Origin of the sequence: Xylanibacter brevis P6B11 (genome assembly GCF_000621825.1) — a bacterium.
Taxonomy (GTDB): Bacteria; Bacteroidota; Bacteroidia; order Bacteroidales; family Bacteroidaceae; genus Prevotella; species Prevotella brevis.
This window is the reverse complement of the sequence record NZ_JHXG01000006.1, coordinates 1-327,381: the sequence shown is the minus strand read 5'-3', so window position 1 is coordinate 327,381 and position 327,381 is coordinate 1. Positions and strand designations below refer to the sequence as shown.

The window sequence follows — 327,381 nt, the reverse complement described above, 5'->3', positions numbered from 1 at the left end:
ACGGTCTTCGACCTTACGTGTTGTCCTTCCGCGTTTGTGCCTGAGAGCGAGCTCTCGCACAACGTGGAAGCCCACCACGGTTTGGTTCCCAAACTTGGTCATCACGAGTGGAAAAACCCCGCTTCGCTAAAAAACCATTCTTTCCAGTACGTAGCTGTTATAGGTGGTGTAGGCGCAGCCTGTTTTCTTGGTTTTTCCTCTGAGGATGTTTTTAGTTGCGCAGCAACGAGTGATGTTGTCAGGGCTTGTGCGGGAGCTTGCTCACAGGCACAAAGCCATGACAGCAGCACGGGGCTCGAAGAGCTAAAACATCAGCAGAGGGGTTTTCAAGGTTTTTGTTAAAACATAAGGAACAAAACAATAAAACATAGATATTATGAAGAAATTATTTTCGATATTGGCGATGGCAATGCTGATACTGGCTGTTGCCACAAGTTGCGACAAACAAGATATCTATCCCGCCCAGCTGTTCATCAGCGGCGAGGGTATCCAGAATGGAGAGGTAAGCCTGAAGGCTCAGGAGACCGTGCAGATAGAACTGTCGTACTTCCCCAAGCATGCCATCAAAGAGGGCATCGTGTATAGCAGTAGCAACGAAAACGTGGCTACCGTCGATCAGAACGGTGTGGTGAAGGGTATCGACACCGGTACTGCCACCATCGTGGTGAACTGCACCAAGATGCCAGTGAGATACTGCTGGCTGGAGCACGACTATGCCGTAGCCACGCTCACCGTACACGTCACCGGCAGCACCCTACAGCTGCAGGACAGCGAGAAATCGCAGAGTGAGGCGGACTCACGACAGTTGGAATGGTAAACAGGTGAAAACATTAAATCAAAGGAGAGTGTGCCTTCACATTTGGGGCACACTCTCCTTTTTTTTGTGTCGGGGCATGACACTAACTATATAGGAACGTGCGAACTTCTATATCTTTTTATTTCTCAACCACGAGGATGCTGTCGGCAATGATGCGCGCCTGCAGCCAGTCGTGCAGCATCTGGCGCTCGCTGCCAGACAAGCGATGGTTGGCGGGCGTGGTGACCAGTGCCATGACGAAGTGCGCCTGACGGGTGCTGTCGGCTACCGACTCGGTCATGGGTGCCAAGCCGATGGCGGACACCTGTGGGAACAGCACTTTCAGTTCCGGGCGCAGTGCCGCCGACATGCTCTCATAGCGCGTGTAACCCTCTAACCGGTTGGTCAGCGTGGTGTTCTTGGCCGATAGCTCCAGCAGTTGCTGACGGTCGGCCTCACGCGTGGTATTGATGCTCGACAGACGGCTGTTCAGCGTCAGGATGCTGTCGGTCTGTACGCCCTGAATGATGCGCAGCTGATAGCCCTTCATGCCGTAGAGCTCCATGTGGCGCTCAGCACTGGCCTGCATGACATCGGTAATCTCGCGACCCACCGCCACGATGCGCAGTTGCATGCTGTCTTTCTCAACATCAGACGAGATGATCTGTGTGCCCGGCTGCGTCAGCTCGGTCTTGACAAACTTACGCACGTTGTTCTCGAAGATGCTGCGACGCACGATGAACACGGTGACCACCGTGGCAGGCAACATCGTCACCACGACGATGCCCATGATGAGGCGCCGCGCCTTGATGGCCAGGTCGGCCGAGGCAAACTCGTGGCGCTGGAAATGCATCAGGCGCACGCCGCAATAGGTGGCCAGCGCAATGAACACAGTGTTGATAAAGAACAGGTAGAAGGCTCCCAGGAAGTAAAGGATGTGGCCCGTGGCCAGTCCGTAGCCCGCCGTACACAGTGGCGGCATCAGTGCCGTGGCGATGGCCACGCCCGGGATGACGTTGCCTTTGCCGCGCGTGCAGAGCGCGATGATGCCTGCCGCACCGCCGCAGAAGGCGATGAGCACATCGTAGAGCGTAGGCGAGGTGCGTGCCAACAGCTCTGACTGGGCGTCGCCCAGTGGTGTTATGATGAAATAGATGGTGGCGGTGAGCACGCTGATGCCCGTAGCCACGCTGAAGTTCTTGGCAGCCCGCTTGAGCAGTTCCAGGTCGTTGATGCCCACGGCCAGTCCCATGCCGATGATAGGTCCCATGAGTGGCGATATGAGCATGGCGCCGATGATGACCGCCGTAGAGTTGACGTTCAGTCCCAGCGAGGCGATGAAGATGGCAAAGATGAGCACCCACAGGTTGGCGCCGCGAAACGACACGCCGCTGCTGATCTGATCGATGATACCTTGTTCGTCGTCTTTGTCGGGCATCAGGTTGAAGTAAACCTTGGCCTTGCTAATCATGTAGTTGATATCCATGGCGATAGAAGTTTTTAGTTTGGTTGCAAAGATACAACTTTTTCCTATATATATACTTTTTATTCAGAAAATATTCGTAATTTTGCGCACGAAAAAAAAGGTGCCGCACAGGAAGTGTAGCATTTCTTTGTAACCCATAAACAAAAACAATTAAGGGATAACAATGGCTTATATAGGCGAATTGATTTCTATTGGTGTAGCATTCTCGTGGACGGCTACAGCACTACTGAGTGAGTTTGGTTCGAAACGACTGGGCAACCTGACACTGAACGTGATGCGCATGGCGCTGGCGTTGCTGTTCTCGCAGGTCCTGTTCTATGTCACTACGGGCACCATGCTGCCTGCGGGTGCCGATGAAGAGGCTGCCTGCTGGATGCTGTTGTCTGGCCTGGTGGGCTATGTGATAGGCGACTTCTGTCTGTTTCAGTGCTACATCATCATCGGTTCGCGCTTTGGTCAGCTGTTTATGACGCTGGCGCCGGTGTCGGCAGCCCTGATGGCGTGGGTCACGCTGGGTCAGAAGATGACGCTGATGAGCATCGTTGCCATGCTGGTCACGCTGGTAGGTATAGGCACCTCGGTGCTGGGTCGCGGCGAGCATCACCGCTTTTCGCTGAAGCTGCCCCTGAACGGTGTGCTCTTTGCCGTTGGCGCCGCCATGTGTCAGGGCATTGGACTGGTGCTGAGCAAAATAGGTATGGATCATTATCAGATGGATCCCGGCATGCCCGAGTGGTTGGTGCCCTTCAGCGCCAACTTCTATCGTTGTATTGCGGGCATCATAGGTTTCAGCGTGCTGCTGTACTTGCGCGGTGAAACCAAGCATTTCCGTGAGTCGGTGCGCGACCGCAAGGGCATTGCCATTGCGATGGCCACCACGCTCTTTGGTCCCTTCATCGGTGTAGGCTTCTCACTGATGGCAGTGCAGTACACCGCTGCCGGCATTGCCTCTACGCTGATGGCCACCACCCCCATCATCATTCTGTTGCCCTCGCGCTGGTTGTTCCACGAGCGTATCACGTGGCGTGCCGTGCTGGGTGCCTTCATTTCGGTAGTAGGCGTAAGCCTGTTCTTCCTAGGCTAAGCTACAGCATGATGGCCGTGAAGATGCGGCCAGACTGGATGCCCAGTCGGCGAGCCGAGAAGAAACGCTCGCTCTGCTCGAAGGTGCACACCCCAGAGACGCTGATCTGCTGAGCCGGTATGCCCGTCTCGATGAGCTGCAGGCGGTTGCACTGGGGCAGGTCGATGTGCCACTTGGAAAGCGAAGCACCGGGTGTGGCTTCCTTGGCAGGGTATCTCTTGCTGATGAGGCTCATGTCGAACCCCTCTAGTGCGAAGGCATCATAGACCTCGTCGCCCACCTCGAAGCTGTCCAGATGGATGCCAGGACCTATCTGTGCGATGACGTCTTGTGGCTGGGTGCCATAGACAGCTGTCATGCGTGCCACGGCCTTTGCAGCGATGCGCTTCACGGTGCCACGCCATCCGGCATGAATGGCACAGACGGCTCGCTGACGGCGGTCGTAGAGCAGCACGGGAATACAGTCGGCCGTGCTCACACCGATGCACACCCCCGCTACGTCGGTCATCAAGGCGTCGTAGCCCTCCAGATTCATGTTTAAATCATTGCCTACCACGGCTATCTCCGTGAGGTGCACCTGATGAGGCATCAGCAGGTGGGCATCGTCAATGCCCAGCAGTTGGGTGAGCGCCTGGCGGTTGCGGCCTATGGCCTCCTCGCTGTCGCCGCAGTAGCGGTTGATGTTGAACTCGCCATAGCGCCCCTCGCTATAGCCCCCTTGGCGTGTGGTGCTGAAGGCAGTGACACCTTCGCCCATATGATAATTGTGCAGTACAGGTTGCTTCATTCCTTAAGTAAATTGTGATGCAAAGATAACTTTTTTTTACGAAAAACGTTGGCGATACAGAGAAAAACATTATCTTTGCAACGTTAACTAAAAACCTAGTGAGTCATGAAACGACAATTGAACATCCGAGAAGAAGCCGCGCGATGTCTGTTCTGTCAGGACGCACCGTGTACAAAGGCTTGCGGTACGGGCGACCCCGCCAGGGCCATTCGTGCCATACGATTTGACAATGCAGAGATAGCCGCCCAGTGGGTGGCAGCAAGTAGCGAGGCCGACCTGGAGCGCGCCGAACAGGCGTGCATCCACTACGACCGCCCGATACGCATCCGGGAGCTGCTAGCCGCCGTGCCCCAGCCGGCTGCCGTCAACCTGCCGTCGCTGGAGATAGACTTCTGCGGGTTTCACTGCGAGAATCCCTTCTTCTTGGCTTCGTCGGCCATATGTACCAACTACGAGATGGTGGCGCGCGCCCTGGAAGCAGGGTGGGCGGGCGTGTTCTATAAGACCATCTGCATGCAGGAGATCAGGGAGGTGTCGCCTCGCTTCGATGCCGTAGGGAAACCCTTTGCGGGCTTCCGCAACATGGAGCAGCTCAGCGAGAACCCCGTGGACGTGGACTTCGACATTCTGCGCCGCCTGAAGCAGCAATACCCCACGAAGATGATTGTGGCCTCGATTATGGGACAGACCGAAGAGGAGTGGATAGAACTGGCACACATGGCCGAAACGGCTGGCGTGGATGCCATAGAACTGAACTTCTCGTGTCCGCAGATGCGACTGGCTGGCATGGGTAGCGACGTGGGGCAGAATGCCGAGCTGGTGACCTTCTACACAGCCTATGTGAAGCGGGCGGTGAAGATCCCCGTCATCCCGAAGATGACACCCAACATCACCAATATCAACGAGCCAGCCATGGGCGCCTACTTTGCCGGGGCTAATGCTATCTCGGCCATCAACACCATCAAGAGCATCACGCTGAACGAAGAGGTGAAGGTCAGCGATAAGTATGCCATCTCGGGCTATTCGGGACGGGCCGTGAAGCCCATTGCCCTGCGCTTTATTGCCGACATGGCTTCGAACCCCATCATCAAGGGCGTGGAGTATAGTGGCATAGGTGGCATCGAGACCTGGCGCGACGCCCTGGAATACATACAGCTGGGATGCACCAACGTGCAGGTGTGTACGGCGGTGATGGAGTATGGCTACCGCATCATCGACGACCTGGTGCTGGGCATGCAACACGCCATGGCGCGCCGCGGCGTGACACGACTGGCCGACTGTGTGGGCGAACTGCTGGGCAGCGTGGTGAAGCCTTCCGACATGGACCGCGACACGGTGGTGTATCCCAAGATAGACCGCGAGCGCTGCATCGGTTGCGGGCGCTGTCAGCTGTCGTGTGCAGATGGTGGTCATCAGGCCATCACGTTCGACACGACCACGCGTCAGCCGCATATCGTAGGCACGAAGTGCGTGGGCTGTCACCTCTGCCGACTGGTATGTCCTACGGGCGCCATGGGTCTCACCAAGCGCATTCCTAAGAAAGACTGATAGGCACTTTTCCTGGCGCAAAGTGTAGCTTTTCTGTGAGCAAAGCATTCTTTTTCTGATAAAAAAGCGTAACTTTGCACTATGAATGAGACGCGACAAGGTTTTGTGCAGCTGCACCTGAGCGTGCTGCTGGCTGGTTTTACGGGGCTGTTTGGGCGACTGATCACGCTGAACGAGGTGGACATCGTCTGGTATCGCATGCTGTTCACCAGCCTGATACTTCTCGTCTTTACCGGTCTGCCCCGTGTGGGTTGGCGCAAGTTCTTGCAACTGTGCGGATGCGGTGCCCTGCTGGGACTGCACTGGATGTTGTTCTATGGCAGCATCAAGGCCTCGAACGTGTCTATCGGTGTGATCTGCTTCTCGCTGATAGGCTTTTTCACCGCCCTTTTCGAACCGCTGATCTATCGCCGCCGACTGTCGTGGACCGAACTGCTGTTCTCGCTCATTACCGTGGCTGGCGTGCTGTGCATCTTCTCGCTCGACGCCCGCTATCGCTATGGCATCGGCATCGGCGTGGTGTCGTCGGCCGTTTGTGCGCTCTATGCCATCTGCAACAAGAAGGTGAGCGTGGGTGTGCGCAGCAGGACGGTGCTGATGTACCAGATGTCTGGCGGACTGGTGTTGGTATCTGCCATCATCCCGCTCTATCTGCTGTTCTTCCCCTCTGAACAGCCGGTGGTGGTGCTGCCCGAAGGTCATAACCTGTGGTTCATGCTCTGTCATGCGCTGTTCTGCACGGTGGGCATGTATCTGCTGCAGATCCAGGCCCTGAAGCGCTTGTCGGCTTTCACGGTGAACCTGACCTACAACCTGGAGCCTTGCTACACCATCCTGTTGGCCTTCTTCATCTTTGGCGAGGGGCGCGAGATTAACTTCTCGTTCTACATCGGCATTGCATTGATACTGCTCAGCGTGCTGCTGCAAAGCAGGCGGGCATTGAGGTCAAAATAACATAACGACTACTTCATAATGAAACGACAGAAAGGACTTTTACTCTTATTGCTGGCGCTATTGTCGGTCACAATGATGGCCGACGACTATCAGCCTATGCGTCGCCGCATGTGCCGCACGGGCCACCGCAAGGTGCAGATGGAGGCGCGCCATAGGGCAGCGGCAGCCACAGACTCGGCCACGGCGGTGCAGTATCTGGGCAATCGCCGTCAACTGGTGGTGCTGGTGGCTTTTTCCGATAAGGGCTTTAGCAAGGAGAGCGCCACGGAGAGCGCCCAAGACACGGAAGTCAGGACGCTGAGGATATGGAACCGCATCTTCAACGAGGAGCACTTCGACGAAGCACCATTCTACGGATCGGTGCACGACTATTTCCATGATCAGAGCTACGGACGACTGAACCTGCAGTTTGACTTGCAGTATGTGGTGCTCGGTGATTCATGCGCCAAATACAAAAGCACGGATTTTGATGATGAGAACTCTAAATACCTGGTGCAGGACGTGGTAGAGGTATTGGAGCAGCGCCACATAGACTGGACACCCTACGACTGGAACAACAATGGCGAGGTGAACCAGCTGCTCATGGTCTATGCCGGTCAGGGCATGAACGACAGCCGCGAGCCAAACTTGATATGGCCCCACCAGGGCTGGCTCAGTGAGCATGAGAACTGTCAGTCTATCGTGGTGGGCACGGACGGTGCGCAGCGCGTGGTGGACAGCTACTGCTGTGTGCAGGAACAGACTTCCTCTAAAACGTATGGCGTCTTTGGCACCATCTGCCATGAGTTCAGTCATTGTCTTGGATTGCCTGATATATATTATGGTAATACAACATTTCTGGACCATTGGGACCTGATGGACTCTGGCAACTATAACGATGGCGGATTCCGTCCTTGTGGCTACTCGGCATTTGAGCGTATGGAGATGGGATGGATCACGCCTACCGAACTGACAGAGCCTGTCAGCATCACGGGCATGAACGCGCTGGCCACGCATCCCGAGGCCTACATCATCCGCAACGATTCCTGTCGCGACGAATACTACGTGGTGGAGAACCGCCAGCAGGTGTCGTGGGACGAGCCGTTGCCGGGCAGTGGCATCATCATTTTTCACGTGAACTACAATCCTGAATGGAAACGCTACGAGATGCCTAACGTGCCTAATCGCAGTAAGAACCTTTATATTATAGCCGCCAACAATACGGTCCTGGCGCCTCCTTCTTATCAAAAGCTCAGGGAACTTGACGGGTGGGCCTACCCCTATGAGGACAACGACTCGCTGACCAACAACAGTGCACCGGCCTCGGTGACGATTAATCCCTGTGTTGGAGGTCAGAAACTGATGTCGAAGCCCATCTACAACATGGCGGTGACCGACGGGCTGGCCAGTTTCAGCTTTATGAAGCGTGATGCGCCCAGCGCCATCACCACGCCAGCCTCGTCTGCGCCAAAAGGCACCTACACCATTCTCTACACCCTTGGCAATATCGCCATTGTGCGCTATGCCAATGGAGCAGTAAGGAAGATTATGCGATAATTCTTCTACATAAATCATATAAAAAAATACCTGTTCTTGTGCTGGGAACAGGTATTTTTGTTTAAAAGCAGCACTTCTGAACATCTGTACCGGGTAAAAAGCACATTCTTACCCTTCTTTATCTGCATTTTTGGTGACCTTTGCCAACGGAAATTTTTACCAATCAGTTATACTTTACTTACTTAAACCAATTTATTACTTTTATGAAAAAGAAAGTTTTACTCTCAACAGTCTTGGCACTGACCATGGGTAGTGCAATGGCTCAGTCGGACCATGTGATTGACCTGCTTCCTAATGGAGTGACCACCGACATTAACCCTGAACGCAGAACAGTGAAGGAGAAGAATCTGGTGGTGGCTGGTAGCGAAGCTAAAGGCTACAAGGCCTATTTTGCCGCTACCGACGATGAACATGGCACGGAGCTGTGGGTGACCGACGGTACGAAGGATGGCACGAAGATGGTGGCCGACATCCTGCCTGGTAGTGGTTCTTCTTCGCCGGCATGGCTCTGTCGTCTGGGCGAGAAGGTGCTGTTTTCTGCCTATACAGACAATGAGGGACGACAGTTGTGGGTGACCGACGGCACCGAGGCCGGCACACAACTGATTGCACAGACCTACGAGATGGGCGACGGCAATCCTCAGGCTATCTATCAGATCAACGAGACACAGGCTGTCTTTGCTGCCATCAGTGACGAGAGTGCGGAATATGATCCCGATAATGGTGCACAGTATTGGTTGTGGATCACCGACGGAACAAAAGAGGGAACAAAGTTTGTGAAGCAGGTGAAGGTGGACAATCCTGGTAAGGAGAACACCAACCAGCACTCTGCCTTTGTGCGTGTGGGTCGCCGTCTGTTCTTCAAAGCCGACGATATTGACGGTCACTACGGCACAGAGCTGTGGGTGACCGACGGTACGGAGGCTGGTACCTATCTGGTGAAGGATATCAACAAAGAGCCCAATACCGACAAGGGCGATGGCTATACGCGCGACTCTGCCATTGACTGTATGGAGAACTATAAGAATGGTAAGCTCTTCTTCAAGGCATGGACCATGGAGAGCGGAAACGAGTTGTGGGCTTCTGATGGTACAGAGGCTGGCACCTATCAGGTTTATGATGCCAATCCTGCCGTTGATCCAAACAATGGTCTGGGCGTTGGTCCTGGCGTCTTTGGTGAAGGCTGGGAGGTTTACAAAGACCGCATCTGGTTCCGCGGATGGAGCTCGTCGACAGGTTTCGAGCTTGTGGGCTCGAACCTGGAGGAGGGCGACTACCAGGTGTTCGACTACTTCACGCTGAATCCCTCGCAGGACCACAACTCTTTTCCCGATCCAGGTTGTGTCTTCCAGGATAAGTATGTGTTCTGCGGTGCCGACGGCTTTGATGCCAATGCCGATCCGGTGCAGCATGGTGGTGAGATGCTGATATTCGATGGTGAGACCATTACTCGCCAGACTGAGACAAAGTTCCCTGGTACTCTCTGCAACTGGGTGAAAGAGCCTATCGTAGCAGGTGGTTCTCTCTACTGGATGAACGAAGCAAACAATGTGGATCAGGGCTTGGGTAGCGGACTCTATCGTCTGGATGACCTTGCTGACGAGCCTGTTGTTGTTCCTACTATCACAACGACTGGTGACAATGTGAACACGCTGCGTAACCTGAACGGCACAATCCTCTATGTATGTGGTGCGAACAACCGCCTTTATGCTGATGAATATACTAAGGTGAACTGGGACGGTCAAAGCGACAAGGGCTATATGGAGCCTGACTTTGGCAGCATGCCCGATGCCATAAAGAACATGGCTGGCGACAAGGTTCAGGAGAAAACCGTCAATGTCTATACTATCAATGGTACACAGCTGCACCGCAGCATCGATGCCAACGAGGCCGCCAAGGGCCTGAAGAAAGGCATCTACATCATTGGTAACAAGAAACATATCGTTTTATAAATTATTATTGTTTAGGTTAGTATGTTGAAACAAGCATTCACTCGTTGCTTACTTGTTTCCCTGTTCGTTTTCTGTGCGAGCTTCGGCTTTGCACAGAAAATGAACATCACGGGTCAAGTGATTGACGACACTCGCGAGCCCCTGATTGGCGTCACCGTCAAAGAGAAGGGCACGACGAACGGTACCGTCACAGACTTTGACGGTAATTACTCTATTACGGTTTCTGCCGGTAGTACGCTGGTATTCTCTTATGTGGGCTATCAGACACAGTCGCTGGCGGTTAACGGACAACGAAAGGTGAACGTCATCTTGCATTCTGACACCAACACACTCGACGAACTAGTGGTCATTGGCTATGGCGTGCAGAAAAAGAGTGATATTACTGGTTCTATCAGTTCTATTGCTGGTAAGGACATCAACAATACCCCCGTGTCGTCTGCGCTGCAGGCGCTGCAAGGCCGCGCCGCCGGTGTGAACATCGTCCAGAACTCTGGTGCGCCTGGTGGCGGAACCACAATCAAAATCCGTGGTACGGGAACCATCAACGATGCCGACCCGCTCTATGTGGTAGATGGTTTCATCGTGGACAATATCGATTATCTGAACCCTAATGATATCGAAAACGTGGAAGTGTTCAAGGATGCTGCCTCAAGTGCCGTTTACGGCTCGCGTGCCGCTAACGGCGTTGTGGCCATTACCACGAAACGCGGTAAGGAGGGTAAGGTGGCTATTGTCTATGATGGATATATGGGCGTGTCGAACCCTTGGAAGAAGATTGACGTGATGGATGCCGACAACTATGCCCTGATGATGGACTATGTCAATGGCTCTTCGACCTATTCTGCCGACGGACGGCTGTTCATGAGCAAGAACGGTGATGGCTCTTATAGTTATGACCCGGCAAAATATGCCATCCTCGACACGTTGCACCATAACTCGGCAGGCAACTGGTGGGATGCTGTGACGCGCACAGGACTGAAGATGCAGCATGGCGTCAGTGTGAGCGGTGGTTCTGAGAAGACACAGTTCCTGGCCAGCAGCAGCTACTATAAAGAGAATGGTATTGTGAAGACGTCAGACTACAACCGTTTCAACAGTCGTCTGAACATCAGCACAAAGTTGGCAGCATGGCTCACGATGCAAGGAAATATGGCCTATACCAATGAGCGGCGTAATGGAGTGCCAGAAGGCTCTTCTGGTATTTTGAAGCAAGCGCTTTACGAGTCGCCAATGGAATATCTTTATAATAATGTGGGCTACTGGTATAGTGCAAACCCTATTGCTAAGCTGGATCAATATAACAACCAGATGCGTAATGACCGTCTGGACTTGAATCTTTCATTGGATGCTAAGTTCCTGAAGTATTTCGATTATCAGTTCAAGGCGTCATACTATACCATACGTCGCGTTGATGATGATTATTCAGAGGTCTTCGGACTTGATGAGGATTTTGTAATGCCTACTTCTCTGTCAACTGTTTACAAGAAACAAGGCAATACCAATAAATGGGAAATCAATAACCTGCTTACTTTCATGTGGCAGGATAAGCACCATAGTATCACAGTTCTGGCAGGTCAGACAGCTGAAGGCTATAAGTACAGTTGGCAGGAAGGCTATCGTTCTGGCACTCCCAGTAACGAAGAGGCGTTCCGTTATCTGTCGGGTGCCTATACTGGTGATAAGGCCTACGGCCTGGATCGTGAATGGACGTCAATAGGTTATATAGGTCGTGTCAACTATAGTCTGAACGACACCTATCTTCTGCAGGCCAATGTGCGTGCTGACGGCTCTTCTATGTTCTCGAAACGCAACCGATGGGGTGTGTTCCCCTCGGTCTCTTTGGGTTGGAAATTCTCTAACGAGGCTTTCATGCAGTCGTTCAAGGGCTGGCTGTCTAACGCCAAGTTGCGCGTGGGCTGGGGTCTGTTGGGTAACAACCGTATTGATGAACTCTCTCGCTATACCTATCTGACCTCGGGCTTCAACTACCCCTTCGGTCTTGGCAACTCCACCGTATTCGAAGGTGCCACGGCCACTGTGCTTGGCAATGATGATATCAAGTGGGAGAAGAACGAGAGCTGGAACGTGGGTCTTGACATCTCGCTGTGGAATAACCGACTGATGCTGACTGCCGAATACTTTAACCGAAAGACCTCCGACATGCTTTTGCGTGTGCCTACGGTCAGCTCTGCCGGACTGGACAGCAGTCCTATGACGAATGCCGGTGCAGTCAAGAACTATGGATGGGAGTTCGACGTGAAGTGGCGTGACAATATTGCTAAGGACTGGCGCTATGAGATAGGTTTCAATCTCTCATGGATAAAGAACAAGGTGACCAGTCTTGGAACAGGAAATGAGCCTATTTGGGGGTCTTACCTTTCAGAGGGTAGCATCGTGGACTATGTTACAAAGACAGCAGTCGGACAGCCTATCGGTAGCTTCTATGGCTACGTAACCGATGGTATCTTCCAGACTTTCGAAGAGGTGAAGCAGAGTGCACAGTATGAGGTGGGCAAGAACGACTTTGAACAGACGACAATGCCTGGCGACTTCCGTTTCAAAGACCTGAATGGCGACAACCGTATCACGGCCGAGGACCGTACGTTCCTGGGCTCTCCTTTACCTGATTTCGTGTTTGGTATTCCCGTGTCTGTGGGCTATAAGAACCTCGACCTGAGCATCTTCATGCAGGGCCAGACGGGCAATAAGATTTTCAACGTCACAGACTACTACCTCTATAATGCCGCCGAGGGCAATGTCTATGCCGACATCCGCTCGCGCCACTGGTCAGGACAGCTGGAAGGTCAGGCACGCACATTCTTCCCCAAGAATACGAATACCAACATTCCAGACTTGGCGAACAACGATACACCGCGCAACTTCCGCGCCAGCGACTTCTTCATTCAGGATGGCGACTACCTACGCGTGAAGCAGGTGCAACTCACTTACAACCTGCCTCAGAGTGTGCTGTCGCGCTTGAAGATTAATGCGCTGTCTCTGTCGTTAACAGCCTATAACCTGTTTACCATTACGGGCTACGACGGTTTCGACCCCGAGGTGGGTAAGGTGTCGGGCACAGAAACCAACAACCTCAGCATGGGCGTTGACCAAGGTAACTATCCCCAGGCTCGTTCGTTTACATTTGGTGTCAAACTGGGTTTATAATTATTGAATAGAACAACTATGAACAAGCTTTTATATAAGATATCCGTTCTTGCGATGGCCTTCTCGATGACGGCCTGTGACGACTTCCTGGATAAGGACGTGCTGGGCAATGCCACCGACGAGAACTATTACGACACGCGGTATAAGATGCAGAGCGCACTTGATGCGGCCTATGATGAGTTGCAGTCTGATGAATATAACGACCAGGAGTGGCGCTTCGGCGAAGCTATGGGCGACAATGTGTTTGGCACAGACGAAGGACTCTCGTCGCAGATGGGACAGCTGGTGAACTTTCGTTTCAACACGTCGAACACATGGATTCTGCAGCGGTGGCGCGTGAACTATAAGGGTATTCACCGTGCCAATCAGGTGATTTATAACATCCACCGGGTGCGCATCACCAATGATCAGTTGGCTACCTATAATCAGGTGCGCTGGATTTATGGACAGGCAAAGTTCCTGCGTGCGTATTATTACTTCAACCTGATAAAGACTTTTGGTGGCGTGCCCATCAGACCGGAACAGGAACGTGTGGACTCCCTGGTTGTGCCTCGCTCTACCTTGGAGGAGTGCTATGCCTATGTGGAAAAGGACCTGCGCGAGGCTGCCGTCATGTTGCCGAATGTGTATAGCAGTTCTTCAGACCTGGGCAAGGCGACACGCGGTGCTGCGATAGCCCTGCTGATGAAAGTGCTGATGTATGAGGCGAAGCCAGGCGTGCCTTCCGAGAAATGGAATGAAATGGTGGAGCTGGGACAGTATATGGTTGACAATACTACAATGACCTATGCTCAGATGTTGAAATACGACGGAAAGGAAGACTGGGAAACATTGCGAGAGCGTCTGTGGTTCAAGCCTGTTTCGCTGATACAGAACGGAACACAGAACACGAGTGAGTATGAGAGTCCTACAGCGAATCTGCCAACCATGAACAATGTCTATTCGTTGGAGTATAAGGACTATTATGGCAATGCTCTGCATAATGGTGATAAGCTGTCGTATCTGTATCAGTTCTACAACGATGGTGAGTTCAGCAAGGGGTCTATTTGGGAGATCAACTTCAAGGAGAGTGCCGATGGCACCAGTGGTGATACCAACGAAGGACAGGGGCTGGAATTCTTCAATGTTGGTCAGGTGAAGATGTACGCCACCGATCAGTTGTTGACTAACATCTTTGATACCGACGTGAGAAAGGACTTTACGATTCATCACCAGGGCCAGACCTTCGATGGAGAGATATGGCAAGGTGGCGAAGGCAACTATGTGTCGTTGAAATGGTACACGCCAAAGAAGGATAAACCAAAGTATGCCGGCGATAACGGCAGAAACCGTCGCGTCTTGCGCTATGCCGATGTGGTGCTGATGTATGCTGAGGCGCTGAACGAGTGCGGACAGCGTGAGCAGGCGCTTGCCAATCTGAATAAGTGTAAGGCACAGGTCAACACGCTTAATAATTCCACGAAACTCTATGTGGCAGGTGGCTATGGCTATATACGCGACCAGATATGGAGTGAGCGCCGCATGGAGTTTGCCTTTGAGTGGGACCGCTATTTCGACCTTGTCCGTCAGGGTATCGCTGCCAAGACGCTTCATAACTTTGCGCAGTATCGCGCCACGCGTCGCGGTGCTTACTTCCGCGAGGGTGTTCATGAGCTGATGCCTATCCCACAGACTGAGGTTGACGTGGCAAATGGTGTGGTAAAACAGAATTATGGCTATTAATGCAAACGACAAACAAGATGAAAACAATATATGCTATACTATTGATGAGCCTGCTCCTGGTGGCATGCTCTGACGAGAATGAGAGCGCTCGTACGCCTGTTGCCAGCGCAACTATCAGCGAGACGGAACTGGAGATTAACCAAAGTGCACAGATTGACTTTACGGGGGTGGCCGATCAGGTGGTGGTATGGACTGGCGACGAGGGACACGACTATGCTAAGCGCAAGGCTGGTGATACGGGCTTCGCCGTGAACAAGGGTCACTTCTCTTACTCATACAGCGTGCCTGGACAGTTTCATATCGTGGTGGTTGCTACCACTTACGATACTTTCATGGGCGACAACCTCAGCAGCGATACCATCGCCTTTGATGTGGTGGTGAAGGATGATGTGACAACCATCGACAAGCTCTATTCCAGCATCACTCCGAATGTTTACTATGCCGAGCTGATGGAGGAAAGCAGTGACTGGGTTCTCTGTCTGCCTTCCAAACAGGTGTATAACGGTCGAGAGGTGGTGCTGAAAGCCGAACGTCAGCGACTGAGTTTCGATATTGAGTCGGACTCGTCGAAGGTTTATGTCGATGACGTGCTGTGGACGGCCAAGACCTATTACGACCTGACGAAGACACACCATATCAAGGTGGAGTCGGACTTTGGTTCTGTGCGTGATTATATGCTCTACACGCTCGTTTACCCAGAGTTCTCGTCTGTATCCTTGAATGGCATTGAGGGGGTATTGGTGCGTGATGCCTTTAATCAGAATGCACTGACATATCAGTTTGCGCTTCCAGAGGGGACGGACAAGCAAAATATCACTCTTTTACACAATATAAAAGACAATGAGAAGTTTTATATTAATGGGAGGGAGATTCCTTCAGGCGCTACCATCGACTTAACACAGGAGGGCATCTATACCCTTGTAACAACAGCGCCAGAGAACAGTCGTGTGAAAGCAACATCTATTATTACTTTTGAAATCCTTTGAACAATGAAACAGTTATTCTCATTTTTTCTCGTGATACTTTTCTGTCTGCAAGGTGTGTATGCAGGTAGTAAGGCTCCCTATACAGGTTCTCGTATCTTCTGGGATACGGCTACCAAGAAACAGATTTTTTCCAGTGGCGGCTATCCGCGAATGATAGAGCTGCAGGACGGTAGGTTGATGGCTGTTTGTGAGAACAAAGGCATTGATATAGCCTTTAGTAGCAACAAGGGCAATACGTGGACCGCTCCTACTAAGATAGTGACGAACGGGAACATCCCTGAGTGTGCGCCCGATCTGATTCAGTTGAGCGACGGCACCATCCTTGTTGCCTACAACCCTCGACCTTCGGCTCCTTATTCTGCCGATCGCCTATTTGGTATTCACCTGAAGCGAAGCACCGACAACGGAAAGACCTGGAGTGACGATATCGCAGTGTTTGACGGAAACTATGACTTCAGGGACGGTTGTTGGGAGCCGGCTTTCCTGGAGATGCCCGATGGAGAGGTGCATCTCTACTTCGCAGACGAGACTCCCTTTACCAGTAATGATGACCAGCGCATAGCCATCTGTCGCTCTCATGATAAAGGTGTTACGTGGACGACTCCGAAGATCGTTGCCTACCATTCTGGAAGTCGCGACGGAATGCCGTCGGCTGTCATTCTGGACAACGACAGTATTGCGCTCTGTTTTGAGAATCCTGGATGGCCGGGCGTTGGCGACTTCATTCCAACAATAGCTGTCTGTGCTGTCAAGGACAACTGGAAGCGCTTTGTGCCTTATCCTTCGACAAATCGTTGGCAGGCCATCGATCGCGATTATGTGAATCCGCAGGTTAAGGGTGGTGCTCCCTATATCCGAAAGTTACCATGGGGTGAGACGGTCTTGTCGCACCAGACTCATTACAACGGGAAATACGAGATGATGGTCTATGTGGGTGATGAAAAGGCGCAGAGCTTCAAGGCGATGAGCAATCCGTTTAAGACCAGTGCTAACGAGGATTATATGTGGAACTCCGTCAGCGTGATTGATACTGGCGTTGTCGTTGCTATAGGAAACCTTGTAGGCGGAGGCGTCTATATGGAGAAGGGCTATGCCGTGAGAATGCTGCAGGCTCCCTTTGCCAAGACCACTATTGATGGAACTCAGACACGCAATGAGGGTTATTATAGCGCTACTGCGACGCAGATGATACTGGGTCAGCAGAATGTCATGCGTTTCACAGGCGACTTTGCCTATGATGAGGATTCGCTCTATTTCACTTCGCGCGTTTCAGACGCCGATCAGGTTTCAAGTGGCTCTAATGGCGATGGTGTCACGTTGTTCATTGATACCAAGAATAGTTCTTCTGACCAAATTATTTCAGAAGGAACATTCCGCTTCCAATTTATGGCCAATGGGAAGATGCGAGTGGCTAAAGGTAATGGCACCAGCTCGTGGCAGTGGAATGCCATGAGTGCAGATACGCTTGGCGTGAATTACAAGCGTGGCGGCACCAACCGTTATTATATTGTTGAGGCGGCCATTCCCTGGGAACGTTTAGGATTCTCTAAGGAAACACGTCCCAATGGCACACATATGCGTGTGAATGTAATGTTGCAGAATCGCAGTACCGACAATGCGACATTGAACTACGAGATGCTGCCTGATGCCAAGCGCGACGAGTCGTGGTCGTGGATGGACTTCTATCTGCAACCTCATGACGCATCAGCCGTTCAAGATACGAAGGTAAGCAACAAGACAAACAAGGTCGGTATCTACGACCTTCAAGGACGATTAATAGAACAAACGAATGGCAATAGCTTCCCTCTTCTTCGTAAGAGGGGAGCACCTGTCATTGTGCGTCAGCAGCATGCTGATGGTTCTACGAGCACACATAAGGTGATGATGAAATGATGATGAGAAGAAACGAACTCCGGTTACTCCTGTTATGCCCATTGCTCCTTCTGGCAATGGTCATACGGGCTGACGGTATTCGTTTCCAGCACATCTCCAGTCAGAAAGGCCTGCCGCACCAGCAGGTCGAGGCCATTGCCCAGGATGGTAATGGCTATATTTGGTTTGGCACGCGTAATGGTTTGGCGCGTTACGACGGCTACGGCATGCGAACCTATTTCCACGATGATGGCAACCCTCATTCTCTACGCCATAATTTCATCAAGGATCTTTTTATTGACAGTAAGCAACGTCTGTGGATAGGAACGGAAGAGGGTATCAGTCGATACCGCAATACGACGAACGACTTCGTGAACTACGACTATCCCGACCGTCAAATACCTTGTATCACAGAGACAACCTCCGGACGCATCATTGCAGCCGGAGCCGATGTCTATGTCTATGATGAGGAGAACGACCGTTTCAATGCGATACCTTCTATTGGCGAGGGCTTTAACCTTGCTGTGGCATCCGATAAGAAAGGACGGGTCTTCGTGGCCACCAACAATTCCATTTACTACTACGACAAAGACATGAAGCGCATAGAGCATCTGCCATCGGAATACTACGACTTCCTGACGGGAGCGGATGGTATATGCCCTATGCTCTTTGATGCTTATGATCGTTTATGGGTAGGTCGTAATGGAAAGGGCGTAGAAGTCATCGATTTGAAGACTAAACAGTTGAGGGTCTATGAGCCACAGATGCTTTCCGATGGTACGGTGCGTGTAATTCGCGAAGATGCTTTGCACAACATCTGGTTGGGTACTGAGCAGGGAGTGACGATTATCCGGCAGAACGGACAGATAGACATCATTCGTCAGGACTTGGTGAACAAGGACTTGCTTTCTGACAATGCCATCTATGATATCCTATTTGACTTTGACAACAATGCATGGATAGGCACTTACTTTGGTGGTGTAGACCTGTTGTTGCAGAATAATCACACCTTCCAATGGATTGTACCTGGCAAGGAACAGTTCAACCTGTCCGGTAAGGTGGCACGTATGATGGCTGAAGTGGGACAGGGTATTATCTGGATAGCTACGGAAGACGGAGGATTGAATATCTGCGACATGCAGAAGAGGGAGATACAGCCTTTCACGGCGATTCCTGATATAGGCACTAATATCCATAGTCTTTATTACGATGAGCAGACGTGTGACATGTGGATAGGTACTTTCCGCAATAGTCTTTTCAGGTATAATCTGAAGACAAAGGCTAAGAAACGCTATGAGATAATTCCTGGTTTTACATCCAACAGTGTCTTTAGCTTTGCCAAGCAGCGCGATGGAAAGCTATGGGTGGCTACCACGCAGGGACTGCGTTGGTATGATGACAAGACGGATTCGTTCCAGAAGATGGGACATGATTTCCTGGATAACCACTTTGTCTATACGCTGACAGCTGATGCTGCTAATAATATATGGGCAGGAACCACTACTAATGGCTTCTTCCGTATAGAGGGAAAAACGGGTCAGGTGACGGAATGGAATGTCACTAATACAAGGAATGGACTGAAGGACAATTATGTGACAAGTATCTATGTGGCTGACGACGGCCTCGTGTGGTTGGGTACAAACAATAATGGCTTGCAGACGTTCCATCCGCAAACGGGCAAGTTCAGCCAGATAGAGGGCGAGTCCACGCTGCAGCAATGCACCGTTTGCAGTATCATTGGCGACAGCTTCGGACATATATGGATAAGTACCAGCCGCGGTCTTTTCCGCTATTCTTCAAAGACACGTGCGCTGACACGCTTCACCACAGAGAACGGACTACCTACCAATCAGTTCAACTTCTCTTCCTCTCTTCGCTGTTCTGATGGCAATCTCTACTTCGGAACGGTCGATGGATTGGTTTATTTTAACCCCGGAAACTTGGAGGGCGGAAAGGTGGATTATAAGGTGTTCCTCAAGCAACTGACCATCAATGGTAAGCTAATCGATGCGGGAACAGTTGATTCTCCACTCGAAAAGGAGCTGAATTCGACTCGAGAGGTAACGCTTTCCTATGAGCAAAGTCGTTCTTTTGCCATCGATTATGGTGTGATAATCCCTGCTAACAATAGTAGCATCAATTACCAGATATGGGTGGAGGGTATTCACAAGACGTGGCAGGATGCAGGAAACGACCATCGCTTTATGGCCTACAATCTGGCACCTGGCACTTATGTGCTGCATCTCAGGGCTAATAACAGCAGCGAGAACTGGGATCAGTGTCCGGAGACGGTGCTCAAGATAGTAGTAAAACCACCGTTCTATCGCTCTACGTGGGCTTACGTCTTTTATCTCATCATACTGGTACTCATCGTGGGCTACATACAACGGCAGTACACACACCGTATGGAGGCGCGCAACCAGACAAGGATGGCGCTGATGGAGAAGGAGAAGATAGAGGAATTGGACAAGGCAAAGTCGAGCTTCTTTACGACGGTGTCTCACGAACTGAAGACCCCGCTTTCGCTGATTGTCGCCCCCTTGAAAAGCATTCACCGTGAAAACATTCCTGAGGATGAACGCAAGCATCTGGATATGGCCATTCATAACACGGGGAAGATGGAGGAACTTATCAACGAGCTGGTGACCTTCAACAAGGTGGAAAGCGACAACTTCCCCTTTTATTTGCAGAAAGGCGACCCGCTGGCGTTCATCCACCGTGTGACAGCTGCCTTCCAGGATGTGGCACGCGAGAAGAGTATCTCGTTCTATGTGCGCTGTGAGGATAATGGCGAGGAGGTATGGTTCTCGCCGTTCTATGTAGAGCGTATCTTAAACAACCTCTTGACTAATGCCTTTAAATATACGAAGAACGGTGGCGAGGTAATCGTTAATGCTGCGATAAAGAATCGCGAGGGCGATATCTTTAACTACCTGTTCTTTGAGGTGATAGACAATGGTATAGGCATTGTGAAGGAAGAGCAGCAGAACATCTTCAATCGGTTCTATCAGACGCCACGCGGTGTCTCTGTTGGTACAACGGGATGGGGTATCGGACTCTCGCTGGTGAAGCGCCTGGTGGAGATTCACAAGGGTTTCATCGGTTTGGAAAGCGAGGTAAACAGGGGCTCTGACTTCCAGGTATGGGTGAATGTGGACAGACGTGCTTTCGACGAGAAGAGTCTGGTTGGCGATGCTAAGACGCTCGCATCTATCGACGACTATCATATTGCTAAGGTTACCACGTCGTTCTTTCCTGCCACAGAACAGACCGAAGATGGTGAGGAAAAGAAGAATGCCATCCTCATTGTGGAGGACAACGATGAGTTGCGGCTGTTCTTGGCCGACTATCTCTCGCCTCATTTCCGCGTTTTCACAGCGCGTGATGGCGATGAGGGCTTGAAGATGGCACAGTCGAACGACGTGATGCTGATTATCAGCGATGTGATGATGCCACGCATGGATGGCATAGAGATGTGCCATCGGTTGAAGAGCGATGTGGCCACCTCGCACATTCCCGTCATCCTGCTGACGGCTAAGAATCAGCAGCAGGACTTTATTGAGGGCTATCAGAGTGGTGCTGAGGCTTATATTCCAAAGCCTTTCGATCCGCAGGCACTCGACCTTCAGGTGAACAATATGATTCAGCTCTTGAAGGCTCGTCAGGATGCTTTGCTCAAGACGCCCGTTGAAGAGGAGAAGGAAGTGCCGCATCTGAACAAGCTGGACCAGGAGTTTATTGTGCGCATCAATGCCTATATAGATCAGAATATCTGCAACGGTGACCTTTGTGTGGCAGATATCACCTCCGAGATGAACGTCAGTCGCACGCTGCTTCATGTTAAGATGAAGAGTCTTTTCAATATGTCTATCAGTGAGTATATCAACCACAAGCGCATACAGTATGCCTGCCGATTGATGGACGAAGGCTATAAAGTATCGGAGACGGCTTATCGCAGCGGATTCTCTGACCCTAACTATTTCTCAAAGAAGTTCAAGAAGTTTACTGGAAAGAGTCCTACGGATTATATCAAGGAACATTAATCGTTGGGCCTGCCTTTCGTTGACTTTGGTTACCTGAAACCTCAAGCTTGCTTACTTGAAAGCCTGACTTTCGTTACGGGAAAGTCAGGCTTTTATGATGGGGGTGTCGTCACCCCGTTGCGGGATGTACGAATGCTTATTCTTTGCTGGTGGGCTGACGCAGGCTCTGCTTCAGCTTCAGGATGCGTCGCACGCTCTCGTCGATGCGCGCTTCGCTGATGGTGCCCTTGTTGACGGCATCGACAACGGCATCGAAGGCCTCTACAAGGTCGTAGGGGTTGAGGATGATGTCAAGACCTGCCTGTATGCCCAGCAGCGTGGCTTCTACGTTGTTGTACTGCTGAGTGATGGCTCCCATCTCCATGGCGTCGGCAACGATGACGTTCTTATAGCCCATCTCCTTACGAAGCTTGTCTTGCAGAATGTAGCTGGAGAGGGTAGAGGGCATGTCGGCTCCTGATACGTTGGGCAGTGAGATATGAGCAGTCATGATGAGCTGACAGCCCCAGTTGATACCTGCACGGAAGGGTATCATCTCGCAGTTGCTAATCTCGTCCCAGGTCTTCAGTGACTGGGCGTAGCCATAGTGCGTGTCGGCCTTGGTGTCGCCATGACCGGGGAAGTGCTTGATACATCCGGTGATGCCTGCGTCTTTCAGTCCCTGCAGATAACTGACAACCATTGTGGCGGCCACTTCGGGGTCGTCGCTGAAAGCACGGGCGCCAATGACGATATTGTCGGGGTTGGTGTTGACGTCGGCAACGGGTGCAAAGTCAACGTCGAAGCCATAGCGGTACAGATAAGTACCAATGTAGTTGGCAGCGTTGTAAGCCTGCTGTGGGTCGCCTGTGGCTCCGATGGTGCCCATGGGCTGTATCTTATCAACGTTGAAGTTGGGGTTGTTGCCGATGCGTGCCACGCGACCGCCTTCCTCGTCGATGCAGAGCATAGGTGCGCCCTTAAAGCGGCGTATCTGTGAAACGAAATGTGTAAGCTGTGTCTCGTCGTTGATGTTGTGGGCATAGAGGATGATGCCACCAACGGGATAATCGGCATTGACGTTGGTCATGGTCTGATTGACCTCTTGTGTCTTTATGGGCGCATAGTCATGGGTGTGGATGGTGGTGTCGAGCGACTCGATGCGGGTCATGAACATCTGACCAATCTTCTCGCGAAGGGTCATCTGTTGCAGTTGCTGTTCTATGACATCGGGAACGGTTGTGTTGTCATCATCTGAACACGAAGTAAAAAACAAACTACCGCAGGTTGTCAGGATGGCGGTAAGCATCCATAGATTTTTTTTCATTAAAATGTACGTTATTATTGGTTAGTTGTTACTCGATAAAGAGCCTCAGCCGAGGGTGATGTTTTCCACCTCTACGGGTTCGTGAAGGAAGATTTGCGCTTGCTCCTTGAACTTCTGGGGATTCTCGGTGGTGAGATAGTGGACTGTGGCGCCTTTCGAACAGAGGGCGTCCAGAGAGGTGTGGCGCTGCAGATAGTGCTTCAGGCTGTCGGCCACATACTCACCTTGTGGGACGACACGGACGCCTGAGGGTAGGTATTTCAGTATCTTGGGCATCAGCAGTGGGTAGTGCGTGCAGCCCAGGATGATGGTGTCTATCTGCGGGTCGAGGCGCATGATTTGGTCTATGCGCTTCTTTACGAAATAGTCGGCACCGGGACTGTCGGCCTCGTTATACTCTACCAGTGGTACCCAAAAAGGACAAGCCACACCCGAGACGGTGAGGTCTGGATGCAGCTTGTGAATTTCTAAGTTATAGCTCTCACTCTTGATGGTGCCTTCGGTGGCCAGCACGCCTACGTGGCGGCTCTGGGTGAGCGAGCCAATGACCTCGGCAGTGGGACGAATGATGCCCAGCACACGACGGTCGGCATCCCATTGTGGCAGATCGACCTGCTGAATGGTGCGTAGCGCCTTCGCTGAGGCCGTGTTACACCCTAGTACGACCAAGTGGCAGCCCATCTCAAAAAGTCGCAGCACAGCCTGTCTGGTGAACTCATAGACCACATCGAACGAACGTGGACCGTAGGGTGCACGTGCATTATCGCCGAGATACAAGTAGTCGTACTCGGGCAGCAGTTGACGAATGCCATGCAGGATGGTCAGTCCGCCATATCCGCTATCGAAAATGCCGATGGGACCGGCTGTGGAGGGAAGCTTCATTTTGTTTGATTCAGTAGTTCCTTGACGTCGAGGGTGATGTCAACAGCCATCTGGGGTTCGATGAATGGACAGGCATTTGAGTCGGTATTCACCACGAGGGCCAGTCCTTGTTCTTGTGCCACCTTGGCAATAGCCTCTTTCAGTTTGAGCTGAAGGGGAGCCATGGCTTCACGCTCTGCCTTCTGGATATCTTCGCGTCCTTGCTTTTTGAACTGGAGGTTGCGCTCCAGGAGCTCCTGCAGTTCGGTCTGTCGCTTCAAGAGAATGGTGCGGGGGAAGTCCTTCTGTCCGTCGAGGAAAGCCTCGTACTTGGTGTTGAACTCTTTCTCCACACGCTTCATCTCGGCCTCGTAGGCTGCACGCAGATCCTTCACCTGCTGTTGTACGTTGCCGTACTCGGGCATGGCGGTCAGGGCTGCGTCGTAGCTCAGATAGCCAATGCAGATGACAGGCTGGCGAGGAACAACGGTGGTGGTGTCGCTACTCTCCTGAGCCAGAAGAGGCAGCGACACCATCATCATGATTAATAACAGGAATTTCTTCATTACTTCAGACCCAGCTTGGCTTTGATAGAAGCGGTTACGTCGGTTGACAGTGTGGTGCTGATGAAGGGGATACCGGCAGTGGTGTCCATGATATATACATAGCCACCCTCCTGACCAACGGCCTTGATGGCGTCGAGCACCTTGGTCTGGATCACCTGCATCTTCTCCTGCTGAGCCTTGCCCAGAGCCTGCTGGTTGTCCTGATAGGTCTGCTGAATGCGCTGGTAGAGGTCCTGCAGCTCCTGGTTGCGACGGGTCTTGATGTTCTCGGGCAGAGTAGCCTCTTCCTTCTCGAAAGCTTCAGCCTTCTTCTGCAGCTCTTCCTGCATAGACTTCAGGTCAGCCTCGTACTGCTGTGTGAGCTTCTCGATCTCGGTGCGGGCAGCGGTGAACTCGGGCATAGCCTGGATGATCTCCTGAGTGTTTACGTGTCCGAACTTGGGAGCACTCTGTGCTGATGCAGCGGTGAAGCTGCAGATGGCGCAAATAGCGCAAAGAATAATCTTTTTCATTGTTGTTATGATTTTATTAATTTAATGTTTTCGTTTAATAAGTGTAGCCCAACTTCTTCAGCACTTCATCGCTGATGTCGATCTTGGGTGAACCGAAGATAATGCCGGTGTCGCTGGCGCGATCGAGTACCAGCTGATAGCCGCGGAAGTCGGCCACATCTTTGATGGCATTATAGACCTCGTCCTGAATGGGAGTCATGAGGGCGGTGCGCTTCTTGAACAGCTCGCCCTCGGGTCCAAAGTATTTCTTCTTCAGGTCGGCAGCCTGCTTCTCTTTCTCCATGATAGCATCTTGCTTGGCCTTCTTTTGTTCCTTTGAGAGGAAGACCACCTCGTTCTGGTAGTTTTTATACATGGTCTGTGCCTCGGTGGTCAAAGCGTCAACTTCGGCCTGCCACTTCTTAGATACCTGTGAGAGTTGCTCGTTGGCGCGCTCATAGGCAGGGATGTTCTTGAAGATATAGTCCATATCTACCAAGGCAAACTTCTGTGCTGAGGCCGTTGAAAGCCCGCATACAGCACAAATCATTAGGATAATTAGTTTTTTCATCATATTCATTGTTGATAGTTCCACAATTACTTTATTTTTTTCAGGCGACTTTTCAAGGGAAGAGTCAGACGCATAATCTAATCATATCTCTCATCTCTCACCTCTCAGTTCTCACCTCTCAGTTCTCACCTCTCATCTTGCGACAAAGCCGCACCCTCTCAGTTCCCTAGAACTCCTGTCCAAGGATGAAGTGGAACTGGCTGCCGCCCTTGTTCCATCCAGAGCCGTTATACACCTTGTCAAAGCCGTAGGCCCAGTCGATACCCATCAGACCAACCATTGGCAGATAGATGCGCACACCGATACCGGCCGAACGCTTCATGTCGAAGGGATTGAAGCTGCGGGTGTTGGCCCAGGCGTTACCACCTTCAAGGAATGTCAGACCATAGATGGTGGTGTTGCCCAGCATGAAGGGATAGCGAAGCTCCAGTGTGAAGCGGTCGTAGGCATAGGCATCGTAGTAGCCGTAGCCACCAGTAGAGCCAGCCTTCACGTTGGCAGAGTAAGAGAGCGAACCATTCTCGTAACCGCGCAGACCGATGGTCTCCTCGGCATAGCTGGTGCTATAGCCACTCATACCGTCACCACCCACATAGAAGGTTTCGAAGGGTGACTTCTTATGCTGGTTGTAGGCACCCAGCAAACCGAACTCTACGCGGGTCATCAGCACGAAGCACTTCTGACCACCGGTGAGGGCTGTATAGGTGCGGCTCTTGAACTTCCACTTATGATATTCCACCCAGCGGTATTTCTCCTGCTGTTCGGCCTGGTAGCGCTCCTGGTCTTTCTCATAGGTAGATGCCAGTGCCAGGTTCTTGTAGTCCTTGCCGTCGAAGAGTGACCAGGGTGGGGTAAGAGTTACGCTGAGCGAGAACTCTGAACCGTGACGTGGGAACAGGGGGTTGTCGGTAGATGTACGGGTCAGTGCCAGCGACAGGTTGAGGTTGTTGGAGTTACCGTTAGAGATAAGGAAGTAACGCCAGTCTTTCAACATATAACGCTGATAGGCCAGGGTGGCTGAGAACTGGAAGTAGTCATCGGGCCAGCGCAGACGCTTACCCCATCCTAAAGACAGTCCGAACAGCTTCACGTACTTGTCGTCATCGAGAAAGCTCTCGTAGTTGTTGTAGTAACCACCATTGTACATACCGTAGCCATAGGAAGAGTACATATAGCTGTTCATCCACGACTGGTTGTAGTAGTTGCTCGATACGTCGCTCTGCTTAGAGTAGTAGGCACCGATGTTAAAGGCGTTAGGACGCTTGCCACCAAACCAGCCGGTAGAATAGTTACCACTCAGCGAACTGTAGTAGCGACCGTTGGTCTGGAAGCTGAGGCCGATCTGCTCGCCATCACCTGCAGGCAGGATGCCGCGGTGCAGCTTGTTCTTGCCCAGGAGGTTGCGCAGCGAGAAGTTGTTGAACTTGATACCTACGCGACCAATGATACCGGTCTGTCCCCAACCCAGTGAGAGCTCCAACTGGTCGTTAGACTTCTGCTCCAGGTTCCAGTTGATGTCCACGGTACCGTCTTCGTAGTTGGGTTCCACCTTCGGGTCGATGGCCTCGGGGTCGAAGTAGCCCATAGAAGCGATATCACGGTAAGAACGGGTCAGTGCCTCTTTATTGAACAGGTCACCGGGCTTGGTGCGCAGCTCACGACGTACCACCTCCTCATAGAGGCGGTCGTTACCAAAGATGCGTACGTGGCTGAGGTGGGCCTGGCGGTCCTCATGGATACGTACTTCAATATCGATAGAGTCCTCAACGATGTTGATTTCTGTGGGGTCAACGCTAGAGAACACATAACCATTGTTATAATAGTAGTTGCCCACGGCATCGTCGTCGGTCTTCAGACGCTTGTCCATCAACTTCTGGTTGTACACGTCGCCCTTCTTCATGCCCAGCACGGCATCCAGATAGTCGGTGTTGACCACGGTGTTGCCCACCCAAGAGATGTTGCGCAGGTAGTATTTCTGTCCTTCGTCAATCTTCAAGTAGATGTTGAGATGCTTCTCGTCGTTGTTCCAGATAGAGTCTTCCTCGATGGTAGCATCGCGGAATCCCAGCTCATTATAGCGCTCGATGAGTTTCTCCTTGGCTTCCTGATAGCGCTCGGGGGTGAACTTCTTGGACTTCAGGAAAGAAGACAGTTTGCCAGCTTCATGAATCTTGCCGAAGGCACCTTTCTTAAACAGGCTACCCTTAATCTTGGTGTCAGAGAGCTGCTTGTTGCCATCCAGGATGAGGTGGCGTATCTTCATCTTGTCCTTTTTGTCGATGTTCACATCCAGCACGATCTGGTTCTTGCCCGTCACATCATCATGTTGGGTGATCTCAATCTCGGCGTTCTTGTAGCCTTTGTCGTCGAAATACTTCTTAGCCAAAATCTTTGCACGGTCAATGAGGTTCTTGGTCAAACTCATGCCTTTCGCCATGCCCAGCTTCGACTCGAGGTCTTCGCGCTCGCTCTTCTTCACACCCGTGTAGTGGATGGCAGAGATACGTGGGCGCAGAGCCAAATGGATGCACAGATAGACGCGCGAATCCACGATAGAGTCGGCGGTGATAGACACCTTTGAGAACAGTCCGTGCTTCCAGTAGCGTTTCACACCCTCGGTGATCTCAGCGCCAGGCACTTCAATCTGCTGACCTACCGAGAGGCCCGACAGGTTGATGAGTACATAGTCCTCATAGCCTTCTACACCTTCGGTTCTGATGCCACCGATGGTGCACTGGCGTGGTGTACCCGCATAAGAGATATCGGGGTTGACAATGACGTTCTGTGCATTTATAGTGAATAGTGGAGCCTGCAGAAGGAGGAATGCTGCGCAGAGCATCAGTTTGGTCTTCTTCATGCCTTTCTTCACCATATTATATATGATCTTATTATTCATCTTTACAGTTCACTTTTCATTCTTCACATCCTCTTCTTCTACCTGGGCTTCGGTCTTGCCGAAACGGCGCTGGCGCTGCTGGAAGCTACCGATGGCCTTGTGCAGGTCTTCCTCCATAAAGGCGGGCCAGTAGGTGTCGCAGAAATACAACTCGGAATAGGCAATCTGCCACAACAGATAGTTAGAGATGCGCACCTCGCCGCCCGTACGAATCAGTAGATCGGGATCGGGCATGAAGTTGGTCCATAGGTTCTGGTCGATAGTGGTCTCGTTGATATCCTCGACCTTGAGCAGACCGTCTTTCACCTGCTGAGCGATGCTCTGAGTGGCTTTGACGATCTCAAGTTTTGAAGAGTAGCTCAGCGCTACGACCATGGTCATAGCGCTATTGTTGGCTGTATGCTGTTCGGTCTCGTCGAGCTTCTTGTTGACTTCGGCAGGAATGCGACTGCGGTCGCCTATCACACGGAAACGAACGTTGTTCTTCATGAAGATCTCGTCCTCAAGCGAGGTCAGTACCAGTCCCATCAGGGCTGCCACCTCGTCGGTAGGGCGGTTCCAGTTTTCCGTAGAGAAGGTGTAGAGCGTGAGATACTTCACACCCAATCGTACACACTCCTTGGTGATGCGGCGCACGGTTTCCACTCCGGCCTGGTGGCCGTAGGTGCGCTCCTTGCCACGTTCCATGGCCCAACGGCCATTACCGTCCATGATGATGGCAATGTGCTGGGGGATGCGCGTCATATCTAATGCATATTCCATAATGCTTATCGTTATTTCATTGTTAATCGTCGTCATTCATGCAGGTCTTACACTTCGTCCATAGGTCGTAGGTAAGTGACAGCTGCAAGGTGCTGTAGCAGTCGGTGTTCTTAAAGAGGCCGCTGCTCTTGATGCCGTAGGGGTCTGCCAGTCCGTCGAGCTTGTCGGTGCCTGTGAAGTGCATCAGCCATTCTGCTGATAGGTTCAGGCGGTTGGCAACCTTATATTTCACGCCTATGCCGAAAGGCATCTGGAAACCGGTCGATGACTTCTTGAAGTTGTCGAGGCCGGTGACGTCGGCATTGGCAAAGGTGAGTCCCATGCCCAGTGCGATGAAGGGCGTAAAGGGGCGTGCACCGTGGTATTCCTGTCCTGTGCCGTAGGGCCAGAAGTTGTATTCGAAGGTGACGTCAAAGTCCACGGTCTTAGTCTTGAAGTTCCATGCCTCTCCGTTCAGCACGGGATAGACGGTCTCCGCATTGGATGAAGAACCGTCCAGTTTGCTAAAACGCAGGTTGGCGGCCCATGCGGTGCGAGGGTTTGGCTTGTATTTTGCCACCACTCCTGCCATGGCGTTCTGTCCTCTGAGCAGGTTGGCATCCAAATCGCCCACGTAGCTCTGTGCACCTGCCCCAGCACCTATTTCCATGCGGTATTCAGGTTCATCCTGCGCTTTTGTCCCAAGGACGCCCAGCAGCAGACAAGTGGTGAGAATCAGGATTCGCATCGTCAAAAGCCTTGTCTCCTTTCGTTTTTATTTCTTATAGCCTTTCCACAGTTCTCCGCTATTGGTAATCACCCAAAGGCGTCCCTGCGAGTCGGTGGTCATGCTGAACTGCGTGCCCTGCACGGATGTGGGCAACTGATAGATGGATTCCTCGCGCCAGGTGAGGCCCTGATCGCGGCTCTCGTAGATGGTCTTGGCATCGCCAATGGCCAGTACGTGACCGTTGTAGCAGGTCAGCGACAGGTGCTCTTGTACAGGCAGCGTGTAGCGGTTGCTGTCATCCAGTCCCATGAACACCCACTTGTTGTTGGCTTCTGTGTCGTAGCAGCTCAGTTTGCGCCATACGGATGTCTGGTTGTTGGCATACGAAGCATCGCCAACCATCAGGACATAGTCGGTATTGTTGGCAGAGGCATAGGGCCAGCTGATCATGGCGATATTATTGGCAGGTAGCAGCGAGGCAGCTTCGTCGAGTGTCTCGTTGGTCCAGTCTTTTGCATAGGCATCAGCAGAGACTTTCAGCATGCCGTCGTTACCCAGTGCATAGAGTTCTTTGCTGCTGGCACCCAGGAGCTGTTTCAGATTGGCATTGGTATAGACCACGCCATCGGCCAGCGACCAGTTCTCCAGATCTTCTGACGCCTCTACATAACCCTGACCGTTGATGCGATAGCCCTTGCCAGCTCTCATCACCACACCATCATCTACCAGCTTGACGGTGTCAGCGAAAGGCACCAGTTTCTTGGCTGTCCAACCAGCGAGGGCATCGTCGTCCTTCACCTTGGTCCAGCCGAAATCCAGTCCTTCGGTGGCGTTGACGTTCAGCGTCACGGTGTAGTCGCGATAGCCCGAGTTGTCGATAGCAAAGATGCGGAACGTGCGTGGCTGAGAGAAGTCGATAGAGTCTGTAGAGCTGTACCATGACAAAGAATCGCTGGTCATGGATTTCAGTGTGATCCATCCACTGTTCTTCGACACTACGGTACAAACAACGTGCTTGATGTCTGTACCCAGTGGCAGAGACGTCTGATTATAAATCTGATGTCCCAGCTGGTCGATGGTCATTTTATAGTCAGAGCCAGTCAACGTGGTCCTGATGATTGTATCATTGCCTGTCGTTGACGAGGTGGTATGGGTGTCTCTATTCAGCGTTCCCAAGGTGAAGGATGTGATGGCCACATCGCTGTGTGGGGTTATTTCTTCCGTGTCGCCATCGCCCAGACATGAGGCAAGCAACATGGGTGTCACCAGCAGAACGCCAAGGTTCCTAAAAACTCTTTTCATTTCTTATTGTTTAAACAATTTAGGTGCAAAGGTAAAAACAATTCCTCAATTATTGTACTTTTTCACCTTATTATTAATGAAAAAATATCATTCTTTGTTCTATTTTAAGTTGTTTTAGTGTTTTTCCATGCTGTGTTCTTTCAAAAATAAATAAAAAAAGAGCGCGGTATGAATCACTCACCCCGCGCTCCTTTCAACGGATGCAAGTCACCAATTGGTTAAACTTACATGACCGTCGGAAAATCTAATAACATAATCTTTACCTTAAATCTATTAACTACTAACCTAATGAATAACGTGTATAGTCATCTCGACTACGGATGCAAAGGTACAAAGAATTTCTTTCAGTTGTATCGTTAAGACACATTTCTTAACACATTTATAACACGATTTTAAATAAATAAAGATTTATAGGTACAAAAATGACACTTATTAACTCAAAGGAAGCGTCATAATGAACCTTGCGCCGCCTGTAAAGGTGGTGTCGAGGGTGATGTCGCCACCCAGTCTTCGTGCTATACTGCGAGCCACGGTGAGTCCAATTCCCATACCTTCGTAGTAGGAATCCAACTGAACGAACTCTTCAAATATGTGTTCGGCCTCCGATGGTGGCACACCAATGCCAGAATCTTCGACGGCGAATGCGATGAGGTTATCGGCTTGGAGACCGGCCTTCAGGCGAATCTTACCAATAGACTGACCATTGGCCTCGCCTGTGGGCTTCTGCAGGAACTTGCGGGCGTTGGCCAGAATCAGCGAGAGTGCTCTCACCGACTGGTCGTAGTTGGTGAGCAGCGTCTTATTGTTGGCTTCGGGGGCGATCTCTGTGCGGAAGTCAATCATCTTGTAGGATGACATGCCTACAGACTCTACGGCGCTGATGATGATTTGCTCCACGGTGATGGTGTCATTCTTCTCGATGACCGATGTGCTATTGGCATCGCTGAGCTCCAGCATTTTGTTGACCAGTTCGGTGATGCGTGCGGTGTTCTTCGTGATTCGTTCGTTCACCTCGGCACGTGTCTCTTCATCCAGTTCAACGTCGGTTGAGGTCAGTACCTGTGTGAAGCCCGAGAGGATGTTGAGTGGCGTACGAATCTCGTGCGACATCTGTTTGATGAACATCGTCTTCATCTTCGACGATTCCTCGGCCTTCTCGTTGGCGATGGTCAACTGCTTATAGGCGTCGGTCAACTTCTGGTGCTCTTGTGCCAGACGCAGTCTTGAGCGGTGGCGGATGATGCTGACTACCAACATGATGAAAAAGAGGATGGCGGCAAAGGCCTTGATGAAGTTCATCTGGCGCTGTTTGAGGGCGTCTTTCTCTTTCTCCTGCTGCGTGCGCAGTTCGTCCAGTTCATAGCGCTTGGCCATCTCGTTCAACTCGTGCTGGCTGTCGGCCTGGTTGAGCGAGTCTTTCAAGCGGTCGAACTCGTTTCTCAGTTTGAGCGCTTCGCGATACATGCCCATGGCCTCCAGAATCTCTGCACGGCGTTCCACAGCTTTCATGTAGATCGTAGGACCGAGCTTCTTACTTTCTGCGTATTCCTTATTATTATATGCAATGGCAGTGGCATAGTCTTTCGATGCCAATGCCAGCTTTGAACGTGAGCTCGTGACGTAGGCTACACCAAAGACGGTGTTGCCGCTGTGCTCCACGTAGTATTGCATGGAGTCAAGGTCGTCGGTGGCCTGTGCCAGGTCTTGCTGCGAGAAGTGAAAGCCGAAGAGGGCTTTATAGTATTGATAGAGCCACAGCGCTTTGGTGTCGTCGTATTTATCGCTTTCCTGGAAAGTCTTGTCAAGTGTGGCCTTCCACAGTGTGAGCACTTCCTCGTTGCTTTTCATGTCGTGCTTCTCCTCCAGTGTGCTGCTGTAGTAATAGTAGATGACGAACAGCACCGAGGGGTCGCAGTCCTTCGGATAGCGCCTCAGAGCCTCTTCAAAGCCGATGGTGGCCTCTTCATAGTTCTCCTGACAGGCATAGACCAGGGCCATGGCGTATTTGGCCAGTGCCAGACCATAGGCGTTGTTGCGCTCGGTGGCATCAGAGTGCATGAGGTTCGACTCCTCCAGGGCGCGCTTGACATCGCCGCTGAAGGTGCACTTGTTGACCAGCAGCATCCAGGAATAGTAGTACCAGTTCCATTGTTGATGCTCCTTGTCAAAGGCCATGTCTTCTGCAACCTGTTTGAACAGTGAGTCTTTAAGATTGTTGTTATAGTAGAATTCGGCTTTCTTTGCCCGTTGGTAGGCAGAGTCAGCCCAGATAGAATCAACTCCGTTTTCAGCTGCAAAAGGGACCAAAGGGCGATTGCAAGCCGAAAGAAATAAAAGCATAGCAGCACCAATAAGGCACAGTTGATGAGAGGGTAAAACGTTCATCAGTAGCAGGACGAAACTGCGACTCTTCTTCATGATAAATGGTTTAAAGGTTTTTTGGTGTTGCAAAGATACAAAAAAAAGAGGTAAAGCAAAGCCTTACCTCTTCTATTGTGAAGGATTTAACAAATCTTTCAATTTTTAGCCCTAAACAAGCGCCTTTACAGCGCTGTTTCGCTGTTTTAGAGCTTTGGACCAGCAGCAACAAGTGCCTTACCAGCCTCGTTACCCTCGTACTTCTTGAAGTTCTTGATGAAGCGAGCAGCCAGATCCTTAGCCTTCTCCTCCCACTCAGCTGCAGTAGCGTAAGTGTCGCGGGGATCCAGGATGCCAGAGTTAACGTTAGGCAACTCTGTGGGAACCTCGAAGTCGAAGAAAGGAACCTTCTTGGTGGGAGCCTTCAGGATGCTGCCATCCAGGATAGCGTCGATGATACCACGTGTATCGGGGATAGAGATACGCTTGCCGGTACCGTTCCAACCAGTGTTAACGAGGTAAGCCTTAGCACCGCTCTTCTCCATCTTCTTAACCAGCTCCTCAGCGTACTTTGTGGGGTGCAGCTCGAGGAATGCCTGGCCGAAGCAAGCAGAGAATGTAGGAGTAGGCTCAGTGATACCACGCTCTGTACCAGCCAGCTTAGCTGTGAAACCAGACAGGAAGTAGTACTTGGTCTGCTCGGGAGTCAGGATAGATACTGGGGGCAGTACGCCGAATGCGTCAGCTGACAGGAAGATAACGTTCTTAGCGTCAGGACCAGCACTCTTACCATTTACCTTCTGAGCGATCTTCTCGATGTGATCGATAGGATAAGAAACACGAGTGTTCTCAGTTACGCTCTTATCAGCGAAGTCGATCTTGCCATCCTCAGCAACAGTTACGTTCTCCAGCAGAGCGTTGCGCTTGATAGCACCGTAGATGTCGGGCTCGTTCTCCTTGCTCAGGTTGATAACCTTAGCATAGCAACCACCCTCGAGGTTGAATACACCCTCGTCGTCCCATCCGTGCTCGTCGTCACCAATCAGCAGACGCTTAGGATCGGTTGACAGAGTGGTCTTACCTGTACCAGACAGACCGAAGAAGATAGCGGTGTTCTTACCCTCCATGTCGGTGTTAGCAGAGCAGTGCATTGAAGCGATACCCTGCAGGGGGAGGTAGTAGTTCTGCATTGAGAACATACCCTTCTTCATCTCACCACCGTACCATGTGTTGATGATAACCTGCTCGCGGCTTGTTGTGTTGAAGGCAACACAAGTCTCTGAGTTCAGACCCAGCTCCTTGTAGTTCTCAACCTTTGCCTTAGAGGCGTTATAGATTACGAAGTTAGGCTCGAAGTTCTCCAGCTCCTCAGCGGTGGGCTGAATGAACATGTTTGTAACGAAGTGTGCCTGCCAAGCTACCTCAACGATGAAGCGAACAGCCAGACGAGTACCCTCGTTAGCACCGCAGAATGCGTCAACTACATACAGGTTCTTGTTGCAGAGCTCCTTAACGGCGATCTCCTTAACCTTTGCCCATACGTCCTCGCTCATGGGGTGGTTGTCGTTCTTATACTCCTCAGAAGTCCACCATACCTTGTCCTTGCTCTGTGCATCGCAAACGATGTACTTGTCCTTAGGTGAACGGCCGGTGTAGATACCTGTCATCACGTTAACAGCGTTCAGCTCAGTGTTCTGACCCTTGTCATAGCCAGTCAGCTCAGCCTTAGTCTCCTCTGCGAACAGAGTCTCATACGAAGGATTGTGAGCAATCACGGTAGAACCGGTGATGCCATACTGCGTTAAATCTAACTTTGCCATTTTTCTTTCTTAAATATTTAAAAATTACTATGTGTGATTCTTTTTACGGGTGCAAAGTTACGAATAAATTCAGAATTGCTACTTGGATAATGCTATTTATTTGTGCGCGCACAAAGCTTTTTTTGGTTAAAGTATCAAAAAATAAAGTGTTTTGCTGCTTTTTTGGCACGCGGAGTTTACAAAATTAAAATGGGTTTTGTATCTTTGTCCTCAATTTTAAAGCTTACACTATGAACATCATTAATTTCAGTGAACAAAATTCTGTCATGAACCATTTCATGGCTGAAATTCGCGACAAGAGCTATCAGAAGAACCGTTTGCTGTTCCGCAACAATATTGAGCGCATTGGCGAGATGATGGCTTACGAGATTTCGAAAACGTTAACCTACAAGACGAAAACAGTTACCACACCATTGGGAACTCTCGATATTCCGTTGGTCAAGGACGAGGTCGTTTTGGCCACTGTGCTGCGTGCCGGTCTGCCTTTCCACGAGGGCTTTTTGAGAGTGTTCGACCATGCTGCCAACGCCTTCGTCTCGGCCTATCGTATGTACACGAATCGTGAGCATACAGAGGTGGGCGTGCATACGGAATACCTGGCTTCGCCATCGGTCAAGGGCAAGACGCTTATCATCGTTGACCCCATGTTGGCAACGGGTGGTTCGATGGTAGCAGCCTATCAGGCTCTGTTGAAGACCGGCAAGCCCGCCAGTGTTCATATTGCCAGTGTGATTGGCACGCCCGAAGGTGTTGAGATGCTGAAGAGCAACCTGCCCGAGGATACCTCACTCTGGTGCGCCGCCATCGACCCAGGCATGAACGAACAGAAATACATCGTTCCAGGCTTCGGTGACTGCGGTGACCTTTGTTATGGCGAGAAACTTTAGTCTGGCGTCTCCTCCCGACGCATCTCCAAAGGGAGGGGCTTTTCAAAATCTAGTGAACCTGGAAAGGCCTATGCGACTTTCCAGGTTCACTACTTTTTATGCCTCCCCAAGTGGAGGTCATGTCGGGTACCTATGGCTGTTAAGAGGGATTATCTAACCCCAATCAGAACCTTCTGCGACAGCTTGCGTTGTGAGTCCTTGACTGTTAGCTCAATCTGGCCTCGCTCCTTTCCTGCTTCAACAATCACAACCAGTTGACCAGCAAAGAGTTTCATCGTGGGTTCGGTGAATGACTCTAGCGAGGTGGCATCGCCGTTGCAGACGGCCTTGAAAGTGCCGGCACCTGCCACCTCGAAGGTCAGTTGATCAGTGGCGTCGGGAATCAGGTTGCCATCTTTGTCGGTGAGCTGCAGGGTGACGAAGGCTAGGTCGTTTTCGTTGGCTTTCAGGAAGTCGCCATCATGCTGTGTCCATACGTTGGCCTGCAGTCTGGCAGGCTTTCCAGCTGTCTTCACAGTCTTCTTTCCAGCCACCTTGCCATTGTCGTCATAGACCACCACCTTCAGTTTGCCGGGCTGATACTTCACGTTGTTCCAGCGCAGGCGATAGCGGTCTAGGCGCTCTGCCGAGTTCTTCTTGATGCGTCCCTGACTCTTGCCGTTCACAAAGAGCTCTGCTTCGTTGTAGTCGGTATAGCAATACACCGGTGTCTCTTGTCCTATGCGGTCCTTGCCCCATGTCCAGTGTGGCAACAAATGGATGGTGTGCGCATCGTTGCGCCAGTGCGAGCGATACAGAAAATAACGGTCTTTGGGCAGTCCTGCCAGATCGCAGATGCCGAAATAGCTGCTGCGGCTGGGCCAGTACTCATCATAGGGCGTTGGTTCACCCAGGTAGTCGAAACCCGTCCACACGAACTCACCGATGACCCAGTCTTTATCGTCCTGCCACACCCAGTCGTCGTCGGGCAAGTTACTCCATGAGCACCATTCAACGTCGTACGAAGAGCATTGTCCGTCCTGGTGGAAAGCTTTTCCTTCACGGCTGTCGGCAGCCTGAGGCACCACAGGAAACTTATACACGCCGCGTGACGAGACGGTTGATGCTGTTTCGGAACCCAACAAAAAGCCCTGTGGCAACTGCTTGATATTGTTCTCGTACTTATGAACACGGTAGTTGAATCCCGGCACGTCCATGACCTGCGCAAAACCACTTTTAAGAGCCTGTTCTGCTCGGTCCATGCCTTGTGTGACAGGACGTGTGGGGTCCAGACGGTGACACAGGTTCTGCAGATGAGCAGCTATCTCCGTGCCTTCCTTCGACCACTGCTCGGGTATCTCGTTGCCAATGCTCCACATCACGATGCTGGGGTGGTTGCGGTTGGCACGCACCAGATTCTCAATGTCGCAGTCGGCCCACTCCTTGAAGAAGCGTGCGTAACCGTTCTTACACTTAGGATAAATCCACATGTCGAAGCTCTCGGCCATCACCATCATACCCAGCGAGTCGCACACCTCCATCTGCATCTGACTCGGCATGTTGTGGGCTGTACGGATGGCGTCGCAGCCCATCTCCTTCATAATCTTAATCTGACGTATCAGCGCCGCCTTGTTGACGGCAGCACCGAGTGGTCCCAGGTCATGGTGCAGACAGACACCTTTCAGCTTGCGTGTCACGCCATTCAGTTGGAAACCGCCTTCCTTCGACACTTTGACCGTGCGCAGTCCCACCTTCAAGGTCTTCTGGTCGATGACCTTTCCGAAGTCATCATACACGTTGGGATTGCCCTTGCCGTCGCAAAGTGTGATGCGTAGCGTATAGAGGTCGGGCGTCTCGGGAGTCCACAGCTTGGCGTTGGGAATCATGAAGGTGCCCACTGCCGTTGATGTACCCTTGCGCATAGGTGCAGGACTCACAAATGTATGGTCTTCTCCGTTGGGCGCAATAAGCTCCATCGTGACAGGCAGTTGACCGTCAGCCACAGGCACCTCGACAGTAAACTTCGTCACGTCGTGCCCGTTTTTCGTTTTCATGGCGTGCAGTTCCGTCTTAGTGGTGATGCCCCAGTCGTCGATATGCGCCTGTTGCGGTGTGAGAATCAGCTTGACCGGGCGATAGATGCCGGCGCCGGGATACCAGCGCGAGCTCTCCTCAAGATTCTTGAGGTCAACCCTCAGTTTGTTGTCGCCAGCCACAATCAGCTTGCTGATATCTATGCGAAAGGCGTTATAGCCATAGGCCCAGTAGCCGGCATGCTGTCCGTTGACAGATACGGTTGGTTCTGCCATGGCACCGTCGAACACCAGTTCGGCATGTCCCTTGAAGTTCTCGGGAATAGAAAAGATACGCTCGTAGTGTCCCTCGCCAATCCAAGGCAGAGCACCGCTGCGTCCACTTTTCTCTGTGGCCTCTTTCTCGCCATTCTGTTCGATGGCCACCACCTGCAGGTCCCATTTCTTGTCGAAAGGACCACTGATGGCCCAGTCGTGCGGCACGCTGACGGTCTCCCATGACTTCATGTCACGCGAGAATTGCCAGTTGTCTTGCAGGGTTATTTCTTGTCGGGGCTGTGCCCATGCTGTTGTAGCACACACAAGAGTCAGTAGTGAAGTTAGTAGGCTTGTTTTCATATAGCTTGGTATTTTTTATTGTTATAAGTAGAAAATGGCTTCTGGTCCCATGTTAAACAGCAGGTCCAGGATGCTCAGGTTCGGCAGAAAGCCGTGCTTTTCCCGGAATACCTGGTAGTAGGGCTTGGTCACAAAACTCTCGTCGGGCAATGGGCGCTTGGGGCGTATCACCTCGCGGAAATCATCCCCTTCAACTTGTGCTTCAAACAGCACGGTGCGACTCATCGTGGGATGAATGTCCAGCAGTTCGCACATCTTCTGCGTGATAGCCTCATTATAGTCCATCAGCCGTTCCCAGTTTCTCTCAAAGAAAAACGGTCTGATGTCATCTTCATAGAATTCAAAAAACGGCGAGTCGCCGTAAGCCGAAGCGATAGCCTGCCAGTGCACATGTCGCCAGTTGCCATGGTCGCTCAACCGCATGTTGGCAATACGGTCGTCGGCTCCATGCTCCACAGGGAAAGATAGTGCTTGAACACCCTGCGTAGTTGCTATCATACAACGGTTGCGGTAGGTCTGCTTCTGAAACGACTCATGCTGTTCGATTTCAACCTCGTCGTAGCGGTTCAGCTTCTGATACCATTGTATTGGTCCGAAATAGGTTGTTGCTAGTAATGCCTTTCTCATAGTGGAACAAACATTCTGTAATAGCGCCATCCTTTGTGTATCGGATCTGCCGTGTTGCGGCTATACACAACCATGCAGACACGTCCGATGATGTATTCCTCGGCAATAAATCCCTGCGCAGGGCCCTCTTTCGTCTTGTCGTTATGCAGCGATTCCACCCAATAGTAGTCGCGGTCGGCACAGTCCTTGATGCTTGGTACCACCACCGTACCCTCGGCCGTGGTAATGGTGTCGCCAGGCAGCGCCTTACAGCGACAAATCAGCATTTGTCTGTTTGCAGAGTCTGCGGGGTTCTCAAAAGCTATCAGGTCGCCACGTTTCACCTCCTGCCGGCCCACTCTGCCATAGCTGAACAGCTTGCCTGTTCCGCCAATGCGCAGACCGTAGCTCCAGCGGTTCACCAATACGTGGTCACCCTCCAAGAGCGTAGGCTCCAGTCCATTTCCTGCTATGGTACACATCGTCACACCAGTGGTCCTGAAGACTAGCATCAGGACGAAGGCGATGACAAGCGCCAATAGGAAACGAACCAGACTCCTTTTACTCACACTATTTCATTTACTTGATATTATCGACCATGCGGAACAGACGGTTCCAGCGTATGCCCGAGATGAGACCGCGGTCGGGATCTTTCGACCACCAGATGAAGATAGGCTTACCCACGATGTGGTCCTCGGGCACAAAGCCCCAGTAGCGCGAGTCAGCCGAGTTATGACGGTTGTCGCCCATCATCCAGTAGTAGTCCATCTTAAAGGTGTATTTCTTGCTCTCTTTGCCATTGATGAAAATCTTGCCATCGCGAATCTGCAAGTCGTTCTTCTCGTAGATCTTGATGGGGCGTTCATAGATGGCAATGTTGTCGAGTGTCAGGTCGATGGTCTCGCCCTTCTTCGGAATCCACACTGGTCCGTAGTTGTCGCGCGTCCAGTGGTAGTTGCCGTTCTGTGGGTAGATGTCCCACGTGTCTCCGCCTTTCACCGGTGTGATGTTGACCACCAGGTCCGAGCGCTTCTTCAGTGCCTCGTAGGTGGCTCGTGTCATGGGCATGATCACGTGCGAATAGAGCAGTTCCACGTAGCCATTGCTGTCCAGCGCGCCGCGGTCGGCCGTTGACAGGTTCAGGTCTTCCAGCGTGATGTGCAGCTCCTTCAGCAGGTCGTCGGTCAGTCGGGCATGCTCCACAAACTGTACGTCGTATTCGAACTGCGCATTGTCGGGCTCCTTGTTGGGCTTACCGTCCAGGTAAATCACCTTGTCCACAATCTGAAGCGTCTGGCCGGGCAGTCCCACGCAGCGCTTCACGTAGTTCTCACGACGGTCGGTGGGACGTGTGTCGATATCGCCAAACGACGCATGGTTCTGACGAATATACTGGCTGCCCAGATAGTAGATCTCCTCGAAGCGCTTCAGCTGGTCGGCCTTCGACAGCGAGTCGATGCTCACGGCATCGGGGTACAGCTGCTCATAGATGCCGTGGCCGTAGCCGTAGCACAGGTGGTAGTATTCTGTCTGCATGAAAGCACAGATGGTGTCGCCGGCGGGGTAGTTGAACACCACGATGTCGTTCAGCTCCACATTGCCAAGACCCTTTACGCGGCGGTAGTCCCAATGCGGCCACTCCACATACGACTTCATGTTGCCGATGGGCAGCGTGTGCTGTGTCAAGGGCACCGTGAGGGGCGTTTCAGGAATGCGGGGACCGTAGCTCACCTTCGACACAAACAGGTAGTCGCCTGTCAGCAGCGACTTCTCCAGCGAAGAAGAGGGGATGACGTAGTTCTGGAAGAAGAACTGATTGATGAAATAGACGGCCACCAGCGCAAAGACGATGGCATCGACCCACGACATCACAAAGCGCGTGGGACCCTCAGCATCCTTCCACCACTGCCAGTCGATCTTTTTCGAGATATAGGCGTCATAGATGAAAGGCAACACCAGGAGGCCCAGCCATGACTCTACCCAATAGAGGAACAGCAGCCACAAGATCGTGACAATCACGCACTTGGTCCACTGCACCTTCATATTTAGCTTTTTCTTTTCTCTTTTTTCCATGTCTTAGAATTTAAACATATCACTGATGGTCAGCAGACCCGTGTGCTCCTTGGTGTATTCTGCTGCCAGCACAGCACCCAGCGCGAAGCCGCGACGTGAGTGGGCGTCGTGTGTGATGCTGATCATGTCGGCATCGCTGTCATAGCGAATGGTGTGGATGCCAGGCACCTCACCGCGGCGGATATGGTCTATGCGCAGCAGTTTGGGATCGGTGGTATCCTCGGCCCAAGCCTCCTTGCGGTCGATGGCCTCTACGATTTCCTCACCCAGGGTGATAGCCGTACCGCTGGGATGGTCCAATTTATGCACGTGGTGCGTCTCTTCCAGCTCCACATCGTACTGTGGGAACTGGTTCATGATTTTAGCCAGATAGCGGTTGACAGCCGAGAAGATAGCCACGCCGATAGAGAAGTTAGAAGCCCAGAACAACGTCTTGCCGTTCTCGCAGGCGTTTCTCACCTCGTCGCCGTGCTCCTTCATCCAACCTGTTGAACCGCTGACCACCTTCACGCCCTTGCTCCAGGCTTTCTGGTAGTTGCCAAAGGCTGCGGTGGGGTTTGTAAACTCGATGGCCACATCCGCTGATGCGAAGGCCTCACTGTCAAAGTCCTGTTGATTTTGAATGTCGATGACACTCACAATTTCATGGCCTCGGCTGATGGCAATCTCTTCAATCATTTTACCCATCTTGCCGTAGCCTATCAAAGCAATCTTCATGTTGTAATTCGTGTTAATACGGGTGCAAAGATAAAAAAAATCTACGAATTAAGGCCATAATTAAGAATTATTTATACCTTTGCACCACAAAAACTAAAAATCATCCATGGAACAACTGTTGCACTACACTTGGAAACACAAGCTGTTGCCTCTGAAAGAGCTACGAACCACCGACGGACGCCTTGTCGAGGTGGTTGACGTGGGCTTGCACAATCAAAATGCGGGGCCTGACTTCTTCAATGCCAAGGTGAAGATAGATGACACGCTGTGGGTGGGCAATGTGGAGATACACCAGCGCTCCAGCGACTGGTACCTGCACGGACACGACCACGATGCACACTATAACAATGTGGTGCTGCACGTGGTGGCAGAAGCCGACCGCGAGGTGCAAACCCAGAGCGGACTCTGGTTGCCGCAGTTGGTCATCAGCGTGCCCGAGACTGTAGTCACCAGCTATCGAGAACTGTTAGCCACTGACATGTATCCCCCTTGTTATCGTATCATTCCCGACCTGAGTCGCCTCACTGTCCATTCCTGGATGGCAGCCCTGCAGACCGAGCGACTCGAGCAGAAGACACAAGCCATCGTGCAGCGCGTGGAGCACTGCAACGGCTCGTGGGAAGATGCCTATTTCACCACGCTGGCGCGCAACTTCGGCTTCGGCATCAATGGCGATGCCTTCGAGCAGTGGGCACAATACGTGCCGCTGAATGCTGTCGGCAAGCACCGCGACGACCTCTTCCAGATAGAGGCCATCTTTATGGGCCAGGCCGGTCTGCTCACGCTCGATGCAATCCCTGCCCGCTATCATGATGCGGCCTTGCAAGAAGGCTACTTTAATAAGCTCAAAAATGAATATGCCTACCTGGCGCATAAGTTCTCGCTGACGCCCATGGACCCGTCTGTCTGGCGCTTTCTGCGCTTGCGCCCACAGAATTTCCCCCACGTGCGAATCTCGCAGTTGGCCAACCTCTACTACGAGCGCCGGGCGGGACTGAGCGCCCTGCTCGAGTGCGAGTCGGTAGAACAGTTGCGACAGTTGCTCTCTACGCACGTCACCCCCTATTGGGAGACGCACTACACCTTTGGTTCAGAGAGCACGAAGAGCACCAAGAACATATCGGCATCGTCCATGAATCTGCTCATTATCAACACGGCCGTTCCCATGCTCTTTGCCGTGGGGCGCCACCGTCAGAAAGACGAGCTGTGCGACCGCGCCTTCGACTTCCTGGAACAGCTGGGAGCCGAGCGCAACCACATCATCACCATGTGGAAGGAGTGCGGCCTGGAGGTGAGCACCGCCGGCGAGTCGCAGGCGCTCATCCAACTCAAAAAAGAGTATTGCGACCGCAAAGACTGTCTGCGTTGTCGCATTGGCTTTGAATATCTCAAGCGGAAATAAGTCGTTGAAACAATATCTAGAACAACTATTAAATAGGAAGTAAAAATGAAAACAAACAAGATTTCTCACAGCAAGTACCTCACAACCGGAGGTCTTGCGGTAGGTCGTCTGCTGCTGATGGCAGCATTTCTGCTGGTGACCACCGGCGCGCTGGCTCAACAACTGTATGTGGGCAGCTACAACATCCGTAATCAGAACAATGACGATGCCCGCCAGGGCAATGGCTGGGTGCAGCGCTGTCCTGTGATCTGCGGTCAGCTGAACTTCGAGCATCCCGACATCTTCGGCACACAAGAGGTGCTGCGCTCACAGTTGGACGATATGCTGGCACAACTGCCAGACTACGACTACATCGGCGTGGGCCGCGAGGATGGAAAGAGTGGGGGCGAACACGAGTGCATATTCTTCGACAAACAGCGACTGAAGGTGCTGGATCATGGCGACTTCTGGTTGTCAGAGACCCCCGAGAAGCCAGGACTGGGATGGGATGCTGCCTGCACACGCATCTGCACATGGGGTAAGTTCAAGGATAAGGTGAGCAAGAAAACCTTCTTCTTCTTTAACCTCCACATGGATCATGTGGGCATCGTGGCACGCCGCGAGGGTGCCAAGCTGGTGGTGAGCCGCATCCGCGACATCGCAAAGGGTCAGCCCGTCATTCTGACTGGCGACTTCAATGTGGACCAGACCAACGAGATTTACACCATCTTTACCAAATCAGGCATCCTGAAGGACAGCTACGAACATGCCACCTGGCGCTTTGCCGAGAATGGCACCTTCAACGCTTTCGACCCCGAGTTGAAGACCGACAGCCGCATAGACCATGTCTTCGTGTCGCCCGCGTTCACCGTGGAGCGCTACGGCGTGCTGACCAACACCTACTGGACAGCCAACGAGGCATCACAGCAGAAGCAGAAAGGGGCGCATGCTCCTCAGGAGATAGACTTTAGCAAGCATACCAAACGCCTGCCGTCCGACCACTATCCCGTGTTTGTCAGACTGAACCGATAACGTTAGAAAAATTTGAGGTTGTCTCAAAATGAAGTGAACCCCAGAAGCATCCTGTCAAGCTTCTGGGGTTCACTTCGTTTTTTTCTATTTAAAAATCTTCTGTGCAAAGAGTGTTAGGTAGATACGCCAGTTGCGCCAGATATGTCCACCATCGTTCTCGTAGTATTCGTAGGGATACTTGTGGGCATCCAGATAGCGACGCAGGTCGCTGTTCATTTGAAACAGGAAGTCCTCCTTGCCGATGGCTATCCAGTAGAGCTTGGGCTTTGAGGCAAAAAGGCGGGCCATCTGGTCGTCCAGCTTGTCGGCATCGCGACTCATGCGGGCAGCAGCCGACTGCAGACCATAGTAGTCGAACGTCTCGGGGTAGAGACGGGCAATGTTGAACGTATGGCCGCCACCCATCGACAGACCCGTCACGGCACGTGCCGAGCGCTTGCGGATGGTCTTGTAGTGACGGTCCACATAGTTCACGATATCCATGAAGCTCTCTTCCATCGAAGCCTTGGCACCGCGCTCGTTGAAGGCGTTGCCATCGGGCGTGTAGAGTCCTTCGTGCCACCAGCCTGGTGCTGCGTTGCACGTGGGATTGCCGTTAGGCATCACCACAATCATAGGCACGCACTTGCCTTCAGCTATCAGGTTGTCCATAATCTGCGAGGTGCGCCCCAGGTCGCCCCAAGCTGTCTCGTCGCCGCCATGTCCGTGGAGCAGGTACATCACGGGGAAGCGCTTCTTGCCGTCGTAGGCAGCAGGCAGATAGACCGTCATGCGGCGCTGCTGTCCCAGTGTGGGACTGTTGTACCAAACGCGTGCCAAGGTGCCGTGAGGCACGTTGTTCACCTGGTAGAGGTGCCCCTTGTCGTCCTTGTTCTTTGTCACAATCAGGAAGTTGCTCAGTGTCGAGATGTCACGGTTCACATAGCTGTTGGCAGGATCCACGATGCGCTGTCCGTCCACGTTGAAGCTGTAAGAGTAGAGCTCAGGGTTCAGAGCCTTGGTTGTCACGGTCCATACGCCGTTGTCCTGCTTGGTCATGGGCAGTGTCTTCCAGTGAATCTCTTCGAAGTCGCCTGTCACACTCACCTCCTGAGCCTTAGGACCGAAGAAGTTGAACGTCACCGTGCCGTCGCCATTCACGATGGGCGATTTCACAGAGGGGCGCATACCCAATGCCTGCTGTGCCATTCCAGTGACGGCCATCATGCAGGCAAATGAAAAAATAACGAGTCGTTTCATTGTTCTTAAGTGTATGTTAAAAGGGTGTCTATACTTTTCTCGTCACTTATGGACGGTCGGCAATGGCTGTGCCCCACTTTGAGGGGCGTGGACCCATCTGGAACTCGAGGGTGCCACCCTGGCGCAGTACGTCGAAATCAACGTAGGTCTTGGTGTATTTCTTGCCGTTGAGGCGCACACCCTGTACGTAGATGTTCTTGTCGCTCAGGTTGCGTGCCGTGATTTGCAGCGTCTTGCCGTTGCCCACGTTCACTTGGGCTTTGGCAAACAGCGGGGTGCCCATGATGAAGCGGCCACCGCTAGGCTCCACCTGATAGAGGCCGAGTGACGACAGGATATACCAAGCCGACATCTGACCGACGTCCTCGTTGCCGCAAAGTCCGTCGGGCTCGGCATGATAGAGCTTGCGCATCACGTAGCGCAGTTTGGGTGCTGCCTTCCAGGGCTGTCCGGCGTAGTTGTAGAGGTAGATGATGTGGTGGCTGGGCTCGTTGCCATGGGCATACTGACCGATGAAGCCACTGATGTCGGGCGAAGCCTCGGGACCCATGTCGCCCTCGGTCACGAAGAACTCGTCGAGCTTCTTGAGGAACTGCTTCTCGCCGCCAAAGAGGCCGATGAGTCCGTGCACATCGTGGGGCACCAGCCAGGTGTACTGCCAGGCATTACCCTCGGTATAGTCGTCGGCACGATGGATCACTTTGATGGGGTCGAACTCGGGGCGGAACTTGCCGTCGCTGCCCAGCGCACGCATGAACTGGATGTCGCGGTCGAAGTATTTCTTGTAGGAACGGCTGCGGTCGAAGAAATACTGGTAGTCTTCCTCATGTCCCAGCTGCTTGGCCAGTCGTGCCAGTCCGTCTTCGTCCAGACAGTACTCCAGCGCCTTGGCCACGGTCTCGTTGGCAGGCTCCTTGTCGTAGGGAATAAAGCCATACTTCTTTAGCAGTCCCAGCGAGCGCACGTCCTGCAACTGCGAGGTCTTCATGGCGTTGAAAGCTTGCTCGGGGTTGCGCACAAAGCCCTTCAGGGCCAGGTCGGCCAGCACGGGCACGGCCGAAGAGCCCACCATGCAGTCGGTCTCCGAGCCCCACAGGTGCCAGATGGGCAGTCGGCCCTGCTGCTCGAATATCTTGATGAACGTTTCGGCATAGTCGGCCTGCAGCTCGGGGTAGATGAGCGTCATCAGCGGGTGGAAGGCACGATAGGTGTCCCAGAGCGAGAGCGTGGTGTAGTTGGTGAAGTCGCCATCATACACGCGACCGTCGCTGCCGCGATACTGGCGGTCCACATCGCAGAACTCCGAGGGAGCCACCATGAGGTGATACATCGACGTGTAGAAGATCTTCTTGTCCTGCACGTTGGTAGTCTCAATCTTTACGCGGGCCAGTTCGCGCTCCCAGGCCGCATCAGCATCGCGGCGCACCTGGTCGAAGTCCCAACCGGGCAGTTCGGCCGTCATGTTCTGATGCGCCTTCTCGCTGCTCACGGGCGACAGCGCTACCTTCACCAGCACAGGGCGACTGGTGTCTTTCAGGTCCACGATGCCCTCGCCGGGCTGAGGCTCCCACAGACGGACAGGTTGGTTGAACGTGATGGTGAAGTACACCTCCTGACGGGGTGCCCATCCGCGCGACTTGCGATAGCCCTCCAGGGTGCAGTCGTCCACCTGGCGCAGGTCGGCCGCCGTCAGCTCGTCGCCGACGCCCTCGTTCAGGTCTATGCGCAGCATACCGTTCTTGCCGCTGAACGTGTAGCGGTGCATGCCCACACGTTTGGTGCTGGTCAGCTCCACATCCACGTCGCTGGTCTTCAGGCGGTAGTAGCCCGGTGCCACGGTCTCCTGACTGTGTTTGAAGTGAATGTCGCGCTGCTGCACATTGCTGATGGGCAGCAGTGCCAGGTCGCCCAGGTCGCCACAGCCCGTACCGCTGAGGTGCAGGTGGGCAAAGCCCACGATGATAGAGTCGCTATAGTGATAGCCCGACGTCCAGTCCCAGCCGCGCGATTTCTCGGTGGGGCCCAGCTGAACCATGCCAAACGGCACGTTGGCACCCACAAACACGTGGCCGTGGCCGCCCGAGCCAATATAGGGGTCAACAAAAGATGTCAGTCGTTGTGCCATTGCAGAAATGGTCACCATGCATGTAGATGCGATAATTGCGGAGAATACAAATAATTTTCTCATGTCAAGGCTTTTAATCATTACTATTTAGTTTTAGATGCTACAAAGTTAAGTCTTTTGCACGAGACTACCAAAGCTTTTGAGAAAAGTTAAGAAAATAGCCGATATGGCGGGACAAAACGCATGCTTTCAGCACGTTATTCACAGCCTTTCGGCATGCCACAGTCAAGCTCTCATTTCGATTCTAGACTCTAGAAAAGGCAATTCTAGAGTCTAGAATCACCAAATCCAGAGTCTAGAACGACCATTTCTAAAGTCTAGAAAGCCTGTTTCTAGAGTCTAGAATCAGAGCAAGAGTGCCACTATTGCATAGCGAAAGTGGCACTTTAACGAGTCAAAAGGACTGCTTTTGACGGTTCATAGTGCCACTTTCTGAATCAATTCAGCGCGGTGTGCCCACCGAGCCTAATCCTCCTTGATGTGTATCTCGTTGTTCTCGAGCGAGTCGATGATAGCCAGCGACTCGATGCGCTTGATGCCTTCGTCCTCCAGACGCTGGCGTCCGCCCAGCATCTCTTTCTCGATGATGAAGCCCATGCCCTCGATGGTGGCGCCAGCCTGCTGGCACAGGTCGATGATGGCCTTGCCGGCATTGCCATAGGCCAAAAAGTCATCGACAAAGAGAATACGGTCGTCGGCGGTCAGATACTCCTTGCTGACCATAAACTCGCAGTCGCTGTCCTTGGTGAACGAGTGAGACAGAGCCACATAAGCATCGATCATGGTGGATGGCTGCTTCTTCTTGGCAAACACCACGGGCAGTTCCATCATGTAGCCCAGCATCACTGCGGGGGCGATGCCCGATGCCTCGACCGTTAAAATCTTGTTGGGTTGAACGTCGCTGAACCGACGTATGAACTCTACTGCTATCTGTTTCATTAGGTTGGGGTCCATCTGATGGTTGATGAAACGGTCAACCTTCAGGATGGCGCCTTCCAGACTGCGGCCGTCTGACAGGATGCGGTCGCACAATACTTTTAGTGCCATATCTTTCTATTTAAGGATTTGTCGGCAAAGATACAAATTATCTTTTAATAGACCATCATTATCCTGAAGAATATTTTGTGGCAGCAGATTTTTCTGCTGTACAACAAAAAAAGACGTGATGAGCATGTAGGCCATGTTCATCACGTCTTTTCCGTTGGAATACGTCTTGCAGTCTCTGACAGACTACAGAATCTTGCAGTTCTCAATCACCACGGTACCATTCTGAAGGGCGCCACGGCATTCGCCGCTGATGGTGACGTTCTGGCACTTCTCGATGGTGACGTTCTTGTCGTAGCCAGACGCGAAGATGAAGACTACCTGTGAACCGTCGTAGTGGTTGCCGCCCATCTCGATAGAGGGGCGATCATAACGGTCGGGACCAATGTAGGTGATCTCACCGGTGACCTCAACATGTTCACTGAAAAATACCTTGTACGCTCTGTTTCTGTCGTTCACAAAAGCTGCATGGATATCAGCAGCACTGAATTTTGTTTGGTACATGTTTAATGGTTTTATCCTGAATATAATACAAAATGGTTGCCTTATTACTTACTAGCCTGTCACCGCCCCCTTTAGAGGGGCGGCTCGAAAACCGCGTGCAAAGTTACGCTATTTCAGCGAACTACCCAAGTTAATAAACACTAATAATGTGTAAGCAAACTTATTGCTTCTGAATGGTGGGCCAGTTGGCGGCCGCGTGAACATAGTGGAACAGGGTGTAGTCAGCATGTGTGGCATACCAAGAGTCCAGTTGACTGTTCAGCTTATCGGTGAACGCCTGCTGCTGAATCTCGTAGAGCGATGTGGGTACAGGACAGGCAATGGTGCCCTGGTTGGTCTTGGCAATGCTGAAGGCGGTGCCGCCAGCAACATCGCCTGCCTGATAGCAGCCGACGATGGTGCCCGTGTTGGTATCTACCAGTCCGGCCGTACCCTTAGTGTCGCCCGTGTGATAGCTGGCATAGATGATGCCACTATTGGTGCCCACCAGTGCGCCACCCGTGGTTTCCACGTCGTCGATCACCTTGCAACCGCCAATGATGCCCTGGTTGGTCTGGGCCAGTGCACCGCCACCCGAGATACTTCCTATGGTGGTGATGTGCAGTTGCTCTATGCGTGCCTCGCTGCCCAGACTCGCAAACAGCGGTGCGTCGTACAGGCGGTTGATGAAGCGGTCGCCACCCAGGAACGTGCCCTCGAAGGGGTGGGCAGCGGTGCCGATGCCAATCCATTTCACCGCCGCCTGCGTCGAGGTGGTGTCTTCCAGGTTGGTCTTGGCAGAGCTAGACTGCATGGTGATGTCGGCATCCAGACGGATATACTTGTCTTTGAACGTCAGTCCTGCCGTGACCTCTTTCGCAAACGACAGCAGCTGCGATGCCGACGAGATGCGGTAGGGCATGCCGGCGGTTCCGTCGTTGCCATAGATATCTCTTAGCACGGTGCCGTCGTTGTAGAGCCATGTGGCGTCGTAGATGGTGGCCTGTGCGTCGGTGTGGATGGTCACGTTGCTGTTGATGTCGAGGAACGTTGATTTCTTGCGGAGTTCACCCAGGTCGGGGGTGGCCACGAAGTTCCAGTCGCTATAAGACACATCGGTGAACATCTGTTCGTCTTTGTGGTTCAGCGAGATATTGATGGTGGTGCACATGCCTGGGTTAAAGTGCACCAGGTCGTTGAACGCACCGGAATAAGTCTTTGTCAGGGTCTCGGCGGGGTTCATGGGGTTGGGGTAGCTCACCGTAAACGAGAACTCCAGCGGCTGGTCGTTGCCGTTGATGTGATGGTAGAGCTCGTCCTGGGGCGTGGTCAGACCATAAAACGTAAACGTCTTGCTCTGGCCAGTGCCCTCGCCGTCAGCAGCCGGGCACCACAGCATGAGGTCCTTTGTTTTCTGTTCGCTGTCGTTGATGTCGAGCACCTGCACCTTACTGCTATGAATACCCCATTTGAACTTGGTGGGCTGCTTATGCAGCACCATATTGCCGACGCCCACCTTGGTATCTACCGCACTGGCGCTGGAAGCAAAGTTCTTGATGTTCACCACGACACGCACATTGCTCAAGGCATGCGTAAAGATGACCTTGGTTGACAAGCCACCGGTCTCTGCCACCGTCTTCGTGTCGTAGTTCAGCAGCAAGTCTTCCTTCTTCAGTGTCTCGTTGCCCTCGGTATAGTCAATCACTGTTAGCTTATGGCCCAGCTCGCCCGAGTAGGTATTGTCGCCATTGTCCTCCCAGTAGTACTGCTGCGAGGGCAGACTATAGCCAATGAAGGTGTGGGGCGAAGAGCCGTCGGTCCAATAGATCTTTTCCGGCAGGTTGCCCTCGGTGCGCTTCCAGTTCTTCTTGTTGGTGAAGTAATAGCGTATGTCGCTATACGTGAAACTCTCCAGTGGCGACGTGGTTCGCTTGATGTTGGTGAACACGATACGGTCGTCGGTCACGAACTCTGTGCGGCCCACCGTCACGGCAGGTGTGGCGGCAGCACGTCGGCTGGGCTGTTCGCCGTCTATGGTAGCCTCGATGCCCACAATCTCTGTGGCATCGCTTGGCATGAAGCTGTCGTCCTCGTTGCTGCACGAGGCCAGCGCCATCATGGCGACCAGAAGGAAATACTGATATGCTTTCATCATAGAATCTTCATTGTTATTTGATAGAGCTTGCCGCCCTTAAACTCATTCAGGGGCAGCTGCATGCTGTAGCGCTTCTCGCCATCGCGCAGCCAGAAGGTGGCCTTTCCATTGAGCGTGCAGGGAGGCACAATCAGGCGGTAGGTCTTGTTGCCGGCGTTATAGGCGGTATAGACGGCTGTCTGCGCGATGTTGTCCAGCGCTTCGGTGTAGGCCTTAGCCTGACTGTCGTTGATCACGGCCACGCCAATCACCTGACCGTTGTTGCCCACGGCGCATTCGTGCTTCGCCTTGTAGCCGTAGTCGTTGGAGTTGACCTTGCTTTTGTAGGCGTAGTAGTCGCCCACGATCACCTCACGCTGGTCGATGTCGGGCATACCTTCAAGCGTCAGCACCGCATTGTCAGAGATGTTAAGGTTTGCATTGGCATCTACCGTGATCAGTAGTGCCGCCATGACATGCTTAAAACTCAGATGCACATTGTACGAGCCCGTCTGCTGGATGGTTTGTGCCCACATCAGGTCGCAGGCCTTATAGTCGGCAGCCTTCGTCTGGTCGGCATGAAACACGTTGCTATATTGTTCTACGCGGGTGCCCTTGCCCGCGATAAAGATCTGTTCCTCGCTCCAGGTCTGAGCCGTATAGACATAGGGCGTTTGCTGTGCTTCGTAGCGCGCATAGATGTCTGGCGACCCCGAAGGACTGTAGTCGCCATTGATGTCGAAGCCATCCTTGGCGGTCAGCGTGCTCCATTTGTTGGCATCCCATTTCAACAGCCAGAAAGCATCGAAGCTGTTGCCATAGGTCGTCTCGCCAAACTCGGTGTGTGCAGAGAATGGACAGATAATCTTCAGCTTGATCTTATCGCCATCTTCAAAGGCGTTACCCATGAAGTTAGTACGCGTCACCGTTTCGCCATCGAAGTTCTCGACAGCCGTTGTGAACGTCAGGGATCCCTGCAGCGCATCCTCCGCACCCTCTTCAGCCGTGCAGCCAGCCATCAAAAGCATGACTGAACACGAAGAAATGAAGAAACGAAGTCTTTTATATATTTCCATCATAACTTTCAATATCTCATAATCTAATTACACCTCTCACTTCTCACCTCTCACTTCTCACTTAATCAGTTGTTCTGCACCAAAGGATTCGCACTGTCATCCATGGCGGGTGCACCATTGATTAGTGTGGGGTAGAGGTGACTGTAGCCCACCTCCGACGCCTTGTACTTCATCTGACAGGGATATTCCTTACCTATTTTCGATTCGTTGTATTTCGCAATGGCATAATTCATGGCCTTCCAAGGTGCCAGACCATACATTTCCTTCTTCATGTTGGCGCTCAACTGGTCGTAGTCGGCATTGGCACCAATGAGATAGTCGTTCTTCGCTTTGAGAATGTGCGACTTGCTGCCGCGAATGTATTGCTGTGGGAGGTAGTCGTCGGTGATATTGCCAACGGCATTCGTCTCGGGTGATTTCTCCACGTCGTAGTAGTTGCACATGAAAGCACCCCACGTCAGGTTGCTTTTTGATTGGGGCGCGAAGAAATTGGATTTCGCTCCTGTACCATAAGCTCCCAGCAAGGCTCCTGTGCCCGATGCGATGCCTGCGGCAGCCTGCATACAACCAAGCATGGTCAGATTGTTGGCTGAGCCAACCAGCGCTCCGCCGGCATTGCCCACGTGGATGCATCCCACCACATAGCTGGTGCCGCTGAGGCTCGTGGCGATAGAGTTGGTGGTGCTGTTGCACATCATAGAGATGCCAGCAATATAACATCCCCAGCCTGTGGTGCCACTGGCGGTGGCGCTATTGAGCAGACTGACATTATGCGTACTTTCTATTTTCAGGTTGGTGATGGCGCCATCCATGACCTGGTCAAAGAGGTAGCCACTCTTCATGTTCAGGTTGGTAAGCGTATGTCCATTTCCTTTGAAGTTGCCACGGAAGGGTTTCTTACTGGCTTTGCCAATGCTGGGAAGTTCCCAGTCGTAGAAATCAAGGTCGCTGGTCAGGTTCACAACATAACGGTTTCCGAAGTCGGTATCGTAGAAGTCCATGGGACCAGTAATATAATCCTCTATGACGTGGGCCTGCTGTGTGGACACGGTGGGATAGAAGTGGGGATAGAATACATACCCCATTTCCTCAGCCTCTTCCATCGTGATCTGTTTGGGATTGCCACTTCCGTCAGTTTCGTTATCAAGAATCCACCAATAGGTCTCAAAGCCGTCTTCGTCCTTGATGTCCTGTCCGTTGGCATCCTTACGCACCTCGCCACGTGTCAGTCCGCTCATCCTTGAAGCAGCTGTGCCGTTTACGAGATGAATAAACGTGATGAACTGCTTTTGGTTGGCAATACTGAACTCAGGAAGGAAATCCTTGTTTTCGAGAAGTGCTCTTTTAGCTGCATCTCTGTATGCCTTTGTCCACCAGGAGAAATCAAGTTTCTCTTTGGCTTGTGCTTCATCTTTTGCATCATCTTCGCCAAGGTCCTGTTCTGTCCAGGAGAAATGGTCTGCTGGCGTAATGGTGAGCTTGTCGTAGTGATAGCCTACGCTGAACAGATAGCTATAGCCTGCTTTCAGGGTGAGACCATTGGGGAATACGGCATCGCCCTTGCTGTCCTTGATATCGCTGAGTGCGAAGATGTGGTAGCTGCCCTCTGTGCCTGATGTGCCGGCCTTATCGCCATTGTTTACATCATAGAGCCAAACTTTGAAGCGTGTGCAGGCAGGCAATACCAGTTCCTTACCAGCGCCTGTGCTGCTTATATCAATGGGGATTGACATCATATACAGACGACCATCGTTGTTGTTGAAGACGGGATGCTGAATGTTTGAGGCTATATATTCGGCGCTCTTGGTACCTATCTTCACAATGCCATCTGCTTCTGTGTATTTCTCTATGTTCTTAAAGTCGGTATCGGCACCATTATAAAGTGCCTGCGTCATCGTGGTGAGGAGAAAGGTCTCATCGTCAACACCGGCGGGCATACACATCTTCTCGTAAACGGCCATCACCTGAGCCAGCTCGTCTTTGGCTTGTTCGTCTGTCTTGTTGGTTTCCAGAGCATCATGCTCATTGGTGTCGGCATTGTCCTGACGCTTATAGTCCTCCCAGTTTGTACAAATGGTAGCGCTGCCAAACTCGTTTCCTGCCTTGCATGTCAACCCTATACGGCATGTGATATGGCGCATGGTGAGCGGAATACTCTTGGTAGGACCCGACACCGTCACCCAGTCAGAGATGGTATAGTCTGGATAGTAACTGCCTTTGGTGCCAGCACTCAGCGCGCCAGCTAGGTTACTGCGGCCCCAGGCACGGAAACGCACAATCTTACCGTTCTCCCAGGTCAGCGAGTCGGCTGCGGTCTGTTCGGCGGTCTTACCGAGCACGTCGGACTTCAGTTTGCCGGCCATGGGCAGCCAGTCGGCATTGAGCGATACAGATGTGCCGGCGGCGTAGTTCACCTTCTGGTAGTAAGTGCGAAAGATCTCGCCGTCAGTGAGGAACACTGAGCCGGTGGCATCGGCATACTGACGGAAGATGCGCATCTGGTCGCCCTCGTTGAACGAGCCATCGTGGCGATAGGTGGCGCGGGTTGTGAAAGGTTCCGCCATCGACGCGTCGAAGTGCACGGCCTGACCGATGAGCTCTTGCTGCTCGTCAGAGAGCACGATGTCGTCGTCTGCGGTGCAAGCCGTCAGTGCGATGGCTGCAAACAAATAATATATGGTGTGTTTTATATTCATTGCTTAATAGGTTGGGATGGTGGTGGGATGATGGGTGACGGCGCCTGTTTTATCCTGACAGTTGTTGATATAGCCCGTCACATTGGCACCAGCCTGCAACAGGCGGCCACCGGCAATGGTGACGTTGACCACCTCAGAGCGCCAGCCTGCAGTGGGCACCCAGGTGTCGTTCTCCAGGTGGACATTAGCCTCCCAGGTGGCTTTCTTGTCGTCCTCTTGCGGGGTGCGATAGATGCCGTCCAGTCCTGTCAGCAGGTAGTCGCCTTCGATGGTGATGGTGTGGTCCATGCCGTCCAGATGACCGGTAAACTCGAAGTCGGCCGGGATGGCTGAGGCTGGGATGGTGATGTCGTGGTCCAGGATGAAGTAGTCGCCATGGTGTGCGCCACCCTTGCAGGCCTGGAAGAACATCTCGATCCATTTGCCATCAGAGACATACTGGGCCTCGGGGTCTTCTTCGTCGGCATCATACAGGTGACCGTCGGTGACGCCTGCCTTCAGCACCTTGTTGGTATAGGCACGCTGCCAACTGCCGCCTGCCACCGAGAGGTTGTTGCCGTTCTGGTTGTTCACGCCATAATAGTTGTCGGCATAGCTGCTCTCCTTCCACAGGCGCGAACCGGCACTGTTATAGTCGATGCGTTCCGGACTCACACGCAGATAGACCACCGTCTCGTCGTTGGCATTGAGGTCGAAGGTGAACGACTTCTCGTATTCCAGGTCGTTGTTCAGCGTGAGTTCAAAGTCGATATTGTTTGATTCTGCTGCGGTGGGTGTTGTCTCATCGTACATCACATTTGTGCCTTCGGTACGTACGGTATAGGTGGGACGCACGATGAGGTCGTAGTAAGGACACTTTCCATAGTTCGTAGCGGTGTACTTACTGCTGCTGCCTTTAGCCGTATAGTCGGCGTGGGCCTCGGTCCATCCTTCATCGGTTGGGAAGACCAGGTCACCGGTAGATTTGTTTTTGTAGAGGATGACCTCCTCTTCGCCCATGAAGTGGGGGATGGCCTTACGTTCCGTCTTCCACACGGGCTGTCCCTGTGTGTTGACGTAGTCCAGCGTCTTCACGTTGCAGAAGCGCAACTTCGTGTTCTCTACGTTCTCGTTGTTCTGGACGTTCTGGGTGTCATAGCCCTTCAGTGTGGCACTCATGCCAGGCTCTATCAGCACGTAAGCCTCTACACGCGCCAGACGGTGCTGCAGGGGAATGGTGATGCGTCCCACGGTGGCCGAGATGTCTGCCATGGGGGGCACGGCCGTGTAGTGCGACAGGTCCTCGTGGGTCTTTGCGCTCTGCTGGTCTTTCAGACCGTCTGGCACGATGACTCCCTGAAAGGTGTGCACACCGTTGTTCAACCATTTGGCTGGGATGGTGGTCAGTTCGCCATCGGTGTTGTAGGCATTCAGACTGTAGATCGTGAAACCGCCTTCAGACTTCAGGATGTTTCCTTCACCGTCGGTCTGCAGCAGCAACTGCGCCTTTTGTTGAGCGCTCTTGGTGAAATAGGTGATGTCCATGCCTTGTTTCAGCATGGCGGCCAGCCAGTCTTCCTGTTCTGCCGGTACGGGCGTGACCGCACGTGTCACCACCGTGGTGGTCATCATCCCTTCGGTGCTGACACCTCCCACGTGGATGATGCTGCTGTCATCGACAGTGGCAAGGTCCTCGTCTTGCCTGCAAGCCGACAACATGGCGAGAGCCATTGCTATATAGATATAAGTAGTCTTCATCTTCATACTTAAAAGTCCTTTTCTGTGGGGATAATAGCATTGCGCTTGCCGATGGCTTCCTCGATGCTGTGACCTGTGCAGGTGCCCACACCATTGCAGTCGGCATTCCACCAGTTACCCTGACAGTCCTTGGTGGCCAATGTAGAAGCCTGCATGGCATTGCCCAGGATTGCTCCATGGCGCACGTCTTTCACCATCTCGACAAAGCTGTTGCAGTCGGTAATCGTGAGTGAGGGGTCATCGTTGGAACCGTCTTTTTTCTCAATACCACCCACGATGCCGCCATAGAAGAGGATAGGTGATGCGGTGCCGTTGAAGGTGCTGCCAGAATGTAGGATACACTGGGTGATGGTGCCGCGGGAAACGGTAGATACCAGTCCACCGGCGAACTTACGTCCCTGGGTGATGTTGGCCTCGACATTGGCAAAGAGGTTCACCTTGGCCTCACAGCCGCTCAGGGTGGCACCATCCCATATCCATACCACCAGACCAGCAGGGTTGGATGCCTGGATACGAACGCCATCGGCGGTCTTTACCTTGACATCTTTGATCTCTGCGGATTCTCCATGAACCTCAAAGGCCAGGGGGGCGATAGCATCGGTCGCAGCTTCCTTTGGTTCGGCTATCAGATTACTTGCCACATATACTGTAAGGTCATGTATCTGACCAGTGACGGCATCGAAAATCATGCCCTCTGTTGTAATCTGCTTGTTGTTACCATCCAGCTCGTAGGCGATGCTGCCCACCTGATGGCTCACGTTGATGTTCTGAGCCAGACGGTAGCGCTTGGTGTCGCTGTTATAGGCGTTCTTGGTCGATTCTTGCAGCTCTTCACCATTGTCGATGATACCATCATAGCGCAGTTCGCTGGCAGTGACATTCTTCAGGTCGAGGTCGTCATCGACCGTGGGCCAGGCGTTGCCTTCGGCTGTGAAGGTATGGTCGGCATTCTTGAGGCCCACAATGTTCTTATGGGTCTGTTTGTCTTGCAGCAGGGTGATGCCGTATTCAAAGGTGTTGTTGGTTATCACACCGTTGGCCTGACCTGCAATGCCACCGCCAACCTGTCCGCCCTTCACGCTGTTGCTCACGCTGCAGGCGTCAATAGTGGCAATCTTGTTGTCTGTAGAGGTAGAGACGGCCGCAATACCACCGACAAACTTGGTGGTGGAGGCGCCTATCACCTTCAGCGACGAACGGCAGCGCGAGATGGTACCGGTGTTTAGCTTCACGGCACCGGCCACGGTGGCATGGGCGTCGCTGTTGGTTTTCGTGGTCACCCTGACGTCCTCAATGGTTCCGCTGTTGGCCTCGGCAATGGCGGCATCAACAGCATCGCCTATCTGGATGGTGCCGTTCAGCAGACTGGCTGCATCCTGCATGTTGTTCAGGAAGCGGTAGTTGCTCAACAGGGTGCAGCCACCCAGGTTCAGTGTGCAGTTCAGGTCGTAGGTCGTTGACCAGTCTTTCAGGTCGATATCGTTGGTGATCAAGGCGATGTTACCGGCCTTGTTCTGCGACTCACTGCTGAGGAAGTCTATCAGTTCCTGGCGGTTCTCAATCATGATGGGGTCGCCCGCATTGCCATAGTCGTCGCAGATGGTGTTGGTCACCTGTTCGGTCCAGTCCTCGATATAGGCCGTCATCATCACCTTACGACTGTTACGGCTCAGCGTCACCGTGATAATCAGGTGCTTACCTGCCTCCAGGTTGTAACTGTCTTTATTGTTATCGAAGTCGTTGTCGTTGCCGGCATAGAATGAATAGTGCTGACCAGACAGCGTGATGCGGGTGATGAGGTCGCTGGCTGGCTGAAGGGAATAGTCGTGGGGCTCTACGATGGCGTCGTAGCGTGTGGTGCTGACGTGTGTCTCGGCAGCGCCATTCTTGTCTTCCTCGTAGTCAATAAACTCCTCGCCTGCCAGTGGCGTGATGGCCATGGCATCGGTGTCGTACGAGTAGATCTTGGCGCTGAGGTCGTTTTCGGCCACGTTGAAGTTCAGTGCCTTTCGGCTCACACCCTCGTCGGCTTTCAGAATGATGGTGATCAGTGCGCGCTGGTGCTGCAGGTAGAGGGGAATCTTCTTGTAGTCCTCGTCATCGCTCACCAGTTTTGTCTCGCTATTCAGTCGTCGCCACTCCTTGGCGGTGTGGTAGTTCAGGGCGTCAAGGTCATCAATAGGACTGCCACTGTCGTCGTCGCCATCCCATTTCTGGATATAACCATAGCCTTCCAGTCGGTCTTGCAGCAGCCAGCTCTCTTTTGTCGATTGGTCGGCAGAGAGCGTCTCCGTACCGGCAGTTGCCTTAAAGCCATAGGCCGTGGTGGTGCTGGGCCAGTACAGGGGTGTCTCGTCCTCCTTGGAAGCCAGCGTGCCCAGGGCGTCGTCGGCCACAGGCTGATAGATGCCGGTGCCCAACAGCTCTCCGTTGGCTGCATACATGCCTACGGTAAACTCGTAGGCTTTGTTCACGGCCTGATAGGCTCCCATGGCTTCCTCATATTCAGATTTGGCTGAACGGGTCATCGTGACATTGGGTATAGCGGTGGTAAACATCACCTCCTCTTGCTCTGATCCATTGCCAGAGAAGAGGTTGTCCAGCAACTCACTGCAGCTTGTCAGCGAACAGGCAAGTGCGGCCATGAGTGCGATACGTGACTGTTTATATAGCTGGTTGATATTCATACGTGTTCTATTCGTTATTTTGAATGGTGGCATCAGCATCGTAAACCGTCTTGTCGGTTTCCCAGTCGGCAATCTCGGCTGTGACCTGTGCTATCAGACTACGTCGCAACTCCATGTTATAGATATATTTCTTGCCACTCTCCAGCGTCAGGTTCTTCACGCCTTTGAAGGTGGCCTTGTGCACCACGGCATCGGCAGCATCTGATTCCTTCCACGTGATGCGGATGCCCTGCAGTGTGCCGAAGGCGATGGCCTCGAACGATTTCAGGTAGCCGGGTGTCGTGGTGGTGCGCTCAAACATGTTGAAGAGCGAACCATAGGGATTGTCTTTCTTCGTGGCACTGTATCTAGCATCGTCCACATTGATGGGGACCGACGTGGTGGCGGGCACACTGCCGTCGGTCTGTATGCAGTAGGCCACATAGCCTGTTTCGGCAACGCCTAGCAGTTCTACGCTCAATATTTGTTCGGGGGCGATGGTGACCGATGCATCCTGCGAGTTCTTTAGGTTGACCTGAATCTGCGAGAACTGGTGCTTGAAGAACAGTTTTACGCGGTTGGCCTCGGGTGTAGCACCTGAGGGCTTGGCTACCTCTACAGCTAGGATGGGGTCGGGTTGCTGTGTCATGTCAGTCTTGTCGCCACGGGTCAGGTCATAGGCCATCATATACTGGTCTTTGTACTGCGTGGTGACGTTGGGATACAGTTTCAGATTGCCTGCATCCGTGCCATCATCGCTGTTCAGCTTGTTGTAGTCGGCCAGTGCCAAGAAGATATGGTTCAGTCGGTTCTGCCAGTAGAAACACTTGGCTGCCTCGTCGAAACCATAGCTGTCGGTCTTTGTGGCTGCTGCGTAGGCATTGTTCCAATAGACGGCGTTGCCAACGGTGTTGCTGATTTTCAGCCATGCCGTTGTCATGTTGACATCCTCCGACAACTCCTTGGTCTCAGAGTAGAACTCCGTGTCGTTGTCGTCGTTAGCACCAGCATGGAAGAACATCGAGCACACGAAGCGGCCATCCTTTGGCATAAAGGAAGCCGAAGCGGCACGCGTGATGACCGCATCCGTATTGCCGGCAGAGAAAAGCACCGGCATGCGCTCCATCTGCTGTCCACCGTCGTATGTCTCCTGTTCAGCAGTACACCCTGCCAACAGCAATACAAAGCTTAAATATATGTTATACCAATTCTTCACGTCTTCTCACTTAAAAGTACCTCTCACCTCTCACTTCTCACCTCTCATCTCTCATCTCTCATCTTGCGGCGCAGCCGCACCCCTCTAGTCCCAATCCAGTGTTGCATTGCCACTGCCTGTGTTCTCGGTCCAATCCTTGATCAGGGCACGGAACTGAATAGCTTCTTTCGTCAGTGTGATGGTGTAGGTGTACTTATTACCGCCAAGCCAATTGGTGATGACCTGTTGTGTGTCATCCTCACAAAGGTTCAGCTGCACCGAGTAGGTCGTACCATCTTTCAGGGTGATGACCAGTCTTGACGCATCTGTGATGTGTTGTGGCACCATGATCGTCTCGTCCTCCACCGGAATGGTGGCTTTGGTTGTACCAGCCGTGACAACACCTGTTGCCAGACTGACAGTACCCTTGTTCTTCAGGTTGGTGATGGTCACCGTGGCATCTGTTAGGTCAACGGCAGAGGCGTCATCGCTGGTCTTCAGTTCTACCTTTACGTTGCTCATCACGTGCTTGAACACTAGGGGCACGTCGCCCGTGCGGGGATTGATGGCATCGCCTTCGGCATAGTCATGTGTGGTGGTGCCATCGGCTTCCGTTCCTGTGTGTGCAGCGGTGGTAGCCCACAGCAGGTCGGTGCCTTGATGAGCCTCCATCGTGGTGACAGCCTCCAGTGTTTTCTCGTTGGTCTTCTGGGCCAATGCACGGAAATAATAGTTGGTGCTGCCGTTGGGCCAGTAGATGACTGGACTGTTGACAAACTTGCTGCCGTCGTATGTTGCTGTGGTGGCCATCGTGTCGAAGTCGGTATTGTCGGTAGAGCGCCACAGCGAGAACGAGTCGCCGGCCTTCAGACTGGCGTTGTTGGTCTTGTTGATGGTCTTCACGTCTGCGGTGAAGTTGATTTCGCCAATAGTTTCAGCGCTCACGTCGGTCCAGTCGGCCAGCGTGGCTACCAGACTGATGGCCTGCTTGTTCAGTGTCACGGTGAGCTTATAGTTCACGCCGCTGATGCTGGCATCGTTCTTGATGCCATCCTGCCAACTGTTCAGTACGTCCGAGTTGAGCACCACCTCATAGTCGTTGCCATCCACCGACTGAATCGTGGCCAGCAATTTGCCGTCGGTCAGTGCAGTCAGTGGTACAGCCACAGCCTCGTAGGTGCGACATGGCTTGCCTGCCTCTGTCGTTGAGGCTGCGTTGGCATACATCTTCACGGAGGTAGTTCCCGTAGCGGTGACCGTCGAGTCTGGCGCCGTGAAGGTGCCATTCAGGTTCATGCCTGCCAGGGTGACTGTAGTGGTTGCCAGGTCGTCAGCCTGAAAGCCCTTGTCCAGCACCACCACGATGGTAAACTTGCTCATGGCGTGATAGAAAGGCACTGTCAGCGTGCCATGCTTGTCCTTAGCATGATGATAGGTTATCATACTCTGAGCGTCCGACCACAGCAGGTCGTTCTCCTTCAGCGCCTCGGCAGTTGTCTGGTCGGCAGTGGTGGTCCAACCCAGGACACCCGTTGCTTCATCAAGTGCCGTCGTTGGCGTACCGCCATTATAGCAGTAGCCGTAGAACGACTGTAGTCCGTGACCGCTGGTGCGCAGGTCCTTGGCGCCATCTGCTGTCGATTCGCTGAAGTCATCCCAGTAGAGGGGCTCGGTAGGCGCATCATTGATGATGGTCACCAGTTTGCTCTGCACGGGATCTGCTTGTTGGTCAGCGATGTGGCGCACGTAGCACAACAGCTTGTCGTCGGCTTCTATCGTGCTGCCAGCGGCGCGTGTCACCAGACTACTGCCCGAGAGCGATGTCTCGAATGTCAGGGGCAAGCGCTCCTGAACCAGCGAGGCATCGTCGTCGTTGCTGCATCCAGCCATTGTCAGTGCCGATAGTGCGAGTATGATGTATCTTTTGATTGTCATTTACTAATAGCTTATATGATTAGAACCATACATTCTCTTCTGCTTCCACCGTCTGCCAGTCGGTCAGCGATGCCGTAGCCGACACTTCTGTCTTGGTGATCTTCAGGTCGTAAACATAGTGAACGCCAGACTGCCATCTGTCTGTAGGTGCAGCGGCGTCTGTAGAGCCTGCCACCTTGACCTTGATAGGAGCCACCTCAGCATAATAGACATCCTTCTTTGTCTTGGTGGCGTCGCTATAGACGGTAATCCTGAACAGCACCTTTCCCTTGGCCGTATTCTCCAGCAGCTGAGGCACGATGATGCCGTGGTAGTGTCGGCTGTCAATGCTATGAAGGGCTTCCTCGTTGGCATACTTCGTAACCACGGCCGAGCGGTCGCTCAGCAGGATGTGTCCTTCGGTACCTACATTCACCAAATCCACCTCGGCATAGGTCAGGTCCACATAGTTGTCTGAACCTTCAGCACTTGATTTCAGTGTTACCTCCACCTGACTCATCATATAGCGGAAGTTCAGGTTGATGGCAGCCTTACGGGCACAGATGCCATCCTTGTCCATATATACGTTCTCGTGGTCAGGGTTGCCACAGGGAGTGTTCTCGCCAATCTCTGGCATGCCCAGTACGAAGTTGCAGGGGAATGTGTTGGCATCGTACGCACCATTTTCAACCTCTACATACTGATGTTGGTCTGTTGCATCCTCCTCCACCGGAGTACCTGTCGGATAGATGCCGCGGAAATGATAGTGCTGGTAATGGTGCGTCCAATATAATGTATTTGTAAACGTAACGTCTCCGTTAGTATCAACAGTAGGAGTTGCATCCTTCGTATAGCCTTTGGCTATGTTTTTATCGTTACGATAGAGGTCAAAGCCATTAAATCCAGGAGGTAAGGCATCGTCATTCCCAGCTCCTATAGGTACTTCAATGTTAATCTCTGGGTGGGCTTCCTCGGCCTCAACATCTATCCACTTGGTAACAGTAGCAGTCAGGATAATACCTGTCTTCTTGACTGTCACATTGATAATGTAGTTGTAGCCGGGAAGTGTCTTGTAGTCAGTATGTCCCGTTGCATCATCAATGGCTTTATGAATTTCCTTCGCTTTGATATAGTAGATGTTGTCGTCGGCATTTACGATGGCAATCACGGCATCATCACGAGCTCCAAGTTGTGTACCAGGATAGACAATAGCCTGCTTGATTACGGTAACATTCTTGTCGGTCGTACTTGTTGTTCCTGCAATTACCTTTGATGTTTGGCCGTCGCTCTCAGCTGTTGCTTTCTGGATATTGACAGTACCAGTTGCAAGGACGTAGTTCTTAGAAACGTCTGCAGTATCGGCTAATTCCGTGGCATTGGTCATGATGACGCGCGGGTCTTTCTCAAATTTCTTATCGGTAGCACCAACAGAGCCCTTGGTAAAACCATCGGAAGCCGTGAGGTTGAATGTGATCTTGCTCAACGGATGAACGAAAATCATGTTACGAACATTTTCCTTTGTTGGCTTCACAAACTTATAAGGATCCGTAAAAAGGTTGTTCGATACGATGATGTCACTATTAAGAACATCCTTGCCATCGGTGATAACAGGCCAAGTAAGACTCTCCCACTCTGTGTCTTTTACAGCAGGAACCTCAGCCATGCCATCCACAGCTACGCCAAGTACTTTCAAGCCATTATCAGTGTTGGTCTTGTTGTTGGGATCGCCTGTGCCATAATCGTCCCAATAGAGCATTTCGTTCTCTGTAAACGACAAGGCATTGATGGTTGGTGCGGCATCAGTGGCAGCTATTGTGGTGCATGTGGTCTTTTTACTGATAGCTTCAGGATCCTTTCCTGCCCATGTACCATCCACCTTCAGTCGCACCTGCGTACCAGCCTTCATGGCATAGTACTTGGAAGACGAAAACTCGCCGCCACGAGTAACGGTGCGGTTGACAGGCGAAGCCTCAACACCAACATTGAAGTCTATCGTGCCATCAGCCGTCCTGTCAAACGAATCGCTCACGTCCTCACTTGTGCAGGCACCAAGTACCAGCACAAATGAGGTCATCAGCGTATATATGAAATTCTTATCTGTCATTACAGAGAATTAGTCTTCCAGAGTAATATCTTTGTTGTTTGCGGTTACGTCAACCCATTTTTCCACGGTGCAGGTCACACTCTTGATACCTGCCTTTGTCAAAGTGAAGGTGTAGGTGTAGCTGTGGTTAGGATACCAGAAGTTGATGGCATTGGTTCCCTGATTCTGGCTTCCGCCATTATTTGTTGCAGCAATCTCTGCCAATGACTTCACTACATAATACTGGTTGTCATCGGGAGTCTTGATGGTGATGCCTACATAGACATTAGTGCCTGAGGTTCGAACTAAAGCCTGTGGAACTACAGCATAGGAGAATGCACTTGTCTTATTGTATGTCGCATCTGTTTCGTCAATGCCTTTGGCAGGTGCCTTAAATGTATCATCTGTGAGAGTGCCGGTTGGAGTTACCAAACCATTACCCATCTTCACCTGACCTGTTGGATAAAAGTATGTTAGTGTAACCTCGCATTGTTTGTTGTTGGCCTCAAGAGCTACTGCATTTGAAGTCTTGGTAGTTTGCAGCACCACTTTGATGTTACTCATCATGTGAAGTTCTGTCATGTTGATGGTAGAGTTGGTGGCACCGATAGCAGGGCTGAGGAATGTCGTGTAACCATTAGACTCGCTATATTGGATCGGACTTGTTGTTGAGTTCTTGAAAGGAGCACCCCAGTGATAGTCGCAAGCAGTGGTGTCACTGCCTGAAGTGATTACGAAGTAGTCGTCAACATTATTATCTGCGGTACCCTCAATCGCTCTGCCTTTATCTACAGTACGGAAGTGATAGAATGATTTGTTATTTTCAAAGAACCAGTTGGTTTCCCACTTGTCTCCATTTGGGGTAAGTGTTGCTTTTTCAGTATAATTACCTTTCCAGTTCGTAGCTGTACTTGCACCTGTATTGATTTCTGCTGATTCGTCATTCAGTCTGTAGAGGTCGAAGCTTGTGCATGCCGTTCCGTTATCGTTCTTGAAAAGTCCAACCTCTATGTGTGAGTTATCCATGGTCTGATCCGTAGCAGTCACATTTACGAATGGCTCAAGTGTAGCAGTCACGTTGATAATCTTACTCTTACCTACAGTGATGTTGAACACATAGTTACGCCCCTTCTCCATGGTGATAGCGGTACTTGTGTTTTCTGTGATGCCAGTCTTTCCATCCAAGACATTGAACATCATATCCTGTGTGATGAAGTATTTGTTGTCATCGATGGTGAACTCCAGCACGTTGGTATCTTTACCCTTATTAATAACATAGCCTGGCAAAATCTGTGCCAGCAATGAATAGCTAGCTCCGGAAGCGAGAGTTGTTGTTGCCATCTTTTCGATGCCTTTCGATGCAAGAGTGGTCCATGCACCCGTCTCTAGGTTCAATCTACCAGTAGTTGGTACACCAAGGATCTTTACGTTGGTGCCTGTAGCAAAATTGAACGAACCATCACCATAGCCGGTACCTTTGATGAGGTTGATGGTGATGCGGCTCAGGGCGTGAGTGAACTGCAGATTACCTTGGTCGAACTTACCGGGACCGTCCGTCAATGTATTATCTTTCAAGCGGAACTTCAGACAACCGTTTTGAACGTCATCGTAAGCAGAAGTTGTATAATTGAATGCTTTGGCACCACCATTACCGTTTTCGCTGATGTTTTTACTGAATGTTAGGTCCTGTTTATTGATGGAGTCTGTGGTTTGAATAGTTGATACTGTCCATGAGATGGTATCAACCAGCGCTCCAGCGCTCCATCCGTCACCACCTGAAAGAAGATTGATGAGGCTCTTCTTGTTGTTTGTAGGGGTAATTTCTCCAGGAACAGCTATTGCAAAAACAGATAGGTTGGCATCGCGACCATAGGCATCATCCCAATAGCGTACATTTGCATCAGTGGGAGCTTCAATCGTTGAATAAGAATTTTCATCCAGTGTTTCATCTTTAGAAGCATAAGCAAAGGTGCGAGTCTCACGGATGTTGCTGGCATCCTTTGTACTGCGGATATGCATAGCAATCTGTGTGTTAGCAGCGAATCCGGCACGAGTCATGGCAGCGTTGTCTTCGCCTACGAATGAGATGGCTGTTTTGTTACTTGGGTCGATGACAGAAGCATCGTCCTCCAAACTGTTTGAACATGCTGTGGTTACCAGTGCGGTAGCGGCTAACAGCGGGAAAAAGAGATTTTTCATTTTGGTTATTGTTTTTTAATTATGATTCTGTGATAGATTTATTGCTCGAGGTTGGTCTCGATGTCGCCGTAAACATTCGTCCAAGGCATCAGCTCTGCGCTGAAGTCGATGGTCAGCGGATAGAACTCCGTCACCTTGATGATGTACGTGTATATGTAGTTCGACTCCCAGTTAAAGGAATCTATATTCTTCTTGTCGTCTTTAATAGCGATGTCCGTGTAGTGGATGGTCTTGTTTGTCTTGTCATACACAATATGACCGTCGGTACTAGTGAAATCGCTCTCGTAGTCCAGTCCGTAGACATCAAAGGAGATGGTCATCTTCACTCCCGTTTGTGGTATCTGCAGCATGCCATCTTTGCATTCGCAGTAGTAGGCGTGCTCGCGGTCGATGGCCTTGTTCAGGTCGCCCTGCTTGTTGTCGTCGGTCTGCAGCAGCAGTCTCTGGCTGTCGTTGGCGGCCTTCGTCGTGGTGGTGAAGGCACCATGCAGCATGTCGCTGCCGGCGAGGTCGGCTGTGTAGCCATGACCCTCGGTGACGAAGTTGTCGGAAACAACTTTCACCTTTATATTATATAAGTAGAAGTTGGCAGGTGTCTCCTTGCCGTAGTTGTTGTAGATGGCAAAGCGCACCTTAGACGTCAGGTGGTGGAAGGGCAGCGCCACGTAGCGGTCGTACTTGGTGGTAGCGCCATTCTCTGTGCGGTCTTTGCTGATAAACGTGCTGCCGTTCAGCAGGTCCACGTCTTTGGTGTTAGAGCCATCGTTGCAAGCCACCTGTGCCGGCATGTAAGGCTCGGCACCTGCAGTCAGCACACCGTTGTTGCAGGTCTGATAGACGTAAGCCACGGTGGCAGGAATCTCCAACGTGCTGGCATCCAGGGTGAAGTTGGCGATGGCGTCCTGAGCAGGACAGGGGCTGATGGCATAGAAGCGGTAGGGGAAAGCCGAGGCATCCCAATAGCGCTCAATCTGTGTTTTGTAGTAGCCTTCGGTCTTAGAGCCAACATAGTCCCATTTCGACAGGTTGGCCCAAGCGTCTGTTTTGTATTTCACCTCATACTTATCCATGATGACGGCCTGTTTGGCGGTGGCAAAGCCCTTCCAGCAGCTCACCAGGAAACCCTGTGTCAGGTAGTTGCTTGATGCTGCACGTGTCGGTGCTTTCATCACCGGTGCACTCATCACTGCCTGACTGAACTGCATGGGCACGCGTCCATCGTCCGTATCCTCATCCAGGAAAGTAGAGTCTGAAGAACAAGCGGTGAGGCTGGCGCACAACAGGAGTGCGCCAGTCCACCAGCTTAGTGTCTTGTTGATTGTATGATTAGAAATCACTTGAACTATCTTTAGTGTCGTAATCCACAACAGTAGCACCGTCGAATACGATAGGATAAACAGTGGGATTTGCAGGAACTGTAGGATTTTCGATATCAATTTCAGTATCATCTGGATCGGTTGTACCCTTAGAATCCTTAGTAATCTTGAAAGTATAGGTGTACTTGGTGTTAGGCTGCCAAGCAGCGATAAACTCTGAACCGTTCTTTGCAGGCACATAGACACGGGCATTGTGAACAGTGATTTCCTCGCCGTTGTCCTCAGCAATCAGCTTATAAGATACGTGGAAGGTGAAACCAACTTCGCTGGTAGTAGGCTGAGCTACGGGATAATAAATGGTAGAAGACTTAGCATAGCCTTGCGTACCACTTGTAACAACTTCAGGGATTACATTGTATGTAGTGCTAAGCTTTGACGTATATGAAGTCAGGCCGTCTTCAGTTCCAGGAATCACGAACTTCAGGTTGGCCTGAGTCTTTGAAGCATCTGTGTGGTTAACTGATGCAGTAGGAGTGCTAACATTGGTGAAGTCGATGGTTGCACCGCAGCTGGTGTAATAGTCAGCCTTGGTGTAAGTGTCACCAGATTTGGTAGCAGGAGTAGCCTGAATGCCAGAACCATCGGTTGTTACATCGATAATCTCCACTTTATAACCACGTACATCCTCATAGAAGCGCAGGTTTACTTGTGCGCCCAGGTGCTTGAAGTTCAGCTTCACGTCCTTCAGCTCTGCATTGGTAGCCTGAGCACCTGCATACATAAACTCCTGCAGTGAGGGTTTATCATAACCAGCTACCTGAGCGGTGTTGGCTACAGTAATTATCTTTGTGCTCTCGTCGAAGCTAACGCCAGCTGAACGATAAGGAGCGTAGGCATAGAAGTTGGTGTTGGCGTACTTCAAGTCCCAGTAACGAAGATACTGATTAGCATTGGCTGACATGTAATCTGCCTGTGATTTTGTATATCCCTTTGAGGCATCTTCATTCAGATACTCTGCAGTTCCGAGATATTCATAGAACCAAGGAGACTTATGGTCATCAAGATCACCAGCACTTGCTTCCCATGTTGTTGATTTAGACTTGTCATAACCTAGACCGCTACCATTAGAGTAACCAACCAGATAGTTGTCCATCACCTTCTGGGTGGTAAGACCATCTTTGTACTTGTAAGCCCACACGCCGAAGTTGTAGTGACCAAGGTTCTCTAGAGCCTGTGGCTCAGCAGCACGAGTAATGTTTTTCTTCTCCACGCTAAAAGCGATAGGAGCTTCGTTTTCGGCAGCTGATCGGTCAACCAGATCATCGCTGCTGCAGCTTGCAAGCGCTACAGCGGCAACTGCCAGGAATGCTAATTTTTTCATTTTAATGGTTTAATATTATATATAAAAATGTGAATAATCTTAGTCTCGTATTGTCCTCCTTCTGGAGTTCATAGTCCCCCTCCTTCGGAGGGGTTAGGGGAGGCTTTTAGGGGAGGCTTTTAGGGGAGGCTTTTTCCCTTATATCTCAATTTCCCAGAACACCTCGTCGTAGTCCTCTACCGTAGGTATGAACAGACTGCCGGTGCCTTGGTTCACGGGGTCGGGTGGCGTCAGCTTGTCGCAGTCCACCCACACCGTCAGGATGCCGCCGTGCGCTTGCGCGCGACATTGGTCGGTGACGTCAAACTCGTAGGTCTTCACCTGTCCGTCTTTCCACACCAGGTCATAGTACAGGAAGTTGCGCAGCGCAGCGCGCGATCCCATGTATTTCGCACCCGAACGCGTGTAGGGCTCGTTGTCGCAGAGGCCGAAGGTGGTCAGTTTTCCACCAATCACGTCGCTCTTGCGACCCTTCACCGTCAGGCCCTTCTTCATGCGCGTGTTGAAGTAGATCAGCGCAGGCTTGTTGCCCGTGTGGCCCGTGTTCACGTTGGTCGAACTGGCCATCGACGAGAGTGCCGCATTACCGTTGATACCCTTGATCTTGCCATCCTCGTTGTTGTAGAGGATAAACTGCACCAGGTAGATATACACCAGCGGGCGCAACTTGGTCTCCAGGTGCTTGATATACACATTCTCCACGGGGTCGTACTCATAGTCGGCCAGGTCGTGCGAGATGAAGATGTTTTCCGGGTAGGCACCGAAGAAGATCTCAGGCTGGTTGAGCAGACCGATGGCGCTCGAGCCATCTTTGTCGTTGGCGCGGCTGCGATCCACGATGCTTCGCGAGATGCCTCGCGTGCCCGTGGTGGTGGCCGTCACCGAGTCCAGTTCCTCATGCATCACCAGCACCTGCGTACCGTCTTTCGAGTCGATGTCGCTGTAGAACAGCATGTCGTAGTAGCCAAACTGGAAATAGCGGCGGAATCTGTTGCCGCGAATAGAGAACGCCTCGTCGGTGGTGTGCTTCGCCTTGGGGTCGTCGCCCTTGTAGTAGCGGTGCACCTCGTAGCTCGAGGGGCGCTCGTAGCCGATGTAACCCCAGATAGAGTCGTCCTTCAGGTCCCATCCGTAGTACCAGTCGGTCTCCATGTCCACGTCCACGTCCCACACCACGTCCATCTCGGTCTCCACCTGCGGCATCACGAAGTCCAGGTTCTGTCCGGGCAGGTGCAGCGGTGGTTCGATGCACGAGCTCATGCCCAGCACAACCGTCATGACGACTACTATATAATAAATAGGTGTACGTGTCATCTTGTCACCTCCTTTTTCTTTCTGTAGATGATATCGTAGGTCAGGTGCAGTCCGGCGTTGGTGGGGCCAAACCACATGAAGCGGTGGTTGCGCTTCTTAAACTGACTCGTGCTGCCACGGTAGTTGTAATAGTAGAGCCCGTCAATGGTTCCGTTGATGGGGTTGCCCCACACGTAGGGGTCGTAGCGGGTGATGAAGGCACCCATGCTGAGGCTCAGCTCCAGTCGCAGGCTGCCTTTCTTGTTCAGTCGGCAGGTGTGGCCCAGCGTCAGGCCCGCGCCGCCGCCTTCGCCTTCCCATCCCTTGGTCTCGCTGAAGCCGATGCCATAGACCGTGCCTTGGGCGTAGGCGCCCAGATAGGTGCCCAGAAAAGCGCCACCGCCCTTGAAGTAGCGGCGCAGCTCTAACTGCACGTCGCGCACCTGCATGAACTGATGGTCCTGCCAGTGGCGATGGTTAGAGAATGTGAAGCCTGCATTATAGGTGTAGTGTCCCGTCAGTGGGTAGTATTCCAATTGGATATTACCGCTAGGCGCAAAGCCGAACTGCGGTATATATGCAAAATCGTGCAGCAGGTTGGTCCTGGCTGCAATCAGGTGGCGGCGTGTGTAGGCCTTGTAGGTGGCGGGCATCAGGTTCAACTGCTCGGGCAGGGGCGTCAGCAGTGGGTTGGATGCCTCTGTGCTCACCGGACAGCCCTTGAACTGGATGCGGTCGGGGTTCACCGTGAACCACAACACCACGCGGCTCTGGCGCAGGGTGGGGTAGTACACCTGCAGCAGTCGGTTCCAGGTCTTGCCGCCGTTCAGGGCCATCAGCTCGCGCTTGCATTGGTGTTCGTCGCCCTTGCTGTGCTCCCAGATGGCGCGCACCTGCTCATACTCTTCGTCGCCGGCCAGTTCCATCAGCTTCACCAGGTAGGCATAGTCCTCGGTCACGCACTTCGCGTCGGTCTTGCAGTTGCCAATGGGCTGATCCAGATTGCTCTTCAGAAACTCGATCAGGCGCTTCGTGCGTTCGCGACTCAATCGGATGTTGTTCCAGTAGGGGCCCTCGGGTGAGGCGGCACCCTTCACAAACACCTGTCGCAGCACCAGGTTCTGCTGCTTGAGCAGCGGCACCAGACTGTCGTTATAGAGCGTGATGAAGGGATCGTCTTCCAGCAATTCCGTGCGGTTCACTCTGAAGCGGATGCCTCGTGCCACCATGTCGAACAGCGAATCGCTAATGGCAGGGGGCGTGCTGACATAGGCGTCAGACACATAGACAAAGGGGTAGCCCGGCAACTGTCTGTAGCGCAATGTATCTATCTTCTCGGCCCATCCGTTTGATAAGCCGAGAATCATAATAGTAGCAAAAATACTTATTCTTAAATGGTTGACTAATGCTTGCACTTAAACGTAGAGTTTTGTAGCAATTCTATTTTCGGATGCAAAGTTAGTCAAAATTATTTAGATAAAAAACAAAGGGTGTGATTTTTACAATGTTTAACGACTCCTTTACATTATTTATGCACAAACTGTTCTATTTTGCGCCATTTTGCTTTCCTTTTTCTGTTTTTATGCATTTTATGCCAACTGTAATTGTACGTTTTGTTGCGATTTTTTATGGTGATTTTTTCGGACCTCAAGTTCGCTTTGCTCCGCTGGAAAAACTTGCACATTTTGAAAAAGTTTTCAGTTTATAGCGATTAAATGGCGTTTTTATTCGGCCGGGCTGAATTTTTATTTTGTTTTTCCGACTTTTAATTGTATCTTTGCATTCCAAATCTTAGTCCATTGAAATAGATTAGTATTAGTTATGATGATTGTTTTTCAGAAAAAGACGCTCTCTTTTCTTGCATATATAGCACTGGCGGTGCTTGCACTGACCGGTTGCCACGACCAGAAGGCCATGAACGAGCTGGAGGCTATCAATCAGATAGCCGACGAGCATCCTGATTCGGCGTTGACCATGTTGAAAGTCTATGAAGACAAGGCGGACCACTGGAGCAAGGGCGATCGCATGCACTATGAGCTGGTGAAGATGAAGGCGCAAAATAAGGCAAATGTGCTATTTTCGTCCGATTCCATCGCAAAAGAGGTGGCCGATTACTACAACCACCATGGTACCGACAACGAGCGCTTGCTGGCTAACTATCTGTTGGGCCGTGTGTATAGCGATATGGGCGAGGCCCCTCAGGCTTTGCAGGCTTTCTACGATGCTATCGAATGTGCCGACACGCTGAGCGACGAATGCGACTACGATGTGCTGATACCTGTTTATGGACAAATGTCTTTGATTTATGGCAATCAAAACCTGCCCCACGATGAAATCTGGGCTTTGCGACATTACATTGACTATATCCACAAAACCGATTCGGAGAAAGAATATATCATTGCAAAAGAGCGATTAATCAATCCTTATTACCAACTTGATGAGAAAGATAGCGTGTTGGCTATCATCAACGATACTTATAAGTCGTTGAAGAAACTTGGTGAAGACCGTGAAGCGGCCGATGCTTTGGTTTCATCGGTATTTATCTATATAGAGCGTGGACAATTGGACGAGGCACGACGAGTTATGGACATATTTGAACATGAGTCGGGTCTATTCGATGCTCGAGGTAATATTGAAAAAGGTCGAGAGAACTATTATTATATCCGCGGTGTCTACGAACAGGCTGTGGGAAAGGTGGATGCGGCTGAAAAAGACTTCCGAAAGGCGGTTAATACGTGTTTTACGGTTGACGCATATAAGGGACTGATGTCTCTTTATCATAAAAAGCATAATATGGATTCAGTGCTGCACTTTGCTCTTCTTCATGAACAAGCATTGGATTCTGTTCATAATCAGATGCAGATAGATGCCATCCATCAAATGTCGTCCATGTATAACTATAGCCGCAGTCAGAAATTGGCAGAACAAGAGGCTCACAATGCACGCATCGCTCGTATTTGGACTATCGGCATTCTGTTCACCGTCTTACTGGGCGTTGCGCTGGCCTATAAGTTGTATCTGAGCTATAAGAGGAAAAAGCAAGAGGAGATCGATTTGTTGTCTAAGTCGCTTTCCGATGCTAAAAAGGAGTATCAGGTTGTGCAGAGCGAGTTGTTGACACTTAACAACCGTGACATCAAGAAACTGATTGCCGATAAGGAGAAGAAAGAGAAAGAACTGCGCCAAACCATCGAACGACTGGAGGCTTCCAGCGGATTGCCCACAGACAAAGATAGTCTTGAGAAGTTTGATGAGAGCGTTATCGCTAAGGTGTTCCGCCGAAAGCAGGACAATAAGCTCGAAAAGCCTTCGCCCCGTCAGGCGGAATGGCGCGCCTTGGTGCTGCAGTTCTCTAAAGAGATGCCTGCCATGCACCACATGCTGGTCGAGGAAAAGAAACTATCGCCACTAGAGTTGAACGTCTGCATACTGATATTGCTGGGCTTCGACGATGCTTCCATCGGCAATCTCACGGGTTCAATACCTCAAACAATCACCAAGGCAAAGGCCCGTGCCAACATGAAATTGTTTGGTGTAAAAGGTGCACACGGACTAAAAAGAGGGCTTTTTTTGGCTTCAAAGGACCTTTGACTTATTTTGACTTATTTTTTTTATAAGTCGCTGATGTGTAGTTTATTGCAATGACTTATTTTGCGTTTTGACTTATTTTGACTTATAGAAAAAATCCAATTTTGATATTTCTTTCTGGAATGTTTTCGTAACTTTGCATCGACTAAAATCAATGCATCACTTAAACCTATAGTAGAAAGAAATGAAAAAGTTTGTATCAGTTTTAAGTTCGCTGTTGTTCGCTGGGTTGCTTGTTGCCAGCGCCCAGGTATCTTCAGCCTATGTTTTAAGTTTGTACGCACACCAATTCACTAACCCTATGCAGGTTATGAAACCTGTTCGTAAGGCTCCCGCAAAGCCTGTCATCCCCGTGGTTACCGTAGATGGACACACACTGAACTTCAGTGCACCATTGGTAGAAGGACAGATTGACCTGCTCAACGAAGACGAAGAGGTGGAGTACACCATCTATGTAGCTAAGGGTGCCACCAAAGTGGTGATTCCTTCATACATCTCGGGTTACTATTATATTAATATTGTACAAGGCGATATTTGCTTTAGCGGTGATATCGATCTTTAAATAACAGAGCGCCATGGAAAAGACAAGTTTGCGCTATCAGCGCATTAGGCTAATACTCGAGCAGGAAAGTATTTGGATTATCCTCTACGGAGCTTACCTCTTAGCCTTATTAACGATAGTTTTGGCATGTTTGTAAACCCATCATATTGATTCACCTTAACCAATTCTTCGGCGGCGCCGGCTTCAATACCATGAAGCAGGTGCCGCCAATTATTTGACCCCTTCCTGACCTCCCCAAGGGGGAGGAAAAGGGAGGGAGACCCACCCCCGGCCCCTCCCTGTATGGAGGGGAGTAGATAGTTCCTTCTTGCTGTTTTGTTTTGTTATTCTGGCCGAATAATGTTCTTATTCCTTTAGTTTTGACTTCTAATAGTGGCACTTTTGGGTCTGATCTAGCCCCTGGATGACTCGATTCTAGACCCTAGATGGCCCTGATCTAGCCCCTAGATGGGTCGGTTCTAGACCCTAGAATCATCTATTCTAGACTCTAGACTCTCGCAATCTAGACTTTAGAATCGAGTCATCTAGACTCTAGATTGAGGTATTCTAGACTCTAGATCGACACCAAAACTTATGGTTTTGCATCTTAAAACCTATACTTTTGCATTGTCAAACTTATACTATTGTATTTCAAAACGTATACTTTTGTTCCTTAAAACCTATGGTGTTGCCTTATAAAACCTAAGGTGCTGCATCGCCATGTCTATACTATTGCATGCAAAAATGGCCCATTTCATCGGTAAAATGGGCCGTTTTCTTATTATCCTTTATTTATGACTACTGTATGCTGTTGGTCTCGTAGTCGTCGCCTAGGGTTGTTGTTTTAAGCTCTTTGAGGAACTGGGCGCGTGGCTTGGATGTGCGCACATGAATGGTGCGCGTCTGTCCGGGGAGCAGGTCGAAGTAGTTGTCGGCGAAGAAATCATTGATGCCTTTTGTCTTGAGGAACACGGCACGGGCAAAGATGTCGGTGCTCACGCTGACGTCGTAGCCGTCGGCAACGGGGGTGACGGCAGTGGTGAGCTGCGGTTTGCGATAGTGCATGTCCTTCTGACGCACGGGATAGGCAATGTTGTAGTAGGTCTTGCCGCCCGTCTCGTAGGTGATGTAGAAGATTACGTTTTCGGCCATTTCATCGCCAATCAGGTCCTTGACGCGCCATGTCTGGACGTTGATGGCATCGTTCTTGGGTAGCTTGACTTTCTTTGTCTGTTCAAAGACGATGCGGCCATCGATGGTCATGGACTGTAGCTTTAGGTTGCCGGTGGCCGGGGTCCGTCGGTCGTTGACGAGCTTCAGCTCCAGGAGCTTTCCGTCTGCTCCTTCTGAGGGGAGGGGGAGCTTTTGCTGCTGCATGGCTTTGGCGTTTTCCTCTGTGGGGAGGGCTGCTACTTGTTTGGTGGGGGTGGCGATGACATCGCCACAGACTGAACCGTTTTTGATGCGGGGGGAGACTAGGATGTCGTCGTAGGCTTTGCGGGTGACGTAGTGCAGCGCCTTCCAGCGGCCGTAGTAGTCGCGGCTGCTCCATGAGGCCACCGGCCAACAGTCGTTGAGCTGCCACACGATGCCGCCCATGCAGAACGGGCGGTCGCGTCGGAAGGCCTCCATGCCCATCTTCACGGCGTCGGCCTGCAGCACCTGGCCTACGTAGAGGAAGCGCTTGAAGTCTTTTGGCACCCGGTAGTCGCGACCCATATATTCCTCGATGCGGTGGTTGGCATAGGTGCCCGCGTTCTGGTGGGCCATCATCACCTCCGAGTAGATGTCGTGGTCTCGTGGATCGGGGTTATACCGCAGCACGCTCTCGTACTCGGGGAACGACTGGAACCCGTATTCCGACTGGAAGCGCACGTGGTGGTCGAAGTAAGCCTCGATGGGTTCACCGCCATGCCATACGCCCCAGTAGTGGTCGTCGCCATTGATGCCATCGCTGGGCGTGTTTTCAAAAGCCCAGGGCGACGACGGGCGATAGGCAATGCCACCACCATACTGGCGCACCACCTCGGGCAGCACCTCATAGAAGATGCTGTGCTGCATTTTCCACACGCGGTCGGCCTGTCCCAGTTCTTCGAAGTAGCGCTTCTTGCCACCCCATCCAAACCACACATCCTGCTCCTCGTTGTTGCCGGCATAAACAGCCATGCAGGCATGGTTGCGCAGGCGGCGCACGTTGCAGATGGCCTCCTCCTTGATGTTGTCCAGGAAGGCCGAGTCAACCTCGTAGGTCTGGCAGGCAAACATGAAGTCTTGCCACACTAAAATGCCCATTTCATCGCAATATCGGTAGAAGGCATCGTCCTCGTAGATGCCACCGCCCCACACACGAATCATGTTCATGTTGACAGCTGCTGCGTCGGCCACCACCTGGCGGTAGATGCTGTCGTTGACGCGGCTGAGGAAGTTGTCGTTGGGCACCATGTTAGAGCCCTTCGCGTAGAGCGGTTCACCGTTCAGTTCAAAATAGAGGTTATGCCCGTATTTGTCTTTGTCGTTGTGGAGCTTGAGGCTGCGGATGCCGAGGAGGGTGGAAGACTCACCCCCAGCCCCTCTTTGCTCAGAGAGGGGAGTAGATAGCTTTTTATCGCGATTGTTGCTTTGAGAGTGACCACTCCCCTCTCTGCTCAGAGAGGGGTCGGGGGTGAGTCTTAGTTTCATCGTCGTCAGATAAGGCTCACCTAAGCCGTTGGTCCACCACAGTCGGGGATTCTTCAGGGTGTAGTCGAGGGTGATGGTGTTGAGGCCCGGCTTGAGGGCAACGGCCTTTGTGGTGGCAGGCTTGCCGTCGGCGGTGATGGCTATGGTGGCACTCTGTGCGCTGTCGGCCTCGACCTCAACGATGGTGCGCAGTTGGGCGCGGGCCTTGGTCACGTCCTTCTGAATATACCATACGTCGGCGATGCGTGTGCCGCTCCACGTCTCGAGCAGCACTGGGCGCCAGATGCCGAAGGTCACCAGGCGTGGGCCCCAGTCCCAACCATATTCAAAGCCGGCGGTACGGGCAAAGGGCGAGATGGTCTTGTCGAACAGGCCTCCCATCTGCGAGTGGTCGGGGCCGGTGTTGTGGCGATAGGGCAGGGCGTCGAACTTCGGCACATTCATCTTCACTGGGCTCTTGAAGAAAACCTCCAGCAGGTTGTCGCCCGCCTTCAGGATACCCTCCACGTTGCATCGCCACTCGCGGTGCATATTGTCGGCCACCAGGATGCGCTGGTGGTTCAGATAGACGTCGGCATAGGTGTCCAGACCTTTGAATACCAGCGTCTGATGGCTGGCGGCCAGTTCTTCGGCCGTGGGCTGGAAGTGCGTCTCGTACATCCAGTCCTCCTTATCGACCCACTGCACCGAGCGCTCGTTGAGCCGATAGAACGGATCCTCGATGATGCGTTCGCGCATCAGGTCAAGGTGTGTGTTGCCAGGCACCTGTGCGGGGTGCCATATCTCCGAGTTGCCCTGGCGGAAGCGCCAGCCCTCATGCAGGGTGCGCTGGCTGACGGAGGCGCTGGCCACCGTGGCTGCCAGCAGCAGTAGAGAAGTAATGGTTTTTCGTATCATCATGTGTTAAAGTATTTTTGTCTGACGGTTAGCTTTGAGCTGAACGGTGCGGGTGGTGCCGTTGAGTCGCAGGGTGACGGTCTGCGACAGTTTGGAGCGCAGCACCAGTGTGGTGACCTGGCCGTCCTTCCAGGAGAAGTCGGCCTCTATGCCACCGCGGGCACAGATGCCACGCACGCTGCCATCTTTCCAGGCCTGGGGCAGGGCGGGCAGGAAGGTCAGTTCGTGATTGGGGCTACTCTGCAACAGCATTTCACACACACCGGCCACGGCAGCCTCGGTGGCATCAAACGAGAAGATGTCCTCCTGAGCACCGGCCACGCCGGCGGGCGAAACCGTCATCAGGTTCTCGCGCATGAAGCCCGTGTAGAGTCCAATCAGGCTCTCGTAGGCCTTCTCGCCACGGCGCAGGCGCGCATAGAAGTTGATGTTGTTGCCACGTGTCCACTCGGTGTCTTCCCAGTTGGCGTGCGAAGTCTGGTTGGCCAGGAACGTCTCGCAGCCACGTGCCAGATCAGGTGTGTCGTCGGGCGAGATATGTCCGTAGGGATAGAGCGCGAGCAAGTGAGAGGCATGGCGGTGAGACGGGTCGCTGCGTCCCACGTCGAGCAGCCATTCGGCCAGTTCGCCATTCTGGCGCACCCAGTAGGGCGGCAGTTTGCGGATGTCGCGCTCCAGTTGTGCGCGGAAGTCGGCATCGACGTTCAGCAGGCGGCTTGCCTCGATGCAGGCGTGGTAGATCTCATAGATGGTGGCACGGTCGGTGGTAGGCATCATCGACAGCGAGTAATCCCTGCCGTCGGGGCCGCGGAAGCTGTTCTCGGGCGAGATGCTGGGTCCGCTGAGCAGATAGCCCGTCTGGGGGTCTTCAATCATGTAGTCCATGAAGAACTCGGCCGTCTCTTTCAGCAGCGGGTAGGCCACCTCGCGCAGGTAGTCGCGGTCTTGCGTGAACTCATAGTGCGTCCACAGGTGGGTAGCCATCCAGGCGCCTGCCGTCACGTTCAGTGCCCATGAGCAAGAGCCCCCAGGCGCAGTGTCGCCCCACACATTATTAATGGTGTGAGTGACCCAGCCACGGCAGCCATACACCTTGCGTGCCGTCACGCTGCCGTGCTTGGCCAGCAGCGACAGATAGGAAAACAGCGGCGTGTTGCACTCGCTGAGGTTCGCAATATTGGTGCTCCAGTAGTTTTGCTGGATGTTGATGTCCAGGTGGTAGTCGCACGTCCACGGCATGTTGCAAGCCAGGTTGTCGTTCCAGATGCCCTGCAGGTTGGAGGGCAGGGGAGAATTTTCGCGCGAAGAGCTGATCTGCATGTAGCGTCCATACTGGAAGAACAGCGCGTCGAAGACCGGGTCCGGCTGTCCCTTTCGGGCCGCCTGGAAGAGTGCCTCGGTGCTGCCGGTGGCCTGTTTGCCGTCGGCATTAAGGCAGAGCGACATGCGGTTGAACAGATGCTGGTAGTCCTTGACGTGCGCCTTTTTCAGTTGTTGGTAAGGCATGGCGGTCGCTGCCGTCACGGTCTGTCGGCACTGCTGGCGGTAGTTCATGTTCTGGAAGTCGGTGCGGATGTCGGCCGTCAGGGTGAGCGTGGTGGCATTGGTGACCACCAGCTTGTTGTCAACCACCCTGATCTCGCCCCCTTCCACCTGAGCGCTGACCAGGCCGCGGAAGCGCACGCCGCCCTCGCCGTTCTTGTCGAAGCGGGCATCGCCATTGATGTCGAGCCAGCCCTGCTGTTGCGAAGCGCTTGAAGCGCAGACGGTGCTGTGGCGCAGCATGTCCATGCCGATGCTCACGTTGATGGCGTGTGCCTGACTGGCCGTGTAGCGCACCACCAGGGTCTGTGCCGGATTAGAGGTGAAATACTCGCGTCGGTAGCTGATGCCGTTCTGCTTGTAGCTGACGGTAGCCACCGCCTCGCTGAGCGACAGACAGCGCTTGTAGTCAGTGATGTCGGTCGCGGCCGCCTCGTCTGTGATCACCAGATTGCCGAAAGGCAGGTGGGTGCCAAACGACTTGCCGTGGCCACACAGCGACTGCCATCCCAGGTCGTTGCCCCGACGGTAGTCACCGCTGAGGAAAGCCTGGCGCATCTCGCGCAGTTTCTCAGGTCCACACAGGTTGTTGGCCTCGGGGTCGGGCTGTCCAGACCAGAGCGTAGCCTCGTTCAGGGCCACCGTTTCCTTGTCCACGCCACCATAGACCATGGCGCCCAGACGGCCATTGCCCAGAGGCAGCGCCCCCATCCATTTCTCCGAGGGCTTGTCGTACGACAGCACCAGAGGTGTTTCGGCAGCTGTGGCACCGACACGAACAAGCATGGCCAATAGAAGCATGCAAAAATGTTTGGAATTCATAATACGTTCTCTTTTAGTTATTAATACGGTGCAAAAGTACAATAATATTGTATAATACAAATGGTTTGCAGATGTATAAAAATGGAAGAATCGTTGCAGGTTGCCACCAATTGCGACATACGTTTCATTTTCTGGTGCGATTAGCGTGCCCACCTTTATTTAAATATGTTACCTTTGCATCGAAATTAAAGCAATCTAGTAAAAATCTTATGAAACAAAAACACTTAGTCCCGCTTCGCTGGTCGGCATCCATCATTGGGTTGTTGACCTTGGCTGGTGGACTGACGGCATGCTCGGATGAGTATGAGTACGAAAGCCATGAACCAGACTTTCTTGGTGCGAGCATCTATGACTACTTGCAGCAACAGGGTGATTTCACGACCTATCTGCGACTGGTTGACGACCTGGACTACCGGCAGGTGCTCAGGCTGACGGGCTCGAAGACCGTCTTTCCTGCGCGCGATGACGCCTGGACGCGCTTCTTTAATGGTGGCAACCCATGGGGCGTGACCGCCTACGAACAGCTCACGGATGCCCAGAAACGCTGTCTGCTGGGGTCCAGCACCATCAACATGGCCTATCTGACCTATATGTTGGCCAATACGGGCGACTCGGAGAGTCAGAGCGGAGAAGGCACCGCCCTGCGCCGTGCCACACAGTATAGCTATCTGGACAGCATACAGTGGTGCCAGGATGCCCGCCAACTGGCTGCCCCCTTCTGGCAGAAATACCAGCAGACGGGCGTGCGACTGGCCGATCAGGGCGATACCTATATGGTGCACTTCACGCCGCAACACACCGCAGCCAACCAGTTGGCGGCAGCCGACCTGTCGCTGATCCTGGGCAAGGCCTATGATGCAAAAGACGTGTATGTCAACGGTACGCAGGTGGTGGAGAAAGACATCACCTGCAAGAACGGCTATGTACACGTGGTGCAGGAAGTGCTGACGCCCAATAGTCCGATGAGTGAGGTCATCAACCACCATCCTCAGACCCAGCTGTTCTCCCGACTGATGGAGCGCTTCTCGGCACCTTATTATAACAGTGCAGCCACCGATGCCGTGCACCAGTTGTACGACGGTCGTGACAAGGCGCACCCCGTGATCAGCGACAGTATCTTCGTGAAGCGCTACTTCACCGAGTCGCAACCCAGCGATCCCGAGGGCAACGATATGACCCACTACGGATTGCTATACATAGACCCCTCGCAGAACACCTATCAATCTATGCAGGATATGGGTGTGATGTTTGTACCTACGGACGAGGCGATGCAGAACTACCTGAACGGTGGAAAGGGTGCCTACCTGAAAGATGCCTACGGCACGTGGGACGAGGTGCCCACATCGCTGGTGGCACTGTTTGTGAAGAACCACCAGAAGAAGTCGTTCATGAGCAGTCTGCCATCGTCGTGGTCCACGATGAACGATGAGGCGTCGTTTGCGATGCACGTGGATCAGAAGGATGTGGTGGCAACCTACGTGACGGGCAATGGCGTGGTGTATGTCACCAACAAGGTGTATCCCCCCATCGACTACCAGAGCGTCTATGCGCCGGTGATGACCAACCGCAACACCCGCATCATGAACTGGGCCCTGCAGGACCACGAGATGAAGTTCTTCCTGTACTTGCGCTCTATGGAGAACATGTACAACCTCTTGGTGCCCACCGATGAGGCTTTGCAAAACTACCGCGACCCCATTGCCTGGGCCAAGGGAAAGAGCCAGCGCCAGATATGGGCCTTCCGTTACGATGAGACCAAAGACCAGCCCGTGACGGCCGATGTCTATGCCGTCAATGACGACGGCACAAAGGGCGAGTTTCAATACACCATCAGCGATGTGGGCCTGTTGCGCAATCGTCTGTATGACATCTGCGATCGCCATATCATCGTGGGCATGAAAGACGAACAGGGAAACATGAGCGGCTATGTGGACGACGGCACGCATCATTACTACCAGTCGAAGGGCGGATCGACCCTCCGTTTCAGCGGTGCCGGCCAGCAGATGACCGCCACGGGTGGCGGCGACAACGAGCAACAGGTGGCCGATGCCCATCAGATAAGTCGTTATGACACGGACAACGGTCGCTGCTATATCGTGGATCGCGTGTTGCAGGATCCTGTCAATTCGGTCTATACCAACCTGCAGGCGCATGCCGAGTACGCCAAGTTCTTCGAACTGCTGAACGGAGACGACATGGTGTTCCGCACGTTCCAGAACGACCCTGAGATCAAAAGCATTTTTACGCTGAACCGCACCTCGGCCTCGTCGGGACTGGGCAACGTGGTTTCTTCGTTTGCCAACTTCCAGTACACGGTGCTGGTGCCCACCAACGATGCCGTCGATGCAGCCTTTGCCGCCGACCCGACGCTGCATACCTGGAGCGAGATAGCCCAGCAAACCGATGTGGACGTGCAGCGCCAGTGGGCTGTCAGACTGATACGTTTCCTTCAGTACCATTTCATCGACAACTCAACCTATGTGGACAGCCGACCCTTTGCTGCGCTGACCTTCGAAACGGCAGCCCGCTCTAACAGTGGCCGCTTCCAGAAAATCAGTGTCAGCGGCGACGGTCAGAACCTCACCTTCACCGATGCACACGGACATCATGCCCATGTGGTAAAAACGCCCGGACTGTATAACCTGCAGAGTCGTGACTTCATCGTGAACAACAGCGACTATCGCAACGCCACGCAGATGGTCAGCTCGTCGCAGTCTGTGATCCACCTCATTGATCGTGCCTTAATCCCAGAATAAAAGAAACATGAAACGATATTTATTATTAACCCTACTTATGATGTGCGTCGGCGGTATCACCGCACAGACGATGATTACCGGACAGGTCATGGCTCCTGATGGCGAGTGTATTGGTGCCACCATCGTGGAACAGGACAAGGGCGGACGCATCATCACATCGACCGTGACCGACTTCAACGGTAACTTCTCACTGCAGGTGAAGAACGTGGACAACATGCTGAAAATATCCTATGTGGGCTGTAAGACACAGCTGCTGCCCATCAAAGACCGCAGACGCTTTGTGGTGACCCTGAAAGACGACAGTCAGACCATTGCCGAAGTGCAGATCAAAGGAAAGCGACGCACGGGAGCCGACGGTTTCAACGTGCCGGTGCGCGAGTTGAGCGGTGCACAGCAGACCATCTCGATGAAGACCTTCGAGGGAATGTCTGTAGCTTCGGTCGATGACGCCCTGCAGGGCCGCATTGCCGGACTCGACATCGTGGCCAACTCGGGCGACCTAGGCAGTGGCTCGTCGCTGCGTGTGCGTGGTACCACGAGTATCAACTCCAACAGCGAACCGCTGATCTTGCTCAACGACATCCCTTTCGACTCGCAGATAGACGCCTCGTTCGACTATAACACGGCTTCGAACGATCAGTTTGCCACGCTGCTGAACATATCGCCAGAGGATATAGAGGACATCACCGTGCTGAAAGACGGTGCTGCCTGCGCGATATGGGGCGCACGCGGTGCCAACGGTATTATCAGCATCAGAACAAAGAAGGGCGTCACAGGACCAACTCGTGTGACCTATAGCTACCGCCTGAGCGGCAACTGGCAGCCGGAGGGCATGAAGATGCTGAACGGCGACGACTATACCATGCTGATGAAGCAGGCCTATTTCAACCGTAATCAAGACGAGCGCGAGGCTAACGTGCCCGAGTTTAACTACGACCCCAACTTCTCGGAATACGAGCAGTTTAACAACAACACCAACTGGGTGAAGGAGGTCAGTCAGATGGGATGGACACACGATCACTCACTCTCTATCAGTGGCGGTGGACAGAAAGCCCGCTTCCGCGCCTCGCTGGGTTATTACAACCAGACAGGTACGGTGATAGAACAGCAGATGGATCGCTTCTCAACCCGCATGAACCTGGAGTATCAGGTGTCTGAACGCCTGAAGTTCACCAGCGACTTCTCGATGACCTACACCAACAACGACCGTAACTACGAGCAGTACTATCCAGCCACGGGCTCAAACATCGGTTTGCTGGACGTGGCCTACCGCAAACTACCTAACGTGGGCATCTACCGACAGGATAATGCCGGCAACAACACGGGGGCTTACTATAACATCCTACCCTCGTCGGGACTGGATGCCTCGCAGAAAGACCTCTACAACCCCATCGCTGTGGCACATCTGGCGCAGAACGTGCAGAAGAACATGCGTATCATCCCCACGCTGCGTGTGCAGTATGACTTCATCGAACCCACCGACCATCAGCGCCTGCGTTACAATGGCTACGTGACATTTGACATCGAGAACTATAAGATCAATAAGTTCCTGCCTAAGGAGATTGTGCCTACAACATGGTTGAACGAACAGGTCAACCGCAGCGAGGAGCAGGAAAACGAGGGCCTGTCGGTGATGACCGACCAGAACCTGACATGGATGCCCAACACGGGTGACAACCACTCGCTGATGCTGTATGGCTCATGGCAGATGACTACCGGAAACTCGCAGAGCCAGCGCTTTGTGACGTTTGGCTCGCCCTCGCAGGCCATCACCGATGCTACGGCAGGAGCCAACCTGCGTGACCTCAACTCGGAACAAGGTCAGTGGCGGTCGATGGCGGTGCTTGGCCGTCTTCACTATGCCTATCAGGGCCGTTATATCCTGGATGCAACCATCCGCTGGGACGGTTCTACCCGCTTTGGTTCTGGCAACCGCTGGGGCACCTTCCCCTCGCTGTCGGGTAAGTGGATCATCAGTGATGAGAAGTTCCTGAAACCCTGGGAGAACTGGTTGTCGGAATTCTCGTTGCGCGCCGGATGGGGCGTGACGGGTAATATGCCCGACCGTGAGTATCTGTACTTTGCACGATACAACGGTTCGTGGGGCACGGGCGGCAACAACTATAATGGCACGCCAACGATCAAACCCAGTTCGGTGAAGCTCACCAATCTGAAGTGGGAGCGCTCCACGAGCTACAACGTGGGACTGAATCTCGGTCTGTTTGAAGACCGCTTCACGGCCGACCTCAACGTGTATCACCGTCGCACGGAAGACATGCTGTTCAAAGACCAGCGCATACCGGGAAGCTCGGGTTTCGACTATCTGAGTTATATCAACGCAGGAACCATGGACAACGACGGCTGGGAGCTGAACATCAACACCACCAACCTCATCAACATGGGTAAGTTCACGTTGGACCTCAACGCCAACCTGTCGAACTATAAGAACACCATCAAGGCGCTGGACGCCAATGTGCTGGACTCGTACAACGGCGACTTCAGCTATGCCAACGGCAACTATCTGAGCCGAGTGCAGATCAACAACTCGTTTGGTTCTATCTACGGACTGCGCTCGCACGGCGTCTATCAGTATGACAAGTGGAGCGAAGTGGAAGTGCCAGGCGTCAGTGGACCAAACGCACCGGTGGCACGCGATAAGAACGGAAACGTGGTCTTCGACAGTTATCATGAGCCCGTGCCTTTGTACTATGCCTATGGCACCACCAGCGCACGGAAGTTCCGTGGTGGCGATGCCATCTATGAGGATGTGTATAAGGACGGCACCATCGATGAGCTCGACGTGGTCTATTTGGGCAACTGCAACCCGAAGTTGAATGGCGGTTTCGGTTTCTCGCTGCGCTATAACAAGCGCTTGTCGCTGAACTGCTTCTTTAACTTCCGCTATGGCAACAAGGTGGTCAACTATGCCCGCATGTATGCCGAGAATATGTACTCGAACGACAACCAGTGTGTGTCGGTGAACTGGCGATGGCGTAAGGATGGTGACGTGACCAACATGCCACGCGCCCTGTATCAAGACGGTCGCAACTGGATGGGTAGTGACCGCTTCGTGGAGGATGGATCGTTCCTGCGCTGGAAACAGCTCACGGTGAACTATACGTTAGACCCGAAGCTGGTGAAGCGCGTGGGCCTGAGCCAGACGTCACTGTCGTTCACGCTCAACAACATCCTGACATGGACGAAGTACTCTGGTGTTGACCCCGAGGTGGGCTACGACTCTCAGGGCATCTGTGCCGACTGGTCGAAGACACCGCGCTCCAAGTATTTCACCTTTGGCATTACAGTAGGACTCTAATTTATTACGTGTATTATGATTACGAAGAAGATTTATCATATTCTCATAGCCCTCATGATTGGTGGTGGCAGCATCTGCACCCTGACCAGTTGCGAGGACTGGTTTAACCTGAAACCACAGACGGAACTGGTGGGCGAGGACTTCTGGCAATCGAAGCAGGATGTGGAGAGTGCGCTGGCTGCCTGTTACCGCGCGCTGCTCGAGCCCGAGGCCATGGAACGTCTCATCGTCTGGGGCGAGGTGCGCTCGGACAATGTGCTGGCAGGCATGAACCCCGGTGGCGACCTGAGCTACATGCTCTCGGCCAATATCGATGCAAGCAATGGCTATACGCAGTGGTCGCCCCTGTATCGCGTGATTAACTATTGTAACACCGTGCTGGAGAATGCCCCAAAGGTGCAGCAGCAGGATCCCAATTTCAAGACTGGCGAACTGCGTGCCTACGAGGCTGAGGCGATGACCTTACGCGCATTGTGCTACTTCTATCTGGTGCGTACGTTTGGTGATGTGCCTTTCACCACGCAGGCCTACAGCGACGACACCCGTCCTTTCCAGTTGGCACAGACGGATGGCGACACCATCCTGCGACAGTTGCTGGCAGAGCTGGAGACCATCAAAGACAACTATGCGAAAGCCGTCTATTCAACAACGAGCGACACCAAAGGACGCGTGACGCAGAAAGCCCTCTGGACGCTGATGGCCGATATGTACCTATGGCTGGGAGAGTATGACCAGTGCATCGCGATGTGCGACAGGGTGCTGCAACCGGGCCTTAACCCGCTTTTCCTGGAACCATCGGCACGCTACAACCAGCAGGTGTTTGGTATAGGCAATTCGTCGGAGAGCATCTTTGAACTGCAGTTTGACAACTATGTGCCCAACTACGTGGTGTGCGAGATGTATGGCACGGAGGGCGGACGCACCAGTGCCAACTACCTGTCGTCTCTCGACTTCAAGAAATATAACCTCTTTGAGAATAGCGACGTCAGGCAGTATGACGCGCTGTGGAGCAACACGTCAGCGGCCTTCATACCCATCAAGAAGTATGTGGCCTATCGCAAGGAAAGCACCAGTGCACAGGTGTTGCAGGGTGATTATGTGACGAATCAGAACACACAGAACTGGATTGTGTACAGACTGAGCGACGTCTATCTGATGAAAGCAGAGGCACTGGTGGAGCGTAATGCTGCTGGTGACCTGGAGGCAGCCTTGGCGCTGGTGAGCTATTCATACGACAGGGCCAACCCTTCAAAGGGTAGCGGGACGTTGCAGTTGTCGAGGTACAACTCGCAAGAGCTGATGCGCGACCTGGTGTTCGACGAACGCCAGCGAGAATTCCTGTTTGAGGGAAAGCGCTATTTTGACATCCTGCGACGCATCCGCAGAACGGGCGACCTAAACAATGTGGTCTCTACCTATCTGTTGCGAAAGTATGAGAGTCAGGACCAGGCAACCGTGTTGACGCGCCTGAACACGCTGAACGCCCTCTATCTGCCTATTCACCGCGATGAGCTCAAGGTGAATAAGCTGCTGAAACAGAACCCATTTTATGCAACTTCCAGTGATATAGAAAAGAACTAAGGTATGAAAACGATGATATCTGCATACGTGAAACGTAAACTGGCCAAAGGCGTGCTCTTTGGCACACTCGCTGTGGTCGTTGCCCTGCTGGCATCTTGCAATAGCGATGACCTGAGCGGAGACAGCTACTACACCTTCAAGGGTGAGACCGTGGCCACCTATATAGAAAACCGTCCGGACTCCTTTGCTATCTTTACGAAGATCGTAGAGGATGCAGGCGAGTACTCGCTCTTATCGACTTACGGACATTACACGGCTTTTGTCCCCACCGACGTGGCTTTCGATACTTATTTCAAGGCGCATCACACCTCGTTGGATGCCTTGACAAAGGAAGAGAAACAGCAGATCGTGTATAACCACATCATCCGTTCTACGGCCATTGACTATCTGACAAAGGACTTCACAGAGGGTGCCCTGGGCACATCGAACATGAACAACCGCTATGTGATTATCTCATATGCGACGACCGGCGAAGGAAGACACCAGATCTGGGTGAACAAGCAGTCGCAGATCACCGTCCCTGACGTGGAACTGCACAATGGTGTGGTGCACGTGATAGACCACGTGCTGGAGCCAAGTGACGAGACGCTGGGCTCTATTCTGGACCAGATGCCTGCATACAGCATCTTTGCTGAGGCTTTGCGACTGACGCATCTGAACGACTCGATAACCGAGACCTACGACATGACCTATAAGAGTCCCTATACAACGGAGTTTGTCAATGTGCTGGGTTACACGATGAAGCCATTGCAGCAGCGCCGCCTGGGCTATACGCTGTTTGCAGAACCAAACAGTGTGATGGAGGCTGCCGGTATTCACAACATAGCCGATCTGGAACGATATGCCCAGACGTATTATGGCCGTGAAGACGAGGCCGACCCGACCAGTCGCCATAATGCCCTGAACAAGTTTGTCAGTTACCACATGCTGAACCGCCAGATGTCCACCAACTCCTTTATATATAATGGCGTGTGCACCAGCAGCTACTACATGGGAAAACGCTATGAATACTATGAGACCATGCTGGAAAACCGCCTGATAGAATTCAAGGCCGGCAACCATCTTAACGAACAGCGAGACGGACGCTATGTGGGCATCGACGAGTCGAGGTCTAATATCGACGGCATGAATGGTTTTATCCATTCGCTCACCGACATGCTGGTATATGATGAAACGGTGATGCAGCATGATGTGCTCAATAAGCGTATCCGCTTTGATGCCTATAGCATCCCACCACAGCTGACCAACAACAACATACGATGGAAGCTGACGAATCTGGACGGCTTTGGGGGCTATACGATGAGTCCAGACTATTGTGGCGATTACCTCAAATTCAATGACGCCTCGAAATTTATTATGTGGGCATCTGACTATTGGACCAACTACCAAGCTGATGAGATTTCGGTCAGAGGCTGGTATGATGTCACGGTGCGTATGTTGCCCGTGCCTCCCGGCACCTACGAAATACGTCTGGGCTATTCAGCTCGCTCGTGGGGTGGTATTGCGCAGCTTTTTGTGGATGGCGACATCATCGGTATTCCCGTGTCTTTCAACTACACGGGCGAACAGCCTCAGATAGGCTGGATCAGTGATGACCAGACCACCGACAACGGTGCGGAGAACGACAAGATGATGCGTAATCGCGGTTATATGAAAGGCCCCAACTCAGTCTATGCGATCAACGGACAGAAGACGTTGAGACAGAATGTAGGCTCCCTGCGCTTTATCGTGGGCACCTTCACTTTCCAGGATTATGGCCCTCACTACTTCCGCGTGAAAAATATAGAGAGTGAACTCGGCGAGTTCCATTTTGATTATCTGGAATATGTGCCGACCAGTCTGATAGATACAGAAGATAAAGACTAAAAACAGTAAGACGATGAAACATAATAATGAAATAGCAGTCTTGTTGGTGTCGCTGGCTCTCACGGCTTGCTCTGATTGGAGCGACCACTATGAAGAGCAGTTGCCAGCGGGCTACGGACAGACTGTGATGCAGGTGCTGGACGGAAGCACGCAGACCTTTGCAGAACAAGTGCGTCAGGCAGGCTATGCTGACCTGCTCGCTTCGAGTCAGTCGTTCACCGTGTTTGCCCCCGTGCAGGGAAGCGACGCCGCAGATATCAGTAGGGTGGTGGCCAACCACATAGCCCGCCATGTCTATCCTACATCGACACCACAGGGCGTCGGCGTAGAGATGCTGAACGGAAAGATTTATGAGTTTGATGCTGCTGACAGCTTTGCCGGAACGCCTATCACGGCCGGCAACCAACAGGCGAGAAACGGACTGGTTCACCAGTTGCAGCACCCCATTCCTTACCGCAACAATCTCTATGAACACCTGCAGACGAATCCCGACTTCTCGAAAGCGTATGCATTCATCAGCCAATTTGATGAAGTGAAGTTTGATGTCGATGCCTCGACAGAAATAGACATCGACGAGCAGGGACGACCTGTTTACGACTCGGTGATGGTGAACTATAACCGACTGCTGGAGCACGCTGTCTATGGTATCGGTGCTATTGCTCGCGAAGACTCTGCCTATACCATGGTGCTGCCTACCAATGCGGCGTGGGATGAGGCCTATCAGCGCATCTCCCCTTCGTTCAAAGTCTTTGATGAGGATGCAGCGGTGGCCGACTCTCTGCAGCATGTGCGCACACAACTGGCTATCGTCGAGAACCTGATTTATCGTGACACAGTGCCCAGCGCGATGGTGACTGGCACCACAGAACTGGAGACTTCGAACGGTCGCGCACTGGCTGCTACGCACCTGAACTTCAACAACCGCGAGACGTGGGACAAGCCCATCAGCATAGAGGCCGAACAGCAGAACGGTCGCACCTATAACAACACGCTGACCTCGGTCTATGCACGCGAGGTGACGGCACGCAGTATGGTGGATCACATCAGTGGTGACAGCTATATTGAGGTGGTTCCCATCTCGGCATCTACCAACCCCACGGTGATCTTCGACATTCCTGGTGTGCTGGCAGGAACATACAATGTGTATGCCGTGTTCCTCCCCGTCACGGTAGAGGGAGCATCAGAAGAGTTGGACTCCACGCGTGTGTCGTTCACGGTGGCCTATCAGAACACAAACGGACGTTCGGCCTCCAAGCGCAATAATGTGAAGACATTGCTGACGAGTGGTACGGACGTGACACGTATGCTGGCGTTTGAGAATCTGGAGATTCCCGTGAGCAATACCACCGACCGCCTGTGGTTGATGGATGACGCAAATGATGCCAGTGGGGTGCCCGTCACCACACAGTTGACCATCACCACCAACGTCACTCCCAAGGAGTTCTCCTCCGGTGAGTTGTCGCGCTCATTCAGGTTAGACCGCATCATCTTTGAACCCGTAGAAAAATAATAAAGCACAGAAGAAATATGAAAAGAATATTATTGATAATCTCATTATTTCATCTCTTCATAGTGGCAGGACATGCGCAGACTGTAGTTAAGGGTACGGTTGTGAACAGTGCTACTGGCGAGCGTTTCGCAGGTACACGTATCACGCTGATCGGTACGACGAATATGACCATGACCGAAGAGGGAGGAGATTTCTCTTTGAAGGTGGACGATAGCAATGGTCTGCTGCGCGTAGAAGCCCCAGGTTTTGACACACAGATCATCCCCTTGCAAGGCCGCAAGGAGCTGTTGATCAAGATGATGCCCGTAGCGCAATCGGTGCCTGTCAATCTAAGTACCGACGATGCCGTGCAGCGAAGCCTCCTGGGCGATGTGCGTATGGCAGGACATAGTGGACTTGACGCTGCCGGTGCAGCCCTCTTCGTCAGAGGACTTCACAGCATCAATATGCAGTCGCAGCCGCTCTTTGTCGTTGACGGACAGATATGGCAGTCGCAGCAAGACGTCACATCTCTGCATGAAGGCTATTTCAGTAATCCGCTGGCCTTGATAGCTCCCGAGGATATTGAGCGCATTGAAGTGCTGAAGAACGGAACTGCTATATGGGGTGCCAAGGCCGCTGGCGGCGTTGTCGTGATCACAACGAAACGTAGCCGTAATATGGCCACCGAGATAGAAGTGAACCTCTCTGCAGGCATTAAGCAGCGGGGCAAGACACTGCCTCTGCTTGGCGCTTCGGACTATCGTATCCTGGCTTCTGACCTGATACCAACGGGCATGATAGACGGACATGCTCTTCGATTCATGGATGATCAGCCCAACACCTCTTATTACAATGCCAACCATAACGATACAGACTGGCAGAACGTCATCGGGCGAAATGCGGTGACACAGAACTATGGCATCGCCGTGCGTGGCGGCGACGATATTGCCTTGTATGCCTTCTCGCTGGGCTATGCCCATAACGAGGGCGCTATTCGTGAGACAGACTTTGACAGACTGAACGTGCGTTTCAACTCGGATATTGATCTTACAAAGCAGTTGAAGACACGCGCAGATATCTCTTTCTCGCAGGTCACCCGTAATCTCTTCGACGATGGCATTTTCAGTCAGTATTCTCCACGTAACATGGGTTATGTGAAGTCTCCTCTGTATCATGCCTACCAGTATGATACGCAGGGTAACCTGTTTCATCGCTTGTCGGATGTGGATGAACTGGGCATTGGCAATCCTTTGGCCATTATCCAACAGGCTGAGGGTAAAACGAAGAATTATCGTTTCACGGCCACACTGGCACCGACCTATACCTTCAATAGCAACCTGAACCTGTCGGCCATGGTCAACTATTCATGGGACAAGATAAAGGAAAGCACCTTTTTGCCCGACTTTGGATTGCCAGAGGTTCAGCTGGTCAACGAACAAGGCGATTGGTATGGTGAGGGCGACAACAGCGTGGCAAGTCTGATGACCCGCCACAGCACATTGTCTGTAGCTATGGAGGCCAACTGGAAGATCGTGAAGACGCAGCAGGCTACGCTCAACTCCAAGGCAGGTTTCCGCTTTATCAATGATACCTTTGAGGGTGACTATGGACAGGGATACAACACGGGTAGTGACAATCTGCGCTCGCTCTCAGTCACCAACTCTGCACTGCGTACAACCCTGGGCACAAACGAAGACTGGCGCGACCTGGCCTGGTATGCCCAGGCAGACTATCTGCTGAAGAACCGCTACCAGTTGTTGGTTTCAGCCACGATGGAGAACAATAGTCGTTTCGGAAGTCGTGCTGATGGCGGCATTGCACTGGGCGGCGTCAGATGGGGACTATTTCCTTCTGTAGAGGCCAGTTGGCTCGTTACGGGAGAGTCGTTTATGAAGCAGGTGCGTGGCATCAATCATTTGAAGTTGCACGTAGGCTACGAACTGACGGGTAATGACAACCTGCCAGCCACGGTGTCGTGTCCTTATTTCGAGTCGATCGGTTTTGTAGGACAGGCCAAAGGACTTGTACTGACGAATATCGGTAATGACCGCTTGAAGTGGGAGAGCACCGGCACAGCCACCTTCGGGGTTGATGCTCATTTGCTGGATAACAGGTTCACACTGCGTGCCGACTACTTCCGCTCTGTGACACGTGATCTTCTGGTCAGCAAACAATTGCGTGAGGAGTATGGGTTGCAGAACTATTGGACCAACGACGGCAGACTGCAGAATGAGGGCTTCGAACTGGCTTTGACTGGCCGTCTGATTGATAAGAAAGACTGGCAGTTGAATGCGCACCTGTCGGTGGGCCACTATAAAAACAAGGTGACACACCTGACGAACGGTAGTTTTACGGCCGACATCCTCGGAGCAACGGTGCTGACGAGTGAGAATCATCCACTGGGCGTGTTCTACGGTTACCGCAGTGAGGGCGTCTTTGCCGACCAGAAAGCGGCTGATGAGGCTGGTCTTGGCATCATCGACGAGACAGGCCGACGTGTGAATTTCGCTGCAGGCGACATGCACTTTGCCGATCTGACGCCCGATGGCATCATCGACGAAAACGACCGAACAATCATTGGCGACCCCAACCCCGATGTCTATGGCACCTTCGGTTTCAACCTGTCGTGGAAACGACTCACGCTGGATGCTCTCTTCACCTATTCATGGGGCAATGATGCGTATAATGCCTTGCGCCAGCAGTTGGAGAGTGGCAGCAGCATCCACAACCAGAGTGAGGCCATGCGACTCCGCTGGACGGCCGATGGTCAGCATACCGACATACCGCGTGCTACCTATGGCGACCCCATGGGTAACAGTCGCTTCAGCGATCGCTGGATAGAAGATGCTTCCTACCTGAAGTTGAAACAGCTGAGCATCACCTATCAGTTGCCTATCAAACCAAAGTATATTCAGGGCATGAGCCTATGGGCCTCGGTGAATAATATCTTCACGCTGACTCATTATCTCGGCGCAGATCCTGAGTTCAGCTATGGCAACAAGGTGCTATACCAGGGCATCGATGCCGGTCTGCAACCCACATCGCGTGCCTACTACGTAGGACTGAAACTTAACCTCTAATAACACTGTAACGATGAATAAAAGAATATATCATAAGCTTTGTAAGGGCCTTGTTTGCTGTTGCCTTGGCGCAGCGCTCTTCTCTTGTTCGGATATGATGGAGACCGACAACCATCGGGTGGCCTATGACAACCAGCATCAGCTGAACCAGGCCAACGACTCTATCTACTCGGTAATTGGCGTTCTGGCCCAACTGCAACAGGTGGCCGACCGCGTCGTGCTGATGGGTGAGTTGCGTGGCGACCTGATGACGGTAGATCCACAGGTGGCATCTACGGATCTGCAGGCTATCGACCACCTGCAGTTCTCGTCGGATAACGCCTATGCTCAGGCTCGCGATTTCTATGCCATCATCAATAACTGCAACTACATCCTGTCGCACATGGATACCACCCTTGTTGAGGGACAGACCAAAGTGCTGCTGCCTGAATATGCACAGGTGAAGACACTGCGGGCCTATACCTATTGGCAGATGGCACTGATATTTGGTAAGGTGAATTACTTCACCGAACCTCTGACCGATGTCAGCAGTGCTGCAGCGCTTCATGACACAGAAACCGACCTGGATGCACTTTCCTTGCTGCTGATAGCAGACCTGGAGCCATTTACCAACATCCGTGCCTTGGACTATGGCAGCATAGATGGTTGGAACAGTTCGGAGTTCTTCCTGCCCACGACGATGCTCCTTGGTGATCTGTATCTATATAATAATAGGTATGAAGAGGCGGCCAGCGCCTATTACGAACTGATACGTCAGCGACGTCTCACGGTGGGCAGCGGTTATGCCAACACCTGGCGCACTGCCACCCGACAGGAGCTGAACAACGGGCATCTGCGTGCGTATGTCTCAGAGATGATCACCCGACAGGTCTTCGACAGCAATCTGCGCTCAGCACACAGTCAGTTGCGCAAACTGACCTATGACGACGGACTCTCTTCAGAGTTCCATGCACCGGCATTACTCCCAGTGAAGTCTTTTACTGACTGGATGCAGCAGCGCACACACTTCCATACTGACAACGGACAGGCCATCTCGCGCTTCTTCTATGGCGACTTGCGCGGCATGGCAGAACTGTCGAACGGCAAACGCATCGGCGATGCCTTCGGACCTACCATCGCGGCACGTGGCGCAGCCTCTTCTCCCCTCTATATCACGAAGTTCTACAATAACCTCTCTGGCAGCGAGACTGACCTACTGAGTCGTCGTTCGCTCACGTCACTTGCCGTCTTGCGTCCTTCCACGGTGTATCTTCGCTATGCCGAGGCTATCAACCGAGCTGGCTTCCCCACCACAGCTTTTGCTGTGCTGAAGTATGGACTGAACGCCGTGATGTACGACACCATCCAGCATCGTGTGGATACGCTCGAGATGCAGCGCTATCCCAGTTATATCGACTTCCGCGCTTCGCAGTATGACCAGAATATCGGCACCGCAGCCCGCGGACTGGGACTGGGCATCCGCTGGGATAAGACCCAGTATGTGATTCCGGCAGATGTAGATACCACCGACTACGTGGAGCGCGCCATCCTCGATGAGATGGCAGCCGAAAGTTGTTTCGAGGGCAACCGCTTCTTCGACCTCCTGCGCATTTCCCACCATCGCGACAACCATCCTGCATTCATGGCAAGGAAGGTGAGCCGAAAGTATGAAGACGACGCAGCCACCGAGCAGCGCCTTCTGAACCTTGCAGAATGGTTTGCGCACGAGAAATAGACTGATAGTCAGCAGGAAAACAAGTACCTGTAGGAAAAGAAACAATCGCAAAATGACACATTTGTTGCACCAATATTGAAGAAAAACCATTTAGGCACATTCCTTATATCTTTCACCACAGACGTTATAGTGGAGTGTGCCTAATTATAGCTACTTTTGTAGCCGTAAAAACTTTATGAGATCATATAATCATTAACTAAAAACAACTTTATCTTTTATGAAACATTCTACATTACTTATGACCTTGCTACTGGGTTCGGCTCTGTCGGCACAGGCACAGTCGTTTAAACAGGTGGAACAGGAACAGAACCAGGAGAAGTTCATGCCCCTGCACCGTGGTATTGTGACCTTTGCCGATGTCAATGGCGATGGCAAACTCGATGTGGTCTATGGCGGACAGTATCGACCCGACAATGACAAAGATGGTTCTGGAGATGTGACCTTCAAGACTGATCCCGAGGGTAACTACGTACTCGATGGAACAGACAACAAAATTCTGGAGAAACACACCAAATGGGCTGTGCAGGGCGATGCGGAAGATCCCAACTCATGGTTCTCGCTGAGCTGGGCTTGTACGGCCAATATATTCTTTAATCAGGGTGGCGGCAACTACACCCACGAAGTGGCCAGCTCTTGGCATCACTGGGGCGAGGGCGCACGCACCAGCACCGAGGCTCATGGCCTGCTGCCAACCACGTGGGGCGGCTATCACTTCTTCGACGCCAATAACGACGGTCGTCTTGATGCCTATATCTATGGTCAGGACGAGTGGGGCTGGAAGTTCTCGGAGTACAGCGGACAGAAGGTGGGCGACGACACCCAGTATGTAGCGTTCCAGTTGCAGAATGCTGAAGGTATCTTCGAACTGCAGCCATGTCCCTTCCCCAAGGGCGGAAACGAGAACACCTACTCTCTGGGTAACCGCGCCAACTCGAGCATTGCCTTCGGCGACTACGACCACGACGGTTATACCGATGTGCTCATACAGTGCTATCACAAGTGGATGGATGGTGAGGATGTGGCCGGCGAGCGCCTGGTAGCCCTCTATCATAATAATGGTGATGGCACATTCACACAGGCCAACGTGTTCAAGCCCATTCCTTTCGAACAGAACCAGAAGCCTGCCGATCTGTTTGAAGCCAACGTAGAATCAGGACAGATGGAGCCTAACATGAAAGCAAAGCCAATGAGCCATGGTGCGCTTGCTTTTGCCGATCTGAATGGCGATGGCTGGCTGGATATCATCACCACCGGTTGGAGCAACGATGACGATGCCATCTCTTTATACATCTATGAGAATAAGCAGGACGGCACTTTCGAGGAGGTAAACCTTGAGGGTAAGAGTTTTGCTGCGGTGTATGAAAGTGAGCTGCAGGTGGCCGACATGAACAACGACGGTTGGCTCGACATCGTGATCTTTGGTACGCAGAGCGGTGAGGGTATGCCTAAGGCTGGCGATGTCTATCTGAACGATGGCGATGGCGAGTTCAACTTCACACGCAGTTCTGTAGGTCAGGGCAATGGCCTTTATGGTGCCAGCGCAGCCTATGCTAACCTGGTTGACATCAACCACGATGGTCTTGTAGATGTATTCTCTTATGGTTGGACCGATGTTGAAGAAAAAGGTTGGGGTGCTCGTATTCATACCCAAAATACCGATGGCACATTCTCGCTCGACACAGATTTTGGAGATCCTAATACAGCTTATTTGACTCTAGGTGACGTCAATGGAGACGGTGCGCTAGATGTGTCAGGCGACTATTGGTTCGACTTCGGTATCTGGGAAAACCAGCTGACAGACGGCATCGAGGCTCCCGACGCTCCCACCAATGTGAAGGCTGTTCAGGAGGAAAGAGGCAAACTGACCATCAGTTGGACCGGCGACGATATGAACCCTGGCAATGCCTATAACCTCTATGTCAAGAACAAGGAGACAGGTTGGATCAGTCAGCTGATTCCCGCAGACCTCGAGACCGGTGCACTTCGCACCACCAATGCGCTGGGCGTAGCTCTGCGCAGCGAGGATCCCTCTGCCATGACCTATACCATCAGTGTGCCTGACGGAAACTATGAGGTGGGTGTGCAGACCATCAAGAACGACTGGACCACCAGTACCTTTACGAAGGCCGAGGTCGGTGTTGCCGATGGCATCCAGACGACAAAGGCTATCCAGTACGATGCCACCAGCATCTATGATGCCAATGGTCGTCAGCTGGGCGCCGACATCGATGGCCTGGGCCGCGGACTCTTCATCGTGAAGAAGGGTAATCAAGTGACTAAAGTAATCAAATAATACCATTCTTATCTCACAACGGCAGGGGCGTGTTCCGATATCGAAATGCGCCCCTTTGTCTTTTCATTGACCATTGACTATTGACCATTTACCATTGATCTAATAATGTTTAACTAACTTTTTTCCTATGAAAAAATCAATTGTTTTTATGATGGCAATGGCCCTGAATGCTCTGCATGCGGGTGCGTTCAACATCAGTGAGGGACGATGGCATATCAACTTCGACGAAACATCGAAGTATATGTCTATTGCGTACAACAACACGACGCTGTTTACGGGCGTTTATGGTTCGGCAGGCTATTATTTTGCCGACGATAACTCCGGCACATACTGGCCGGAAACCAAGGATGCTGCCGCGTGGACGGTGACCTGCCAAACACGATGAACCAGAGGCCTCGCCATATAGGTATCTATGCGATTGATGGACGCCCGTTGAAGGCTGATCCTGAAACGTTGCAACCAGGCATCTACGTGATAGACGGGAAGAAAGTAAAGCATGAATAAAAAAGAAGTGCCGCACCACTGAGTGGTGCGGCACTTTTCTGTATGTGGAAATCAATCAGTTGGCATTGTGATTGTTGATAGACAGGCCAGGCCAGTCGTCGGTGCGGAAAGGCACACAGGGCAGACCTGCTGCGTTCTGCAGATTGCAGAGGGGGTTGACATGCCATGCGTAGCGCACGGCCACAGGCGATGCCACCTCAGGACAAGAGACGACGACGGTCTGTCCCTCGATGCGTGCGTTGGCCCAATGCCAGCGATGATCGCTTCCTGCAATTGCAAATCCCTTCAGGGGGCCTCCGTCAGACGTGCGTAAACCGTCGGCATGGGTGAAGCAGATACGAATGGCTTTGTCTTCAATCTGATAGCCGTTATAGGTAGGTCCGGCATATTCCAGTTGTTCGCCATAGGTCTTTGCGCGAGCCACCAGTCCTAAGCGGCGGCCCACCTCCTGCTTGTTGCGTGGATGAATGTCGCCAGCTTCGCCAATGTCAATGAGGCATGCCAGTCCAGAGTTCTCTACGTGTTGGGCCGCCATGGCCTGTGCTTCGCGCACTTCAGCCCATTCATCGTCACCAGGTTCGGTTTGAAGCTGTTTGTAGTTGGCCAGTTGAACGATGTAGAAGGGGAAGTTGTAGCCCCATTTATGGCGCCAGTCGCGAATCATCAGCGGCAGCAGTTCGCGGTACTGATAGCCTTTGTGCTCGTTGTTGCAGCCCTGATACCAGATGGTGCCGCGAATGGCAAAACCTACCATGGGGTTGATCATGGCGTTGTACAGCACCGTGACCTGATTAGGTGAAGAGGTGTTGTTGACGGGAATGCGGGGCAGTGAGGCCATGGGTGTGGTGGCTTTGTAATGCCAGTTGCCAGCCAATGAGATGCGCTCACCGCGGCACTCCAGGTAGAGTTGGTCGGCAGGACTGTAGATACCGCCGTCGCCACCGGTGTCGATGAGGTGTACGGCGAGTGTGGAGCGGCCCGCTTTTACACATCGTGAAGGAATGGTGTAGTCGCGTTTCTCGCCATAGCTGTTGGTCTGGCCCACCTGTATGCCGTTGAAGTAGGTGAAGTCGATGTCGTCAACGAGTCCGCCCATAGACAGTTTTACTTCCTTGCCAGCCCATGATGCGGGAATGTCTATCGTGCGACGTAGCCAGGCAGCACCGTCATAGTTGGTCAGCCCGGCCTTTTCCCATTGCACGGGGATCGTCATCTCAGGCCACTGACTATCGTCGAACGAGGTCATTGCCCAGAGTGGTTTCTCTCCCTCATACCCTGGGTCGAGGCTGCGTTCCTGCTGTTTCCACTGGTTCAGTTGGTTGAGATAGATATTTTCTCGCTCGGTCTTGTCGGTGGGGAGCTTGCTGACGTCGTTCAGTGCCTCTGTCATGTCGGGATGCTGACGGAGTGCTTCGGCGCTGGTCCACGGCTCAATGAAGGTGCCGCCCCACGAGGCGTCGATAAGTCCTACCGGGACATTGCGATATTTATGTATCTCTCGTCCGAAGAAGTAGCCCGTGGCCGAGAATTCCTTTACGCTTTTGGCCGAGCATACCTGCCATCCACCGCCAAGATTGGTCTCCATCTCGTTGAGAGGCGTTGGCGATATGTTCTTGCGCACCTGCAACAGGCGGATGTTTGAATACTGGTTGGCCTCCTCTTTCTCCTGCTCGTAGTTGTTGACTCGTGACCATCCGTCGATGGGCATCTCCATGTTGGACTGTCCGGAGCAGAGCCATACTTCGCCCACCATGACATTCTTCAAGGTGATCTTCTGTCCATCGCTGATGGTGATGGTGTAGGGACCTCCAGCCTGAGGTGTGCGCAGCGAGGTGCGCCAGTGGCCGTTGGCATCGGCCGTGGTAGAGACCGTAGTCTGGTTCCAAGAAGCTGTAATAGTCACTTTCTTACCAGCCTTTGCCGTACCCCAGATGGGGGCATCGGTCTGTTGTTGGATGACCATGTTGTCTGTGAACAAAGGTGGCATGACGGGGCGTGCACTCAATTGCAGAGTTGCAACAGCAGCCATTGATGTTAGGATTAAACTAATAGGTTTCATTTCTTTATTGGTTAAACGAATTACAGTATGCAAAAGTATAGAAATTATCTGAGAAGAATTAATAAAATCATGTCAGTTTAAAGCATTTTTGGGTCAGAAAGCTTGTGGCGATGTTCTTTTAGCCTTTTTCGCAGGTGTCATCATACAGAGAAAAAGACTGCTACATACATCGCGTATGCAGCAGCTTTCATTAAAAACCTAAAACGCTTTTTGCTTAAATATGAGTTATTACTATTCTTTTATGATCTCAATGATATGGCTCACCAGCGCGTTGCCCGATGTCACTCTCAGGCCCACCTTCATCAGGTAATCGCCCGTATAGACCTTGTCGTGACAGTCCAGCCAGCTCTGTTGACCGGGCATCAGGCAGATCTCGCGAACGCGATATTGCGCTTCTGCGTCGAGACCTCGCAGGCACACGGGCAGTTGGTAGTCGGTGACACGCGGATGGATGTCGTAGGCAAAGAGCAAGGCATGTGAGCGGTCGTCGTTCACGCGCTGCAGCACACAGTGCTCGCCGTCATAAGGCGACATCAGACGATAGAGGTTGGGAGAATAGATAATAGGCTTCAGCCTGTTATACTCCTGGATGGCTTCCCTGCAGTATTGCTTGTCCTGCTCAGACATGTCTGCCAGTCCGATGTCGAATCCCAGCTTGCAGGTGAAGTCCACGTCAAGACGGAATTTTACGCTAGCCTGTCTGTTCCAGTTGGTGACGTGCGAGCACATGGCCTTTGACGGAATAAACTGCGAATAGCCCCACTGGATATAGAGACGTGACACTGGATCTGTGTTGTCAGAACACCAGAACTCGGTGAAATATTTCAAGCCTTCGAAGTCTGAGCGCGCGCCACCGCCAGAGCACATCATCATGTAAAGATCTGGGTAGTTGGCATGAACACGCTGAAGAACGTTGTAGAGGCCGCGTACGTAGTCGATATAGAGATTGCCTTGATGCTCTTTCTCATAGGTAGAGTAGATATTGGTGATAGGCGAGTTGCAGTCCCACTTCATGAACTTGAGTTGTGGGTTTTCTTTCATGAGGTTGTCCACCACACTATAGACAAAGTCTTGAACACGAGGATTAGCAAGGTCGAGCACCAGCTGGTTGCGGAAATAATAAGTATCTCTGTTGGGCAGTTTCAGCATCCAGTCGGGATGCTTCTCGGCCAGTTCACTCTTTGGGTTCACCATCTCTGGTTCTATCCATATGCCAAAGGCAATGCCCGTTTCATTTGCTTTCTTGACGAGGTATGGTATGCCGTTGGGCAGTTTGGCTGTTGTGGCCTGCCAGTCGCCCAGTCCTGCGTGGTCGTCTTTGCGTGGGTACTTATTGCCAAACCAGCCGTCGTCGAGCAAGAACAGATCCACGCCCAGGTCTTTAGCCTCTTCAAACAGGGACGTCAGTTTCTTTTCGTCAAAATCGAAATAGGTGTTTTCCCAGTTGTTCAACAGTGTCATGCGGTCGTCTTCGCCCTTGTTGAGCTGGTGTTTGATGGCCCATCGCTGGAATCGGCGGCTACCTTCTCCGGCACCGTTTTGCGACAGTGTGAAGTAGAAATCGGGCGTGCGGAAGACCTCATTCTTTTTCAGCAGATAGGTAGAAGCGTCAGGGTTGATACCGCTGATGACTCTCAGTTGGCGCTGGTGGTCCACCTCGAATGTGAAGCGGAAATTGCCAGTCCAGCCAATGGTTCCCATCAGCACGGTTCCTTCTTCCTCGGCTACAGGGCGCCCTAGGCCAACCTCAAAGAATGGTTGGGCAAATAGGGCAGCGCGTGTGCCAAGTCTTGTATCAACAATCTTTTTACCAAAAAACAATTCCTGTGTCTTCATTTGCATTTCTCGAATCCACTCGCTCGTGAATTCTGTCAGAAAGTAGCGGTCAGCCTCAAAGTATAGCATGCTGGAAGCATAGCGCGAGATATACACCTTTCCCTTTTCCTGGTGACTTATCTCGCTCCATTGCTTGATGATGTCCTCATCGGGGAAGACCTCATAGTGGAGTGCCACCGTGACGGGATAGAGCTCATCGCGCAGCGTGATGATGGTCTCGTTGCCCTTTTGCGTATGCGATACGTATTTCAGTACGCTGGTAGGATTGCCGTCAGCATGTCTTATTTCAAATGCAGGCTCGTAGAAGTCTTCGGTGCCCATGACGGGATAGACTTCGTTTCCATGGGTGACGATGCTACTGGCGCCGGCCATGCGAGGCATGTCGAGCGTGGCAAGTGGTGTGTGGTCAGACAGGCGTGCTCCCAGGTATGTCTGGTACAAGCGTCCGTCGTCCTTGACCTGGAGTGTCAGCTGCGTGTTTTGTGTTGCGATGTTGATGTTGGTCTTTTCTGCATAGGTGCCCATCGCAGTAAGCAGCATTGCAAGGATAATCAATCGTTTCATGTTTTTGCGGTTTTGTGCTGCAAAATTAGTGAACTTGGTTGTTATCTCTGCAACGATATGTATCTAAGAATGGTACTTTTGAGGAGAAACGCAGCCGCTGAAACAAACGTGTTCTATTTTGCTACATCCGTATCAATTTTTATATCGTAAAGCGCGTGCGTATCTCAGTATTTATTATTATTTTTGCATCCAAATAAATATTATTGCACCTATGAAAAAAATTCTATTGATACTTGGCATTTCGTTAGCCACCATTCTTGGAAGTCAGGACTGTTGGGCTATCGATGCCAACCTGGTTTACTATTTCACCCATCTGGATAACCGTAACGGCCTTTCGGAAAACTATGTGAAAAGCATCGTGCAAGACCGCTGGGGACTTGTGTGGTTGGGAACGAAGAACGGACTGGACCGCTACGATGGCAGACAGCTGAAGCATTATGATGTGACGGATCACGTCGCACAACGAGGCAACCACAATATCTCTGCACTCATGGAGGATGACAAAGGACAGCTGTGGGTGGGTACTGATAAAGGCGTGTTTGTATTCAACCCCGACGTGGAAACGTTCTCCTCTTTCGATGTGGCATCACAGGATCATATTCAGATACGCAACTGGATCTCGGAAATCAAGCAAGACAAGAATGGACATATCTGGATTGTCTCACCCTTGGAGGGCGTCTTCCGTTATGATGTGCAGCAGAACAGTCTGACGCGCTATTCCACCAGACGCCAGTCGGACGATGCAACCTATGACCCACAGAGCCTGTGCATCAGGCCCGATGGAGAAGTGTGGATAGCAACGGCAGGCCAGGGTTTGTTTCTCCTGGATCAACCCACGGGGCGCATGAAACAGTTTGCCGAAGGCTTGCTGGGACAGGACATCTATAAGGTGGTAAATTATGATGACTGGATGCTCATTGGCGAGCATGAAGGCCAACTGAAGAAGTTTAATCCGCGGACCAATGAGTTGCGGATTGTTGAGGCTTCCAACGTGCACTATAAGGTGATACGTGCCATAGACTACTATCAAGGAAATATCTATGTGGCCACGCAGGATGGACTTTATATCATCAACGAACAGCAGCATAGCGAGCAACATATTCGTGAGGGTGGTATTATTCCCAATACGCTCAGCGACAATATGCTATACACACTCTATCGCGACCGCGATGGTGGACTGTGGATCGGCACCATGCAGAGTGGCGTAAACTATATGCCTCCACGCGGTATTCATTTCTATAGCTATATCCCCACTGGTCTTCCCGGTGCACTGAGCAATAAGCATATCCGCGAGATGCAGTGTGATAGCAAAGGCGATATCTGGATATCCATGGAGGAGGGACATATCAATGTGTTTCATCCTGACCTGCAGGAGTTCGAGAAACTGCCCACGCCACAGTATAAGGGCGGCACCAACCGTTTGGCCTTGATGGTCGATGGTGGCGAGGTGTGGTCTGGTCTGTTTAAGAACGGACTCGACATCATCAGTGTGAACACCCATAAAATCACGCACTACTCGCCCGAACAACTGGGACTGCAAGGCGAGGGCTCTGTGTATGCGCTGTTCAAAGATCGCGATGCCAACGTGTGGCTTGGCACGGCCAAGGGCGTCTATATTCGCAGTCACGACATGCGATTCAACAAGGTGACGGCCATCCCAGACATCTTCGTGCAGGACATCGTGCAGGATCATCAAGGGCATATCTGGGTGGCCACCATCGGTAGTGGCGTGTTCAGGTATGATGTTCGTTCTGGCCGTACTCAGCAGTACCTGTCTAATACCGGCAGCATCAGTTCCAACGATGTGTCGAGTATCAGTATAGACCACGAAGGCCGGCTTTGGTTTGCTACCGACAGAGGCGGTCTCTGTGCTTATCATCCCGACACCCAGAGGTGGAAGTCGTGGAGCCGTGCCGACGGACTTCCTGACGATGTCACCTACAAGGTGCTGGAAGATAAGCTCCACCGTCTGTGGTTTGGTACGAATCACGGGTTGGTGTGTGGCAGTCTGGCCGACCAGATCACATTGGTTTACCCTAACAGCAGCGGATTACCAGGCAACCAGTACAACTATAAGTCGGCTGTGGTCGGTGCCGATGGAACCATGTATTTTGGCGGTACGCAGGGCATCGTGGCCTTTAATCCGATGCTGGCAGGAAAAGACCAGCAGGGAAAGGTGCTCATCACAAATCTTCGTGTGGACCGCATGGACATCCTGCCTGGCGAGAGCGATATCCTTGAGACGAATATTATTGAGGCCAAGAAAATCTATCTGCCACATGATTTCTCCAGCTTTTCGCTCAGCGTATCATCGCTCAACTACCGTGGCGTGGAAGGCGACAGTTATGAGTATCAGCTCAGTGGTGTTGACGACAATTGGATATTGGTGCGCAACAACGATGAGGACATCAGCTTTTCGCGGCTTCAGCCCGGCACCTATACGTTCCGGGTGCGACCGGCAGGTGGCGATGAAATCACTGAATTGCAAATCGTGGTGGCACACCCTTGGTGGCTGTCGCCTCTGATGAAAATGCTCTATTTGTTGCTGTTGAGCGCCGTTGCCTATGGCGTGTTCCGTTTCATACAGCAGCGACAGCGTCAGAAGGAGAAAGAACGGCAGGCACGTTTCATGGAGGAGAAAGACAAGGAACTGCTTCAGTCAAAGATTAATTTCTTCACCGACATCACGCATGAAATACGTACACCGCTGACTTTGATCAACGGTTCGGTTGAGAATATGAACGAACAGCAGGTCGATAGTCCTGTATTGCAGAAAGACATCAAGGCCATAGGCAAGAACACCAAGCGCCTGTTGAACCTCATCAACCAGTTGCTTGACTTCCGAAAGGTTGAGTCAAACAGCGTGAACCTCTCGTTTGTCAATATCAACCTCAATGACATGTTGACGAGCATCGTGGAACGCTTCGAACCAGCCATCAGTCGCATGAACAAGACCATCAGTCTTGACATAGAGACAGAAGACATTGTGCTGCAGGCCGATAGCGAAGCCATGACAAAGATCATCAGTAATTTGTTGAACAACGCGCGCAAATACAGCGAGTCGTTTATCCAGGTCAGCGTGCGTACCGAGGCAGACCAACTACAGCTGCACGTGATGAATGACGGTGCCAAGATTCCCGACGACAAGGCAGAATACATCTTCAAGCCCTTCACCCAGTTGGATAACACACATGTGCAGTCGGGCTCTGGTTTGGGATTGGCTATGGCGCGCTCGCTGGCCGAGATGCATGGTGGCACGCTGACCGTCAATACACGTTCGGAATACAATGACTTTGTGCTCACGCTGCCGCTGAAGCAGCAGCATGTCATCGAGATGCAAGGTCCTGCAGAGATGGCCAGCGCAACCGCCAGTGCCGACCTGGATAATATTGTTGACGACGCCTTGCCATCGGTGGGCAGCATTCACCACGAGCATACGGTGCTGGTGGTAGAAGACAATGAAGAGGTGATGCAGCTCATCGTTGACGGCTTGTCTGCCCACTATCAGATTGTGAAAGCACAGAATGGTGTGCAGGGACTGGCCAAGGCCCACCGTGAACATGTCGATCTGGTGGTGAGCGATATCATGATGCCAGAGATGGATGGCCTCGAGATGTGCCGACAGTTGAAAGAAGATATGGAAACCAGTCATATACCGGTGGTCATGCTCACAGCCCGACAGACGCTTGACAATAGGTTGGAGGGCCTACGAGCAGGTGCTGATGCCTATATTGAAAAGCCATTCTCCTTTGCTCATCTGCTGACACAGATAGACACGCTCTTGCAGAATAGACAGCGTGAGCGCGAAAGCTTTGTGAAGCGCCCTTACCTGCCAGTGCAGTCGGGTGGCATCTCTAAGGTCGAGGAACAGTTCATCAGTCAGATCACCGAGAAGATTACGAAGAACATTCGTCAGCCTGAGTTCAACGTGGAGCAGTTGGCTGCCGAGATGTGTATGAGTCGCAGCAGTCTGCACCGCAAGATTAAAGAGGTGAGCGATATGACCCCCATAGACTTCATCCGTCTGATCCGTCTGAAGAAGGCTGCCGAACTTATTCGCGAGAAGGGCTACCGTTCCAATGAGGTGTGCGAGATGGTGGGCATCAGTTCTCCCAGCTACTTCATCAAGTTGTTCCAGAAGCAATTTGGTATGACACCAAAGGAATTTGCCATGAAAAAGGACTGATTGCAACATATCTTCTATATAATGGCAAAAATATCAATCTACAGACTGTTTTGTTTTGCGTAACTTTGCATGCAGAATCAAAACAGTCTGTTAGTAATTATGAACAAGAAACATCAGTATTATCTTTTCCTCCTCATGTTGCTGTGCTCTTTGACAACTGGATGCAGCGAAACAAGGAGTGTGACCCAGGGTAAGTGGTCGTTGTCATACCAAAATGGTATTAACATTCAGCGCGGACAAGAAAAAATTGCCACGAACATGACTGCTGAGTACCGCCTTGAGGACGAAACGGTCATCAGCACACAAGCGTATAAGGAACCGTCGTTCTCGGTCAAGCACATCATGGATCAATTCGGAGAGGGAAAGCTTTGGACTATCACATATACCAGCCAGCTTCTTCCCACGCTGACTCAGCACTTCTATGTCTATGAAGATTTCATTTTGACGGATGTCTGCGTGTCGGCCGACAAAGGTGTTTGTTCTAACTATATTGCGCCTATCGTGATGGAGCATGCCAATGCAGCGCTCTTCGGACAGCATCAGCGGGCGCTGTTTGTGCCTTTCGACAACGATGCCTGGGTGCGTTTCTCTTCGCATCAGCTGCCAGACACCGCCATGCTTCGTTCCTATGAGGTGACGGCTTTGTACAATCCGCAAAGCAGACATGGACTGGTTATCGGTGCCATAGACCATGACGTGTGGAAGAATGCGATTGAACTGAATAGTTCTGCCCTGCAGTTGCGGGCATATAGTGGTGTGGCCGACCAATTGACGCGCGACAAGTTGTCTCATGGTAGTGTCAAAGGACAGCAGGTGACTTCTGCGCGCATGATGATTGGGCTGTATGATGATTGGCGTATGGGGTTGGAACGCTTCGCTCAGGCCAATGCGATCGTCACTCCGCCACGTCAATGGGAGAAAGCCATGCCTGTAGGCTGGAACTCATGGGGAGCCTTGGCTTTCAAGGTTAATCATAACAACTCTACCCGCATCTCTGATTTCTTTGCACAGGAGTTGCAGAACCGGTCGTTTGCCAATAGCGATGGTCTGCTCTACACCGGACTGGACTCTGGCTGGAACAACTTCTCTGAAGAGGAGCTTAAGGATTTTGCCGACCGCTGCGTCAAGAACCATCAGGTGCCATGCATCTATTGGACACCCTTTACGGACTGGGGTAAGAACCCTGAACGCGAAGTACCGGGTGTAGAACAATATAAGTATAAGGATCTTTATTTGTATGCCGATGGCCAACCGCAGGACTTGGATGGTGCCTATGCCATTGATCCGACGCATCCGGCCGTGAAGACCATGATGGAACAAACGCACGACTTGTTTCGCCGCTGTGGCTATAAGTACGTCAAGATGGACTTCATGACTCATGGCCGCATGGAGGCCGATGCGTGGTATCGTTTGGATGTGACCACGGGTACACAGGCCTATAATTACGGTATGCATCTGTTGGATAGCATCTTCTCTGATATGTACCTCAACCTCAGTATTTCGCCCATCTTCCCTGCCCAGTATGCTCAAAGCCGTCGTATAGCTTGCGATGCCTGGAATAAAATCAAGGACACGGAATACACCATGAACGCCCTGTCGTATGGATGGTGGATTGATGGCGTTTATCAATATAACGATGCCGACCATGTGGTGTTGCGCGATGCTACCGAGGGCGAGAACCGTGCTCGCATCACTTCCAGCGTGATTACAGGACTCTATATTACTGGCGATGACTTCTCGGCCGATAGTATGGCTATTGCCCGTGCACGTCTTTACCTGACGAATCCCGATATCAACCGACTGGCCACGGGGCGCTCTTTCCGTCCGCTGCTGGGTAATGACGAGCGCTCAGAGCATGTGTTCGTCCGCACAGAACCTGATGGCACGATACATCTGGCGGTGTTTAACTACACCGACCAACCGAGTGTCTTCCGTTTCGACAAGCAACTGATACCACTTGATGGTGACAAAACCTACACGGTAGAGGAGTTGTGGAGTCATAAGAAAATAGGAATAGACGATGTGCAGACTATTCCCAGCAAGGATGTGAAAGTGTTCAGAATCAAGGCCGTATGAGACAATTGTTTTTATTGCTTTTCGCTTTAATCATTTCGGCGAAAGGACTGTCGGCCGATTTCATCAGTAATGGCTGGACCATCCGTTTTGACGAAACAACCCAACGATTGAATATAGACTATCGTGGACGCCAGTTGATGGCGGATGCCTATGCTGAGGCCAGGCAGGGCGACAACACCTATTACTCGTTCAATGCCTCCTCTGTCAGTGTAGAGCAGAACGATGTCTCGGATGTTTTTGGCAGTGGTCGGCAGTTGTGTATTACCTACCGAATGGATGATGGCATGGTGCTGATTCAAACGTTGTCATGCTATGATTCGCATCCTTATATGGTGGCTCAACTGTCTATGACCAATGGTTCTACGATGAGCAGCAACTATGTGCTGCCGCTGAAAAGCACCACCACCAGCAGTGTGATGCCAGCGGGCAAGAAGAACCGCATGCTGTTTGTGCCTTGGGACAATGATGGCTTCATACGCTATGCCTCAAACACATTGCGAAGCACTGTGAACTCTTATGCTGTGACAGCCATTTATAATACGGACACCCGTGGCGGATTGATTTGTGGTGCACTTGATCATGACCTGTGGAAAAGTGCTGTTCGTGTGACAGCCTCTGACTATGACAAAGTAGATGAACTGGCGCTCATCTCGGGTTATACGGACGAGCATTCACACGACTCCATACAGAGCGAACAGATGGTGATGCCTCATGGCGCTGTGGTAGCAGATACGGTGCGCTCCGCACGTTTTATGATGGGATGGTTTGACGACTGGCGCACTGGTATGGAGACCTTTGGACAGGCTTGTACGCTTATAGCCCCCAAGCGCGAATGGGCTGCTGGTGCTCCCTATGGTTGGAGCTCGTGGGGCGTGCAGTCAACCGACATCTCCTATCAAGGGGTGATGGATTGTGGCAACTTTATCCGCGATAACCTGGTGGAGCATGGCTTTCATGATCGCGAAGGACGTGTGGTGCTGAGTCTGGATGCGTGGTGGAACGATAACCTCTCTGTGCAGCAGGTGAAAAGCTTTGTGAGCTATTGTAAGGAAAACAATATGATTCCAGGTCTTTATTATGGTTCGTTCTGTCGATTTGGTGACTTGCAGAGCTATGTGCCTGGAACCAGCAATAAATACCGCTTCCGTGACATTGCGCTGAAGGTGCATGGGCGTTATAAGGTGGTTGACGGCGCCTATTGTCTCGACCCAACGCATGTAGGCACCAAACAGTTCATGCTGAGCGAAATGCAGAAGTTTAAGTCGTGGGGCATAGAATACCTGAAATGTGACTTTATGTCGAATGGTGCTATCGAGGCTGATAGTTGGTATAACAAGGACTGTCATACGGGCATTCAGGCCTACAACGAGGGCATGGCCTGCCTGATGCGTTATGCTGGCGATATGTATCTGGACCTGAGCATCGCACCTATATTTCCCTATCACTACACACACGGCCGACGAATTTCGTGCGATGCATGGGGAGCCATGGACCACACGAAGTACGTGATGAACAATGCCAGCTATGGATGGTGGCTGAACCAGCTCTACGTGGCCAACGATCCCGACCACATGGTGATGGCCATGCGCCAAGAGGCAGGTGGTGTTCAGAGCGAGGGGGCTAACCGTGCGCGAATCACCAGTGGTGCTGTGGTGGGCGCATTCCTGACTGGCGACAATTTCAGTCCGAACGTTGTGCTGCATAATGGCAGCGGAAAGGTGGGGGAGAACTATAGCAACATCTCTCAGCAGCGCGCCCTGATGTTCCTGACCAACGAAGACGTCAACGAGATACCGCGCACCTGTGGGTCGTTCAGGCCTGTCTATGGCAATGCGTCTTCAAGCGTGGGGGCAGAATCGCTGATGACTTACGAGAACGACAGATATGTCTATGTGGCTGTGTTCAACTATCAAATGCTCATGCCATTGTCTGGCTCGCTGCCCTTTGCCGACTTGGGCATCGATGCAGCCAGCATCAAGGAGATCAAAGAACTGTGGATGGGTGAGATGATAGACCAAGGCTCTACCGGTTTTCAATATCGGGTGCCGGCCTGTGATGCTCGTATCTATCGTATTGAGAAGAATGCCGCATTGGGCATTGTGAGTGCAGGAAAAGAACAATATACAGGGCCTGCCGTTGTCTTCGACCTACAGGGTCGCAGGATGTCAGTTGCTTTGAAACGTGGTATTTATATTAGAGAAGGAAAAAAATATATAGTCAAATGAAATCGAAGATCATTGCAGGCTTTGCCATTGCAATCTGGTCTTGGGACAGGATAGCATTTCTCAACGCTTCATGAAGCGTAGTCAGAACTATCGTCATCTCTTCAATCCTTCTAATGGATTCTTTCAGGCAAAGACTTCTGATGGGAGTTGGCTCACACCTTTCGACCCACTACGATACGGGGCTAATGGAGGTTATCCTTATACCGAGGGGAATGCCTGGCAGTGGTCTTGGTATGTGCTGCAACATGATGACATCGTCAATGGCGGTCGGTTGGATGTCTATATGTAGCTTATTGACTCTCCAAAATACCCCTAACAGAACCTGAATGTTTACGCATTGTTTGCGCAGACATGAAAAAAGGAGTTGCGCGATTTGCGTAACTCCTTGATTTTTAGTGTGGACCAGCCAGGGCTTGAACCTGGGACCTCCAGATTATGAGACCAATATAATGATATTCCGTGATAGTCTATAATTTGTAACTATACTGATATCCAACGAGTTACATTTTTATGATTTTCACTGAAACTCACAAAATACCCCTAACTGAAATAGTTTGTTTACGCATTGTTTACGCAGATTTTGGGGCATAATAGATGGTTAAAAGCAACAGACTACAATCTGGAGGTTTCAAATGACCGAATGAATTTGTCCCAAATCACCGAACAAAACTCTGCCAAATGACCAAACGAAAGAAAGCTAAATTACCAAATGGTATATTAGTCTTGACACAATAGATAGTACTATATCTTGGCATAATCCCAATATTTTGCATAGATTGCGCCAAAATATAGCATTATTATTTGGCATAATCTAATATTTTTATTAACTTTGCGCCAAAATATAAATGCTATAAGATGGAAAATTCAATTGTAGGCCGTGAAAAAGAGATAACAGAACTGAAGAAATATCTTTCTTCGGAACAGTCAGAGTTTATTGCTGTCTATGGTAGACGGCGCGTTGGTAAGACATTTCTTATCAAAGAACTGTTGGAGGGTCAATTCTGCTTCAGAATGACTGGTAAGGAAAATGCTCGTCTTGGAGAGCAGTTGCTGAATTTTTCATATGCACTGTCGGATTTCTTTGACGACAATCGTGTGCCTAAGAATTGGACAGAAGCATTTCGCATGCTCTCTAAAAATATAGAGAAGCAAGAAGAAGGCGCAAAAATCATCTTCATTGACGAACTGCCATGGCTTGACACACAGAAATCCAGATTTCTTGGGGCATTGGAACATTTTTGGAACAACTGGGCATACTATCGTAAGGACATAAAACTAATAGTTTGTGGTTCTGCCACCTCATGGATGCTGAATAAACTGATAAACTCCAGAGGAGGGCTACATAACCGTGTAACTCACAAAATGCTGATATCCCCATTCTGTCTTGAAGAGATGGAGCAATATTTCCAAAGTAGAGGTTTCAACTATGAGCGTCCTGAAATGATAGACTGCTATATGGCTGTTGGTGGTGTGGCCTACTATTTATCATTGTTTGACAAAGACAAAAGCGTGGCTGAGAATATCAATAGCTTGTGTTTTACTAACGGGGGAGAACTGACTGATGAGTTTAATAGGCTCTATAACTCGCTATTCAAAAAGGCAGAGAACCATATTGCTGTTATAAATGCACTTAGCAGTGCTAGGAAAGGAATGACGCGTTTGGAGCTAATCAACAAGACTAAAGTACTTAATAATGGAAATTTCACTACGTTGCTCAAAGAATTGGAAACATGTGAATTCATACGCTCATATTACCCGTTTGGCAAAGAGAAGAAGAACAAAATGTTTCAGCTCACAGACCAATTCTCTCTCTTCTATCTTCACTTTATGAAAGATAAAAGTAATGTTGGAAAGAACTATTGGCTCCAGAAGATAGGTACACCTGAATATGCAGCATGGTCTGGCTATTCTTTTGAAACGGTGTGCCTGCATCACATCGAACAAATCGTAAACGCTTTAGGCATAAGTGGAACATTCTATTCGCCATGTTCATGGGCTTACCGTCCATCGGAAGCAGTGCTTAATGATGTTAACGCAGACGAAGACATGAAAACTGGTGGTCAGATAGACTTACTTATTGACAGGAATGATAAGACTGTAAGCGTGTGTGAAATGAAATATTCAAGCGGAGAATACGAGATAACAAAAGCTTATGCCAGCCACGTTGAGCAAAGGCTCCGTACATTTAGGAAGGTCACATCCACCAAGAAGTCTTTTTCAATAGTTTATGTAACACCTTTCGGACTTCATAACAATATGTACGCAAGGAAGGTAAATAAACAGATAACAGCAGATGATCTATTCAGAAAAGTGTAAATTGTCTCCGAGTATGATTTTCATACTCTACCCAAGTATGATAGTTAAAGATACTCAAAGGCACTCACTTTTATGCGGATAGACAGGAATAATTGAAATAAATAGAGTACCTTTGCATTGCATTAGCATCTAGAGCAGACCATGAACGTAATGTTGCTCTTCTTGTCTTGACAGGAAAGTGAGTCCGCTCGCCAGAACGTGAACTGGTATAAATACATTCCGATGAATCATAGTGCGGAGGAAGTATTAGTCGGAAGATACTCTATTCAACTCCACATAAGAGGCTCTTCAGGGGGTGAGACCGATTAGCATAAGCCCGGTTCCCATACAGCGACAGAAGATGCCAAGATTGCACAGCTGCTTTTGATTATTGTTTCGGCATTGGTCAAACGCAGCTGTTTTTGTATATGTACATGTACTGAAATGGTTGCAAGCGTGAGAACAAACATGTTTAATTCATTAAAAACATTTCAGTCATGAAATTAACAAAATCTCTTCCCGTCATTAAGGAGCGTAATTGCAACGCTTCTTTAGTTCTTGACACTCGCACAAATCGAAAGAATGTGAGTGAGTACCATCTTGCCACCCCATTCATCGTTAACCGTAATGGTGGGTTTTAGGCTTACTTTTTCAAGATTTTCAGTGATTTTTAGATAAAATGGGTCGTTTTTCGCTGCTGGAACGCGTGAAATGAACTCGTTTACCTTGTATGAAAAGCGTGAAATACTGTCGGAATTCTGCGAAAAAAGACCTTGAGACTCGTCATAACACCCCCTCATGACCTCATGAACGGGGTCTTCGTCGGTGGTGCAACTGACAAATTGTCAACTATCAATTGTCAACTATCAATTGTCAACTATCTAAGATTATGAAGAAGAATCGTATTATTGAGCTTGTGGTGAAGGTAGCAGTAGCCGCACTCACAGCCTTCCTGACGGCGCTGGGAACCACCAGCTGCATGGGACACGGACCGATTTGATGGTTCATGGTGAAGGGTTCATGGTGAAGGGTTGTTTTCAACTCGCTATCCAACCTTGAACCGAAGTGGGTGAAGAGTCCTGCGGGCAATGTGCTTGCAGGGCTCTCTTCGTTTCGTTTAAACCGACATACGCGATGAGTTAGGACGCCCACGAATGGAACGAATTGAACGAATGGGAGCCTTGCCACAGCCCTGTGATGTTCCTATTGCTCTGCAAGTCGGCAAGGCAGCAGGTGAACGACATCACTCATCCGAGAAATCAAAGTGCCTGTCCCTTGTGATTCTCAAACTGTGCATGTTCTCATGGCAGGAATAGACCAATCGTCGCCTTTTTAACTTTTCTTTGTTTTTTTTTTTTGAAATTAACGGCAGAAGTATTAACTTTGTACGCTAAATCTGTGCAACGGATTTTACGACGTATTCAGATAAGATAATTTGTTAACTAATAAACGATAGTATATGACAACAAAAAAGAGACTTTACGAGAAACCGACGATGAAGGTCGTCAAGTTGCAACACACCGGCATGCTCATGACGAGCGGACATGTGCAGGCCACAATGAAAGGAGAGTGGGAGGAGGAGGACATCTGATGGCTCCCGCCGCAATCCGAGTATTAACAATTAAAAAAGAAGAAGAACAATGCAGAAAAAGAATATCTTCAAGGCCCTGGCCGCAGCCATGCTGATGCCCGCCATGCTGCTGACCACCGCTTGCAGCAGCGAGGACGATTTAGTCAACAACGAACCGACCGCCAAGAAAGGCTACGCCCTTCCTGTGACAGTGAACGTAACCCGTCAGGGCGATGACGCCGGCACCCGCGCCACGTTTGATGGCAGTAAGCTTAACTTCAGCGCAGACGACAAGCTGTTTGTGTATGGTAAATATGCAACTGGCTCTAAATCTTTTGCCGGCGCGCTGGATTATGTGTCTGAAGGAACATTCAGCGGCACCATCTATGCCCAAGATAATACTTACAGCACATACGACGCGCTTTTCACAGCTGCTTCTGCAGAAGATAATCTCACCGCCACCCTGCTGCCTTATAACTACGAGAGCACGGGCTTTTTATCTATTGACAACAAAAATACTACAGATATAGCTTATGACGATAGACTAACAGTTTCTTTTTCGAATGCTTTTGTTGCCTCAGAGACTGCAAAGGCAACAGGCGTAGAGCAATTAAGTCTTGAGCAAGCATCTACTTACAGCAGTGGCTTTGCCCTGAACCCCGAAAATGCCATCCTCAACTTCACCATCTCCGGCTTGGCGGCTGGTGCTAAGGACGTGTCATTACAGATACGCGATGGATTACATTATACTGTAACAGGAAGCGTGACTCCCAATGCTTCGGGCGTTGCCACATTTGCCGTAGGCGTACCCGTTGGTGCAAATATAAAAGATACGGAAAACAACCTGACCGTGGGTAGTAGTAATTTAACCCTTCCCAGCAGCACAACGTTCGCCGCCGGCAAGATTTACAACATCGCGAGGAACGCTATTCCCGGTGCCCTTATCGGCCAGTTCAGCGTGAGCGCTACAAAGAAGGTGTATTTCTCGAAGGGCAACCTGCAGGCCACCTACGATGGCTCTGCATGGACTTGGGCCTTCGCAGCAAACCAGTGGGATTATATCGGCAATGCTGAAGGAAATACCAAGGTTACTGACGCTTCTCCGTATGTATCAGATTACAGCGGTTCTTCAACCACCGTTGACCTCTTCGGCTGGGTAGGTGAATCAAGTAACTTTACTGGTGTAGCTCAGTATGGTATAACTTCCTCAACCACCCTCAATAGCGAAGACGGCTACGGCAATGGCATCGACGAAATTCTGAAGAGCGACTGGGGCGCAACTATGGGCTCAGGTTGGTGCACACTGTCTAAAGATGAGTGGCGTTATTTGTTCAATAATCGCAGTGATGCTGCAGACAAGTATGGTTTTGCTACTGTCAATGACGTACACGGCATCATTATTCTTCCTGATGCGTTTGTCGATCCAAAAAAGAACAACGGTTCAAATGCTTTTGTAGGCTCCACCATAGATTGGGATGCCAACTTATACACTGCAGAAAACTGGGCCCTGATGGAGAAAAACGGTGCAGTGTTCCTGCCAGCTGCTGGCTACCGCGATTGGGACGGGGGGAACGATGCCGGCGACCGCGGCTACTACTGGTCTTCTTCGGCCTACGGCGATGAAAACGCTGACTATGCTAACTATGTGTACTTCAGTTCGTCCGACTTTATCGAAGACGACTACACCGACCGTTACAACGGCCATTCTGTGCGCCTCGTTCGCCCGGTGCAGTAGCGGGATCATGGTTGGTCACGGGGACGGTCCTCAGTTGACCTGTCCCTGAGATTCAAGTCCCTATGTAAAATAAAAGCCACCCCTCACGGGATGGCTTTTTCTTTGATTGTTTACCACTGCTCGTCGGTAGTATCAGTCGGATAGACTTGTACCGATGCTTGTAACAGATACTGTCGGTTTTCAAAGAATCACGAGGTCAACTGATACAACTCCTTAGCGTGAATCAAAGTTCCTGTCCCCCTGATTGTTGGGAACCACCAGCTGCATGGGACACGGACCAATTTGATGGTTCATGGTGAAGGGTTCATGGTGAATGGTTGTTTTCAACTCGCTATCCAACCTTGAACCGAAGTGGGTGAAGAGTCCTGCGGGCAATGTGCTTGCAGGGCTCTCTTCGTTTCGTTTAAACCGATATACGCGATGAGTTAGGACGCCCACGAACCTTTAGCTCGACGGAGTCAATTGAACGAACCTTTAGCTCGACGGAGTCAATGGGAGCCTTGCGAGGCTCCTTTTTTTATATCAAGAATTAGAGAATTAGAGAATTATTATAACAAGCTATATTCATGGTTGGAATTGAAGAGAATGAATAGAATATTTTTGCAAAGCAAAAACTTAATTGCAAAATTCTCTAATTCTCTAATTCTTGATTAATTATAATGCCTCAGAGCCATTCTTGGCTTCAAAATCCGTGCTATCCGTGCAATCCGTGTGAGATAAAAAAACATACCGCTTTGCGATGATTAAACAGATTAAGCAGATTCGCCGCCTGCTGCGGCATAAGACGGGCACACAGATTCCGTGGATTACACAGATTTTTTGAGCCTTGGACGGCTCTTAGGCGCTTTTATTGCTGCGCAAGAAATCTATCACAATCTTATTTTAAATCTTAGGGCAAAGCCCAGAAATGGTTGAGCCTTGCGAGGCTCTGGGCTGACGCGGTGTTCGCAAATAAAAGAAAAAGCACCTACAAAATCTTTGTAAGTGCTTGATTTTTAGTGTGGACCAGCTTGGGCTTGAACCAAGGACCTCCAGATTATGAGTCTGTTGCTCTAACCAACTGAGCTACAAGTCCAATTACAGCGTGCAAAGGTACAAGTAATTTGCGAATTATCCAAATTTTTTATGTAAAAAGACGTAAATAATAGTGGGGAAGTGCCTTTGAGGCTGGTGCCTCGCAGGGTGCTCTCATTCGGAAAATTGCAAATTCATTTGCATTTTTGCTCGCTTATTCGTACCTTTGCAGCATAATGAAAACGATATTTTATCCTGATCAGTCGCTGAACGATGGGGCTTATGCAGCCACCGTTGGCTTCTTCGATGGCGTACACCAGGGACACCAATACTTGATTGGACAGCTGAAAGAGGAGGCTGCCCGCATGGGGCTGCGCACCATGGTGGTCACCTTTGAGCGTCATCCGCGCCAGGTGGTACATGGCGAGTGGAAAGCCGAACTGTTGACACCACTGCACGAGAAGCTGAAACTGCTGAAAGCTACGGGCATCGACACGGTGGTGGTGCTGCGCTTCAACAAGCAGATGGCGGCATTCTCGGCTTTTGCCTTTATGAGTGAGGTGCTGAGCAAGGCGCTACAGGTGAAACTGCTGCTGACGGGCTATGACAACCGCTTCGGCCATGACCGCAGCGAGGGCTTCGAAGACTATCAGCGCTATGGACAGACGCTTGGCATGGATGTGCTGGCTGGAAAGCCACTGACGGTCAACGGGCAGACGGTGTGCTCATCGCTGGTCCGCGAGTTGCTGCACGAAGGTCGCGTGAAGGAGGCTGGCACGCTTCTGGGGCGTCCTTATTCGCTTCAGGGCACGGTGGTCCATGGCGAACAGATTGGGCGCCACCTGGGATTCCCCACGGCCAACCTGCAGACCGACGACCCGCAACAGCTACTGCCAGCCAATGGCGTTTACGCCGTGAAGTGCTGGGGGCAGCATCCAGGTATGATGAACATTGGCATGCGTCCCACCTTTGACGGCCAGCAACGCACGGCCGAGATTCATTTGTTTGACTTCTCTGACGATATCTACGGCCAGCCATTGACTGTTGACCTGATAGACCGCTTGCGCGACGAGCAGCACTTCGAGAATGCAGAAGCTCTGAAACAACAGATGCACGAAGACGCTATACGAACAAAAGAAATTCTAAACATACGATGATGACAAATAAACTAGGATGGTTGAACGCTGTGGGCTATGTTGTGATATTCTTAGCCTTACAGTTGATTGTGTCGGGAGTTGTCTCCTTTGGCTACGGCCTCTATGCTGGCCATCAGGCTGGCGAGTTGCCCAGCGTAGTCATGCTGATTAATATGATCCTGTTTGCTGTGGCAGGCATAGCCTTGTTCATGGGGACAGGGTGGACCAAGGTGTCGCGCCAGTATCTAGAGTCGCGCCCTGCTGGCGTGCTCTTCTGGTGTGTGCTAGCGGCATTGGGAGCCATCATCCCCTCTATGTTCCTGCAAGAACTGATGCCAGAATGGCCTGAAGCCATACAGCGATACGTTGAACAGGTAGAGCAGATGGGCGCCCAACTGATGAGTATAACGGGTGGCTACTTTGTGATCTGCCTGTTGGCACCTGTTGCCGAGGAAGTCGTGTTTCGCGGTGCCGTGCTGCGCACGCTGCTGAACTGGAAGCCCGAGCATCGTTGGCTCATGATCACATTCTCGGCCCTGTTGTTTGCCGTAGCCCACATGAATCCCGCCCAGTTCCTCCATCCGTTCCTTATCGGATTGCTGATAGGTTGGATGTACGAGCGTACGGGCAGTCTGATGCCAGGCATCATCTACCACTGGGTCAACAATACAGCTGCTTACCTGCTGTTCAGGGCTTATCCTTCGCCCAATATCAAGTTGATAGATATCTTTGGCAGTCAGCCCACCAAGGAGCTGCTGGCCGTGGTTTTCTCTATGTTTATCCTGATGCCCGCATTGTTCCAGCTACAACATAGGATGAAGAAGTAAAAATAACGCCCCCCTCCTAACCTCCCCAAGGGGGAGAAAATGGCCCCAGCCCTCCCCGAGGAAGAGGGAGTTTTTTGAGTGGAAAAAGAAAAAGCCATCCGTCGCTCTCGACTGGATGGCTTTATTCTTTCAAATATGTGAAACTTCACAGCTTCACCCATTGTTTTAATTTTAATGATTATTTATATAGAGAAAGCATAGAAATGTTCTATTCCAAATAGCCCGTGGACTGCTTCATCAGCGAGTCGCTGGCCAGCGAATCTACCTTCAGGTCGGCCATGGCCGGGTCGCTGGTGGAAACGCGGTACTGGGCAAAGTCAGACTCATCGACCCATGTATTGTCCTCTTTGAACGACTGGTCGAGGGCGCCTGCGATAGTGATGACCACAGCCACCACGGCAGCCGCACGGAAGAAGGGACGCATGCGCTCGGTGAGGCTGATGCTACGTGCCTTCACCTGTACGCGCTCCTCAGTCATCTGCAGCATGCGTGCGTCGAAGTCGTCACCCAGCGTCTCTTCTGGCTCCAGGGCAACAAAGAGCTCTCTATACTGACGTAGGTCGGCAGGCAGTTCCTGCTCGTCCTGCTCGAAGAAAGCCTTCAGAATCTGCTCCTCCTTCAAGGTTGTTTCGGCCTCGAAGTAACGGTTCAGCAGCTGTTCGATGTACTTATAGTCCATATTGTTCTTCTTGAGTGAATTTCTGTTTAATAGTTTGACGGGCGCGGAAGATGTTGATCTTCACTTGCTGTTCGCTGATGTCCATCACGGTGGCAATCTCTTTATAGCTTTTTCCCTCGACATCTCGCAGCTGCATGCAGGTGCGTTGTTTCTCGGGCAGTTGTTCCATCAGCTGTCTGACGCGTTCCACTCTGTTGCGTTGCACCATTTGTTCTTCTGGGTTGGCGCTGTACGAGTTGTCGGGTGCGTCATGGTTCCCGTCTTCGAGAGATGCGTTCTGGTTTTCCATTCGTTTCTGATGGTCGAGTGCCACATTTCGGCATATTGTCAGGCAGAAAGCCTCTATCGACTCTATCTCGTTCCACCGATCACGTCGGTTCCAGACTTTTATCATGGTTTCCTGCACCACATCTTCGGCATCAGCCCTGTTGAGAGTGATGCGAAGTGCCAGGCGGAAGAGCTCATTCTTCAGCGGCAACACGTGGGTGCGAAAACTGATTTCTTTCATCCTCTCTATTATATTAAGACGACTGACTGATAGAAAAGTTACGGCAAAGTTACATTTTTTTTTCGAAAAAGAGACCTATTGCCCTAGTTTTTGCACTTCCAAGAAAAGTAACCCTATCGTTTTCTTAGAGAAAAGTGCCACTTTACACAAGGAAAAGTGCCACTATTCCCATCGAATAGCGGCACTTTTCTTATCGTTTAATACCAGGTATTAATAACCAGCGTTCTGTTTCCAGTTGGTGTTCACATCAAGAGTAGCCTGTGGAATGGGGAATATACGACATTCCTTGTCGAAGCGAGCTGTTGGGAAGCCATGACGGTGGAAACCGTATTCATCCTCGAAATGACCGAAACGAATCATGTCGTTACGACGCCAGTTCTCATCGAACAGCTCACGACCACGCTCATCATAGATATCATCCAAAGTAGGAGTACCATTAAATCGAGGAGCATGAACGTAATCACGAATCTGGTTCAGCAGGCTCTGTGCTGTTTCGCCATTAGTGGCAGTAGCGCCACGAGTAATAGCCTCAGCCTTCAGCAACAGCATATCAGCCAGACGGAAGATTGGCAAGTCATTAGACTGGTTACGATCGTTGATAAAGTCCTCACGAACTACGAAGTACTTGACTGACTTATAGCCCTGGCTCCAACCCTTAACATCCTTACCAGTATTCAGCGTAGCGCAATCAACAGGATAGATTGAAGGATCTGCAATACCATCAGCCCACTCAATATAGTGTGCGTTGCTCTCAGCATCAGTATACTTTAGGCGGATAGTCTTGTCGAGCGTAACCTCCTCACCATTATATTTATAAGGTGTAGTGGTCTTAGCGAAAGTCGTAGGATCAAACATATAGATCTTGCCTGCAAGGATATTCTCCTGACGATCGTCAGTAGGCAGAGCCATCAGCAGATCAGCGAACTCAGGTGTAATAGAGAAGTTACCACCAGTAGATTTGCCGATATCGGTACCGAAGTAACCAGGTCCGCCCTGACCGTCATTACGTCCCTGACGCCAAATGCGTGGACGAGCGTACTGGAAACCCTGAGCTGTGATGGCATCGTAAGGCATTGCATAGATAAAGTCCTTAATCTGAACGCCATTGTTAGGCCAGAACTTTGAACGATAGCCATCCGAGCCTTCTGAGATACTGAATTTACCACTTGCAACGATATCGTCAACCAGAGCAACTACATCATCCAAGTGTTCGTTGCTATAAGCAGCAGCGTCATACTTTGTCACATCCTCGGCAGTATAGACAGGCCAGTTGATATACAACTTAGCCAATAGAGCCTCTGCAACATACTTCGTGGGCTTGCCATAGGTGGACAAGTCAACATTTGTCGGCAACAAAGGAATGATTGTCTTCAACTCACTCTCAATCCATTTAGTCACATCTGCGCGAGGAGCACGATCCACTTGTTCGCCCTCAGCAAAAACACGGTCCAGGATTGGAGAATCACCAAAGCAATCCACCAGAATCCAAGTAAAGTAAGCGCGCATGAAACGTGCCGAAGCAGTAGCATTATTCTCTTCACCACCCATGCTCAAGATAACCTTGTTGGCATCTACTATAGCACCAGTCACATTTTTATACCAGTCAAAACATGCGCTGGTAGCGGTGAAGTTGTGCAGTGAATTCTGAGCATAGATACCATCATCAGAATAGTCGCCATCAAAGGAAATACCAATCCACTCATCGCTTGACAGCGCTTGAGCTTCCATATATCGACGACCCAATGTGCCAAGCAGTTCGTAGTACACACTGGCCATCTGAGCCTCAACTGCCTCCTCAGTGTCGGGATAGGCTGTAAACTGAGCCTCAGGAGTGACATCCAAGTCACTACAGCTGGTCAAAACCGTGCTTGTTGCACAGCAAACGGAACCAGCAAGGAGGAAATATTTTATGCTATTCTTAGTCATAATCGTAATTTTTAGAAGTTAATCTTAGCACCAAACATGAATGAGCGAGTGTGAGGATAGAAGGTCTCACGATAATCGATACCAGGAGTCAGACCACCAAGGTTGACTTCGGGGTCGATACCATCGTAACCAGTAATGGTCAACAGGTTGTTGCAGGTAGCATAGAGCTGTACGCTCTGTGCCCAACCATCAAGATTCTTGAAGGTGTAGCCCAGTGAGAGGCTTGACAAACGCAGATAGCTACCATTCTCCAGATACTTGTCGCTGGGAATATGAGCATTAGCATCAGCCTTCCAAACAGGATCATTAATAACTTCAGAAAGAACGTTCTTACCACCAGCAAGGTGTCCCTGGAAGCTATAGTGTGCCTTTGTAGCATTCAAGATCTTGTTACCAATCACACCCTGGAAGAAGGCTGTGAGGTTCCAGTTCTTATAGTTCAGTGTATTGTTCCAACCATAAACCAACTTTGGCTGAGCGCAGCCAACCTTGGTCTTATCCTCATACTTAGGACTAGAGGTTACCCAGTTACCATTGGCATCCTGATAGGTATCAGCCTGAATATTGCCAGAAGCATCCTGATGCTTTGTAATGTCATGAACAAAGAATACAGAGTTACCGTTGGCGTCATAGCCTGCATGCTGATAGGTCCAGAATGTACCGAGAGGCTCGCCCTCCATGATACGCTGTGTATTAGCATTTGAAGAGATACCACCGATGTTGGGGTTACCCTCGTCAACATAATCTACAGAATACAGAGCGTTTGACAACTTTTCAACGGTATTCTTGTTGTGTGACAGGTTAATCGTGGTCTGCCACTGGAAGTCCTTCGTCTTCACAGGAGTAGCATTCAAGTTCAACTCAATACCCTTGTTACTAATGTCACCTACGTTAGCACGAATCCAATCCAAAGGATAAATATTGGTAGAAACAGCGTAGTTCCAAATCAGGTCAGAAGTCTTCTTGTTATAGTATTCAATGCTACCGTTGATGCGGCCACCCAGGAATGCGAAGTCGATACCTACGTTGAACATGGCAGTACGCTCCCACTTCAATTTGGGGTTACCGTTGTTCTGTGCAGAGATGCCATACATGGTCTTAGAAGTTCCATCAGGCAGGATGTACTCAAACGATCTGCCATTCAGACCAAAGGTTGTGATAGCGTCATAAGCACCAAAGCCCATAGCATTACCGCTGACACCATAACCCAGACGAAGCTTCAACTGGTCGAAGATATTCTGATCCTTCATGAACTCCTCCTCTGTGATGTTCCATGCTGCAGATACAGAGGGGAAGGTACCCCACTTATGGTCAGCACCGAATACAGAAGAACCGTCACGACGGATTGTAGCCTGCAACATATAGCGGCTGTTGAACGAGTAGTTCACACGACCATAGAAAGAGATGTTACGAATCTGCGACTTTGAAGAACCGGTTACATCGCTGATACCATTGATATTGTTAGCATAGCGCAAGTTCCAGAAACTAGTCTCATCGTTATAGAAGTTATTAACGGTAACACCAAAGCCATCACCATCCTCACGCTCTTCCCAAGAATAACCAGCCATCAAGCCAAGCTTGTGAATATCGTTGAAGGTTACATCGTAGTTACCATAGGTCTCGAAGGTCTGGTTGTGACGCAGATAAGTATCACGATGGGCACGACCATCAAAGCCCTTGTTCATCTGAGTCTGATGAGACTCATACCAGCTATAGGTGTTCTGACCACTGTCGTAAGAATAGTTTGCATGCCATACCAATCCGTCGATAATCTTCAACGAACCTTTGGCAATGTATTGCAGACGGCGCCATTCATTCTGATTGCTGTCCTCATAGATCATTGACAGGGGGTTATAGTTGGCAGAACCAATATAGCTCTCATACCATGTGCCATCAGCATTGCGAACGGGGTTGGTAGGAGAATAATAGTTCATGGCATCAAGCACACTCATACCAGCATCGCCACCAGTAGAAACGCGCATAGGCACGCCCTTGAACTTACCCTGCATAGCATTCACGCCCAGAGAAATCTCTAAACGATCCTTCAGCAGGCTACTGGTCAACAACGTACGAGCATTCACACGGTTCATACCTGTGCCGAGAACCACACCCTGACGATTCATGTAGTTGACAGAGGCCATATACTTGGTCTTCTGATTTCCACCACTGATACTTACGTTATGGTTGTGGCTTACACCTGTGCGCAGCACCTCGTCCTGCCAGTCGGTATCACCACCGCCATCCTGTGCAGGTGTCAGCAGACCGCTGTTACGCAGTTCGGTTGCAGAAGCCATATCAAGAGTCTTCAGTACCTTATCCAAAGCTACATAAGCATTGTATGTGATATTTGTCTTACCCTCTCTTCCGCTCTTCGTGGTGATGATGATCACACCATTGGCAGCCTTAGAACCATAGATAGCTGTTGCAGAAGCATCGCGCAGCACGTCGATACTCTCAATATCATCGGGAGCTACCATCGAGATGTCAACACCAGGGATACCGTCGATGACATAATAAGGAGACATGGCAGCACCTTCACGCAGAGAGCTGACACCACGAAGGGTGATTGAAGGTGAACCATTGGGGTCACCGCTAGATGTGACGGTCAGGCCAGCCACCTTACCTTGCAGCATCTGTGCGGGATCGGTGAACACACCCTGGTTCAGGTCCTTAGCCTGCACGGTGGTGATAGACGAGGTCACGTCCTTGCGGCGCATGGTGCCATAACCTACTACTACCACTTCGTTCAGCAGCTTGTTGTCTTCTTCCAGTTTAACAGTCATGCCGTTGCGTGCTGCCACCGTCTTCTTGGTATAACCGATATAGGTTATGTCCAAGCGCGCGCCCTGTTTCACAGAGATCGCAAACTTACCATCAGCGTCGGTCACCGTACCATTGGTAGTACCTGTTTCCACAACGCTTACGCCGATAAGAGGTTCACCCTTACCGTCCTGTACAGTACCGGTGATGCGCTGCTGTGCCCAGGCCATGGTGCTGACCATCATAAGCAAAGCAAGCATCAGCACTCGGCTGAATGTTTTTTGTACGTTTTGCATAAAGTTAGTTTTTTAGGGTTAGTGATAAAAAAATTATTTATTGATAAAAGCGTTTTCTGTCATCACGGGGCAGTCGGTGGCCCACAACTGCTGATCTACAGCCAGGAAGCCTTCGCCCTTGCAGGGGCGTTTATCTATGAACAGTTGAGGGTTCTGGCCTTGCAAGCGACCAGAGGTCGAGTGGAGAGCAGCACATTTTGAGTTCTGTTTGATGCGCACGTTGTTGAAGTAGATGTCCTTCACCTTGCCCGCCACGTCGCCACCTACGAAGCATACGTTGGGGCTGGTGGCGGTGATGTTGCTGAAGCTGATGCGGCTCACCTCGCCACAGCGACCTTCGGTCTGGCCCTTGGGGAAGCGCCAGTTCTGATCCTTATGGTTGCCGTTGGCGCGCGGATAGCTGGTCACATAGATGGGTTCGGCCTTGCCCCACCACACGTCGCTCCACAACTGCAGGTCCATCTGGATGTTCGCGAAGGTGACGTCGGTCACGGTGCCCTCGTCGCGGTTCTGGATGCCCAGTCCGCGGTTAGAGCGAGTGATGATGCAGTTGGCAAATGAGACGTTGTAGATGGAGTCCATGTTCTCGCTACCTATTTTAATCGCGCACGAGCGCGAGGCCATCACGCAGTTGCTGACCACGATGTCGTGGCAGGGCCCGTACTCGGCAAACTCCCTGCGGTTTTTCAGACAGATGCAGTCGTCGCCACTTGTGATGTGGCAGTTAGCGATGCGCACATGGCGCGAGTGGTCCAGGTCAATGCCGTCGCCATTGCGAATCTTCAAGTTGTTCAGCAGGTTGATGCCGTCGATCACGGCGCCGTCGCAGCCTATCAGGTGCACCGTCCAGTAGGCGCCCTCGCAGATGGTCACATCGCGTATCAGCAGGTTGCGGCAGTCGGTCAGCGTCAACACGTGCGGACGCGGGTCAAAGGTGGGGTCGGCCAGTGGCTTCAGCTCGTAGCTGTCGCTCAGCTCAGCGCCCATAAAGCGGATGCCGTTGCCATGAATGGTGCCACGGCCGGTGATGGCCAGGTTGTCGGCACCGCGGGCATAGAGCCACAGCATACCCTCGCCTCGGTTCTCGCCGAAGGCACTCAGGTGATAGATAGATTCATCGGGATTGGCTATCAGCATGGCGGTAGCCTCGAGGTGCAGTTCTACGTTCGACTTCAGTTCCACAGGACCGGCCATAAACGTGTGTCCGCGGCGCAACAGCACGCGTCCGCCACCGTCGGCAGCGCATCGGTCTATGGCTTTCTGTAGTGCGACAGCATCATCTGTCAGGCCATCACCCTTAGCTCCAAAGAGTAGAGGGTCGTATGTTTCTTGCGCATGCATGACTAAGGCCATGAAGAGCAAAAGTATTATGGTATGTGTTCTCATAAATACCATCTTTAAGATGGAGTAATAGTTGATGTAGTTTTTAGTTTGGGACAAAGATACACTTTTTATTTAAATTGACAAAACATTTGCAATTTTTTTTCGAAAAAAATTCGTACCTTTGTCGCATAAAGGACTAAAACTATCAAATAAAATGAGGAAAATACTAGTATTGTTGGCCGCCTTTATCATGACAATGCCTATGGCGGCACGCGACAAGAGAAGGCTGCCCATGAACGATCGTGAGTACTGGTGCATTCAGGCCCAGAGAATGGCTGAGCCCGTGCTCAAGAACATGGCGCAAGGCCAGTTGCAGAAGAACATGCAGACGGAGTTCTCGCCATCGTTTGACAATCGCAACCGCAAGGTGGTGTATATGGAGACCTTTGGCCGACTGATGGCGGGCATCGCCCCATGGCTCGCACTGCCCGACGACAGCACTCGCGAGAGCCAACAGCGCCAGCAGTTGCGCAAGTGGGCGCTGGCTTCGTATAAGAACAGCGTGGACCCCAAGTCGCCCGACTATCTGTGTTGGGGCGTGTCGGGCCAGAACCTAGTGGACGCCGCCTATATTGCAGAGTCGTTCATCCGTGCCTATGATGCCCTGTGGGTGCCACTGGACAAGGTGACCAAGGAGCGCTACATCACGGAGTTCAAGAAGCTGCGCAAGATAGAACCGCCCTACACCAACTGGTTTCTCTTCTCCAGCATCATCGAGAGCTTCATTGCCAAGGCTGCCGGACTCAGTGAGTATGACGACTACCGTGTGATGACCACCATCCGCAAGGTGGAGGAGTGGTACGTGGGCGACGGCTGGTATGCCGATGGTCCCGTGTTTGCTTTCGACTATTACTCCAGCTATGTCTTCCATGCCATGTATTTGGAGACGCTGCAGAACATGATCGACGCCAAGGCCAACACGCGTCTGGAGTATCAGAAATACTACGACCGTGCCTTGAAACGTGCTCAGAAGTTCAGCATCATCCTGGAACGTTTCATCTCGCCCGAGGGCACCTTCCCCGTGATTGGTCGCTCTACGCCCTATCGCATGGCAGCCATGCAGCCGCTGGCGCTGATGGCATGGTATCAGACGCTGCCCAAGGAGCTCAGCAACGGACAGGTGCGTGCGGCCCTGACCAAGGTGATGCACCGCATGTACGACCAACAAGACAACTACAACAAGGGTGGGTTCCTCACCATTGGCTTCTGCGGTCACCAGCCCGAAACGGCCGATTGGTACACCAACAACGGCTCGCTCTACATGACCAGTCTCTCGCTGATGCCACTCGGTCTGCCTGCCGACCACGACTTCTGGACAGCTCCTGCCGAGCCATGGACTCAGGTAAAGGCATGGAATGGTGAAGCTTTTCCCAAGGACCACCGCTGGGCTGACGACATCATCACCAAAGACCGCTGGTAAATTTTGGCCAAAATTTAATAAATAATGGCCAGAATTTTTGAAATTCTGGCCATTATTGTTTTTTATCCGCAATACCTTGCTGCACAAACTGCATCTTTCTTTTGCTTTCAACTCATACTTTCATCTGTCACTAACGCTTCCATTGATAAAGGAAACTGCCAATGGCAAGGACAATGATTAGTAGTGTCACGATGAATGCCCATATATTGGTGACACGAGAAGTGGCAGTAATAGTGAAGGAACCAGGAATGAGGCGTTCGCCACTAAGGCGATAATGAATTACCTCTCCGTCATATTCACCCATACCAGCATCAACAATAGTGCCTGGCATCTTTAGGTCGTAGGTTGTGAAGAAAGAGAAAAGCTGTGCATAACCTTCTGGTCCCTCGTCGCAAGACTTAAGAAACGATGAGTAGCTTTCAGAGTGGAACAAACTATCAAGCACATTGACGCCATTCTTCCATACAAAGCCGTCGTTTGCATTCAGCACACAAGGGAGCATGACCAGCGAGTCGCGCATACTGATGAAACGTTCCTTGCTGACAGGCGGGTTTTGGATACTGTCATAATGTGCAATGATCACGTTGCAAGTCTCAAAGAAACAGTTGGCATTACTCCACTGACATACCTTTGCATCAATATCGTCAAGCATTTCCTTTAACTCGGCACCGCTAAGATTGCGCGTCAGATCGGGCTGGCCAGTGAACCAATAAGCAGCTGTGTCGGCAGAAAGGAAACGGGTGAGGGGAACGGGAAAGACTGGAGCCCCATCATAGACAAACGTCTCGCTAAATGTATAGTCCGTGTAGAACCACTTGAAGCTTTTCTCCAGAGTGCTCTTAGCCTTTATGCCTTCTACCTTCACAAGATGAGAGTTCTCTGGCCTATATAACTGAGCGCTCATATCGTTGACACTCTCATACTCCTTCTTCACGTGAACCATCAGCATATTGTCCAGCGTATCATTGGGAGCCGTCGCTTGTATGCTATCCCATTCCGCGTCTTTCAGAGGGACGAGATGGCGCTGCTCATGTTCGCCAACTGACCAACTGCGCTCCCAGCTCTTGTCAACGATACTGTCATAGTCCTCTTCCAACGGAATAGCCAGCAACTGTCGCGTGGAGTGAAAAGTGTACTCACGGGCGCAGGATCCGTCCTCATTGATGACCGTCAGCATGCGATCATCTTTATTGTTGCACGATGCTGCAAGCAGTATCAGCATCGCAGCAGGTATTATTTTACTGTTGATTTTCATAAAGCCTCTTTTTGATGACACTATAGGTCTTGGGATGTTTTTGTCTATGTTCTATGTAACACTCATACAACTCCTTTGGAGTTCCAACTTTACAGTAGCGGCCAAGATGTTGCTCGCGGGCAGCTGACCGGTCTTTGGCTGTATTCCAGACATGCGTCTCTGGCACTTTCTGAAGCCAGAAGAACATACCAACCAAGTAAACTGCAGCCGTTGACAGAATAATACGCAGAGCCATTATAACCTTTCGTCGTGCCGCAGAGACCATTGCCGCAACCGAAGTCTTCGGAATGCCAGTCTTTTCTGCAATCTCCGCTATGGACAGATCTTCCATATGTTTCATCTCAAAGAGTTGTCGCTCGCGTGGTTTCAACTGCTCCATTGCTTCCGACAGCATCTGCTGCATGTCCTCAGCCTCCAGCAACGCCTCCGGGGAACCATCGGACTCTAACCGCTGCAACGCTAGTATGTCTATCTCTACGCTTCGCCGTCGCTTTCTGTTGAGACTCACACAGCAGTTCTTCGCTACCCTCACAGCCAATGCCTCTACGTTGCGCACAGCATCAATATGCTCACAATAGCCCCATAGCAGCGCCATCGTTTCCTGTGCCACGTCCTCTGCATCTGCTCTGTTGCCGAAAAAGTCAAGACCGACCTTCAGCACTCTCTGGCGCAACGCCACCGCTATATGTTCGAATTCTGTGCGAGTCATACAACTATAATACGCAGAAAGCAGTGAAATATTAAGTTGGAAATACAAGAATCATAAAGTTCACCACTTAACAAACTGCCAAACGGTGAACCTTTTATACTATTTTCTGCTAACCTTCAGATATCCTCTGAGTGCTTTAACATAAGTCTCGAAAGCCTTTATACCATTGTCCGTAATGCGACAGATGGTACAAGGACGCTTGCCCTTAAAGGTCTTTTCCACTTCAATATAGCCCGCCTCTGAAAGTTTGTCCACCTGCACACTCAGATTACCTGCCGTAGCTCCTGTCTGCTCCTTGATATAAGTAAACTCGGCTTCTTCGGCACTGATAAGTAGCGACATCACAGCCAGTCGCAACTCTGCATGCAACAATGGATCTAATGGTTGGAACGGCATAGGCTATTTTTGTTTTATAAGCATCCAGCCTGGGAGCGTCAGGCCAATAAGTGCAAAGAAAAATATAGTTGGGCATGGTCGGACGGAATACCAATAGCCAACAGTCAATGGTGAAGAAAAATAATCTATGAGCATTACAAAGACACCAATAGAATCACCAACACCAACAAGCAAGCCAGCAATGATACCAAACCACACCAGCCAACGACTTTTCAGAATATGACCTGTTATACTTGTAGCCATTGACATTAGCAATACGATAACAGACGATATTGAGATATAGGCAACACGATATCTATCAGGAGGGCATATATGTCCCATGACAATATTCCAGATATTGCCAAAGAGAAAGACTCCAAGTGCAAAGAAAGCAAATGTCCACCAAGTTTTTCCAACCAACCTCCCCACGAGACTTACGGGAACTTCTTCTTTATGTATATTACGTATAGCCAGCCAAATGACAACTGGCAACAAGAACCATAAGAGGTGTCCCAAGGGATTAAAACCATTGCTTCCCGCAATAATATTGATGATTGCTACTACAACGGCCATCCCCATCGTATAGAGGCCTGATACAAAAAGCGCCTGGCCTACATGTTTAGATACCGTCTTGCGACTTTGAGCAATCTGTTCTGCGATTATTTCCAGACTACGCTCTGCAGTCAATTCCATGTATTCATTCATTGATTTTTTGTTTTTAATGACTTTAGAAAATGTTGATTAACTCTCATTTGCGCCCCATCTTTCCTCCTGCAGAAAGGAAGGACAAGGCACAATTCATCCGGATTGCGATGCAAATATAAATAAGTTTATAACATAAACCAAATTACGACACAGATTTCTTGCTTCTGAAAGCATAATTTAACAATTCAGAGAGCATTATATAGTCTTGCAATAAGCAAATATGCCATTCACTTTTCCTTTATTATTTTAAAGAAATCATCAGAAAAGGATTTTTCTGCCAGAAAAAATTATAGCTATTATTAAACAAATTATAGCTATAATTGCGAGAATTATAGCTATAATTTATTTTAAACCCACAAAGTATTGCTACGTAAAAGTTGTCTTATCGGAGTGCAAAGAAGTTGTCGGTATAGACTGCTTCCTGTACTTTCTGCAGACCAGCCTCATCGTTGGTCACAGTAATCTTCTCACCATTCTGGAGCACAGCCTCGATGGTACCGTCGGCATTGAAGCGGAAAAGTTCCTTGGTGATGCCGTTCTGCTGCATAGACCAAGAGTCGTCCTTATCGTTGTGGATGAAGTAGGTCACCTCGCCGGTAGGAGCCTTGATCTCATAACCATTCTTCAGGGTCTTCACAGCATAGAAGCGACCGTCCTGTCCCTTTACCTGCTGGATGGTGTTCACTGCCATAGGATTGCTACCGGTCCAGAACTCGATGGTGTTCAGCACTACAGCATCAACGAAGCAGCAAATAGGAGCAACGATAGGCTGAAGAATCAGACCTACAATACCATTCACAAACTTGTTGCTTGTCATGTTGCACTGCCACTTTTCATAACCATTGAAAAGACTGAAAGAACCGATACAAGAGCTGCACAGGAATGAACCTGAAAGCAAGATAGCAGCTACCTTCAAACTGATTTTCTTCATAATAGTAATTGGTTTAATAGTTTTACAATCGTGGACAAAAGTACGAAAAACTTTCGTTCCCGCAAAACAATTCTAAGAAAATCTCGCAATAAGCTGGGCGAAAAGGGGATTAGCCTGCAGAATGTTGGGATTACCCACCATGAGCATTTGCCGGCGGGCACGCGTCAACGCTACATTCAACTTGCGATCCACCAAACTGCCATCCACATCGGTATAGCTGTTGTTGGTAAGGAAGTCCAGCTGATAACGACGACTTACCGTAAACGAATAGATAATAACCTCACGCTGCGAACCCTGATAGCGCTCCACAGTATCGATGGTAACATCGGCAAAGGCCTCATCATCGCCTATGGCCTGACGAATAGCTGCTATTTGGTTGCGGTAGGGCACAATGATGCCTACGGTCTTCTTGACATCAAAGCGATTGCCATAGAACCGGCGGATGCGATGCAGCAGATCGGCCACCAACTGTGCTTCGTCGGTATTCGACTTGGGCGAACTGAAAGGATGTTGAGGAACCACTGGCAGAAAGAGCATGCGGCGCTCCTTCAACAGCTCGTCGAGCGCATCTTCAGCAGGTAGGTCATAGTCAAGCGAGCCCTCCAGCTGATGCTTCAAGGGCACAGGCTGTAACTGCTCACGGGTGTAGAACATCGCTGACGGGAACTGTGCCACCTCGGGGTGCATGCGCCCCTGATGGTTCAGCGTGCCAATAAACTGCGTGCGACCTTGAGAGCACTCCCAGCGATAGAGGCGCTCAAAAAGCGACTGACGACAATCGCTGATGCCTATGCCACGCAGTTCCTCACTATCAACGGCAGCCTGTTCGGCCGTCTGTTGCACCACGGCAGGCAACTGCTTATGGTCACCTATCATCACAAAGCGGTCGATATCTACGTTACTCAGCAGACCAATAATACTGGGTTCGAGAATTTGTGATGCCTCATCGATGATAGCCAGAGAGAAATGGCGCCCTGCCATCAGGAACGGACGGGCTTGCATCATCGATGTGGTGCCCGTGACGATACGCTCCTCGTCTGCCAGTCCGGCATCCTGAAGCATGGCACGAATCTCGTCAACGGCACGGTTGGTATAAGCCATGAGGAGAATGGAGGACGAAGAAGTACTCGAGAGTTCCTCTTCCACCATGAAGCGCAGGGCCATCGAGGTTTTGCCTGTACCCGGAGGACCTACCAACAGGAAATAGTCACGAGCCTGCTTAGCACGCAACAGAATATCATCATAGTGCGGATGATAACTTGTAGAGAGCAACAACGAGGCATCAGCTATGGGCTCTCGCTGCCCTAAGAGCAACTGTCTGCGATGAACGGGAGCTATCACAAACTGATAAAGACCACGTATCTGACTATTGGTTCCCACATCGCTGCCGCCATGTTCGATAGCCCAATGAGTAGATGAGACGGGGAAGATATCGGGATTCTGCTGTCCATCGTTCAGGAGGACAACCAGTACACCATTCTTGATGTCCTGCAACACACCCTTATAGAGAATGCTCTCTCGCACATCGGGCTCCGCCTTGTACTGATAAAGATAGACCATATCGCCCACACGGAAGTTGATGGGTGCATGAATGGCTTCACCAGACAATTGCAGGGTAATCACATCGAAACCGCCATCATCGCAGGAACGCTGACGATCAACAACGGTGAGGTCAGTATAGATATTACCCGTTTCGCGCTTCTCACTCAAGGGCATCTGCCAAAGATCGCTGGTGGCGCCACCCTGTCCTTCCACCACGCCCAACTTCTGACACTGCTGCTCGCGATAGACAAAGGTCATCATGCGCTCAAAGTAGGCACGTTCCAAAGCATTGAGAGACGACAGTTGAGAGTTGAGGTTTTGTAACGAGGGCGCCACAAAACGATGGAAGAAGCCATCCTGCGGCACACCTTTATAGATAATATCGGCATTCAGCAGCGGCAGGATGCGTCCGAAGCCATCGCGGGCGATAAGCAGTTCGGTGGCAACAATCTGGTTGCGCAGGCGGATGGCCTCACGAAACAAGGTGCGATAATAGTTGACCACTACCAGACCTTTGGCTGCGGGATAGCGGGAATAGAGCAGGCGGGTGTCCACCTGACGGTCGCTCTTGCCGAAGTTATAGCGCAAAATACCATAATAGAGCAACAGTTGCACGTAGTGGTTCTCCAACTGCATGCCGTGGGCATCGTGGCTCTGATACTCTATCTTCATGTTTTTGCCCGACTTCTGTTCCACCAGCAACTGCATGTCGGCAGTCATCAGGTCGACTCGTCCCTGCAATCCCAGTCGCTCACAAATGAACGAAGGCTCGAGCAAAGCCTGTTGTGGTGCCAACACCGCCACCGCCTCGCGGATGTTCTGCATCTGTAGGGCTGCCGCCTGTTCAAACTTCTCCTGATCGAAGTCCTCACAAGCACGAATGCGGTCGGCCTGCTCTCGATAGGAACGCTGCAAGGACTGTTGCAAGGTGACGTCGGGATGATGGATAACATCATCGAGCGCCGTACCTGCGAAGTTTCCCAAGAGAGTGGCTTGCGTGTTGGACTGCGGCTTCAACCGGTTGACGGTATAAAGCAATGGGTGATGGCCATAGGCAGTGAAACAGGCAGCCAGTGAAGAGATATCCAATAGAAAATCGGGCTCAACGACAATGACCTGAGGCGTTATGACCTGTGCATCGCCATGACAATCCAGCAAGTTGAGCTGCATACCCTCGCGCAGCACCTTTTTCAGATAGCCGAAGTCGCGACCATCCTCTGTATTGCCATAGTCTATGTGGAGTTCACCCTCATCGGCATCAGCCACGATGACATAGTCGTCAAACGAACGTACAATGCAACGGATATACAGTTTGTTGACCTTCAAATGCTCAGACTGCGGCTTGCCGTTGGCAGGCAGCAGGCGAAGCAACGAACCAGGCACATCGGCCACAAAGACGCGGGAGATGTAACGAGCCACAGTCCGCAGGTCGTAAAGCCAGTCGTCGGCAGCAAGTGGTTCCGACTGATTGGAATGGCGACGAGCCGTCTGGATGGCCTGTGTCTCTGCACGACTGACATGCAACTGCTTGCAAACCCAGTCTATCTGTGAGAAAAGGTTACCAAAGGTACCACCCTGCTGTCGACACCCTTCGGCAGAAGCAAGGACCAACAGCTCATGCATCTGACGTATGGCCGGCCCCGAAGGGTCGGTCATAGCCAGTTCTGCACATATCTGAAACAATTCGCTTGCTTCCATTCCTGTTATTACATAAAGATGGGCACCACCACCTTGAAGGTAATGTTACGTCCCATGTTATAGATGCCCTGATGTCCCGTTACCACGTTGACATCGGTATATTTCAGTCTGCTCAGGTGATTCTGATAAGCACGGTTGAAGAGGTTCTGCGCCGTGAGATAGAGCTCAGCCACCTTTTTCCCGCCCAACTTCAGGTCTGTACCTGCACTAATATTAAACAAGGTATAGCTGGGTGTGCGCGTCTCCGTGTCGTCAGCCTCGTAGAAATGATTCTGCTCTAAGAAGCAATCCATACCCACAGCCACGTAGCTATTGGTGAAATGGTGCTCGTAGTGCGTAATCTCATACTTCAACTCTGAAGTCCAGCGGGGAGCCGGCATCATAGGCAGGTAGCGTGAGGATTTAGGCTGGTGGAGCTGTCGGCCATCAACATACGAGAAGGAGTTGGCAAAATGGATGCGGTGAATGGGGTGGAAATCAACACGAGTCTCGAAACCCTTCAGCACAGCATCACCCTGCGTGTAGCTATAGGTATTATAGGCAGGATCCATTACCAGCGGGATGCGGTGAGCAAAGATATAGTTCTCGATGCGATTCACAAACAGGCTCAACTGTGCCGATACCATCTGACCTTCGTAGTCTATGCCAAGGTCACCCTGCCAACTGTACTCCGACTTCAGATCTTTATTACCAACCTCATAGCGGATGGTACCTTCATGCACACCATCACTACCCAGTTCACTCATGTTCGGCGCACGGAAGCCACGCGCCATGTTCAAACGGAGGTTCAACGAGCGGTCGGCAGTCTCTATAACGCGATACACCGAACCAATACTTCCCGTAAATCCGCTGAAGTTGCCATAGTCGTGGATGTGACGATTATCTGCACGCAGGCCACCACTCATGGTCCACTGGCCAATGGTTTTCTGTACGGTTCCATAACCACCGATGTCGAAAAGATGGTAGGCTGGTATCAGTGCTTCCTCAGCCAGGTTCTCAGACTTCTGATACATGGTGGCCACGCCTGCAGCCACTTTATAGTCGTCAATATTCTGCACCCAGCGCACATCACCCGTCAGGGTGTGCAGGCGGAAATACAGTTCTGGATCAACACTGCTGTCCTCAAACTCCTGACGCTTGTTCTGTTGATAGGCAATGATGGTCTTCAGTTCACCCTTTCCCAGGTTCAGCGCGTTGTCCCAGGTGGCCTTATAGTGCTTCACCTGTTGGAAAGGCAACGCCTTGTGATAAGTTTTCAGGTTGTATTCATGCTCCAACTCACCAGTCAATGGGTCACGTTCTCCTTCCGCCATACTGGGCGTAAGATGGAACACATCCCACTTCAGGTGTGAATGTCCCCACTCGCGGTTAATGCCCAACAAGAGAGAGGCAGCCCGATCGTGCAACTGTGTGCCGGGAACATAGCCATCAACGGGATTCTTATATTCGTGAGCCAGTTTCTCACTGTAGCGCACATTCCACACATAGCCCTGTTGATTGCCGGCAAAGTTGAGCGAATAGTCAAACATACCATTGTTGGTCTGGTAGCCAGAAGTGACGCTACCACGCATATGTCCTTCGCTCAGTGTAGGCGCACTATGCAGGATGAGGACACCAGCCATTGCATCGGAGCCATACATCAGCGAGGCAGGACCCTTCAGTATCTCAACAGAACTGACTGCCTGGTCGTCAACCTCCAGTCCATGTTCATCGCCCCACTGCTGACCTTCCTGACGAACACCGTCGTTGACCACCAGCACACGGTTATAACCCAGACCGCGGATGATGGGTTTTGAGATGCCGCTGCCTGTTGTCAACTGTGCCATACCAGGCTGATGGCTCACCACATCGATGATGTTCGTACCTACAGAGGCACGCAGTTCCTTCGAACGTATCAGCGTTACGGGTGCTGGCATATCGCGCAGCTTGGTTTGTCCGGTAACGCCTGTTACCGTCAGTTCGTTTAGTTTCAAGTGCTTATAGAACACGTCCGAAGAGTCGGATGCATTCTGAGCTGTCATCGTTGCACCATAGCACAACAATGACAGGAAAATAGTTTTTCTGTTCATCGTTTTGTTGTTTGTTGTTTCTGAATTAAAATAAAGTCTCATGAATGGTTCAGAAACAACACGGGGGCGCCCTACCCTGCCACCTATTGACAACCCGCACCACGCAGGCAACACTGGTGACAGCATGAAAACGAAAGACAGCACAGCCAAGAACAGCCAGCATAACAGCCGCAGCTACGACATAACTGATGCCGGTAAACTGACAGATGACACAGTCGTGCAGCGAGAAGGCTGCCGTTGACAGGTGGCCTGAGTGCGAGACATGGTTCACACAAGCTTCACAGTCTTCGTGCGATAATTGCGCGAAGTCGTGCCTGTGGAGAGATGTCAGCAGCAACATGGGCAGGAACACTGCCAACAACAAGCGTGCTGCTAAGATCCGTTTCAGCCTCTGTTCTTTCATAAACATAACAAAACAAGTGCAAAGTTAAGCAGAATCTTTCAATCTGCCAAACTTTGCACCTGTTTTATATTCGACAAGTAATCGTCCTTACTTCACCAATACCTTCTTTCCATTCATGATATAAAGGCCAGACTTCAGCGTCGTACTAACCTTACGGCCTTGCAGGTCATAGATGGTCATGCTCTGCTGACTGAATGAAGGAATCTCTGTGATAGAAGAAGTTGGCTTGCCATCGCTCTTCTCATAGAGCCAGGGCATGTAACGGAAGTTACGTGCCTGATCGTAGAGAGCAAACTCAGGAGTGGTACTGTTGTAAACCATTCCCTGGAAATAGCAGTTGCTCACTGTGTTCAGGATCTTAAAGGTACCGTCGCCTTGCAGTGTAACGCTGAAAGGCTGAGCCAATGACTTGTCGGTGGATACAGCAACTGTGGTATAGTAGCTGCTGCCATTAGCATTCTGATAGACATAACGCCCATTAGCATCTTTTACATAATAGGTATTGTTGCCTGCATCCTCAAAGGTGAAAGCGAAATGGCATTCTGCGAGGGCGATAGCACCATTCTCTTCAGTAACAGACTCTGTGTAGAGATAATCATAATCCTTACCCGCAGGTACAGGCTTGGCAGCCTTCAAGCCGCCATTCAAGTCGCATACCATCAGATACTCTTTGTCTGTGCTTACGCTGGTAGCCTTAGTGTAGTAGATAAGGTCTGGCTTATAGGCGTCCTTATCTAGGCTCAGTGTTACCATATAAGGATCGTGGTCTGAATATGCCTTGTCTTCATCGCTCAAAGAACAATAGTTGGCAATATGATAAACCTGAGCAGCTGTCACTTGAGCAGCCATCGAAGCATTCGCGAAGACGTGGTCAATGAGTTCACCACCACCATAGCAGTGCGAATAGACATTAGCGCCAGTGGGGTCATACTTCAGAATCTGCTCTTCATAACCGGCATTCACCAGCATGTTCAAACACTCTTCACCCATCTGACTATTCAAGTCGCCCATCACCAGGATATCGGGGTCGAGCGCCAAGCTGAAAGCCTGAAGCAAAGCTCCCATATTGGTTATACGCTTGCTCATATCATCTTCTGTGCTACCAGCTTTAAAATGATTCATTGTCAAAGTGAAACGCTCGCCAGACTGTATGCACTCGAAAGTCTGAATACGCATCTGGTTAGGATATATATAACTGTATCCTATAGCTGCCGATTTGTTCTCGCCATAGGTCTTCACCTTATCAGTACGATAGATATAACCAGACTTGATCACACCACTGGCATTGTCGGGATCACTCGTGTCGTAATCCAAACCATCAGCTACAGCTGCATAGGTATAACCATTTGCCTCACCCATCTTCTGGGCCAGATAAGGAAGTACCTCTGGTTTGCACTCCACCTCGTTGAAAGCATAGATATCAGCCTGCAATGGAGCCAAGGCACTAATCAACATAGAAGTCTTCTTATTGAAACCCTCTGCTGTGTTATAAAAACTATTAGGCGACGACCATGTTGCGTTCGTAGGATCAGTACGTCCACGATCCAACGTCATGAAATAGTTCTGAACGTTCTGTCCACATACCTTCAGCTCTTCCTGAGCTTGCATCTGGCCCGCCACAAAGAGAACGGCCAGCAGCATCATCTTTCTGATATTCATAAGCACATACTATATAAGATTATTACTGTTTGAGTCGGATGATATTGAGAGAGTATGCAGGAATTTCTACCAGCACTTTCTTTGCGCTTTCAGGCGAGAGAATCTGCTCTACAGGATGAATATTAGTGGGTTGCTGCAGCGTGTTTTCGTCCATTCCATCGTTGGCTGCCAGGCGAATCACGCGTGCACACTTGGCATTGAAATGACTCAGGTTGAGCGCTGCTGTGGTAGCCTCGTCGCTGGTGTTTACCACTTTCACGATGAGTTCGCCTGTCTGGTCGTCGATGGTGGCCGAAGAGAAGAGACCCTTCGATGTGTCGTGCTTCAGCATGGTGTCGAAAACGAGCTCGTCGTCGAGCCAAGCCTTCACGTTGTCGCCAGCCACCTTGAGGGTGATATCATACCAACGACCTTCCTCCACGCTGCCACGTTTGGTGGCAACCTGCATCTTTCCACCGCCAGAGATTTGCTCTATGCCGTGCTGGGTGTTACCCCAACCACCAAAGTTCAGCCAGCAGTAGTTCTGCGGATTCACGTAGTTGAAGACAATCATGAAGCCTTCACGGCCACTATCCTTGCGAGCACGGAACTTCAATGTGTAATGGTCGCCATCTACCACCTTCTTACTAATGGCTACACACTGCTCACGCATGCTGAACTGACTAGACTCATCGCCAGCCTGTTTCCAGTTTCCACTGATGCATTCCAGTTCGTCATCATTCTTGAAAGTAGCCTTTGTGAGCCATGTAGCGAAACCAGCACGACTCTTCTTTGGCGTAACAGACGCCTTCAGTCGCTGTGCTTCGTAAGGGTTCTCCTGTGCTACCTTCACCACCTGTGTGCCAATGTTCTGAGGCATCAGCATCTGTACGTAGTAAGACGGTGTGCCCATCACGCGACTGGAGTTGAAACGAATCATGTCGGGACGCCACTTGGCATCGTTCTCGTTGACGAAGATAGGGGCGTAAGAGTTCAGGGGCACCATGTCGCTGTTGTTCTCGATACCCATCATATAAACGGCCTCGCCAAGTGCGGCATTCATATTACCCAGGTCGCCGAAGCCACTGGTCACGGCATACTCACCGACGTAGATCTTCGGACCCTTGCGGTCGTAGCTGTCGTATTTGCGGAAGGCGTCAGAGAACCAGGCAGGATTGCGGTAGTAGTGCTCGTCGAGCAGGTCCACCTCGAGGTCGCTTTCCCATTTAGGATTGTCGTCGCCCCAGGCCACCACGTTGCCAATCAGCTTGATGTTGGGATATTTCTGGCGCAGCACCTTGCGGAACTTATCGTAGCGCTCATAGTAGCGATCGCTCTGTTGACGCTGGTCTGGCTGGTTGTTCTCGTTGCCTATCTCCAGATACTCGATATTGAAGGGAGCCGGGTGACCGTTCTTGGCACGCAGTGCACCATATTTGGTGGTGACATCGCCATTCGCATATTCCAAGGCAGAGAGGCACTCATCAATCCAAGGTTGGATATCCTCTACAGGCGTCAAACCTCCGTGCCAAAGACCAACATTTACCACATAGAGAGGTTTTGCGCCCAAGTCCTCTGCCAACTGCAGATACTCGTGGAAGCCCAGGCCGTCAGTGGTGCGGTATCCCCAGTTCACGTTCCAGTGGCCTTCGCGTTCCTCGATGGGACCGATGGTTTTTTCCCAGTGGAAGGCATTCTCGGGGTTCTCCTGTCCTTCCACGAAACAACCACCAGGGAAGCGCATGAATTTGGGATGCATCTGCCAAAGCATGTTGGCCAGGTCGGGACGCATGCCATTCTCACGGTTCTTGAAAGTGGGTGGGAAAAGGCTCACCACGTCGATATCTACTGTGCCTACACCATCGAATACCAGTGCGAACTGCGCCTTGGGATCGTTGGCATGAGCCTGAAGTGTGGCAGTATATTTCTTCCAATCCTTTCCTATCACAGCCTCAACAGCTGTCTCTGCATACACCTCACGACCCTGACGATCGGTCAGCACGGCTTTGATACCACCCTTATACTTTCCCTTTGCAAAGAAAGAGAGGCGGTAGGTGCGGCCTTGCACCGCATTGATGCCCCAGTAGCCCTCATTCACCAGACAGGCAGGAGCCTCGGCAGTAGCCTTGATATTCAGTTCCAAAGCATTGTGCTGTGCTGCATTGAGCAGCTTCACCTTCTTCGTAGGTTGAATCAGTTTAGCCGTCATCTCAGAAGGATACGTCGCATCCACACACCATGCCTGCATATCGGCAGGTGCGCCATACTTTGGTCCGTCCTCGAAAGAACGGTTGCGGATCAGTTCTGCGTAGAGTCCTCCGTCGGCAGCATGGTTGATATCCTCGAAGAAGATACCATAGTGTGTAGGACTGATCTTGGGTCCACGCTGCTGGACGTCGATATTAATGTTGACTTGTGCGCTTGCTGTCGCTGCAGCAAGCAGTAGGTTTACTGTTAGTAAAGTAGCTGTTTTCATATCGTATAGTTATTGTTTTCTTGTCGTAAAGTTATACTTTTCTTGTTCTAAAGTTATAGTTTGATGATTCTAAAGCTATAAGGTGGCAGGATGGTAGGGTCGGCCACCTCCATATACTCGGCCTTGGCCTGCTGGTCTTCCACATCCTTGCCTGTGAACTGATAGCACTTGGCGTTCTGCGGAATCTTGATGCCTTTCACCGTGAGTTTCAGGGTGGCGGGCAGTGCGTTGACCAACTTCAGGTAGCGGTTGCCAGTCTTAGAGTCGCGCACCACGCTGGCTCCCACACGATAGTCGAGATCCTGATTGTCCAGCTTCAGCGTACTGCTGATGTAGCGGTCGCCACTGCACACAGAGAACAGGCGCTGCACCTCGTAGGCTGGGGTGGTGCGCACGGTGGTGTTGTCGAAGTAAATCATGTTGGGATTCCAGTTTGAATGACCGTCCTTGCACAGCATGGGGGCATAAGACGTCATTTCGACCACATCTCCATTGCGTTCGATGTCGGTGAGGTAGAGCGCTTCGGCCAGGGCCGTCTCCAGGTTGGGGCGCTTCACCTTGGTAGATGCGGCCCACTCGCCCAGATACACCTTGGGTGCCTTGCGGTCGTAGTTGTCGTAATAGTCACGATGATACATAAACCAACCGGTGGATTCATAGTAATGCTCGTCGGTCATGTACTGGTAGTCAGGATGCTTTTTGGCAAAATCCCAGCCCTCGATATAGTCGGCTGAGGGATAGTGGAAGGGACCTACCGTGCCACAAATCTTAATTTCGGGATGCAACACGCGCATGGCTTTGCAGATCATCTCGTAGCGTTCCTCAAAGACCGTAGAGATGATGTCTTCGTTGCCAATGCCCAGATACTTCAGGTTGAAGGGCTTCGGATGACCGGCATCGGCACGCATCTTGGCCCATTTGTTGGTAGAGGGATTGCCATTGGCCCACTCTATCAAGTGACAGAGCTCGTCAATGTAGGCTGGCATGTCGGCCATGGGGATGCCACCCTGTTGACCACCGAAGCCTTCGGCGTTGTTGGCGGAGTTCTGACAGGGCACACCTGCTGCCAAAACAGGCAGCGGTTCGGCACCGATATCCTCGCAGAACTGGAAGTATTCGTAGAAGCCCAGGCCGCGTGTCTGGTGGTAGTTCCAGATGTTCATGTCGGGCGTGCGGTTCTCCAGCGGGCCCACGGTGTGGTTCCAGTGGTAGATGTTGTCCAGACCCTGACCGTGGCTCATGCATCCACCGGGGAAACGAACGAACTTAGGATGCAGGGCTGCGATGGTTTCGGCCAGGTCTTTGCGCAGACCGTTCTTGCGCCCCTTGAACGTATCGCGGGGGAACAGCGAGATCATATCCACGGCCACCTCGTCTTTTCCCATAGGGATGACGGCCAGACGGGCCTTCTTACAGGTGGTCTGAGCCACCAGGGTGGTTTCGTAGCGCTGCCAGTCGATGGTCTTTGACTTCAACTCTGAGCGGGCTATCACGCTGCCGTCTTCTGCCAACAGGGCTATCTGGAACAACTTCTGACCGCGGATGAACATCGAGAAGTCGTACTTCTTTCCTTGCTCCACGGCGATGCCGTCCCATCCTTCGTTCACGATGGTGTCGCTTTGTAGGATGGCATAGTGGGGATTCTGGGCCGAAAGCGGGTAGGTGGTGGCTATGCGGATAGGCTCAGAGGCGTGCCAAGCGGTGGTGGCATGCCAGCCTCGACGGTCTTTTCCTGAGTATTCGAAGTCGCGATTCTGCACCAGTTCAGCGTAAAGGCCGCCGTCGGCAGCATAGCTGATGTCCTCGAAGAAGATGCCTATCAGTTTGTCGCTGATGGTTTTCTCCTTGCGCAGATCCACATCGAGGATACCGAAGACGGTGGGATCGTCCTTGTCCAGCACTTTTTCAAAGGTCTTAGCATCGTCGTACATGCGTTCTGCCGACAAACCGCCATCGATGGATAAGTTGGTGAAATGCTCACGAACGGCGAGCAGTTCGGCATCGTTCAGGTCGAACACCTGGCCATCCACCTTCTTGCCATCCACCGAAGCGCTGGTGCGCTCCACCTTAAACAGCTCATGGTCTGCCAGCAGTTCTTCCTTAGAGAAATGACGGAAGTCGGCCTCGGCCTTCACACGATAGTGCTTACCCTCGCTCACATACTGTATCTCGAAGTTCTTGCCAGCGGCGCGCACCACTGGTTCCAGACAGTTCTTGGTCTGCATGCGGGGATAGTCCTGCGGGCGCCAGGTCACCAGATCGCGACCATAGGCCACCGCAACACAAGGTGTCACGTTGTTTACTTGAAAAACCAGTCGCCACGTTCCATCATCGGCGCGACAAATGGTGGGATGATGCATCTTTTTCTCGGGACCCCACGTGCCGTAATCGCTGCCACACAATTGGCCCAGATGTTTCCATCCTTGTTTTTCCTGTAGGGCCACATGGAGACCAGCTGACGGATCGGGAGAATAGACAAGCACCTTGTTCTGAGCCATCGCGACGGCAGAACACAGGCAGAGCATAGCAAAGAGTAGTTTTTTCAAGTGTAGTTTCATTTTCTTAAGTAACAAATATTTATGCTGCAAAGATACTCATTTTATTTAAAATGTCAAAGGTTTAAAGATTTTATTTGTAACTTTGCATCCGCATAAACACTTGACGACATGAAATACATTTTTGAGACACGCATGGAGGTTCGTGACTACGAATGCGACATTGAGGGAATCGTGAATAATGCTCAGTATGTGCACTACTGCGAACATACGCGCCACCTTTTCCTGAAAGAGTGCGGCCTCTCGTTTGCCGAGATGCACAACAAGGGCGTGGATGCCGTGGTGGCACGCATGCAACTGCAATACAAGGTGCCCCTGCGCCCCGATGATGAGTTTATCTCACGACTGAACCTGACCAAGGAGGGCATCAAGTATGTGTTCCACCAGGATATCTACCGCGCCAGCGACGAACAGCTGTGCTTCCGTGGCAAGATAGAACTGGTGTGTCTCGTCAATGGTCGTCTGGGCAACAGTGAAGACTACGATGCAGCCTTCCAGAGATTCTTAAGCCGATGAACGATCAGGAGGTATATTATACCATCGCCCTGACCCGCATGACGGGCTTCAACTTCCAGACGGCGCTGCAGCTGTATCGCCAACTGGGAGGCGGAAAAGCCGTCTATGAGCATCGCAACGATATCAAGGAGGTGGTGCCCGACTGCACCGACCGTCTGGCTGAGAACCTGAAGGACTGGTCGCTGCCTCTGGCACGTGCGGCCGAGGAGATGGAGTTTATTACCAAGCACCGCATCCAACCGTTGATGCTGGGCGACGAGCTCTATCCGCAGCGACTCTGCGAATGTCCCGATGCGCCGATCATCATGTACTACCTGGGTTCGGCACCGCTCAACCAGCGACGGGTCATCAACCTGATTGGCACTCGCCACTGCACCACCTACGGTCAGGACCTGATACGCCATTTCATCGGTGACTTGCAGAGGCTTTGTCCCGATATGCTCATCGTTAGCGGCTTGGCCTATGGCGTGGATATCAATGCCCACCGGCAGGCGCTGGAGAACGGCTATGAGACGGTGGGCGTGCTGGCGCACGGACTCGACGACCTCTATCCTGCTGCCCATCGCGACACGGCTAAGCAGATGGTCACGCATGGAGGCTTGCTCACAGAATATATGTCGCAGACCCGGGCAGACAAGATCAACTTTGTGAAGCGCAACCGCATCGTGGCGGGCATGAGCGATGCCACCATCTTAGTGGAGAGTGCGGGCAAGGGCGGCGGTCTCATCACCACACGCATCGCCATGGACTACAACCGTTCGGTGTTTGCCTTCCCCGGCCCCGTCGGAGCACCCTATAGTGAGGGCTGCAACAACCTGATTCGCGACAATGGCGCTCAGCTCATCACCAGCGCCGAGGACTTTGTCTCGTTCATGGGATGGCAGTCTGATCAACAGCTGAAACAGGCTCACGATAAGGGTATCGAGCGCGATCTCTTTCCCAACCTCTCGCCTGAAGAACAGGCGGTTGTTGACGTGCTGAACGCCATCGGTGACCTACAGCTGGACCATCTGTCGCTTAAGGCGCACATACCCATAGGCCAACTCACCGGTCTGCTCTTCCAGATGGAGATGAAGGGCGTGGTGCGTGCCATGGCAGGCGGCACTTATCATCTCTTGAAATAGAAGAGAGTGGTTCGTATAGACGTTGAAGATAAAAAGAGACATGAGCTTGCGTTGCTTTGCAGCAGCTATCATTAGAATATAAAAGGGAATAATAACAGAAAGATGAAAATAGGAGATATTGAATTTGGTTCGCAGCCGGTGTTCCTGGCACCGATGGAGGATGTCACCGACATTGGCTTCCGCCTGCTGTGCAAGCGCTTTGGTGCTTCCATGGTATATACCGAGTTTGTGAGTGCCGAGGCCTTGATACGCGACGTAAAGACCACCCAGCAGAAGTTGGTTATCAGCGACGAAGAGCGCCCCGTAGGTATTCAGATCTATGGTCGCGATGTGGATGCGATGGTCGAGGCTGCCAAGATTGTAGAACAGGCAGGCCCCAACCTGATCGACCTCAACTTCGGTTGTCCGGTGAAAAAGGTGGCAGGCAAGGGCGCTGGTGCCGGCATGCTGCAAAATATTCCCCTGATGCTGGAGATCACACGCAAGGTGGTGGATGCTGTCAAACTGCCCGTCACGGTCAAGACGCGTCTGGGATGGAACCAAGATCAGCTCATCATCACCGACCTGGCCGAGCAGTTGCAGGACTGTGGCATCAAGGCCCTGACCATCCATGGTCGCACCCGTGCCCAGATGTACACTGGCGAAGCCGACTGGACCCTGATTGGTGAGGTGAAGCGCAATCCCCGTATCACCATTCCCATCATTGGTAATGGCGACATCACCTCGCCCGAAGAGGCCAAGCGTGCCTTCGAGACATACGGCGTAGATGCTGTGATGGTGGGTCGAGCCACCTTCGGCCGCCCCTGGATCTTCAAGGAGATACGCGACTATCTGGACCACGGAACGGTCGATGAAACCTTCGATTTCAACCAGAAGCTGGATGTTCTTGAAGAGCAGCTGCGCATCAATGTAGAGCGTATCGACGAGTTGCGTGGCATCCTTCACACCCGTCGCCACCTGGCAGCCACGCCTATCTTCAAGGCTATACCCAACTTCCGTCAGACGCGCATCGCCATGTTGCGCACCAACAAGATGGATGAGCTGCTCGCCATCCTTGAAGACACCAGAAAACTATTAGGATAAACGCCTACTTCAACAGTCGGCGCGAGAAGTAGTGCACGGGATACCACACCGAGAGGAAGCCCACCACGATGACCGTCAGGAACACAATCACCACGTCTGTGGGGTGAACACTCACTGGATAGGCATCCACGATGAACGAGCCTTGGGTGGAGCCTAGGCCGATGATGCCAAACTGCTGCTGCAGGAAGCACAGCAACAGGCCCACCAAGACGCCGATGAAAGCGCCGAAAAATGAGATCAGGCAACCTTCCAAGAGGAAGATCTGAGACACTTGCTGGTCGTTGGCTCCCAGGTTGCGCAGCGTCTGTACATCATCCTTTTTGTCGATGATGAGCATAGACAGCGACCCGATGATGTTGAAACAAGCCACCAGTAGGATGAAGGTCAGGAAGATATAGGCTATCAGCTTCTCTATCTTCATGATGCGAAACGTGTCCTCCTGCTGTTCAAAACGGTCCAACACCTGGTAGTTGTCGCCTGCAATACGTTTTATTTCCGCCTTTGTTTTTTCGAAATCGCTACCGGGCTTCAGGCGGAGCTCGAGCGATGATATCATGCCTTGCTGGTCGAAGATGCGACGCGCAAAGCCAATGCTGGTCAGTATATACCGACTGTCATATTTTCCTTGCAGCACTTCAAACACGCAGTTGGGCGAATAAAGCTCATCCTCCACGAATCCTTCGGCCGGGTCGCTCATGTCCAGTTGTCCCTCTCTGCGGGGCGCAAAGATGCGCAAGGGCTGGTCGAAGTAGATGCCCGTGCCCAACTGGTCGGCGAGTCGCACGCCCATGATGCCGTATTGTATGTCGGCAGCATGCAGTTCGAAGGTGCCGTCGCCCAACAGAATCTCGCGGATATGCGTCAGTTGGTCGAAGTTGTCGTCCACGCCTTTGATCTGCACCATGGCCTGCCGTCCGTTATAGATGGCCAGCGCCTGGTCTTCTACGCACTCGGTGGCCACGTCGATCTGCGGCAACTGGCGAATCTCTGTCAGCACGGGGTCGTCGGCAGGTGCCGTCTTACCCTGTGTCGGTGTGATCTCTATCTGCGGGTCGAAAGCCGTAAAGAGCGTTGCCACCAAGTCGCTGAACCCATTAAACACGCTCAGCGTGACCACCAACGCCATCGTTGCCACCGCCACCCCCAGCACAGAGATGCCACTGATGAGGTTGATGACATTGGTTGATTTCTTTGAAAAGATATAGCGCTTAGCTATGTAGAAAGGAAAGTTCATGCGACAACAGCCTATTCTTCACTCTTCACGTTTCACTTTCTTATTTCTTCAACAGTTCATCGATACGCTCGATATAGTCCAGACTGTCGTCGATGAAGAAGCGCAGTTCGGGGATGATGCGCAACTGATGACGCACGCGCTGACCCAGCGAATAGCGGATCTGCGACGCGCTCTTCTCTACGTTGTTCAGTATCTCTTCGCCCTTGTCCGAGGGGAAGATGCTCAGATAGGCCGTACAAATACTGAGGTCGGGCGACACCTTTGTGCGGGTCACGCTCACCATCACACCGTGCATGGCACGTGTCTGCTCTTGGAATATCAAGCTCAGCTCCTTTTGCAGCAGTCTTGCTATTTTGTTCTGTCTTGTTTCTTGCATAGTATTTTCTCTTTAAAAGCTTTTTTATTTTTTTCTAATCAATGTCAGTCCGTCGCGCAGGGGCAGTATCACCTTTTCCACCCTGTCGTCCTGGGCTATATAGTCATTGAAGGTCTCGATGCCGCGGGTCTGCTGGTCTTTGGCGTAGGCGGGATCCACCACATGCCCGTCCCACAACGTATTGTCGGCCAGTATGAAACCGCCTGGGCGCAATATCGAGAGCACCATCTCGTAGGTCTCCTTATACGTGCGTTTGTCGCCATCGATGAAGGCCATGTCGAACACGACGCCCAGCTTCGGTGCTTCGCTGATAGCATCGCCAATGATAAACTCTATCTTGTCGGCCACGGGCGAGTTCTCTATCCACGGCCGTGTGAAGTCCTCCTGCTCGTCGTTGATCTCGAAGGTGTAGAGCTTGCCGCCCTCCTCCAGTCCTTCGGCCATGCACAGGGCACTGTAGCCACTGAACGTACCCACCTCCAGGATGTTCTTCGGCCGTATCATCTGCACCAGCATTTTCAGCAGTCGTCCCTGCAGATGTCCGCTGGCCATGCGTCCGTGCAACATATATATATTGGTGGCACGGTAGAGCCTGTAAAGATACTCTGGCTCCTGGTCTATATGCTTCAGTATGTACTCGTCTATCGTCATGCTTTCAGCGCCTCGACGGCCAAACGGTAGCTATTCATGCCGAAGCCACAGATCACACCCTTGCAGGCGCACGAGATCATCGACTTATGGCGGAACTCCTCGCGCTGATGCACATTAGAGATATGCACCTCGATGACGGGGCTCTTCAGCGAGCGGATGCAGTCTTGCAGCGCAATGCTGGTGTGTGTATAGGCACCCGCATTCAGCACGATGCCGTCGTACGTGAAGCCCACCTCCTGCATCTTGTTGATCAGCTCGCCCTCGATATTGCTCTGATAGTAGTCTATCTGCACGTCGGGATACTGAGCGCGCAACTCCTTCAGGTAGTCCTCGAACGACTGCTGACCGTAGATGCCCGGTTCGCGTTTTCCCAACAAGTTCAGGTTGGGGCCATTGATAATCTGAATCTTCATCGTCTTATGGTTTATCTCGGCAAAGGTAAATAAAATAATTGAAAAGAGGATGATTTTCACGGAAAAAGTGTAACTTTGCTGCGATGAAAGTCGATGAGATGACCAAAAAGATAGTCATTGACTATCAGCGCTATCTGAAACTGCAACGCAGCGTGTCGCCTAATACGCTCGATGCTTATCGTCGCGACTTGCAGAAGCTGTTGGGCTATCTGCGGGGCGAAGGCATCAGCGTGGTCGATGTGCAACTGCACCATCTGCAGGCCTTTGCCGCACAGTTGCACGACATCGGCATCGGGCCACGCTCGCAGTGTCGCATCTTGAGTGGCGTCAGGGCATTCTATCGCTTTCTGGTGCTCGACGGCTATCTGGACAGCGACCCCACCGAACTGCTCGAGTCGCCCGTGCTGGGACAGCACCTGCCTGAGTTCTTGACACCCAGTGAAGTGGATCAGCTGGAAGATTCCATCGACCTCTCTAAGCCCGAGGGCCATCGCAACCGCGCCATCATCGAGGTGCTGTTCTCCTGCGGTCTGCGTGTGTCAGAGTTGGTGAACCTGCGGTGGTCCGACCTTTACGAGGACGAGCGCTACCTGCGCATCATGGGTAAGGGCTCCAAGGAGCGCCTAGTGCCCATCTCTGAGCGGGCGCTCCACGAGATCAAGGACTACCTGCCGTGGCGCCAGTCGCTGAACATCAAGCCGGGTGAAGAGGACTATGTATTCCTGAACCGTCGTGGTGCTCACCTCACGCGCACCATGATTCTCATCATGCTGAAAGAACAGGCTGCCGCTGCTGGCCTCCATAAGGTCATCTCGCCCCACACCCTGCGTCACTCCTTCGCCACAGCCATGCTAGAGGGTGGTGCCGACCTGAGGGTGATACAGGCCTTATTGGGCCACGAGTCCATAGGCACCACCGAGATCTATACACACATCTCCACACAGAGCCTGCGGCGAGAGATCCTGGAGCACCATCCGCGCAACATCAAGACACACTAACAGAGTTTAAAGACATAATAACGGATTTAAAAGACATAATCGCTCGGCTCTGCCGCTTTCACCAAGCGGAGCGACTGAAAGAACAAACGAACATACTTTTTTACGAACAAACAAAAGAAGTGCATAACGGATCTTACCGCTATGCACTTCTTTCTATTTACTCCCCTCCCTCCACAGGGAGGGGTAGGGGGTGGGTCTTTTCTCCCCTCGCCTTCGGAGAGGGGTTGGGGGTGAGGCTAGTGGGTGGGTCTCTTATTTAACTTTAAACACCCCCCCCACGAAACTAGCTTCTATGCGTGCGCCACGTACAGCCTTGTCAGTAGCTATCTCCGTGCGATAGATATAGACGCCACCATCGGTTGCGATAGGCGTATATACGTATCCGTTTTCTGCAAAGCAGGCAAAGCGTCGGCCACCATTACCGTTGTGCACGGGGATATCCGTCACGTCTGTCGATGTCTTCTTCACCAAGTCTATTACGCAGCACTTCAGGTCTGCATCGCTCCAGGGGGCCGCATCCAGACGGGTGGTCACCTCGGCAAACACTTTGCCGTTGCCCAGGTAGAGCCAGTGGGCCACTTTCTGACCTGTCAGTGCCTGATAGTCGAACGTATAGTCGGGGTCAAACTGCGTCTCGCCGGCCTTGATTTTCAAGAAACCAGAGTTCTTGGGCGACTGCGAGAAACCGTTAGCCATTGAGGTGTTCGACATAGCGTAGAGGTCGCCGTTCTCGTCTTTCTGCAATCCGTTGAAGGCATTCCACGAACCGATATTGCCAAAGCGCACATCTTTGATCAGTGTCTTGAACTGGCAGTCGGGGTAGGAATAGACCGCAACAAAGGCCGTATCGGCATAGTCAGAGCTGAACGTGTTGGGGTTCATGGGCTCGTAGCTCACGTAGAGGTTGCCACCGGCGTACTGCATGCCAGTGACGTAGGGCCAGTCGTGATTGTCCATAGGAGCCACAGGGGTGGTGCTCACCTTATGGTCTAGTGCCAGCGTGTTGATATCCACGGTGTAGAAAGTGAGTTGTCCGCCTTTGTTGGTCGATGTTGGCAACTCAAGAGCAGCCATGTGGCGGTCGTCCACCTGACAGAAGCCGATAGGCGTCTCGTTGAACACGAAGTTGCCGCGCTCCTGAATATAGCCGTTGCCGTCGCGCTGGATGCCGGTGGCGCTGGTCACACCCATGCCGCCGATAGAAAAAATGGTCTGCTCGGCCTGCTGATAGTCGCGGTAGCCAGTCTGTTCGATACCGTTGGCCAGGGCGTTGATGGTGCGGTCGGTGCGCATCAGATCGTCGGTGGTCACTACATAATAAGTGGTGGTGTTGTTGGCTGTGATGCCGAGTGCCAGCACATAAGGCTGGTTGGGAACCTCGGTGCTGCCCATGTCCTCGTCGCACGAGGTGAGCACAACAGAAAGGGCTGCGAGTATGATTGAGAAATACTTTTTCATTGTCTGCAACATTACATTTTAGTAAGATAAACACGGAATTTCAGGTTGACGGCACGTCCTGGCTTCTGCAATCTGTAGTTGTCGTAGAGCTGCTCGTTGGTCAGGTTGGTGCACTCCAGGGCAACGCTGTATTTGCCGCCGCCCATCAGGTAGGTCAGCGAGGCATCATGCGACCACTGTGTGGGGATGTACTTCTTGCTGTCGGGGCGTCCCAGGCCTGGGAAGCTGAGGTAGTACTTATATACATAGTTACAGCCGTAGGCCACGGTGAGCGTGTTGCCCTCGGCCAGCAGGTTGTGGAAGTTCCAACTCAGGTCTCCATTCAGGAAGAAATAGGGAATGTTGGGGATACGCTGACCGTAGGTAAGGTTCTCAGCGATGCCGTTGTTCACATACGAGTTGTTGGCTCCCTCCGTTTCCTGACGGTCTTTGATGTCCTGATAGGTCAGGTTGAAGCCAGCATGTGCCAGGCGCTTGAAGTCGTACTGCACGCTGGTCTCGATGCCATGTGTGATGGCCTTGCCCACGTTTTCGAACGACGTGGTGGGGTTGTTGGTCAGGCTCACTCCTTTATATATAAAGTCTTTTGTGTGTCGGTAAATATAGTTGGCCTCAACAGCCACGTGGTGTGCGCCCAGTGTGCGGTCGAACAGCAGACCAGCGTTCAGGTTTCGTGAACTCTCGGGGCGCAGGTCGGTATTGCTCTTCTGCAGGAAACCGTCGCCAAACAGCTCCACAGCCTCTGGCATGCGGTAGGCCTGTTCAAAGCTGACCTTAGCCTGCAGCCCTGGCAGGAAGAAGTAGGTGGCAGCGGCGCCATAGCCAAACTGATGTTTGTCGGCGCTCACCTGTTCGTAGCGCTCGGTGGCCAGGAACTGATCCAGCAACTTATGTGTTGACGAGTGCATCTGGTAGTATTTTCCAAACACGTTGGCTGTCCAACCGCCCAGTCGCATCTGGTAGCCCAGACCGGTGATGTTTTTTGTCAGTCTCTGTGCCACATTGTTCATGGGATAGTCAGGATACTCCGGATCGTTCTGCTTACGACGCAGGCTTGTCAGCACGTGGTTCAGTGTCAGCGTCTGGTGGTCGTCAATCACGTAGTTCAGGTTGCCCGTGGCCTGCCACTCGTGGTTACGGATGGTGGCGTCGGTGAGGTAGCCCTCGCCACGGCTGTTGGCAGCCACTTGCTCGCCCAGCCAGTTGTAGCGCACGGCAGCGGTGTCGGTGGTGTGATCCTTCACCATGTTATAGGTGGCATAGAAGGTGAGGTCCAGTCCCGGTGTGAAGAGGTCGGTCTTCTTATAGCGCAGACTGGGAATCAGCGAATGGCTGCGCTGCTTCACATCGCCATATACGGCATCCATCGTGGCACCGGTCTGAATCTGCTTCTCGTTCTCAGAGGCAATCACGCCCACGAGAAGATAGTCGGCCCACGATTGGCGCACCAGTCCTGTCTCCAGGCGCAGACCCATGGAGTGATAGCGGTCGTTGAAGCGCTTCACGCGGCGCTCACCGACGGTGAGTCCCGTGTTGAGGTTCACGATGGGTGCATCCACCTCATAGTCGTTTTCAGAATAGTTGAAGAAAGCGTTGGCACGCACGGTGAAACCGTTTTTTTCTGTATAGGCACCGTTCACGGCCACGCGGTGGGTGCCAAACGAGCCCACGCTGTAGGTAGCATCCAGGTAGTTGGCGTTGGCACGTGTCACGATGTTCACCGCGCCACCCAGTGCGTCGCTACCCAGCGACACGGGCAGCACACCCTTATACACCTCGACGCGCTCTGCCATGTTGGCCGAGATGCTGGCCAGATTGAACGACGAACCGAAGTTGTCCATCGGAATGCCGTCCATGAAGAACTTTACCTGATTGCCCGAGAAGCCGTTCATTGTGAAGCTATAGTCAGAGCCCAGTCCACCGTCTTCTCTGATTCGGACCGACGATACCGTGTTCAGCAGCTTGTTCAGTGGTGCCGCCGCCATGTATTGCTTCTTCAGGTCCAATACCGACACGGCATACGCCTGTTCGTGCAGACGACGAGCCTGCGACTTTCCCACAATCTGTACTTCTTTCAGTTTCACGGTATCCTTGCCCACCTGTGCCTCTGCCTGAGTGCAACAAGCCATGCCGACAAGGATGCCCAGCATTGTTTGTTTACCTAAACACATTTCTTATTTATAATCATTAATTTTACAATCTTTTCACCATTGTTCCCAATTGACGGTGCAAAATTACTGCGATTTCTCCAGCTGCGCAATACCTAAAAATCGTGATATTAATCTGGTAGTACGACAGTCGCCTCATAATATGCCTCGTATTGACCGATGAAACCGCCTGTTTTTAATAGCTTTTGTGGCAGAATGGCTCTGCAATACTACAGGTTTTAAAATCATTCTAGACTCTAGAATTAGCGAATCTAGACTCTAGAAAGAGTGAATCTAAACTCTAGAATTATCAGATCTAGACTCTAGAATGAATGATTCTAGACTCTAGATGCGCACCAAAAGTGCCACTATTGCGTGACAAAAGCTATACTATTGCATGCTAAAAGCGGCACTATTACCCGTGTATAGTGCCGCTTTTAGCATGCTTATCAGAAACAGACGTGTTATTTGTATTTCTCCTCTAGGTATTTATTCATGCTTATTTGGGTCCATTCCATAGTGACCTGCGGAGTTAGTATAAGAGCGTGACGATCAGATAGCCGACGGCGATGGAGACGAAGGTGGTGATGAAGCCCGAGAGCTGGAAGGAGTGGTTCACCACATAGCGGCCGATGCGCGTGGTGCCAGTGCGGTCGAAGCCGATGGCAGCCACCTCGGTGGGGTAGTTGGGCAGGAAGAAATAGCCGTTGACGGCAGGGAAAAGCACCAGCAGGGCCAGTGGCGGTATGCCCATGGCCAGACCCACGGGATAGAGCGTCTTGGCGGTGGCTGCCTGCGAGAACAGCATGATGCTGAACACGAACAGCGGGATGGCGAAGAGGAGGGGGTAGGTGGCGAACACGCCCTGGATGCTGCCAAGGATGACTTCGTGGTGACCCTCGAAGAACGTGCTGCCCATCCAGGCCACGCCGAAGATAGACACCATGGCGTTCATGCCCGAACTGAACACGTTGCCGCTGGCCGCCTTGCGCACGTCGGCTTTGCCCACCAGCAGTATCAGGGCCGCGATGCTCATCATCACCATCTCGATGGTGGCGTTCATGCTCAGCGTCTCACCGTGGAACGACGGGCGCAGGGTGGGGAAACTGCCAAACAGTACCACTAGAACAACACCCAACATAAAGGCGGCCACGGCCCATTTGGCACGCGGATTGATGGCCGCGGTGCTCTCGGTGGTGGGCTCCTCGCTCTGGATCAGTCCTTCGCGCAGTCGTCGCTGGTACTCGGGGTCGTCCTCCAGCGGCTTGCCTATGTAGTTCTGTACCAGCGAAGCCACCAGGATGGCGATGAGCGATGCCGGGATGGTGACCAGCATGATGTCTTTGATACCGATGCCATGACTACCCAGTAGCGACTGCGAGAGGATGGCAGCCGTGGCTGCCGACACCGGCGAACCCGTGATGCCCAGCGATGCCGCTATCGTGGCCACAGTCAGCGGGCGCTCGGGGCGCACCTTCTCTTTCCGTGCAATCTCCGAGATAATGGGCAGCAGCGCATAGCAAGTGTGGGCGGTGCCTGCCAGCAGACTGAAGAGCCATGTGGTGAGTGGCGCATAGAACGTGATGCGGCTGGGGTGCTTCTTTAAGAACCGCGCGGCCTGGTTCACCATGTAGTCCAGTCCGCCAGCTGCCTGCAGTGAGGCCGATGCCGTGATGACACTCACGATGATGAGCATCACGTCGATGGGGATGGCTCCCGGCTCCATGCCGAAGACGAATACCAGGACGAACACGCCCACCATGCCGTAGATTCCCAAACCGATGCCGCCCACCTTGGCGCCAATGAAGATCATGCACAGGACGATGAGTAGCTGAAGTAGAATGAGTAGTGTAGTCATAGTTAACGGATTGTTATGTTATGTTTTGCAAAGGTATAAAAAAAATGATAACGTGCTACTTTTTTCATCACTTTTTTCTGTAGAGACGACCCTTGCGGGTATCAAAAAAGGAAGTCAGACGGGTGGAAAGTCCCGTCTAACCTCCTTGTAAGTGGGTAGATAGATGTGCCTGACGGTCAGCGGGCAGTTCACCCCTCGATCTTCTTCAGTGCAAAGTTGTAGGCACCCAGGTTGATGGCCTTGCTGGCACCCAGCTCAGACACCATGATGGCCACCTTGCGCTGACTGCAGTAGAGCACCTCTTTGTTGGTGTGTGGCACCTTGACATACGTGTCCTTGTCTTCCAGGAAGGCCGCACGCTGCTCGGGGTCTTCGAAGTTGTACACCTCAGACTGCAGCGTAGGCATCAGATGTCCGGAGAATGTGCCCACAGGACGTGCAAATTCCTCCATCATGCCCGGCAGGATGTGATGGGCAGCACCGGCCACGCCGCCACCGATCACCACGATGCCATCCACGATGTTCAGCACGTTGACCAGCGCAGCCGCCGTCACCTGTCCCAGTTGGCGGAAGCTCTCCTTCGCCGCCTTCACGTTGCCTGGGCGCTTGCCATCGGCAATGTCGCAGATGTCCTTAGGCGTCAGTTGCGAGGCATCCTCGTGCGACATCTCCGCATAGACGCGGCGCACGGCGCGAATGCTCACGCTCTCTTCGGCAATGACAAAGGGATACATGCCGTTGCGCGTGCACCATGTGTCGCCGCCACAGCCGTTGTCGCCCGTCAGCAGCACCTGGTCGATGACCACGCCACAGCCGAAGCCCGTGCCCAGCGTCACGCCCACCATATTCTTATAGCGGCGCTTGCCGCCAGCCTCCTCCAGGGCCTTGTTGACACGGGGCAGCGCACCGGCCAGTGCCTCGCCATAGGCAAACAGGTTGCCGTCGTTGTTGATAAACACGGGAATGCCGAACACATTCTCCAGATACGGACCCAGGGGCACGCCGCCACGGAACGAAGGGAAGTTGGGCAGGTCGCCAATCACGCCATGCTCATAGTCGGCAGGGCCAGGAAAGGCGAAGCTGATGGCCACGGGTTCCTCCTTGAGTTGTTCTTTGACGGTGGTGAATCCTTGCACCAGTGTGGCCAGACAGCCTTCGGTGTCGGTGGTCACAGCCTTCAGACGTACGGGTTCTACAATCTCTTCATTGTCGCAAATGGCCGAGAATACAAAGTTAGTACCTCCGGCGTCGAGCGTCAGTACGGTTTTCTTGTCTTTACTCATTATTATTTTAGGTTGATAAACAATTACTTACTATTGGTCTTTTACTATTCAGTGCGAAACGCCATGCAAAAGTAAGATGTTTTTTTAAAATAACCAAGGCTATTGATATAATAATGTGTAAGTTTAACTATTCAAACAAATTATAGCTATAATTCGTGCAATTATAGCTATTTTTTATTGAATTATAGCTATAATTTGATTTTGGGGTATAAGTCTATTCCGCTAATTTGAGCCTGCTTCGCAGGGAAATTATCCAAAATATGGTTCAAAATTAAGCAAAAAAATAAAATCATCTCTGAATAATTTTGTTTCCAATTCTGTGGAATTTCCGCACGAAGTGCGCTCCTTTTCGCCGGATATAGAGAAAAGGATGATTTTAAATTTTGGCCAAAATTCAATTAATTCTGGCCAGAATTTATTTTGAGAATGATTGCTTCGTTTTAGCAAAGCGGTACTTTTCTAATGGAAAATTTGGAACTTACCGCGGAATTGCCTATCTTTGCCCACAGTATACTATCTTTAAATGAATAACACGATGAAGAAAATTGTAATGTTGACGGCACTATTCCTGGTTTGCGCCTTGGCTCAGGCTCAGCGCAAGGTGGAGATAGTGGAGCCTGTGAAGCAAGACTTGGCTGACACAGGCAGTAGGGTGCTGAAAAGAAAAGTGGCCATTGGCCGTTTCAGTAACGAGACGCAATATGCGAAGGGCATCTTCTATGATAAGGAAAACGACCCCATGGGTAAGCAGGCTCTCGACATTCTGTCGGCAAAGTTGGCTGCCTCTGGTAAGTTCCTGTTGCTGGAACGTAGCGACTTGGCTGCTCTGCTGGAGGAGGCTAAGAAGAGTGAAAACGGTCTTTCTGCTATCGGTGCCGACTATATGATCATTGGTTCGGTAACGGAGTTTGGTAGAAAGAACATTGGTAAGTCGGGCACCTTCACCAGCACGAAGACGCAGGTGGTGGAGGCTGCTGTGGCCATCCGCTTGGTAGATGTGTCAACAGGCTTGATAATTTACTCAGATGAAGCGAAGGGTTCTGCCGAACTGACCACCAAGACAACGATGGGTGTGGGTGGCAAGGCTAGCTACGATGCTACGCTGAGCGACAAGGCCATCTCGGAAGCCATCGGTCAGTTGGTGGAGAATATTATCAACAAGTGTACGGACAAGCCTTGGCGCACTTACTTCCTGTCCTTCGACAAGGACGCACAACTCATTGCCGGTGGCACCAGTCAGGGCATCAAGGTGGGTGATACCTTTGGCGTGAAGACCAAGGGAAGGTCGGTGAAGAACCCGCAAACGGGCGTGATGATAGAATTGCCTGGCAAACAGGTGGGCACGGTGACTGTGACTGCCACGGGCGGTGACACCCCAGAGACGGAATATTCGTTCATCTCTTTCTCAGGCGATGACGCAGCTATTGATGTCAGCAAGCTGACGGATTATTATATCGAGGAAATAAAGTAGAATGCTATGAAGACAAGGATTTTATTCGCAATAATCGCGTTTTGCGCCTTCCTGTTTGGTTGCAAGACAAACTATCCCGTGGCTCAGCAGAGTGGTAAGGAAGACATGGCCTACCTGGTGTTTGTAGGACCTAACGATACTTATGGTAACGGTTCAAAGCCCGTGCAGGTGGATGTGGACGGTACGAAGTTCGACGCCAAGGTGGTGAAGCCGAAGGTGGCCAATAGAAAAGGCACACAATATGGTGTGGCTCCTGGTCGCAGGAATGTGTCGGTGACGTTCAACGGACAGGTGGTTTATCAGAAACAGCTGTTCCTTTCAGCCCAACAAACTAAAATCATCACGCTGCCATGAAGAAGTTGCTGTTCCTAGGTGTCTGCATGATGGCACTGGCCTCGTGTCAGACCCAACAAACGTTGTATTCCTGGTATGACTCCGAGGATGCAACCTATACCTATACCAAGCGTGGCACAGAGGAGACGCTGGTCAAGGCCATGGTGCAGTATGAGAAAGTGCTGAAGAGTCAGAAGGGACTGCGCAAAGCGGTTCCGCCAGGCGTCAATGCGGAATATGGCTATCTGCTCTGCAAGGCAGGTAAAAAGGAAGAGGGACTGGCGCTGCTGCGTGCAGAGATGAAGGCCTATCCAGAGTCGGAAGCGTTTATTTCAAGAATCATTAAGCAGTTGGAGAAATGAAGAAGTATATGTTTTTAGGCTTGATGATGCTATTGATATCGTCATGCGCTCAGAAGGAAGTCATCACACGTGATGCGCAGTATCCTAAGATGTATGAAGAACGGCCTCTGACCATTGCCGTGATGCCACCCATCAATCAGACCAACCACGTAGAGGCTAAGGATTATTTCTACACCACGCTCTATACGCCTCTATGCGAGAAAGGCTACTATGTCTATTCACCCATGATGACGATGGAGATGTTTCAGGCAGAGAGTGCCTATGATGCAGAGATGTTCCTGGAGGGTGACCTCTCGCAGTTCCGTAATGTGCTGGGTGCCGATGCAGCCATGTTCACGATTATCAAGTCGTGGAACAGAAACAAGGTGGCTGGCAGTCTGACTGCCGGTGTGGAGTATATCCTGCGCTCTACGAAGACGGGCGAGACGCTGTATCATCGTGAGGGCCTGATAAGTCTGGATACCAGCGTGAACAGCAATAATGGCGGTCTGCTGGGTGCCTTGGTTGATCTGGCTGCAACTGCTATTACGACATCGGCCACCGACAAGGTGGAAGCCGGACGGCGATGCACGCGCTTTGTGCTGAGCGATATGCCGGAAGGTAAATATGGCTTGAACTATGATAAAGACCAGAAGATGGCGGCGGGTTCAAGCTATGTGCGAGCCGTAGTGAGATAACACGAAAGAAGGCTAACCACTCCGGTTAGCCTTCTTCGTTTATTTATATATCAAAGTGGTGATTCTGTCTTCAGCAAAAAGTTGCTTTGCGACTTTTTGAAGATCATCGCTGGTGAGCCCGTCGATATGGCGCATGATGTCGGTGAGGTCGCGCTCCTTACCCGTGTGCAGGAAGTTCTTGGCAAAGTCGAGCGCAAACTGTTCGCGGCTGTCGCTGGCAATGGCCAGCTGGCCCTGCAGCTGTCGTTTGGCGGCGGCCAGTTGCGTGGTCGAGAGCGGTTTCTGCATCAGCTTGTCTAGTTCGCGGCGTACCAGTCGCAAGCAGCGCTTCACGTCGGCCGGGTCGCACCCGAAATACACCGACCACATGCCCGTGTCGCTATAGCTCACCATCGAGCTATCCACGCTATACACCAGTCCGTTGCGCTCGCGCAGTGCGATGTTCAGTCGCGAGTTGAGGCCCGGTCCGCCCAGTATGTTGTTCAGCAGGTAGAGCGCCCAGCGCCGAGGGTCGCTGCCGGCAAAGGCGCGTGTGCCCAGCATCACGTGTGCCTGGTGGGTGCCGCGGTGGCGAACGAGTAACCTCTCGTCCGTCTTTTCCTTCAGGGGCGTGGCTGTGTGCCCAGCGGGCTGAACCGCCTGTTCGCCCTTTCCCTTGATCGACTTGTTGAGCGTGGTGGCGATGGTCTTCTTGTCGATGTCGCCACTGAGGAAGAACACGCAGTTCTCAGGGCGATAGTAGCGACTGGTGAAGCGGTGGGCATCGTCGCTGGTGTAGCTGCGCACCTGTTCGCTGGTGCCCAGGATGTTGTGGCCCAAGGGGTGCCCCTCGAACAGGATGTTCTCGAACTCGTCGTAGATCAGTTCGGCAGGCGTATCCTCATAGCTGTCGATCTCGTCGCACACCACCTCGCGTTCCTTCTCCACCTCAGCCTGAGGGTAGGTGCTGTCAAACACGATGTCGCAGAGCACGCCGATGGCTTTCTTGGCATGCTTAGCCTGAATGGCACAGTAGAACACCGTGTCCTCCTTGTTGGTGAAGGCATTCAGTTCGCCTCCCAGTCCTTCGATGGCGTTGATGATCTGTACGGCCGACATCTTCTGTGTGCCCTTGAACGAGAGGTGCTCGCAGAAGTGGGCCAGTCCCTCCTCGCCAGGCAGTTCGTGGCGTGTGCCCGCCTTGACGGCGATGCCGCAATACACCACCTGCGAGTCGGATGGCAGGTGGATGACGCGAAGGCCGTTGTCGAGTGTAAAAGTGTTGTATTTCGTCATTTGAAGTGCAAAGGTATGAAAAAAAGCGCATACCGCAAAAGATATGCTCAAGGTTTGTTTTTCAAAGAAACGAATGATTTTTGTTTTTTTTCGCAATTAATTCTTTGAGATGATAATTATTGCTTATCTTTGCATCGGACTTTAAATGATATGATAAATGCAAAAGGTTATTGGTATAGGCGAGACGGTTCTCGACATCATCTTTAAAAACGAACAGCCGATAGGTGCTGTGCCGGGTGGTTCCACGTTCAACTGTCTGATATCGCTAGGGCGTTCGGGCGTGAAAGCCTCGCTGGTCAGTGAGACCGGCAACGACCACGTGGGGCGCAGAATTATCGATTTCATCGAGAAAAATGGTGTTGATGCCTCGTGTGTCTATGTCTATCCCGATTCCAAGTCGCCTGTATCGCTGGCCTTCCTCAACGAGAAGAACGATGCAGACTATATCTTCTACAAAGATCATGTCAACGACCGACTGGAGTTCTCCTATCCCGACATTCAGAAAGACGACATCGTGGTGTTTGGCTCTTACTTCGCCGTGAACCCCGTGATACGTCCGCAGGTGCAGGCCTTTCTGGAGTATGCGCGCAACCGTGGTGCCATCCTCTATTATGATGTGAACTTCCGTTCGTCGCACAAAAACGAGGTGATGAAGCTGACGCCCAACATCCTGGAGAACCTGGAGATGGCCGACATTGTGCGTGGCTCTAGCGAAGACTTCGAGGTGATGTTCCACAAGACCGATCCCGATGCCATCTATCGTTCGCAGATAGCCTTCTACACGAAGAAGTTCATCTATACCAGTGGTGCCGGACCCGTGGAACTGCGTGCCGACGATAACTTCTCCAAGCAGTATGCCGTGGACCACAACAACAAGGTGGTGAGCACCATCGGTGCGGGCGATAACTTCAATGCAGGCTTCGTGTTTGGCATGATCAAAAACCACATCACACGCGAAAACATCGAGCGCGGACTCACCGAACAGCAGTGGGACAACGTCATCAGCTATGCCATGCAGTTCTCGGCCAACGTCTGTCAGAGTGTAGATAACTCGGTGGACGAGGGCTTCGGCAGCGCCATGGCTGCCCAGTTAGCCGAGTAGGCGCTGGACGTCGTCGAGCGTTGACGCCACGCGGATGAGCTGGTGCCAGTCGCCGCGAATCACACCTTTCTCGCTCAGGTCGTCGAGACAGGCTATGAGCGAATCCCAAAAACCTTTCATGTTCCACAGGATCAGTGGCTTCTGGTGGTATTGCAGTGTGGCTGCTGCTGCCGTGGTGAACAGCTCGTCGAGGGTGCCAATGCCGCCAGGCAGCACGATAAACGCATCACTCTGCAGCATCATCAGGTCCTTGCGGTCGGTCAGGTTCTCGGTGGGGATGTGCACATCGAGGTAGGGGCTGAGGCGTCCCATCTCCTCAATGCGACGCGGCACCACGCCAATGACCTGTGCACCGGCCTCTTTCGCCGCCTTGCTCACGCTGTGCATGAGTCCGGCATCGTGGCCGCCGAACACGATGGAATGGCCGTTTTCTGCGGCCCAACGGCCCAGTTCCTCGCTCATGGCGAAGAAGTCGGGGTCTATCTGCTGATTAGCAGAACAATAAATGCATAGTTTCATGACTGCAAAGATAGTAAATAAAATGAATAATGAGAATTGAAAAATAAGAATTAAACACAGATTATTGAAAATTAATGCGTAACTTTGCGCAGACAAATATTATTATATGAAGACATTTGAAGAATTAGGTGTGAGCGTAGAGATACGCCGAGCCATCGAAGAAATGGGATTTGTACAGCCCATGCCTGTACAGGAGGCAGTCATTCCTACACTGTTGGAGAGTAGGCAAGACACCATTGCATTGGCACAAACTGGTACAGGAAAAACAGCATCGTTTGGTATTCCATTGTTGATGAGAATAGATTTAAGCAGTCGCGACACGCAAGCACTCGTGTTGAGTCCTACGCGTGAGCTCTGTCTGCAGATTGCCGACGACCTGCGCGACTTTTCTAAATATATGGACGGCGTACACGTGGAGGCCGTCTATGGCGGCGCTGCCATCGAACAGCAGATTCGTGCGCTGAAGAAGGGTGCACAGATCATTGTAGCTACGCCGGGCCGACTGATAGACCTGAAAAACCGTGGATATGTACATCTGGAGAACGTGCGCAACATCGTGCTCGACGAGGCCGACGAGATGTTGAACATGGGATTCACCGACAGTATTGAGGAGATCTTCGAGGCGCTGCCCGAGGATCATAACACGCTGATGTTCTCGGCCACGATGAGTCGCGACGTGGAGCGCGTGGCCAAGCGCTACCTGAAGGACCATCAGGAGATTGTGGTGGGCTCGCGCAACGAGGGTGCCGAGAGCGTGAACCACATCTACTATATGGTGCAGGCCAAGGATAAGTATCTGGCACTGAAACGTATTGTAGATTACTATCCGAAGATTTTTGCCATCATCTTCTGCAGAACGAAACTGGAGACACAAGAGGTGGCCGACAAACTGATACGCGACGGCTATAATGCCGAGTCGCTGCATGGCGACCTGTCTCAGCAGCAGCGCGACCTGACGATGCAGAAGTTCCGTCAGCACCTCACGCAGTTGCTCGTGGCCACCGACGTGGCTGCCCGCGGACTGGACGTCGATGACCTGACGCACGTCATCAACTTCGGACTGCCCGACGACATTGAAAACTACACACACCGCTCGGGTCGTACGGGTCGTGCCGGTAAGAAGGGCACCAGCATCTCTATCGTTCACTCGAAAGAGAAGTTCAAGATCCGTAACATCGAGAAGGTGATAGGCAAGAGCTTCGTGGAGACACCGATTCCTTCGGCCGAGGAGATCTGCAAGAAGCAGCTCTACAAGGTGATGGACCAGATCGTGAAGACCGACGTAAACGACGATGAAATTGCGCCTTTCATGCAGGACATCAGTCGCTACTTCGAGTTCATCGACAAGGAAGAGCTCATCAAGAAGATCGTGTCGCTGGAGTTTGGCAAGTTCCTGGCTTACTATGCCGACGCACCCGAGATTGAGGTGCCTACGAAAGAAAAAGAGCGTCGCCCGCAAAGCGACCGCGAGAAGCGCAACAATAAGCCTGAGAAGGGATTCAAACGACTGTTTATCAACCTGGGCAAGAAGGACGGTTTCTTCCCCGGCGTGCTGATGCAGACGTTGAACCGTTATGTGGGCGGCCGTCAGGCCGTGGGACATATCGACCTGCTGGATACCATCTCTTACTTTGAGGTGCCCGAGAAGGACGCCCGCAAGGTGATGACCCAGCTCACGGGCATTCGCTATAAAGGGCGCACCGTGCGCTGCAATGCCGAGGACGACAAGGCCGGCGCACAGAGCCACCAGGCCGAGCACGGCCGTCGCACTCAGCGAGGCAGAGAGGAAGGGCAGGGTAGTCAGCGCCCCCAGCGCCAGTATAAAAAGGAAGATTGGCGCTCGCTGATGCAGAACACCCCTCGTGTGGATTTCAAAGGCGAAGAGCCCGACTTCAGCGAAGAGGGCTGGGCCCGCCGCAAACCTAGAAAGAAATAGGTCGAAAAAGCACCTGTGACGATAGAAATAAAAGGAAAGAACGGGTTTTTAATTCATCCGATGAATTAAAAACCCGTTCCTACTTTATGCCTTTTCGCCTTCAGCAGAGTGCTGACCTGCTGACGGGTGCTTACTGCGTGATGACCGTGCCGTGCTGTCCGTCGATGGCTGTGGCCTTGGTAATGATAACGCGCTCTACGCCAGCATCGATGGCCGAGAGCGCATTTTCTATCTTGGGCAGCATGCCGCCGCTGATGGTGCCGTCGGCCTTATAAGTCTCGAAGTCGGCATGGGTGATGTTGCTGATGACCGACTGGTCGTCGTCGGGATTGCGGAGCACGCCGGGTTTCTCGAAAGCAAAGATTAGGGTCACGTCGAAACCGGCGGTAGCCATGGCCTTGGCGGTCTCGGAAGCCATCGTGTCGGCATTGGTGTTGAGCATGTGGCCCTGGCCGTCGTGGGTCAGTGGGGCAATGACAGGGATGATGCCTGCCTCGATGAAATGAGCTATCTTCTGGCCGTTGGCCGCTTTGACATCGCCCACAAAACCATAGTCAATGCCGTTTTTCAAGGGGCGCTTGGCCGACAGCAGGACATTGCCGTCGGCACCGGTCAGACCTAAGGCGTCGGCACCCAGTGCCTGCAGGCGTGCCACGATGTTCTTGTTGACCAGTCCGCCATAGACCATGGTCACCACCTCCAGCATGTCGGCATCGGTGATGCGGCGTCCGTCCACCATCTTGGTCTCGATGCCCAGTCGTTCGGCCATCTTTGTGGCCTTGCGACCACCACCATGCACCAGGATCTTGGGACCCTGGATGGCCGTGAAATCATGTAAAAGCTGCGACAGTTGTGCCTCGTCTTCAACCACGGCACCGCCCACTTTCACGATAGTAATCTGTTGTTTCATAACTAAAAATAACTACATTTTGTCGTAATTTCGTGCAAAAGTACAAAAAATAATTCGATACTCCAAATTTAATTTTCATACCAAAAGTTTGGTATTTCTAAAAAAAAACTTTCAAATTGTAATTTATACACCAAAATAATTTGTATCTTTGCATCCGACATAAACGCAAGATAGGTATATGAATAAAGGTCTACGTAGCAAATCTCTTTTATTACTAGTGTTTTTAGAGGCCCTCTGCGGGTCATTGTATGCCCAGGATGATAAACCAGCTTCTATTCCTATGCAGTCTGTGCAACCATCAGTGCAGGCGATGGACGCTAAAGGTAATATCGTGCTGAAAGGTGTTATCATCGACGATCAGGGTGAACCACTGCAAGGTGCCAACGTGTACGTGCGTGAAATAAAAGGTGGTGCGGTGGCCGACGAGAAAGGTCGTTTCACGCTGACCGTGCCCAAGGGTACTGCCATCACGGTGGACTACTCATACGTGGGCATGGTGACGCAGACGAAGAAGTATGACGGTAAGCGCCCCTACAGCAACCTGCAGATTGTGCTGCACGAGGACAACCGCCTTAACGAGGTGGTGGTGACGGGTCTGTTCGACCATAAGTCATCTACGTTTACAGGTTCGGCCTCGTCTTTCACCCGCGATGAACTGAAGCAGGTGACCAGTGCCAACGTGCTGAAGGCCGTCCAGGCGCTCGATCCTGCCTTTGTGGTGGATATGAACAGCATCAACGGTTCGAACCCTAACTTCATGAGCGACATCACACTGCGTGGTAATGCTTCGTTTGGCGGCCTGCAGGGCGACTATAGTGGTAACCCCAACGCACCGCTGTTTATCCTCGATGGTTTTGAAGCTTCGCAGCAGCAGATCTTCGACCTCGACATCAACCGCATCAAGTCGGTGACCATCCTGAAGGACGGTGCTGCCAAGGCTATCTATGGTTCGAAGGCCAGCAATGGCGTGGTGGTTGTGGAGACCGTACAGCCAGAGGCCGGCAAGCTGCGTATCACCTATACGGGCGACCTGAGCATTGAGGCGCCCGACCTGACAAGCTATAACCTGTGTAATGCAGCCGAGAAGCTGGCGGTGGAGAAGAAAGCGGGTCGCTATACGGCCTCTTCACCCTACTTCCAGTCGCAACTGGACGAACAGTACAACGAACTGGTGGCCAGCGTAGCCAAAGGCATTGACACCTACTGGCTGTCGCAGCCGCTGCGCACCGGTGTAGGCCAGAAGCATACGGCCTATCTGGAGGGTGGCACACAGGAGATGCGCTACTCGGCCAGTGTGATGTATAACAACATCGCCGGTGTGATGAAGAAATCGGGCAGAAGCACCGTGTCGGGCAATATCAACCTGTCGTACCGCCACAAGGAGTGGATGTTCCGCAACTCGCTGACGGTGACGGGCAACCGTGCCGACGATAGTCCTTACGGCAGTTTCTCTGACTATGTAGGTCTGAACCCTTACTTCCGTCCCTACGATGACAACGGCAACCTGCTGAAGGTGCTGGGCAGCTATACCTCGCCCGGTAGCAACGGTAGTACGCAGACATACTACAACCCGCTGTATAATGCTTCGATAGGTACCAAGAACTTCTCTAACTATACTGAGGTATCGGAGAACTTCTACTTGGAATATCGCCCTACCGACGACCTGCGCTTCACCGCTCGTCTGGGCTATACGCACCAGAACAACAAGCGTGAGGACTTCTATCCCGGCGATCACACCCGCTTCACCACATGGACGGGCGACCGCTACTTCCAGCGCGGTAGCTATGCCATCACCAACGGCGAGAGCAACAGTATCTCTGTCGATGTGACAGGACACTACACCCACCGCTGGGGCAAGCACATGCTGCTGAGCAACGCGGCCTACTCTCTGCAGTCGTCACAGTCGTCTTCGGAAGGTATGACGGCATGGGGCTTCCTGAACAACCATGTGGACCACATCACCTTTGCCAAGCAATATGCCGAGGGTGGCGTACCTTCGGGTGCGGAGACCACCACACGCTCGCTGGGACTGACGGGTGCCGCCAACTACTCGTATGACGAGCGCTACCTGCTGGATGCCAGTCTGCGTCTGAACGGTTCTTCGGTATTTGGCCGCAACAACCGTTGGGGTACGTTCTGGAGCCTGGGTGCGGGATGGAACCTGCACAAGGAGAAATTCATGGAAGATGTGAAGTGGTTGACGCTGTGCAAACTGCGCGTCACCTACGGCTTGACCGGTAACCAGAACTTCTCGCCCTATCAGTCGAAAGCTACGTATAAGTTCTATGATGCCATCGTCTATGACAACATCTCGGGTGCCTACCTGATGGCGATGCCCAACGAGAACCTGAAATGGCAGCAGACGGGTGACTTCACCGTGGGTCTGGACCTGGGCATTGCCAGCAAACTGAACTTGCGCTTCGACTACTACGACAGTAAGACGCGCGATGCACTCATCGCCATGTCTATACCAACGTCAACAGGTTTCAGCTCTTACATGGAGAACCTGGGCAACGTGGTGAACCGCGGTGTGGAGGCTACAGCCAACTGGCGCCTGTACCAGAAGGAACAGTCGTTCCTGAGCGTGACGGGAAGTGTGGCCCATAATATTAATAAGGTGACGAAGATCAGTGATGCGCTGCGCTCGTTCAATCGTGAACAGGATGCCGAGAAGACCAGTTCGCCCATCATCCGCTATGAGGAGGGACAGTCTATGACGGCTATCTGGGCCGTGCGCTCGCTGGGCATCGACCCCGCAACAGGTCGTGAGTTGTTCCAGAAGAAGGATGGCACCTCGACCTACGACTACACTACCGACGACTATATCGTGGCTGGCGACAGCAACCCCAAGGTGCACGGCACATTTGGTGTGAATGGTGAGTATCGTGGCATCGGTGGCAGCCTGCTGTTCACCTATCAGTTGGGTGGTGACTACTACAACCAGACACTGGTGGACCGCGTGGAGAACGTGAACGTGGCCAACAACGTGGACAAGCGTGTGTTCAGCGACACATGGACTGCACCTGGCGATGTGGCACTCTATAAGCGCATCTCGAGCACACCTACCACCACCTATGCTTCTACTCGTTTTGTGCAGCGCAACAATATGCTCGACCTGACGACCGTATCACTCTACTATGACTTTAAGTACTGGTCGTGGTTGCATCGCGCCAAACTGGAGCGCCTGCGTCTGACATGCTATGTGAACGATGTGTTCCACCTGTCTTCGGTGAAGGCTGAGCGTGGTCTGGCTTACCCCTATGCCCGCACATTCTCGTTCTCACTGACAGCAACATTTTAAAAACTAACAGGAAAAGAAGATGAAAAAGATACAGAAAGATTTGCTGAAGATTGTGATGGGCGCCGTGCTGATGCCCGTTGTCAGTGCCTGTAACGACTGGCTCGACGTACAGCCTCGTTCGCAGGTGGAGGATACCGAGCTGTTTGAGACCGAGAGTGGCTATAAGGAAGCTCTGGCAGGTGTGTACTCGTCGATGGTGTCGGCAAGTACCTATAGCAAGGAACTGACCTATGGCTTTATCGGTGTGCTGGGACAGGAGTGGGACTTCTATTATGCTTCGCAGTATGACGATGCAGCTGCCTACAACTATGATGCCTCGGTGCCTACGGGCTATCTGCGTGGTATCTGGGGCACAAACTATAGCGGTATTGCCAATGCCAACAACCTGTTGGCGCACATCGATGGCGACCGTCGCCTGTTCTCGCAAGACAACTATGGCGTGATCAAGGGTGAGGCGCTGGCCCTGCGTGCCTTCCTGCACTTCGACCTGCTGCGCTGCTTCGGCGTGAGCTTCGAGGTGAACCCCGAGCAGTTGTCTATCCCTTACTGCAAGTCCTTGAGCTACCGCGTGTTCCCACAGTTGTCTGTACGCGAGGTGACCGACTCGATCCTCAGCGACCTGGCTGCAGCCGAACAGCTGTTGGAGACCAGCGACCCCATCGTGACAGGACGTGAGATCAGCGAGGTGACGGACAATGGCTATCTGCAAAACCGCCAGTTGCACCTCAACTATTATGCCGTGAAAGCTCTGCAGGCACGTGTCTATATGTGGCGCGGTGACTATGAGGAGGCTGGAAAGGCTGCCGATGTGGTGATCGAGTCGGAGAAGTTCCCATGGGCTAAGGTGGGCAGCATGCAGACGGGTACCGACCGTTGTCTGGCCGACGAGCTGCTGTTTGCACTCAACAACCTGACGATGACTGCCGATGTGGCCGACAACTACTTCTCGGACGATTCGCCCTATAGCTTTGCCGTGACACGCGAGCGACTGCTGGACTACTTTAACAACGCAACACAAGACTACCGATATACATTCCTGTTTAAAAATGGTACTGCTACGCATGCGGCCAATCGCTATCTGAGAAAGTATGATGAGCCCAGCAACAACAGCAACTACTATCGTTTTAAGATGCCACTGATGCGTGTGGGCGAGATGTACCTCATCAAGAGTGAGGTGGCCTATCGCCAGGGCGACACGGATCAGGCCCGCAAGGTGCTGAACACTCTGCGCAAGGCGCGCAACCTGACGTCACTGAACAAGTTGCCTGCCGACTACTACCAAGAGCTGGTGTATGCCTATCGTCGCGAACTGCTGGGCGAGGGACAGCTGTTCTTCCTCTACAAGCGACTGAACCGTCCCACCATTCTCTACTCACCAGTGGATGCGATTGCCGAGAAGGTCTATACTTTCCCATTGCCGCTGACCGAGACAGAGGTGGCAGAACGTGAACCTAACCGATAATGATGGATGTAAAGATGAGAAGGAAAATGAAAAAGATCATATTGTTGGCATGCTGGTGCTTGGCACTGGTGGCGTGTGAAAAAGAGGAGGTTTCTACTTTCAATACCCATTATACGGCACTGAACATCTGGGTGGGTTCTCAGGCTGGCGCCGTGTATGAGTCGGTGGACCACAACTTCTCGTATGTTTACGAAGAGGGCGACGTGACCTTTTATGCGCAGTTGAGCGGCATGCCTGCCGACCACGACCGCACATTCCATCTGGAGGCTTTCGGTGGTGACTCGGCGCAGGTTATCAACGCTATACGACTGGAGGACTATGTGATTCCTGCTGGTGCAGTAAGCGGTGTTTATCAGGTACACTTCAACACGCAGAAGCTGTCGGATCCCAATCTCTTCACCACGGAGGATGGTATCATCTACTTCCGTGTGGTGCCTAATGATGAGTTTGCCTTGGGTACCGAGGGCCATCAGCAGTTTGCGGTGGTACTGAAGAACTACCTGGCTAAGCCATCCAACTGGGAGGTGGCCAACTACCCACAGATGCCCCTGGATTATTACTTCGGCGCTTATAGCCGCGTGAAGTATCAGTTCATGATTGAACACTTGGGCATGAAGGACTTCCAGGTGAACTACAATGCACAGACGTCGTACGACGAGGAGACCAACGTGGTTTCTAACTCGTATGCAATCTATCTGGTACAGGTGATGCAGCGTGCGCTGGCCGACTATAATGCTGAGCATAGTGAGCCCCTGGTTGATGAGTTTGGACTTCCAATAACCTTTTAATTGACTTTGAATGATGAAGAGATATTTTTCTATAGTTCTCGGCGGGCTGACAGCCATGCTGTCGCTCGTAGGTTGTTATGAGGATAAAGGTAACTATGATTATCGTGAACTCGACGTGGTGAGCATCGATACCGTGGAAACGGGCATCCTGTCGGCCTACTCGCTGATGCGCTTCGACCATCTGCGCCTGGCACCGAAGGTCTATTTCAATGGTGAGCTGGTGGACGATAACCAGGAGGTGCCCTTGGACTACCAATGGACCATCTTCAGCAGCGTGAGTGGCTCTGGCGCTAACAGCGTGATTGACACCATTGGTAATCAGCGCGTGCTGGATACAGTGATCAGTCGTACGGCTGGCAGCTATCTGGTGCAGCTCGTGGCTAAGAACCGTCATACGGGTGTATGCCAATTCTTCCGCGTCCCTGTGTCGGTGAGCGAGGTGCTGGATGGCGGATGGATGGTGTTCTACGAGCGTGCCGATCAGCCGGGCACATCAGACCTTGCGCTGATACATAACCCCTGGACGAAGAATAATGTGACCTATGACAGAATCTATACGAACCTCTACGAGACAACCAACGGTGAACTGTTGGAGGGTAAACCCGTGCGCTGTCTTGACATCGCCGTGTCAATGGCTGCCGGCAATAACTACGTTGGCCTCTGTACCGACCGTACGTTGGTGGGCGTCAGCGAGAATGCCATAGAGAAAGCACTGCAGTTCAAGGACTTTTTCCACGAGGCACCAGCCACCGAGGCGCCCATTTGGTATGGCGAACATGGCTCTGGCGTGATGTCCGGTCAGAGTTCTGAGGTGCTGATCAATAATAATCAGGTCTATACGAATACCTACGTGTTTAGCGCTGCCGAGGGTCGTACCACCCGTTTCGGCGTGGCTAAGTTTGGCGAAGAGGTAGGTCAGTTGGCCGCATGGAACGCAGAGATTCCCAGCACGCTGAACTATGGCGTCATCGTTTACGACCAGACCTACCACCGCTTCCGCTATGCCCCCTTTAACGGTGCACGTCTGGAGAAGTTTGGCGAACAGGATATGGAGCAGGCTGCTTTCGATGTGAACAACACCGGCATGGAACTGCTGTTGGCAGACTGGGGACGCGGTTCCAGTCAGGGTAACGGATTGCTGCCCTACGACTACCTGCTGATGGGTAAAGGTGATCAACGTTACCTGGCCGTGGCCAACTTCTCGACCTCGTCACCCGAAGATACAGAGATAGGCGTAGGCCTCTATCCGCTCAATAGTCTTTGTCCCAACATCACCGCAGCCACCACGTTTGCTGCCAGTCATGTGGGTAGCTTTGTGTACTACGGTGCCGGTCAGTCGGTCTATACGCTGGCCTACGACAGCGGTCTGCCTGCTACCGAGGCATGGACAGCGCCCTCTGCCGACGAGGAGGTGACCTGTGTGCGCATCATGAAGTACTATCATGGCACCATCTACGGACTGGGTCGTGTGCCCCAGTCAGACAATCTGGTGCACATCGCCACCTGGAACGACAAGACCAAGGAGGGCCATGTGTATCAGTACCTGATTAATCCTGCCAGTGGTATCCTGGAGACCGACAGTCACTATGAGTATGTGGTGCCTGGACGTGTGAAGGATATGGCATGGAAATTCACATTACAATAATAGTCAAAAACTAATAAAAGGAATAAAATGATGAAAAAACTGACACTGCTGATGATGATGTTCCTGACAGCTGGTGCTGTCATGGCTCAGGGTATTGCTTTCGAGCCTGATGGAACAACACTGGAACAGGCCTCTGCTAAGGCTAAGGCCGAGAATAAACTGATTTTCCTGGATGCGTTCACAACCTGGTGCGGTCCTTGTAAGATGATGGCTCGCACGGTGTTCCCACAGGAACAGGTGGGCGCTGCCATGAACCCCAAATTCGTGAGCGTCAAGATAGATATGGAGAGCCCCTATGGTGCACCTCTGGCTAAGAAACTGCAGATTACGGCCTTCCCAACGTTTGTAATCTTCAATGCTGACGCGCAGGAAATAGGTCGCTTTATGGGCGGCAGCTCTGCCGAGGAGTTTCTGAAGCGCGTAGAGGAAAAGAGCAAGGACAATGCTTCTGCCGACCTGCAGGCTCGCTGGAAGGCTGGCGATCGCGATCCTCAGTTCTTGTTCCAGTACCTGAAGTCGCTGTCGGCTACCTACAAGATGCAGGAGGCTGGCGAGGTGGCTGAGGCTATCCTGGACGGTAAGGAGGAGACTTTTGCTGCTGATAGCACACTGCGTTCTATCTTTATCCGTAATATCCAGAATCCCTTCGCTAAATCTTTCGTTTATACAGCCAAGAACCCCGAGGTGCTGGCAGCATATATCGGACGTGGCAATGTGGATGCCAAGATCGCTTCGGTGTTTACCAACTACCAGCGTGACCTGCTGGTAGAGACAGCTGATTCTGTCTATCTGAACCAGGAGGTGTACGACCGTTTTGCTGCTCTCCTGAAAGAACTGAATGTGAAGGGTGGCAACCAGTATCTTTATGGTGCACAGATCCAGGCAGCTGAAAAGCAGAAGAACTGGCAGGCATACCTGAAGTATATCCAGGCATACCTGGCCGATCCCACACTGGATGCCGGCGATATGCAGTTGGCACGCTGGGCTCGTCCGTTCTCTTCTCCCGCAGCCGATGCTGAGTTGAAGGCCACCTTCAGATCTATCCTCGTGCAGCGCATTGAAGACATCAAGGCCGGTAAGCGTCAGGCTTCGCGCCAGGTGGGCAATATGCGTCTGTCTCGTCCCACCGACGAACTGCTGCAGATGATCGTCAATGCCTTTGATGGCAAGATGCCCAACCAGCAGAAATAAGCTCAATAACGAATCACGCGTGAAAACTAAATAGATTGTATTATTTTTAAAAAGAGAAAGTGTATGAAGAAGATTTTACTAGCACTTGTGGCACTTGTAGCCACCACAGCATCATTGAATGCACAGAAGAAAGTTATCACTGAGACCGCAGTGTCATCAGCTGATGCTTCAGTAGTGATTACTCATCGTTTCTACAATGAGCAGGGTAACGTGATTTACAAACTGATTGAAGGCGTTTCTGAGTCAACCTATTCTTACAACGATCTGAATCAGTTGGCTACGGAGGAGTACAACGTGTTTAATAACTACAACGCTGGTCGCACCTACGTGTATAACTATACGGAAGGACAGCTTGTGTCACGTGAGGAGAAGGCTGGCGAGCGTGTGCTGAGCACTGTTAAATATGATGAATACGGAAATCCCAGTGGTACTCTTTCTGCCAATGGCCTGGAAATTCCTCAGCAGAATACCTATGATGATGACCACAACCTGTTGAAGAGTGAGATTAAACATCCCATTGCAGGTATCGTTATGAGCACCACAGCCTATACATATAGTGACGGTGTGCTGGTGAAGAAAGAGACCTCAAATTCTGCAGGTGTCGTCACAGAAACAGTCACCTACACCTACGAGAACGGCCAACTGGCAAAGACGACAGCAAGTGCTGGTGACGATGGCACCGTAGAGACTGTCTTCAATTATGGTGATATTGATGCCTACTACGCACCTCAGAACGTACAGGCTGTTGCCAACCAGGGCAACACCGTGACGCTTTCATGGAGCGGTAGTGCTGATGCAGTGGTGTTCAATGGCCAGTACATTGAGGTAAAGGGCACATCTTACACCACCGACGTGCTGCAGGATGGCACCTATACCTTCTATGTTTCTAACCAGGGTAATGCCGTTGTAGTTCCCGAGGTGACTGTCTTCGACAACTCAAAGGTTGGTGTTTACGACGTAGCGCTGAATGGCGACATCACTGCAAAGACTGTGGTTACTGTTGATGAACAGGAACAAGAGAAGCGTACCACCACCTATTATATCCCCGTTAAGTGGTCTATAGATGAGGATGCTAAGCCCATTGGCTATCGTATCTACTATAATGACAACTACTATGTAGATGTAGAAGATGGCACCATCACTGAATATACAATTCCTGCTACCAACGTGACCATCTGGAATGGTGCTGTGGTAACACTGCCCTTCAAGGTAACTGTACAGGCTGTTTACGCTACTGGTGTGGCTGATCCCGACAATGTTCTTGAGTTGGATACCGATGCCATTCTTGCCATAGAACCAGAGGTGGTTAACGGCATCAGCTCTGTCAGTGCTTCACAGTTCAAGGCTTCTGGTGTTTACAACCTGAACGGTGTTCGCGTAGCCAACAGCGTCAATGGTTTGACACGTGGCCTCTACATCGTACGCCAGGGCAACATGTCAACAAAGGTGATCGTACGCTAAACACAATGAAGAGAATTGCTCTTATAGCACTTTTGACTTCTTGTCTCTTTACGGTGGCACAGGGGCGTGGCCTCGTCTTGCAACTGACGGGCGGTGTCAAGGCTTTCTATCCCTTGGCAACCAGTGATGCCGCTGTCACCCTGAAGATGACGAATGAAGGCTTTCAGGTGGAAGCCGCGCAATATGCTTTCACTCAGATTGAAAAGTTTTATATCTCAGAGACCGATGAAGAGGTCTCTGAGATTAAATCTTTTTCTGCCCAGCAGGCTGATATCGTTCAGCAGGGTGGGGTGCTTTATGTGATAGGCAATACTGGTCCTCTGCGTGTCTTCGCTCTCGACGGCAAGGAGATGACCCACCGTGGTCGCCATCTTGTTCAGACCCTGGGCGGCAGCATCGCTGTTAACATCCAGTCGTTGCCTGCAGGCACCTATATTCTTCAGGCAGGACAACAGAAAGTCAAGTTTACGAAACGATAATGAATCCACTGCTCATGAAAAATATAGAATTACGATGCTTGGCTTTCCTCTGCCTTCTTTCCACGCTGACCATCCAGGCTCAGCACACCATCTATGGCGTTAAGCGAAGTGGCGCTTTCGTACAGAACAAGCAGAAGTTTGTTTTGAACGAGGGCGATGCCCTGGAGTTCCAGAACATGCGCTATTATACGGTGGACAAGGAAGGCGCTCGCCAAGGTTATCTCTATACCACTGCCGACACCTTCTACGTGGAAGACCCCGGCATTGGCGTCTATCGTCCCAACTACCTCCGCAACAATGATTTCGATGATGAGAAGAGTCAGTACTGCTGGAGCCGCTCTAAGCAGTCAGATCACTTTGTAGTATTCTGGGAACCCGAGTTCGGTAGTGATCCTACCCAGGCGCCCGAACCCTATACCTTCAGTCCAGACGACTTGTTGGAGCGTGCCGAAAAGGCCTTTGCGGTATATACCACGCAGCTCGGTTTCTCAAAGCTTGGCAACTCAAAGACCTTAGACAGTAATAAGATCATCATGCTGGTGCACTATACCGACGTGTGGCGTGCCACCGGATCGGGCGTTGACAACCGCGTAGGTACACTCGATGTCAACCCCGCAGCCGCCAACACAGCTATCACTACGGCCCATGAGATTGGACACACCTTCCAGTATATCGTGGGTTGCGACGAAGGCACACAGCACGGCTGGCGCTATGGTTTCGGTCCCAATGCCTCTGGCGGTTGTGGCTGGTGGGAGAGTTGTGCTCAGTGGCAAGCCTTTAAGGTCTATCCCGAGCAGCAGTTCACCACCACCTGGGCCAATCCCTGGAAGTATGCTCACCTCAACCTTCTGCACGAGGAGTGGCGCTATTTTAACTTCTTCGTACAGGATTATTGGTGCGAACTGCATGGTGCCGACTTCATCGGTCGCCTGTGGAAGGAGTCAACCTATCCTGAAGACCCTGTCGAAACCTATCAGCGAATGAACAACGCCTCACAGGCCGACTTCTGTCGCGATATGTATAACTATGCCACCCGTGCCATTACGTGGGATATAGAGGCCCTCCGCACCGCTGGTCGCCGCTATACCGACCGCTTCGAGACCTCGCTTCACAACGCAGGCGACGGTTGGTGGCAGGTCGATTCAGCCCAGTGTCCGCAGAACTATGGCTTCAACGTCATCCGTTTGCGTGTCCCCGCGGCCGGTACTGTGGTCAAGGCTTCGTTCAAAGGCATTGCCGGTGCCAAGGGCTATCGTGCCTATCAGGTCGATAAAGCCGGCTGGCGCTATGGCTTTGTGGCGCTGCAGAGCGATGGAACCCGCGTCTATGGTGATATGTATGCCGACGCAGAGGGAACGGCCGAGATGACCATTCCTGCCGAGACCACCAATCTGTGGTTTGTGGTCAGTGGCGCTCCAACCGAGCATTTCCGCCATGCCTGGGAGATGGGTACCGACGAATTCGGTAATGATGTGCACACCCCTGCCACGCTCTCCAACGACGAGCAGTGGCCCTATCAGGTGCGTTTCACCGGCACCAACCTGCCCGGACAGTATTACTATCCCGCAGACTATCCCCGCACCGATATCATCATTGATGAGGCTGTGACGCTGAAAAAGACCGGTGCTACGGGCACGAACGTGTCTTCGGTGGTCAATCTACCCATGGAGCAGATCTACGACGCCCTAGGCCTCTCTACAGAGCTCGTAGGCCAGCTTACGCCTGGCGCCAACGAACCTGCCAACCTGCGTCTTCGTGCCTTGAATGCCGATGGTAATGAGAGCGACAGCCGCTTGTTGTCTTCGCAGTATTACTGGGGCTTCAATGCCAGTGGCGATGTGGTGGAAGGCACCGTTGCCAGCACCAACTACCTGTTGACGCTCAACTATGCCAAGGGAAAAGTCACCGTCAATGGCTATCGCTCCCGTATCAGCGTGGGCACCACCTATCAGGCAGCCCTTGAGTTCATCTTCATCAATACCGATGGCAAGGCCTATACAGCCACGATCCATTTCAGGGTCAAGGTAGAATAACAACGAAAAATGGAAGTTAAATGGGCTTCATGACCCTATTTAACTTCCATTTTTTATTTCCTTGAATATATCTTCCGATTACTCCAGATAAGTATATCCGTAGAGTCCTGAGCGATAGGTGCTGAGGAATTCCTTGCCTTCTTCCAGCGAGATCTTGCCTTCCTTCACACTCTTTGTTACCCAGATCTCCAGCTGGCGCACCAGCTTCTTCGGGTTGTATTGCACGTACTCCAGCACCTCTTCTACCGTCTCACCGTCGATGATCTGGTCGATGTGATAGCGACCGTCCTTCACTGATACGTGCACGGCATTCGTGTCGCCGAACAGGTTGTGCATGTCGCCCAGGATCTCCTGATAGGCGCCTACCAGGAACACACCCAGGTAGTAGGTCTCGTTCTTCTTCAGGGCGTGTACAGGCAGTGAGTGCGAGTTATGACGGTTGGTCACGAAGTTTGCCACCTTGCCATCGCTGTCGCAGGTGATGTCCTGAATCGTTGCGTTGCGTGTAGGACGCTCGTCCAGTCGCTGAATAGGCATGATGGGGAACAACTGGTCGATGGCCCATGAGTCGCTGAGGCTCTGGAACAGCGAGAAGTTACAGAAATACTTGTCGGCCAACAGCTTGTCGATGTTCATCAACTCTTCAGGCACGTGCTTCATGTTCTTGGCCAGCGCGTTGATCTCGTGACAAACGCTCCAGTACATGGCCTCAATCTCGGCACGCGTCTTCAGATCCACGATGCCGTGTGAGAACAGGTTCAGCACCTCCTCGCGAATCTGCTCAGCGTCGTGCCAGTCCTCCAGCACGTTGCGTGGCGACAGGTTGTCCCATATCTCATACAAGTCCTTCACCAGCTGGTGAGAGTTCTCGTCGGGTTCAAACTCCTCGTCCATCTCAGGCAGTGAGGCCGTCTCCAGCACATCGATCACCAATACCGAGTGATGCGCAGCCAGCGAGCGTCCGCTCTCCGTGATGATGTTGGGGTGGGGCAGCTCGTTCTTGTTGGCCGCATCTACGAAGGTGTAGATACAGTCGTTCACATACTCCTGGATAGAGTAGTTCACCGAGCTCTCGCTCGATGGCGAACGCGTGCCGTCGTAGTCCACGCCTAGTCCGCCACCGCAGTCCACGAAGTCCACGTTGTAGCCCATCTTGTGCAGTTGGATGTAGAATTGTGAAGCCTCGCGCAGGGCAGTCTGTATGCGTCGTATCTTAGTGATCTGCGAACCAATGTGGAAGTGTATCAGTCTCAAGCAGTCGCGCATGCCTTTCTTGTCCAGCATGTCGAGCGCCTCCAGCAGTTCTGCGCTGGTCAGTCCGAACTTCGAGGCGTCGCCACCGCTCTCTTCCCATTTGCCGCTACCGCTCGATGCCAGTTTGATGCGAATACCGATGTTTGGTCTCACGTCCAGTTTCTTGGCGATGCGTGCAATGATGTCCAGCTCGTTCAGTTTCTCCACCACGATAAAGATGCGCTTACCCATCTTCTGTGCCAGCAGCGCCAGTTCGATATAGCTCTGGTCCTTATAGCCGTTGCACACGATGATAGAGTCGCTCTGGCACTGCATGGCAATCACGGCGTGCAGCTCGGGCTTCGAGCCAGCCTCCAGTCCCAGGTTGAACTTGCGGCCGTGCGAGATGATCTCCTCTACCACGGGCTGCATCTGGTTCACCTTGATGGGGTAAACCACGTAGTTCTCGGCCTTGTAGTCATACTCTTTCGCAGCCTTCTTGAAACAACTCCATGTCTTCTCGATGCGGTTGTCCAGGATGTCTGGAAAGCGCAGCAGTACAGGTGGTGTGACATCGCGCAGCGACAGTTCGTCCATCACCTCGCGGATATCAATCTTCACATCATCCTTACAGGGTGTCACAAAGACATTACCCTTGTCGTTGATACCAAAATAACTTGTGCCCCAGCCATTGATGTTATACAGCTCGCGGGCGTCGTCCAAGGTCCATTTCTTCATTGTTCAAGCAAGTCTTTCAGTTTATCTATGGTGATTTTTATCTTTTCGTAATTGTCCATCAGGCTCACGTCGAGCGTGTGCTTCGCCTTGGTGTAGAATGGCTCACGCTTCTCCAGCTGTTCGCGGATGAAGGTGATCAGTTCCTCGGGCGTCTTATCCTTCAGCAGTGGGCGTTCCACCTTTGCCATCAGCAGGTGCTTATACAGCACCTCGGGCGATGCTTTCAGATAGATCACCTCTCCCTGTTGGTTCATATAGTCTATGTTATCATAGAAGCAGGGCGTTCCGCCACCGCAACTGATGATCACGTTTTCAAATTCAGCCACCTCGTGCAGCAGGCAGTGCTCAATCTTGCGGAAGCCCTCTTCGCCCACCTCTTGAAACAGTTGTGACACCGTTTTCCTGTGGCGGCTCTCTATGTACCAGTCCAGGTCATAGAAAGGCATGTCCAGTTCCTTCGAGAGCGCCTTGCCAATGGTGGTCTTACCGGCTCCCATGTAGCCTATCAGGATGATACGTCTCATGCCTTATTGATGATGGCCATACATTCGTCGTAGTTCAGCTCCTTGGCACGCTCGTGCATGTTCTTAGGCAGACGGTAGTTCTTGCCGTCGTAGGCCAGGTAAGGACCGTAGCGTCCGTTCAGCACCTCCAGTTTTGGATCCTCGCTGAAGGTCTTCAGGTGCTTCTGTGTCTCCTGCTTGCGCTTCTCCTCAATCAGCTTCACGGCGTCGCCGATGCCGATGGTCAGCGGGTCCATGGTCTTGGGCAGTGTGGTGTACATCTTCTTGTGCAGGATGTAGTTGCCATAGCGTCCGGTGCCGATGGTCACGGGCTCGTCCTCGTAGGTGCCCAGCATGCGGGGCAGGCGGAACAGCTCCAGGGCGTCCTTCAGCGTCACCGACTCCATGCTGAACTCCTTGGGCAGGTGTGCAAACTGAGGCTTTTCCTTGTCGTCGGCGCTACCGATCTGTATCACCGGTCCGAAGCGACCGATCTTCACAAATACAGGCTTGCCAGACTTGGGGTCCTTACCCAGTTCACGTTCGCCGGCCTTATGCTCTGAGCGTGCGTTCAGTGTTTTCTCTACCGTAGGCTCAAAGCTCTTGTAGAACGTCTTGATCATCTTGTTCCACTCCTGTCGGCCTTCGGCGATCTTATCGAAGTCCTGTTCCACCTTAGCGGTGAAGTTATAGTCCATGATAGCGGGGAAGTGCTCCATCAGGAAGTCGTTGACCACAATACCGATGTCCGTGGGCAGCAGCTTTCCTTTGTCCGAACCGATGGTCTCCGTGCGGTTCTTCTGGCTCATCACCTTACCCTTCAGGGTGATCACGGCAAACAGATGCTCCTCGCCCTTCTTGTCGCCCTTAGCCACGTATTCACGCTGCTGAATGGTCGAGATGGTTGGGGCGTAGGTAGAAGGACGTCCGATGCCCAGTTCCTCCAGCTTGTGCACCAGCGAAGCCTCCGTATAGCGCTGTGGGCCCATCGTGTTGCGCTCCACGGCCTGCACCTCGCGTCGAGCCAGCTCGTCGCCTTTCTTCAGTGGTGGCAGCACGTGTGCAAACTCATCCTTGTTCTCGTCCTCGTCGTCTATTGACTCACGGTAAACCTTCAGGAAACCGTCGAACTTCACCACCTCGCCCTGTGCGATAAAGGTCAGTGTCTCGTTGACCGTCTCGCCATTGCTGATGGCAATCTCCACGGTGGTCTTCTCTATCTGTGCATCGGCCATCTGGCTGGCGGCGGTGCGCTTCCAGATGAGGTCGTACAGGCGCTTCTCCTGCGACGTACCCTCGATGGTGGTGTTCTCCATATAGGTAGGACGGATAGCCTCGTGCGCCTCCTGTGCACCCTTCGAACTGGTGTGATACTGGCGCACCTTGCTGTAGTCCTCGCCATACAGACGGATGATCTCCTCCTTCGAGGCGTTGATACAGAGTGCCGACAGGTTCACCGAGTCCGTACGCATGTATGTGATGCGTCCGCTTTCATACAGGTGCTGTGCCACCATCATGGTCTGGCTCACGGTGAAGCCCAGCTTGCGGGCAGCCTCTTGTTGCAGTGTAGAGGTGGTGAATGGGGGTGCCGGTGTGCGCTTCATGGGCTTCTTCTGCACCGAGGTCACGGTGAAGGTGGCGTTCTTACACATCTCCATAAATTGCTCCACCTCTTGTTCGGTCTTGAAGCGCTGTCCCAGTGTGGCTCTCACTTCCGATTGTGAGCCGTCCTTGTTGGTGATGCCAAAGGTGGCGTTCACGCTGTAGTATGTCTCCGTCTTGAAAGCTTGAATCTCGCGCTCGCGTTCCACAATCAAACGCACGGCCACGCTCTGCACGCGACCGGCCGACAGTGCTGGCTTCACCTTGCGCCACAGCACGGGCGACAGCTTAAAGCCCACCAGACGGTCCAGCACACGGCGTGCCTGCTGAGCGTTCACCAGGTTCATATCCAGTGTGCGTGGGTTCTCGATGGCCTCCACGATAGCCGGTTTGGTAATCTCGTGGAACACGATACGCTTGGTTTTCTCCTCGTCCAGTCCCAGCACCTCACACAGGTGCCAAGAGATGGCTTCTCCCTCGCGGTCCTCATCGGATGCCAGCCACACCTGACTTGCTTTCTTGGCCTGCGAGCGCAACTCGTTTACCAGTTTCTGTTTCTCTTCGGGAATCTCGTATTCGGGTTCCATGGTCTTGTCATTGATGCTCAACTCGCGCTTTTTCAGGTCGCGGATATGTCCATAGCTCGACATGACCTTGTAGTCATCGCCCAGGAATTTCTCAATGGTTTTGGCCTTGGCGGGTGACTCTACTATCACTAAGTTCTTTTGCATAAATCCAATTTTGTTTACTTTTGGGGTGCAAAAGTAAGCAAAAAAGTTTCTACCACCTTATATATATAGGAGTTTTTTTGTTTTCTTAACGATTGGCGTTCAGAAAACGTTTCACGGCTTGGCTGATACTTTGCAGGCCAAACTGCGTCTCATCGACCTCGCTGAGGGGCATCCACATAGCCTCTGCGGCGTCGTCGTCCGCCGTTGCGATGCAATTGTCATCCACGTCCAGTCGGAAGAACAGGTCCAGCGTATGGATGGTCATGCCCGAATACTCGTAGAGGTTAGGAATGCTAAACAGGTACTTGGGGCTGTTCAGCTTCAGTCCGGTCTCCTCTTCAATCTCGCGCAGCATGCCCTCTTCAGCATTCTCGTCCATATCTACAAAGCCGCCAGGCAGGTCCAGCGTCCCTTTGGCCGGCTCCTTGCCTCGTCTCACCACCAGCAGTTCTCCTCTGCTGTTCAGAATAAAGGCCGCCGTCGCTGCCGACGGGTTCGCGTAGTACACGAATCCGCAGCTCAGGCATTTCTTACTCTTGAAGTTATTCTTTTCGAAATGACTGCTGCCGCACACGGGGCAATGCGTGAATTTGTCGAGGGGATGCACTTTTAGTTGAGAGTTGAGAGTTGAGAACTGAGAGGTATGATTAGACTTTTTTAAAGTGAGAGGTGAGAAGTGAGAGGTGAGAGTTTTTTTTACTGAGAAGTGAGAGGTGAGAAGTGAGAAGTATTGTTAGATTTGTGTGATTAACTCAATGACAAAAGTAATCATACTTCTCACTTCTCACCTCTCACTTCTCACTTAAATAAGTTTCCTAATCTCTTCTTCAAGGTTTTTGATTTGTACAGAGCGTTTCTGCAGCTGGTTCTGGCGATCGATGAGGAAGTACTCGGGGAGTTGCTGCACGTTGTAGCGAACGATGGAGGTGCCTTCGCCGTCATAGACGCAGATCCAGGGCAGGGCCTCTACGGCCTGACGCCAGAAGTGCTTGTCGCCATCGAAAGATACCTGATAGATCTCCAGGCCTTGCGCGTGATACTTGTTATAGAGGTCGCGCAAAGCCAGGATGCGGGGCGCAGAGTCCTTGGCACCAAACGAGTGGAAGTCCAGCAGCACCACCTTGCCCTTCAGCTCAGTCAGTGTGCGTAACTTACCATTTTTGTCAGGTAAACTTAAATCGATGACGCCCGATTCCACCACCATGTCGCTGTTCAGCGCGCGCTGCTGGCGGGCAGCAGCCTGGCGGTTGTCGTTCATGCCTTTCAGTGTCATGCTGCGCAGGTTCTTCGCGCGGTCGCTCTCAGGATAGAAAGTCTCCCAGCTGGTGGCCACGGCGCCAAACACCTTCAGGTCTTGAGGATTGTTCTTGTCAAAGATATTCCAAGGACCCACCGTCTGGAACAGGGCGAAGTAGGCAAATGCCTCGTTGGGAGCCTGATAGATATAGTTCAGTTTCACGTCCTCCTTGTAGGCATTGATCATGTGCTCCAGCGAGTCCAGGGCGCGCTCGCGTCCCAGCGACGTGTTGCGGTCCAGTGCAGCCACGCGCTCCTGCAGAGCCTGCTGCTTCAGTGCCAGCTCCTTGATCTTCTGACAGTTCATCGAGCCCTCCACCTCGTAGTTGGCGGCCATGCCGGGGTACGCAGCCTTCACGCTGACCGTCTCTGTAGAGTCTATGCTCAGGTTCACGATCTGGTTGCTTATGCGCAGCACGTAGAAGTCGGGAGCCTGTGGTGCAGCCTGTTCGAAGCAGAAGTCGCCGCTCTCGTCCAGTTTCACCGAGTCCACCACCTCAGCTTTTGTCACGCCCATGTGGTGCAGGTAGAGCACAGAGTCCTGTGCGCCGTCAATATGTCCCTCGATGGTGAATGTGTTCTTGTTGTTACAGGCAGCCATTGTGGCTGCGGCCAGTAGAAGAAACGCTATCTTTTTCATTTTTTGTCGTTTTGGATTTTGCGTGCAAAGTTACGAAAAGTCGAGAGAAGAACAAAGCAAACTTGTTTGTTTTTTCTTCCGAGACGCAGTAACTTCGGTTTTTTTTTGTTTATTTAATCATTAAAAAATAGTAAAACTTTGATAAATATTCTTTTATTCAACTGAAAAAGTGTAAATTTGCACGTATTTTTTTATTAAAGATGTATTAAAAGATGAACGTAATTACAAAAACCCTTCAATTGGCTGATGGACGTACCATCACCATTGAAACCGGGAAAGTGGCAAAACAGACCGATGGTGCTGTCATGTTGAAGATGAACAACACCGTACTCCTGGCCACTGTTTGTGCCGCAAAAGATGCAGTTCCCGGAACCGATTTCATGCCTTTGCAGGTTGACTATCGTGAGCAGTATAGTGCTGCCGGCCGTTTCCCTGGTGGATTCACCAAGCGCGAAGGTAAAGCCTCTGATAACGAAATCCTTACCAGCCGACTGGTGGACCGCGTGCTCCGTCCGTTGTTCCCCAGCAACTATCACGCAGAAGTATTCGTCAACGTGATGCTGCTTTCAGCTGATGGCGTTGACCAGCCCGATGCTTTGGCCGGTTTTGCTGCTTCAGCAGCGCTGGCATGCTCGGATATTCCCTTCGAGTGCCCCATCTCTGAGGTGCGCGTGGCTCGTATCAACGGCGAGTATGTGATTGATCCTACCTTCGAGCAGATGAAGCAGGCCGACATGGATATCATGGTAGGTGCCTCTGCCGAGAACATCATGATGGTGGAAGGTGAGATGAACGAAGTATCTGAGCAGGATCTGCTGGGCGCCCTCAAGGCCGCTATGGAGGCTATCAAGCCCATGTGCGAACTGCAGAAGGAGCTGAGCAAGGAGCTTGGCAAGGACGTGAAGCGCGAGTACAACCACGAAATCAACGACGAGGCTCTGCGCGAGCGCATGAATAAGGAACTCTATCAGCCCGCCTACGACGTTACTAAGCAGGCCCTCGAGAAGCACGCACGTGCCGAGGCTTTCGAGAAGATCCTGGCCGACTTCAAGGAGAAGTTCCTGGAGGAGCTGCCCGAGGATTCAGAGATCTCGAAGGAAGACTACGAGGCTATGATGGATCGCTACTACCACGACGTAGAGCGCGACGCCATGCGTCGTTGCATCCTCGACGAAGGTATCCGTCTCGATGGTCGTAAGACCGACGAGATCCGTCCCATCTGGTGCGAGGTTTCACCCCTGCCCATGCCTCACGGATCAGCCATCTTCACCCGTGGTGAGACACAGTCTCTCTCTACCTGTACGCTGGGCACCAAGCTCGACGAGAAGATGGTGGACGATGTGCTCGACAAGAGCTACATGCGTTTCCTCCTGCACTACAACTTCCCCCCATTCTGTACTGGTGAGGCTAAGGCCCAGCGTGGCGTAGGTCGTCGTGAGATTGGTCACGGTCACCTGGCATGGCGCGGTCTGAAGGGTCAGATTCCCGAGGACTTCCCTTACACCGTACGTCTGGTTTCACAGATTCTCGAGTCTAACGGTTCTTCATCAATGGCCACCGTTTGTGCCGGTACCCTCGCCCTGATGGACGCAGGTGTTCCCATGAAGAAGCCCGTCAGCGGTATTGCCATGGGTCTGATCAAGAACCCCGGCGAAGATAAGTATGCCGTATTGAGCGATATCCTCGGCGACGAGGACCATCTGGGCGACATGGACTTCAAGACCACCGGTACAAAGGACGGTCTGACCGCTACCCAGATGGATATCAAGTGCGACGGTCTGTCGTTCGACATCCTCGAGAAGGCCCTCATGCAGGCTAAGGCTGGTCGTGAGCACATCCTCAAATGTCTGACCGACACCATCGCAGAGCCACGTGCCGAGTTCAAGCCCCAGGTTCCCCGCATCGTACAGATCGAGATTCCTAAGGAGTTCATCGGTGCTGTCATTGGCCCTGGTGGTAAGATCATTCAGCAGATGCAGGAAGACACCAAGACCACTATCACTATCGATGAGGCCGACGGTGTTGGTAAGGTACAGGTATCAGGTCCCGATAAGGAGAGCATCGACGCAGCCCTTGCTAAGATCAAGGCTATCGTTGCAATCCCCGAGGTAGGCGAGGTTTACGATGGTGTTGTTCGCAGCATCATGCCTTACGGCTGCTTCGTAGAGATCATGCCTGGCAAGGACGGTCTGCTCCACATCTCAGAGATTGACTGGAAGCGCCTCGAGACTGTCGAGGAGGCAGGTATCAAGGAGGGCGACCACATCCAGGTGAAGTTGCTCGAGATCGATCCTAAGACCGGCAAGTACAAGCTCTCTCACCGCGTGCTCGTTGAGAAGCCCGAGGGCTACGTAGAGCGCGAGCGTCCTGCTCGTCGTGAGCGTGGCGAGCGTCCCGAGCGTGGCGACCGCCGTCAGCCCCGTCAGGACCGTGGCGATCGTGGCGATCGTCGTCAGCCCCGTCAGGACCGTCAGCCCCGTGCTGAGCAGCCCCAGGGCGAGGTTTATCGCGATCCAGCTCAGAACCATGAGCCCAAGGACTTCAGCGATGCCCTCGATCACATGGACTTCTAAAACGCAATACTAGTCGTTTCGTCGCCTTATATATATAATAAGGTGTAGCAATAGGCTCCGTTTTCCAATGCGAAAGCGGAGCTTTTGTTTTTCGTCTAGGGGCTAGATGAGTGCGTTCTAGAGTCTAGATGAGGTCATTCTAGAGTCTAGATTGGGTCGTTCTAGAGTCTAGATTGGATCATTCTAGAGTCTAGATCGGGTGCAAAAGTGGCACTTTTGGTCGGTAAAACTGGCACTTTTGATTGGTTATAGTGGCACTATTGCGTGCTTATAGTTGTGCTCTTAGATGCCGAAAGCATTGCTTTTCTGTTCTAATAGTGGCACTTAGATACTGGTACCGTTATTGTTTTTGTATAATATGTGAATACAATCCCTGATTTTGATGAATCGCTGTTTTGACAATTAGGGTGTATCAAATACATCTTTTTTTTGCTTATTTGTGTTAAAATTACACTTTTTTGTGTTCTGATGCAAAAAAAACTTTGAAAATTGATATGCAATATTAAAATTTTGCTTATATTTGCATCCGAAATCATTCGAAAGAGTGTGTTTTCAAAAACAAACATTTACTACTATATATTATATATTTACTAACTTCACAAATTTTAGCTTATGAAAATCTCAAAACTCTTTGTTTTGACCGCGCTTAGCCTCTCGGCCACAGGCGCGACAGCAACTATTGTGAACGGTGAGCGCCAGAAACCCGGGGTGCCACAGGAGTTTACAGAGTTTGTTAAAGGTGACACGGTGTATTTGTATAATGTTGGTGCTGACATGTTCTTCTGTGGCGCTAACGATTATAATACGCGTGCCAGTGTGGGTGAAAAGGGCCACAAGATCGCATTTGTAGAAATAGAAGATGGCGTACTTTTCCGTGACTCTGCGGAGGCCAAGGGCGCCTGGAAGGGTGTAAGTGTCGCACAAGATGCTGGCGATAATGGCATTTGGGCTGACCAGCCCGATTGGACATATCGTTTCTGGAACGTTACAAAGGTAGGTGATGCTTACCGTATTGAGAACGCTACAAAGACTGAGCTTAAGGACATGTTCCTTGGTTGGAATGGCCATGCAAACGATACCCGTTTGTATTTCTTCGCTGCCGATGAGCTGGGCGATACAGCGAAAATCGACTGGCAGTTCATGAAGCCCGAAGTTTATCAGGCTTACGAGGCATCTATCGCCGTCTTCCTGAAGGCTCAGGAGCTGAAGGTTCAGCTGGATGCTGCTAAGGAGAAGAATGTGAATGTAGCCGATCAGGAGGCTGTCTATCTGAACGAGTCTGCTACTATGGAACAGCTGGAAGAAGCCATCACGCAGGTGAAGGCTGCTATTGCTAAGGCTGCCGAGGATGCTGCTTCTGTAGCTAAACCTGCCGACCTGACTTCAAGCATCACCAATCCTAACTTCGATGGCCACGTGGCTACAGGTTGGAAGGGTGATGGACCTGGATGGGGTAATGGTGATCAGAATTTATCAGAGGTTGCCGAGCACTACAATAAGAACTACGACACCTATCAGGAGCTGGCCGACATGCCTAAGGGTGTATATATGCTCAGTGCCAACGGCTTCTACCGTAACGCTGCCAATGGCTGGGATGAGTATAAGAATGGCACCAATAAGTTTGCCAAACTCTATGCTGTGGCCGACGAAAAGGAGATGACACAGCCATTCACCTCACGTTGGTCTTGCTTGAACACACAGCCAATGGCCGGTGCAACCGCTTTTGGCCCTGAGGCTGAGGAGGCTGAAGTTAAAGTTGATGACGTCACCTACTATGCACCTAACAACCCCGCAGCTGCACGCCTCTACTTCGAAAAGGGCTGGTACATGAACAATCTGTTCTTCAGCGTTGACGGTGGCAGCGTGAAGCTGGGCGTCAAGAAGACCGAAGACAACAGTGGCAGTGACTGGACCGTATTCGACAACTTCACACTGACCTACTTCGGCAACAAGGCTGAGGCTTATCAGTACTGGTTGACAGAAGCTATTAAGAATGGCAATCAGTACGACAAGAATACACAGTGCACTGAATCATATCTGGAGGCTTATGAGAATGCTGCTGTTGGTGCTACCGCTAGCACTCGTGACGAGGTTCTCAGCGTATTGGCTTCTATCAAGACTGTCGAGGACTCGCTGATTGCCAACATCAATTTGTGGAAAGAACTGGCTGCTCTCTACACTGAAGCAGAAGCCGTTCAGACTGACAAGAATATCTCTGCCGACTGGAAGGAAGACTTGCAGGATGAAATGGCGGATGTGTATGATGCTCAGAGGCGTCATGAATTGAACAACGCCGAAATCCGTGACCTCATTGCTGAGTTTGACGACATTATCACTGAGACCAAGAAGCATCTGGCTCCTGGAACAGACTGCACCTACTACCTGAAGAATGCAGATTTCCAGAAGGGTGCTGAGGACTGGAGTGGTAGCCCTACCATTGGTGGTAACCCCAATAAGTGTGCCGAGGCTTACAATAAGAAGTTCGATATTTATCAGGAACTGAAGAATGCCCCTGTAGGTGTTTATGAGATTGAAGTACAGAGCTTCTTCCGCTTAGATCGTGACCAGACTGCTTATGATAGGTGGCTGGCAGGTACACAGACTGCTCCTGGTGTAGTTTACATGAATCAGGCTGAGACTCCTCTGAAGTGTGTATTCTCAGAGCCTAAGGCTGACGGTATTCTTGGATATGAAGCAGATGGCCAAACTCCTATTATGTACACAGAAGGTGGTGTTAATAAGTTTGAGGGCAATTGGTACCCCAACGATATGACCACTGCAGCAGAGGCCTTTGCAGCAGGTATGTATAAGACTTCAGCATTCGGTCTCGTAGCTAAGGATGGTGATCCTATGCGTATTGGTGTGAAGGGTGACTGCACTGGTCCTAACTGGGCTATCTTCGATAACTTCAAACTGACCTATCATGAGTACAGAGCAGATGTCGTACAGTCTGCAATGCAGAGCGCGCTGAACGACTTGAACACTGCTATCGATGGTAAGGCTTATGGTAAGAACGTTAAGGATAGTGTGACTCTGATTGCTAAGGCTGTTGCCGATGTAGACAAGGGAGACGGTAAAGCTATGTTCGCTCTCTTGACTCAGATCTACGAGCTGACTGATAGAGTAAAGACTTCTCTCGCACTGTTCGACAAACTGGCTAATTCGAATAAAAGTCTGGGTGGTATGCTCGAGAATCCCATCAACGATGCTGCTGCTCAGGATGCCGCAATCCTTTGCGATGAGATCACTGGTAAGATTGCTCAAGGCATTTTGACCGATGCTGACGCAGAGGCTTATCTGCTGAAGATTGCTGAAATGATAACGAAGGTTAACACACCTCCATATCTTGATGCTAGCGATGAAAACCCTGTTCCTATGACTTCACTGATCCAGACTCCTGGCTTCGAGAAGATCGAGAACGACGTGAAGACCAACTCTATCGAGGGCTGGGAGAACACTACTGGCTACAGCTTCGGTAACAGCGATAAACAGAAGGGTGCTTACGCTCTGGAGTTCTATCAGCAGACGTTTGATATGTATCAGGACATCATCGGTCTGCCCAACGGTACTTATGAAGTAGGCGTACAGCTGTTCAACCGTATCGGTGGTTTTGATAACGACTTTGCTGAATATACCAAGAATCCTAAGGCAGCTCAGGCTTACCTCTACGCCGTTAGCGGCGGCAAGACCAGCTCTGCTCCTGCAGTCTGCGCTACAGCAGGTGCTCTGACAAATGATCCTGCAATCGCTAATGAGAGCTCATACACCGCTGCAGGTACTACCTACTACATGCCTAACGACATGGTATCTTGCGGTCAATTCTTTGATATGGGTCTGTACAAGACCAGCCTCATCGTGAAGGTAACTGAGAACAAGCTGCGCATCGGCGTGAAGAAGTCAGAGCAGATCGGCGATGACTGGGTTCTGTTGGATAACTTCACCCTGACTTACTTCGGTGAGAACAGTCAGAAGGAAGCCAGCGACGATGTATCTGGCATCAACACCATCAACGTGCGCGGTGCTAAGTCTGAGTTCTTCACTCTGGACGGTCGCAAGACCAATGCCGCTCAGAAGGGCATCTTCATCCAGAAGATTGTTCTTGACAATGGCAAGGTGGTAGTACGTAAAGTACAAAAGTAATTAGTGGACTGATAATGAATTATCATCAACTGATATTCCTATAAAAGGGATCGGGGACAGCTGAAAATGCTGTCTCCGACCCCTTGTTTTATGTCATACAAGCCTTTGAAAACCTAAATGATCTGACCATGACAACACATACTACACAGTCTCCCGATAGGGGAGAGACAAACCCTGTTCGGCGCCTCTGCGTGCTGAACCCCAAAGAAGAAACAAAAAACAACTAATATAAACAACTAACACACTATGAATCGTACAACTATCGTATCGCAAGGACGACGGGTGGTGATGGCTGCCTGCTGCGCGTTGATAGGAGCCTCAGCACTGCAGTCGTGTAAGGACGACGTGCTGACCGGACAGCCCTCCTATTTGGGCAACTCCATCTACCAGCGCCTGCAAGAAGACGGCAACTACAACTACACGGTGCGCCTCATTGAGGACTTGGATTTGGCAGAAGTCCTCAATCAGACAGGTTCAAAAACACTTTTCGTAGCAGACGACAAGGCCTACGACGCCTGGTTCCAGAACAACGACTGGAACGTGTCACGCTATGAAGACTTGAATCTTTCGCAGAAGAAGTTGCTGCTGAAAAACTCGATGATAGACAATGCCTATCTGCTCGAGTTGCTGGGCAACACCAAGGGTACGCCTCCCAGCGAGGGTAAGGCCATGCGTCGCAAGACGTCAACCCACATCTATGACTCTATCCAGGTGCTGCAGCCAGCCGACATGCCTAACAATCCCGCATGGAATGCACTGCGTGCACGCGGCAAGGCCGTGCCCGTGCTGAAGGATGAGACGGCTGCCCCCATGATCCACTTCTTGCCTTCGTTCATGAGCTACCACAACATCACAGCCGAGGACCTCTCGCTGCTGACCAATGGTCATGCCACCTCTATCCAGGAGTCGTGGGTCAACGGCAAGCGCGTGCTGCCCAACTATGATGAGAATGGCAACCGCGTGGAGGGTCACGACATCACCTGTAAGAACGGTTACATCCACAAGGTGGACGGTGTGATTGAGTCTTCGCCCAACATGGCCGAGATCATCCGCAACCTGCCCGAAGCCTCTATCTGGTCAAAGATTCTGGACCGCTTCTCGGTGCCCTATCGCAATGTGACAGCCACCAACGACTATCAGGCCAACAAGGGAAAGGCAGCCGGTGCCGATAAGGATACGGTTTATAACTTCCGCTACCTGAGCAACCTGTCTGTAGGTCTGAAGCCAGTGAATACCGACGAGGATAAGCTGATCCCTTCTGACGAGATCGGTCTGCTGAAGTTTGATCCAGGATGGAACCAGTATATCTATCGCGACGATAAGGACTTCGATATGCACTTCGATGCCGGCGCCATGATCGTGCCCACCAATGCAGCTATGCAGAACTGGTGGAGCCCCACAGGTCCTGGTTCCGACCTCTATAATGAATATGGTGGCGACTTGGATCGCGTGCCCCTGAAGACGCTGGCCAAGCTGATCAACGTGAACATGCTGACCTCGTTCTACGAGTCGGTGCCTTCTAACTTCCAGAACGTGCTCAACGATGCCAAGGAGAGCCTCGGCATTAAGAAGGAAGACATCGTGAAGTGCTACATGGGTTGCAACGGCGTGGTTTACCTGGTTGAACCTAAAGATGCCGCCAAGCCCATCTTCACACCTGCTGAGTATGCTTCGGTGGTTTATCCTGCACTGGCACACAGCAAGACCATGAACGCCATCTACTGGGGTATTGAGGAGCTGAACTTCCTGCCTTACCTCCTGGCCATGGACCAGCACTACAGCCTGCTGTTGCCCACCAACGATGCCATGAAGTTCTATGTAGATCCCTACACCTACGGACTGAAGGAAGAGGCAACGGGCACTGAGACTCCCGACATCATCGAGTTCTTCATCGACCCCAAGGTGGCTGCACGCAGCACACAGCTGAAGGCATGGCGATGGAAGTCAACCATCGATGCCGATGGTCGCATCGTCAAGAACAGCAGCACCGACTCTATCGAGGTAGAGCGCAACGTCATCAAGAAGATGATGGAAGACCTGGTCGATCAGCTCATCGTGGTTGGCGACATCGAGAGTGGCTACAGCTACTACAAGACCAAGAGCGGCTCTATCATCAAGGTCAACGGCAGCGGCAGCAACCTGAAGGTGGCCGGCGGTTGGCAGGTGGAGCACAACACCAGCATCCCCGTGGTGAACAAATATCTGAAGCAGAACGGTAAGGCCTACGAACTGGAGGCTCAGGTACCCCTGGGTGCCGAGAAGTCGCTGGTTACGGTGCTGAACGAGCACAGCGAGTACAAGCCCTTCCTGAACCTGCTGAACAGCAGCTACTGCGACTTCCTGACACAGACCCTGTCTAACACCTATAACTGTGGTGGTAAGGATCGTGGTAACCAGAACTTCAAGCTCTTTGATAACTATAACTACACAGTATATGTGCCCGGTCGCAAGGCCATCGAGGACCTGCAGGCTGCTGGCAAGCTGCCTAAGTGGCAGGAGCTCGACGAGACCCGCATCGACTCTGTCTCTTCACCTGGCGAGAAGATCGAGATCAGCGTGATTGACAGTATCTGCACGGCCAACAACTGGTTTGCTGATGCCCATGCCCAAAGCGATGCCGACTCTACCAAGGTGCGTACCGCTGTGAAGAACGCGTTGACCACCATCGTTGACGACTTCATCCGCTATCATGTGCACGACCATGCCATTGGTATTGACATGGCACCCGAGGATGGCGTAGGTCCTAACTACGAGAGTATGAAACGCAACCCCGACAACGGACGTTTCTATCCCATCAATGCCACCTACACCAAGTCGTCTCTCTCTGTGAAAGACGCCAAGGGCAAGACCCACCACGTGGTAACCACTCCCGGACTCTATAATAATATTGTGCGTGAATATTGGTTCCAGGGCAACTATACAGAGAAAGAGCAGACGGCTCGCCTCTTCATGGGTAGCAATGCCATGGTACATCTGCTCGACGACTCGGGCGCACTGATGTATGCCGACATGAAGAAATGGACTGTGGCTGTCAAAGAGGCCCTCATTGCTGCTAAAGTAATTAAATAATCAAGGAGGAACGAACACTATGAAGATACTTAAATCCATGATATTCGTTCTGGCACTGTTGTTGTCCACAGCAGTAGGCGCACAGAACATTACGTCGGTTCACGGTACGCTGAGCGACGAGCTGGGTCCGCTGATGGGTGCTACCGTCTGCGAGATCGATGCTACGGGACGTATCATCGAGTCGGCCGTTACCGACCTGAATGGTAACTTCACCATGAAGATCCGTAACCCGAAAGACCACATCCGCTTCAGCTATGTGGGCTTGAACACGATCACGCAGCCTATCAATAAGACCACTTACAACATCAAGATGACGTCTAAGACCGTCTTGAAGGAAGTGACCATCAAATCAAAAAAGCGTGCCACCGGTAACTCGCTGCCTATCCCACAGCGAGAGATCTCGTATGCCACACAGACCATCTCCATGAAGGAGTTCGAGGGTCTGGGCATCACCTCGGTCGATGAGGCCCTGCAGGGTCGTATCGCCGGTCTGGATATTATCGGTAACTCGGGTGACCTGGGTTCGGGCTCTACCATGCGTCTGCGTGGTGCCTCTTCACTCTCGTCGCTGACCGATGCCAACCCGCTGATCGTGGTGGATGGCAACATCCGCGAGGTGAGCCTCGACAACTTCGATATGGCTGGTGCCAACAACGAGAAGTTTGCCGAGCTGCTGAACATCAACCCTGAGGATATCGCCTCTATCACCGTGCTGAAGGATGCTGCCGCTACGGCCGTCTATGGTTCGCAGGGTGGTAATGGTGTGATCGAGCTGACCACCAAGCGTGGTGTGCGCGGTAAACCAAAACTCACCTACACACTGAAGCTCACCGGCACCTATCAGCCAAAGGGCTACGACCTGCTGAGTGGTGACGACTACACCATGATGTTGAAGGAGGCTTACTTCAACCCCATGCAGGACGGTACGATTGCCGACAAGGATGCTATCCCTGAGATCAACTACATGGGCGACAACGAAGGCTTCACCGACTGGCGCGAATACCGTGCCAACACCGACTGGCGCGACGCTGTGACTCAGTGGGGTCTGCGTCAGAACCACTACGTTACCATCTCGGGTGGTGGTGAGAAAGCCTCATTTCGTATCGGTGGTGGTTTCGACCACGAGACCGGTACCATGATCAAGCAGAAGCTGAACCGCTTCTCTACTCGTGTGGCTCTGGACTACAACGTCAGCAGCCGTATTCGCATCAGCACCAACTTTGCGCTGACCTATACGAAGAACGACATGAACTCTGACAACCTGCTGTCTATCGCACAGAGAATCATGCCTAACATGAGCATCTATGTGAAAGACCCCGTGACGGGTCTCGACACCTCAGACTACTTCACCATGCGCCGTCCCCGCTACGATGGTGACCCCATGCGCGGCTCGGACGTGTTCGAGAAAGACCAGCGCACCTATGTCAACCCCGTGGCCAGTGCTAACCTGGCTAAGAACCAGCGCCGCACCTACGACATGTCGCCTGAGTTGGTGATCAACTACCAGCTGCTGGGCACCGACGAGGACCACTGGCAGTTGAACTGGCGTGGTAGTGTGTATATGAACATCTTCAACCAGTATGACGACAAGTACTATCCTTGGGAGCTGAACCCCGTAGGCGTGAAGGGTGGTGTGAACAGTGCCTCGAAGGGTTCTTCGAAGAGCGTATCGTTCAACACCAAGCAGACCCTGACGCTGACACCTGCGTTCACCAACAAGGACCACTCGATGATGATGATGGGACGCTTTGAGCTGACCTCTGGTTCGTCTAACGGACAGGCTACGGGTGCCAACGGTCTGGCTTCAGGCGTATCGACACCTACTGCCGGCGGTCTGAACTTCTCGCCCAGCTCATGGTACAACCAGTGGCGCTCCATGTACTACACCTTCTCTACGCACTATGCCTACAAGGGTCGCTACGTGGCCGACTTCACACTGCGTGCCGACGGTACCACGAAGTTTGGTCCTAACAACCGCTGGGGCTTCTTCCCCTCTGTTTCTCTGAAGTGGATCGTCAGCGACGAGCCCTGGATGCAGAAGCTGAAGCCAACACTCTCGATGCTGGCCATCCGTCCCAGTTGGGGTCGTGTGGGTAACCAGCCCAACCAGAACTATCTGTTCACCTCTAAATATGGTACCACCGACCGCTATATCGACATGGCTGGTATGGTGCCCTTGAACCTGCGTCTGACCGACTTGAAGTGGCAGATCGTATCAAGCTATAACTTAGGTATGGACCTGGGCTTCCTCGACGATCGTCTGAACATGACCATCGAGGCCTATAGCTCTACCACCACCGACATGCTGCTGCAGAACTACCGCATTCCTTCGAACGCTGGTTTCGCCCACGTTCCCTATCGCAACAGTGGTAAGATGCGCAACACGGGTTGGGAGTTCCACATCAACACCAATCGTCTGATCAAGGCCGGTAAGTTCATCATGGACCTGAATGCCAACTTCGGTAACAACCGCAACGAGATTCTGGAGATGGACGAGTACCTGCTGAAGAACCTGAACTCTACCTTCTCATACGAGAACGGCGAGTTCCTGCGCTACGTGCAGCTGCACAACCCATTCGGCGCTATCTACGGCTTCAAGTATAAGGGCGTTTATACGCACAACTACAACACGTTCATCAAGTTGACACCTGCCGAGCAGCAGGGCTTCCTCAACGGAACACTGCCCGACGAATGGTATGCTGAGCGTGGTTGGGAGAAGCGTCCCTACACCGCACCTGTGGCTATGAATGCCGATGGCAAGCTGATTCTCGATGCTACAGGCACACCCGTGCGTATGGTCTATAACTATACCAACGACAACACCGGTAAGAACGTGCGCTTCAACGGTGGTGATGCCATGTACGAGGATATCAACCACGACGGACAAATCAACGCACTCGATATTACCTATCTGGGTTCGTCGCTGCCTAAGCTGACTGGTGGTTTCGGCTTCAGCTTCAACTATGGCGACTGGCGACTCACCACCCAGTTCAACTATCGTGTGGGCAACAAGATTATCAATATGGCACGTCTGCGTGCCGAGGCCATGACTGGCAACGACAACCAGAGCCAGGCTGTGAACTACCGCTGGCGCAAGGAGGGTGACGTCACCTCTATTCCTCGCGCTATGCACTACTTCAAGGATGGTCCTTATTCATACAACTCGCTGGTCAGCGACCGCTTCGTGGAAGACGGCTCTTACCTGCGTATGAGCTATGCTCAGCTGTCGTATGCCATCAAGAAGAAATACCTCACCTGGATTGGTCTGAACCGTATTTCTCTCTATGCAAGTATCAACAACCCCTTCGTCATCACGAAGTACTCGGGTGTTGACCCTGATATCTCGAACGCTGGCTACGATCCCGCTATCGATAATGCGCAGACCCCACGTTCACGTTCATATACACTGGGTTTAACTGTTGACTTCTAAAGGAATTGATAATCGAAACAAAACATGACTATTATGAGAAGCTATAATATATATAAAAAGGTGAAGGGACTGGCACTGCTGGTTCCATTCTCGGGGCTCCTCTTCTCTTCGTGCAGCGATTTCCTGGAAATCAAGCCGCAGAACGAGATTGTGCTGGAAGACTTCTGGAATGAGAAAGCCGATATCGATGCTATCGTGGCCGGCTGCTACTCTGGACTGGAGGCTGATCCCATCATCCGCCGCATGATTGTGTGGGGCGAGGGCCGCAGCGAGAACGTGATGGCCGGTGGTAGCATCGACAAGGACGTGAACCTGGCCTATGTGCTCAACGAGAACATCACCGCCATGAACCCCTATACCACATGGGATGGGTTCTATAACATCATCAACCGTTGCAACACGGTGATTCACTATGCGCCCACAGTGGCTGAGCGCGACCCCGGTTACACCGAGAGTGAAATGAATGCCACCATCGCCGAGATGAAGGCGCTGCGCTCGCTGTGCTATTTCTATCTGATCCGCACATTCCGCGACGTGCCTTATACGGAAGAGGTGTACCTGGACGACGACCAGAAGATGGATCTGCCAGCAACGCCTTTCTACACCATTCTCGACAACCTGATTGCCGACCTGGAGGGTGTGAAGGAGAATGCCATTACGCGTTATCCCACCACCAAGCCTCAGTATCAGACTGGCCGTATCACCAAGTGTGCCATCTATGCCATGCTGTGCGAGATGTATCTGTGGAAACAGGACTACGACAACTGTATTCGCTGCGCTGAATGGGTGATCAACGACAAGTTGAGCCTGGCCAAGGAGCAGCAGGCTAACACCACATCGATGAGCTCGCTGAACAGCGGCAACTTCGATCGCACCAACGGCTATCCCCTGGTGAACAACGCCCTCGGCAGCACCACCTATGGTAATGCTTATAGTAGCATCTTCGTGAATGGCAACAGCACGGAGACCATCTTCGAGCTGGTCTATGACAATGACGAAGCTGGAAAGACGATGCTGGGTAACTCGGCTGTCAGCGTGTTCTATGGCAACAATACCAACGCCGGAGAACTGCAGCCCTCTACGGTTGTGATCGGCGACTATGCGCTGACCAGCGGCCGCGTGATCTATGAGGATAAGAACATGAAGTCCGACTCTCGTTTCTTCGTGAACTGCAACACATCGGCAGAAGTCATCGCAAAGTACACCTATAAGAACATCATGGTGACTGCCGGTTCTTCTACGCCTGGTTCATGGATCAATAAGTACGAGTTTGCCAAGATCAGCAATGTGGACCACCACTACAACAGCAGCAACTGGATTATCTACCGCTTGTCTGACATCATGCTGCTGGAAGCTGAGGCCTACTGTATGAAAGCGAAGGAAGGTAGCGACTTGGAAACCGAAGCCAGCAACAAGCCATTGCTGGACGCTGCCTTCAAGCTGGTGCAGGCTGTGAACAACCGCTCGATTGCACAGAACAACATCGCCACCGTGCAGTTGGCACGCGAGGACTATAAGACCAAGGCCCAGATGGAAGACCTGATCTATCGTGAGCGCCAGCGCGAACTGATGTTCGAGGGCAAGCGCTACTACGACCTGGTGCGCTGCTCGATGCGCGACGGCAACACCCAGCGCCTGTCGCAGGCCATGGCTCGCCGCGATATCACGAATGGTGAGTTTGTGCAGAACTTCTTCAAGAAAATCGATGCTATCTTCTGGCCCATCAACAACGATGAGCTGAAGGTGAACAAGAACCTGAGACAGAATCCATCGTTCGGTTCTGGAGAGAATCAGAGCTATGAGTAATGATGTTGAACACCTGAAAACTGAAAGATATGAAAATCAAGAATAATATCAAAACCATACTGATGGCTCTGGCCGCCGTTGTGACGCTGGGCACTATGAACAGCTGTTCTGACGAACCAGACAAGGAGAATTTCTACACCTTCACGGGTGAGATGATGAGCGACTATCTGAACAATCGCGAGTCGTTCAGCGAATTCAAGACCATCGTAGAGCGTGCCGGACTGATGGACCTGCTGGCAGGCTATGGCCACTATACGTGTTTCGCACCTACCAACGAGGCTGTGGATGCCTTCTTGGCTGAGCGCGGACTGACAAGCGTGGCTGACCTGAGCGATGAGGACTGCGATACGATTGCACGTACGCACCTGATTAATAACCTCTATTCTACTTACGAAATGTCGCAAGACCGTTTGCAGACAGCCAACTTCCTGGGTCGTTACATTGCTACTGAGCAGATGACCGACGACGACGATAATGCCATCGTGCAGCTGGAAGGTGTGACCAAGACCATCTTTGGCAAGACCGAGAATGGCGACTATATTCACCAGAACGACTCGGTGGAGAACGGTATCGTTCACCCCGTGGACATGGTGATTGAGAAGTCTAACAGCATGATCAGCGACCTGCTGCGCATGAACCCCAAAGTGTCTGTCTTCTACAAGGCCCTGGTTGCCACTGGCGTGATCAATGAAATCCAGGAAGTATCTGACGAGAGCTATGATCCCACCAAGTATATCCGTGAGTACTACAAGTCACACACTTGGAACGAGGTGGCCAGCGCTCCCGACAAGAAGAACATCGGCTATACGGTGTTTGTGGAGCCTAACGAGGTTTACCTGAAGAAGTTTGAGGAAGAGGGCATTGAGATCGTGAACAAGGACACGCTGAAGGCACTCTACGACCTGGCTTGTCTGTACTACGACAACAACGAGAACTATGCCGACGACAAAGGAAAGCACAGCTATAGCGACCTGAAGGCCGACAACAACGCCTTGAAGCGCTTCATCCAGTATCACATCCTGAACCGTCAGGTGGCTGGTACGGCCGACTTGACACCTATCGTGATGACAAAGACGGCCGAGGCCTTCGGTATCAGCACTACGATCATCAACCCCGTGGACTGGTATCCCACGCTGCTGCCTCACACCATGGTGAAGATTGAGCAGCTGACGGTGCGCACCGACAAGGCTGGTCGTGACAATAAGGGTCAGGGCTCTATTGGCGAGCGCTACATCAACCGCCGCTATGCAGCTCCCGACTTCACCTTCGAGGGTTCGCATATCGATGCAACGGTCGAGAAGAAGCCTGTGCACGATGGTCTGAACGGACACTATTTCTACATCGACGACGTGATTGCCTTCAGTCAGGACGTACTGGAGAAAGTGCAGAACATGCGTATCCGCATGGACTTCTCTTCGGTGTTCCCCGAGGTGATGACCAACGGTATGCGCCAGGAGGGTAACCCCTATGTCGATGATAGCAACACCACACCTGATGACTCTTCTACACCTAAGAACGGACGTAACTTCTACTTCCCCTTGGGCTATCTGGAAGGTGTGGACTTCAACAAGAACTGTCTGCTCGTGCTGCGCCGCCCACACACCAACTTCTGGTCATGGCAGGGCGACGAGTGGAACCTCTTTGGTGACTACGACCTGACTTTCCGCATCCCACCAGTGCCCTTCTCTGGCGAGTGGCAGTTCCGTCTGGGCTTCTGTGCTCTGGAGACCCGTGGTGTGATGCAGGTGTACTTCGGCACCGATCCTAAGAACCTGACACCTCAGGGTATCCCCTTGGACATGACGAAGTTCCTGAACTCAGAGATGTATCTGGGTAGCCGCTTCAAGAGCGATGAGAAGCTGAACGACTATAACAGCAAGACTGATCTGGAGAAGGCACAGGAACAGAAGATTCTGAAGAACCTGAAAGCCTATCGCGCCGGTACCTCTACCTACCACTTCAATCCTAACTCGGGTGAGAAGTTCTACTTCGCAGGTAACGAACGTACCTATCGTCGTGTGCTCTGTACGGCCCAGGTGGACTGCACGAAGGACTACTACATCCGCTTCCGTGTGGCCAGCGATGGTAAGCAGGGTAATAACAACGAGTTCATGCTCGACTACTTCGAGATGGTGCCACGTAGCGTTTACAGCGTAGATGGCGATGGCGATATGGAGGACGACCTGTAAAAAAAAACCCACCCCAACCCCTCCCCCTGGAGGGAGGGGAAAAGGGTAGTTTGTTCAAATAAGAAATACCAACTAATTATGAAACAAATGATAATAGAAAAGACCAAGAAACTACTTCGTTTCAGTGTCTATATGCTTCTCCCCATTTTAGGGGGAGGCTGGGTGGGGGTCTCTTGTACCGATGCATGGGACGACCACTATGATGGTACGGCAACGGGCGTTAGTAGTGGCACCATCTGGCAGGCCATCGAAAACAATAACGACCTGTCTAACTTTAAGCGTGTGGCTGTGGCCTGTGGCTACGACCGTGCACTGAAGAGTAGTCAGGTGTTCACCGTGTTTGCTCCCACCAACGCTTCGCTCACCGATGCACAGACCGAGTCGCTGATAGCCCGCTATCAGACCGAGAAGCTGCAGGGCATCGAGGATAAGGACAACTCGGTAGTGGTGGAGTTCCTGCAAAACCACATCGCTCTGTACAACCACTCGGTGTCGAGCACCAGCAAGGATACCATCACGATGATGAACGGTAAGTACAACGTGCTGACGGGCAATGGCATTGCCAATGCTAACTTCCTGCAGGATGGCGACCAGCTCAACAAGCTCTATAGCAACGGTCTGCTGTTCACGGTGGACCAGAGCGTGAAGTTCGTGCCCAATGTGTTTGAGTATCTGCGCAACGAGGGTGAGGGACTGGACAGCATCCGTAACTTCCTCTATAGCGGTGATCCCCTTTACAGCGACTCTAAGTGGAAGCTCTACTACAAGAACTTCATTGCTTCGAAGAGCGTAGAGGGTGGCATCGACTCGCTGGGTCGCACCGTTTATCTGGACTCTATCTCAGAACAGACCAGCAAATTGTTCTCTTCTATCGGTCTGCTGAACAAGGAAGACAGTACCTACTGGATGGTGGCTCCTACAAATACCGTCTGGAAGAATCTGGTAGAGAAATACAGCAAACACTTTGTTTACGACAAGACCGTGGACCGCATCCTGAGCGTAGGTAACATCGACTCGCTGAACTATGTCAACACACGTAAGGCGATTGTAGAGGGAACGGTGTTCAGCCGTACCATCAACAAGGCCGTGTTCGACGGCGCGTCGGCAGCCACCGACTCGCTGATGTCAACCAGCGCCATGCCTAGCTACGAGCTGCGCCGCTACTATTGGGGCAACGATAGCCTGCACTATTATCAGTACTTCGATCCTCGTGGTGCCAAGGGTGTGCTGAGCGGCACTACCGAGGTGGCTTGTAGTAACGGTAAGCTGCTGAAGGCTTCGCAGTGGAACTTCGATCCTCAGGAGACCTTCATCCAGACCATCATCGTTGAGGCTGAAGGCCAGAATGCCATTAAGGAGGTCAGCAAGTATCAGGTGAACGAGGAGACTAAGGACTCGATGCCTACCATCAGTCCTATTCCTAAGACCGTACCGAGTGCTTACGCAGACAACACACCTAATCCATACTATAATAAGGTATCAAACAATAAGTATATTGAGTTTGCACCTCAGGAGGGTATCAACCATACCGTGACGTTCAATATCACCGGTGTGCTCTCGAACGTGCCTTATGACATCTATCTGGTGACCGTACCTGCACAGGCCGAGACCAAGAACGTGTCTCCCTACCAGCGTCGTCCCACCAAGGTGGCTGCCTATATCAAGTATAAGGATGAGAATGGTGACGTCATAGGCCGTGGTAACGGTAAGAGCTTGGTTTCTAAGCTGGAGACCCCAACGGAGTCGGTTGGCTACCTGAAGCTGGCAGAGAAATATGTATTCCCCACGTCTAACTATGGCTTGACCGAGGATAACCCACGCATCACGCTGGAAGTAAGTACAGACGTGAAGAGTAGGGAGACTCGTCAGGATACAGGTACTCACTCTGCTGTGATGCGTATTGACTGTGTCATCTTGAAACCACATGTGGAATAATGTATGATTTTTAAACAACGAATTATGAAGACTATGAAGAAATATATATTGTTTGGAATCACGCTACTGATGGCACTTCCAATGAATGTATGGGCGCAAGACGAGTTCGACGACGAAGAAGAGGAAGTCGAGGTCAAGGCTCGCACGTTCACTCAGAAACAGAAGCAGTATGAGACACGTGTGGTCAAGGGTATTGTGCTCGATGCTACCACACGTAAGCCCATCAGCGGTGCTATTGTACGTGCAGCCGAGATCGACGGCTACAGTGTGCTCACCGAGGACAATGGTGCTTACGAACTGAAGGTACCTGTGTTCACTTCGGCTCTGTATGTGTCCACACCCGACTACAACCCCGTGAAGATTGGTTTGCAGCGTGTGGAGCAGCAGAAGACGGTGACCCTCTATCCCAGCACCTTTGCAGCCGAATATGCTGCGATGACCAATGTGCGTGGTGACTATTCAGCCACCGACTTCAAATACACCAGCGCCATTAATATCAAGGACGAGATTCAGAAGCAGCTAGGCGCACAGGCCTACACCAAGACACTGAGCGGCACACCTGGTATTGGTAGCGTGATGTTTGTGCAGGGCTTGAACTCACTCAATGTGAATGCACAGCCACTGGTTGTCATCGACGATGTGATCGTGGACCAGCAGTATGGTCGCGACATGTTGCACCAGGGCTACTATAACGACCTGCTGACCAGCATCAACCCTGCCGACATCGAAAAGGTAACGGTGATGCGCAACGGTACAGCCCTCTATGGTTCGAAGGGTGCCAACGGTGTCATCCTGATCCAGACCCGCCGCAACAAGTCGATGGCTACGCGCATCACTGCCACAGCCTCGATGGGCGTGGTGATGGAGCCTAAGTACTATGACATGATGAATGCTTCGCAGTATCGTGGTTATGCTTCTGAAATGCTGCGCACCACGAACACGAACATCCGTACGTTCAGCTTCCTCAACGAGGATCCCGACTACTACTATTACACCCCTTACCACCAGAATACCGACTGGAAAGACTATGTCTATAGAACAGCCTTCACACAGAACTACGGTATCAACGTAGAGGGTGGTGACGATGTGGCCAACTATAACCTCTCGGTAGGCTATACCGGCGCTAACAGCACCTTGAAGAATAACGAGATGAACCGCCTGAACGTGCGTTTCAATACCGATATCTCGCTGCTGAAAGAGCTGAGCGTGCGCTTCGATGCTTCGTTCTCTAACCAGACACGCAACCTGCGTAACGACGGTGCTCCTACCACCTATGACGAGGGTACGCCTTCTGCACCTTCATTCCTGGCCTATGTAAAGAGCCCCTTCATGAGCCCTTACAGCTACGGCCGTGGTCTGCTGTCAGACAACCACTGGGACATCACCCCCGAGACTTACTTGCGTGAGGCTTTGTCGGGCTACAGTGGCTACAACTGGCAGCTGGGTAACCCCGCCGCTATCCTGGAATACTCGGATGCTGAGAACAAGAACCGCTTCGAGAACTCACTGCTGAACCTCAGCGTGACACCGAAGTATATGTTCAATGCAAACCTCTCACTGAGCGAGCACTTCAGCTATAACCTGGTGAACACCCACAACCAGTATTATATTCCTATCAATGGTATTCCCGAATACTACGTGAAGAGTATTGGTGGTAATCGTACCAATGAGGTGCGCTCGCTGGCTTCTAAGCAGAACTCGGTGATGAGCGACACCCGTCTGGACTGGAACAACCGTTATGGTGCTCACTTCATCCATGCCTTTGGTGGCGTGCGTGTGAACTGGGAGAACTTCACCAGCAACACACAGCTGGGCTACAACACGGGTAGTGACAAGACTCCATTCATGAGTGGTGGCTTGAAGAACGTGGATGTAACAGGTGTGGAAGAGAGCTGGAACGCTATCTCATGGTATGCACAGGCTGAATATAACTACATGAGCCGCTACTACGTGCAGGCCAACCTGACCGTTGACGGTTCTACACTCTTCGGACAGGACGGCGGCGACTTCCGCCTCTTCGATGCTGCTTGGGGCGTGTTCCCCGGCGTGCAGGCATCATGGGTGCTCTCTAACGAGCCCTGGATGGCTGGCGTTAAGAATGTGGACTACCTGCGTCTGTCGGCTGGTTTCGATGTGAGCGGTAACGACAACATCGACTACTATGCTGCTCGCAGCTTCTTCCGTGCCAACCAGTACCTGCACGATGTGTCTGGACTGACCTTTGCCGGTATCGGTAACACGAAGATTCAGTGGGAGACCACACGCCGTATGAACTTCGGCGTTGAGTCAAGTCTGTTTGACAACCGCCTGGCTCTGAGCCTGAACTACTTCCGCTCTACCACCGACAACCTGCTCACTACCCAGTCGCTGGGCTTCCTGAGCGGTCTGGACGACAACTGGTCTAACTCTGGTAAGCTGAAGAACAACGGTTTCGACGTGACCGCCACCGTCAAGGTGCTGGCACAGAAAGACTGGCAGTGGCAGGTGGGCGCCAGCATGGGTCACTACAAGAACGAGATTACCGAGTTGCCCGACAACAACAAGACCATCAAGACCGAGCTCTATGGTGCTACCGTCCTGACCGAGGTAGGTCGTCCTGCCAACGTGTTCTACGGTTACCGCACCGAGGGCGTCTTTGCTACCACAGCCGAGGCTAAGGCCGCAGGTACCAGCGATCCTAACGGTTTGTACGTGCTGGGTGCCAACGGTAAGGACCACAACTACTTCGAGGCTGGTGACGTGCACTTCAGCGACGTGAGCGGTGATGGCGTCATCGACGAGAAGGATATGGTGGTGATCGGCGATCCTAACCCCGATTTCTACGGTAATATCTTTACTTCGCTGAGCTGGAAGCGCTTCAAACTGGACGTGAACTTCAACTACTGCGTGGGCAACGATGTATATAACTACATGCGTTCACAGCTGGAGGGCGGCAGCCGCTTCATGAACCAGAGCAAGGCCATGAACCACCGCTGGCAGGCAGAAGGTCAGCAGACCGATATGCCTCGCATCACCTTCCAGGATCCTCTGGGCAACAGCCGCTTCAGCGACCGCTGGATCGAAAATGGCTCTTACCTGCGTCTGAAGACGGCTACACTGAGCTACGACCTGCCTGTCAACTCTGAGTTCATCCAGGGCGTTCAGTTCTGGATCCAGGGCAACAACCTGCTCACGTTCTCAAAGTATCTGGGCACCGATCCTGAGTTCTCTACCTCTTCAAAGGTGATTGGTCAGGGCATCGACCTGGGTCGTCTGGCACAGAGCCGTTCTATCGTGGCTGGTGTGAAGATTAATCTGTAATGCTCATAATGAATGAAGAATCAAGAAATAAATAAGATTATGAAAATCAAGAATATATTTCGTAAAGGGGCTGGTTCAGTGTGCTGCGGCTTTGCAGCTGCCTTCATGGCGCTGCCCATGATGACTTCCTGCGCGGACTTCTTCGAGCCCGAGGCAGAGGATGTAATCTTCACAGACAAGGACCACCTGACCAACTGGACGGATACCGTGTATTCGCTGACTGGCATTCTGAACAAACTGCAGGTCATTGCCGACCGTACCGTGCTGTTGGGCGAGGTGCGTGGCGACTTGGTGGACCTGACCGATGCTGCCGGCTCTGACCTGCGCGATCTGGCCTTGTTCCAGGAGAAAGATGATAATATCTATAACTCGCCTCGCGACTACTATGCCATCATCAACAACTGCAACTACTACATTGCCAATGCCAAGACCGACATGCGCAACAGTCAGGACAAGTATGTGTTCATGACTGAGTATGCAGCCATCAAGGCGATCCGTGCATGGACCTACCTGCAGCTGGTGCTGAACTATGGCGAGGTGGCTTACTACGAGGAGCCTCTGCTCACCAAGGAGGCTGCTGAGGCTGCTGAGAGAGCACCTAAGCGCGATCTGGACTACATCTGCCAGGCTCTGATTGCTGACCTGGAGAGCATCCCCGTGCAGTATCGCACGGAGTATCCCGGTATCGGTAACATCCGTAACACGGACTCACGCTTCTTCTACTTCCCCATCGACGTGGTGCTGGGCGATCTCTATCTGTGGAGTGCTAAGACACCTGCAGAATACTACAAGGCTGCCACTTGCTACTATAACTTCATCAACAACCGCAATGGACTGGCGGCCAGCAGTTTTTACCCTGTGGGTATCAATGTCGTTCAGTGGCCTAAGGGTACTACCTCATGGGTATCTATCAACCTTTTGGTGGAAGATTTCTGGGGCGATGAGCGCTATTCTAACAATGGCGAGCTGATCACTATGATTCCTGGCGACTCTATTCGTGCCGAGGGTTACTATAGTGAGTTGCGTAACCTGTTCAACTCTACTACAGAGAACCTCTATAAGTACAGCATCACACCTTCTAACCGTTTGACGGAGCTCTCTGAGTCTATGGTTAACTGTGTGCTGGGTAACAACGGTACTACGGTCAGCTACTCGCCTAGCGGTCTTTCAGAAAGACGTTCAGGTGACCTTCGTTTGGCTTATTCTTGCGTTACTGATCCCAATGGCTATCGCGATCCTGTGACTGGCGATCCCGTAAGCACTCAGCTGATCAGAAAGTACAACACACGTAATGTACACATCTACCGCAAGCACATGGTTTACCTGCGTATGGCAGAGGCTCTGAACCAAGCTGGTTTCCCACGTGCAGCCTTTGCTACGCTGAGCGAGGGACTGGACAACGCTATCCTGCGCGACTCTATCGGTCGCACGATTCCTGAGGCCGACTCTATCAAGCTGGCTGCGTTCGACTTCCCCTCAAACAACTATCGTCGTGCTTCGGCCAACTTCTTCGTAACGCACAATGCTGAGCAGACACCTAACACCATCGGTGTTCACACCCGTGGCTCAGGTTATACGCCTATGAACGAGTTCTACAAGCTGATCAACGACACCGTTGAGACCGACGAGGCTAAGTATCGCAAGCTGACTGCCGAACAGCAAGCCTATGTAGATAGTCTGTTGCTGGACGAGATGGCACTGGAGTTTGCCTTCGAGGGTACCCGCTACTATGACTTGATGCGCTTTGCCAAGCGTCAGGCCAACCCCGGTGCTTTCATGAAGAAGCATATCGAGGCACGCAAGGGCAAGAAAAACTCTGCACCCGTTTCTCGCGATCTGAGCGATCCAAAGAACTGGTATATGACATGGAAAGGCAAGTTGGGCTACAAATAAGAAACTCAATATGAAATGATAAAAAAGCCGTTCGCCCATCGCGAACGGCTTTTTTGTTGAAAATGTTTTGGTAAATGAATTTTATTATTTATCTTTGCACTTCCTTTGATTGACCTAATAAATAAAAAAGTTAAAGCTAACAATTTAAAAATGAAAAGAATGTTTTTGATTCTGTCACTGTTGGTGATGACCCTGACAGTGGCAGCCGTACCAGCCAAGCGCGGCGTCGTGCAGACGTTGAAACTGGCCGATGGTACAGAAGTGAAAGCATGTCTTGAAGGCGATGAATTCGGCCATTTTTGGAGAGGTGCCGATGGAAAAGCCTACCGCAAGACATCCGATGGGACCTATCAGGCGATAGATCTTCAGGCCACCATCCATAGAGCCAAGGCAAACCGTCAGAAGATGAACGCAAAACGCGCTCAGCGACTGCCGCGTAGGGCAGAGAAGACTGGCTATTTTGGCAAGAAGAAAGGTATCATCATCTTGGTAAACTTCCAGAAATCTACCTTTGTTGCAGAGCACGACCAGGCACTCTTCAAGCGTATTGCCAACGAGTCTGGCTTTAGCGAGGGCAATTTCAAAGGTTCTATGTGCGACTATTTCAAAGATCAAAGTCGTGGACAGTTCGAGCTGGACTTTGATGTGGTGGGTCCTTATACGTTGAACCAAGATTATGCTTATTATGGTGAAAACGATCCGGAGCATAATGATAATGATAAGCACCCTGCGACCATGGTTGCTGAGGCTGTTAAAAAGGCCAATAATGATGTGACCGACTGGTCTGCCTACGACTGGGACAACGATGGCGAGGTGGATCAGGTCTATGTGGTCTATGCCGGTCACGGTGAGGCTGATTACCCCGATGATGACACTGTCTGGCCTCATGCCTATTCATTAGCTGCAGCCGCTAAATATGACGGTGATGGTCCTGGCCCTGTCAGCGTGAATGGTGGCAAGAAGGTAAACACCTATGCCTGCGGTGCTGAGCTTAATTCTTATGGTAAGATCTCTGGTATTGGTACCATGTGCCACGAGTTTTCCCACTGTCTGGGCTATCCTGACTTCTACGACATTGACTATACTGGAGGCCAGGGCATGGGCTATTGGGACTTGATGGATTCTGGTTCTTATAATGATGACGGCTATCAGCCTGCTGGTTATACCAGCTACGAGCGATGGGTGGCAGGTTGGATGGAACCCATTGTGCTGGAAGACCAGGATGTCAGCGTGAAGAACATGAAGTCGCTGCAGAATGGCGGTGAGAGCTACATCATCTATAACCAGGGTCACCGCGACGAGTTTTTCTTGCTGGAGAACCGCCAACAGGATGGCTGGGATGCCTCACTGCCCGGTGCTGGTCTGCTGATTCTGCATTGTGACTACGATGAAGAAGTGTGGTTTAATAATGAACCTAATGATGATCCCGCACGTCAGCGTTTCACCTGGATGCCTGCTGACAATAAGTATCAGTACGTTATGGAGGAAGGGAATAAATACTACTCTTTTGAAGGTATGAACACCGACCCCTTCCCTTATGGCAATCGTAATGCTTTCAACAAGAGGACAAGGCCTGCTGCTATGTTCTACAACAAGAACAGCGACATGAGCTACTATATGAACTCTTCAGTAGAGAATATTAAGCAAAATAACGATGAAACCGTGTCTTTTGACTTCATGGCTCAGCTTGCATCTGATTCACTCTCTGACGCGACCCTCTTCTATGAGTCTTTCGATGAATGTGAAGGCACTGGCGGTAATGACGGTGCGTGGTCTGGTTCGATAGCTTCATCTGCTATTAAGTGTGACAATGAAGGCTGGGTGTTCGAGAATGCTTACGGTGCATTAGGCTGTGCAAAGTTTGGCACCAAAGATAAGGCTGGTTTAGCCACCACCCCCTCGTTTGTTGTTAATGGCAGTGCCAAACTCACTTTCTCTGCAGGTGCATGGAATTCTAACAACGAACAAACCACGTTGCATCTCTCAGTGACTGGTGGCACGATAGAGCCGGCTGAAATCCAATTGAACAAGGGCTCTTTCGATGAATACGAGGCCGTGATTACTGCTAATGGCGCGGTAACCTTGTCGTTCAAAGGTGCAGAGATCAAGAGCCGTTTCTTCCTAGACGACGTGCTGGTGGAGAATCCGAATGCCACAGGCATCAGCGAGCAGAAAGTTGCCCGTCAGTCGGGCGCCGTCTATACCCTTGATGGCCGTTATGTAGGTCGTAATGTCCAGTCATTGGGACGCGGCCTGTATATTGTTGACGGCAAGAAGATTGTTAAATAAGCGATAAAACCGACGATATTAACGCATTAGAGCGGCATCATTCTCAGCGAATGGTGCCGCTCTTGTTATATGGTGATGCCGTTTTAAAGACACAAAAGTTTGTTTTTCTCAATAATTGTTCTTACCTTTGCACCCGATATTAACTAAACTAAGAACCAAATTCAATGAAAAGAGTAGTAGTTTTGTTTTTGATGTTTGTGATTGCCATACTTGTCATTATGACTTTCACAAAACCCAATGAATCGGATCACTATGTCACTGTACGCGTTGTCGCCATGAAGGTGGCAAGTCAGAAATTGGCTGCCGTGCCTGTGGCTGATGCTGTGGCAGACCAGTTGCCCGAGGAACTGAGAGAGAACTTGTCGGACGACATGTTTGATTCCCTTTCTGACATGGCGGTCGATATGGGCACAAACGCGGCTGTGAGTACGTTTGACAACTTCATGCGTCAGAACTTTGAGGTTCATGACTACAAGGTGGTGAACGTAGGCATAGTGAAGTATCACGGTATGAACGTGCCCATCACGATTGGCTTCTTTGGCAAAGTGAAGCTGTTGGTCGATGAGGCTAAGATACAAAGTATTCTTCAATAAATAGCTCCCAACAATGAAACAATTTTGGATAATCTTGACGACGCTGACGTTGTTTGTGGTCAGCGCAACGGTATGTCGCGCCCAACGTGTCAGCGAGGTGCCCCTGGCCGACCCCTATATACTTTTAGATGGCGATACCTACTATGCCTATGGCACAGGTGCCAAGGAAGGCATCGAGTATTACACCTCCAAGGATCTGCAGACGTGGCAGCGCGGCGGACTGGCGCTGCATAAAGACAACACCACCGAGCAGCAGTGGTTCTGGGCTCCCGAGGTGTATCATCGCAACGGGCAGTACTATATGTACTATTCAGCCAATGAACACCTCTATGTGGCGGTGGCCGATTCGCCCCGTGGTCCCTTCAAACAGGTGGGTGGGCGTATGATGAAGTCCCTGATAGGCGATGAGAAATGTATCGACTCTAGTGTTTTCCAGGACGAAGATGGTCGTTTATATTGCTTTTTTGTCCGTTTCACCGATGGCAACTGCATCTGGGCGTGCGAATTAGAGTCCGATGGCATCACGCCAAAGCAAGGCACGCTAACGTACTGTTTCAGTGTGTCGGCACCCTGGGAAGAGAAGTTGGGCCGTGTCAACGAGGGACCTTTCATGGTAAAACATAAGGGTACGTACTATCTTACTTATTCCGGAAACGATTTCCGCAGTCACGACTATGGAGTGGGCTACGCCACTAGTCAGTCGCCCATGGGTCCGTGGACCAAGTTCAAGTACAACCCGATTGTGCAGCGAGTTGACGGACTTTATGGCACTGGACACCATTCTTTCTTCACGGATAAGGACGGAAAAATGCGAATAGTGTTTCATGCACACTATTCAGTATCAGAGGTTTACCCGCGTGGCATGTATATCGGAACAATGAAATTTTCGCGCGGTAAAATGAAAATATTAGGTCAGAAATTGTTGTATCCGAACCAAAATGCACAAAATGACTGAAGAAATAAACAAAAATACAATTGTAATTAAATAAATAGTAGTACTTTTGCATCGTCAACACAAGACTATAGACATATAACACAAGATACAGATTCTTGATCATACATTGTTAGTAAATAGTTAGTAGTTTTATTTTTAGGAATTATTTGTTTTTTCATGAGCTTAGCCTCCCTGTGAAGGGGGGCTAAATTTCTTTTATGTGGTATCCTCTTTTCTTTTATGTGGTATCCTCTCGCTACCTCGCCAGTTCCCAGCTCTAAAAAGGGGAAAGGGCTGCCATCTACTTACTATAGTACCGCTATCGTCTTGCTATAGTGCCACTATCGTCTTGCTATAGTACCGCTATCGTCTTGCTATAGTGCCACTATTGCCTCGTTAAAGTGCCACTATTGATTCCATTCTAGACTCTAGAAAAGGTGATTCTAAACTCTAGAAACGATGATTCTAGACTTTAGATTTTGTCTTTCTAGACTTTAGATTTTGTCTTTTCAGACTTTAGAATCAGTTTAAAGACTTTAGTCTTACCTGTGAAAAGTGCTAGTATCAGCTTTTGATAGTGGCGCGATGAGTTGCTGAAACAAGGCAAATGATTGATGAGGTCTGGCCGAACGGGTGCTGGAATGCCTGTGTTTGCGCCTTTTTCAAATGGTAGGTCTTTTTTTTTAGTCAATTTCTTTGTTCATTTCGGAATAAGTTGTAACTTTGCGATAGAATGCTACGAAGAATACCTCTCTAGCTTAATGAATGGACAAAAATACCTAAGAGTTGGACGATAGTGCCGTAGTGATTAGTATATAATACGTACTTTTGCACGGTATTAATCAAACAAACAAATTGTAAAACATGAACTCTAGACTTTTGATCCTGGTTGGTGCCTTTGCCGCTTCCGTATTTGGCATGGCGACAACAGCTGTTGGACAGACCACCTACAAGAATCCTGTTGTAGATAACAGTCTGCCCGATCCCACAGTCATCAAGGCCGATGACGGTCATTTCTATCTCTATGCCACCGAGAATGTTCGTAACCTGCCCATCTATCGCTCCGACGATTTGGTCAACTGGACCTTTCTGGGCACCGCATTCACCGACGAGACACGTCCTCGCTTTGTGAAGCGTGGCGCCATCTGGGCACCCGACATTAACTATTTTGGTGGTCGCTACGTGCTCTATTATGCCATGTCAACATGGGGTGGCGAGTGGGAGTGCGGCATTGGTGTGGCCACTGCCGACAAGCCCGAGGGTCCCTTCACCGACCATGGTAAGATGTTTATCAGCAAGGAGATTGGCGTGCAGAACTGCATCGACCCCTTCTATATCGAGGAAAAAGGAAAGAAATACCTGTTCTGGGGTAGTTTCCGCGGCATCTATGGTGCCGAGCTCACGGCCGACGGCCTGGCGCTGAAGAACCCCAAGAAGCTATTTAAGGTGGCCGACACCTTTATGGAGGCTACCTATATCCTGAAGCGCGACGGCTACTACTACCTCTTCGGTTCGAGTGGCACCTGCTGCGAGGGCGCCAAGAGCACCTATCAGGTCACCGTGGGCCGCTCAAAGAAGCTGCTGGGCCCCTATGTCGATAAGCAGGGACAGCCCCTTCTGAAGAACCACCACGAGATTATCCTGCACAAGAATGATCAGTTTGTGGGCACCGGACACAATGCCGAGTTCGTCACCGACAAGAACGGACGCGACTGGATGCTCTATCATGCCTTCCATCGCGAGGACCCCGATGCCGGTCGTGTGTTGCTGCTCGACGAAGTGAAGTGGAAAGACGGTTGGCCATACATCGAGAACAGTGTGCCATCCACCGAACACGAGGCACCTCAATTCTAAGAAATACCTATGCGATACATCGTCACCATCATCACCGTGCTACTAGCGTCGATGGGCTGGGCGGGCAACTACCGCTTCCAGCACGTTGACAGCAAGAGCGGACTGCCCCATCAGCAGGTGGAGGCCCTGGCGCAGGATGCCAAGGGCTACATGTGGATAGGCACCCGCAACGGCCTGGCACGCTATGATGGTTATGACATTCGCACCTACTATCACACCTCTCAGCCCCATACGCTGAGTCATAACTTCGTGCATGGCTTGCACGTGGATCAGAAGAACCGCCTGTGGATTACCACCGAGAACGGCATCAGCCGCTATCGTCCCGATTCCGATGACTTCTGCAACTATGCCGTTGGCAAGGGCCTCTTCTGGTCTATCACAGAGACCAGCCAGGGCGACATCTTCTTTGGTGGCAACACGTTGTGCCGCTACGACGAGCAGCAAGACTCCATGATCACCATCCCCACGATGGTTACCGATTTTGTCAACTCGCTGGCGGTGGACCACAACGATAATCTCTACGTGGCAACCAACAGCACCATCTTCAGCTACGACCGCACGCTGACCAACTTCTCGATGCTGCCGCAAACCTACTATCAGGACTTCATGAAGGGCGCCCACGTCATCGTACCCCTGCAGTTCGACTCGCAAGGACGGCTGTGGATTGGTCGCAATGGTCAGGGCGCTATGCGTATCGACCTGAAGAGTGGCGCTACCAAGGTCTATCCAGCCGAGGTACTGTCCAGCGGCATCGTGCGTTGCATCACCGAGGACAACCGTCATCGCATCTGGTTGGGCACGGAGAAGGGTGTTAGCATTATCCATCCCAATGGCGAGATAGAGACGCTCAGTCACCAGTTGTCTGATGCCAACTCGCTGAGCGATAATGCAATCTATACCATTTTCTGTGATAAAGAGTCGAACATCTGGCTGGGATCCTACTTCGGCGGTGTTGACTATCTGCAGAACGACAACGACCAGATATTGCTGTTCAAGCCCGGCCTGCAGCCCAATCAGTTGAAGGCCCGTGTGCCCCGCACCATCGTTGAGACCACACCAGGCATCTTCTGGATAGCTACAGAGGATGGCGGCATCAACATCTACGACCAAGCCGCCAACCAGTTCTCAGTCTTTGCCGGTCTGCCCGCCAAGGCCAACAACGTGCACGGCCTCTATTATGATGCCGAGACTGCCGACATCTGGATAGGTACCCGCTTTGACGGGCTCTACCGCTATAACCTCAGAACCAAAGCTACCAAGCACTATTTCCGTTCTAACGGTCTGCCCTCTGAGGCCTGCTTCAGCATTGTCAAGCAGAAAAACGGTCGTATCTGGGTGGCTACGATGGAAGGACTCCGCTACTATGATGCCCAGAAAGACGAATTCCTCGTCACCGGTACCAAGGATCTGGACGAGACCTTCATCTATTCGCTTCACATAGACCGTCACGACAACCTGTGGGTCAGCGTCATCAACCATGGCATCTTCCGCGTGGATGGTCAGCGTGGCACGGTGAGCAGCATCAAGACCTCTGACGGCAAAGGACTGAAAGACAACTACATCATCTGTCTGTATCAAGACACGAATGGCACGCTGTGGATTGGCAACAACAACAACGGCCTGCAGTTTATGACCCCCGACGGCAAGATACACTCCATCGAGAGCGATATCCTGTCGCAGTGCACCATCTGCAGCATCGAGGAAGATAAGAGCGGACACCTCTGGATCAGTACCAGTAGGGGCCTGTTCAGCTATAGTCCTAAGACCGAAGCCATTGTACGCTTCTCGGCCGAGTCGAACGGTCTGCCGTCTAACCAGTTTAACTTCGCCTCCTCGTTGAAGGCCGCCGACGGCCGTATGTTCTTCGGCACCATCAATGGTCTCATTGCTTTCTATCCGAAAGATATCAAGGAAAAGACCGGTCCCTTCATCGTTCACCTGAAGCGACTCACCATCAATAATGAAGAGATTAACAGCCTGAGCGAGGACTCGCCACTGACGCGAGAACTCGATGAAACCGACAAAATTGAACTTTCTTACTCCGAGGCACACTCGTTCAGTATCGACTATAGCGTCATCATGCCAGGCAACACCTCGACCATCAACTATCAGGTGTGGCTCGAGGGCATAGACCGCACGTGGCGCAACGTGGGCACCGAGCGTCGCTTCTCGGGCTACAACCTGCCGCCGGGCACCTACACCCTGCACGTCCGTGCCAACAACAGCAACCGCGGTTGGGAGAACTGTCCCGAGAAGGTCATCACCATCGTGGTGGCCCCACCGTTCTACCGCTCCACCTGGGCCTATCTGTTCTATCTGCTTGTGTTTTTCGTGCTCGTAGCACTGACTCAGCGCCTGTTCAAGGTGCGCATGCAGGAGCGCAACGCCGTGCGCATTGCCAATATGGAGAAAGAGAAGTTGGAGGAACTCGACAAGGCCAAGTTCGACTTCTTCACCACCGTCTCGCATGAGCTGAAGACCCCGTTGTCGCTCATCATTGCTCCGCTGAAGAGTATGGCCAAAGAGACCATGAGCGAGGAGTCGCGCAACCATGTGAACATGATTATCAAGAATGCCAACAAGATGGAAGAGCTCATCGGCGAGCTGGTGACCTTCAACAAGATAGAGACAGACCATTTCTCGTTCTATCTTCAAAAGGGCAACCCGCTGGAATTTATCGAGCTGGGCATGGCCAACTTCTACGTAGCCTGCAGTGAGAAAGGCATCAACCTGAGCGTCAGCACAGAGAACAATGGTGAGGAGGTGTGGTTCTCGCCCTCTTATGTAGAGCGCATCCTGAACAACCTGGTCTCTAACGCCATCAAGTTCACCCCGCAGGGCGGTAACATCACGGTCAACGCCTGCATCACCGTCAAGAAAGACAGTCCATACACTTACCTCTGTTTCCAAGTGAAAGACACCGGCATCGGCATTGTCAAGGAAGAACTGGAGAACATCTTCACCCGTTTCTATCAGACCAAGCGCGGTTTCAACGCCAACAACAGCGGTTGGGGCATCGGCCTGTCGCTGGTGAAACGACTGGTCGATCTGCATAAAGGCGAGATACAAGTGGACAGCACCGTAGGGCAGGGCACCACCTTTACCGTCTGGATGAACGTGTCGGCCAATGCCTTCCCCGAAAAGAGCCTGATTACCGACGATAAGGTGATTAAGCCCATCGACCAGTATAAGTTTGCCCAGCCGGCCATCGTCGCCCCCACAGATAGCGTGCCGCTGGAACAGCATGAAGACAACGACCGCATGGCTATCATGATAGTCGATGACAATGCCGACCTGTTGCAGTTCCTGCGCGACTATTTCTCTAAGGAATATAACGTGCTCACCGCCACCAATGGTAAGGAGGCCCTGCAACTGGCCCACGAGCAGCAGGTGCAGCTGGTCATCTCGGATGTGATGATGCCCGAGATGGACGGCATCGAACTCTGTCGCACGCTGAAGGCCGACATGCAGACCTCGCATATCCCCGTCATCCTCCTGACCGCCAAGAGCGAGAGCAGCGATGTGCTCGAGGGCTATCAGAGCGGTGCCGAGGCCTACGTCTCGAAGCCCTTCGACCCCGACATCCTGCAGTTGCAGGTCAGCAATATCATGCAGTTGGTGGAGAAGCGCCAGAAGGAGATTGTAGATGCCGACAGTGCCGACATCGATGCCACCGACACGCTGGGCGAGCTCGATAAAGCCTTTGTGCAGAAAATGGCCGAGATTGTTGAGGCCAACCTAGCCAACAGCGACTTCTCGATTACCGACATCACCGAGGCGCTGGGCGTCAGTCGTAGTCTGCTGCACATCAAGATGAAGAACATCCTCAACATGTCCATGGGCGACTACATCCGCAAGAAGCGACTCGACAAAGCCTGTCAGATGTTGCAGAATGGCTATAACGTCTCCGAAACAGCCTACAGCACTGGCTTCTCAGATCCCAGCTATTTCTCGAAGACGTTCAAGAAACATGTGGGCATGAGTCCTACAGACTACTGTAGCAAGAAAAGTTAGAGTGAAATTCATTTTTACCTGAAATCTAAACAATATTACATATCAAATCCACCCTTTAGCTGTACATTTGCAGCGTCAAACCTAATTAATGGGAGTATATTACTACCTAACAATAATAATATGGAACAAAGAACATTTTCATGGAAAACTGTGCTGATGATGCTCTTCTTCATCCCTCTCGGGTTGCAGGCTCAGAGCGTGAAAGGCACGGTAACCGATGCTGAGACCAACGAACCACTGATTGGTGTCAGCGTCAAGTCGATTGACGGCAAGGGAATGGCAGTGACCGATTTTGATGGTAACTACTCTATCCAGGCCGGCAAGAACGAACGTCTGCAGTTTAGCTACATTGGCTATCTGCTGAAGACGGTGCCCGTGGGCAATAAATCAACCATCGATGTGGCCTTGTCGCCCGATGTTCAAACCCTGAACGATGTCGTGGTGATTGGTTACGGAACGCAGAAAAAGGCCGATTTGACCGGTGCCGTAGGCGTGGTCGATATGAAAGAGGCCGCCAAGACTGCTGCCACCAATATCTACGAGATGCTGCAAGGTCAGGTGCCAGGTATCTCTGTCTCTACCACCAGTCAGCCTGGTGTGATGAGTAAGGTGCAGATTCGTGGCGTCGGCTCGTTCAACACCGTTGGTCCTCTTTACGTCATCGACGGTATGATTGCCAACGATGCCAACCACCTGAACCCCAACGAAATTGAAACCATGCAGGTGCTGAAGGATGCTTCGGCGGCTGCCATCTATGGTGCTCGCGGTGCCAATGGTGTGATTCTCATTACCACCAAGCGCGGTAAGAAGGGCGAGCCCTCACTCGATGTGACCGCTACCTGGAGTGTTTCAGACATGCCGAAGAAGATAGACATGATGTCGGCCACCGACTTCATGAAATATAATGAACAGGCGTATATCAATGCCGGTGAGCAGTGGCCCGCCCATTACTATGCCGAGGACATGGTTGGAAAGTATATCCCCTCTACCGACTGGCAGAAGGCTAAGTTCCAGACAGGTTTCACACAGGACTACAACGTGATGTACCGTCAGGGTTCTGACAATGTCAACATGGCCATCGGTGGTGGTTATATGGATCAGACAGGTGTGATTGACGGACCTGACTATCGTCGTTTCACCGCTCGTATCAACAGCGATGCCACCTATGGCATCCTGAAGATTGGCGAGAACCTGACCTTCCAGCACACCATTCACCACGAGACCACCGGCGGCGGCTTCTGGAATGCCCTGTCGATGCCTTCAGTGATTCCCGTTCGCGACCCGAACGAGGGTTCTGGTCGTGGCGGCTACGGTTATGGTGGAACCAACTTCCTGACCTACACCTCGAACCCCGTGGGCGAGCAGGAACGCTATCAGGACCTGAGCATCAACAACCGTGCGCTGGGTAACGTCTATGCAGAGCTGAGCCTCTTCAAGCACTTTACCTATAAGATTAACTTTGGTATCGATGCATGGTTCGGTCGCCATAAGAACTTCGACTACGGCTATACGCTGCGCCTGAACTCGGTTGAAACGCATTTCACCAATGCCCTCTACGACAACCGCGACCAGCGTATCACTACTATCTTAGAGAACACGCTGACCTACCAGAACACCTTTGGCAAGCACAACCTCACCGTCTTGGCAGGTCACACCGCAGAGGATGTGAACTGGCACTGGCTCGAGGCCGTCGGCTACGACCAGAAGGTGCCCGGACTCGTTGAGATCGACCTGGCTGGCGAACAGCACAGCATGTCGGGCTCTGAGCAGCAGCGCCGTCAGTTGTCATACCTCGGTCGTATTGACTATAACTACGATGGCAAATATCTGGCTCAGTTCAACTTCCGTTCGGACGGTAGCTCTAAGTTCGGTCCAAACAACCGTCGTGGTTACTTCCCCTCATTCTCGTTCGGATGGCGTGTTTCTGAAGAGAAATTCTTCGAACCACTGAAGCAGACCATCAACAACCTGAAAGTGCGTGCCAGCTGGGGTAAGGTGGGCGACATGCAGTCGCTGGGCAACTATGCCTATATTCCCAGCATCGACCATAGCGGTCCTTACGAGGGCTTCTACGCCATCTTCGGTCCTTCAAAGAACGAGACCGTGCTGAACGGTGCCACCCAGAGTGCCATGGTCAACGTGAACCTGGGTTGGGAGACGAAGACCACTACCAACATCGGTCTTGACTTCAATATGTTCAACAACCGCCTCTTCGGTACGTTCGAGTGGTTCACCGCTAAATCTACCGACCTTCTGCTTAACAAGCCACAGTCGTGGGCCACTGGCGTAGGTTCTATCTGGACCAACTTCGGCGAGATGCGTAACTCTGGTATCGAGCTGACCTTAGGTTGGCGCGACAAGGCCGGTGAGCTGGACTATAGCGTCAGCGCCAACGTATCGACCGTACGCAACGAGGTGCTCCGCATGGGTGAGTCTTACGTGATGGATGCTTACACCCGTACAGAGGTGGGCCGCTCTATCAGCGACTTCTATCTGATTCCTTTCGCAGGCATCTTCCAGTCAATGGACGAGGTTTACGACCACACCACCACGCTGGCCGACGGAACCATCAAGGTGATTCAGCCCGATGCTAAGCCTGGTGACGTGCGCTACGTGGATGTCAACGGCGACGGCGTGATTGATACCAACGACCGCACATGGAGCGGCAGCCCACTGCCTAAGTTCGAGCTGGGTCTGAATGTCAGCCTGGCCTACAAGAACTTCGACTTCAACATGTTCTGGGCAGGTAAGTTTGGCAACAAGATCTACAACGAGCTGCGCAAGAACCTGCTCAACTTCAACGTCGATAATATTCCTGCCGATGCTGCACCTTGGACATGGGACAACCCATCTACGGAGTATCCCCGCATGCTGGCTGGTACAACATCTAACAATATCGGTTATTGCGACCGCTTCCTTGAGAATGGCTCTTATTTCCGCCTGAAGAACCTGCAGCTGGGCTACACCCTGCCTGCTTCGCTCACGCAGAAAGCTTATATCCGCAAGGTGCGTGCCTATATCAGTGGCACCAACCTGCTGACCATTACCAAGTACAAGGGTTACGATCCTGACATCATTTGTAATAATGTCTATTCTCAGGGCATTGACAACGGACAGTATCCTTCTAGCCGACAGGTGAACTTCGGCTTGCAAGTTACATTCTAATAATAAGAAAGGAGCAATAACATGAAAAAGATTATAGCAAATACAATGATTGCGGCATCGCTGCTCACTGGAATGACTGCTTGCAGCGACGACTGGCTCTCACTGAGCGATCCTAACCTGGAGACTGCCGACACCTTCTGGCAGACCAGCGAACAGTTTAACGAAGGACTCACCGCTGCCTATTCTACATGGCGTCGCCCCGGCTACTTCAGCCGTTGGTTCCAGGTGCTCACCGTGCTGCGCGGCGACGAGGGCTGGAGCAACAGTCCTAACCCTGAGTTCATCGGCGATGCCAACTTCGTGATGTCTTCATACAACTACGACAGCAACGAGGGATTGAACCTGCCCTGGCAGGCTATGTACAACAGTTTGTACTATGTGAACCAGGTCATCGACAATATGAACGACCACGGTTACAACCTCTTCGAGAAGTCCGAGGCCGACAAGATTCTGGGTCAGGGTTACTTCATCCGTGGCGTTGCCTTCTGGTCTATCGCTGGTATCTATGGCAGCGGTCCTATCCAGACCAGCTCTGTGGGCAATGGTCCTATCGGCACACAGGAAGAGCTCTACAAACAAGCTCTTGACGACTTCACCAAGGCTGCCGAGCTGCTGCCTACCACTTGGCCCGCTGCTGAGGCTGGTCGTGCCACCAAGGGCGGCGCACTGGGCATGATGGCACGTATGAACATGCAGTTGGCTGGCATGAAGTGCCACCGTCCTTGGGATGCTGCCAACCAGGATCCCGCTGCTGCCAAGGCCTACTGGCAGGCTGCCAAGAAGAATATCGAGGACATCTTTGAATTGGGTATCTATGACCTGGTGCCCAACTGGATGGATAACTTCACCGAGGCCAACGAGAATAACAAAGAGTCACTCTTCGAGATTAACTTCAAGGAGGGTACCGTCAATGGTAAGGAAGTGGGCAATCAGCGTCCGAAGTTCCTGGGCCTCTATGCCGGTGCATCATCGGGCCTCTCTTGGGACGACGGTTCCGCACGCTCATGGCTGCTCGACGAGTTCGACAAGGAGCGCGATAAGGATGGCAACATCGATATGCGTAAGTTCCATACCTTGTTCTATAAGGATGTCAATGAACCTCAGACCGTGACCGCCCTCTACTATGGTAAGACCTGGGACGAGTGGAACAGCGTAGAGCCTTTCGCTAAGTCATGCTACTGGAAGAAGTACACCAGCGTTGAGAACGATCCTTCTGCTACTGGCGAGGGTTATGTGACTGGTGTTAACATCCGCATTCTGCGCTTGGCCGACGTCTATCTGATGTATGCCGAGGTGCTCAACGAACTGGATGGCGACCGCGCCCTCGCCGTAGAATATATTAATAAGGTGCGCCGTCGTGTCAATATGAAGGACCTTTCAGCTAGTGACTACACCACCTACGACACACTGCTCGAGCAAATCAAGCATGAGCGCTTGGTAGAGCTCTGCGGTGAGTGCACACGCTGGTTCGACCTGGACCGCTGGGGCGACATCCACGATCAGGAGAAAATTAACAAGCTCGCCGAGCGCGATGCCGACTTCCAGACCTACCGATTGGGTATCAGTCACCTGTGGTGCATCCCCAACCATGAGATCAACAACTGGGAGGGATTGAAACAGAATCCTGGCTATTAAGAATTATGAATTAATTATTAAGAGTGAACAATTATGAAGAATATCATTAAATATATAGCTGCTGTTGCCTGCATGGGCGCTCTTGTTCCTGCCGGCATGACCAGTTGCACCGACATGGGAGGCGATGGTGTGGACTCCGTGATTTGGAACGGTAGTCAGAACCCCGACAACACCAGTTTCCATAATCCCGTGATAGAGCCCTCACTTGAGGCTGGAACAGTGGTGAAAGGTGCCAGCACGTTTGTTGCCATCTCAAGCACCACTCAGTGGGCCAAGGGCCTCACAAACTATTGTCCTACGCTGTCGTCGACAAACCTGATGAACTGGACCGTGGCCAACGATGCTTTCGAGAAAACAGCCATTCCATCGTGGAACGACAGTCGTGTGAACTCACTGTCTATCGACTATGCAAAGACGATAAAGATTTGTTTCTGGATGTTCTACACGTTGGAAGGTGGTGATGGTATTGGTTATGCTTTCTCAACTTCTGGACAGGGACCATATACAGATAAAGGCGTGCTGCTGACAGCTGCTGATGCAGGGGCAACCACAATTAAGAATCCATTCTTTATTGTAGCTGCTACAAACTATTACCTGTGCTACACAACTGAGAATGGTACCTATATTCAGAAGATTACCTTGAAAGGAGCTAAGGCTGATGCTGCCAGTGCAGCGCTTTCTGGAACCCGTACGCTCATTGGTAATGCTAATATGGACGATGTGGCAATCTTCAGAAAGAGCTCAAGCGAACTTTATTTGATGTTCACAGTGAAGAATGGTGCTAATACGGAAATCCGTTATGCTCGTGCAGGTAGCTTCACTGGGCCATATCTTGATAAGAGTGGCAATGATGTCGCTACAACCAGCAATGGAGAATTGCTTATTGAAGGTGGTGATGTTATGATTAATCCAGAGAATCCTATGCGTGCTTTCATGAATTCAGATCAGACTCACGTCTATGTGGCTTATAATGCTACAGAGGCGGGAACTGCTCAGATGAAGAGTGGATTTGCGCGCAAACCAATGCTTATTACTCCTATTGAATTAGGCGATGACGGCTGGTTCAAAAGCAGTGTAAAAGCACAAAAGGGATGGACTTCCCCACGTTACGAATAACAATAATAATCACGAGAGACGGAGCGCAGGCGTGAGCGTCTGCACTCCCAATCTCAAATACTAACTTAAACAACAAAACATTATGAAGAAATTATTTACATTAATGGCTGCTGCCGGTTTGGCACTGAGCGTGAATGCACAAAAGCAGATTTCTGTTGCCAGCGTGGACAAAGACATCAGTATTGACTATGCCAGTGGATGTGAGATTGACCTCAATAATGACGGTTTGAAAGAAGTCATTGTTGGCGGATGGACACGTGGCGAAGCACCAGGCATGATTGTTCTTGATGCTGACCAAAATGAGATAGAAACGCAAAATCAAGCATGGATTATTTCTTGGAATGGAAGTGCGTATGAGAAAAAGGAATTTATCAGCCCTGTTGGTATGCGTGGACAGATAGTTCCTGCAGATTTCAATGGTGACGGAAATATTGATGTTACGATTGGAGGAGAAGGCTATGATTTCTTTTCTGTCTATCTGAATGATGGAAAAGGTAATTTTGCTGCAGATCCTAATTTTGCCGTAAAGAATACCGATGGTGAGGTTATTGGATGGTATCCTCGTTCTGTCGATGTTGCTGACTTTAATCTTGATGGTCTGCCCGATATTGTAACTATCGGTTGGAGTGGTGTTGGTGGTGTCCGTCAGCCCAATTGTGGCGTTCTTATTAATAATGGAGATGGAACCTTTACTGCACGTGCTACGGATTTGATAGGTAATGGTGATATGATTTATGAGTTTGCTCTTTCCACTATCAAAGCTTATGATTTGAATAATGATGGTTATGCAGATTTCCTTCTTCAAGGTAATGTGGATAATCAAGGACGACCTTTTGACCGTACCTTTATTGCTTATTTGAATCTTGGTGTGGATACAGATCCTGCAGATGTCGTGTCTTTCTATGATATGGGGCTAACAGACATTACACATAACTACGGTAATGGTAATATTCTTGTTGCAGACTTCAATAATGATGGTACACCTGATGTTTTTGTTACTGGTGAAGATCCTACCAGTGCGTCAGGTCTTGGATTCCATCATGAATGGGATTACATTCCTATGATGATGTATGGAAAGATTAAGCAGACCACTGATGGTAATGAGCTATCCTATAGTGAATACATGCAGATGCCATTGCGCCGAACTAATACAAAGATTTTGAGCTCTACTAATGTAGGTATGCGTGCAATCGACTATAACGGTAATGGCTATTATGATCTGTTTTGGATGGGTTGGTGTGATCCGATGCCTGACAATACTGAATGCACGCAAGCTGGCTGGTTCCTTCCTGGTGGCGAGAATGGTTTCACCTCTTACCAGCGTATTCCTGGCGCATCTGAGCAAGCAGTTCTATTCCTTGACTATGGCAATGAGGGCTCTTTGAACTATATGATGACGGGTTATCATGCTGATGCTACTTACTTCACTAAGGCAACAGAGGCCAATCCAAATCCAGAATTCCCCATGGGACGTAACGCTGTCTTCACCAAGAATCCTTGGGACAAGGCTGCTCGTCCTGCTGCTCCTACAGCTCCCCAGGCAGAGGTTAACGACAATGCTGTAACACTGTCATGGACTCCTGCTGCTACTGCTCAGAAGAACGTTACCTATGAGTACTTCATCAAGGACGCTAACGGTAAGATTTACAATGGTGCTACCTCATTCATTGGTGGCGACAAGGACGGTGTGCGCAAGGTGCTCCGCGAGGGTAATGCCTTCATGAACACCAAGCTGACCCTGAACAATATCCCTGCTGGCGAATATACATGGGGTGTTCAGACCGTTGCTGCCGACCTGCAGGGTTCTACCTTTGCTACTGGCACATTCACTGTTACCAAGCAGGCGGATGGTATCAGCAATATGAACCAGAAGGCAGCTGTTGCCAACATCTTTACCATCGACGGTAAGCGTGTGGCTGCTGCCCAGAAGGGTCTCAACATCGTGAAGATGTCTAATGGCGAGGTTCGCAAAGTTATGAAGTAATCATTAATTAAATAGGAGTTAGGGTGGGAGAGCATCTCCCACTTTAACTCTTTTTCAACAAAACAATATAAACCGAACTAATATGAAGAAACTATTGCTGTCAGTCATGATGATGATGGTGCTGGGCGCAGCGTCAGCAGTGGCACAGACCGTCATCCCCGTAAAAGTAGATCAATATCCACCGCTGAAAGCCGTTGCCGAGACGGTCACTGTAGATGTCTCGCAAGGTGCCATCACCGTGGGTAGCGACGTCAGCGTGGAAGGTGGCGACGGCTCCTACACTTATCTCTGGACCAATGCTGCCGGACAGCAGGTGGGCAACCAGAAGACTTACGAGATTAATCATTGGGGCAACTATTATCTGAAGGTGACCGATGGTCACGGCTGTCAGGTCAGCGTGATGTTCACTGCTACCGACCCAGCAGGCATAGCTGCCACCGATATTCAGGATGTACAACAAATCAAGCTCTTCGACCTGAAGGGCCGTCTGGTTAAGAATACTCGTTCAATTACAACATATACCGATGGACTCCAGAATGGCACTTATGTGCTTTGTCGTATCTATGCCGATGGCACCGAGTCTGTTCAGAAAATCACTGTTAAAAAGTAACTCATGATGAAGACAAATAAATCCCTCCTCATATCTCTTCTCGCCCTGCTAGTAAGCATGGGCATTCAGGCACAGCGCACCATCACTAGCTATGCACGTAGTGGCGTGAAGACTACACTTAGTCTGGCATGGAACACCGACAACTATGGCACCATCCAGTGGCAGCAGTCTGCCGACCAGGGAAAGACGTGGACCAACATCAGTGGCGCTACCAGTCGTGAGTACGTGGTGACACCTTCGGCCGACACCTATCTGCGTGTGGTGGTCAGTGGCGATGAGGCTTGCGAACCGCTCACCGAGACCCACATCATCAAGGTCTTCACCTTCAGTGTGAGCCTTACACAGACATTGAGTCATGAGGCAACCTTCGAGGTGAACAACCTGACAATCGATCCATCGGCCGTAGCCGAATATGGCTTCTGCTATAACTATAGTGGTGTGAACCGCAACTATCGCAGCATGCAGCACGTGGCCGTAGGCCAGCAGTTGCCTGGTCAGTCGTTCGAGGCAACCTGTCCCGGTCTGCTTCCAAACAAGTCTTACAGCGTCCGCTTCTATGTAAAGACCCTGGACGGTTCCTTTATCTATGGTCCGGGCAAGCTGGTGGAAACTCTGCCAGGACTGGAGTGGAGCAGCGAGGATTGGACCATCACGAAGAACATGCTTCAGCCACATTTCAATATCTCTGGCTATATGGGTGCCAAGCCAACGATGAAGTTCGAGTATGGCACGGATAAGAACAACATGAGCACGGTGGATATTTCAACGGTCGATGCTGTTGCGCATAAGTATAAGTCAAACCTCCTGAGATCCTTAAAGTCTGGCACTACCTACTACCTGCGTGTCACTGCCGACATTGACGGCGATGAGCAGGTCATTGAGAAGACGGTTCGTACACTGACAGACTATAGTACCTATGAGGTAGATGAGACCGTGAAGCCAGCGTCTCACCGCATTCAGTGGAACAACCGCACTACAGCCATTCAGCTCAATCCTTCAAGTATTCAGGCTGAGTATCCTCGTGTGCTGCGTGTCAGCAAAGACACGCTCATCCTGACCTATCATGGTGGCGATGGTACTGGCAGCGTGGACCATTGGCACGACATCTATATCCATCACTCTTACGACAACGGTAAGACATGGACTGCCCCCGAGAAGATTCTCGACAAGACCAAGACATGGCTGTCTCACGGTTGGTATCGCTTCACGAATGCCGACATGGTGAAGCTGCAGAACGGCTGGATCCTGATGACGTGGTCATCGAATGCCAATCCCGAGACCAACGACAACTGTCAGGTGCTGGTCATGATTTCAAAAGACGGCGGCGAAACCTGGGGCGATCCCATCACGGTGCTGCGTGGTCGTGTGTGGGAACCACAGATTGTGCAGTTGCCCGGCGGCGAACTGGAACTGCTCGTGTCAAGCGAGAAACAATGGTGGGGCACTGGCGGCAATCTCAATCAGGAAATCGTGGTGTCGCGCAGTACCGACAATGGCGAGACATGGACCGCACAAAAGCGTGCCAGCTATAACCCCGGCAAGCGCGATGGTATGCCTGTGCAGGTGATGCTGCAGGGCAACAAGGGTATCCTGTTCAGCTACGAGAGCATTGGCAGTGGCAACAACCCCTCTATCTCTTGGCGTCCGCTCAACGGTGAGTGGGACAGCAGCGACTGGGACGAGCAGATCGATGATCGTCGTTGGGTGGCAGAACCCATCCGTGGCGGATGTGCCCCCTATGCCTTGCAGTTGGAAACCGGCGAGGTGGTTGTGATGGGACACCTGGATCAGAATGGCGATGTGTGGCAGACCAACCGTCTGAAGGTTTGTGTGGGCGACAATACCGGTCACAACTTCAAGTACACCACCATTCCTTTCTCGTCGCTGCCACGTGGCGAGGGTGCCTACTATGGCTCGCTGTTCCAGAAGGATAGCGACACCATCTGGTTGCTCTACTCTCACAGCTATTACAATGGCTCTACCTGTACCAAGAACACGGTGGAGCTGCTCGAAGGCAAGATCGTTGCAACTCAATAATGATTATATAATTAACTGATTTATGAACTACAGATTTGCTTTACTCTCGTTAGCTGCTGCTTTTGCCATGCAGGGCGCAGCACAGCGTTTCTACATTAGTATTAAGAAACCAGGCAACAATGCTGTCACCTATCATCTCTCTGAGCAACAGGGACAGCTGAAGGCAGCCAAAGATCTGCCCTTGACCATTACAAAAAATGTGAAGCAGGAAGGCGAAAGCCAGTTGCTTACCATCACTTTCCAGGCCAAGGATCAGGTGTACTTCAACTTCGGTGCGATGCTCCCCACGGAGTTTGCTACCGACGATTGCGACTTCTACCTGCCCGGTTTCTGGTATCACAAGAACCTTCGTTCGCCTAAGGAGGCACCATCGTTCCACACCTCAAAGAGCTGGAACGTGCGCGAAGACCGTCTGTCGTCGCCCCTCACCGGTGTGTTCGATGCTAAGAGTGGCCGTTCGCTCACCGTACTGCGTCAGATTGATGCTCCTGCCGAGGCACTCACCACCCATCAGGAGGGTGAGGTCATCGTCAGCGGCAAGACTTCACTGGGTTATCTGGGCTTCGACAATGCCACAGGCAAAGCCAGCCTGACCTTCGGCTATCCTTATATGGAGACGCCTAAGCGCTACATCCGCAAGCTGACGCTGACAGCTCCCATTCAGGCTTTTGCCAGTTTGGAGAAAGGCGCGAAGCAGAGCGTTACCTGGGTCATCACCCGTGGCCAGGCTAAGGACTACGGACAGTTTGTGGCTGATACCTGGAACTTCTGCATGGACGAGATCAACCCTCAGCCCATACAGCCGCTCTACACCGCTGACGAGATGAAAGCACAGCTGTCTAACTATTTTGCCAAGGGCTATGTTGACAAGTATGCCCTGAAGTATCACTCAGGTCACGGTCTGCGCTGCGACGACTGTATCCCTGTGGATCATGTGCAGCTGGGCTTCTGCGGTCGTGTGCTGCTCAATGGCTTCAATGCCTTGGAGTATGGCGAACAGCAGGGTAATTCCGAGTTCGTACGCATGGGACAGGAGATCTTCAATAGCTGGCTGGAGCATGGCTTCACCGCTCGTGGCTATTTCAAGGAGGACTTCCACATTGCTCGTGGCATTCCTGCCGACAAGGACTGCATCCATAGCATCCGCCAGCAGTCAGAGGCCGTCTATGCCGTGCTTCACTATCTGGCTTACGAGAAGAAACAGGGTCGCCAGCATAAGGACTGGGAGGTGAAGATGCGCACGCTGCTCAACCAGATGTTGCAGTTGCAGAAGGCCGATGGTAGCTTCCCCCGCAAGTATCGTGATGACCACAGCGACGTAGATGCTTCTGGCGGTTCTACCCCCAGCGCCACCTCAACACTGGTCATGGGCTATAAGTTCTTTGGCGACAAGCGCTATCTGGCTGCTGCCAAGCGCACCATCGACTACTTGGAGAAGAACATCATCTCTAAGAGCGACTATTTCTCTTCTACCCTCGATGCCAACTGCGAGGACAAGGAGGCTGCCATCAGCGCCGTCACCGCTACCTACTACATGGCGATGGTCACCAAGAAGCAGGAGCGTCAGCACTACATCGACCTCTGTCAGAAGGCCACCTACTTCGCCCTGTCATGGTACTACCTCTGGGATGTACCCTTCGCTAAAGGACAGATGCTGGGCGACCTGGGCTTCAAGAGCCGCGGTTGGAGTAACGTATCTGTAGAGAACAACCACATCGACGTGTTTGTCTTCGAGCTGCCCCACATCGTGAAGTGGCTGGGCGAGGAGTTGCGTGAGCAGCGCTTCACACAGGCCTACAACCTCATCTACTCTTCGCTCAATCAGCTGTTGCCCACACCCGAGCGCCTTTGCGGCATCGGTGTACCGGGCTTCAACCCCGAGGTTGTTCAGCACACCAACTGGGACTACGGTCGCAATGGTAAGGGCTTTTATAACGATATCTTTGCCCCCGGCTGGACCGTTGCATCGCTGTGGGAGATGTATAGCCCCACCCGCACCTCGTCGTTCCTGACCACGAAGAAGTTCTAAGTGAACCTCGTCATATCATTGCAGAGAGGATGCGCCCTTGCGCATCCTCTCTTTGTATTATCATAGTTATGCTTTCGTCTTGTCATAGCGGTGCTCCGAGATAAAAAAAGCGATGAATTGTGAGGTTTATCGGAATTTTTATTTATTTTTGCAACCAGAACTATTAACTTTATATTGACGACTATGGAACAAGGATCTTTTGTAGAGATATGTGGATATATAGCCACTATTTGTATGGTTCTGGGCTATCTGCCTCAGGCCATCACCACGATTCGTACCCGCAATACCGATGGCATTGCACTGCCCACCTTTCTGATGATGGGTATTGGCGGCATTGCTTTCATGTTGCAGGGACTGCTTCACGAGCCCGACATCATCTGGTCGCTGTTTCTCACCAATCTGGTGACGAGCACTTGTAGTCTCATCGTGTTTGCCATCAAAATGTATAACGACTATTTCAAATAGCATGTATTGGAGACTGACCTAGGCTGTTTTCCCACTAAATAGTGGCGTTTCGGTCATCTAAAAGCGCCAGTTTGCTAGTTCACGACTTAAGTCAACAGATCTCACGACTCCAGTCAACAGATCTCACGACTCCAGTCAACAGATCTCACGACTTAAGTCGAAAGATCTCACGACTTAAGTCGAAAGTTGCCAGAGTGCCACTTTTAACGCACTAAAGTGCTACTATCAGCAAGTCAAAGTGCCACTAATCGCTTGGAATAGTGGCACTTTGGCATAGGAACCCCGCTGCCCAGCGCGTCAACCCCCGCTATTACTTAAAAATAAGGAGTGAGGAAGGCAGCCTGTGGTGTTGTGAGTTTTCTTTTTCATTGTTTTTGTGTATTTAAAAAAATCCCGAAAGCCATGCTATGTGCTTCCGGGATTTTATAATGAGATTTACCAATAACTATTTGTCTTTCTTAGGCAGGTGGAATCTGTATTTGTTGGTGAACAACTCCCTCACGGTGTTAATCTCCAGGAACTTGGTGCCACCACATTCACCAACATTACCACTCAGATAGGCAATCTTGTCGTCGTCTTCCAGATAGCCCTTCTGGCGCAGCATGCGTACGGCAGCCAGGAAGAGCTCTTCGCTGTCAATGTGTTCCTTCTGATAGACGGGGATCACACCGTAGCTGAGGTTGAGCAGACGCTGCACCTTCTCATGATAGCAGATGGCCAGCACGGGGTTGGGACCACGGAAGGCTGCCAGCGAACGGGCGGTGAGACCCGTGGTACAGTCGGTGATAATGCCCTTTACGCCGAGTTTCTCGGTGGCCTCGATAGCGCTGTGCGACATGAACTCGCGGATGTCGCAATCGGCAGACAGCGGAATCTCGATGTCGTTCTCGCGCAACTTGTCGCGCTCGGCCTGCTCGGCAATCTGTGCCATCGTGGTAACGGCCTCGATGGGGTACTTACCGCTGGCGGTCTCGCCCGAGAGCATCAGCGCATCGGTGCGGTAGTAGATGGCGTTGGCAATATCGGTCACCTCGGCACGGGTGGGTCGAGGATTCTGAATCATGGAGTGAAGCATCTGGGTGGCCACGATAACGGGCTTCTTGGCCTGCACACACTTGCGGATGATGCGGCGCTGAATGCCGGGGATGCGCTCGATGGGTACTTCGATACCCAGGTCGCCACGGGCAATCATGATGCCATAGGAAGCCTCGATAATCTCGTCGATGTTGTCCACACCCTCCTGGTTCTCAATCTTTGAGATAATCTTGATGTCGGAATTGTAGGCATCGAGGATGGCCTGTACAGCACGTACGTCGGCAGCTGAGCGAACAAATGAGTGGGCAATGAAGTCGATGTCGAGCTCAATGGCCAGCATGATGTTCTTGCGGTCTTTCTCGGTGAGGGCAGGCAGGTCGATGTGAATGCCAGGCACGTTGACGCTCTTGCGTGAGCCCAGCACACCGTCGTTCTTTACCTGAGCCACGATTTGCGGACCACTGATGCCAATGACCTGCATATCGAGTGCACCGTCGTCGAAGAGTATATGGCAGCCTTCATGCACATCGGCAGCGAAGTTCTTATAGGTGACGTTCACGATGTCGTGGGTGGTCTCCATCTCTGGGCGGCCAAAGATCTTCACCACGTCGCCCGTCTTATACTGGATGGGCTCTGCACAAGCGGTGGTGCGTACCTCGGGACCCTTGGTGTCAATCATGATACCGATGTGATGACTCACCTCGCGCACGTTCTTTACAATCTGACGGATGCCCTCTTCTGGAGCGTGCGCAGTGTTCATGCGAACCACGTTCATACCTGCATTAAAAAGCGAACGAATGAACTCTGTGTCGCAACGTCTGTCGCTGATGGATGCTACAATTTTAGTCTGCTTCATATAATCTTTTTACCATTGTACCTGAATTCGACTGCAAAGGTACAAAAGATTTCTGAAATAACGGTGAGTGACAGGTAATTATTTGATATATTTCAAGCCGTTTTTGAACAAAAAACTGGAAACATCCTTGTGAAGGCAATCGAATGCACAAAAAGTTTGTCGTCAATAGTTTTGCGTTTACAATTATTAGTTGTAACTTTGCGCCAAAATTCAAGGGGTGCCGGAGTCTGTTGGCCGGCTGAGATGATACCCTCTAAACCTGATGCGGGTCATACCGACGTAGGGATGGAATTGTCAGCCAGCGCAAGCACGCACACCCCGTAACTCGATAATAATAACATAAAGAAAAGGGATGAAAAGGATTCTTTTGGGATTAACAGCATTCACAGTCGTGAATGTAATGGTAGCCGAACCTATTGATTCGTTGAAAATGGAGCAACTGCACGAGGTGGTTGTGAGTGGTGTGCGCACGCAGAAGAACGCCCCCTATGCGGTGGCTAATGTGAAGCAGAAGGAGCTGAGCGCTTTCTCTTCTTCGGGACGTGAGTTGCCTTTCTTGTTTGCTCGTACGCCGGGTGTGACGGCCTGGAGTGAGAACGGCATGGGCACGGGTACGACGAAGTTGGCCATCCGTGGTGCGGGCGATTCGCGTATCAACGTGACGCTGGACGGTGTGCCCCTCAACTCGCCCGAGGACCAGTGTGTGTTCTGGGTGAACATGAACTCGTATGCGTCGATGCTGCAGTCAGCACAGATACAGCGTGGCGTGGGCACCTCGACCAATGGCGACGGCGCCTTTGGCGGAACGGTGGCGCTGCAGTCGAAGGCGCCATCGATGAAGGCTGGGGCAGAGCTGAACAGTTCGTTCGGAAGTTATAACACATATAATATAGGTGGAACCTTTACGACAGGCCTGATGTTCAACCACCTGGTGGTGGACGGAGCCTATCACACCACAGGAACGGGCGGCTATGTGCATGGCACCGCTGGACGCTCGGGTTCTTACTATGGCGGACTGACCTGGCTGAACGACCGACTGCAGGTGAGCTATAAGCATTTTGGTAACTTTGAGAAGACGGGACAGGCCTGGAATGGTGTTACGCCTGGTGACGGTGACCTGTCGTTGATGGACGGCACCTGGGGTGCCAATACCGGTATCAAGGACTATGCCGATCTCTACAAGGCAGGGCTGGGACGCTATAACGACCTGTATGAACACATGGTGAACTTGGGCAGTGAGTTCGCCCGCGATGCCGAGGGCCGCTACATCACCGAGCGCTATCAGTTGAACGACGGCACGCTGTGGAGCGGTGCTACCGATAACTTCTGGCAGGGACACAACATCCTGAGCGGTGTGCTCCAGTTGACCGACCGCTGGGCTGCCACACTGACGGCTCACTATACCCACGGTCATGGTTATTATCAGGACCTGAAGTATAATAAGAAGCTGGCTAAGTACGGACTGGAGCCTTTCTTCGACGCACAGGGCAACCAGGTGAAGAAGAGCACCTTTATCCGCAAGAAGGGCATGAGCCAGGATGCCTATGGCGTGCTGGGCAGCGTGAGCTATAAGGATCTGCGCTGGAATATCATTGGCGGTTTCTCGCTGCAGCAGTTCAAAGGCGATCACTACAGTCGCCTGACCTATGCTGAGAACAAAGAGCTGCACGACGCCCGCATTGGTCGCGAGGGATACGACATGAACTACTCGGAAGCTACGAAGAACGATGCCAACGTCTATCTGAAGGCTGCTTATGAGCTGACCAGCAACTGGAGCGCCTTTGTCGATGCACAGTATCGCTATGTGGGCTATAAGACGGACGGCACAAACGACGCTTTCTATACCAACGGTGCCGGCAAACTGGTGGCTCAGCAACTGGATGTTGACGAGACTTATCATTTCTTCAACCCCAAAGCTGGCGTGAGCTACAACCATGGGCCACACCATGCCTACGTTTCGGTGGCCATGAGTCATCGCGAGCCAGAGCGCAACAACTTCACCGACAACTACAACTATCCCTTCCCCAAGGCTGAGCAGGTGATAGACTATGAGGCGGGCTATAACTTCTCATCGCGCAACTTCCGTGCTGGAGCTAACTTCTACTATATGGACTATAAAGACCAGTTTGTGAAGACGGGTGCCATGAGTGACATCGGCGAGGCGCTGACCACCAATATCAAGGACTCTTATCGCATGGGTGTGGAGCTGACCGCTGCCTGGGACATCTGTCCGCTGCTGACCATTGAGGGTAATGCAGCCCTGAGTCAGAACAAGATTAAGAACTTCGACGAGGTGGTAGAAGTGGACTGGCATGGCGTGGAGACCTTCCACTACGACAACTCAACACTGGCTTGTTCGCCATCGGCCGTGCTGAATGGTTTTGTGGACTTCCATTATAAGGGCTTCAAGGCTACTTGGCACACCAACTACGTGTCGCGCCAGTATCTGGACAATACCGAGTGTCGCGACCGCTCGCTGCCTGCCTACACCTTCAGCAACCTCTACCTGAGCTACACCTCGAAGGTGAAGAAGGTGGCTCCGCTGAAGGAGGTGGAACTGGGACTGACGTTCAACAACGTGTTTAACGCTCACTATGCTACTGCGGCTTATGTCTATTCTTGCATAGCCAGCGGCAGTCATCCCAACGACAACCGCTACTATCAGCTCTACTTCTTCCCCATGACCACCGGTACGGCCATGGCCAACCTGACGCTGAGATTCTAACACAAGATGATGATTGTTGACTATATACAGACACACCAGCTCGAGTGCTTCTCTATGGCACTGGGGCTGGTGTATCTTTGGTGCGAGTATCGCGCCAGCATCCTGCTGTGGTTCGTGGGCATCGTGATGCCACTGGTGGACATTGTGCTCTACTGGCAAAACGGACTCTATGCCGACTCGGTGATGGATGGCTACTATGCTGTAGCTGCCATCTGGGGCTTTTGCATGTGGCAGTGGGGAAAAAAGGAAGGGACGAACGCCTCTAAAGGAAAGGAGGAACACTTGGAGATAGGCCATTTTCCTATCGCTAAGCTGCTACCTGTGACGGCGGCTTTCCTGGCCGTCTGGGCCATGGTGTGGCTGTGGCTGACGTACGGCACACCGTCTAACGTGCCCATCAGCGACAGCTTTGTCAATGCCCTGAGCATCATTGGCCTGTGGGCATTGTCGAGAAAATACATCGAACAATGGTTTATTTGGGTGGTGGTGGATGCCATCAAGGTGGCACTCTATGCCTATAAAGGCATCCCGGTGAAGGGCAGCTACTATGCTATCAGCGTGGTGATAGCTGTGTTGGGCTATCAGAAATGGCGCCGGATGATGCAGAAACGGGCTGCTAACCCAACCACTTGCTGAGTCTGTCGAGGGCTATCTCGGTCTGCTCGTGACTGTTGAACGCCGTCAGACGGACATAGCCTTCGCCACTAGGACCAAACCCTACGCCCGGGGTACACACGACATGGGCGCCATAAAGCATTTCTTCGAAGAAGCGCCACGATGAGGCTCCGTTGGGTGTCTTCATCCATAGGTAGGGCGCATTCTGACCGCCATAGACCTCGATGCCCAGTTTGGTGAGCACGTCTTTCATGTGGCGGGCATTCTCCATATAGTAATTGATGGTCTCGCGAACCTGCTGTTTGCCTTCGGGCGAGTAGGTGGCCTCGGCACCTCGCTGCGTGATGTAGCTGGTGCCGTTGAACTTGGTGCACTGGCGGCGATACCACAACTGGTTCAGATGGATGCGCTCACCGTTGAGGGTTGAGGCTGTCACCTCGTGGGGCACCACGGTGTAGCCACAGCGGAGGCCGGTGAAACCTGCTGTCTTGGAATAGCTATGAAACTCGATGGCGCACTTGCGGGCTCCTTTGATCTCGTAGATAGAGTGGGGCACGTCGTCGTCCTGAATGTAGGCTTCGTAGGCAGCGTCAAAGAAGATAAGGGCATCGTTGTGCAGGGCGTAGTTCACCCACTGGCGCAACTGCTGCTTGGTGAGGGCGATACCCGTGGGATTGTTGGGATAGCAGAGGTAGATAATGTCCACGCGCTGCTTGGGTATCTGCGGGATGAAGTTGTTCTCTGCGGTGCAGGGAATATAGAAAACGTTGGACCAGCGGCCGTCCTCAATGGTGCCGGCGCGGCCAATCATCACATTAGAATCGATATAGACGGGATAGATGGGGTCGGTGACACTGATGCTGTTGTCCCAGCGCACCAGTTCCTGGATGTTGCCCGTGTCGCTCTTGGCACCATCGTTGACGAAAATCTCGTCGGCATCCAAGTGAATACCACGTGCCAAGAAGTCGTGCTTCAGAATGGCATCGCGCAGAAAGTCGTAGCCTTGCTCGGGGCCATAGCCGCGAAAACCTTCCTCGGTGCCCATTTCATCGACGGCGAGGTGCATGGCCTGGCGCACGGCAGGACAAAGGGGCTGCGTGACATCACCGATGCCTAAGGTGATTACGTTGACGCGTGGATTCATAGTGCGGAAGATCTTTACCTTCTTTGCTACATCTGCAAAGAGGTAGTTGTTGGGCAGCTTCAGGAAATGTTCGTTGACTAATGCCATAAGCGGTCTGACTCTATAATAAACAATGATGGTGCAAAGGTACGAATAATATCTCGTTTCTTTGCACCAATCTTATTTAATTTGTGTTGTGTTGCGACGGGATTTGTGGGGCAGAACCGAGGTTCTTGGCTGCAAAATTACTCATTTTTTATACAAGAATGGGATGAACGACGTGTTCTTTTATCTTAAAAATGGCAACAAGTAACAAAGTGTAATAAACGATTATCGCGCTTCTTACAATCCGAAAGGATAATATTGGTAAAATGTAACAAATCGTAAATATGTGGAGAATTATTGTTCTTTTATGGGGACGGATAAAGGATAAAAAGCCAAGGTGATATGGCTAAGATGATATGAAGATGATAAAAATACAAAAATTCTATAAAAGATTTCTTGGTGTAATGAATAATAGTTACCTTTGCACCAAAACTAGATGATGAGTCCTGGAATGTTACATAGGATACCTTCCCGATTGCTTTTCTTGTTCTGCTCTTTGTTGAGTTGGATGGGTATATGGGCTCGAAAGGGCAATGACGACCAAGAGATGGAGATGCGTTCTCGTTCGGCGAGAGATGTGTCAAGGTCGGTGAGAGATGTGTCAAGGTCGATGAAAGATTATCCGGAAGGTCTGGAAGGCCTGGAAGACTTGGACGATACGCCGATCAGTCTTTGGGACTCTATGGCGTCAAACGTCACCGTGGAACTTATATTCTGGTTGGTTGTTTTGGTGATAGCATGTTATGTATTTGGAAAAATTTGGAAAGGCTGTAGCTATTTATTGATATTGTATGCAGCGATTATGTACTTTATATACATTAATGACTAGGTTATTATTTTCTTTTTTCTTTTTGATATCCGCGATGGGCATGAGTGCTCAGGGTATGGTGCGCGGATTAGTGGCTGATAAGCAGACCGACGAGGTGCTGCAGTTTGTCAACGTACGAGTGACCGATGCCAACGGTAAGTTGGTGGGTGGCGGAATGACCGATGAAAAGGGTCATTTCGGAGTAAGTGGACTAAAGGATGGCGAGTATAGCCTGCAACTGTCGTTTGTGGGCTATAAGCCTGTCAACAGGACGTTTCAGATAACGCCCCAGAAGCGCACGGCGCATTTCAACCGCGTGTTTATGGCGGTAGATGCCCAGACGCTGAAGGAGGTGCAAATCACGGGCCAGCGTTCGCAGATGAAACTGGAGGTGGATCGTAAGACCTTCACGGTCGATGAGGTGCTGGCGGCTGCCGGTGGTAGCGTGACAGACCTGCTCGAGAATATCCCCAGTGTGGAGGTGACGACCGACGGTGAGATATCGCTACGCGGCAACTCAAGTGTTGAGGTATGGATTAATGGTAAGGCCAGTGGCCTGACCAGCGACAACCGTGCTGAGATTCTGCAGCAGATTCCTGCCGAGAGCATCGAGCGTATCGAGGTTATCGACAACCCCAGTGCGAAGTTCTCGCCCGAGGGAACAGCCGGTATTATCAATATCATCTTGAAGCGTGATCGTCGTGCTGGCTATTATGGTTCGGTGCAGACGGGTGTGAACCAGCAGGGCGGTTGGAACCTGGGTGGTAATATCAACTACTCGTCGAAGTGGTTTGATGCGTTTGCCAACGTGGGCTATCGTCGTCGTAAGGGCGATGGTGGCAGTAAGAGTGAACAATACTATAAGGATGCCAACGGCAACCGTAGCGACTATCAGATGATTGACGGTGAAGATAATAACCGTGGTGGTGGTCTCTTTATGCGTGGCGGCCTGACCTTCCACATGACCGACAACGATGACTTGTCGCTGACGGGCATGATGATGCGTGGTAACCACTCTAACGATAATAAGACGACTTATCGCTATGGTAATGTGGTGACGGGCGACGACCGACAGATGCTGCGCACCACAACGGGCGATGGCGATCATCATATGTACAACGGCGAACTGTCGTTTACGCATAAGTTCAACGAACAAGGTACGCATAAGCTGGATGCTTCGCTGTCGTTCAACAAGTGGACCAGTGATGGCTCTAATACTTATCGCAACGATACGACCTACTTCGATGGTAGTGCGCCTACCTACAGCCTGCAATACCGTCCGATGAATATCAACAACCAGGCTTGGGAGGCCAAGGTGGACTACGAGAACCAGTTGACCGAGGCCTTGAAGCTGGAGGCTGGCTACAATGGTCGTTTCTCGCACGAGAACACACCGCAGGAGTCGCAGATGTGGAACCATACGACTCAGCAGTATGAGGACGAGCCTTATTTCTACAACCGCTTCATCTACGACATGGATGTGCATGCACTTTATGCCACAGGCAACCTGAAGGTGGGCCGTATGGGCATCATGGCCGGACTGCGTGGTGAGTATTGGCGCGTGGATACCAAGAGCCGTGACTACTATGGTGCAGAAGAGCCTTTCAAGAAGGACTATTTCCAGCTGTTTCCCTCGCTGTTCTTGAACTACGAACTGACGAAGACGTCACAGTTGCAGTTAAACTATACACGTCGTCTGCGTCGTCCTTGGGGTGGACAGCTGAACTCGTTCAAGAACACACGTGATGCTTCGATGATAGAGTTTGGTAACCCTGAGCTGACACCTGAGTACACCAACTCGTTCTCAGTGAACTACCTGAAGACGTGGGCTGCTCATACGTTGTCGCTGGGCACCTACTATCGTCCAACGACCGACGTGATGCAGCGCGTGCGCTATCAGGGCACTTACAATGGTCAGCCAGTGATGTTTATGACCAACCTGAACGTGGCGAAGAGTCAGAGCGCTGGTGCCGAACTGATCCTGAAAGATAAGTTCTTCCGCATTCTCGACCTGACCACCACGCTGAATGCTTACTATTATAAGCTGGATGGCTTCTCTACATTGGTAGAGGGACAGACCGTGACTGGTGCCAGCGATGAGAACTTTGCTTGGGATGCCCGCGTGCTGGCTTCTGTCATCCTGCCTTACAGCATCTCGCTGCAGGCTACGGGCAACTACCGTTCGCGTTCGGTGATCACACAGGGTTATCGCAAGGCCAACGGCAGTCTGGACCTGGGCGTGAGAAAGACTTTCCTCGATAAGATGTTTGCTGTGGCGCTGAACTGGCGCGACGTGTTCAACACCCGTCAGTTTGAGAACTATACCGAGGGTCCCACGTTCTGGCGCCATCAGAAAAACTGGCGCGACCCGCGCATCAATCTGCAGCTGACATGGAACTTTGGCAATATGAACCAAAAGAAACGTCAGGGACGCGATGAGATGCAAGGCGGTGAGGATGATACCGAGAGCTTTGGCGGTTACGAACAATAAAAATAAGGTGTCATTCCTTTGTGGTGTGGAAAGAATGTAGTAACTTTGCACCCAGAAATCGTTAATTATTAAATAAGTAAGGACTAAATATGTCATATTTCTTTTCTTCAGAATCGGTGTCGGAAGGACATCCTGACAAAGTGGCCGACCAGATTAGTGACGCACTGCTGGATCAGTTTTTGGCCTACGATGAAAAGGCGCATTGTGCCATCGAGACCTTCGTGACGACAGGTCAGGTGGTGATCATGGGCGAGGTACGCAGTGATGTGTATATCGACCTGCCAACTATTGCAAGAAAAACTATCAAGAAGATTGGTTATACGAAAGCAGAATATCAGTTCGATGGTAATTCGTGCGGTATCCTGACGGCTATCCATGAGCAGAGTGCCGATATCAACCGTGGTGTGGAGCGCGAGGATGATGAGAATCAGGGCGCTGGCGACCAGGGTATGATGTTCGGATATGCTACCAACGAGACAGAGAGCTATATGCCTGTGTCGCTCGACTTGGCCCACCTGATTATGATCACGCTAGCCGAGATTCGTAAGGAGGGCAAGGTGATGACTTATCTGCGTCCCGACTCAAAGAGTCAGGTCACGGTGCAGTATAGCGATGCCGGTATTCCTGAGCGCATAGACACTATCGTGGTTTCTACACAGCACGACGAGTTTGATGAGGACGAGCCTATGCTCGCTAAGATTAAAGAGGATGTGATCAATATCCTGATGCCTCGTGTCATGGCGAAGATTCACTCAGAGAAGGTATTGGCCCTCTTTGGCGATGATATTAAGTATTACGTGAACCCCACTGGTAAGTTTGTGATTGGTGGTCCTCACGGAGACACCGGTCTCACGGGTCGTAAGATCATTGTAGATACCTACGGTGGTAAGGGTGCACATGGTGGTGGTGCCTTCAGTGGTAAAGACCCTTCGAAGGTGGACCGTTCTGCTGCCTATGCCGCTCGTCATATAGCCAAGAATATGGTGGCTGCTGGTGTGGCCGACGAGATGCTGGTGCAGGTGAGCTACGCCATCGGTATGGCTCAGCCCATGAATATCTATGTGAACACCTATGGTCGCTCGCATGTGAACATGAGTGATGCTGAGATTGCAAAGCGCATCGAGAAGTTGTTTGACCTGCGTCCAAAGGCTATTGAGCGCAGTCTGAAACTGCGTCAGCCCATGTATCTGGAGACGGCGGCTTATGGTCACATGGGACGTCAGTCTGAGGTGGTGACAAAGACCTTCACCAGTCATTATCACGAAACAAAGACGATGGACATCGAACTGTTTACATGGGAGAAACTGGACCGTGTAGATGATATCAAGCGTGAGTTCTCGTTATGAATGATACCCTGGAGGTAGCGGCACAAACTGGCATCGACCAGTTGAATATCGCGAACTTCGTTTCGAGAGACTCTATCAATGTGGTGTCAGGAATAGGTGTTGCAGGCGACCCTATCCCTGACACCATTACTAATAGCACTTTTTTCACGCTGTTGCTGTTGGTGTGCTTCATGGTCTATGTGGTCTCGATAGCACGTAGCTTCAGTTATACAGGTCATCGCCTGAGGGAGCTGTTCTACACCTCTCGCGAGGTTGATTCAATGGGTGATACCAGTGAAGAGAAGTTTTTTCAGGTGTCACTTATCACGGTGAACTGTCTGATGCTGGCTTTCTTCTCCTTCTGTTGGGCCACACGGAAGTTGGGACTTGCCTTTCTTAGCGACAACCGCACGCTGTTCTTGTTGGCAGCCTTTAGTGGTTTTGCCCTGTACTTTGTGTTTAAATGGTTGCTCTATTCTGGTGTGAATTTTGTCTTCTATAGGAGTAAAGAGAACTTACATTGGATGAGAATACAACGCTTCCTTTGGGTGCTGGAAGGCGTTATAACTCACCCCGTTATACTGCTGTTGGTGTATTTTGATTTATCCATAGAAAAAGTGGCTTTTTTCTTCATTTTAGTTCTTATTTTACTTAAAATAATAGCATTTTATAAGGTAAAAAGCATCTTTTTCGTTCAAAAAGGCTTATTTTTGCAATCTTTTTTGTATTTTTGTGCCCTCGAAATCGCTCCATTCGTGGCCTTGATAGGTTTTATGGAGAAGATTGTTGATACTTTATAAAATAAAATATTAGGACAAGAGATGATCAAGAAGATTTTGGTTTCACAACCGAAGCCTACGAGTGAGAAATCACCCTACTTTGATATAGCATCACGATTTGGTGTGGAGTTGGTGTTCCGCCCATTTATCAAAGTAGAGGGTATCAGCGCCCGTGAATTCAGAACACAGAAGGTCAGCATTCTCGACTATACTGCTATTGTGTTCACCTCTCGCCATGCCATCGATCACTTCTTTGCATTGGCAAAAGAAATGCGTGTTGCAATCCCCGAAGATATGAAGTACTTCTGTGTGACAGAGACCATAGCACTCTACATTCAAAAGTACGTGCAGTATCGCAAGCGCAAGGTGTTCTTTGGTACAACGGGTAAGATTGATGACCTGATACCAACCATGGTAAAGCACAAGACCGAGAAGTATCTTGTTCCTATGAGTGATGTACACAACGACTCTGTGGCTCGTCTGCTTGACTCTAAGAAGCTGAACCATACTGAGTGCGTGATGTATAAGACGGTGAGCAACGACTTCACCCCCGAGGAGGTTGAGGCTTTCGACTACGACATGCTGGTGTTCTTCAGCCCTGCAGGTATTGAGTCGCTGACCAAAAACTTCCCCAACTTCGACCAGGGCGAGATTGCTATCGCCACATTTGGTCCTGCCACAGCCAAGGCGGTGCAGGATGCTGGTCTGCGCTTGGACTTGTCTGCTCCTTCAGAGAAGTATCCTTCTATGACAAGTGCCTTGCAGCATTTCCTGATCATGCAAGAAGATTAAAAGCATATAATATTATATATTGTGACGGCTTCGGCTATATTCCAGAAACGAGAGCGAATCGTCAGCCGGAAACTGATGGACGAACTCTTTTGTGGTGATCACAGTCATGCAGTGGTTGCCTATCCGCTAAAGGCCGTCTATTTAGCTAAAGAGCACCTTGATGGGCAAGTACCGGTCGAGGTGCTCATTAGTGTTTCTAAGAAGCACTTCAAGCATGCGGTGGATCGCAACCGCGTGAAGCGCCAGGTGCGCGAGGCCTACCGCAAGCAGAAGCAGCTGTTGACCGAAAGGGTGGGAGAAGACATGATGGTTGCCGTGGCATTCATTTGGATGTCCAACCAACATATATCTTCTGCCGAGGTGGACAGTCGTGTGAAGCATATCCTGACGCGCATCGCAAAGAAGATTGGGAATGAATAGTGTGCGTAAGTTGATACTGACCGTGCTGAAGTGGCTGTTGCTGATGCCTATTATCTTCTATCAGCGCTGTATCAGTCCGTTTACGCCTCCTTCCTGTCGTTTTACCCCCACTTGTTCGCAGTATGCCAAAGAGGCTATCATTAAGCACGGCCCCTTTAAAGGACTGGCCCTGGCTGTTTGGCGCATCCTGCGTTGCAACCCGTGGGGCGGTTCTGGGTATGATCCGGTGCCTTGATACATCCTTTTCCCTCCTAAGTCGCTCGCTTATTCGTACCTTTGAACTTCGTTCTTAGGTACTCCCGTTCGGAAAAACTCAAATTAATTTGGTTTTTCTCTCACTTATTCGTACCTTTGAACTTCGTTCTTAGGTACTCCCGCTCGGAAAAACTCAAATTAATTTGGTTTTTCGCTCGCTTATTCGTACCTTTGAACTTCGTTCTAAAGTACTCCCGCTCGGAAAAACTCAAATTAATTTGGTTTTTCGCTCGCTTATTCGTACCTTTGCACTCTCAGAGATAAATAACGAAAAATTAAGCATATACGATGAAAAAGAACTTCGTTGAAGAACTGCGCTGGCGCGGTATGCTGGCACAGATTATGCCAGGCACAGAGGAACTCTTGCAGAAGGAGATGGTGACTGCCTACCTGGGCACCGACCCTACTGCCGATTCACTGCATATTGGTCACTTGTGTGGTATCATGATGCTGCGCCACTTGCAGCGCTGTGGCCATAAGCCCATCATCCTGGTGGGTGGTGCTACGGGTATGATTGGCGACCCTTCAGGTAAGAGTCAGGAGCGCAACCTGCTGAACGATGAGACCCTGCGTCACAACCAGGAGTGCATCAAGGCTCAGGTGGCTAAGTTCCTGGATTTCGATAGTAAGGAAGCTAATGCTGCCGAGATGGTGAACAACTACGACTGGATGAAGAACTTCACCTTCCTCGATTTTGCACGTGAGGTGGGTAAGCATATCACCGTGAACTATATGATGGCTAAGGAGAGCGTGCAGCAGCGCCTGAACGGTACGGCTCGCGACGGTCTTAGCTTCACCGAGTTCACCTACCAGCTGTTGCAGGGCTACGACTTCCTGTATCTGTATCAGCACAAGGGTGTGAAACTGCAGTTAGGTGGCAACGACCAGTGGGGTAACATGACCACGGGTACCGAGCTGATCCGCCGTACACTGGGCAACGAGGTAGAGACCTTCGCGCTGACCTGTCCGCTGATCACCAAGAGCGACGGTAAGAAGTTTGGTAAGACCGAGAGCGGCAACATCTGGCTCGATCCCAAGCGCACCACTCCATATCGCTTCTATCAGTTCTGGCTGAACGTCAGCGACGAGGATGCTGAGCGTTATATCAAGATCTTCACTTCGCTGGAGAAGGACGTGATTGATGCTCTCGTAGAGGAGCACAAACAGGATCCTGGTCGTCGTGTGCTGCAGAAGCGCTTGGCCGAGGAGGTCACCGTGCTGGTTCACTCGCAGGAGGCACTGGATATGGCCATCGAGGCTTCAAACATCCTCTTCGGTAAGTCAACCAAGGAAGCACTCGAGAAGCTCGATGAGCAGACCTTCCTCGACGTGTTTGATGGTGTGGAGAAGTTCGAGATTGCTAAGGACCAGTTGGGTCAGCCCGCTATTGAAATCCTGACCACAGTAGCACCTGTGTTCCCCTCAAAGGGTGAGATGCGCAAGATGGTGCAGGGCGGTGGCGTTTCACTGAACAAGGAGAAGCTCACCGACCAAAACCGTGCTATCACGGCCGAAGACTTGATCGATGGAAAATATCTCCTGGCCCAGAAGGGTAAGAAGAATTATTATCTGATCACAGTTAAAGACTAATTTTCTTATTTCTTCATATTAACAAAGGGTGAGGCTCTGTCAAAGCCTCACCCTTTTTGTATGTATTTGATATTCAAAACCGTTCAAATTAACAAAATATACGTATTGAGCGCGATTTTTCTTAAAAAATGTTTTGAAACTAAGAAATAATGACTATATTTGCAGAACTTTTAACTAATGATAATATAAACCAATAATTATAAATAAGATGAGAAACAACGGTAATTTCGTACTTCTACTCTCAGGGCTATTGGCTATGGGTGGCAGTTTGGCATTGTCAGGTTGTATGAACAATGACTACGACCTGGACAATCTGGACAAGAAAATTGGTATTGGTGGAAGTGGCCTTCAGCTTCCGACCAATAACTCTGTGAAGGATATTACACTTGATGACTTTATGGATCTTGATGAGTCAAGCAGTGTAAGTACTGATGCTAATGGCGACTATATCTATCATGAGACAGGTTCGGATATAGAGGATGTATCGGTAGATATCGACAAAATTAAGGTAGCGAAGAGTGACCCTACTTCTTACCATATCACCATCCCCAACATGCCTGCTTCTATTGAGGCCTTGAGTGTAGGACAGGCGGCTGTCTATACTGGTCCGTCTATCAATGAACATGCCGGTACGTTCAGCAATATTTCTGATGCTCAGGACTATGTTTCTGAGTTGAAATACGCTAGTGTGGATGGAGGCATCGAAGTGAAGCTGAACTTCTCACAGAAGGTAAAGCGCTATATCAAGAACTTCTCTAAGATTGAAGTGCAGCTCCCTACCTATCTTGATGTAGCTTTCAAGAATCCTGCTACAGACAATCCCAATGGTGGTGTGCTGGATTCCGCTCATCCTGGCAAGATCACCTTCACCAACCTGTCGCCAATGAACGATATCTATCTGAAGTTGGATATTGCTGGTGTCGATTTCAGTGCTGATCGTCAGACCGCGCAATACGGTGCTGTCACCTTGGTTCCTACGAGCAAGGCTGGCGAGTCGCGTGTTTCCATGAAGGGTGATGTCTATATTGATGTTACCGTTGGCCAGCTGGAGGTGCAGGATGTAAATGTTACCGATGGCAAGGGCTATGAGATTAATACCATTGTTACCACCGAGGATCTGATTGTTTCGGAGGTTAAAGGTAAGTTCACGCCAACGATCGATGTTGAAGACAGTAAGATAGACTTGGACGATCTGCCCGACTTCATGACCAAAGACGAAGTAAAACTAGACCTTTACAACCCACAGATTATCTTTAACGCAACAACCTCGCTGCCTCTGCCTGGCACCATCAAGGCCACGATTATTCCTGTAGAGAAGGATGGCACCGAGTCTAAGGACGAGAGCGGACAGTCGCGCAAGATTGTGGTTGACGGTATCAAGATTCTGGCAGGCAACAACCAAGTGAACAAGATCTGTATTGCCAAGTTGAACGAGAATATCCCCGAGGGTTGCACCGATGTAAAGACGGCCGACCTCAACAAGATCTTCTTGCCCAAGATGCCATACCGCATTGACGTGAAGATCGATGCTAAAGCCGATGAAGACAATGTTCATACGATCACCCTTGGTACCTACGACATGAAGAACATCAACTACGATGTCACCGTTCCTCTGGCATTCGGTGATAAGGCTCAGATCGTATATGACGACTCCTTCGATGGTTGGGAAGAGGATATGCCTGACGATATGGACCTGAGCAAGTTCAAACTGGAGTTTGGCGCTAAGGCCATCAATGGCATCCCTGCCTCTATGATTGTCGAGGCCGAGGCTATCCGTAAGGACGGTTCTGTGGTCGAAGATGTTCAGGTAGTCATCACACCGCAGGATGTTGCCAATCCCAAGGCAGGCGTACTGGCTGGTGCTTCTAAGGATGCCGCAGGCAATCTCGTAGAGGGTGTCACCGATCTGAAGATTGAAATCAACCCGTTGCCCGATGCTAAGGGTCTTTACACGAATGCAAAGTTGAAAGAGATAGACGGTCTGCGTTATAAGCTGGTGGCTAAACCCACACCAGGTATCACGCTGAATAAGGAAAACCACAAGATCCAGTTGAAAGATATCTCTATCAAACTGGTTGGTGGTGTCGTTCTCGATTTAAATTAACCCTTCAAACATCGAAAAGACTATGAAACTATATAAGTATATCTTAGCCGCTTCTGTCATGGCCGTGTCAACACAGGCTATGGCGCAGGAACTGAATTCTGCTTACTTCACGCAGGATTATAAGTATCGTCATGACATGAACCCAGCCTTTGGCAACGACCAGGGCTATGTGGCCATCCCCGTCTTGGGCAACCTCAACGTGCGCACCCAGGGAAACTTCGGTTTGGGCGACCTGTTGTTTAAGAACCCAACCACCGGTAAGTACGATCGCACCTTTATGCACCCCGACGTGTCTGTCGATGAGGCTCTGAAGGGCTTCCACAGCGGTGCCAATAAGTTCAACCTCGATCTCCGTCTCACCCTCATCAGCGTAGGCTTCAAGGGCTTTGGTGGTTACAACACCATTGAAATCAACGAGCGTACTATGATGGGCTTGTCACTGCCCTACGATTTCTTCCGCTTTGCTAAGGATCTGAGCAACAGTGTTTATGACTTCAGTGATCTGGATATGCATGCTCACTCTTTTGCTGAGGTAGCTTTCGGCCATTCTCGCAGTATCAACGACAAGTTGCGCGTTGGTGCCAAGGTGAAAGCCCTGATAGGTGCTGGTCGTGCAGACTTCACCATGAACAATGTGCATGCTGAGCTGTTGCCAAATGCCCAGCAGTGGCGCATCACAGCCGATGCCAAGGCTGATGTTATGATGAAGGGCTTCAAGTTCAAGTCAAAGAACTCTGACTTCAAGACCAAGCCCGGCTCTTACGAGCATATCGACGATGTCGATGTTGACGGTGGAGGCGTTGGTGGCTTCGGTTTTGCTGTTGACCTCGGTGCCACCTACAAGGTGCTCGACGAGCTCACCGTCAGCGCAGCCTTGACCGACCTTGGTTTCATCAACTGGTCAGAGCATGTCACAGCCGTGAATCCCAACAAGGAGTTTATCTTCAATGGTTTCCAGGATATGTCGGTGAACGACGATGGCAATGGCGACACCTTCGATGACCGTCTTGATGAGTATGGCGATCAGTTGGCCGAGTTTGCCAATCTGCGCGACACGGGCGAGAAGGGTAGCAAGACCACCGGTGTTGGTGCCACAGCACGTCTGGGCGTGGAATATGAGTTGCCTATGTATCGCAAAATGTCGTTCGGTTTTCTGGGCACCCGTCGCTTCAATGGTGACTTCTCATGGACTGAGGGTCGTCTGAGTGCCAACTGGAAGCCTCTGAAATGGCTCGATGGTGGTGTCAACGTGGCTGTCAGCGACTTCGGAACCAGTGCTGGTTGGATTCTGAACATCCATCCCGTAGGTGCAAACATCTTCATTGGTATGGACCACATCATGGGTAAACAGGCTAAGCAGGGTGTGCCCCTCAAGTCTAACATGAATATCAACTTGGGTATGAACGTGGCATTCTAATGTCATTCCTATATAAGTGAAATGCAAAAGAAAAGCGACCTTTTCTTTTGCATTTCACTTTTTATTCTTACCTTTGAACTTCGTTCTTAGGTACTCTCGTTCGGAAAAACTCAAATATATTTGGTTTTTCTCTCACTTATTCGTACCTTTGCAACCACTTATGAATGTTGCCCTGATAGTTAAATGGATATAACAAGGCTCTCCTAAAGCTTAGTTCCGAGTTCGATTCTCGGTCGGGGTACACCTTAAAACTGATCACGACATGACAGCAGCATCCGTTTTATCAAGTGCTCAGAACCCCAAGGTGAAGCGGTTGCTGGCACTCCAACAGAAATCATCAGAACGCCGCCAGGCAGGTCTTTTCGTAGTAGAAGGCCTTCGCGAGGTGCAACATTGTGTGGAGGTGGGCTATCAGCTCGACACCCTCTTCATTTGTCCTTCGCTCTATGTCGATGAGGCTCAGACCGACGAGCTGCTGCGTTCGCTCCCCTCGGATGTCCATGTCTTCGAGCTGACCCCGCAAGTCTATGAGAAGGTGGCCTATCGTGGCACCACCGAAGGCGTCATTGCCGAGGTGCGCACCCGCCAGCTTCAGTTGGAAGACCTGCAGTTGCGCGAGGATGCCCTGATTGTGGTGCTCGAGCGCGTTGAGAAGCCCGGCAACCTGGGCGCTGTTCTTCGTTCTGCCGATGCTGCACAGGCCGACGCCGTCATTGTCTGCGATCCCCTGACAGACCTTTATAATCCCAATCTTATTCGTAGCAGTATTGGCGCCATCTTCACGGTGCCCACGGTGGCATGCAGCAGTGAGGAGTGCATTCGCTTTTTGCAGCAGCGTGGCATCAGCATCCTGACGGCACAGTTGCAAGACTCACATCTGTACTACGACACCGACATGCGTCGTTCTACGGCTATTGTCATGGGAACAGAGTCAACCGGACTGACGGACCAGTGGCGCCAAGCAGCGACGGCCCACATCCGTATTCCGATGTTGGGCCGTCTTGACTCGTTGAATGTATCTGTGAGCGCTGCCATCCTGCTCTTCGAGGCCGTACGCCAGCGCAATCCGAAAGCTTAGTTTTTTGCTTCCTTTTTTTCTTTTCGGAAGCAAAGTGTCGTTGTTCTTTCTCCTAACGATGTTGCTGCACTTGCTGCATCACCCTTAGGAAGTTTCCACCCCATATCTTCTGTATGTCAGCTTCGCTATAGCGGCGCTGCAACAGCTGTCGAGTGAAGTTAGATAGCTCGCTGGCATCTGCCAGTCCTGGCACACCACCATCGCCGTCGAAGTCGGTGCCAAGTCCTACGTGGTCGATGCCCATCACCTCGATGGCATGCTCCAGGTGCTGCATAGCGTCCATGATGGTGGCCTTCTCGTCGGTGCGCAGGAAGCCTGGATAGAGCGTAATCTGGCACACGCCGCCAGCCTTAGCCAGCGCACGCATCTGTTCGTCGGTGAGGTTGCGTGGGTGGTCGCAGAGCGCTCTTGCCGAACTGTGACTGCACACGATGGGCGTGCTGCTGATCTCCAGGGCGTTGTAGAAGCTCGACTCAGCCGCATGGCTCAAGTCCACCATCACGCCCAGCTCGTTCATCCGCCTGATCACCTGTTCGCCAAAAGAACTGACGCCTCCATGCGTCTTGCTCCCTTTGGCCGAGTCGCAGATGTCGTTGTCGCCATTGTGGCACAGCGTCATATAGACGATGCCACGTTGTGCAAAGTGCTCCAGGTGCTCTATTTTGCCCTCAATGGCATGTCCGTTCTCTATGCCCAACATGATCGACTTGCGCCCCGCCTGTTTGTTGACAAGCAGTTCTGCCGGTGTACGCGCAATGCTCAGATAGTCTTTATTCTCTCTTGCAATGCGTTCTATCTGGTCGAAGATGCCGTCGGCATACGCCTTCGGGCTCACCTCCAGTCCTTTCTGTGGGATATAGGCCACCATGATGGTGGCGTCCAGTCGGCCTTCGGTCATCTTGGGCAGGTCCACCAGGATGCGCTCATCGCGCTGTTCGAAGTGGATGCTCTGTCCGAAGTGCTCGGCTTCGCCGCTGTCCACCTTCAGGTCAAAGAACATGGGCGTGTCGCAGTGCGTGTCCAATGTCAGGATGCGGTCGTGCACCTTCTGCACCTCGTGGTATTCCTTGGCGTTGCTCACCAACCAGCAGAACAGTGGCAGTCCGTCCTCGCCCATGCATTCGGGGTGCCATTGCACGCCTAGCACCGACTTGTACTCCGTGCTCTCGATAGCCTCGATGATGCCGTCGGCAGCGTGTGCCACCGCGCGGAAGTGCGGTCCGGGGTTGTCCACCGCCTGGTGGTGAAACGAGTTCACGGCCAGCTTGCGCGTATTATCTTGTCCGACAGACGGCTTGAAGATAGCGCATAGCGTGCTGTCCTCTTCCACGGTGACCGTGTGGGTGGCGGTGGCGCGATCGGCATCCTGCGAGTGCTTCACCGTCTGGATGTCTGAGATATCCTGCTTCACGTGCCCGCCCAGTGCCATGGCCAGTGTCTGAATGCCGCGGCAGATACCCAGGATAGGCATCTGGCGATTGAAGGCCAGTTGTGTGATCAGCAGTTCGGGCAGGTCGCGCTCCGTGTTGATGCCCCCCAACTTTGCGCAGGGCTCTTCGCCAGCGTAGAGCGGGTTATAGTCGGCACCACCGCTCAGCAGTAGCGCATCGATGCCCTCCAAGGCGCTCATGATGGCCGCCTTGTCGCTGGTGGGTGGTATGATGACAGGAGTGCCGCCGGCTGCTATGATCTGTTTGTAGTAGCCCTCGGCCAGTTTGCAGGTCTGTTCGTTGTAGTTTCCCGTAATACCAACGACGGGCCGTTGCTTCGCAGCATGCAGTTGCTTGTAGGCATCGGCCGTCTGTGACTTAAGGTCAAATGTGTTCATTCAGCTACGTCGTCAAAGTGTACCGGTATCTCACGCTTGATGCTCTGCTCCAGCGAGATCAGCGTCTCTGTGGCTACCACGCCGGGAATCTCCTGCAGTTGTCCGTTCAGCAGGTTCATCAGCTGCTCGTTGTCGCGTGCATAGAGTTTCACCATCATGGTATATGGACCTGTGGTGAAGTGGCTCTCCACCACCTCAGGAATCAGTTCCAGACGTTTCACCACGTCCTTATACATCGAGCCCCTCTCCAGGGTGATGCCCACGTAAGTACATGTCTTGTAGCCCAGCGACTTAGGGTTAACGTCGAATCCGCTACCCGTGATGACGTCATTGTCTATCAGGCGTTGTACGCGCTGGTGGATAGCTGCTCTTGATACGCCACATTCTGCGGCAACATCTTTGAATGGGATACGTGCGTTTTTTGACAAGATGCTCAATATTCGCTTGTCTAGGTTGTCTATTTTTTCCATTCTTTTACTATTTGATTAGCATTCTGAAAGCAAAAGTAAGTAAAAGAAATGAAAAATGCAAGTTTTTAGCTAAATATTTTTCGAAAAAGTATTCAACTCACTTACATAAAGAAACGATGACCTTTCTGCCTATTCTAGGCTTCGGGTCATCGTTATTTCTGTTTCCTGTCGACTTCTTTTTCCTCTCGTTTCTAAAACCTAATATATTTTTACGTAGTTTGTTTTGGCTTTTCTTTTTTCTTCTGCAAAGGTAATGCAAATACCTTATATCGCGAAATAATGAAGAATAAAAGTTTTAAAAAGGACAAAAACTACATTCGATTGACAAAAAACTAGGTTTGCGAGAGGCTTGTCGAGTGTTGTTACTTCTCAATGCCTACCAGTTCCACGTCGAAGATCAGCGTAGAGTAGGGAGGAATCTGTCCGGCCTGACGCTCGCCGTAGGCCAAGTTCTGAGGAATATACAACTGCCATTTTGAGCCCACGGGCATCATGGTCAGCGCCTCGGTCCATCCCTTGATGACCTGGTCGGCACGGAAGGTGGCAGGCTCGGTGCCGTGTTTTGACGAAGCGTCGAACACGGTGCCGTCAATCAGTCGGCCCTCGTAGTGCACCTTCACCTTGTCGGTCTTCTGTGGCACCTCGCCCTCGCCGCGCACCAGTATCTTGTACTGCAGTCCGCTCTCGGTGGTGATGACGCCCTCTTTCAGCTTGTTTTCCTCCAGGAACTTGCGTCCCTCGGCAGTCAGTTTCTCGGCCTTAGCATCCTTGTTCTTCTGCTGCAGGTCGCGGAACAGCTCGTCGGCGGGCTTAGCCAGTTTGACCGTGCTGTCGTTCAGCAGTGCGTCGGTGAAACCGCGGAACAGCACCTGCTTGACGATGGTGTCGGGGGTGTCGGTGAACTCCTTTGTGATGCCGGGCAGCATCTGCTGCAGCAGTTGGGCAGCAATCTGCATACCAGCCAGGCGAGCCTTCTGCTCGGGTGTGTCGGCAGCGTTCACCACCTCGTTGAAGCCACGCACGAAGTCCTTCATCTGGGTTTCGTCCACATCAAACTGGTTCTTCAGGTAGCTGGTCAGTCCGTTGGTGATCATCTGGCCGGCAGCATAGCTCAGCGTGTCGTGATTGTTGGTCAGCACCACGGGAGCCACGCAGCATTCGGTCTTCTCCTGCTTCTTTTTCTTATCCTTCTTCTTACCGGCCTGTGCGGTAGAACAGAAAGCACCCGCCATGATGGCGAGTGCAATGATGAGTGATTTCTTCATACTTATTCAGCGTCTTTAATCTCAACCAACTCTACTTCGAAAATCAGTGCAGAGTAGGGGCGGATGCCGCGAGAACCCTGTTCGCCGTAAGCCAACTGGTAGGGGATGTAAAGCTCCCACTTAGAGCCTACAGGCATCATGGTCAGTGCCTCGGTCCAACCCTTGATCACCTGGTTTGCACGGAAGGTAGCGGGCTCGTCGCCATACTTGCTTGAAGAGTCGAACTCAGTACCGTCAACCAGTGTGCCGCGATATTTTACGCGAACGATAGAAGAGTCGTTGGGGATAGCACCATTACCAGCCTTCAGCACCTTGTACTGCAGACCACTCTCGGTCACCTTCACACCCTCTTTCTTAGCGTTCTCAGCCAGGAAAGCCTCGCCCTCTTTCTTAGCCTTCTCCTGCTGTACCTTCTGGATCTGGTCCATCAGGCGCTGAGCGGTTTCGCCAGCCTCCTCGGCAGTCATGGTAGCGTCGCCCTTGATACCGCCAATCAGACCGGCCAACAGGTTGCGCATAGAGATAGTCTTGGTGGTATCGGCACCGTAGATCTGCTCGTTCAGACCCTTCTTCCAACGGCTGCCAATCTCCTGACCCAGCTGGAAGCCTGCGAAGTAGGCAGCCTTCTTCTTGTCGTCACCAGCGTTAGCACCATCCTTGATACCCTTGATGAACTCAGCAGTGTAGGCAGTGTCCTGGATCATCTGCTTCATGTAGGGAGAGTTTGCTACACCGATGGCATAGGTCAGTGTGTCGATGTCACTTTTCAGGCTTGCTTTAGGTGCGCCGCCATCGCACGATACCAGTGCTACAGCAGCAATGGCCATACCGGCCACAAATGTTAACTTTTTCATTGTTGTTTATTTGTTATTGTTGTTATGTTGTTTCGTTCTGCTGTCCAGCCGAGGCTTACTTCACAACCTCGAGCAGTTCTACGTCGAAGATCAGTGTGGCGAAAGGAGGAATCATAGCGCCTGCACCACCCTCGCCATAGGCCAGACGGTAGGGGATGAAGAAGCGATACTTGGCACCCTCCTGCATCAGCTGCAGACCCTCGGTCCATCCAGCGATGACCTGCTGCAGTCCGAAGGTGGCGGGCTCGCCGCGCTGTACGCTGCTGTCGAACACGGTGCCGTCGATGAGGAAGCCCTCGTAGTGGCACTTCACTGAGTCCTTGGCCGATGGCTTCTTGCCGTTGCCTTCCTTCAGCACCTGGTACTGCAGTCCGCTCTCGGTGGTGATGACGCCCTCTTTCTTGCCGTTCTCAGCCAGATATTTCTCGCCTTCAGCCTTGGCAGCCTTGCCCTTCTCGGCACGCTCGGCGTTCAGCTTCTCTTCTTTCTTTGCAAAGTATTCCTGCACGATCTCCTGTGCCTCGCGGTGCGAAACCTTCAGTTCGTTACCTGCCAGCACGTCTTTGATAGACTGTGCGAAGTCATCTACGTTCAGGTCGTTGGCGCCCATCTGTGCCAACTGCTGTCCAATGCCCAGTCCCAGGGCGTAGCTCACTTTATCCATTTCTTTTCTTTCTCTTTATATTATAATGTGTATTTTACTCTTAAAAAGCCGTGCAAAGTTAGGAAATAAATATGAATATAGCACGATGAATTATGAATAATTTTGTCTCACCGGTCAAAAATTAGTTTTTTTAAGTAAGTTTTTCTAAAGAAACGGGACAAATATGGTGGCGGTTGGAAATTAATTTGTAACTTTGCCCATCGAAAACAATTACTATATAAATAAAACTAATTATGGCTAATATTTTTTCTTTAGAGGGTAAGAACGCCTGGATCACAGGTGCTTCCTACGGTATTGGTTTCAACATCGCCAAGGCTTTCGTGGCTGCCGGTGCTAAGACCATCATCTTCAACGACATCAACGAGGCTGCTCTGCAGCGTGGACTGGACAACTACAAGGAGGCTGGCATCGAGAACGTGAAGGGCTATGTCTGCGACGTTACCGACGAGAATGCCGTTAAGGCTCTTGTAGAGAAAATCCACGAGGAGGTAGGCCAGATCGATATCCTGGTCAACAATGCCGGCATTATCAAGCGCATTCCCATGCACGAGATGAAGCGTGCCGAGTTCCAGCAGGTCATCGACATCGACCTGGTTGGTCCGTTTATCTGCTCTTCAGCCGTGATTCCCGAGATGATGGAGCGCCGCGAGGGTAAGATTATCAATATCTGCTCTATGATGAGCGAGCTGGGTCGTGAGACAGTCAGTGCCTATGCTGCCGCCAAGGGTGGCTTGAAGATGCTGACCCGCAACATCTGTTCGGAATATGGCGAGTATAACATCCAGTGCAACGGCATTGGCCCGGGCTATATCGCCACACCTCAGACTGCACCTCTGCGCGAGCGTCAGCCAGATGGAAGCCGTCATCCGTTCGACTCGTTCATTTGTGCCAAGACTCCTGCCGGTCGTTGGCTCGACCCCTCAGAGCTGGGTGGTCCTGCTGTGTTCCTGGCTTCTCACGCTTCAGACGCCGTGAATGGTCATGTGCTCTACGTCGATGGCGGTATTCTGGCCTACATCGGCAAGCAGCCTAAGTAACTCCGTGACTTGTCTTAACTAGCTCTAACAGAGCGCATAGAAAACAAAAAAACACACCCTGGTGGTTTGCTGCCGGCAACCATCGGGGTGTGTTTCGTTTTGCCATCTCTTTGCTTTTGTTTTGCCAAAGTGGCGCTTTTATCATGTAATAGTTATGCTTTTATCTTGTAAAAGTGGCACTTTTGCGCTGCAATAGTGCCACTTTTGGTGTCCATCTAGCCCCTGGAGCGCGCGCATCCAGCCCCTAGACAGAACAAATCTAGCCCCTGGATGCGGCACTTCTAGGGGCTAGAAGCAAGCTCTCCAGGGGCTAGGTCAGAAACAAGGGCTTTGGTATTGCACTTTAAAAGGCCTTCTATCAGATGGCAAGAGTGCCTCTTTTCGCGTTCAAAACGGCCCTTTTTAGCGTATTATAATGATGCTATGGTGCGTGATTAGAAACCGTATATCTCCTTCAGCGTGTTGCCGAGCTTCTCGCCGCGCAGGTCTATGGCAATGATCTTGCCCGTGGGGTCGCACAGGATGCTCGAAGGAATGCTGCGGATGCCGTAGGTCTGGGCAGCAATGGTCTGCCAGAACTTCAGGTCTGAGAGGTGCGTCCAGTTCAGCTCTTTCTCGACGATAGCCTTTTTCCAAGCATCTGCATTGCGGTCGAACGACAGGCCCACCACGTTGAAACCCTTAGCCTTGTATTTCTCGAAGTTAGCCTTCACGTTGGGCATCTCCATCATGCAGGGTCCGCACCACGAAGCCCAGAAGTCTATCAGCACATAGTTGCCCTTGCCCACATATTCGCTCAGCTTGTGGCTGTTGCCCAGTGTGTCAGCCTCTTCAATATCTTTGAACATGGTGCCGGGTGCACGCAGGGCCAGCGACTCCAAGTATGGTTTTACCTTGGCACACAGGGGGTGTTTCAGGTAGGGCGCATCCTTCTCAATCTCTGCTTTCAGTTCGTCGTAGCTCATGACATACATGAGTTGCGACATGGCGAAGGCGCCCACAGCATTGTTGGGGTTAGCAGCCAGTCCTTGGCGCAGTACCTCTTCCTGTTCTGTTTCCGTTTTTGCCTTGCTCATGGCGAGCGCCAACTTGGTAAGTGCCATGTTCTGTGCCGAGCCCTTCACCTCGTCGGTGTTCATATCCAGCGTCATCTCCTTGCCATCCACCACGAACATGTTGAACAAGTTGTTCTGAGGATCCATGATAACCATCACCGTGCCTTCGGGCTTGTCGGTATTGATGGTGAAAGTGCCGTTGGTCACGTTGATGGTCTCGTTTTGTTGGTTCGTGCCTATCTCCATCAAGGCCAGTGTCTTGGCGTCTTTATGAGCCGTACCTTTCACGGTGAACTGTGTCTGTGCCATGAAAGGCAGTGCTGCTGCCAGTAGTGCAGCCAGTGAAAAAAGTCTTTTCATTTTCTGTTGTGTTGTTTTATTAATAAGTTTCGACTGCAAAAATAGTTATTTTCTCTTTGATTCTCTCTGTATAGTCGTCAAAAAGCTCAGAAGTTTGCTTTTTTTATGTTATGTTTACACTGTGTTTACTTCTCGAAATGCTGGTAGTCCTTGTGCGACTTCCAGTCGCCTCCCCACGTGAAACCGTGCTTCTTGAAGAGGCGACAAGCCAGGTCGTCGCTGGTGATCTTATAGCGGAACTTCTTCGAGCGGTCGCAGTAAGGCTTGCCGGTGGTGGGCTGAATGACCACCTTTCCGCTGGGGTAGCGGCGGTAGTAGGGATTGTAAAGCGTGTTCAGGTCCACGGCCATGCCCATGGCGTGCTTCGACAGCGTCTTCGAGTTGGCCACGACGCGATAGCAGAAACACGACGTGTTGTTGTCGCGCATCTGTCGCTCGTCGTCAGCATCGTAGTTGTCGGGCAGCACCATCCGTTCGATGGGGTAGTGCGCCTTGTAGAGCTGGCGGAAAATGTCGATGATGTCCTCGGCGATGAGCTTGTTGCACACCATCTCGCCCCGGCGCGTCTTACCATCGTAGTCCCAGTGCAGCACGCGGATGTAGCGCAGGTCCGAGCGCTGGATGTGCGGGTTCTCGTGGTAGGTCTTACCCTGCATCACATGCCACACGGAGTCGCTGATCTCGCTGATACTGAAGTCTTCACACTGTGCCTTGCAGCCCTGCGCGCAGAGCATCAGCATCACCATATTAATATATAAGAGCCATTTCATAACATTAATTTTTGCTGCAAATATACATATTTTCGTTTAATAATTACTACCTTTGCACCCAAATTTCAATATCTATGAAGATTCTTATCACGGGAGCCAGCGGATTCATTGGCTCGTTCATTTGCGAAGAGGCCGTGCGCCAGGGCTTTGACACCTGGGCAGCTGTGCGTGGCAGTAGCAAACGTGACTTCCTGAACATCGACGGACTGCACTTCCTAGAGCTCGACCTGTCGAGCCAGAGCAGACTGGAGGAGCAGCTGCGCCCGCATCAGTTTGACTATGTGGTGCATGCTGCCGGTGTGACGAAATGCCTGAACACCGACGACTTCTTCCGTGTGAACACCGAGGGCACCAAGAACCTGGTGCGTGTGCTGATGGCACTGCAGATGCCGCTGAAGCGCTTCGTGTATCTGAGTTCGCTCAGCATCTTTGGCGCCATCCGCGAACAGCAGCCCTACACCGAGATCAAGGACACCGACACACCCCAGCCCAACACGGCCTATGGCAAGAGCAAACTGGAAGCCGAGCGCTGGTTGGACACGCTGAACAGCGCCTCGTCCACAGGTGAGCCCTTCCCCTATATCGTGCTGCGCCCCACTGGTGTCTATGGTCCCCGTGAGCGCGACTACTTCCTGATGGTGCAGAGCATCAAGCAGCACAGCGACTTCGCCGTGGGCTTCACCCGTCAGGATATCACCTTCGTCTATGTGCTCGACGTGGTGCAGGCCGTCTTCCTGGCCCTGGAGCGTGGCGAGGTGGGCCATAAGTACTTCCTCAGCGATGGCGAGGTCTATCAGTCAACCACCTTCTCTGACCTGATTCGCCGCGAACTGGGCAACCCCTGGTGGATTCGTATCACCGCCCCTGTATGGGTGCTGCGCGTGGTCACCTGGTTTGGCGACAAGATAGGTCATCTGCGTGGTAAGATCAGCGCCCTGAACAATGATAAATATCACATACTGAAGCAGCGCAACTGGCGCTGCGACATAGAGCCCGCCCGACGCGAGTTGGGCTATAACCCACAATACACACTGGAGAGGGGAGTGCCCCTCACCGTGAAATGGTATCAAGATAACGGATGGATTTAAAGCAACTCTTTGCTCGCGACGAGCAGCCCCGCCAGGGATTCCTGGCCTTCGAATGGCTCATCATGGCCTACCTGGTGCTTACTTCAATACTCATGACTTACTATTCGTTCGGTCATGAAATGCACCTGATGCCCATGCTGAGCGTGCGTCTGCAGACGCTGGCAGCCATATTCCTACTGAAAGAGATTTATGCGTTGAAGCCTTGCCGCTTCACCATGTTTCTGCGTGCCCTGGCACAAATGTTGCTGCTGGGCCTGTGGTATCCCGATACGTATGAGCTGAACCGCGTGCTGCCCAATCTGGACCACGTGTTTGCACAGTGGGAACAGACCCTCTTCGGCTGTCAGCCCGCACTGCTTTTTGCCCAGCAATACCCGCAACCGCTGGTCAGCGAACTGGTGAAGATGGGCTATGAGAGCTACTATGTGGTCATGGTGGTCGTGATGCTCTACTACCTCTTCAAGCGTTTCGAAGACTTCGACCGCATGGCCTTCATCATGCTGGGCGGCTTCTTCCTGTTCTACCTGGTGTTTATCTTCCTGCCCGTGGCCGGCCCTCAGTTCTACTACTGCGCCGTAGGGGTGGACCAGATAGCGCATGGTGTGTTCCCCAACGTGGGCTACTATTTTGAAAACAACACCGACTGTCTGCCCATTCCCGGATGGCAGGACGGACTGTTCCATCAGCTCACCATCATCTCGCACGACGCCGGCGAGCGCCCCACCGCCGCTTTCCCCAGCAGTCATGTGGGCGTCACCACCATCCTGTTGTGGCTGGCGTGGCAGGCCCGCAGCCGTTGGCTGTTCTTCTGCCTGTTGCCCTGCGCCGTGCTGATGTTCTTCGGCACCTTCTATATCATGGCCCACTATGCCATCGATGCCGTGGCCGGTGTATTTGTTGGTACGCTTTATTATTTCCTTTTAAGATATATATACAAAAAATCTCGTTGAAATGTTGCGCATTCAGCGAGATTTTTGTAATTTTGCACCCGATTTTAATCAACACAGCGATAACAATTATGGGCGGCTTTTTTGGCACAATCTCTACGAAGAGTTGCGTAAACGATTTGTTTTACGGAACTGATTACAATTCACACCTTGGTACACGACGTGCAGGTTTGGTAACCTACGATGAAGAGAAGGGATTCTCACGTAGCATCCACTCACTGGAGCGTGACTATTTCCGTTCGAAGTTCGAAGATGAACTCGACGATTTCTCTGGCAATCTGGGCATAGGCGTCATCAGCGACACCGACCCACAGCCTATCATCATTAACTCACATCTGGGACGCTATGCCGTGGTCACGGTGGCTAAGATCAACAATCTGCGCGAGATTGCCGACGAGCTGTTGGCGCAGCGCATGCACCTGAGCGAGCAGAGCGCCAACAACCTGAACCAAACGGAGCTCGTGGCGCTGCTCATCAACATGGGCAACACGTTTGTGGATGGCATCAACCTGGTTTATCGTAAGATTAAGGGCTCGTGCTCTATGCTCATCCTCACCGAGGACGGCATCATTGCTGCACGCGACTTCCTGGGCCGCACACCTATCGTGCTGGGTCACCGCGAGGATGGCTATGCCCTGTCTAGCGAAACCACCAGCTTCCCCAATCTGGGCTATAAGACCGTGCGCGACATCGGTCCTGGCGAGATTGTCAAGGTGAAGAGCGACTCGGTAGAGGTGATGCAGCCAGCCTTCAAGCGCTGTCAGATTTGCTCGTTCCTGTGGGTTTACTATGGTTTCCCCGCTTCTTGCTACGAGGGTATCAACGTCGAGGAGGTGCGCGAGCGCAATGGTAAGTGCATGGGCGAGAAAGACAATGTGGAAGCCGACTTGGTATGTGGCATCCCCGACTCGGGTGTAGGTATGGCCCTGGGCTATGCCGACGGTGCCAAGATTCCATACAAGCGTGCCGTGCTGAAGTACACACCCACGTGGCCTCGCTCGTTTACTCCTAACAACCAGGCACGCCGTAACTTGGTGGCCAAGATGAAGCTGATTCCCAACGGCAACATCCTGAAGGATCAGCGCATCGTGTTCTGCGACGACTCTATTGTGCGTGGCACGCAGCTGCGCGACAATGTGCGTGAGTTCTTCGAGAACGGCGCCAAGGAGGTACACGTACGTATTTCATGTCCGCCACTGGTCTATGGCTGTCCTTTCATAGGTTTCACCTCTTCGAAGAGCGACATGGAGCTCATCACGCGTCAGATTATTCGCGACTTTGAGGGCGAGGATGAACCACACTTGGAGCGTTATGCCCGTACCGACTCACCAGAGTATAAGCGTATGGTCAGCGAGATAGCCCGTCGCCTGGGTCTCACCTCGGTGAAGTTTGCTACCCTCGAAGACCTTGTAGCCTCTATCGGTCTGCCCAAGAATCAAGTCTGCACCCACTGTTTCGATGGTAGCAGCTACGATCAGCAAGGCGACGGAGAGTTCTTTGGGTAAAAACCTCTCCCGACCTCCCCAAAGGGGAGGAGAATATTTGTGAAATAATGGCCAGGATTCAAGTGAGTCCTGGCTTTTTTTTTGTGGCCTTTTTCGGATATTTTTTCGTTATTTATTCTTTTGTCTCATTTTCCTTGGAAGTGTCGATAATAATTTCTATCTTTGCAAAGTCTATGATGATATTGACTAAAAAGCCTATAAACAACAATCGTATATACCAAAATTTAAAAATAAAACATTATGAAAAAGACATTTTTACTCAAAACAATGCTCTTACTGTGCGCGCTCGTCACGTGGGGGAATGTGTGGGCGGAAGACTATAGTCTGACTCCAAACCAATCAAGTACAGGTAGTAGCGCAACTTCTTATATTACGACTTTGACTGAGTTTACACACAATGGAATCAAATGGAAAATGAATCAATGGAATCCAAAGAGTCTTCAAGTGAAGACAAATCAGGCTTCGCCTTCTTCTGAATTTAGATTCTATAATACTAGTGCATTTCCTGGAAAAATAACTAAGGTGGTTATAAAATTCTCTGCACTAACATTGTCGAGTACCTCAAATACAGGCTTTATGTTTGTTGGAGGAACTTCTGAAGTTTCCTCTACTACAGGTGGAACAGCTGGAACTTGGAATTCTACGAATAAAACTATAACTTGGGAACCTAACGAATCTGACAATTTTACGTATTTTGCATTCTACCAAAATGGAAAAGTTGCAACTGGAACAAATAATTTGGCTTCAAGTGATGCTATTGTTGTTACATATTCAACAGCGGCTCCAACAAAAGTTGCTACTCCAACAATCAGTGGAGATGAGAACTTCCTAACTTCTACAGATGTAACAATCGCATGCGGAACGGATGGTGCAGCTATTCAGTATAGTACTGATGATGGCGCAAACTGGAACAATTATTCTGCTCCCTTTGCTCTTACAGAAACAACAACCGTAAAGGCTAAGGCAACAAAGAGTGGTTTGACTGACAGTGATGAAGCAAGCAAGACCTTTACGAAGGTTGTTCCTATGACGGTTTCTGAAGCGATTACAGCAATCAATGCTCTTGCAAGTAATGGTACAATTGCAAATCAGTATGTAAGAGGTGTCGTTTCTACAGCTGGAAGTATAAGTAGTGGCGCTGTAACATATTTTATCTCTGATGACGGAGCAACAACGAACCAACTCCAAGTTTACCTAGGTAAGAATACAGACGGGGCTGACTTTACCAATGAAACTAACTTGGAACTGGGAGATGAGGTTATTGTATTCGGAACATTGAAGAATTATAAAGGAACCACGCCAGAGTTCGATTCTGGTAGTCAGGTGGTAAGTCGTACTACGAAGACAGCTCCTACGTTCTCACTTGATAAGAGTGAGGCCACGCTTGATGCTTATACTCATGAAACAGTTGATGTGGCATTGACTACAAATACTGATGGTGATATTACTTGTGAGAGTAGCAATCCAGATGTAGCTACTGTGGCTCTGAAGAGTGCTGGTGTTTATACTATCACAGCTCAAACAGAAGGTTCTGCAACAATTACTATTATGTCTGCAACTTCTGCTACTTATAAGCCTGCCATTGCTACGGTTTCTGTAACGGTTGCTGATGCACGTGCTGATGCAGGAATCAGTTTTGCTGAAAACGAAGTTGAGCTAACATGGGGCGATGCTTTTGCTGGTCAGGCTCTAACAAACGCTAATTCTGTAGATGTAACGTATTCAAGTACTGATGAGGATGTAGCTACTGTTACTTCTACAGGTGTTGTTACCGTAAAGAAAACTGGTTCAACAACCATCAAAGCAACTTTCACGGGTAATGCAACCTATAAGGCAGCTGTTGCTTCTTATACATTGACTATCAATAAGGCTGTAGCTGGTCTTTCATACGCTCAGACTGCATTTGATGTTATGTTGAATGATAATACTTTTGAGGCTCCTGCTTTGATTAATCCCAACGGATTGACGGTAACGTATTCTTCAAACAACGAGGCTGTTGCTCTAGTTGGCGATACAACTGGCGAGATTGTTCTCGAGACAGGTTCCGAGGGAACTGTAAAAATCACGGCTTCGTTTGTAGGTAACGATAATTTCAAAAGTGGTAGTGCCTATTACACCGTTACTGTAATTGATCCCACGGTTAAAGGGTGTAAGTACAATCCTTATACTGTTGCAGAAGTAAACACAGGGGATTATTCTGGTGTAAATTATGTAAAGGGTTATATTGTTGGCTTCTTTAGTGGCAAGGATAGTAATGCGTCTTTATCAGGTAATTCCAATCTTGCGTTATCAGATTCGCCTGAAGAAATAAGTGGAACTAAAACTATTGCGCTTCAATTGCCCTCGGGCTCATTAAGAGATACTTGGAATATTGATGATAATAATGTTATTGGAATGGAGATTCTTGTAAAAGGTAATATTACCGGTTACTTTACAGGCAAGACAGGCGTAAAGAGTCCTGCAGAAATTACTGCGGTTTCTGTTCCTGTTTCAATATCTGCTGCAGGCTGGGCAACCTATTGCTCTGAATACGCTCTTGATTTCACTGGTGTAACAGAGCTGACTGCTTATACGGCTACGAAGGTGGGTGACGTTGTGAAGTTCAATAAGGTGACGGGTAAGGTGCCTGCAAATACTGGATTGCTGGTGAGCGGTACTACTGCTAATGTTCCTGTGGCTGCAAGCGCAGACGCTGTGACAAATATCCTGGAGGGTGTTACTGCTGAGACCGTGAAGACTGCTGAAACAGTGTTCGTGCTGAAGCAGGGCGCTAATGGTCTGGGCTTCTATAAGAATACTAACGACTTTACTGTTCGTGCCAACTCTGCTTACCTGCCTGCAACGGCTGTGGCTGATGCTCGTGCGTTCATCGCACTGGATGATGAGGCTACGGGAATTAGTAACCTCACCTCAGCACTCTCCAAAGGCGAGGGAGTTGTGTATGACCTTAGTGGTCGTCGCGTGGTTACACCTACGAAGGGACTCTATATCGTGAATGGTAAAAAGGTATTTGTAAAGTAAAGGAGCCTGCTTCGCAGGGAGATTTCTCAGAATTAGAAACAAAATTGTTCAAAAGGAAAAATAATTATTCTGTAGAATTTTGAATTAGATTTTGAAGAATTTCCCGCCAAAGGCGGCCATATAAGAACAATAAAACGAAAGAAGATATGAAAAAGATATATATGATGCCTTCAATGAAGGTGATAACCATCCGAAACACCCAGATCCTGGCAGGCTCACCACTGAACACCTCTGGCGAGAATCCTCAGCAGGACGACTTCTCGGGTTCTACAGAAGATACAAGTGGAAACCTCTCTCGTCGCCACGACGTGTGGGCCGACGAAGAGGAGGAAGATATCTAAGTCTGCAGTCCGAAGACGAATAGCTATGAGCCGCTATCCTTTCATTGAGGGGGTAGCGGCTTTTTTGTTGCTGTTCCGTGCTGGAGTAAGAGGTGCGCAATGGGGATGGCTTCATCGTTCTTTTGGCTCTGAGGATGAAAAGGACTGAAATAAATTTTGGCCAGAATTAATTGAATTTTGGCCAAAATTTTAAAAATAATGGCCAGAATTTAAAATTGTCCTTTTCCTATCAATGAAAAAAACAGAAAATACACTTTTTGATGTTTGCAGCTCTTGCAGAGCTCCTGTGCTAAGTGCCATGTCTTTGCCTTTAAGAGCAAGCTCTTACGTCCAAGCCATAGCCCTTATCGCATAACTTCGTTATTGCAAACATCAAAAAGAAAAAACATCAGCTTCTATCGAAGCTTAAAAAACCAACCCCCTCTAAATCTCCCCGAGGGGAGACTTCATTCTTAACTCCCTTCCTCGGGAGGCCCGGTGAAGGGCTTCTGTTTTTTAGCCCGAAGGGCGATGTTTTTGCTCACTCAGTATGTGCTGTCTCAGCAAGAGACCAAGTTGGAAGGTAGGTATTTTTATCTGGGTGCTCGCACCCAAGGAAAAATAGATATCTTTCAGCTTGTAAGGACTGTAAGTCCGACACATACTGACGTGAGAGTTTTTATTGTTTTTTTCTAGATAAACGTTCCTTGCGAAACCATATCGTTAGTCGGCGACTTTTCTGCTGCAAGCGTTGCATGATTGCGGGATAAGAATAATTGCCTGAAATAAAATTATAGCTATAATTTTGCGAATTATAGCTATAATTGTTTTAATTATGGCTATAATCTGTTTTGATGGTTTCGGTATTGCTATGCCATTCGTTTGGTTTGGCGCCGCCAAACGCATTGAATGGGGGCGCCAAACGGGGTGAAAAGCAGCGCCAAACTCCGGGGATGGGACGGGCATAGTTAAATGAATGTGAAAAATATTACATTTTACTATCAATTATTTTGCTGATTCATAAATAATTACTACTTTTGTCCTAGTATTTTTATCAGACTTTGCCGTGAGGCAACAGCCTACTAACTAGATACAACAAATATACCATAACTATTAAAATTTTCAATTATGAAAAAGACATTTTTACTTAACACTCTTCTACTACTATGCGCCCTAGTAGTGGAGGGGACAACTTCTGCGTGGGCGGATGCAACAGAAATACTTTATTCGGAGAATTTTGGAACTCCATCATCTAACACTGAAATTTCTTCTTATACAGGGTGGTCAGCAACGACTGCAATGTTTAATCTAACCGGTGCTCAAACAGTTGCGTCATGTTACAGCGGAGGTAAGGTAGGTTCTGGTAATGCGAGTACTACTTCTAACTATTCTGTGGCTTCAGGCGGCGGAAATGCGTGGCAGCAAGGAACTGCCAATACAGAAACAACTTTTTTGACGATTCAAAATATTAAGATTACTGGTAAGAGTGGATTGACTTTATATTTTGCAATATATAATGGTGGATCAGCCCGATATATTGATGTTTATTCCCAAATAGATAGTGGTGAAGAGGTTAAACTATCACTTACGGGGTATGGTAATACAACGGGATGGCATTATGTGAGTACAACAATATCAGGAACGGGTTCGAGTTTGAAACTTATCTTTAAACATAAACCAACAAAAACATGGATATCGCGAGTTGATGATATATTGTTAACTGGTATTCCCGCAGCTCCTGCAGCTCCAACTTTCGATCCTATTTCTGGTGATTTTAGTAGTGACTTTACTCTGCATTTGGCTTGTGCAACAGATGGTGCAGATATGTATTACACAATGACTACCGACGGAAGTACGCCAGATGACCCGACAAGCACAAGCACGGCATATGTTCCTGCTACAGGTATTAGTGTTAGTGCGGGAAATACTGTTAAGGTAAAGGCCATTGCTATAAAGGGTGGCATCGCAAGTACGGTAGCAAGTGCTACATACACTTACAAAGATATTGCAAATCCTTTGTTTAGCTCTGCAGATGGTTCAACATTGCTTTATGGAGAGTCTGTTTCGCTGAGTTGTGCTACTGATGGAGCAAAAATCTACTATACACAAGGAGCTACGCCTGCAGACCCAACAAGTGCAAGTACGGAATATACAACTCCTATTGTACTGACTGCTGGAACAACTATTAAGGCAATAGCTATCAATGGAAGTGATGAGAGTGATGTGGTTTCAGCTACATATAGTGTAAAAGCTACGCAGCCTACGTTCTCTGTTGCAGAGGGGACATACAATGAAGCACAGAGCATAACTCTTAGCTGCACAACAGATGGCGCAGCCGTTTATTATTCTTTAGACGGAACAACTCCAACATCGGGCAGTACGGCCTATACTGGTGCTATAACAATTGATGCGAGTAAGACTATTAAGGCAATTGCCGTAAAAGATGGTCTTACAGATAGTGAGGTGTCCTCTGCTACTTACACCCTTAAGGTCTTAACTCCGACCTTCTCTTTAGCTGGTGGCGATTTTGATGAAACACAGACTATAGAGCTTTCTTGTGCTACTGATGGAGCCACGATTCATTATACAACCAATGGAGCTGCTCCAACAACAAGTAGTCCAACGTACTCGAGTGCTATCTCTGTTTCTACAGTTCAAACCATAAAGGCTATTGCTATTAAGGATGGATGGGCTAATAGTGAGGTTGCTTCTGCAGAGTATCGTGTGGCTCTTCCTGCAACTTTGCCTTTTTCTTATGATGGTAATGGTACGGGAAGTTTGCCAAATGGTTTAACGCCAACGGGACTTGGCACTTATAAAACTTCACCAAAGATGCAATTTGATGGTACTGGTGATAACTTAATTCTGAAATTTAATGCCGCTCCAACTGAGCTGTCATTCAAAATAAAAGGTAACTCTTTCTCTGGCGGAACATTCAAGGTTCAGTATTCTGCCAATGGTTCTGACTATACTGATTTAGCAACCTATACGACTTTAGGAGACACACAAACAGAAACGTTTGATTCCGATGACCTTCCTGCTACTACTCGTTTTATTAAGTGGATATATACTAGTAAGTCTAGCGGTAATGTTGGTTTGGGTGCCATCAACTTAACGGGACATGTGTCTGCTACTATGGGAACGAATGGTTATACTACTTTTGCTGATAAACATGCTCTAGACCTGGAGCACCTGCCAAGCGGACTGACGGCTTATAAGGCTGGCGTAACGGGAACGACGGTGACATTTACGGAGATTAAAGACCAGGCTGTTCCTGCTAATACTGGTTTGCTGCTGAAGGGTGAGGCTAGCGAGACTTACAATATTCCTGTTGCTGCCTCTGGAACTGATGTGACGGGTAATGCGTTCCTAGTTAATACTGCAGGTACAACATTTACTGGCGATGATAACTATTACTACTTCGGTCTGAAAAAGAACACGTTGACGTTTGGTCTCTTCGATCCCGCGAGTGTGGCTATTCCTGCCAACAAGGCTTATCTGAAGGTGTCAAAGAGTGCTGGCGCACGCGAGCTTACTGTGTTGTTCGACGATGAGGCTACGGGAATAGAGGACCTCACCCCAGCCCTCTCCAAAGGCGAGGGAGTTGTGTTTGATATGATGGGTCGTCGCGTGGTTACGCCTGCGAAGGGACTTTATATTGTGAATGGTAGAAAGGTATTTGTGAAATAAGGGAGCCTGCTTCGCAAGGAGATTTCTCAGAATTAGAAACAAAATTGTTCAAAAGGAAAAATAATTATTCTGTAGAATTTTGAATCAGATTTTGAAAAATTTGACTTTCCCTTCGGCCGTCGAGCTAAACCTTCCCGCCGAAGGCGGTAACATTAAGAACAATTAAACGAAAGAAGATATGAAAAAGATATATATGAAACCTGAGTTGGAGGTCGTAAAGGTTAAGATGACCTCTCACCTGATGGAAGCATCGAATGCAACACTTAGTATTGAAGAGGAAGACGAGATTAAAACGTCAGACGATTTCGGATCCCGCTTCTTCGACTTCGACGACGAGGATTACTGATCCTGCGCTATCGTTATATAAAAACAATGCCGCTACCTACAGAACGGGTAGCGGCATTGTTTTATGTTATTAGCAGCCCAACATAGCTGCAGGCGTAATGCCAAGTGTGGAGCAAAGAAGGCGAGCAATCTTTAATGTAGGTTCTGCTCGGCCAGAAACATAGTCGTTGATGCGAGAAGGACTGACACCAATTTCAATTGCTAACTGTTTCTGACTCATCTGCTTTTCTTCAAGCGATAACTCAATCAGTTGTGCAACTGTTGGCTTGTTGATGGGGAAATGCTCCTTTTCATAATCTATGACTATGTTTGACATCATTGTTAGCTCTACGGCATTGCGGTCGTTGGCTGGTGTGTTGTCGTCAACAATTGGCAATAGCTCCTCAATTCGTGCCAATGCAAACTCATATTGTTCTTTTGTAATCTTACTCATAATCGTTCCTCTTAACTTATCCTTTATTTAATCACGGTGCACAGTTGTAGCACATCGTCGTCGAAAGTGTCTTTGTTGATGGCTTTGTTCTTCACCAAAGAACGGCAGTTGTAGATGGTCTGCGAGGAAAGGAAGAGCAGGTCAGCGATGTCGGTGGTCTTCTTTACACCCAGGCGGATAAGGGCAAAGGTGCGCAACTCGGTGGTCAGCGTGCCTGGCGTCTTCTGCAGGATGCGCCCCTCGGGCAGTAGCAGTTCGTTGAACTCGTCGATGAAGGTGGGGTAGAGCTCCAGGAAGGCCTTGTCGAAACGGGTGAGGAAGGTGGCAGCATCCTCCTCGGAGATGCGCGTAGAGGAGATAGTCTGCAGGAGCTCCTGCGCCTGGTTCGCCTTGATCTTGCGCTTCACCAGCGTCTGGTACTTGTTGAGCTTGTCAATATACTGCGCACAAAGGTCTATATAGATGGACGCCAGTCCCTCGCGACGCTTGTTGGTGTCCACCAGCTTCTGGTTCAGAATGCCCTGCTGCTCGTTGGACACAGCCAACTGGCGGTTGGCCTCAGTCAGCTGCATGTTACTATCCGCCAACTCCCTACGTCCTAACGCCAGCAGGCGGTTCTTGCGATAGATGAGCCAGATGGCCCACAACATGGCAATGACCAGCAGCGAGATGAAGAGCAGCGAGTAGCGCAAGGCGCGGTTCTGCGTCTTCACCGTCTCCTGATAGCGCAGCATGATCTGCGGCAGCGTGCGTGAAATCTCCAAGATGCGCAGACGGTTGTTGTAGAACTTAGCATCCTCCATCGACACGTTGATGTAGCGCTCCGCCCTTTCGATATGCTGGTCGCTGAGGCTGAACAGATATTCTGCCAACACCTGCATGGACATATTCTCCTTGGTGCAGCACTTCAGGTCGCTCAAGGCCGAGCGTATGAGATACTCCTCGTACTTCTCCATCTGGTTGTCCACCTTATAGTTGCCAGCCAAAGCAAAGGCCGACATCGCATAGATGCGCGATGTTTCCTCGGTGGTGTCGAGGATGCGCAGGTAGTGCTCGCGAGCCTGCTTGCTGTTGGCCGTCACATACACCATCTGTTCGCCCTTGTAGTACTGGTAGTCGGGGTCCTGCGGATTAGCGTGTAGCATAGCCTCGCGCAAGTATTCGTTGGCCTTCTGCCGGTAGTGGGGCGTGAAGGTCGTATCGCCGCAATAGTCGCTCCAATAGGCATATATATTAAAGTAGGTGAAATAGTATTTGAAGAGCAACCGCTCGTCGGCCTCGGCAGGCTTGAAGTTGTCGAGATAGGCCATTGCCTCGCTATAGAGTCCGCCAATAGCCATGATCTGTGCCACATAGACCGTGAACAGGTCGGTATAGTAACGATTGCCCAGTCGCTGGCTCAGTGTCAGTCCGCGGTTAGCATAGACCATGGCCGAGTCAAACTGATAGACATGATACTCGCTGTAGAGGTCTTCCACCACTTTCAGCATGGCGCTGCTATCGCGCTCCGTGCGCAGTTTCTTCTTCAAAAAGGCAATCTGGTTCTCCTTTGCCTCTATGTATTGTCCACGTTTCGCTATCGTGGCATCCAGTTCCTCATAGAGCTGCTGGTTGTCTGCCTTCACCGCGGAAGACAGCATGACGAGGGTTAGTAATAGAATGATTCTGACCATGCGAAGTGATATAGTTTAGTAATTATGTTGCAAAAATAACAAAACAATGGGAAACGGAGCTATTTACTATGGCGATTTTAATATCTTTTATAACTTACTGATTATCAAATTGATTTATGTCTATGTAGATCTGATATATTTACCAAGGCATTACTATGTGATATAACTTCATGGGTAATGCACTACCTTTGCCATCGAAATCCTAAAAACGAAACAATAACATCAAAAACAATCTGATGATTATCATGAGAATTAGACAACAAAGACAACGATCAGTCCGGTGGGTGGCCAGCATGTTAATCTTGCTGCTGATGCCTTTAGGACTACTTGCACAAGAGGTACGCGTGCAAGGCTTGGTGAAAGATGCCTCGGGCGACGCCATCATAGGTGCGTCTGTGGTTCAGAAAGGAAAGAAGGGCACAGCGGGTGCCATCACCGATCTGGACGGTCGCTTCGTGATGAATGTTCCTGCAAAGGCCACGCTGGTGGTTAGCTACCTGGGCTACGAGACCCGAGAGGTGGCAGTGAACGGACAGACACAGCTCACCATTACGATGACAGAAGACAACAAGGTGCTGAACGAAGTAGTGGTGGTAGGCTACGGAACGATGGACAAGAAAGAACTGACATCGGCCGTGTCGCACGTAGGCGAGAAAGACTTTCTGACAGTCAGTTCGCTGGATCCCTCGATGATGATTCAGGGTAAGGTAGCGGGTGTCAGCATCACCAACACAGGTGCCGGCGATCCAAACAACCAGGCCAGCATACAGATACGCGGTGTCAGCTCGCGTTCGGCTGGCTTGGGCCCGCTGATTGTCATCGATGGTGTGCCCGGTGGCAATCTCACCAACCTTAATCCTAACGATATAGCCTCTTTCGATATCCTGAAAGACGGTGCTGCCTCAGCTATCTATGGTACGCGCGGAAGCAACGGTGTCATCGTGGTCACTACGAAGAAGGGCAGTAAGGACGGCAATATGCACACCTCCTACTCAACGATGATGTCGTGGGACGTGATCAAAAAGGAACTGAAGATGATGGACGCCCAGGACTATCGCGCCGTGCGTCTGGGATGGGGCGACACCGGTGTGGACCTGGGAGGCAATGTGGACTGGCTCGATGCCGTGAGCCGCACGGGCGCTACCGTACAGCATACACTCACCCTGAGCGGAGGCAACGACAAGAGCAACTACCGCATCAGTGCTGACTATCGCAATGCCCACGGCATAGACCTGCGCTCTAAGCGCGAGGAATATGGCGCACGCGCATCAATCATGCATACCACTAAAAATGGACTGTTTACCTTAACCGCCAATGTCGCACCGCGCATCATAGACCGCGACAATGCCGACTGGAGTGTCTTCAAAGATGCTATCGAGGCGAACCCCACCACACCGCTCATGGATCCCGAGAATCCTGTACGTTACTATAACTTCATGGGACAGGTGGTAGGCTCGAACCCTGTGGAGCGTCAGCGACTGGAGACCGACCATGCCGACACGCGTCTGCTGGACTTGGATGGCACGGTGCGACTTAACCTCCTGCCGTTGCTCGCCAACGACGAGACGATGCGCCACAGGCTGACTACTCAGATTATGTTTGCTGATCATCAGTACAGCAACGACAATACGTGGTTCCGTCCCTCGACAAGTACCATCGCCATCAACAACGGTCGCGACGGCGAGGCTAGCCGCTCGTATAGCAAGGAGAGTCAGAGGGTGGTGGAATGGCTCACGAACTATAGTGGCAGCATAGGTCTGCACAACATCAAGGGAATGGTGGGCTACTCTTATCAGTACTCGCGCTACTCGGGTCTGAGTGCCGAGAACAAGGATTTCCCCAACGACGGTCTTGGTGCCGACAACCTGGGCTCTGGCGAATATGCCAAGGAAGAGGGCGAGGTGATGATGGGCAGTTACAAGAACGACGCAAAGCTGATTGCCTTCTTCGGTCGTGTGAGCTACGACTTCGACGGTCGCTATCTCTTCACCGCTTCGCTGCGTCATGAAGGTTCTTCTAAGTTTGGTGCTGACAATAAGTGGGGTAACTTCCCCGCCGTATCGGCAGGTTGGCGCATCTCGTCGGAGAAGTTCATGAAGGATATTCGCTGGATAAGTGACCTGAAACTGCGTGCCGACTATGGTGTGACGGGTAATCAGGACTTCGGCAGCTATCTCTCGCTGAACACCATGACGGGCTTCGGCTACTATTATTATAATGGTAAGTACTTCCAGGTGTGGGGACCATCGAAGAATGTGAACCCCGACCTGAAGTGGGAGAAGGGTAAGAACTGGAACGTGGGTCTGGACTTCTCGCTGTTCAATGGTCGTCTGTATGGCTCGCTGAACTACTTCAGTCGTCGTCAGCAGGACCTGCTGGGTAACTATAAGGTCAGCGTTCCGCCCTATCTGTTTGATGAGACCTTCGTCAATGTGGGCACGATGAAGAACACCGGTTTTGAGTTCGACCTGAACCTGAAGGTGGTGAACACAAAGGACTTCTCCTATGACCTGAACATCGTGGGTACAACGATGAAGAACGAGTTTGTGGACTTCAGCAACTCTCAGTACGTGGGACAGGACTATTACGACGTGTGCGGCACGGAGGATCCCTATCCCTTCTACAACCTCCAACGCATTGAGAAAGGCAAGTCGCTGGGTAACTTCTACATGTGGCGCTATGCCGGACATACTACCGATGGCGAGTGGCTGGTATATGACAAGGACGGTGACATCATTCGTGCTTCGCAGGCCAGCGATGAAGACCGCCAGGTGGTGGGCAACGGCATGCCTAAGTTCACGATGTCGTCGAGCCATAACTTCCGCTGGCGCGACTTCGACCTCTCACTCTTCTTCCGTGGTGCCTTCGGTTATGATATCTTCAATATCCATGACTTCTACTATGGCACGCGCAACTTCACGGGTAACCGTCTGCAAAAGGCTTATGCCAAGAACTACAGCATAGCTGGATCGGCGAACCCTGTGGTGTGCGACTACTTCCTGGAACGTGGCGACTATCTGAAACTCGACATGATGACGCTGGGCTATACGTTCAGCCCTCGCAACTGGCGCTTCATGGACAGACTGCGCGTCTATGGCACCATGAAGAATATCCTGACGCTGACTAAGTTCAGTGGTGTGGATCCTTCGACCTATCAGGTGAACGGTCTGACGCCAGGCGGACAGGGCTCACGCACCTATTTCCCATCAACACGCCAGTTCATTGTAGGACTGCAAGTGGACTTCTAACGCAATGAGTAATGAGAAACAAAAACATGAAAGCAGAGATGAAGAGCTATATATATAAAATGGTGGTGGCTGTATGCTGTACAGCAATACTTAGTAGTTGCACAGACCTGGACGAGAAACTCTATGACCAGGTGGGCGTGCAGAACTACTATAACACCAAGAACGACGTGATTCGTGCTACGTTCCGTCCTTTTGAACATGCCTTCTGGAGCATACAGAGCAGACATGTGCTCAACGAACTGACAGCCGACCAGCTGATCACTCCCACACGAGACGGCTGGTGGGATGATGGTGGCAAGTGGCGCCGACTGCACTACCACGACTGGAACGTGGAGGATGGCGGCGACGCACAGACGGAATGGAATGGTTGCTTCCAGGGCATCATGCAGTGTAACTATGTGATTGAAGACCTGAACGCACTGACGCCTTCACGCTTCGGCTTCTCGGAGGCGGAGTTCAACAACCTGAAAGCACAGTGCCGTGTGCTGCGTGCTTGGTTCTACCTGCGCCTGTTGGATGGCTTCCGCAATGTGCCCTTGGCTGTGAGCTACAATGATGTGTCGAAGAACACGGAGACACAGGTGGAGCCTAAGGTCATCTTCCAACTCATAGAGAACGACCTGAAGGAGTGTCTCCCGCTGCTTACGGAGAAGACGGAGCTGGGAAGCGGAGCCAATCTGCAGGGACAATGGACCAAGGCTGGTGCTGCTGCTCTGCTGGTGCGCCTCTACCTGAATGCGAAGGTTTATATCGATGAGGACCGATATGCGGACTGTGCACAAGTGGCACAAGACATTCTGGATGGCAAGTATGGTAAGTATGAGGTGGCTGATCGCTGGGATGCTGCCTTCGATTGGAACAACGATGTGTGCGACGAGGTGATCTTCGGCTTCCCTGCAGCCCCGGGCTATAGCTACTGGCAGTATCAGGGTGACACCTACTGGTGGACTGTTCCTGCCCGTGCCCGCTACTATCTGAACGACAGTAAGTGTAAGGCTGGCGACCATAATACGAAGTATGCCGCTTCGCCAAGCTATGCGCCTAACGGTACGAAGTTGTCCTATGAGCTGGGCATGCCTGTGGAGCATTTCCGCAAATATGCGGGCGATGAGCGCATGAAACTCTATCGCAACCTGGGTAATAGTCAGCGTGAGGGTATGTTCCTCTATGGCTATCTGGAGTACAAGGATGATAATGGCGCCACCAAGCGTGTGCAGGCTCCGGAGTCTCCCTACGACCTTTATATCCGCGATGCCGTGGGTAAGTTTCAGGACCTGGCTCCTAACAAGTGGCTCGTGACGACCAGCAGCACGCTGCGCGATGGTGATCATAACTCTGGTTGGCACTTTGCCAAGTACCCTTTCTATACGGATAATGATGCTCACCAGATGGAGAGCGACTATACGGAGATACGACTGCCCGAGATTATCTACTCGCTGGCTGAGTGCAAGCTGCGTGCTGGCGATAAGACTGCTGCTGGCAAACTGCTCAACAAGGTGCGTCGCCGCAACTATCCTGCTGCCAATCTGCCTACGGTGCTCTATCAGCCTGATGGCGCTGCTACGCTCGATATGAAGGAAATGCTCGACGAATGGGGACGTGAGTTCTTTGCCGAGAGCCGTCGTCGCATAGACCTCATCCGCTTCGGCAAGTTCACTTCAGGCTCGTGGTGGGACAAGACGCCCGATGCCGACGACCATACGAAGATATTCCCCATCATGCGTCCTATTCTGAATGCTAACCCTGCGCTTGTGCAGAATCCTGGATATAACAAGTGATAGTGAAATAAAACGAAATAACGATGAAACCTATGAAATATATGTTGATAGCATTCGCAGCCCTGCTGATGACAGCCTGCGATAGCGAGATGGACCTGAAGATTATAGAGGGTGAGCTGCCTATCAAGACCTCAGCGCTCTATATGGTCGGCGATGCGACGCCTAATGGCTGGAGCATTGATAGTCCGACGCCTCTGACACCTACGGCTGATGATGCGCTGGTGTTTGTCTGGGAAGGACCTCTTTACAAGGGTGAGATGAAACTCTGCCTCACGGTTGGCAGTTGGGATGCAGCCTTCATCCGTCCTGAGATTCACGGAACGGAGATTAACAAGACAGCTACGGTCAATCAGAAGTTTGAGATGCATGCTGGTGATCCCGATAATAAATGGCGTGTGACGGAAGCTGGAGAGTATCGACTGACCTTTGACTTGCGCCACTGGCAGATGTCCACAGAGTGGTTGGGCGAGATCGTGGTGAAGAAAGATCCGCTGGAATCTGAGACTCTTTACATGATCGGTGATGCGACACCTAACGGTTGGAGTATGGATAATCCGACTCCTCTGACACGTGATGCGTCGAATAAGTACCTCTTTACGTGGGAGGGTAACCTGAATACGGGCGATATGAAAGCCTGTCTTGAGCCTGATGGTACTTTCTCGTGCCCGTTCCTGCGTCCTTCTTCGGGCGATGTGGAGATATCGTCTGCAGGTGTTTCGGCTTCCGACTTCGTTTACACAACGAACCCTGACGATAAATGGCACGTGACGGAGGCCGGAACCTATAGCATCACTTTCGACTTGGAAAACTATACCATTCACGTAGAAAAGAAATAATAGAGATGAAACAAATGATATTTTGGACAATGGCCTTGGCAATGACGATGCTGTGTTCGTCGTGCAAGGACGATGTGGAGATGCGTTATCCTCCTAAGTATGAACTGCCGGAACTGCCCGTGGTGGAGGGAATACATGATGGCGTGAAGGCTCCGCTCTACTGGAGCGTGTATGAATACTGCTACGAACAGAGCGCTGCTGGCGTGGCCAATAGTGATATGGATCTCACGGAACAGCAGTGGGATGAGATCATTTCATGGGTGGCTACCGACTTGAAGCCTTATGGCTACGACATGATATGTACGGACGGCTTTATCCCTATGACGGCAAAGGATGAGTCTGGCTATATGACTCACTATGGCTCTATGGCCTTGAAGGACTTGGCCGCAAAGTGTAAGGCGAAGGGCTTGCGCCTGGGTGTCTATGATAACCCTTTGTGGATTCATGGTCCGCGCAATACAAAGATAGAGGGAACGGACTATATCTTCGGTAACCTGATATACAATGGTAGCTCTGCTGTGCAGAATCCCACGACGCAAGACCTCTGGTTTACGTGGGTTGTCAGCACGCAACCAGGCGCTCAGGAGTACATAGATGGTTTCTTCAAGCATTATCATGACTTGGGTGTGGACTTCATCCGCATGGACTTCCTGTCGTGGTATGAGGATGGTAAGGACCGTGGACAAGGACTGGTGGGACGCGGCTATGGACGTGAGGCTTACGGAAGAGCAATGGCTTACATCGCCCAGTCGGCTAAGAAGTATGGCATCTTCACTTCGCTGGTGATGCCCCACATGTATAATGATGCGGAAGTGGAAGCCCGCTATGGTAATATGGTTCGCATCGTGGCTGATACAGAAGATGGCGGATGGAATCATACTTCCACTCACGACAAGGGTCGTTCCTATACAAACTGGCCCAACTGCAAGAACCAGTTTGATGGTTTTGTCTATTGGTCGCACATCGCTGGTCGTAACAAGGTGATACTTGACGGTGACTTCCTTCGACTGAACAAATATGCAACCGAGGCTGAGAAACAGACGGCTGTCTCACTACAGCTACTGGCTGGTGGTCCTGTGTCTATTGCTGATCAGAAGAGTACCATAGGTAACAACACGTCGTTCTATACCAACTCGGAACTGTTGGCTCTCAACAAGGACGGTTTTGTAGGTAAACCGCTTAGTGACCAACTGAACGACAAGCAGAACGAGATATGGTACGGCACGATGAGCAACGGTGATTATATTGTCGGACTATTCAACCGCGGTGACCAGTCGGCTACGGTCAGCGTGAACTTGAGTCAGTTGGGTATCAGTGGCACGCTGAAGATGCGTGACCTCTGGAAACATGCTGATGAGGGAAACATCAGCGGAACACTCTCTGCTACTATTCCTGCACATGGATGTAAAATTGTAAGATTGACGAATAAATAAACATGAAAACAAAGATATTATTCCTAATTACTGCATTTCTCATGGCGCGTTGCACACTGTTTAACTCCCATGCTCAAAACATTGAGGTGACATCGCCCAATGGACTGGTCAGCGTTGCTTTTACGCTTACTGGTAATGGTGTGCCAACGTATGCCATGAGTTTTAACTCGAAAGAAGTTGTGGCTCCCAGTAAGTTGGGCTTGGAGCTTGCAGAAGAGCACTCTCTGCTCGACGGCTTCACGCTGGCTGCTACTGAGTGCTCTACCTTCGATGAGACCTGGCAACCTGTATGGGGAGAGACAAAGAACATACGCAATCATTATAATGAGTTGCTTGTTCGTTTGCAGCAAGATGAAACGGGACGTCTTATGAATATCCGTTTTCGCGTCTATAACGATGGTGTGGGCTTCCGCTATGAGTTTCCGCAGCAGGAAAAACTGGTTTACTTTGTGGTAAAGGACGAGCGTACTCAGTTTGCTATGACTGGTGATCATACGGCTTGGTGGATTCCGGGTGACTACGATACACAGGAGTATGACTATACAGAATCGAAACTATCGGAAATCAGAGGACTTATGAAGTCGGCCATCTGTGACAATGCCTCGCAAACATTATTCTCACCTACGGGCGTGCAGACCGCTCTGCAGCTTAAGACGGCAGATGGTATCTACTTGAATATTCATGAGGCTGCACTCATAGACTATTCTTGCATGCATCTTGATCTTGATGACAATCGCTTTATCTTCAATACACAACTAACACCCGATGCCCAGGGTAATATGGCTCACATGCAGTCGCCTTGTCACACGCCGTGGCGAACTGTGATGGTTGCAGACAATGCCTGTGGCATCCTTTCATCCAACCTAATCCTTAATCTTAATGAACCTTGCAAAATTACCGACACATCGTGGATCAAGCCTGTGAAGTATGTTGGCGTGTGGTGGGAAATGATTGGTGGAGGAAAACAGTGGTCGTACACGTTCGATCTGCCTTCCGTTAAACTTGGAGAGACAGACTATAGTCATGTAAAACCTCACGGACAACATCCTGCTAACAATGAGAATGTACGTCGTTACATTGATTTCGCTGCCCAACACGGTTTCGACCAGGTGCTCGTGGAGGGATGGAACACTGGTTGGGAAGACTGGTTCGGTCATTCCAAGGACTATGTGTTCGACTTCCAGACGCCTTATCCAGACTTTGACATCCGTGCACTCAACGACTATGCCCACTCCAAAGGGGTGCGTCTGATGATGCACCATGAGACTTCGGCTTCTGTCCGTAACTATGAACGGCACTTGGAGGCGGCCTACAAACTGATGAACCAATATGGATATAATGCTGTGAAGAGTGGCTATGTGGGGAATATCATCCCACGTGGAGAGCACCACTATGGTCAGTGGATGGTTAACCATTATCTGTATTGTGTCACCGAAGCTGCCAAGCACCACATTATGGTGAATGCTCACGAGGCAGTGCGTCCTACTGGTCTTTGTCGTACATGGCCTAATCTCATTGGCAATGAGTCGGCACGTGGCACGGAGTATGAATCGTTTGGTGGCAATAAACCGTCGCACACAACGGTCTTGCCCTTTACTCGCTTGCAAGGAGGACCGATGGACTATACCCCAGGTATCTTTGAGATGGATATGAGTAAGGTGGATCCTAATAGCCACTCACATGTAAACAGCACGCTGGCTCGTCAGCTGGCACTCTATGTGACTATGTACTCTCCACTGCAGATGGCTGCTGATGTACCTGAGCAATACGAGCGTTTCATGGATGCTTTCCAGTTTATTAAGGATGTGGCAGTAGATTGGGACGACTCACGCTATCTGGAGGCTGAGCCTGGTCAATATATTACTGTGGCCCGAAAGGCTAAAGGAACGAACGACTGGTTTGTGGGATGTACCAGTGGAGAGCAGGGGCATCAGTCTGTATTACCGCTTTCATTTCTGGATTCTGGTAAGAAGTATGACTGTACCATCTATGCCGATGCGCCCAATGCTCACTATCTAACAAATCCGCAGGCTTACACCATTAAGAAGAAAGTGGTGACAGACAAGACTGTTCTTCGCCTGAAGGCTGCTCCCGGTGGTGGTTATGCCATCAGTATCAAAGAACGTAAATAATCAAAGTTATTCAAAAACTAACATAACCCTAATAAAAAAAACTATGCGTAAAATTACTTTTTTACTATTAATGGCTATGCCTCTGATAGTCATGGCCGCTGTTGATGACGTGTTCACAGTTGACAATCTGAAGTACAAAGTTGTGACGGAGGATGGTGAGAAAAATGAAGTGATGGTGATTCGTCCGGATGTGGAACTCACGGGAGATGTTGTCATTCCTGCTAGTGTAGCTAACAATGAGAAGACCTATTCGGTGGCCTTTATCAAAGGTGGTGAGATAGCTGAAGGATGTGCTTTTCGCGAGATGACAGGAATTACTTCTGTAACAATCCCTTCTACGGTCTATTCGCTGCAGGGTGTCAGCACTTTCTTTGGTTGCACCGGACTGCGTGCTGTCTATAACAATGGCAGTATGGACCAGATTGAAGGATGGACCTTCTATGGCTGTTCTTCTTTGGAGTATTGTGCGATTCCTGCTTCAGTCAACAAAGTGGGTGAGAGTGCTTTCGAGAATTGTAATGCATTGAAGTCTCTGACTATCCTGGGTTCGGTTAGTCTTGACCAACATGCGTTGAAGAACTGCTCAGTGCTGAAGAACATATACTATGCTGGTAGCAGCCTGACACTTATCCCCACAGAGGATACCTGGCAGATCTTCGAATCGACAGACAATCCTGTGTTCTATACAAAGGCATCGGCTCTCGATGATATCAAAGCCGCACTAAATGGGAAGGCTGACTGGATTAAGGACCAGGCAACAGCTGATATCCTTTTCACGCCTGCCACGGATGTGTTTACCTTTGCCCGTGATTTCGATGTTGACTTTGCTGAGGCTGCCGACCTGAAAGTACGCTATGCTTCTGATTATAGTGACTCTGAGCTTGTGCTAACTGCTGTGACCAGTGCAAAGGCGGGAACAGGACTCCTCATTAAAGGTGAGGCTGGCACGGCTTGTACGTTGCGTATTGCTGAGACAACACCCGAGGCAGTCAGCAACAAACTTGTGGGTGTGGTGGCTCCAAAGGTGCTTCCTGCTACTGATGGCGACAAGACAAACTTTATCTTAAAGGATGGTGTGTTTAAGAAGGTAAGCACTGCCAACAAAGAGATAGCAGCAGGAAAGGCCTACTTGCAGTTGCCAACAAGCAGTGCGGATGAAGCTCGTGACATTATTTTCTCTTTTGAAGATGAGACTACGGGTATTGGGAACCTCACCCCGGCCCTCTCCAAAGGCGAGGGAGTTGTTTACGACCTGATGGGACGTAAGGTGAAGAAGAATGCTAAGGGATTGTATATCGTGAATGGCAAAAAAGTGATAGTGAAATGAAAAAGACATATAAAAGCCCTCTGATAGAAGTTTATTCAATCAGAGGGGAACAGTTACTTACGGCATCGGATTATAACTTCAGAAGACGTCGCGTGGAATGGGACGAGGAAGAGGATGCCGATGAAGCGGAATAGTTGCTATTAGTTAGTTGAATTGGTTGAGCGGTCGCTGTGAATGAGTTCCAGCAGTCGCTCAACTGCTTCTTCTTCAGGAATGTTCTTCAAGACACACTCCTTGGCTCTGTAGAGCGAGATCTTACCACGACCTGCTCCTACGTAGCCGTAGTCGGCATCGGCCATTTCACCCGGACCATTCACAATGCATCCCATGATACCTATCTTCAAGCCCACAAGGTCACTGGTGGCTGCCTTGATCTTGGCAATGGTCTCTTGCAGGTTGTAGAGCGTGCGTCCGCAACCAGGACATGAGATATACTCGGTCTTGGTGAACTTAATGCGGGCGGCCTGAAGAATGGCGTCGGCAAGACTAATCAAACTAGCAGGAGTAGTAAAACTAGCGGAACTGGTTATGTCCAACTTAGTGGCTTTGCGGTCTATGAGCAGGGCACCTACGGCCATTGCTGCTTTCAGTTGGAATGTCTCCCAGTCAGCGGCATCGAGGTTCAGGGTGATGGTGTCGTCCTTGATGCTGGCTTCTGCCTCTGCACGAAGCTGTGTGCACTCGGGGATGAGTTCCACCAGTTTCTTGGCTACGGGAATCTCGCACTCTGGTTCCTCGCTGAGACTCACACGAATGGTGTCGCCAATGCCTTCTGTCAGAAGGGCACCGATGCCTAGTGCACTCTTGATACGACCGTCCTCACCTTCGCCTGCTTCTGTAACACCCAGATGCAGGGGATAGTGCATGTCCTCCTGATCCATGGTCTTCACCAACAGACGTACGGTGGTGACCATCACAACGGTGTTGGAGGCCTTGATAGAGATAACCACATCGTTGAAGTTCTCGCGACGGAAGATGCGCAGGAATTCCATACAGCTCTCTACGATACCTTCAGGTGTGTCGCCATAACGGCTCATGATGCGGTCGGAGAGTGAACCGTGGTTCACACCAATACGCACCGCCGTGTGGTGCTCCTTACATATATTTATAAAAGGTACGAGCTTGGCTTCTATCTTCTTCAGTTCTTCGGCATACTCCTCATCGGTGTATTCCAAGTGCTTGAACGTGCGACCCGGATCAACATAGTTACCTGGGTTGATGCGCACCTTCTCACAGTACTGCGCAGCTACATCGGCAGTGTGGGCCGTGAAGTGCACGTCAGCGACAAGTGGTGTATGATAGCCATCGGCCTTCAGACAAGCAGAGATATTCTTCATGTTCTCTGCCTCACGAGTGCCCTGTGTGGTAAAGCGTACCAGTTCACCACCAGCATCGATGATGCGCTTGGCTTGTGCCACGCTACCCTCGGTGTCGTTGGTGTCAGTTGTTGCCATCGACTGTACGCGGATGGGGTTGTCGCCGCCAATGGCGATGTTGCCCACGTGGACTTCTATTGTCTTTCTTCTCATAGTTGATGGGTTAATGTGTAAAAAGGTCTTTGTGCAGCTTAATTGGTCTTGAAGTTGTATTTCACCTCAGCCAATTCCTTGTTTGCTTTCTCAATCTTGCTCTTCAGACCAGCCTTATAGTCGCTGAGACGCTGTGCAAGGGCGGCATCGCTAAGGGCCAACATCTCTACGGCAAGGATGGCTGCGTTCTGTGCACCGTTTACACCAACGGTGGCAACGGGAATGCCTGGAGGCATCTGGATGATAGAGAGCATAGCGTCGAGACCGTCGAGCATGCCCTTGATGGGAACGCCGATGACGGGCAGCGTGGTTGAGGCTGCGATGACACCAGGCAGTGCGGCTGCCATGCCGGCTCCGGCAATGATAACCTTCAGGCCGCGCTCCTGAGCGGTGCGGGCAAAGGTCTCAACGGCGTCGGGCGTGCGGTGAGCCGACAGGGCGTTGACTTCGAAAGGAACTTGCATCTCGTCGAGCAACTTACATGCTTTTTCCATGACGGGCAGGTCGCTCGTGCTGCCCATGATGATACTTACTACTGGTTTCATATGCTTGTTTTTTTTAATCGATTGCGAAATAGAATATGCTTACGCCGCCAATGATGAGGCCCACGAGGAAGCCTACGCACACCTGTGACAGCGTGTGCTGGCGCAGAAACATGCGGGCACTGCCCAACATGCCTGCCACGACAAGCGTGAGGCACAACCAACAGGTGGGGTCGAAAGCGAAGATCTCAGCAAACACCAACAGGGCACCGGCCACACCTCCGATGGCGGCGGTGTGGGTAGATATCTTCCACCACACGTTGATGATGGCACAGACAATCTGAACCATCAGCGCCGCAAAGACAATAGACGACACGAAGTGGAAAATGTTGAGGGCGTTGAGCACCTGTATGCACAGCAGATAACTGCAGATGGAGATGAGGTAGGGCACCAGACGGCGGCGCTTGTGGCTCAGCTCGAACAGGGTCCAACCGTGATAGTTGCGATAAAGGCGAATAAGGAAGGTGGGCATCAGGATGGTGAACAGGTACACCAGGCTAAGCACCATGAACCGATAGCCTGCCGGCAGCAGACTGAGATAGCTGAAGGTGAACAGCACAATAAGTCCTACCAACGGCAGGTAGAAAGGGGTGAACATCATGCTGATGGTGCGTGCGGCAATGATGATGCTCTTCTCTCTTGACATCTTAATGATGTTTTTCTCTTTTGACATCCTGATGACTAATTAGACTTTCTTAAACGCGCAATGGGTATGCCCAGCATCTCGCGGTATTTGGCCACGGTGCGGCGGGCTATGGGGTAGCCCTTCTGGGCCAGTATCTTGCAGATTACATCGTCGGCAAGGGGCTTGCGCTTGTCCTCCTCGTCGATAATCTCGCGCAGTACGGCTTTGATGACGCGGGTGGACAGTTCCTCGCCGTTCTGTGTGGTGAAGCCCTCGCTGAAGAAGTAGCGCAGGGGGAACGTGCCCCATCGCGTCTGGGCATATTTGGAGTTAGACACACGAGAGATGGTGCTGATGTCCAAACCGGTCTTCTCGGCCACGTCTTTCAATATCATGGGGCGCAGCAGGGTCTCGTCGCCCTCTTCGAAGAAGGGGTGCTGCAGCTGGATGATGGCCTTCATGGTGAGGGTCATGGAGCGCTGACGCATCTTGATGGCATCGATGAAGCTCTGGGCTGCCCCCACCTTCTGGCGCGTGTAGAGCAGGGCTTCCTTCATCTGGCGCGACATGGTGTCCTTGTTGTTCTGGTATTCCTTCAGCAGTTCGGCAAACGAGGAGGACACCTGCAACTGTGGTATCTCGCTGTTGTTCAGCGAGAAGGTGACCGTACCGTCGTCTTGTGTATCGACGATAAAGTCGGGGGTGATCTGTTGGATGGAGTGGCCGATAGTTTCGCTCATGGATGCACCAGGACGCGGATTGAGATGGCGCAGTTCACCGGTCAGCTCTTCCATAAGCTGAGAGCCCACCTTGAGGTCTTTCTGCAACTTGTCCCAACGGCGGTTCTTGAAGTCGTCGAAGTGATGCTCCAGGACGCGCAGCATGAGTCGGTCCATGTCGAGCTTATTTTGTGGCGCGCCGTTGCTGGTGTCGTCGGCAAGCTTGCGCTCCACTTGCAGTTGCAGGCATTCCTGCAGGTCGCGGGCACCAATGCCTGGCGGGTCCAGTTGCTGCAGGCGCTTCAGGTTCTTTTCAATCTCCGCTGTGCTGAGATCGATGTTATGATAGATGGCCAGTTCCTCGGCAATACTGTCGATGGGGGTGCGCAGCAGACCGTCGTCGGCCAGCGAGCGGATCAGATACTCCATGACATAGCGCTCCTGGTCGTTGAGTTCCAGTTCGCTGACCTGCTGCAGCAGTGTGTCATAAAAGGTCTCGCTGGCGCCAAAGGGCGTGTCTTCACGTTCTTCAGCACTATAGTGGTTGCCGGCATATACGGGCAGGTCCTCGTCGTCGCGGCCAAAGCTCTCCAAGGCGGCGTCGAGCGCATCCTGACGCTCTTCGCGTTCGCGCTGACTGTCGTAGTCCTCGTCGGCATTGTCCTGTGTGTTGGGACCGTCGTTGAAATCGGTGTTATCGGGAAATTCAGGCTCGTCGGTCTGTTGTTCCAGCGCAGGATTGTCGTGCATCTCGGTGTTGACCCGTTCAATGAATTGCTGAAGGGGTAGCTCCACCAGTTGTGCATTCAACAGCTGTTGCTGCGAGATGGTTTGCTGCAAGTGCTGTTCTTGTCGTTGTTCCTGAGTCTGAATCTGAGCCATTATTTACTTGAAATATGCCATCAGTTCTTGTGCCAGCTCGTTCAGCTGGTTGGGGTCTCCGTTGCCATAGCGGTGCCAGATGTGCTGACAGGCGGGCAGCAGGGGTGATGGTTCGACATCATTCTTGGTAAAGTAGGGGTCGCACGACTGAAAGGTGGTGAGCACCTCTACGACCTCGGCAGGAGAAAGCTTCATTTGGCGGGCCAGCTCTACGACTTCGGGTGTCTCCTCGACCATGGTGGCGGGCGTCAGCTGGAAATAGAGGTTGAGCGCGAGTATCAGCATGACGGGCTTCAGCCTTTCGTTCTCGGCCAGCGGACGGAAGTCTTTCTCAAACGACTCCTGAATCTCGACGCCACTGTAGAACGCATCGCTGGCACCGAAGTCTTTCATCTGGCGCAGCGTGGAGACGGCGCGCTGCAGGCGGCGCGGGTTCTCGCTGTAGGTCTGCCAAAGCCGCTCGATGAGGGGCGTCTCAAGTCTTTCTATCTGACGCATGCGAGCTTGCAGTGCCTGTGGTGCAATGTGCAGTTCCAGGCTCAGGTCCACCATATCCTTGCTGTAGAGCGCTTTGGTGCCCACAGGTTTCTTCAGGTAGAGTTGCAGTAGCAGCAGCCAGAAGTCATCGTGCCAAACTTGATTCTTTGCCATGTGCCTTAATTTTGGAGCAAAGTTACTGAAAACAACGTGAATAACCAAATTTTTTTAGATGCTTTCAACAAGAATTCTAATTAATTTTGTACTTTTGCACCAAACAATAACTAAGAACAATGCGAAAACTGTTTTTTCTGATGGCACTGGCGATGCTTTCTTCAGTCGTCAAGGCGCAGCTACAGATAGAACCACCGCCACAGATACAGCCACCCAAGGAGGAGTTCAAGAAGAATCTCAGACTGTCGGGGGGCGAGTTTCTGGCTTATCCCATTCCGCGACAGCGCAAACAGACGCCTGCGCCCGAGGGAAAACGCTTGTTCTATGTCAGTCACTATGGCCATTTCGGTTCGCATCATCATGAAGAGGAGATGGACTATGACTACGCACTCAACTGCCTGACTGAGGCCGACGACCAGGGCATGCTGACCACCCTGGGCAAGGATGTGCTGGACCGTATTCGCCGAATGAAGGCTGAGGCCTACCTGCGATGGGGCGAACTGACGGAGGTGGGACTGTCACAGCAGCGTGTCATCATCTCGCGTATGTTTGAACGCTTCCGCCCCGTGTTTGGCGATGGCGCACATGTCGAGGCGCATAGCACCATCGACGGACAGACGGTGCTGGCCATGGGCGTGGCGTTGCAACAGCTGTTGCTGCTGAACCAGAAACTGGACATCCATCAGGATGCCAGTCTTCACGAGATGTACTATATGAGTCAGCAGGACAGTGGCTTGCAGGCGGAGCGTCTGTCGGCCCAGAAGCGCCAGGCCTTTGATGCCTTCTGTAAGAAGCGCCGCCGCTGGCAGCGCATGGTGGGAGCGCTGTTTAATGACAAAGACTACCTGGAACAACGCGTGGACGGCGAGAAGCTGAACCGCCATCTGTTCCGTCTGGCTTCCAATCTGCAGAGCTCCGAACTGCGCAAGGAGATGACCTTCTACGACCTCTATACCGACAACGAGATATACGAGAACTGGCAGAAGGAGAACGTCTTGCAGTATCTCACCAATGGCTTTTCGCAGTACGACGGTGGCGATCAGCCCTATTCGCAGCGCAACCTGTTGCGCCGCATCATTCAGCAAACTGACAGTTGCATCAAGATGTCGCATCCCGGCAGCACTCTCCGCTTTGGTCATGAGATGGTGATCATGCCACTGGTTTGTCTGTTGGGCCTTGATGGCTACGACCAGCAGGTGGGCGATCTGGACCAGTTGGAGAAGCGTGGCTGGGTGGACTATCGCGTATTGCCGATGGGTGCCAACATCCAGTTTGCCTTCTACCGCAAGAATGCCTCAGACAAGGATGTGTTATTCAAGATCCTGCTAAACGAAAATGAGGCGACTCTGCCTTTGAATACAGATATCGCCCCATATTATCATTGGGATGATTTTCGCGACTACTACCTGCAACGCATCAATGCGTATGATGAGAACCTGGCAGAGTAGTCGCTCCCCTTATGCTTTCTGACTGAAGGCCAGCGCATACATGCGGGCCTGCTTCACCATGGCCAGCAGACCATTGCTGCGGGTGGGAGAGAGGTGCTCTTTCAGTCCTATCTCCTCGATAAAGTAGAGGTCGGCATTCAGGATGTCCTGAGGTGTCTGGTCGTTGAGCACACGGATGAGCAGTGCCACGATGCCTTTCACGATGAGGGCATCGCTCTCGGCCTGGAAGTGAATCTTCCCGTCGGCATAGTCGGCCTGCAGCCACACACGGCTTTGGCAACCGTCTATCAGGTTGCTCTCAGTCTTATACTTCTCGTCCAGTGGCTCCTGCTCGTTGCCTAAGTCAATGAGCAACTGGTATTTGTCCATCCAGTCGTCAAAATCGCTGAACTCCTCGATGATCTCGTCTTGTCTTTCGTTGATGGTCATATCTTAAATCTCCATTCTCATTTTTCAATTTTCTCTATCAGGAACAGCTTGTCGCTGGGACGCACCTTCTCGGGCACCTTGATGCTGACGCGTGTGCCTTGCTGGGCGGTCTCTACGGCGTGGGTGTCGTCGTGGATCTCATCTACGGTGACATACAGCGCACCAGTGGTGGGTCCCGTGATCAGCATCTTGTCGCCTACGCTGAAGGTGCCTGCCTCTACGGCAAACTCGGCCACGCCCAACTTCGAGAAATACTTCACGCCCTTGCCGATGTACTTCTTGCGCTCGGTGGCGCTGGAACCGTAGTTGGTGTTCCACTCGCCCAGTGTCTGTCCCTGGTAGTAGCCGTCCCAGAAGCCACGGTTGAAGACGGTGGCTAGGCGCTCGTCCCAGGCATCCTTCTTCTCCTCGGTGAACGTGCCGTCGAGCACGCTCTGGATGGCCTCCTTATAGCACTGCACCACGGTGAGTACATATTCGGGACCGCGAGCACGACCCTCAATCTTGAAGACGCGTACACCGCTCTTCATCATCTTGTCGATGAAGCGCACGGTCTTCAGATCCTTAGGACTCATGATATACTTATTGTCAACCTCCAGTTCGGTGCCCGTCTCGCGGTCGGTCACCAGGTATGAGCGGCGACAGATCTGCATACACGAACCACGGTTGGCCGAACGACCTGTGTTGTCGAGGCTCAAGTAGCACTTGCCACTGACGGCCATGCACAGTGCGCCGTGACAGAACATCTCAATGCGTACCTGCTGGCCACTGGGGCCGCAGATGTTTTGCTCCTCTATCTGGCGGTAGATCTCGGCCACCTGCTCCATGTTCAGTTCGCGGGCCAGTACCACCACGTCGGCAAACTGTGCGTAGAACTTCAGAGCCTCCACGTTAGAGATGTTCAACTGTGTAGAGAGGTGAACCTCCATGCCCTTCTGACGACAGTAGGTCATCACGGCGATATCGCAGGCAATCACTGCCGATATCTTTGCCTCTACGGCAGCATCCACGATCTGATGCATCGTCTCGATGTCCTCACCATAGATGATGGTGTTCACCGTGAGATAGGTCTTCACACCTGCCTCGTTACAGGTGGCGGCAATCTCGCGCAGGTCGTCAATCGTGAAATGGTTGGCAGAATGCGAACGCATGTTCAGCTGTTCCACACCGAAATACACCGAATCGGCTCCCGCCTTTAGGGCAGCAGCCAACGAATCGCGGCTCCCCACGGGAGCCATGATTTCAAAATCCTTCATATTCATGATGCAAAGGTACAAAGAAGTCGTCGAATAGCAAAAAGAAACAATATATTTCTTTGTATTACAGGCTATTTCTTAACTTATGTATATCCTCACCTATACACATCCTCTTTTTTCAGTTCCACGACTTTTCCGAAGCGGGCAAGGGCCTTTATGTCTGTCAGATGCTTATCGCCAATAACCACCCAGACACGATTACTGTTGGAGGCAATGTGCTGTTGGTGAAACTGCAGGATGTCCTGAGATGTAACAGCAGGTATGCTCTTGGCAATATCCGCCTGAGGATCAGATGTGTATCCGTCTCTCAGTTGGTTTGCTACATATTCGCCCACTGTGCGGAAAGAAGGATAAGCATTCTGGATATCATTGACAACGCTCTGGCGCGAGGCTTCCAGGTTATTCTCCTTCATCGGTATGTGATGTAGCAGAGAGTCTATGGTTGAGAGCGCCTCCAATGTCTTATCGGCTTGTGTGCCCGTTATTGTGATGTAACATTGTGTTGCATCTGGATGACGGGCAAGACTTGAAGTAAAAGCACTTCCACCCGTGGAGTAAGCCAGCGAGCGGAACTCACGGACATTCTGGAAAAGCACCGACGACATACTGCCTCCGAAATACTCATCCCAGAGCTTGAACTGTGCACGGTCTTTCTGTGTAGGCAATGCCCCGACGGCATCATAGCTAACCACATAGTTCTGGCGTGACTTTGGCACGTGGTAGAAATAGACCACTGGTTCGTCATACTGCAGGAAAGGACGGAAGGTATCAGCCTGGGGTTTGGTGCACTGGTCTAAGGGAAGGATGCGTTGCGCTTCATTCGCCACATACGCCATAGGCTGGCGACCACAGTAGAAGAGTTCGCAGCCGTACTGCTGCAACTCCTGGAAGAGCGCCAGCAAGTCCTCGTCTGTCAGAGACTTCACTTCCTTCCTACTCATCTGCGTGAGGTACGACGACCTTTCTCCAACAGCGATACGATGTATCACTGGTTGCAACACGTCGTCTTTCTGTTTTCCGAAACTCTTACGCTCTACTCCATCCTCGTCCTTCACATCTTTGAGTGCATCACGATCTCCCTTGGCCGAGCGCAGGAAATGCGCCAACAGCTGCAGGGCGGGCACCAGTTGGTTGTCTGGACCCGTGAGGTTGATGCTGAAAGCTACGTTGCCAGACGCTATCTCCATCGTGGTGCCAATACGCTGCCATGCCTGTTCCAACTGCTGTTTTTTCAGTGAGTCGGTGCCCAACTGTGACAGATAGTTGGCCATGATCTTCAGTGCGGGCGTATGCAGTTCGCCATTCTTGTAGCGGATGGTAAAGCTAAAGACATCGTTGATGGGGTTCTCTTTGTAATACAGCAGGGTTTGAGACTTGAGAGGAAGTATAGTCACATCCTTTTTAAAGTCAACGGTACGTACTGCCATATCCTTGACAGGCACCTGCTCCAACTGCTGGGCAAAGGCCGACTTCGCATCCATGTTTTTCGGACTGATAGGCTTATAGCCGGGCTGTTTCAGTGTCTCTTTCTTTGACGTACCGTATTTCTTGACCAAGGTGATATAATTGGCACCATAATACTTCCTTGCCGCTGCCACCACGTCAGCCTTTGTCAGTCGGCGAATACCTTCCATCTTTTGAAGCACATCCTGCCAGTTGCGCCCTTTCGAGAAGGCGTTAATCAGCACATCCGAGCGATTGCTGATCGTTTCTATATTCTGTTCGGCCTCCATCAGCATCTCTTGCTTCAGGGCTTCCATCTGCTCGTTGGAAAAATCACCGTCCATCACCTTCCTGACCTGTTCCATCACGCGGGCCTCTGCCTTTTTCATCTTTCCAAAGAGGTTGGGAATGACCACGATGCCAGAGCCTGCTGCATCATCCAGCGAGGCACTCATGGCTGCAGCCATCATCAACTTGTGTTCGTTGACCAACGAATCCAGCAGGCCAGCCTTACCGTTATAAAGCAGTTTGTTGGCCAAATCGAGCGCATTGGCATCTGCCTCATACTCTGTAGGGGCCTTGAATACCAAGGCTTCTGCACCAACCAGGGGGATAGGCAGTTTCACCTCTTCACGCTCACCTGCCGCAATCGTAGGCATAGGGCTCTTTATGCGCTCTGGCGCAGGACCAGTCTGCACACGTCCGAAGGTTTTCTCCAGCAATGCCGTCAGCGCAGCATCGGGCTTAATGTCTCCACAGAGAATCAGGCCCATATTTGATGCTACGTAGTATTTCTTATAGAAGGCAGCCATATCCGACAAGCGCGGATTCTTCAGATTCTCCGTCGAACCAATGATAGGATAGGCATAGGGCTGGGTCTTAAACACCGCACGGAATACTTTATCCTGTGCATTGCCCAGGGCATCGGCAGCACGGTTTTTCTCTTCATAGACATTCTCTAACTCACCCTGAAAGCCGCGGAACACGGGTTTGATGAGTCGCTCGGAGTTCAACCAGCACCACTGTTCTATGAACTGTGGCAGGAAAGAGTTATGATAATAGGTTAAATCATGACCGGTGCCAGCATTCAGAGCGCTGCCACCATATTTTGCTATCAACCGACTGAACTCATTGGGAATCGCGTAGTCGGCAGCCTTCAGACTCAGTTCGTTGATATGTTTCTGAATGCGCGTGCGCTCTGCCTCGTCCTTGGTGTTGCTAAGCAGGTCGTATTGAGCCGAGATACTGTCGAGCCACGGCTTTTCTTTATCATAGTCAGTGGTACCCATGCGGTCGGTACCCTTAAACATGATATGCTCAAAATAGTGAGCAATACCCGTATTGGGGCAATCCTTTGCACCAGCTTTTACCACCACGACGCCAAAGACTTTCGGCTGGGAGTGATCCTCATTCAGCCATACGGTCATGCCATTACTCAGTTTCAACTCCTTGACATCCAGCTGCGCATAAGCCAGCACACTCGTCAAGACTGCAACCAAAAGAAAAGCAATACGTTTCATATTCAGAAAGAAATAATTAAAGGGTTAGATGTTGCCATTTGGCGCACATCTAACCCTTCTTTAATCCATTATATACACGGGCTTTTCATACCCATCAGTATTTTCGTTTACTTGTTCAGTTTCCAAGTGACGCCGTCTTTCGTATCCTTCACCTCGAAGCCGGCGGCAGCCAGGGCATCGCGAATCTGGTCACTGGTGGCCCAGTCCTTGTTGGCCTTAGCCTTGGCACGCAGCTCCAGCACCATGTCCATCACCTTGCCAAAGGCAGCCTCGCGTTCGTCGTTAGAGCCACTCTTCTCTGACTTCAGACCCAGGATGTCGAAGGCAAAGAGCTCCATGGTCTCCTTCAGCTCCTTCAGACAGTCGGCACAGATGGTGGCCTTATGATCCACCAACTTGTTGACCACGGTGCAAGCCTCGAAAAGGTTGCTCAGCACCAGTGGCGTAGCCAGGTCGTCGTTCATGGCATCGTAGCACTTCTGGCGCAGCGCCTTAACCACCTTCTCGGTCTCGGTATCGCACTTGTCGCTGACCTGCACACGCTCCAAGTCGCTGATGGCGTTCATCAGTTTCTCGTAGCCCTTCTCAGCAGCCTGCAGAGCCTCGTTAGAGAAGTCCACCGTACCACGATAGTGGGCAGAGAGCACGAAGAAACGGATGGTCATGGGCGAGTAGGCTTTCTCGAGCAATGGGTGATTGCCCGTGAAGAACTGCTCCAGTGTGATGAAGTTGTTGTATGACTTACCCATCTTCTGTCCGTTGATGGTCAGCATGTTGTTGTGCATCCAGTACTTCACGGCGGGATGACCCATCGAAGCCTGTGCCTGGGCTATCTCACACTCGTGATGAGGGAACACCAGGTCCATGCCACCACCGTGGATGTCGAACTGCTCGCCCAGGTACTTGCGGCCCATGGCGGTACACTCGCAGTGCCAGCCGGGGAAACCGTCGCTCCAGGGCGATGGCCAGCGCATGATGTGCTCGGGCTGTGCCTTCTTCCACAGGGCGAAGTCGGCCTGGTTGCGCTTCTCGCCAACACCATCGAGGTTGTCGCGCGAAGCATCCTTGATATTCTCCAGTGAGCGTCCGCTGAGGATGCCATACTTGAATTTCTTATTGTAAGCCTCTATGTCGAAATAGATAGAGCCATTGCTCTCGTAGGCAAAGCCGTTGTCCAAGATCTGCTGCACCAGCTGCTGCTGCTCGATGATATGACCCGTGGCGTGAGGCTCGATAGAAGGGCGCAGCACGTTGAGCGCATCCATATACTGATGGTAGCGGTTGGTGTAGTACTGGGCTATCTCCATAGGCTCGAGCTGCTCCAAGCGTGCCTTCTTGGCAATCTTGTCCTCGCCCTCGTCGGCATCGTGCTCCAAGTGGCCCACGTCGGTGATGTTGCGCACATAGCGCACCTTGTAGCCCAGATGCTTCAGGTAGCGGAACACCAGGTCGAAGGTGATGGCAGGACGGGCGTGGCCCAGATGGGGATCACCATAGACGGTGGGACCACAGACATACATGCCCACATTGGGTGCATGGAGTGGTTCGAAACGCTCTTTCTGTCGTGTCAGCGTATTGTAAATGACCAGTTTTGATTCCATATTAATCTGTATTTTTTTATGAATGTTTGCTAAGTTGTTGGCTTCCTGATTCTTTTTCAATCGGCAAAGTTACTGTTTTCTTGTGAAATACACAAATTAATTTGGAGATTTCGGGATTTCACAGTAATTTTGCAAGTCTAAATCAATCAATTGGATAGAAGATGAATGTAGTGAAATATATCGGTGTGATGATCATGACGATGATGCTGACCACGGCTTGTGGCGGTTCGAAGAAGAGTGCAAAAGACGAGGGTGGCGATATGGTGCCTGCGGGACCTACCTTTTCTGCCGACTCAGCATATGCTTTCTGTGCCAAACAGTGTGAGTTTGGACCGCGCACGATGAACAGTGAGGCGCACGACCGCTGTGCGGCATGGATCGTGGATCAGTTTCAGCGCTTTGGCATGACGGTCACCGAGCAGCGCGCTGTCTTGAAAGGTTTCGACGGAACACCGCTGCAGGCTAATAATATTATAGCCAGCTACCGTCCGGAACTGACCGATAGGATTTTGCTTTGTGCGCATTGGGACTGTCGCCCTTGGGCCGATAATGATCCCGATGAGGCCAACCACACCAAACCGGTGATGGGGGCCAACGATGGTGCCAGCGGGGTGGCTGTGATGCTCGAGATAGCCCGACTTATTGAGTCGGCAGCAGACACGCTGGGACAATTCGGCGTGGACTTCGTTTGTTTTGACGCAGAAGACTGGGGCACCGACAACGAGAGCGACTCGTGGGCGCTGGGCGCTCAGCATTGGGCTGCACAGCAGAAGATGCAGACGGACGGCCGTAGGTATCGCTATGGCATCCTCTTGGACATGGTGGGCGGACAGGGCGCACGCTTCTATCGTGAGATGTTCTCGTGCCAGTATGCTCCCAGTGTGGTGAAACGGGTGTGGAAGGCTGCCGAGGTGGCTGGTTTCGGCTCGTTCTTTCCTCAGCAGGATGGGGGCATGATCACCGACGACCATGGTCCGGTCAACGAGGTGGCTGGCATTCCTTGTATAGACATTATTTCTTATTATCCCGATTGCATGGAAAGCAGTTTCGGACCTACGTGGCACACGGTGACAGACGATATGGAGCATATCGACCCTGCCACGCTGAAAGCCGTAGGTCAGACCCTGGTTCAGGTGCTTTATTCTGAGCGATAATAAGGGAGTGGGGAGTTGAGGCTTAGAGTTGTCCTGCCTCAACCATCAGTACGACGCGCTCTGTCAGGCGATCAACGCCTTCGGGCTCATAACCTTTTTTCAGTGAGGCGCCAAACATCCAGGCGAAGGCCTGCCACATGCCCGAACGAACAGGACCGATGAAGGCCTGCATGGCTTCGTAGGCTGTAGAGTTGCACTCGCGGTCCACCAGTTTGATGAGCAGTTTGCCCTGTGAGAACGTGAGCTTCTTCATCTTGGGCTTGTATTCTGCCACAATCGAAGCCTCTACGCGCTTCATGTGCTCGTCTTTCTCCTTTTTCGTAGGCAACTTCTCCAGTACTTCGGCGGTCTCTATCAGCATCTGTCTGACGTTCTTAGCCAGCGGAAGCACCTTCTTCACGTTTTTCACCAGTCGCATGTAGGCCTGCTGCTGTCGTTTGCTCTTGAACGTGGGCTCGGGGTAAACATAGACGTTCGACATCTCCATATACTGAATAGAGTCGCCGTCCACCAGTGTCTTGCTCACCTTGACGGTGGGCACAAAGGTGGGGTCGCCAAGGTCTTGTTGCCCTTGGGCTGCAGCGGTCAGCATGCCAGCAGTGAGGAGTGTGCTCAGTAGAATATGTCTTTTCATGTCATCGTAGTTAGAAGATGCCGCGTATCAAGATGTCCCACACGGCGATGATATGGCAGATAGAGCCTGCCAGCACACAGAAGTGGAACACTGTGTGCATGTATCTTGTCTTGTTGAATGAATAGAAAATGGCACCGGTTATGTAGAAGACGCCTTCCAGAACAATCATCACCACGGCCCACGCCTCTACGGTATCGAGGAGTGGCTTGAATGCGGCCAGCACCGACAGTCCCATGATGCAGAAGCAAATGGTCTCGAGGTTGGAGTGCTCTTTCAGTCGGACGAAACTGATGATGGTGCCCACGATGGCGCACGACCATACAAAGGTGAACAGCACCCAGCCCCAGTAGCCATAGTCGCGCATGGCGATGAGGGTGATGGGCGAGTAACTGCCGGCAATGTGCCAATAGATGGCGGCGTGGTCCCACTTGCGCAGGTGCTCTTTCCACTTGCTGTTTTCCTTCAGGGCGTGATAGATGGTAGAGGCCAGATAGCTGCCCGTCATACCGATCAGGTAGAGTCCCACGCCGATGCCTGCCCACATGCGATTCATGTTGCCCAGGCACACCACGATGATAAAGGCAATGCCGACGGCACCAGCCATGATGGCGCCACCGGCATGTGTCCATGTATTCCAGATTTCTTCTTTTCTAGTGTAATTGATAGCCATGTCAGTTTAGTCGGCCAGCACAAAGTCGAGCTGGCGTTTTTCGATGTTAGCGCGCGCCACCTTGATGCGGATGGCATCGCCAAGTTGATATTTCTGATGATGACGACGACCTACCAGGCAGTAGTTACGCTCGTCGAACTCGTAGTAGTCGCCATCCAGGTCGTGCATGCCGACGAGTCCTTCGCAGTGGTTCTCGTCTATCTCGCAGTAGATGCCATACGACTGTACGCCCGAGATGTGGGCGTCGAACTCTTCGCCCACCTTGTCGGCCATAAACTCTACCATTTTATATTTAATAGAGTCGCGCTCGGCATTCTGAGCGGTTTGCTCCATCTGACTGGCGTGCTCGCAGAGCTCCTCGAAATGGTTCTGGTTGGCAGAGCGTCCACCGTCCTGATAGCGGGTGAGCAAGCGGTGCACCATCATGTCGGGATAGCGGCGGATGGGCGAGGTGAAGTGGGTGTAGTTGTCGAAAGCCAGACCGTAGTGACCGATGTTGTGAGTCGAATACTTGGCTTTCATCATGGCGCGCAGTGTCAATGTCTCCACCAGTTTCTGCTCGCGCATGCCTTGGGCTTCTTCCATCAGCTTATTGAGACCCCTCGATAGGGCGCCGCGCGTGCCGCTCGTCTTCACCTTATAGCCAAAGGGCGACAGTGCCGTGCGCAGGCTTTCCAGCTTCTGTGGGTCGGGTTGGTCGTGGATACGATAGACGAAGGTCTTGCCCTTGGCACCCTTCTCCGATTTCTCGTTCTTGCCAGCCTTACCGGCTTTGCCTACCCATTCGGCCACGGTCTTGTTGGCCAACAGCATGAACTCTTCTACGAGTTGGGTGGCGTCGGTCGATTTCTTGAAGAAGCAGCGCGTGGGCTTGCCGTTCTCATCGACTTCGAAATGCAGTTCTTCGCGGTCGAACTTCACCGAACCGTTCTTGAAACGGCGCTCGCGAAGCTTCTTAGCCAGCTTGTCGAGTGTGCGCAGGGCTGTGTCCCAATCGGGGCCGTCCGTCTTCTTGGCCTTGGCAGTAGCTTCGGGTGATTGCAGTATCTCTTGTACCTCTTCGTAGGCAAAGCGGCGGTCGCTGCGAATCACGGTGTGCGCCAGGTGCCAGTCTTTGATGTTGGCCTCTTCGTCGAGCTTGAAGATGACGCTGTAGCTCAGCTTCTCCTCGTCGGGGCGCAGCGAACAGATGAAATTGCAAAGGCGCTCGGGCAGCATCGGGATGGTGCGGTCAACCAGATAGACACTGGTGCCACGCTGTTCGGCCTCGCGGTCGATGATGCTGCCTTCTGTCACGTAGTGCGAGACGTCGGCAATATGCACACCCACCTCGTAGCAGTTGCCGTCCTTGCGGATAGACAGTGCATCGTCGAAGTCCTTGGCATCCTTTGGGTCAATGGTGCAGGTCAGCACTTCGCGGAAATCCTCTCTTCGGTCAATCTCCGACTGTGGAATCTCTGCAGGAATCTTGTCGGCGGCCTCTTCTACGCGCTTGGGATATTTATAAGGTAAGCCATATTGAGCCAGGATGGCGTGCATCTCCACGGTGTTCTCGCCTTGTTTGCCCAGCACGTCAACGACCTCACCCACCAGATTCTTGGAGGTGGACGATGGCCATTGTATGATTTTCACCACCGCTTTGTCGCCGGTCTTTCCGCCTTTCAGCTTCTTCTTGGGTATCAGGATGTCGTGCACAAAGATGTTGCCTTCGGTGTTCAGGAAGGCAAAGTCCTTCTCTACCTGCAGCACACCGACGGCCTGGTCGTGCTTTCGCTCCAGTATCTCGGTCACGATAGCTTCTTTGATGTGGTTCTGTCGGCGAGCCATAAAGGCCACCTTTACGCGGTCGCCGTTGAGTGCAAACATCGAGTTGCGCTCAGCCACAAACACAGGCTTGCCGCCATCGGCCGGCATAAATGAGTTCTTGCCGTTGGCCTTGCGGATGAACGTGCCCTCCTGCACCTGCGTCTTCAGGTTCAGCCGATAGCTGTTGTCCGACACCTTCGACAACCAGTCGTCCCATGCCAGCTCTTCCATCACGTCGATGGCCAGCATCTTGGCGGGATGGGTGCTCAGCTTGAGCGACTTAAAGATCTGTTTGAAACTGAGCGTTTCACCGGGATGCGCCTGAAACAATGCCTGTAGTGCGTCAGCGATATCGCGCTTTGACATGCGTTTTCCACCTTTTTTCTTACCCATGATAAAAGCTTATAATTATGATTGCATTCGCAAAAGTACATATTTTTATTGAATGCGGCAACTTTTCTTGGTTAATAAAAAAAAAAGAGGTGCTTCTTGCGAAAAGAAGCACCTTAACTTTTTCTTTACAGAATTATTTAGTTCAGAGCGTCTGCAAGCTCAGCGCCAGCCTTGAACTTAGCTACCTTCTTAGCAGCAATCTTGATCTTAGCCTTAGTAGCGGGGTTGATACCCTCACGTGCGGGACGCTCGCTAACTGCGAATGTACCGAAACCTACGAGAGCTACCTTGTCACCAGCAACGAGAGCACCCTTAATAGCTGCTACAGTTGCATCGAGAGCCTTCTTTGCGTCAACCTTTGAGATACCAGCACCAGCTGCAATTTTCTCTACCAATTCTGTCTTGTTCATAATTTTTTAGTTTTTTTAGTGAATAATACAAAAAGATTATCAAAATTCTGACGCAAATATAAAGGAAAGTATTTATATAACAAGCAAAAAATGAGAAAAATTTTGTTTTTTGCCTAAAAAAAGTTGTTTAACCCCTCGTTTTATAGTGAAAAAGAGATATTTTTCGTAATTTTGCCCCGCAAAAGTGTTATACATCGTTAATTGTAGTTTTATATCGAAATTTGCGTATGTTTGCTAATATACCGACAGTTACAAAGAATCTGCTCATCATCAACGTGTTGGCTTTTCTAGCTACGTTGGTGCTGGCACCCCTTGGCGTAGATCTGAAGCAGATGGGTGGTCTCTATTTTTTCCTGGCCAGCAATTTCCACTTGTTTCAGTTTGTGACCTATCAATTCCTGCATGGCAGTTTCACCCATTTGTTCTTCAACATGTTTGCCCTGTGGATGTTTGGTTGCGTGATTGAACGTGAGTGGGGTGCAAAGAAATTCTTAATTTATTACATTGCGTGTGGAATTTTTGCAGGTGTCTGTCAGGAGCTGGTGCAGTTTGTGAGCTACTATTTCATTGTGGCTAGTCAGGTTTCCGGGGCTTCTGTAATAGATGTCTTCAATAGTTTGTCGGACAATGCTGTTTACCTGAATCATTCTCTGACAATAGGTGCTTCGGGTGCAGTCTATGCCATTCTGCTGGCTTTTGGTATGACATTCCCCAACGAGCGCATCTTTATCTTCCCTCTGCCTATTCCTATCAAGGCCAAGTGGTTTGTCTTGTTCTATATTGTTGTCGAACTGTTCTCAGCGATGTTCTCGTATGGCGATGGCGTTGCGCACATGGCGCACGTCGGCGGTATGCTCTCTGGTTTCCTGTTGATACGCTACTGGCGAAATCATGCCGATAATGGATTCACGGTGAACGGCGGACGCCAGTTCTTCGGTCGGTGGTCTCATGATCGCAAGAGAAAAACGACGTGGCACAACAACTTCACCACCACATCCAACTTCTCGAGTCAGACACGTACCGATGGCACTTCCAACAACGACATGGAGTATAACGCCCGAAAGAAGGAACGTCAGGAAGAGATTGACCGTATCCTGGACAAGATACGTATCAGTGGTTATGACAGCCTGTCGAAAGACGAGAAGAGACGACTCTTTGAAGCCAGTCATGATCGTTAACCCCGTAGCCGCACATGCTTAAGAGCATCAAACATTTCCTGGTAGGCATCCTGCTTGGTGCCAGCACGGCCACAGCCTTGGCCATGGTGGCGGTGGGCTATAGCGACCGTTTGGATCCCGTGGACCATCCGTTGCTGGCATGCTTGGGCATGACTTTCCCCTTCTTTGTTGTGGCCAATCTGGTCATCCTTGTGCTGTGGGTGCTCTTCAAGTGGAAGTATGTCTGGATACCACTCCTGGCATTCGCGTTCGCGTACGTACCAATTAGGAATTACGCTCCCATTCATTTCGGCAGTGAGAAGCCCAAGGACTGCATCAAGATTATGTCCTACAACGTGTGTGGCTATGGCGGTAATTTCCGCTATGACAATGCCTACGACACCATCTATTCCTACCTGAAGAAAGTCGATGCCGACATTGTTTGTATTCAGGAGGAACAGAACACCAAGATCAATCAGCTCACCTTCTTCAAAGACACCTATCCCTACAACGACACGGTGCACGTGAGCATCCCTGGCAGTGTCAATATCAACGCGTTAGGCATCCACTCTCGCTATCCCATAGTGAAGAAGGAACGCATTGACTATAAATCACTTACAAACGGTTCGGTGGCATACTATCTACAGGTGGATGACGATACCGTCATTGTGATCAACAACCACCTGGAAAGCACCCATTTGTCGTTAGACGACCGTCAGCGCTACAAGGAAGTGCTGCGCGGCAATATGGAGCGCGATGCGGCGGAGGAAGAAACCTTGTTGCTCCTGGAAAAACTCTCAGATGCCATGGTGCTGCGTTCCAGCGAGGCCAAGGCTGTGCATCAATACATCGAAAACCATCGTCAGTACCCCCTGATTGTGTGTGGCGACTTCAACGACACCCCCATCTCGTTTGCCCGCCATACGGTGGGGCAGGGACTGCACGACTGCTATGCCGAAACCGGTTGTGGTCCAGGCATTTCATACAATAAGAAAGGCTTCAACGTGCGGATAGACTATATCTTCTGCTCCGACCATTTCCAACCCTATGACTGTCAGGTTGATAGTAAAGCCGACTACAGTGATCATAACCCCATCTATTGCTCGTTGAAATGGACAAAAAAGTAACCTAAACCCCCTAAAAACCTATCACCGATAAACCTAAAACCCAAGGAAATAGTGCAGAAACCTTAAAAAATGAAGGAAAATCGGTTGAAAATTTCGGTAAGTGTAGAAAAATCACTATATTTGCAAGCTAAATTTTTGAAATACTTAATAAATAACAAATAAATAACATGCAAAACAAAGGAATTGTAAAGTTTATTGCAGTCGCACTTGTGCTGATCTGCTGCTTCTATCTTTCCTTCTCTTTTGTGACTCGCTACCACGAGAACAAGGCTGCTGAGATTGCTGCTCAGCAGGGTGAGAAGGCTAGTCTGGAGTACCTTGATTCGGTCGAGAACTCTAAAGTATGGTTCTGGGCCTACAACCTCAAGGAATGTCGTGAGATGGAAATCGGCCTGGGTCTTGACCTGAAAGGCGGTATGAACGTGGTTCTTGAAGTATCGGTTCCCGATATCGTTGATATGCTGGCCGATCACAAGAGCGACCCTGGTTTCCGCAAAGTATTAAATCTGGCTCGTGAGGAAGAGAAGAAGACTCAGGGAGACTTCGTTTCTATCTTTGCCCGTATGTGGGAGCAGAACGAGACTCGTCCTATGGCTGCCATCTTCGCTACTCAGCAGATGCGCGACAAGGTGTCAACCCGCAGCACCAATGCTGAGGTCGTTGCTGCCATCCGTGCTGAGGTACAGTCTGCCATCGATAATGCCGAGACCGTTGTTCGCACCCGTGTCGATAAGTTTGGTGTGGTTCAGCCCAACATCCAGAAGCTGGAGGGTCAGAGCCGTATCATGGTCGAGATGCCTGGTGTGAAAGAGCCCGAGCGTGTTCGTAAGCTGTTGCAGGGTAGCGCCAACCTGGAGTTCTGGGAGACCTACAATGCTCAGGAGATCCTGCCTTACCTGTCAAAGTTGAACACTGACTATGCTGCCGAGCTGAGCCATCAGACTGGCGAGGTTGCCGACACCACCGCTCAGGTAGCTGAGGCTGCCGAGGAGGCTAAGGCTGACACCGCTGCTGTTCAGAACGACCTGGCTGCAAAGTTGGCTAGTGGCAAGAATGCTGCCGACAATAGCGAGGCTGCTGAGCGAGTAAAGAAGCAGAATCCTCTGTTCTACTACCTCCACACCGAGCGTGCCGGTCTGGCTATGCTGGGCGATGTCAACGAGTTGGATACCGCTGCTGTCAATGCAGTCATCTACTCAGACATTGCTAAGAAAGACCTGCCTTCTGACGTGAAGCTGCTGTGGAGTGCTAAGGGCGAGCGTCTGGGCACCCTGAAGGGCAACTACTTCCAGCTCTACGCTATCAAGGTGAGCGATCCTTCTGGTAAGGCTCCTCTTTCTGGCGACGTGATCACCTCTGCCAAGGACGACTACTCACGCGGTATGGGCACTCCCGAACCTATCGTTTCAATGCAGATGAACACAGAGGGTACCCGCATCTGGGCAAACCTCACCAAGACCAATATCAAGCGTGCCATCGCTATCGTTCTGGATAACGTGGTTTACAGCGCTCCCCGTGTGAACGACGAGATCACTGGTGGTAACTCACAGATCTCTGGTAACTTCACACAGACCGAGACCAAGGACTTGGCCAACACACTGAACTCTGGTAAGATGCCAGCTCCTACACGTATCGTTCAGGAGCAGGTAGTTGGTCCTACACTGGGTGCACAGTCTATCCAGCAGGGCGCCATCTCATTCGTTGTAGCCTTCATCCTGCTGATGTGCGTGATGGTAGTGCTCTACGGTTGGATTCCTGGTATGCTGGCCAACATGGCTCTGCTGTTCAACCTGTTCTTCACATTGGGCATCCTGACATCGTTCCAGGCTGCACTGACCATGCCTGGTATCGCCGGTATCGTGCTGACACTGGGTACTGCTGTGGATGCTAACGTGCTTATCTACGAGCGCACCAAGGAAGAGCTGCGCCGCGGTTTGAATATCAAGGAGGCTCTGAACCTCGGTTATTCTAACGCTTTCTCAGCTATCTTCGACTCTAACTTGACTTCGTTGATCACTGGTATCATCCTCTACGTATTCGGTACAGGTCCTATCCGTGGTTTCGCAACGACTCTGATCATCGGTATCTGCGTATCGTTCTTCACTGCCGTATTTATGACCCGTCTGGTTTACGACCGTCAGATGAAGAAGGACAAGTGGCAGAACCTCTCTTTCACCACTCCATTCTCTAAGAACATGATGCAGAACATGCACGTTAACTTCATGGGCAAGTTCAAGGCTTCTTATTGCATCTGGGGTGTTGCAGCACTCGTATTCATCGCCAGCTTCTTTACTCGTGGTCTCGACCAGAGTATCGACTTCACCGGTGGTCGTAACTATGTGGTAGTTCTCGACAAGGAAGTACCTGTAGAGGAGGTTCGTGCACTCGTTAGCAACGTATTCACCGAGGAAGAGGGTAAGGTGGCTTACACCAGCGTGATTGCTCTGGGTGCTTCTTCAGAGAAGACCGTTCGTATCTCTACCAACTGGAACATCACCTCTAACGATCCTACCATCGACGACCAGGCCGAGAATATCCTCTTCGAGACATTGAAGGGCGCAGGTCTCATCTCTCAGGAGAATGTGGCTGCCTTCAAGAACCCCGACGATCGTAATGGTGGTTCTATCATCGAGTCTTCTAAGGTAGGTCCTTCTGTGGCTAAGACCATCACTCAGGGTGCTATCATCAGTGTGGCTCTGGCTCTGATTGCTATCTTCCTCTACATCCTGTTGCGCTTCCGCAACGTAGCCTTCTCTGTAGGTTCTATCGTTGCTCTGGCACTCGATGCACTGGTAGTTATCGGCTTCTACTCACTGCTGCACCACATCGTGCCCTGGTCTCTCGAGGTTGACCAGACCTTCATCGGTGCTATCCTGACGGTGATCGGTTACTCTATCAACGATAAGGTGGTGGTATTCGACCGTATCCGTGAGAACATGCAGATCTATGCTAAGCGCGATCGTAAGACCCTGTTCAACGACTCACTGAACCAGACTCTAGCTCGTACAATCAACACCTCTGTGACGACCTTGATCGTACTGCTCACCATCTTCTTCTTGGGTGGCGACAGCATCCGTTCATTCTCGTTCGCAATGATCCTCGGTGTTGTGTTCGGTACCCTGTCTTCTATCTTCATCGCTGCTCCTACTGCTTATCTCACCATGAGCAAGAAGGACCGCAAGGAGGAAGAGACTGCCGTTGCTGCTGAGTAAGCTAACGCTCTGTATAATATATAAAGAGTACGCGTACGTGTGTGCGCGTACTCTTTTTTTTGTCCCCGGCGGAGATGCATTTATTCCCGGCGGAGATACGCAGGGAGTGGTGGTGGGGGCGCTGGGAAGGGGGCGTGGATGTGTTAAAGTGGAGGGATTGTGATGGTGCTTTCGGAAAATCTTTGTATCTTTACCGCAAGAAATGTGGGAAGCCACATGATGACATAATGAAAAATGTGAAAACTACCAATCTAATAAGTATGAAGAAGAACGAGGATTTTGTTATCACGATTAATCGTGAACTGGGCAGTGGCGGACGCACCGTGGGTCGGCTGCTGGCAGAGAAGTTGGGCGTGCCTTTCTATGACAAGGCGCTCATTCATGAGTTGCAGAAGCTGTTCAACCTCAGTGCTGACGAGATTGAACATCTGAAGGGACGTGAGCATAGCTTCTGGGCTGAGGTGGAGCGCATTCTGAAGTTGGGACCGGGCATGAACTCCAACTACTTCCTTCCGCAACGGGGCGACGAACCTGACTCGTTGACCACCGATGATGTGTATAAGAAGGAGACGCTGCTACTGCAGAGTCTGTCGCAGCGTGGCTCTTGTGTCATTGCCGGACGTACGGGCTTCCATGTGCTTCGCGATCATCCCAACCACCTGAGCATCCTCATCCAGGCGTCTATGCCGTATAGGGTGGAGCGCGTCATGCGCAAACAGAACATGACTGAGAAGGAGGCTCGCGCTACCATCGAGCGTGTAGATAAGATGCGCGAGAACTACGTGAACAAGTACACGAAGACGTCGCGCTATGATACGCGTAACTATCAGCTCGTGATCTCTGCCGACGGCAAGACCGAGGCCGAGATTGTGGACCTGATATTGCAGTATATCTAATGATCATAGCGCCGCTCTTAGCCCCCTCTGGCCGTTGGTCTCAATGGCTATGACCCTCTGAAAGCACTGCTATGACCCCTTAAAAGCACCACTATGACATCCTAAGTCGGGCACTTTTACCGAGCTAGACTTTTACTCTTTATGGGCAAAAGCTATACTTTTAACTTGCAATACTAACGCTTTTAGCTCGCAAAAGTAACGCTTTTGGTTTGGATCTAGCCCCTGGATGAGCGGAATCTAGCCCCTGGAACGGACTGATCTAGCCCCTAGAACTGGTTCATCCAGGGGCTGGATTCCGCTGCTCCAGGGGCTAGGTCATTTTCAATACCTCAACTCTTGCATCTTTGCTTGCCTAAAATGGCGTGGTAATTCTGGCTGTTTTGGTGTTTTGTTTGCACCCTCTTTTGCACTAGCTTAGACGAAGTCGAAGTTAGGCTGCATCTCGGAAAAACTCAAATATAATTTGGTTTTTCTCTCAATTGTTGGTGGCTTTATCAATCCGCTGAAAGCAGTACTTTTCACACCAAAAAGCAGTACTTTTCCTTGTGAAAAGTACTGCTTTTTGTGATTATGAACTGTCTGATTATCAATATGATAGTTATACTTTTGATTATCCGTTTTACACTTATTAAACTATTTTAGTTAAAATCTAAAGAAAATTAAATTTTTCCATTGCCAATTGGAAATAATTCCCTATCTTTGCCAAAACCTACTTACTAGTTAATGAGGGGTAGAATAAGCCTTTTTTTCAGAAAAGCCCTCCACATCGAGAAAATCTAGAGATAATCGATTATATATTAATACTAAAAACCTTGAATTATGAAAAAGAAGTATCTATTTTTGACGGTGCTCTTATTGGTCTCAGCGATAGTTGTGGCTGGAGTACAGGGAATTACATCAATAATGGGTAGTTCCGAAGGAGAGAGTTTCACTTATAGAGACGTTTATGCAAAGGCTCTAAGTGTAAAGGAGGCTGTTCAAGTTTGTCAAGAGACTGGTCAAACAGCAACAGAAAGTGAATATCTGGTAAGAGGTGTCATATCTAATATTCAAGAATTCGACGTCGCCACTTACGGAAACATGACTGTTGAACTAACTGAAACAGATAGTGAGACAGGTGAGGCATACACCCTCACGCTCTATCGTATCAAAGGTTTCAACCGTGAAAAGCTTACCAAAGATTACGAAGTCAAAGTAGGCGATGAAGTTATTGCTTATGGTAAACTGATAAATTACAAAGGGAACACACCTGAGATGCAATCAACTGGTTATCTCGTTGCTCTGAATGGCAAGATGAGTCTGAATGAGGAACAGAACGGACAGGAGGGAACCATAGAAGTTAACGACCCCGTCATTAAGAGTGTTATGCTTGCAGGAAGCCACAATGGTTGGAGCACTCAAGCAGAATCATTCTCTGTCTTAGAAGCAGACAAGGCCTACACGATTACCGTAGACTTAAGCAAGGCTAATGTAGAAGATGAATGGAAATTCAAGTTCTGTCCTGTAACCGAAGACGCTACATATTGGGTAGGCTATGGAGAATTAGTTTCTCAAAATGGTTTTCCAGAATGGATAACAACGGATCAGGATGGAAATTTCGTTGTTAATATCGAAAACACATCTTATCGCGTGTTTACTATCATGGTAGCATGGGACGGTGGCGATAAAATCGGGGAAAACTGGTACATACGCATCAGTGGTTCAGAGTCTGGCGGAATAGACGATCCAAATCCTGAGGAGCAAAATTCCACAATAACGATTTACGTTATTAGTGACAATGCCCCATACATGTGGGCTTGGGATTCAAATGGAAATAATTTCTTTGAAGAATGGCCTGGCGTTCAGATGTCTGAAAAGGAAAGTAAGTATAACAATGAATTTTGGACCATGACATTCACTGTCAAGAACGGACTAAATATTCTATTCAACAATGGAAGTGGAGCTCAAACTTCAGATATCACATACCTTTCTGGTGATCGTTTCTACTACTACGATGGTAGGGATTACTATGAAGATTATACTTACATGATTGTAGAACAGGCAAAAGAAATATTGCGGAACTACATCAATCAGGCGCAAGATAAGAATCTTGATATTTCTAAGCAACAGAATGCTATCTATAGCGATAATCTAAAAGAGATAGAAAAAGCTACTGCGGAAATAATTGCCCTTATGGGTACTTATTACGAGAGTACAGCATCAACAGAAAGTCCTATTGACATGACAAATTACATTGTCAATCCTAATTTTGACGATCAGAGCACTTATGGTTGGCAAGGAACCGTACCTGGATTTGGAAACGACAATCAGAGATATGCCGAGGTTGCAGAGCACTACAACAAAGTATTTGACACCTATCAAATCCTGGAAAACATGCCTGCAGGTATTTACACGCTGAGTGCTAATGGTTTCTATCGTGGTTGGATTGCTGATGCCCAGAATGTCACAAACTATAATGCACACCTTTACGCTACTTCTGGCAACAAAACTGCTATTCAACCTTTACATAATCCATGGGATATATTTAACGAGCAGTCATTCGCGGGAGAAACATCATTCGGAGCACGTGCAAACGAAGCTATAGAAGAATATGGAGATAATGTCTATTATGCTCCTAACGATCCTGCCAGCGCACGAATCTATTTTGAAAAGGGCTATTATAATAATGTGTTGACCTTTGAGTCTGAAGGGGGCCTTATTAAAATAGGTGTAAAGAATGAGAAGAATATTCGTAATGATTGGACCACATTCGACAACTTCAGATTGATCTATTATGGTAATGGTGCAGATGCTTACCAACTATGGACGAACTATATTGTTTCTAATGCGAAGAAATATGAAGGTGCAGAATGTACAACCTCCATACTTGATGCATACAACAATTCTTTAACAAATGTCTCTGCTTCCAACAAGGAAGAAGCACTTGCTATTGAAGAAAACATCAAGAATGCAGAAGAAGCCTTGCTGACCAATATCAGTCTTTGGGAACAATTACAAACCAAATATAGTGAAGCTGAATACGTAAACAAGGACAGCTACATCCAAGATCAGTTCAAGACGGATTTGCAATCGTTAATGGCTAATTATCTGGTATGGCGTGAACAAATGGCTTTGAGCAATGAAGAATTGACAGCCAAGATTCAAGCTTTTGAAACCACTATAGCAGAAGCAAGGACACACATGGCAGAAGGTGCCGACTGTAGCTACTTCTTAGTTAATGGAGATTTTGAGAATGGCGCAAATGGTTGGAGCGGAAGTCCTACAATTCAATCAAGCGGCGGTAATACCTGTGCTGAGGCTTATGCCAAGAAGTTTGATATCTATCAGGAAGTGAAGGGCGCTCCTGTGGGCGTTTATGAGATCCAGGTACAGAGTTTCTTCCGTCTGGGTCGTCCACAGCATGAAAATGCTTCTACCAATTCTTGGGACATCTGGGTAGATGGTAAGCAGATTGCTCCCGCATGGGTTTACATGAATCAGGCACAAACTCCTCTGAAGTGTGTTTATTCTGAGGGTGCTCCCGGCGGTCTGCTTCCAAAGGTTAACGAAACCGACGAGGATACATATTATTCAGATCCAGATTGGGCAGATAAACCAGGTGACGGCAACTGGTATCCTAACAATATGGTCCAGACTGCTGAAGCTTTTGCACATGGCATGTACAAAGCATCTACCTTTGGTATTGTAGCTAAGGATGGCGATGTGATGCGTGTTGGTGTGAAGGGTAACCTCACTGGACAGTTTGACGATGCCAACTGGGCTATCTTCGACAATTTCCGTCTTATTTATCGTCAATACAACACCGACATTATTGGCGCTGCCATCGTATCAGCTCTTGAAGAACTGAACCAATATTTAGACAAGGGCATCACTGCATCAGAGAAAGAAACTATCCAGTCTTTGAACACAGAAGCAAATGAAACGGACAAAGAAGACGGAGAAGTTCTATTTAGCTTACTGACAAGAATCTACGATGAAACTGAGATTGTATCAACACAGATTCAGGAAACTCTTGATGCAAAGGCTGCTTTAATGAAGGCTATTATATCTGCTGATTCCTTAGCAAATTCTGGTAATGTATCAGAAAGAGGACTGGCAAAACTTGACAAGGCTATAGTAGATGCAACAGCCGTATATAATAGCGAATTAGATGCTGAGAGTATTAACGAAGCTATAATTGTGCTCAATGAAATAAAGGGAATGGTCATTGAAAAGATGATGCTTGTGCGTAATCATTATTACATTCCTAATGAAAGCAAATATTACTATATTGATGACGCTTTATCATATGACAAAGTGAAGCTGACATTCAATAGTAATGGAAATAGTACGCCAAGAAACGACTATTCTCAAATGCGACTCTACTATGGAAACTCTGTAACATTTACTTCCGAAATACCGATCATAGATATCAGATTGATTATTGACGGTTACGAGACTAGCATGGAAGGTTATGCTAATGAAGGTAACTTGGAAAGTGCTCATTGGACTGGTGAAGCAGACAAGGTTACAATCACTAATGTAGGTAGTATTGCGTACTTCTCTGAGTTCATAATTACCTTTGACAATCCATCAGACGAAGAGATTGTAGAACGTCTCAACGACCAAGTAATCCTATCGGAAACCGCTATCGAAGGACTCACGCATGAGAACGTTTATGGAAAGGCTGCTTTGATAACAAAGATCAGTGAAGCAAAGGCTTTGTTAGCAGAAGAACTTCCCAACATTGCCTTGATGAAGACGTATATCAAATCTTTGAAGGCTGACAGAACTAACCTTCTGGATCTTGACAAGTCCTATACTTCAATCGAGAAATCATTAACAAGCCTCAGCAAAGCGGGCCAGAACAACCAATTCATTGATGCCGCCAAGTTGCAAGCAGCCAATACCTTCATCACCGAGGTACAGACTGGCATTGGTGCTGGTACTTACAAGGCTGAAGACATCGCTATCCTGCAGGAGCAGATTGCATGGCACGCCGCACAATTGCAGATGGTTTACCTGACCATCACCATCGGCGACCCAGGTACTTTGGGCGATGAGGTTCTGCAGCGCATCAATAACTTCACCGATGTTCAGGGATTGCGCATCAGCGGTCCTGTGGACGATACTGATATGGACAAGATCAAGAACCAGTTGACCAACCTGCAGGAAATCGACATGAGCGGTATCAACCTGAAGAATCTTCCACGTGAGATCTTCAGAGATCGCACCGGGCTCACCAGCGTCGTACTTCCGGCAAATCTGGAGACCATTGGTTATCAAGCTTTCTACAATTGTAAGAATCTGAAGGATGTTGCACTGCCTGCCACATTGAAGTCTATCGACAATTCTGCGTTCTATGGTTGCTCACAGTTTACTGAGGTGATTGTTCCCGAGGGTGTAACCTCTATTGGCAACAACGCTTATCAAGCTAATACCAACTGGGATTATTACTATGACGAGCAAGGCCATTATATAGAATATCGTAACGGCAGCAAACTAAAGAAGGTGACTCTGCCAAGCACTCTGACCAACTTAGGCTATCGTGCATTCTACAATAACTTCGAACTGGAAGAAGTAAACTTCGGCGATGGACTGACTGAAATCCAAAGCGAGACCTTCGAGGGTTGTACCGCACTGAAGAGCGTCACGCTGCCTTCTACTATCAAGAAGATTGGTTCTGACGCATTCTATAACAACGGACTGAAGAACATAGAACTGCCCGAAGGACTGAGCATCATTCAAAGCAGCGCCTTCGGTAACTGTGATAGTCTGACGGCAGTGACTCTGCCCAGCTCTGTGAACAGCGTATTCTATCCATTCCGCGATTGCGACAACCTAACTAGCATCACGGTGAAGGCTATTGCTCCTCCATACGCCAACGATTATGACATCATGGGTGGAAAGGAGTCACAGTGCTCACTCTATGTACCTGAACTCTCACTGGCATCTTATAAGCAGACCGACAGGTGGAGTAAATTCGCACCCAATATCTACGGACTGAACATCATGCCTGAGAACATCATCATCAGCGACACCTACCGTCTGTTATGGCCAGACACCGTAAGCTTCAGCTACAAGCCCAACGTAGAGTTGACCAAGATGGATCGTGGTGACAATTACTGGTATGAGGATCGCTATCGCTACGCAGCCGTTACCGTAACGGGTAATGCAACGCTTTCTGCCAAGGAGTTCTCCATGTACTGGGACTACTTCTACAAGCGCGAGAGCAACAGCGACACCTACAGCCGCTTCGCCACACTGATGGCTAATGGTAAGATTCGCACGGACAACAACACGCTGAAGCTGCACCTGAAAGCTGACGAGTGGAACTTCATAGCACTGCCGTTCGACGTGAAGGTGAGCGACATCGTGAATGTGAACAACACGCAGTTCGTGGTTCGTGGCTACGATGTGAAGAAGCGTGCCGACGGAAAGATGGACGAGACCTGGTACAACATGACTGGCGACGACATTCTCGAAGCTGGCAAGGGTTATATCTGGCAGGGTGCTCACACCACTGAGACCATCACCGAGGAAGACGGTAGTCAGAATCAGAACACCAACTACGACATTGAGTTCGACGTTCAGGCTCAGCAAAGCGTAAACAAGAACAACATGTTCCGCACGGGCACCGTAGAGGTTGACCTGGAGGAGAACCTGAGCGAGTTCCCACAGAACCGCAACTGGAACTTCATCGGTAACCCCTACCCCTGCTACTTCGACACACGTGCCATTGACTGCACCGCTCCTATCACCGTATGGGAGAATGGTTACAGGTACAAGGCAATCTCTCCCGTTGACGATAACTATATCCTGGCTCCCGGCGAGGCATTCTTCATGCAACGTCCACTTGACCAGGCTAGCATCACCTTCCTGCGCGAAGGCCGTCAGCTGACACCACAGGCCATGGATGATGTTAACTACTTCGCAAGCACTCGCCAGAGCGAGATGACCGCTCAGCGTAGCATCTTCAACCTGACCATTGAGGGCGAGAACCAGAGTGACGAGACGCGCTTCGTCATCAACGAGGGAGCTCTGCTGACCTACGAGATGGACAAAGATGCTTCGAAGTTCATGGACGGCAACGCAAACGGCATACTGCTCTACACCATCGAGGATGGTTTGAACTACGCCATCAACGAACGTCCGCTGAACAATTGTGAGGTTGCCCTGGGCATGAAGGTGACAAAGGCTGGTACCTACGCCATCAACCTGGACACCAAGGCCGATGCTGAGGTTTACATCATTGACCTGCAGACAGGCAACGAGGTTCTGTTGGGCGAGGCTGGCTATACCTTCCAGGCTGAAGCCGGCACACTGAACGGCCGCTTCCTGATTCGTCTCACAGGTGGTGAGGTGACAGGCATCAAGTCTGTTGACAAGCAACTGAGCAACGAGAACTACTACGATCTGCAAGGCCGTCGTGTGGAGAACGCCACCAAGGGTGTTTACATCAAGAATGGCAAAAAAGCTGTTGTGAAGTAATTCATGAGCAGAACAGAGACTCGTGAACAAGAAAACTCATGTGAACTAAAAACTCATGAACTATGAACAGATTATATAGAATGTTTATCCTCTGCCTGAGCTTACTTGCGCTAACACCGCAAGTAGGCTGGGCGGACGATGACTACGATCCGCAGAACCCGGGTAACCCCGAGATGGCTGTGGAATATAGCACGCTGTATCTGAAGGCCGACCCCGCCAACGGTGGTTCTTTTAACCGTGACTTGAGATCAAGACTCGAGGTAGGATCGAAGCAATGGATCTGCGCCTATGCGAACAGCAGCTTCCGCTTCGTGTACTGGTCTGACGAAAAGGGTGACACCATTTCCAAGAACTATGATTTCTACTACGAGGTGAAGCGAAGCGATGCTACATTGACTGCCCACTTTGAGTATGATCCTTCTTCACCGACTAACCCCGAGATGAAGAAGACAACTCACAAGTTGTATCTATCTACCATTCCTGCTGGTGCAGGTCACTTTAACTGGCCCAATGGCTCCAGCGTAGAAGAAGAGAGATGGGTGGACGTCTATCCATACGTCAATGACGGTTATAAATTCCGCGAGATGAGGATTGGCGACAGTCTGGTCATCAAGAATACGTACTATTCCTTCGAGATGCCAAGACATGATGTCAACATCACGGCTATCTTCGAATATAGCCCAGAGAACCCATCGAACCCGGGCAAGAACTATTGGAACAGCCAAACAGGCGAGGTTATCATTGACGACTTCACGCCAGGCTATCTGTACTACGCTATCTCTGACATGGTTGGCAGCAACGACCAGGTGAAGATGATTACCGTGGCTGGACCGATAAACAATGGTGACTGGGGCGTAGCCAAGAGTTTTGGCAACTGTACGCTGCTCGACATGAGTCGCACCAGTGGTTCTGACGAAGTGCCATCGTGGGCTTTCGAAAACAATCAAACCCTACTGAGCGTGGTGCTGCCTGCATCCATTGCCAATATCAGATGGTATGCTTTCTACAACTGCGCATCGCTGCAGTCCATTAAGTGTTATGCCATGACTCCGCCCAAAGTAGAGAGCGATGCTTTCGAAGGCGTGAGCAGTGGACTGGTTATCTATGTACCAGCCGAGGCTGTGACACTCTATCAGGACGCCGACGGATGGAAGGAGTTCACCATTCTGCCGTTTTCCGATGAGGTACAGGCACTGGAAGTGAACCTGCCCGAGGGATGCAACCCAGCCATCTACAAAGACATGTTCCTGGAACTGACCAACGTAAAGAGTGGACAGAAGCTGCGCTACGTGATTACTGATCGCACGACCTACACGTTCAACAGTCTGATTCAGAACACCACTTATAATATATACCTGAAGAACAAGGCAGGTGATATTCTGGGCGAGATTCTGAATGTGGAAATTATCGACAAGAACGTGGCTGTGGCATTCGACAAGTTGAAAGAGCCAAAGACGTTGACACTGAAAGTGGAGACACCTGCTGGTGATGACGTAACAGATCAGGCCGGCATCACTTGGACAGACCAAAAGGGAACCTATCTGACACGTGGTAACCAACTGGCCAATCAGTTGGAAGGCAACAAGGTGGGCTATCGTATCAGTCTGCCCCAGCAACTGGCCGTTCAGTACATGCTCCCCGAAGACGTCACCTACGAGGTACAGGCCACGAATGCTATCGTCTATACACTGACACCTATCGCAAAGGTACAGATTAAGGGAATGGTGAAAGACGTGAAGACCACCTACCCGCTGAAGGGCGCTGGCATCACTGTCAACCAGACCGTGCATGGACAATACACCAAATCGTACAGCACCAAGGTGGGCGCCAACGGCGAATGGCAACTGGAAGTTCTCGACATGCCAACTGAGATTATCGCTTCTGCTACCGACTATATTAGTCAGACACAGAGCATTGCCTCACTGGAATCATTGGAAGAGAGCACAGTACCAACCTTCGAACTGAAGGACATCAATGGTACAAGCATCCAACTGACGCTGACCTATACCGATGCCAAAGGTGAGACAAAGGGCTATTACGATGATTATGCGAACGTGGCCTACACGGTGAAGGATGCAGATGGTAAGGTTATCACCGACCTGAACGTGCAGTATCCACAGATTGTGCTGCTCGACGAGCATGCCGAAGGTACGGTATTCACCATCACCGCCACCAGCAAGAAGAACAAGTTCATGCCCGTTACCGCCAGTTGTACGGTTGATGCCAACGACAATGCAGCGATCACACTGCCCATCAAGCAGCTGGGTGGCATTGCAGCTTCGTTCCGTCAGACCGACAACAACAGCATTGTGGGTATGCTCTATGATGGCGACGGTCGTTTCGTGAAGAAGTACGACTATGATGGTGTTCAACTGAACATTGACGAGCTTACCGATGGTACCTATACACTGGTGACCATGGGCTATAGCCACTTGTTCAATGCCATTGGTCTGCTGAACCAGTTCACCGAAGTGGGACTGAAGGAAGGTGTAGACTACATTAAGAATCAGGTAACGGTAAAGAGCGGAGAAACGACAATCATCGCCAACCAGCTCATCCCCTACTTGGACGAAACGAAACTGTACTACACCGACAGCAATACCCGCTTCAGCGTGAACAAGAGCGAGATTTCTGCAGGACAGTACCTCACACTGCGTGCGCAGATAGACTTCAAGCCTATATATAAATATGGTGTGAGCGACCTGAAAATCGTCTTCGAACTTCCTCAGAACTGTTCGTTTGTCAACAACTCTGTGATGACAGGTAATATCATCGGCAGTTACACGCAGGAAAGTAATCGTCTGACCGTGCCTCTGGAGAATATGGATGACCAGGTAAGATTCTGCGTCATTCCAACCATTGGTGGTGTTTACTCTCCCAGTGCCAGCATTGAGTTCGACATCAACGGCAAGACCATGCGCCAGCCTATTGGCAGCGTTGTCTTCACAGTAAGCAATCTGAGTATCACAGCGCCTTCGCTGGTGGCCAAGACGACAGTTCCCGTTCTGGGTACAGCTATTGGCAAGTCGGAAGTGGAAATCTTCGACAACGGTGTTTCTGTTGGTCATGCTACAGCATTGGCAAACGGCTCATGGAACACAGAGATTGAGCTGAACAACCCATACAACATGTCCACACACAGCATCTATGCCAAGGTGGTGACACAGGATGGACTGGAGTTGCAATCTGACGTAAAGGAAGTGACCTACGACAAGAATGCCATTGAGCCTACAAAGGTGACGATGATCAATGTGGCTCACCCAGCCACCTCACTGGATCTGTGCGAATATGTAACTGAGTTCGACTTCACAAATCCTGGTAAGACACTGAAGCCCTACTGGTATTGGCCAAGCTATCCAGACTTCACGTTCTTGGTAGAGTTCACCAATAACGACACGACAATGGTTTCCAATGTAGAGCTCAATGTGTTGTTATCCGACAATACCGTATCTACGCTCTATCCCGTATACGATGGAAAGAGAAAGTGCTGGGTGGCTAATGCGAAGTACAACTCTGACGCTCTTCCAACAAATGTCTCTGTGGATTTCACAAGTAACGCTACCAGCCAGTTCGACAAGCGTCAGGTAGATGAGACAATAGCAGAACTTGGCGACTATCTTTCTGAGTACGAAACACAGATGGCGAACATCACAACTGCCTTTGCAGGTGCAGAAGAACCATTGAGTGATGATGCATTCGAAGCACTGGTTGCTGCCATCGGTGATGATGAAGTAATCGTCAATACTGATGATGTCGAAGCACAGCTGAGAGGCATGACCGATGATGAGTTGGAAAACTATCTCAATGAAGAGTATGCTGTCTTCCAGGCAAAGCATGGGGATACAGAAACCTACTTGCAGAACCTGGAACAGTGGCTGCAGTTTGGTACAGAAGGTGAGTTCACGCTTGAAAATGGCACTAAGTTCACCATGACCAACTGCACAGGACTGACAGCAGCCGGACTCATAGAGGCAGGCTATGAAGAGATGGTTTGTACGGACGGAAGTTTCGTTTATGTGAAGTTCAATGACCAGACGACAGAGTATGTTGACCTGCTGAGAAACGTTCACGTAACGATTCAAGTACCCGTAGAGGCTGGCGCTCGTATGTTCCGCGCTTCAGGCAATGAAACCGTAGAACAAAAGGTTGCCAATGCTATCAAGGCCATCAACGACTTTGTTGAGATGATCAACAATTGGTCACTTGGCATGGTGGATAAGGTACAGGCTTCTGAGAGGAACATGCTCAAGGCTGTCGAGGAAATTGAGTTCCGCTTGGCTAAGAGTGATACGTACATCAGATTTGCTGGTCAGAAAGGCATGACTAGCCAAGTATGGAAATGGAGAATTGAAAAGCTATTCCTCCAGAAGAGTCTGCTACAGGCAAAAGCTGCTCGCTGGCTAGCTAAGAAGATTTTCAAGTTTGCCCTGAAGGCGCTGCCTGTTATCAAGTATGCATCTATGGCAATCTCCCTGGCTAATGACATCAATGACATAGCCGGCATCTACTACTCTATTCCAAATTCTTGTCAGGATGACCAAGCCAACGCAGACTGGTACCGCAATGCTACTTATGCACTATTAGGCACCGTTATCACAAAAGCAACGGTAGAACTGGTTAGCTCGTTCACAAGCGATGCGGAAGTTGTAGCTGGCGTCGTCGGATCGGTTGCTTCGGCGGGAACAACGCTTGCCGCCACTGCTTGGGGTCTTGCCCAAAAGGCACTTACTTGCATAGGAAGCTTCGTTATTGACGCAGGCATCGACGCCGCCAAGAAAAAGATAGAAAAGGGTGTTGAGAGTCTGAAATGCTACAAGAAAGACGACAAGAAGAAGAAAAAGAAGCGTAAGGATGATATCGATTGGCGATTCAAGCATGTGGAGCATGTTATGGACCCATCAGGTTATGTCTATGAGGCTGTATCGTCTAACCGCATACAGGGTGTTCTTGCTTCTTGTTACTACAAGGAGATTGTAGAGGACATGTATGGCGACTTGCATGAGAACATCGTTCTTTGGAATGCTGAGGACTATGCACAGGAGAACCCGTTGTTCACCGACGAGAACGGTATGTATCAGTGGGATGTTCCGCAGGGACTCTGGCAGGTGAAGTTTGAGAAGGAAGGTTATCAGACTACCTACTCTGAATGGCTGCCCGTTCCTCCTCCACAGTTGGATGTAAACATCGCCATGTCTCAACTCGTACAGCCCAACGTGAAGAGCGTGAAGGCCTACAACGAGGGTGTGGAGATAGAGTTCGACAAGTACATGGATCCCGCTACGCTAACTACTGACAACATCATGTTGACCAGAAACAGTGTCAAGGCTGAAGGTACCATCGAACTGATTAATGAAGAGAGCGTAAGCAAGGATAATCCTCAGACTTATGCATCGAAACTTCTCTTTAAGATGCCTGCAAACGATGAGCTATTGACTGGCAACGACGTGAGAATAACTATCAAGAAGAGTGTGGAAAGCTATGCTGGCATTCCTATGCAGGAAGACTACACGCAGAGTCTTGACATTATGCCACGCATCAAGAACATGGTTGTTGACTCGCTGGCGAACGTGCCTTACGGCGGTGACCGCTTATTCAAAATCGCTGCCCTGCCTGCTGATGCTTCAAAGGGTAAGACAGTCCATGTGAAGTCGCTCTCCGACATGATCGCAAAGACAGCTACCCAGTCGTTGACACTCGATGCTAACGGACAGGCCGAGATTACCGTCTCTGGAGAACTGCCTGGTCAGACTGTCATCTCGTTCTCTATAGAGGATAGTGACATAAAGGATCAGATGCTGGTTAATGTAAAGGATGCCATCGACCTGTTTGCTATGGAGCCACGTGCTTCACGTGTATCAGGTACCGAGGTATACCGCGGCACAGAGATCCGACTCTCGTCTGAGACTGAAAACGCAGAGATCTACTACACGCTGGATGGCACATGTCCATGCGGCGAAGGTCCAAACGTGATTAAGTATGATAACAATAGTCCTATCATCATTGCTTCCGACAATGTAACCATTAAGGCCCTGGCCAAGGGACATGATCTGGACGACAGTGAGGTGGCTGAGTTCAACTACAAGCTAAAGAAGACCAGACTGGGCTATCAGTTCCCAACTGGTTGGACATGGGTATCGCACAACTTCGAGCAGCCCGTACCTGTAGAGGAGTTTGCTCCTACAGCAGAGAAGATTATGGGCCTCAAGGCCGAGGCTATCAAGGATTCACAGCTAGGACTGGTGGGCAATCTGACAGAACTACAACCTGCACAGGCCTACAAAGTGAAGGTGGCTGAGACAGCCAACAATACTTTGGACGGCTATGAGTTCAACGCACTCAGCAAGTCGCTGGAGGTAGCAAAGGGATGGAACTGGATAGGCTATCCTATCGGTCAGACCATGACCCTCGAAGAGGCATTCGCATTCTTCACACCAATGGAAGGCGACTATGTGCTCGGGCAAGAAGGCTTTGCAGAGTTTGTGGATGGTGAATGGGCAGGAAGTCTCGAAGGACTGAAGCCTGGCAAGGGCTATATGTTCAAGTCGGGCAAGGCTGACGAGATTATCTTCAACACCACCATCGTATCTATCGCTTCCTGTCGCATAGACAAGCATATTGAACTCTATGAGGCACCTTGGGCTTGCGACAAGTATGCTTATGCTAACCTGATGCCTGTGACAGCTCAACTCTACGATAAGGGTTCTATCGCTCAAGAGAATGAATACATCGTAGGTGCTTTTGCAGGAACAGAATGTCGCGGTATTGGTAAGTGGAAGGATGGACGCATACTGATCAATGTTGTTGGCGACCGCCACGAGGATATCACCTTCATGGCTGCCAACGTGGCAGACGGGCGTCTCTATGACATTACCGAGAACGTAGCATTTGCTGTCGACAATGTAGGTTCATGGCATCTGCCAATGGCTCTGCATATCGGCAAGGAAGCTACTGGAGTGAAAGACTTGTGGGACAAGCTGACCGTAACACCTCAGGTGTTCAGCGATCACATCACCGTAAGCGCAAATGGTCATAACATCAGCAAGCTGACCCTGACCAACATGAGCGGACGTGAGGTTGTGAGAGCCAACAATCTTGGCAACAGTGCTGTCATCACGACAGGCTCACTATCTGCTGGCGTTTACGTGGTAACTGTTGTTGCCGACGGACAGACTTACTACAAGAAGATTCTGAAAGCTAACAAATAGACTTGATTGCTTATGAAACAGATTAGAATCTTATCCATCATGGCTATGGTACTGTGGGCTTCGGCCCTCAGTGCCCAGAGCCACTGGCAATGCGATATTAACGCAAACCAATCTTATATGTCGGTCTACTTCCACCTGACTGATGGCACCAACGTCTACGAAGACACAACACCCTATGAGGTGGCTGCCTTTGTCGGTGAAGAATGTCGTGGCGTAGCAACCTTTGAACAGGTTGTGAAGAATGAGATTACATATAAGTACGGCTTATTGCAAATCCGTTGCGATGGCGTTTCTGAGGAAACAGCCTATTTGAAGGTTTATAACAAATTGACACAAGAGGAAAAGCGCATCTATGGTGCGAAGATTGCTCTTGTGGATGGTGGAACGATTGGCGAAGTGTCAACTCCCGTTCAATACAACATCATTGCCAATGCGCCAAAGTATCAGGTGACAGGAACCCCCAACGACGAGGTGATGGGAACCGTTACTGGCAGCGGCATCTATGAGGAGGAGGAAATAGCACACCTCAAAGCGACAGCCAATACCGGCTATCACTTTGTGAAATGGTCAAATGATGAGACGAACGACACCTGTACTTTCGCTGTCATGAAGGCTACGGAATTGCAGGCTATCTTTGCGCCCAATCAGCACTTACTGACATTCATCAGTGAGGGCGACACGGTACGTTCGGAATTGCAGGACTACAACTCAACGATTGTACTGCCAGAGAATCCTAGTAAGGAGGGCTATAGCTTTACGAAGTGGACACCGTCCGTAGCTTCTAAGATGCCTAACAACCCATTAACTTACGAGGCTCAGTTCCAAATTAATGAGTACACGATGACTTATGTAGTTGACGGGCAGGAGATTCGATGGATTACGAAGAACTATGGTGAGTCTATTCCCGCAACGAGTGCTCCTACAAAGACTGGCTTCACCTTTGCCGGTTGGGATCCTGAAGTACCTGCTACCATTCCTGGAAGCAACATGACCTTTACGGCTCAGTGGACGCGCAACAAGTATGTGGCAAAGTTTATCTCTGAAGGGGAAATTGTGAAGAGTGATTCTGTGCTCTACGAGGATGCTATCTCGTTACCCGAGGATCCGCAGAAGAAAGGATACACATTCTCTGCATGGACGCCTGTCGTACCTGAGAACATGCCTGCTGAAAACCAAACCTTTACGGCTCAGTTCACCATCAATCAGTACCAGGTAAAGTTCATGGCTAAAGGAGAGGCTGTAGTTAACCAGAAGCAGGATTATGCTACTGCCATAGTGATTCCACAGGCACCTGCAAAAGAGGGACATACATTCAAAGGATGGGAACCCGAAGTACCAGAACTGGTACCCGACTCTGATGTAGTCTTCACGGCTCAGTACACGCCCAACAAATACTTAGCTAAGTTCACTTCTGAGGGAGAAACGGTGAAGAGTGATTCCGTAGTTTACGCAACTGCCATCACCAAGCCCACTGACCCACAGAAGGTAGGTTATACCTTTGCGGGGTGGACTCCCGTGGTTCCTGAAACGATGCCGGCTTCCGACCAAAACTTCACAGCCCAGTTTACCATCAACCAGTACACGATGACGTTCGTACTGAACAATGGTGAGGAGAACGTGGTGAAGGTACAGGACTACAACAGCGACCTGACAGCACCTGTTCCTACCAAGACTGGTTATACCTTCAAGGGTTGGGACACACAGGTACCTAGCAAGGTTCCTGCCGAGAACAAGTCATTCACGGCACAATGGGAGGCTATCACTTACTCCATCAGCTATGACCTGGACGGTGGTGCAATGCCGGAGGGTGTCATCAATGCTACAACTTACACCATTGAGAGCCAGCCTATCACGTTGAACGCTCCTATCCGCGAGGGATATACCTTCGCCGGATGGACTGGTACGGGACTCAACGAGGCAACGACATCGGTGATTATTGCCACGGGTAGTACGGAGAACCGAAGCTATAATGCTACGTGGACCATCAACCAGTACACGATGACGTTCGTACTGAACAATGGTGAGGAAAATGTGGTGAAGGTACAGGACTACAACAGCGACCTGACGGCACCAGTTCCTACCAAGACTGGTTATACCTTCAAGGGATGGGATAC

At 51.1% G+C, this 327,381-nt stretch carries 207 protein-coding genes, 2 tRNA genes, 1 pseudogene and 1 riboswitch; of the genes and pseudogenes, 114 read left to right on the top strand and 96 right to left on the bottom strand.

Annotated elements, in window-relative coordinates:
• Positions 1-342: hypothetical protein (locus tag T496_RS15190; RefSeq protein ID WP_027449401.1), on the top strand; the 342-nt coding region annotated here is incomplete at its 5' end.
• Between the two features lie 34 nt (positions 343-376).
• Positions 377-817 carry an Ig-like domain-containing protein gene (locus T496_RS0102785; RefSeq protein ID WP_081783519.1) on the top strand — a complete coding sequence of 147 codons (441 nt, stop codon included), beginning with the start codon at positions 377-379 and terminating at the stop codon, positions 815-817.
• Positions 818-935: 118 nt separating this feature from the next.
• On the opposite strand, the gene T496_RS0102780 is transcribed toward T496_RS0102785, so the two are convergent.
• Positions 936-2,282: a DUF389 domain-containing protein gene (locus T496_RS0102780; RefSeq protein WP_027449399.1), complete on the bottom strand. Its 1,347-nt coding sequence runs from the start codon at positions 2,280-2,282 to the stop codon at positions 936-938.
• Between the two features lie 163 nt (positions 2,283-2,445).
• On the opposite strand from T496_RS0102780, the gene T496_RS0102770 reads away from it, so the two are divergent.
• Entirely contained in the window at positions 2,446-3,366 is a 921-nt protein-coding gene (locus tag T496_RS0102770; RefSeq protein WP_027449398.1) for a DMT family transporter, read from the top strand.
• Position 3,367: 1 nt separating this feature from the next.
• Here T496_RS0102770 and pgeF read toward each other — a convergent pair whose 3' ends face one another.
• Positions 3,368-4,153 carry a peptidoglycan editing factor PgeF gene (gene pgeF, locus T496_RS0102765; protein WP_027449397.1) on the bottom strand — a complete coding sequence of 262 codons (786 nt, stop codon included), beginning with the start codon at positions 4,151-4,153 and terminating at the stop codon, positions 3,368-3,370.
• Positions 4,154-4,258: 105 nt separating this feature from the next.
• Here pgeF and preA point away from each other — a divergent pair, with 105 nt between their 5' ends.
• The 9 genes from preA to T496_RS0102720 all read left to right on the top strand — a co-directional run bounded on the left by preA (position 4,259) and on the right by T496_RS0102720 (position 21,931).
• Complete coding sequence (preA, locus tag T496_RS0102760; protein WP_027449396.1) at positions 4,259-5,701, top strand: NAD-dependent dihydropyrimidine dehydrogenase subunit PreA; 1,443 nt, start codon at positions 4,259-4,261, stop codon at positions 5,699-5,701.
• An 81-nt stretch (positions 5,702-5,782) separates the two neighbouring features.
• Positions 5,783-6,655, top strand: a complete 873-nt coding sequence (locus T496_RS0102755) for a DMT family transporter (RefSeq protein WP_027449395.1) — start codon at positions 5,783-5,785, stop codon at positions 6,653-6,655.
• Positions 6,656-6,673: 18 nt separating this feature from the next.
• The gene (locus T496_RS0102750; protein WP_081783518.1) at positions 6,674-8,191 is read left to right on the top strand and encodes a M6 family metalloprotease domain-containing protein; all 1,518 of its coding nucleotides are present in this window, start codon (positions 6,674-6,676) and stop codon (positions 8,189-8,191) included.
• A gap of 203 nt (positions 8,192-8,394) precedes the next feature.
• On the top strand, positions 8,395-10,143 hold the full coding sequence (locus T496_RS0102745) for an ELWxxDGT repeat protein (protein ID WP_027449393.1): 1,749 nt from the start codon (positions 8,395-8,397) through the stop codon (positions 10,141-10,143).
• A gap of 99 nt (positions 10,144-10,242) precedes the next feature.
• Positions 10,243-13,308, top strand: coding sequence for a SusC/RagA family TonB-linked outer membrane protein (locus T496_RS0102740; RefSeq protein WP_231477986.1), 3,066 nt, complete (start codon positions 10,243-10,245; stop codon positions 13,306-13,308).
• A gap of 18 nt (positions 13,309-13,326) precedes the next feature.
• A complete protein-coding gene (locus T496_RS0102735; protein ID WP_044110496.1) occupies positions 13,327-15,030 on the top strand; it encodes a RagB/SusD family nutrient uptake outer membrane protein in 1,704 nt (567 codons plus the stop codon).
• Between the two features lie 17 nt (positions 15,031-15,047).
• Positions 15,048-16,016: a hypothetical protein gene (locus tag T496_RS0102730; RefSeq protein ID WP_027449390.1), complete on the top strand. Its 969-nt coding sequence runs from the start codon at positions 15,048-15,050 to the stop codon at positions 16,014-16,016.
• Between the two features lie 3 nt (positions 16,017-16,019).
• Positions 16,020-17,909, top strand: coding sequence for an exo-alpha-sialidase (locus T496_RS13285; RefSeq protein WP_052342042.1), 1,890 nt, complete (start codon positions 16,020-16,022; stop codon positions 17,907-17,909).
• Complete coding sequence (locus T496_RS0102720; protein ID WP_231477985.1) at positions 17,906-21,931, top strand: hybrid sensor histidine kinase/response regulator transcription factor; 4,026 nt, start codon at positions 17,906-17,908, stop codon at positions 21,929-21,931. The genes T496_RS13285 and T496_RS0102720 overlap by 4 nt, the downstream gene beginning before the upstream one ends.
• A 136-nt stretch (positions 21,932-22,067) precedes the next feature.
• Here the strand turns inward: T496_RS0102720 and T496_RS0102715 are convergent, their stop codons facing one another.
• From T496_RS0102715 to pckA, 11 genes are all read right to left on the bottom strand, one after another.
• Entirely contained in the window at positions 22,068-23,237 is a 1,170-nt protein-coding gene (locus T496_RS0102715; protein ID WP_027449388.1) for a glycoside hydrolase family 3 protein, read from the bottom strand.
• A gap of 45 nt (positions 23,238-23,282) precedes the next feature.
• Positions 23,283-24,119: a glutamate racemase gene (murI, locus tag T496_RS0102710; RefSeq protein WP_027449387.1), complete on the bottom strand. Its 837-nt coding sequence runs from the start codon at positions 24,117-24,119 to the stop codon at positions 23,283-23,285.
• Positions 24,116-24,664 (bottom strand): OmpH family outer membrane protein, encoded by a 549-nt coding sequence (locus T496_RS0102705; RefSeq protein WP_027449386.1) that lies wholly within the window; start codon positions 24,662-24,664, stop codon positions 24,116-24,118. The genes murI and T496_RS0102705 overlap by 4 nt, the downstream gene beginning before the upstream one ends.
• Entirely contained in the window at positions 24,664-25,176 is a 513-nt protein-coding gene (locus T496_RS0102700; protein ID WP_027449385.1) for an OmpH family outer membrane protein, read from the bottom strand. Before T496_RS0102700 ends, T496_RS0102705 begins: the two co-directional genes overlap by 1 nt.
• 34 nt (positions 25,177-25,210) lie before the next feature.
• A complete protein-coding gene (locus tag T496_RS0102695) occupies positions 25,211-25,726 on the bottom strand; it encodes an OmpH family outer membrane protein (protein ID WP_044109612.1) in 516 nt (171 codons plus the stop codon).
• A gap of 166 nt (positions 25,727-25,892) precedes the next feature.
• Complete coding sequence (locus tag T496_RS0102690) at positions 25,893-28,583, bottom strand: BamA/OMP85 family outer membrane protein (protein WP_394331335.1); 2,691 nt, start codon at positions 28,581-28,583, stop codon at positions 25,893-25,895.
• 48 nt (positions 28,584-28,631) lie between these two features.
• Entirely contained in the window at positions 28,632-29,384 is a 753-nt protein-coding gene (locus T496_RS0102685; RefSeq protein WP_027449382.1) for an isoprenyl transferase, read from the bottom strand.
• Between the two features lie 22 nt (positions 29,385-29,406).
• Positions 29,407-30,111: a type IX secretion system protein PorG gene (gene porG / locus T496_RS0102680; RefSeq protein WP_027449381.1), complete on the bottom strand. Its 705-nt coding sequence runs from the start codon at positions 30,109-30,111 to the stop codon at positions 29,407-29,409.
• Between the two features lie 27 nt (positions 30,112-30,138).
• Positions 30,139-31,395, bottom strand: coding sequence for a DUF6242 domain-containing protein (locus tag T496_RS0102675; protein WP_027449380.1), 1,257 nt, complete (start codon positions 31,393-31,395; stop codon positions 30,139-30,141).
• A gap of 432 nt (positions 31,396-31,827) precedes the next feature.
• Positions 31,828-33,813 carry a sensor histidine kinase gene (locus tag T496_RS0102670; RefSeq protein WP_027449379.1) on the bottom strand — a complete coding sequence of 662 codons (1,986 nt, stop codon included), beginning with the start codon at positions 33,811-33,813 and terminating at the stop codon, positions 31,828-31,830.
• A 146-nt stretch (positions 33,814-33,959) separates the two neighbouring features.
• The gene (pckA, locus tag T496_RS0102665; RefSeq protein ID WP_027449378.1) at positions 33,960-35,573 is read right to left on the bottom strand and encodes a phosphoenolpyruvate carboxykinase (ATP); all 1,614 of its coding nucleotides are present in this window, start codon (positions 35,571-35,573) and stop codon (positions 33,960-33,962) included.
• A gap of 230 nt (positions 35,574-35,803) precedes the next feature.
• On the opposite strand from pckA, the gene upp reads away from it, so the two are divergent.
• Positions 35,804-36,460: a uracil phosphoribosyltransferase gene (upp, locus tag T496_RS0102660; RefSeq protein ID WP_027449377.1), complete on the top strand. Its 657-nt coding sequence runs from the start codon at positions 35,804-35,806 to the stop codon at positions 36,458-36,460.
• A 149-nt stretch (positions 36,461-36,609) separates the two neighbouring features.
• Here upp and T496_RS0102655 read toward each other — a convergent pair whose 3' ends face one another.
• The 5 genes from T496_RS0102655 to dapB are packed head-to-tail and all read right to left on the bottom strand — an operon-like array spanning position 36,610 to position 42,486.
• Positions 36,610-39,090, bottom strand: a complete 2,481-nt coding sequence (locus T496_RS0102655) for a glycoside hydrolase family 2 TIM barrel-domain containing protein (protein WP_027449376.1) — start codon at positions 39,088-39,090, stop codon at positions 36,610-36,612.
• 21 nt (positions 39,091-39,111) lie between these two features.
• Positions 39,112-39,717, bottom strand: a complete 606-nt coding sequence (locus tag T496_RS0102650; protein ID WP_027449375.1) for a WbqC family protein — start codon at positions 39,715-39,717, stop codon at positions 39,112-39,114.
• On the bottom strand, positions 39,714-40,265 hold the full coding sequence (lepB, locus tag T496_RS14340; RefSeq protein WP_155808616.1) for a signal peptidase I: 552 nt from the start codon (positions 40,263-40,265) through the stop codon (positions 39,714-39,716). Before lepB (T496_RS14340) ends, T496_RS0102650 begins: the two co-directional genes overlap by 4 nt.
• A gap of 10 nt (positions 40,266-40,275) precedes the next feature.
• Complete coding sequence (gene lepB, locus T496_RS0102640) at positions 40,276-41,769, bottom strand: signal peptidase I (protein WP_027449373.1); 1,494 nt, start codon at positions 41,767-41,769, stop codon at positions 40,276-40,278.
• A 3-nt stretch (positions 41,770-41,772) separates the two neighbouring features.
• Positions 41,773-42,486: a 4-hydroxy-tetrahydrodipicolinate reductase gene (dapB, locus tag T496_RS0102635; RefSeq protein WP_027449372.1), complete on the bottom strand. Its 714-nt coding sequence runs from the start codon at positions 42,484-42,486 to the stop codon at positions 41,773-41,775.
• A 106-nt stretch (positions 42,487-42,592) separates the two neighbouring features.
• Here dapB and T496_RS0102630 point away from each other — a divergent pair, with 106 nt between their 5' ends.
• Together T496_RS0102630 and T496_RS0102625 are read left to right on the top strand one after the other, a co-directional pair.
• Positions 42,593-43,888, top strand: coding sequence for a DUF2851 family protein (locus T496_RS0102630; RefSeq protein ID WP_027449371.1), 1,296 nt, complete (start codon positions 42,593-42,595; stop codon positions 43,886-43,888).
• 117 nt (positions 43,889-44,005) lie between these two features.
• Entirely contained in the window at positions 44,006-44,899 is an 894-nt protein-coding gene (locus T496_RS0102625) for an endonuclease/exonuclease/phosphatase family protein (RefSeq protein WP_027449370.1), read from the top strand.
• Between the two features lie 84 nt (positions 44,900-44,983).
• Here the strand turns inward: T496_RS0102625 and T496_RS0102620 are convergent, their stop codons facing one another.
• From T496_RS0102620 to T496_RS0102540, 17 genes are all read right to left on the bottom strand, one after another.
• Positions 44,984-46,138, bottom strand: a complete 1,155-nt coding sequence (locus T496_RS0102620; RefSeq protein ID WP_027449369.1) for an esterase — start codon at positions 46,136-46,138, stop codon at positions 44,984-44,986.
• Positions 46,139-46,184: 46 nt separating this feature from the next.
• Positions 46,185-48,326: a GH92 family glycosyl hydrolase gene (locus T496_RS0102615; protein WP_027449368.1), complete on the bottom strand. Its 2,142-nt coding sequence runs from the start codon at positions 48,324-48,326 to the stop codon at positions 46,185-46,187.
• A 402-nt stretch (positions 48,327-48,728) separates the two neighbouring features.
• Positions 48,729-49,310, bottom strand: a complete 582-nt coding sequence (gene xpt, locus T496_RS0102610) for a xanthine phosphoribosyltransferase (protein ID WP_027449367.1) — start codon at positions 49,308-49,310, stop codon at positions 48,729-48,731.
• Between the two features lie 183 nt (positions 49,311-49,493).
• A complete protein-coding gene (locus T496_RS0102605; protein WP_027449366.1) occupies positions 49,494-49,811 on the bottom strand; it encodes an OB-fold protein in 318 nt (105 codons plus the stop codon).
• A 160-nt stretch (positions 49,812-49,971) separates the two neighbouring features.
• Positions 49,972-51,945, bottom strand: a complete 1,974-nt coding sequence (locus T496_RS0102600) for a fimbrillin family protein (RefSeq protein ID WP_027449365.1) — start codon at positions 51,943-51,945, stop codon at positions 49,972-49,974.
• On the bottom strand, positions 51,942-53,003 hold the full coding sequence (locus T496_RS0102595; RefSeq protein WP_081783516.1) for a fimbrillin family protein: 1,062 nt from the start codon (positions 53,001-53,003) through the stop codon (positions 51,942-51,944). The genes T496_RS0102600 and T496_RS0102595 overlap by 4 nt, the downstream gene beginning before the upstream one ends.
• 62 nt (positions 53,004-53,065) lie before the next feature.
• On the bottom strand, positions 53,066-55,696 hold the full coding sequence (locus tag T496_RS0102590; protein ID WP_027449363.1) for a hypothetical protein: 2,631 nt from the start codon (positions 55,694-55,696) through the stop codon (positions 53,066-53,068).
• A gap of 3 nt (positions 55,697-55,699) precedes the next feature.
• A complete protein-coding gene (locus tag T496_RS0102585) occupies positions 55,700-57,439 on the bottom strand; it encodes a hypothetical protein (RefSeq protein WP_027449362.1) in 1,740 nt (579 codons plus the stop codon).
• A gap of 2 nt (positions 57,440-57,441) precedes the next feature.
• Positions 57,442-60,120: a fimbrillin family protein gene (locus T496_RS0102580; protein WP_027449361.1), complete on the bottom strand. Its 2,679-nt coding sequence runs from the start codon at positions 60,118-60,120 to the stop codon at positions 57,442-57,444.
• Positions 60,121-60,127: 7 nt separating this feature from the next.
• Positions 60,128-61,315, bottom strand: a complete 1,188-nt coding sequence (locus T496_RS0102575) for a fimbrillin family protein (protein WP_081783515.1) — start codon at positions 61,313-61,315, stop codon at positions 60,128-60,130.
• 84 nt (positions 61,316-61,399) lie between these two features.
• Positions 61,400-63,229: a fimbrillin family protein gene (locus tag T496_RS0102570; protein WP_081783514.1), complete on the bottom strand. Its 1,830-nt coding sequence runs from the start codon at positions 63,227-63,229 to the stop codon at positions 61,400-61,402.
• Positions 63,230-63,248: 19 nt separating this feature from the next.
• On the bottom strand, positions 63,249-65,312 hold the full coding sequence (locus T496_RS0102565) for a fimbrillin family protein (RefSeq protein ID WP_027449358.1): 2,064 nt from the start codon (positions 65,310-65,312) through the stop codon (positions 63,249-63,251).
• 9 nt (positions 65,313-65,321) lie between these two features.
• Entirely contained in the window at positions 65,322-67,490 is a 2,169-nt protein-coding gene (locus T496_RS0102560; RefSeq protein ID WP_027449357.1) for a fimbrillin family protein, read from the bottom strand.
• A gap of 38 nt (positions 67,491-67,528) precedes the next feature.
• Positions 67,529-68,827 carry a fimbrillin family protein gene (locus T496_RS0102555; protein ID WP_027449356.1) on the bottom strand — a complete coding sequence of 433 codons (1,299 nt, stop codon included), beginning with the start codon at positions 68,825-68,827 and terminating at the stop codon, positions 67,529-67,531.
• Positions 68,817-70,187: a fimbrillin family protein gene (locus T496_RS0102550; protein WP_027449355.1), complete on the bottom strand. Its 1,371-nt coding sequence runs from the start codon at positions 70,185-70,187 to the stop codon at positions 68,817-68,819. Before T496_RS0102550 ends, T496_RS0102555 begins: the two co-directional genes overlap by 11 nt.
• Before the next feature lie 138 nt (positions 70,188-70,325).
• A complete protein-coding gene (locus T496_RS0102545; RefSeq protein WP_155808614.1) occupies positions 70,326-71,501 on the bottom strand; it encodes a hypothetical protein in 1,176 nt (391 codons plus the stop codon).
• Positions 71,498-72,847, bottom strand: coding sequence for a DUF3575 domain-containing protein (locus T496_RS0102540; RefSeq protein WP_027449353.1), 1,350 nt, complete (start codon positions 72,845-72,847; stop codon positions 71,498-71,500). Before T496_RS0102540 ends, T496_RS0102545 begins: the two co-directional genes overlap by 4 nt.
• A 454-nt stretch (positions 72,848-73,301) precedes the next feature.
• On the opposite strand from T496_RS0102540, the gene T496_RS0102530 reads away from it, so the two are divergent.
• On the top strand, positions 73,302-75,071 hold the full coding sequence (locus T496_RS0102530) for a hypothetical protein (protein ID WP_027449352.1): 1,770 nt from the start codon (positions 73,302-73,304) through the stop codon (positions 75,069-75,071).
• A gap of 307 nt (positions 75,072-75,378) precedes the next feature.
• On the top strand, positions 75,379-75,630 hold the full coding sequence (locus tag T496_RS0102525) for a hypothetical protein (protein WP_027449351.1): 252 nt from the start codon (positions 75,379-75,381) through the stop codon (positions 75,628-75,630).
• 777 nt (positions 75,631-76,407) lie between these two features.
• Here T496_RS0102525 and T496_RS0102520 read toward each other — a convergent pair.
• Entirely contained in the window at positions 76,408-79,188 is a 2,781-nt protein-coding gene (locus T496_RS0102520) for a beta-mannosidase (RefSeq protein ID WP_027449350.1), read from the bottom strand.
• Positions 79,189-79,191: 3 nt separating this feature from the next.
• Entirely contained in the window at positions 79,192-81,549 is a 2,358-nt protein-coding gene (locus T496_RS13275; protein ID WP_052342041.1) for a glycoside hydrolase family 95 protein, read from the bottom strand.
• 209 nt (positions 81,550-81,758) lie between these two features.
• Here T496_RS13275 and T496_RS13270 point away from each other — a divergent pair, with 209 nt between their 5' ends.
• The 10 genes from T496_RS13270 (at position 81,759) to T496_RS15285 (ending at position 100,151) form a co-directional block, all read left to right on the top strand.
• Positions 81,759-84,305 (top strand): fasciclin domain-containing protein, encoded by a 2,547-nt coding sequence (locus T496_RS13270; protein WP_052342040.1) that lies wholly within the window; start codon positions 81,759-81,761, stop codon positions 84,303-84,305.
• A gap of 7 nt (positions 84,306-84,312) precedes the next feature.
• Positions 84,313-87,621, top strand: a complete 3,309-nt coding sequence (locus T496_RS0102505; protein WP_027449349.1) for a SusC/RagA family TonB-linked outer membrane protein — start codon at positions 84,313-84,315, stop codon at positions 87,619-87,621.
• Between the two features lie 15 nt (positions 87,622-87,636).
• Entirely contained in the window at positions 87,637-89,202 is a 1,566-nt protein-coding gene (locus tag T496_RS0102500; RefSeq protein ID WP_027449348.1) for a RagB/SusD family nutrient uptake outer membrane protein, read from the top strand.
• A gap of 3 nt (positions 89,203-89,205) precedes the next feature.
• Entirely contained in the window at positions 89,206-91,068 is a 1,863-nt protein-coding gene (locus T496_RS0102495; RefSeq protein WP_231477984.1) for a fasciclin domain-containing protein, read from the top strand.
• A 13-nt stretch (positions 91,069-91,081) separates the two neighbouring features.
• A complete protein-coding gene (locus T496_RS0102490) occupies positions 91,082-92,578 on the top strand; it encodes a fasciclin domain-containing protein (RefSeq protein ID WP_155808612.1) in 1,497 nt (498 codons plus the stop codon).
• Between the two features lie 17 nt (positions 92,579-92,595).
• Positions 92,596-95,640: a SusC/RagA family TonB-linked outer membrane protein gene (locus tag T496_RS0102485; RefSeq protein WP_044110479.1), complete on the top strand. Its 3,045-nt coding sequence runs from the start codon at positions 92,596-92,598 to the stop codon at positions 95,638-95,640.
• 13 nt (positions 95,641-95,653) lie between these two features.
• Entirely contained in the window at positions 95,654-97,354 is a 1,701-nt protein-coding gene (locus T496_RS0102480) for a RagB/SusD family nutrient uptake outer membrane protein (protein WP_027449344.1), read from the top strand.
• 217 nt (positions 97,355-97,571) lie between these two features.
• Entirely contained in the window at positions 97,572-99,647 is a 2,076-nt protein-coding gene (locus T496_RS0102475; RefSeq protein ID WP_081783512.1) for an FG-GAP repeat domain-containing protein, read from the top strand.
• A gap of 127 nt (positions 99,648-99,774) precedes the next feature.
• Positions 99,775-100,032 carry a hypothetical protein gene (locus tag T496_RS0102470; RefSeq protein ID WP_155808610.1) on the top strand — a complete coding sequence of 86 codons (258 nt, stop codon included), beginning with the start codon at positions 99,775-99,777 and terminating at the stop codon, positions 100,030-100,032.
• Positions 100,029-100,151, top strand: coding sequence for a hypothetical protein (locus tag T496_RS15285; protein WP_262499083.1), 123 nt, complete (start codon positions 100,029-100,031; stop codon positions 100,149-100,151). Before T496_RS0102470 ends, T496_RS15285 begins: the two co-directional genes overlap by 4 nt.
• A 55-nt stretch (positions 100,152-100,206) precedes the next feature.
• Here T496_RS15285 and T496_RS0102465 read toward each other — a convergent pair whose 3' ends face one another.
• Both T496_RS0102465 and T496_RS0102460 read right to left on the bottom strand, forming a co-directional pair.
• The gene (locus tag T496_RS0102465; RefSeq protein WP_027449341.1) at positions 100,207-102,210 is read right to left on the bottom strand and encodes a sialate O-acetylesterase; all 2,004 of its coding nucleotides are present in this window, start codon (positions 102,208-102,210) and stop codon (positions 100,207-100,209) included.
• A gap of 231 nt (positions 102,211-102,441) precedes the next feature.
• Positions 102,442-104,610, bottom strand: a complete 2,169-nt coding sequence (locus T496_RS0102460; protein WP_027449340.1) for an alpha-galactosidase — start codon at positions 104,608-104,610, stop codon at positions 102,442-102,444.
• Positions 104,611-104,821: 211 nt separating this feature from the next.
• Here T496_RS0102460 and T496_RS13265 point away from each other — a divergent pair, with 211 nt between their 5' ends.
• From T496_RS13265 to T496_RS0102415, 8 genes and pseudogenes are all read left to right on the top strand, one after another.
• The gene (locus tag T496_RS13265) at positions 104,822-108,796 is read left to right on the top strand and encodes a two-component regulator propeller domain-containing protein (RefSeq protein ID WP_044110476.1); all 3,975 of its coding nucleotides are present in this window, start codon (positions 104,822-104,824) and stop codon (positions 108,794-108,796) included.
• A 99-nt stretch (positions 108,797-108,895) separates the two neighbouring features.
• Positions 108,896-110,872, top strand: coding sequence for an alpha-galactosidase (locus T496_RS0102450; protein ID WP_027449339.1), 1,977 nt, complete (start codon positions 108,896-108,898; stop codon positions 110,870-110,872).
• Positions 110,869-113,097, top strand: coding sequence for an alpha-galactosidase (locus T496_RS13260; RefSeq protein ID WP_155808608.1), 2,229 nt, complete (start codon positions 110,869-110,871; stop codon positions 113,095-113,097). Before T496_RS0102450 ends, T496_RS13260 begins: the two co-directional genes overlap by 4 nt.
• Position 113,098: 1 nt before the next feature.
• Positions 113,099-113,344: pseudogene (locus T496_RS14335) on the top strand (glycoside hydrolase domain-containing protein); the annotation flags it as partial.
• Positions 113,345-113,952: 608 nt separating this feature from the next.
• Entirely contained in the window at positions 113,953-115,413 is a 1,461-nt protein-coding gene (locus T496_RS0102435; protein WP_027449338.1) for an AAA family ATPase, read from the top strand.
• Positions 115,414-116,281: 868 nt separating this feature from the next.
• A complete protein-coding gene (locus T496_RS14830) occupies positions 116,282-116,392 on the top strand; it encodes a smalltalk protein (RefSeq protein ID WP_155808606.1) in 111 nt (36 codons plus the stop codon).
• Between the two features lie 459 nt (positions 116,393-116,851).
• Positions 116,852-116,983: a hypothetical protein gene (locus T496_RS15280; protein WP_262499082.1), complete on the top strand. Its 132-nt coding sequence runs from the start codon at positions 116,852-116,854 to the stop codon at positions 116,981-116,983.
• 49 nt (positions 116,984-117,032) lie between these two features.
• A complete protein-coding gene (locus T496_RS0102415) occupies positions 117,033-118,697 on the top strand; it encodes a hypothetical protein (protein WP_027449336.1) in 1,665 nt (554 codons plus the stop codon).
• A 1,001-nt stretch (positions 118,698-119,698) separates the two neighbouring features.
• On the opposite strand, the gene T496_RS0102405 is transcribed toward T496_RS0102415, so the two are convergent.
• Positions 119,699-119,772 (bottom strand) — tRNA-Ile (locus T496_RS0102405).
• 175 nt (positions 119,773-119,947) lie between these two features.
• On the opposite strand from T496_RS0102405, the gene T496_RS0102400 reads away from it, so the two are divergent.
• Together T496_RS0102400 and T496_RS0102395 are read left to right on the top strand one after the other, a co-directional pair.
• A complete protein-coding gene (locus T496_RS0102400) occupies positions 119,948-120,868 on the top strand; it encodes a bifunctional riboflavin kinase/FAD synthetase (protein ID WP_027449335.1) in 921 nt (306 codons plus the stop codon).
• Entirely contained in the window at positions 120,865-121,674 is an 810-nt protein-coding gene (locus T496_RS0102395) for a CPBP family intramembrane glutamic endopeptidase (protein ID WP_027449334.1), read from the top strand. The genes T496_RS0102400 and T496_RS0102395 overlap by 4 nt, the downstream gene beginning before the upstream one ends.
• Positions 121,675-121,882: 208 nt before the next feature.
• Here the strand turns inward: T496_RS0102395 and T496_RS0102390 are convergent, their stop codons facing one another.
• From T496_RS0102390 to T496_RS13255, 5 genes are all read right to left on the bottom strand, one after another.
• The gene (locus T496_RS0102390) at positions 121,883-122,353 is read right to left on the bottom strand and encodes a hypothetical protein (RefSeq protein ID WP_027449333.1); all 471 of its coding nucleotides are present in this window, start codon (positions 122,351-122,353) and stop codon (positions 121,883-121,885) included.
• Positions 122,343-122,861 (bottom strand): RNA polymerase sigma factor, encoded by a 519-nt coding sequence (locus T496_RS0102385; protein WP_027449332.1) that lies wholly within the window; start codon positions 122,859-122,861, stop codon positions 122,343-122,345. The genes T496_RS0102390 and T496_RS0102385 overlap by 11 nt, the downstream gene beginning before the upstream one ends.
• A 210-nt stretch (positions 122,862-123,071) precedes the next feature.
• Positions 123,072-124,787, bottom strand: coding sequence for a RagB/SusD family nutrient uptake outer membrane protein (locus T496_RS0102380; RefSeq protein WP_027449331.1), 1,716 nt, complete (start codon positions 124,785-124,787; stop codon positions 123,072-123,074).
• 11 nt (positions 124,788-124,798) lie between these two features.
• Entirely contained in the window at positions 124,799-127,843 is a 3,045-nt protein-coding gene (locus tag T496_RS0102375) for a SusC/RagA family TonB-linked outer membrane protein (protein ID WP_027449330.1), read from the bottom strand.
• A 33-nt stretch (positions 127,844-127,876) separates the two neighbouring features.
• A complete protein-coding gene (locus tag T496_RS13255) occupies positions 127,877-129,196 on the bottom strand; it encodes a glycoside hydrolase family 28 protein (protein WP_231477983.1) in 1,320 nt (439 codons plus the stop codon).
• Between the two features lie 220 nt (positions 129,197-129,416).
• Between T496_RS13255 and T496_RS0102365 the strand changes: the two genes are divergently transcribed.
• The gene (locus tag T496_RS0102365) at positions 129,417-130,646 is read left to right on the top strand and encodes a DUF2264 domain-containing protein (protein WP_394331334.1); all 1,230 of its coding nucleotides are present in this window, start codon (positions 129,417-129,419) and stop codon (positions 130,644-130,646) included.
• 130 nt (positions 130,647-130,776) lie between these two features.
• On the opposite strand, the gene T496_RS0102360 is transcribed toward T496_RS0102365, so the two are convergent.
• The 11 genes from T496_RS0102360 to T496_RS0102310 all read right to left on the bottom strand — a co-directional run bounded on the left by T496_RS0102360 (position 130,777) and on the right by T496_RS0102310 (position 147,005).
• Entirely contained in the window at positions 130,777-131,901 is a 1,125-nt protein-coding gene (locus T496_RS0102360; protein WP_155808604.1) for a hypothetical protein, read from the bottom strand.
• Positions 131,885-132,610 (bottom strand): RNA polymerase sigma factor, encoded by a 726-nt coding sequence (locus tag T496_RS0102355; protein ID WP_027449327.1) that lies wholly within the window; start codon positions 132,608-132,610, stop codon positions 131,885-131,887. Before T496_RS0102355 ends, T496_RS0102360 begins: the two co-directional genes overlap by 17 nt.
• Before the next feature lie 99 nt (positions 132,611-132,709).
• A complete protein-coding gene (locus T496_RS0102350; RefSeq protein WP_027449326.1) occupies positions 132,710-133,006 on the bottom strand; it encodes a winged helix-turn-helix domain-containing protein in 297 nt (98 codons plus the stop codon).
• A gap of 3 nt (positions 133,007-133,009) precedes the next feature.
• Entirely contained in the window at positions 133,010-133,690 is a 681-nt protein-coding gene (locus tag T496_RS0102345; RefSeq protein WP_027449325.1) for a hypothetical protein, read from the bottom strand.
• 382 nt (positions 133,691-134,072) lie between these two features.
• Positions 134,073-134,621 carry a DUF3332 domain-containing protein gene (locus T496_RS0102340; RefSeq protein WP_027449324.1) on the bottom strand — a complete coding sequence of 183 codons (549 nt, stop codon included), beginning with the start codon at positions 134,619-134,621 and terminating at the stop codon, positions 134,073-134,075.
• 72 nt (positions 134,622-134,693) lie between these two features.
• On the bottom strand, positions 134,694-137,861 hold the full coding sequence (locus T496_RS0102335; protein ID WP_044110470.1) for a DEAD/DEAH box helicase: 3,168 nt from the start codon (positions 137,859-137,861) through the stop codon (positions 134,694-134,696).
• Positions 137,862-137,869: 8 nt separating this feature from the next.
• The gene (locus tag T496_RS13250; protein WP_231477982.1) at positions 137,870-139,930 is read right to left on the bottom strand and encodes a TonB-dependent receptor plug domain-containing protein; all 2,061 of its coding nucleotides are present in this window, start codon (positions 139,928-139,930) and stop codon (positions 137,870-137,872) included.
• A 49-nt stretch (positions 139,931-139,979) separates the two neighbouring features.
• Positions 139,980-140,339, bottom strand: a complete 360-nt coding sequence (locus T496_RS14825) for a hypothetical protein (RefSeq protein WP_231477981.1) — start codon at positions 140,337-140,339, stop codon at positions 139,980-139,982.
• An 81-nt stretch (positions 140,340-140,420) separates the two neighbouring features.
• The gene (locus T496_RS0102320; protein WP_027449321.1) at positions 140,421-141,992 is read right to left on the bottom strand and encodes a hypothetical protein; all 1,572 of its coding nucleotides are present in this window, start codon (positions 141,990-141,992) and stop codon (positions 140,421-140,423) included.
• 22 nt (positions 141,993-142,014) lie between these two features.
• Positions 142,015-144,447 carry an alpha-L-arabinofuranosidase C-terminal domain-containing protein gene (locus tag T496_RS0102315; RefSeq protein ID WP_044110466.1) on the bottom strand — a complete coding sequence of 811 codons (2,433 nt, stop codon included), beginning with the start codon at positions 144,445-144,447 and terminating at the stop codon, positions 142,015-142,017.
• Between the two features lie 53 nt (positions 144,448-144,500).
• Positions 144,501-147,005 carry an alpha-L-arabinofuranosidase C-terminal domain-containing protein gene (locus T496_RS0102310; RefSeq protein ID WP_197018917.1) on the bottom strand — a complete coding sequence of 835 codons (2,505 nt, stop codon included), beginning with the start codon at positions 147,003-147,005 and terminating at the stop codon, positions 144,501-144,503.
• 108 nt (positions 147,006-147,113) lie between these two features.
• Here T496_RS0102310 and T496_RS0102305 point away from each other — a divergent pair, with 108 nt between their 5' ends.
• The 3 genes from T496_RS0102305 to dusB all read left to right on the top strand — a co-directional run bounded on the left by T496_RS0102305 (position 147,114) and on the right by dusB (position 149,725).
• Complete coding sequence (locus tag T496_RS0102305) at positions 147,114-147,518, top strand: acyl-CoA thioesterase (protein ID WP_027449318.1); 405 nt, start codon at positions 147,114-147,116, stop codon at positions 147,516-147,518.
• Positions 147,515-148,642: a DNA-processing protein DprA gene (dprA, locus tag T496_RS0102300; RefSeq protein ID WP_027449317.1), complete on the top strand. Its 1,128-nt coding sequence runs from the start codon at positions 147,515-147,517 to the stop codon at positions 148,640-148,642. Before T496_RS0102305 ends, dprA begins: the two co-directional genes overlap by 4 nt.
• Positions 148,643-148,744: 102 nt before the next feature.
• Positions 148,745-149,725 carry a tRNA dihydrouridine synthase DusB gene (gene dusB / locus T496_RS0102295; protein ID WP_027449316.1) on the top strand — a complete coding sequence of 327 codons (981 nt, stop codon included), beginning with the start codon at positions 148,745-148,747 and terminating at the stop codon, positions 149,723-149,725.
• Between the two features lie 4 nt (positions 149,726-149,729).
• On the opposite strand, the gene T496_RS0102290 is transcribed toward dusB, so the two are convergent.
• From T496_RS0102290 to aroQ, 4 genes are read right to left on the bottom strand one after another with little or no spacing between them, the layout of a single operon-like run.
• Entirely contained in the window at positions 149,730-150,959 is a 1,230-nt protein-coding gene (locus T496_RS0102290) for an FtsX-like permease family protein (protein WP_027449315.1), read from the bottom strand.
• Positions 150,960-150,999: 40 nt separating this feature from the next.
• Complete coding sequence (rbfA, locus tag T496_RS0102285; protein WP_027449314.1) at positions 151,000-151,335, bottom strand: 30S ribosome-binding factor RbfA; 336 nt, start codon at positions 151,333-151,335, stop codon at positions 151,000-151,002.
• A 24-nt stretch (positions 151,336-151,359) separates the two neighbouring features.
• Complete coding sequence (locus T496_RS0102280) at positions 151,360-151,986, bottom strand: O-methyltransferase (RefSeq protein WP_027449313.1); 627 nt, start codon at positions 151,984-151,986, stop codon at positions 151,360-151,362.
• Positions 151,983-152,399, bottom strand: a complete 417-nt coding sequence (gene aroQ, locus T496_RS0102275) for a type II 3-dehydroquinate dehydratase (protein WP_027449312.1) — start codon at positions 152,397-152,399, stop codon at positions 151,983-151,985. The genes T496_RS0102280 and aroQ overlap by 4 nt, the downstream gene beginning before the upstream one ends.
• Before the next feature lie 83 nt (positions 152,400-152,482).
• On the opposite strand from aroQ, the gene T496_RS0102270 reads away from it, so the two are divergent.
• Positions 152,483-153,397: a site-specific tyrosine recombinase gene (locus tag T496_RS0102270; RefSeq protein ID WP_027449311.1), complete on the top strand. Its 915-nt coding sequence runs from the start codon at positions 152,483-152,485 to the stop codon at positions 153,395-153,397.
• A gap of 252 nt (positions 153,398-153,649) precedes the next feature.
• Here T496_RS0102270 and T496_RS0102265 read toward each other — a convergent pair whose 3' ends face one another.
• The 4 genes from T496_RS0102265 to T496_RS0102250 all read right to left on the bottom strand — a co-directional run bounded on the left by T496_RS0102265 (position 153,650) and on the right by T496_RS0102250 (position 160,146).
• Positions 153,650-154,867: a DUF4374 domain-containing protein gene (locus T496_RS0102265; protein WP_027449310.1), complete on the bottom strand. Its 1,218-nt coding sequence runs from the start codon at positions 154,865-154,867 to the stop codon at positions 153,650-153,652.
• A complete protein-coding gene (locus T496_RS13245) occupies positions 154,867-157,005 on the bottom strand; it encodes a TonB-dependent receptor (RefSeq protein WP_394331333.1) in 2,139 nt (712 codons plus the stop codon). Before T496_RS13245 ends, T496_RS0102265 begins: the two co-directional genes overlap by 1 nt.
• Positions 157,006-157,534: 529 nt before the next feature.
• The gene (locus tag T496_RS0102255) at positions 157,535-158,860 is read right to left on the bottom strand and encodes an anaerobic C4-dicarboxylate transporter family protein (protein WP_027449309.1); all 1,326 of its coding nucleotides are present in this window, start codon (positions 158,858-158,860) and stop codon (positions 157,535-157,537) included.
• A gap of 188 nt (positions 158,861-159,048) precedes the next feature.
• Positions 159,049-160,146, bottom strand: a complete 1,098-nt coding sequence (locus T496_RS0102250) for an ROK family protein (RefSeq protein ID WP_155808599.1) — start codon at positions 160,144-160,146, stop codon at positions 159,049-159,051.
• A gap of 532 nt (positions 160,147-160,678) precedes the next feature.
• On the opposite strand from T496_RS0102250, the gene T496_RS0102245 reads away from it, so the two are divergent.
• From T496_RS0102245 to T496_RS0102230, 4 genes are read left to right on the top strand one after another with little or no spacing between them, the layout of a single operon-like run.
• Positions 160,679-161,614, top strand: coding sequence for a CsgG/HfaB family protein (locus tag T496_RS0102245; protein ID WP_027449307.1), 936 nt, complete (start codon positions 160,679-160,681; stop codon positions 161,612-161,614).
• 6 nt (positions 161,615-161,620) lie between these two features.
• Positions 161,621-161,968: a hypothetical protein gene (locus T496_RS0102240; protein WP_027449306.1), complete on the top strand. Its 348-nt coding sequence runs from the start codon at positions 161,621-161,623 to the stop codon at positions 161,966-161,968.
• Positions 161,965-162,309, top strand: a complete 345-nt coding sequence (locus T496_RS0102235; RefSeq protein ID WP_027449305.1) for a DUF4810 domain-containing protein — start codon at positions 161,965-161,967, stop codon at positions 162,307-162,309. Before T496_RS0102240 ends, T496_RS0102235 begins: the two co-directional genes overlap by 4 nt.
• Complete coding sequence (locus T496_RS0102230) at positions 162,306-162,986, top strand: GNA1162 family protein (protein ID WP_027449304.1); 681 nt, start codon at positions 162,306-162,308, stop codon at positions 162,984-162,986. Before T496_RS0102235 ends, T496_RS0102230 begins: the two co-directional genes overlap by 4 nt.
• 39 nt (positions 162,987-163,025) lie before the next feature.
• On the opposite strand, the gene T496_RS0102225 is transcribed toward T496_RS0102230, so the two are convergent.
• Positions 163,026-164,261, bottom strand: coding sequence for a M16 family metallopeptidase (locus tag T496_RS0102225; protein ID WP_027449303.1), 1,236 nt, complete (start codon positions 164,259-164,261; stop codon positions 163,026-163,028).
• 157 nt (positions 164,262-164,418) lie between these two features.
• Here T496_RS0102225 and T496_RS0102220 point away from each other — a divergent pair, with 157 nt between their 5' ends.
• On the top strand, positions 164,419-165,363 hold the full coding sequence (locus T496_RS0102220) for a PfkB family carbohydrate kinase (protein ID WP_027449302.1): 945 nt from the start codon (positions 164,419-164,421) through the stop codon (positions 165,361-165,363).
• On the opposite strand, the gene T496_RS0102215 is transcribed toward T496_RS0102220, so the two are convergent.
• A complete protein-coding gene (locus tag T496_RS0102215) occupies positions 165,352-165,882 on the bottom strand; it encodes an LOG family protein (protein WP_027449301.1) in 531 nt (176 codons plus the stop codon). The two genes, T496_RS0102220 and T496_RS0102215, sit on opposite strands and share 12 nt — an antisense overlap.
• Before the next feature lie 106 nt (positions 165,883-165,988).
• Between T496_RS0102215 and T496_RS0102210 the strand changes: the two genes are divergently transcribed.
• Complete coding sequence (locus T496_RS0102210) at positions 165,989-167,818, top strand: DEAD/DEAH box helicase (RefSeq protein WP_027449300.1); 1,830 nt, start codon at positions 165,989-165,991, stop codon at positions 167,816-167,818.
• 130 nt (positions 167,819-167,948) lie between these two features.
• Here the strand turns inward: T496_RS0102210 and argB are convergent, their stop codons facing one another.
• Positions 167,949-168,728 (bottom strand): acetylglutamate kinase, encoded by a 780-nt coding sequence (gene argB / locus T496_RS0102205; RefSeq protein ID WP_027449299.1) that lies wholly within the window; start codon positions 168,726-168,728, stop codon positions 167,949-167,951.
• Between the two features lie 310 nt (positions 168,729-169,038).
• On the opposite strand from argB, the gene T496_RS13240 reads away from it, so the two are divergent.
• The 8 genes from T496_RS13240 (at position 169,039) to T496_RS14330 (ending at position 181,088) form a co-directional block, all read left to right on the top strand.
• Positions 169,039-172,029, top strand: a complete 2,991-nt coding sequence (locus T496_RS13240) for a SusC/RagA family TonB-linked outer membrane protein (protein ID WP_052342033.1) — start codon at positions 169,039-169,041, stop codon at positions 172,027-172,029.
• A gap of 19 nt (positions 172,030-172,048) precedes the next feature.
• Positions 172,049-173,491: a RagB/SusD family nutrient uptake outer membrane protein gene (locus tag T496_RS0102195; RefSeq protein ID WP_027449298.1), complete on the top strand. Its 1,443-nt coding sequence runs from the start codon at positions 172,049-172,051 to the stop codon at positions 173,489-173,491.
• A 26-nt stretch (positions 173,492-173,517) separates the two neighbouring features.
• A complete protein-coding gene (locus tag T496_RS0102190) occupies positions 173,518-174,279 on the top strand; it encodes a DUF4843 domain-containing protein (protein WP_027449297.1) in 762 nt (253 codons plus the stop codon).
• 10 nt (positions 174,280-174,289) lie between these two features.
• Positions 174,290-175,924, top strand: coding sequence for a PKD-like family lipoprotein (locus T496_RS0102185; RefSeq protein WP_081783510.1), 1,635 nt, complete (start codon positions 174,290-174,292; stop codon positions 175,922-175,924).
• A 27-nt stretch (positions 175,925-175,951) separates the two neighbouring features.
• Positions 175,952-177,115, top strand: a complete 1,164-nt coding sequence (locus T496_RS13235; protein WP_027454775.1) for a thioredoxin family protein — start codon at positions 175,952-175,954, stop codon at positions 177,113-177,115.
• 63 nt (positions 177,116-177,178) lie between these two features.
• The gene (locus tag T496_RS0102175; RefSeq protein ID WP_027449295.1) at positions 177,179-178,576 is read left to right on the top strand and encodes a hypothetical protein; all 1,398 of its coding nucleotides are present in this window, start codon (positions 177,179-177,181) and stop codon (positions 178,574-178,576) included.
• 5 nt (positions 178,577-178,581) lie between these two features.
• Positions 178,582-179,055 (top strand): hypothetical protein, encoded by a 474-nt coding sequence (locus T496_RS0102170; protein WP_155808597.1) that lies wholly within the window; start codon positions 178,582-178,584, stop codon positions 179,053-179,055.
• Positions 179,056-179,069: 14 nt separating this feature from the next.
• Positions 179,070-181,088, top strand: a complete 2,019-nt coding sequence (locus T496_RS14330) for a DUF6055 domain-containing protein (RefSeq protein WP_155808595.1) — start codon at positions 179,070-179,072, stop codon at positions 181,086-181,088.
• Positions 181,089-181,166: 78 nt separating this feature from the next.
• Here T496_RS14330 and speA read toward each other — a convergent pair whose 3' ends face one another.
• From speA to T496_RS0102140, 5 genes are all read right to left on the bottom strand, one after another.
• Positions 181,167-183,059: a biosynthetic arginine decarboxylase gene (gene speA, locus T496_RS0102160; RefSeq protein WP_027449293.1), complete on the bottom strand. Its 1,893-nt coding sequence runs from the start codon at positions 183,057-183,059 to the stop codon at positions 181,167-181,169.
• Positions 183,056-183,583, bottom strand: a complete 528-nt coding sequence (locus T496_RS0102155) for a shikimate kinase (RefSeq protein WP_027449292.1) — start codon at positions 183,581-183,583, stop codon at positions 183,056-183,058. The genes speA and T496_RS0102155 overlap by 4 nt, the downstream gene beginning before the upstream one ends.
• Complete coding sequence (gene topA / locus T496_RS0102150) at positions 183,580-185,895, bottom strand: type I DNA topoisomerase (RefSeq protein WP_027449291.1); 2,316 nt, start codon at positions 185,893-185,895, stop codon at positions 183,580-183,582. The genes T496_RS0102155 and topA overlap by 4 nt, the downstream gene beginning before the upstream one ends.
• Positions 185,896-185,980: 85 nt before the next feature.
• Positions 185,981-186,502, bottom strand: a complete 522-nt coding sequence (locus T496_RS0102145) for an NUDIX hydrolase (protein ID WP_027449290.1) — start codon at positions 186,500-186,502, stop codon at positions 185,981-185,983.
• Positions 186,503-186,697: 195 nt separating this feature from the next.
• Positions 186,698-187,831, bottom strand: a complete 1,134-nt coding sequence (locus tag T496_RS0102140; protein WP_027449289.1) for a TlpA disulfide reductase family protein — start codon at positions 187,829-187,831, stop codon at positions 186,698-186,700.
• A 212-nt stretch (positions 187,832-188,043) separates the two neighbouring features.
• On the opposite strand from T496_RS0102140, the gene pnp reads away from it, so the two are divergent.
• The 22 genes from pnp to T496_RS0102030 all read left to right on the top strand — a co-directional run bounded on the left by pnp (position 188,044) and on the right by T496_RS0102030 (position 234,891).
• Positions 188,044-190,404 carry a polyribonucleotide nucleotidyltransferase gene (gene pnp, locus T496_RS0102135; RefSeq protein WP_027449288.1) on the top strand — a complete coding sequence of 787 codons (2,361 nt, stop codon included), beginning with the start codon at positions 188,044-188,046 and terminating at the stop codon, positions 190,402-190,404.
• A 612-nt stretch (positions 190,405-191,016) separates the two neighbouring features.
• Positions 191,017-194,544: a hypothetical protein gene (locus T496_RS14325; RefSeq protein ID WP_155808593.1), complete on the top strand. Its 3,528-nt coding sequence runs from the start codon at positions 191,017-191,019 to the stop codon at positions 194,542-194,544.
• 246 nt (positions 194,545-194,790) lie between these two features.
• Positions 194,791-197,613, top strand: coding sequence for a fasciclin domain-containing protein (locus T496_RS13220; RefSeq protein WP_155808591.1), 2,823 nt, complete (start codon positions 194,791-194,793; stop codon positions 197,611-197,613).
• A 19-nt stretch (positions 197,614-197,632) separates the two neighbouring features.
• Positions 197,633-201,043 carry a SusC/RagA family TonB-linked outer membrane protein gene (locus tag T496_RS0102120; RefSeq protein WP_027449287.1) on the top strand — a complete coding sequence of 1,137 codons (3,411 nt, stop codon included), beginning with the start codon at positions 197,633-197,635 and terminating at the stop codon, positions 201,041-201,043.
• A 33-nt stretch (positions 201,044-201,076) separates the two neighbouring features.
• Positions 201,077-202,849, top strand: a complete 1,773-nt coding sequence (locus tag T496_RS0102115) for a RagB/SusD family nutrient uptake outer membrane protein (RefSeq protein ID WP_027449286.1) — start codon at positions 201,077-201,079, stop codon at positions 202,847-202,849.
• A gap of 29 nt (positions 202,850-202,878) precedes the next feature.
• The gene (locus tag T496_RS0102110) at positions 202,879-205,038 is read left to right on the top strand and encodes a fasciclin domain-containing protein (protein WP_027449285.1); all 2,160 of its coding nucleotides are present in this window, start codon (positions 202,879-202,881) and stop codon (positions 205,036-205,038) included.
• 78 nt (positions 205,039-205,116) lie between these two features.
• Entirely contained in the window at positions 205,117-206,973 is a 1,857-nt protein-coding gene (locus T496_RS0102105; protein ID WP_081783509.1) for a fasciclin domain-containing protein, read from the top strand.
• A gap of 33 nt (positions 206,974-207,006) precedes the next feature.
• A complete protein-coding gene (locus tag T496_RS0102100) occupies positions 207,007-210,273 on the top strand; it encodes a SusC/RagA family TonB-linked outer membrane protein (protein ID WP_231477980.1) in 3,267 nt (1,088 codons plus the stop codon).
• A gap of 39 nt (positions 210,274-210,312) precedes the next feature.
• Positions 210,313-212,166 carry a RagB/SusD family nutrient uptake outer membrane protein gene (locus tag T496_RS0102095; RefSeq protein WP_027449282.1) on the top strand — a complete coding sequence of 618 codons (1,854 nt, stop codon included), beginning with the start codon at positions 210,313-210,315 and terminating at the stop codon, positions 212,164-212,166.
• A gap of 150 nt (positions 212,167-212,316) precedes the next feature.
• On the top strand, positions 212,317-214,455 hold the full coding sequence (locus T496_RS0102090) for a M6 family metalloprotease domain-containing protein (protein WP_027449281.1): 2,139 nt from the start codon (positions 212,317-212,319) through the stop codon (positions 214,453-214,455).
• A 164-nt stretch (positions 214,456-214,619) separates the two neighbouring features.
• Positions 214,620-215,048: a hypothetical protein gene (locus T496_RS0102085; protein WP_155808589.1), complete on the top strand. Its 429-nt coding sequence runs from the start codon at positions 214,620-214,622 to the stop codon at positions 215,046-215,048.
• Positions 215,049-215,061: 13 nt separating this feature from the next.
• Complete coding sequence (locus T496_RS13215) at positions 215,062-216,003, top strand: glycoside hydrolase family 43 protein (RefSeq protein WP_044110454.1); 942 nt, start codon at positions 215,062-215,064, stop codon at positions 216,001-216,003.
• Between the two features lie 897 nt (positions 216,004-216,900).
• On the top strand, positions 216,901-217,836 hold the full coding sequence (locus T496_RS0102075) for a family 43 glycosylhydrolase (protein ID WP_044110515.1): 936 nt from the start codon (positions 216,901-216,903) through the stop codon (positions 217,834-217,836).
• A 9-nt stretch (positions 217,837-217,845) separates the two neighbouring features.
• On the top strand, positions 217,846-221,850 hold the full coding sequence (locus T496_RS0102070; RefSeq protein WP_044110452.1) for a hybrid sensor histidine kinase/response regulator transcription factor: 4,005 nt from the start codon (positions 217,846-217,848) through the stop codon (positions 221,848-221,850).
• A 120-nt stretch (positions 221,851-221,970) separates the two neighbouring features.
• Positions 221,971-225,015 (top strand): SusC/RagA family TonB-linked outer membrane protein, encoded by a 3,045-nt coding sequence (locus T496_RS0102065; RefSeq protein ID WP_027454756.1) that lies wholly within the window; start codon positions 221,971-221,973, stop codon positions 225,013-225,015.
• Positions 225,016-225,036: 21 nt separating this feature from the next.
• The gene (locus T496_RS0102060; RefSeq protein ID WP_027449276.1) at positions 225,037-226,650 is read left to right on the top strand and encodes a RagB/SusD family nutrient uptake outer membrane protein; all 1,614 of its coding nucleotides are present in this window, start codon (positions 225,037-225,039) and stop codon (positions 226,648-226,650) included.
• A gap of 33 nt (positions 226,651-226,683) precedes the next feature.
• Positions 226,684-227,766, top strand: a complete 1,083-nt coding sequence (locus T496_RS0102055) for a family 43 glycosylhydrolase (RefSeq protein WP_231477979.1) — start codon at positions 226,684-226,686, stop codon at positions 227,764-227,766.
• A gap of 82 nt (positions 227,767-227,848) precedes the next feature.
• On the top strand, positions 227,849-229,750 hold the full coding sequence (locus tag T496_RS0102050) for an FG-GAP repeat domain-containing protein (RefSeq protein ID WP_044110449.1): 1,902 nt from the start codon (positions 227,849-227,851) through the stop codon (positions 229,748-229,750).
• Between the two features lie 82 nt (positions 229,751-229,832).
• A complete protein-coding gene (locus T496_RS0102045) occupies positions 229,833-230,360 on the top strand; it encodes a T9SS type A sorting domain-containing protein (protein ID WP_027449273.1) in 528 nt (175 codons plus the stop codon).
• Positions 230,361-230,363: 3 nt separating this feature from the next.
• Positions 230,364-232,397 (top strand): sialidase family protein, encoded by a 2,034-nt coding sequence (locus T496_RS0102040; RefSeq protein WP_231477978.1) that lies wholly within the window; start codon positions 230,364-230,366, stop codon positions 232,395-232,397.
• Between the two features lie 22 nt (positions 232,398-232,419).
• Positions 232,420-234,426 (top strand): hypothetical protein, encoded by a 2,007-nt coding sequence (locus T496_RS0102035; RefSeq protein WP_027449271.1) that lies wholly within the window; start codon positions 232,420-232,422, stop codon positions 234,424-234,426.
• 183 nt (positions 234,427-234,609) lie between these two features.
• Positions 234,610-234,891 (top strand): SemiSWEET family sugar transporter, encoded by a 282-nt coding sequence (locus tag T496_RS0102030; protein WP_027449270.1) that lies wholly within the window; start codon positions 234,610-234,612, stop codon positions 234,889-234,891.
• Positions 234,892-235,336: 445 nt separating this feature from the next.
• Here the strand turns inward: T496_RS0102030 and pyk are convergent, their stop codons facing one another.
• Positions 235,337-236,782, bottom strand: coding sequence for a pyruvate kinase (gene pyk / locus T496_RS0102025; protein ID WP_027449269.1), 1,446 nt, complete (start codon positions 236,780-236,782; stop codon positions 235,337-235,339).
• A 203-nt stretch (positions 236,783-236,985) separates the two neighbouring features.
• A riboswitch (TPP riboswitch) is annotated at positions 236,986-237,085 on the top strand.
• Positions 237,086-237,134: 49 nt separating this feature from the next.
• On the opposite strand from pyk, the gene T496_RS0102020 reads away from it, so the two are divergent.
• Both T496_RS0102020 and pnuC read left to right on the top strand, forming a co-directional pair.
• Positions 237,135-239,507, top strand: a complete 2,373-nt coding sequence (locus T496_RS0102020; RefSeq protein ID WP_027449268.1) for a TonB-dependent receptor — start codon at positions 237,135-237,137, stop codon at positions 239,505-239,507.
• A 6-nt stretch (positions 239,508-239,513) separates the two neighbouring features.
• Complete coding sequence (gene pnuC, locus T496_RS0102015) at positions 239,514-240,143, top strand: nicotinamide riboside transporter PnuC (RefSeq protein WP_231477977.1); 630 nt, start codon at positions 239,514-239,516, stop codon at positions 240,141-240,143.
• On the opposite strand, the gene T496_RS0102010 is transcribed toward pnuC, so the two are convergent.
• Positions 240,124-241,353, bottom strand: a complete 1,230-nt coding sequence (locus T496_RS0102010) for an LL-diaminopimelate aminotransferase (protein ID WP_027449266.1) — start codon at positions 241,351-241,353, stop codon at positions 240,124-240,126. The genes pnuC and T496_RS0102010 overlap by 20 nt on opposite strands.
• An 860-nt stretch (positions 241,354-242,213) precedes the next feature.
• On the opposite strand from T496_RS0102010, the gene T496_RS0102000 reads away from it, so the two are divergent.
• The 11 genes from T496_RS0102000 (at position 242,214) to T496_RS0101950 (ending at position 254,409) form a co-directional block, all read left to right on the top strand.
• Positions 242,214-244,649, top strand: coding sequence for an outer membrane beta-barrel family protein (locus tag T496_RS0102000; RefSeq protein WP_231477976.1), 2,436 nt, complete (start codon positions 242,214-242,216; stop codon positions 244,647-244,649).
• An 89-nt stretch (positions 244,650-244,738) separates the two neighbouring features.
• Positions 244,739-245,995, top strand: coding sequence for a methionine adenosyltransferase (gene metK, locus T496_RS0101995; protein WP_027449263.1), 1,257 nt, complete (start codon positions 244,739-244,741; stop codon positions 245,993-245,995).
• A complete protein-coding gene (locus tag T496_RS13210; RefSeq protein WP_052342025.1) occupies positions 245,992-246,774 on the top strand; it encodes a DUF4271 domain-containing protein in 783 nt (260 codons plus the stop codon). Before metK ends, T496_RS13210 begins: the two co-directional genes overlap by 4 nt.
• A gap of 21 nt (positions 246,775-246,795) precedes the next feature.
• Positions 246,796-247,545 (top strand): uroporphyrinogen-III synthase, encoded by a 750-nt coding sequence (locus tag T496_RS0101985; RefSeq protein ID WP_027449262.1) that lies wholly within the window; start codon positions 246,796-246,798, stop codon positions 247,543-247,545.
• 21 nt (positions 247,546-247,566) lie between these two features.
• Positions 247,567-247,965 (top strand): ribonuclease P protein component, encoded by a 399-nt coding sequence (rnpA, locus tag T496_RS0101980; RefSeq protein WP_027449261.1) that lies wholly within the window; start codon positions 247,567-247,569, stop codon positions 247,963-247,965.
• The gene (gene yidD / locus T496_RS0101975; RefSeq protein WP_027449260.1) at positions 247,958-248,200 is read left to right on the top strand and encodes a membrane protein insertion efficiency factor YidD; all 243 of its coding nucleotides are present in this window, start codon (positions 247,958-247,960) and stop codon (positions 248,198-248,200) included. The genes rnpA and yidD overlap by 8 nt, the downstream gene beginning before the upstream one ends.
• Before the next feature lie 308 nt (positions 248,201-248,508).
• Positions 248,509-249,810 (top strand): tyrosine--tRNA ligase, encoded by a 1,302-nt coding sequence (tyrS, locus tag T496_RS0101970; RefSeq protein WP_027449259.1) that lies wholly within the window; start codon positions 248,509-248,511, stop codon positions 249,808-249,810.
• 208 nt (positions 249,811-250,018) lie between these two features.
• Positions 250,019-251,914: a hypothetical protein gene (locus T496_RS0101965; RefSeq protein WP_155808587.1), complete on the top strand. Its 1,896-nt coding sequence runs from the start codon at positions 250,019-250,021 to the stop codon at positions 251,912-251,914.
• 22 nt (positions 251,915-251,936) lie between these two features.
• Positions 251,937-253,331: a DUF5723 family protein gene (locus T496_RS13205; protein WP_044110444.1), complete on the top strand. Its 1,395-nt coding sequence runs from the start codon at positions 251,937-251,939 to the stop codon at positions 253,329-253,331.
• 169 nt (positions 253,332-253,500) lie between these two features.
• Positions 253,501-253,572 (top strand) — tRNA-Arg (locus T496_RS0101955).
• A 21-nt stretch (positions 253,573-253,593) separates the two neighbouring features.
• Positions 253,594-254,409: a TrmH family RNA methyltransferase gene (locus tag T496_RS0101950; protein ID WP_027449257.1), complete on the top strand. Its 816-nt coding sequence runs from the start codon at positions 253,594-253,596 to the stop codon at positions 254,407-254,409.
• Between the two features lie 52 nt (positions 254,410-254,461).
• Here the strand turns inward: T496_RS0101950 and T496_RS0101945 are convergent, their stop codons facing one another.
• From T496_RS0101945 to T496_RS0101925, 5 genes are all read right to left on the bottom strand, one after another.
• On the bottom strand, positions 254,462-256,237 hold the full coding sequence (locus T496_RS0101945; RefSeq protein WP_027449256.1) for a membrane dipeptidase: 1,776 nt from the start codon (positions 256,235-256,237) through the stop codon (positions 254,462-254,464).
• Positions 256,234-256,707 carry an Lrp/AsnC family transcriptional regulator gene (locus tag T496_RS0101940; RefSeq protein WP_027449255.1) on the bottom strand — a complete coding sequence of 158 codons (474 nt, stop codon included), beginning with the start codon at positions 256,705-256,707 and terminating at the stop codon, positions 256,234-256,236. Before T496_RS0101940 ends, T496_RS0101945 begins: the two co-directional genes overlap by 4 nt.
• Before the next feature lie 362 nt (positions 256,708-257,069).
• Positions 257,070-257,972 carry an FKBP-type peptidyl-prolyl cis-trans isomerase gene (locus T496_RS0101935; protein WP_027449254.1) on the bottom strand — a complete coding sequence of 301 codons (903 nt, stop codon included), beginning with the start codon at positions 257,970-257,972 and terminating at the stop codon, positions 257,070-257,072.
• Positions 257,973-257,974: 2 nt separating this feature from the next.
• Entirely contained in the window at positions 257,975-258,826 is an 852-nt protein-coding gene (locus T496_RS0101930) for an FKBP-type peptidyl-prolyl cis-trans isomerase (protein ID WP_027449253.1), read from the bottom strand.
• A 55-nt stretch (positions 258,827-258,881) separates the two neighbouring features.
• Positions 258,882-259,490 (bottom strand): FKBP-type peptidyl-prolyl cis-trans isomerase, encoded by a 609-nt coding sequence (locus T496_RS0101925; protein WP_027449252.1) that lies wholly within the window; start codon positions 259,488-259,490, stop codon positions 258,882-258,884.
• 233 nt (positions 259,491-259,723) lie between these two features.
• On the opposite strand from T496_RS0101925, the gene T496_RS0101920 reads away from it, so the two are divergent.
• Complete coding sequence (locus tag T496_RS0101920; protein WP_027449251.1) at positions 259,724-260,527, top strand: gluconate 5-dehydrogenase; 804 nt, start codon at positions 259,724-259,726, stop codon at positions 260,525-260,527.
• Between the two features lie 434 nt (positions 260,528-260,961).
• Here T496_RS0101920 and T496_RS14320 read toward each other — a convergent pair whose 3' ends face one another.
• Together T496_RS14320 and T496_RS0101910 are read right to left on the bottom strand one after the other, a co-directional pair.
• Positions 260,962-261,942 (bottom strand): TlpA disulfide reductase family protein, encoded by a 981-nt coding sequence (locus T496_RS14320; RefSeq protein WP_052342023.1) that lies wholly within the window; start codon positions 261,940-261,942, stop codon positions 260,962-260,964.
• 125 nt (positions 261,943-262,067) lie between these two features.
• Positions 262,068-262,712, bottom strand: a complete 645-nt coding sequence (locus tag T496_RS0101910; protein WP_027449250.1) for a M15 family metallopeptidase — start codon at positions 262,710-262,712, stop codon at positions 262,068-262,070.
• Positions 262,713-262,786: 74 nt separating this feature from the next.
• On the opposite strand from T496_RS0101910, the gene T496_RS0101905 reads away from it, so the two are divergent.
• From T496_RS0101905 to T496_RS14815, 7 genes are all read left to right on the top strand, one after another.
• Entirely contained in the window at positions 262,787-263,800 is a 1,014-nt protein-coding gene (locus T496_RS0101905) for an NAD-dependent epimerase/dehydratase family protein (RefSeq protein WP_027449249.1), read from the top strand.
• Positions 263,791-264,750, top strand: a complete 960-nt coding sequence (locus T496_RS0101900) for a phosphatase PAP2 family protein (RefSeq protein ID WP_027449248.1) — start codon at positions 263,791-263,793, stop codon at positions 264,748-264,750. Before T496_RS0101905 ends, T496_RS0101900 begins: the two co-directional genes overlap by 10 nt.
• A 68-nt stretch (positions 264,751-264,818) precedes the next feature.
• Positions 264,819-266,252: an amidophosphoribosyltransferase gene (locus T496_RS0101895; protein WP_027449247.1), complete on the top strand. Its 1,434-nt coding sequence runs from the start codon at positions 264,819-264,821 to the stop codon at positions 266,250-266,252.
• Positions 266,253-266,492: 240 nt separating this feature from the next.
• The gene (locus T496_RS0101885) at positions 266,493-269,273 is read left to right on the top strand and encodes a DUF6359 domain-containing protein (protein ID WP_081783507.1); all 2,781 of its coding nucleotides are present in this window, start codon (positions 266,493-266,495) and stop codon (positions 269,271-269,273) included.
• Between the two features lie 146 nt (positions 269,274-269,419).
• Entirely contained in the window at positions 269,420-269,614 is a 195-nt protein-coding gene (locus T496_RS14820; RefSeq protein ID WP_155808585.1) for a hypothetical protein, read from the top strand.
• Positions 269,615-270,721: 1,107 nt separating this feature from the next.
• Positions 270,722-273,283, top strand: coding sequence for a chitobiase/beta-hexosaminidase C-terminal domain-containing protein (locus T496_RS14315; RefSeq protein ID WP_027449243.1), 2,562 nt, complete (start codon positions 270,722-270,724; stop codon positions 273,281-273,283).
• Positions 273,284-273,461: 178 nt separating this feature from the next.
• The gene (locus tag T496_RS14815; RefSeq protein ID WP_155808583.1) at positions 273,462-273,629 is read left to right on the top strand and encodes a hypothetical protein; all 168 of its coding nucleotides are present in this window, start codon (positions 273,462-273,464) and stop codon (positions 273,627-273,629) included.
• Between the two features lie 69 nt (positions 273,630-273,698).
• On the opposite strand, the gene T496_RS0101860 is transcribed toward T496_RS14815, so the two are convergent.
• Both T496_RS0101860 and T496_RS0101855 read right to left on the bottom strand, forming a co-directional pair.
• Positions 273,699-274,061: a helix-turn-helix domain-containing protein gene (locus T496_RS0101860; protein ID WP_027449242.1), complete on the bottom strand. Its 363-nt coding sequence runs from the start codon at positions 274,059-274,061 to the stop codon at positions 273,699-273,701.
• A 23-nt stretch (positions 274,062-274,084) separates the two neighbouring features.
• Positions 274,085-275,734, bottom strand: coding sequence for a DUF6377 domain-containing protein (locus T496_RS0101855; RefSeq protein ID WP_027449241.1), 1,650 nt, complete (start codon positions 275,732-275,734; stop codon positions 274,085-274,087).
• 245 nt (positions 275,735-275,979) lie between these two features.
• Between T496_RS0101855 and T496_RS0101850 the strand changes: the two genes are divergently transcribed.
• The 6 genes from T496_RS0101850 to T496_RS0101825 are packed head-to-tail and all read left to right on the top strand — an operon-like array spanning position 275,980 to position 286,488.
• Positions 275,980-278,982 carry a SusC/RagA family TonB-linked outer membrane protein gene (locus T496_RS0101850; protein ID WP_027449240.1) on the top strand — a complete coding sequence of 1,001 codons (3,003 nt, stop codon included), beginning with the start codon at positions 275,980-275,982 and terminating at the stop codon, positions 278,980-278,982.
• Positions 278,983-278,993: 11 nt separating this feature from the next.
• Positions 278,994-280,760, top strand: coding sequence for a RagB/SusD family nutrient uptake outer membrane protein (locus T496_RS0101845; protein WP_394331332.1), 1,767 nt, complete (start codon positions 278,994-278,996; stop codon positions 280,758-280,760).
• 23 nt (positions 280,761-280,783) lie between these two features.
• Complete coding sequence (locus tag T496_RS13190) at positions 280,784-281,596, top strand: SusF/SusE family outer membrane protein (RefSeq protein WP_081783506.1); 813 nt, start codon at positions 280,784-280,786, stop codon at positions 281,594-281,596.
• 14 nt (positions 281,597-281,610) lie between these two features.
• Positions 281,611-283,029, top strand: a complete 1,419-nt coding sequence (locus tag T496_RS0101835) for an alpha-galactosidase (protein WP_231477974.1) — start codon at positions 281,611-281,613, stop codon at positions 283,027-283,029.
• Positions 283,030-283,070: 41 nt separating this feature from the next.
• Positions 283,071-285,161 (top strand): glycoside hydrolase family 97 protein, encoded by a 2,091-nt coding sequence (locus T496_RS0101830; RefSeq protein WP_044110441.1) that lies wholly within the window; start codon positions 283,071-283,073, stop codon positions 285,159-285,161.
• Between the two features lie 43 nt (positions 285,162-285,204).
• Entirely contained in the window at positions 285,205-286,488 is a 1,284-nt protein-coding gene (locus T496_RS0101825; protein WP_197018916.1) for a leucine-rich repeat domain-containing protein, read from the top strand.
• Positions 286,489-286,628: 140 nt separating this feature from the next.
• Here the strand turns inward: T496_RS0101825 and ispG are convergent, their stop codons facing one another.
• Genes ispG through T496_RS0101795 form a run of 5 tightly spaced genes read right to left on the bottom strand, consistent with a single transcriptional unit; the run spans position 286,629 to position 291,436 of the window.
• Positions 286,629-288,017, bottom strand: a complete 1,389-nt coding sequence (ispG, locus tag T496_RS0101815) for a (E)-4-hydroxy-3-methylbut-2-enyl-diphosphate synthase (RefSeq protein ID WP_044110438.1) — start codon at positions 288,015-288,017, stop codon at positions 286,629-286,631.
• Between the two features lie 38 nt (positions 288,018-288,055).
• A complete protein-coding gene (gene purE / locus T496_RS0101810) occupies positions 288,056-288,562 on the bottom strand; it encodes a 5-(carboxyamino)imidazole ribonucleotide mutase (protein WP_027449234.1) in 507 nt (168 codons plus the stop codon).
• Between the two features lie 13 nt (positions 288,563-288,575).
• Positions 288,576-289,205 carry a phosphatase PAP2 family protein gene (locus T496_RS0101805; RefSeq protein WP_044109113.1) on the bottom strand — a complete coding sequence of 210 codons (630 nt, stop codon included), beginning with the start codon at positions 289,203-289,205 and terminating at the stop codon, positions 288,576-288,578.
• 35 nt (positions 289,206-289,240) lie between these two features.
• On the bottom strand, positions 289,241-290,785 hold the full coding sequence (gene rpoN / locus T496_RS0101800) for an RNA polymerase factor sigma-54 (protein WP_027449232.1): 1,545 nt from the start codon (positions 290,783-290,785) through the stop codon (positions 289,241-289,243).
• A 3-nt stretch (positions 290,786-290,788) separates the two neighbouring features.
• Positions 290,789-291,436 (bottom strand): hypothetical protein, encoded by a 648-nt coding sequence (locus tag T496_RS0101795; protein ID WP_027449231.1) that lies wholly within the window; start codon positions 291,434-291,436, stop codon positions 290,789-290,791.
• Positions 291,437-291,555: 119 nt separating this feature from the next.
• On the opposite strand from T496_RS0101795, the gene T496_RS13185 reads away from it, so the two are divergent.
• Entirely contained in the window at positions 291,556-292,884 is a 1,329-nt protein-coding gene (locus tag T496_RS13185; RefSeq protein WP_052342020.1) for a histidine-type phosphatase, read from the top strand.
• Positions 292,885-292,893: 9 nt separating this feature from the next.
• Here T496_RS13185 and T496_RS0101785 read toward each other — a convergent pair whose 3' ends face one another.
• The 4 genes from T496_RS0101785 to cysS form a co-directional block, all read right to left on the bottom strand.
• Positions 292,894-293,313 (bottom strand): SufE family protein, encoded by a 420-nt coding sequence (locus T496_RS0101785; RefSeq protein ID WP_027449230.1) that lies wholly within the window; start codon positions 293,311-293,313, stop codon positions 292,894-292,896.
• A gap of 17 nt (positions 293,314-293,330) precedes the next feature.
• Entirely contained in the window at positions 293,331-294,575 is a 1,245-nt protein-coding gene (locus T496_RS0101780) for a U32 family peptidase (protein ID WP_027449229.1), read from the bottom strand.
• Positions 294,576-294,664: 89 nt separating this feature from the next.
• Complete coding sequence (locus T496_RS0101775; protein ID WP_027449228.1) at positions 294,665-297,532, bottom strand: M16 family metallopeptidase; 2,868 nt, start codon at positions 297,530-297,532, stop codon at positions 294,665-294,667.
• A gap of 107 nt (positions 297,533-297,639) precedes the next feature.
• Complete coding sequence (gene cysS / locus T496_RS0101770) at positions 297,640-299,133, bottom strand: cysteine--tRNA ligase (RefSeq protein ID WP_027449227.1); 1,494 nt, start codon at positions 299,131-299,133, stop codon at positions 297,640-297,642.
• 161 nt (positions 299,134-299,294) lie between these two features.
• Here cysS and T496_RS0101765 point away from each other — a divergent pair, with 161 nt between their 5' ends.
• On the top strand, positions 299,295-300,287 hold the full coding sequence (locus tag T496_RS0101765) for a M28 family peptidase (RefSeq protein ID WP_027449226.1): 993 nt from the start codon (positions 299,295-299,297) through the stop codon (positions 300,285-300,287).
• Between the two features lie 22 nt (positions 300,288-300,309).
• Here T496_RS0101765 and T496_RS0101760 read toward each other — a convergent pair whose 3' ends face one another.
• The 4 genes from T496_RS0101760 to T496_RS0101745 all read right to left on the bottom strand — a co-directional run bounded on the left by T496_RS0101760 (position 300,310) and on the right by T496_RS0101745 (position 304,200).
• On the bottom strand, positions 300,310-300,921 hold the full coding sequence (locus tag T496_RS0101760) for a DUF4294 domain-containing protein (protein WP_027449225.1): 612 nt from the start codon (positions 300,919-300,921) through the stop codon (positions 300,310-300,312).
• A 10-nt stretch (positions 300,922-300,931) separates the two neighbouring features.
• Complete coding sequence (gene trhA, locus T496_RS0101755; protein WP_027449224.1) at positions 300,932-301,591, bottom strand: PAQR family membrane homeostasis protein TrhA; 660 nt, start codon at positions 301,589-301,591, stop codon at positions 300,932-300,934.
• 6 nt (positions 301,592-301,597) lie between these two features.
• Positions 301,598-303,790, bottom strand: coding sequence for a ribonuclease R (gene rnr, locus T496_RS0101750; protein ID WP_027449223.1), 2,193 nt, complete (start codon positions 303,788-303,790; stop codon positions 301,598-301,600).
• A 137-nt stretch (positions 303,791-303,927) separates the two neighbouring features.
• Positions 303,928-304,200 carry an HU family DNA-binding protein gene (locus T496_RS0101745; RefSeq protein ID WP_027449222.1) on the bottom strand — a complete coding sequence of 91 codons (273 nt, stop codon included), beginning with the start codon at positions 304,198-304,200 and terminating at the stop codon, positions 303,928-303,930.
• Between the two features lie 227 nt (positions 304,201-304,427).
• Between T496_RS0101745 and T496_RS0101740 the strand changes: the two genes are divergently transcribed.
• The 7 genes from T496_RS0101740 to T496_RS0101710 form a co-directional block, all read left to right on the top strand.
• On the top strand, positions 304,428-305,378 hold the full coding sequence (locus T496_RS0101740) for a rhomboid family intramembrane serine protease (protein ID WP_027449221.1): 951 nt from the start codon (positions 304,428-304,430) through the stop codon (positions 305,376-305,378).
• 14 nt (positions 305,379-305,392) lie between these two features.
• Positions 305,393-306,484, top strand: a complete 1,092-nt coding sequence (locus T496_RS0101735) for an endonuclease/exonuclease/phosphatase family protein (RefSeq protein ID WP_027449220.1) — start codon at positions 305,393-305,395, stop codon at positions 306,482-306,484.
• A 167-nt stretch (positions 306,485-306,651) separates the two neighbouring features.
• Positions 306,652-309,696: a protein translocase subunit SecDF gene (secDF, locus tag T496_RS0101730; protein WP_027449219.1), complete on the top strand. Its 3,045-nt coding sequence runs from the start codon at positions 306,652-306,654 to the stop codon at positions 309,694-309,696.
• A 260-nt stretch (positions 309,697-309,956) separates the two neighbouring features.
• Complete coding sequence (locus T496_RS0101725; RefSeq protein ID WP_197018915.1) at positions 309,957-310,592, top strand: cytidylate kinase-like family protein; 636 nt, start codon at positions 309,957-309,959, stop codon at positions 310,590-310,592.
• 1,080 nt (positions 310,593-311,672) lie between these two features.
• Positions 311,673-318,062, top strand: a complete 6,390-nt coding sequence (locus T496_RS0101720) for a leucine-rich repeat protein (protein ID WP_027449217.1) — start codon at positions 311,673-311,675, stop codon at positions 318,060-318,062.
• 62 nt (positions 318,063-318,124) lie between these two features.
• Positions 318,125-325,267, top strand: a complete 7,143-nt coding sequence (locus T496_RS14310; protein WP_081783502.1) for an InlB B-repeat-containing protein — start codon at positions 318,125-318,127, stop codon at positions 325,265-325,267.
• 12 nt (positions 325,268-325,279) lie between these two features.
• Positions 325,280-327,381: InlB B-repeat-containing protein (locus tag T496_RS0101710; RefSeq protein WP_197018914.1), on the top strand; the 2,102-nt coding region annotated here is incomplete at its 3' end.

What these genes read in the sequence shown, in the direction of transcription:
- T496_RS14330 (WP_155808595.1), top strand. Translation starts at nt 179,070, where the DNA reads ATGAAAAATATAGAATTACGATGCTTGGCTTTCCTCTGCCTTCTTTCC.
- T496_RS0102700 (WP_027449385.1), bottom strand. Translation starts at nt 25,176, where the DNA reads ATGAAAAAGATTATTCTTTGCGCTATTTGCGCCATCTGCAGCTTCACC.
- T496_RS0102090 (WP_027449281.1), top strand. Translation starts at nt 212,317, where the DNA reads ATGAAAAGAATGTTTTTGATTCTGTCACTGTTGGTGATGACCCTGACA.
- T496_RS0102735 (WP_044110496.1), top strand. Translation starts at nt 13,327, where the DNA reads ATGAACAAGCTTTTATATAAGATATCCGTTCTTGCGATGGCCTTCTCG.
- T496_RS0102035 (WP_027449271.1), top strand. Translation starts at nt 232,420, where the DNA reads ATGAACTACAGATTTGCTTTACTCTCGTTAGCTGCTGCTTTTGCCATG.
- T496_RS0102000 (WP_231477976.1), top strand. Translation starts at nt 242,214, where the DNA reads ATGGGCATGAGTGCTCAGGGTATGGTGCGCGGATTAGTGGCTGATAAG.
- T496_RS0102140 (WP_027449289.1), bottom strand. Translation starts at nt 187,831, where the DNA reads ATGAAAAAGATAGCGTTTCTTCTACTGGCCGCAGCCACAATGGCTGCC.
- T496_RS0101950 (WP_027449257.1), top strand. Translation starts at nt 253,594, where the DNA reads ATGACAGCAGCATCCGTTTTATCAAGTGCTCAGAACCCCAAGGTGAAG.
- T496_RS0102755 (WP_027449395.1), top strand. Translation starts at nt 5,783, where the DNA reads ATGAATGAGACGCGACAAGGTTTTGTGCAGCTGCACCTGAGCGTGCTG.
- T496_RS0102615 (WP_027449368.1), bottom strand. Translation starts at nt 48,326, where the DNA reads ATGAGAAAATTATTTGTATTCTCCGCAATTATCGCATCTACATGCATG.
- T496_RS0101900 (WP_027449248.1), top strand. Translation starts at nt 263,791, where the DNA reads ATGGATTTAAAGCAACTCTTTGCTCGCGACGAGCAGCCCCGCCAGGGA.
- T496_RS0102215 (WP_027449301.1), bottom strand. Translation starts at nt 165,882, where the DNA reads ATGAAACTATGCATTTATTGTTCTGCTAATCAGCAGATAGACCCCGAC.
- dapB (WP_027449372.1), bottom strand. Translation starts at nt 42,486, where the DNA reads ATGAAGATTGCTTTGATAGGCTACGGCAAGATGGGTAAAATGATTGAA.
- T496_RS0102570 (WP_081783514.1), bottom strand. Translation starts at nt 63,229, where the DNA reads ATGACAATCAAAAGATACATCATACTCGCACTATCGGCACTGACAATG.
- cysS (WP_027449227.1), bottom strand. Translation starts at nt 299,133, where the DNA reads ATGGAATCAAAACTGGTCATTTACAATACGCTGACACGACAGAAAGAG.
- T496_RS0102305 (WP_027449318.1), top strand. Translation starts at nt 147,114, where the DNA reads ATGAAATACATTTTTGAGACACGCATGGAGGTTCGTGACTACGAATGC.
- T496_RS0102230 (WP_027449304.1), top strand. Translation starts at nt 162,306, where the DNA reads ATGAAGAAGTATATGTTTTTAGGCTTGATGATGCTATTGATATCGTCA.
- ispG (WP_044110438.1), bottom strand. Translation starts at nt 288,017, where the DNA reads ATGAGAAGAAAGACAATAGAAGTCCACGTGGGCAACATCGCCATTGGC.
- T496_RS0102225 (WP_027449303.1), bottom strand. Translation starts at nt 164,261, where the DNA reads ATGACGAAATACAACACTTTTACACTCGACAACGGCCTTCGCGTCATC.
- T496_RS0102055 (WP_231477979.1), top strand. Translation starts at nt 226,684, where the DNA reads ATGAAGAATATCATTAAATATATAGCTGCTGTTGCCTGCATGGGCGCT.
- T496_RS0101805 (WP_044109113.1), bottom strand. Translation starts at nt 289,205, where the DNA reads ATGTCAAGAGAGAAGAGCATCATCATTGCCGCACGCACCATCAGCATG.
- tyrS (WP_027449259.1), top strand. Translation starts at nt 248,509, where the DNA reads ATGAAAAAGAACTTCGTTGAAGAACTGCGCTGGCGCGGTATGCTGGCA.
- T496_RS13185 (WP_052342020.1), top strand. Translation starts at nt 291,556, where the DNA reads ATGCGAAAACTGTTTTTTCTGATGGCACTGGCGATGCTTTCTTCAGTC.
- T496_RS0102580 (WP_027449361.1), bottom strand. Translation starts at nt 60,120, where the DNA reads ATGAATATCAACCAGCTATATAAACAGTCACGTATCGCACTCATGGCC.
- purE (WP_027449234.1), bottom strand. Translation starts at nt 288,562, where the DNA reads ATGAAACCAGTAGTAAGTATCATCATGGGCAGCACGAGCGACCTGCCC.
- T496_RS0101725 (WP_197018915.1), top strand. Translation starts at nt 309,957, where the DNA reads ATGAAGAAGAACGAGGATTTTGTTATCACGATTAATCGTGAACTGGGC.
- T496_RS0102280 (WP_027449313.1), bottom strand. Translation starts at nt 151,986, where the DNA reads ATGACGATAGACGAGTACATACTGAAGCATATAGACCAGGAGCCAGAG.
- T496_RS0101735 (WP_027449220.1), top strand. Translation starts at nt 305,393, where the DNA reads ATGCTTAAGAGCATCAAACATTTCCTGGTAGGCATCCTGCTTGGTGCC.
- T496_RS0102585 (WP_027449362.1), bottom strand. Translation starts at nt 57,439, where the DNA reads ATGAAGATGAAGACTACTTATATCTATATAGCAATGGCTCTCGCCATG.
- T496_RS0102415 (WP_027449336.1), top strand. Translation starts at nt 117,033, where the DNA reads ATGCAGAAAAAGAATATCTTCAAGGCCCTGGCCGCAGCCATGCTGATG.
- T496_RS0102475 (WP_081783512.1), top strand. Translation starts at nt 97,572, where the DNA reads ATGAAACATTCTACATTACTTATGACCTTGCTACTGGGTTCGGCTCTG.
- T496_RS0101940 (WP_027449255.1), bottom strand. Translation starts at nt 256,707, where the DNA reads ATGGAAAAAATAGACAACCTAGACAAGCGAATATTGAGCATCTTGTCA.
- T496_RS0101855 (WP_027449241.1), bottom strand. Translation starts at nt 275,734, where the DNA reads ATGGTCAGAATCATTCTATTACTAACCCTCGTCATGCTGTCTTCCGCG.
- T496_RS0102460 (WP_027449340.1), bottom strand. Translation starts at nt 104,610, where the DNA reads ATGAAACGATTGATTATCCTTGCAATGCTGCTTACTGCGATGGGCACC.
- T496_RS0102030 (WP_027449270.1), top strand. Translation starts at nt 234,610, where the DNA reads ATGGAACAAGGATCTTTTGTAGAGATATGTGGATATATAGCCACTATT.
- T496_RS0102385 (WP_027449332.1), bottom strand. Translation starts at nt 122,861, where the DNA reads ATGAAAGAAATCAGTTTTCGCACCCACGTGTTGCCGCTGAAGAATGAG.
- T496_RS0101860 (WP_027449242.1), bottom strand. Translation starts at nt 274,061, where the DNA reads ATGAGTAAGATTACAAAAGAACAATATGAGTTTGCATTGGCACGAATT.
- T496_RS0102565 (WP_027449358.1), bottom strand. Translation starts at nt 65,312, where the DNA reads ATGACAGATAAGAATTTCATATATACGCTGATGACCTCATTTGTGCTG.
- T496_RS0102465 (WP_027449341.1), bottom strand. Translation starts at nt 102,210, where the DNA reads ATGAAACCTATTAGTTTAATCCTAACATCAATGGCTGCTGTTGCAACT.
- T496_RS14325 (WP_155808593.1), top strand. Translation starts at nt 191,017, where the DNA reads ATGAAAATCTCAAAACTCTTTGTTTTGACCGCGCTTAGCCTCTCGGCC.
- aroQ (WP_027449312.1), bottom strand. Translation starts at nt 152,399, where the DNA reads ATGAAGATTCAGATTATCAATGGCCCCAACCTGAACTTGTTGGGAAAA.
- speA (WP_027449293.1), bottom strand. Translation starts at nt 183,059, where the DNA reads ATGAAGAAATGGACCTTGGACGACGCCCGCGAGCTGTATAACATCAAT.
- T496_RS0101930 (WP_027449253.1), bottom strand. Translation starts at nt 258,826, where the DNA reads ATGAAAAAGTTAACATTTGTGGCCGGTATGGCCATTGCTGCTGTAGCA.
- T496_RS0102550 (WP_027449355.1), bottom strand. Translation starts at nt 70,187, where the DNA reads ATGAAAAAATTAGCATTCCTGGCAGTTGCCGCTGTAGCGCTTGCAAGC.
- T496_RS0102110 (WP_027449285.1), top strand. Translation starts at nt 202,879, where the DNA reads ATGAAAATCAAGAATAATATCAAAACCATACTGATGGCTCTGGCCGCC.
- T496_RS0102505 (WP_027449349.1), top strand. Translation starts at nt 84,313, where the DNA reads ATGAAACGATATTTATTATTAACCCTACTTATGATGTGCGTCGGCGGT.
- T496_RS0102105 (WP_081783509.1), top strand. Translation starts at nt 205,117, where the DNA reads ATGAAACAAATGATAATAGAAAAGACCAAGAAACTACTTCGTTTCAGT.
- T496_RS0102190 (WP_027449297.1), top strand. Translation starts at nt 173,518, where the DNA reads ATGAAAAAGATCATATTGTTGGCATGCTGGTGCTTGGCACTGGTGGCG.
- porG (WP_027449381.1), bottom strand. Translation starts at nt 30,111, where the DNA reads ATGCGAATCCTGATTCTCACCACTTGTCTGCTGCTGGGCGTCCTTGGG.
- T496_RS13215 (WP_044110454.1), top strand. Translation starts at nt 215,062, where the DNA reads ATGAAACAATTTTGGATAATCTTGACGACGCTGACGTTGTTTGTGGTC.
- T496_RS0102435 (WP_027449338.1), top strand. Translation starts at nt 113,953, where the DNA reads ATGGAAAATTCAATTGTAGGCCGTGAAAAAGAGATAACAGAACTGAAG.
- T496_RS13240 (WP_052342033.1), top strand. Translation starts at nt 169,039, where the DNA reads ATGGACGCTAAAGGTAATATCGTGCTGAAAGGTGTTATCATCGACGAT.
- T496_RS0101965 (WP_155808587.1), top strand. Translation starts at nt 250,019, where the DNA reads ATGAGAAACAACGGTAATTTCGTACTTCTACTCTCAGGGCTATTGGCT.
- T496_RS0102525 (WP_027449351.1), top strand. Translation starts at nt 75,379, where the DNA reads ATGAAACCTGTTCGTAAGGCTCCCGCAAAGCCTGTCATCCCCGTGGTT.
- T496_RS15285 (WP_262499083.1), top strand. Translation starts at nt 100,029, where the DNA reads ATGAACCAGAGGCCTCGCCATATAGGTATCTATGCGATTGATGGACGC.
- T496_RS0102750 (WP_081783518.1), top strand. Translation starts at nt 6,674, where the DNA reads ATGAAACGACAGAAAGGACTTTTACTCTTATTGCTGGCGCTATTGTCG.
- T496_RS0101895 (WP_027449247.1), top strand. Translation starts at nt 264,819, where the DNA reads ATGGGCGGCTTTTTTGGCACAATCTCTACGAAGAGTTGCGTAAACGAT.
- T496_RS0101745 (WP_027449222.1), bottom strand. Translation starts at nt 304,200, where the DNA reads ATGAACAAGACAGAATTGGTAGAGAAAATTGCAGCTGGTGCTGGTATC.
- T496_RS0102530 (WP_027449352.1), top strand. Translation starts at nt 73,302, where the DNA reads ATGATGATTGTTTTTCAGAAAAAGACGCTCTCTTTTCTTGCATATATA.
- T496_RS0101795 (WP_027449231.1), bottom strand. Translation starts at nt 291,436, where the DNA reads ATGGCAAAGAATCAAGTTTGGCACGATGACTTCTGGCTGCTGCTACTG.
- T496_RS0102115 (WP_027449286.1), top strand. Translation starts at nt 201,077, where the DNA reads ATGAGAAGCTATAATATATATAAAAAGGTGAAGGGACTGGCACTGCTG.
- T496_RS0102235 (WP_027449305.1), top strand. Translation starts at nt 161,965, where the DNA reads ATGAAGAAGTTGCTGTTCCTAGGTGTCTGCATGATGGCACTGGCCTCG.
- T496_RS0102625 (WP_027449370.1), top strand. Translation starts at nt 44,006, where the DNA reads ATGGCAGCATTTCTGCTGGTGACCACCGGCGCGCTGGCTCAACAACTG.
- T496_RS0102595 (WP_081783516.1), bottom strand. Translation starts at nt 53,003, where the DNA reads ATGATGGAAATATATAAAAGACTTCGTTTCTTCATTTCTTCGTGTTCA.
- secDF (WP_027449219.1), top strand. Translation starts at nt 306,652, where the DNA reads ATGCAAAACAAAGGAATTGTAAAGTTTATTGCAGTCGCACTTGTGCTG.
- T496_RS0102315 (WP_044110466.1), bottom strand. Translation starts at nt 144,447, where the DNA reads ATGAAAACAGCTACTTTACTAACAGTAAACCTACTGCTTGCTGCAGCG.
- T496_RS13205 (WP_044110444.1), top strand. Translation starts at nt 251,937, where the DNA reads ATGAAACTATATAAGTATATCTTAGCCGCTTCTGTCATGGCCGTGTCA.
- T496_RS0102210 (WP_027449300.1), top strand. Translation starts at nt 165,989, where the DNA reads ATGAAGACATTTGAAGAATTAGGTGTGAGCGTAGAGATACGCCGAGCC.
- T496_RS0101935 (WP_027449254.1), bottom strand. Translation starts at nt 257,972, where the DNA reads ATGAAGAAATCACTCATCATTGCACTCGCCATCATGGCGGGTGCTTTC.
- T496_RS0102100 (WP_231477980.1), top strand. Translation starts at nt 207,007, where the DNA reads ATGAAGAAATATATATTGTTTGGAATCACGCTACTGATGGCACTTCCA.
- T496_RS0102675 (WP_027449380.1), bottom strand. Translation starts at nt 31,395, where the DNA reads ATGAAAAGAGTTTTTAGGAACCTTGGCGTTCTGCTGGTGACACCCATG.
- T496_RS0102265 (WP_027449310.1), bottom strand. Translation starts at nt 154,867, where the DNA reads ATGTTGCAGACAATGAAAAAGTATTTCTCAATCATACTCGCAGCCCTT.
- T496_RS0102780 (WP_027449399.1), bottom strand. Translation starts at nt 2,282, where the DNA reads ATGGATATCAACTACATGATTAGCAAGGCCAAGGTTTACTTCAACCTG.
- dusB (WP_027449316.1), top strand. Translation starts at nt 148,745, where the DNA reads ATGAAAATAGGAGATATTGAATTTGGTTCGCAGCCGGTGTTCCTGGCA.
- T496_RS0102390 (WP_027449333.1), bottom strand. Translation starts at nt 122,353, where the DNA reads ATGGACTATAAGTACATCGAACAGCTGCTGAACCGTTACTTCGAGGCC.
- T496_RS0102365 (WP_394331334.1), top strand. Translation starts at nt 129,417, where the DNA reads ATGACAATGCCTATGGCGGCACGCGACAAGAGAAGGCTGCCCATGAAC.
- T496_RS0101850 (WP_027449240.1), top strand. Translation starts at nt 275,980, where the DNA reads ATGAGAATTAGACAACAAAGACAACGATCAGTCCGGTGGGTGGCCAGC.
- T496_RS0102010 (WP_027449266.1), bottom strand. Translation starts at nt 241,353, where the DNA reads ATGGCATTAGTCAACGAACATTTCCTGAAGCTGCCCAACAACTACCTC.
- T496_RS0102290 (WP_027449315.1), bottom strand. Translation starts at nt 150,959, where the DNA reads ATGAACTTTCCTTTCTACATAGCTAAGCGCTATATCTTTTCAAAGAAA.
- topA (WP_027449291.1), bottom strand. Translation starts at nt 185,895, where the DNA reads ATGCAAAAGAACTTAGTGATAGTAGAGTCACCCGCCAAGGCCAAAACC.
- T496_RS13210 (WP_052342025.1), top strand. Translation starts at nt 245,992, where the DNA reads ATGAATGATACCCTGGAGGTAGCGGCACAAACTGGCATCGACCAGTTG.
- T496_RS0101845 (WP_394331332.1), top strand. Translation starts at nt 278,994, where the DNA reads ATGAGAAACAAAAACATGAAAGCAGAGATGAAGAGCTATATATATAAA.
- T496_RS0102400 (WP_027449335.1), top strand. Translation starts at nt 119,948, where the DNA reads ATGAAAACGATATTTTATCCTGATCAGTCGCTGAACGATGGGGCTTAT.
- T496_RS14820 (WP_155808585.1), top strand. Translation starts at nt 269,420, where the DNA reads ATGAAAAAGATATATATGATGCCTTCAATGAAGGTGATAACCATCCGA.
- T496_RS0102185 (WP_081783510.1), top strand. Translation starts at nt 174,290, where the DNA reads ATGATGAAGAGATATTTTTCTATAGTTCTCGGCGGGCTGACAGCCATG.
- T496_RS0102255 (WP_027449309.1), bottom strand. Translation starts at nt 158,860, where the DNA reads ATGACTACACTACTCATTCTACTTCAGCTACTCATCGTCCTGTGCATG.
- T496_RS13265 (WP_044110476.1), top strand. Translation starts at nt 104,822, where the DNA reads ATGAAAAAAATTCTATTGATACTTGGCATTTCGTTAGCCACCATTCTT.
- T496_RS0102355 (WP_027449327.1), bottom strand. Translation starts at nt 132,610, where the DNA reads ATGACTCGCACAGAATTCGAACATATAGCGGTGGCGTTGCGCCAGAGA.
- T496_RS0102375 (WP_027449330.1), bottom strand. Translation starts at nt 127,843, where the DNA reads ATGCAAAACGTACAAAAAACATTCAGCCGAGTGCTGATGCTTGCTTTG.
- rnr (WP_027449223.1), bottom strand. Translation starts at nt 303,790, where the DNA reads ATGGGTAAGAAAAAAGGTGGAAAACGCATGTCAAAGCGCGATATCGCT.
- T496_RS0101920 (WP_027449251.1), top strand. Translation starts at nt 259,724, where the DNA reads ATGGCTAATATTTTTTCTTTAGAGGGTAAGAACGCCTGGATCACAGGT.
- preA (WP_027449396.1), top strand. Translation starts at nt 4,259, where the DNA reads ATGAAACGACAATTGAACATCCGAGAAGAAGCCGCGCGATGTCTGTTC.
- T496_RS0102170 (WP_155808597.1), top strand. Translation starts at nt 178,582, where the DNA reads ATGAAGAGAATTGCTCTTATAGCACTTTTGACTTCTTGTCTCTTTACG.
- T496_RS14315 (WP_027449243.1), top strand. Translation starts at nt 270,722, where the DNA reads ATGAAAAAGACATTTTTACTTAACACTCTTCTACTACTATGCGCCCTA.
- T496_RS0102715 (WP_027449388.1), bottom strand. Translation starts at nt 23,237, where the DNA reads ATGAAAAAAAATCTATGGATGCTTACCGCCATCCTGACAACCTGCGGT.
- T496_RS13270 (WP_052342040.1), top strand. Translation starts at nt 81,759, where the DNA reads ATGAAACAAAAACACTTAGTCCCGCTTCGCTGGTCGGCATCCATCATT.
- T496_RS0101945 (WP_027449256.1), bottom strand. Translation starts at nt 256,237, where the DNA reads ATGAACACATTTGACCTTAAGTCACAGACGGCCGATGCCTACAAGCAA.
- T496_RS14320 (WP_052342023.1), bottom strand. Translation starts at nt 261,942, where the DNA reads ATGAAAAGACTTTTTTCACTGGCTGCACTACTGGCAGCAGCACTGCCT.
- T496_RS0102020 (WP_027449268.1), top strand. Translation starts at nt 237,135, where the DNA reads ATGAAAAGGATTCTTTTGGGATTAACAGCATTCACAGTCGTGAATGTA.
- T496_RS0102695 (WP_044109612.1), bottom strand. Translation starts at nt 25,726, where the DNA reads ATGAAAAAACTAATTATCCTAATGATTTGTGCTGTATGCGGGCTTTCA.
- T496_RS0102360 (WP_155808604.1), bottom strand. Translation starts at nt 131,901, where the DNA reads ATGAAAATCAACAGTAAAATAATACCTGCTGCGATGCTGATACTGCTT.
- T496_RS0102540 (WP_027449353.1), bottom strand. Translation starts at nt 72,847, where the DNA reads ATGATTCTCGGCTTATCAAACGGATGGGCCGAGAAGATAGATACATTG.
- T496_RS0101830 (WP_044110441.1), top strand. Translation starts at nt 283,071, where the DNA reads ATGGCGCGTTGCACACTGTTTAACTCCCATGCTCAAAACATTGAGGTG.
- rbfA (WP_027449314.1), bottom strand. Translation starts at nt 151,335, where the DNA reads ATGCAAGAAACAAGACAGAACAAAATAGCAAGACTGCTGCAAAAGGAG.
- lepB (WP_027449373.1), bottom strand. Translation starts at nt 41,769, where the DNA reads ATGGAAAAAAGAGAAAAGAAAAAGCTAAATATGAAGGTGCAGTGGACC.
- T496_RS0102650 (WP_027449375.1), bottom strand. Translation starts at nt 39,717, where the DNA reads ATGAGAAAGGCATTACTAGCAACAACCTATTTCGGACCAATACAATGG.
- T496_RS13275 (WP_052342041.1), bottom strand. Translation starts at nt 81,549, where the DNA reads ATGAATTCCAAACATTTTTGCATGCTTCTATTGGCCATGCTTGTTCGT.
- T496_RS0102220 (WP_027449302.1), top strand. Translation starts at nt 164,419, where the DNA reads ATGCAAAAGGTTATTGGTATAGGCGAGACGGTTCTCGACATCATCTTT.
- T496_RS0101780 (WP_027449229.1), bottom strand. Translation starts at nt 294,575, where the DNA reads ATGAATATGAAGGATTTTGAAATCATGGCTCCCGTGGGGAGCCGCGAT.
- xpt (WP_027449367.1), bottom strand. Translation starts at nt 49,310, where the DNA reads ATGGCACTAAAAGTATTGTGCGACCGCATCCTGTCAGACGGCCGCAGT.
- T496_RS0102520 (WP_027449350.1), bottom strand. Translation starts at nt 79,188, where the DNA reads ATGATGATACGAAAAACCATTACTTCTCTACTGCTGCTGGCAGCCACG.
- T496_RS0101775 (WP_027449228.1), bottom strand. Translation starts at nt 297,532, where the DNA reads ATGAAACGTATTGCTTTTCTTTTGGTTGCAGTCTTGACGAGTGTGCTG.
- T496_RS0102395 (WP_027449334.1), top strand. Translation starts at nt 120,865, where the DNA reads ATGATGACAAATAAACTAGGATGGTTGAACGCTGTGGGCTATGTTGTG.
- T496_RS0101985 (WP_027449262.1), top strand. Translation starts at nt 246,796, where the DNA reads ATGATCAAGAAGATTTTGGTTTCACAACCGAAGCCTACGAGTGAGAAA.
- T496_RS0102095 (WP_027449282.1), top strand. Translation starts at nt 210,313, where the DNA reads ATGAAAATCAAGAATATATTTCGTAAAGGGGCTGGTTCAGTGTGCTGC.
- T496_RS13260 (WP_155808608.1), top strand. Translation starts at nt 110,869, where the DNA reads ATGAGACAATTGTTTTTATTGCTTTTCGCTTTAATCATTTCGGCGAAA.
- T496_RS0102045 (WP_027449273.1), top strand. Translation starts at nt 229,833, where the DNA reads ATGAAGAAACTATTGCTGTCAGTCATGATGATGATGGTGCTGGGCGCA.
- T496_RS0101765 (WP_027449226.1), top strand. Translation starts at nt 299,295, where the DNA reads ATGAATGTAGTGAAATATATCGGTGTGATGATCATGACGATGATGCTG.
- T496_RS0102670 (WP_027449379.1), bottom strand. Translation starts at nt 33,813, where the DNA reads ATGAAGAAGAGTCGCAGTTTCGTCCTGCTACTGATGAACGTTTTACCC.
- T496_RS0102450 (WP_027449339.1), top strand. Translation starts at nt 108,896, where the DNA reads ATGAACAAGAAACATCAGTATTATCTTTTCCTCCTCATGTTGCTGTGC.
- T496_RS14825 (WP_231477981.1), bottom strand. Translation starts at nt 140,339, where the DNA reads ATGTTTATGAAAGAACAGAGGCTGAAACGGATCTTAGCAGCACGCTTG.
- T496_RS14310 (WP_081783502.1), top strand. Translation starts at nt 318,125, where the DNA reads ATGAACAGATTATATAGAATGTTTATCCTCTGCCTGAGCTTACTTGCG.
- dprA (WP_027449317.1), top strand. Translation starts at nt 147,515, where the DNA reads ATGAACGATCAGGAGGTATATTATACCATCGCCCTGACCCGCATGACG.
- T496_RS0101925 (WP_027449252.1), bottom strand. Translation starts at nt 259,490, where the DNA reads ATGGATAAAGTGAGCTACGCCCTGGGACTGGGCATTGGACAGCAGTTG.
- T496_RS14830 (WP_155808606.1), top strand. Translation starts at nt 116,282, where the DNA reads ATGAAGAAGAATCGTATTATTGAGCTTGTGGTGAAGGTAGCAGTAGCC.
- T496_RS0101760 (WP_027449225.1), bottom strand. Translation starts at nt 300,921, where the DNA reads ATGAAAAGACATATTCTACTGAGCACACTCCTCACTGCTGGCATGCTG.
- T496_RS0102065 (WP_027454756.1), top strand. Translation starts at nt 221,971, where the DNA reads ATGGAACAAAGAACATTTTCATGGAAAACTGTGCTGATGATGCTCTTC.
- T496_RS0101785 (WP_027449230.1), bottom strand. Translation starts at nt 293,313, where the DNA reads ATGACCATCAACGAAAGACAAGACGAGATCATCGAGGAGTTCAGCGAT.
- T496_RS0102380 (WP_027449331.1), bottom strand. Translation starts at nt 124,787, where the DNA reads ATGACTAAGAATAGCATAAAATATTTCCTCCTTGCTGGTTCCGTTTGC.
- pgeF (WP_027449397.1), bottom strand. Translation starts at nt 4,153, where the DNA reads ATGAAGCAACCTGTACTGCACAATTATCATATGGGCGAAGGTGTCACT.
- T496_RS0101910 (WP_027449250.1), bottom strand. Translation starts at nt 262,712, where the DNA reads ATGAAATGGCTCTTATATATTAATATGGTGATGCTGATGCTCTGCGCG.
- T496_RS13235 (WP_027454775.1), top strand. Translation starts at nt 175,952, where the DNA reads ATGATGAAAAAACTGACACTGCTGATGATGATGTTCCTGACAGCTGGT.
- T496_RS0102350 (WP_027449326.1), bottom strand. Translation starts at nt 133,006, where the DNA reads ATGCCGTTCCAACCATTAGATCCATTGTTGCATGCAGAGTTGCGACTG.
- T496_RS0102075 (WP_044110515.1), top strand. Translation starts at nt 216,901, where the DNA reads ATGGCGACAACAGCTGTTGGACAGACCACCTACAAGAATCCTGTTGTA.
- T496_RS0102480 (WP_027449344.1), top strand. Translation starts at nt 95,654, where the DNA reads ATGAATAAAAGAATATATCATAAGCTTTGTAAGGGCCTTGTTTGCTGT.
- T496_RS0102040 (WP_231477978.1), top strand. Translation starts at nt 230,364, where the DNA reads ATGATGAAGACAAATAAATCCCTCCTCATATCTCTTCTCGCCCTGCTA.
- T496_RS0102175 (WP_027449295.1), top strand. Translation starts at nt 177,179, where the DNA reads ATGAAGAAGATTTTACTAGCACTTGTGGCACTTGTAGCCACCACAGCA.
- T496_RS0102120 (WP_027449287.1), top strand. Translation starts at nt 197,633, where the DNA reads ATGAAGATACTTAAATCCATGATATTCGTTCTGGCACTGTTGTTGTCC.
- T496_RS0102485 (WP_044110479.1), top strand. Translation starts at nt 92,596, where the DNA reads ATGAAAAGAATATTATTGATAATCTCATTATTTCATCTCTTCATAGTG.
- T496_RS0101885 (WP_081783507.1), top strand. Translation starts at nt 266,493, where the DNA reads ATGAAAAAGACATTTTTACTCAAAACAATGCTCTTACTGTGCGCGCTC.
- T496_RS0102590 (WP_027449363.1), bottom strand. Translation starts at nt 55,696, where the DNA reads ATGAATATAAAACACACCATATATTATTTGTTTGCAGCCATCGCACTG.
- T496_RS0102470 (WP_155808610.1), top strand. Translation starts at nt 99,775, where the DNA reads ATGAAAAAATCAATTGTTTTTATGATGGCAATGGCCCTGAATGCTCTG.
- T496_RS0102605 (WP_027449366.1), bottom strand. Translation starts at nt 49,811, where the DNA reads ATGTACCAAACAAAATTCAGTGCTGCTGATATCCATGCAGCTTTTGTG.
- T496_RS0101835 (WP_231477974.1), top strand. Translation starts at nt 281,611, where the DNA reads ATGATATTTTGGACAATGGCCTTGGCAATGACGATGCTGTGTTCGTCG.
- pyk (WP_027449269.1), bottom strand. Translation starts at nt 236,782, where the DNA reads ATGAAGCAGACTAAAATTGTAGCATCCATCAGCGACAGACGTTGCGAC.
- T496_RS0102770 (WP_027449398.1), top strand. Translation starts at nt 2,446, where the DNA reads ATGGCTTATATAGGCGAATTGATTTCTATTGGTGTAGCATTCTCGTGG.
- T496_RS0102620 (WP_027449369.1), bottom strand. Translation starts at nt 46,138, where the DNA reads ATGAAACGACTCGTTATTTTTTCATTTGCCTGCATGATGGCCGTCACT.
- T496_RS0102060 (WP_027449276.1), top strand. Translation starts at nt 225,037, where the DNA reads ATGAAAAAGATTATAGCAAATACAATGATTGCGGCATCGCTGCTCACT.
- T496_RS0102270 (WP_027449311.1), top strand. Translation starts at nt 152,483, where the DNA reads ATGAAAGTCGATGAGATGACCAAAAAGATAGTCATTGACTATCAGCGC.
- T496_RS0102310 (WP_197018917.1), bottom strand. Translation starts at nt 147,005, where the DNA reads ATGAAACTACACTTGAAAAAACTACTCTTTGCTATGCTCTGCCTGTGT.
- T496_RS0101720 (WP_027449217.1), top strand. Translation starts at nt 311,673, where the DNA reads ATGACTGTTGAACTAACTGAAACAGATAGTGAGACAGGTGAGGCATAC.
- T496_RS0102740 (WP_231477986.1), top strand. Translation starts at nt 10,243, where the DNA reads ATGAACATCACGGGTCAAGTGATTGACGACACTCGCGAGCCCCTGATT.
- T496_RS0102600 (WP_027449365.1), bottom strand. Translation starts at nt 51,945, where the DNA reads ATGATGAAAGCATATCAGTATTTCCTTCTGGTCGCCATGATGGCGCTG.
- pnp (WP_027449288.1), top strand. Translation starts at nt 188,044, where the DNA reads ATGAACGTAATTACAAAAACCCTTCAATTGGCTGATGGACGTACCATC.
- metK (WP_027449263.1), top strand. Translation starts at nt 244,739, where the DNA reads ATGTCATATTTCTTTTCTTCAGAATCGGTGTCGGAAGGACATCCTGAC.
- T496_RS0102245 (WP_027449307.1), top strand. Translation starts at nt 160,679, where the DNA reads ATGAAGAAAATTGTAATGTTGACGGCACTATTCCTGGTTTGCGCCTTG.
- T496_RS0102155 (WP_027449292.1), bottom strand. Translation starts at nt 183,583, where the DNA reads ATGAGACGTATCATCCTGATAGGCTACATGGGAGCCGGTAAGACCACC.
- T496_RS13220 (WP_155808591.1), top strand. Translation starts at nt 194,791, where the DNA reads ATGAATCGTACAACTATCGTATCGCAAGGACGACGGGTGGTGATGGCT.
- T496_RS0102195 (WP_027449298.1), top strand. Translation starts at nt 172,049, where the DNA reads ATGAAAAAGATACAGAAAGATTTGCTGAAGATTGTGATGGGCGCCGTG.
- T496_RS0102345 (WP_027449325.1), bottom strand. Translation starts at nt 133,690, where the DNA reads ATGAATGAATACATGGAATTGACTGCAGAGCGTAGTCTGGAAATAATC.
- T496_RS0102495 (WP_231477984.1), top strand. Translation starts at nt 89,206, where the DNA reads ATGAAAACGATGATATCTGCATACGTGAAACGTAAACTGGCCAAAGGC.
- T496_RS0102655 (WP_027449376.1), bottom strand. Translation starts at nt 39,090, where the DNA reads ATGAAAACAAGCCTACTAACTTCACTACTGACTCTTGTGTGTGCTACA.
- T496_RS0102240 (WP_027449306.1), top strand. Translation starts at nt 161,621, where the DNA reads ATGAAGACAAGGATTTTATTCGCAATAATCGCGTTTTGCGCCTTCCTG.
- T496_RS0102085 (WP_155808589.1), top strand. Translation starts at nt 214,620, where the DNA reads ATGAAAAGAGTAGTAGTTTTGTTTTTGATGTTTGTGATTGCCATACTT.
- T496_RS14815 (WP_155808583.1), top strand. Translation starts at nt 273,462, where the DNA reads ATGAAAAAGATATATATGAAACCTGAGTTGGAGGTCGTAAAGGTTAAG.
- pnuC (WP_231477977.1), top strand. Translation starts at nt 239,514, where the DNA reads ATGATGATTGTTGACTATATACAGACACACCAGCTCGAGTGCTTCTCT.
- T496_RS0102490 (WP_155808612.1), top strand. Translation starts at nt 91,082, where the DNA reads ATGAAACATAATAATGAAATAGCAGTCTTGTTGGTGTCGCTGGCTCTC.
- T496_RS0101825 (WP_197018916.1), top strand. Translation starts at nt 285,205, where the DNA reads ATGCGTAAAATTACTTTTTTACTATTAATGGCTATGCCTCTGATAGTC.
- T496_RS0102730 (WP_027449390.1), top strand. Translation starts at nt 15,048, where the DNA reads ATGAAAACAATATATGCTATACTATTGATGAGCCTGCTCCTGGTGGCA.
- T496_RS0102335 (WP_044110470.1), bottom strand. Translation starts at nt 137,861, where the DNA reads ATGGAAGCAAGCGAATTGTTTCAGATATGTGCAGAACTGGCTATGACC.
- T496_RS0102705 (WP_027449386.1), bottom strand. Translation starts at nt 24,664, where the DNA reads ATGAAGAAATTCCTGTTATTAATCATGATGATGGTGTCGCTGCCTCTT.
- T496_RS0102690 (WP_394331335.1), bottom strand. Translation starts at nt 28,583, where the DNA reads ATGAAGAAGACCAAACTGATGCTCTGCGCAGCATTCCTCCTTCTGCAG.
- rpoN (WP_027449232.1), bottom strand. Translation starts at nt 290,785, where the DNA reads ATGGCTCAGATTCAGACTCAGGAACAACGACAAGAACAGCACTTGCAG.
- T496_RS13250 (WP_231477982.1), bottom strand. Translation starts at nt 139,930, where the DNA reads ATGAACAGAAAAACTATTTTCCTGTCATTGTTGTGCTATGGTGCAACG.
- argB (WP_027449299.1), bottom strand. Translation starts at nt 168,728, where the DNA reads ATGAAACAACAGATTACTATCGTGAAAGTGGGCGGTGCCGTGGTTGAA.
- T496_RS0101905 (WP_027449249.1), top strand. Translation starts at nt 262,787, where the DNA reads ATGAAGATTCTTATCACGGGAGCCAGCGGATTCATTGGCTCGTTCATT.
- T496_RS0102720 (WP_231477985.1), top strand. Translation starts at nt 17,906, where the DNA reads ATGATGATGAGAAGAAACGAACTCCGGTTACTCCTGTTATGCCCATTG.
- T496_RS13255 (WP_231477983.1), bottom strand. Translation starts at nt 129,196, where the DNA reads ATGGCCTTAGTCATGCATGCGCAAGAAACATACGACCCTCTACTCTTT.
- T496_RS0102745 (WP_027449393.1), top strand. Translation starts at nt 8,395, where the DNA reads ATGAAAAAGAAAGTTTTACTCTCAACAGTCTTGGCACTGACCATGGGT.
- T496_RS0101740 (WP_027449221.1), top strand. Translation starts at nt 304,428, where the DNA reads ATGTTTGCTAATATACCGACAGTTACAAAGAATCTGCTCATCATCAAC.
- T496_RS0102785 (WP_081783519.1), top strand. Translation starts at nt 377, where the DNA reads ATGAAGAAATTATTTTCGATATTGGCGATGGCAATGCTGATACTGGCT.
- upp (WP_027449377.1), top strand. Translation starts at nt 35,804, where the DNA reads ATGAACATCATTAATTTCAGTGAACAAAATTCTGTCATGAACCATTTC.
- T496_RS0102630 (WP_027449371.1), top strand. Translation starts at nt 42,593, where the DNA reads ATGGAACAACTGTTGCACTACACTTGGAAACACAAGCTGTTGCCTCTG.
- T496_RS0102340 (WP_027449324.1), bottom strand. Translation starts at nt 134,621, where the DNA reads ATGAAGAAAATCAGTTTGAAGGTAGCTGCTATCTTGCTTTCAGGTTCA.
- T496_RS13190 (WP_081783506.1), top strand. Translation starts at nt 280,784, where the DNA reads ATGAAACCTATGAAATATATGTTGATAGCATTCGCAGCCCTGCTGATG.
- murI (WP_027449387.1), bottom strand. Translation starts at nt 24,119, where the DNA reads ATGAAGCTTCCCTCCACAGCCGGTCCCATCGGCATTTTCGATAGCGGA.
- T496_RS13285 (WP_052342042.1), top strand. Translation starts at nt 16,020, where the DNA reads ATGAAACAGTTATTCTCATTTTTTCTCGTGATACTTTTCTGTCTGCAA.
- T496_RS13245 (WP_394331333.1), bottom strand. Translation starts at nt 157,005, where the DNA reads ATGCTGGGCATCCTTGTCGGCATGGCTTGTTGCACTCAGGCAGAGGCA.
- T496_RS0102560 (WP_027449357.1), bottom strand. Translation starts at nt 67,490, where the DNA reads ATGAAAAATCTCTTTTTCCCGCTGTTAGCCGCTACCGCACTGGTAACC.
- T496_RS0102500 (WP_027449348.1), top strand. Translation starts at nt 87,637, where the DNA reads ATGATTACGAAGAAGATTTATCATATTCTCATAGCCCTCATGATTGGT.
- trhA (WP_027449224.1), bottom strand. Translation starts at nt 301,591, where the DNA reads ATGGCTATCAATTACACTAGAAAAGAAGAAATCTGGAATACATGGACA.
- yidD (WP_027449260.1), top strand. Translation starts at nt 247,958, where the DNA reads ATGAATAGTGTGCGTAAGTTGATACTGACCGTGCTGAAGTGGCTGTTG.
- T496_RS0102685 (WP_027449382.1), bottom strand. Translation starts at nt 29,384, where the DNA reads ATGGAATATGCATTAGATATGACGCGCATCCCCCAGCACATTGCCATC.
- T496_RS0102050 (WP_044110449.1), top strand. Translation starts at nt 227,849, where the DNA reads ATGAAGAAATTATTTACATTAATGGCTGCTGCCGGTTTGGCACTGAGC.
- T496_RS15280 (WP_262499082.1), top strand. Translation starts at nt 116,852, where the DNA reads ATGACAACAAAAAAGAGACTTTACGAGAAACCGACGATGAAGGTCGTC.
- T496_RS0102320 (WP_027449321.1), bottom strand. Translation starts at nt 141,992, where the DNA reads ATGAATATCAGAAAGATGATGCTGCTGGCCGTTCTCTTTGTGGCGGGC.
- T496_RS0102070 (WP_044110452.1), top strand. Translation starts at nt 217,846, where the DNA reads ATGCGATACATCGTCACCATCATCACCGTGCTACTAGCGTCGATGGGC.
- T496_RS0102545 (WP_155808614.1), bottom strand. Translation starts at nt 71,501, where the DNA reads ATGACACGTACACCTATTTATTATATAGTAGTCGTCATGACGGTTGTG.
- pckA (WP_027449378.1), bottom strand. Translation starts at nt 35,573, where the DNA reads ATGGCAAAGTTAGATTTAACGCAGTATGGCATCACCGGTTCTACCGTG.